Below are 461,373 nucleotides of genomic sequence, written 5' to 3' on the forward strand. Positions count from 1 at the left end.
TTCCTGCTGCAAACGTTCGGTGATGCCCAGCGCCACCAGTCGGCTGTCGCCGCTCAGCACTACTGGCTGACCCAATTCTTCACACAGGCGTAGCGCTGCTTCTGCGGCCTGGTCCTCGCGAGTCAGTTCACAGCGGGCCAGCATCACTTCGCTGGCGAACTGGATAAACGCATCGCAGCGCTGCTGCGGGCTAAGTTCAGTCAGGCGCTCGTTGGCATAATTGTTAACCGGCGCGGCATCCGCTTGCGGTTCGAAACGCGGCGGGCGACCCAGCGCCTGGGCGATGGTGTTTAAAAACGCGGTACGGTTATCCATTCTTTTTCTCCTGCGCCTGATGTTTCTTAAACCAGCTGCGGAAGCTCTCGCCGTCAGCATCAGGCAGATCGCGCGCCTCCATCCAGTCACCAATCGCGCCAACCTTGAGCGGGGTTTTCCCGCCATTGATAAACCAGCTTGCCGCATGCGCGCCCGCCATCATTCCGACTTTCCACAGCCCCGGATGGCTATTGGCATAAGCGAACATTTTGATCGCCCGTCGCTCGGCTTTCGGGGTAATGCCCTCCTCGGCCATCACCCGACGATGACGCAGGATCAGTTTTGACAGCGGAATACGCACCGGGCAGACGCTGTCGCAGGCCGTGCATAAGGAACAGGCGTACGGCAGGTCTTTAAAATCTTTATAGCCGCCGAGCAGTGGAGAAATCACCGCGCCAATAGGGCCGGGATAGATCGAGCCATAGCCGTGTCCGCCGATGTGGCGATACGCCGGGCAGGTGTTCATACAGGCCCCGCAGCGGATGCAGCGCAGCACATCGCGAAACTCAGAGCCCAGCACCTGCGAGCGACCGTTATCGACAATCACCAGATGGAACTCTTCCGGTCCGTCCACGTTATCCGCCTCACGCGGGCCGGTCAGCCAGGTGTTATAGCCCGTCAGACGAGCGCCCACGGCGCTGCGCGCCAGCATGGTGATCAGCACATCCACATCGGCAAAGGTCGGCGCGATACGCTCCATGCCCATCACCGCAATGTGCGTTTTCGGCAGCGTGGTGCACATGCGCGCGTTGCCTTCGTTGGTCACCAGGCATACTGAACCGGTTTCCGCCACGGCAAAGTTACAGCCGGTAATACCGATTTCGGCACTCAGGAAATCCTCGCGGATCTTCTGGCGAATGAACAAGGTCATGGCTTCCGGGGTTTCCGGGCCGTCATACCCCAGACGCTCATTCAGCACGCGGCGGATCTGATAGCGATCTTTATGAATAGCCGGCACCACGACGTGCGAAGGTGGATCCTGATCCAATTGCAGGATGTATTCCCCGAGATCGGTTTCGATCACCTGGATTCCCGCATCCTGCAGGACATGGTTGACGCCGATCTCCTCGGTCACCATCGACTTGGACTTCACCACCTTCTTCGCGTTTTTGCTGCGCGCGACCTGCAGAATGTAGGCGGTGGCCTCTTCTTTGGTTTTGGCGAAATAGACGTGGCCGCCGTTTTGCGTCACTTTCTCGGAGAGTTGATACAGGTAAGCGTCGAGGTTGCTCAGCACGTGATCGCGGATCTGGCTGGCACGATCGCGCCAGTCTTCCCAGTGGCCTAACTCATCGACCATTTTTTGTCGATTTGCGCCAATACGCTCCTGCGCATTGGCCACGGCTTTGCGCATGATCGGATCTTCTATCTGCTGACGAATGCGCAGTTTAAATTCTACATCGCTGGTTTTTATCGACATCTCTTTCCCCTCAGCGGCTCATCAGCACTTCAGCAATATGCATCACTTTGACCGGCTGGCCTTCCCGTTGCAGTCGACCGCCAATGTTCAGCAGGCAACTGACGTCTGCGCCAATCAAATATTCCGGCTGCGCATCCATCAAATGTAAGACTTTCTCTTTCACCATCTCGCCGGATATCTCGGCCATTTTGACAGAGAACGTCCCGCCAAAGCCGCAGCAGGTATCCTGATCGGCAAACGTCAGCAGCTCCAGCCCGCGCACGTTTTTCAGCAGCGTGAGCGGCTCTTCCTTCACCCCCAGCTTTCGAGTCAGGCTACAAGAGGGATGATAGACAGCGCGGCCCTGCAGGCTGGCGCCGACGTCCACCACGCCCAGCTTGTTGACGATAAAGGAGGTGAGATCCTGCATACGCGCGGCAACCTTTTCGGCACGCAGCGCCCATTCCGGTTCATCGGCCAGATACGTCGGATAGCTTTTTACCGCGTAGGTACAGGAGCCTGCTGGCGAGATAATCGGATCGTCGTTGTCTTCCAGGGCGGCGATCAGGTTTTTCATCCCAGGGATCGCCTCTTTGATGTAACCGCTGTTAATGGCTGGCTGACCGCAACACCCTTGCTTCTCGGGGAAATTAACGCGACAACCCAGTTTTTCCAGCAGCAATACGGAGTCTCGTGCCATCCGTGATTTCAGTGCGTCACCAATGCAGGTAACAAAGAAATTTACATTCACAATAACTACTCCATTGCTTCATTTCTGTTTATTGCGCTTGATATCGCGATATCAAGCAAAGGTTCAGCCGTATTTCACGCCCAGTTTTTCTGTTTGCTGTTTTTACTAATGCCTGGGTTCATGGTGATGCTCGGGTCGTTTTCCTTTGATGCCGACTCTCCGCTTCTTAAGTCAGGACAGTCGCATATGTCTGTATTTTCATTTGTATGACAAAACCAAATAATCCCCTAATCAACCCCCATATGCAACAACCAGGTTTATTTCTTTCGGTCTCGCTCACATTTTTATATTTAAAACCACAGCGTTATGAACACCTTAAAAACAGTTTCAGGTGCTTACTATTCTCATCACCAGCATTATTAAAAAGGTTATCATATAACTATTTATAGGTATTCAGCTTACTCTTAAGTATATTTACCTGGCATTGGATTTTAATTAAAAGATTACAATAGTTACAAAACTACAAATCATAATTACTTTATTCACTGAAGCGATTCAGTTTACATACTTTATTAACCCAGCAATGTAGCCTCCCCACCATAAATATAAATCAGGTTTAATGAACCAATCAGGAATAGCAATGAACGAATATTTTATGTTTGCCCTGGCACTCTCTCCTTTACTACTGATGGTATTTTTAATATTGAAATTGAAAATGCCCATCCATTATTCCGTGTTGATCTCTTTGGTATTCACTGCCGCGCTGTCGGCCATATTCTGGGAAATGCCCGTACAGAATCTGAAAGCCGCGATAGGCTATGGCGCCCTGAAGGGGTTATGGCCGATTGTGATTGTGATCCTCGGCGCCATCTTCAGTTATAACGTCATGCAGGCAACCAAAGCGCTGGATATTCTGCGCGATATTCTCGCCAGCATTAGCGAAGATAAGCGTATTCAGGTGCTACTGATTTCATGGTGCTTCGGCGGATTCCTTGAAGCCGCGGCAGGTTATGGCACGGCGGTTGCCATTCCGATCGGCATTCTTATTGCGCTGGGATTCAACCCGCTGAAGGCGGCGATCGCTTCTCTCGTGGCGAATACCGTTCCCACCGCGTTCGGCGCGGTCGGGATCCCGGTTTCTATTCTGGCGGAACAGGTTAATCTGCCGGTGTATACCTTAGGCGGAACCATTATTCTGCAGCTCGCGCTGTTTAATATCCTGCTGCCGTTTGTCATTGTCTGCATTATTGGCGGCGGCCTGAAAGCCATTCGTGGCGTATTTCTGATCACGCTGATTTGCGGCATCACCACGCTGGTTCCGCAATATTTTGTCGCCATCCATCTTGGCGCGGAATTGCCCGCCTTTGCCGGTAGCCTGGTCAGCTTGTTTGCCGTGGCGATGGTCAGTCGCCTGCGCAAAGGGAAAACCGATCCCGAGTGGCGCATTGAGGTCAGCCATACCCGCGAAACCACGCCGCGCTCGGCAAAAGTGTTGTTCCGCGTAGGCTCTATCTATCTGTTTATTTTTGTTTTTATCCTACTGTGCTCACCGCTGTTCCCGACGATCAAAGGCGCGGCGTCCCAACTGGCCTCGGTGCTGCATTTCACGCTCGCCAACGGCAACACGCTGGCGCTGAAAGTTGAATGGGTGACCACGCCGGGGATGCTGATCATCTTTGCGACCCTTATCGGCGGTTTTATTCAGGGAGCGTCCGCACGCGGGATGCTGGAAGTGTTTATCAAAACCATTTTCCAGCTTAAAAATTCCATTGTGGCGATTATGGCGATTGTCGCGCTGGCCACGGTAATGGATCTCAGCGGGATTATCTCCACGCTGGCCCAGTCGATTGTCGATCTGACCGGCAGTTCCTACGTCTTCCTCGCCCCGGTGATTGGCGCGCTGGGCACGTTTGTTACCGGCAGCGATACCAACTCGAATATTTTGTTCGGCAAACTGCAAACCATTGCCGCCAGTAAACTGCATATCGATCCCAACTGGCTCGCGGCGGCGAATACTTCTGGTGCAACGGGGGGGAAAATGATTTCGCCGCAGAGTATCGCCATTGCGGTTTCAGCCACCAAAATGGACGGACAGGCCAACCAGATAATGTCTGGCACCATGAAATACTGCTGCGCCTATATTGTGATCCTCGGCCTGAAAGTCGGTCTCTTTTATTACTGGTTTATGGCGTAATCCATTGTCAACCCCGTCAAATTCACGGCAACCGTATTTGACGACCTGGTGACCAAAAAGGTTTACACCGCTTCAGGATCGAAACGAAGCGACTGGCTTTACGATTTGTCGGCGCTGACTAAAATAGCGCCGATGTTTCAAATCGAGGATTGTTGTTATGTTGTTCTGGAAAAAGATGGTGAAGAAGTTCGACGCCTTTTCCGCGTTGATCCCACCACGCTACTTCCGCGTGTAATGCCTGGCGCTAATGCCTGATGGCGCTTCGCTTATCGGGTCTACGTTTCACGCTCATTTGTAGGCCGGATAAGGCGCAAGCGCCGCATCCGGCAGCAGAGAAAATGTTCTCCCCTTTCACTTACGCAGCCCGCACGCTCTTAACACCCTGACCCACAGACGAAGCCATGCAAAACGGTAGATCAGCGGATGCTGAAATCGTAGCAGTGTCAGAAACATAGAGCCTCCTTGCGGCGCTACAGCACCGTTGCCTGATAGCGAATTTGCGGCTCCATTATCTGGTGACGCGCGTCTATCAGCCGCAGTTCATACGAGTCGTGCTCTTTCGTCAGCCGCATCACCGCGTCGACGACACTGGTGGTCCGCTCCAGCGCCTGCTTGTCCTCATAACCGTTGAGCAGTGAAGCCAGCATCACGCTGCAAATCAGATCCCCAACGCCCACCGGCATTTTGGCAAAGGTATACAGCGGCCGGGCGATGTGTAATGTCTGTTCCGCCGTCACCAGCAGCATTTCAAACGCCTGTTTGTCGCGCGAGCAGTCGCCGAGATGTTTCACCAGCACCTTCTTCACGCCCCACGCCACCAACTGCTGCGCCGCTTCCACCACCTCGTCAAAACTACGTAGTTGTCTGCCCGTCAGCACGCTCAGCTCATAGAGATTCGGCCCCATCACATCGGCCAGTTGAATGGCGTCATCGACAAAAAAGGACTCCACGCCCTGCGCGACGATGCAGCCTTTTTGCGGGTCGCCCATCACCGGATCACAAAAATAGAGCGCCTGGGGATTACGCTGGCGAATGGTGGTGACCGCGAGCTTCACCTCTTCGCAATGGCGTTTGTCCCCGAGATACCCGGACAGCACGGCATCGCATTGCGCCAGTTTTTGCAGATCATCCAGCCCGCTGATGATGGCGCTCAGCTCGCCGTGCGGCATCGCCATGCCCTGCCACATCCCGTACTGGGTGTGGTTGGAAAACTGTACGGTGTAAAACGGCCAGACATCGATCCCCGAGAGCTGCATCGGCAACACGGCGGCTTTATTTCCGGCATAGCCATAAACGACTGACGACTGAACAGACAACACGTTTTTCATTTTGACTCCGTCTAGCGAAACGTTGGCAGCAGACCAAATACGTCCAGAACAACCGTCAGATAGACAACCGCCCCACAGACAATGACCAGATTGAGCACGGTGTTATTACACGGCGCGGTATAGCTGGCGGTAGGGAAACGTTTCCGCGCCGCTTTCACCAGGAACGGCGGCAGGATCACGCTCCAGATGGTAAAGGCCAGACCGGCGTAACCAATGGCGTGGACAAACCCGTTCGGGAAGAAGAAGCACACGGCGGCTGGCGGGAAGTAGGTCACCAGCGCGGTTTTCAGGCGACCCATGCCGTCATCCGGGAAGTGAAACAGGTCGGCGATGTAATCGAACAGGCCAAGCGTCGCCGCCAGCAGGGAACTGGCTACCGCAAAGTTGCCGAAGAAGGTCAGGATCAGATCCATATAACGGCTGGTGAACAGCCCGCTGATAGCCTCGACAAACACGTCGATATTGCCGCCTTTGGCGATAATCGGTGGGAATGAGGAACGGCTGATGTTGCCCATCGTGACGCCCAGCCAGAAAATATACAGCAGCAGGGCAAACAGCGTGCCGATGATAATCGAACGCGTAATATTTGAGATCCCGCTCGTGCCATACAGCTTAACCAGGCTCGGCACGTTACCGTGAAAACCAAACGAGATAATGCAGAACGGCAACGTCATCAGGATATACGGCAGGTACTGCGAATTGGGCAGCGCCACCGCCACGCTGTCGACGAGTTTCGCCACTTCGATATGACCCACCAGGCCAGAGAAGGTGGCAAAGAACGCGATAAACTTACCGATAATCAACACGGTAGTAATACGTCCAACCAACAAGGAGCTGTACCAGGCAATCGCCCCGACCAGCATACTGACGATCACCACCGAGATATTCGCCGGAAAGCGCACGCCGCTGTATTTGAACACGGTTTGCGCCATCACCGCCGACGAACCAGAGATATAGGCATAGGTCAGAATATACAGCACAAAGCCGAAAGCGATACCGACCACAATATTCCACTTTCGACCTAATAAATCCTGAGTAAAGGTATTAAAACTGGCACCGGCGCCATAATGCAGATTAACTTCGACCAGCATCAGACCGGTTAATAACATCATGATGGCGATAAACAGAAGAATAACTGACGCACCGGGGAACCATACGCCAGCCATCGCAATCGGCAGGGAAAACATCCCTCCACCCACTACGGTCGCGATAACCAACATGGTTCCGCTAATCAGTCCGGGGGTACTACTCTGTCGCTCAATGGCATTAATATCCATGATAAATGTTCCTGTAGACTATTCGTTATAATTACAGCTGTCATTTGTACATCATGCGGATAATAAAAATGTCGGAGTCAGGGTTTACTTTTGTAGTTATGTCACGGTAACGGGCACCGCAAAGGCTTCCTGTTCATGGAAAAGAAATACAAAAAAGCCCCATCCTGAGATGGGGCCATAATTATTATTTAAATATAGTCAAAGCGTGCAGTAAAGAAACGGAGCTGCTTCGGCTCGTAAATAAACTTCAGCCCGCGAATATCTTCTTTGTGCTGGTAAAGTTTAATAATACCGTCAGCCACTACATCCATATGCGCGTAAGTATAAACGCGGCGTGGAATAGTCAGACGCACGGTTTCCAGTTTCGGCCTGTGGTGTTCACCGGTCACGTTATTACGGCCCGCAGAGATAATTCCGCGCTCCATACTACGTACGCCGGTTTCCACATAGATACTGGCAGCCAGGCTTTGCGCCGGGAACTCGTCCTGCGTCAGATGCTCGCAGAAGCGACGCGCATCGAGGAATACCGCGTGACCGCCCACCGGTTCAACAATCGGTACACCCGCGGCTTTCAGCTTGTCGCCCAGATAGCGAACCTGCTTCACGCGGTGCTCGATGTACTCATACTGCATGGCTTCGCGCAGACCAATCGCCATAGCTTCCATGTCGCGTCCGGCCAGGCCGCCGTAGGATGGCATCCCTTCGTACACCACGACTAACTCTTTGGCAGCAGAGAACATTTCGTCATCGTTCATGCACAGGAAGCCGCCGATGTTCACCAGACAGTCTTTTTTACCACTCATGGTACAACCGTCGGCGTAGCTGAACATCTCATGCACGATCTCTGCGATGCTCTTGTTCTCAAAGCCCTGCTCTTGCTCTTTGATAAAGTAGGCGTTTTCTACGCAGCGGGTAGCGTCGTAGAACACTTTAATGCCATGTGCTGCAGTCAGTTCACGCACCGCGCGCATGTTAGCCATGGAGACCGGCTGCCCGCCTGCGAGGTTAACCGTGACTGCCAGGCAAATATAGGCAATATTCTCGGCGCCTTTTTCATCAATCAGTTTTTGTAATTTTTTAAGATCGATATCACCTTTAAAAGCAATATTCAGACCGGCATCGTGCGCTTCGTCACGAACGATATCGACAAACACCGCACCATTTTTTTCCTGGTGATAACGGGTGGTAGTGAAATACATATTCCCGGCAACATATTGCCCCGGTTTAATTGCCAGCTGCGATAACAGGTTTTCTGCGCCGCGCCCCTGGTGAGTAGGAACAATATGTTTAAAGCCAAACAGTTCCTGCACGGTTCTTTCCAGATGATAGAAGTTTTCGCTGCCCGCGTAGGCTTCATCACCCATCATCATTCCGGCCCACTGCTTGTCGCTCATTGCGTTAGTGCCACTGTCTGTCAGCAGGTCAATATAAATATCTTTCGAATTTAACAGGAAAGTATTGTATCCCGCTTCCTGCATTTTCTTAAGGCGTTCATCACGCGGGATCATAGATACAGTTTCAACGCTTTTAATACGGAAGGGTTCTGCCGGATAATTCATTTTGTTTCTCCAGTAACAGTGGTCATGTACGTATTAATGTGAAGTAAAGCATACCTGGTTCATCAATAAAGCCTGATGAAATATAACTATTCGCCTCCTGAGTCAGGGGGAGAAATAATGTGGAGGCACTATGCAAGATTTAATTGATTATGGAAATAGCCTGGTCAACATTAATCACTGGCAATAATTTAAAAAGCTGTAAATGTAGGTGATGCAAATCACACGTCGTTTTTTTACCCGTTAATATTCAACAAGTTTTTTTTTGCGTGTTGATTTGCCATTTGCGATGGTGCCCCCGTGGAGAGGGGAAATACTGAAAACTTAACTTTCCAGGCTGTGCTCATACTGTATTGCTGAATGAGTACACCCCATTTTGTGAGAGTCGGATCACTTCACGGGTTTATATTTGTGATTCACATCACTAAAAGTGTAAAGCAAAGTGTACAAAACGGCGTTGTTTCAGAGTTTGCTATTTGCTTCAGTGAGTTAGATCTCATTTTTGGCCTGATACACATGGGCGTTATTTTCTGGAAATGGCAGGTATCAGGAGGATGGGACAGGAATGAATTTATACGGTGAATAATACTATGTTTATTGGGATAGAGAGGATTTCTATTTATTCCGAAAGCGTGCTAATCGCGCTTATTTCATCTTATTTACATCTGGACTTCCCGCCAATTACTGGGGTAATTTACAGGGGTTTTATTAGCGCGATGCGAAGGTGCGCCAACACCTCCGCATCGCTAATCACAGTAACTATTTCACGAGAATAGCCATCATGACTGATACGCATTGTATTGCAGTTTCATTTGATCCAGAAGTGTACGTCGCAGATAACCGTTGCCTGAAGGTGGGTTATGCGAGCGGTTATCCTGATTACAGCCGTTTGCCGGTGAAGTATGTCCAGTTTCCGTCCATCGTGATGAAGGGCCAGTGGCTTAAAGCCGCCGGATTCGACACCGGCACCCGCGTCGATGTGCGCGTCATGCAAGGCTGCATTGTGTTAACCGCCCGCGCGCCCGAACCCGAAGAGTCAGAACTGATGAAATCCCTGCGCGCCGTGGAAAAGCTCTCCGCGCGTAAGCAAAAGCAGGTGCTGGAGTTTATCGGGGTGATTGCGGGGAAAACGGCGAAGGGGTGAGAGCGTGATGGTAATTGAGGCGCCGAAGGGCGCCTTTTTTGGGGTATTACGCCACTTTTGCTTTATGCCGTAGTGCGTTCGTTCCAGGCGTCGGTATATTGAATATTGCCATCTACAATACACCAGGTGATTTTTTCATAGCGCAGTTGTACGCTTTCCAAATGTCCGGTTCCCGTTACCGTACGTGTGTCATGCACGATTGGTGTCACTGATACAACTTTTACACCTTCAAGCAGGGTATTAAAGTATTCCACTTCCTGGCCTGCGTCGTTTATGTGATAGAACTTAAGTTCCGCACTTTGAAGTGTCTGACCTGTCGCAACTGCTTTGTAAAGGTATGGGCTGGAGGAATCGATCTCTTTGTCAAAAAGAAATGGGCCATGTTGGCGTGTGCCGGTTAGCTTTCCAGTGGCACCATCGGTTGGAATGCTAAGGTTATGTGTTAAACCACGTAACTCAATACTGCCTTCACGTCCCTGGACATCCGAGCCTCCACGAATCATCGCGCCACCATCGTCTTTTAAAAATAAATGAACGGGTACAGCCATTTTCAACCCTCCTTGTAATCAATCATATAACCAGCGGCCTGCTCTGGCTGATTCTGCGAACATACGCACAGTAAGCGGTTTTGACACTTGCTTGATGGGTTCTTTGGTAAACCATTTTCGATAGACCGATTCTCTTTCCCACGGGTAATAGGCCCCGAAATCAATCACAGAAACATCAACGTTATATTTCTCTCCAAAATCATCAATGGCATACGGTAATTCATCCCATTCAGCGTAACCTTGCAGCGGCGTATCAAGTTCAATCGGGATAGGTTTGAAAGTAAACGTTACCGCGAGAGATAACTCTCCCCGAAAAAATTCTAATACCTCGTTATCCGTCACCATACGCGATCTTCCTCTCTGGCAATGGTGTTGTAGGTATTCACCGTTTTATAGACAATTTGGGCGACATCACTTGCGAGTAATGCCCAACCAATCACAGGAATTGTTCGTCCAACGAATGCCCCCAGATTGTTAGTCATCATTGGTTTTAAATATTTGATACTGGCATTGGTGATGGTAGGAAGCCTGACGGACAATGTTACGTTAAGAAACTCACGAGAATATTTGGAGGCAATTGATGTGCCTTGTGTTGCCCCATATGGTTTACCCCGTGTTTTCAGCAATGGTAACCCAAGAATGATACATGACATTGTTACCACATCTTTAATTCCCCCAAATTGTTCATCAATTTTGTCGAGAAAAATCCAGAAAAATAGCTCACCTGCAGAAATGTTACAGACCCCTTTATAAAAGTATGTTCCGTTGAGTTCCTCTACTGTGTCCATCAGAGATCCTTCGATATGCAATAATTTGCATACTTATCGAACTCCTGCGTACCCTGGTGGGGGAACGGTAACTGCCGTGGCGTATGTGTTTTTCAGAAAACATAAAAGTGATGTCGTTGATGTCAGACAACATGCCACGCATAGTGCTTTATCAAATTGATACCAATAAGTGACGTCGATAGCGCATCAACCCGTCTTTGCTTGATCAGGTGATATTTTGCGAGCATCATCGCAATTATTTACCTGATAATGAAATCAATGACTTCCAGTAAAACCCTGCAGCAGGCAATTGCCGACATCACCATCTGGCGTAAAGGCGAGCAGCGTGCGCCGCACAAACCTTTGCTGCTGCTTCATGTGCTGGCGGGTTATCAGCAGGGTCACGGTCGCCTGTTTGACTACGGTTCGGAAGTTCGCGACCCATTGCATAGCCTGCTGGAACGATTTGGACCACAGCGCGCGCAGTACCGCCCGGATATGCCCTTCTGGCGCTTACAGGGCGATGGGTTCTGGGAGCTACAAAACGCCGAGCAGTGCTCAACATCCGGCAGCAGTAAACAGCCCCCTGCCGGAGAACTGGTGACGCATAACGTTGCCGGAGGCTTTGATGAACAACATTTTACTCTGCTGAAAAAGAACAAGAACCTCATCAACGCCCTGGCCCAGCAAATCCTCGAAGCGCACTTCACCGAAAGCATTCAGGAAGAAATCGCGGATGAACTGGGGTTTGATATCCTGCAAATCCGCAAACAGCGGGACCCGTTGTTCCGCCAGCAGGTTCTGCGTGCTTATAACTATGAATGCGCCATTTGTGGCTTCAATATGCGCCACGACAGCACTTCAGTTGCGCTTGAAGCGGCGCATATCAAATGGAAACAGCATGGTGGCCCGTGCGAGATTTCAAACGGACTGGCGCTGTGTGCAATCCACCATAAAGCTTTTGATAAAGGTTCGATTGGGCTGGATGAGAGTATGCGAGTTCAGGTGTCACCCGCAGTGAATGGCAGCGGCATGGTGGGCAGACTGTTCTGGGATTTCGACGGTAAATCGATAGCACTGCCAATGATGCGCGAGAATTATCCAAAAGAAGGGTTTGTAGAGTGGCACAGGAAGGAGGTGTTTAGAGGGTGAGTGCGAAGGCCGGACTCGCCAAATCAATATAACCATCTGAATTACATAAATATTAAATCATTTAAACCTTCGTTATATACTCACTTGTATACTCAATTGATTTTAGTTTGCTATCATTATAAATCAATGAGTTAGAGCAATGTGTATAGTCACAGTTTTGAGCTTTTTTACCAGCAGGAAGCAACTGAAACACTCCGCTTCAACGAGGCTGAGCTAACATCCCCGGATAGTGTTTCGCAATAATGTCATTCATCCTTTCTATCAACTCCAAACGCTTGAACGTCAGATGGGCTGTTCCCTTTTGAAAGTAACGAATACTGAAGAACTCATCCTCGTACATATCCTTAGCAGGGTTATCTCGAATATGTTCCAACAACCGGGTAGAGATATCACCACGGTTGTCGGGAATCGGTTTGCCATCGAGTAAAAAAAGCATCCGCTCCAGATCCGCCAGTTGATCCCGCCTCCAGCCCCAGTTCAGACTAAATCCCCAGCGATTATGCGTCACCAGATTGTTAATGATGATCTTCTTACCAAAGCTACAAGGTCTATTGGTCTTATAATCCCATGACAGACCTTTGAACACATTGATGATCCCACGCTCAAATACATCCATTTTATTCAGATGTAACTGCTCAAAAGTACTTAGTATATTTGCCTCGCTGATAGCAGGTAGATCGCCCTCCTCCAGGTTCTTATGCCATTGGTCGCGCGCCTGAGCATCCATCAATGCCATCATGCCAGACTTCAACATCAAATCACGCCAGATACTACGGTCAATATTGCGGGTGACAGCAGGGATCGCTTTATCCACAGTTTCAGTCAGCCAACTATCGTAGCGGTGCCCGGCTTTCATCGCCCAGTCTTGCGCCGTACCACCGCCAACTTCAGAGGTTAACCGTGAAATGGCTTCAAGCTGCTGGATGAGCTGTTCAATTTGCAGCAGTGCAGCATCGCGGCCAGAAACTACTCGTTCGATACTGGTCGAACAGATGAGTTCATTGTGTTCCGTTAATACAACGGGTTCTGTTTGCATCGTCAATCATCCATAAAAGCAACCACGCCTGCCGGAAATGGCAGGCGCATTATGCGATGAATAAATAAGGTGGGAAGTTCAGAGGTAAAAATCAGGAATGATGCTCGAAGAATTTATATATTCATTAATCCGGTAGCTCGCCTGGCTCTGAGAATATTGATAGCGGTCAGAAATGGTGTCTGACCTTGCCATGTAAACCCTTTGCAGTCAGTGCGTATCAGTTCATAGCGTTCCACCAGAAAGTTCACCGCATCAGCCAGTGTTATTCCCGCTTCGATATGTTCCTGGATGGCGGAATCATCATGGAATGGTGTGTCGTTTAGCGTTAGACCGTAATGGTGTTCCAGCAGATAAGTTAATAGTTGCTGCCAGACCTGCACGGGCGACAGGCGTGACGAAACTGGCACCGTGACCGGTACAGTTGAAATATGCATGAGTTGAGTCCCTGATAATGGAAGAGGAAGGTGTTACCTGGTTACGGTTGACTGGGGTAAATAGCGATGTAAACGTAGCCATGAGAGCCGAGAGTGTCAGCTTCACTAGTGAGTCCGTTGTGATGCAGAGCGACGGAGTGCTGACTGCGGGGATCAAGCTCTCCAGTGGTGAGCATCCGCTCTAACTGTTTCATTATTAGTGGAAACGCTTGATCCAGACTCAATGCTTCTTCGTCACTGAATGAGCCATTAAATCCTGCCCGGTCAGCCAAAAAGTATAGGCGGTTGCCTTCCTGTACCAGACGAGCGCCGAAGCACGGCGTGATATTACGTTTTAATCCCCACTGAAGGCAGGATGTGTCCTCCGCCGATGTGCCGGATATAGTGGTCGACTGCATTAATATATTCCTTAATGACTGAGTGGGATGATTAGTTCACCGTCACGCAGCGAAGAATAGCGTATGGGCCTGCCCGGTCCTGACGACGTTCAACAAAAACAGCGAGTACGCCGCTGATATCCTGAACTTCACGTTCATAGTAATGGCATACACTGCCATGCCACTGGTAGTGACCTGTACAGAAGGCAGATAGCCTGGATTCGGCATGCTGACGATAAATATGCATCGCCTGGCGCTTACTGATAATTTTCATTCTCCACCTCACAACAAGCCACATTCAGCAAAAGAAACCACTTCATTCCCGACCACAAGATGATCCAGCACACGCACTTCCACCAGAGCCAAGGCTTTAGCAATCCGCTGAGTGACATGTTTATCCTGCTGGCTGATTTCTGTCGTGCCGGACGGATGGTTGTGTGCCAGAATGACCGCAGCGGCGTTATGTTTCAGGGCTGATTTAACCACTTCGCGGGGATGCACTTCGGTATGACTGAGCGTGCCGGTAAACAGTGTTTCTCGCTCCAGCAGGCAATGCTGATTGTCGAGATGCATCACGATGAAGACTTCCCGCTCCAGGTGAGCCATCTGCAGTTTCAGCCATGTTTTTGTGAGGCTGGTTGAGGTAAATGACTCATTTGGTTGACGCTGGTATTTATCCAGCAGACGTAATGCTCGCTGGATGACTCGCTGCTCGTTTGCAGGAAATACCGGAGATAAATTGATCGTAGACATGGTTGTTCCTTAGAAAGAAAAGCCCTTCCGAATCTTCGGAAAGGCGTTAAGGGAAAATAGTGGAAGAGATCATGAAGCAAACTGCAGCATATTCTCAGCCATTACCCAGAGGGCACGGTTGAGCTTCACATCACCGTCAATACCTTTCACTGCTCGGGTATGGGCGCGCTTTCCTTTGGTTGTTCTCCCCGATAGCCCGCCTTTGATCAGGTTTTCCTGAATGCGCTGATAAGTGGTCCACAGGTCGTTACTTTCATCCTGCCAGCGGCGCGGTGAAAGTATCTGCGACTCCGTCACCGGCTGATGCTCTTCTCCAAATCGATAGGTTAATGCGGCTTTCGCCATTGCCTGCTGTGCGGGTGGCGGCAATAAAAGCGACTGCATGGCATCGCGTTTCTCTTCTACGCGGTCAAATATCCCCAGTACTTCGTAGGCTCCTTCAATGACTTTCTCGACTACGTTGCCTTTATGCGGTACTCGCACCTCCCCGAACGACTCACCGCAAATCAGCCCATTTTGGCAAACTGCTCTGAATAACCCCGGTAACATCTGATATGAGCTGGAGCCGTCGTGGCTGTTTAGTAGAATAATTTCTGGAACCTGTTTGCCAGTAATCTGACCTTCACGACGCAGGCGCAGCATGTGCTTCGTATGCTCTCGTTTGCTCTGGTCTCGAACTCGAGTCTGGCAGGCAAAGAATGGCTGGAAGCCTTCATGTTGTAGGTTATCGAGCAGGGAAATAGTCGGGATATAGGTGTACCTGTCACTGCGGGATTCATGCTTTTCTTCGCTAAACACACTCGGCACATAATGCGCCAGTTCGTCGCGGGTTAACGGACGGTCGCGGCGAACGAGATTCACCGCACCAAAGCGACTGGCTAAACGGGTCATAAAAAACTCCTGTGAAAAATCGGCATAAAAAAGGCCACCCCGAAGGATGGCCTGGATTGAAAGGCAGGATTATTAAGGCAAAATCGAAGGTTGTATCTGCGATGCAGCCTTTTCTGAATCTGGTAACGGCAATGCCGATAGTTCGGCAGAACTAAGCTTTCCTGCGCGGTAAAGTTGCAGTTTCACCAGAATCGTCGCTTTTTGCGACTGAAGGTAACTCAGGCACCATTCCCGCTTAAGGACCATCCTGACCGGGACAGGCAAAAGCTCATATGCTTTGTTGAAAATAACTTCAACAAAAGCATCATCACTAAGTTTATCCTCAGCAATATTCAACAGACCATTGATGACAATATTTTCCAGTAACAGCCTGTATTTGTCAGAACCAATTATCGAAGGTTTTACCGTGTTTTCCGGTAAGCGTTCAGAAGATGTGTCATGATTTTCTGCAGGTGCTTTTCCGCGTGGGAAATTCAGCTTTTCTGTAAGGCTACGAAGTTTTCCTGTGCTATTTTCAGACATGTATTTTTATCCTGTGGCCTCCGCGTCTTGCCATCAGGCAAGTACGGCGAGTTTTTTTATCGCTTTAATCAGGCTAAAGGTAGTCAAACCTGCCCCCAGAGCCTTGACCGTGACCGAATGGCTTCGCATCAACGTAATCCCCGTTACGCACAGGACAAGTTGCCACGTACAATCAGGCCATGGGGGCTCATTACCCGGCATGTTCGTAATCACTTCACTTTGACTATGCACGGAAAACACCTCTACCTGTAACCATTAGGGAGCCATTGACCCTGTTTGCGGATATCAGTAATAATGCCCCCCTTTTTGACAGAAATTGTGCGCCAGCCCGGTTCTTTGCTGGATGCATTCCCATAGGTGTACCCGACAGTCATTGTCAGGTTTTCGCCTGAAGTTGTGGTGAGATCAGCCTCATATTTGGCTTCGGTATTTTGTTTGCGAATAAAACGCACGGAGTTGATTGCAGAACAACGAATACTGCTTTTCGCATATTCAAAGGAATTGTTAGCCATCTGACATCCGTCGTTTTTAATTTCATCCGTCAGGTTTGCAGAAGCATTAAAGTTTTTAGGAGCAGGTACGAAATTCGCCATATCGCTGCGCATGGTTGGCGGATCTGTCTGAAGCACAAGATAAACAGGACAATCTGATTTTCCGACTTCACAGGCTTTTGCCACATAATCACGTACCAGCCAGCCTTTATTGCCGAAATACTCAGCACCGCTCTCGTCTTTACATTGTGACCACGTGGCTTTTTGTCCCATCATAATGCCGTCTACCAGGACGCAGGTGACAGCTTTTACAGGCTTCCCGTCCCAGCGAACAGCGTCAAAGGGTTGAATGCCGGTATGATTCACATCAAGCGTATAAGCCTGCGGGTTCTTCGCTATCCGGTCATTTGCTTGTTTCAATTGGTTACTGCCTTCCTGAGTCAGAAAGAAGGTATAGCGTTCGGGATGTATGTCGCCGTGAATTGTCATTGCAGACGAGACCAATGGAATAAACAGTGCTGCAGAGCTGAGAGATAAAACAACAAGATTACGCATAAGGTTTCCTTTCAGTTTATTAATGATTAATACAGTCCTGCCATGTGGCATCAGCCAGTGCCTCATTCAGCCCTTTGGCGCTGAATTTTCTAGAGATAGCGGCATTCATAGAGGTCATTTTTATTACGTCTTTTTCACTTGTCGCTTTTAGCGCAGTAAAGGTCGTTTCATCCAGAGGATGGTTCGTACCATTGATACTGACTCCAGGTTCAGAAAGCCCTGTTTGTGACGAGACGCGGTAATCCTCCGCAGGTACGCTGTAAGCAGCAGCCAGCTTTCCGTTTGTGCAGGTCAGTGTGAGCACTTCGCCTGAAACATTTTGAGTATTGAGTTCAAACTCCATGGCACTGATGTTCCCGTACCAGTCACCCCATTGCTGGTCAGACTGTACGGCGCTGGCACAGTAACTAAGCAGCACTAATCCAGCCAGAACTGCATAATGGTTTCTGAGCATATGGTTTTCTTTCCTGATGATTTAATTACAAAAAAAGCCCGCTTCCGTTTTAAAGGAAGCAGGCTGATCGTATTGATTAAATGAGCTAGCGGATAATCGTTAATACAGATCAGTTTGAGTAAATTGATCGTTATCACCTATCACAAAAACGATCAATAATGCATTATTGATAGATATTAACTATCATGAGTGTACACATCGATCGTTACGACAGATCAATGAACAGAAGCCACACCAGTAATACATACCGGCGCGGCTTCATGTGGGTAATATAGGAGTCAAAATATCTGGAATATTTTCAAGGTGCTTTGATGGGGGGGATTTATCCTGAACAATAAGCTCACCAGCCCACACAGGATAATTCAGTCCCTGTTATTTGTTTCTGATTCTTTTTGTTTTTTTCCTTTTACGGGTAAGGTATGTATCCCTGGCACGCTTAAACTGGTGATACAGTTCTGGTTCTGATAATGTTCCTCCAACATAGAAAGTCCAGACTGCATGGATAGCTAAATATATTTCTTTTGATGTTGATGGCTGAATAATTTCAAATGCTTCATGCCAGCCAATCCTGTTAACTTTGGAAAGTGTACTGCCGCCTTCCGGAGAAAGATCTATGGTTCTGTAACTTACCTTTTTTGTGCCACTTTTATGCTCTGAATTCTTGTCATTAGCTGCGTCATTGCGGGGTGATTTATTGTAGTCTTCCTGCGAAGTACTTTCTGACATATGCTTATTACAGTTCTCATCTTTGTTGTCAGCAGAATATGTTGGGCTGGTATCATCTTCACCAGATAATGCAGCACTCTTCTCCGGGGTGTCTGTGCTTTGGTCGTAAATACGCATTCGCCTGGACGGTTTATTTTTCATATATTCCCAGGCCCACTGGCATAACTCTGTGTTGTCCATGGGAATGTTTAACTTACGTTTTGCTTTAAACTTGCTATCCCATTGGGATCTTATGTTTTTTATAAATGAGAGTTTATCAATGAAGTATGCTGGAACTAAATCCATAAAATACAGAATGGAGTTATAACGTTCTTTATGGGATGTGGGATGTATATGCAGCGATTTTATTTCTGAAAGAAAAGGTTCTAACGCAATTACATGCTGAGTATTTGGGTTGAAATTACCATAAACTGATAGATCAGCCAGAGAGCGAACATGACTAAATTTTTGTGGCACAACCTCCTTTTGGATATTAAGCATTTCAGAAGATAGTTGAGGACAATATTTTTTAATGCTTAACCACACAAAATAGCAGGCATGCTCATTTTTCCTGAACCATTCAAACTCTGACTCCGGAAGAAGTGAGTCAAGAAACAACTCTATTTTTCTTTCATAATAAAGAATAGCGTCAAGAGCACCTGAATGATAATGACTGATAATTTCAGACAATAATCCGGAGGCATCCCCCATGCTCATTCGGTAAATTGAGTTTATTCTTTTCATGTTTTTTAGAGGTGAGGACAGGTAGTAACCGGTCATGGGTTTGTTTTCCATTACAAACCAATAGAAAACGGATAGTTCTCTTTTTGTTTTTATTTTTAGCCTGTAACTCTCATTCTTTCCTTTGCTTAAATTCATATTTTACCTCTTCGAATACCGGACTCACTTTAGAGCATCTTCATTATTTTTATATTGATAATAGATGTAGTGCATTACATAGTCAATTGGTGGTTTTTTCGTAGTTTTTCTGTAGTGTTTTTCTTGATGCATTGTCCTTCACAACTGACAATTCATCTAAAAACACCTCGATTTTAGAAAGGGGTGTAAGGATAGTTTTCTTTTCGCAATAGTGAAAGGCCATAACCTGACCCTGCATGCTTTCAGTAATGACTTTCCCCCACTATGGAGACTCTCTGTAAAAAAGTAAAACCATACATATACGCCCAATGAAATGAAGGATGCCGCACTGGTGTCCCCTGAGCATTTTCGGAGACTTCATTTCATGAACATGATTGATATTCACAATGACCAGATGGTTGATATGGCGTTCATAGTCGACTTCACTAAAATGACCGATAAGTGGGTTTATAAACTGATTCAGGAAGGACAATTCCCAAAACCGATTAAACTGGGTCGCAGTTCTCGCTGGTTTGAAAGTGAAATTATCACCTGGCTTAATGAAAGAATTACAGCATCACGGGCTGAATAAAACGTTGTACTTTTCTTCAAATATCATCACTAACTTTATACATGTCTTTTAAGTCCTCACAGCTTGCCCTGTCTGAATAAGCATATCTTTCCAATAAAGGTTCTTATGTTATTGATATTAACATTATCAATTAATCACCAACATACCGAATTACTTATCTGATTATGATAATTACCATTAGCCAATAACAACACAGACATGTATAAATACGTTAAACCATCAAAGCCACAATGACGTTTAAGTTATTGTGACTGTTTTATGAGAGCAAGTTATATGAGTCAGTCAACTGACATTCTCCTTAACTGTGCTGAGGTCCATAATGACAATCACTCTACAGTGATTACATTACCAGACAATAGTATTCACACAGAAAAGCTTCATCGCATTTATACGTTATTGCAAAAGCTTGTCAGAAAGAAATCACTCCCCTTTAACATACTGGCTAACCATTCAGATTATAAGCAGACTTGTCATATCGTTGAAGTGCTGGATATCATCCATCTGCTTGACCAGATACCTGATGTATTTCTTGAAGGCCGTAAACTCCATCCACTAATCACCCATTTCCAGCAAACGCTCAAACGGTATAATTTTCATTGCAGAATACATAACGGTGCCATTACCAAAGGTGATGCAACGAACACTGCCATAATGCTGAATAAGCTGGTAAGTGAATATCGTGATGAAGTGATTAAACCGGAGTTCAGACAGGAACTACGGAAATACCAGCGTAACTCAGTAAAGAATCTGAAAGGGATAACAAACTATATTCAGCATCTTTTTAACCAGCATGCACGACTGCTGGTAATACGTCTGGACCTGTCATGGGAAAAAGTGCATACAGGCAGTATTACGCCTGAGATAGCGAGACAACAACGCCAGCAGCTGTTACGCAATATGAAACGCAACCGGTTATTCAAACATGTCCTGGGCATGGTATGGAAACTGGAATACGGGCCAGACAGAGGCTTCCATTATCACACCTTATTCTTTCTTGATGGCAATAAAACCCGCAGTGATATCTCTATCTGTACTCAGTTTGGTGAGTACTGGGCAAAAGTGATTACTAAAGGCAAAGGTACGTACTTCAACTGTAATGCACAACATGAACGTTATGAGAAGCCAGGTACAGGGATGGTGAAGTATGGCGACATCTTGAAGCAGGAAGGGCTACAGCGTGCTGTGGCCTATCTGACCAAGATAGATACGTTCGCGCGCCTGGCCTTACCCGGCAACGCCAGAACCTTTGGGCGAGGTGAAATTAAAGCCGTTAACACGAAGAGCAAACGTGGCAGGAAACGGACTCAGCCACCGTAACCCCACTTCCAGTCAAAAGCGTCAGCATTCCCCTGGATGCCTGTGTTCTCACGGGCATCTTTCATTCATTCCGGAGTTAATTATGTATAAGCCTGTTTATGCGCCTTTTGCTGTTACCTATCATGGCGAGCGGGTCGCGCCTGACACTGTGATGCTGGAAGATTACGATAGCCTGTTCTGCGAATTCTGTAGAGTGAAAATTAGCGTTATTATTGATGATCTCACTGGCATAAAAAGTTTTGTTCATACACCACTGCGCCGGGAAACGGTAAGCAAACTCGTCGCCTGCCCTTACAGCAAATCTGCAAAAAATTTAGCCATCGGGAGTAAACCTCCAAAACAGACGCTACGCGTAACGTTCGCTCCTCTACGACCAGGGAACTCCCGTCGCCTTCCCTGCAAAACGACTAAGCAAAATTGGCGTTGTAGCTGGTGCCATATCTGTTGGAATGGTGAAAAGTTATGCCCGCAATGTGAAGATTGGATCTATGCAATTAGTGCCTAGTTCTTACCATCTGAGTCTTGGCGCTACGACTTGCAGATCTATAACCCATTATTTAAATGTGGGATATTTGAACAATCTTGGCGAATGCGATAAAACATCAACTGGAAGACAATCACAAAGGTGAAGTCAATGGAAAGGAAGCAACAGCCAAAGGTCTGCGTACATCTTCTTGATAAAGAAAAACCGTATTACTTTTCGCCTGAGCAACAAAAATCCACGCCACCCAACTTTTTCCAGCACTCACTTAAACTTGCCTGGGATAACCGCAATTACATTGCGACGTGCTGCTGTGATCCAGCTCAGGAACTTAAGCTTTATGTCAGAAGCAACAAAGGCTCCGGCCCATTCACTCTCTGTCGTAACCCAAACACCGGTCCTCGGCACAAACCATCCTGCTCATACTACTCTCGTATAAATACTGATGGTGGTGCAAAAGCATATTCATCAGCGGCAGTCAGGGAAGAAGAGGACGGAACCCTTCGTATCGGATTAGATTTTTCGTTACGCGTATCGACGTCGGACCCTGAACGCGCAGCTCCGGCTGCAATACATCCTCCAAGGGAAAGAAAGCAAGTCGAACGTCTTAGGAAAATGAAGATGTTAGGTCTTCTTCATTTGCTTTGGGAAAATACAGGGTTAAACGAATGGGCTCCATATCTGGAAGGAAAGAGAAAACTGACAACAGTAATGAATCGTTTGTATAAGGAAGCCAGTAGCATTAAACAAAGCCGCACAGTTCTGGCCGATGTTCTATTGCGACAAGGAAACGAGCACGCCAATAAGAAGGCTGTGAATTACGCCTGTGCGAAAAGTCGCCGTCTGATCGCTATCTCAGAACTTAATGCATGGTCTCCAACTATGAATGTTGGCAATAATCTGCCTCTAGCAGGAACAACGAAGAGCAGTCCTCCTGCCGGGATGCCTTATCTCACCATCGATAGTTCACGTTGGGAAAGGTCCTTAGCCAGATTTCCACGTGATGTAGCATGGTGGCAGCGTGGTGGTAAAATCATCGCTATTGCTGTCACCGACGTACCTGTAAAAAAAATAGCTGAAAAGTCTGGCCAGGAATATTTTTCCGCAAGTGTTCGTCAGGTTGTTTTAATGATGGTGAGTGAACGGTGGATTCCACTCGATTCATCTTACGAAGGGATCATTGAAGAAAAGCTAGCCAAGGAGCGACGCCAGTTTACCAAGCCATTGATTTATGATTCTGCGGAAGATCAGTACCATCCCGACTTCATACTCACGGATGTCAATGGTTCAGACTTCGTTCCCCTTGAAGTATGGGGGCTGGATACTGAAGATTATTTACAGCACAGGACTGTGAAAGAACAATGGTACCAGCAGGCGTTTGGTGACACTTGGTGGTCATGGGACGCTGTAAGGCATCCGAGAAGCGATGAAATACCGACCTTCCCACAACGAAAAAAACATTACGAATCCAAGTATCCAGTAGAAAAAATGGAAACCAAGTGTTAAATGCCATTCTGAAGGGGAAAGCGGGCAGAATAACGCTAAATGGAGGTGTGCCAGCAAAGCTGGTGAACTGTTTTTCAGTCCTATGAAGATTTACTGAGTACAGCAATCTGGAGCCGCATTCATAACCTTTCACAATTAAGAGCTTGTACATACAGCTGAAAACCACAGGTTCAGCATGAATCATAACTGCATCTTAATCTGCCCATACCACATCAATTGCACCCATCCACAGTGATGTAAAGCTGATGTTGTGTTTGGTGCAAGATTTGCTGGCATGGCACTAAACAATGTCCTGTTTGTTTCAACTGGATTTATGCATTATCAGGTTATGTTAATAAAACATTGTGAGAATAAGCCCAGAATCGGGCTTCAATAAAACGTTAAATTATTCATTGCTAAGTTGCCAGTGTAGTTTGCAGGAAATATTCGGTAAATATGCAGCCGCAAGGGGCTAATCAATATGTCATTTTATCGTGTTACGTCTCGTCGACTGAGAAGTAACCAAAAAGGTATATGTTAATGACGCAACGGTATACGCCGGAACAAGCCGAACGGATGAAAAAAAGGCGATATTGGGTATACGTGGATAGCGAGCGTTTCAGCAGCGCAGCGGCAGCGAACAAATACGTGGGTGAAAACATTTTTCATGCCGCGTGGCGTGCCGACCTTATTGCTGAATCCGGCGGAGAGGCGATGCAGATCGGTGACAAAACAAAGTCTGTCAGGCGCGGCAATCATACCGTTGTGCTGGAGCGTCGGGGTGACCTGTCGGATAAATCTGTCCGTGATTACAACGCCGCGCGCAGGAAGTTGTTGAATGCTGGCTGGCGCGACGATGAGCTTGACGAGATGGAAAATGGCGAGCTTTATTCGCAATATAAAAGCGAGTTAGAGCGCGAGCGGTTATTGGTACCGCATTTTTCTGGTTATGAAAAAAAGTACTCTCGAGTGGAGATCCGCCCGGCACAAGGGCGTTTCAGACGCGAAGTGATGTCAAACTGGGAAAATCAGTGTGCCATTACTGGTACACGACTTGCTCTTGAGGCTGCACATATCGTAAGTCACGCAAGCGGCGGCACTGCGAGTGTGGAAAACGGCATCTGCCTTGCTGCGGATTTGCATACACTGCTGGATTCTGGCCACCTGCTTATTCTTGATGGCATTATCCACCTGTCGGATGAAGCAAAAGACGATCTCCGCTACGTAACTTTGGAAGGTTCTTTGCTGCGAGTCCCGCGCGTCAAAGTTCATTTCCCGGCACTTTAACGAATTTGAACTCAAAACGTAATGCCATCCTTTCGTTAAATCCACGATGCATGAAATGAGAGAATGCGACTAAGGAGAGAACGTGTATTTGAAGCACATCAGCGCACGCAACTATCGTGCCTTTGGAGATAGTGTATCCGCACCTGAACTAGACTGGGAGCTTAATCCGGGACTCAACATTCTTGTGGGAGAAAATGATGCAGGAAAGACCTGTATCGTTGATGCTATCCGTCAGATATTGCTGACGACCAGTTATGAAAACATTCGGCTCTTCGAGCAGGATTTTCATATTCACGGTTTAACTCGTTCTAATAACCTTTGTATCCAAGCTACTCTATGTGGGCTAAGTACCGACCAGGAAGCCTCAGTTCTTGAATGGTTGACACTTGGTGAAGATGGAACTTGCTCGCTCATTCTACATCTTGAGGCACGCTTTCATCCCCCCCAGGCCACTAAGCGTCCGCGTGTTGAAACAATTGTTCGAACTGGAATAAATGGCAGTGGTCCAGAAGTGGGTTACGCGGTAAGAGAACTGGTGCGGGCAACCTACTTAAAACCCTTACGCGACGCTGAAGCGGAGTTGAGTTCAGGTCGCCAATCACGTCTGTCACAGATTCTTAGTGCACATAACCAGATTGCTGGCCAAGAAGTAAACGACTTTGATCAGACAATGCCAACTAACATCCCTACGAAACTGGTCGGTTTGATGGCATTCACCCAGCACCACCTTGGTCAGCATCAAGTCATTAAAAGCGTGGAAAAGGACATTAATGACAACTACTTGAGCCAATTTGCGTTTTCAGGGGATGTAATTCAGTCTCGCATCCGTATCGCCCCCAATTTAGCACTCGCACCTATTCTGGAGAAGTTCGAACTATCGCTGCTTCCCGGAGCACACATTGATCCTGATAATCGGTGTGCTCGCGGTCTTGGGTACAACAATGCATTGTTTATGGCCACTGAACTGGTGCTGCTACGAGATGGCGAAGAACTGGGCCTCCTTCTCGTTGAGGAACCGGAGGCGCACCTCCACCCTCAATTGCAAGAGCGCGTGATGGATCTCCTGAAAGAGCACTCTAACGATGATCAGGCACATAAGCGCGTTCAGGTCATTATGACGACGCACAGCCCATCTTTGGTATCAACTGCTCGCATTGAAGACATGACACTGGTGCACAAGGCACATACCTTTCCCTTAGCTGTCGGCAGGACGAAACTCAAACGAACAGATTACTCTTTTCTTCGCCGTTTTATCGATGCAACCAAGGCGAACCTCTTTTTTGCACGAGGCGTCATGATGGTGGAAGGTCCTGCTGAGGCAATCTTGCTACCAGCTATTGCAGAGATGTGCGGTCGCTCATTCTCGAAACATGGTGTCTCACTTGTTAATGTGGGAAATACAGGGCTTTACCATTACGCCCGTATTCTCCAACGGGAAGGAACCGGCCCGGATATCCCAATTCCGGTCGTATGTCTGACAGACCGGGACATTGTACCTGACGTTGCTAAAAGCTATGTCTCAAAACCCGATAAGGGTAAGCGCTTCGATTCTGATTATGACTCCGATGAAATGAAGCAAGTAGTTCAAAGCAAGAAGGACCGTGCGGAAGGTGGAAATACGATCGTCTGCGTATCTGATCGTTGGACACTAGAATATGATCTTGCACACTATGGTTGTGCCAAGCTGATGTACCTCGCCATTTCCCTTGCCGTAAAAGCAAAGTCTCGCGATGAAAGATTAGAAGAAGACGACGAAGTTGAGACACTTGCGGCGGAAGAGAAAAACTGGCTAGCACTGGAGGCTGCGGGTCACTCCAATGAGGCTCTCGCTGCAATTATTTATCAGCCTCTTCAAGAGAAAAAAGCTTCGAAAGCCATAGCAGCTCAGTATGCGGCTTATCTGGTTTGTACAGGCGCATATGGCACGGATGACGAACTGTTCAATAAACTACCGCCATATTTGCAAACTGCTCTATCGCACCTGACGATAGATCCCAAATCCACATCCAAATCCTCAGCGAGGCCGGGGGCTGTATCCGGAGCTTCCATATCGACAGGTGCAACAGGTGCAACAGGTGCAACTGCGGCGACAGTAACAACAACCATGCAGGCAAGCTCTACCGTTCTGTCTAACGTAACTATAAACGGTAATTAGGAGACCAGAAATGAGTGCTGTCCATCTATCTCCAAACGACTTAGCCGAATTGACGACACTAGCCAAAGACCTGAACTTCGACGATGCTGAGCGTCGTTCTGCCCTACTTGAAAACGGATCGCGTGATTTTAATGCAGTACCTGGGAGTGGGAAGACATCGCTGCTTGCTGCAAAACTTTTGTTGCTGGCTAGGAAATGGCCTCATGCAAGAAGAGGCATATGTGTCCTAAGTCATACTAACGTTGCTCGTAATGAGATAGCACATCGCCTGGCGGGAACGGTCGAAGGATCTCAGCTTCTGAACTACCCCCATTTCATTGGTACTATCCATAGTTTCGTCAATCATTTCTTTGCTATGCCCTTACTGCGTAGCTTGGGAGAGAAAATTGATGTTATTGATGATCTGGTGTTCGCGGATAAAGCTCGTTCTCTATTGCTGACTAGAAAATTTGCAGGCCTTCGCACTTATCTGGAAAACCAGAGGAATGGGGAAGGTATCGCCACTACGCTTTTCTATCGAACGGCGGCGCTTAGCGTGCATGTTGAAAGTGGCAACCTTCCTGCATCGCATACAAAGTCTTACAACTCACTGATAGAGCTGAAGAATATTCTTTCTGCTCAGGGTATTTTTCGTCATCGTGACATGTTTGCATTTGCTGACCTAGCGCTCCAGACCTGCCCGAGGCTTCTTGATGTTGTCCATCGTCGCTTCCCGATGGTGTTCATCGACGAAATGCAAGATACCTCTTGGGATCAAGAGTCATTGTTAAATAGTATTTTCGATAGCCGGTCAGTGATGCAGCGTTTTGGGGACATCGATCAGAAGATTCTTTCCGATGAAGAACAGGCTGAATTACTCACATTCCCTAGGGCGGGATATGGATGCATAAGTACCAGCAAACGGTTTGGTAAAGCAATTTCCGATGCTGTAGGGTGTGTCCGCGTCAGTGGCGAGGCTGTTGTTGGTGAGGGCGAAGATGCCCATGCTCCCGTCCTCATCCTGTACAAAACGGATAGTGCAATCAAAGTGGTTGAACGCTTCGGTCGAATCGTTATTGGCCATTTGAGCGAAGACAACATTGGTGAACGAGAGGTTAAGGCGATGAGCGCTCGCAAAACCGGTGAGAGCAACGTTGATGCAGGTCGTCACCTTCTTGATTACTGTCCAACATATGGCGGAGACAAACTAACTGCGGGAATACGTTCCGAAAGTTTCTGGAGTCTTGTCGGAGACAGTAAAGGAACTTTGAAAGAAACATCGTTGAGTTCCAGAGTTTCTGACGTTCGCAGAGCATTATTGCTTGTTCTGCGCGCAGCTGGAGCATCGTTTGTGCAAGACATTCGTGATGCACGAATGCTTCCACGAGCGGCAAAAACTATTACGCCCGCAGGGACAATTGATAAGTTAACACGGCAGCTCGCATTGTCCGGAGAAGAACTTTGTTCAGATGGCCATCAAGATGCACTAATAAAGCTGCTTTACACGCAACTAAAGCCATACTTTCCCGATGAGCTAAGCCTTGAAATATTCAAAGGACTGGGCATTTTTAAAGAAGCAGGTGAGAAGCAGATACTGAACACTTCTACCTCAGCGAGATGTGAAATTAGTTTTGAGGGAAGGACCCTCGACATTGGGCTCGGTACGGTTGCAGGGATGAAAGGCGAAACTCATGCTGCATCTTTGATACTGGAATCCTATGGCGGGACCAGTCGTAAGTTCGATGTTGCTCTTGGACTCGAGTATTTGGCAGGGACGGCGACCAAAAACATTTCGAAGCTTCCAAAAACTCAGCAGGCACAAATGCGCAACCTTTACGTAGCAATGTCTAGGCCAACGAAATTATTATGCCTTGCAGCGAACGAAAATCGAGTTTCACATGAACTACGTGATGCGCTTTTATCTAAAGGATGGATTATCGAGGAAGTGACCTAAAAGATCATGCCGAAATGGGCTATGCTTGTTATTAACTGTTCAGTGCCCATTCGGTAAGTAAGATGCCACAACAGGAGTAGTGAAGGATGCGAACAGAAAACTGAGGCGTAACGTGGTATTGCAGTCTGTCTCGCTCACTAACCCGACGTACAGAGACATAATGGAAAGTATCCTTTAAGAAAATCAAAGACACCAAGCATTTATTCACATGCAATTAAATGAGGTATTATGAATAAAGACATATACTCTTGTTTCACTGACTTAAAAGAAAATGAGCCTGATGGGAGTTTTTACATCAGCTGTGAAATAGAAAACCGTAGTAGGATATATGCTATTATTGCTCCACATGGAGGAAAGCTCGAAATAGGGACAACAGATATATCTCTAGCCATTTCTCGTAAAGACCTATCTCTCTATACGTTCAATGCAAATAAACCCAATAATAATAGAACCCTTCACATTACAAGCGCTAATTTCGATGAGTCTCAATGCGAGAAAATATTAGGGAGTGTAGAAACGGTTTTAGCTATTCATGGTGCAAGAGATCCCGAAACGGAACCGAAAGAGAGAGTCTGGGTTGGAGGAAACCTTCGCGAAACATTTGAAGTGAATTTGAAGGTAACATTGAAACCATTAGAGCTTTTAGTTGAAATAAACTCAAAATTTTTAGGAAGAGAACCTAATAATATCTGCAATCGAGGCATTAGTCGGCAAGGGATGCAGCTTGAGCTAACAAAGTCACTCCGTGACAGGCTAAAAATGGATAAAAAATTTCTAGAGCAATTCAGTGACGCTGTCCGTACTGCTATGATGCTTACATATCCAACTGAATCACCAAGGATAATCTAGACACTTCCGAGCCGTTGATGGACTGACCTCGCCCTTGTAGATCGCTCCAAAGCTTACTGACACGCCCTACATCACTTTTTGCATCAGGTATCGGCTTGTATTGGCCAAAGATGATAAGATCAGCACCATTTAATCCGCATGGTGTTCACTCGAGGGCAGCTACAACTTAGTAGTTCAGGAGGACACGTTGACATGCTAAAGCCCTTGGACCATACACATTGATTTCAGCGTCGGGAAACAAGAGCGAACTTAGATGATTGGTACAACCCCCTACCATGCTAAATATTTTGCACATGAACTTTCTATCCTCCACTCAAACAATGGGGTAGATCGTCTATCCCAATCGCTGTTTGACGCAAGTGTTGATCTAAATCCACATCAGATAGAAGCCGCATTGTTTGCTATCGAGAATCCTTTAAGCAAAGGGACTGTCCTTGCTGATGAGGTTGGCTTGGGTAAAACCATTGAAGCTGGTTTGGTACTCTGTCAATACTGGGCAGAAAGGAAGCGAAAATTACTAATCATCTGCCCTGCCTCTTTGCGTCGCCAGTGGGCAAGTGAGCTACTGGAGAAATTCAACTTACCTTCCCATGTTCTCGATGCAAAAACTTTCAGCCAGCTGCAAAAAGAAGGTGTCTATAACCCTCTAAACAACAAATCGATAACAATAATGTCGTACCACTATGCGGCCAGGTTAGAAGATAAACTGGTGGCTGAAATGTGGGACTTGGTGGTGATTGACGAAGCTCATAAACTCCGGAATGCACATCGAGAAAGTAACAAGATGGGGCAAGCATTAAAACGTGCGCTTGATGGCCGGAAAAAATTGTTATTAACGGCAACGCCTTTGCAGAATTCGTTAATGGAACTGTACGGCATGTCGACGCTTATTGATGAGCATACTTTCGGCGACCCAAAGGCCTTCAGAAAACAATATATGCAGACAGACAGCGATATAGTGGAGCTGAAAGGGAGACTGTCGCACTTTATCAAAAGAACATTACGTAAGAATGTACTTGAGTACGTCAAGTACACGGAACGTAAAGCTATCACAATCCCATTCTATCCAAGTGAACAAGAGCATGAACTCTATGAGCGTGTTCAAAATCTGCTGGAACGTGAGGATAGCTACGCGCTGCCTAAGCGACACAGGCATCTGACAGGGCTTATTCTCAGAAAACTGCTTTCGTCGAGTACTAAAGCAGTTTTGAATAACTTACAGATACTTAAAATTCGTCTTGAGAAACTAAAGCAGAAAGGCATCGTTGAAGATGAGCTAGATATCATTCAGCAGATTATTATTGATGATGATCTTGAAGATGACATCGTTGAAGATGACGAAATATTAAGCGTTGATACAGAGTGCAAAACAATCGATCTAGCTGTACTTCAGGCTGAAATCAATGAGCTTGAGACTCTGATCTTCAAAGCTGAACAAATTGGTGTTGATACTAAAACAAAGGAGTTACTCCTTGGCCTGGAGCAAGGTTTTGCGCAGCTTGCAGAAATGGGGGCAGCAAAAAAAGTAATCATATTTACAGAATCGATGAGAACTCAGCAATATCTTGCTCACTTCTTAGAAAATCATGGTTATCTGGGTAGAGTGGTTACTTTTAGTGGTACCAACAACACGCCGCAGACAAACCAAATTTATCAGCAATGGCTTGAAGAGTATCGTGGTTCTTCTCGCATTACAGGATCGGCGCAGATTGATAAACGTTCGGCATTGATCGACCATTTCAGAGATCATGCTGAAATTATGATCGCCACAGAAGCAGCGGCGGAAGGGGTTAACCTGCAATTTTGCTCGTTGCTGATTAATTACGATTTACCATGGAACCCTCAACGCATCGAACAGAGAATTGGTCGTTGCCATCGTTACGGGCAAGAGTTTGATGTGGTAGTTATTAACTTCCTTAACCAAAGAAACCAAGCAGATCAACGCGTTCTGGAATTGCTGACTGAGAAATTCAATCTTTTCGATGGTGTTTTTGGGGCATCAGACAGCGTATTGGGCAGCATTGAAAACGGCGTAGACTTTGAAAAAAAAATTCAGGCCATTTATGAGTCATGTCGAACACCTGAAGAGATTGAAGCCGCCTTTGAAAAACTGCGAAAAGAGCTTGAAGACGAAATTAACCTCAAGATGCAAAAGACTCAAGAGCAGCTGCTCGAGCATTTTGATGAAGATATTCACGATGTCCTAAAGATCAGGCTTGACGAAGCACAAGAGCGCTTAGATAAGGTTGGCCGCTGGTTTTGGACGGTGACACATTACCAGCTAAAACATTGTGCTAATTTTGATCATAAGCATTACCGTTTCACATTGTGCCAACCAGTCAATGGGTTACCAGTAGGGCAGTACCAATTACTGCGCAAAAGTGTTAACCAAAAAAGCGAATTGCAGAAGCAAGAACGCCATAGTTTTGCGTATCGCATCAACCATCCTCTGGGTGAGTATGTGATTGATACCGCCAAAAGACTAGAGACGCAGACGACAGAAGTTCTCTTCAATTACAGTGACCATACAACGAAAGTCTCCGTTGCTGAGCAACTTACAGGACAAGCGGGTTGGTTGACGCTGAACTTGCTTACTGTGGATGCCTTTAACACACAGCAGTTTTTAGTATTTACGGCAAAGACCGATAGCGGGCGAATAATAGACAGTGAAGCATGCAAGCGGTTGTTTCAGCTTGCAGCAACACCAGTCCATAGTGAAAATATGTCTGCAGAGGCGAACACATTACCCGATGACTTGCTCTTACTCAAAAACAGACAAATCGATGCCCAACTTGCTGAAGTCATGGAGCAAAACAATGCCCTCTTTGAACTTGAAAGAGATAAGCTGGAAAAATGGGCAGAAGATGTGATTTATGCTGCGGAAGAAGCGTTACGCGATACGAAAATGCAAATCAAGTCTTTGAAGAGAGATGCAAGGCTGGCACAATCCATTGAAGAACAAAAACAAAACCAGGAAAGACTAAAACAACTGGAGCGACAACAGAAGCGCCAGCGGATGGAGATTTTTGATATTGAAGATGAAATATCAGACAAACGTGACCTGTTGATCAGTGCCCTTGAAGAGCGAATGAAGCAGAAAACAAAGATCGCAGAATTATTTACCATTCGCTGGAAAGTTATTTAATTGATTTATAAGAGAAAAAAATGAGCAAATACAACGAATTAGTTAAGAAACTTAAAGAAATTTTTCAGATTGATCGACCAGAGCTGGATTTCGGCATTTACCGCATTTTAAATGCCCGTTCCGATGAAATTAATGATTATCTTGAGAATAAACTGAAGATTAAAATCCAGTCTGCACTTTCTGATGCAGAAAACGCTAATAAAGCGGAGTTAGAACAACAACTGCAACTCTCAATCAAAGCTGCGACTGATGCTGGTTTTTCGCCAGAGCAAAGCCCTAAAGTTCAAGAAATTAAAAAGAAATTGTCTTCTATAACTTTTGGAGCTAGTGAGCACGAAAATGCAGTTTTCACCCACTTGCTTACCTTTTTCTCACGTTATTACGACAATGGCGATTTCATCAGTAAACGTCGTTATAAAGGAAATACTTACGCTATCCCGTATGCGGGTGAAGAGGTCATGCTGCACTGGGCAAATAAAGATCAATATTACATAAAAAGTGGTGAAAACTTTTCCAATTATTCGTTTAAGTTAGATGATGGCCGCAAAGTTAGCTTCAAATTACTTGCAGCAGATACGGCAAAAGATAACCGAAAGGACAACGATGTTGACCGACGCTTTGTATTGATTGAACCACATACCCGTACAAGATTCGATGAGGATGGAGAAGAATACGAACAAGTCTTTAATCCAATTGAAGTATTAAAAGTCACCAATACCATAGATGGGCAACCCGTTGAAACCGAAGAGTTAGTAGTTAATTTTGAATACAAAGCGATGGCAAAAGGCATCAAGCAAGAAAACTTAGTAAAGGCTGCCATTGCAACCATTCTTGCAGATAGCAATGTACAACAACATTGGGCTGTTCTTACCAAACGAGCACCTACAGAAAATAATCCAGCTCGTACAGAACTTGAACGTCACCTCACCACTTACACGCAACGTAATACCGCAGATTACTTTATTCATAAAGATTTGGGGAGTTTTTTAACCAATGAGCTAAATTTTTATATCAAGAATGAAGTAATGGATCTTGATAATATTCAGAATGCAGATGTTTTTTCTAATATAGAAAAGCAACTTCGTGTAATTCAATGTTTAAAAATGTGTGCATCTGAGATTATTGCTTTTCTAACTCAATTAGAAAATTTTCAGAGAAAAATATGGTTAAAGAAAAAGTTTGTTGTTTCTGCTGACTATTCAATAACTTTAGACAAATTGGATGAAAGTTTTTACGAGGATATTGCTTCTATTGGTGAACAATGGAATCAATGGGTTACTCTTGGTTTTGTTAGTTCAACAGTAGAAAGAACTGTTGAATATATGAAATCTAATAAAGGACTAATAATCGATACTTCGTTGCTTCCTATTTCATTAAAATCTAAGATTATTAATCAATTTAATAATCTCGATGATTTAGTGGATGGAGTACTTGTTCAAAGCGATAATTTCCAAGCAATCAAGTTACTGCAAAACAAGTATAAAGATAAAGCCAATGTACTATACCTTGATCCTCCATATAACACTGATGCAGGACCCATTTTATATAAAAATGGCTTCAGAAACTCATCATGGCTTGCTCTAATGGAAGAGCGACTTGTACAAGGGAAATCACTTTTAAATAGCGATGGCATCACATGTATTACTATTGATGATTATGAATTACACAACTTGGCTAAGTTGATGGAGAAAATCTATGGGGAGTTAGCAGGTACCGTAGCTATTCGTATCAAGCCATCAGGGAGACCGATTCCAAATGGTTTTGCTTTAGCGCATGAATATGCATTATTTGCACGAAATAATGATTCTACACCGATAAGTAGAATAGAACGCACCACGGAACAGCTTGCCAGATATCGTGAGAATGATGAAAAAGGCCCATTCTTTTGGGAAATGCTTCGTAAAGCTGGCGGCGGTGCTGCACAGAAAGATCGTCCAACAATGTGCTATCCATTTATTCTAAGTTCCGATGGAACTTTAGATTTAGCTCAGTGCGAGTATGATTCAAATGCTGAAGAATATATTAATATTCAAAACTCCGACAATAGTGAGACTATCATTTGGCCGGTTCGTGATGACAATACTATGGGACGATGGTATTTAAGTCGCGAAAAAGTAAGAGATTTAATAGGTGAGCTAAAAGCGGTTCAGCAAGATGATGGTAAGTATTTTATCTACTACCGTCGTCGTCCCAACGAAGGTGTGCAACCATTATCATTTTGGGCTGATGCAAAATATTCTGCTACTGAGCATGGTACAGCATTAATAAAAAAAATGTTCGGCTCTGGTAGCGTTTTTTCTTATCCAAAATCAATTTATGCAGTTGAAGACTGCTTGAAAGTTGCTGGCGCAAATATGAAAGATAGTTTTATTGTGGATTATTTTGCAGGATCAGCAACTACAGGCCATGCAGTATTAAACTTAAATCGAATGGATGCTGGAAAAAGAAAATTTTTATTGATTGAACAGGGTCAATACTTTGAACTGGTTACCAAACCAAGAGTTTTGAAAGCTGCTTTTTCGTTCCAATGGAATGAGGGTTTACCACAAGATAATAACTATCAATCAATAGTTTTCAAAACTATCAAATTAGAAAGCTATGAAGACACATTGAATAATATAATATTGAAAAAACCTGCATTTACAGAGGATCTTTTCTCGCAGAATAGCCATGAACTAAAAAATGATTATTTAGTGAATTATATGCTTGATGCGGAGAGTAAAAATTCTCTTTTAATGACGGATAACTTCCGTAGACCATTTAGCTATATGATGAATATTGCGACTGACTCAGCAGGAGCAACTGAACGCATGAATATAGATTTGGTTGAAACTTTTAATTATCTCATTGGCCTACATGTTAAATCTATTGAATTCAACATCGATCGCGGTTACGTTCGCATAGAGGGTAATTTGCCAACAGGAGAACGTACGCTAATCCTGTGGCGCGACTGCGATAAAATCGGTTATGAAGAGTTGAATAAATACGCTAACCGATTTGATTTATATGCAAAAGAAAAAACGTTTGATGTTATTTATATCAATGGTGATCATAACCTACCAACTGCATTTACAGTTGATGAAGAAGACGGTGAAATTGTCCGTAGTTTGAAAATTCGCCAGATCGAACCTGAGTTCCTAAACTTAATGTTTGCTGAGGAGGTTTAAGAATGGCTAAAAAACCTACTACCGGAAAAGCCGTCAAAAAGCAGACTAACAGCAAATTAAGTTTTCATAAACAGCTGGTTTTAAGTCGCTTTATGTTCCGTTTTTTTAAAGACGGCACATTGCATGGTTTGAAAATCCGTTTGGGTGAAGACCGATTTGAAGGTATTCACGAAGATGGCCAAAGCTTATTCTTCCATGAGTTAAGTAATTACTTATTCGAAGTCGATCTCATCAATCTCGATGAGTTACGTCGTTACGATCTTAATATTGTTAAGCACTGGCAACAAATAACAGAGCATCGTAATCGTAAAGAAGACACTGTATTGAATATGAAATATTTTCAATACCTGTCACTATTGTTTACTGAGATTTATCTCGATTGGTACTTCAATCGTAAACAAGAATTACTTGATGGTCTTAACAGTGAACTCAATATATACAATGCTGAAAATAATGAAACAGCAAAGGATAGAGTTAATCAGTTTAAATCATACATTCTGGATGATTTGAATAAACTGGCATACTGGAATGCTACAGGTTCCGGTAAGACGTTGTTATTACATGTTAATATCTTACAGTACCTACATTACTATCAAAATGGCAATGCTCATCATTATCCTGATAAAATCATCCTGCTTACGCCAGATGAACGTCTTTCACAACAACACTTGGATGAGTTATATAATTCTGGTTTTTCCCACATTCAGTTGTTTGATAAGAGCAAATCAGCTCCGTTTAAAGGTACTGTCGAAGTTATTGATATCAATAAACTTGCTGATGACATGGGTGATAAAACTGTCGCTGTTGAGGCATTTGAAGGCAACAATCTGGTTCTAATTGATGAAGGTCATAAAGGAACAGGGACTGCTGCTGGTGCCTGGATGCGTCGTCGTGACAAATTAACACGAGACGGTTTTGCATTCGAATACTCGGCTACTTTTGGACAAGCAGTATCTGGTGGAAATAATGTTGAAGCTGTAGAAGCCGAAATCAAAAAGAAAAAAGCAAAATTGCTCTTTGAGACAACTGCATTAGGAAAACTGGCTGATGAGCAGTTAGCACAATTAGAACTGACATCAGAGGAATTACGTGATGCGCGTATTCAGGCTACAAGAGAAGTTTATGGCAAATCAATTCTTTTCGACTATTCCTATAAATTTTTCTATGAAGATGGCTATGGAAAAGAGTCTCTAATTCTTAACCTTAACCCCAATGAAGATAAAAAAGATGAGCGTCGTTATGAATACTTCACTGCTTGTTTGCTAAGTTTCTACCAGCAACAATATTTATTCAATAGGAATAAAGATAAGTTAGGCGAATTCAACATTGAAAAACCATTATGGGTTTTTGTTGGCAACACTGTTAGTGGTGAAGATTCGGATATTCACGCAGTACTGCGTTTTTTAGCATGGTTTTTAAATAATGAAACACAAGCAAAATCCTGGATTAGGGATCTTGTCGAAAACAAAGCTAGAATTCTAGATACTAAAGAACGTAACATCTTTGAAAAGCGTTTCACTGCTTTAATCAATGGACCGGAGGATATCTATTTGGATATCCTTGCTCGACTATTTAATACCACACATTCAGGTCAGCGATTAAGAGTATTAAATTTAATCGGAAGTAAAGGTGAACTTGCACTACAGGTCGGTGAAGCAGAACCTTTTGGTTTGATCAATATCGGCGATTCACCCTCTCTTTATAAAATGTGCGAAGAAGATACGACGTTCGATTATCAAAGAGACGATTTTGCTAAGTCTCTTTTCCATACATTAAACGATAAAGATTCACAACTAAATATCTTAATTGGGTCCCGGAAATTTACTGAGGGCTGGAGCAGTTGGCGTGTATCGACTATGGGTCTACTAAATATGGGGCGTGGGGAAGGCTCACAGATTATTCAGCTTTTTGGTCGCGGTGTACGCCTTAAAGGTCGTAATTACTCATTAAAAAGAAGCACACCAGGAGAGCGTCCTAGAGGACTGCATCTCGAGAAGTTAGAAACGCTGAATATTTTCGGTGTTCGTGCCGACTATATGGCAACATTTAAACAATACCTAGAAGATGAAGGGATAACACCAAATGATGATATCCTTGAACTGAATTTTGAAACTCGGCCAAACATGCCTAATACAAAGCTTAAAACACTTAAGCTCAAAGATGGCTACAAGGATAATCAAAAGCATGGCTTCAAGCGTGTTTACTTTCCTGAGCTTTATGAGGTTCCTGCTGAACTACAAGGTAAGATAAAATATCCACAAATCAAACTCGATTTGTATCCTAAACTTGAGTCGATTGATACGAGTAGGAAGGGTGATAACACACCTGTGAATGTCAGAAATGAGGCCAAGTTAGATTATAAAACAATCAGTGCCTTTGATTTTGATCGAATTTATCTCGCTATTCAGGCCTATAAACTACAGCGTGGCTGGTCAAATTTACGTCTGGATAAACAACGGTTGATCGACTTTTGCCTTGGAAAGGTAAAAGTCTCAAACAACTGGTACACACTTTCGATTCCGGCATCGGAACTCGAAATTAAACAATATTCAGATATTGCTAAGCAAGAAGATATCATGCTTCGCCTTCTCACTGATTACACCGACCGATTTTATAATACATTAAAGAATGCTTATGAAGGTCAGTTTTATGAAATCACCCAAGTGAGTGAAGACGACCCATGCATGATCAAAATGTACCACTTTGAAATAGAAGAGTCTGATGACGGTCTGGATTATGCAGAGCGACTTGAACAGTTGCAGCAGATCGTTACTCAAGGTGAAATTGGTAAAGCTAAATCCTGGAATGCCCCGGGTATGATTGCGGTAACCTTTGATAAACACCTTTATTACCCTCTTCTCTCAATTGAGAAAAATGCTGATTTACCGCTAAAAATGCGTCCGACTGCATTTGATGCACCAAGTGAAATTACTTTTATTCAGGATTTACAAGAATTCATTGAGACACCTAAAGGTCAGAAAATCATCGGCAATAAAAGTTTGTACTTGTTGCGAAATGCTGATACCAAAAGTAAAGGTTTAGGTTTCGCCACAGCCGGTAACTTTTATCCTGACTTTTTATTGTGGTTAGTTGATGATGAAAGCGGGAAGCAATGGTTAAGTCTTATTGACCCAAAAGGCATTCGGAATCTGAATCTTGATGATGCTAAATTTGGTTTGTACAAGGAAATTAAAGAGCTTGATAAGAAATTATCTGATGATAACTTAAGTCTAAGCGCATTTATTGTTTCTGAAACACGTTTTGTTGATTTAATAAATGTTTCGGAACCAAAAGATAAGATTGAAGAACGTAACGTACTCTTTCTAGAGGATACTGGTTCTATTTATCTGGAAAAGCTTTTTAAAAGGATAATTGCCTAACGGCCATTTTAAACCCAGTACCATATCTTAGGTAAGATATGGTACTGGCATCATAGCCAATGTTCAGGAATTGATAAGTCAAATGTACGAGCAACATAGCTGAGCGTTTTAATGTATTCATTATGCTTCGCTACATCAATAGGTTGCCCTGCTTTACGTAGTTCCAACATACCCTGCAGTTCAGGAAGGCTAAACATACCTAGTTTATAGAAATTCCCCCATGATGGCGTACCAAAGAGATTATAAATAACGATTGTACTATCGCGCTCGCTTGCTAATCTCTTCTCTCCAGATATTATAGTTAATGCATTTTCTGCTTCATCTTTATCTTCGTATGTATTAAGAAGCTTCATCTTTTTAACCCATAAAAGTTAATGTTCCAATTCAAGTAAATGTGTCCGGGTAGCAAACACTACCCGGACACATTTACTTGTTTACTTTAGCAAAATCAAAAGGACTAATCCCCTTCTCCCGATTAGCATCCAGATAATCCGCCCACCACTGCACCATCAATCTACGCTCTCCCAAATGCTCAGCCTTATGAATGTAGGCCGCACGTACAGAGTTACGTTCCTGATGGCTCATCTGCCGCTCCACAGCATCCCTCGACCACAATCCTGACTCTATCAGAGAACTACAAGCCATCGTCCTGAAACCATGCCCGCACACTTCCGTTTTCGTGTCATAGCCCATCACTCGTAGAGCCTTGTTCACCGTGTTCTCACTCATCGGCTTACGCGGATCGTGATCGCCAACGAAAATTAGCTCACGATTCCCACTCATACTTTTGATCTTTTCCAAAATCATTAGAGCTTGCCGGGATAAAGGAACAAGATGAGGAGTCCGCATTTTCGATCCTCGATGTGAATGCTTCACACCTTCCAAAGGCTCACGTTCCCCCGGAATCGTCCACATAGCAGTTTCAAAATCGACTTCTGACCAGCGTGCAAACCGCAGTTCACTAGATCGAATAAAGACCAACAAAGTCAGCTCCACAGCTAAGCGTGTTAGTGGTCTGCCAGTATATGTGTCGATACGATGAAGTAGTTCAGGAATACGATTAAGTTCTAGCGCAGCGCGATGTTGCCGTTTTGCTGTAGCAACCGCTCCAGCGATCTCTTGTGCGGGGTTGTAATCGATTAAACCACTTTGCACCGCAAATCGCATAATTGCTGTTGTTCGTTGCTGCAAACGCGCCGCCACCTCAAGACGTCCAGACATCTCTACTGCTTTGATAGGAATAAGTAAATCTCTGGTTTTTAACTCAGCGATATTCCGCTTACCAATCGCATCGAACAGATTATCTTCCAGACTTTTAAGAACACGCCCACTATGCGACTCAGACCACTTTTGATTGCTGGCATGCCAGTCTCTGGCAACAGATTCAAATGTGATGACCTCTTTAGCCTGTTCTTCTTTTACTGCACGCCTATGCTCACGAGGATCGACACCGGCAGCAACAAGCCTCCTAGCCTCTTCCCTCTTTTGACGAGCATCAGCCAGTGACGTTTCGGGGTAAACACCAAATGCCATCAGATGTTGCTTGCCGCCAAAGCGAAAGCGGAAACGCCAATATTTGGAGCCGTTAGGGTGTATCAACAAAAACATGCCATCGCCGTCTACTAGCGAGTATTCCTTTGCTTCAGTTTTTGCCGAACGTACCTTGGTATCAGTCAGGGCCATGATGGTATTCCTTCCATATGCTGCCGTGAGTATATAAGCATTATCGAACCAGCATATATACTCGGTTCTATACTCACAAGCATGTTGATGTGGGGTAACTCAGATTGACGTCGGTTGACTGAAAAGCGGGGCTAAGCCTTGCGGATACTGGATTTCAGACACAAAAAAAGACGTCCATTGACGTCTATTGATGTTCCGATGGTGCCGAAGGCCGGACTCGAACCGGCACGTATTTCTACGGTTGATTTTGAATCAACTGCGTCTACCGATTTCGCCACTCCGGCACGGAAGGGATGCGGAAAACGTTGTGGATTATACCTGTCATGCGCCACCATGCAAGCACCAGCGTGTGCCTGACTCGCTAAGTGTCGAAAATTTCAGCATTCCCTTTCTCACCTGCAACCATCGTCACAGTTTGCCCCCTTATTAATCCCCCCTTCTGCGAAGCGTCCCGTTTCCCCATGCTCTACACTTCCAGTTCAACACCACACTGAGGGAAACACGATGTCGATGATAAAAAGCTACGCCGCAAAAGCGGCGGGCAGCGAACTCGAACTCTATGAATATGATGCGGGCGAGCTTAAGCCGGAAGATGTCGAAGTCCAGGTCGATTACTGCGGTATCTGCCATTCCGATTTGTCGATGATCGACAACGAATGGGGGTTCTCTCAGTATCCGCTGGTTGCCGGGCATGAGGTGATTGGTCGCGTAGCGGCGCTCGGCAGCGCGGCGCAAGATAAAGGTCTGAAGGTTGGTCAGCGCGTCGGCATTGGCTGGACGGCGCGCAGCTGCGGGCACTGCGACGCCTGTATCAGCGGCAATCAGATTAACTGCCTGGAAGGTTCCGTTCCCACTATTCTCAATCGCGGTGGCTTTGCCGAGAAGCTGCGGGCCGACTGGCAATGGGTGATCCCGCTGCCGGAAAGCATCGATCTGGCGGCGGCGGGTCCCTTGCTGTGCGGCGGTATCACGGTGTTCAAACCGCTACTGATGCACCATATCACCGCCACCAGCCGCGTTGGGGTGATCGGCATCGGCGGCCTGGGGCATATCGCCATTAAGCTGTTACACGCGATGGGGTGCGAAGTGACCGCGTTCAGCTCCAATCCGGCGAAAGAGCAGGAAGTGCTGGCGATGGGGGCGGATAAGGTGGTTAACAGCCGCGATCCGGATGCGCTAAAAGCGCTGGCGGGCCAGTTCGATCTCATTATTAACACGGTTAACGTCGATCTCGACTGGCAGCCTTATTTTGAAGCGCTGGCTTACGGCGGTAACTTCCATACTGTCGGCGCGGTGCTGAAGCCGCTGCCGGTGCCAGCGTTCACCTTAATTGCCGGCGATCGCAGCATCTCCGGTTCGGCAACCGGTACGCCGTTCGAACTGCGCAAGCTGATGAAGTTTGCCGGGCGCAGCAAGGTGTCGCCCACCACCGAACTGTACCCAATGTCGCAAATTAACGACGCTATCCAGCACGTGCGTGACGGCAAAGCCCGCTACCGCGTGGTGCTGAAAGCCGACTTCTGATGCAAGGCTCAGTCCCGCAAGGGGCTGAGCTTATTGCCCGTTACGAAACGCGATCACCGCCTGGCGGCACTGTTCCGTCACATGCTCGATGTCATGGTTCACGTCGATGCGGGCAATATCATGTTCGTCCTCCTGCGGGCACTCCAGCGCATCGAACTGGCTTTTGAGTAATCCCACCGGCATAAAATGCCCTGCCCGACGCTGCATGCGCGCCAGAATGGTCTCGTAATCGCCGTCCAGCCACAAAAAATGCACATTCGGACTGCCCTGTCTCAATATATCGCGATACTGTTTTTTTAATGACGAGCAGACAATAAACCCGGTCTCATTCTTTTTATATAAACTGTATGAAGCGTCATTTAATCGTGCTAACCACGGTAGTCGGTCTTCATCGGTTAATGGAATACCTTCAGACATTTTATCAATATTTTGGGCCGGATGGAGATCGTCACCATCAATGAATTTAGCCGATAATACTGCAGCAATTTTGCTGCCAATTAAAGATTTACCGCTACCCGAAACGCCCATCAAAATATAACTTTCCCCGGCCATTGAAAAAACTCCAGATTCATATTCCATGGCGCGATACTACGCCTTCCACAATGCAGAATTCACCTTTTTTCGGCGTGGCTGAGCAGATTTACAAGGCGCATCACGTTATGCGTAACATTGTAGTGTAACAATTTTCCAGCGTGATCTTTATCACAAATAATAACAATCAAAACCGTTTAAATGCTGCCGAGGTTACTACCTGACCAGTGAGGCATTTATGCAAGTCAAAACCCAATCCTGCGTTGTCGCGGGTAAGAAAACTGTTGCCATTACCGACCAAAATATTGAATGGAATAATAAAGGAACGCTGGTGCAAATTACCCGCGGCGGAATTTGTGGTTCCGACTTACATTATTATCAGGAAGGAAAAGTCGGTAATTTTACCGTTAAAGCACCGATGATTTTAGGCCATGAAGTTATTGGTAAAGTGGTGCACAGCGACTCAAAAGAATTACATGAAGGTCAGTCGGTGGCTATTAATCCGTCGAAGCCCTGTGGCCACTGTAAATACTGTCTGCTGCACGACGAAAACCAGTGCACGGAAATGCGCTTTTTTGGCAGCGCCATGTATTTTCCCCACGTTGACGGCGGCTTTACCCGATTTAAAACCGTCGATACCACGCAGTGCATCCCCTACCCCCAGCACGCCGATGAAAAAGTCATGGCCTTTGCCGAACCGCTGGCAGTCGCGATCCACGCCGCACATGAAGCAGGAGACCTGCAGGGCAAGCGCGTGTTTATCTCCGGCGTGGGGCCTATCGGCTGCCTGATCGTCAGCGCGGTGAAAACGCTCGGCGCAGCAGAAATTGTCTGTGCTGATATCAGCCCGCGCTCGCTGTCGCTTGCCCAGCAGATGGGTGCTGACACGCTGATTAACCCGCAGCAGGACTCGCTCGATGAGTGGAAAAAAGAGAAAGGCTACTTCGACGTCAGCTTCGAAGTCTCTGGTCATCCGTCCTCAATCACCACCTGCCTGGAGGTCACCCGCGCGAAAGGCGTGATGGTGCAGGTCGGCATGGGCGGTGCGGTGCCGGACTTCCCGATGATGATGCTGATCGGCAAAGAGATCGCGCTCAAAGGCTCGTTCCGCTTTACCACCGAGTTCAACACCGCGGTGTCGTGGCTGGCGAATAACGTTATCGATCCACTGCCGTTACTCAGCGCTGAATATCCGTTTACCGAGCTTGAACAGGCGCTGATCTTTGCCGGGGATAAAACCCAGGCGGCGAAAGTCCAGCTCGTTTTTGCTGAAACAAAATAAGGAAGAACATAATGAACGATCTTTTTTCACTGGATGGAAAAAATATTCTGATCACCGGTTCGGCCCAGGGTATTGGTTATTTACTGGCGACCGGGCTGGGTAAATATGGCGCGCAGATTATCGTCAATGATATTACGCCGGAGCGCGCAGAGGCTGCCGTCGCCAAACTGCAACAGGAAGGGATCCGCGCCGTTGCCGCGCCGTTTAATGTTACGCAGAAACAGGACATTGATGCCGCCATCGACCATATCGAAAAAGACATTGGCCCAATCGATGTACTGGTGAATAACGCCGGTATTCAGCGCCGCCATCCGTTTACCGAGTTCCCGGAGCAGGACTGGAACGATGTGATTGCCGTTAACCAGACGGCGGTGTTCCTGGTCTCGCAGGCAGTAACGCGTCGCATGGTGGAACGTCAGGCCGGGAAGGTCATCAACATCTGCTCCATGCAGAGCGAACTGGGCCGCGACACCATCACGCCGTATGCCGCCTCGAAAGGCGCGGTGAAAATGCTCACCCGCGGTATGTGCGTTGAGCTGGCACGCCACAATATCCAGGTCAACGGTATCGCACCGGGCTACTTCAAAACCGAGATGACCAAAGCGCTGGTCGAGGATGAAGCCTTCACCGCCTGGCTGTGCAAACGTACGCCAGCCGCGCGCTGGGGCGATCCGCAGGAGCTGATTGGCGCGGCGGTCTTCCTCTCTTCCAAAGCATCCGATTTTGTTAACGGGCACCTGTTGTTTGTCGATGGCGGCATGCTGGTCGCCGTCTGATACAACACAACGCAACATCACGCAGCGCCCAGGCGCTGCATTTTTGGCCACCCCTAAATAATTCGAGTTGCAGGACGGCGGCAAGTGAATGAACCCGATGAGCTTACTTGAGTAAGTGATTCAGATGAGTGAGCGCAGCCAACACACCTGCAACTTGAAGTATGACGGGGATATAAGAGAAACGATTATGCCATTAATAATAATTGCGGCAGGCGTCGCGCTGCTCCTGGTCCTGATGATTGGTTTTAAAGTTAACGGCTTTATTGCTCTGGTCCTGGTGGCGGCGGTCGTCGGTTTTGCCGAAGGGATGGATGCCCAGGCCGTTTTGCATTCAATACAAAATGGGATCGGCGGGACGCTCGGCGGTCTGGCGATGATCCTTGGCTTCGGTGCAATGCTCGGTAAGCTGATTTCCGATACCGGCGCGGCTCAGCGCATCGCCACCACGCTGATTGGCACGTTTGGTAAGAAACGCGTGCAGTGGGCGCTGGTGATCACCGGACTGGTGGTAGGTCTGGCGATGTTTTTCGAAGTCGGCTTTGTTCTGCTGCTGCCGCTGGTGTTTACGGTGGTGGCCTCTTCCGGCCTGCCGCTGCTGTATGTTGGCGTCCCGATGGTAGCTGCGCTGTCCGTGACCCACTGTTTTCTGCCACCGCATCCGGGGCCGACCGCGATTGCCACCATTTTCGAGGCTAATCTCGGCACTACCCTGCTGTACGGCTTTATTATTACTATCCCGACGGTGATTGTTGCCGGGCCGCTGTTTTCTAAGCTGCTGACCCGCTTTGAGAAAGCGCCGCCGGAAGGGTTATTCAACCCGCATCTGTTCACCGAAGAAGAGATGCCGTCATTCTGGAACAGTATCTTTGCCGCGGTAATCCCGGTCATACTGATGGCGGTCGCCGCAGTGTGCGAAATCACGCTGCCGAAAACCAACAGCGTACGGGTGTTCTTTGAGTTTATCGGTAACCCTGCGGTCGCGTTGTTTATCGCTATCGTACTCGCCATTTTTACCCTTGGTCGACGTAACGGACGTACGATCGAGCAAATTATGGATATCATTGGCGACTCTATCGGTGCGATTGCGATGATTGTGTTTATCATCGCCGGGGGCGGCGCGTTTAAGCAGGTTCTGGTCGACAGCGGCGTGGGGCAATATATCTCGCACCTGATGACCGGCACGTCGCTTTCTCCGCTGCTGATGTGCTGGACGGTCGCCGCCTTGCTGCGTATCGCGCTCGGTTCAGCCACCGTGGCGGCGATCACCACCGCAGGCGTGGTACTGCCGATTATTAACGTCACCCACGCCGACCCGGCGCTGATGGTGCTGGCTACCGGCGCGGGCAGCGTGATTGCCTCCCACGTTAACGATCCGGGATTCTGGCTGTTTAAAGGCTATTTTAATCTCAGCGTCGGGGAAACGTTGCGTACCTGGACGGTAATGGAGACGCTGATTTCCATTATGGGGCTGCTGGGGGTTCTGGCGCTGAACGCCATTCTGCATTAAGACGGTCATCACCGGGGAGCACAGATCCGCGCTCCCCGGCACTGGAGAGAAAATGAGGAACCACAGAATTTCTTTGCAAGACATCGCCACGCTGGCGGGCGTGACCAAAATGACGGTGAGCCGCTACATTCGCTCGCCAAAAAAGGTCGCAAAGGAAACCGGTGAACGCATCGCGCAGATTATGGAGGAGATTAATTACATCCCCAACCGCGCGCCCGCGATGCTGCTGAATGCGCAAAGCTATACGCTTGGCGTGCTGATCCCCTCGTTTCAAAACCAGCTGTTCGCTGACATTCTGGCCGGCATTGAGTCGGTCACCTCGGACCATAACTATCAGACGCTGATCGCTAACTACAATTACGACCGGGAATCCGAGGAAGAGTCGGTGATCAATCTGCTGTCATACAATATCGACGGCATTATCCTGTCCGAGAAATATCACACCCTGCGTACGGTGAAGTTTCTGCGTTCAGCCAACATTCCGGTGGTGGAGCTGATGGATATTCAGGGCGATCGTCTGGACATGGAAGTGGGCTTCGATAACCGTCAGGCGGCATTTGATATGGTCAGCACCATGCTGGATAAACGCCAGCGGCGCAAAATCCTCTATCTCGGTTCGAAAGACGACGTCCGCGATGAACAGCGCTATCGCGGCTATTGCGATGCCATGATGCGCCGGGGTCTGGTACCGCTGCGCGTCAATCCGCGTTCTATTTCGTCCATCCATCTCGGCACCCAGATGATGCGGGACGCGCTCGCCGCGCATCCGGATTTAGACGGCGTTTTTTGCACCAACGACGATATTGCGATGGGCGCGCTGCTGCTGTGCCGCGAGCGCGATCTGGCCGTTCCGGAACAGATCTCGATTGCCGGTTTTCACGGGCTGGAAATGGGCAGGCAGATGATCCCAAGCCTCGCCAGTGTGATCACCCCGCGTTTTGACATTGGCCGCATGGCAGCGCAGATGTTGCTGAGCAAAATCAAGAACAACGACCATAACCACAACACCGTGGATTTGGGGTACCAGATTTATCACGGCAATACGCTTTAAGTCATTTTCTCCGGCCATCGCATACTCTCTTTGATGGACATTGCCTATACTCCAGGCAAGATAAATGGAGGAAATCTCAATGAGCACACCCCTGCTAATTGCCCGCACGCCGGACACCGAACTGTTTTTACTGCCAGGCATGGCCAACCGTCACGGACTGATTACCGGCGCGACCGGGACCGGTAAAACCGTCACGCTACAGAAGCTGGCCGAATCCCTGTCTGAAATTGGCGTACCGGTATTTATGGCCGATGTGAAAGGCGACTTAACCGGCGTGGCCGAGGAAGGGCAGGCCTCTGAAAAGCTACTCGCCCGCCTGAAAAATATCGGCATTACCGACTGGCAACCGCATGCTAATCCGGTCACGGTGTGGGATATCTTCGGCGAAAAAGGTCACCCCGTGCGGGCCACGGTATCTGACCTCGGCCCGCTGCTGCTGGCCCGTTTGCTGAACCTCAACGACGTACAGTCCGGCGTGCTGGATATTATCTTCCGCATTGCCGATGACCAGGGTCTGCTGCTGCTCGATTTCAAAGACCTGCGAGCCATTACCCAGTACATCGGCGATAACGCCAAATCCTTCCAGAATCAATATGGCAATATCAGCAGCGCCTCGGTCGGGGCAATCCAGCGTGGACTGCTGTCGCTGGAGCAACAGGGGGCGGCGCACTTCTTTGGCGAACCGATGCTGGACATCAAAGACTGGATGCGAACTGACGCCAGCGGCAAAGGGATGATCAACATCCTCAGCGCAGAGAAGCTCTACCAGATGCCCAAACTGTACGCCGCCAGCCTGCTGTGGATGCTCTCCGAACTGTACGAACAGTTGCCGGAAGCAGGCGATCTGGAGAAGCCAAAACTGGTGTTCTTCTTCGATGAAGCTCACCTGCTGTTCAACGACGCCCCGCAGGTGCTGCTGGATAAAATCGAACAGGTGATCCGCCTGATCCGCTCGAAAGGGGTCGGCGTGTGGTTCGTCTCGCAAAACCCGTCAGATATTCCAGACAACGTGCTCGGTCAGTTGGGGAACCGCGTGCAGCACGCCCTGCGCGCGTTTACACCGAAGGATCAGAAAGCGGTGAAAACCGCCGCGCAAACCATGCGCACCAACCCGGCATTTAATACCGAAAAAGCCATTCAGGAACTGGGAACCGGCGAGGCGCTGGTGTCGTTTCTGGACGCTAAAGGCAGCCCGTCGGTGGTTGAACGAGCAATGGTGATTGCGCCGTGCTCGCGGATGGGACCGGTGACGGATGACGAGCGCAACGGGCTGATTAATCACTCCTCGCTGTACGGTAAATATGAAGAACAGGTCGACCGCGAGTCCGCCTATGAGCGTTTACAGCAAGGCGTGCAGGCCAGCACCGAGCAGCAAAATACACCTCCCGCCAACGGTAAAGCGATCGATGTGGACGGCGGTATTCTCGGTGGATTGAAGGATATTCTTTTTGGCAGCACCGGACCGCGCGGCGGCAAGCGCGATGGCGTGGTACAGAGCGTGGCGAAGAGCGCGGCGCGACAGGTCACCAATCAGATAATCCGCGGCATGTTGGGGAGTTTGATGGGCGGGCGAAAACGCTAGCAGGAAGGCGCCCCTCCCGCACAGCGGGAGGGGCGAATATCAGGACTTACGCAGCATCAGCCACAGGCTTATCAGGAAGAAGCTGGCGCTTGGCAGCAACGCGCCGATAATCGGCGGAATGCCGTACACCAGCGTCAGCGGGCCAAAGATTTGGTCCAGCACATAGAACACAAAGCCGAAGCTAATCCCTGTCACCACGCGCACGCCCATCGGGACGCTACGCAGCGGACCAAAGATAAACGACAGCGCCATCAGCATCATTACCGCCACAGACAGCGGCTGGAAGACTTTGCTCCACATATTGAGCTGGTAGCGTCCGGCGTCCTGGCCGCTCGACTTCAGGTACTTCACGTAGTTATGCAGACCACTAATCGAGAGCGCATCAGGATCCAACGCCACGACGCCGAGCTTGTCGGGTGTAAGGTTGGTTTTCCAGGTGCCGCTCACCGTCTGCGAGCCGGTGATTTGCTTCGGATCGGTCAGGTTGGATTCATCCACCTGCGACAAACGCCAGACCTTCTGCTCCGGGTCAAACGTCGCGCTTGCGGCATAGCGAACGGACTGCAGACGGCGCTTGTCGTTAAAGGAGTAGATGCTAATTCCGCCTAACTCGGCGTCACCTTTCACCCGCTCGATGTAGACAAAGCTGTCGCCATCTTTCGCCCACAAACCTTGCTGGGTAGAGAGCAGCGAGCCGCCGTACATCTGCTGCGCACGGTAGTTACGCGCCATTTGTTCGCCCTGCGGCGCCACCCATTCGCCGATGGCCATCGTCAGCAGCACCAGCGGAATTGCGGTTTTCATCACCGACAACGCCACCTGCATACGGGTAAAGCCAGAAGCCTGCATGACCACCAGTTCACTGCGCTGCGCCAGCATGCCCAGCCCCAGCAAAGCACCCAGCAGCGCCGCCATCGGGAAGAAGATCTGGATATCTTTCGGCGCGCTGAGCAGGGTATACAGCCCGGCGCCCATCGCATCGTAGCTCCCCTGCCCGGCTTTTTTCAGCTGGTCGACAAACTTGATGATCCCGGAGAGCGACACCAGCATGAACAACGTCATCATGATGGTGGTGAAAATGGTTTTACCGATATAGCGGTCAAGTACACCAAAAGGCTGCATTATACCGCTCCTTTACGCATAAAACGGGCACGTAAGCGGCGCATCGGCACCGTATCCCAGAGGTTAAGCACAATCGCCAGCGCCAGATACGCCAGGTTAACCGTCCACATCCAGAACACCGGATCCAGCTTACCTTTGCCGCCGTTCGACTTCAGCGATGTCTGAACCAGGAAGAACAGCAAATAGAGCAGCATTGCTGGCAGCATGGACAGTACGCGACCCTGACGCGGGTTCACCACGCTCAGCGGTACAACCATCAGCGCCATCATAAATACGGTGAATACTAACGTGATACGCCAGGTCAGCTCCGCACGGGCGCGATCGGTGTCGGTCGTCCATAGCGTACGCATGGTCATCTGGTCGGTATCGTTTGGATCCAGCGCCACGGCCTGATGACCGATAATCGCCTGATAATTCTGGAAGTCGGTAATGCGGAAATCGCGCAGCAGCGCGGTCCCTTCAAAACGCGTCCCCTGGTTCAGCGTCACGACCTGGGAGCCATCGCGCAATTGGGTAAGATGACCGGAGTCCGCTACCACCACCGAAGGACGGGCGTTACCTTTCGGGCGGATTTGCGCGAGGAACACATCGTTGAAGTTACTGCCGTCAACGCTTTCGATAAACAGCACCGAGCCGCCGTTAGTCGCCTGCTGGAATTGCCCCTGAGCAAGCGCCGCCATACCGGGGTTCGCTTTCGCCTCCGCCAGGACTTCGTCCTGATGTCTGGAGGACCACGGTCCGGCCCACATCACGTTGACCGCCGCAATAATACTGGTAAACAGCGCCAGCACCATCGCCGCTTTCACTAAGACAGCCTTGCTCAGCCCGCAGGCGTGCATGACCGTAATTTCACTTTCGGTATACAGTTTGCCCAGCGTCATCAGCAGCCCGAGGAACAGGCTTAATGGCAAGATAAGTTGCGCCATTTCTGGCACGCCCAGCCCCAGCAGCGAGAGCACCAGATTCGCCGGGATATCACCGTCAACCGCCGCACCAAGGATCCTGACTAACTTTTGACAAAAGAAGATCAAAAGCAGGATGAATAGGATCGCAAGTTGGCTTTTGAGCGTTTCCCGAACCAGATATCTTATGATTATCACTTTAAATACGCCCGTAAAAACCCGTCTTTTGCCGGAATTTAGCTTGTTTCATGGCTTAAACGTCATTTATTCTCTTGAGTCGTCGAAATCGTCGCTAAGATCATTATACTCAACGGATCCACCTCTCAGAAATTGTTCTGACGTGCCAATGCCGTAATAACGTTAAGATTAACACGAAGTCACCGCAACAGCGGGTATGAGTTACGAAAGCTTGCAATTCTATCCGTAGCCACCGCCGTTGTCTTTAAGATTCAGGAGCGTAGTGCATGGAGTTCAGTGTAAAAAGCGGTAGCCCGGAGAAACAGCGGAGTGCGTGCATCGTCGTGGGTGTCTTTGAACCACGCCGTCTCTCTCCGATTGCAGAGCAGCTCGACAAGATCAGCGACGGGTACATCAGCGCACTGCTGCGTCGTGGCGAACTGGAAGGCAAACCAGGTCAAACCCTGTTGCTGCACCATGTTCCTAACGTTCTGTCTGAGCGAATTCTCCTCATTGGTTGTGGCAAAGAGCGCGAGCTTGATGAGCGCCAGTACAAGCAGGTCATTCAGAAAACCATCAATACGCTGAATGATACTGGCTCAATGGAAGCCGTCTGCTTCCTGACTGAGCTGCACGTCAAAGGGCGCAATAACTACTGGAAAGTGCGTCAGGCCGTTGAGACAGCACAGGAAACGCTGTACAGCTTTGATCAACTGAAGACCAACAAAAGTGAGCCGCGTCGTCCGCTGCGTAAAATGGTCTTCAACGTACCGACCCGCCGGGAACTGACCAGCGGTGAACGTGCGATCCAGCACGGTCTGGCGATCGCCGCCGGCATTAAAGCGGCAAAAGATCTCGGCAACATGCCGCCGAACATCTGTAACGCCGCTTACCTTGCTTCTCAGGCGCGCCAACTGGCAGACAGCTACAGCAAAAATGTTGTAACCCGCGTGATCGGCGAGCAGCAGATGAAAGAGCTGGGCATGCACTCTTATCTGGCCGTCGGTCACGGCTCGCAGAATGAGTCGCTGATGTCGGTCATCGAGTACAAAGGCAATCCGTCCGAAGACGCACGTCCGATCGTGCTGGTCGGTAAAGGGTTAACCTTTGACTCTGGCGGTATCTCCATCAAACCTGCCGAAGGCATGGATGAGATGAAATACGACATGTGCGGCGCGGCAGCGGTATATGGCGTGATGCGCATGGTGGCCGAGCTTCAGCTGCCAATCAATGTCGTCGGCGTGCTGGCAGGCTGCGAAAACATGCCGGGTGGCCGTGCGTATCGTCCAGGCGACGTGCTGACCACCATGTCTGGTCAGACCGTTGAAGTTCTCAATACCGATGCCGAAGGCCGTCTGGTCCTGTGCGACGTATTAACCTACGTCGAGCGCTTTGAGCCAGAAGCGGTGATTGACGTCGCAACCCTGACCGGCGCGTGCGTGATTGCGCTGGGCCATCACATCACCGGACTGATGTCGAACCACAACCCGCTGGCGCATGAGCTGATCGGTGCGTCCGAACAGGCTGGCGACCGCGCGTGGCGTTTGCCGCTGGGCGATGAATACCAGGAGCAGCTAGAGTCCAACTTTGCGGATATGGCGAACATCGGCGGACGTCCTGGCGGCGCCATTACCGCGGGCTGCTTCCTGTCACGCTTTACCCGTAAGTACAACTGGGCGCACCTCGATATCGCCGGTACCGCATGGCGTTCAGGGAAAGCCAAAGGCGCAACCGGTCGTCCGGTGGCGCTGCTGTCGCAGTTCCTGCTCAATCGTGCCGGTTTTAACGGCGAAGAGTAAGGCGGTAAGCACAAGCAATAAGACCCGTAGGCCGGATAAGCGCAACGCCATCCGGCCTACGGTTGTGCATCATGGCAACGCATTTAAATTCACCAGAAGAAGCCCCATATATGAGAAATGCAACTTTCTATCTTCTGGACAATGACATGCAACACGATGGCTTAAGCGCCGTCGAGCAGTTGGTGTGTGAAATTGCCGCAGAACGTTGGCGTGCTGGCAAGCGCGTGCTGATCGCCTGCGAAAACGAAAAGCAGGCTCTTCGACTGGATGAAGCCCTGTGGGCAAGACCGGCAGAAAGCTTTGTTCCGCATAATCTGGCAGGTGAAGGCCCCAGAGGCGGCGCACCGGTAGAGATTGCCTGGCCGGAGAAACGCAACAGCAGCCCGCGCGACCTGCTTATCAGTTTGCGCGTTGGCTTTGCAGATTTTGCCACCGCTTTCACAGAAGTGATAGACTTCGTCCCTTACGAAGATTCTTTGAAACAATCGGCACGCGATCGCTACAAAGCTTACCGCGTGGCTGGTTTTAACCTGAATACGGCAACCTGGAAATAATGGAAAAGACATACAACCCACAAGATATCGAACAGCCGCTTTACGAGCACTGGGAAAAGCAGGGCTATTTCAAACCTAACGGCGATGAAAGCAAAGAGTCCTTCTGCATCATGATCCCGCCGCCGAACGTCACCGGCAGTTTGCATATGGGTCATGCTTTCCAGCAAACCATCATGGATACCATGATCCGCTACCAGCGCATGCAGGGTAAAAACACCCTGTGGCAGGCAGGTACCGATCACGCGGGTATCGCAACCCAGATGGTGGTTGAGCGTAAGATTGCCGCTGAAGAAGGTAAAACCCGCCACGACTACGGTCGCGAAGCGTTTATCGACAAAATCTGGCAGTGGAAAGCGGAATCCGGCGGCACCATCACCCGCCAGATGCGCCGTCTCGGCAACTCCGTTGACTGGGAGCGCGAGCGCTTCACTATGGACGAAGGTCTTTCCAATGCCGTGAAAGAAGTCTTCGTTCGCCTGTACAAAGAAGACCTGATTTACCGTGGCAAGCGCCTGGTGAACTGGGACCCGAAACTGCGCACCGCGATTTCCGACCTGGAAGTGGAAAACCGCGAGTCGAAAGGCTCAATGTGGCACATCCGCTATCCGCTGGCCGACGGTGCGAAAACCGCTGATGGTAAAGATTACCTGGTCGTCGCCACCACCCGTCCGGAAACTGTACTGGGCGATACCGGCGTGGCCGTCAACCCGGAAGATCCGCGTTATAAAGATCTGATTGGCAAATTTGTTGTTCTGCCGCTGGTTAACCGCCGCATTCCCATTGTCGGCGATGAACACGCTGATATGGAAAAAGGCACCGGCTGCGTGAAGATCACCCCGGCGCACGACTTTAACGACTACGAAGTTGGGAAACGTCACGGCCTGCCGATGATCAATATTCTGACCTTTGACGGCGACATCCGTGAAACCGCGGAAGTGTACGACACCAAAGGCGAAGAGTCCGACGTTTACTCCAATGAAATCCCGGCCGAGTTCCAGAAGCTGGAACGCTTTGCCGCGCGTAAAGCGGTGGTTGCCGCCGTTGATGCGCTGGGCCTGCTGGAAGAAATTAAACCGCACGACCTGACCGTACCTTACGGCGACCGTGGCGGCGTGGTTATTGAACCGATGCTGACCGACCAGTGGTACGTCCGTGCCGACGTGCTGGCGAAACCGGCGGTTGAAGCGGTTGAAAACGGCGACATTCAGTTCGTACCGAAGCAGTACGAAAACATGTACTTCTCCTGGATGCGCGATATTCAGGACTGGTGTATTTCCCGTCAGCTGTGGTGGGGTCACCGTATCCCGGCATGGTATGACAACGACGGCAACGTCTACGTTGGCCGTACTGAAGACGAAGTGCGTCAGGAAAACAACCTCGGTGCCGACATTCAGCTTCGCCAGGACGAAGACGTTCTCGATACCTGGTTCTCCTCCGCACTGTGGACCTTCTCTACCCTGGGCTGGCCGGAAAACACCGACGCGCTGCGTCAGTTCCACCCAACCAGCGTGATGGTTTCCGGTTTCGACATCATCTTCTTCTGGATTGCCCGCATGATCATGATGACCATGCACTTCATCAAAGATGAAAACGGCAAGCCGCAAGTGCCGTTTAAGACCGTCTACATGACCGGTCTGATCCGCGACGACGAAGGCCAGAAGATGTCCAAATCCAAGGGCAACGTCATTGACCCGCTGGATATGGTCGACGGAATCTCCCTGGCAGAACTGCTGGAGAAACGTACCGGCAACATGATGCAGCCGCAGCTGGCCGAGAAGATTGCCAAGCGTACCGAGAAGCAGTTCCCGGACGGCATCGAGCCGCACGGCACCGACGCACTGCGCTTCACCCTGGCGGCGCTGGCCTCTACCGGTCGCGACATCAACTGGGATATGAAGCGTCTGGAAGGTTACCGTAACTTCTGTAACAAGCTGTGGAACGCCAGCCGCTTCGTGCTGATGAACACCGAAGACCAGGATTGCGGCTTCAACGGCGGCGAAATGACCCTGTCGCTGGCGGATCGTTGGATCCTTGCTGAATTCAACCAGACCATCAAAGCGTACCGCGAAGCGCTGGACAACTTCCGCTTCGACATCGCCGCGGGCATTCTGTACGAATTCACCTGGAACCAGTTCTGCGACTGGTATCTGGAGCTGACCAAGCCGGTAATGAACGGCGGTTCCGAGTCTGAACTGCGCGGCACCCGCAATACGCTGGTCACCGTTCTGGAAGGTCTGCTGCGCCTGGCGCATCCGATCATCCCGTTCATCACCGAGACCATCTGGCAGCGCGTGAAGGTGATTTCCGGTATTACCGCCGACACCATCATGCTGCAGCCGTTCCCGGAATATAACGCCGCACAGGTTGATGAAGCCGCACTGGCTGATACCGAATGGCTGAAGCAGGCGATCGTTGCCGTACGTAACATCCGTGCGGAAATGAACATCGCCCCAGGCAAACCGCTCGAACTGCTGCTGCGCGGTTGCAGCGCTGATGCGATGCGCCGTGTGAACGATAACCGCAGCTTCCTGCTGAACCTGGCGCGTCTGGAAAGCATCACCGTACTGCCAGCCGATGACAAAGGTCCAGTCTCCGTGACCAAAATCATCGACGGCGCCGAGCTGCTGATCCCGATGGCTGGCCTCATCAATAAAGAAGATGAGCTGGCGCGTCTGGCGAAAGAAGTGGCGAAAATCGAAGGTGAGATTGCCCGTATCGAAGGCAAACTTTCCAACGAAGGTTTCGTTGCTCGCGCACCGGAAGCTGTTATCGCCAAAGAGCGTGAGAAGCTGGACGGTTATGCGGAAGCGAAAGCGAAGCTGATAGAACAGCAGGCGGTCATCGCCGCGCTGTAAAGCTGTTTGTCGGATAAGCGTATCGCATCCAACACCGCAGACGATAAAAGCCTCTGACGCATATGCTCAGAGGCTTTTTGTTGAATTATCCTCGCTTGCGCTTCCCCTTACCGCAGTGGTATTAACTGCATATGTCTCACTTTTATGTCATGAGTTCGCTATGAGTGCCATTACCTCCGTCGCGGCGACGCTGCGTCGAATTTCTGCCGATGATAACGCCGCAATTGCCCGCGTGATCCGCAAAGTTTCCGCTGAATACGGGCTTACTGCCGATAAGGGCTATACCGTTGCCGACCCTAATCTGGATGAACTATTCCAGGTTTACAGCCAGCCGGGCGCGGCCTACTGGGTGGTTGAGCAAAACGGTGAAGTCGTGGGCGGCGGCGGCGTTGCGCCGTTAGGATGTAGCGAACCGGACATTTGCGAACTGCAAAAGATGTACTTCCTGTCGAGCGCACGCGGTCAGGGGCTGGCGAAAAAGCTGGCGCTGATGGCCCTCGAACATGCCCGTGAGCAGGGTTTCAAACAGTGCTATCTGGAGACCACGGCGTTTCTGACCGAGGCAATCCGCCTGTATGAACATTTAGGGTTTGAGCATATCAGCGAAGCGCTGGGCTGTACCGGGCACGTGGATTGCGAAGTGCGGATGTTAAAACCCCTCTGACTTCAGCCGGAGGGGCAATGGTTGTGTTACTGCATTTCGGCGGAGAGCATCAGCCGAATGACGCCAGCCGCGCGAGCGGTTGGCAGCATCAGCACCTGTGACCATAAATCCTGCACCATTTCACAAGCGACTTTCTCTTTGCCCACACCTTTACTCGGATCAGCCATAATCTGGATATCCGGTCCAAAGCGCTGTACCAATCCCGGGCCGATGGATTGCAGATCCTGAAGCGCCAGCTGTTTCTCTTGCGCCGTAACCGTATGTTTGTTCGGGCCATAAGCCGCGTGCATCATACTCATGTCGCTGGCCATACGACGATTCATCAGCTCCCGCGGAATAATACGCACCGGGTTAATCCCGCCTTTCACCGCCGGGAACAGAAAGCGAAAACACTCGTCATCGCCCACTTTTGCCACCGCAGCAATCTGCTCGAGGTTAATTTTCATATACTCAATCACATTGGCATCGGGTGCCTGCTGCAAACGCGCCATCTGTACCTGCAGGATTTGCGGCTGAATAGCGTCGATAATCTGTTGTTCGCTTTTCCCAGCTTCTTTCAGTTGCGTTGCCTGGTTGAGGATATTCTGCCATAACGCGGGTTCTTGCTCTTTAAGTACCTGATAAACAGGCATTGCCAGCATCGCATTTTCAAATTTCTGCGCGTCCGTCAGCCCATAATCAGGGCTTTCGCGCGGGATCAGGTAGTGCACATCAAACAGATTCCACGCGACAATCGCTACCACAAAAACCACCGCGCCGGAGATCTTTCCCAGCCAGCCTTTTTTGCGAAACATGCCAACGACGATAGCAATCACCGCCCCGATATAACCCGCCAACAATACGTGTGCCCAGTTCATTAACCATCCTTATGCAAAACAGTCTCTGTTGCGGGGATATATTTCCCCTTCGTGTGTTTTGATTATTACGGCAGCAGCGAGCGATTTCCAGCCACCAGATTTTGCTAATGGAAACAGGAAAGGTAAAACCGCGCGACGATTAGCGCCGCGCGTCAGAGAAGGGAGTCAGGCTGGCACGCCGCTGTGGAAGCGGAATTCATCGTCGGGAGAAGTAATCAATGCGGCTTCTACTTCGCCAAAGAACCGCACCCGACTACTGATATCGTCGGCAGAAACCTGCTGTGCCAGCGCCAGATAGTCCTGATAGTGCCGCGCCTCGGATCGCAGCAGAGAAAGATAAAATGCCTGTAAATCGTCATCCAAATACGGCGCCAGCGCGGCGAACCGTTCACAAGAACGCGCCTCAATGTAAGCCCCGCAAATCAGTTTGTCGATTAGCGTTAATGGCTCGTGGGTTCGCACTTCTTTAAGCATGCCTTTGGCATAACGGCTGGCGGTAATTTTGACGTAGGGAATGTTGCGGCTCATCATCGCCTCACGCACCTGCCAGAAGTGGTGCAGCTCTTCTTTGATCAGCAAAACCATGCTGTCGATCAGCTTGCGCCCCCACGGGTCGTCAGTTTGCGGCATTACGCTTTTGCTTATCTGTTTATTCAGCGCGATAAAATCCGGTTCATCCCCTTCTCTGAAAGCATACGCTTCATAGGGTTTCAGCCAGTCCAGTAGCGCCTGCGATCCCTGTTTATCTGCAACATACTTACGCACCAGCAGCATGGCCGTTTGCGCCGCTTTCAGCTCGCAGACGAGATGATCCGTCAGTAACAGAGGGAGATTCGCCGGGGCTCGCGCTTTATCAAGCCAGGCCTGGGGCGTTTTACAGTGCAGGAAGTTGTGGATCGGGGAGAGTATTTGCAGGTAATCCATACGTTATCCTTGGCCTACGGCAGCAGACGCTACCGTAGGTCAGCAGATGACTTAGTGACGCACGCCGTCATCATCTTCGTCGACGAGGTCTTCATCGTCGCCGTCTTCACCTTCTTCGCCGTTCGGGTCTTCAAAATAGGTGCCCCAACCGTCGTATTCCACATCAAATTTTTCAGCCAGGTTCATCAGTTGCTCAACCTGAGCGTCGATCAACTCGGCATTCAGAGCACATTCGCTCAGGATGTCACAGCAAATAACCGTGTCGCCCTCTTCCACCTCCAGCTCTTCCGGCTCGGTCACTTCATAACCCAGCTTGAAGGCTTCTACTGCCGCTTTTTCCAGGGTCTCAAAGTCGTCCGCGGAAAGGTGATGCTCGATGGTGTACAGCGCGTCTGGATCGCTGCCATCTTCGAGTAACTCTTCAATAATCAAGCGCGTTTCTTCACGCTGTTCTTCCAGTAGTTCCGGGTTTGCCATGGCTCATTCCTCATAATGTCCTGCCGATACTCTTATTGTCACATACCGCTGTCATTGCCTCCACCTTTCCAGGAAAGATTTGTTAAACAAGGTTGCAAATGAATAAACATCCATATAAATTGAATTTTAATTCAATAAATGGCCTAAGCCATGTGAGGGAACTATGTCTGCGTTTTATCAGAAACATTTTTTGAAACTGCTTGATTTCACCTCTGCTGAACTCACGTCACTGCTCCAGCTCGCCGCGCAGCTCAAGACGGATAAGAAAAACGGTACCGAGGTCGCTAAACTCACCGGTAAAAACATCGCGCTCATCTTCGAAAAAGACTCAACCCGCACCCGTTGCTCTTTCGAAGTTGCCGCATACGATCAGGGCGCGCGCGTGACGTATCTCGGGCCGAGCGGCAGCCAGATTGGTCATAAAGAGTCGATCAAAGACACCGCCCGCGTACTCGGTCGTATGTACGACGGTATTCAGTATCGGGGCCACGGTCAGGAAATTGTCGAGACGCTGGCGGAATATGCCGGAGTTCCGGTTTGGAACGGATTAACCAACGAATTTCACCCTACCCAGCTGCTGGCGGATTTACTCACGATGCAGGAACACCTGCCGGGTAAAGCGTTTAATGAGATGGTGCTGGTCTACACCGGCGATGCCCGCAACAATATGGGCAATTCCATGCTGGAAGCCGCTGCGTTAACCGGACTGGATCTGCGTCTGGTCGCGCCCCAGGCCTGCTGGCCGGAGGAAAGCCTCGTTGCAGAGTGCAAAGCGCTGGCACAGAAAAACGGCGGCAATATAACGCTAACCGAAGATGTCGCCACGGGCGTGAAAGGCGCGGACTTCATCTATACCGACGTCTGGGTATCGATGGGCGAAGCGAAAGAGAAATGGGCCGAACGTATTGCGCAGTTGCGTAAGTACCAGGTTAATAGCGCGATGATGGCGTTGACCGGCAATCCGCAGGTGAAATTCCTGCACTGCCTGCCTGCGTTCCATGACGATCAAACCACGCTTGGCAAACAAATGGCGCAGGAATATGGTCTGCACGGCGGCATGGAAGTGACCGACGAGGTGTTTGAGTCACCCGCCAGTATCGTATTTGATCAGGCGGAAAACCGGATGCACACCATCAAAGCGGTGATGGTCGCGACGCTTTCCAAATCATAGCATTGCGTGATTGAATTGCCGGATGGCGATGCTGACGCACCCTATCCGGCCTACCATCGTACTTCCTTAGGCCGGGTAAGTCGCCCCCGGCAAACCAGTTTATGCTACCCGCATTTTCACCACGGCTTTGCGTACCAGCGCAGGAGCGCCGACCGCGCACAGCGGTTTATGCACTTCGCCCGGATAAAAGACGACGAAGTCACCTTCGTTCAGCACCACCGTTTTCTCCTGTTCGCCTTCCGGCAGGAAGGCGATATCTTTATCCGCCAGCCAGTCAGTTTCCGGTGCGCCCGCAGGCTGCGTGCTGAAAGTCATGCCTTCCTGACCTTTGAGCAAGATCTGAATATCCAGATAGCGAGCGTGATATTCGGCGCGGCGCTGCGCAAACGGCTCCGTCATATCTTCAGCAATCAGATAGAACAGACGTTCGCCGTCGATGTCGTGTTTACCCTTTTCCGTCGCATCCGTCACGTGCGCTTTAATGTGCTCAATCGCCTGACGCAGCTCTTCCGGCAGCCAGGCATCCAGGTTGTGAATATTGCCGACAATCATTTCAAACCCCTTAATTAAAACATCGTTTCATTTTAGTTGTTATACGAAAAAACGGTCTGCCATACCACTGCTATTTGCCGATATTTTGCGTCAACGCATGTTTATCGCTGATGATGTTAAATAATTGCTAATAGCCAGCAACAGGTTATGCATAAACTCTGCATAACTTTCGTCTCATACTTTTCAACTCAGTCACTAACTCACTGTTATAGAAAGCTTTGTTAGAAAAACCAGCAATCGATCACAGTTTACGTCTCCTTCGTTATCTTTCTTCATCGTCATATTTATTTTGAAATAAACCTTACAGCACAAATAATAAAATAATAGATTCGCATAAAAATTCATTAAATATAGAAAAACATATAAAAATCAATGCACTATTTAATTTATTAAATATTTAGATATGTACATAAAATTAACACAGTTAAATAACAAGACATATTCCTGCGTAGTAATTCAATTATCCATGTTTTTATTTTTCAAATTCTCAGAGCCATCTCATAAATTAAACAACAAATGCCAAACATCGACCTGACTGTGAAATGAATCACGTTTCTATATCAGATAAGATCTAAATATAGATTCTGAAATCAGCTGAAAAATCATGACTGCAATAAACATTATTTGCAGGCATCTCGTCTTTATTTTTTAAAATCGTATTAAAGGAATAATGATGGAAAAGCATTATGTCGGGTCTGAAATCGGTCAATTACGTAGCGTAATGCTACATCGCCCTAACCTCAGCCTAAAAAGGCTGACGCCGTCAAATTGCCAGGAACTGCTTTTTGATGATGTTCTTTCGGTAGAACGTGCAGGAGAAGAGCATGACATTTTCGCCAACACGTTACGTCAACAGGGAATTGAGGTTCTGTTACTCACTGATTTATTGACACAAACTCTGGATATCCCCGATGCCAAAAGCTGGCTACTGGATACACAAATTTCTGATTATCGGCTTGGCCCCGCTTTCGCCACGGATATTCGCGCCTGGCTTGCAGATATGCAGCACCGGGAGCTCGCCCGACATTTAAGCGGTGGGCTGACATACGGAGAAATTCCTGCCTCAATCAAAAATATGGTGGTCGATACTCACGATATTAATGACTTTATTATGAAGCCATTACCAAACCACTTATTTACCCGCGACACCTCATGCTGGATATATAACGGCGTATCCATTAATCCGATGGCAAAAACTGCACGTCAACGAGAAACTAATAACTTGCGGGCGATTTACCGTTGGCATCCACAATTTGCCGATGGTGATTTTATTAAATATTTCGGCGATGAAAATATTAATTACGACCACGCCACATTAGAAGGTGGAGATGTACTGGTCATTGGTCGCGGCGCAGTTCTCATCGGTATGTCGGAACGTACCACGCCGCAGGGCATTGAGTTCCTTGCCCAGTCGCTATTTAAGCATCGCCAGGCAGAACGCGTCATCGCAGTCGAACTGCCGAAACATCGCTCCTGTATGCACCTCGATACCGTCATGACCCACATCGATATCGATACCTTCTCCGTCTACCCGGAAGTGGTGCGCCCGGATGTCCAGTGCTGGACCCTGACACCAGACGGGCGCGGCGGCCTGAAACGCACCCAGGAAAGTACGCTGGTACATGCCCTCGAAAAAGCACTTGGCCTCGACCAGATCAATCTGATCACCACCGGTGGCGACGCTTTCGAAGCTGAACGCGAACAGTGGAATGACGCGAACAATGTTCTGACGCTGCGCCCCGGGGTTGTGGTGGGCTACGAACGCAACATCTGGACCAACGAGAAATACGACAAAGCTGGCATCACTGTTTTACCCATTCCTGGCGACGAACTGGGACGTGGGCGCGGCGGTGCGCGCTGCATGAGTTGCCCACTGGAACGCGACGGTATTTAAGGAGACGTTATGGAAAACAAACTTACCCTGGTTGTGGCGCTGGGCGGCAATGCGCTACTCAAACGCGGCGAACCGCTGGAAGCCGACATCCAACGCAAGAATATTGAGCTGGCGGCAAGAACTCTCGCTCAGCTCACGCAGCAGTGGCGCGTAATTCTGGTACACGGCAATGGCCCGCAGGTTGGACTTTTGGCGTTACAAAACAGTGCTTATGCCAACGTCCCCCCCTATCCGCTCGATATTCTCGGCGCGGAAAGTCAGGGAATGATTGGCTATATGCTGCAACAGGCCCTGAAAAACCAGCTCCCACAGCGTGAAATTAGTGTCCTGCTGACTCAGGTTGAAGTCGATGCCCACGATCCGGCCTTCAGCAATCCCACCAAATATATCGGGCCGATTTATGACGAACCCCAGGCCCACGCGTTACAGGCGGAAAAAGGCTGGGTTTTCAAAGCCGATGGTAAAGCATTCCGCCGTGTTGTGCCCTCTCCACAACCCAAACGAATCGTGGAAAGTGACGCCATTCGCACACTGATCGCCCGCGATCATCTGGTTATCTGCAACGGCGGTGGCGGCGTACCGGTGGTGGAAAAAGCCGATGGCTACCACGGTATTGAAGCGGTGATCGACAAAGATCTCTCCGCCGCCCTGCTCGCCAAACAAATCCACGCCGATGCGCTGCTGATCCTGACCGATGCCGATGCGGTGTATCTCGACTGGGGCAAACCTACCCAGCGCCCGCTGGCCCAGGTTACGCCGGAACGGCTCGGCGAAATGCAATTCGACGCCGGTTCAATGGGCCCCAAAGTCACCGCCTGCGCGGAATTTGTCTCTCACTGTCACGGGATTGCTGGCATCGGCTCGTTGGCTGACGGTTCGGCCATTCTCGCTGGTGACAAAGGCACGCTAATTCGGCGCGAAGCCACTGATGTTAACGCTTAAGGCTTTTTTTGCTGGGTAAAGCGAAGCCTTATCCAGCCTACATAAGGATATTTTCATGACTGTTAACCTGAAAAATCGCAATTTTCTCAAATTGCTGGACTACACCCCAACGGAAATCCAGTACCTGATCGATCTGGCTATCGAGTTAAAAACGGCGAAAAAAGCCGGGCGCGAAAGGCAAACGCTGGTCGGTAAAAATATCGCGCTAATCTTCGAAAAAACGTCAACTCGCACCCGCTGCGCCTTTGAAGTCGGCGCTTTCGATCAGGGCGCACAGGTGACCTACCTTGGCCCAAGCGGCTCGCAGATTGGTCATAAAGAGTCGATGAAAGATACCGCCCGCGTGTTAGGTCGCATGTATGACGGTATTGAATACCGCGGCTACGGCCAGGAGATCGTGGAAGAACTGGGGCAGTTCGCTGGTGTGCCGGTCTGGAACGGGCTGACGAATGAATTCCACCCTACGCAGATCCTCGCGGATCTGATGACCATGCTGGAACACGCCCCGGGTAAAACCTTACCCGAACTGAGCTTCGCTTACCTCGGTGACGCCCGCAATAACATGGGCAATTCGCTGATGGTCGGCGCGGCGAAAATGGGGATGGATATTCGTCTGGTCGCACCGAAATCCTTCTGGCCGGACGAGGCGCTGGTTGCCGAATGCCGTGAAATCGCCAGCGTGACGGGCGCGCGCATTACGCTCACAGAGGATGTTGAGGAAGGTGTTTACGACGTGGACTTTCTCTACACCGATGTCTGGGTTTCGATGGGAGAACCCAAAGAGGCGTGGGCAGAACGCGTCAGCCTGATGACGCCTTATCAAATTAACCAGCAGGTCATCGATGCAACCGGCAATCCCAATGTGAAATTCATGCACTGCCTGCCCGCCTTCCATAACGAGCACACCAAAGTGGGCCGTGAAATCGAAGCGGCTTACGGCCTGAAAGGGCTTGAAGTCACGGAGGAGGTATTTGAGTCAGCGCATTCCATCGTCTTCGACGAAGCAGAAAACCGGATGCATACCATCAAAGCGGTCATGGTAGCGACACTCGGCGACTAACCCCAGCGGGCATGTGTCGCCTGGCGGCATATGCCCAAGCTATCCGGAGAACATCATGGGCAAATTCAAATTTCCCAGCGCGTATACCATCCTGTTTATTCTCATTGCGCTCGTCGCCGTTATGACCTGGATTGTCCCTGCCGGGAAATACCAGATGGCGATGAATGCCACCCTGGGCAAAGAAGTGCCGGTTGCCGGTACCTATGCCCCAACAGAGGCGCATCCACAAGGTTTAACGGCTGTACTGCTGGCTCCGATTGACGGGCTTTATAACCACGAAACCTACACCGCAGGCGCGATTGATGTGGCGTTGTTTGTCCTGATTATTGGCGGGTTTCTCGGCGTGGTAAACAAAACGGGCGCCATCGACGCCGGAATCGAACGCGTGACGGTCAGGCTGAACGGCAAAGAAGAGTGGATGATCCCCATCCTGATGGGACTTTTCGCCGCCGGAGGCACGATTTACGGCATGGCGGAAGAATCACTCCCTTTCTACACCTTATTGGTTCCGGTCATGATGGCTGCGCGCTTTGATCCACTGGTTGCTGCTGCAACCGTTTTGCTTGGCGCAGGCATCGGCACCCTCGGTTCAACAATCAACCCTTTCGCAACGGTTATTGCCGCTAACGCCGCCGGGATCCCCTTCACCCAGGGAATGCTGATGCGCATTCTGCTGCTGGTCGTCGGCTATGTAATCTGTGTGGTATGGGTCATGCGCTATGCACGGAAAGTTCGCAGCCATCCTGAGCTTTCCATCGTGGCCGATAAAATGGAGGAAAACTGTGCCCATTTTCTCGGTAGTCGCGCCAATACCAATCTTGAATTCACGGCTACGCGTAAGTGGATCCTGCTGATATTCGCCGCCGCCTTTGCAGTGATGATTTATGGCGTCGCGGTGCTCGGCTGGTGGATGGCTGAAATATCTGGGGTTTTTCTGGCATCTGCGATTATCGTCGGCGTGATTGCCCGCATGAGTGAAGAAGCATTCACCAGTACCTTCATTGACGGGGCACGGGATCTGCTCGGCGTGGCGCTGATTATTGGCATTGCGCGCGGTATCGTCGTGGTGATGGACAACGGCATGATCACCCACACCATTTTGCACAGCGCCGAAAATTTAGTCTCCGGTCTGTCCACCACCATTTTCATCAATGTGACTTACTGGCTGGAAGTCTTGCTCTCCTTCCTGGTCCCTTCCTCGTCTGGCCTGGCGGTGCTCACGATGCCCATTATGGCCCCGCTGGCTGACTTCGCCCATGTGCAAAGGGATCTGGTCGTCACCGCGTATCAATCCGCTTCCGGCATTGTAAATCTGATTACCCCCACCTCAGCGGTTGTAATGGGTGGGTTGGCCATCGCTCGTGTTCCTTATGTGCGCTACCTGAAATGGGTCGCACCACTGCTGCTAATTCTGACAGTGCTGAACATGGTTGTTCTGAGTATCGGCGCGATGCTGTAGTCCTGTTGGCCGTCGGATCCCGACGGCTTTTTTGAGCGTGCTCTCGTTTTTCTGCACAACCGCCCGTTTGAGCCGTTATTGATACTGCAAATGTGGTGAATTTCGCCATCGCATTGATACAAATGATAAATTTAGGGTGTTTTTATGAAGGAATTCGATGATTACTCGACCAAAGAGCAGAAACAGTTGGCGATTTGTCAGCGCCTGATAAGCGAAAAAAGCTACCTGTCTCAGGAAGCGCTTCGCCGCGATCTACAACACCATGGTTTCACCGGGATTAGCCAGTCAACGGTATCTCGTCTGCTGAAACTGCTCGGTGCTATAAAAATAAGAAATACAAAAGGGCAAAAAATTTATTCTGTAAATCCGCAATCACGACCCGCGCCTGATGCTGCCCGATCGATTGCTGAAATGGTGGTCAGCGTGGAACACAATAGCGAGTTTATCCTCATCCACACGGCGGCTGGCTATGGTCGCGCCGTAGCCAGAATCCTCGATTATCACGCGTTGCCAGAAATTCTCGGCGTCATTGCCGGTAGCAGTATTGTCTGGGTCGCGCCGCGGGTGGTACAGCGAACGGGCCTGGTCCACAAGCAGATTAATTATCTATTCAAAATGAATTAAAATTCATAAGAACCGTTTGCGATGAATAAATAGTGCATTTTTCGCTTGATCCCATAACGGAGCTGAGTATAATCGCGGACAATTTGCCGGGAGGATGTATGGTTCAGTGTGTACGACATTTTGTCTTACCGCGTCTGAAAAAGGACGCTGGCCTGCCGTTTTTCTTTCCGTTGATCACCCATTCCGAGCCCCTCAATTGAGGGGCTTTTTTTTTGCCCAGGCGTCAGGAGATAAACATGGCTAACCCGCTCTATCAAAAACACATCATTTCCATAAACGACCTCAGCCGCGATGACCTTAATCTGGTTCTCGCGACGGCGGCGAAATTAAAAGCTAACCCGCAGCCAGAGCTGTTAAAACATAAGGTCATCGCCAGCTGCTTCTTTGAAGCGTCAACCCGCACCCGTTTATCTTTTGAAACCTCCATGCACCGTCTGGGCGCCAGCGTGGTGGGTTTCTCTGACAGCAGCAACACGTCGCTTGGCAAAAAAGGCGAAACTCTGGCCGACACCATTTCCGTCATCAGCACCTATGTCGACGCCATCGTGATGCGTCATCCGCAGGAAGGCGCCGCGCGTTTGGCAACCGAGTTCTCCGGTAACGTGCCGGTACTGAACGCCGGCGACGGTTCCAACCAGCATCCCACCCAAACGCTGCTGGATCTGTTTACCATTCAGGAAACGCAGGGTCGCCTGGACAATCTGCAAATCGCCATGGTGGGTGACCTGAAATATGGCCGCACCGTCCACTCCCTGACCCAGGCGCTGGCAAAGTTCGAAGGTAACCGCTTCTACTTCATCGCCCCGGACGCGCTGGCCATGCCGCAATACATTCTGGATATGCTGAATGAAAAAGGTATCGCCTGGAGCCTGCATGGCACTATCGAAGAGGTAATGGCGGAGGTCGATATCCTCTACATGACCCGCGTACAAAAAGAGCGTCTGGACCCGTCCGAATACGCCAACGTGAAAGCACAGTTTGTTCTGCGTGCCAGCGATCTGAACGGTGCCAGAGCGAACATGAAGGTGCTGCATCCGCTGCCGCGCATCGATGAAATCACCACCGACGTCGACAAGACGCCGCACGCCTGGTATTTCCAGCAGGCTGGCAACGGCATCTTCGCCCGCCAGGCGTTACTGGCACTGGTACTGAATAGCGAACTGGCACTGTAAGGGAGAAAAAGAGATGACACACGATAACAAACTGCAGGTTGAAGCCATCAAACGTGGCACCGTAATTGACCATATTCCCGCACAGGTTGGTTTTAAGCTGTTGACGTTGTTCAAACTGACTGAAACCGACCAGCGTATCACCATCGGGCTGAACCTGCCGTCTGGCGAGATGGGCCGTAAAGACCTGATTAAAATCGAAAATACGTTCCTGACCGACGAGCAGGTAAACCAGCTCTCCCTGTACGCTCCGCAGGCAACGGTAAACCGCATTGACGATTATGACGTGGTGGGTAAATCACGTCCGAGCCTGCCTGAACGTATCGATAACGTGCTGGTTTGCCCGAACAGCAACTGCATCAGCCATGCTGAACCAGTATCGTCCAGTTTTTCAGTGAAAAAGCGCGCTGATGACATCGCACTCAAATGCAAATACTGTGAAAAAGAGTTTTCGCATTATGTGGTGCTGGCCAATTAATTGGTGTTGGTAATGATTTCCCGGCTCCCTATAATGGCCGGGAACATTCTATTACCGCTGTAATTCAGGAGAAATCATGAGCAAGACTATCGCGACGGAAAATGCACCAGCAGCAATCGGCCCATACGTTCAGGGCGTTGACCTGGGTAGCATGGTAATCACTTCCGGTCAGATCCCGGTCGATCCGAAAACCGGTGCCGTATCGGAAGACGTGTCCGCTCAGGCGCGTCAGTCGCTGGAAAACGTACAAGCTATCGTTGAAGCAGCAGGCCTGAAAGTGGGCGACATCGTAAAAACTACCGTCTTCGTTAAAGACCTGAACGATTTCGCAACCGTAAACGCGACCTACGAAGCGTTCTTCACCGAGCACAACGCCACTTTCCCGGCGCGTTCTTGCGTGGAAGTTGCCCGTCTGCCGAAAGACGTGAAAATCGAGATTGAAGCGATCGCCGTTCGTCGCTAAGCGTAAAAAAAACCGCCGGAAATCACTCCGGCGGTTCTGTTTTTACTCACTCAGGCTGTTATCAGAAATTGTGTTTAATATTCAGCATAAAGCCCTTGTCGCTGATGTTGTCCTCTTTCCAGTGGAAAGCGTCCAGCCCGGCGCTGGTGTTACCGGCGTTATACTTCACACCCACCTGTGCCATGCTGTTGATGCTGCCACCTTTCTGACCGTCGTCAACGTTGAAGCTCTGACCTGCCGCCCCCTGCAGGGACGCTTTTTTGCCAGTGCTGACGTAGCTCAGGTTCGGGCCGCCTTCCAGCGTCGCCGTTGCTGCCCAGCCATCCTTACCGGCATAGCTCAGCTTCATACCCACCACTGAATCAACCGCCGTTTCCGTGCTGCTGTTCATGTTCAGGTTAAAGTCGCCAGCACCGCGCTCCTGATAACCGTCTTCCATGGTGTGACGCAGTTTCAGACCAGCATATGGCACAACATCCAGCCCTTCGCTGACGGCGAAGGTTTTACGACCCTCGGTACGCAGCTCCAGGTACTGCTGACGGCTGTCCGCCAGCGCCTGTTTGTTGACATCACCGTAGTTAATGCCGCGTTTGCTGTCGAGCTGATGTACGTCGTAACGCAGGGCGTTGTTCCAGGAGAGACCTTCCTCACCGAGCGGCATGGCGTGCTCCAGACCCAGGAACTGGCTGTAACCGCCGGTGATACCGTCGCTGCCGGAAGAGACATTGCCTTTACCGTCCAGACGGGCAATACCGTACTCCATGGTCAGCGACTGATTATCGCCAAAGCCCAGTTTCTGACGCAGGGCCATCATGTCGTACTGCGTGTCTTTACCCAGTTCGGCACGCTGGTCGCCTTTCGCCACCAGGTTAAACGACAGACCGTTACCCAGTTCCGGCGCGGCATCCGCCAGCATATCGAAGCGGTTGCTGAGTCTGCGGGCGTCGCGGGAGACGTTCACAGCCTTGTTGCCGCTGATTTGCTTCATCGCCTTCGTCACGTCGGCAGAGGTCTTCAGGTTCAGACTGCTGAACAGCTCGTTGTTGGTGTAGGCGGCATCCAGCGCGCCGGCAACACCGCTGACGCTGCTGTCGGTCACCACATCGGTGTAGGCGTTTTTGGTCATGGTGACGTCCACGTTGCCGCTGGCGTCCTTCTGACCCTGCGCGCTCCACACCACGCTTTCAGAGGTGATGTTTTCCACGCCTTCCACATCAGCCCCGGTAAAGACGTTGTCGAAGGTCTGAGTCGTGGCAGCCGTACCTGCAGTGAAGCCGGTATCCACGCTGACAGAATCCAGTGCCAGGGCGTTACTACCCGCATTAAGCGTACCGACAGAGCCGCTGGCGCTGGTACCCAACACATAACCACTCACACGCTGAACAGAAGCAGGGGCAGAATTGCTGTCAGTTGGCGCAGACCCCATCTGTGTATCATCTGACGACATTGCACCGCCGTTCAGATTAATGGTGCCGCTGTTATGGATGGTGCTGCCTGCTGCGCCATCGTTGTAGAACGCCTGGCCGTTGTCGGCATTAATATTGATGGTGCCATCGTTGTACGCAACACCGCCATTGAACACAGCCATGCCAATTAATTGCGTATTCGCTGCAGGTGTTGTCCCGGTTGTATTCTCAAGGTTGATGGTGCCTTTATTGATAATGGTGCCGCCGTTGGCATACATCCCCACGCCGGAGTCATTGACGGTAATGGCGCCGTTATTCGTCGCGGTTCCGCTTTTGATAACCATACCGCCGCCAATAGCAGAAATACAATCCAGGTTAGCGTTGCACTGAAGCGTTAAGTTTTGCGTCGCAGAGTTTGCATTGTGAACAATCACACCGCCGGTTTCGTTAGTAATGGTGGCACCCATATTTGCCCCCATTGCCCAGGTATTCCCTCCCGTCGTGGTTATTGTTCCACTATTAGAACCTGTCACACCTGGCTGTGTTACCGAAATCCCTAAAACGGAAATCTTATTAGCTATAGGGGTATAGTCGCTTGTGAAATCGTACCGTGTCTGATTGGCGCTCTTATTGTGGATGACATTAATATCACCGCTATTAATGATTTTAGTACCACTACCAATACCAGCTAAAGTGTCAACAATATAACCATTACTTACGGTTATCGGTGTTGCATCCATCGTTATGGAACCACTGTTCTCAATCATGCTTCCTTTTTTAGCAAAAGCCAGCGAGTTGAAAGACCCTCCTGTGGCGGTCACCTTGACGTCGCCTTTGTTTATAAATTTACTGTTGGCATCCTCAACCAAAATTGACTGAGTACCAAAAATATTCGCGTTACTACCGTTATTTTTAGTAGCGATGTTCAGCGTCGAAGTATCATCTAATATCAACAAACCGCCGCCGGTTATGCTGGCAAACTCCATGTAACCATCACTTGCACTTCTACCGGTTAAGCTTGATGCCCCCTGAACTGTGACCTGGTTTCCGGCACCATTAACCGCAATACCGACCATATCCGGCGCAATGGCCCAGTCGGATGTTTCTATGGCACTGTTAAGATTGATACCGTCCTGAACCACCACCGCATTGTTGTTTCCGGTAACGTTCAGCCCTTTCACATGGTCCTGATAAGTGTTAGTCGCGCCTTTAATTGTGCCGTTATTAATCAATTCAGTGTGATAAGGAGTAGCATCAAGGGAAATCGATCCGGTCACCGTCACATTATTAAAGGCTCCTGATACATCCAGACCCGTCATATCACGGCCAAACGGCACCGGATCGGTCGGTGAATTCGGATACGCCATCGGGTCGGTGCGGTTATCCTTCACGTTGATAGAGCCATCAACCAGAACGTTGGTGGCGTTTTGTGCAGAGTCATTTTGCGACGAGACAACAACGCCGCGATAGCCCAGGCCATCAGCAAAACGCAATGGTTTGCTGAGTGAGTCTTCCGTATTCGCGGTAACATTCACCGTACCGGATAATTTAACATCCGCCGATGTGCCAGAAACATTCAGACCTGTTGCAGAGGTACTAACATTCATTACGCCCGACAGCGTGACCTCATTATCATCACCAGCAACTATGGCCCCCGTCGCTTGCTTACCGGTAATTGTCATATCGTCAGACGCCAGGTTAACGATGTTTGCATTACCTGTCACGTTCAGACCGGTGGATAACTCGCCCACCACCATTTTACCATTCTGATTTATAGTGTTGCTGTCGCCGCTGACTTTTGTCCCCGTCGCGCCACCAGTCACAGAACTCTCGCCGACATTATTGATAATGTTGTTATTACCAGCAACATCTGTACCGGCAGAGTCTGTGCCGTCCGCAGTCGTTTTTCCTTTGTTATCAACGGTATTATTGTTGCCGTCCACGCTGGTGCCGGTGCCGCCGGCAGTGGCGCTGGTATCTCCTTCGTTAGTGATTTCGTTTTTGTCGCCAGTGACATCCGTACCGGTGGAGCCTGCGCCATCAGCGGTGGTTTTGCCTTTGTTGTCGATGATGTTGCCACTACCGTCCACACTGGTGCCGGTGCCGCCGGCAGTGGCGCTGGTATCTCCTTCGTTAGTGATTTCGTTTTTGTCGCCAGTGACATCCGTACCGATGGAGCCTGCGCCATCAGCGGTGGTTTTGCCTTTGTTGTCGATGATGTTGCCGTTACCGTCAGCTTTAGTGCCGGTGCCGCCGCCGGTGGCGCTGTTATCACCGGTGTTGTTGATGTCGTTGCCGTCGCCGGTCACATCCGTACCGGTCGAGCCTGCCCCGTCGGCGGTGTTCTTGCCGCCGTTGTTGATGGTGTTCTCGTTGCCATCCACGCTGGTGCCGGTGCCGCCGTTGGTGCCGCTGTTATCACCGGTGTTGTTAATGTCGTTGCTGTTGCCGGTCACGTCAGTACCAGTGGAGCCTGCACCGTCAGCGGTGTTTTTACCACCGTTGTTGATGGTGTTGTCGTTGCCGTCCACGTCAGTGCCGGTGCCGCCGCCAGTGGCGCTGTTATCACCGGTGTTGTTAATGTCGTTGCCGTCGCCGGTCACGTCAGTACCGGTGGAGCCTGCACCGTCGGCAGTGTTTTTACCGCCGTTATCAACCGTGTTGCCGTCTCCGTCCACGCTGGTGCCGGTGCCGCCGTTGGTGGCGCCGTTGTCGCCGGTGTTGTTGATGTCGTTACCGTCGCCGGTCACGTCAGTACCGGTGGAGCCTGCACCGTCTGCGGTGTTTTTGCCGCCATTGTTGATGGTGTTGTCGTTGCCGTCCACGTCAGTGCCGGTGCCGCCGCCAGTAGCGCCGTTGTCACCGGTGTTGTTGATGTCGTTGCCGTTGCCGGTCACGTCAGTACCGGTGGAGCCTTCACCGTCTGCGGTGTTTTTGCCGCCGTTGTTGATGGTGTTGTCGTTGCCGTCCACGCCGGTGCCGGTACCGCCGTTGGTGCCGCTGTTATCACCGGTGTTGTTGATGTCGTTGCCGTCGCCAGTCACGTCTGTACCGGTGGAGCCTGCACCGTCGGCGGTGTTGTTGCCACCGTTATCAACTGTGTTGCCGTTGCCGTCCACGCCGGTGCCAGTGCCGCCGTTGGTGCCGCTGTTATCACCGGTGTTGTTGATGTCGTTGCCGTCGCCGGTCACGTCTGTACCGGCGGAGCCTTCACCGTCTGCGGTATTTTTACCGCCGTTGTTGATGGTGTTGTCGTTGCCGTTCACGTCGGTGCCGGTGCCGCCGCCAGTAGCGCCGGTGTCACCATTCACATTAATATCGTTACCATCGCCGTTGATAATCGTCCCGGTATCGCCCGGGCCGCCTGCGGTGGAGCCACCATCAACTGTTTTCTGCTGCCCGTCGCCGTCAATAACCGTGGTGTCTGGCCCCGCAAGAGTAAGCTTTCCTGCGCGGTTGTACGACCAGAACAGGTTGTTACTGCCGTACGTTCCCTGCATCACCAGCGCATTGCCCATCACGTTCAGGCTGGTCACGGTCAGGGTTTTGCCGTCCGGCGCGGTCAGCAGGTAGCCGTCGCCCTGCTTGGTAATGGCGAAGGTGGTATTGGTATAAGTGACGCCGTTCACCACCAGCGAGGCAAAGGTCAGGGTTTTCGCGCCCCGGTCAAGGGTAACGCCATTGTCATAAACGGAGGGGGGGGTATCAGGTGTAACGGGGTCCACCGGATCGACAGGTGTTACCGGGTCCACAGGCGTTACTGGATCAACAGGCAACCCGGAGGACGAATGGCTGCTGCCGCCGCCGCCGCTCGCCGCGATACCCACCGTGGCGGCCACAGCAGCGATACCGCCCACCGCCCATGCCCAGCCCTGCTCTAAAACGCTTTCCGTGGCTTTCTGGCACTCCGGCGACAGTTTGGCCAGCTCAGCCTGAGAAAGGCTGCTGATATTTTCGGGACACTGCTTTTTTTTGTCTTCGTTGTTGTTAAGATCGGCGGCAAATGTATTACCGCTTAATGCCAGGGCAATACAAAATGAAATAGCTTTCCTTTGCATAATGTGACTCTCTCTGATGTGAGCGAAATGATATGGATAAAACGACATAGCTACGAAACACGCCGCTGCAGATTCTCCGAATCCGTAATACAGCGGCACCATATAAATAAATTTATATAAAAGTAGTATATCCAAAGACATATTTCATAACAACGAATCACCGCCATGAATATATATCTCAACGCATTGTTTTTATTGGGATTGATAAAAATAAGAATAAAGGAATCATTAAAAAAAACATAAAATACAACATGTTGCAATCATAGATTTTTATGTAAATTTTTTAATTCTCGATATTTTGCGGAATGAATGGAGGGGGAGTGCTAAGGCATATCTTATAAATTATAATTTTTAATGTATGAATATTAAAAAACAATATTCTACGTGAATTTATTCACTTATCATTCACATTTATCGAATTAATTATCTTTTAACAGAAATAATAATACGCATGAATTTTCTGCGGCACGAATCATCGGGCGATACCGATATTCCTCCTGCGCCAGGTTACAGCTGCGTTGGCTTTTTAAGGGGCCAACGCAGCCGATATCTTGTGCTTACTGCCAGCCGTAGCGGCGGCTATAAAAACCTTTCACGAGCTGGGTTAATGTCATGTAGCCCGCCAGAATCGCAATCAACCACGGGAAGTAGCTCAGCGGCAGCGCCTGCAATTGCAGATAGTTGGCCAGCGGCGAGAACGGTAATGCAATGCCTACCACCATGACCACCAGCGTCATCAGCATCAGCGGCCATGCGGCGCGGCTTTGGATGAACGGCACGCGGCGGGTACGGATCATATGCACAATCAGCGTTTGCGACAGCAGGCCTACCACGAACCAGCCAGACTGGAACAACGTCTGATGTTCTGGCGTATTCGCATGGAAGACGAACCACATCAGGCAAAATGTCAGAATGTCGAAGATCGAGCTGATTGGTCCAAAGAAGATCATAAAGCGCCCCAACTCGCTGGGATTCCAGCGCTGCGGCTTTTTGATCTGCTCTTCGTCGACGTTATCAAACGGAATCGCCACCTGGGATACATCGTACAGCAGGTTCTGAATCAGTAAGTGCAGCGGCAACATGGGCAGGAACGGTAAGAAGGCGCTCGCCACCAGCACGCTAAACACGTTACCGAAGTTAGAACTGGCCGTCATTTTGATATACTTCAGCATGTTAGAAAAAGTACGGCGTCCTTCGATCACCCCTTCTTCCAGCACCATCAGACTCTTTTCCAGCAGGATGATATCAGCGGCTTCACGCGCAATATCAACCGCGCCGTCAACGGAGATACCAATGTCCGCCGCGCGCAGCGCCGGGGCATCGTTAATGCCATCCCCCATAAAGCCAACCACATGACCTTCGCGCTTGAGCAGCGTGACAATGCGCTCTTTGTGCATCGGCGTCAGACGAGCAAACAGCGTGGTGCGCTGGGCCAGCGTTGCCAGCTCATCGTCGCTTAACCCTTCAATGCTGCTGCCGATAACCACATCGCCCGCATCCAGCCCTACTTCATGACACACTTTCGCCGCCACCAGCTCGCTATCGCCAGTCAGGATTTTCACCGTAATACCGCTGGCTTTCAGCGCTTTGAGCGCTGGCGCGGTGGTCTCTTTCGGCGGATCGAGGAACGCAATATAGCCTTCGAGGATCAGATCTGATTCATCAATACGCTGGTAATCGCCCTCACGCGCTGGCAGGTATTTCGTCGCCACTGCTACCACGCGCAGCCCCTGGCGATTCAGCGTATCCGTGACGCGCTTCACCCGACGCAGCATGTTGTCATCTAACGGGACAACCTCACCGCTGTAGCGCACCTGGGTGCAGACGCTGAGGATCTCCTGCAGCGCGCCTTTGCACACCAGCTGATGCACATCGGTTTCTTCAGCGACCACCACCGACATGCGGCGGCGTTCGAAGTCAAACGGGATCTCATCAATTTTCTGCCAGCGGGTAGAGAGCTGGCGGGCTGATTCTTCGTTCACGCCTTCCAGCACTGCCGTATCCAGCAAATTCTTCAGCCCGGTCTGGTAATGACTGTTCAACCACGCAGAATGCAGGACGTGCTCGCTGGGCTTACCAGATATATCTGTATGATTCTCAAGTACAATTTTGTCTTGTGTCAGGGTGCCAGTTTTATCGGTACACAGGATATCCATCGCGCCAAAGTTCTGAATAGCGTCGAGGTGTTTGACGATGACCTTTTGTTTTGACAGCTTCACCGCCCCGCGCGCCAGCGTCGAGGTGACGATCATCGGCAGCATTTCCGGGGTCAGCCCCACCGCGACAGACAGGGCAAACAGCGCCGCTTCCCACCAGTCGCCTTTGGTATAGCCGTTGATGATGAGCACAATCGGCGCCATCACCAGCATAAAACGGATCAGCAGCATGCTGACGCGGCTGATCCCTTTCTGGAAAGCATTCTGCTCGCTTTCCTGCTCGCTGACGCGGCCCGCCAGTTGCCCGAACCAGGTATTGGCTCCGGTCGCAATCACGATGGCCTGCGCCGTGCCGCTCACCACGTTGGTGCCCATAAAGCACAGGGTATCGCATTCGAGCGGGTTGCTTTGCTGCGGGTCGCGGCTGGTTGCGACTTTCTCCACCGGCAGCGATTCACCGGTCAGCGAAGCCTGGGCCACGAACAGGTCACGAGCCTGCACCACACGCAGATCGGCCGGGATCATATCCCCTGCCGCCAGCTTAATGATATCGCCGGGAACTAACTGGTCGATCGGCAGTTCAACCCAGCCGTTCTCTCCTTTCTCGTTGATAACGCGCAGCACCGTAGCGGTGTTACTGACCATCGCTTTCAGCGCATCTGCCGCTTTGGTGGAACGCGCCTCCTGCACAAAATTCAGCAGCGTAGAGATGACGACCATCAGAGCAATGACGCCAGCGGCAAACAGATCTTCGGTGGCATAGGAAATCGCACCGAGGATGGTCAACAAAATATTAAACGGGTTACGGTAGCAGACCCACAGATGCACCCACCACGGCGACGGCTTCTGCGCCGGCAGTTGGTTCTCGCCATGTAATTCGCGAGCGTTTTCCACTTCTGCGGCGTTTAATCCTTCCGGGTGCGCGCCAAACGTTTTCCACAGCGCGGCTTCGTCCATCAGCGCCATTTTCAGACAATGTTCGCTCAGCGATGGTGGGATCGGCGTGCTGGCAACGGTCTGGGCATTAGGCAACGGATCGCGATGCACCAAACGATGTGGTAAATGGCGGTTTAGCCGGGCAAATAGCTGGCGAGTAATATTTTTGAACATAGGCAGTCCCTCTGCGCCAGTCTCAACAGGCGCAGTAAATCCTTCAGGCGTGGCAAAGCCTTACCTGATGGCAATATTAAAATCACAACAGGGACGTCAGAACGTCACTGTCTTACTGCTCCGGTAAGACAGTGAAAGACAGGCTTACCGGAAAGGGGAGTTTCTCCATCTCGGGAGAGGGGTGGGATCGGGATCCATATAGCCTCCGGTAAGTGAATGATTTGCGCTGCGGATTATACGCAGAAAACCATAAGGTTTGTGGCAATTATGGCAGTATGATAAACCATGGAAACTAAACCAAACGTATACCAGACTTTGCCCATTGCGCTGCGCTTGAGTAAAGTTATTCTCTATTTGGCATAACTTCACACGCAACACGGGAAAACAGGATGCAAAACCGGCTGACAATTAAAGACATCGCCCGCTTAAGCGGTGTGGGAAAATCAACCGTTTCCCGTGTGCTTAACAATGAAAGCGGCGTGAGCGAACGCACCCGCGAACGCGTTGAAGCGGTGATGAATCAGCACGGTTTTTCCCCTTCCCGCTCCGCACGCGCCATGCGCGGACAAAGTGACAAGGTGGTGGCGATCATCGTCACGCGTCTGGACTCGCTTTCGGAAAATCTCGCCGTACAAACCATGCTGCCCGCCTTTTATGAGCAGGGTTACGACCCGATCATGATGGAAAGCCAGTTCTCGCCCGAGCTGGTTGAAGAGCATCTCGGCATGCTCAGACGCCGCAATATTGACGGCGTGGTGCTGTTTGGTTTTACCGGCATAAGTGAATCCATGCTCGCCTCCTGGCAGGATTCGCTGGTGCTGCTGGCAAGAGATGCCAAAGGCTTTGCCTCCGTCTGCTATGACGATGAAGGCGCCATTCGCACCCTGATGCAGCGTTTATACGATCGCGAGCATCGCCATATCAGCTTTCTTGGCGTTCCCCATAGCGACGTGACCACCGGTAAGCGCCGCCATGAAGCCTACCTGGCGTTCTGTAAGAACCACAAACTGCATCCTGTAGCCGCGCTACCGGGTCTTGCCATGAAGCAGGGTTATGAGCAGGCCGCCAACGTCATCACCCCGGAAACCACTGCCTTAGTCTGCGCGACGGATACCCTCGCCCTTGGTGTCAGCAAATATCTGCAAGAGCAGCGAATTGAGAATCTACAGCTGGCGAGCGTGGGCAGTACGCCGCTGATGAAATTCCTCCATCCGGAAATTATCACCGTCGATCCAGGATATGCCGAAGCCGGACGACAAGCGGCCTCGCAGCTGATCGAGCAGATCAATGGCCGTAGCGAACTACGACAAATCGTTATTCCTTCCACCCTCTCCTGATCGCTTTCTGAGCGTTAATTTGTGATCTTCGCTGCGTTTCGGGAACGTTCCCATTTTTAAAAAATCATCGACGATATACTCTGGCCACAGCAACGAGAGAGTTGCCAGATGGCGATGCTAAAACGTCTTATCCGGCCTACGGGGAACACACATCATCATGAGCAAAATAAAACAAGCAGACATCGACCGGCTGATTGAGCTGGTAGGCGGGCGCGACAATATCGCCACGGTAAGTCACTGCATTACTCGCCTGCGTTTTGTGCTGAATCAACCTGCGAATGCCAGGCCAAAAGAGATCGAACAGTTGCCGATGGTCAAAGGCTGCTTCACCAACGCCGGGCAGTTTCAGGTGGTGATTGGTACCGAAGTGGGCGATTACTACAAAGCGCTACTGGCGACAACCGGTCAGGCCAGCGCCGACAAAGAGCAGGCGAAAAAAGCCGCGCGGCAGAATATGAAATGGCACGAACAGCTGATTTCTCATTTTGCGGAGATCTTCTTCCCGCTGCTGCCAGCGCTGATTAGCGGCGGCTTGATCTTGGGTTTTCGTAATGTGATTGGCGATCTGCCCATGAGCAACGGGCAGACGCTGGCGCAGATGCACCCTTCGCTGAAAACCCTTTACGACTTCCTGTGGCTAATTGGCGAAGCGATCTTCTTCTATCTGCCGGTCGGGATCTGCTGGTCAGCAGTGAAGAAAATGGGCGGAACGCCGATCCTCGGTATTGTGCTGGGTGTGACCCAGGTTTCACCGCAGCTAATGAACGCCTATCTACTCGGTCAACAGGTACCGGAAGTGTGGAACTTCGGCCTGTTCAGCATTGAGAAAGTGGGCTATCAGGCACAGGTTATTCCGGCACTGCTGGCCGGTCTGGCGCTCGGGTTTATTGAAACACGCATGAAACGCATCGTCCCGGATTATCTGTATCTGGTGATCGTCCCGGTGTGCTCGTTGATCCTCGCGGTATTCCTCGCGCACGCCTTTATTGGTCCGTTTGGCCGCATGATCGGCGACGGTGTCGCGTTTGCGGTCCGTCACCTGCTGACCGGCAGCTTTGCCCCGATTGGCGCAGCGCTGTTCGGCTTCCTGTATGCCCCGCTGGTGATAACCGGCGTGCATCAGACCACGCTGGCTATCGACATGCAGATGATTCAGAGCATGGGCGGTACGCCGGTATGGCCGCTGATCGCACTGTCGAATATCGCTCAGGCCTCTGCGGTAGTCGGGATCATCATCTCCAGTCGCAAACACAATGAACGTGAAATCTCCGTTCCTGCCGCGATCTCCGCCTATCTCGGGGTCACTGAACCGGCCATGTACGGGATCAACCTGAAATACCGCTTCCCGATGCTGTGCGCGATGATCGGTTCCGGTCTCGCCGGACTGCTGTGCGGCCTGAACGGTGTGCTGGCGAACGGAATTGGCGTCGGCGGTTTGCCGGGCATCCTCTCCATCCAGCCGACTTACTGGCAGGTATTTGGCATGGCAATGGTCATTGCGATTGTTATCCCCATGGTACTGACCTCATTCGTTTATCAGCGTAAACACCGTATGGGCACACTACAAATTGTCTAACTTTTCTTCGGGGCGCAGTTGCGCCCCATCGTATTTCCAGGAAACAACCATGAATATTCCCCACTGGTGGCAAAACGGCGTCATCTATCAGGTTTACCCCAAGAGTTTTCAGGACACCACCGGCAGCGGCACCGGCGATTTACGCGGCGTGACGCAGCGTCTCGGCTATCTGCAAACGCTGGGGGTTGATGCCATCTGGCTAACGCCGTTCTATATTTCGCCGCAGGTTGATAACGGCTACGACGTCGCGGATTACATGTCTGTCGATCCGGCCTACGGAACGCTTGCAGACTTTGACGAACTGGTGGCGCAGGCGAAAGCGCGCGGTATCCGTATTATTCTCGATATGGTGTTTAACCACACTTCAACCCAGCACCCCTGGTTTCGCGAGGCGCTGGATAAAGACAGCCCGTATCGTCAGTTTTACCTCTGGCGCGACGGTACGCCAGACAGTCTCCCGAATAACTGGCGCTCCAAATTTGGCGGCAGCGCCTGGGGCTGGCACGCCGAAAGCGAGCAGTACTATCTGCACCTCTTTGCTCCGGAGCAGGCAGACCTGAACTGGGAGAATCCGGCGGTCCGCGCCGAGCTAAAAAAAGTGTGCGAGTTCTGGGCCGATCGCGGCGTGGACGGGCTGCGTCTCGACGTGGTGAATCTTATCTCTAAAGATCAGCACTTCCCGAGCGATCCCGAAGGCGATGGGCGGCGTTTTTATACCGACGGCCCGCGCGCGCATGCGTTTTTACGTGAAATGAACCGCGACGTCTTCACGCCCCGCGGCCTGATGACGGTCGGAGAAATGTCCTCCACCACGCTGGAAAACTGCCAGCAGTACGCCGCACTCGATGGCAGCGAACTGTCGATGACCTTCAACTTCCACCACCTGAAAGTGGATTACCCCAACGGTGAGAAGTGGACGTTAGCCAAACCCGACTATGTGGCGCTCAAAACCCTATTCCGCCACTGGCAGCAAGGCATGCACAATCAGGCCTGGAACGCGCTGTTCTGGTGTAACCACGACCAGCCACGCATCGTGTCGCGTTTTGGCGATGAAGGTAAATACCGCGTTCCGGCCGCAAAAATGCTGGCGATGGTGCTGCACGGTATGCAGGGCACGCCCTACATCTACCAGGGTGAAGAGATCGGCATGACCAATCCGCACTTCCGCCAGATTACCGATTACCGCGATGTGGAAAGCCATAACATGTTTGCCGCCCTGAACGGCCAGGGACGCGATGCGCAAGAGCTGCTGGCGATCCTCGCCAGTAAATCGCGCGATAACAGCCGCACGCCGATGCAGTGGGATGCCAGCAAACACGCGGGCTTCACCCAGGGTGAGCCGTGGATCAATCTGTGCGACAACGCAGCGGATATCAACGTGGCGGCAGCGCTGCGCGATACCGACTCGGTGTTCTATACCTATCAGAAGCTGATCGCATTGCGTAAAGCAGAGCCGGTTATCACCTGGGGCGACTATCAGGATCTGCTACCGGGCAGCCCGCATCTGTGGTGCTATCAACGTGAATGGCTAGGACAGCGGTTGCTGGTCATTGCTAATCTGAGCGATACCTTCCAGAGCTGGCAGCCGACCCAGACCGACGGCAACTGGCAGGTGCTGATGCACAACTATGCCGAGGTCGCCAGCCAACCCGCAGACATGACGCTGCGTCCTTTTGAAGCCGTCTGGTGGGTGCAAAAATAGCTTGCAATTATGTTCAGGCCCGGTACGCATAACGCTGCCGGGCTTTGATGCCTACGCTCAGCTTACCTTTCTGTTTTTGTTGAATAATTAATCAGAATTTTCTGCCCACAATTTACAATCGGCTGTAGTGCCCGTCATCTGTACGCTCCGATTTTTACTTTGCGCTACATCAAATAAATCGTAAACATCCTTGATGCAAATCACTACATATAGAACTTAAAATGCACGCCGACCCAATATGTTGTATTAATCGACTACAATTGCTACAACTACAGTGCACCGCTTCACGGTGGAATTGTGGATAAAGTGGGTCAGGATTGCGGGAAGTCATTGGCAATAGAGATGAATAAAGCCCTGATGGCCTCCCCAACCTCTGTGGATAACCTGTTCTTATAAATATGGAGTGATCATGACACCGCATGTGATGAAACGAGATGGCTGTAAAGTGCCGTTTAAATCAGAGCGCATCAAAGAAGCCATTCTGCGTGCAGCTAAAGCAGCGGGAGTCGATGACGCAGATTACTGTGCCACCGTCGCAGAAGTCGTTAGTAGCCAGATGAATGAGCGCAGCAAGGTCGATATCAACGAGATCCAGACAGCGGTAGAAAACCAGCTAATGTCTGGCCCGTACAAACAACTCGCCCGTGCGTACATCGAATATCGCCACGACCGTGATATCCAGCGTGAAAAACGTGGCCGTCTGAACCAGGAAATTCGTGGTCTGGTTGAGCAAACCAACTCTGCTCTGCTGAATGAAAATGCCAACAAAGACAGCAAAGTGATCCCAACCCAGCGCGACCTGCTGGCCGGTATCGTTGCCAAACACTATGCGCGTCAGCACCTGCTGCCGCGTGATGTCGTCCAGGCGCACGAGCGTGGTGATATTCACTATCACGATCTCGACTACTCTCCGTTCTTCCCAATGTTTAACTGCATGCTGATCGACCTCAAAGGCATGCTGACGCAGGGCTTTAAGATGGGTAATGCGGAGATTGAACCGCCAAAATCCATCTCTACCGCGACCGCCGTCACCGCGCAAATTATCGCGCAGGTTGCCAGCCATATTTATGGCGGCACCACCATTAACCGTATTGATGAAGTTCTTGCGCCGTTCGTCACCGAGAGCTTTAATAAACATCGTAAAACCGCTGAAGAATGGCAGATCCCGGACGCCGACGGTTATGCCCATTCCCGTACCGAGAAAGAGTGCTACGACGCATTCCAGTCTCTCGAGTATGAAGTGAACACCCTGCATACCGCCAACGGTCAGACGCCGTTCGTGACCTTTGGTTTTGGCCTGGGAACCAGCTGGGAATCGCGTTTGATCCAGCAGTCCATTCTGCGTAACCGTATTGCCGGCTTGGGTAAAAATCGTAAAACCGCAGTGTTCCCGAAACTGGTGTTCGCGATTCGTGACGGTCTGAACCACAAGTTTGGCGATCCGAACTACGACATCAAGCAGCTGGCACTGGAGTGCGCGAGCAAGCGTATGTATCCGGACATCCTGAACTACGATCAGGTGGTCAAAGTGACCGGCTCGTTCAAAACGCCAATGGGCTGTCGCAGCTTCCTCGGCGTGTGGGAAAACGAGAACGGCGAACAGATTCACGACGGACGTAACAACCTCGGCGTTATCAGCCTCAACCTGCCGCGTATCGCGCTGGAAGCGCATGGCGATGAAGCCACCTTCTGGAAGCTTCTCGACGATCGTCTGGTGCTGGCGCGTAAAGCGCTGATGACCCGCATTGCGCGCCTGGAAGGCGTGAAGGCCCGCGTGGCGCCAATTCTGTATATGGAAGGGGCCTGCGGCGTGCGTCTGAAAGCGGACGATGATGTGTCAGAAATCTTTAAAAATGGTCGTGCATCCATCTCTCTGGGCTACATCGGTATTCACGAAACCATCAATGCGCTGTTTGGCGACAAGCATGTGTATGACAGCGAGCAGCTGCGCGCCAAAGGTATCGCCATTGTGGAACGCCTGCGCCAAGCGGTCGATCAGTGGAAAGACGAGACTGGCTACGGCTTTAGCCTGTACAGCACGCCAAGTGAAAACCTGTGCGACCGTTTCTGCCGTCTGGATACCGCCGAATTTGGCGTGGTCCCGGGCGTGACCGACAAAGGCTACTACACCAACAGCTTCCACCTCGACGTGGAGAAGAAGGTTAACCCGTACGACAAGATCGATTTCGAAGCGCCGTACCCGCCGCTGGCAAGCGGGGGCTTCATTTGCTACGGCGAATACCCGAATATTCAGCACAACCTGAAAGCGCTGGAAGACGTCTGGGATTACAGCTATCAGCACGTGCCCTATTACGGGACCAACACGCCAATCGATGAATGCTACGAGTGCGGCTTTACCGGTGAGTTTGAGTGCACCAGCAAAGGCTTTACCTGCCCGAAATGTGGTAACCACGACGCCGCGCGCGTATCGGTCACCCGCCGCGTCTGCGGTTACTTAGGCAGCCCGGACGCTCGTCCGTTTAACGCCGGTAAGCAGGAAGAAGTGAAGCGCCGCGTTAAGCATTTAGGGAACGGGCAGATCGGTTAATTTAGACGATTTTATTGCCCGGCGATGCGACGCTTTTCGGGCCATTATTTCCGCAACGCAATTCACGTCATAGCAAGGCAGCAAATGAGTAAGTCCCGGGGAGCTTACATAAGTAAGTGACTCGGGCGCACGAACGCAGCTATGGCGCGAATTGATAAACGGATGAGAAGCGCAAATGAATTACCATCAGTATTACCCTGTCGACATCGTTAATGGTCCCGGTACTCGCTGTACCCTGTTTGTTTCAGGATGCGTGCATGAATGCCCCGGTTGCTATAACAAAAGCACCTGGCGGCTCAATTCCGGCCAGCCGTTTAGCAAAGAGATGGAAGACAAGATCATTGCCGATCTGAACGACACGCGTATTCACCGTCAGGGGATCTCGCTCTCCGGCGGCGATCCACTGCATCCACAAAACGTGCCGGATATTCTGCAACTGGTGCAGCGCATTCGCGCTGAGTGTCCGGGAAAAGACATCTGGGTGTGGACCGGCTACAAGCTCGATGAACTCGATGCCGCGCAAATGCAGGTTGTCGATCTCATCAACGTGCTGGTCGATGGCAAATACGTGCAGGATCTTAAAGACCCGGCGCTAATCTGGCGCGGTAGCAGTAATCAGGTTGTACATCATTTGCGTTAACACGCGCTCTGGAGAGGCTTTTCACAGCCTCTCCGTCCATTTACTCATTCGCGATTGCGCTTTACCACGGGCATCAATGGCACGCCCATCCGGTAGCCAGCGCTCCACTTCTCCCTTCTGTTTTCCCTGTTCATAAGATTGCCGCTGGGCTGGCGCGCCGTCCGGGTAAAACTGCTCGCTGAGCGAGTGACGCAACCCGTGCCGCCACTGTTCGCGTATCTGCAACTGGCCGGAAGGATAAAAGCTGCAGCATTCACCGTGCAGTTGACCATCAAGCCACTGCTCTTCACGTATCAGCGCCCCCTCTTCTGAAAAATAACGCGCCACGCCCTGTGCCAGACCATCGCGATAGCTCTGCTGCATGGCAAGCTGGCCGTTGGCATGCCAGCTTTCAATCTCGCCATGCAACGCGCCCTGCCGATAGCGCAGCACCGACAGCAGCCGACCATGCTCTTCGATCCGCATTTCGCCGTTCAGCAGACCGTCGGTCAGCTCGGCCTGAAAGCAGGTACTCTCCTGCTGATGTTCCAACACTTCACGCATCAGTTAATTTTCACCATCCCGCCTTTGATGGTCAACATGCCACCGCCGTCCACTGTCTGGGTGGCGCTGGCCTTGCTGGTGAGCGTGGCTTTTGCTTCGTGGGTTATCGTCGCGGCTTTTTGCGTCAGCGAGGCTTTGGCTTCGCTAGCGATGTTGGTGGCGTCCAGTTTCAGACCCGATGCGGCGCTGGCGCTGAGATCCGCTCCGCTTTTCACTTTCAGGGTTTTGCCGCTCTCCAGGGTAAGCGAACCGCTGACCTTAATCGTCAGATTGCCGTCGACGTTCAGCGTGTAGTTACCTTTTACCTTATGTGTCTCATTGCCATCGATGGCGTGTTCCTGATCGCCTTTCACCGTCACGCTGCGTTTGTCTTTCACCTCCAGCGTGTCGCTGCCCTTCTCAATTTTGACCGTGCGGTTACCCTTTTTCAGGGTGACGGTTTCGTTGCCCTCTTCAACGGTACGTGTGCGGTCGTTTTTGACGTTCTGAATATCGTCATGGCTGATAGTCGTTTTGCTGTCGTTGAGCACCGTAAGTTGGAAGTCTTTCTGCGCCTGCATCGCCAGCAGCTCGGCATCTTTTTTGTCGTCGAAGCGCAGTTCGTTAAAACCTTTTTCACTTTTGGTCTTAATGCCCGACTGGGTTTGATTCGCCGGAAGTGCGTACGGCAGTGCATTCGCGCCGTTGTACACACAGCCGGTAATGAGCGGCTTATCCGGGTCGCCATCGATAAAGCTCACCACCACTTCCTGGCCGATGCGCGGGATAAACTGCGCGCCGAAGCCGTTGCCGCTCCAGGCGGTGGCGACCCGCAGCCAGCAGGAGCTGGTTTCGTCGTTTTTGCCCTCTCTGTCCCACGGGAACTGCACCTTCACCCGACCAAGCTTATCAGTCCAGATTTCTTCTCCGCTTTTACCCACCACCACCGCTGTTTGCGTATGCATAAAAGGCTGCGGCGTCACGGCGAGCGGACGGTACGGCGTGGCCTTCGGGATGGCGGTAAAGCGGTTGCGATAGCGCTCGCCGTCGTATTCGTGGCTGACGGCAATGACCAGCCAGTCGATGTTCAATGCTTTGTCATCGTGATCGGTCAAAGTAAACCAGTGCCCGGCGGTCAGCGCCGCGCAGTCGCTTTCGCCGACCAGCTGTTTCGCCTGCGCCTTCAGGGCGTTAACTTTCCACGCCGCCAGCGCGTCGCCTTCGGCTTTAACGCTAAAACGCCCCGGATGCTGATACTGCATACCACCCTTCTTCTCACCAGCCTGCGCGAACAGCGCCGCTTTCGGCTGCTCGTAGTTGTAGTCGCTGCTCTGGAAGCCCTGCGCGGTGGCCTGCAAACGCAGCTCTGCCGAGCGAATCGCCCCGGTTTCCCGCTCGCCGCTCTGTGCCGCCTGATACTTGACCTTTTTCTCACCCGCTATCGGCGGGAAGGCGCTGTTATCATCCGCCAGCACCAGCGTGTGTTTGCCTTCCTTATGGGTGAAGAACCAGAAGATCCCCTCCAGCTCCAGCAGCCGCGAGACAAAATTAAAATCGCTTTCGTTGTATTGCAGGCAGTATTCGCGCTTTTCTGATTTGGTTTTGAGTTTGAACTGATAGTCGGTAAACCCGGCATCCTTAAACACCTTCTCGACGATCTCCTGCGCGCTGAGGTTCTGAAAAACGCGGTTGTTGCTGGCAAGCGTCAGCCACCACAGCCACGGACGAAGCACAAACTGATAGCGATCGGCGTTACTGGTCGCCGGAAGCTGGTGCGCCTCGGCAATCAGCCCGTCATAGTCGGCGTTGTTGATGGTGGCGGTCAGATGGGTTGCCAGCACAGCATCAAGCGTTAACGGCGCGGAGGTGGTTGCGGCGATAGTGGCGGTGGTCAGGCCGTTAAGTTGGGAGTCGGTTTGTGCGGTAGCGGCGGTAAGACCGGTTAGGGCCGGAGCGGTGAGTTTGATGATGGTGGTGTCGGGCATGGGAAATTCCTTTTTCAACGATAGCGCTAGCGCCGGTTAGCCTGATGATAAACCTCATCGCCATCACGTCTGCCTACTGCGATCACAAGAACGACAACCTGCTCGTCCTCGACCTGATAGACCAGACGATACCCAGCACTGCGTAGCTTGATTTTGTAACGATGTAATTTGCCGGAAAGGCGGGCAGCAGGAACATGGGGATTTTCCAGTCGCTCCGCCAGTTTCTTTTTGAACTGTTCACGTAATGCAGGGGAAAGCTTGCGCCACTCCTTGAGCGCAACATCTAAAAACTCCAGGTTATAGGTCATTTAAAGATACCTTTATTCGTTTTCCGCCTTCGCGTTCGTCGGCGATACGGTTCAGCTCGGCGTCTTCTGCCAGCTCCAGCAGATACGCATAAACCGCAGGCGGCACGCAGTAAAACGCTGGCTCATTGCGGTTCAGAATCGCCACCGCTTCACCCTCCCCGGCGTTGACCGTCCCCATTGGGTTACGTTTCAGGTCGGTGATGCTGGCAGCGGTTTTGGTCAGGATATGAAATGGCATGGTGTTTTCCTCGTTAATGAGGTTTTAGTATAGACCATTAAAAGCACCTTTATAAGCATCATTAATGATGCTTATAACCATGATGTGTGGTTCGTTGTCAGGTTAACGGCGCGGAGGTGGTTCCTGCGATGGTGACGATGGTCAGGCCGTTAAGTTGGAAGTCGGTGTGCGCGGTGGTGGCGGTAAGGACCGGAGCGGTGAGTTTGATAATGGTGGTGTTGGGCATGGGAGAGTCCTTATTATATAATTTCAGTCATATTAAACATTTGTAATAAACAAAAATTCTTCATATATTCACTGATAAAGAGATTTATCAAACTGCCCGTCCAATAAAAAAAGCTCTCTAACTCTAATAAGGTCCTCCGGAGGGTAAATGCACATACGATTAGTAATTAGCAAATCACTAAAGCTTAACTTTCCATCAACTAAAATAGCTTTTCTTGCAAATGCTATCTTATTTGCCTCAATATAATTACAATGAATCTCCATTTGTGTCATAGCATTCGCCTTTGCTCCCTGCGTAGCATGATGCTGATACAGCCATTCCAATATATCTACTCCTGAAGCTACAACCGCATACACATAGCCACCATAACGAGCTGCATAATCCATTGCAATTAGTAGCTCTTTCGTTGTAGAAATACCACCTGTAGCTTGCCCGCCAGGATGAACTATAATCCCGCCAGTATATCTGGGATGAAATCCTTCTTCAAAAATCACCTCGGGGCCACGCAAATCAGCTCTAAATAGCACTCTGTTTCTAAACATATTTCTCATCCAGATAAATTTTAATTTAAATTATACAAAGTATTATCTCATCACTTCCCCAACCACTAGGTTCTCAACATCTCTGGCCCCTACTCCCTTACATTTCTCCATTACCCTTTCCACCAGCCCATCCTCCATATTTAATTTCTCCCCCGTCGCCACAAAATATCTCTGTGATAACTTTTCCAATTTAGCCAACACAATTCCCTTCAATATTTCTTCATCCAGTGCCCGATAGGCCACCGTGGTCATCCGCGCGAAAAACGCCGGACGAAAATGGGTTAATAATTCCTCGCGCAGCGCCTCGTTAAACCGCTCTCCGTTTAATTCACACGCAGGCGTTTCCAGAATTAATTCCGCACCGACGTTGCTGGTCGCCAGCATCACCGTATTTTTGAAATCGACAATTAATCCGGTGCCGTCCTCCATCACCCCTTTGTCGAAGACGTTATAAAACGCCTCCAGCACGTCCGGGTGCGCTTTTTCAATTTCGTCGAGCAGCACCACGGAATAGGGGCGACGGCGCACCGCTTCGGTTAATGCCCCGCCGCTGCCATAACCGACGTAGCCCGGCGGCGCGCCTTTCAGCTGGCTGACGGTGTGCGCCTCCTGATATTCAGACAGATTAATGGTGATCAGATTACGTTCGCCGCCGTACAGGGTATCCGCCAGCGCATAGGCGGTTTCGGTTTTGCCCACACCGGTTGGCCCCACCAGCAGGAACACGCCGACCGGCTTTTGCGGATCGGTCAGGCCGCTGCGATAGGCACGCAGCCGTTGGGCGATGGTCTCCAGCGCCGCCTGCTGCCCCATCACCCGCTCGCTCATTCGCTCAACCAACGTGCGCAGGGCGTGGGCTTCGTCGGTCAGCATCTGGCCGATAGGGATACCGGTCCAGCCGCCAATCACCGCCGCTACCGTGGCGGTATCCACGCAGTCCGGCACCAGCGGCACTTCGTCGCGCAGTTGGGCAGCGGCGGTTTCCAGTTTGCCGATCAGCGCCGCGCACTCCACCAGCTCTTGCTCCAGTTCCTCATCATCGTCCAGCCGTTCGCTGAGATCCAACATCCGTTGACGAGCGGCCAGCAGTTCACCGACCCGCTGACGCTCATCCTGCCAACGTCCTTCCACTTCCCGCGCCTGAACCTGCAGTTTCTCCGCCTGCGCTTCCAGCTCGCACAGCCTGTCGTGATGATCGACGCCCACCAGCAGTTCACGATTCAGACGCTCGCTCTCTTCTTCTATCGCTGCCTGCTGCTGACGAATTTCCTCCAGCGCAGGCGGCACGTCATGCTGCGCCAGCGCCACTCTTGCACAGGCAGTATCAAGCACGCTGATGGCTTTGTCCGGCAATTGACGTCCGGAGATGTAGCGCTGGGAGAGGCGCACCGCTTCGCGGATCGCGGTATCCAGAATTTGCACACCGTGATGCGCCTCGAGCTTGTCGGCCACCGCGCGCAGCATGATCACCGCGCTATTTTCGTCCGGCTCTTCAATCTGGATACGCTGAAAACGTCGGTCCAGCGCCGGATCCTTCTCGAAATATTTTTTGTACTCCTGCCATGTGGTGGCGGCGATGGTGCGCAGTTCCCCACGCGCCAGCGCCGGTTTCAGCAGGTTGGCGGCATCACTGCCCCCCTCGGCACCGCCCGCGCCTATCAGCGTGTGGGCTTCGTCGATAAATAAAATGATCGGCTGCGGGGATTTTTTTACCGCGTCGATTACGCCGCGCAAACGCTGTTCAAACTCGCCTTTCACGCCCGCTCCCGCCTGCAACAAGCCAAGATCGAGAGCCAGCAGAGCGACATCACGCAACGGCGGCGGCACGCTGACTTCGGCAATGCGTCGCGCCAGCCCTTCGGCAACGGCGGTTTTGCCCACACCTGGCGCCCCCACCAGAATCGGGTTGTTTTGCCTGCGACGCAGCAGGATGTCGATACACTGGCGGATCTCCGCGTCGCGCCCGATGATCGGATCGATCCGCCCTTCCCGCGCGTCACGAGTCAGATCGTGCGTATATTGATCCAGTACCCCGCCTTCACGCTTCGGGGATTCTCCATTGTCAGGGTCTGCAGCCTCCTCAACGGAGTTGCGACACCAGGTCTGCCACTGGCTTTCCAGCTCCGCAGCCGGAAGCTGTAACAACATTGGCATTCCCTGCGCCAACTGGGTACGCAGCCGTTCTCGGGTGAGTAAGGTCAGGAGCAATAAGGCCGAACGAACCAGAGGAATACGCTGGAATGTCGCCTGCAAAATCGCCCCTTCCAGTAGCTCTATCAGTTGTACGGAAAACACCGGCATCCGCGTACAGCCCGCTTTGAACTGCGCCTGAGCACGCTGGATCTCTTCACGTAACGTATCGGTGGAGATAGCCGCGTTGCTCAGGCAATACGCTAAATCACAGTGTTCATCATCCAGTAAAGCCAGCAGCATATGCTCCGGCTCAACGAACCAGTGTCCCTGCGCCCGGCTGCGTTCGGCGGCCTGTTCCAGCGCACGAAAACAAATGGGGTTCAGTCGTTTTACCAGCGCTTTCAAATCCATTTACTGTTCTCCTCAAGATGCTGTTGGCAATGGAACATGGCGGGCTTGCGCCCTGCCAGTTGCGCGGTATACCCCAGACGCGGCGGCGCAGCGCGGGTTAAGCGATGATCCAGCGTCAGGGTTGCGCGCATCATCAATTCCTGCGTTATTCCCGCGCCAAACCAGATTTCCGCTAACTTACTGAGCTGGAGAAAACCCTGACTGCCGGGTAAAAATTCGCGCCACTGCGTAGCGTTTTTAGCACGCAGATGCACCCGTAGCGCCGCATGCTGGTTCCATATTCGCCGACCGGCGACGCTATTGCGCCCCAGCCGACATCCCGTCCGGCTTATTGATGCCTGTGGCAAAGGCTGCCAGCGGCCGACAAACTCTTCGACATGCACGGTGACGTTCAGTACGGCCTCGACCAGCGCCACAAATCCAGCCGTAGAACACCTGCGATTAGGCAGGTTGCCGCATTGCATCAGCAGACTCTGTACCTGCGCAGATTCATACTTTTCCATGGCGTCGAGCCTGAAACCACACAGCGCACGCATTACAGAAAGCCCTGGCGCATCTTCTCGCCTGGCGTAAGGCCTGGCCAGCCGATGCAGGCTCAGGCTACGGTAGTGATGTTGAAGAAAACGCTGTTGAAACATAAAGATAAAATCCTGCAGTGCGCTGTTTTTATCCTGCGTCGCCTGCTGTAGCCATTCCAGCCAGCCGTAGGGCAATACGCCATCCGCCCCCCCTGGCCCGAGGCTACGCACCTGCACAACGTCTTCGTTCAGCGAACTGACTTCCGCTGGGCTAAATGCCAGCCCCAGATCGCCCCGCAGTTCGGGCGTCTCACCCGCCGCTTCCAGGATGCGGACACACTGCTCCAGCGAGAAGCGCCACGGCTCGGCCTTAAGCTGGGCGATTACGCTATCAGCGTGGTCTGTTCGACGTCTGTCCATAGCGACAGCTCCTCTCCTTCGTCTTGCAATATCGTGTGGATAAAGCAGTTTGCGGTGGCATTACGCGCCAGAAAACGGGCAATAACGCCCGCAAACAACAGTCGGCTGCTTCCAGTAAAGGCTTGTGGATCGAGTTCCAGCGTCACCTTGATACCGTTATGCCAGCCGCGCCAGGCATCCCGCCCCCGATGCTCACTCACCCGTTGGCAACACATCTCGCGGATGCCATTGATCTGCTGCCAGACAGCGGGTGACGCAGAGGAAGGGGCATACAGGGCCAGCAGTTCTTTCAGCGAGTCCAGCGCGCTCTGACCTTCGTTCAATAAGAGATGGTTGAGCGCAAGCGTTGAGAGCAGTTTCCAGCGTGCATCTCGCTGCAACGCAGGCGCTGAAGGCGTGGTCGGCGTTCCCAGTAAATGCACCTGCGCAACCGGGCCGGGTACTTCAAAGGTTAGTGGCGTTCCCGCACAAAGCAGTGCGGCCTGCTCACCGTTGCTGCACCAGAGCGTCGCCGTCAGGCTCGCTTCTTCATCCGGCGCAAACGGGTCGAAACGGCTGTCCACCAGCGTTAACCACAACGCATTGCCCTGCTGGCGGTTGCGTCGTGCATGCCAGAACCAGCGGGACTCGCTATGCCCGTGAGCGGAATAATATGCGGGCACGCGCCAGGCTTCTTCACGGCGGCTCATCCACAGCGTCTGTACACGGTAGATCTGTACATGTTGATCATGATGATCGGCCACCAGCCGATGCTCGCTGCGAATATGCCCGGCGATCAGCGGCTCAGAGGTCCGGGTGAACAGGTTAACGATAGGCACACACCCCAAACGAATATCACCCGAGTGAATATGCTGCGCCCCCGGCGGAGCGCGATCGAAAGGAATACACAAGATCATGCCGTCGCCCTCCCCCGAAGGCGGCAGCGGCAAATCGAAATACATCAGCGCCTGCGGGCTGTTCATCCAGGCACTGAGCGCCAGCACGCTGGACTCTACGCCCGGTTCGCAGGGCAAAATCTTTTCGGCATTCAGCAGGCCAATGGGATGTGGGCGCAGCGGCCCAATGACATGGGCGTACAACAAATCAAATAGCGTGGCGTTGATTTGCGGCGAACCGCTGAGATGAATGCGTAACTGTGTAACCGCCAACGTCGAAAACTGATGTGGCGGCAGACAACGTAGCTGAATAAGCAATGCGCCGCGCGCCCTCGTCAGCCCGGTTAATTGCCGGGCCTGCGCCGCATCGCACCAGGTAACATCGTCAATCTCAATAGGCCACAGCGTTTGCGCCAGCGCGGTACGCCACCAGATCGTTTTACCGCTTTGCGTTAACGCGTAAAGCGGCGTTCCGGCAGGAAGGGCGTAACCCTGACTCAAATCACCTGCCAGCGGATCCGCAGTAAAACTGGCGGTAGCTGTGGAAGGGAAAGGGCGTATCGAATGAGGTGAGAGCTGCTCCAGCAGCGATTCACACAGTTCACCAAAACCATCATCAAGGCGCTGATGCAATTTGGCGCTTTGCAGGGCGAAACCTTCTAAAAGCCTTTCAACGTGGGGATCCGGGCAATCAAATTCGCTCAGCCGCAGACGAGAGGCAACGTGCGGGTGCCGCCGGGCGAACTCGCCGCTGGCGGTACGCAACCATCTCAACTCCTGCAAATAGTCTTCCAGCAATCGATCGTCCATTGATCTTCTCCTGCGATAGTCATCGCCAGCTGCCGTGCAGATACGTTAGATCCAGCGTCAGCGGATCGTCGTCGTGCCACAACATCACCTCGAGATGCAGCGCCAGCGTCTGATGATGCGCATCTTTCACGCTGACAGTTAGCGCCTGAATCCGCGGCTCGTTGCGTAAAATGGCTGCGCGTAGCTGGCGACAATACCAGTTAAGCACCCGCTCATCGCCCGCGTTACATCCGTGCCATTCCGGGACGCCCCAGCTAAGCAACAGCGGTAGTGCGTCATCATCCGTAGGGGCTCGGGAGTTGAATAATCGATTCAACTCCCGGCACACCGACTCTCGTGGGCTTATCTCCTCATCCAGCAGCCTGTCGAATAGCGCAACCGGGATGAAAGGCTCCACCATTAGCTGCCTTTCTTATTCAGCGCCATATCCCAGACGGATGAACTGGTGCCCTGCTGGGTGCCTTCCGATTTCTGGGCGGTGATTTCCCATTTGATTTTGGTGAAGTTCAGCGACATCGTCTCTACCGGCTTACCGCCGGACCCGCCGCTGACGCTCAGGTGCGAGATCACCACGTTACTCAGGGTATAGACAATAAACGGCAGCATCGCGCTATTGTCGTTACGACAGAGCGTCAACTTCGCTTCTTTGATCACCTTCCCGCTACAGCAATACTCATTGAGCACCGGCGTGGCGAGATCGACAAACTTGGTCAGCGACATTTCACCCACGTGCGCCCGCCCGGAAGTACGTTCGGTATTACTGACGTCGTTAGTGACCTGCATCGCCACGTTATGGCTGTAGGACATGATCTCTATCTGATCTTTGAAGCCATCGGCCTGGCTTTCGCCTTTGATATCGTCAAGCTTTAAAAAAATCGCATCCATGGTCTATCTCCTTAGTAATCAAGCGGCAGCTGGCGGCGGCAATTCAGCCACCAGACGAATTGAGGTGGTCAACTCTTCTAACTGGAAGTGCGGACGCAGGAATACAACGGCGCGATAAACGCCCGGTTTGCCGGGAACATCACTCACGTCCACCCGTGCTTCACGCAGCGGATAACGCGCTTTAATCTCCTGTGGCGCGCTGTCGCGCAGCAACACATAGTCAGCAATCCAGTTATTGAGGTAACTCTCAACATCATCGCGGCTCATAAAGCTGCCGACCTTGTCGCGCATAATCACCTTCAGGTAATGCGCAAAACGGGAAGCGGCGAGGATGTAAGGCAGCATTGCGGAGATCCTCGCGTTGGCATTGGCCTCCGGGGTGTTGTAGATCCTTGCCTGATTGGTGGTCTGTCCGCCAAAGAACGCGGCGGTGTTGGTATTCTTCTTATGACACAGCACGATGAATCCCAGATCGTTAAGCTCCTTCTCACGCCTGTCGGTAATGGCTATTTCCGTCGGGCAGCGCAGGCTGATATCGCCGGATGGCGTGGAGAACGTATGCGCCGGGAGATCGGATACCAGGCCGCCGCCTTCCGCACCGCGGATCGCCGCACACCAGCCGTATAAGGCAAAAGCTTCGGTAATACGACTGGCCAGCATCCAGGCGGCATTGCCCCACAGATATTTGCTGGCATCAAGGCCGTCGACGTCCTCGATAAAGTTCACGCCTTCCACCGGCACCGTATCCGGGCCGTAAGGCAGGCGCTGCAACACGTGCGGCAGCACTAATGAGACATAGCGGGAGTCGTCGCTTTCGCGGAATGCCCGCCATTTAATCAGCTCGGTGCTTTCGAAGATCTTCGCCAGATCGCGAGGGACACCTAACTCGAGAAACGATCCCATATCAAACAAACGAGGACTGGCAGCGGCGATAAACGGCGCATGCGCGGCCGCCGCGACCTGGGAAAGTTTTTCCAGTAGCGCCACATCCTGCGGATGACGGCCAAACTCGAAATCACCGACCAGCACGCTATAGGGATTCCCCCCAAAAGTACCGTATTCATCCTCATACAATTTCTTAAACAACGTGCTCTGATCGAACTCAACCGCTTTTTCCAGATCGTCCTGCAGTTCTTTGCGCGAAACGTTTAGCAGACGTAATTTCAGTCGGGTGCTGGTCTCCGTATTCATCACAAACTGATGCAGACCGCGCCAGGAGGCTTCCAGTTTCTGCATATCCGGGTGATGCAATACCTCATTCAACTGGCCGCTGATAAGCTCGTCGATCTGCGCGATGCGATGGTTGATCATCGCCACCGTATCGCTTCCTATCGCCATCCCTTCATCAAGAATTTGCGTCGCCAGTTCTTCCAGCATGTCACGCGCGTAGGTCTGTTGTAGCTCATCGCGCGCCATCCGCCCTTCCTGGATAATGCGATCCAGCACGCTCAGCGTGACCGTCTGTCCGCCGTTTTCAGCTTGTTCCTGAACATTTTCCATTGTTCTTCTCCTGATTCAGTTACGCGTTTTCAGCCGGTTTTTCTTCAACGATGGGTCTCAAAGCCTGAAGCTCGGCGTTATCGTTTACCACCTGCTGTAGCAGCGCATCCAAATCGTCGTTACCATCCAGTTTGGTGAGCAGATCGCGCAGACGCTGCCGGGCAAGAAACAGTCGCTGAAGGGGTTTAACCTGATTGATAATATTGAGTGGAGAAAAATCATCGAACTCGTTAAAGCACAGCTCAACGTTCAATTTGCTGCCATCATTAGCCAGACGATTTTCAACCTGTATCGCCAGACGAGGTGAGAGGGAGGAAAGCACATCGTCAAAATTATCACGGTCAATTTCGACAAATCGCCGCTCACGTAATTTAGCGGGTGGGCATGCGGGATGTCCGGATAAATCAGCTAAAATACCAACAACTAAGGGAAGCTCTTTCTTCTCAATCGCGCCACCTGTTTCCACATCATACGTTATTTGCACGCGCGGCGGCCTAATACGGTTGAGTTTATGCTGAATGCTCTCGGCCATATTTAATCCTTTTTATTGCAATAGTATCCCTGGCACGACACTTACCGCACCATTATTCGAAAAGTCATATTCATGAATAACTAGCCGTAATATAAAAAACACAACACCCAATAAATATCAACTTAATTTTTTACTTTTCACACAAAAAAATAAATTGTTTGATAAAAATCAATTAACAAAAAATTAACCAATAAAAATCAACATGTTACAATTAAAATTGGTTATAAAATAATACTTTGCACTGAAAATATAAATTTAGTGAATATTTAAATGTTAAAAAAATTTATTACTTAAGATTCATCCAATGATGATTTAAGTCAAAAAAACAACCCCCACCATTAATTACCTTATTAATGACAATATAAAAGGACTTTATATGACAAACGGCCTATGCCATCCAGCCAATATAATATTAATCAGTATTTTAATTTTACTGAGTAGCGGTTGTTCATTATGGCAAAACCGTGTGGCATTTAATGATGTGGTCATTGAAACCGCAGCAGATGCAAACGATAACACGCCAGTCGCCGTGGATATTGTCGCGATTGCCGATAATGCGTTACTGCCAACCGTACAATCGCTGAGTGCGACACAGTGGTTTAACGCCAAATCACAACTCCTGCGCGATAGCCCTGACGGGTTGCATGTCTGGTCGCTGGAGCTGGTGCCGGATTCGCGTTTTGTGACCAAAAGCTCCCCTCTGCACGGCGTTAAGGCAGAGGCAATTCTGCTGTTTGCCCGCTACAGCAGCGCAGGAGAACACCGATTAACACTGGAAAAAGCAGATTCACTGCATCTGTTACTAATGACGGATGAAGCCGTCCTGGCACCATGAACAAGGAAGGGACTATGAGCACAATTCCGGCAATGGTTTGCTGGTATGAAGGGATGGCAATGCTACCTCAACATTTCCAGTTGCAGGCATTGCGTAATGAAACACTTTGTGCCGCGCTCACCGGGTGCGCTAATCCGTGGTTCTGGGGCGTCAACCGGCTCCAGATTGACGAGGCTGCGCTGTGTGCAGGAACGCTGCGTATTTTGCGCCTGGAGGCGATGATGCCCGATGGCACGCCGGTCAATTATGACATTAGCGACGATTTATCGCTGGAGTTTGACTGCGCCCGCTTGCTGCCTGCCGTACCAGACAGTGAACATATCCTTTGGCTGGCGCTGCCGCCGCTAAACCGTGCCGGACAGTGGCAGTTGATGAATAGCCGCTATCGCTCAGTCAACAGCGCCCCGCTACCTGACCTGAGTAGCGGTGAATTCCCCGAGAGCATTTCGCAATGGCAGCCCGTACCGCGTCTGGTTTGCCAGCACGATCGCGCTGATTTCGTCTGTCTGCCGCTGCTGCAGGTTGTGTATAGCGAAGGTGGATTTCGTCAGAGCGAGTGGTTTCCCCCCTCTCCCGCCTTCAACGAAGAGAGTTATCTGGCACGCCAAACCCGACAACTCTGCCTGCAGGCAAGAGAAAAAATTCTGTTTCTGAGCCGTGAAATGCAGTTGGCGCAACACGGACAACGCACCAACGACTGGCTATGGCTTACGCTGTCACTGCATAGTATCCAGGGGGCGTTGCCGCTGGTGGAAAGCTTGCTCAGCAGCGGGCGGCCACATCCACAGGATCTTTACCGCGCGCTGTGTCTCTTTATCGGACAAACGGCAATACTGACTCAGGATAAAACGCTGCCCCTGCTGCCAACCTTTGATTATCAGAACATGCTGCCCGCATTTGCCTCTCTTTTCACCGTACTGAAAAACCAGTTGGCGCATATTCATCGCCGCTATCAGCGGCTGAATTTCAGCAAGCTGGATAACTCTTTTTCACTGCAACTCCCTACAGATATCCACGCGGGAGAGCAGGTGGTGATAGGCCTGCTGATGCCCGGAGACAACGCCTCCAAAGCTGAAAAGTGGTTACAAATGAGTCTTATCACCAGCCAACCCTTTGTCCCTGTTCTGCGTCGTCAGCGGATGCACGGGATGACTTTCACGCCGCTGGCTGCAGAGCAGCGCAGTGACTGGGAAATCGACGGCAAGGTGGCCCTGTTTACCCTGACCCTTACCATCCAGTGGTTTGAAAAAGGGACGCCGTTGGTTATTGCCCCATTGCATGAAACAGAGGATATGCCGCAGCAGATCATGCTCTACCGTCAGGAGGATCGCCATGACAATCGCCAATCCTGATATGCCTGCCAGCCGTCTGTTTGATGAGATTTACACCCGCTGGCTGGCGCAGTTCGAACGCTGGAAACGCACTCCGCTACCGCCAGATGAGTTACATAATCAGGCCCTTGTATACGCCAGTCAGGTGGTAGAAGAGTATAACCGACGCCTGACCCGCGAACTGGGTTCGCCGTTTCAGCAGCAGATTGACGCGTCCGTTTATGCCCTGGTCGCGCTGATTGATGAGTCCGTACTCTATGGTGACTGGCCCGCGCTCTCCCTGTGGCAGTCCTGCCCGCTGGAGTATCATTTGTGGCAAACCCATAGCGCTGGGGACCAGATCCCCCGCCAGATCACCGCTCTGCTCAATGAACGTAACCCAGGAAAGCGGGATTTAGCCGCGCTGTATTTGCGCTGCCTGACGCTGGGGTTTGGTTCCCGACGTGGCGATTTTAACCTGCAGAATCATCAGGAAACCTGCCGCCTGCTGTGGCATTTTGCCTTTCAGCATGACGCTCAGCTCAGTGATATTGCCGAACGCATGGAATCGACCGCGCTGGGGACGCCTTTACACCTTCCGGCGCATCGCCGCCTGCCAGACAATTCGCGCCTGCATCTCATCGCCCTCGTAATACTTTTGGCGTTATTGCTGTTGAGTCAGCGACTGTGGCTAAGTATTGAAGATGCCATCGGCGTAAATTCGCTGCCAGATTTCCCGGTAACCCAGTCCTGCCAGGGAGATGATAAGTGACGCAACCCTGGCTTACGCTACTGATTATTCTCCTGGTGCTGTTGGCGATGACTCTCTGGTGCGTCTGGTGGCAATGGGAATACCGAAACGATACGTTCAACCGTGCGCAAAAGGAGATCCAGCGAGCCTGTACCAGTCAGGATCCTTACGACAGCGTGCGAATCCTGATGCTTGGCGACGAAGAGGATAACCGTCTGCTGTGCCGCAGTTGGTCACTTACCGACGGCCAGGAATACTGGTTCGGGCAATGGTGGTTTAATCCTCAGTGCAGCCTTCTGTGCCTGCCGCAAACGCTACAAACCGTTGGGAAGAAGCGGCTAATCCGTCAGAATGACTGGCAGAAGACGCTGTCTGCGTTGGTGAAAAGCCGCCCCCAGCGACCACTGGATGCACTGATTATCACCCTTTCATTAGAGACGCTGCATGACGATGATACCGTCCGCGCCAGCTTATTACATAACTGTCAGCAGTTGCAGCAGGTGTGCGGACTGAGTCTGCCAATTTACCTGATCATCAGCGGCATGGAATCACTGGAAGGTACAGCCGATCTGCTGGAGCTATTGCCGGAAGATGCTCGCCGCAGTCCGATTGGCAGCACGATTCCGGTCGCCAGAGAAGCCATTTGGAAACCGCAGTGGATCGACAATGCGCTGGACAATACCCGGACTTCTCTGCGGCTGTTCATCACCGAGCTTGGCGCGCTGCGAGGCAACACGCCGGAGGAATTATTCCGCTTGCCAGAAAGCTTCCCGCCGCTTGCCGCACCGTTGCATGACGCTTTTGACGCCCTGTTTAACAGTCATGCCCGCGATGAGCCACCGCAGCTGCGCGGGATCTGGTTTGTTGCCCGTACGCTGGACCATGACAAACCACAGATGCAGTTTTCTCAGTCGCTACTGAGCAGCAAAATTACCGCTGAGCGCGGTCTCGCGCTTCCGGTGCGCCGTTTGCTGCGCGTGAATTTACGCCGCCATTTCATCACTCTCGCGTGCTATAGCTGCCTTTGCGTTCTTTGGCTTGTCGCGATGACCTGGAGTTGGCAATACCAGCACACCCATGCCGTACTATTGCACGATCGTCTGCAGGTCCTCGCCACAGCCGTCCGGGCCGATATCACTGGTGAGCGTTCCACCGCGCTGTACTGGCGCGTTCTCAATGGCATTCCACAGTGGCAGTTTCGTTCCATCGTCTGGCCCGGCTCGCTGTTCAGCCGCACCGATACAAAATTGCGCGAGACGTTTAACAACGTCACCCTGGCTAGCCTGCTGGTACCAGCAACCAACAGTATCTGCCTGCAAAATCACAATGAAAGGGGCTTTGAGCAGGACGATTTGCTACCCGAAGAGCGTTACCGGCAAATTCAGAACTTGCTCACTCAGGCAAAACAAATGGAGTCGCGCTATTTGCCGTTGCTACAATTAATGCAGATGAAGCAACCGACTGTGCAGACGTTGGCAAACGTCAGCGCCAGCGTTTGGGGCGTGACCGTTGACACCGACTCTTTACCCTCCCAGGAAAAGCTCAACGAGATGTTTGCCACTCTCAATCTCTCGCGTCTGAAATTACCCGACGCTAGCGAGCTGACTCAGCGCAACAGCGTACTTTTTTCTCACGAAACCATGCGCTGGCTGGAGCAAAACTATGGCAATACCAGCCTGGATAACAACGAAGAGCAGCTCGAACAACTGTTGGCGCTGTTTGGCAATGGCACCGGGGTTACCCCCTTGTTCGTCCGCTCGCTGGTCCGCCAGGTCAGCCGCTTACAAGCAACACTGACGACCATTAATAACCTGAGTCGTGACGCAACAAATTCGCCAATCAGACTGCCACTGGATGAGCTGCTCACGCAGGCACGAACCCTTAGGCTTATCGACAACAGCGTGGTTCAGGAACTGCTCCGCCACGAAACCCTACTGCGCCAACGCTTTCTGGCGCAGGTTGATGGCTCCAGGCTGCACTTCTCCTCATTAACCGAGCAATCCCCGGAAGGACAATTCAGCGTATCGCCGGATCTTCTGGCATTACAAAAAAGTTTGCGTGATTTACTTAACCAACCCTTCTGGCAGCAGGGGGCAAGCCAGCCTACCGAGCTCTCCGTCGGTTATCCTGGCAACCTGCAACTTCAGCAGGCGCTGGCGCTGTATGGCGGATTTGAACGATTTATGCAGCAGCTTCCAGACAGCATCTGGCGACCTAAAATCACCATGCTGGCGCGACAGGCGGTGGAAAACGCCATACGTCAGACGCTATACACAGGGGCCACCGGAACCCCGGATAACAGCAATGTCAGCACCGCCAGCGCGGATTACATCATTGAAGCCTTCAACCAGCTTAATCGTCCTCAGCTTGCCATCGCATTGCGCCAACAAACGGCGGCCCAGGTGATTGCACGGGTGCGTCAGGACGGCAGCGCGTTACTTCCGCCGATTACCCCTCCGGCGGTCAATTACGCGACGACAGAACAGGCGCAGGCCAGCGGACAGAAAATTATCGGATGGGCTAGCGCCCAGGCAGAACAAATCTCTGGCGCATTAACCCGCTATAAGCAGGATATTGACTGGCTCGATAAACAGCGCCCATGGCTAAGCGCGACGGATAACCAGCTTATCGTTCGCTGGAGCAATTCACTGGCGACCATGAAGCGGCTGCAACAACAGGATCCTGCCAGTTCGCCGATGCAGATGGCGGCCCTTGCTGCCGCGCTGCCGACGCTCTCTGCGCAGAACTGCCAGAGTGAACTGACGCAGTTTCGCACCGCCAGCAGTAACGATTTTTACGGTCAGTCGCTGAACGCGCTGGCAGACGCATCATTGCAAAAATGTCAGCAGTTACGCCAACAGGCCAGCATTGGTGCGGTACAGAAGATCTTCAATCTGTACAACACCTGGCTTGCAGGGCGCTTCCCCTTTACCGCCGTGCCGCACTCAACAGATGCAGATGTCGATCGGGTACGTGAACTGACTCTTTTGCTGGCGCAACTCCCCGCCGAAACGCTATCCGAACAGCCGCCACTCATTCAACAACTGGCAGCGGCACAGCCGTTACTGTCGGCGTTGGTCAGCCCTGAAGGCGTGACGTTACGGGTTATCTGGCGGACCTCACGCAACCATGAGGCTGGCGCGGATCAGATTGCCGACTGGCGGCTTGTTGGCAATCAACAATCGATTAGCTACCCCGGCGGCACGACTGACCTGCACTGGCGCAGCGGTGATAGTCTGAACTTTAGTCTGCGCTGGGCAGCCAATTCCGCATGGCGTCCAATGCCAGGCCTGTCACAGACAGGCGTAACGGTAAGCGGTGATACTGGTCGTTGGCGCTGGCAGGGAGCGTGGGCACTGCTCAGGATGATTGAACAACAGCGCGTCGGTGGCGCGCCGACGCAACCGCTGCCGCTGCGTTTTTCGCTCCCCGTGGGCGATGGTCAGAAGCAATTGCAGTCAACCGTATTTTGGCAGGTCACGTTGTTAGATGCCCAAAGCAAAGCGCCGCTACCATGGATACCGCTTACCGAGCAGGGATTATCAGGAGGAAAATGATGGAACATATTGAGGCATTACTGGCCCCCATTCAGGCGGATAATCCGTGCGGGGACTCTATCCGTTATTCACCAGAGTTCGACCAGTTGGTCGCCGCCCGCCAGCAGGATGACGAAACGCTGCCCACCGGCGTCTGGCAAAGTACGCCGCGCCGCGCCGACTGGGATGAAGTCGCCAAAATCGCCACTGTGCTGACGAAAACGCTCAGTAAGGATCTGGTCATTATGAGCTGGTTGGGTGAGGCATGGATTAGAGTTCACGGCTTAGCAGCCCTGCCCAATGCGCTGGAATTAGTGGCCCTGGCGCTGGAGCAATACCCGGAGCAATTACATCCTAAAATTAAAGAAGGTGACTATGACTATCGCGCCGCGCCACTGTGCTGGATAGCGCAACATTACGCCACGCTGGTCGCTGAATCCCCGCTGTTTATAGCTCATGGGGAAAACATCTCCCTGATCCAGTGGCAGCAGGGAAAATTAGCTGACGTTCCGCTGCCTGGCGCGGACGAGGCCACCATATTATCCCTGACATCCAGCATGGAGTGGCTCCAACGGCTCAACAACGTCTGTCAGAGTTGGCCTACCGAATCGGCACCTTCATTTAATGTACTGGAGCAAAAAATCAAAACCTGCCTGCAGGCGTTGGGCAACACCTTGCCGGAACAGTCGCAACCTGTCGGGCAAGAAGCCGCATCAACGGTCAGCAACGGCGCCACGTTTCTTCACCGCGAAGAGGCGTATCAGATGATTAAACAGGTGGCAGACTATCTGGCGCGTACCGAGCCCCACAGTCCGGTACCGTATCTACTGTACCGGGCCTATACCTGGGGACATACACCACTGCCGGAACTGCTCAATGAACTGATCACCAGCGACGAATCCGCTCGCCGACTGTGGAGACAATTGGGGGTACTGCCATGAGTTGTCCTGCCGTATGTACAGGTGCGATGCTGCAATGCTCGTTTGGCATAGCGCCCGCCACACTGAACGTGTTGCCCACCAGCCGAACTATCGTCAACAGCCTGCCGATGGCGAATATTATGGATAACAAACCATTTGTAAACATTCTGCCGTTCGGCATGTGCAACAGCATCGCCAACCCGACCGTTGCTGCCGCAACCGCCGCTGCGCTCGGCGTGCTGACGCCAATGCCGTGCATTCCTGCCACCATTGCGCCATGGATGCCCGGTTCACCGACGATAATAGTCGGCAATGCGCCGGCTCTTACTGCGCAATCGCAGTTAATGTGCGCCTGGGGTGGGTTGATTCAAATTAGCTTTCCCGGGCAGTTAACGACCGTCGTCGCGTGATGTTATCCTCTTGAAATTAAGGGTAACAGTTGCAGGAGACGACGCAGCAAGATAGTTGCAGCGTCGTTAAAAACGGCTCACACACTCCATTGCAACCGTTTTGAACTCGCTGAAATTCCGGCACGCGCAGAGCCGCGTCATCGCGCGCTCGCGCAGGAAGGTGACGAAAATATCGTAGATCGCCATCGCTTCTTCGTATTCGCTTTTGCTGATGGCGAGCAGGAAGATCACATGCGCCGTTTCATCCCCCCAGGCGATACCCCGCGGGGCGAGGATGGTGTAGACCACCGTTTTCTTTGCCAGCAGACCGAGGGCGTGCGGCAGGGCAATGCTGTCACCCAGCATGGTGCTGACGATGGCCTCACGTTCAACCACCGAATCAAGAAACTCCGCATCGACAAAGCCTTCATCCTGCAACTGGCGACATAAAACGTTGAACAACGTTTGTTGATCCATTGGCTCATCGATCACACGAAAATGGGCAGCATCGAAGAATTTGTTCAACATCCACGGACGGGTTCTGTCGACCAGCACCAGTTTGCCAATTTGCTCCAGTTGATAATCGGTAGGGAACGGTGCAATCATCACCACAGGCTTATCTTTTTCACCAACCCGCGCGGTAGAGATGACGAAATCTTCGCTGATGCTTTCCCGCTGTTCGTAGTCGCGTAGCGTCACGGTATCAACGATTTCTATCTGCGGATACTTACGCGCCAGCACCGCCTCAATCATCCGCAGCATCGCATTTCCAGCATCGCATACCAGCAGAACTTTCGGCTGCCTCTGGTAACCGATGTTGTAACTACGCTCCAGCCCGACGCCAATATGCAGCACAAGGAAGCCAATCTCATTTTCACTGATGGTGTACGGCGTATATTTTCCCCATCCCGAGACGGCGGCCAGCGTCATGTCCCACGCCATCGGGTAGTGCTGTTTAATATTTTCCAGTAGCGGATTGGGGATCATTATCTGGTAACGCACCCGGGTGATCATCGTCTTAATATGCGTCAGCAGATCAGCATGTAACTGTTTGTCATTCAACAGGTTGTAGTTGTACTGGCTGTTGATAAAACGCAGGATGTAATTGACCAGCGCTTCGTCATCATCCGCATTGATGGCGCTGGGGGCGATCTCTTGTACCTGGCGGGCGGCGATATGCACCTGCAGCCAGTTCTCTTCGGAAACGGTAAGCGGTTTATCCGCCAGTCGGTGCAATACCGCTGCGATTTCCCGCGTGGCCAGGCACACTGATTGCTCGGCTTCTTCTGCGGCAAATTCCGGGAGGGGATACCCTTCGCTAATCCGCCGTACCGCCACCGCGCAGTACAACCGCAAAAACAGCTCACCCTCATCGGTCAGGCGAATGTGAAAACGGGCAAAAATATCCTGCAAAACAGGTTGTAGCTGTTCAGGGATCCCGGCATTTAGTGCCTCTTGCGTCACTAGCGGGTGCTGTGGATCCTGCTGTGCCAGCGTCCATAGCAGATCGGTCAAACAGGCGCGGATCGCCATCTCGCTGCCAAACAGCTTCATACCGTGACGGGGGCGCGTTTCCAGCGTCAGATGATAACGTTGCAGATGCTCGCGCACCTCAGCCATATCGTTTTGCAGCGTCGCGCGGCTGATAAACCATTCATCAGCCAAATCCTCCAGCTTCAGCGAAAAGGCCGACGTCAGAAAACGAACCACCAGCCAGTGCACCCGCTCCTGGCTGGTGCGCGGGATGCGCAGCAACGCGTCTGGCCGCTGCGTTTGCAGGGCATGATAACGTGCCGGGTCGTCAATTTTGAGTTGATAACCGTTACCCCGGCTGAGGACAAACTGCGCGCCGTACTGGGTGAGCAGCGCGTTTAGCGCAGTGATATCCGCCCGTACGGTGCGTGTGGAAACCGACAACCGCTGCGCCAGCTCGTCCTGTGGAAGCGCTTCGTTTTGCAGCATGCCAAACAGCTGCGCTAAACGTTGGTTGGGGAATCGCACGTCAGTTTCCTCATCAGTCAGTTAGCCTACGCAGGCCCGGGTCATCGCCATCAGCTGGCGCACGTCGTCCGGTCGGGTGTTACCACTCACCTTATCAATAATCGAACTATAGATGTGAGGAATGATTTTGCTCACTCCGGCATCCAGGGCGATCTGCAAAATTTCAGTGAAATTATCCAGATCGATACCGCCAGTTGGCTCCAGCCAGAAGTCATGACGGGCGCAGGCCTGGGCGACTGCAACGTACTCCTCACGGCACTTCAGGCCGCCCATTGGGAAGTATTTAATCGAGCTCCCCCCCATGTCTTTGAGCAACGCAATCGCGGTTTCTACCGGCACAATGCCGTCCGGCGTCTGGCTGCTCAGCGGACCGGTGGAGATTTTCACCCTGCCCGGAGTGCCGGTTGGCGAGACCAGACCGTTGACCACCGTCTCCTTCTGACCCAGCAGCGCGCGGCTGGTCGCCACGCCGGTAAAGACCTGATTAACATGCTGTGGCTGCACCTGACGGGAGATTTCACTGACTATCGCCGACTGGTTGGGATCGCCCGCCCCTAGCCCCACGGAGAGGGCATTGTCGATAAGCGCTGCGTATTCACGCATATCCGCAACCGCGCTTGCGACATCCGGGTAATTTTTTGACAACACACCGACCAGCACGTGTCCTTCCGCCGCCGCGTAAATATCCCGGGCATTTTCTTTGGAGCCCGCCAGCACGTTCAGGCAGACGCGGTCGCGATAAAAGTTAGGGGTCAGTTTCATGCTTTTTTCTCCTGCGAAATCACTTCACCAATTCGACGGGCCACAATCTCCAGTTGCGCGCGATCCACGCTGCGCACATCGGCTTCGATAATGCCTTCGTTAGCTTTGTAACCACGGAAGTAAATCGCGTACTCTCCCTGCTTGAGCGCGTCGACCAGTTCACCTGTGGCGATCCCGGTTACCGCTTCGTCAAACTTAATTTCCGTGCGCGCGATGTCGCGCCCTGCGCTGTCCCACACCACGCGGGCGCTTACGCCGTGAAGCTGGTTTAACGCATTAATGAACGGCGTCATTTTCTCGACCATCTCCGCGCCGCTCTCTTTCTGCGCGTTCAGATACAGTTCGATGGCGCAGGTCAGGCCAAGAATCCCCTCTTTACCCACCTTCATCGCCCGGCCAATCCCCGCGGTCTGGCGCTTCACCCACTCAACGTATTGGGTTTTGCCAATCACCAGGCCGCTGGTTGGCCCTTCAATCGCTTTCGCACCGCTATAAATCACCAGATCCGCACCAACCCGGTAGTAGCACTGCAAATCCTCTTCCGCTGCCGCATCCACGATTAGCGGCAGATTATGCGTACGCGCCACCACCGCAGCCTGTTCCACGCTGAGCATGCTTTTCTGGACGCAGTGGTGAGATTTGATATACAGAATGGCCGCCGTGCGTGGCGTAATGGCCGCCGCCAACTGAGTGGCGGAACATTCGTTGGCATAACCCGCTTCCACTAGCTTGCCGCCGCCGAGCGCCACCATGGTGCCAACCGGAGCGCCAAAGTTGACGTTGTGGCCTCTGGGCAGCACGATTTCGTTGTTCTCGATCGGCGCGACGTGCAGGTTCTCCAGCAGCCAGTCGCTGTCCTTAACCAGCACTCCAGCCACTGACAGGGCGATTCCGGCCGAAGCGCAGGAGACGACGGTTGCCCCTTCCACCTCCAGCAATTTCGCAATGTAGTCACCGGTCTTATTGACCAGGTCTTTCATCTCAAAATATTGATTCATCCCCGCCATTGCGGCCTGAACCACTTCTGGTCGTGGCGTAGAAACGCCGAGCGCCGTCATGCGGCCTGAGGTGTTAATCACCTGTTTTAAATTGTATTTCTCAAAAATCGAAGGCATGTTCCGCGCTCCCTTGTTCGGTCATATAGCCCTTGCCCGCACGTATTGCGGCAAGCGGCACCAGCAGTTGTTCAGCCTGCAGGCTGTCGTTTTCTGCATCTACCAGCACGGTTGGCTGGCGCTTAAGCGTAAAGAGGGTTAAATCGGCATCCAGACCAACCTGCAGTCGCCCTTTCTGTTTCAGGCGCAGACCATCGGCGGCATTGGCAGTAACGCACTCAATGACCTGCGGTAGCGACATCCCAATGGCGAGAAATTTCGACATCACATTCGCCAGGGAATACACCGGGCCGCTGATACGGTTGCGACAATAAATATCGGAGCTGATGGTGTGCGGCAAAATGCCCAGACCAATAGCGCGTTTTGCCACCGCAAAGCTCAGGCTGGCAGTGCCATGCCCAACGTCCAGACGCACGCCGCGTGAAATCGCCCGCGTCACTGACGCCCGCAGCTCGCCTTGCGGCGTCAGAATGCGATTCGGCTTACCGTTGTAGCAGTGGGTAATGATGTCGCCCGCGGTCAGGCGTTCGGCGATCTCATCCAGATCCGGCGGATTGTTGCCGATGTGCACCATCAGCGGCAGGTCACCGTTCTGCGCTTGCATCGCTTTGGCGCGCTCCAGCGGCGTAATGCCGTTTTCACCGACCACGCTGCTGCTCATGCGCGCCTTCAGGCCGACGATAAAATCAGGATGGCGCTTCACCGCCTGTCGAACCGCATCGGCGTCAATGTTGGCCATATTAGCCAGCTCGTTCTGGGCGATAAGCCCAACGCGGGAAATATTCAGCAGCGCATACACTTCGGTGGTCGCTTCCCGGGTCAGGGTATAAAAATCATCGATATCATCCGCCCCGGTACTACCCGCATCCACCACCGTGGTAACGCCGGTAGCTATACCGACGCTGTCCGGCTGGTCGTGATAAATCGGGGATTTCGGATAGCAGTGAACGTGGGAATCAATCCAACCTGCGCTGACGTAGTACTCGCCGCCCAGTTCGATGGTTTTCAGCGCCGGGCCATCAACGTCGCCCAACGCCGCAATTTTGCCGTCTTTGAGCGCAATATCGCTCACCGTATCGTCAACGAGGCGCGCACGGCGCAGGAGTAAATCAAACATCGCTCTCTCCTTTGCCGGATGGCGGCGCAACTGCCTCATCCGGCCTACAAATCAACAGTTAGCTAATGGCAATCGGGAAGATGGACCCGAGGATCATCGCCCCAAGGATCGCCCCGCCGGTGATCGGTTTCTGCCACAGGTAAAACAGCAGCGCGCCCGCCAGTGAACCGATGCCGATAGGGATAGAAGCCGTCATCGCGCTGAGGATAATCAATGGTCCGAGGAAGCGACCGGAGGCGTTACCGGCCCCCATCATGACATCCGCACCGTAGGTCGAGTCGCTCTGATTGATGGTGAACTTACGCGCCAGAATAATGATGTAGCCAATCGCCAGACCAATCACCAGACCGGTGACCAGCGACGCTGCGAAGTTGGCAACCGGGAAGATAATGCCTGCGCCCAGCAGCAGCGCCGGAACACCTAACCCGACCCCGGTCTGAATCGCCCCGCCAATATCCAGAATCCCCACCAGCGAACCTTCAATGATGCGGGCAAACAGGAAGCTTGCACCAAATGCCGCCACCGCCCCGTAGGAGCCGGTGTCCATTCCCGCCTTCAGCATCGCCACAAAAGCGACTTCGTTAAATGCGCCAATACCGTACAGGTAGTACATGTGCGTTCCGGCAAATACGCCAGAGGAGAGCAGGCCAACGAAGATCGGGAACGACCAGTCAGCGAACCAAAAACCTTTATTCTGTTCCATGATGGCCTCCGTTATTTGCCGCTGAGCGAGTTGTGGATCAGTTCGAGCCAGTTAGGCACGGTCAGATGGAAGGATTCGATCATCTTCATGTCGAAGCCGCGGAAGAAGCCGCTCAGGACAAACAGCGCGACGATAGCCACCATCATCACTTTAGTGACGTGGTTCCAGCCGCTCTCTTCCACGCCTTTACCGATCAGAATGCCAAGGACCAGACCCGGAACGGCGTTGCCCATAATCAGCTGCGCCGCGCCGCCAAAGACGGTGGCCCAGAAGCCTGATTTTTTACCGGCATCGATCGCCGCCAGCCAGAAGATCACCGGCATCACGGTGTTGACCAGCAGGTTAGCCGCAGGCACCAGCACCTTGACGGCAGTCACCTGCAACGCTTCCGGTACGGATGACGCCGTAAGGTTCAGGAAGGTCACGACGATCATCCCGATAACGCCGCAGGCAATCGCCATGCGCTTGGGATCGTGCAGCGTTTCACCGACGTTGCGGTTTTTAACCATCAGCGCAGCAGCGCCCCAGTTGGGGATGATGCGATGGTCGACGTCCTGAGTGAACGCCCCCGCCGCAACAGAGGAAGCCCAGGCGTTAAAGAAGAAGCCCAGGCCGAACGAGAAGTGAGAAGCCGGATCCCCTTCGCAGGAATTCAGTTCTCCCAGAGTACGAAACGCGCCCATCCCTTGAGTGGTAGGCGCATGAAACATGCGTGCAGCCCCAGCGCCGACACCGACGCCAACCAGGCCGCCGATGATGAGCGATTTTATTAATATTATCAGGAACATAATTATGCCTTTTAATAAAGAATCAGCGTTGCGTAACGAAATCCACCTTGTCGAGATTGATGGCAGTCACGTTGACGGTCACGTCCAGCTCCACGCTGAAGGTGCGTCTTTCCCGGCGCAAAAAGAGGAATAAAAATGCCTCTTTGCGCACCGATTCACGCGCTTGAACAACCTGCACATCCTGTGGCTCAATACGCAGTAAGATATGCGGCGACGCTTTCATCACCGCAGCCTGAACGTGGTTCAGGGCATCGGCAAAGGCGCGCGCTTTGGCCTCGCCCTTGCCAGTGACTCTCACCGTGGTGGTGAATTGTTCTTTCATGCTTAAGCGCCGTGTTTCTTTTGCCACGCCTGTACCAGGCGCTCGCCGAGTTCTTCTTTGTCCATAAAACCGAACCCCAGCACGTTGCAACCTTCGTTGATGGCCGTGACCCCTTCATCAACCGAGCGCATGCCGTATTTCGCCTTGTAGCCGTATTTGGTCTGCGCGGTAATCGCACCCGCGCCGCCACTGCCGCAAAACGAGATACCAAAGGTGGCGTTTTCCGCTTTCATCACGTCACCCAGCTTCATATCTGCCGCAACGCCCGGCACCACAACCGCACGACCGCCCGCTTTCTCAACGCCTGCCGCCACTTTCTGGCCTTTACCCAGACGATCGCCAATCACTACGGTAATCTGTTCCATCTTTTGCTCCTTAAAGGTTGTCTTTCGCGACTTCGAAGTGCACCGACAGCAGCCAGGCCTCTTCCTCAGGAAGATTGCCAAACTCAGCGACCACGTCACGGGCAAGCGCCATTGATTCGGCAGAAATTTCATCAAACAAGCTGGCATCGACTTCTGGTAAGGGTTCACCCGTTACCGAGCGGTGCGCCATGGCGCGAACATGCGACGTCAGCATCTGTTCCTGTACAGCGTTGGGAATAATGTGGCGTTCACGCAGCAAGGCATACACCTGCGCCAGCATGCGGTCGGCCAGTTCCACCGATTCCCCCATGTCATTCATTACAGCTCCGTTATTCACTCGTCTTACCCCACTAGTGGCTCTGAGGTTAACTTAGCGGCGGGGGTTAAAAGTTTGTAGCGAGTTGTTTTCCACTTCGAAGTGGAAAGGGGCGCAGCGATAGTGATCTGTGCCGCAAAAAGGGCCGGGACCACGATTAATCACTGGAAGAATGTGATTGAGATCGCAAGAGTGAGCAGCAAAATGGAAGGAAATGCGAACAATGAATGGACGATAAAAATGAAAAAATGTGATGGGGATAGCGTTTACTTATGGGATGCAGGGGCGCAGCGTCTTATCCGGCCTACGGTTATGCAGGCCGGATAGAGTAGATTAGCGGAACTTCTTGTGGTTTTCGTTGCGCGTTTTTTTCAGGTCTTCCGCAACGGCTTTCGCCTCTTTGACTTTACCTTCGTTCGCCAGTTTAAGCGCGCCGTCAATCTGACCGATCAGCGTGTCAAAGCCGTGGCGGAAATCTTTCATCTCCGCACTGTCCGGGGATTTGCTCTCCAGCTTCGGTGGAGTTCCCTTTTGAGCATCCAGCGCGGCTGCACGCATTTTGGTCAACGCGTCTTTTAGTTCAGTCGCATTGTCCGTTTTTTCGACGATCTTCAGGTTGTCGTTGAGGATCCCCATGTCATCTTCGAGATCGGCTGCAAACGCAGAAGAACCAAGAACCAGCGTTGAAGCCGCGACGATCGCTAACAGGTGTTTACGCATTGCTCACTTCCTTTTTTATTATTAAAAAATTAACGCCTTAACGAGTATCATTGCCCGGCGATTTTCATCTCCGGTAACAATACCGAACCACACTGAATATTACTGCGCGTTTCAATATCGTTGCCTACGGTCACAATATTGCGCCACATCTCTTTTAAGTTACCGGCGATGGTAATTTCACTCACCGGATACTGAATTTCGCCGTTTTCGACCCAAAAACCCGCCGCGCCGCGCGAGTAATCGCCGGTAATGCCGCTAACGCCCTGCCCCATCAGCTCGGTAACCACAAGACCTGTGCCCATCTCTTTGAGCAACTGCTCGAAGCTTAGACCCTGTCCCGGAATTCGCCAGTTGTGGATCCCGCCCGCATGACCGGTGCTCTTCAGTCCCAGCTTACGTGCGGAATAGTTGGTCAGCAGCCATTGGGTCAGCACGCCGTCTTTAACAATGTCACGGCGTTCGGTCCGTACGCCTTCGCTGTCGAACGGCGACGACGCCAGCCCTTTCAGCAGGTGCGGATGTTCTTCAATAGTCAGCCATTCCGGCAGAATTTGTTTGCCCAGCGAGTCGAGCAGGAAGGTGGATTTACGGTACACCGAACCACCGGCAATCGCGCCGACCAGATGTCCGAACAGCCCAGTCGCCACTTCGTTGGCAAAAATCACCGGCGCTTTCATGGTGGAAAGTTTACGCGGAGAGAGGCGAGATAAGGTGCGGCGAGCACAGTCTGCCCCCACCCATTCCGGCGTTTGCAGATCGCCCATCGCCCGGCCAATGGTGTAGGCGTAATCACGCTCCATATCGCCATTTTCTTCCGCGATGACGCAGCTGGAAAGAGAATGACGCGTGGAGCAGTAGCCCTGCAGCATCCCGTGACTGTTACCAAACACTTTGATGCCGTAGTGGCTGTTAAAACTGCCGCCTTCGGTATTGGTGATACGCTTATCGGCCTGTAGCGCCGCCTGTTCAGCGCGGGCTGCCAGTTCGATAGCTTCGTCAGGGGAAACTTCCGCCGGGTGGAACAGATCCAAATCGGGCGCATCAAAGGCCAGCAGTTCTTTATCTGCCACGCCCGCGCACGGGTCCGGTGAGGTGTAACGTGCAATATCCAGCGCGGCCTGCACGGTACGTGCAATCGCCTGCGGGCTTAAATCGGTGGACGATGCGCTGCCCTTACGGTTTTGGTGATAAACCGTAATCCCCAGCGCGCCATCGCTATTGAATTCTACGTTCTCCACTTCACCATAACGGGTGCTGACGCTAATACCCGTGGTCTTGCTCACAGCGACTTCCGCGCCATCCGACTTACCTGACGCTAATTCCAGTGCCGTCGAGACCGCTTCTTCCAGAATCTTACGCTGCGCTTCAACTTGTGAGATTACTTTCATCGCAAATGCCATAATGTAGAGAGAGTTTCTCTGAAGTCTAACAGAGAACCGTTTTTCAGTGCGCATCTTAACTGGTAACATTAGCCTCTTTTTTTAAGGAGCCTGACATGACTAAGCAGCCCGAAGACTGGCTCGACGACGTTCCCGGTGATGACATCGAAGACGAAGACGATGAAATTATCTGGGTTAGTAAAAGTGAAATAAAACGTGACGCCGAGGAGTTAAAACACCTGGGTGTGGAACTGGTGAAACTGGGGAAAAACGCGCTGGATAAAATCCCGCTCGACGCGGATTTACGTGCCGCGATTGAGTTGGCCCAGCGTATTAAGATGGAAGGTCGCCGCCGCCAGCTGCAGCTGATTGGCAAAATGTTGCGCCAGCGCGATGTTGATCCTATCCGTCAGGCGCTGGACAAGCTGAAAAACCGTCACAACCAACAGGTTGTACTGTTTCACAAGCTTGAGCAACTGCGCGATCGCCTGATCGCCGAAGGTGATGATGCGGTAGCGGAAGTGCTGAACCTGTGGCCAAACGCCGATCGCCAGCAGCTTCGTTCTCTGGTTCGCAATGCGAAGAAAGAGCAAGAAGGCAACAAGCCGCCAAAATCAGCACGTCAGATTTTCCAGTATCTGCGTGAACTGGCGGAAAACGAAATCTAACCTCTTCGTCTGCAGAAAGTGCCGGATGATGTAAATACTTCATCCGGCCAGGATTCTGTGCTCTTACTGCTGGGGCTGCATTTCGCCCATAGCGTTCTCTGACTGACTCTCTTCATGCAGATACTGCTTATCTAAAATCTTCACGAACGGTGTATAAATCGCGGTGGCGATAACCAGATTCACAGCCTGTAAAACAATGCCTGAAATCCCGGTGGTGAGGAAACCAGAAATAAAGATCGGCGTTGTCCAGGGAATGGAGATACCAGAGGTGGGGGGAACCCAGCCGAATGCGATAACCACATAAGTAACCGTACACAGCACCATTGGGGTAATGATAAACGGGATAAGCATCAGCGGATTAAGCACGATTGGCAAACCAAAAATAACCGGCTCATTAATGTTAAAAATTGCCGCCGGTGCCGCCAGCCGTGAGAGCTGCTTTAATCGCGTACTTTTGGCAACCATAAAGATGCTAATCAACAGTGCCCCGGTAAAACCCGTACCGCCGGCAATCAAATAGACATCCCTGAACTGCTGAGTAATGATGTTGGTCGCTACCAGCCCGGCCTGAGTTTGCGCCAGGTTCTGCGCACTGAGCGTTTGCCAGATAGGCCCCATTACGGATGTCATGATAGAGTCGCCATGGATCCCAAAGAACCAGAAGAAACTGATCATCATCTCAGCAATCAGTTGCGATAAGAGGGAATTCCCCAGATACAGCAACGGCTGTTGCAGCATGACGCTGATAAATTTCCCCGGCGTACCAAAAGGCGTGTTCTCAAACAGCACCTTGACGATAATCCAGAACAGTAGCACTAAGAAGATAGGTACCAGCGATTTAAACGACCTGGCAATCTCTGGCGGGACACTCGCAGGCATCTTGATGGTAAAAGCCCTGTTTTCCAGAAACTGAACCACCTTGATGGTGACCACAGTGACGATAATCCCTAAGAACATCGATTCAGAGCTAAAGTCGATCAGCGCGTAAGCATCGACGACGATTTCTCCCGATCCTGTCGTAATATGACCAGGCGACATTAAGAAGAAGATCGCCACCGGTAAAATAGCGGAACTTTGGCTGAGATTAAGCTTTTCAACTAACTCCTTTGAGAAGGTGATAATCACCAGCAGCGTCATTAATCCGTAGCTGGCGTTAATCCCGTAATTGAGCTTATCCAGCACGCCTTCCCCTAACAGCGAACTCATAAACTCGTGATAGCCGTTAACAGGAAAGTTGGTTAACAATACGAAAAATGAACCGACAATCAAAAAGGGAATCAGGGCAATAAACGCATTTTTTAGTGCGGTCAGGTAGATGTTTGACGAGATTTTCTCGGCCAGTGGCAACATCTTTTGTTCGAGTAGAGAGGTTATACTCATGCCCGCTTACCCTATAAGGTTTTTTGTCACGTAATAATTAACCTGCGGGAACTGCTTGATATAGATGGCAGGAACCTGAGTGTGGTGCGCATCGCCGTTAACAATCTCCTGATAAATATCTTTTTTCGTATCGTGGTTGATGATGACAATCACTTTTCCAGCCTTGATGATTTTATTCAGCCCGACGGTAATACCCTCGGTGAGGGTGACATCTCCGGAGAAGTATTTATGGCTGGCGACGTTAATTGTTACGTCATCCAGTTCAGTTTGTAGATAATCCTCATCAAACGGCACGCCCGGCTCGTTTAAGCCGATATGCCCGTTCATTCCCACGCCCAGAATTACATAGTCAAACTCTTCACCGTTGAGCGCGGTTTGGTAATGGGCAATATTTTGTGCCGTAGAGGCAAACGGATTGAAATGGACTAACCGCACCGGATAGGCACATTTGTGCACAAAGTCCTGATTAATCATGTTTAGGCAACTGCCATCTGATTCGCTGGGCACGTTGACCCACTCATCCAGCGCAAAGAAGGTAAGGCGTTCGGCAAACGGTGTCGCTGCCAGTGCTTCGTAAATCCAGTGAGGCGTGCTACCGGAGGGGATCAGCACGCGAGAATGTGGTTTGAGCGCGGATAGCTCACTAACGACCTGTTCAGCCAGCGCGGCATTGGTATCAAACGTTGTACATTTCATCCGTTTCTTCTCGCTATTAAAGTGATTCAATCTTTTTGGCGAATAAAGGAAGATACTTTTTATTGGCCAGCAGCATCTCTTTGACTAACGCCACGCCCGAAGTATCGCTTGAGCATAATGGGTTGAAAATAAAGCCAGAAATAAGCGCTTGATAATCGCCGGTGGCGGCGGCTTTAACGATCTGCGATTCATAGTCTTTCATCATGGAAACAATCCCTTTCGCAGGAGATGGGATCTCGCCAGTACAAATTGGAATCGGACCATTACGGGTAAGCACACAGTTCACTTCAACTACCGCCTCTTCCGGTAAATTAGTGATAGCACCACCGTTACGAACGTTGACGGTTTGAATGCTCTTATCGTCGAGGTAAATAGCGCGAATAACGTTCAGCGCGGCGGTGGAATAAAGCGCACCGCCGCGGGCTTCCAGCTCTTTAGGCTTATCCTGAAGCGTAACGTCGCTGTATTTTTTAAACAGTTCGGCTTCGATATTTTTGACGATCTCACCCCGTGATTGCTCGGCTGCTTCCTGCTCGGCCAGCATTTCAGTCGTCTTGAGGTAGTATTTTAAATAGGAAGAGGGGATCAGATTGGTGGCGGCCAGCAGCTCTTTATTAAACTGCTCATTGCTGATGTTTTTAAAGCTCAGTGCATCGACGTCGGCGGCGTTGATTATCTCGATGGTTTCGCGGGTACGGTCGACGCCGTTATGCAGAATTTTGGTAATAAAGTTCATATGATTAGAGCCTTTGAACTCGACGTATAAATCCTCTACGTTAGCATTCAGCAGCCCGGCCACCTGATGGGTCATATTGACAGGACCATTGCACAGGCCGATGACCCGATTGTTGTGGCTGTATTTGAGTACCGCTTCTGTCACCATGGAAGCTGGATTGGTGAAGTTAATCAGCCAGGCGTTTGGACAAATCGCCTTCATTTCATTCGCTATTTCAATGATGACCGGAATGGTGCGCAGAGCTTTGAACATCCCGCCCGCACCGTTGGTTTCCTGGCCAATAAAACCGTATGACTTCGGCAGTTTTTCATCAACGATTCGGGCATCGATACCACCGACGCGCAGTTGAGTCACCACGAAGTCGGCACCCAGCAGCGCTGTTTTGCGGTCAAAAGTTTGGATGACATCAATTGGTAAATTTGCTTTGGCAAGCATTCTTTTGGTGAGATCGAAAATGATGTTCATTTTCTCTTTACCCATTTCAACGTCGACAAAAGCGATGTGAGAGATGGGAAGCTGGTGGTAGTTTTTAATTACCCCTTCAATCAGTTCTGGCGTATAGCTGCTACCCGCACCAATCACCACGAGTTTTAGTTTTTTCATTAGTCTTCTACTTTTGAATTAAATTTCAACGACACTTTTCTGACATTGGATAAATGGAAAAGCATAATATCTACGATGGCTATCTGGATCGGATAGCTTATATTTTCGAAAGCAGTATCTTTAATAATGGCGTTTTTGTAGATCAAGACCGCATCGGCCTTAAGCGCCAGCGTAGAGTTTTCCCGGCTGGTAATCGCGGCCACCTTGATGCCGTTTTTTCTGGCATTAAAAATTATCTCTTCCAGCATTTCTGACTCACCGCTGTTGGAAACAATCAGCATACAATCGTTAGCGGTCAGAAAGCGGCTGCGGACATTACAGTTGGTGTAGTCGGTTTCATTGAGGATATTAAAGCCCAGCACCATCAAATTATAGCTAACATAGTTCGCCACGCTATCTGATGTACCGTATCCCCAGGTGATAATCGTATTGCAGTCGGACAAAAAATCACAAAAGACTTTGACTTTATTCTCAGACACTCTGGTTAAAGCATCCTGCATTTCTTGTATATATTCGCTAACAAACGCGTTATGGTGCTGCGAGTTTTGCGATCTGGAGAATACGTCCCGAATGTTGACCTTAAACTCCTGGAAATTATTAAAGCCTAATTTCTTTACCAACTTAGAAATAGATGGCGCGGTAGTATAAACGCGATCTGCCAGTTCATGAATTTTCATTTTATAAACATCAGCAGGGTTCTCCTGACAGAATTTATAAACTCGCAGTTCATTATTGGTTAAATTTTTTCGCATGGAGCGCACCTTTTATTATGTGGCACTTACGCCACATTGGCTCTCGAGGGGATATTAGCAAGGGAAAAGCGGAAATAGATTTTATGATTTAGAAATTAATTTCTGCGATCTGAGTTATAAATTTCCATATGGAGGCTTCCCATTCCGTTGAGAAGTATGGCGTAACCAGAAGGCCGGATGGCAACGGAGATCGTGCTCCTGAGAAAGTGCCGGATAACGGTGTAAACACCTTATCCGGCCCACAACGGAGCGTAGGCCCGGTAAGCGTAGCGCCACCGGGCATTTTTTACTCTTCTTCTGCCTGGGCTTTCTTCGCCAGGCCATCCAGCAGTTTTTGATGGATGCCACCAAACCCGCCGTTACTCATCACCAGGATGTGATCGCCAGGCTGTGCAGTTTTCACCACCATATCTGCCAGTGCATCCACATCGCCGCTCCAGTGCGCAGGCTGAATGCAGGCTTCAGCGACTTCTGCTACCTGCCACGGAATATGCGGGGGTTGCAGCAGGAACACTTCGTCCGCACGTCCTAACGACGGCGCCAGGTCATCTTTGCACAGGCCCATTTTCATGGTGTTCGAGCGTGGTTCCAGCACCGCGATGATGCGCGCCGTGCCACCCACTTTACCGCGCAGCGCCGCAAGCGTTGCCAGAATGGCCGTTGGGTGATGGGCGAAATCGTCATACACCGTCACGCCATTGGCTTCGCCGCGCAGCTCAAGACGACGACGAGCGTTGATGAACGAGCCCAGCGCATTGGCTGCATCCGCAGGCACGACGCCAACATGGCGCGCGGCAGCAATCGCCATCAGACCGTTGTGCATGTTGTGCTCGCCTACCAGGCCCCACTTCACCACGCCAACATTTTCACCGTCCAGCCACACTTCCCATTCGGATGCATCAGTGGTCAGCTTTTTCGCCTGCCAGTGACCTTGTTCACCAACCAGCTCTTGTTCGCTCCAGCAGCCCATCGCCATCGTCTGTTTCAGATTGATGTCGTTTTCCGGGTAGATAATGCGTCCCTGGCCCGGCACGATACGCACCAGGTGGTGGAACTGTTTCTGGATCGCTTTCAGATCGTCAAAGATATCAGCGTGATCGAACTCAAGGTTGTTGAGGATCAGCGTACGCGGGCAGTAATGTACGAATTTAGAACGCTTATCGAAGAAGGCGCAATCGTACTCATCCGCTTCAATAACGAAGAAGTCGCTCTCACCCAGGCGCGCGGAAACCTCAAAGTTACCCGGTACGCCGCCGATCACAAAGCCAGGCTTATAGCCGCAGGCTTCGAGGATCCAGGTCGCCATTCCGGCGGTGGTGGTTTTGCCGTGCGTCCCCGCAACCGCCAGTACCCAACGATCGCGCAGTACAAAGTCATGCAGCCACTGAGGGCCGGACATGTACGGAATGTTCTTTTCCAGCACTGCTTCCACACACGGATTACCCCGGGTCATGGCATTGCCAATGATCACCAGGTCCGGCTGCGGATCGAGCTGGCTGGCATCGTAACCCTGAATCAGATCAATGCCTTGCTTCTCAAGTAAGGTACTCATCGGCGGATACACATTGGCGTCCGAACCGGTTACTTCATGACCGAGTGAGCGCGCCAGCATCGCCAGACCGCCCATGAAAGTGCCACAAATTCCCAAAATATGAATGCGCATACGTCACTATCCTTTTTTAATCTGGGGGCCATTTTACGCACATGTCCGGCAAGTGAGAAACGCATTTCAGGATATTCCGTAGTTTGCTGGCGCGATTCACCTAAGCGCGGCAATGGAAATATTTGTTAATATTGTTGCGGTCGCTTTACTCCACATAAATTGCAGGGAAAGTGTTATGAAAACGTTAGGTGAATTTATTGTCGAAAAGCAGCACGAGTTTTCTCATGCTACCGGTGAACTCACTGCTTTGTTGTCGGCAATAAAGCTGGGCGCCAAGATCATCCACCGCGATATCAACAAGGCCGGTCTGGTCGATATCCTGGGTGCCAGCGGTGCTGAGAACGTGCAGGGAGAGGTTCAGCAAAAACTCGATCTGTTCGCGAACGAAAAACTGAAAGCTGCACTGAAGGCGCGCGACATTGTGGCGGGCATTGCCTCGGAAGAAGAAGATGAAATCGTCGTCTTTGAAGGCTGTGAACACGCAAAATATGTTGTGCTGATGGATCCTCTGGATGGCTCATCCAACATCGATGTTAACGTCTCTGTCGGTACGATTTTCTCTATTTATCGCCGCGTAACCCCAGTCGGCACGCCGGTCACGGAAGAGGATTTCCTGCAACCAGGCAACAAGCAGGTTGCTGCGGGCTACGTTGTTTATGGTTCTTCCACCATGCTGGTGTATACCACCGGCTGTGGCGTACACGCCTTCACCTACGATCCTTCTCTGGGCGTATTCTGCCTCAGCCAGGAACGTATGCGCTTCCCGGCGAAAGGCAGCACGTACTCCATTAACGAAGGCAACTACATTAAATTCCCGAACGGCGTGAAGAAGTACATTAAATTCTGCCAGGAAGAAGATAAGTCAACTCAGCGCCCGTACACCTCGCGCTACATTGGCTCTCTGGTTGCGGATTTCCATCGTAATCTGCTCAAAGGCGGGATCTACCTGTACCCAAGCACCGCCAGCCACCCGCAAGGGAAGCTGCGTCTGCTGTACGAATGCAATCCGATGGCCTTCCTGGCCGAGCAGGCGGGCGGCAAAGCGAGCGATGGTAAGGATCGCATTCTGGATATCACCCCGGAAAGCCTGCACCAGCGTCGCTCCTTCTTCGTAGGTAACGACCATATGGTTGAAGATGTAGAACGCTTTATCCGCGAATTCCCGGACGCGTAATACGCTTTGCCGGATGAGACGTGTTAACGCCATCATCCGGCAAATTTATCCCCTACGCCGTTTGTACTTTAAACGCCGCCATTGCTTCGAGCAGGGCATGTGACTGCTCTTCCAGCGAGCGGGTAGCCGCTGAAGACTGCTGTACCAGCGCCGCATTTTGCTGCGCCGTTTCATCCATCTGAATCACCGCGATATTCACCTGCTCAATGCCGCGACTCTGTTCCTGCGACGCGCTGGCAATTTCACGCATCAGTTTGGTCATGCGCATCACTTCATTGGCAATCTCATCCATGGTTTCGCCCGCCTGCTGCGCCAGTTCGCTGCCTTCTCCCACGTGGGTGTGTGAATCGCTGATTAACGTGCGGATCTCTTTTGCCGCCTCGGCGCTGCGGCTGGCCAGATTACGCACTTCACCTGCAACGACCGCAAAGCCCCGCCCTTGCTCACCGGCACGCGCCGCTTCAACAGAAGCATTGAGCGCCAGGATGTTGGTCTGGAAAGCAATACCGTCGATTACGCTGAGGATATCGGCGATTCGGCTGGAACTGCCGGAAATATCGCGCATTTTCTCAATCACATAGCACACCATCTCACTACCGCGATCGGCGGTATCCGACACCGATTTTGCCAACTGGTGTGCCTGTTCCGCGTTCTGCGCATTCTGTTTCACGGTCGCCGTGAGTTCTTCCATACTGGCGGCGGTCTGCTCCAGCGAAGTGGCTGTCGATTCAGTACGTTGTGCCAGATGCTGGTTCCCGGCCGTCAGCTCACGGCTACCAATATCAATTTGTAAACTGGCATCGCGGACACGCTGTACCGAGTCGCCCAGCGCATGGCGCATTTCATCCATTGCCGCGTTCAGACGGTTGAATTCGGCGCTGGCCGACAGCGCGGTAACCGGCGACAAATCCCCCGTCGCCAGGCGTTCCAGTTGCTCAACCATATTATCCAGCGGCTTGAGAAACTTATTTCGCAACATGAACCAAATCACCGCCAGCAACGCGAGGGCAGCCAACATCGAGGCGCTCATAATACCGTGGTAAATCAAAGAAGTAATGATACGGGTAGAGGCATACAGCCCCATACCGCCGGTCAGCAACAGAAGGAACGTTAGCAGAGACAATAACACCAACAAACTTGATCGAATTGAAAGGGATTTTGGCATCGTTATATTTCCGGTTGTAGGGTTAAAACAGACCTGTACAGAACCTATCGACTACAACCGGAAAAAGTTTAGGTATTTAAATGTTTAGTGAAAAATCAGGATGTTACTTTGGTGTTGCCGCCGTCCCCACTCTGGTTACTGGCGAGCTTTGACGATTTTCCCAAAGTACCGTCAGACCGCGCTGTAAGGCAATAAAAATAAACAATAAAATGCCAATCGCGATCTTCGTCCACCAGGAACTTAATGTGCCATCAAAATTAATGTAGGTCTGGATCAACCCCTGAATGGCGACACCAAACAACGTTCCTAACACCGTACCGACCCCACCGCTCAACAGGGTTCCGCCAATCACGACTGAGGCAATCGCATCCAGCTCAACGCCGACGCCCGCCAGCGCATAACCCGCCTGGGTGTAAATTGAAAAGACAATGCCAGCAAGCGTCGCAAGCCCGGTCGACAGCATATAGATACGGATGGTCGTGCTGCGGGTTGAGATCCCCATCAAGTTGGCAGAGGTGGCGTTGCCGCCAATCGCGTAAACCTGATTACCAAAGCGCGTACGGTGCGCCAGGAATATGCCAATGACGACTACCGCCAGCATCAGCAATCCCATTGCACTCAGGCGGCCGCCGCCGGGAATTTTCCATGCCAGGCTTGAGAGCATGTCATAAACCGGATGGTTAATTGGGATCGACTCTTCAGACACCAGATAGCTGACACCGCGCAGGAAGAACATTCCTGCCAGGGTAATAATGAATGCCGGGATCTTCAGCGCATCAATCAGTAACCCCATAAACGCGCCAAACGCACAGCCCATCAGCAGAATCAGGGGAAACGCCAGCAGCGGAGATATACCCCAGTAGCCAATGGCCTTCGCCAGAAATACGCCGGTAAACGCGATCACCGAGCCAACGGACAGGTCGATCCCGCCAGAGAGAATCACGAAGGTCATGCCCACGGCGATGATGCCCAGAAAAGCGTTATCGGTCAGGATATTGCAGATAACTCTGGTTGAAGCAAAAGCCGGAAATTGTGTCAGGCAGTAGAGGTAACCCAGCACAAACACGCCGAGGGTGATCATCAGCGGTAAATTACGTTTTATCATGACCACGCACTCCTTTTATCAGGCTGATAAAGCGTTGTGATTGCACGACCAGCACACACAACACCACCACGGCTTTGACCACTTGATTTAGTTCTGGCGGGAAGCCCGACAGTAAAATCCCGGTGTTCATGCCCTGAATAATCAATGCCCCGACCACCGACAGCAGCAGATTAAAGCGCCCGCCCATCAGCGAGCCGCCGCCGATAACTACCGCCAGGATGGCATCCAGTTCCAGCCACAATCCGGCGTTATTGGCATCTGCCCCGCGGATATCCGCCGTGACGATAATGCCGGCGATAGCCGCACACAGACCGCTCAGCACATAGGTGAGCATCACGATAATGCGCGTGTTCACCCCGGCGTTTTTTGCCGCACGAATGTTGATGCCTACCGCTTCAATAAACATCCCCAGCGCCGTTTTACGCGTCAGTAGCCAGAACACCACCAGCGTTAGCAGGGCAATGATCACTGGCGTGGGGAACAGTAAGAGCGAGCCGCTGCCAAACCACGACAGTTCGGGCGAATTGAAGGTGACGATCTGCCCGGAGGTGATAAGCTGCGCCACTCCGCGTCCGGCCACCATCAGGATTAGCGTGGCAACGAACGGTTGGATCTTGAGGATTGCCACCAGAATCCCGTTCCATAACCCTGCCAGAATGCCGGAGCCTAAGGCGGCAAGCAGCACCACCGGCAAACTGTGCCCGGCCACCGTCATCGCCGCGGTGGTGGCACCGGCAATGGCCATGACGGCGCCTACGGAAAGGTCGATGCCGCCGGTGGCAATCACCAGCGTCATGCCAATCGCTAACAGCGCCACGGGGGCGGCACGGTTGAGAATATCAATCGGGCTACCGAACAGCCGACCATCTTGCAAAATCACCTGATAAAAGTGCGGTGCGACCAGGCTATCCACCAGCAGCACCAGCAGTAGCGCCACCAGTTGTGGCATGCCTTTTGGCCAGCGGAATCGCCGTTGCGGCGGAGTGGATTGAGGGAGAGATTGAGGCATCACCATAGTCTCCTTAGGCCGCAATGGCGTTCATGATCGCCGGTACGGACAGTTCAGCCAGCGGGATCTCGGCCACCTGTTTGCGATCGCGCATAATAATGACCCGATCGGCATAGCCCACTAACTCTTCCAGTTCGGATGAAATCACCAGCAGCGCCAGACCATCCGCGCACAGCGTTTCGATCAGGCGGATGATCTCGGCATGCGCGCCGACGTCGATCCCACGCGTAGGTTCATCGAGGATCAGGAACTGCGGTTTGGTCAGTAACCAGCGCGAGAGCAATACTTTTTGCTGATTGCCGCCGGAGAGGAATTCGATCGGCTGTTCAGCGTTGGGGGTGCGAATTCCGAGCTGGCGGATAAAACGCTCGGCAATCTCATTTTGTTCTTTCCGCGGAATAGGCCGCAGCCAGCCACGCTGCGCCTGTAATGCCAGAATGATGTTTTCCCGCACCGAGGCGGCGGCGATAATGCCATCCGTTTTGCGATCCTCCGGACAGAAGCCGATCCCCAGACACGAAGCCTGATGCGGCGATCGCAAGGTCTGCGCTTTGCCTTTGATCAGCGCACTGCCGCTGTCGGCGGGTTTAATACCGAAGATCACCTCCGCCGTTTCCGTTCGCCCGGATCCCAGCAGTCCTGCGAGACCGACGATCTCACCAGGGCGCACCTGTAGATCAAACGGCGCAATGGTGCCTTTCTTGCCAAAGTCGCTAAAGGCCGCCACTGGTTTATCACTCAGCAACGTACGGCCCGCACGCTGTAGCGCATGGGTATCCAGTTCGCGACCCAGCATCATTTTGACCAGTTCGATCTGTGGCAGGTCGCGGGTTTCACGGCAGCCAACGAAGCCGCCGTTACGCAGGACGGTAATGCGATCGCTGACCTGATAGACCTGATCGAGGAAATGGGTAACGAAGATCAGACTGACGCCCCGATCGCGCAAATGCCGCATCAGGCCGAACAGCATTTCTACTTCCTGGGTATCAAGACTGGCGGTGGGCTCATCGAGGATCAGCACTTTCGCGGAGAGATCGATCGCCCGACAGATGGCGACGATCTGCTGCATCGCCACGGAAAAGCGGTTCAGCGGCTCGCGCACGTCGAGGGAAAAACCGTATGACGCCATCAACTCCGTCGCGCGTTTTTCCATCTGCTTGCGCAGCAGCAGGCCAAAACGCCGCGGTTCACGGCCAATAAACAAGTTATCCGCTACCGACATATTGGGCAGCAGATTCACTTCCTGATACACGGTACCGATCCCCAACTGCTGGGCATGGGCGGTATTTTTGGGGGAGATAGGCTGGCCTTCGAGCCAGATCGTGCCGCGATCGGCATGGTAAACGCCGGTCAGCGCTTTGATCAGCGTCGATTTACCGGCTCCGTTTTCTCCCAGCAGCGCCATAATCTCACCGCGACGCAAGCTGAAATCCACGTTATCCAGCGCTTTGACGCCGGGAAAGAATTTGCTCAATCCTTCGGTGCGGAGGATTTCCTGATGGGGGTCGGTGGTCATGGCATTCCTCCGGTACGAAATCACGGCCTTTTCGTAGGCCTGATAAGCGCAACGCCATCAGGCCTACGGAAGACCGGCAGCAAAACTAGTAGCCCATGTTTTTCTTCTTCTCTAACTCTTCTTTCGCGGTATCCGGCAGATAGAGGATCGACTTGGTAATGGTCAGCTTTTCAGGCATCGTGCCGTCTTTTTTGAATTTCTCCAGCGCGTCGAATGCCGGGCCTGCCATATTCGGCGTCAGCTCGACGCTGGCGTTGGCTTCACCGTCAATCATTGCTTTGTAGATATCCGGTACGCCGTCGATGGAACCGGTCAGAATATCTTTGCCGGGTTTCAGGCCCGCTTCTTTAATCGCCTGGATCGCCCCGATCACCATGTCATCGTTATGGGCGTAAACCATGCAGATGTTCTTGCCATTGTTTTCCGCTTTGATAAAGCTCTCCATCACTTCTTTCCCTTTACTGCGGGTGAAGTCGCCGGACTGTGAGCGGATAATCTTAATGTTTGGCGCGTTGGCGATGGCTTCAGCAAACCCTTTTTTACGATCGATGGCCACGCTGGCCCCGACGGTCCCTTGCAGCTCAACGACGTTACACGGCTTGCCGTTCACCTGTTTAATCAACCAGTCGCCGATCAATTTACCTTCCAGCACGTTGTCGGCGGTGACCGTGGTCATATAGAGAGATTTGTCTTTTACATCGATGGAACGATCGAGCAAAAAGACCGGAATGTCGGCATCTTTAGCCTCTTTTAAAACCGGTTCCCAACCCGTTGCCACGACTGGCGCAATAAAGATGGCGTCAACGCCCTGCGCAACAAATGAGCGAACTGCTTTAATCTGGTTTTCCTGCTTTTGCTGGCCGTCAGCGATTTTCAGCGTAATACCACGCTTTTCAGCCTCGCTTTTCGCAACGTTGGTTTCTGCGGCGCGCCAGCCGGATTCAGAGCCAACTTGCGAAAATCCTACGGTTAAAGGGGCTGCCATTGCCATAGACGACATGGCTGCCGAAACTGCTGTGACTAAAAGTAAGCGCTTCCACATAAGTGCGTCCTCGTAGGGTGATTATTGTTGGTTAATAAACCGTCGCGAAAAAACTATAGACAATTGAGCATGTAACGAATTGCGTTACATCACACTTCAAAAAAGTAAATAAAACGTTAATCACAACTTTGTAATCGCTTTCATCCCGCTATGAAAAATGCGGCTGAAGATATGGATTTTTCTGTCACGAGAGAGGGGTAAAAAGAAGAAAATGAGCGCAGAGAAAGCGAAAACAAGCGGAGACATTCAGCGCGAGTTGGCTATAATACCCGCCACTTGTTTGCCATAGCTTATTTAAAGGAAACAGACATGAGCTTACTCAACGTCCCTGCCGGTAAAGATCTGCCGGAAGATATCTACGTTGTTATCGAGATCCCTGCCAACGCAGATCCGATCAAATACGAAGTTGACAAAGAGAGCGGCGCCCTGTTCGTTGACCGCTTCATGTCCACCGCGATGTTCTATCCGTGCAACTACGGTTACATCAACCACACCCTGTCTCTGGACGGTGACCCAGTAGACGTTCTTGTCCCGACTCCGTACCCGCTGGAGCCAGGTTCAGTGATCCGCTGCCGTCCGGTTGGCGTACTGAAAATGACTGACGAATCCGGTGAAGATGCGAAACTGGTTGCGGTTCCGCACACTAAGCTGAGCAAAGAATACGATCACATCAAAGATGTGACCGACCTGCCGGAACTGCTGAAAGCACAGATCACCCACTTCTTCGAACACTACAAAGATCTCGAAGCGGGCAAATGGGTGAAAGTTGACGGTTGGGACAACGCTGAAGCCGCTAAAGCTGAAATCGTTGCTTCTTTCGAGCGCGCGAAGAAGTAAGTTCGCGTTAGCTTAAAACCCTGAACGCCAGTCTCTGGTTAGTAAGGGTTTTTAAATTTCTACGTTCTACCACCTCTCCCCTTCGCTGTTTTCTTTTTGACCTACCAGAATGGGTAGTCACATTTCATTTATCTTAATTGCGAATGATATTAGATCTCATTATCATTCTCATCATGTAAATAAATGTGAATAAAAGTCAATGAACCTCCACAATGTGAAGTCCCTGAAACGCTATTCCTGCGTGGCACTCGCCACAGCGCTGTTATTTACCAGCCTGTCCAGCGTGGCGCAGACGCTACCTGAGAAAGATTTTCTGACTCGCGATGTCGGTAACGGCGTGTATGAGCTGGCGGTTGATAGCCAGCAGAATGCGCTTTTTGTCGCCTCGTCGCCGTCGTTTGATAAAGATAAAACCAGCGGGCTTATCTACAAACTCGATCTGGAGAAACTCACGACGACTGAAGTCATCGACACCAGTCGTCGTGCCTTTGCCACCGCGCTGGATGAAGAAAACCAGGTGCTGTATGTCGGCAACACGCTGGAAGGTTCAGTAACGCTAGTCGATACCCGCAGCGGTAAAGAGCTGGCGATACTGCAACTGAGCGAAGCCAAAAACCCGAAAGATATTGTTCATACGCGTGAAATGGTGCTCGATAAACAGCACCACCGTCTGTACGTTTCCGGCGTGGCTGAAAAGGGCATAGTCTGGGTGGTGGACACACAAAAGCGCGAGAAAATCGCCACCCTCGAGAACATGGGCCAGTACCCGACCGGCATGGCCGTGGATGCAAATAAGAACCGCCTGTATGTTGTGAATGGCCGAAACGAACTTATTACGCTGGATACCACCAACCATCAAATTATTAATCGCTTTACCATTGAGCCAGATAAAAAACATTTTTTCCTGAATATTGCCCTGGATGCAAAAAATAACCGCGCATTCCTGACCGATCCGGATTTAGCGGACGTACTGGTTTTTGATCTTAATACCGGTAAGGTTATTGCACCAATTAAGGTTATTAACTCGCTGGCAGTGATATATAACGAAAAACGCCAGGAAGTTTATATCACCCACCGTAATGCTAAACGCATCAGCATTGTGAACAGCAAGACCTACCAGGTAAAACAAAGCATTGAAACCAATGCATTACCTAACAGCCTGGCGCTCTCGGCAGATGCTAACACCCTGTACGTCAGCGTCAAACAGTCGGAAAAAATGACAGGTGTGAAGCCCGACTACGTGCTGAAAATCGATCTCTCTAAATATTAATAATTAAAAAACTATCTGCACCTTGCAGCTTTTTTGAGCTGCAAGGTGATGTTTTTATTTTTTACTTTTCAGGTGTCTATATTATGAAAACGCGTCAACTTATTACGCTGACAGGGATCGTTGCATTCTCAGGCGGTGTTATTTTCCCCACCCAGGCAGAAGAACTCACCGAGACCTCACGCACTAGCGAAGATGAAATGGTGATCACCGCATCCGGATTCTCGCAGCAAAAACGCGAAGCGCCGGCCACTATTTCAGTTATCGATCGTAACACGCTGGATATTCAGCCGGACCGTAGCATCGGTGAAGCCATTAAAAACCTTCCCGGTGTCTCGGTCACCAACAGCAGTGGCATGAACGCCGGTAGCATTATGATCCGCGGCATGGACCCGTCCTATACCGCTTTTATGGTCAACAGCGTCAAACAAAATACCGGTGAATCTCGTCCTTACGGACATGATATTGGTACTGAAGCCAACTTCTTACCGCCAATGGAGGCCATTGAGCGTATCGAAGTTATCCGTGGGCCGATGTCCTCGCTGTACGGTTCAGACGCCATCGGCGGTGTGGTTAACGTCATTACCAAAAAACCGTACGGCGCAAAAGAGTGGACCACGGCAATTGCTGCCAATACCTGGCTGCAGGAACACCAGTATTTAGGTAATACCAGCCAGATGAATTTGTTTACCATGGGGCCGATTGTGCCCGATGTTCTCGGCCTTAGCGTGGCGGCCGACTGGCTTGACCGTCGCGATGACGATCGCAATAACTATTTTGGCAAACACAATCGTAAATCCGTTGATATGACATTGGGCCTGGCCGCCAGCGAGAATAACCTGTTCGATCTCAACGTGGTCACCGGTGAGCAGGAAAAAAACCGTACCCAGAAACGCGGTGCGCCGTGGTCATGGCTGTTCGATCGTAACGCCGCCACCCTGACGCATACCGGCTGGTATGCAGACGACACCATCGCGACAACCAACTACATAAACTATGAAAAAGGCCGTTCGAAGTACGTTTATGACGGACAGTCCCCGCAGTATGTGCAGATGGAGAACTACGTCGCCAATTCGCAAACCACTTTCACGCTCGACACCCATAAACTGACCGTTGGGGCGAATTTCACGCGCGAAGAGCTGAATGACCGCTTTGATGTGGCCAACAAAACGCTGCCCGGATCTGACCCGGTGACCAAAATCAGCCGTAACGGTTGGGCATTGTTTGCTGAAGACGGCTGGAGCATTGGCGATTTCATCCTGACCACGTCAGCGAGGATGGACCAGGATGACAATTTTGGCACACATATTACGCCAAAAATGTACGGTAACTGGGCCTTTAGCAATGACTGGGCGCTGAAAGGCGGCGTTTCCGCAGGCTATAAAAAACCGGAGCTGCGCGCGACGTCCAGCAACTTCGTAACCCCTTACGGCTCAACCGTACCTTATCCCTTCCTCACCGTTGGTAACGACGACCTGAAACCTGAACAAAGCGTTAACTCTGAACTGGGCCTCTACTGGACGGTAGATGCGCTATCGCTCGACAGCACCGTCTTCTATACGCAGTTCAAAGACAAAATTGCTGAACAAACTATTTGTGAAACCACGTCGACGAACCAGTGCTCCGTCAACGGCTACAACGCGGATTCCGTCAGTAAATACTTCAACGTCAGCGAGGCGGATGTATACGGTATAGAACTGAATGCCGACTGGCAGATTACCGCCGATGTAAAAGCCAACGCTAACTACACCTGGAACCACAGCGAACAAAAAAGCGGCGTTAACAAAGGCTACGCGCTAAACGATTATCCGCGCCATATGGCGAATCTGTCGCTGAACTGGGCGGCAACGCAAAGCCTGGACGTATGGAGTACGGTGAATTATCGCAGCAGTAACCGCAACAGCGGCAATAACTATAAATACGATGACTACACAATGGTGGACGTAGGCGTACGTTATCAGCTCAATAAGCACACGCAACTGATGGCTGGGGTCTACAACGTGTTGGATGAAGATCCGAAACTGACAACCGCGTGGAACGAATCCGCACAGGTGGAAGGACGCCGCTATAACCTCGGCGCGCGCGTGGAGTTTTAAATCCAGAATAAAACAACGCCACCCGAGGGTGGCGTGTTCATATCAGTACTGGTCTCGGTCTAACCAGTTACCGCTTTCAATCAGCGTTAAGCCATCAACCGGACGTTGGTACACGTACATCCATGCACTTCCGTACGGCGTTTGAATTAACTGGCGTGCGTATTCACCGCCACGGGTACGCAGAGCGTCAAGCTCTGCCAGCGTGGCGTTATCAATACGATAAACTTCCCCGTGTACTGTTCCCTCTCCTGGAACGGCGCCTGGATAGTGGCCCAGGCTATACAACTGGTAGTTGTCGATACTGAAATTTCCCAGCAACAGGGCATTGGTCATCCAGTGGCTGTTGCCTTGTTTGGTTCGTAAACTGCCGTAGACAAATATTCGCATTGCTAAAACTCGAACTGATAGAGCAAATCAAGTGCCTGATCTACGCCAGACACTGCTTCCAGATATAGCTTAGGCATCAGACGATAACGTAGCGTGAGTGTCGCTAAGGAGTCAAATATACCCACACCATATTTCACCTGCAGACCTGGCAGTACGTATCCGCTGACAACCACCTGAGATGAATCACCCACCCCTTGTGTGTCCAGTGCCAGATTGCTTACGCCAAATGTCTCCCCGATTTTACCCACAACCTGACCACTTTGTGCAACCCCCAGACCAATAAGCATTGAAGTCATTGCCGCGCTGTCGCTCTGTTCGCTATCCAGTCCTTGTCCGCGTAGCAGGTAGGAAAGCGCCATTTGCTGCGACATCGCCGGGTCGGAGAAGATCTCCGCCTTCGGTTCATCGGCGGTGCCCGTGACGCGAACCCCGGCGATCACGTCGTCTTCGGTGGCTTCCGGGTTACGAATTGCTTCGATGTTGAGTAACGGCTGATCAGGCGGACCGGAGAACAACAGCTCGCCCTTACGCACAATCAGATCCTGACCATAGGCATGGAAACGTCCGCTCGGAATATTAATTTGTCCGTTCAGCCCCAGCCCCTGCTTATCCTGCACCACTTTCAGATCGCCCGTCAGACGCGCTTTTAGACCAAAGGCGTCAATACGCACGTTGTTACCGACGTGGATGTTCAGGTTGCTGTTGATCGGAATACCTGCTGTCTGCGGTTTCTCCGGTTGCAGATTGTTGTTAAGCATGACCATATCGCTGGAAACCCCTACCGCGCTCTCCGGCAGGTCGTGTACCACGATACGCGCCCACGGCACATCCACGTTGCCATCAAGGGTAAACAGGCTCGGCGTGGCTTCAAAGACCACGTCCGGCGATACGTCCAGGCGGACCATCGGCGGCACGGTAATACGAACCCTGCTGCCTTTAGCCGCAACGCGCGCCCGCCAGTTGTCTATCTGACTCCAGTCGGCATCGCCGCTCAGGTTAATTTCGCCCTGCTGCGTACGCACCACGCCCGCCAGCGTTGAGCGTGTTCCGGTGAAGTTAACGGCTAACTGGCTTGGCTGCATGTCAAACGGCATAAAGTTGCCGTCGATATCCAGACCGCTCAGTTGCAGTTGTCCGAGCAGTTGCGGGCTTTGCACATCACCGCCCAGACGTAGGTTGGCGTTGATCACCCCAGCCGCTTTTTCACCGCGCGAGAAAATGGGGTTCACCATCGCCAGATTGAAGTTGCGGATGTTGACGTTGCCGCCGAGACTGCGGCGTCCTTGCGGATCCGTCACCTGCACCTGGCCGTCAAACTGCCCGTTGTTGGTCAGGCGAATCAGCCAGCCCAGCTCGGCACGGTTATTGTGCAGGTCGGCGGTCAGATTCAGCGTTTCAAACGCCACAGGGAGCGGCGCATCGTTCACGCTTTGCGTGACCTTCACGTTACGTCCGCTCAGCGTAACCTGCCCCTGCGGCAGCCCCTCTTTGGTGGTGTCCCAGCTCACATCTGCTTTGCCAGTGAAAACACCGCTGGCCTGGGTTGTATCCGGCATAAACGGTTTTAGCATCGCCAGGTCAAAGCGGTTAAGGTTCACCACCGCGCGTCCTTGTGCACCGGCATCAATGGTTTGCGGTACGCACAGTTCCGCATTCGGGTTGTTCCAGCAGTGCGGCCCAATGCTGATTTTCTGTTCCTGATTGCGATAATCCAGCGCGACAGGGCGGTTAAGGGACCACGGACCGACCGGCGTCTGGAAGCGGGTATCGCTTAACGCACCTTTCCAGCGCTGCTCTTGGCGATCAAAGCTACCTGCCAGGGAGAGCTGCCCGGAGACCGGTTCCCCCTGAATGCGCAACTGCAGCTCATGCTGCTTTTCGCTACCTTTGGCATTGAGCGTCACCAGGCCAATATTCACGTCAGGCTGTACAATCCGCTCTACGCGAACGTTGAGATTACCAGCGATTTGCTCTGCCGATTTCACGTCGCCTTCGACGCGCACCTGAGCGACGGACAGCTCCTGCCAGCGCAGACCCCGGGCGGTGATATCCGCCAGCAGCTGTGGCGCTTCAACCGTACCGCGAACTTTTACCAGCCCTTTCGCCGTACCGCCCAGTCCCGGCAGCGCGTTATCCAGGCTCGGGGCATCAATCGTCGCGTCGAGATTGAGGTCTTTGACCCCCAGTTCCCCTTTCACATCCGCGCTGTTGCGTCCCAGTTCCAGATGCAGGCCCGGGATCGTCCACTGCAGGTAGCTGTTACCCTTCAGCGAACCGTGCACATTAACCTTGTTCTGCTTCACGTTGCCGGTCAGCTTCAGCTCGGGCACCTCCATCTGCCAGCTTCCGCCGTACAGACTGCCGCGAGTTTTCACCAGGCCATTCAGTTTTGATGGCCACTCCGGGATCGCTTTCGCCGTGTTGATGCCATCCAGCGTTAGCTCCCCGCGCCAGCTGATCGCCTGCTGCCAGTCCACCAGCGCTTTCAGCTCAGTTTTCCCTTCCAGCGCCGCAACGCTGAGTTTGTCGAGATTGATCTGCTGTTCGTTGCCTTTGGCGTCCAGCGTGATGGTAGCCGGAGGAATATCCTGCCCTTTCACAGCGGTACGCATCGACAGCGTATAGTCGGTCATCTTACCGGTCAGTTTGAGCTTGATGTCATCAGCCTGGAACTGCTTGTCGCCAGTAAACGGCCAGTAAACCTGCTTACTCACCACCTCAAGGTTGAGCGGCAATCCGGCTTCCGCCAGACGCGCCTGCGCCCGCAGATCCATATCCACCGGACCAGACAGATTTACGCCGACTTCCAGCTGTTCACGCAGCGCGCCGCCAACCTTCAGCTTCACCTTTTCGCCTTTTAACGGATCGACGTTGAGCGTGCTGTTTAACGTAATATCGACCGGCCACGTGTCGGTCAGTTGCGCCGTGCCGCTGGCTTTTACCGTCCCCTGATTCGAGTCGATATCCAGTGCATCGAGTTTCATGTTGCCGTCAATGCTGCTCACTTTCAGCAGCATGTTATGTACCGTTAAATCCGTATCCCCGGTCACGCGCAGCTGCTCGCCGCGAAACGCTTCAATGTTGAGATTGAGCGGCAGATGGACATCGGTCATTTCCGGCAGCACCGGCTTTGAGAACAGATCTTTTAGCGTTTCGCCGAGCGGTTTTTCATCCGGTTGCGGATTTTGAATCTTTGGTTCGACAACCTCTTCCTGCGCCACTTCCGCCACTTTAGGCAGGGCAATCAGCAGCCCCTGTAATGACGTTGGCTTCAGGGTTAGCGTTTTTTCCTGCCAGTTCAGGCCGGAGGTAAATTCCAGCACCGAAACCGTGGTGTCATCGATTTTGATATTGATGTTGTTCAGCGCCACGCGCGAAAGCGTGATTGGGTAAGGTGTGGAAAGGTTAAGCGGACCGCTCTCTTCCTCTTCAACCGGCGCTGATGGCGGCATCTTTTTGCTGTCGATTGCCACGTTGATATTTTTCAGCGACAGATCGTTGACGCACAGGCTGCTGTCCCACAGGCAGTTAAGCCCCACGGCCAGATGCACTTCGCCAGCATTCACAGCCACGCCAGGTTGGTCATAACGAATATTTTTGAGCGATAAATCCCGCCAGCCGCCGGTGACCTGACCAATCTCCAGCCCCGGAACCCAACGATTCGCCGCTTTGAAGATCAGATGCAGGCCCGAGGTGGTGCCGACGAGGAACGCCACCGTGCCTAACAACAGCAGGATAAAAATCAGCACGCCGAGGCTTATCTTCTTCCATAAACTCATAATTCAGGCCCCAGACCGATGTAAAACTGTAAACCATGTTCATCTTTGTCGCCCACAGGGACAGCAAAGTCGAGCTTGATGGGTCCCACTGGCGATTGCCAGCGTACGCCGACCCCGGCACCGGTTTTGAAATCGCTTCTGCGGATATCGCTGACCGCTTCGCCGCTATCGACAAACATCGCGCCCCACCATTTTCCGGTCACGTTGTACTGATATTCCAGCGAGCCGGTCGCCAGCTTCGAGGCCCCTTTCAGCTTGCCGTCGCTGCCTTCAGGCGAAATAGATTTGTATTTGTAGCCGCGAATGCTGCGATCGCCCCCGGCGAAGAAACGCAGATCCGGCGGTACTTTGTCGAAGTCCCCGGTTTCGATCCAGCCGAGGTTGCCGCGCATCACAAAGCGATGACGATCGTACAGCGTGCGGATCCAGACGTTTTGCGCCTGGAAGACGGAGAAATCAACGTCTGAACCCCAGGCCGTGTTGGAGTAATCGATGGAATAACGTTGGGAGTCGCCCCAGACTGGCATCAGACCGCCGCGCGAGCGCGTCCGGCTGATCATCACGCCCGGATAGAGCAGCATGGTGGTGTTAGTGACGTTACCCTGGGTAAAGTGGTCGAGGCTCCAGCGCAGGTTGATCGCGCGCTGCCAGCCGCTGGAGAGATCCCAGTAGCGGGAAACCGCAAGCGTAGTGGAGTCCTGCTCGGTATCGTTTAAATCGGTACGCTTAAAGCCCCCCTGCACCAGGTAATACTGCTCCAGCGGGTTCTTTAATAGCGGCATTTTATAACTGAAATCAAGAACCTGCTCTGGCGCAGAGATGCTGGCGCTGGTGGTCAGGCTGTGGCCATAGGAGTTCATCCACGGCTTTTTCCACGAGGTCTTCACCCGTGGACCGACGTCAGTTGAGTAACCGACCCCGGTTTCGATGGTATTTTCAGTTCGCGGCGACACAACGCCTTTCAGCGGCAGCACTTTGGTTTCACGGGCTTTATCAAATTCCGGTGCGACGACCACGGAATTAAACCATCCGGTCGCCGACAGACGACGGTTCAGTTCGCCCAGATCTTTCGACTCGTATTCTTCACCCTCTTTAAAGGGCACCAGATTTTGCAGGTACTCATCGCGAATTTGCGAGCCTTCAAAAGTGACATGGCCAAAGCGATAGCGTTCACCGCTGTTGTAATCGATATCCCAGAATGCCTGGCGGCGTTCGAGCGCTATCCCAAGCTGGCTTTTATTAAATTCACTGTCGAAATAGCCTTTGCGCAGCGCTACGCTGGTGAGTGATTTTTTGAAGTTATCATAGTCCCCCTGATTCAGCACGGTGCCGATTGCCGGTCGCGTTTTCAGCAGATCCAGGTAATCTTTATCCGTACGTGCGCCACCGCGCAGAATCACTTCGGTGCCGCCAATCAGCACCGGCTCACCAGGGGTCACTTTGGCAATCAGCACCTGGCGTCCTTTCGCCGGCGGCGGACGCAGCTCAAAATCAATGGTGGGCTCAAAGTAGCCCAGCGCTTTTAGCCCTTCGCGGATGGCATCATCAACGCGCGCACGAAAGCGTCGGTCTGGAGTGACTTCATCACTTTGAATCGTGGATAGCTGCGCACGGACGTTTTTCTCCAGCGGTCCTGATAATCCCTCGACCTGTAAGCGAACATTCGCTGCGGCGGCGGAGCCACTTAAGCACAGTAATCCCACCCAACATAACTGACGGATATGTGGCACATTTTCTCCTGAATATCCTTTTTTCCCACCCCTGGAAAAAAATACTATGCCGTTCCTCGGCTTAACAAAAAATCAACAATAAGAGTTGAAAAACAGACGACAACCCAAATATTTCTTATGTTTAACTCTAGACGTATTCACGCCGTTTATTGTGGGCAAAGACGCGTCTCGTTACAACCTTAACCCAAATGACTGATTTCGGGAGAACGGCCATGAGTTTATTTGATAGAAAGCATCTTGTTACTCAAGCAGATGCCCTACCTGGACGCAACACCCCGATGCCAGTGGCAACGCTGCATGCGGTTAACCAACATTCGATGACCAACGTGCCCGACGGTATGGAGATCGCCTTTTTCGCCATGGGATGTTTCTGGGGCGTTGAACGTTTATTCTGGTCATTACCCGGGGTATACAGCACAGCGGCCGGATATACCGGCGGCTACACCCCTAACCCAACCTATCGGGAAGTGTGTTCCGGCGATACCGGACACGCCGAAGCGGTACGTGTCGTCTATGATCCGCATGTTATCAGCTACGAGCAACTGCTGCAGGTGTTCTGGGAAAATCACGACCCGGCGCAGGGCATGCGTCAGGGGAACGACCAGGGGACGCAATATCGCTCCGCCATTTACCCGTTAACGCCGGAGCAAACCGTCGCGGCACGGGCAAGCCTTGAGCGTTTTCAGGCAGCAATGACCGCCGCTGGCGACGAGCGCACCATTACAACGGAAATCACTACCGCAACTCCGTTTTACTATGCCGAGGACGACCACCAGCAGTATCTGCATAAAAATCCTTATGGGTACTGTGGCATTGGCGGGATTGGCGTTTGTCTGCCGCCACAAGGATAATCGCCACCCTCTGGCGGCTTTACAGTACCTTACGCTATACTAGCTCCTGAAATTGCCGGTCCACTCCCTTCGGACCGGTTTTCAATGTGTATTTCACACGGATTTATCAATTTATCCCTTCCGAGGATCTGGCCTTAACGGTCGGATAAGATATGTTAAACAGTATTTTAGTCATTCTCTGCCTGATCGCCGTGAGTGCGTTTTTCTCGATATCCGAGATCTCGCTTGCTGCATCACGCAAAATAAAACTTAAACTGCTTGCCGATGAAGGCAACGTAAACGCACAACGTGTTTTGAAGATGCAGGAAAACCCCGGCATGTTTTTTACCGTTGTGCAAATAGGCCTTAACGCGGTCGCTATTCTCGGTGGTATTGTCGGTGATGCGGCATTCTCCCCGGCGTTTTACAGCCTTTTCTCGAAGTACTTCACTCCAGAGCTGTCCGAACAGTTAAGCTTTATTCTGTCGTTCTCGCTGGTTACTGGCCTGTTCATCCTGTTCGCGGATTTAACTCCGAAACGCATCGGTATGATTGCGCCAGAAGCTGTGGCTTTGCGTATCATCAACCCGATGCGCTTCTGCCTGCTCGTCTTCCGCCCGCTGGTGTGGTTCTTTAACGGTCTGGCAAATAACATCTTCCGTCTGTTTAAGATCCCGATGGTGCGTAAAGACGACATCACCTCGGACGATATTTACGCCGTGGTCGAAGCGGGTGCGTTGGCAGGGGTTCTGCGTAAGCAGGAACATGAGCTGATTGAAAATGTGTTCGAACTGGAATCCCGTACCGTACCGTCTTCCATGACCTCGCGCGAGAATATTATCTGGTTCGATCTCCACGAAGATGAGCAAAGCCTGAAGAACAAGGTGGCGGAACACCCACACTCCAAATTCCTGGTATGTAACGAAGATATCGACCACATCATTGGCTATGTCGATTCAAAGGATCTCCTCAACCGCGTACTGGCGAACCAAAGCATGGCGCTGAACAGTGGCGTACAGATCCGCAATACGCTGATTGTGCCGGATACGCTGACGCTCTCTGAAGCGCTGGAAAGCTTCAAAACCGCAGGCGAAGACTTTGCCGTCATCATGAACGAATACGCGCTGGTGGTGGGGATTATCACGCTCAACGACGTTATGACTACGCTGATGGGCGATTTAGTCGGTCAGGGTCTGGAAGAGCAGATCGTGGCGCGCGATGAAAACTCATGGTTAGTCGATGGCGGTACGCCGATTGATGACGTTATGCGCGTCCTGGATATCGATGAGTTCCCGCAGTCCGGCAACTATGAAACCATCGGCGGCTTTATGATGTTCATGCTGCGTAAAATCCCGAAACGCACCGACTCGGTGAAGTATTCAGGCTACAAATTTGAAGTGGTGGATATCGATAACTACAAGATTGATCAGCTGCTGGTGACGCGTCTGGACAGTAAACCTACCGTACTGGTACCGAAACTGCCGGATGCAAAAGAAGAGGCAAAGGCGTCTTAACGTCCTGCAGAAACATCAACGGCTCCCATTCAGGAGCCGTTTTTTTAACTACCGCATAGCACTTTGATCAAGCCATCTCAGTTTGCAGACGCAAGACCTGACGGTTAACTTCGGACATCACGGAAAAATGCAGTTTGTCCTTCACTTTTGGGATAAGAATCTTACCCTTATCAAATTCAAAAGCGCCTACATCCTTGATATATAACCGTCCACGAAACAGGATCTTCACGTACTTCGCCACCTGCAGCGGGTTGTATCGTTGGAAAATTTTCATTGTTGTCTCCTGCTGAGCATTACGCCTTTGCGGTACCACAATCGGTCCGACAATCCTCAGGCGCAAATTTTAATGCCCTATGACTATAGACTATCTCGCTCATGTTTCCAGCGTGTATAAGTTTATTTACCTTCAGGTTACAAATATTCAGAATTATCTTTTCAACGCTTCGCTGTCTTCAGTATAAGCCTTCATTTTTCGCAGGATTTGTGCGCCCGTCCGCAAACTGGCATCGCGCTTGCGGGAAAAAGCATCAATCGCACATATGATTAAATTCCAGACCCAAGTGGTCGGATCACCTGCAAAATAAAGAAAGAAGGAAAACCTATGACCTTACAAAAACTGCTGGCGCTGTCGTGCCTGCTGCTGCCGATGATTGCCGGTGCGCATTCGTTTGAGACCAACCAGCGCGTACCGCCGGTGGGGATCGCCGATCGCGGCGAACTGATTCTCGATAACGATAAGTTTAGCTACAAAAGCTGGAATAGCGCGCAGCTGCCAGGGAAAGTGCGAATTGTGCAACACATTGCCGGACGCACCTCCGCCAAAGAGAAAAATGCTACGCTGATCGAGGCAATCAAAGCGGCCAGCCTGCCGCACGACAAATACCAGACCACCACGATCGTCAACACCGATGACGCCATTCCTGGCTCCGGTATGTTTGTGCGCAGCAGTCTGGAGAGCAATAAGAAGCTCTACCCGTGGTCACAATTTATTGTCGACAGCAATGGCATTGCGCGTAAAGCCTGGCAACTGGATGAAGAGAGCTCCGCTATCGCCGTACTTGATAAGGACGGACGCGTTCAGTGGGCAAAAGATGGTGCGTTGACGCAGGAAGAGGTGCAGCAGGTTATTGCCCTGCTGCACAAATTACTCAGTAAATAGCGACGCGGAAGCCGGGGTTGAGGAATGATTCACGTGGGGTGTAATCCAGAGATTTCCCCTGCCAGTCGTGAACGTGCGCCCCGGCTGCGGCGGCAACGGCGTGGCCAGCGGCAGTGTCCCATACGTTAGTTGGCCCAAAACGTGGGTACAGCTGTGCCTGCCCTTCCGCCACCAGGCAGAACTTCAGCGATGAGCCAATCGACGTGGTCTGGTGCTCACCCAACTGTTGCAGATACTCTTTTAACTCATTGTCAGCATGCGAGCGGCTAATCACCACCAACGGCGGACGCGCGTCACGAACATGGATTTGTTTGCGCACGCCGCACTCTTCTTTCCACGCTTTACCTTCTGCCGCGCTGTACATCACTTTCATCACCGGCGCGTAAACCACGCCCAGTACCGGCTTTCCTTGCTCGATAAGCGCAATATTGACGGTGAATTCACCGTTACGCTTAATGAACTCTTTGGTACCGTCCAGCGGGTCTACCAGCCAGTAGCGCTGCCAGTGCTGGCGAACATCCCAGCCAGGAGGCGCTTCTTCAGACAGGACCGGAATATCCGGCGTCAGCGCCAGTAATCCTTCGAGGATCACCGTATGCGCGGCGATATCCGCCGCCGTGACCGGAGAATCGTCCTGCTTGCTGGTAATCTCCATCGGTTTGATTCCATCGTAGACCTGCATAATGGCATCGCCCGCATTCCGTGCAAGCTGGCATACATGTTCTAACATTCTCCACCTCGTTTCTGTCGTGGTGTTAACTCGTTGTTTTACTTATACCCGATCGCCAAAGGATCCGCCAACTGTGATAGCGTCTGCGGTTTTAAACGCTATATTCATGTCATGATTCACAGTTCTGTAAGCAAGAAGATTTATATACATTTTCTTTTGTGGCTTAGATCTTAAAAGGATGCCCCTGATGATTAAGTTTAGTGCAACGTTTCTGGCCACGCTGATTGCAGCCAGCGTCAATGCCGCGACCGTCGATCTGCGTATAATGGAAACCACTGATTTGCATAGCAATATGATGGATTTCGATTATTACAAAGATACGCCGACTGAAAAATTTGGCCTGGTTCGTACGGCAAGCCTGATCAACGCAGCACGTGGTGAAGTCAAAAACAGCGTGCTGGTTGATAACGGTGATCTGATTCAGGGCAGCCCGCTCGGGGATTATATGGCGGCCAAGGGGCTGAAAGCGGGCGAAACGCATCCGGTATATAAGGCACTGAATACGCTGGATTACGCCGTGGGTAACCTTGGCAACCATGAATTTAACTACGGTCTTGAGTATCTGCACAACGCGCTAGCCGGGGCGAAGTTCCCTTACGTTAACGCCAATATCATCGACGTTAAGACCAAAAAGCCGCTGTTTACTCCTTATCTGATCAAAGAGACTGAGGTTGTCGATCAGGAAGGAAACAAGCAGACGCTGAAAATTGGCTATATCGGTTTTGTGCCGCCGCAGATCATGACCTGGGATAAAGCCAACCTCAGCGGCAAAGTGACCGTGAATGACATTACGGAAACCGCACGTAAATACGTGCCGGAAATGCGAGCCAAAGGTGCCGATGTCGTGGTGGTGGTTGCTCACTCCGGGCTTTCTGCCGACCCATACCAGGCGATGGCGGAAAACTCCGTTTACTACCTCAGTGAAGTTCCGGGCGTGGATGCCATTATGTTTGGTCACGCTCACGCCGTTTTCCCGGGGAAAGACTTTGCCAACATCAAAGGCGCAGATATCACAACAGGTACGCTCAATGGCGTTCCTGCGGTGATGCCGGGCATGTGGGGCGATCACCTGGGCGTAGTAGATTTAGTGCTGAATAACGATAGTGGTAAATGGCAGGTTACGCAGGGGAAAGCGCAGGCGCGCCCGATTTATGACGCCGCGGCCAAAAAATCACTGGCTGGCGAAGACCAAAAAATCGTTGAGATCCTAAAAGCCGATCACGATGCCACGCGTGAATTTGTCAGCAAACCAATCGGTAAATCTGCCGACAACATGTACAGCTATCTGGCGCTGGTTCAGGACGACCCGACCGTGCAGGTGGTGAATAATGCGCAGAAAGCCTATGTGGAACATTTTATCCAGGGCGATCCGGACCTGGCGAAACTACCGGTACTTTCCGCCGCTGCACCGTTTAAAGTCGGTGGACGCAAGAACGATCCGGCCAGCTTTGTCGAAGTCGAAAAAGGTCAGCTTACCTTCCGTAACGCCGCTGATTTGTATCTCTATCCCAATACCCTGGTCGTGGTGAAAGCCAGCGGTAAAGAGGTGAAAGAGTGGCTGGAATGTTCCGCCGGGCAGTTTAATCAGATTGATATCCACAGCAGCAAACCACAGTCGTTAATTAACTGGGATGGCTTCCGTACCTATAACTTCGACGTGATTGACGGCGTGAATTATCAGATTGATGTTTCACAACCCGCTCGCTATGACGGTGAATGCCAGACGATTAACCCGCAAGCGGAGCGTATTAAAAATCTGACCTTTAACGACAAACCGATCGATCCGAACGCAACCTTCCTCGTCGCGACCAACAACTACCGCGCCTACGGCGGTAAGTTTGCCGGGACCGGCGACAGCCACATCGCGTTTGCATCACCAGATGAAAACCGCTCGGTGCTGGCAGCATGGATAGGTTCCCAGACAAAGAGCGCAGGCGAAATTCATCCAGCGGCAGATAACAACTGGCGCCTGGCGCCGATTCACAGCGAGACACAACTGGATATTCGCTTTGAAACATCACCGTCTGATAAAGCCGCTGCGTTTATCAAAGAGAAAGGCCAGTATCCACTGAAGAAAGTCGCTACCGATGACATCGGCTTCGCCATTTATCAGTTGGATTTGAGTAAGTAAGACCACGCCGGGTGGCGCTGCGCCATCCGGCAAGCCCGACCAGGTCGTTTACGCTGATGCCGGGACGTCTTCGTTCTTAACGGTATGATTTGCCAAAACCTGCGGCAAATTCAACTCTATCCAGTCCGCCAGCGCTGCGACTTTTTCGCTCACCTGCTCACCCAACGGTGTCAGGCTATACTCCACATGCGGCGGTACCACCGGATATGACACCCGATTGATAAACCCGTCCTGTTCTAACGCCTGCAGGGATTGCGCCAGCATTTTTTCACTGACGCCGCCCATCTTACGGCGCAAATCGCTGAAACGGTGCGTACCGTCGCGCAGCGCCACCAGAATCAATACACCCCAGCGGCTGGTGACGTGTTTTAACACCTCGCGGGAGGGACACTGCTCGGCAAACAAGTTGCCATCACGTAATTGCTGGGAGAGCGTCAAAGCTGTCATTTTCATACTAACCTTTTTGTACGTACTTACTAAAAGTAAGTTTAGGTGTTAATGTGATTAAACACAAGACCAATACCAAAGGAGTTATCCTATGATCGCGATTACTGGTGCCACTGGCCAACTGGGCCAACACGTTATTGAAACGCTACTGAAAACCGTTCCTGCCAGCCAGATTGTGGCTATTGTGCGTAATCCTGCTAAAGCGACGGCGCTTAGCCAGCAGGGCATTACCGTTCGTCAGGCGGATTACAGCGATGAAGCTGCCTTTACCACGGCCTTACAGGGGATAGACAAGTTACTGCTAATCTCCTCCAGCGAAGTGGGACAACGTGCCCCGCAGCATCGCAACGTGATTAACGCGGCGAAAGCGGCCCACGTGAAATTTATCGCCTACACCAGCCTGCTGCACGCCGATCGCTCCCCGCTGGGGCTGGCTGATGAGCATGTCGCAACCGAGAAGATGCTGGCTGAATCCGGTATCGCGTACGCGCTGCTGCGTAACGGTTGGTACACCGAAAACTATCTCGCCAGCGCACCAGCCGCGCTGGAACACGGCGTGTTTATTGGGGCGGCGGGAGAAGGCAAAATCGCCTCGGCGACCCGTGCCGACTATGCCGCCGCCGCCGCGCGCGTCATCAGTGAAGACGGTCATGCCGGTAAAATCTATGAACTGGCGGGCGACGCAGGCTGGACCCTGAGCCAACTGGCGGCCGAACTGGCAAAACAGAGCGGTAAAAAAGTGGTGTATCAAAACCTGAGCGAAGCTGATTTTGCGGCCGCGCTGAAAGGTGTTGGTCTGCCTGCCGGACTGGCGGACATGCTGGCTGACTCAGACGTTGGTGCCTCTAAAGGTGGCCTCTTCGACGACAGCCATACGCTGAGCAAACTGATTGGTCGCCCAACCACGGCGCTGGCAGACAGCGTCAAAGGCATCGTGTAAGTGTTAAAAATTAGTTAATTGTGGTGGCATCCCCGCGCATCCTCTCTGATAATGACATGATGATGCGTGGGGAGAGAATACGTGCAAGGTGTACCTGAGCAGTTTATTGATGAGAAAGACAGCGCCCGCTTTCGCCATCTGGCACAGGTGCCGGGCGTTGAGCTGTATCATGCGCACATCTCGCGTTACGCCTTTGAACCCCACACCCATGAAGCGTTTGGTATTGGCGCGATAGAAGCCGGAGCCGAACGTTTTCGCTATCGCGGCACGCAGTACGTGGCCCCCGCCCATTCCGTCGTCACCATGAATCCCGATGAGCTACATACCGGCGAAGCGGAAACCGCCGACGGCTGGCGCTATCGGATGATCTATCTTGAGCCCGATCTTCTGGAAGAAGTCACCGGGATCCGCCACTGGTGGTTTCATGACGTAACGCGTCACGATCCGCTACGCTCGCGCCAGATCTGCTCGCTGATCCATGGCCTGTGGAACACTGAGGATCCGCTGGCGCAAAAAGGGTTATTACTCGATCTGATCGACACGTTCCAGCCGCTGGCCCGCCATGCGCCGGTATTACCGGAGGGAGCGCATCGCTTTGAGCGGGTACGCGAGTATTTGCACGATAATTATATGCACCCGGTCACGCTCGACGAACTGGCGCGGGTTGCAGCGCTGAGTCCCTGGCATTTTCAGCGCCAGTTTAAATCTCATTTCCACGTCACGCCGCACCAGATGCTGATGGCGATCCGCCTGTGGCGAGCCAAAGGTTTTCTCACTCACGGAATGCCCGCCGCGGAGGTCGCTGCCGCAACCGGCCTCACCGACCAGTCGCATCTCACCCGCGCGTTTACCCATCGCTACGGTATTACGCCGGTACGTTATCAGAAACAAGTCGTCCGGCGTTGAACAGCAATCTCATACAATACGGCTGCATTTTTCCTGCCTACACTCGACTTATTGTTAAGCGATGTGGATGTCAAAAATGATTAGCGGCGTGTTGTATGCCCTGCTGGCTGGGCTGATGTGGGGATTAATTTTTGTTGGGCCGCTGATCGTACCGGAATACCCGGCGGTATTGCAGTCGATGGGGCGCTATCTGGCGCTGGGGCTAATAGCATTGCCGATTGCCTGGCTGGGGCGTGTGCGCTTGCGTCAGTTGACGCGCAAAGACTGGGTCACTGCGCTGGCGCTAACGATGATGGGTAATCTGATTTATTACGTTTGCCTGGCAAGCGCCATCCAGCGCACTGGCGCGCCGGTTTCAACGATGATTATTGGTACATTGCCGGTTGTGATCCCGGTCTTCGCTAACCTGCTCTACAGCCAGCGCGACGGCAAATTATCATGGTGGCGTCTGTCGCCTGCGCTGGTGCTGATTGGTATCGGTCTGCTGTGCGTGAATATCTCGGAGCTGAATCAAGGCTTACCCGACTTTAGCGGCTGGCGTTATGGTTCTGGAATCGCGCTGGCGCTGATCTCGGTAGTGTGTTGGGCGTGGTATGCGCTGCGTAATGCCCGCTGGCTGCGCGAGAATCCAGATAAGCACCCGATGATGTGGGCGACGGCCCAGGCACTGGTAACGTTGCCTGTTTCTCTGCTCGGTTATATTGCAGCCTGCCTGTGGCTGAACGGGCAAACGCCGGACTTTGCCCTTCCCTTCGGCCCGCGTCCGGGCGTGTTTATCGGCCTGATGATAGCGATTGCGGTATTGTGTTCGTGGGTTGGCGCACTGTGCTGGAACGTCGCCAGCCAAAAATTGCCGACGGTGATCCTCGGCCCGCTGATTGTCTTCGAAACGCTGGCTGGCCTGGTGTACACCTTTATCCTGCGCCAGGAATTCCCGCCACTGCTGACGGTAAGCGGCATTGCGCTGCTGATTGTTGGGGTGGTGATAGCCGTCAGAGCCAAACCACAGAAACCAAGCGTCGTCGTGGTTCCACAATCATAATGGCCCGGACGGCGCTGCGCTAATCCGACCTACAAGATATTATTTTGTAGGCCGGAGTAGACGTTAAACTTTAAACACCGCTACGGTCTGATTCAGTCGTGCTGCCTGCTCTTCGAGCGCGGCGGCGGCGGAAGCGGACTCCTCCACCAGCGAGGCGTTTTGCTGCGTCACGCGATCCATCTCGGCAACCGCCTGACCTACCTGATCGATACCCCGGCTCTGTTCATCAGAGGCCGAGGCTATCTCGCCCATGATGTCGGTCACACGGGTCACGGCGCTCACAATTTCCGCCATCGTTTCACCCGCTTCATGCACCAGCGCCGTACCAGCATTTACCCGATTCCCCGAGTCATCAATCAGCGCCTTAATCTCTTTCGCCGCCTGAGCGCTACGCTGTGCCAGTGTACGGACCTCGCCAGCGACCACGGCAAACCCGCGCCCCTGCTCGCCCGCACGCGCCGCTTCTACTGCCGCGTTCAGCGCCAGAATATTGGTCTGGAAGGCAATGCCGTCGATAACATTGGTAATTTGCGCGATTTTGCTGGAACTGGTGGCAATTTCATCCATCGTACGCACTACGCCATCAACCACGGTTCCGCCTTTCTGCGCCGTCTGTGAGGCATTTTTTGCCAGACTGGTCGCCTGACGCGCGTTATCCGCGTTCTGTTTCACGGTAGCGGTGAGTTGTTCCATGCTGGCAGCAGTCTCTTCCAGAGAGGCAGCCTGCTGCTCGGTACGTGAAGAGAGATCGTTACTGCCGGCGGCAATTTCACCTGCGCCGGTATAGATGGTGTCAGCCCCGTCACGCACCACGCTGACTGTGTTCGCCAGCGCCTGCTGCATGTCGCGAACGTTGACTGCCAGCAGCGCCATCTCATTGCTGCCATCGGCGTTGATGCTGTGCGTCAAATCACCCGCAGCAATGTGGCGAATATGTCCCATCACTTCGTGGAGAGGCTTGAGCAGCACTCGCTGCATTGCCAGCCAGCTGGCGATAATCACGGTGACGACAATCAGCATCACGGCGGACAGCAGCCAGATTATCTTCTGGTAATCACTCTCATTGTCCTGCACCCCGGCAGTGGCCAGCGCCGTTTGCGCGCTACGCCATTCCCGATAAACTTCCTGCATGGCCGTTTGCTTTTGCTCGGCATTCTGCTTGAACATCTCTTCCAGCTTACCTTCAGCCAACAGCGCGTTCATTTTAGCCAGCGTCGCAGAATAGATGCCGTACTGCTCTTCCAGTCGATCGGCCAGATGTTCATCAAGCCCCGGCGTTTCCGGCAGGGCGTAGTATTTATCGTAATGCTCTTTCGATTCGGCCAACAGGCGATTTGCCGTGTTCACCAGTTCCTTCAACTGACCGCCGTTAATCTCGCTGGCCATCGTTCCCTGTAAACGCAACATGCCCCGGTTGAGCGTGACGCGAGCCTGGTTCAGGCTAATCCACGCATCGGTAAACTCGGCCACGTTCTGGCTGGAAAGCTGAGAGACGTTAAAGTTTTGCTTATCGTTATTGAGCGCGCCAATAAAGACGCCCGCGGAGATGAGCTGCATCGCGCCCAGGGCGAGTAACACGGTGATAAGTAGGGTTATCACTTTGATTCGTTTAAACATCTGTAGCCTTTTATTATGCAGGTATTGTCTGAGGTCTAACTATCGGCAGCGGCGTGCGCTTATTTAATCCTGTCGCGCGGCTTTTTTCGCCGCCCCTCTCCTTTCTAATAAGATTCAGCACCTTAACGAAACAAGAAATTTTCGTGACATTCCTCACAAAACACCCCACCCCGAAAGGGTTATATCCTTCGCTATAAGTTGCATTTAAAATACATCTTATATTATTGAGAATGAGGTAACGGCAATGTCTTATCGCGATCAACCTTTAGGTGAACTGGCGCTCTCTATTCCTCGCGCTTCGGCCCTGTTTCGTAAATACGATATGGATTACTGCTGCGGCGGTAAGCAAACGCTGGCACGCGCTGCTGCGCGTAAAGAGCTGGATTTAGACGTTATTGAGGCACAGCTCGCGCAGTTGGCTGAACAGCCGCTGGAGAAAGACTGGCGTACCGTGGCACTGGCTGAAATCATCGATCATATCATCGTGCGTTATCACGACAGACACCGCGAACAGCTGCCGGAACTGATCCTGCAGGCCACGAAAGTTGAACGCGTTCACGCAGATAAACCGAACGTACCACGCGGTCTGGCGAAAAACCTGACCATGCTGCATGAAGAGCTGTCCAGCCATATGATGAAAGAAGAGCAGATCCTGTTCCCGATGATCAAACAGGGCATGGGTAGCCAGGCGATGGGACCAATCAGCGTGATGGAAAGCGAACATGACGATGCCGGTGAACTGGTCGAAGTGATCAAACACATCACCCATAACGTGACGCCGCCGCCAGAAGCCTGCACCACCTGGAAAGCCATGTATAACGGCATTAACGAGATGATCGACGACTTGATGGAACACATCAGTCTGGAAAATAATGTGTTGTTCCCGCGAGCTCTCGCCGGGGAGTAAAGATATCGCCGGATAGCGCTAACGCGTATCCGGCCTACGGAATTCAGGCCCGGTAAGCATCGCGCTACCGGGCACTAAAATTAACGCATACCTGCCATACGTTTCTTACCGATAAACAACCAACCCAGACCCAGCGCGATGAACCACAGCGGCGTCACGATCAGCGCCTGGCGGGTATCATCTTCCAGCGTCAGCAGTACCAGTACGAAGACGAAGAACGCCATACATACCCAGCACATCAGCTTGCCTAGCGGCATCTTGTAGATTGATTTTTCATGCAGGTGCGGGCGCTGCTTGCGGTACACCAGGTACGAGCAAAGAATGATAGTCCAGACGAACATGAACAGAATCGCCGACACGGTAGTGATCATGGTGAACGCGCCAATCACGCTCGGGTTCACGTAAAGCATCACCACGCCGCCCAGCAGACAGATACAGGAGAAGGTTAAACCTTTCGCCGGAACTGCGCGTTTAGACAGTTTGGCAAATGCTTTAGGCGCTACGCCTTCCTGTGCCAGGCCGAACAGCATACGGCTGGTAGAGAACACGCCACTGTTTGCGGAAGAGGCTGCTGAAGTCAGCACCACAAAGTTGATCAGGCTCGCCGCGGCAGGCAGACCGACCAGCACAAACAGTTCAACGAATGGGCTCTTGGTTGGTACTACCGAGCTCCACGGTGTTACGGACATAATCACGATCAGCGCAAAAACGTAGAACATGATGATACGGATCGGAATCGAGTTAATGGCGCGCGGCAGAGATTTCTCCGGGTCCTTGGTTTCTGCAGCGGTCGTTCCCACCAGCTCAATACCCACAAACGCGAACACGGCTATCTGGAAGCCAGCAAAGAAGCCGCTCAGACCTTTCGGGAACCAGCCACCGTCATTCCACAGATGCGTGAACGATGCCTGAACGCCGGTTGGCGACTGGAAGTGCGTCAACACCATCACCAGACCAACGACAATCAGGCCGATGATGGCGACGATTTTGATCATCGCAAACCAGAACTCCATCTCACCGAACATTTTTACAGTGGCAAGGTTGAGGCTCAGCAGCAGCACGATCACCGCCAGCGAGGCGACCCAGTCTGAAAGTTCGGGGAACCAGAATTGCGCATACGCCGTAATGGCGACAACGTCTGCCATCCCGGTAACAACCCAGCAGAACCAGTAAGTCCAGCCGGTAAAATACCCGGCCCATGGCCCGAGCAGGTCAGAGGCGAAATCACTAAAAGATTTGTACTCCAGATTCGAGAGCAGCAATTCACCCATTGCACGCATCACGAAAAACAGCATAAAACCGATAATCATATACACAAAGATGATCGACGGTCCGGCGAGGCTGATGGTTTTACCAGAGCCCATAAACAGGCCGGTACCAATAGCACCACCAATGGCAATAAGTTGAATATGACGGTTTGTGAGATTGCGCCGTAGCGACTGTTCAGACGAAGCCTCTTCAGCGGCGTCGACTTTTACCTGATCTACCATGTTTTTTCTTCCTGTACCTGTCTGTGTTGTTCAGGCTCTACGGCCTTTAGTGTGTCTATGATACGACGTTCCTGATTATCAGGACTCATCGATATTAGGTAAGAATTGGCGGGATGAATACTAAGATTTAGATATAATGTTAATTTAATGTTTAAAGTGAGTGTCATATCACTCTGATAGCGCGAATCAGCTCACAAAAATACACGCTAACGAGGCATTTGCAAAATAAAATATCGACAACCACGTAACTATAGCTTTTCACGCTATTTTTTTGTTCCCCCCGGCCTCGGAGGGAACAGAAGTCACTGCTTACAGGATCTCAAGCAGCTCAACGTCGAACACCAGCGTGCTGAACGGAGGAATGGACGCGCCAGCGCCACGCTCGCCGTAAGCCAGTTCCTGAGGAATAGTCAGTTCCCATTTGGAACCTACCGGCATCAGGGTCAGCGCTTCAATCCAGCCTGGGATCACGCCGTTAACCGGGAATTCAGCCGGTTCGCCGCGTGCGACAGAGCTGTCAAACACGGTACCGTCGATCAGTTTACCGGTGTAGTGCACGCGAACGCGGTCAGTACGCGCTGGAATAGCACCTTCCCCCTGAGTCAGAACACGGAACTGCAAACCGGATTCAGTGCTGTTCACACCGTCTTTCTCACGGTTTTCTTCCAGATATTTGACGCCATCAGCCGCCATAGCCTGGAAACGCTCGCGACGTACTGCATCAGCGCGTTCGTGGATTTCACGCAGTGCGCGATGCACAACATCAACCGGCACTGCCGGGTGCTTACCTTCCAGCGCGTCAGCGATACCCGCTACCAGCGCTTCAGGCAACAGTCCTTCCAGTCCGGATTCACTCAGCTGTTGTCCTACCTGCAAACCAATGCCGTAGCTTGCTTGCGCTTCGATAGTGTCAAAAGTCGGGTTAGCCATCATATTTCCTTTCATCGGATGTAAAGTAGCGGGCAGCATATCAGCCATGCCGCATCCGGTAAAACTTTGTCTCGGGAACAGATGACAAATCGCGAGGAAACATAAACAATAGGAATACCCCGCGTTGACGTCACGAAAGCGGGTAATATGACGAACATCATAGCATTAGCCATCTATACTCTATGATCGAGGAACGAGACGCGGAGCAGGAGGAAAGCCATGCCCGGGCGCTTTGAATTAAAACCAACCCTGGCGAAAATCTGGCATGCACCGGACAATTTTCGCATTATGGATCCGCTACCGCCTATGCACCGACGCGGCATTATAATTGCTGCTATCGTGCTGGTGATAGGCTTCCTGCTGCCCTCCAGTGACACCAGCGATGCCCCTGTGGTTACGCGTACTGCCCAGCTGGATTTGCAGTCACAATCGCAGCCGCCGACCGAAGCTCAACTGCAGGCACAGTTGGTCGCCCCGCAAAACGATCCGGGCCAGGTCGCTCCGCTTGCCCCAGAGCCAATCCAGGAAGGAGAACCAGACGCGCAGCCGCAGGCTCAGCAATCTCAGCCGCAGACGCAACCTTTCCAACAGGATAGTGGAATTGAGCAGCAGTGGCGCTCCTATCGCGTAGACTCGGGCAAAACGCTGGCGCAGGTATTCCGTGACCATAACCTCCCGCCAACCGATGTATACGCAATGGCGCAGGTTGAAGGTGCCGGAAAACCTCTGAGCAACCTGAAAGACGGCCAGATGGTACAAATCAGGCAGAATGCCAACGGCGTGGTAACGGGATTAACCATTGATACCGGTAATGGTCAGCAGGTACTGTTTACTCGACAACCTAACGGCAGTTTTATTCGCGCTCGTTAACCGGCACACCTGTAGACCTGATAAACACAGCGCATCAGACATCAAGGTGAAGCGTCAGCGCTTCACCTTGTTCACCCACCAGATCCCGGAACAGACCAGCACCAGCGCCAGCGCATATTTCCATTCGAGAATGTTTTCGCCGAGGAATATCGCCGACAGAACCGCCCCCGAAACCGGGATCAGGAAGTTAAACGGCGCAATCATCCCCACGCGGTTATGCTTGAGCAGAATACTCCACAACGCAAAAGCGACCGAAGAGAGTAACGTCAGGTAGCCCAGGATCGCCACTGAAGACGCGCCGTGTACGGTTAGCGTGCCACCAAAAGCGTAACCACCAATAACCAGCGCCAGACCGCCGCCGCCCAACTGATATCCTGTCATTACCGTCGGGTCTACCGTCTGAGAAATGCGTTTACCGTATAACGTGGCGGCAGAAAGAATAAAGGCCGCCATCACCACTGAACCGTCCCCTAACAGGCTGAAGTTAAAATCCAGTCCGCTGCTAAAGTTCACCACCATTACGCCGGTAAAGCCCAGGATACAGCCCAGCACTTTGTTGTAGCTCAGCTTGTCGTTCTGATAGATAAAATGGGCCAGCAGCACGCTGAAGAAGGTGCCAGTCGCGTTCATGATCGACCCTTTCACCCCCGTCGTGAACGCCAGGCCAATATAGAAGAAGATGTATTGCAGCGAGGTTTGCGTCAGTCCCAACAGCGTGAGCTGACCGTACTGACGCGGGCTTAACCGGCCAATCGGTTTACGCTGCGCCACCGCCAGCAATAGCAGCAATAATCCAGCAAACAGGAAGCGATAGCCGGCAAAGACAATTTTTGAAGGAATGTCATCCGTGGCAATCTGGAAGATCTCATATCCGCTTTTGATCGCCGGATAGGCGCTCCCCCACAGCAGACAGCAGAACGCTGCGCTCAGGTAGACAACATTTTTACGCGCAAACAGAGGTTGGTGCGTTGGTTCCATTCCATCACCATTTTAAAATAATGTTTTATTTTTATGATTATCCCGAAAAGGATAAAGAATAGCCAGAGCGAAAAGCGGAGGGGACAGAAAAGCAAAACGCCGACACGAGGCCGGCGCTTTTACGCGGTAATCAGAATAAAAACTTATTCTGCAACTACGTTTACAGTCAGCTTAGCAAACACTTCGCTGTGAACCTGGAAGCTCACTTCGTGCTCACCAGTGGTACGCAGAACGCCGTTCGGCAGACGAACTTCGCTCTTAGCTACTTCAACGCCAGCTGCAGTTACAGCGTCAGCGATGTCGCGAGTACCGATGGAACCGAACAGTTTACCTTCGTCGCCAGCTTTAGACGCGATGGTTACGGTTTCCAGTGCGTTGATTTTCTCAGCACGAGCTTCAGCAGCGGACAGAACGTCAGCCAGTTTAGCTTCCAGCTCAGCGCGACGCGCTTCGAAAAATTCAACGTTTTTCTTGGTAGCAGGAACAGCTTTACCCTGTGGTACCAGGAAGTTACGAGCATAGCCCGCTTTAACGTTAACCTGATCACCCAGGCTACCCAGGTTTGCTACTTTATCAAGCAGAATAACTTGCATTACCTTATCCTCTCAAAGTCGTATTAATGGACCGTGACCGATTACTGATGACGATCAGTGTACGGCAGCAGGGACAGGTAGCGAGCGCGTTTGATAGCGCGAGCCAGCTGACGCTGGTATTTTGCACGGGTACCGGTGATACGGCTTGGGACAATCTTACCGCTTTCGGTGATGTAGTTTTTCAGCGTAGCGATATCTTTATAGTCGATCTCTTGAACGCCTTCCGCGGTGAAACGGCAGAACTTGCGACGACGGAAATAACGTGCCATATGGCTAGTCTCCAGAATCTATCAATTCAATCTGCTCGGCATGCAGAACCATTTTGCTCAGGCCGTTCTTTGCCTTGTGGCAAGAGATGAACCCCTGAACGGTCACTGCGCTACCGACCGTTATACTGTGAGTAATGGCCTGGTTTTCGTGTCCGCTAATAATAACGGGCATTTGGCACCACGCCTGCCGGTGAAACCCGGCTTCCTCCTGCACAGAACGATGCTCAAGCACGAACTGGCAATGAGGAATTCCTGATGGACTGACCTTTCGAAGGGGAGCCCTGCACACGGTGCCGGACAACGCCAGACGGTTGGTCATCAGAAATTACTCTTCAGAATCCCCAGCTTCAGCATCATCTGCGGTTTCGTTAGCGAAATCATCGCGACGTTCACGACGCTCGTCTTTCGCTTTAACCATCGGAGATGCTTCGGTAACAGCGTGTTTAGTACGCATAACCATGCTGCGGATAACGGCATCGTTGAAGCGGAAGGTAGTTTCCAGCTCATCGATCACTTCCTGCGGCGCTTCAACGTTCAGCAGAACGTAGTGAGCTTTGTGCAGTTTGTTGATCGGGTAAGCCAGCTGACGGCGGCCCCAGTCTTCCAGACGGTGGATCGTGCCTTCTGCACCAGTGATGGCAGCAGTGTAGCGTTCGATCATACCCGGAACCTGTTCGCTCTGGTCAGGATGGACCATAAAAACGATTTCGTAATGACGCATCGAATTGCTCCTTACGGATTATTCAGCCTCCTGTCTGGGTCAGCCGAGGCCCGGGGAGGCAAGGAACGTGTTAAAGGTCGGCTGAAAAATTGACGCGTCATAATACTGGCGCCTGCCACTAAACTCAAGGTAATTGTACGATTATTTATCATGTCGCCATTAATACATATCCAGCAGCATTTTGACGCTGATGCAAATGGAGACAATGACAATCATGGGTCGGATAACTTTCTTGCCGCGCGTTAGTACGACCGTCGCGCCAAGACGTGCGCCGAGGGACTGCCCGGCAAACATCACCAGCCCCAGTGACCAGATCATTTTACCGCCAAAAATGAAGAACAATATCGAGGCGATGTTGGACGCCAGGTTAATAAAATTCGAGTGAATTTGCGCCTTATCGATGCTGTATCCCCACAGCAGGATATAGCTGAGGGTATAAAAGGAGCCAGCCCCGGCACCGAGAAAGCCGTCATAAAAGCCAATGCATCCCCCGCCGATCAACGAGAAGAGAAACAGGGATACCTGCTGCTTTCTTTTCGGTTCGCTGAGATTTGGCGCAAAAATAAAGTAGATAGCGACCGCGATAATCAGGATCGGGAGCAGTTTCTTCAGCAGCTCCGGTTCAATGAACTGGATAAGCGTCGTTCCCATCGCAGAACCGATAAAGGCAGATAAAAACACATACTTGTGCTCCTGCACGTTGATATGCCCCCGGCGTAAAAAATAAATCCCGGAGGTCAGCGAGCTGCCCAGTGCCTGAATTTTATTGGTTGCCAGCGCATTCGCCGGGGGTAAACCAGAAATTAACAGTGCGCCAATCGAGAGAAAACCACCGCCGCCCGACACCACGTTAATAAAGCCTGCCACCAGCGCGACCATAAACATAATCACAAAGTAGCTGAAATCCATGAATGAAGTATCCATAAGTTTTTGCCTTATTATCATAAAGTTATATTAATTATCCGGCTCACTATAAACGGCGTACTCACCCGATTAAATTGACTATTTGGTAAGTGCTTATGCGCGAAAGACAGGTATTTTTCACCGCAGCGGTACACACCAGCGGCCTGTTAATAAAAGAAAAGATGGCTATGCGGTAATTTTTTGAACAACTGCATCAGAAATGGTCGCTATCGACTGCGCCGGTAACGGTTAAAATTACATCAGAAGCTAATCACTCACAGGAGAGAGGCAACCAGAGACCGCAGTCGAGGAGGTACATATGCGAGCCCGTGTTTTGACCCTTCTGGCTATGCTTTTGCTTAGTGCAAATGCAACGGCAGCCATCAAAATTGACAATCATCAGGCCAGGAATATGGATGATGTGCAGAGCTTAGGCGTCATTTACATAAATCATAACTTCGCCACTGAAAGTGAAGCCACTCAGGCCCTGAATGAAGAGACCGATGCGCAAGGCGCAACCTACTACCACGTGATCCTCACCAGGGAACCCGGTAGTAACGGAAATATGCACGCCAGTGCAGATATTTACCGCTAGCACCAGAAATAACCAACGAGAACATTGCCGCAGTTTAATTTGCCCCCTTCACAGGGGGCTTTTTTTGCAACAAAGTCCCACAGCCAGATCAATAACATCCCCTGAATGATTGGGCTCCAGGACTTAGTCGTTACTTCTGTCCGTAATAGGCGTTTGGACCGTGCTTACGCATGAAATGCTTATTCATCAGATAACTGTCTATGGGGCTAAGAGCCGGATTAATACCACGCGCAATCCATGCCATTTTTGCCACTTCCTCCATCACCACGGCGTTATGTACCGCATCGTGAGCATCCTTGCCCCAGGCAAACGGGCCATGCTGGTACACCACTACGCCAGGCGTATGCAAAGGTTCCACCTCCCCCAGCGTTTCGACAATCACCTTGCCGGTATTTAGCTCATACTCGCCCTGAACTTCAGCTTCAGTTAACGCCCTGGTGCAGGGAATATCGCCAAAGAAGTAATCCGCATGCGTCGTGCCGAACGAGGGAATTGCCAGACCCGCCTGCGCCCATGCCGTCGCGTGCGTTGAGTGGGTGTGCACCACGCCGCCGAGAGAAGAATAGCGGCGATACAGCTCCAGATGGGTGGCGGTATCAGAAGAAGGACGATAGCGCCCTTCCACTACGTTGCCGGCCAGATCCACAACCACCATGTCATCTACCTGCATCGTTTGGTAGTCGACGCCGCTAGGCTTAATCACCACCAGCCCGCGCTCGCGGTCAATGGCGCTGACGTTCCCCCAGGTGAACGTCACCAGCCCGTAGCACGGCAAATCCATATTGGACTCAAAAACCTGCTGTTTAAGTTTTTGCATTACACCGCCTCCACCAGACCTGCGCTGGCCATTCGCGCCTTCACCCAGTCGCGCGCCTTCGCGACTTCACGTGCCGGGTCGTCCGACGTTTCACTCCACATCTCAATCAGGTATGGTCCGCAGTACCCACTCTGTTTGAGCGTCGCAAAACAACGTTCGAACTCAACAACCCCTTCACCAAACGGCACATTTTTGAATACACCGGGTTTGGTATCCTTCACGTGTACGGCAACGATATGACCCATCCCAGCCTGCAGCTCCATCTGCACGTCGTTATCCCACGCCGACAAATTGCCAATATCGGGATACAACTGGAACCACGGATTGTTGAGATAGTGGGCATAACCCAGTGCCTTGCTGATCGAATTCATTAGCGGATAATCCATGATTTCCATCGCCAGCGTCACCTGCGCGCGGCTCGCCATCTCCACGCTCTCTTTCAGCCCATCGCGAAACCGACGACGCGTTTCGTTATTGGCCTGCTGGTAATAGACGTCGTAACCCGCCAGTTGAATAACGCGAATACCGATATCCTGCGCAAACTGAATGGCTTTACGCATGATCTCCAGCCCCTGTTCGCGCACCGCATCATCTTCACTGCCAAGCGGGAAACGACGATGAGCGCTCAGGCACATGGACGGTACGCGTATCCCTGTCTCGGCGATAGCGGCCACCAGCGCCAGTCGCTGCTCGCGGCGCCAGTCAAGACGCGCCAGGCGATCGTCGGTCTCATCAACTGATATTTCGACAAAATCAAAGCCCAGTTCCTTCGCCAGCTGCAAGCGTTCCAGCCAGCACTCCCCGCCGGGGAGCGCTTTTTCATAGATACCGAGCGGGACCTGTTTCGACAACATAGTCGCTCCTTATCCCCACAGTTGGGCGATGGAACGTTTGAACTGACGCGCAGCGTCTACCGGAGAGGCGGCATCGCGAATGCTGCGTCCGGCAATAAAGACGTGGATAGGGATCCCCTGGAACAGCGGCAGATCCTCCAGCGCCAGGCCGCCGGTGACGGTGACCTTAAAGCCCATATCAGAAAGGTGTTTGATGGCGCTAATATCTGCCTCTCCCCATGCCACACCCGCCGCCTGCGCGTCACGGCTGCGGTGATATACCACTTGCCCAATGCCCGCGTCACGCCACTCCTGCGCCTGCTCCCAGGTCCAGTAACCAGTCAGTTCAATCTGCACGTCGCCATTAAATTCTTTCGCCACCTCCAGCGCCCCCCTGGTGGTGTTGATATCCGCACAGCAGATGACGGTAACCCAGTCAGCATTGGCTTCGAAACACATGCGCGAGAGGATTTTACCCGCGTCGGCGATTTTGGCATCCGCCAGCACAATTTTATGCGGATAAAGCGCCTTCAGATCGCGTACGGCGCGCACCCCCTCAGCCACGCAAAGAATCGTGCCCACCTCAATGATATCGACCTCTTCGGCAATCAGACGCGTCGTTTCATAGGCGGAAGACATTGATTGGTTATCCAGCGCAACCTGCAACATAGGTAATGACATTTTGGTATCCTTTTAAACAGCCGCCGCAGTGGCGTTATCAATTAAATCCAGCACTTCCTGCGCGGTACGGCAGGCACGTAAACGGTCGAAATTGGCTTCGTCGTCAAAGAGATTCACGATCTGCATGATGCCGACTTCCTGATGTGTGTTGGCGTCTACTGCCGCCATGGTGATCAGGATATCGACCGGGTCGTTATCTTCGTGGTTAAACACCAGCGGTGTTTTCAGCGTCACCAGCGCAAAACCGGTTTTCTTAACCCCTTCCTCCGGACGGCCGTGCGGCATCGCCAGGCCGGGCGCAATCACGAAATACGGGCCGAACTGTTCGACTCCGTCGAGGATGGCCTGGTAGTAGCGTGGTTCAACCACATCAGCCTTAACCAGCAGATCCACGCTCAGCTTTACCGCTTCCTGCCAGGAGCTGGCCTCGGCCTGTAAAAGGATGGTGTTATTGTCTGCCAGCGAATCACGTAATTTCATAGGCCGCCTCCTTACTTCACGTCCTGAGGGAAATGCGCGTTGATCACTTCCAGCAGTTTTGGTCCAAAATCGGCGGGAGACAGCATGTTGCGTACGCCAACAACATATTTATTGCCCGATACGGTAATCTCACCGGCGATATGGGTAGAAGCGATGATGATATCCGCGCCGCTCAGTTCACTTTTGTATTCACCTACTGCGCAACTGTTTACCGTATGGTCAATATTTGACTGGGTTAAAAACTGATCCACCTTCATCTTCATGATCATGGAACTCCCCTGCCCATTGCCACATACAGCCAAAATACGTACGGTCATAATCGGAACTCCTTATTAAGCAGAGTGTTCTGCCAGTTGTTTTTCTGCGTCTTCCTCAGCGCGCAAGGTGCGTCCTGCGAAAAACATATAAGCCAGTGCAATCAGAATAATGACGGCCATAAACACGATGCCGATGGAGGCAAAGCCCTGCATCATCGGCGGCGCCAGAATTGACCAGTCCGCCATGCCCATCCAGGCGCTCATCCCGGTGAGCTTCACCGCCCAGACGCAGCCGAAGATTTCAATCATCCCCATCACCAGGCAAATCTTGAGCGCCGCGCGCCAGCCGCCAAAGTGGTTAGCAAACACGCCGATAGTCGCGTTCGAGAAGAACATCGGAATAAAGCCAGGGATAATCAGAATAGAAGAGCCGCAACCCACCAGGATGCCCACCGCAATCAGTTGGCCGATGGTGCCCCACATAAAGCCCCAGACCACCGCGTTGGGCGCAAAGCTATAAATCGCCGCGCAGTCGATAGCCAGCACTGCACCCGGGATCAGACGTTGAGAGATACCGTTGAACGCTTCTGAAAGCTCAGCAACGAACATACGTACGCCCTGAGTGATGATGAAAATAGCGACGGCAAACGAAAAACCGGTCTGCAGAATATAGACCGTCCAGTGGGTTTTACCCGCCATCGCCTGAACCACATCAATGCCGAAAGAGAGCAGGATCGCGCCGAAGAAGAGGGTCATAACAATCGCGGTAGAAACGATGTTGTCATGGAAGATATTCAGCCAGCCCGGCAGCTTCAGATCTTCAACACTCTCCTCTTTCTTACCCAGATAAGGCGCGACTTTGTAGGCAATCCATGAAGCGAACTGCTGCTGGTGACCGATGGAGAAACCGCAGCCGTCGGTCACTTCCTGCGTCGGCTTGTACATCATATTGGAGGTAATACCCCAGTAGAGGGACACCAGCACCGCGGTGCAGATGATGGTGGTCCACATCGGGTAACCGAAGATGAAGAGAGAGACGGCAATCAAGCCCGCCTGCTGGAACATAATGTGGCCGGTCAGCATGATGGTGCGAATGCCGGTAATACGCCGTAGCAGTACGTAACAAATATTCAGCGCCAGCGCCAACAGCACAGCATAACCCACCCAACTATAGGCATCGCCCATACGTTCGATGGTTGCCATCATGGAGGCATAGGTATCGGAAATCGCACCATTGATACCGTAAACTTCGGACATCTTCGCCACCACCGGTTTAAACGTGCTGGTCAGAATGCCCGATCCCGCTTGCAGCAACATAAAACCGATAATCGTTTTGATCGTGCCTTTGATAATAACGCTGACGCTTTTACGCAGCAGGATGTAACCAAGACAGGTCACAATACCCAACAGCAAGGGCGCGTTGGTCATAACCTGATTAAAAAAGACGGTAAAGATGTTGTAGAGGATCTCCATAACGATCTCCAGTAGACGAAGTTGCTGAACATTCATTACAGATGCCCAGGATGTTGTGCCCTCACTCTAATTTTCAAAAGTAATCACAACAAGATTGAATTTGATTAAATGTGATGCAGTACGCAAATAATTCACACACTTGTAGAGTGGCTTTACTTCTAATTCATCGCTTCCAAAATAAACTCTATTAAAACAATAAAATATAAAACAAACACTCAAGTAAACCATCCTGTCACGCTGTGATTCGCTCACATTTCCCCGCTGAACACCAAAAATCAACGCATTGCCTTCTTGAAAAAATGATGTCAATATCAATCAAAACAAATCACAAATTGACTTAATCTGAATAAATATGAAGGTAAATGCGATGAGTAAAGTAAAAAGCATCACGCGTGAATCATGGATCCTGAGCACATTCCCGGAGTGGGGAAGTTGGCTGAATGAAGAGATCGAACAGGAGCAGGTCGCCCCGGGCACATTCGCTATGTGGTGGCTTGGCTGTACCGGCATCTGGCTGAAGTCGGAAGGCGGGACGAACATCTGCGTCGATTTCTGGTGCGGAACGGGTAAACAGAGTCACGGCAACCCGCTAATGAAAACTGGCCACCAGATGCAGCGCATGGCTGGGGTGAAGAAACTGCAGCCAAACCTGCGCACCACGCCGTTTGTTCTTGATCCGTTTGCAATTCGACAGATCGATGCGGTGCTGGCGACACACGATCATAACGATCACATCGACGTGAATGTCGCGGCCGCCGTCATGCAAAACTGCGCCGATGACGTGCCATTTATCGGGCCGCAAACCTGTGTGGATCTGTGGATCGGTTGGGGTGTGCCAAAAGAGCGCTGCATCGTGGTAAAACCAGGCGATGTGGTGAAAGTGAAAGATATTGAAATTCATGCGCTTGACGCGTTTGATCGTACGGCATTAATCACGCTACCTGCCGATCAAAAAGCGGCAGGTGTGCTGCCGGATGGTATGGATGCACGTGCGGTAAACTACCTGTTCAAAACACCGGGCGGAACGCTGTACCACAGCGGAGACTCGCACTACTCTAACTACTACGCAAAGCATGGCAACGAGCACCAGATCGATGTTGCGCTCGGCTCCTACGGTGAGAATCCGCGCGGGATTACGGACAAAATGACCAGCTCCGACATGCTGCGCATGGCGGAAGCGTTGAATACGAAAGTGGTGATCCCTTTCCATCATGACATCTGGTCAAACTTCCAGGCCGACCCTCAGGAGATCCGCGTACTGTGGGAGATGAAAAAAGATCGACTGAAGTATGGCTTTAAGCCGTTTATCTGGCAGGTGGGCGGTAAGTTCACCTGGCCGCTGGACAAAGACAACTTTGAATATCACTATCCGCGCGGCTTTGATGACTGCTTCACGATTGAACCGGATCTGCCGTTTAAATCCTTCTTGTGACCCTAAAAATGCCGGGCTATTCCGGCATTTTTTCCCATTTACTTTAGTATTTCCAGGCTATTTCAAATATCATCTTTTCAAATCAATTTGTATCGGAATAGCTCATGACTGAAGCACAAAGACATCAAATATTGCTGGATATGCTGGCGCAGTTGGGCTTTGTTACCGTTGAGAACGTGATTGAGCGTCTGGGGATTTCACCAGCCACAGCACGCCGGGACATCAATAAACTCGACGAAAGCGGCAAACTCAAGAAAGTCCGCAATGGCGCAGAAGCCATCACCCAGCAACGTCCGCGCTGGACACCTATGAATCTGCATCAGGCGCAGAACCACGATGAAAAAGTTCGCATTGCCAAGGCCGCATCCCAGCTTGTAAATGCGGGTGAAAGCGTGGTGATCAACTGCGGATCAACCGCCTTCCTGCTTGGTCGTGAAATGTGCGGCAAGCCAGTGCAGATCATCACCAATTATCTGCCGCTGGCGAACTATCTGATCGACCAGGAGCATGACAGCGTGATCATCATGGGAGGGCAATACAACAAAAGCCAGTCCATCACGCTTAGTCCGCAAGGCAGCGAAAATAGCCTGTATGCCGGACACTGGATGTTTACCAGCGGTAAAGGGTTGACCGCGGACGGACTGTATAAAACCGATATGCTAACCGCGATGGCTGAGCAGAAGATGCTTAACGTAGTGGGTAAACTGGTGGTGCTGGTCGATAGCAGTAAGGTCGGTGAACGCGCGGGGATGCTGTTCAGTCGCGCCGATCAAATCGATATGCTCATTACCGGCAAAAATGCTAACCCTGAGATTCTGCAACAACTTGAAGCTCAGGGCGTAAGCATCGTGCGCGTTTAAAGGTGCTGGCGAAAAAACGTTACCGTCGCAGCCAGCGCCTCTGGCGTGATACGGTGGCGTACGCCCGCTTCCCACAGGCAGGTTAAATTGTTATCCAGCCCTGCCTGAATCAGCGCCTGCTGTAAGCGGAAGGTTTCAACCGCGGGCACCACATCGTCCTCCTGTCCATGCCACAACAGCAACGGTCTGTCGGCCAGGCGTTGTAGCTGATGCGTAACGTCCCATTCGGCGAGCGGTGCGATAACGGCATCGAACTCCGCCTGCTGCTCTGGCGTCTGGACCCGTAAAGGGGGAAAAAGCGTCTGTGCAAGACGGGTAAAATAGCCCGAACCCATCAGGCTGGCTACACATTTAACCTCGGGATGGCGGGCCATAATGCCCAACGCCGTCATGCCTCCCATCGACGCCCCCGCAACAGCAAGTCTTTCATCTGATAGCCAATTTTCCGCCACCAGCGCCGCACGTAACGTCGTAAACTCCTGCATGTTTTGCTGCAATATATGCCAGAAGCGAAACATTCGCTCCTGAGCATCACCGTTGAAGCGGGCACCATGGTCGGGCGCATCGGGCATGACAACCCGGAATCCGGCCTGAGCCAGAGCAACGGCAAAATAGCTATAGACCAGACTTGAAGATGTAAACCCGTGATAGAAAATAATGCAAGGGAGTGAACACTCGCGTTTGCCAGCCGGAACGGCGTGCAGGACAGGGATACCAGCCAACTGTCGTGTTTCAATTTCGATCATTTTTCGCCTCTTTTTTTCTGGTATGCCATGCAGCAATACTTAACGCAAGCGAATGTGTTCGGCAATGATTCATAATGTTGAGAACTGGGTTACGCTTTCGCAACATTTTCATTCGAAAATCGCGTGAGAGATAACACTTCGGGAACATTCCCCTAAAGGGAAATTGATAAGGCACTACACTATGGCTATCAGGAAACGAGATAGAGTTATGCGTCGGTTTGCCTCTTTATTGCTGGTGATGCTTTTAAGCGCCTGTAGCGTGCTACAGGGAACGCCCCAACCCGCACCGCCCGTTGCCGACCACCCGCAGGAGATCCGCCGTGACCAGAGTAATGGGTTACAGCGAATAGGAACGGTCAGCGCGCTGGTAAGAGGCTCTCCGGATGATGCGCTGGCAGAGATCCGTGACAAAGCCGTCGCGGCTAAAGCTGATTACTACGTGGTTTTATTAGTGGATGAAACCATCGTGACAGGCCAATGGTATTCACAGGCTATTTTGTATCGTAAATAACATTGGGTTGGAATTTAGTCAGCTTTACATTGCTTTGCGCCGCTATGCGTTTACCTGTGCACAATAAACCAACAGCAGGAAGCTTGAGGTTTATTATCGCGATGGAATGCCCTGCCGTGTGTAGGGGTACGAATAATGGAGCTGACGATGAAACAATCACTTGCCTTATCCTCACTGCTGCTTTCTGCCGGACTGGTAGGTACTACGGCGCAGTCTGCCGAGTTCGCCAGTGCTGACTGCGTTACAGGCCTGAACGAAATTGGCCTGATATCTGTCAGTAACATTGCAGGGAATCCGCAGGATGTAGAACGAGTAATCGCGTTAAAAGCGGATGAACAGGGTGCCTCATGGTATCGGATCATTCAGATGTACGAAGACCAGCAGCCCGACAACTGGCGCGTACAGGCCATACTCTATGCTTAACAGATTGCCGGATGGCGTAAACTTTTCCGGCCTACATTCAATGTAGGCATGATAAGGCGCGCCAGCGTCGCCATCAGGCATATTATTACCGTAATCCCCCCGTTGCCCGCAGGAGCAAGTCGTTCAGCACCTGCTCGGACAATCGTAGTCCACCACGCGTATCGAGCATCATTTGGCACCAGGCCTGCGCCACTGGCGGAGAGGCATAGCGCAACATCTGCGCCCCGCAACCGAGCAGGAAAAGCTGCTGTGTAATCTCCCGTCCCAACTCCTCACTGGGTTTACGTATACGCTGCTGTAGTTGACGTACCATTCGATCGTAATGTCGGTCTTGCCCTTTTACCTCAGCAAAGGCTTCGCTGAGCATATCGTATATACCGGGTTGTTTTGTCAGCACCCGCAATACATCGAGGCACATAATGTTGCCAGAGCCCTCCCAGATACTGTTTACCGGCATCTCACGATACAGGCGCGGCAATTCACTCTCCTCGCAGTAGCCAATCCCGCCGAGCACTTCCATCGCCTCTGCAACAAACGGCATACCGGCCTTGCAAACAGAGAATTTCGCTGCTGGTGTGAACAACCTGGCCCACAGAGATTCTTTGGCATCAGCGCGACGGTCCCAGGCCCGCGCCAGTCGGAACAGTAACGCCGTCTGACCTTCCAGTTGGAGCGCCATCCGACCTAATACCTGGCGCATCATCGGTTGTTCGATCAATGGTTTGCCAAAAACCTGTCGCTGGTGCGCATGGTAAATCGCGACGGAAAAAGCACGTCGCATCATGCCATGACTGCCGAGCGCACAGTCAAAACGCGTCATCCCGCCCATTTTCAGGATATGACGTATACCTTCCCCTTCTTCACCCAATAGCCAGCCAATCGCATCGTGGAATTCAACCTCGCAGCTGGCGTTGGAGCGATTGCCTAACTTATCTTTCAGCCGCTCCAGACGGATAGCATTACGCTGCCCGTCGGGTAAAAATCGCGGTACAAAAAAGCAGGATAAGCCTCCCTTTGCCTGGGCCAGTACCAAATGGGCATCGCTTTGCGGCACGGAGAAAAACCACTTATGTCCCACCAGCCGATACGAGCCGTCTGTAAGACGTTCTGCCTGAGTGGTATTGCTCAGCACATCTGACCCCCCCTGCTTCTCGGTCATTCCCATGCCGATCAATAACCCACGCTTTTGCCCTCCGGGCAGTAAATGCGAGTCATAACGGTCGCTTAGCAGCGGCGTAAACCAGTCGTGAAAGGGGGCAGGTAACATCTGAAGTAACAACGGCGTGGCGGCAAAAGTCATGGTAACCGGACACAACGTGCCCGCTTCCACCTGCGCATGCAGCATGAAACGGGCCGCCCGGGCAACAAATGTTCCCTGCCTCGCGTCTTCTTCCCAGGCCAGATTATGTACGCGATTGGCGCACAATCCCTGCATCAGTAAATGCCAGGCAGGATGAAAACGCACATCATCCAGCCGCTGACCCTGCGAGTCGTAGCGCAACAACTCGGGTGGAAAAGCATTGGCCAGACGGCCAAGCTCGAGCGACTCGGCAGTCCCTAGCTGCTGACCAATACTGGCGAGAAGATCGCTGTCCCAGCCAGCGCCTTCACGGATAACCGCTTCACACAGCGCGCCATCGGACAGATATAAGTTGCTGTTATTGAGCGGTACAGGTTGGTTAAAAACGGTATGCGTTTGCCAGTGCATTGTGTCTCCCTCCGTCAATGGCCGTCACCTTAAGTATGGTCAGGCAGAAGGCAGCACGCATGGGACAACGGTCACAAAAAAGCCATCCCGAAGGATGGCTTGAGAGAAGAGAGAAATGAGGGAGATAGTTTAGCCGCGCTGGCGTACAGCCTCAAACAGGCAGATGCCCGTCGCAACTGAAACGTTCAGCGACGAAACGCTCCCAGCCATCGGGATGCTGATCAGTTCGTCACAGTGTTCGCGGGTCAAACGACGCATACCTTCACCCTCTGCGCCCATCACCAGCGCCAGACGTCCGGTCATTTTGCTCTGGTAGAGAGTATGGTCAGCTTCACCTGCGGTTCCGACGATCCAGATATTCTCTTCCTGCAGCATACGCATAGTGCGCGCCAGGTTGGTCACACGGATCAGCGGTACGCTTTCTGCCGCGCCGCAGGCCACTTTTTTCGCCGTTGCATTCAACTGCGCAGAACGATCCTTCGGTACGATAACAGCATGGACGCCAGCAGCATCGGCGCTACGCAGGCATGCCCCCAGGTTATGCGGATCGGTAACACCATCGAGGATCAAAAAGAACGGCTGATCGAGCGTAGCAATCAGATCCGGCAGATCGTTTTCCTGATACTGACGACCCGGCTTCACGCGAGCAATAATTCCCTGATGTACCGCACCCTCGCTTTTCTCATCCAGGAACTGGCGGTTAGCCAGCTGAATGACAACACCCTGTGCTTCCAGTGCGTGGATCAGCGGCAGCAGGCGTTTATCTTCACGACCTTTGAGAATAAAGACGTCCTGGAAGCGCTCAGGCGCACGTTCCAGCAGAGCCTGCACCGCATGGATGCCGTAAATCATTTCACTCATGAATGTACTCGTTAATAGTTTATGCGTAACGCGGGCAACGCGAGGTTGCCCGACTTACTGTTTATGGCTGTTATTGCGCGACTTTCTTTTTCGTCGCGCGTTTAGCTTTGGTGGCGGCAGCGATTTTAAGCGTTTTTGCCGATGGCTTTTTCGCTTTTTTATCGCCTTTCTTCTCAGCCGTTTTTTTATCCGCCTGAGGTTTGGCTCTGCCTTTCTTCTCGCCGCGGAAAGCGCTATCCGGCTCGAAATTTACTTTTTTGCCCATCTGACGACGCTTACCGGTATTTTTACCCGCATCGCCTTTTTTCGCTTTTTCACGCGCGGTTTTACCTTCATTGCGCGGTGCACGTTCGCTGGAGATCAAACTGAAGTCGATTTTACGCTCGTCCATGTTGACCGCTTCCACGCGAACTTCCACGCGATCGCCCAGGCGATACATTTGACCGCTGGATTCCCCCGTCAGACGCTGCCCAACCTGGTCAAAACGATAGTAGTCGTTATCCAGGGAGGAGACATGCACCAGACCGTCGATAAACAGCTCATCAAGACGGACGAAGAAACCAAACCCGGTAACGCTGGCGATCACGCCTTTGAAGACATTACCTACCTGATCCAGCATGAAGTCGCACTTCAGCCAGTCAGAGACGTCGCGTGTGGCTTCGTCAGCACGGCGCTCGGCCATCGAACAGTGTTGACCCAGCTGCAGCATCTCTTCCATCGAATAATGGTAGCCCCCCGTTTCCGTGGTGTTGCCTTTATGGCCCTGCTCCTGCGCCAGCAGATACTTAATTGCCCGGTGCAAGGAGAGATCCGGGTAACGACGGATCGGCGAGGTAAAGTGTGCATAAGATTGCAACGCAAGACCAAAGTGACCGCGGTTTTCCGGATCGTAAATCGCCTGCTTCATTGAACGCAGCAGCATAGTTTGCAGCATTTCTGCGTCAGGACGGTCAGCAATCGACTCCAGCAGTTCAGCGTAATCACGCGGCTCGGGTTTATTACCGCCGGGCAGCTCCAGCCCCAGCTCTGCCAACACCGAACGGAACGAATTAATCGCTTCGGTCGTCGGCTTATCGTGAATACGGAACAGCGCCGGCTCTTTGGCTTTCTCAACGAATCGCGCCGCTGAGATGTTCGCCATGATCATGCACTCTTCAATCAGTTTGTGCGCGTCATTACGCTGCGTCTGCTCAATACGCTCAATACGGCGTTCAGCATTGAAGATAAACTTCGCTTCTTCACTTTCAAACGAGATACCGCCACGCTCTTCACGCGCTTTATCCAGCACTTTGTAGAGGTTATGCAGCTCTTCAATGTGTTTAACCAACGGCGCGTACTGCTCACGCAGTTCCTGATCGCCCTGCAGCATGTGCCAGACCTTGGTGTAGGTCAGACGCGCATGGGAGCTCATAACCGCTTCGTAGAATTTAAAGCCTGTTAAGCGGCCTTTCGACGAAATGGTCATTTCACAGACCATACACAGCCTGTCCACCTGCGGGTTGAGCGAACACAATCCGTTAGACAGCACTTCCGGTAGCATCGGAACAACCTGCGACGGAAAGTAGACGGATGTGCCACGGCTGCGCGCTTCCTGGTCCAGCGGAGTCGGCGGGCGAACGTAATAGCTTACGTCCGCAATCGCCACCCATAAACGCCAGCCGCCGCCGCGCTTCTTCTCGCAGTAAACCGCATCATCGAAGTCACGCGCATCTTCGCCATCGATAGTGACCAGCGGCAGGGAGCGCAGATCGACACGTCCGGCTTTCGCTTCTTCCGGCACTTCCTCTTTCAGTCCGGCGACCTGTTTTTCGACCGCCTGAGGCCAGATATACGGGATTTCATGAGTACGCAGAGCCATATCAACGGCCATGCTGGTTCCCATGTTGTCGCCCAGGACTTCAACAATTTTACCCACCGCTTTAGTGCGACGCGTCGGACGCTGGGTCAGCTCAACCACGACCACAAAACCCATACGAGCACCCATCACCTCTTCCGGCGGGATCAGGATATCAAAGCTCAGGCGGCTGTCGTCAGGGACGACAAACCCAACGCCAGCGTCGGTGAAGTAGCGACCGACAATCTGGCTGGTTTTCGGTACCAGTACGCGCACAATACGCGCTTCGCGACGACCTTTACGGTCCGCTCCCAGCGGCTGTGCCAACACCTGATCGCCATGAATACAGGTTTTCATCTGCTCGCTGGACAGGTACAGGTCATCTTTGCGGCCTTCAACGCGCAGAAAGCCGTAGCCATCACGGTGGCCAATAACGGTACCTTTCAGCAGGTCAAGACGCTCCGGCAGCGCATAGCACTGACGACGAGTGAAGACCAGTTGCCCGTCACGCTCCATGGCGCGCAGGCGGCGACGCAACGCTTCTTGCTGCTCTTCACCTTCAATGTTGAGTTCAGCGGCCAGCTCATCGCGGTTGGCCGGTTTTTCACGTTTAGTTAAATGTTCGAGGATAAATTCCCGGCTCGGGATAGGATTCGCGTATTTTTCTGCTTCGCGTTCCTGGAAAGGATCTTGTGACATCGAGGTTCCTCCATTGTCAGCTCTGATGAAGATTTTCGTCACTCCACCAGCAATAATTTATAAAGCGGTTGATTCTCTTCAACCAAATCAGCAAGTGTGTAGTTGTCCAGTTCCGTGAGAAAACTTTGCACTGCCTTAGAAAGCGCCTGTTTAAGTCGACAGGCTGGGGTAATGTGGCAAAACTCGCTGCTACAATTGACCAACGATAGTGGTTCCAGCTCGCGAACCACATCACCAATACCAATATCCTTAGCTGGTTTACCCAGGCGGATACCGCCATTTTTTCCTCGAATAGCAGTAACGAAGCCCGCACGGCTAAGTTGATTGATTATTTTGACCATATGATTACGGGACACGCCGTAGACTTCTGTCACCTCAGAAATACTGGTCATACGTCCTTCGGGAAGTGACGCCATGTAGATTAGCGCACGTAATCCGTAATCGGTGAAACTTGTTAACTGCACATCAACCTCAGGAAAAGGGATAAAACGGATAAACCTGGTGGTATTAATTACATTGATGATAAACCAGCCACCAGCCAGGTCGCTAATTTATTTCAGTTCAGGAAGGAAAAAAGCGAGGAACTTACGTGATTTTAAGCCGGATTATGATGCAAAGTGCCTCATCCGGCCTAAGATAATGCAAGCGCAGCGCCATTCGACGCCACGCTATAACCAGAATTATGCGTCGAACGGGTCGCGCAGGATCATGGTTTCAGTACGGTCTGGGCCAGTTGAGATAATATCAATCGGCACACCGGTCAGTTCTTCAATACGCTTGATGTAGTTCAGTGCTGCCTGCGGCAGACCGCTACGTTCCTTCACCCCGAAGGTGGATTCAGACCAGCCCGGCATGGTTTCGTAGATCGGCTCGATACCTTTCCAGTCGTCTGCAGCCAGCGGGGTAGTCGTTACTTCACGGCCATCCGGCATACGATAAGCGACACAGATTTTCACCTCTTTCAAACCGTCCAGTACGTCCAGTTTGGTCAGGCAGAAGCCAGACAGGGAGTTAATCTGTACTGCACGGCGTACCGCAACGGAGTCCAGCCAACCGGTGCGACGACGACGACCGGTGGTCGCGCCATACTCGTTACCTTGTTTGCACAGGAACTCGCCAACGTCATCAAACAGCTCGGTCGGGAACGGACCCGCGCCTACGCGTGTAGAGTAAGCTTTGATGATACCCAGAACGTAATCCACATAACGTGGACCCAGGCCGGAGCCAGTCGCCACGCCACCTGCGGTGGTGTTGGAAGACGTTACGTACGGATAGGTACCGTGGTCGATATCCAGCAGGGTACCCTGTGCGCCTTCGAACATGACGAAATCGCCACGCTTACGCGCCTGGTCCAGCAGATCGGAAACATCAACAACCATAGAGGTCAGGATGTCGGCAATCGCCATCACATCATCCAGCACTTTCTGGTAGTCAACTGCTTCAACTTTATAGAAATTCACCAGCTGGAAGTTGTGATATTCCATCACTTCTTTCAGTTTTTCAGCGAAGGTTGCTTTATCAAACAGATCGCCAACGCGCAGACCGCGACGAGCTACTTTGTCTTCATAAGCCGGACCGATGCCACGACCGGTAGTACCGATCGCTTTCTCGCCACGCGCTTTCTCACGAGCATTATCCAACGCAACGTGATAATCAAGGATCAGCGGACAAGCTTCAGACAACAGCAGGCGCTCGCGAACCGGGATGCCACGATCTTCCAGTCCTTTCATTTCTTTCATCAGCGCGGACGGAGACAGTACAACACCGTTACCGATGATGCTGATGACATTCTCGCGAAGAATACCTGATGGAATAAGATGGAGGACGGTTTTTTCACCGTTGATTACGAGAGTATGGCCTGCGTTGTGACCACCCTGGTAGCGCACAACATATTTAGCCCGTTCAGTCAGAAGATCGACGATCTTCCCTTTACCTTCGTCACCCCATTGGGTGCCCAGTACGACGACGTTGTTACCCATTTTTCAAAATCACCGTTTGCTTAAAAATGGATTCTACCACCGCTTTTTCAGATATACAGCACTTTTTGCATGCGAAAATCCGCAAAATAGGCTACTTATTGATCAGCCAATCGTTTTCCTCAACATGTAGTAGACCACAACGCCCGCAACCACAAGACCTCCACCAAAACGACGCAAAGTATTTTCGGGAAGTTGCGCCATTGCGGAAATCATTTTCTTCCACGCGCGGGGATAAAGCATAGGGCCCAGGCCTTCCAGCACCAAAACCAGCGCGAGCGCCAGCAAAATTGTTGAATTCATCCATCGTCCTTTTATAAAAAGAAAACCACCGCATCCCTGGGGATGCCGGTGGTTTTGCTGGTTTAAAACCGCTGGAACTTTATTAGCGTGTCGTAGTGCTCGGTGTCTTCATGTAGCGGAAGAAATCGCTGTCCGGGCTCATGACCATCACGTCCTGGTTGCCTTCGAAGCTCTTCTCGTAAGCACGCAGGCTACGGATGAAGGCGTAGAAGTCAGGATCCTGGCTGAACGCATCGGCAAACAGTTTAGCGGCTTCTGCATCGCCTTCACCGCGCATGATGCGGCCCTGACGCTCAGATTCTGCCAGCGTTTTAGTCACTTCATAATCCGCCGTGGCACGCAGTTTTTCCGCTTCTTCCTGACCTTGTGAACGATGGCGACGCGCTACCGCTTCACGCTCAGCGCGCATACGGTTGTAGATAGCCTCAGACACTTCAGCAGGCAGGTTGATTTGCTTGATACGCACGTCAACCACTTCGATGCCCAATGCCGCCATACTGTTCGGGTTGATGACCGGTACTTTACCGTTTGTTTCAGCCTGAACACGCTCAGCAGCTTCGGCAATCGCGCTATCTGCCGCCGGAGTCGCGACTTCATCTTCCGTGCCAGCAGAACCGGAGTTCAGCGCATCACGAACTTCCAGCGTCAGACGACCGCGGGAATCGGTAACGATGTCTTTCACGTCCAGACGACCAATTTCAGAACGCAGACGGTCAGAGAACTTACGTTTCAGCAGGACTTCTGCCTGAGAAACATCGCCACCGCCCGTTGCCAGGTAGTAACGGCTAAAGTCACTGATGCGCCACTTAATGTAGGAGTCAACGATCAGGTCTTTCTTCTCTTTGGTAACAAAGCGATCGGCCTGGTTGTCCATGGTCTGAATACGCGCATCCAGCATCTTCACAGATTCAATAAACGGAATCTTGAAGTGCAGGCCTGGTGCAACAACCAGCGGCTTGTTTTCATCGTCACGCAGAACTTTACCAAAGCGCAGAGTAATCCCGCGCTCGCCTTCTTTGACCACAAAGACAGACATGAACAGAACTACCAGAACGATGATGATAATCGCAATAACTGACTTACGCATCGTTATTCCCCCTGACGCTGGTAGTCGTTACGCTGCGCGTTCACGCGGCGTTGGTCCATAATATCGCCCTGACTGGTGGACGAGGTATTGCTTGCTCCAGTGCCGGACGTCGTTGCTGGCGGCAGACGCAGCAGGTTTGAACTGCTGTCACTCTTTGCTGCTGGCGCACTACCGCCTTTCAGCATTTGATCCAGCGGCAGAACCATCAGATTGCTGCCCTTATCGTTAACCAGGACTTTGCGGGTATTGCTCAGCACTTTTTCCATGGTTTCGATATACAGACGCTCGCGAGTAATTTGCGGTGCGGCTTTATATTCCGGCAGAATTTTTGCGAAACGAGCCACTTCACCCTGTGCTTCCAGGATGGTTCGCGTTTTGTAAGCACGCGCTTCTTCCAGAATACGCTGCGCCTGACCGTTAGCACGTGGCTGAACTTCGTTGGTGTACGCTTCTGCTTCACGGATGTACTGCTGCTCGTTTTCACGTGCTGCAATGGCATCGTCAAACGCGGCTTTTACTTCTTCCGGCGGACGTGCTGCCTGGAAGTTGACGTCCAGCAGGGTGATACCCATGTTGTACGGACGGATCGTTTCTTCCAGTTCACGCTGGGTATCGCTACGAATAACGGTACGCCCTTCGGTCAGGATACGGTCCATGGTGTATTTACCGATAACCCCACGCAGGGCGCTGTCGGTTGCCTGACGCAGACTGTCATCCGCGCTGGTTACGCTAAACAGGTAACGCTGCGGATCGGTCACGCGGTACTGCACGTTCATTTCAACGCGTACGACGTTTTCGTCAGAGGTCAGCATCACGCCGGATGCGGCAAGTTCACGCACGGCTTCCACGTTGACCGGGGTCACTTCGTCGACAAAGGTCGGTTTCCAGTTCAGACCCGGTTCAACCAAATGGCTGAATTTACCGAAGCGTGTCACCACGCCGCGTTCCGCTTCTTTAATGGTGTAGAAACCGCTGGCCGCCCAGATAATGACGATAGCTGCCGCTGCGATAGTAAAAACTCGACCACCCAATTGCGGACGCGGGCCTTGCGATGAGCTACCGCCGCCAGAACCAGCACCTTTACCGCCACCCAGACCACCGAGCTTTTTACTCAGTTTGCGGAAGATATCATCCAGATCGGGAGGTCCCTGATCGCGACCACCTTTGTTTCCATTTCCCTCAGGGTTGCCGCCAGGTTTGCTGCTTCCCCACGGGTCGCGGTCTTGTCCGTTATTACCGGGCTGATTCCACGCCATTTTTGTGCTCCATATTTGTTATGCGATGCTATACCTGCGTATTTTGCGCTGCCGATGCGTTGGCTACGCCCTTTAATCTCAGTCACATAGTTGACTATGCTCCTGAAGATTTCAGGACTTGCCACCTTCATGCTGCACAAAACCCACAAGGTATAGAGGCGAAAAAATCTTCAGGCCATATCCGTCAGGTCAGACAATATAGTCTTCCAGTGCCGGTTCTTGTTTACAGAGGCGACGCCAGTCTACGATCGGCATACGAACCTGCAGACCTACGCTGCCGTCCTCCTCCATCCACTCTCTTTCTATTGCCTGAAGTTGGTAAAACCGGCTTCTCAGACGCCCTTCCTGCGGCGGCAAACGCAACGTATGCTGCGCCACCTCACCGGAAAGTCGCTCAGTCAAAGCCTGAAAAAGCTGTGGTATACCTATTCCCGTTTGCGCTGAAACCCAAACGCGAATGGGTTTATTCTCTTCATCTCTGTCGATACGTGGTTCAAAATCATCCAGCATATCGATTTTATTCATCACCAGCAGAGTCGGGATCTCATGCGCATCGATCTCTTCGAGCACCGTGTCGACGGCCTCGATGTTTTCCTGCACACGAAAATCTGCAGCATCAATAACATGCAGCAGCAATGTCGCCTGACGCGTTTCCTGCAGGGTGGCTTTAAACGCCGCCACCAGGTCGTGCGGCAAATGACGGATAAACCCTACGGTATCCGCCAGCACGGTTTCACCGACGTCCGCTACGTCTATACGGCGCAGCGTTGGGTCCAGGGTCGCAAACAGCTGATCCGCTGCGTAAACCCGGGCTTCGGTGATCTGGTTGAACAGGGTGGATTTTCCGGCGTTGGTATATCCCACCAGTGATACGGTTGGGACATCCGCTTTCTTGCGCGACTGTCGCCCCTGCTCACGTTGCTTTTCAACTTTTTCCAGGCGCGACTGTATTTGCAAAATGCGATTACGCAGCAAACGACGGTCGGTTTCGAGCTGGGTTTCACCCGGACCGCGCAAACCAATCCCGCCCTTTTGCCTTTCAAGGTGGGTCCAGCCACGGACCAGACGAGTAGCCATATGGCGCAACTGCGCCAGCTCAACCTGCAACTTACCCTCATGGGTGCGCGCACGCTGGGCAAAAATATCTAAAATAAGACCTGTCCTGTCGATAACAAGACACTGGCACAACTGTTCCAGGTTACGTTCCTGGGCGGGGCTTAGAGCATGATCAAAAATCACCACCGCAGCGCCAGTCGCTTTTACGGCTTCCGCAATTTCGATTGCCTTACCTTCACCAACAAAATACTTCGGGTGCGGTGCTTTACGGCTCCCGGTAATCACCTGCATTGCTTCGACACCGGCGGAAGAAACCAGAGATTCAAACTCCTGGAGGTCTTCCATATCTTTGTCTTGCGAAAAATAGATGTGTACCAGTACCGCCTGCTCACCGGCATCATAACGGTCAAACAAGCGTCAACCCCTTAATATATATCAACGGGGAACGCAGGATCGCTGGCTCCCCGTGTGTAAAACAGCTAACAACCTTATTCGGTTTCTTCGCTGTCCTGTTGCGCAGATGAACCTTGCGCGTTGCTACCGTGATGGTAGTTGCTGCCAGTGCCGCCGGTGGCATTATTGCTGTGATGAGAAACCGGGCGAGACGGGACAACAGTAGAAATCGCGTGCTTATAAACCATCTGGCTGACCGTGTTTTTCAACAGGATCACGAACTGATCAAAAGACTCGATTTGACCTTGCAGCTTAATACCATTCACCAAATAAATAGAAACTGGAACACGTTCCCGACGCAGTGCGTTCAGGAACGGATCTTGTAAAGATTGCCCCTTAGCCATTCTCTCTTTTCCTTATATGCTTATTTGTACTTTGAACCTTTCGATTCTGAAAAATTGCGCACGATACGTTTCAATTGTACACATTCAGTTCGCGATAGCACCAACAACCTGTAATACTTCGTTTCGCGCCTGGTCAGGCTTTTCACTGTCAAGCCAGTGCACCCCTTCCCAACCACGCAACCAGGTTACCTGTCGCTTCGCCAACTGCCTCGTGGCGCAAACACCTCTATAAACCATTTCATCGTATGAAATTTCGCCTTCAATGTATGACCACATCTGGCGATACCCTACACAACGAATGGAAGGCAAATCCGTATGCAAATCTCCACGGGCAAATAGCGCCCGGACTTCTGCTTCAAAACCTGAAGCCAACATCTGATGAAAACGCTGCTCAATTCGCTGATGGAGCAGTTCACGGCTCGCCGGGGCGATAGCAAACTGATGCACCTGATACGGCAAAGCATCTCCTGACGTTTGCGTCAGCTCCGTTAAAGTTTTACCCGAAATGAAAAAAACTTCCAGTGCCCGGGAAAGTCTTTGCGGATCATTTGGATGAATACGCGCCGCAGCCACCGGATCTATTTCCTGAAGCTGTCGGTGTAACGCGTCCCACCCATGCTCTGCCGCCTGCTGCTCAATTCTGGCCCTGACTTCCGGATCTGCCGACGGTAACGGCGACAGCCCTTCAAGCAAGGCTTTGAAATATAACATTGTGCCGCCCACCAGCAGCGGAATACGCCCCGCGGCGGTGATATCAGCCATCTCGGCTAACGCATCGCGGCGAAAATCCGCAGCAGAGTACGCCTGGGACGGATCGCGGATATCCAGCAACCGGTGCGGCGCGGCCTGTAATTCATCTGCATCAGGCTTGGCTGTACCGATATCCATCCCCTTGTAAATAAGGGCGGAATCAACGCTTATCAACTCTACAGGCAAAACTTTACGGAATTCAATTGCCAGTGCCGTTTTACCGGAGGCCGTCGGCCCCATCAAAAAAATCGCCTTTGGCAGGCTCGCCTTAAGGGTATCACTCATGTTTCAGGGCATTCATTACCGAATGTAAATCAACAGGTTGTAACAAACCACCCGGCGGCGCCTTCACGAGTTGTGGGCAAAGCCGCTCAACATCCGCTAACAGCGTAATCGCCTGAGCCATGCTCCACTGCGGATGCTCGCTAATCAGATTACGTGCAATCCACTGTGCAATATTGCCCGGTTCGAATTCGGACTGCTGCGCCAGGTAGCCTATCAGTTCAGGAATCAAGATTTGTAAATTTTGTTGGCGTAAGGGTAAAGGCACCGCCCGGATGGTCACATGCTGTGCATCCAGTTGAAATTCAATACCCAACTCAGCCAGTTGGCTCTGCCCTTTTTGCAGCGCCGCTTTTTCATCAGCGGTCACTTTTAGACGTAAAGGGATCAGTAACGGCTGAGCGCAAACGACGCCCTGGTCCGGCGTTAACTGCGCCTGACGTAGCCAACGTTCCGCCACCGGCAATGCCAGCAACCGAATGTGACCATCGCATTCGAGTAATGCGCAGTCCGTACCGACAATGGTTAGCACCCGCCCAAAGCCCTGACCGTTGCCGGTCAGAGGTGCTGATGGCGTTTCAGAAACCGGCGTTTTCCGCGGCGGAACCGGCGTCTGTAGCAGTTGCTGATAAATCTCACCCTGCTGCTTTTGATATCCAGGTTGGGCATGAGGCCAGCTGGCCCCCGTCTGACGGCTACCACTACTGCCAGCGCCAGCAGATGCTGAGTAACGCGGTGTCGCAGGTTCACGCGCCGGGGCCGGTTCGGCAAAATGGTTACGCCCGGCCGCGACGCGGTTTTCTGGGATGTGCCTTGGCGCGGGCTCGTCGTCATCAGCCAACGGCAGCGGCGTTTCAAGCTGCTGTTGCAGGACGCTCAACACGCCCTGGTAAATAAAATCATGCACCAGGCGGGACTGATGAAAACGGACCTCATGTTTGGCGGGATGTACGTTAACATCCACCTGATGCGGGTCGATTTCCAGATACAACACAAAAGCGGGCTGCTGATCGGCTCCCAGCTTATCTTCACAGGCCTGACGAATAGCATGGTTGATCAACCGATCTCGCATCATCCGGCCATTCACATAGCAGTACTGGATTTCCGCCAGCGCCGCCGTTGTGTGGTTAGGATCGGCCACCCAGCCGCGCAGCGTTAAATCGCCATGCTGCCATTCAATCGCCAGCGCATGTTCCAGAAACGGCGTGCCGCAAATCGCGCCCAGTCGGCGCTCCTGCTGCCCATCCGCGGCCACTGCCCGGTACTGACGCACCACTTTGCCGTTGTGCGACAAATTAATCGTCACATCAAAACGTGCCAGCGCAATGCGGCGGATTATTTCGTCGATATGATTAAATTCAGTTTTCTCGGTGCGCATAAACTTGCGCCGCGCCGGGGTGTTGTAGAACAGATCTAACACCTCCAGCGTGGTTCCCACCGGATGCGCAGCGGGTTTAACCGTCACATCCATGTCGCGCCCTTCGGCATAGGCTTGCCAGGCTTCAGGTTGTTCTTGCGTACGCGACGTCAGGGTTAAACGAGAAACGGAGCTGATACTGGCCAGCGCTTCGCCGCGAAACCCGAGGCTCACGATGGCTTCGAGATCGTCAAGCGAGGAAATTTTACTGGTGGCATGACGCGCCAGCGCCAGCGCCAGCTCGTCTTTTTTAATCCCGCAGCCGTTGTCACGAATACGGATAAGCTTCGCGCCGCCGCGCTCAATATCAATATCAATGCGCGTCGCACCGGCATCGATACTGTTTTCCACCAGCTCCTTCACCACTGACGCAGGCCGTTCTACCACCTCGCCTGCGGCAATCTGGTTCGCCAGCTGTGGCGGTAGAACCTGAATCGGCATGGCTAATCCTTAATTTGTTAACGTGTTGCCAGGCGATACCGCACTGGCGGTTTGCGCCGGTGTGCCTTGAGGCCCGGTTTGCATCGGGTGCGCCTGGAAATAGTTACGCAATCCTTTGTAAATTGCCTCGGCCAGCTGCTGCTGGTAGTCATCACTCGCCAACAGACGCTCTTCGCTGTTGTTACTGATAAAGCCGGTTTCAACCAGCACTGACGGGATATCAGGCGAACGTAATACCCCAAGGCTGGCGTGTTCCGGACGACGCTTATGCATCGAGCCAATACGTTCTAACTGGCCGATCATGCTGGTCGCCACATCATACCCAACGCGTTGCGAATGACCGAACTGCAGATCCAACACGGCCTGGCTGAGATAAGGATCGGACTGGCTGTTTGCCAGAACATCGCCCGCCCCACCCAACAGTTCCGATTGCTTTTCGTGCTGTTCCAGCCAGCCGGCCATCTCACTGTTTGCCCGACGGTTTGACAGTACCCAGACGGAAGCACCAGTGGCATCCCGGTTTGGCGCGGCATCCGCATGAATAGAGACCAGGAAGTTGGCGTTTTGTTTACGCGCAACGTCTGAACGCCCCATCACCGAGATAAAGTAATCGCCATCACGGGTGAGTACGCCTTTAAACATCGGGTCATCATTGAGCAAACTGCGCAGTTTGCGCGCCACGGCAATCGTGACGTTTTTCTCACGTGTGCCACCGGGACCAATAGCGCCAGGATCCTGCCCGCCGTGTCCGGCATCAATGGCGATAACTACTTTTTCGCCGTTACTGGTACTGGCGCGCGCCGCAGGTCGTGTGGAGGTATTACTGTTGGTTACCATCGTGGTGCGATCGTTTTCCGCTTTAAACGGATTACGCGCAGGCTCGGCAGGGCGCGGGGCGATAACCGGCGCTTCAACACGCTTCGCAACCACTGGAGGTGGTGGAGGCGGCGGTGGCGCATCAGCTTTGATGGTAAACACGACGGTATAATTGCCGCCGTTCTGGCGTTTTACGGCTTCGGCTTTGCCGTTCTCGGTTAAATCCACAACCAGGCGCAGAGACTGCGCATCTTTTGGCGTGCCGGAACGGATAGATTTCACCAGATTATTGCCGCTAAACAGCAGCGGTAACCCCTGAATCACACCGGTTTGTTTAATATCCAACGCGACGGTTCGTTTCCCGTCCTGCGAAACTGCGTATTCAGGATCGCCAATAAAGCTCAGCGTAATCCGCGCTTGTTGATCGCCATTGGACACCTGAAGATCGGAGAGGCTGGCGGCCCCTGCCTGCGCGCACAGCAGGACCAGTGTTGCCATCAGCCAGTTTCTGATGCGATAAATCATCCCGCCACCCTTAAGGTTAATCGGCTAAACGCGCCAGCAATAAATCACCCGATGAGGAGACTGCGCTTATGCGCGCCTCTCGACCTTGCGCCTGATATTCAATGTGTATTTCGACGTCCGGGTCTGGCAGTACACCTTTACCTTGTTGCGGCCATTCCACCAGGCAGATGGCGTCATTGGCAAAATAATCGCGGATCCCCATAAATTCCAGCTCCTCTGGGTCCGCAAGTCGGTACAGATCGAAGTGATATACCATCAAATTATCGAGCGAATAGGGTTCAACCAGCGTATAGGTGGGGCTTTTTACATTTCCTTTGTGACCTAACGCCTGCAGGAATCCCCGGCTGAAAGTGGTTTTACCCGCCCCCAGGTCGCCGTACAAATAAATTACCGTCGCGCCATCACAGGCTTTGGCTACCCGCAGTCCCAGGTCTAAAGTCGCCTGCTCATCAGGTAGTGGAATTACTCGATTCATCATGATAAACGTCAATCACATCAGGGTTAACAATACGCTGTAGCGTGGTAAAGAGATCTGTCGCCAGCATGCCGCGCGTACCATAACGCGCCGCCAGCACATCCGCCGCCGCACCGTGCGCGACACATCCCGCACATGCCGCATCATACGGGGTAAGCTTCTGTCCGAGCAATGCGCCAATAATACCGGAAAGCACATCACCCATTCCGCCGCTGGCCATTCCAGCATTGCCGGTATCAATAATACCCAATTCGGCCTGTTCGGCAGCAACAACCGTACCCGCGCCTTTCAGCACGACGACGCCTCCGTACCGTTTTACCAGACGTTGTGCACAAAGTAATCGATCGTCTTCAATTTCTGCAATGGAACAGCCCAGAAGTCGCGCGGCTTCACCAGGATGCGGCGTGATCACGCGATTGTGACGTTTATCGGGGTTGATTGCCAGCAGGTTCAGCGCATCCGCATCCCAGAGCATCGGTTTGCGAAAATTCTCTACCTTTTGCAGCGCTTTTTTACCCCACTCCTGCTGACCAAGCCCTGGTCCTATCACCACAACATCCGCCCACGCCAGGCTCTCTTCCAGAGTCTGCGGCGTCAGCGCATCGACCATCAGTTCCGGTCTGGCAGTCAGAATAGGCGCAATATTTTCACTTCGGGTCAGCACTTTGACCAACCCGGCTCCTGCACGCAGCGCCGCTTCACCGGCCATGCGTATTGCGCCAGCCGTGCCGTGGTCACCACCGATGATCACCAGCCGACCGTGGGAGCCTTTGTGCGAGGTGGGTCGACGCGGCATTAACCAGTGTACAAGCTGTTGAGCATCAAACCGTTGCAGCGGCGCGTTCTGCCCCGTCAGCCAGTCGTCCAGACCGAGTGCGTTAACATGCAGGCGTCCGGTGACATCGCGCGCTTTACCGGTTAGCAGACCAGGCTTTAACGCAATATAGGTCACGGTGTGCGCAGCGTTGATAACCGCGCCCGGCGCCGCGCCCGTCTGCGCCAGCAGGCCGGATGGAATGTCTATCGCCACGACAGGAGCAGGATGGTGATTGGCACGTTCGATCAATACCGAGAGAGGCTCACGCGGCGCGTGTTTTAAGCCCGTGCCTGACAGCGCATCAATAATGACATCCACGCGATCTGGCCAATTGATATCCGCAGCATGAATGACGCCACCGGCGTTAAGCCAGGCGTCGCGCGCCTGCTGTGCTTCCTCGGGGAGCGCTTTATCACTCTCCTGCGCCAGCAACGTAATATCAAGCCCCTGAGCTTTGGCAAGCCTTGCCACCACGTAACCATCACCACCGTTGTTGCCATGACCACATAGCACCAGCCAGTGCTTAGCGTTTGGATATGTCTCGCGGGTGACCTGAAACGCCGCCTCTCCCGCCCGTTGCATCAGCTCGTACAACGTCAGTCCTAAACTGTCTGCCGCCTCTCGCTCCATCCGCCTGATGTCATCGGCGTGCCAAATGGAGTGTGGTATACTTGCGGGGTTTTTCTTCATTGTATGGTCCGTCATGTCAGAGCCCCTCGATCTCAATCAGTTAGCGCAAAATATTAAGCAGTGGGGGCTGGAGCTTGGCTTTCAGCAGGTCGGTATTGCCGATACCGACCTCAGCGAAGCGGAGCCCAAACTGCAGGCCTGGCTGGATAAACACTATCACGGCGAGATGGACTGGATGGCCCGTCACGGCATGATGCGCGCCCGACCTCACGAATTATTACCCGGTACGCTACGTGTCATCAGCGTACGTATGAACTATCTTCCTGCCAATGCGGCCTTTGCCAGCACGTTGAAAAACCCCTCTCTGGGTTACGTCAGCCGTTACGCGCTTGGGCGCGACTACCATAAACTGCTGCGTAACCGCTTAAAAAAGCTGGGGGAGAGAATTCAACAGCACTGCGTTTCGCTGAATTTTAGACCTTTTGTCGATTCTGCGCCCATTCTTGAGCGTCCATTAGCGGAAAAAGCCGGGCTTGGCTGGACAGGTAAGCACTCACTTATCCTCAATCGCGCAGCCGGTTCATTTTTCTTTCTCGGGGAATTACTGATCGATTTGCCCCTGCCGGTCGACAACCCAGTAAAAGAAGGATGCGGGAAATGCGTCGCCTGTATGACCATCTGTCCCACCGGAGCCATCGTTGAACCCTACACGGTAGATGCGCGCCGCTGTATCTCTTATCTCACTATCGAACTGGAAGGTGCGATCCCGGAAGAATTTCGTCCCCTGTTGGGGAATCGAATTTACGGCTGCGATGATTGCCAGCTCATTTGCCCGTGGAACCGTTACTCGCAGTTGACGACAGAGGATGACTTCAACCCACGCAAACAACTTCATGCTCCAGAGTTAATAGAGCTGTTTAGCTGGAGCGAAGCGTGGTTTTTAAAAGTCACGGAGGGGTCTGCTATTCGTCGTATTGGTCACCTGCGCTGGCTGCGAAATATCGCTGTTGCGCTGGGTAATGCCCCATGGGATGAAGCCGTTATTCACGCGCTGGAAAGTCGCAGAGGTGAGCACCCACTTCTCGACGAACACATAGAGTGGGCGGTTGCTCAGCAAATCGAGAAGCGAAATGCCTGCGTAGTTGAAGTGCAGTTACCGAAGAAACAACGTTTGGTCAGGGTCATTGAAAAGGGTCTGCCGCGTGACGCTTAAGTCATCCACAGCTTGTGTATAAAAATAAAAACACATTGATATTCAAGAGGGAAAAAATCGTCAAGTGATCGCATTAACAATTTGAAATGATAATTAATTCAATATTTTCAAAGAGTTAAAGTGATACTATTCACCCGACTAAGTTTTTTGCATTCCAGGAATAATACCCGAACCTGTGGATAAGTCTGTTTACAAGAGTATGTCAATGACGAAACAAAACGTCCCCAACGTATTTATTCGTTGTGGATATTTTTATTGGGGTAAGAATTTGGAGCGGGAAACGAGACTCGAACTCGCGACCCCGACCTTGGCAAGGTCGTGCTCTACCAACTGAGCTATTCCCGCTTGGGTGTGTCTGTGCTTTGTAGACAAAAGCACTTTCAAATTTTGGAGCGGGAAACGAGACTCGAACTCGCGACCCCGACCTTGGCAAGGTCGTGCTCTACCAACTGAGCTATTCCCGCTTGGGTGTGTCTGTGCTTTGTAGACAAAAGCACTTTCAAATTTTGGAGCGGGAAACGAGACTCGAACTCGCGACCCCGACCTTGGCAAGGTCGTGCTCTACCAACTGAGCTATTCCCGCAAATTTGTACTGCTTTTGCTGCTGCCGTAACGTGTAATTCTCTGTCGTTACGGGAGGCGCATTATACGAGAAATCCGTTTAGCTGCAACCCCCCTAAAAGCGATTTTTTCGTTTTTCTGTTTAAGTGCTGAATTTATCGGCAAGTCGTCTAATTTAGCGACAATCCAGCCTCAGTGCAAGCGCGCAGGAACGATATTCGCAGGCCGGGTAAGCCGCAGCGCCGTCCGGCCATCCACAAAATCAAAGCTTAATAAAATGTTCGCGATAGTAAGCAAGCTCAGCAACAGATTCACGAATATCGTCCATCGCCTGATGCGTTCCCTGCTTGGTGAAGCCAGCAAGAATTTCCGGCTTCCAACGACGCGCCAGCTCTTTCAACGTACTGACGTCAAGATAGCGATAATGGAAATACGCCTCCAGCTCCGGCATGTATTTAAACAGGAAACGACGATCCTGACCGATGCTGTTGCCGCAGATAGGTGATTTCCCTTCTGGAACCCACTCTTTCAAAAAAGCCAGCGTAGCCAGTTCAGCTTCACGATCCCCCATGGTGCTCGCCTTCACGCGATCCACTAGCCCACTACCGGTATGCGTACGTACGTTCCAGTCATCCATTAATGCCAGCTGTTCGTCGGACTGGTGCACCGCAATTGTCGGTCCTTCAGCCAGAATATTCAGGTTGGCATCCGTCACCAGCGTGGCTATCTCAATTATGCGATCGCGCTCGGGATCCAGACCTGTCATCTCCAGATCGATCCAAATCAGGTTGTTTTCATTGGCACTCATGCTATTTTCCACCCTTCAGCGTCACATTCAGTGTGACTATATTCATCTAAAATTGCGTGTATCATAAATGTTTTGCCCATTATGGGCGACCAGGAGTCAGTCCGATTGAGTAAGAATAAACTCTCCAAAGGCCAACAGCGCCGTGTGAACGCCAATCACCAGCGTCGTCTGAAAACGTCCACGGAGAAGCCAGACTACGACGACAACCTGTTTGGCGAAACCGCTGAAGGCATCGTTATCAGCCGTTTTGGTATGCATGCCGACGTGGAATCTGCTGACGGTGAGATTCACCGCTGCAACATCCGCCGTACAATTCGCTCGCTGGTTACCGGCGATCGCGTTGTCTGGCGCCCGGGAAAAGCAGCAGCAGAAGGCGTGAATGTCAAAGGCATCGTTGAGGCGGTACACGAGCGTACCTCGGTACTGACACGTCCCGACTTTTACGACGGGGTAAAACCCATTGCCGCCAACATCAACCAGATCGTTATTGTCTCAGCCATCTTACCCGAGCTGTCACTCAATATTATCGACCGGTATCTGGTAGCCTGTGAAACGCTACACGTTGAACCGATTATCGTCTTGAATAAGATCGATCTGCTGGATGACGAAGGCATGGCCTTTGTTAACGAACAGATGGATATTTATCGCCACATTGGCTATCGCGTGTTGATGGTATCAAGCCGCACGAAAGACGGTCTGAAACCGCTTGAAGAAGCATTAACCGATCGCATCAGCATTTTTGCCGGTCAGTCGGGCGTTGGTAAATCTAGCCTGCTCAATAATCTTCTCGGTCTGCAGGAAGAGATCCTGACCAACGATGTCTCCGACAACTCCGGCCTTGGACAGCACACCACCACTGCCTCTCGCCTGTATCATTTCCCGCACGGTGGCGACGTTATCGACTCCCCTGGCGTACGTGAGTTCGGGTTGTGGCATCTGGAGCCGGAACAAATCACACATGGTTTTGTCGAATTCCATGACTACCTGGGCCACTGCAAATACCGCGACTGCAAGCATGATACCGATCCAGGCTGCGCTATCCGTGAGGCCGTAGAAAAAGGGGCAATAGCCGAAACTCGGTTTGAAAATTATCACCGCATCCTGGAAAGCATGGCGCAGGTAAAAACACGTAAAAACTTTTCTGATACAGACAACTGACAACTAAGCTAAGCATCGCTAGAATCGTCCCCCTTTTTTCAGGATCCGGCCCGTATGCCGGATCGGGAACAAATTATGGCCTGGAGGCTACCTTGTTAAACTCATTTAAGCTTTCGCTACAATACATTCTGCCGAAACTATGGCTCACTCGCCTGGCGGGTTGGGGTGCGAGCAAACGAGCAGGATGGCTGACTAAACTGGTTATCGATCTGTTCGTGAAATATTACAAGGTCGATATGAAAGAGGCGCAAAAGCCGGATACCGCCAGCTATCGCACCTTTAACGACTTCTTTGTTCGCCCACTGCGCGACGACGTTCGCCCGATTAACACCGATCCAAACGTACTGGTCATGCCTGCTGACGGCGTGATTAACCAGTTAGGAAACATCGAAGAAGACAAACTACTGCAGGCCAAAGGGCACAGCTATACCCTTGAAGCACTGCTGGCCGGCAACTACCAGATGGCGGACAAATTCCGCAACGGTACGTTTGTGACCACTTACTTATCTCCACGCGATTACCACCGTGTACATATGCCGTGTAACGGTATCCTGCGTGAAATGATGTACGTGCCAGGCGATCTCTTCTCTGTAAATATCCTGACTGCGCAAAACGTTCCAAACCTGTTTGCACGCAACGAACGCGTAATCTGTCTGTTTGATACCGAATTTGGCCCGATGGTGCAGATTCTGGTCGGCGCGACCATCGTCGGCAGTATTGAAACCGCATGGGCTGGCACCATTACCCCACCACGTGAAGGCGTCATCAAACGCTGGACCTGGCCGGAAGGTGAAAGCGAAGGGTCGGTGGCGCTGCTGAAAGGTCAGGAAATGGGCCGCTTTAAGCTCGGTTCCACCGTTATCAACCTGTTCGCGCCTGGCAAAGTTAACCTGGTTGAGCAGTTGCAGGACCTTTCAGTGACCAAAATCGGCCAGCCAATGGCCATCTCGACCGAGACATTCGTGACGCCAGCGGCAGAACCTGCCCCGCTTGCGAAAGAAGAGATCGAAGCAGAACACGACGCCAGCCCGCTGGTTGACGACAAAAAAGACGAAAGTTAAACATAGGAATCGCTGCTGTGCGCCTGATTATCACTTTTCTGATGGCCTGGTGCCTCAGCCTGGGGGCGTACGCTGCGACGGCCCCCGATGCCAAACAACTCACCCAGGAACTGGAGCAGGCAAAAGCGGCGAAACCTGCTCAGCCAGAAACCGTCGAGGCTCTCCAGTCCGCGCTGAATGCCCTCGAGGAGCGTAAAGGTTCTCTCGAGCGTGCCCAGCAATATCAGCAGGTTATTGATAACTTCCCCAAGCTGTCCGCAACATTACGCGCGCAGCTTAGCAACCTGCGCGACGAACCGCGCAATGTGCCAACCGGACTCACCACCGATGCGTTAAACCAGGAGATCCTCCAGGTCAGCAGCCAACTGTTGGAAAAGAGTCGTCAGGCCCAGCAGGAGCAGGATCGCGCCCGGGAAATCGCCGACTCGTTAAGCCAGCTTCCTCAACAGCAAACCGATGCCCGCCGCCAGCTAAATGAGCTTGAGCGACGTATTGGTACCGCCAACTCTAATCCCGCGCAGAATCAGGCGATGCAGGCTGAATCCGCCAAACTCAAAGCCCTGGTCGATGAACTGGAGCTGGCGCAGCTTTCCGCTAATAACCGCCAGGAGCTGGCGCGTATGCGCTCAGAGCTGGCGGAAAAACAGAGCCAGCAGCTCGATACTTACCTGCAGGCTTTGCGCAACCAGCTCAACAGTCAACGTCAGCGTGAGGCAGAGCGAGCGCTGGAAAGCACCGAACTGTTGGCGGAAAACAGCGCGGGACTGCCGGAAGGTATTGTCGACCAGTTCAAGGTTAACCGCGAACTGTCTCAGGCATTAAACCAGCAGGCGCAACGTATGGACCTGGTAGCCTCGCAACAGCGTCAAGCCGCCAGCCAAACGCTGCAGGTGCGCCAGGCATTGAATACGCTGCGAGAGCAGTCTCAGTGGCTTGGGGTCTCAAATATGCTGGGAGAAGCGCTGCGCGCGCAGGTATCCCGTTTACCGGAAATGCCCAAGCCTCAGCAGTTGGATACCGAAATGGCGCAGCTTCGCGTGCACCGTATGCGCTATGAGGATCTCCTCAACAAACAGCCGCAGTTGCGTCAGATTCATCAGGCCGATGGACAACCGCTGACCGCTGAACAGAGCAGCATTCTCAACGCCCAGTTACGCACCCAACGTGAGCTGCTGAACTCTTTGTTACAGGGTGGCGATACGCTGATCCTTGAGCTGACCAAGCTCAAAGTCTCTAATAGCCAACTGGAAGATGCGCTAAAAGAGGTCAACGAAGCAACGCACCGTTATCTGTTCTGGACGTCGGACGTTAGCCCCATCTCCCTCTCCTGGCCTGTCGACATCGTCCAGGATCTGCGGCGTCTGATCTCATTAGATACGTTTAATCAGTTGGGCAAAGCCAGCATCATGATGCTGACCAGCAAAGAAACGCTGCTCCCGCTTTTCGCGGCATTGGTGCTGGTTGGCTTTAGCCTCTCTTCGCGCAAACACTTCACCCGTTTTCTGGAGCGTTCATCTGCCCGGGTCGGGAAAGTCACCCAGGACCACTTCTGGCTGACGATACGCACGGTGTTCTGGTCGATACTCGTCGCTTCTCCGTTGCCGGTGCTGTGGGCAACGCTCGGTTACGGATTGCAGGAAGCCTGGCCTTATCCATTGGCTGTCGCTATCGGGGATGGCGTTACCGCCACGGTGCCCATGCTGTGGGCAGTAATGATTTGCGCCACCTTTGCGCGCCCCAACGGTCTGTTCATTGCCCACTTTGGCTGGCCGCGTAACCGCGTCGCGAAAGCCATGCACTATTACCTGATGAGTATCGGGCTGATTGTGCCGCTGATCATGGCGGTGATTATGTTTGATAATCTCAATGACCGGGAATTCTCCGCCTCACTGGGGCGTCTGTGCTTTATTCTGATTTGCGGTGCGCTGGCGGTCGTGACCCTGAGCCTGAAACGCGCCGGAATACCGCTGTACCTCGATAAAGAAGGCAACAGCGATAACATGGTCAACAGCATGCTGTGGAATATGCTGATGGGCGCACCGCTGATTGCCATTCTCGCTGCGGCAGTGGGCTATCTCGCCACGTCGCAAGCTTTATTGGCGCGTCTGGAAACGTCCGTAGCTATCTGGTTCTTGTTACTGGTGGTGTATCACGTTATCCGCCGCTGGATGCTGATCCAGCGCCGCCGGCTGGCGTTTGACCGCGCCAAGCATCGACGTGCCGAAATGCTGGCGCAGCGCGCACGGGGTGAAGAAGAACCAGCGCATTCCACCAGCCTTGAAGGCACGATTGATGTTGATGAAAGCGAAGTGGATCTGGATGCTATCAGCGCGCAATCGCTGCGCCTGGTGCGCTCTATCCTAATGCTTATCGCCCTGCTCTCGGTCATTGTGCTGTGGTCAGAAATTCATTCCGCTTTCGGCTTCCTGGAAAATATCTCGTTGTGGGATGTCACCTCCACGGTGCAGGGTGTGGAAAGTTTAGAGCCGATAACGCTGGGTGCAGTGCTTATCGCAATCCTGGTGTTTATCATCACTACCCAGTTAGTGCGCAACCTGCCCGCGCTGCTGGAGTTGGCGCTGCTGCAACATCTCGATTTAACCCCCGGCACCGGTTACGCCATCACCACCATCACCAAGTACCTGCTGATGCTGATTGGCGGTCTGGTGGGCTTCTCAATGATCGGTATTGAGTGGTCCAAACTGCAATGGCTGGTAGCTGCTCTCGGTGTCGGTCTGGGCTTTGGTTTGCAGGAGATCTTCGCCAACTTTATTTCCGGCCTGATTATCCTCTTTGAAAAACCAATCCGCATTGGCGACACGGTGACGATTCGCGATCTTACCGGTAGCGTGACGAAAATTAATACCCGCGCCACGACCATCAGCGACTGGGACCGCAAAGAGATCATCGTGCCCAACAAAGCCTTTATCACCGAGCAGTTTATCAACTGGTCGTTATCGGATTCGGTCACCCGTGTGGTATTAACCATCCCGGCACCGTCGGAGGCTAACAGCGAGGAGGTTACGCAGATCCTGCTTACTGCCGCACAACGCTGCTCGCTGGTTATCGATAACCCGGCGCCAGAAGTCTTCCTGGTTGACCTGCAGCAAGGGATTCAAATCTTCGAACTGCGTATTTATGCCGCTGAGATGGGGCATCGTATGCCGCTGCGCCACGAAATCCACCAGCTGATTCTGGCAGGCTTCCGCGAGCACGGTATCGATATGCCGTTCCCACCGTTCCAGATGCGTCTGGAGAGCCTCGGCGGTAAGCAAACGGGAAGAACCTTAAGTTCTGCGGGCAGAAGCAGTCGCCCGGCGGGGAGTTTGTAAGTCATGCCACAATAAGACGTGAGGTGTGCTTACACTACCCAGCGTCTTATTTACCAGCATAATTGATATCTAATGATAAAACGCCATAACCAAAAAAGCAGGAGAGTCGCCATGATAGAATATTGCCAGATACCGCGCTGTCTTCTCCATACGATCGCATAGATAAAAGGAATAAACAGAGGTAGTGTTAAGATTATGCCCACAGAACGAACATCGTCGTCCTCAATATAATCCATGACATCACAGACATTATTAATTCCCCTACCGTCAATAAACCATTCCTTGTCCTGAGTTGAAAACATAATTATCAATACAATGCTAACTATGCCCCAGATGAAATTCAATGTAAAAGACTTCCAACTCATTAGCCGCCTCGCATAATTTTAAGTATTGCATCTTTCTTTTCTATAATTCGACGACCATATTCACTATACTCACGATCCGGAAAACCGGGTTGTTCACTAATAGATTGGATAATATCCTTTTTATTTCTCATGGTTCCACGATTATATCTAGAACCAGCCAATATTATTTGTTCATCTGTCAAGTACATAGTATCAGAATCTGGATTGTCATATAAAATAAGATCGCGTAAATGGAATGCTACAACCCGAATATTAAAGTGGTTATCAAGCAAACACTGCGACAAGCGGAATTGCTGAAAATGAGTCAGTTTATCTGGGTGAATACCTATTGTTCTTGCTGCAACGCCTATCTGGATAGCAACTGAACCGACAGATGTAGCATTCGACCATTCATTGCTGCTCTTTCCCAATACTTCTTCAATTACCTGTCTAAATTGCAGAACACCAACACCTTTAAATCTCTCTGGAGTTCCGCCAACTTCTGCGACAGCAACACCTGCAAGGAGTAATTCTGGGACTCTTGCTTCATAAGCACATTGTTTTATAATAGTTCTATGGTGAATTAACCAAGCCGTTTTATAATACCAAAGATATGATTTCCCAGTCATAAAACGCCAATTGGTAGGTAGGGCATACCAACGGAAAAAATCCAACCCGTTCCAATGAGGAAAACCATATTCGTCTATCTCACAAAATGGCGGAGAGCTGATCATCATAAAAATTTAATCACCAAGGCAATGTAAACATTGACCTAACAATAGCCATGATTCTCAACCAGTAATGAGACAGACATCACAAGCATAAAAGGAAAAATCAGAAGTTATATTTTTTAAAATAAATTCATAGCAGCAATCATTTCCAATTATACAATATCACCCCAAGATGATTGTCATAATAAATATATCATAGATATACACACGAATTTCATTTTGATAAATTATAAAAATGATTTATTACGAACAAAGCCCGAACGGTATCCCTATCGGGCTTTGCGGAAATTCAATATTTATCTTTCCTTAGTCTGTCACCCACCGGGGGAGTTTCACCATACGACGGCTGTAGTTCTGATAAATCGCCATTGCCAACAGCGAGAAGAAGATCGGGCCTCCGGTCATCCACAATGCGCTGTTCCAGTCCCCAGCTTCAATCACCGGCTGGATGATGGTGAACACATTGGCAAACGTCACCACCAGCACAACCACCGATGTGGCCAGCAACGTCGCCGCTCGGGTTTTAAAGACAACAAACGGTCTTTCCAGGTCCGTACGGGCTTTAAAGAACGGAAACGCCAGCGCGAGGAACAGATACGGTAGCGTCATCGAGACGTTCGCCATCAGCGTCAGTTTGTTATAGAACGCTGAAGCCGTATCGCCGCCAAACGAAACCAGCAGGATAAACAGGCTCACCAGCAGGCACTGCAACCACATTGCCGTCGTCGGCATCCCCACGGCATTCAGTTTGGTCATCGGCGCTGGCCACAGCGCCTTCGGCGTTCCCTGAATAATCGCTTTCAGTGGCGAATAGCTGAGCGTGAAAAAAGCGCCGGTATAAGCGAGAAACATAGAAAGCCCGGTGATACGCGCGAACCACACCCCCGTCGTCATCGCGGTTTCAGGAGAAAGATGCAGCGCGTTACCTAACGCCATCCCGAGGCTTTTCATTAGGATATACGTTATATTGCCGAGGTTGACCGAGCTATTGCTTAATACTTGCTGCCAGTTGGTGCTAACGCCCCATAAAAATATGGCCAGTGAATAACCGACAGAAATGACAATCGCGGCAAAGACAATGCCTTTCGCAAAGTTCTTTTCTGGCTTTTCTGTTTTATCAACTAATCCACCCACGGCTTCTATTCCGCCGTATGCAAAAATGGCAAACACAACAAATGACAACATGGCCAGACCGGACTGATATCCCGGATTAGGTGAGGAGATGAAATTAATATCCTGCGCAAAGTGACCACCAGTTAATAACAAAATAGCGACACTCACTAACAACAGAACTAAATTAAGACACATTACGGCAATTCCGCCTACAGCCGTAATACGAGCAATCTTATTAATACCCCGGGAGGCCACGCAGGTTACCAGAATCATCCAACCGACGGCGAGCAACCCGACGACCTGCGTAGGCTCAAGCCCCGCAAAACGCCAGTGCTGCGTCATGTCTGCGCCAAATAAGAAGGTTGAAAAAGGTACCCAGACTTTCGCTGCGGTGCTTACCATCCATATCACATAGGAAGAAAACCACATAAACGTGCCGATAAACGCATAGCGTGGCCCAACGCTATTATTCATCCACGAATAGATTCCGCCCTCTTCTTTCCGATAGGCAGCCCCCATTTCCGCCATCATTAAAGCAAATGGGATAAAGAATAATAATGCAGAAAATATATACCAAGGAATCGCGCTATACCCCATTAGATAGAATGCGGAGGGGCTATTCGCAAAACCGAAAACAGACGTAAATATCATGAGGATGAGACCTATAAGGCTCATCTTTTTTATTGTTTGGGTCATTAAACCATCCCTTACTCTGGCAAGCGTTTAACAAACGCCACTCACCGGTTGGCACTGCCCTCTTTTCAGAGTTCAGCGATAGAAAAATCAACACAGAATTGATACCTGAACGATATCAAATATCCAGGAGTAAATTGTGGCTATTAGAGGGTAAATGAAAAAATATGCTACAAAGTGGCCATTTCACCGCCACTTTGTATTGAAGGAGAGTACGTTACGCGCGATCGACGGTAAATGCGATAACCTCGGCCAGGCTCTCTGCGCCCAATGCCAGCATCACAAGACGGTCAACGCCCAGCGCCACACCAGAGCAATCCGGCATACCCACTTTTAACGCTTCAAGCAGGTTAGTGTCGATAGGCTGCTGCGGCAAGCCACGCGCGGCACGTTTGCGGTTATCCTGTTCAAACCGCTGCTGCTGTTCGCGCGCGTCGGTCAATTCATGGAAACCATTCGCCAGCTCAATACCTTTGTAGTAAACCTCGAAACGTTCAGCCACGCGGTGATCTTCGGTACTGATTTGCGCCAGTGATGCCTGGCTGGCCGGGAAATGATACACAAACGTCGGTTTGTCTTTGCCAATATGCGGCTCAACGCCCATCGTAAACAGCAACTGCAGTAAGGTGTCCCGGTCTTCTTCGGTATCGGCGATATTACTGAGATCCAATTTCGCCGCCACTTCCCGCAGTTGGGTTTTATCAGCAGACAGCGGGTCTATCTCCAGATGGCGCTGGAAGGCTTGCTGGTAAGAGAGACTTTCCGCAGGTGAGCAGTCCAGCACCTGCTGGAGCAAATCATCCACTTCATTCATCAGGCGATACATATCGTAGTGCGGACGATACCACTCGAGCATGGTGAATTCAGGGTTATGATGACGCCCCATCTCTTCATTACGGAAGCTGCGGCACAGTTGATACACAGGGCCGCATCCTGCCACCAGCAGGCGCTTCATATGGTATTCCGGGCTGGTCATTAAATAGAGATTCATTCCCTGGGCGTGTCCAGGGCCGACGAAACGCGTTTCGAACGGGAACAGATGGATGTCCGTTACCGTTGCCTGACTCATACAAGGGGTCTCAACCTCAAGCACGCCACGATCGGCAAAAAAGCGGCGAATCTCCGCTATAATTGCTGCACGTTTTAACAGATTGGGGATGGACGCGCTCGGCTGCCAGGTTGCCGTTTCGCTCATGGTTGTTTCTCCGATTTAAGACAAGGGCACGAAGTCTACTCGTATCGCGTTAACGAGACAAATTTCGCGCGCCAATAATCCACACTGGCAATTGGATAAAAAAAGCGACATGGGGTGGTTTAGTAATTAAATTAATCAAATTCAATGATAATTCCCCCCTTTGACACGCTAAAAAAATCGAACACGTCAAATTTCCCGCACATCCCTGAGACTATACTATTGTACCTATAAAGGAGCAGTGGAAACGCGTTCATAACCTGTTTGAAGCCGATGAAGCATCTGATTTCAGGCAGGAATGAAATAACAACAATCTGGAGGAATGTCGTGCAAACCTTTCAAGCCGATCTTGCCATTATAGGCGCCGGTGGCGCGGGATTACGTGCTGCAATTGCTGCCGCACAAGCAAATCCCAACGCTAAAATCGCACTGATCTCAAAAGTGTACCCAATGCGCAGCCATACCGTTGCTGCCGAAGGCGGCTCTGCTGCTGTCGCGCAGGATCATGACAGCTTTGACTACCATTTTCACGATACGGTAGCAGGCGGAGACTGGCTGTGTGAGCAGGATGTCGTGGATTACTTTGTCCACCACTGCCCAACTGAAATGACGCAACTGGAACAATGGGGCTGCCCATGGAGCCGCCGTGAAGACGGTAGCGTCAACGTACGTCGCTTCGGCGGTATGAAAATCGAGCGTACCTGGTTTGCCGCGGATAAAACCGGCTTCCACATGTTGCATACGCTGTTCCAAACATCTTTGCAGTTCCCGCAGATTCAGCGCTTTGACGAACACTTCGTTCTGGATATCCTGGTTGATGATGGCCATGCTCGCGGCCTGGTTGCCATGAACATGATGGAAGGCACGCTGATGCAGATCCGTGCTAATGCTGTTGTGATGGCAACGGGCGGCGCAGGTCGTGTTTACCGTTACAACACCAACGGCGGCATCGTAACTGGCGACGGTATGGGCATGGCGCTGAGCCATGGCGTTCCGCTGCGTGATATGGAATTCGTTCAGTATCACCCGACGGGTCTGCCAGGCTCTGGTATCCTGATGACCGAAGGCTGCCGTGGTGAAGGCGGTATCCTGGTCAACAAAAACGGCTACCGTTATCTGCAAGACTACGGCATGGGTCCGGAAACCCCGCTGGGCGAACCGAAAAACAAATACATGGAACTCGGTCCGCGCGACAAAGTTTCTCAGGCTTTCTGGCACGAATGGCGTAAAGGTAACACCATTTCCACCCCGCGTGGCGATGTGGTTCACCTCGACCTGCGTCACCTCGGCGAGAAAAAACTGCTCGAACGTTTACCGTTCATCTGCGAACTGGCGAAAGCCTACGTGGGTGTCGATCCGGTTAAAGAGCCGATCCCGGTACGTCCTACCGCGCACTACACCATGGGCGGTATCGAAACCGATCAGCACTGTGAAACCCGCATTAAAGGTCTGTTCGCTGTGGGCGAATGTTCCTCTGTTGGTCTGCATGGCGCTAACCGTCTGGGTTCTAACTCCCTGGCGGAACTCGTGGTCTTCGGTCGTATGGCCGGTGAACAGGCTGCAGAACGTGCTGCAACGGCTGGCGCTGCAAACAGTGCCGCGCTCGATGCGCAGGTTGCTGGCGTTGAAAAACGTCTGAAAGATCTGGTTAACCAGGAAGGTAACGAAAACTGGTCTAAGATCCGTGACGAAATGGGCCTGTCCATGGAAGAAGGTTGCGGTATCTACCGTACACCGGAACTCATGCAGAAAACCGTTGATAAACTGGCGGAGCTGCAGGAACGCTTCAAGCGCGTCCGTATCACTGATACCTCCAGCGTCTTCAACACCGACCTGCTGTACACCATCGAACTGGGTCACGGTCTGAACGTTGCTGAATGTATGGCGCACTCTGCTCTGGCGCGTAAAGAATCCCGCGGCGCGCATCAGCGTCTGGATGAAGGCTGCACCGAGCGTGACGATGTGAACTTCCTCAAACACACCCTCGCCTTCCGCGATGCTGACGGCACGACTCGCCTGGAATACAGCGACGTGAAAATCACCACTCTGCCACCGGCTAAACGTGTTTACGGTGGCGAAGCGGAAGCAGCCGATAAGAAGGAGAAGGCGAATGGCTGAGATGAAAAACCTGAAAGTTGAGGTGGTGCGCTATAACCCGGAAACCGATACCGCGCCGCACAGTGCTTTCTACGAAGTTCCTTATGATGAAACCACGTCACTGCTGGATGCGCTGGGCTACATCAAGGATAACCTGGCACCGGACCTGAGCTACCGCTGGTCCTGCCGTATGGCGATCTGCGGCTCCTGCGGCATGATGGTCAACAATGTACCTAAACTGGCGTGCAAAACCTTCCTGCGTGATTACACCAGCGGCATGAAGGTTGAAGCGCTTGGCAACTTCCCGATTGAGCGCGATCTGGTCGTCGACATGACGCACTTTATCGAAAGCCTGGAAGCGATCAAACCGTACATCATTGGTAACCCGCGTACACCGGATCAGGGTCCAAACACCCAGACTCCGGCGCAGATGGCGAAGTATCATCAGTTCTCCGGTTGCATCAACTGTGGTCTGTGCTACGCCGCGTGCCCGCAGTTCGGCCTGAACCCAGAGTTCATTGGACCGGCTGCGATTACGCTGGCGCATCGTTACAACGAAGATAGCCGCGACCACGGTAAGAAGGAGCGTATGGCTCAGTTGAACAGCCCGAACGGCGTCTGGTCCTGTACTTTTGTGGGCTACTGCTCCGAAGTCTGCCCGAAACACGTCGATCCGGCTGCGGCCATTCAGCAGGGTAAAGTTGAAAGTTCAAAAGACTTTCTTATCGCTACCCTGAAACCACGCTAAGGAGTGCACGATGACGACTAAACGCAAACCCTATGTGCGACCAATGACGTCCACCTGGTGGAAAAAGCTGCCATTTTATCGTTTTTACATGCTGCGCGAAGGCACGGCGGTTCCGGCAGTCTGGTTCAGCATTGAACTGATTATCGGCCTGTTTGCACTCAAGCATGGTGCAGAGTCCTGGATGGGCTTTGTCGCCTTTTTGCAAAACCCGGTGGTGGTGATCCTGAATATTATCGCCCTGGCAGCAGCGCTGCTGCATACCAAAACCTGGTTTGAGCTGGCGCCAAAAGCTGCCAACATCATCGTAAAAGACGAAAAAATGGGGCCAGAGCCGATCATCAAAGGTCTCTGGGCAGTTACTGTGGTTGCGACAGTAGTAATACTGTTTGTTGCCCTGTTCTGGTAAGGAGTCCGGAATGATTAATCCAAATCCAAAACGCTCTGACGAACCCGTATTCTGGGGCCTGTTTGGTGCAGGCGGTATGTGGAGCGCAATCATTGCGCCGGTGATGATCCTGCTGGTCGGCATTATGCTGCCGCTGGGCTTTGTTCCTGATGCTTTCAGCTATGAACGCGTACTGGCATTCGCTCAGAGCTTCATCGGACGTGCGTTTCTGTTCCTGATGATCGTTCTGCCGCTGTGGTGCGGTTTACACCGTATGCACCACGCGATGCATGACCTGAAAATCCACGTGCCTGCGGGCAAATGGGTATTCTACGGACTGGCAGCTATCCTGACCGTTGTAACGGCTATTGGGATCCTGACCATCTAATCGCATGCGTTAATTATCAGGCCCGCCAATGGCGGGCCTTTTTATTAGTGCAGCATCCCGGTCAACCAGCGGGAAAACTCACGCATCGCGGACGTCTCCGGACGAGATTGTAAACGCGTTATCCAGTAACTCCCCAGATCAATCTGCGTTAGAAAAGGCTGCACGATACGTTCACTACTGAGCAAATGCGTGAACATTCTTACCGGTGCAATTGCCACACCAATCCCCGCCTGCGCGGCTTCCAGCATTGAGATGGACGAGTCAAACACCACCACGTTGTGCGTCGGTGACGGAGGCGCTTCTCCGGCGGCCTGCATCCAAAGCGTCCATTCATCACGCCGATACGATCGTAATAACGGAAATTTCAGGATGTCCACAGGTGCTTTAATCTGCGAGGCCAATGTCGGTGAACACAGCGGAGACATCAGCGCGCTACACAAATATTGCGCATCGGTATCGTGCCAGGCTCCTCCTCCGTAGCGAATAGTATAATCCAGCCCTTCGGCGGCGGGATCCACACGGTTATTGTGGGTGGAAATATGCAAATCAATATGTGGACAGTGGCGCTTAAAGTCGCTCAGCAGAGGGAAAAGACAACCGACCGCAAAGGTCCCCACCACGCCAATTTTTAGTTTTTCCTGAGTCTGTTTAGTGGCAAAACGATCCAGAATCCCCGCCATACGATCGAAAGAGTCATTAAGTACAGGTAACAGACTTTCCCCTTCAGTCGTCAACATTAACCCTCGAGAACCACGCACAAAAAGCTGACAATTCAGCTGTTGCTCTAGCGCTTTCACATGCTGGCTTATTGCAGAATGCGTCACGTTGAGCTCAATCGCAGCGCGGGTAAAGCTGAGATGTCTGGCCGCTGCTTCAAAAGCCCGCAGCGAGTTAAGGGGGATATAGCTACGCGTCATTATCTGGCCTGTTAGAAAAACTTATATCTGCTGCTAAATTTAACCGTTTGTCAACACGGTGCAAATCAAACACACTGATTACGTCTGACGGGCCCGGACACCCTTTCGCTTTTAATTACGGAACTGATTTCATGATGAAAAAATCGATATGCTGCGCGCTGCTGCTGACAGCTTCGTTCTCCACGTTTGCCGCCGCAAAAACAGAACAACAAATTGCCGATATCGTTAACCGCACCATCACACCGCTGATGCAGGAGCAGGCTATTCCGGGTATGGCCGTTGCGATTATCTATCAGGGGAAACCTTATTACTTTACCTGGGGTAAAGCCGATATCGCCAATAACCGTCCAGTCACTCAACAAACGCTGTTTGAACTCGGATCGGTCAGTAAAACGTTCAACGGCGTGCTGGGCGGCGATGCTATCGCCCGCGGCGAAATTAAGCTCAGCGATCCGGTCACGCATTACTGGCCTGAACTGACTGGTAAGCAGTGGCAGGGTATCAGCCTGCTGCACTTAGCCACCTACACGGCAGGCGGCCTGCCGCTTCAGGTTCCGGACGACGTTACGGATAAAGCCGCGTTACTACGCTTTTATCAAAACTGGCAGCCGCAATGGGCCCCAGGCGCTAAACGTCTTTATGCTAACTCCAGCATTGGTCTGTTTGGCGCCCTGGCGGTGAACCCCTCAGGCATGAGCTACGAAGAGGCGATGACCAAACGCGTCCTGCGCCCCTTAAAACTGGCGCATACCTGGATTACGGTTCCGCAGAGCGAACAAAAAGATTATGCCTGGGGTTATCGCGAAGGAAAGCCAGTGCATGTATCCCCTGGGCAACTTGATGCCGAAGCCTACGGGGTGAAATCGAGCGTTATCGATATGACCCGTTGGGTTCAGGCCAACATGGACGCCAGCCAGGTTCAGGAGAAAACGCTCCAGCAGGGCATCGAGCTTGCGCAGTCACGTTACTGGCGTATTGGCGATATGTACCAGGGCCTGGGCTGGGAGATGCTGAACTGGCCGGTGAAGGCCGACTCGATAATTAGCGGTAGCGACAGCAAAGTGGCCCTGGCAGCGCTTCCTGCCGTTGAGGTAAACCCGCCCGCGCCTGCCGTGAAAGCCTCATGGGTGCATAAAACGGGCTCCACTGGCGGATTCGGCAGCTACGTTGCTTTCGTTCCAGAAAAAAACCTTGGCATCGTGATGCTGGCAAACAAGAGCTACCCAAACCCTGTTCGCGTCGAAGCCGCCTGGCGCATTCTTGAAAAACTGCAGTAACGGACAAGGAGGCCCTGGATATTGGGCTTCCTTTCTTTCTCTTTTTTTCCTGCTGTCATCTACACTTAACAAAAATCCAGCAAGGAAAATCCCATGCGCATTCTGCCCGTCGTTGCTGCAGTTACGGCTGCATTTCTGGTTGTCGCTTGCAGCACCCCAACACCACCGAAAGGTATTACCGTAGTAAATAACTTTGATGCCACACGCTATCTGGGCACCTGGTATGAAATTGCGCGTTTCGACCATCGATTCGAGCGCGGACTGGAAAAAGTGACTGCTACCTACAGCCTGCGCGACGACGGCGGTATCAATGTTATTAACAAGGGCTATAACCCGGACAGAGGAATGTGGCAGAAAACGGAGGGGAAAGCCTACTTCACTGGCGACCCAAACCGCGCTGCGCTCAAGGTCTCGTTTTTTGGCCCCTTCTATGGCGGGTATAACGTGATTGCCCTCGACAGGGAATATCGTCACGCGCTGGTTTGCGGGCCGGATCGCGACTACCTGTGGATCCTTTCACGGACCCCTACTATTTCAGATGAAATGAAACAGCAAATGCTGGCCATCGCGACCCGGGAAGGGTTTGAGGTGAATAAGCTGATTTGGGTAAAACAGCCTGGTGCTTAGTGGGTGCTCAGCTTGAGGCCAATAATACCGGCCACAATCAGCCCGAGGCTCAGTAACCGCGCCGGGCTGGCAGATTCACCCAGCAGCAGAATCCCTGTAATGGCCGCGCCGACTGCGCCGATACCAGTCCATACTGCATAGGCGGTTCCTACAGGCAACGTACGCATTGCCCAGGAGAGCATGGCGATACTGACGATCATTGCCACAATAGTGATAATGCTTGGCGTCAAACGCGTAAAACCGTGGGTATATTTCAGGCCAATCGCCCAGACAACTTCGAGCAGACCTGCAATTAATAAAACGATCCAGGACATATCAGGCTCCAGAACAATGGGGCCGTCCCCGGTGAAAGAAGCGTTTGCAGGTCGTCCTGCAAAGCTGATGTGTGAAATGGCATTTTTGCCCGAGAGAAAATGAATTTCAACCTTTTTATTCGCTGCCCGTTAAAAGCAAGAATTAAGCATAATTAGCGGCGTAGTTCCCGCATTTGGCACTCATCGGAGTTCTCTATGATGAAGGGCTTTCTGAATCCGGAAAGTCGATTGCCTCTCTTCTGAATGCGAAAAGGTTATGCTTAAAATTTTAGTGATTGATCGGTGCCACTTTACCCGTACAGGGATTGAGGCCTTGCTTAATCATTCTGGCAGGTTCAGCTCCTCATTTCTTGTGTCAGGGATCAATAATCTCCTGTTAGCAAAAGAGCATATTTTGCAGTGGAAGCCGCATCTGGTGATCGCGGATTTATACAGTTTTATTAGCGAGACGCATACCAGTCCGCCAATTAAACCCTTTTTCATGAGCTGCGGCGTCATCCCGCTGATTTTACTGCAATCAGTTGAAAGACAGCACGCCTCAATTGCTTCCTCTCAATCCGTCGCCCATTCGGTCTTAACCAAGCACACCACGTTGAACGCGCTCTCACACACGATTCAGGAGGCGCTACAGCTTCGTCCCACGTTAGAAATAGCCGAAAACGCGACTCCGCTGCTTACGCCGCAGGAGGAGAAAGTATTGTCGATGTGGATGGATGGTGTGAGTAACAATGCGATAGCCGCCGCACTCAGCATTCATGGCAAGACGGTCTACACCTATAAACGGAATATCCGCATGAAACTGCACATGGGGAACCGCTTCTCGCCGTTTCTCTCACTCCCCGGGAAGGGGAATTAACGGTACGACGTGACGTCGTACCGTTCATGATTATTGTTGAGCTTTTGTCGCTGCACCAGAGATTGCGCTACCGCCCTCAGAGATATCCTGCCCAACACCTTTCGTGGTATTGCACGCAGTCAACACTGAAGAAAGAACCAACACAGAAAAGATCGCAGCAATTGTCTTTTTAACCATAACGTCTTCCTTTTCTAGCCAATATTGTTTGTGTATAGCTCATTAATAATAGACAAGATCCGCAAGTGTGATGGATAAACAACCGTTTTTAAGACTATGAGAGAGTGTTAGCTGGCGGCGTGAGAGATTGAATTGCCAAGATGTTTGATGTCTTCACCGAAGCCGCGCGCGGTATTACACCCCGCCAGGAGAGTGCTGGTGAAAAGGATGAGCATTACAAGACTGAGAAGACGTTTCATCATTCCTGCCCTGGAAAAAGTATGGCGCAGCAACCTGCGCCATAAGATCAAATAGATATCTTATTTTACGCGAGAAACGTATTCGCCGGAGCGAGTATCCACTTTGATCACTTCACCGATCTGTACGAACAGCGGAACTTTAACGACTGCGCCAGTAGACAGAGTAGCCGGTTTGCCGCCAGTACCAGCGGTATCGCCTTTCAGACCTGGGTCAGTTTCAACGACTTCCAGCTCAACGAAGTTTGGCGGAGTCACGGAGATCGGCTGACCGTTCCACAGGGTCACGATGCATTCAGCCTGGTCCAGCAGCCATTTAGCGTTATCGCCTACCGCTTTCTCGTCTGCAGCCAGCTGTTCGAAAGTGGTGTTATTCATAAAGTGCCAGAACTCACCGTCGCTATACAGGAAGGTCAGGTTCATGTCGGCTACGTCTGCGCCTTCAGCGGAATCGGTAGACTTGAAGGTTTTCTCTACGCGAGTACCGGTCAGCAGGCGACGCAGCTTAACGCGCGCAAATGCCTGGCCTTTACCTGGTTTAACGAATTCGCTGGCTTCAACCGCATAAGGTTCGCCGTCCAACATGATTTTAAGACCAGCACGAAAATCGTTGCTATAGTACGTTGCCATAAGGCCCTCTGAAAATTGTTAACTGGTAGCTAAGCCACAAAATGGCGCATATTGTAACCCTAAATACCCCATCCAGAGAAGATTGGTTATCGCAACTTGCCGATGTTGTGACCGATCCTGATGAACTTCTGCATCTTTTGAATATAGACGCAGATGAAAAACTGTTGGCCGGACGCGACGCGAGACGACTTTTCGCCCTGCGCGTACCGCGCGCCTTTATTGCTCGTATGGAAAAAGGCAATCCGGACGATCCGCTTTTGCGTCAGGTACTTACTTCCCAGGAAGAGTTTGTTGCTGCACCTGGCTACTCGACCGATCCGCTGGAAGAACAGCACAGCGTGGTCCCCGGTTTGCTGCATAAATATCGCAATCGGGCGCTGTTGTTGGTTAAAGGCGGTTGCGCGGTAAATTGTCGCTATTGCTTCCGCCGACACTTCCCGTATGCCGAAAACCAGGGCAATAAGCGCAACTGGCAGGTCGCCCTGGACTACATTAGCGCGCATCCTGAGCTGGATGAGATTATCTTCTCCGGTGGTGATCCGCTAATGGCCAAGGACCATGAACTGGACTGGTTACTCACGCAACTGGAAGCCATCCCGCACATTAAGCGTCTGCGCATTCACAGCCGTTTGCCGATTGTGATCCCCGCGCGCATTACTGAAGGACTGGTCCAGCGCTTTGCGCGCTCCTCCCTGCAGGTTCTGCTGGTCAACCACATTAACCACGCCAATGAGGTCGATGAGGCGTTTCACCAGGCGATGGTCCGACTGCGTACCGCTGGCGTCACCCTACTCAACCAAAGCGTTTTGCTGCGTGGCGTGAACGATAACGCACAAACGCTGGCGAACCTGAGCAACGCCCTGTTTGATGCGGGGGTGATGCCCTATTACCTGCACGTACTGGACAAAGTGCAAGGTGCCGCCCACTTTATGGTCAGCGACGATGAGGCACGTCACATTATGCGTGAACTGCTGACGTTGGTTTCCGGCTATATGGTCCCCAAACTGGCGCGTGAAATTGGCGGTGAGCCAAGTAAAACGCCATTGGATCTGCAACTACGCCAACAATAACCATTATTGAGTGTCCGATTCCGGACACTCACCACGATTACTTATTATTTAAATCCTCACAAGTGGAGCCACGCTTTTAATCTGTGCTATTTTAATTAGCGCTATAAAATCATTAATTCATAATTTGTATCATTAGAACCAAATTCATAATATTAATAAATATATGGTTAGGGAGAACCTTTTATGGTTATAAGTATTAAGGGCATTAATACCGGTGTTATTCGTCAAAATAATGAATTTATTGCTTTAGCATTAAAGATAAAAGAACCAAGGAATAAAACGTCGTTATTTTTTCTTTCTCCGCTTGGGCTAAGAGATCTGCTGATCGCCCTGGAAAGCAGGCTATCCGCCAAACATCAGCTTAGCGAAGACGAGCATGCGCAATATGAGAAGGAATGCGATAAAGTCAGCAAAAAGATGCACGAAAATATTCCTTTGATTCAGGAAGATGAGCTAAAAAATGCCGACATTAATCGTCGCATAAATTCGCTGATGTTAGTGGATGACAAAGGCGAAAACTTAACATTTTCTCTGACACTGCATGATGGACAAACGTGTGAATTACTGGTTAATGAACTACAGATTCGGGTGCTGGTCCATGCTGTTATTCATGCAATAAATAATGCTGGCATGCGGGAATTAGCGCTACGAATTACATCGCTGCTGGATTTCCTGCCGCTGTACGATGTTGATTGCCAAGAAAACGACAATCTGGAATACGACTCTTATACGCACCCCGAATGGAAACAAAGCCTGTTTCATCATTATCTGGCGATTATTTACCGCTATACAGATGATCAAGGAAAAGCCCAGTTCTGTGGTTCGGTAGTAAAAACTCGCGCCCCTTCCGGCAGCAAAGAGGCCGAAGCCATTACTCGCCGTCTTCTCGATTTCAGCCCACGGCTGAAAAAGCTTGCTGGTGTACCGTGCCAAGTGTTTGTCAGAACGTTGACGGGTGATAAGGCGCAAAAGCTCAATCAGGATCAGTGCCTGCGCGCGCTGCATCATTTACGCGCTCAGTCTGTTCATAACGCTCAAAATGCCTGATGTTTCTGCGCTTATCAGGCCGACGAATTTGTATCGTAGGCCTGATAAGACGTTGTAGCGTCGCCATCAGGCATCAACAGCATTTATCAATTTGGGCACTTATAAACCTGCCCAGTCATTTCACTGGCAGTAGGAACAAAGCTGGACAGCATTCCCTGTGATGGGCTGCTGACGCCATAAATCACGTTACCACCCATTGCCGCAGCCTGGTTACGCAGATCGTTTGCTGCGCCACGCATAGAGCCACCCTCTTCGCCGTGCTGGCCAGAAAGCCAGTTGCTTTGCGTACCGGTTGCAGTGCCAATCAGTTGACACTCTGCGCCAGGCTTCTCTTCGACGAAGCGTACGCTTTGCCCGGCTGAACTCAGTTCGTTGCTGGAGCTACAACCCGCCATCAGTAGCGCGGCACCAACGATCCCTGCTAAATATTTCACGTGCATGTCATTCCCCATAATCAATGAGCTGGACGTTATGTCCGTAGCTGAATCATATACTAAAAAGATGACCAAAAGAAAAACCCCCGGACATTTCTGCCCGAGGGTTTCTCATTTTTCGCGAGATACGTATTTAATCAAATAATTCAAGTTGCAGGCAGGCGGCAGGTTCATGAATCCCCCAGTGCTTACATGAGTAAGTGACTGGGGTAAACGAACGCAGCCAATGAACCTGCGGCTTGAAGTATGAAGATTAAATTACATCATGCCGCCCATTCCACCCATGCCGCCCATACCACCAGCAGCACCTAAGTCAGGCGCATCGCCTTTCGGCAGGTCAGTAACCATGCACTCGGTGGTGATCATCAGACCCGCAACAGAAGCCGCGTACTGCAGAGCTGAACGCGTTACTTTGGTTGGATCCAGGATACCCATGTCGATCATGTTACCGTATTCTTCAGTTGCAGCGTTGTAACCGTAGTTACCGTCACCCGCTTTCACGGTGTTAGCCACTACAGACGGCTCTTCGCCGCAGTTCAGTACGATTTGACGCAGCGGAGATTCCATTGCGCGCAGCGCAACTTTAATACCTACGTTCTGGTCTTCGTTCTGACCTTTCAGACCGGCAATTTTAGACGCTACGCGAATCAGCGCAACACCACCACCAGCAACCACGCCTTCTTCTACCGCAGCACGGGTCGCGTGCAGGGCATCTTCAACACGGGCTTTCTTCTCTTTCATTTCAACTTCAGTCGCAGCACCAACTTTGATAACCGCAACGCCGCCTGCCAGTTTCGCTACGCGCTCCTGCAGTTTTTCACGGTCGTAGTCGGAAGTGGCTTCTTCGATCTGCTGACGAATCTGAGTCACGCGACCCTGGATTGCAGCTTCGTCACCCACGCCATCAATGATGGTGGTGGTGTCTTTGTTGATAACAACGCGTTTCGCCTGACCCAGATCTTCCAGAGTTGCTTTTTCCAGCTCCATACCGATCTCTTCAGAGATAACGGTACCACCGGTTAGGGTAGCGATATCCTGCAGCATCGCTTTACGACGGTCGCCGAAGCCAGGCGCTTTAACCGCCGCGACTTTCACGATACCGCGCATGGTGTTAACAACCAGAGTTGCCAGCGCTTCGCCTTCAACATCTTCAGCGATGATCAGCAGTGGTTTACCCGCTTTGGCTACTGCTTCCAGCACCGGCAGCATTTCGCGGATGTTGGAGATTTTCTTGTCAGCCAGCAGGATGAACGGGCTTTCCAGTTCTACTGCGCCAGTTTCCGGCTTGTTGATGAAGTAAGGAGACAGGTAACCACGGTCGAACTGCATACCTTCAACCACGTCCAGTTCGTCCTGCAGACCGGTACCGTCTTCAACGGTGATCACGCCTTCTTTACCGACTTTGTCCATCGCTTCAGCGATCAGTTTACCTACGGTTTCGTCGGAGTTAGCGGAGATAGTACCAACCTGAGCAATCGCTTTAGAGTCAGAGCACGGTACGGACAGTGCTTTCAGTTCTTCAACGGCAGCAGCGACAGCTTTGTCGATACCACGTTTCAGATCCATCGGGTTCATGCCCGCAGCAACGGCTTTCAGACCTTCAGTGATGATGGACTGCGCCAGTACGGTTGCGGTGGTGGTACCGTCGCCTGCAGCGTCGTTCGCTTTAGAGGCAACTTCTTTCACCATCTGCGCCCCCATGTTTTCGAACTTGTCTTCCAGTTCGATTTCACGGGCTACGGAAACACCATCTTTAGTGATGGTCGGTGCACCGAAAGATTTATCCAGAACTACGTTACGGCCTTTTGGACCGAGGGTAACTTTCACTGCATCTGCCAGTACGTTTACGCCGCGCAGCATTTTCACACGAGCGTCGTTACCGAATTTTACGTCTTTAGCTGCCATTTTCTCTTTCCCTTAAATTCGTATGTTCAGTGTCGTTCGCGGATTAGGCTTCAACAATTGCCAGGATGTCACTTTCAGACATGATCAACACTTCTTCATTGTCGATCTTCTCAGATTTAACACCGTAGCCATCGTTGAAAATAACGATATCGCCGACTTTAACGTCCAGCGGCTGTACGGTACCGTTGTCCAGGATGCGGCCCTTACCGACAGCGATGATTTCGCCACGAGTTGACTTACCTGCTGCAGAACCGGTCAGTACGATGCCGCCAGCAGATTTAGATTCAACTTCTTTACGTTTGACGATCACACGATCATGTAACGGACGAATACTCATTGATAGCTCTCCTTTGAGAAAGTCTTTATCAGTTATGGGTGACGCCGGCCCGTGAACGGTTTCCCGGCTAGTGACCAGAGAAATGGGGATGGGGCTTTGTACCTTCAAGGGGGCAAGCGAAAAAAAATTTATATCAGCAGAAAATTCCGGCAAAACGCCGACGCGCATCACATTTTATAACGATTTCAGTCACGTCGTCATAAGCAAATACGATTGTGATACCATCAAAAATCTGCGCTGTAGCCCGGTCAATGGGCATAACCGGATAACAACTTATGAGCGGACTGAAACAAGAGCTGGGACTGGCTCAGGGCATTGGCCTGTTGTCGACATCATTGCTAGGTACAGGCGTTTTCGCCGTCCCTGCGCTAGCCGCGCTGGTGGCTGGCAACAACAGCCTGTGGGCCTGGCCGGTGCTGATTGTTTTAGTCTTTCCCGTGGCGATTGTCTTTGCCGTACTGGGTCGTCATTTTCCCAGCGCGGGTGGCGTGGCGCATTTTGTTGGTATGGCCTTTGGCTCACGCCTGGAGCGCGTCACCGGATGGCTATTTTTGTCGGTGATTCCCGTCGGCTTGCCTGCGGCATTACATATTGCCGCCGGATTTGGTCAGGCGATGTTTGGCTGGCATGACGAACAGCTTCTGTTGGCAGAGCTCGGTACGCTGGCATTGGTTTGGTATATCGGCTCCCACGGTGCCAGCTCTAGCGCTAATCTGCAAACGGTCATTGCCGGATTGATTGTTGCCCTCATTGTCGCCATCTGGTGGGCAGGCGATGTGAAACCTGGCGAAATCCCCTTCCCTGCGATAACCGAGATTGAGCTCCCCGGACTGTTCGCCGCGCTGTCGGTGATGTTCTGGTGTTTTGTTGGCCTTGAAGCGTTTGCCCATCTGGCATCTGAATTCAAAAACCCGGAGCGGGATTTCCCGCGCGCGCTGATGATCGGCCTGCTGCTTGCGGGCTCTGTTTATTGGGCATGCACCGTCGTCGTGCTTCATTTTGGCGCCTACGGTGAGCAAATGGCGGCGGCGGCCTCACTGCCAGAGATCGTCGTGCAGTTATTTGGCGTACAGGCACTGTGGGTCGCCTGCATCATTGGTTATCTGGCCTGTTTTGCCAGTCTCAACATTTATATTCAAAGTTTCGCCCGGCTGGTCTGGTCGCAAGCGCAATATAAGCCGGAGAGCCATCTGGCGCGTCTGTCTCCCCGTCACCTTCCACGCAATGCGCTAAACGCCGTATTGGGCTGCTGCGTGATCAGTACGTTGTGCATCTATATGCTGAAAATCAATCTCGATGCGTTAATCGTCTATGCTAACGGCATCTTTATTATGATTTATTTGCTGTGCATGCTGGCGGGATGTCGATTACTGAAAGGGCAGTATCGCATGCTGGCGGTCATTGGCGGTCTACTGTGTCTGCTGCTGTTGGCAATGGTTGGCTGGAAGAGCCTGTATGCGCTGATTATGCTGGCAGGGCTGTGGCTGTTTTTACCCCGCAGGCCGGATAAAGCGACGTTGACGCCGTCATCCGGCAGATAAGCATTTTGCCGGATGGTGCTCACGCTTATCCGGCCCGCATACTGATGCTTAATCCCGAGGATCGTCTTTATGATCAATACGGTTGCGATCGTCGTCTTTGCGCTGAAATTCGCCATCAAAGGTCTCACCGCCACCGGTTCCGGCGCTAAAACCACCGCCCGGCATACGCGAAAAACGCAAATGCGGCAGCAGTTTCATCGTCAGATGTTTTTGCACCGGGGGTAATAAAAGAAGAAGACCGAGGAAATCGGTGAAAAAGCCGGGCAGTACCAACAGCAGACCAGCAATGATCAGCGACACGCTCTTGATCATTTCTGCAGCCGGACTTTCACCAGCCGCCATTTTTTGTTGCATCAGTAAAAAGTTTTTAAATCCCTGGTTACGAACCAGAGACATACCGATAACCGACGTAAAAATAACCAAAATCAGCGTCATCAGGACACCCAGGACATGGGCAACCTGAATAAAAATAGATATCTCTATGTAAACATAGAGAAAAATGGCAAGTAATGGTATCCAGCGCAAAGGGTTCTCCTGTCAATAACAGTCGTTTTTTTCAACGCCTGCCCGATGAATTATGTGACTCGCATCAATTAGATGTTGAGGTGGTTAGCAAAATTTCAAGTCGCTTGTACACTTATTTTTAGTATTAATCCTAAAGGGGTGATCCATTTCACAGAATAATAAATAAGGGGTAAATTCCACGCTTTAAGTGATCCAGATTACGGTAGAAATCCTGAACCAGCATATGATCTCGAGTATCAGACCGATGCAGGGGATAATCGTCGGTCGAGAAACAATCGAAATCACATATATCCTGTGTGTTTAGTCAAATCATTGGCAGCTTGAAAAAGAAGGTTCACATGTTAAACAACATTCGTATCGAAGAAGACTTGTTGGGTACCAGGGAAGTTCCAGCGGACGCCTACTACGGTGTTCACACTCTGAGAGCGATTGAAAACTTCTACATTAGCAACAACAAAATCAGCGACATTCCTGAATTTGTTCGCGGTATGGTAATGGTTAAAAAGGCAGCGGCAATGGCCAACAAAGAGCTGCAAACCATTCCTAAGAGTGTGGCAAATGCCATCATCGCGGCGTGTGATGAAGTCCTGAATAACGGAAAATGCATGGATCAATTCCCGGTAGATGTTTACCAGGGTGGTGCGGGTACCTCCGTCAACATGAACACCAACGAAGTGCTGGCCAATATCGGTCTGGAACTGATGGGTCACCAGAAAGGTGAATATCAGTACCTGAACCCGAACGACCACGTTAACAAATGTCAGTCTACCAACGACGCTTACCCAACTGGCTTCCGTATCGCGGTATACGCATCCATCATCAAACTGATCGATGCCCTGAACCAACTGCGTGAAGGCTTCGAACAAAAAGCTGTTGAATTCCAGGACATCCTGAAAATGGGCCGTACCCAGCTGCAGGATGCTGTACCGATGACCCTCGGTCAGGAATTCCATGCTTTCAGCGTACTGTTGAAAGAAGAAGTGAAAAACATTAGTCGTACCGCTGAGCTGCTGCTGGAAGTTAACCTCGGTGCAACTGCAATCGGTACGGGTCTGAACACGCCGAAAGAATACTCCCCGCTGGCAGTACAGAAACTAGCTGAAGTCACTGGCTTCGCCTGTGTTCCGGCAGAAGACCTGATTGAAGCAACTTCTGACTGCGGCGCATACGTTATGGTTCACGGCGCACTGAAACGTCTGGCTGTTAAGATGTCCAAAATCTGTAACGACCTGCGTTTGCTCTCCTCTGGCCCACGTGCTGGTCTGAACGAGATCAACCTGCCGGAACTGCAGGCTGGTTCTTCTATCATGCCAGCAAAAGTGAACCCAGTTGTTCCAGAAGTCGTAAACCAGGTTTGCTTTAAAGTCATCGGTAACGACATCACCGTTACTATGGCATCTGAAGCTGGTCAGCTGCAGTTGAACGTAATGGAGCCGGTCATTGGCCAGGCAATGTTTGAATCCATTCACATTCTGAGCAATGCTTGCTACAACCTGCTGGAAAAATGCGTTAGTGGTATCACTGCTAACAAAGAAGTCTGTGAAGCGTTTGTATTCAACTCCATCGGCATCGTTACTTACCTCAACCCGTTCATCGGTCACCACAACGGCGACATCGTCGGTAAAATTTGTGCCGAAACCGGTAAGAGCGTACGTGAAGTTGTCCTGGAACGCGGTCTGTTGACCGAGTCTGAACTGGACGATATCTTCTCTGCACAGAACCTGATGCACCCTGCTTATAAAGCAAAACGTTATACTGATGAAAGCGAACAGTAATCGTGTAGGGTAGTACCGGAGAAGGCACGTCATGATGACGTGCCTTTTTTCTTACTCGAAGTTACTTAAAAACAACAATTTAATATCAACTTGTTAAACAACAAGGAAGGCTAATATGATAGTTTTAGAACTTATCATCGTTTTGCTGGCAATCTTTTTAGGTGCCAGACTTGGGGGTATCGGTATTGGATTTGCAGGTGGGCTGGGTGTTCTGGTTCTTGCCGCTATTGGCGTAAAACCGGGTAATATTCCGTTCGATGTTATTTCCATTATCATGGCGGTTATCGCTGCCATCTCTGCCATGCAGATTGCCGGTGGTCTGGACTATCTGGTTCATCAAACTGAAAAACTGCTGCGTAAAAACCCGAAATACATCACGATCCTTGCACCAATCGTGACCTATTTCCTGACTATCTTTGCCGGTACCGGCAACATCTCTCTGGCAACTCTGCCGGTTATCGCTGAAGTCGCGAAGGAACAAGGTATCAAACCTTGCCGTCCGCTCTCTACCGCAGTAGTTTCTGCACAGATTGCGATTACGGCGTCGCCAATCTCCGCAGCCGTGGTTTACATGTCTTCCGTAATGGAAGGTCATGGCATCAGCTACATTCACCTGCTGTCCGTGGTCATTCCGTCCACTCTGCTGGCCGTTCTGGTGATGTCCTTCCTGGTAACAATGCTGTTCAACTCCAAACTGTCTGACGACCCGATTTATCGTAAGCGTCTGGAAGAAGGTTTGGTTGAACTGCGTGGTGAAAGACAAGTTGAAATCAAAGCTGGCGCGAAAACCTCCGTTTGGTTGTTCCTGCTGGGCGTGATTTGCGTAGTTGTATACGCCATCATCAACAGCCCAAGCCTCGGCCTGGTTGCTAAACCGCTGATGAACACCACCAACGCAATCCTGATCATCATGCTGAGCGTCGCGACGCTGACTACGATCGTCTGCCGCGTTGAAACTGACTCCATCCTGAACTCCAGCACCTTTAAAGCGGGTATGAGCGCCTGTATTTGTATCCTGGGTGTTGCATGGCTGGGTGATACCTTCGTATCTCACAACATTGACTGGATCAAAGATACTGCAGGTAGCGTAATTCAGGGTCATCCGTGGTTGCTGGCTGTCATCTTCTTCTTTGCTTCTGCGCTGCTGTACTCTCAGGCTGCAACCGCTAAAGCACTGATGCCGATGGCTCTGGCTCTGAACGTTTCCCCACTGACTGCTGTTGCGTCTTTCGCAGCTGTTTCTGGCCTGTTCATTCTGCCAACCTACCCAACTCTGGTTGCGGCGGTGCAGATGGATGACACCGGTACAACCCGCATCGGTAAATTCGTCTTTAACCATCCGTTCTTCATCCCGGGTACTCTGGGCGTGCTTTTGGCTGTCTGCTTCGGCTTCTTGCTGGGCAGCTTCATGCTGTAAGACTTTACTGCAGGGTGCCTTCGCGCCCTGCAGTTCCTCCTCCTCATCATCCCGCTTTAACTAACATCCTTCCCTCGTCCGTTGTATAGTGACCACTCTTTAGCTGGTTACTCTGTTCTTTCGAGGTGTTTATGCTTGATGTAAAGAGTCAGGATATTTCCATCCCCGATACCGTTGTGGTGCTCTGTACCGCCCCGGATGAAGCAACCGCCCAGGATCTGGCCGCCAAAGTGCTGGCGGAAAAGCTGGCTGCCTGCGTGACGCTGCTGCCTGGCGCGACCTCCCTCTATTATTGGGAAGGTAAGCTGGAGCAGGAATATGAAGTCCAGATGATTTTAAAAACCACCGTCACACACCAGCAAGCCCTTCTCGATTGCCTGAAGTCACATCATCCATACCAAACGCCTGAACTTCTGGTTTTACCCGTCACTCACGGAGACTTTGATTACCGCTCATGGCTCAACGCATCCTTACGCTGATCCTGCTGCTGTGCAGCACATCTACCTTTGCCGGATTATTTGACGCGCCTGGCCGCTCGCAGTTTGTTCCTGCCGATCGGGCGTTTGTTTTTGATTTTCAGCAAAACCAACACGATCTGAACCTCTCATGGCAGGTTAAAGATGGCTACTATCTGTATCGCAAACAGATAAGCATTACGCCATCTCAGGCCGATATCGCCGAGGTAAAACTACCGCCAGGCGTCTGGCATGAAGATGAGTTTTATGGCAAAAGTGAGATTTACCGTAAACAATTGACTATCCCGGTCACGGTCAATCAGGCTAAATCTGGCGCAACATTAACGGTCACATACCAGGGCTGTGCCGACGCCGGTTTTTGCTATCCGCCTGAAACTAAAACGGTGCCATTAAGTGAAGTGTCTGCCGATACCAGGGCGACACCTGCGCCAGTTCCTGCCACCGATACTTTGCAAGAGAGACCACAACCCGCAACCCAGCTTCCCTTCTCTGCGCTGTGGGCATTGCTAATCGGAATTGGCATCGCGTTTACACCTTGCGTATTGCCGATGTATCCGCTGATTTCCGGTATCGTGCTGGGCGGCAAACAACGCTTATCAACCGGACGCGCGCTGCTGCTGACGTTTATCTACGTCCAGGGAATGGCGCTCACTTATACCGCGCTGGGTCTGGTTGTTGCCGCCGCTGGATTGCAGTTCCAGGCTGCGCTACAGCATCCTTACGTCCTGATTGGCCTTGCCGTCGTCTTTACGCTGCTGGCCCTTTCAATGTTTGGCTTGTTCACGCTGCAGCTCCCTTCATCGCTGCAAACACGCCTTACATTGTTGAGTAACCGTCAGCAAGGCGGTTCCCCCGGTAGCGTCTTTGCGATGGGGGCGATTGCCGGCCTCATCTGTTCTCCTTGTACAACGGCCCCGCTAAGCGCGATTTTGCTGTATATCGCTCAGAGCGGGAACATGTGGCTGGGAGGCGGCACGCTGTATCTGTACGCGCTGGGGATGGGATTACCTCTGATGCTAATTACCGTATTCGGTAATCGTCTGTTACCTAAAAGCGGCCCATGGATGGAACATGTCAAAACCGCTTTTGGCTTTGTCATTCTGGCGCTCCCCGTCTTCTTACTCGAACGCATCATTGGCGACGACTGGGGCGTTCGCCTGTGGTCGCTGTTGGGCGTCGCATTCTTTAGCTGGGCATTTATCACCAGCCTGCAGGCAAAGCACGCCTGGATGCGCATCGGGCAGATTATCCTGTTAGCTGCAGCGCTGGTAACCGTTCGGCCATTGCAGGACTGGGCGTTCGGCGTGCCGCATGCTCAAACCCAGACACACCTTAACTTCACGCCTGTGGCTTCGGTGGATGCGCTAAATCAGGCGCTGGCACAAGCTAAAGGCAAGCCCGTGATGTTGGATCTGTATGCTGACTGGTGCGTGGCCTGTAAGGAGTTTGAGAAGTATACGTTTAGCAATCAGCAGGTTCAGCAAGCGCTAGGCGACACGGTGCTTTTGCAGGCGGATGTGACTGCAAATAATGCCCAGGATGTCGCTCTGCTGAAATATCTACAGGTTTTAGGTTTGCCGACTATTTTGTTCTTTGACGCCGAGGGGAAAGAGCATCCGGAGGCTCGGGTAACCGGCTTTATGGATGCCGCGACCTTCAGCGCACATTTGCGCGATCGCCAACCGTGAGCGACACTTGCAACAGGAAATACGGAGGAGAATACCGTGCAACGTGAAGATGTCCTGGGAGAAGCCCTGAAATTACTTGAGGTTCAAGGGATAGCCAATACCACACTGGAAATGGTGGCCGATCGTATCGATTATCCTCTTGATGAACTACAACGCTTTTGGCCCGACAAAGAGGCCATTCTGTACGATGCGTTACGTTACCTCAGCCAGCGGGTGGATATCTGGCGGCGTCAACTTTTGCTGGATGACACCCTGAGCGCTGAACAGAAATTACTGGCACGCTACACCGCGCTGTCCGAATGCGTGAGCAATAATCGCTATCCAGGCTGCCTGTTTATCGCCGCCTGTACGTTTTACCCCGATCCCGGGCATCCGATCCATCAGTTAGCCGATCAGCAAAAAAAGGCGGCACATGACTTCACCCATGAGCTGCTGACGACGCTGGAAGTTGACGACCCTGCAATGGTCGCCAAACAAATGGAACTGGTGCTGGAGGGCTGTCTGAGCCGCATGCTGGTGAATCGTAGCCATGCTGATGTCGAAACGGCACACCGCCTGGCAGAAGATATCCTGCGCTTTGCTCAGTGCCGTATGGGCGGTGCGCTGACCTAAGCAAGCATGCCCGCCAGGCCGAAATGAGTAAACAAAAACGCACCATCGCCACGGTGGTGCGAAATACTCTGTTAAACGCCCGTCCAACTCATTGCCCGACACACCAGCGGGTCCTGCCGCAGCAATTGCACCGTTAGTTACTGGAAACGTCGGAAAGGTTTGTGCACAACTTGCGGTAGTGTGCGGGAGTAATACAGGCCGCGTAACGTTTTCGTCAGCCTTTGCTCATATAGAAGGTCAGATAGGTAAATTGCCTGGAAGTTTTGTGCAAACTTCAGGCATAATCGCACAGATTGCCGCAATATTAAGCGGTTGAACATCTTTTCCCGAAATTTGATTGACTGGCAGACGTGAATACGGTTTAATGCGCCCCGTTGCCCGGATAGCTCAGTCGGTAGAGCAGGGGATTGAAAATCCCCGTGTCCTTGGTTCGATTCCGAGTCCGGGCACCACTATTCAAAGAACCCGTCCTAGAGGCGGGTTTTTGCTTTTATAGTTTCTGATACTTTCCAACCGATCATCTCTCAATATCTTTACTGCTCTACCCCTCACAAAATCCATATGTAAGATTAGTCGTGCCTGTTAACAAGCTGACATCTGGGTTCTATAAGAAGATGGGGTTTAACGTGATGGGATGTACAGAGGTCCGCGATCCTGAGCGACAGTACCTGTTACTCAATCCCGCGCACGGATAACAGGCAATGTGCTGCCGGGAGAGCCAGGTGCGCTGCGCTTCTCAGGCCTGCACACCGGTTGCAACATGATGGGCTGGATAAAATGGTACGCTGCATCCGGCAGTTTTCACTCCCTGCAGACGCAAAAAAGCCCATCCGGCAGGATGGGCTTCTTCACTTATTTGATGCCTGGCAGTTCCCTACTCTCGCATGGGGAGACCCCACACTACCATCGGCGCTACGGCGTTTCACTTCTGAGTTCGGCATGGGGTCAGGTGGGACCACCGCGCTACAGCCGCCAGGCAAATTCTGTTTATCAACACACTTTTCGCATGTCGATGTAATCTGTAATCAAGCTGAATATCGTGTCTCTTCGCCAAAACACCTTCGGCGTTGTAAGGTTAAGCCTCACGGTTCATTAGTATCGGTTAGCTCAACGTATCGCTACGCTTACACACCCGACCTATCAACGTCGTCGTCTTCAACGTTCCTTCAGGACCCTTAAAGGGTCAGGGAGAACTCATCTCGGGGCAAGTTTCGTGCTTAGATGCTTTCAGCACTTATCTCTTCCGCATTTAGCTACCGGGCAATGCCATTGGCATGACAACCCGAACACCAGTGATGCGTCCACTCCGGTCCTCTCGTACTAGGAGCAGCCCCCCTCAATTCTCCAGCGCCCACGGCAGATAGGGACCGAACTGTCTCACGACGTTCTAAACCCAGCTCGCGTACCACTTTAAATGGCGAACAGCCATACCCTTGGGACCTACTTCAGCCCCAGGATGTGATGAGCCGACATCGAGGTGCCAAACACCGCCGTCGATATGAACTCTTGGGCGGTATCAGCCTGTTATCCCCGGAGTACCTTTTATCCGTTGAGCGATGGCCCTTCCATTCAGAACCACCGGATCACTAAGACCTGCTTTCGCACCTGCTCGAGCCGTCACTCTCGCAGTCAAGCTAGCTTATGCCTTTGCACTAACCTCCTGATGTCCGACCAGGATTAGCTAACCTTCGTGCTCCTCCGTTACTCTTTAGGAGGAGACCGCCCCAGTCAAACTACCCACCAGACACTGTCCGCAACCCGGATCACGGGTCTACGTTAGAACACCAGCCATTAAAGGGTGGTATTTCAAGGTTGGCTCCATGCAGACTGGCGTCCACACTTCAAAGCCTCCCACCTATCCTACACATCAAGGACCAGTGTTCAGTGTCAAGCTATAGTAAAGGTTCACGGGGTCTTTCCGTCTTGCCGCGGGTACACTGCATCTTCACAGCGAGTTCAATTTCACTGAGTCTCGGGTGGAGACAGCCTGGCCATCATTACGCCATTCGTGCAGGTCGGAACTTACCCGACAAGGAATTTCGCTACCTTAGGACCGTTATAGTTACGGCCGCCGTTTACCGGGGCTTCGATCAAGAGCTTCTCCTTACGGATAACCCCATCAATTAACCTTCCGGCACCGGGCAGGCGTCACACCGTATACGTCCACTTTCGTGTTTGCACAGTGCTGTGTTTTTAATAAACAGTTGCAGCCAGCTGGTATCTTCGACTGATTTCAGCTCCATGAGTAAATCACTTCACCTACATATCAGCGTGCCTTCTCCCGAAGTTACGGCACCATTTTGCCTAGTTCCTTCACCCGAGTTCTCTCAAGCGCCTTGGTATTCTCTACCTGACCACCTGTGTCGGTTTGGGGTACGATTTCGTGTTACCTGATGCTTAGAGGCTTTTCCTGGAAGCAGGGCATTTGTTACTTCAGCACCGTAGTGCCTCGTCATCACACCTCAGCGTTAACAAGACTCCGGATTTACCTGGAATCTCCGCCTACATGCTTAAACCGGGACAACCGTCGCCCGGCTAACATAGCCTTCTCCGTCCCCCCTTCGCAGTAACACCAAGTACAGGAATATTAACCTGTTTCCCATCGACTACGCCTTTCGGCCTCGCCTTAGGGGTCGACTCACCCTGCCCCGATTAACGTTGGACAGGAACCCTTGGTCTTCCGGCGTGCGGGTTTTTCACCCGCATTATCGTTACTTATGTCAGCATTCGCACTTCTGATACCTCCAGCATGCCTCACAGCACACCTTCAACGGCTTACAGAACGCTCCCCTACCCAACAACACATAGTGTCGCTGCCGCAGCTTCGGTGCATGGTTTAGCCCCGTTACATCTTCCGCGCAGGCCGACTCGACCAGTGAGCTATTACGCTTTCTTTAAATGATGGCTGCTTCTAAGCCAACATCCTGGCTGTCTGTGCCTTCCCACATCGTTTCCCACTTAACCATGACTTTGGGACCTTAGCTGGCGGTCTGGGTTGTTTCCCTCTTCACGACGGACGTTAGCACCCGCCGTGTGTCTCCCGTGATAACATTCTTCGGTATTCGCAGTTTGCATCGGGTTGGTAAGTCGGGATGACCCCCTAGCCGAAACAGTGCTCTACCCCCGAAGATGAATTCACGAGGCGCTACCTAAATAGCTTTCGGGGAGAACCAGCTATCTCCCGGTTTGATTGGCCTTTCACCCCCAGCCACAAGTCATCCGCTAATTTTTCAACATTAGTCGGTTCGGTCCTCCAGTTAGTGTTACCCAACCTTCAACCTGCCCATGGCTAGATCACCGGGTTTCGGGTCTATACCCTGCAACTTAACGCCCAGTTAAGACTCGGTTTCCCTTCGGCTCCCCTATTCGGTTAACCTTGCTACAGAATATAAGTCGCTGACCCATTATACAAAAGGTACGCAGTCACCCCATAAAGAGGCTCCCACTGCTTGTACGTACACGGTTTCAGGTTCTTTTTCACTCCCCTCGCCGGGGTTCTTTTCGCCTTTCCCTCACGGTACTGGTTCACTATCGGTCAGTCAGGAGTATTTAGCCTTGGAGGATGGTCCCCCCATATTCAGACAGGATACCACGTGTCCCGCCCTACTCTTCGAGTTCACAACACATGCACTTTTGTGTACGGGACTATCACCCTGTACCGTCGGACTTTCCAGACCGTTCCACTACCACACATGCTGATTCAGACTCTGGGCTGCTCCCCGTTCGCTCGCCGCTACTGGGGGAATCTCGGTTGATTTCTTTTCCTCGGGGTACTTAGATGTTTCAGTTCCCCCGGTTCGCTTCATTACGCTATGTATTCACGTAATGATAGTGTGACGAATCACACTGGGTTTCCCCATTCGGAAATCGCCGGTTATAACGGTTCATATCACCTTACCGACGCTTATCGCAGATTAGCACGTCCTTCATCGCCTCTGACTGCCAGGGCATCCACCGTGTACGCTTAGTCGCTTAACCTCACAACCCGAAGATGTTTCGTAAAACACTTCAGTGTTGCGAAAATTTGAGAGACTCGGACACACCGCTTTTCATTTCTTATTACGGAGAAATGAAACAGTGTGTCGTTTCAATTTTCAGCTTGATCCAGATTTTTAAAGAGCAAATATCTCAAACGAGACTCGAAAGTCTGTTTTGAGATACTTCGGTCGGCGACTTTCACTCACACATACCAGCAAGTGGCGTCCCCTAGGGGATTCGAACCCCTGTTACCGCCGTGAAAGGGCGGTGTCCTGGGCCTCTAGACGAAGGGGACACTGAAGTCTCAATCGCAAGACGCCTTGCTATTTACTTTTCATCAGACAATCTGTGTGAGCACTACAAAGGTCGGTTCTTTAAGGTAAGGAGGTGATCCAACCGCAGGTTCCCCTACGGTTACCTTGTTACGACTTCACCCCAGTCATGAATCACAAAGTGGTAAGCGCCCTCCCGAAGGTTAAGCTACCTACTTCTTTTGCAACCCACTCCCATGGTGTGACGGGCGGTGTGTACAAGGCCCGGGAACGTATTCACCGTGGCATTCTGATCCACGATTACTAGCGATTCCGACTTCATGGAGTCGAGTTGCAGACTCCAATCCGGACTACGACATACTTTATGAGGTCCGCTTGCTCTCGCGAGGTCGCTTCTCTTTGTATATGCCATTGTAGCACGTGTGTAGCCCTACTCGTAAGGGCCATGATGACTTGACGTCATCCCCACCTTCCTCCAGTTTATCACTGGCAGTCTCCTTTGAGTTCCCGGCCGAACCGCTGGCAACAAAGGATAAGGGTTGCGCTCGTTGCGGGACTTAACCCAACATTTCACAACACGAGCTGACGACAGCCATGCAGCACCTGTCTCAGAGTTCCCGAAGGCACCAAAGCATCTCTGCTAAGTTCTCTGGATGTCAAGAGTAGGTAAGGTTCTTCGCGTTGCATCGAATTAAACCACATGCTCCACCGCTTGTGCGGGCCCCCGTCAATTCATTTGAGTTTTAACCTTGCGGCCGTACTCCCCAGGCGGTCGACTTAACGCGTTAGCTCCGGAAGCCACGCCTCAAGGGCACAACCTCCAAGTCGACATCGTTTACGGCGTGGACTACCAGGGTATCTAATCCTGTTTGCTCCCCACGCTTTCGCACCTGAGCGTCAGTCTTTGTCCAGGGGGCCGCCTTCGCCACCGGTATTCCTCCAGATCTCTACGCATTTCACCGCTACACCTGGAATTCTACCCCCCTCTACAAGACTCTAGCCTGCCAGTTTCGGATGCAGTTCCCAGGTTGAGCCCGGGGATTTCACATCCGACTTGACAGACCGCCTGCGTGCGCTTTACGCCCAGTAATTCCGATTAACGCTTGCACCCTCCGTATTACCGCGGCTGCTGGCACGGAGTTAGCCGGTGCTTCTTCTGCGAGTAACGTCAATTGCTGCGGTTATTAACCACAACACCTTCCTCCTCGCTGAAAGTACTTTACAACCCGAAGGCCTTCTTCATACACGCGGCATGGCTGCATCAGGCTTGCGCCCATTGTGCAATATTCCCCACTGCTGCCTCCCGTAGGAGTCTGGACCGTGTCTCAGTTCCAGTGTGGCTGGTCATCCTCTCAGACCAGCTAGGGATCGTCGCCTAGGTGAGCCGTTACCCCACCTACTAGCTAATCCCATCTGGGCACATCCGATGGCAAGAGGCCCGAAGGTCCCCCTCTTTGGTCTTGCGACGTTATGCGGTATTAGCTACCGTTTCCAGTAGTTATCCCCCTCCATCGGGCAGTTTCCCAGACATTACTCACCCGTCCGCCACTCGTCACCCAAGGAGCAAGCTCCTCTGTGCTACCGTTCGACTTGCATGTGTTAGGCCTGCCGCCAGCGTTCAATCTGAGCCATGATCAAACTCTTCAATTTAAGTTTGATGCTCGTGAATTAAACTTCGTAATGAATTACGTGTTCACTCAGAGACTTGGTATTCATTTTTCGTCTTGCGACGTTAAGAATCCGTATCTTCGAGTGCCCACACAGATTGTCTGATAAATTGTTAAAGAGCAGTTGCGACGCGCTTTAGCGCTCTGTCGCGAGGTGGCGTATATTACGCTTTCCTCTTTCAGAGTCAACCCTCATTTTCAGGTTTTTCTCTTCAACCGAACCGGCTGTTTGTGTGAAGTGATTCACATCTGCCGTGTCGATGGAGGCGCATTATAGGGAGTTTCCTGCGGCCCGCAACCCTTAAATTGCAGAAAAATGACTGACCGCTGCATTCCACAGCAAAACCCCGCCTTATACCCATTTACACACAGAGTTATCCACAATCGTAAGCAAAATAGTGGTCAGCCTCCCTGAAAGAAGTGAAAGCAGATAAGGAAATCTCTATATAAAAAGAGACTCGCTCCACGTTATATATAGAAGAAAAGCCCAGGCAGCCCATGCCCCATCATCCCTACCACCTTTGAATTACGCATCCCATCAGGCGATAATACCCATACAAACCGTGATTCCAGGACCGTGATGAGACACTCTCTGCAACGTACTGCTATACGCAAACGCCCGATGAAGCTCGGCACTACCGTGATCCTCATGGTCAGTGCGGTACTCTTCTCCGTACTGCTTGTCGTTCATCTGATTTATTTCTCGCAAATCAGCAACATGACGCGCGATGCATTAGCGGGTAAAGCGCTTGCGGTCGCACGAACGCTGGCAAACTCCCCGGAGATCCGCCAGGGGCTAATGAAAAAGCCCGAGGAAAGCGGTATTCAGGCGATTGCCCAGGCGGTGAATAAGAGCAACGATTTTTTATTCATCGTCGTCACCGATATGCAAAGCATTCGTTACTCCCATCCCGAAGCGCAGCGAATCGGTCAGCCGTTTAAAGGCGATGACATTTTGCTGGCCCTGCAAGGGAAAGAGAATGTCGCCATTAATCGCGGATTTCTGGCGCAAGCCCTGCGCGTATTTACCCCTATTTATGACGAGCATCACCGGCAGATAGGCGTCGTGTCGATCGGCCTTGAGCTAAGCAGGGTGACTGAGCAGATCAATAACAGCCGTGGCAGCATCTTTTGGTCCATCTTATTTGGCGTGCTGGTTGGGCTGCTCGGCACATGGGTATTTGTCAAAGTCCTCAAGCGTATTCTGTTTGGTCTGGAGCCGTATGAAATCTCCAATCTGTTCGAACAACGCCAGGCGATGCTGCACTCTATAAAGGAAGGCGTCATTGCCGTTGACGAGTGCGGTGAAGTGACGCTGATAAACCAGGCGGCACAAGAGCTGCTGGATTACCACAAATCGCAAGACGATGCCCAGCTCTCCACGCTCAGCCACGCATGGTCAAAAGTGGTCGATTTTTCACAGGTACTGCATGACGGAACGCCGCGTCGCGATGAAGAGATCATGGTGAAGGATCGGCTACTCTTAATTAACACGGTTCCGGTACTCAGCAACGGTAAAATCATCGGGGCCATTTCAACATTCAGAGATAAGACTGAAGTCCGAAAATTAATGCAACGACTGGACGGCATGGTCAACTATGCCGACGCACTTCGTGAACGATCCCACGAATTCATGAATAAATTGCACGTGATTCTGGGATTATTGCATCTGAAAAGTTATAAGCAGCTTGAAAATTACATCCTGAAGACCGCAAACAGTTATCAGGAAGAGATTGGCTCACTGTTAGGAAAAATAAAATCCCCGGTGATCGCAGGATTTTTACTCAGTAAGATTAATCGCACATCTGATTTAGGCCATAGCCTGGTGATCAGCAATGAAAGCCAGTTACCGGAAAACAGCAACGAAGATCAGGTGGCTGTGCTGATTACCGTTCTGGGGAATTTAATTGAAAACGCCCTGGAGGCGCTAGGTCAAGAACCTGGTGGCGAGATCAGCGTATCCTTGCATTATCGACACGGCTGGTTGCATTGCGAAGTGAATGACGATGGTCCGGGGATTGCCCCCGAACACATTGAGCACATCTTTGAGAAGGGCGTTTCGTCAAAAGGAACCGAACGGGGCGTTGGTTTAGCGCTTGTTAAACAACAGGTTGAAAACGTTGGCGGCAATATTTCCGTCGAGTCAGAACCTGGGATCTTCACCCAATTTTTTGTACAGTTACCGTGGAATGGTGAGAGGGCCAGCAGATGATCAATGTCTTAATTGTCGATGACGATGCAATGGTAGCGGAATTAAACCGCCGTTATGTCGCGCAACTCTCCGGTTTTCATTGCTGCGGCACAGCCTCCACGCTGGAGAAAGCAAAAGAGATAATCTTTCATAGCGGCAATCATATCGATTTGATTTTGCTTGATATTTATATGCAAAAAGAAAACGGTCTGGATCTGTTGCCTGTATTGCACAGCGAAGGTTGCAAGTGTGATGTCATTGTCATCTCTTCCGCCGCTGACGCGACCACCATCAAAGACTCTCTCCACTATGGTGTCGTTGACTACCTGATCAAACCGTTCCAGGCGTCCCGTTTTGAAGAGGCGCTGACCGGCTGGCTACAAAAGAAAACCGAGATGGAAAAGCATCAGTACTATGAACAGTCTGAGCTTGACCAGTTGATTCACGGCAGCTCCTCCAATGAACAGGAAGCGCGGCGCTTACCTAAAGGATTAACGCCACAAACGTTACGCACGCTGTGCCAGTGGATTGATGAGCATCAGGATCAGGAATTCTCCACCGATGAACTGGCCAACGAGGTCAATATCTCGCGCGTTTCTTGCCGTAAATATCTTATCTGGCTCGTCAATTGTCACATCCTATTTACCAGCATCCATTATGGCGTAACCGGTAGACCGGTTTATCGTTACCGCGTTCAGGCTGAACATTACTCATTACTAAAACAATATTGCCAATAAAAACAATTTGGGATTATTTGTTATTTGAAAGTAACAATTATTAAAATAATGAAAAATCCCTACTTTTCTGAATCATGCTGCAGAATTATAAATTTGCGTTAGATCAAATATATTTGTATCCGGCATGTTAAATGTATTATTTTAATATTGATTAACGTCACACTGTTTTTAATTTCAAAATCGCTAACAAAAGTTAATTAAGTATTATCTAGCTCGCAGAGTGTGTATTTTTACCCATAAAGGATTAGTCTGAAATTAACCAGACATACAAAATCTAGACTGGTAGCAATGGAGACCATGCTACGTACCATGGACACCGTACATTTTTGTGAGCAAATAAAAGTATCCGCACGCCAACCTCATCACATTATGAAATGGCGTGAGCGTGATCACACAAATAACCTACTCACCCATTCTGTCGGTGGTTCACGAAATAGCGGAAAACGCAAAACAGATAAATTACAGCGTCAACCGCAGCTCTCCATGTCCAGCTCTGCTTCCCATCGCCTGAGGATTCTCTCCTCTGATCAAAGCCACAGAAAAAAGCTAAATATCGCCATAACGTTAAAAAAACATTCTAGCAAGACATTTGAACATTAATCGCAAATACGGACATATCGAATACTGACCATTTTTTGATGCCTATTCCGGCAAAAAAGAATGTGGCACAGATCCATTTTTCAAAAAATTGACTGGTTTTTTCGCGAGGGTAAATAAAATGTTATTTAGTATACAACTTCTTATAATATTAATATGTTTGTTTTATGGTGCCAGAAAGGGCGGTATCGCGCTGGGTTTATTAGGCGGTATCGGCCTGGTCATTCTGGTTTTCGTTTTCCATCTCCAGCCGGGTAAACCACCTGTAGATGTAATGCTGGTTATTATTGCCGTGGTGGCCGCATCGGCAACCTTGCAAGCCTCCGGCGGCCTTGACGTTATGCTGCAAATCGCTGAAAAGCTGCTGCGCCGTAACCCAAAATACGTTTCCATCGTCGCCCCGTTCGTTACCTGCACCCTGACGATTCTCTGCGGTACAGGCCACGTGGTCTACACCATCCTGCCAATCATTTATGACGTTGCCATTAAGAACAATATTCGCCCGGAACGTCCGATGGCGGCGAGTTCTATCGGTGCGCAGATGGGGATTATCGCCAGCCCGGTGTCCGTGGCCGTTGTATCACTGGTCGCAATGCTGGGTAACGTAACGTTTGAAGGCAAGCATCTTGAATTCCTCGACCTGCTCAGCATCACTATCCCGTCTACCCTGTTGGGTATCCTGGCGATCGGTATCTTCAGTTGGTTCCGCGGTAAAGATCTGGATAAAGATGAAGAGTTCCAGAAGTTTATTTCCGTCCCTGAAAACCACAACTACGTTTATGGCGATACCGCCACACTGTTAGACAAAAAGCTGCCGAAAAGCAACTGGCTGGCCATGTGGATCTTCCTTGCCGCTATCGCCGTTGTTGCCGTGCTCGGCGCGTTCTCTGAGCTGCGCCCTACCTTCAGCGGCAAACCGCTGTCAATGGTACTGGTTATCCAGATGTTCATGCTGCTGACCGGTGCGCTGATTATTATCCTGACGAAGACCAATCCCGCTTCAATATCTAAAAACGAAGTCTTCCGTTCCGGTATGATCGCGATTGTGGCGGTGTACGGTATTGCCTGGATGGCCGAAACAATGTTCGGCGCGCACATGACGGAAATCGAAGGTGTGCTGGGCAATATGGTGAAAGAGTATCCGTGGGCCTATGCAATTGTTCTGCTGTTGGTTTCCAAATTTGTAAACTCCCAGGCTGCGGCGCTGGCGGCGATTGTTCCGGTCGCACTGGCAATTGGGGTTGATCCAGCGTACATCGTTGCTTCCGCTCCGGCATGTTACGGTTACTACATTCTGCCGACTTACCCGAGCGATCTGGCGGCTATTCAGTTTGACCGTTCCGGCACCACCCACATTGGCCGTTTCGTTATCAACCACAGCTTCATTCTACCTGGGTTGATCGGCGTGAGCGTATCCTGTGTCTTTGGTTGGATCTTCGCCGCAATGTACGGTTTCCTGTAATTACAGTGCGCGTGCTGTCCGCTTTGGTACGGCACGCCACCGTCAAGACACAGAGAATTTTAAAATTCCTGAGAAAAATGAAAAGGCTGGAAGCAAATGTCAAAAGTTGAATTCACTTATCAGGCGGCTTTCCCACTGGGGGAAGACAAAACTGAGTACTACCTGCTGACCTCCGATCACGTCAGCGTCGGCGAGTTTGAAGGCGAAACAATCCTGAAAGTAGCCCCTGAAGCACTTACGCTACTGGCCCAACAAGCCTTCCACGATGCCTCCTTCATGCTCCGCCCTGAACACCAACAGCAAGTCGCCTCAATTCTCCATGATCCCGAAGCCAGCGAAAACGATAAATACGTAGCGCTGCAGTTCCTGAGAAACTCCGAAATCGCTGCTAAAGGCGTATTGCCAACCTGCCAGGACACCGGTACGGCAATTATTATGGGTAAAAAAGGTCAGCGCGTCTGGACCGGTGGCGGCGACGAAGCGGCACTCTCCAAGGGCGTATTTAATACCTATATTGAAGATAACCTGCGCTACTCGCAAAACGCGGCGCTGGATATGTACAAAGAAGTGAATACCGGCACCAACCTGCCCGCACAAATCGACCTGTACAGCGTGGACGGTGACGAATACAAATTCCTGTGCGTGGCCAAAGGCGGCGGTTCAGCGAACAAAACCTATCTGTATCAGGAAACCAAAGCGCTGCTCACCCCCGGCAAACTGAAAAACTTCCTGGTAGAGAAAATGCGCACGCTGGGTACCGCAGCATGCCCGCCGTACCACATTGCATTCGTCATTGGCGGCACGTCAGCGGAAAGCACCCTGAAAACGGTGAAGCTGGCCAGCACACACTACTATGACGCACTGCCGACTGAAGGTAATGCGCACGGCCAGGCGTTCCGCGATCTGCAACTGGAACAGGAACTGCTGGAAGAAGCGCAGAAACTCGGCCTCGGCGCCCAGTTTGGCGGGAAATACTTCGCGCACGATATCCGCGTGATCCGCCTGCCTCGCCACGGCGCATCCTGCCCGGTTGGTATGGGTGTGTCTTGCTCCGCAGACCGTAACATCAAGGCCAAGATTAACCGCGAAGGGATCTGGATCGAAAAACTGGAACATAACCCAGCCCAGTACATTCCGGAGTCGCTGCGCCAGGCAGGCGAAGGTGAAGTGGTTAAAGTTGACCTTAACCGCCCAATGAAAGAGATCCTCGCTCAGCTTTCTCAGTATCCGGTTTCTACCCGTCTGTCGCTGAGCGGCACCATCATTGTCGGCCGCGATATTGCCCACGCGAAGCTAAAAGAACGTATTGAGTCCGGCGAAGGTCTGCCGCAGTACGTGAAAGATCACCCTATCTACTACGCGGGCCCGGCCAAAACACCTGCGGGTTATCCGTCCGGCTCTTTAGGACCAACCACTGCGGGTCGTATGGACTCCTATGTTGACCTGCTACAGTCTCACGGCGGCAGCATGATCATGCTGGCAAAAGGTAACCGTAGCCAGCAGGTGACAGATGCCTGCCATAAACATGGCGGCTTCTATTTAGGTAGCATTGGTGGCCCGGCTGCGGTACTTGCGCAGCAGAGTATTAAACATCTGGAATGCGTGGAATACCCGGAGCTGGGTATGGAAGCTATCTGGAAAATCGAAGTCGAAGATTTCCCGGCTTTCATTCTGGTCGATGACAAAGGCAACGATTTCTTCCAGCAAATCGTCAGCAAACAATGCGCTAACTGCGCGAAGTAACCCATTCGGCCCGGCACTGGACTGACAACAGATTTTTGGCGTCAGTCCAGTGATCCCCCCGGGCCAACTTTATCCCCCCATTTACTGGCGTTGAATTTTTGCCGCTCACAGGGAATAGTAACCTTTTCCATTACTTGTGAATTCGCCATGCTCCGCACACTGAACTCCACAATCTTGCACTCTGGCGCGCTGCTCCTGGCGCTAATACTTATCTACACCGGTGTCTCTGCCACGGAGAAAATCACCTGGCTGATGGAAGTTACTCCGGTCATTATTGTCGTCCCACTGTTGCTGGCGACCGTGAAGCGCTACCCGCTGACGCCATTGCTCTACACGCTCATTTTCTTGCACGCCATCATTCTGATGGTCGGCGGTATGTATACCTACGCTAAAGTCCCTGTCGGTTTTCAGGTTCAGGAGTGGCTGGATCTCAGTCGTAACCCCTATGACAAGCTGGGTCACTTCTTCCAGGGTCTGGTGCCCGCCCTGACGGCAAGAGAGATTTTAGTGCGCGGTAATATAGTTCGTGGCCGCAAAATGCTGGCATTTTTGGTCTGCTGCGTGGCGCTGGCGATTAGCGCGATGTATGAGCTGATCGAATGGTGGGCGGCGCTGGCGATGGGTCAGGGAGCGGATGATTTTCTCGGGACGCAGGGCGACCCGTGGGATACCCAGTCGGATATGTTCTGCGCCCTGCTCGGTGCGCTAACCACGGTGCTCGTGTTGGCGGGCTGGCACAACAGACAGTTAAAAACTGCCGGATAGCGCTGACGCTTATCCGGCAATCAGCCCTACCCATTGCGAGACTTGATAACCAGAATCGGCAAGGCGAACAGGAGTGTCAGAAAGTTCGCCATGCTGACGGCAGTATCTTCAATCAATAATCCATAAATCAGCCACAACACCAGCCCACACACAAACATTACATACATTAAACCGGAGATACCCTGCGTGTTGCGGGTGGTAATGACCTTAATCGCTTGCGGTAAGAATGAGAGCGTCGTCAGGCTAGCCGCCAAATACCCAATCCACGAATGCCATTCCATAGCTACGCCTTCACATCACCTGGGGTGACTATCGCAATAGCAGGGATATCCGGTTGCTCATGGTGCTGCGGCACCTTACGGTACTTATCCAACAAATGAATCTGGACCCTGCGCAGCGTGTCGCCGTTCAGTCGGTAAAAGCGGAAGTAAAGGACTAAGGTCACCACAAAAAAGAGTGCTGGTAGCGCGATCATAATGAATTGCATACCAACAATGGTTTCTGCAGACTGCGCGACATTCGGCGCGTAATTAATCACCCCAAGTATCACTGCGATAAAGAAAGCGGCAAACGCTGACCCTCCTTTTACCACCATCGTCTGCACTGAATAAGCGATACTTTCACAACGTACATTCAGTTTGTATTCGCCGTAATCAACGGTATCCGCCACCATAATGACCTGCAACACCCAGAAAAGCGCTGAACCAATATTCAGTAAAATACCAGCAATAACAATGAGTAAGATATTATGGAAACCGGCTAACGCCATCACCAGCAAAACGATACAGCTGAGCACCGGCAGCACGGATGCCCCAGCCCACAGGATCCGTCGTGACAACGCTTTTACCAATCGAGGAAAGAAAATCAGCGTCAGCAGGTTTGCCGCTCCTGCGTAAGACATGTAGTACGGGAAGAGGCTTGCATCGCCAATCACATAAGTAAAATAGTAAATGGCAAAGCCAGCAATGATATTGGCGGCAATATTGTAAGCCAGCGCCATGCCTAACAGGCAGGATAACTGGTCGTTTTTATAGATGAGCCCAACGATCGCTTTCAGCCCAAGACGACTGCTGTCCGCCGTTGCCTCGCTATCTGACGAATAAACCTCATGCACATTACGCAGCGTAACAACGGTAGAAACGATAAAGAATGCAATCAGTACCAGCGTAAACATCTGGAAACCAAAGCCGCGATCGGCCCCGCCGACATAGCTCACAAAGGGCAGCGTCACCCCCGCGGTGACAAACCCAGCCAGGCTTGCGAAGAAACGAGGGAACGGCACCAGTTGTTCACGCTCGCGTTTATCCAGCGTAATAGTTGGCACCAGCGACCAGAATGGAATATCCATAATGGTGTAGGTCATTCCCCATAATATATACGTCACGCAGACAAATACGACTTGCGCAGTGCCCTCAAACAGATGTGCGCTAAAAAGCAAAAACAGCACCAATGAGTTCGCCAGCGTACCGAGTAAGATCCAGGGTTTAAATTTTCCCCACCGCGACCGGGTGGCGTTCACAATCCAGCCCATGATGGGATCGTTTACCGCATCCCAGACCCTTGCCGCCAGGAACAACGTTCCGACCAGCCCCACCGATAATCCCACCACGTCGGTGTAGTAATACATCAGGTACATGTACACAATACCGATGGCGAAATCCTTACCAAACGCTCCAAATCCGTAACTGAGTTTTGTTTTCAGAGAGATGCTCATAGGGTATCGGGTCGCCGTTACCAGCGCCCGCCTTCTGTTAGAGGAAACGTCAGAGGTTAAACGCCGGATGCTCTGTCCGGCGTAATGGTGTGTTAACGGTGTAACCAGGCCGGCAGCCAGTCGCCATGAGATGCGATCAGATCGTCCACCAGCGCATAAATCTCCTCAATCCCCAATACCGCAGCGGTATGCGGATCCATCATCGCCGCGTGATAAACGCGATCGCGATTTTCCGTCAGAATGGCTTCCGTTAGCAGGGTCTGAACATTGATATTGGTTTGCATCATGGCCGCCAAATGTGACGGGAGAGTACCCACCTTCGTTGGCTGGATACCATTCGCATCGACCAGGCAAGCCACCTCCACGCAACAGCCTTGCGGCAGGTTATCGATCAGATGGTCATTGCGAACGTTGCCATACACTACGCTCGGTTCACCGGTCCAGATAGCGTTCATGATAGTGCTGGCATATTCACGTGACGGTTTAATCTCGATCCGCGCCGCCGTTTTGTACTCTTCCAGCTCTTTGTTCCAGTTCGCCAGCTGTTCCACACAGCGTTTTGGATACTCATCCAGTGGAACCTTATAGCGCTCAATCAGATCCTCACGCCCTGGTTTGATAAACCACGGCGTATATTCCGCGAAATGCTCCGACGACTCAGTGACGAAATAGCCCAGCTTTTTGAACATTTCATAGCGCACAATGTTCTGACAACGGGTATTACCGTGAAGATTCGGTTTCGGCGCCTGACCAGATTCATAGGCCGCCAGAAGCTCCGGATAGAGATTCACATAAGCACCGTCAGCCGTTTTACGCTCAAGTTCCAGATAAAACGCCATATGGTTGATCCCGGCGCAGCGATAGCGCAAAGAGGCCGGGTCGATGTTCAAATCGCGGGCCAGCTCCTCCGCTGTCCCTTGCACCGAGTGACACAATCCAACCTGCTTAATATGCGGATAGCGCGCATACATTGCCCAGGTGTTCATCGCCATCGGGTTAACGTAGTTAAGCATAGTGGCCTGCGGGCAGACTTCGGTCATATCCTCACAAATCTGCCATAAATGCGGGATAGTGCGCAGCGCGCGCATAATGCCGCCTGGCCCCAACGTATCGGCAATCGTCTGCTCCAGACCATGACGTTTACACACCGCAAAATCGGTAACGGTACAAGGTTCATAGCCACCAATCTGGAAAGCGACCACCACAAAATCAGCATCCTGCAATGCCGCTTTTTGATCGGTATAGCAGGTGATACGCCCGGACGCGCCCGCTGAGTCCATCAACTTACGCACCACAATGTGTGACTCTTCCAGCCGAGTAGGATTGAGGTCCATCAAGGCGATATGCGCAGATTTCAGCGCATCGCGATGAAAGACGTCCCCGAGGATATTTTTGACGAAAATCGTGGAACCGGCGCCGATAAAGGTAATTTTGGGTGCAGACATCATGACTCTCCAGAACATTAGTGAACACAGTCATGGTGGCACAGCGCATAGATGAAAACTTCCGACTTCCCTGGCGAGCATTCCCATAAACTCAGATCGCCTCTTTGTCCCATACTGGATCTGAGTTTATGGGACAAAATTGCACAAAAAGCAGAGTATGCGGCCCCAAAATCTCACTATGCTCAATGATATCGGTCCGATTTGTGTCCTGATTCTCAGCCTTAATGCGCAGCAAATGACATGATTCTGATAATTCAGGAAATGGAGCAACCATGAGTACATTACCGACATCGCCTCTTCCCCCCGATCCGCACATGTGCAGCAGCGATGAAGAGCAAACCCGCAGCCCATTGTCGCTGTACTCAGAATATCAACGGATGGATATTGAGCTGCGCTCACCGCATGCTATGCCTGCCAGCCACTGGCATGGGCAGGTGGAGATTAATGTGCCGTTTGATGGCGACGTTGAGTACCTTATCAACAACGAAGTGGTGCAGATAAAACAGGGACACATTACGCTTTTCTGGGCCTGTACGCCGCATCAGCTCACGCGTCCGGGCAGTTGCCAAAGCATGGCTATCTTCAATTTACCGATGCACCTTTTCCTTTCCTGGCCGCTGGATCGCGAACTGATCAACCACGTTACCCATGGCATGGTCATCAAATCGCTGGCGTCGCAGCAGCTAAGCACCTTTGAAGTTCAACGCTGGCAACAGGAGCTGAGCAACCCGAACGAGCAAATTCGCCAGCTCGCCATTGATGAAATTGGTCTGATGCTCAAGCGGTTTAGCCTTTCCGGCTGGCAGCCAATCCTGGTCAATAAAACTTCGCGGACGCACAAAAACAGCGTTTCGCGGCACGCCCAGTTTTACGTAAGCCAGATGCTGAGTTTTATTGCCGATAACTACGATCAGGTGCTCACTATCAACGACGTCGCGGAACACGTGAAGCTCAACGCCAACTACGCGATGGGGATTTTCCAGCGCGTGATGCAACTCACCATGAAGCAGTACATCACCGCAATGCGGATCAATCACGTCCGCGCATTGCTTAGCGATACCGATAAAACCATTCTTGACGTCGCGTTGACCGCGGGATTCCGATCCAGCAGCCGTTTTTATGACACATTCAGCAAGTTTGTCGGCATGTCGCCGCAGCAGTACCGCAAACTGAGCCAGCAGCGCCGGCAAACAATGGCTGGCTGAGCAGCCAGAAACCACCGGCGTTACCCCGGCCTACGATCCCTATCGTTCGCCGATATCAGTATCAGCCAAAAAAATATTCCCCCTGTCGATAAACAGCGGTGAAAAATCGCCAATAAGCAAACATAACCATTTGTTTAAAAACAAATTAAACACAAATCAGACTATTTATCACCCGCTTTACAGCCCATTTTGTCAGGATAATACTTGCCTGCGTCACATTCATACGGTGTGTCTGCAATCCATAAATTGCAACCTTTCCACAACCGGGTAAAAGATGATGAAAGTATTAATTGTTGAAAGTGAGTTTCTGCATCAGGACACCTGGGTCGGTAGCGCTGTCGAACGTCTGGCTGACGCATTAAGCCGCCAAAATGTTACCGTCATTAAGTCCACCTCATTCGACGATGGTTACGCAATCCTCGCCGCTAATGAAGCCATTGATTGCCTGATGTTCAGCTATCAAATGGAACAACAAGACGAGCACCTGAACGTCAGGCAATTGATCGGCAAGCTCCACGAGCGCCAGCAAAACGTTCCCGTTTTCCTGCTGGGCGATCGCGAAAAAGCCACCGCATCGCTGGATCGCGACCTGCTGGAGCTTGTCGATGAATTCGCCTGGATTATGGAAGATACCGCAGACTTTATCGCCGGACGTGCCGTTGCGGCGATGACCCGTTACCGCCAGCAGCTTCTGCCGCCACTGTTCAGCGCGCTGATGAAGTACGGCGACATCCATGAATACTCCTGGGCGGCGCCTGGTCACCAGGGCGGTGTCGGATTTACCAAAACGCCGGCGGGTCGTTTTTATCATGATTACTACGGTGAAAACTTATTCCGTAGCGACATGGGTATTGAACGCGCATCGCTCGGCTCACTGCTGGATCATACCGGCGCATTTGGCGAGAGCGAAAAATATGCCGCCCGCGTGTTTGGCGCTGACCGATCCTGGTCCGTAGTGGTCGGGACTTCCGGCTCTAACCGCACCATCATGCAGGCTTGTATGACCGACAACGACGTCGTGGTGCTGGATCGTAACTGCCACAAATCTATCGAGCAGGGGTTGATCCTCACCGGCGCAAAACCGGTGTACATGGTGCCAAGTCGCAACCGGTACGGCATTATCGGCCCTATCTACCCGCAAGAAATGCAACCTGAAACATTGCAGAAAAAAATCAGCGAAAGCCCGCTGACCAAGGGCAAGGCCGGGCAAAAACCGTCTTACAGCGTTGTGACCAACTGTACTTATGACGGTGTTTGCTACAACGCCAAAGAGGCCCAGGACCTGCTCGCGCAAACCAGCGATCGCATCCACTTCGATGAGGCCTGGTACGGCTATGCCCGCTTTAACCCAATTTATGCCGATCACTACGCTATGCGTGGCGCGCCGGGCGATCATAACGGTCCTACCGTTTTTGCGACCCACTCGACCCACAAACTGCTGAACGCGCTCTCTCAGGCGTCTTACATTCACGTCCGTGAAGGTCGTGGGGCCGTGAACTTCTCCCGCTTTAACCAGGCGTACATGATGCACGCCACCACCTCTCCGCTGTATGCCATCTGCGCATCAAACGACGTGGCTGTCTCCATGATGGACGGCAACAGCGGTCTGTCGCTCACCCAGGAAGTGATCGACGAAGCGGTCGATTTCCGTCAGGCCATGGCGCGTTTGTACAAAGAATTTTCCGCCGAAGGCGACTGGTTCTTCAAACCGTGGAACAAAGAAGTGGTGACTGACCCGCAAACCGGCAAAACCTATGACTTTGCCGATGCGCCAACTCAACTCCTGACCACTGACCAGAATTGCTGGGTGATGCGTCCGGGTGAGTCCTGGCACGGGTTTAAAGACCTGCCGGATAACTGGAGCATGCTGGACCCAATCAAAGTCAGTATTCTGGCACCGGGGATGGGCGATGATGGCGAACTGGAAGAGAACGGCGTACCGGCAGCGCTGGTCACCGCCTGGCTTGGCCGCCACGGTATCGTGCCGACCCGTACCACCGATTTCCAGATTATGTTCCTGTTCTCAATGGGGATTACCCGTGGGAAATGGGGCACGCTGATCAATACCCTGTGCTCATTCAAACACCATTACGATGCCAATACACCGCTGGCGCAGGTGATGCCAGAACTGGTTGAGGAACATCCTGACACTTACGCCAACATGGGCATTCACGATCTGGGCGACACCATGTTTGCCTGGCTGAAAGAGAACAACCCTGGCAGCCGACTCAACGCGGCCTACTCCGGCCTGCCTGTTGCTGAAATCACCCCGCGTGAAGCCTATAACGCGATAGTCAGCGATAACGTTGAGATGGTGGCCATTGAAAATCTGCCGGGTCGTATAGCTGCGAATTCCGTGATTCCTTACCCACCGGGAATTCCAATGCTGCTGTCCGGGGAAAACTTTGGCGACGCCAATAGCCCGCAGATTAGTTATCTACGTTCGTTGCAGTCCTGGGACCACCACTTCCCTGGATTTGAACATGAAACCGAAGGAACGGAAATTATTGACGGTGTATATCACGTCATGTGCGTGAAAGCATAATGTCACTTTATAGATAGTCCGATTTTTAAGGTAGACATGTCATGCTTGAGTAATTCCTGAGTATTGCTGCAAAACAATAACATTGTCATACCTTTTTGCGCGGGACCACCCCGCGCTTTTTTTATACGCAAATATCACGTTTCCACTTGCGTAAAAAAAAGTGTACATAAGAAAAATCCCACCAAACATTGTAATTAATTCCAGACACGTTATTTTAATGCGGTCCTGGATTCATCATACAATTTCAATTTAGCCGATATGGTTCATCTGATGGTGAGCTACGGTGTTTTATGTTCATATTCCTGGAGTTTGGGTATGAGGGTTTGCAGCAGAGCAGCTTGTGTTGTTGTATTAACGGAGAAGGATGTTTGGTTAAGGATTAACGGTAAAGAAGCCATCAGCTTAAAAGCTAATCATATGGCGCTGGTAGCATGCGATAATAATATTATCGATTTCTCATCACTTAATAACGCACTGGTCGTACATATCAGCCGTGATATCATTAAAGACTATCTACGTTTTTTAAATAAAGACCTTTCACAGATCCCACTCTGGCAACGCAGTGCCAACCCAGTGATGACCGCCGTCTGTCTGACGCCGGATGTCTTCCGGGTGGCTGCCCAATATAGCGTAATGGACACAATGGACGAAGGTGAAAGTGTGCGCACGCGCTCGCTACTGTTCACGGTGTTATCACGCTTTCTCGGCAGCAAAAAGTTTATTTCTCTGCTCATGCATATACTACGCAGTCGTATCAGCGACAGCGTTTATCACATTATTGAGAGCGATATACATAAAGACTGGAATTTAAGCATGGTTGCCAGTTGCTTATGCCTGAGCCCCAGTTTGTTAAAGAAAAAGCTCAAAAGTGAAAATACAAGTTACAGCCAAATAATTACCACGTGTCGCATGCGTTATGCCGTCAATCAATTATTGATGGACGGCAAAAACATTTCCCAGGTCTCTCAACTGTGCGGATATAACAGTACCTCGTACTTTATATCCGTATTCAAAGAGTTCTATGGGATGACGCCTCTGCATTATGTCAGTCAACATAGGGAGCCATCCGCTGCCTGATTTTTAATCAGTTAGCGATAAGCCATAATAATATCAGCATTAGCGATACCCCCAGTCCGCCATCATAAAATAGTCTTCTGAAGAGGTATGATAAGACGTCATTTATCCTTATCAGGAGTTACTAAATATGTCGACGGATGCTGATGCTCACAAAGTGGGCTTAATCCCCGTCACCCTTATGGTGTCGGGGAATATTATGGGTTCCGGTGTATTCCTGCTACCCGCAAACCTTGCGTCAACTGGCGGGATTGCAATCTACGGATGGTTGGTCACTATTATCGGTGCTTTGGCGCTGTCGATGGTGTACGCGAAAATGTCGTCCTTAGACTCCAGTCCCGGTGGTTCTTACGCTTATGCCCGCCGCTGTTTCGGTCCTTTTTTGGGCTACCAGACCAACGTCCTGTACTGGCTGGCTTGCTGGATTGGTAACATCGCCATGGTGGTTATTGGCGTCGGTTACCTGAGCTACTTCTTCCCCATCTTAAAAGATCCGCTGGTCCTGACGCTGACCTGCGTCGTGGTGCTGTGGATCTTCGTGTTGCTGAACATTGTCGGACCGAAAATGATCACCCGTGTACAGGCCGTCGCAACGGTACTGGCGCTGGTGCCAATTGTCGGTATTGCCGTCTTCGGCTGGTTCTGGTTCCGGGGTGAAACCTATATGGCGGCATGGAACGTCAGCGGTATGAACACCTTCGGTGCGATTCAAAGCACTCTGAACGTAACCTTGTGGTCATTTATCGGCGTGGAAAGCGCCTCCGTCGCGGCAGGTGTGGTTAAAAATCCCAAACGTAACGTGCCTATCGCCACCATGGGCGGCGTGCTGATTGCCGCCGTTTGCTATGTGCTCTCCACCACAGCGATTATGGGTATGATCCCTAACGCGGCGCTGCGTGTTTCAGCCTCCCCGTTCGGTGATGCCGCACGCATGGCGCTGGGAGACACCGCTGGGGCGATTGTCTCCTTCTGTGCCGCGGCCGGGTGCCTTGGTTCCTTGGGCGGCTGGACGCTGCTTGCCGGGCAAACCGCCAAAGCGGCAGCCGATGACGGCCTGTTCCCACCGATTTTTGCCCGCGTTAACAAAGCCGGTACGCCGGTAGCCGGGTTAATTATCGTCGGCGTTCTGATGACCATCTTCCAGTTCAGCAGCATGTCGCCAAACGCTGCGAAAGAGTTTGGTCTGGTCTCTTCGGTCTCCGTTATCTTCACGCTGGTGCCGTATCTGTACACCTGCGCCGCGCTGCTGCTGCTCGGCCATGGTCACTTTGGTAAAGCGCGTCCGATGTACTTACTGGTGACCTTTATCGCTTTTGTTTACTGCATTTGGGCCGTTGTCGGTTCCGGTGCCAAAGAGGTGATGTGGTCATTCGTCACACTGATGATCATCACCGCGCTGTATGCACTGAACTACAATCGGATCCATAAAAACCCATATCCATTGGATGCTCCGGTAAACAATAACTAACGCAAACAGTCGTCGTTGCCCGATGGCGTAAGTTCATCGGGCCAACGCCGTCCCCCGCGATTCCTGAAATCAACATTAAGAACTTAAGGTTAGCTTAATTTTACTTTGAGAGGATTTGTACCACTTAGTCGATGGAACCCCCTTAATGTTAAAGCACCTGTTTAAAAGACCCACTCTTGGGCTAATCAGCTGGCTTCTCCTGATCTCATTTTATCTTGCGACTTTCCTGAACATTGCGTTCTATAAACAAGTGCTGCAAGCCCTGCCGCTGGATTCCGTGCGTAACGTGCTGGTGTTTTTGTCGATGCCGGTCGTCGCTTTCAGCGTCATGAACATTGTGCTGACGCTGGCCTCATTCCTGTGGCTTAATCGCCTGGTGGCCTGCGTTTTCATTCTGGTTGGCGCATCGGCCCAATATTTCATCATGACCTACGGCATCATCATTGACCGCTCGATGATCGCCAATATGATGGACACCACACCCGCCGAAACCTTTGCTTTGCTGACGCCGCAAATGCTCATCACGCTCGGAGTGAGCGGCATTCTCGCCGCGCTCATTGCCTGCTGGATAAGAATCAAACCGATCTCCCCGGCCATGCGCAGCGTACTGTTCCGTGGCGCGAATATTCTGATCTCCGCGCTGCTGATCGTGCTGGTCGCCGCATTCTTCTACAAAGATTACGCCTCACTGTTTCGCAACAATAAAGAACTGGTGAAATCCCTCAGCCCATCCAACAGCATTGTGGCGACCTCTTCCTGGTATTCACACCAGAGGCTGGCCCACCTGCCGCTGGTACGCATTGGCGAAGACGCCCATCGCAATCCGTTGATGGTGAAAGAAAAGCGTAAGAACCTGACGATTGTGGTGCTCGGCGAGACCTCACGCGGCGATAACTTCTCGCTGTCAGGCTATTCGCGCCAGACCAACCCGTTGCTGGAAAAAGATGATGTGGTCTATTTCCCCCGTACCACATCCTGCGGAACGGCAACGGCAGTATCTGTCCCCTGCATGTTCTCGGGAATGCCACGCGCGCACTACGATGAAGAACTGGCGCAGCATCAGGAAGGCGTGCTCGACATTATTCAGCGGGCGGGAATTAACGTTCTGTGGAACGATAACGACGGCGGCTGCAAAGGGGCATGCGACCGGGTACCGCACCAGAATATGACTAAGCTGAACCTGCCCGGGCAGTGTATTGACGGGGAATGCTACGATGACGTGCTGTTCCACGGGCTGGAAGAGTACATTAATAACCTGCAAGGCGACGGCGTGATTGTGCTGCACACCATCGGCAGCCACGGTCCGACCTATTACAACCGCTATCCTGCGCAGTTCAAGAAATTTACGCCAACCTGTGACACCAACGAAATCCAGACTTGTTCACAGCAACAGTTGGTCAATACCTATGACAACACCATTCTTTACGTCGACTATATTGTTGATAAAGCAATCAATATACTGAAAGAGCATCAGGATAATTTCACCACCAGCCTGGTCTACCTTTCCGATCACGGTGAATCCTTAGGGGAAAATGGCATCTATTTACACGGCCTGCCGTATTCGATTGCACCAGATACGCAAAAACATGTGCCGATGCTGCTGTGGCTCTCAGAAGATTATCAGCAACGCTATCAAGTCTCTCAGACATGTTTGCAAAAACGGGCAGGCTCAGAGGACTTCTCACAGGATAATTTCTTCTCAACCCTGCTGGGATTAACAGGCGTGCAAACACAGAAATATCAAGCGGCAGATGATATTCTGCAACCCTGCCGGGGAGGCTAAACGAATGAAAATTCTGATTGTTGAAGACGATACGTTGTTATTACAGGGACTGATACTCGCCGCGCAAACAGAAGGCTATGCCTGCGACGGCGTATCTACGGCCCGTGCAGCGGAGCAGTGTCTGGAGACCGGCCATTACAGTCTGGTGGTTCTGGACTTGGGCTTACCGGATGAAGACGGCCTGCACTTCCTGAACCGCATCAGACAGAAAAAATACACCGTGCCGGTGCTTATCCTCACCGCCCGCGATACGGTGAAAGACAGGGTCAGCGGGCTGGACGTTGGCGCCGATGACTATCTGGTCAAACCGTTCGCACTGGAAGAACTGCATGCCCGCATCCGGGCGCTGCTGCGTCGTCATAACAATCAGGGTGAAAGCGAACTCATTGTCAGTAACCTGACGCTGAATATCGGTCGTCGCCAGGTGTGGATGGATGGACAAGAGGTTATCTTAACGCCGAAAGAATACGCACTCCTGTCGCGCCTGATGCTTAAGGCGGGCAGCCCGGTACACCGGGAGATCCTGTATAACGACATCTACAGCTGGGATAACGAACCGTCGACCAATACGCTGGAAGTGCACATTCACAACCTGCGGGACAAAGTGGGTAAAGCACGTATCCGCACAGTCAGGGGATTTGGCTATATGCTGGTTGCCACTGAGGAAAGCTAAGTGAAGCTACTGCAATATCTAAAAAAACCGCTCCCGCTGCGTCATCGCCTGATGCTGACCATCGGTCTTATTCTGCTGGTCTTCCAGTTGATTAGCACCTTCTGGTTGTGGCACGAAAGCACCGAACAAATACAGCTATTCGAACAGGCGTTACGCGAAAATCGTAACAACGATCGCCACATCCTGCATGAAATCCGCGAGGCCATCGCCAGCCTGATCGTCCCCGGTATCTTTATGGTCAGCCTGACGCTGCTGATTTGCTACCAGGCAGTGCGGCGTATTACTCGCCCGCTGGCGGATCTGCAAAAAGAGTTAGAAACGCGGGCAGCCGATAACCTTGCTCCGATTGAAGTTCACAGTTCAACCGTTGAGATCCAGGCGGTCGTCTCAGCGCTCAACGAGCTGGTGACGCGGCTGACGAGCACCATTGAAAACGAACGCTTATTTACCGCCGATGTCGCCCACGAACTGCGCACCCCGTTGTCAGGCGTTCGCCTGCATCTGGAATTACTGTCCAAAACCCATAAGGTCGACGTTTCACCGTTAATTGCCCGCCTTGACCAAATGATGGACAGCGTGTCGCAACTGCTGCAACTCGCCCGCGTAGGACAGTCGTTCTCGGCCGGGAGCTACCAGCACGTCAAACTGCTGGAGGACGTGATTTTGCCCTCCTACGATGAACTCAGCATCATGCTGGACCAGCGTCAGCAGACGCTGCTCCTACCGCAAAGCACGGCGGACGTTGTCGTACGTGGCGATGCGACGCTATTACGAATGCTGCTGCGAAATCTGGTGGAGAACGCGCATCGTTACAGCCCGGAAGGCACCCATATTACGATTAGCCTGAATACAGAGCATGATGCCGTTATCGCCGTCGAAGATGAAGGCCCAGGCATTGATGAGAGTAAATGCGGGGAGCTGAGTAAAGCGTTTGTGCGTATGGACAGCCGTTTTGGCGGGATTGGGCTGGGGCTGAGCATTGTCAGTCGTATCACCCAGTTACATCACGGGCATTTCTATTTGCAAAATCGTCAGGGAACCACCGGCACTCGCGCTTGGGTGGAATTAGCGAAAGGTCAGTAAGAACTCACCCAAACGTACAAAAAGCTGCTGACGATCAGCACGCTGCACACGGTGGTCAAACTTTCATAAATGCGGTTTTTCATGACACTCTCCTCCGATACTCTGGAGGAGAGTTTGCCTGACACAGATTAAGCCAACCTTAAGTGGATATGATAAATCACATGATTACTCATCAATCCGCGGATGCTGCTGCACCAGGCGCGTACGCTTAAGCTGCAGCTCAGCAATTTCCTGATCGATATCTTCGATTTTATGCTCAATATTATCGTAGTGCTCGCCGAGGAGCTCTTTCGCTTCATGAATATCCGAAGCGGCAGGCGTAGCCCCCTTCAGCGGCTGATTAGCCGTCTCTTTCATGGTCACGCCGGTAATTAAACCTATCACCGCAATCACCATCAGATAATAAGCAGGCATCATCAGATTCTGCGAGCTTTCCACCAGCCATGCGGCCAACGTCGGTGTCAGACCAGCGACCAATACCGAGATATTAAACGCTGCGGCCAGGGCACTGTAGCGAATATGCGTCGGGAACATCGCTGGTAACGTTGACGCCATCACCCCGGTAAAGCAGTTGAGGATCACCGCCAGCATCAGCAACCCAGCGAAAATCAGGCCGATGACGTTACTGTTAATCAGAATAAATGCCGGAATAGCCAGCACAAACAGCGCAATACTGCCCATAATCACAAACGGACGGCGCCCGAAGCGGTCGCTGAGCAGACCCATCACCGGCTGCACAAACAGCATACCAATCATGATGGCGATAATAATCAGCACGCCGTGGTCTTCAGAGTAATGCAGGTTATGCGACAGGTAGCTCGGCATATAGGTGAGCAGCATGTAGTAGGTGACGTTGGTGGCAATCACCAGACCAATACATGCCAGCAGGCTGCGCCAGTGCCTGGTCGCAATCTCTTTAAACGACACCTTCGGACCGTCCTGCAGTCCCTGACGATCGCCCTGCTCCAGTTTATCCACGTGCTGCTGGAACGCCGGAGTCTCTTCCAGTGCATGACGCAGGTACAGACCAATAAGCCCTAACGGTAGCGCCAGGAAGAACGGAATACGCCAGCCCCACTCAAGGAAGTTTTCTTCGCCGACAATAGTTGAGATCAGGACTACCACGCCCGCACCCAGCACAAACCCGGCAATCGAGCCGAAGTCCAGCCAGCTGCCCATAAATCCGCGCTTACGGTCTGGCGAGTACTCTGCGACAAAAATCGACGCCCCGGTATACTCTCCGCCGACCGAGAACCCCTGCGCCATTTTACACAGCAACAGCAGAATCGGCGCCCAGATACCAATCGAGGCATACGAGGGAATAAGACCGATACAGAAGGTACTTATCGACATAATCACAATGGTGATAGCGAGGATCTTCTGACGACCGTATTTATCGCCAAGCATACCGAAGAACAATCCGCCAAGCGGTCGAATCAGAAAGGGAACAGAGAAGGTGGCAAGTGCAGCAACCATCTGTACGCTGGGGTCAGCCCCCGGGAAGAACACTTTACCTAATGCGTAAGCAACAAACCCATAAACACCAAAATCAAACCACTCCATCGCATTACCTAACGACGCCGCGGTAATGGCTTTTCGCAGTTTACCGTCATCAATGATGGTAACGTCGCGCAGCGTAATTGGTTTTATTTTTTTCCTTTTTAGCATACTCGTCCTCATAGACTTAGCCCTGTCACGCTACAGATCGAGTCCCTCAACGCCCCTGCGTCAAGGTCATCACCGAGCGGGGAATGCACAGACGCATTCCCTGTAACAAGCGTAGCAGGTTTACTTACACTGACGAGAAACGAGCAGTACAACCGAACCTGTTGACGCCTGATTGGGCGGTTAATGACCTCTTTACCCTAACAGTGTTTAAATTTGTGATCAACTTCACATATAGATTTCCATTTCGTCAACATGCGTAAATCAGGTCATTCTTAGTCAACTTTTTAACATGTAATGCTTGCGATTTTCTGGCAATTAAATACAAGAATAAATCGCTTTGTTGCACCAACAATCACAACAGTCACTATTATTCTGCTAGGCAAAAACCCACCTAATCTCTTCACAAAAAGATCACAGCTTTTTTAATTATCAGAGCACTCAGGAACTTTTGCTCGGAATATGTGATGAAGATAACTAAAACATCGTTTTATTTTGATTGAATCAATGTTCCCATGAATGCAAACTAATTCCAGACGCAATATCCCTGGGAGCAGCAACACGCTCAACGTATGCCGCGTTAGATTTTATAAAACAAAGAGATAGCTGTTTTCTTTGTTAAGAAACACCAGTAACCATTTGAATTTATTAATTTTTATTTTCTTTCGCGTGTATTACCTGCGACAAGAGATGAGGACGCTTATGAAAATTAAAGCCACGATTGAACGCATCCCTGGCGGAATGATGTTGATTCCTCTGTTATTAGGCGCAGTGTTAAATACGTTAGCTCCGGATACCGGCGCGTATTTCGGTTCGTTTACCAAAGGAATGATCAGCGGAACGGTGCCGATTCTGGCAGTGTGGTTTTTTTGTATCGGTGCATCTATTGATTTACGGGCAACCGGCACGGTATTACGCAAATCCGGCACACTGGTATTAACTAAAATAGCCGTGGCATGGGTAGTGGCAATGATTGCTGCTTCATTTATTCCTGATACCGGTATTCAAACCGGGTTCTTTGCCGGTCTTTCGGTACTGGCAATTGTTTCAGCGATGGACATGACCAACGGCGGTTTGTACGCCAGCCTGATGAACCAGTACGGAACCAAAGAAGAGTCTGGCGCATTTGTGTTGATGTCTCTGGAATCCGGTCCGTTAATGACCATGGTGATCCTCGGCTCCGCGGGTCTGGCTTCCTTCGAACCACACCATTTTGTCGGCGCGGTATTACCGTTCCTGATTGGTTTTGCGTTGGGTAACCTGGATCACGATCTGCGTTCCTTCTTCAGCAAAGCCACGCCGGTGCTGATCCCGTTCTTCGGCTTCGCGCTGGGCAACACGATTAACCTGAGCGTCATCGTTGATACGGGTCTGCTGGGCATCCTGCTGGGCGTCGCGGTTATCGTCATCACCGGTATTCCGCTGATTATTGCTGACCGCGTTATTGGTGGCGGGAACGGTACGGCAGGCGTAGCAGCCTCATCTGCGGCAGGCGCTGCAGTGGCAAACCCGGTGATTATCGCCCAGATTAACCCGGCATTTGAACCGGTTGCCGCATCCGCTACGGCGCTGGTTGCCGCCAGCGTGATAGTCACCGCGATTCTGGTGCCGATTATCACCGCGCTGTATGCCAAACGTTTTAATAAAAACCCGGTCGTCAATGAGACGGCGGCTACCCCGGCAGACTCCCTGCACCACTAAACCTGCCTTTATCCCACTCACCGTTCCTGCTCAATTGATGAGCGGGGACGGTGCAAAAATCTCCTCAACCATCGCATCAACCAGCCGCTTCGCCGAACACAATCTCGGCATGCCCAACGCCACATTTTGCCAACGCTGCGTCACCGACCAGCTCACCGGATGACGCTGCGCATCGCACCAGTCCCCGAGCCAGCTCAACATATCGTTGTGCTCAGCCGAGCCGCCAACAACCGGCGTGCTGAGCCAATGATGATAGTAATGACGCGTGGCGGGGGCCGCATTCACGCTGTCTGCCAGCGCCTGAGCAGCCATCGTTCGCAGGTTGTCTTTTAGCATTGACACCACATCGGCATTTGCTAACCGGCAGGCGTCACCAAAGGCTCCCCAGCGCAGCTCCTCTAACGCCACAAAACAGCGTCCAGGTAACGACCAGCCGTCATACGCGCCAGCCCGCCAGCGGGTAAAAATTTGCTCGCTATGTTCGCCCGCTTGCACCGTCAGGCCGCGTTGCGTTACCGCCTTCTCTTTATAAGCGCCGCGCTGGGTAAACCAGTCAGCGAGTGAATTTATCTGCTGCTGAAGACCAGGCGTGGAGAGTTCACGCGGGTGTTCGGTTTGTTGTAAAAACATCAACCCTTCGGCGATCCGTACCAGCGCCAGATGGCCCGGATCGATCATGCCCGCCAGTTTTTCCACCAGTTTTAGACGCATCACCAGATGCTCGCTGGACACACCTGCCAACACCCATGCTCGCAGCTGCGTCTGGGATAGCACCTCCTGCGTCAGACGCGCACGCAGCCGCTGCTGCTGTTGCAGAAAACCACCGGAACGTTTGGTTTCATCTCCCTGAACCAGATCGACCATAAACTTCGGGTAGACACACTCCAGCGTCCGCCCGGGGCCTTCCAGTAACACGTTAGTCATGTGTGCTCGGTTGCAAAAAGGGTATTGATATCGTCGCGCAGCAAGCGGGAATCTTCATAAAGCCATGCCGCAGTCGTAATGCGATGCTGCAGTTGTTCGTTCAAGGCATTCACCGCAGATTCATTTTGCTGGCGCAGGGTCAGACTCTCACGCAGGCTCGCCTGTAATTGCGTCAAACACAGTGAAAAATCAGCAAAAAACGTGGCCATGCCTGCCGTAACGGAAATATCGACCTGCGCAGCTAAAGCTTTACGAATTTGTTGGCAAAACTGGGTGACATAGTGCACAAGGTTCTTATGCAGTGCGCCCATATCAATGAGATAACGCGTTTTTGTTTCGACGTACTCATTCCATCCCCAGTTGGGCTGATTCAACCAGCGAGAGAAGGTATCACGCACCACACCGCCAGTTGACGGCGCATTTTCCGCCGGAATATCCTGCTCAATGGCCTCGTTAAACAACTGGCGGGTGTTGAAGTTAAACATCGCCGCATGAAACGCCGGAAAACGGATCCGCGCACGAAAACCAGCGTGGTTCAGCTCCTCTTTCACCCGCTGCTCAATGGGGCGTATGGCGTCATTTAGCGCCCGGGACAGCGTCGACTCAAGCTGTTCAAAGCGCAGAGCTAAATCCCGACTGATGCTTTCCTGCGCTGCCAGCAAGACAACTTCACAGGACGAGCGCATTTTATCCAGCACGATTTTCGCCTGCCCCTCATCGTGCAACACCAGCATTTCTCCGGCCATTTCTGCCGAGGAAACGCCAGCCCCCTGGCCATGTTGTGACATCATCAGGACGTTTTCTTTGATAAAGAACGTGTTGATGCCGCACAGAATCTCAGTCTGTTGCTCATTGAGATAGGCCGCGGCAGCCTCCAGCGCCAGCTCGACCTCATGACTGACTTCATCACTCACCCGCCCCTGACTCACTTCTAACTGCTGCATATCCTCTTCAATATGCGTGATGTTCAGCCGCAGTTTTTCATAGGCAACCGTTAACCCATGGGCGCGAAACTCCAGATATTCGTGCGCGCTTTGCGCATAGTTCAATAACTTATGCGACGCTGAGCGTAGCGCATACAGCGAAGCATTGGCGTAAGCGGCATGAATCACTTTCTGGATCGGCTGCTCAAACAGTGAATCCTCCCACAACAGATCGGCTGCATGGCGGATGTGCTCCGTATCCTCAAGATCGTTGGTGCACCAGCGTCGGCCAAGCGCCGCTTCGGCAAAATCCTGTACCCAACGTTGCACCTGGTGATCCGGCAGCCGCCCGCGAGCCATCAGCTCATGACGCGCCCTGTTCGCCAGATACCCCCACATCGAAGAAACCGGATAGATTCGCTCCGGGGCAATCCCACCTTGCATCAGCGTGCCGGAAATTAATGCCCGCACCTGCTCTTCATCGTCACTGTTGCGGTCTTTCTGATCGAATTTGTTCACCAGCGCATACAGCGGCACTGACTTGCCGACCGCCATGACAGCGTGGCGCACTTCTTCATCGGAAATCGATTTCAGTTGGGTGTAATCCATCACCACCAGTACCGCAGAAGCCCGCGCCAGCTGTTCATTCAGCATCTTTTGTAGATGCGGTTGCCCGGCCTCATTCGGCCCCGGCGTATCCAGCAGGGTTAATTGCCCAGGATAGCTCGCCTGACCGGCCAAATGGACAAATTCGACCTCGATAACCGGAATATGCTCAATCGCGGCATAGGCGGCAAAAGGAAAATCCACCTCAAGTGCTTTTGACAAACGCACCAGGTCATTCAGACTTTTAAGGCAATGGAAAATAGGCTGTGCGCCAAGGTAATACCGCTCAAATGCCACGCCGTTTTCAATATGCTGCAGCAGGACATTCATATCCTTATCAATTTCCAGGGTCTGCGTAAGACGCTGGCGATCGCACTCGCGCACGCGCTGCTGTAAAACCTTCATTAAGGCATCGATAGGCGTGACATGTGAAAAATGCAACACCGGCTCTTTCTGCCCCGGCGTATGGCGAATTAACGTTGGTAGCGCCGTCATGGGACGATTACGATTAGGTAAAACTTCGGTCCCTACAATCGCGTTAATCGTCGTCGATTTTCCCGCTTTCATGGTACCGACAATCGCCAGCACCATTTCCAGACGCGTAATCTTACGCAGTTCATTATTGAGCGTTGCCTGCTGGACATCCATGCCACGCGCGCTGAAATGCAGAGGCTGAACCACCTGTCTGCTATGCTCTCCTTGTTTTAGCGCGACATCATCCAACGACGTCATAGGCAATTTTTGCAATTGCCTGAGATGTTCAAGCGAGAGCATCAGCAAGCGTTCCGCTTCCTGACTTAATTCATATATTGTCTGTGTGTGCATGGAAAATTCTTCCTTAACGCAAATGGCATTACTTTTATTTAGCCCAATCGTTTTATTTATAGATTTTTTGGCTTTTATAATTACGTGTAGAAATAATTAAAATCAAAACAACCAACTGATATTATTAAAATAAATTTGGCGTATAACCGCTGGCCGGATGCCTCTCACTTATGTAATAAGTAAGAAAGATAAACAGCGTAGTTCAGTTTTAAAAAATACCCGCGTAATTCCCCTACTAAAATTAAGGGGGTCAATGATATTCAATCACAATGGCTTAGGCATCCGTAAGCAACGTTACCTATGAATATCAGATATTTCGCCTCACCTTATCTTAAATACCTAAGCGTAGCAATTTCCCTTAAAAAATATTCCGCCATACTTTCATTGAGGTAAAAGCAAAGGGTCTTTACAGCAGATCATTTTGCATAATCGCGCAGTAGTCCCGACAAAAGCAGGGATTTTATGTATAATTGCGGCCTTTTTCGGCAATCTGCCATTTTTGGGCGCATTTGCCCCTGCTGACTTTTGAGGAAATCCACATGTCATTACCACACTGCCCACAATGCAACTCCGAATACACTTACGAAGATAACGGCATGTTCATCTGCCCGGAATGCGCTCACGAATGGAACGATGCTGAACCGGCTCAGGACAGCGACGAACTGATCGTTAAAGATGCCAACGGCAACCTGCTGGCTGACGGCGACAGCGTTACCGTAGTGAAAGACCTGAAGGTAAAAGGTAGCTCTTCCATGTTGAAGATCGGGACCAAAGTGAAGAACATTCGTCTGGTTGAAGGCGACCACAACATCGATTGCAAAATCGATGGCTTTGGCCCAATGAAGCTGAAATCTGAGTTTGTGAAAAAGAACTGATGCAAATTGCCTGATGGCGCTATGTCAATCAGGCCGACGCCAGCTCATCTGCCAGGCGGGAAGCTCATACTTCCCGCCTGGCTTATTTTTGCAGACGATAACTACACTTAACTGGTTTCTTTTACCTGAGGTAAAGATTATGCCGTTAAGTCCCTATATCTCCTTCGCAGGCAACTGCGCTGATGCTATCGCCTACTACCAAAAAACATTAGGCGCTGAGCTACTCTACAAAATCAACTTCGGTGAAATGCCCAAACCGGCGCAGAACAGCGAAGAGGGTTGCCCTTCAGGCATGAAATTCCCCGATACCGCCATTGCCCACGCCAACCTGCGCGTTGCGGGCAGCGACATCATGATGAGCGATAGCGCCCCCGACGGAAATGCCCACTACTCTGGCTTTACACTGGTACTCGACACGCAAAACGTCGACGAAGGCAAACGCTGGTTTGATAACCTGGCAGCAAACGGAAAAATCGAAATGGACTGGCAGGAAACCTTCTGGGCTCATGGTTTCGGTAAAGTGAGCGATCGGTATGGCGTACCGTGGATGATCAACGTCGTCAAACAGCAGCAACCTACAGAGTAATCCAACGGGAGGCCAGCCCTCCCGTACTGTCATCAAAAATCGCTCAACTCTTCATCACCAAGTAACCATCCCTTAACGAAAACGTCACATTAATCCGCCACGATGGGGCCACTTTTTAAGGGAGGCCGCATCATGCAAACGATTATTCGCGTCGAAAAACTCTCCAAGTCCTTCAATCAACATCAGGCGCTCAATGCGGTTGATCTGAACATCTGTTCCGGTGAGATGGTGGCTCTGCTTGGGCCGTCTGGCTCCGGCAAATCCACCCTTTTACGTCATTTAAGCGGTTTGATCGTCGGTGATAAATCCCCGGGTAGCCACGTCGAACTGCTGGGTCGTACCGTTCAACATGAAGGCCGCCTGGCGCGCGATATCCGCAAAAGCCGCGCCCACACCGGCTACATCTTCCAGCAGTTCAATCTGGTTAACCGCCTGACGGTACTGGAAAACGTCCTGATTGGCGCACTCGGCAGCACGCCGTTTTGGCGCACCTGTTTTAGCTGGTTTAGCCAGGAACAGAAACAGCGTGCATTACAGGCGCTGACCCGCGTTGGCATGGCGCACTTTGCATACCAGCGCGTTTCCACGCTTTCGGGCGGGCAACAGCAGCGCGTGGCGATTGCCCGCGCGCTGATGCAGCAAGCCAAAGTGATCCTTGCCGACGAGCCGATAGCCTCGCTGGACCCGGAATCCGCACGCATCGTGATGGACACCCTACGCGACATTAACCAGACCGACGGCATCACCGTGGTCGTCACGCTGCATCAGGTGGATTACGCCCTGCGCTACTGCGAACGCATTGTCGCGCTTCGTCAGGGCAACGTCTTCTTTGATGGCAGCAGTCAGCATTTTGATAACGATCGTTTTGACCATCTCTACCGCAGCATGAACCGCGTCGAACAGAACGCGCAGGCTGCATAGTTCTAAAAAACCAGGTGTTATTGGCGCAGCCAGGCTGGCAAGTGAAATAGCCTGGAACAAAGACTAATTAAGGAAACAACATGAGCTATAAGACCGTTGCCGCGCTGGCCTTTACCAGCATGTTCAGCATCAGCACCTTGTTCAGCCCGGCGCAGGCCGAAGAGCAAGAAAAAGCGCTGAACTTTGGCATTATTTCGACCGAATCACAGCAAAACCTGAAGCCACAGTGGGAACCGTTCCTGAAGGACATGGAAAAATCGTTGGGCGTGAAAGTGAACGCCTTCTTCGCCCCGGACTACGCCGGGATCATTCAGGGAATGCGTTTTAACAAAGTTGATATCGCCTGGTACGGCAACCTCTCGGCAATGGAAGCGGTGGATCGCGCTAACGGACAAGTGTTTGCCCAAACCGTCGCTGCCGACGGCTCCCCGGGATACTGGAGCGTGTTGATCGTTAACAAAGACAGTCCGATCAACAACCTGAACGATCTGATCGCCAAACGTAAGGATCTGACATTCGGCAACGGCGATCCCAACTCAACGTCAGGCTTCCTCGTCCCCGGTTACTACGTCTTCGCCAAAAACAACATCTCCGCCAGCGACTTCAAACGCACCGTTAACGCCGGACACGAAACCAACGCGCTGGCCGTCGCCAACAAACAGGTCGATGTCGCCACCAACAACACTGAAAACCTCGACAAGCTGAAAACCTCCGCACCGGAAAAACTGAAAGAGCTGAAGGTTATCTGGAAGTCACCGCTGATCCCGGGCGATCCGATCGTCTGGCGCAAAAACCTCTCCGAAACCACCAAGGACAAGGTGTACGACTTCTTTATGAATTACGGCAAAACGCCGGAACAGAAAACCGTCCTGGAACGCCTGGGATGGGCACCGTTCCGTGCCTCCAGCGACCTGCAACTGGTACCGATTCGCCAACTGGCGCTGTTTAAAGAGATGCAGGGCGTGAAGGGCAACAAAGGGTTGAACGAGGAAGAGAAAAGCAGCAAAACCTCGGCGCTGAAAGCGCAGCTCGACGACCTTGACCGTTTGACCGCCGCCCTGGGCGCCATGACCAGCGTGACTAAAGCGGTGCAGTAAACCTGATGCCCGGTGGCGTTTCGCTTACCGGGCAGACGATGTTCTGTAGGCCGGATAAGGCGTAAACGCTGCCATCCGGCGATAACCTACGCACGGAGCTAAACATGCAAACCATCACCGTCGCCCCGCCCAAACGTAGCTGGTTCTCACTGCTGAGCTGGGCCATTCTTCTCGCCGTGCTGGTGGTCTCGTGGAAAGGTGCCGAAATGGCTCCGCTCACGCTGATCCAGGATTCCGGCAATATGGCGACCTTCGCCGCCGACTTCTTTCCGCCAGACTTCAGTCAGTGGCAGGACTATCTCGGTGAAATGGCCGTCACCCTGCAAATTGCCGTCTGGGGTACCGCCCTCGCCGTTGTGCTGTCGATTCCCTTTGGCCTGATGTGCGCCGATAACCTCGTACCGTGGTGGATTTACCAGCCGATGCGTCGCCTGATGGACGCCTGCCGCGCCATCAATGAAATGGTCTTCGCCATGCTGTTCGTGGTCGCCGTGGGTTTAGGTCCGTTCGCCGGGGTAATGGCACTGTTTATCCACACCACCGGGGTGCTCTCCAAGCTGCTTTCGGAAGCGGTAGAAGCCATTGAGCCTGGTCCAGTAGAAGGCATTCGCGCCACTGGGGCCAACAAAATTGAAGAGATTCTGTACGGCGTTCTGCCACAGGTCATGCCGCTGCTTATCTCCTACTCGCTATATCGCTTTGAATCCAACGTCCGCTCGGCCACGGTGGTCGGAATGGTGGGTGCGGGCGGTATTGGCGTGACTTTATGGGAGGCGATTCGCGGCTTTCAGTTCCAGCAAACCTGCGCTCTGATGGTGTTAATCATCGTCACCGTCAGCCTGCTGGATTTCCTTTCCCAGCGTTTGCGTAAGCACTTTATCTGATTAGCGAGGCATTGATTGCTATGCACTTGTCTACACATCCGACCAGTTATCCAACGCGTTATCAGGAAATTGCCGCGAGACTTGAGCAGGAGCTTCGTCATCATTATCGCTGCGGTGACTATCTGCCCGCCGAGCATCAGCTTGCCGCGCGCTACGAGGTAAACCGCCACACCCTGCGCCGCGCTATTGACCAGTTGGTTGAGCGTGGTTGGGTCCAGCGTCGCCAGGGCATCGGCGTACTGGTGCTGATGCGCCCATTCGATTACCCGCTTAATGCCCAGGCGCGCTTTAGCCAGAACCTGCTGGACCAGGGCAGCCACCCCACCAGCGAAAAACTGCTGGCGGTGCTGCGCCCGGCCTCCAGTCACATTGCCGATGCGCTCAGCATTAACGAGGGCGATAACGTGATTCATCTGCGCACCCTGCGCCGGGTAAACGGTATCGCATTGTGCCAGATCGACCACTATTTTTCCGACCTCACGCTATGGCCGCTGCTGCAGGGCTTTAACAACGGCTCACTGCACGACTACCTGCGCGAACAGTCCGGTCTGACGCTCCTGCGCACACAAACGCGCATCAGCGCCCGCCGCGCACAGGCTAAAGAGAGCAAAGTGCTGGAAATCCCCAATATGGCGCCGCTGCTGTGCGTGCGCACCCTGAACCACCGTGAAGGCGAAGAACACGCGGCGGAATACTCCGTCAGCCTGACCCGCGCCGACATGATCGAATTCACTATGGAGCACTGAATGCATTTCGATACCGCGACCCGCCAGCGCTGGATGCGCGCGCTGGCTTACAGCAATGCCGATGCCCTGAACGCCCGCATCCACGCGCTCAAACTGACGCCAGACTATGAACTTATCCGCGCACCGGAAAGCGGACTGATGCAGCTCCAGGCTCGCATGGGCGGCACCGGCAACCGCTTCTTTGCCGGTGATACCACGCTTACCCGCGCAGTGGTACGCCTGAAGAGCGGCACGCTGGGCTACAGCTACCTGCTGGGACGCAACAAACAACACGCCGAGCAGTGCGCGGTCATTGACGCGCTGCTGCAGGAACAAACGCATTTCCAGAGCCTAATGGAAACCTTAATTGCCCCGCTGGAAGCGGAACGCGATGCGCTGATTAGCGCACGCCGTGCCGAAGTCAACGCCAGCCGGGTCGACTTCTTCACGCTGGTACGCGGAGATAACGCATGACCTTACAAACCGCTTTTAATTTACCTGTTCAGGATGCTCAGCAGAGCTTTCGTCGCCTGCTGAAGGCCATGAGTGAGCCGGGCGTGATCGTCGCCCTGCATCAACTGAAACACGGCTGGCAGCCACTGGGCCTGGCAACCACCAGCGTGCTACTGACCCTGGTCGATGGCGACACGCCGGTCTGGCTTGCGCCGTCGATGGATAACGATATCGCCCGGCAGAATCTGCGTTTTCACACCAACGCGCCGCTGGTGGATCAGCCGCAGTTGGCGGCCTTTGCCGTCGCCGACGAACGCATCAGCAGCGAACAGCTTAACGCCCTCTCCGCCGGTTCCGCCGTCGCGCCAGAAACCAGCGCCACGCTGATTGTGCAGGTCTCTGGCTTAAGCGGTGGACGCATGCTGCGTCTGACCGGCGCCGGTATCGCTGAAGAGCGCATGATCGCGCCACAGCTACCGGAATGCCTGATTCACGAACTCACCGAACGCCCGCATCCGTTCCCGCTGGGGGTCGACCTGATCCTCACCTGCGGCGAACGCCTGCTGGCTATTCCGCGAACTACCCATGTGGAGGTGTGCTGATGTACGTCGCCGTCAAAGGGGGCGAAAAGGCGATAGCCAACGCCCACGCCCTGCAGGAAAACCGACGCCGGGGCGATGAGACCATTGCTGAACTGAGCGTGGCGCAAATCGAACAACAGATGAACCTGGCCGTCGACCGGGTGATGACCGAAGGCGGCATCGCCGACCGCGAACTGGCCGCGCTGGCGCTGAAGCAGGCCAGCGGCGATAACGTCGAAGCCATCTTTTTGCTCCGCGCCTACCGCACTACGCTGGCAAAGGTGGCGGTCAGCGAACCGGTTAACAGTGCAGAAATGCGCCTTGAGCGCCGAATCTCTGCGGTCTACAAGGATATTCCCGGCGGGCAGTTGTTAGGTCCCACTTATGACTACACCCATCGCCTGCTGGATTTTACCCTGCTGGCCAATGGCGAAACGCCCCCCCTGCGCAGCGCAGACGACGCGCAGGACGCCTCTCCGCACGTCTTTTCCCTGCTGGCCAACCAGGGACTGGCAAAGCGTGAAGAGGATGATGGTGCCACGCCCGACGACATTACCCGCACGCCACCGGTTTACCCCTGTTCACGCGCTTCACGCCTGCAACAATTGATGCGCGGCGATGAGGGATATCTGCTGGCGCTGGCCTACTCCACCCAACGCGGCTACGGGCGCAATCACCCGTTTGCCGCCGAAATTCGCAGCGGCTATGTGGCACTGGAAACCGTACCGGAAGAGCTGGGATTTGCGGTGAACGTCGGTGAACTGCTGATGACCGAATGTGAAATGGTCAACGGTTTTGTCGCGCCAGAAAACGAATCCCCCCATTTTACCCGCGGCTACGGGCTGGTGTTCGGCATGAGCGAACGTAAAGCGATGGCGATGGCGCTGGTGGACCGCGCCCTACAGGCAGCCGAATACCATGAAGCGGTCACGGGACCGGCGCAGGACGAAGAGTTCGTGCTGGCGCATGCGGATAACGTCGAGGCGGCGGGTTTTGTTTCGCACCTCAAACTTCCCCATTACGTCGATTTCCAGGCCGAGCTGGAACTGCTCAAACGCCTGCAACAGGAGGCCACCCGTGACCACTAACCTCTCCGGCTACAACTTTGCGTATCTTGATGAGCAGACCAAACGCATGATCCGCCGCGCGATTCTGAAAGCGGTGGCGATCCCTGGTTACCAGGTGCCGTTTGGCGGACGTGAAATGCCGATGCCCTACGGTTGGGGAACCGGCGGTATTCAGCTCACCGCCAGCGTGATTGGCGAGCCGGACGTGCTGAAGGTAATTGACCAGGGCGCGGATGACACCACTAACGCCGTGTCGATTCGCAACTTCTTTAAACGCGTGACCGGGGTGAACACCACCGAGCGCACGGAAGACGCGACGCTGATCCAGACCCGCCACCGCATCCCGGAAACGCCGCTGGTGGAAGACCAGATCATTATCTTCCAGGTCCCGATCCCCGAGCCGCTGCGCTTTATCGAGCCGCGCGAAACGGAAACCCGCACCATGCACGCGCTGGAAGAGTACGGCATCATGCAGGTGAAACTGTATGAAGATATCGCCCGCTTCGGCCATATCGCCACCACTTACGCCTATCCGGTGAAGGTCAACGACCGCTACGTCATGGACCCGTCGCCAATTCCAAAATTCGACAATCCGAAGATGGACATGATGCCGGCCCTGCAACTGTTTGGCGCAGGCCGCGAAAAACGCATCTATGCCGTTCCACCTTACACCCGCGTGGAAAGCCTCGATTTCGACGATCACCCGTTTACCGTGCAGAGCTGGGATGAGCCTTGCGCCATCTGTGGCTCAACCCACAGCTATCTCGATGAAGTGGTGCTCGATGACACCGGCAAACGCATGTTTGTCTGCTCCGACACCGACTACTGCCGCCAACAGAGTGAGGCCCTCAGCAAATGACGCAACCGCTGCTTTCAGTCAACAACCTGACCCATCTCTACGCGCCGGGCAAGGGCTTCAGCGATGTCTCTTTTGACCTGTGGCCTGGCGAAGTGCTGGGTATCGTCGGCGAGTCCGGTTCCGGCAAAACCACGCTGCTGAAATCGATCTCTTCACGGCTGACGCCGCAGAGCGGTGAGATTTTGTATCAGAACCGTTCGCTGTACGGCATGAACGAGGCCGACCGTCGCCGTCTGCTGCGCACCGAATGGGGCGTGGTGCATCAGCATCCGCTGGATGGCCTGCGCCGTCAGGTCTCCGCTGGCGGCAATATCGGCGAACGCCTGATGGCCACCGGGGCGCGCCACTACGGCGATATTCGTGCCACCGCGCAGCGTTGGCTGGAGGAAGTGGAGATCCCGGCCTCGCGTATCGACGACCTGCCAACCACCTTTTCCGGCGGCATGCAGCAGCGCCTGCAGATCGCCCGCAACCTCGTCACCCATCCCAAACTGGTGTTTATGGACGAGCCCACCGGCGGTCTGGACGTTTCCGTACAGGCCAAACTGCTGGACCTGCTGCGCGGCCTGGTGGTGGAACTGGATCTGGCAGTGGTTATTGTCACCCACGATCTGGGCGTAGCGCGCCTGCTGGCCGACCGTTTGCTGGTGATGAAGCAGGGTCAGGTGGTGGAAAGTGGGTTAACCGACCGCGTACTCGACGATCCGCATCATCCGTATACCCAGTTGCTGGTGTCATCTGTTTTGCAAAACTGATTTTGTCTTGCCGGGTGGCGCTTCGCTACCCGGCCTACGGATCGGCATCGGTTGTAGGCCTGATAAGCGAAGCGCCATCAGGCAATCGAACGCAAAAATGCTTAAAGAGGCTAAAAATGAACGCGATTCGCGTTGAAAACGTCAGTAAAACCTTTGTACTGCATCAGCAAAACGGCGTGCGTCTGCCGGTGCTGCAAGACGCCACGCTGGAAGTTAAAAACGGCGAATGCGTGGTGCTGCACGGTCACTCTGGCAGCGGCAAATCCACGTTGCTGCGTTCGCTGTACGCCAACTACCTGCCGGATGAAGGACACATCCACATCCGCCACAGCGGCGAATGGGTCGATCTGGTGCAGGCTCCGGCGCGTAAAGTGCTGGAAGTTCGCCGTTCAACCATCGGCTGGGTCAGCCAGTTCTTGCGCGTGATCCCAAGGATTTCTGCGCTGGATGTGGTGATGCAGCCGCTGCTGGATCTCGGCGTGTCGCGCGAGGAGTGCGCAGCCAAAGCGGCTAACCTGCTTACCCGCCTGAACGTGCCGGAGCGGCTGTGGCATCTGGCGCCGTCGACGTTTTCCGGGGGCGAACAGCAGCGCGTCAATATCGCCCGAGGGTTTATCGTCGATTACCCGATTCTACTCCTCGATGAGCCCACCGCCTCGCTGGACGCCAAAAACAGCGCCGCCGTCGTCGCATTGATTGAAGAAGCGAAAGCCCGCGGCGCGGCAATTGTCGGCATTTTTCACGATCAAACCGTGCGCGACCGCGTCGCGGATCGCCTGCACCTGATGGGAACAACAGCATGATTATCAATAATGTAAAGCTGGTGCTGGAAGATGAAGTGGTGCAAGGATCGCTGGAAATTGAGGGCGGAACGATCCGCGCCTTTGCCGAAAGTCAGAGCCAACTGGCCCAAGCGATGGACGGAGAAGGCGGCTGGCTGCTGCCAGGGCTTATCGAGCTGCATACCGACAATCTCGACAAGTTTTTCACCCCGCGCCCGAAGGTAGACTGGCCCGCCCACTCGGCGATGAGCAGCCACGACGCGCTGATGGTCGCCAGCGGCATTACCACCGTGCTGGACGCGGTGGCGATTGGCGATGTGCGCGACGGTGGCGACCGTCTGGAAAATCTGGAGAAGATGATCAACGCGGTGGAAGAGACGCAAAAGCGCGGGGTCAATCGCGCCGAGCACCGCCTGCATTTGCGCTGCGAGCTGCCGCATCACACCACCCTACCGCTGTTTGAAAAACTGGTCGGTCGTGAGCCGGTGACGCTGGTATCGCTGATGGACCACTCCCCCGGCCAGCGTCAGTTCGCCAATCGCGAGAAGTACCGGGAGTATTATCAGGGCAAGTATTCACTTACCGACGAGCAAATGGTCCGCTACGAAGAAGAACAGTTAGCTCTGGCTGCACGTTGGTCGCAACCCAACCGCACAGCGATTGCTCAGATGTGTCGTGAGCGCCAGATAGCGCTGGCGAGCCATGACGATGCCACCTGCGATCATGTGCTGGAATCGCATCAACTTGGCAGCGTGATCGCCGAATTTCCTACTACTTTTGCCGCCGCAGAGGCCTCGCGCCAGCATGGTATGAACGTACTGATGGGCGCGCCCAACATCGTGCGCGGCGGTTCTCACTCCGGCAACGTGGCGGCGCATAAGCTGGCTGAGCTGGGGCTGCTGGATATTCTCTCCTCCGACTACTACCCCGCCAGCCTGCTCGATGCGGCATTTCGCGTGGCAGACGATGACGCCAACCGCTTTACGCTGCCGCAGGCCATTCGTCTGGTGACCCGCAATCCGGCGCGGGCATTAAATCTCGACGATCGTGGCGTTGTAGCCGAAGGTAAACGCGCGGATCTGGTGCTGGCGCATCGCAAAGGCGATCACATCCATATCGACCACGTCTGGCGTCAGGGCAAAAGGGTATTCTGACTATGGGGAAACTGATCTGGCTGATGGGGCCGTCTGGCTCCGGTAAGGACAGTCTACTGGCAGAACTTCGCCAGCAGGAACCTGCGCAACTGCTGGTGGCGCACCGTTACATCACCCGCGCCGCCAACGCCGGGAATGAAAACCATATTGCCCTCAGCGAACCAGAGTTTTTTACCCGCGCCGGGCAGAACCTGCTGGCGCTGAGCTGGCATGCCAACGGCTTCTATTACGGCGTCGGCGTAGAGATTGACCTCTGGCTGCACGCCGGTTTTGATGTGGTGGTCAACGGCTCGCGCGCGCATCTGCCCCAGGCGCAGGCCCGTTACGGCGCTTCTTTACTTCCCATTTGCTTACAGGTTTCCCCGGCCATTTTACGCCAGCGCCTGCAGGCACGTGGGCGGGAGAGCGAAACGGAAATCGCTGCCCGCCTTGAACGCGCGGCGCGCTACACGCCGTATGACTGCCACGTCCTGAACAATGATGGAAGTTTGCTACAGTCTGTCGATACACTGCTCACCCTGATGGGACGCAAGGAGAAGAAACATGTCTGTCTGTGAATTACGCCGCGCCACGCTATACGATACCGATGCGGTTTACGCGCTTATCTGTGAGTTGAAACAGGGCCAATTCGACCTGCAGGCCTTTAGCGCCGGCTACGCCGCAAATCTGCAAGATCCCAATATGCACTACCAGCTGGCGCTGCTCGACGGACAGGTCGTCGGCTTGCTCGGTCTGCACCTGCAGTTTCATCTGCACCACGCCAACTGGATTGGCGAGATCCAGGAACTGGTGGTGATGCCACAGGCACGAGGACTAAAAGTGGGTAGTCAGTTACTGACCTGGGCCGAAGCCACCGCGCGCGAAGCGGGCGCAGAAATAACCGAGCTTTCGACAAGTACCCAACGCCTTGACGCGCACCGCTTTTACCAGCGCGAAGGCTATACCATGAGCCATTTTCGCTTCACCAAACCGTTGTAGGGGGAGCCATGAGTCTGACCATTACGCTGACGGGAACCGGCGGCGCGCAACTGGTGCCGGCATTTGGCTGTGACTGTGCGGCCTGCCAACGAGCACGCTTACAGGCGCAATACCGTCGACGCCCTTGTAGCGGGGTGGTCAAATTTAACAATGCGGTGACGCTGCTGGACGCGGGGATCCCGCATCTGATGGACGACTGGCCAGCAGGCAGCTTCCAGCAGTTTCTGCTCACCCACTACCATATGGATCACGTGCAGGGGCTGTTTCCGCTGCGCTGGGGCGTGGGGGCGACTATCCCGGTGTACGGTCCGCCGGATGAACAGGGATGCGACGATCTGTTTAAGCACCCTGGCATCCTCGATTTTAGCCATACCGTCGCGCCATTCGTGGTGTTTAACCTGCAAGGGTTGCAGGTGACGCCACTCCCGCTCAACCATTCAAAGCTGACGTTTGGCTATCTGCTGGAGACCGCGCACAGCCGCGTGGCGTGGCTCTCCGATACCGCCGGACTTCCCGACAAGACGCTGAAGTTTCTCCACAATAACCAGCCTCAGGTGATTATCATCGACTGCAGCCACGCCCCGCGCGCCGAGCCGCCGCGCAATCACAGCGATGTAAATACCGTTATCGCCTTGAACGAGGTTATCCGCTGCCCACGGGTGATCCTGACGCATATCAGTCATCAGTTTGATTTGTGGATGATGGAGAATCCGCTACCGACAGGGCTCGAAGCCGGGTATGACGGAATGGAGATTGTGCTGAGGTAGGTTTACATCGCACTAAAACACTTGTTAACAGGTCTCTGCTCCCTATAACCTTGCCAGCGAAAAATTGCGCTAACGATCATAATCTTCTTCCATTCTGCGCTCTTCGTCTTCTAACTGACGCCGTTCCTGATCGAGCTGGCGCTGGCGGTCATCCAGTTGGCGGCGGCGGTCTTCAAACTGGCGGCGGCGATTATCATACTGCCTGCGACGATCGTCACTCATCTGTCGCTGCCAGCTTTCATCACGAGAGTCGTCATAATCCCGCCCGCTGTCCGGTTTGTAGGCGTCGTTAATTGCCTGCTGAATATTGCCGATGGCGTCATCGATAATATCGGCCTGCGCCGATACGGTGGTCATCATCAGCAGAGTGAAAAGTAAGAATGTCGCGGAGCGTTGCATAAAACCAGCCTCATCAAGAAACTCGCCCCACGGTAATCAAAGCGTATTTGCGCGGGTAGCGGAGGAATCTCAATTACGCGAATGCCGCAGCGCCTGCGCCAGTTCTCCCCGGGTGAAGGGCTTACGCAATAACGCCACATCCGGCAGCGCCGGGTTATGCGCCGGACGTAAATCCTGGCCGCTAATCAGCAGGATGTTCAGTTGTGGATAATGTGCCAGCGCATGATTAACCACATCCACACCGCTTAAACCGCCGGGCAGCATTAAGTCGCTGATCAAAATATCAATCTCGGATGAAGCCGCCAGCATATGCATAGCCTGTTCGCCGTTGGCGGCCTCTAACGTCAGGTAGCCCAGCAGGTGTAATTGCTCACATAACGTCTGGCGCACATCGGCTTCATCTTCGAGAACCAGCACCAGTTTTTCACCGCGAGTCGGGGTGTGCTGTGCAATTGTCTCCACCGGTGTCTGCACCGGCACAACCGCGCGAGGAAGCTGCAATCTGACCGTCGTTCCCTGCCCAGGGGCGCTTTCAATCTCCACGCGGCCACCGGACTGGCGCACAAAACCGTAGACCATAGACAGCCCCAGCCCACTGCCGCTGCCGGTCTGTTTGGTGGTGAAAAACGGCTCGAAGACCTGAGCTTTCACCTCCTGCGACATCCCGCTTCCCTGGTCGGCAACTTCCAGCATCACCATATCCTGCTTACGCCCATCGCTGCGCGTGACCCGCTGATTCCAGGTACGGATTTTAATCGTGCCCGCCTGCCCGTCCATGGCGTCACGGGCATTCATCACCAGATTGATAATGGCGTTCTCCAGTTGGCTGACATCAATCCACGCGGGCCAGGCGGGAGACTGGGCTTCAATCTCCAGCGTCAACGTAGCCGGAAGAGAGTGGCGCATCAGTTCGCCCAAATTTTCCAGCAGCGTTTTCAGCTCCACCGCATGGGGATGCAACGACTGTTTGCGCGAAAAGGCCAGCAGCCGCTGGGTAAGGAGCGCCCCGCGCTCGGCGGCTTTTAGCGCCCGATTGACCCGTGGCGCATCGGGAGAGTCTGGGTTCACCAGATCCAGGCTGCCAATAATGACCGCCAGCAGGTTATTGAAATCATGCGCTAATCCGCCCGTCAGTTGCCCTACCGCCTTCAGTTTCTGACTGTGCAACAGCGCTTCCTCCAGCCCCTGGCGCTCGGTGCGGTCGATTTCCATCTGGCTGGTTTTTTCTTTTAGCAGTCGGGTGGTGTGCTCCAGCGATGCCGTATTACGGGCGAAGACGCTAAAGGCGCGGGCCAGCTCGCCCAGCTCATCGCGCCGCTGTAGGGCCGGGACGCTAACGTCCGATTCACCGTGCGCCAGCCGGGTCATCGCCCGCGAAATGGCCGTCAGGTTAGAACCGAGATTACGGTAGATATACCAGCCGGCAAAACCGGTGATCACCACCGCCAACAGCGCAAACACCAAAATAAACAACGCGCCGGATTGCAGTTCCTGATGGCTTTGCGCCACCCGCTGTTCGGAGATCAGCGCCACCTGCGAAGCATACCGGTTGATATCGCTGTTGAGGATCGCCACCAGCGCTTTGATATGAAACATATACCAGTTGATCGCCAAATCGCTCTGCTCCAGCGCGGAAGAAAGCGGCTCCAGCTTATGCAACTCCTGGTTGAAGTCGGTGAGGATGTTGGTAATCAGCGGATTGCTATTTTGCACAGGCAGCGCGGGCATCACGCCGTCCAGTTGTTTCACCACCGAACGCGGCGTGGGTGTTTCAATGGCGGCAACAATTAAGCGGTCTATCTGCCCCAGCAGCACGTCATCCTGCGCGCCGGTCAGCGTTTGCAGATGACGTAAATAACTTTGATTCTGATACAGCGAACTGAGCAGGGCGTTACGTTCCAGATGTCGCCGTTGCCCGCGCTGCAGCATACCTTCCACGCTGCTTTGTAGCTCCTGGCTGCGCTGGATAATACGCTCGACCAGCGCCGGCTCCTGCTGCGCCAACGGCGCGGTGGCCAACTGTTCCAGCGAATGCTTCAGCGCCCGTTGCGTGTCCTGCAGCCGCTCCGCTTCACCTTTGTATTCCAGCGCGCCGACCACCTGCGACAGCCGCACCGCCGCCGTCGCCACGTTCGCCGTATCCCGCGCCAGGTTCATGCTGCCGGTCATGTCGTCAACGGTTTGCTGCTGCACCTGTTCCTGGATTTGACTGGCATGCTGAAACCCCAGCACCGCCACACCGCTTACCATCAGCGTGACCGTCACCACCAGCAGATTGAAGAACAGCAATCGTCCGCGCGCACTGGCGAAAAAGTGACGTCCTGGTTGCGGCATATCACGCTCCGTGAAGAAAAATCGCAATATGACAAATATGAACGGCTTCTGACATTTTGCATTTACATTCCTGTGATGGACTGCTGATATCGGCCACCCCACAGGAGATCCGCTATGAGCAGGACACCGGTTCTGGAGATGCGCAACATTGCCAAAGCATTTGGTAAATTTTACGCGCTGAAAGGGGTCGATTTAACGGTCTGGCCGGGTGAGATTCATGCCCTGATGGGTGAGAACGGCGCGGGAAAAAGCACTCTGATGAAGATCCTCGCGGGCGCGTATACCGCCACCAGCGGTGAGATCCTGATCGACGGTCAGCCGTTTCACATTCGCGGACCAAAAGACGCGCTCAGCGCAGGCATCACGCTGATTTACCAGGAGATGCAGCTCGCGCCGAACCTGACGGTGGCGGAAAATATCTTTCTAGGCAGCGAGCTGTCGCGCGGCGGTCTGGTCCAGCGTAAAGAGATGGTGATGCAGTCGCAGAAAGTCATCGACCGGCTCGGCGCCCAGTTTAAGGCCAGCGATCGCGTGATGACGTTGACCATCGCCGAACAGCAGCAGGTGGAAATCGCCCGCGCCCTGCACCGTAACAGCCGCATTCTGGTGATGGATGAACCCACTGCCGCCCTCTCCTCACGTGAAACCCACCGCTTGTTTGAACTGATCATGCGCCTGCGCGATGAGGGGATGGCGATTATCTACATTAGCCACCGCATGGCGGAGGTGTATGAACTCTCGGACCGCGTCAGCGTCCTGCGCGACGGGCAATATGTAGGCAGCCTGACCCGCGACAAACTCAACGCCTCTGAGCTGGTGCGCATGATGGTGGGCCGACCGTTAAGCGATTTGTTCAACAAAGAGCGCGATATTCCCTTAGGTAAAGCGCGCCTCAACGTCCACCACCTGACCGACGGTCATAAAGTCCAGCCGTGCAGTTTGCTGGTGCGCTCCGGGGAGATCGTCGGCCTTGCCGGGTTAGTCGGCGCCGGGCGTTCTGAACTGGCTCAACTGATTTTTGGCGTGCGTAAAGCCATCGGCGGCATGATTGAAGTAGACGGTGAACCGGTGGTGATCCACTCCCCTCGCGAGGCGATTGACCACGGCATTGGCTTTCTGACGGAAAACCGCAAAGAGCAGGGATTGTTTTTAGAGCTGGCGGCAGCAGAGAACATCACCATGGCGACGCTGGAACGTGACGCCAACTGGGGCATGCTCGATCGCAAAAAGGCGCAGGCTATTTCCGATGACGCCATCCAATTGCTCAACATCCGCGTTCCGCACGCCCAGGTACGCGCGGGCGGGCTGTCCGGTGGTAATCAGCAAAAGCTGCTGATTTCACGCTGGGTCGCGATCGGCCCACGCATTTTGATCCTCGATGAACCCACGCGCGGCGTGGACGTTGGCGCCAAAAGCGAGATCTACCGGATCATGAACGACATGGCGCGCAAAGGCGTGGCGATCCTGATGATCTCCAGCGAATTGCCGGAAGTCGTCGGTATGAGCGATCGCGTTTACGTCATGCGGGAAGGCAGCATTGCTGGTGAGCTGAACGGGCAAAGTATTACCCAGGAAAATATTATGACGCTGGCAACCGGCGTGAACGACTCCCATCATCAGGCGGTGTCCCATGAATAATCCAACCACTCCCCAGCAGGTGGCGAAATCCGCCTCCGCGAAAAAATTGCTGATGAGCGATCTGATGCAAACGGTCGGCATCTTGCCGATTCTCATCCTGATAGTGGCGGTATTTGGCTTTATCGCGCCAAACTTTTTTACCGAAAGCAACCTGTTGAATATAACCCGCCAGGCGTCGATCAACATCGTGCTGGCGGCTGGCATGACCTTCATTATTTTGACCGGTGGGATCGACCTCTCGGTTGGCTCGATTCTCGGCACCACCGCCGTCGCGGCTATGGTCGTTTCGCTGATCCCTGAATTTGCCATGCTGTCGATTCCGGCGGCGCTGATGCTCGGTCTGGTGCTGGGGTTGTTTAACGGCGCGCTGGTTGCTTTTGCCGGACTGCCACCGTTTATCGTCACGCTTGGAACGTATACGGCGCTGCGCGGCGCGGCCTACCTGCTGGCCGACGGCACGACGGTGATCAATTCCAATATCAGCTTTGAGTGGATCGGTAACAACTATCTTGGTCCGGTTCCGTGGCTAGTGGTCATTGCGCTGGCGGTGGTGGTGATGTGCTGGTTCATTCTTAGGCGCACCACACTCGGCGTTCATATTTATGCGGTCGGCGGCAATATGCAGGCCGCTCGTTTAACCGGTATCAAAGTGTGGCTGGTGCTGCTGTTCGTCTACGGCATGAGCGGTGTGCTCTCAGGTCTTGGCGGGGTGATGAGCGCCTCACGGCTATACAGCGCCAACGGCAACTTAGGCATGGGTTACGAGCTGGACGCCATCGCGGCGGTGATCCTCGGCGGTACCAGCTTTGTTGGGGGGATCGGTACCATCACCGGCACGCTGGTAGGGGCGTTGATTATCGCCACGCTCAATAATGGCATGACGCTGATGGGCGTCTCCTATTTCTGGCAACTGGTGATCAAAGGGGCGGTGATCATCATAGCGGTACTGATCGACAAATACCGTACCCGACACCATCAAAGTGCATAACAACAACATCTTACTTCGAGGAATACAGCATGAGATTGAAGCCCTTAGTCACCGCGCTCTGTGCTGGCGCACTGCTTGCTGCAGCTCCGTTTGTGCAGGCAAAAGAACTGAAATCGATCGGCGTTACGGTGGGCGATCTGGCCAACCCGTTCTTCGTGCAGATCACCAAAGGCGCGGAGCTGGAAGCACGCAAACTGGCGGGTGATAGCGTTAAAGTGACGCTGGTTTCCAGCGGCTACGATCTGGGACAACAGGTGTCGCAAATCGACAATTTTATTGCCGCCAAGGTCGACATGATTATCCTTAACGCCGCCGACTCCAAAGGCATCGGCCCGGCGGTAAAACGCGCGAAAGACGCAGGGATTGTGGTGGTTGCCGTTGACGTAGCGGCGGAAGGCGCAGATGCGACCATTACCTCCGATAACACCCAGGCGGGTGAAATGGCCTGTAAATACATTACCGACCGTCTGAAAGGGAAAGGCAACGTCGTCATTATCAACGGGCCGCCGGTTTCCGCCGTCCAGAACCGCGTGGAAGGCTGCCAGACCGAGTTTAAACGTCACCCGGATATCAAAGTGCTGTCGTATAACCAAAACGCCAAAGGCAGTCGCGAAGGCGGACTGGAGATCATGACCGCGCTGCTGGCGGCGAATCCGAAGATCGACGGCGTATTCGCCATTAACGATCCTACGGCGATCGGTGCCGATCTGGCAGCAAAACAGGCACAACGTAGCGAATTCTTTATTGTCGGCGTAGACGGATCGCCAGACGCTGAAGAAGCGTTGAAGCGGGAAAACTCACTATTTGTGGCGACGCCTGCACAAGATCCGCAGGTGATGGCTGCCAAAGCGGTCGAAATCGGCTATGACATATTGCAGGGGAAACCCGCCCCGAAAGAGCCCGTACTGATCCCGGTGACGATGATCGATAAAAACAACGTCGGCAGCTATAAGGGTTGGACGGTGAAATAACCCCTTAACCGACTGATGCTCTCCTGCCGCAAAGAGAGTAAAAGAAGTATGAGCGCCCGTCAGGGCGCTTACCTCATAAAAACTGAGAGTAATAAATATCCATTTCCCGCTCTATCTTTTGACTCACTATCAAAGAATAAATCATAATCGCCGTATAAATAACCAGAATGCCGATAACTAAAGGAGTAAACGTATACCAGGGATGATTATTGAACATTTCCGTTGGCACGAGACTTACAAACCCTATACCCCATAAAATAATTGCGCAAACAATTATGATTTTCCAATAATTCCCGAAATCGAGCTTACCAAGTGCAGGCCAACATCCTGGATATTTAGCAGTTATTATTCCGGTTTGAATCGTGCCTGCGGATGCACTGGCGAATAACTGATGTCCTTGACCATATTTTGCAGCATCCGCAGCCAACGCCAATACAACCCAACGCTGAACCTCTGTGCTTTGCCCAGTAACGGCTTCCAGTTCATATCGACTATCGGCCAAAATGTTCACTTTTGCGTTTTCCACCCCACTAAACATTACGAATTTTGACTGTTTATCCAGTGAGTTGAACCACATCTTTTTAATTTTACTCACATCCACTTGTTGAGCAGATAAATATGCACTTACGATTTCATCAAGATAATATGGAGTACTGTCCATCATACGCAATAAATATAAAGGTGTGTCTTTATCTTCAAGCAATTTTGCATTGGTAAAAATAAAGACATTAGCACTTTCGAAAAAATCAGAATTATTTTTATTGTGCAATTCAACTGTAATAACCAGGTTGTTTTCAGAAATATTTAGGCCAACCCAACCATTGATTAAAGAATAATCCGGACAATCATGAAGAATATTAACGTCTCCGACCTTATTGCTGGAGATGCCCAGACTTGCGAGTACCGCCCTGAAACTATTGCCGATAGTGTCATCCGCACCCTTAACATACAACCAGGTATTAAACGGACGATACTCTTTGACAAGAGAATTCTTGAGTGGTTCTATCAACCGGCTTAGCACTTTATCAACTCTGGCGTCATCCATTGAATCAACTTCGATATCAATTCGTAACGGCGTTGCAGAACCTGCTGGCGCTTCCCCTTCTAGTTTCTGAATTTTTAATGCCAGTTCAGGCACCGGGAGAATTGATGAATAGTCTAAAAGAGGCAATGCCTGTATTGCCCAGTTTTTCCACTTATACATACCATACTGCTCAAGGTAACCCGCATAATAAAACGGAAAAGATATTATACCGTGAATGATTATCACCACACACCAGATTACTAACACTATTAGAGAAGGGATTACTATTGCATTCCATGTCAAATCATCAGCAACTTTCTTTTCCTGAAGCCAGTTTAATATATAGTACATCATACATAACAAGAATATAGCACAGCTAATAACCAGCATAATATTTAGCGGGAATTTTCCTGGGTCTTGATAGGGATTCTTGTTTGGTATCTTCCATTTACTCATTTGCTTGTCCCCGCCATTGGCAGTGTGGTTTTTATTGCACAACCGCATGCAGCCCTACACCCATCCACAACAACGCCTCTACCGTCCATTGTCCAGGTTGGTTCAAAATCAAGTATGGGAAAGGTCCCTTTATGCGCAACACAAAGAACAGTATCCCCCATTAAAGCGACAGGAATTCCCATAAACTTGCTACCAGAAGCTTTGTTCACATACCCACCGTTTTCCAGCGGGTCATTTAGCCTGATTACACCTTTCATATTATTTCCCCACATCCAGGTCACAGCGCATCCGGGTCCATCCCTTATAGCCCACCACCTCCGGTTCTTTGTCGGGCAGGTTTTGATAATTCGATTTTTCTGACTCAACAAGATTATTCAGTCCTTTTTTCATAAAAATAACCGTACCCCACGCATACCCTGGAGATTCAGGTCTGATGTGGGCATTCACATACTCACCATTGGATTTATGCTTGCCTGGCCTGTAGAGATAATACGTGTCATCAAAGAACTTATAATCTATACCCGGCCCGCCGGGTTTTAGACGCGGATCGTCAAAAGGGTATGAACTCATATACAAATGATTCTGCGAAGTGGTAATAAATGCCTGATTATTGACCACCACCACTCTTTTGATTTCTTTTCCTTCCGGTCTGTCGACCATATTCCCCTCTGAATTTCTCTCTTGCCCCTGAAATGGGGACATATAAGATGCCACCTGCCATGTTTGCCCATAGTCTTTAGATATTTTATATGCCCCAGGTTCCCATTCAGGCACCAGAATATACTGTTCTGAAGGATGAATATATTCTCCCGTAAATACCATGTATATTGGGTTGCTATAAATTGACTTATGAATATTTCTTTTTATATCATGATAAACAACATATCCTTCACAATCATATCCGATCAGTTCCAGATAACGATTATCATCAAACCGATAAATAATCTGTGAGGGTGATTTTGTACAGGCAGAGACGGCGCATAGCGAGATTGCTCCGATTATTATTTTTAACATACTACTCATTTTCATTATTTGTCCTTAAACGTTAAGCGACTCAGGCATATCCCATTGCAGATTATTTTCCCGCATCCAGGTCACAGCGCATACGGGTCCATCCCTTATAGCCCACCACCTCCGGTTCTTTGTCGGGCAGGTTTTGATAATTTGCCTTATAACCCTCCGTTAAATGGGCTAAAGCAGCTTTCATAAAAACGACCGTCCCCCAGGCTCGTCCAGGAAACTCAGGACTGGTATGACCGTCCACATACTCGCCATTGGATTTATGTTTGCCTGGTTTATAGAGATAATATGTGTCATCAAAGTATTTATAATCTATACCCGACCCGCCGGGTTTTAGACGCGGATCGTCAAAAGGGTATGAACTCATATACAAATGATTCAGCGAAGTGGTAATAAATGCCTGATTATTAACCACCACCACTCTTTTTATTTCTTTTCCCTCCGGTCTGTCGACCATATTCCCCTCTGAATTTCTCTCTTGCCCCTGAAATGGGGACATATAAGATGCCACCTGCCATGTTTGCCCATAGTCTTTGGATATTTTATATGCACTCGGTTCCCATCTTGGTATCAAGATATACTTATCCGATGGGTGAATATAAACTCCGGTAAAGATCTGATATGTAGAATAAACACCATTGACTAACTCCTTATGTATATTCCTTTTGGTATCATGATACCAAAGCGCCCCCTCACAATTAAAACCTTTCAATTCAAGATAACGGTTATCATCATAGCGATAAATTACCTGTGAAGGTGATTTTGTACAGGCAGTGACAGCGCATAGCAAGAACGCACCAATTATTATCTTTAAAAAAATCTCCAGTTTCATAAATTATCCTTATACGTTAATTGGCTTAGGCATATCCCATTGCAGATTAGAAATCTCCGTATTGTATATTTCATTATGCCTGGCAGGTTTAACTGTAGTTGAATGACAGAACTCGTTAACAACACCAAATACCCCCTTGGGCAAGATGTCATCGAGTTTATTCATAAAATCTTTTGTACGGTCTTCGCTCAACTTTCCAGTATTATAATAATTAACTGCATCCAGGAAACCATTCTTCTTCATACGCCAGTCCCCACGGCGAAGTAGTTTCACCCAGAACTCACCATTTTCGTAATCAAATGCCCTGCATATCCCCACCGCCAGATCGAAGGCCATTGCTTTCGCTGGGGCATCTTTTGACATGACAATAGAGGAATGCTGGCTGTAACCAACAGGGTCTGAGTGCATCCATTCTTTTTTCAGTTCATCCGCCGTTTTTTCATAAATCAGCTGTACGGTTTTATTGTATCCCCCTCCAAGGACAGCGCCTTTGGTATAACGCTTACCATATTTATTGCTGAACATTATGAGTTCTGCTGGTGTTAATTCCCGACCTGGCTGTAAAAAATCGAAACCTGCGCCGCTGAGATTTTTAATATCTGTCTCAGTACGGGAAATAATAGTGGCTTTTGCAGAAAATGAGATGACCTGATCGGGGGAATCAGGCTCTAACGAATATTTATACTTGCTCTCTACCCCCTGTAGTTGATGCTTAAAAGTAACGGGAAGTTGTTCACCATTAATCACAACATCGGAAAACGTATATTGTTTAGTAAAACCCGTATCCTGATTAAAACTTCCCTTTTTTAACGTCGGCATTTCAAAAGGCACGCTTTGGGGGCTACAACCTATATCGGGGCCATTTTCGCAGAAAACACGCTGGCGCAAATTCTCTATACCACTCGCAATGTCGTGAGGTATGCCTCGCCAGCCAAAACCCTGTACGTTAAGTAATGAGACAACACTGTCATTGGGGCAAAAATAGTTATACACCTTGCCGAAGTTATTGCGGGTATAGAGCTTATTCTTGCGCCATTGAGAATGGGTTTTACTCAGACATGTTGCGCCTTCTATATCATCAATTTCCGCTCCGGTGTGGTATTCTCCTTTGCCATATTTATCGTTTGTCGCCATCAAATGACAGAAATTTTTAAACGTCTGCTGACGGGCGCGATCCGTCTGGTGATGTCCGGGGGTCGCACTCTCGGCAAACGTATTTTCAAGCGCATAGGGGGAGTGATTAAGAATAACGCAATCAGCTGGTTTCTCACCAGCTTGCATGACCAGCATATTTGCCAGCATAGTAATAATAGTCCCCTGCGAATGTGCAACGATATTAATTGGGTCCCGTTTTGTTGCCGATTCACTTCGAATCATCAGGATTAAATCGGCCAGCCTCTGCGCAGCAAAAAACTGATAAATACGGTGAGGGTTATCATAAATAGGATGCGTAAAATCCCCACCATTCATATGAAATGAAGCAAATCCTGCAGCGCCATTCGTCAGGCCGCCGGAGCCCGGGCCTAACATATCCGGAATTGTGGTTGTCGCATTCGCAAAGGTGCCACCGCCTTTGGCATACACATCGTCGAGAACATTACCGAAATTATCATTCTGATATTTCAACGTGGTTTGAGGAATGTGTCCTAACTTTGCCAGCTTCGTGGCGTCATCTTCCTGGTAGGCATTGTAAGGCAGCTTTGCGGCGCTGCCTGATTTAGCCAGCTCATCACGATAACGCCGCTGGTCCTCGATATACGTTGCATGATCAACAGGTTTATATCCCCAGTAAAATGGGATCACCGGACTGCGCCCAGGCATTTTCACCTGCTGCTGTTCGCCATCGCCCATATCCATTTTGAACTGGTGCCATTCATGCGGATACATATCCGTACGGCCCATACGTTCATTCAGGCCGGCAATGATCCCCTGCTCCTGATTTTGATACGCCTCGCCCACATCGTTAACACCATGAACAAGGATTACAATACAGGGCATAGGGTTTTTAACCGCCACTTCGCAGACTGCCATTTTTCCACCGGTGGATTTAGGCACGCCTTGTACCCCCGTCGCCACGACTCGCGGATTAAAGGGACTGTTACTCATTTGGCAAAATCTCCATTTTCATTTCATCCATTTCCGTCATATCCAGTAACGGCGTCATGCCTTCATCGTCGGTAACACCTTCAATGATTTCACCGGAGGCCTTAGTCAGTCTGAATTTTGTCTTTTTCAGAACATCGTCCGTATTCCCATAACCATGTAATTTAATGCGGCGGTGAAACTGGTCTTCCTGAAAAACGGGGGATTTATCTTTAACGGATTCCGGCCCACTCCAGTCAAGAATGGTGCCTTTCAACTGCACTTTAGCGGGAGAGAATATTTTTACTGAGCCATCTTCATTTATTCGGATACCGCCCCCCCCGCACAGCAACTGAATATTCTTTTTGGCGCTGATGGTCACATTGCCGTTCATACTTTGAATATGAAAATGCTGATCGGAAAGCAGGCCCATTTCACCACGCTGCGCCTGGACGGAAATATCATCTTTTGCGGCAATAATTTTGATCCCGATCGCTCTGCTGAAAAGCGATAAACCCTGTCCGACAGCCATGGAGAGTTTTTTAAAAACATTAAAACTGCCGTTATTGGCCGCATTCAGCGACAGATCTTTGTTTGCCGACAGCGCCATGGTTTCTGGTGTGAGCAGAGCCATACCTTGATCGGCATAGGCCACCAGCCCCGGCTGAGTCAACTGTTCAAGTGCGGCGTTAAGCTGCTGCTGTTGCCCCATTTCGACGTTTAACGCTTGCGCCGTCAGGGCGCTCTGCTGAAGAGAGGTTGCCAGTACAAGCGCAGCCTGTAGCTGTTGAACAACTGCGTTCATGTCGAGCTGCTTGCCCTGGGCTTTTGGCTGCGCCTCTGTCGTCAGCAATATTCCCTTTGCGGCTCTCAACACCCCCCGCTCATCGGTGCGCAGTTCTGCGCCTTCACCGCGCGGCTTACCACCAGCATCAACAAGGTGGCCCATGTTCAGCTGGGTTTTAGCGTATTCGGTACTTAACTTGACGTGTTCCTGTCCGCGTCGGTCCTCCATCCGCAGCTTATTGTGGCCCGCAGTACGGATTACGTTGCGGGTATTGTTACGGCTGGTGACGAGGTCAGGCTTTGGAGCATGATGCAGCGCATGGGCAATGAAAGGCCTTTCCGGATCACCACCTTCAAACGCAATGGCAACTTCCGCCCCCTGAATGAGCGGGAAGTGATGACCATAAGTATCACCGGCATAAATCCGTGCCAGACGGACGGGCATACTTTCATAGCCTTGCTTATGTTGGTCGAGGTCAAAATCAAACTTCACCCAATAGCGCCCCTGCACATCGATATGGGCATATTTGTCATTGTCTATTCGGGAGGAAACAATTGCGGGAACCGTACCCACGATACGCGGTCGGGGTAGTGGCTGCGGCCGAAAGCAAACGCGCTCACTGTAAGGAATACCGATCAGTTGGGATTGAAGGGCGGCATCACGCCTCCCCGTCACCCGCATTGCCGTTACCACAAATCCTGAAGTAAACGCTTGCGGAATAGTACCGTCGATTTCAAGCACCATACCTGGCGCGATCGACGGGCTGGTGGTCACCCCGCTTAAAATAGATTGATTATTAAGAATAATTTCGTGATGCAGTTTGGCGTAGAACCAGCTGGATTCGCCCGGTTGTTCCTCTGCAAATTTCGATCCCGGCTGGTGGTGAATATCCGCATAACGATAATCCACTCCATACGTCGTCGATGTTTGTTCAGCCCCATCGGCATCAGCATTGAGTATTAGCGAGTTGGCAAGCCGGTAGTCAAAGTTCTTTGCTTTAACGGCTGCGGAGACAAGGTTGTGCTTTGATACCAGCTTATCGATCGCGTAATCATTTGCTGTCAGACCCGCATGAGATGCATGCATAATCTTTTGATCGAAGATGTACCGGCTTTGGGAATCACTAAAGATAAGCACCATAATGTGCGAAACCGCATGATGATTTTCAATCCTGAACCAGATCCCAACTTCTGACAGGATGCGGCTGACAAACGCTAAATCTGATTCCTCCCACTGTACGATCATTTCCCGGTCAGGATAGGTAGAAAGAAGCTTATCAAAGTCGATTTCATAATCAGCAAAAAAATGCTCTTTGAGGATCTGCGTTACCAGTTTCGGAACGTTAATATTCAGGTAAATAGCCGATCGCCTGCGTCGTGAGAGTAATGCAAGCTTATGCTCCAGCCTGATTTCGTACAGTGATTCATCCGCTGAAGTGCTAATAAGTGAACATGATGTAATAACCCCTTCTATTTGCCGCTCATTGATCCACATTGCAGAACCCTGAACATATTTACTCCATTTATTATTAGGGGCTCTAATTTGTAGCATAGCTTCAATATTAAGAAGAGATTCTGGAGGGATATCTTTACATTTTGAAGTGAATGTTATTTTATAACTATATGGTTTACTTAGACTTTCCTTTCCGTCAATTGATTCAACATCAAGTACACCTAAATTTACCGACCCTCTGATGGTTAATAAGTATTTATTTATACTATCATCTGAAATCATACCTTCAAGATTATAGAAGCCAGAACCTTTTTTCATTATCGCATCCCTTGCAGAAAGACAGTAATACATAAAGAATAAAGTTTAATCAGCATACCAACAAGACTACTAAGAAGGTTATTTTTTACTAAAAAAATATTTTAAAACTAAACAAATAGTTATTAGCAAAGTACGTAGTACACTTATGATATATAAACAATCGGTTAACTAACGACATTTTATATTCAATAGCAGCAGATTTTAATAAGATTATTTATATTATGTATTATTCATTTTTAATCGCGAGGCAACACGCCAGCGCTCACATCCCAATGACTGCAGAAAACTGAGATTCGACTAAAAAAACAAACATATTAAGATAATGATTTATAATAACATTTGTGAAAATGCTCTTTTTATTTATCATTTTATTGAATGAATCACATCACCACATAGAAAAACACAATAAAATATAACTATTCCCTATTCTGCTGTGAGGGAGAGGTAACCGGATTGTGTCCATTTTATCCATGGGAAAGCTTTTGATTTTCTCCCTCTTCTTTGAGAGAGGGCCGCATAAAGGTCATCTTATCAGCCACAGGAGAATCAATGAAACGCTCAGCAATAAACGAAATCCTTGGCCACACGCGCCAGTTTTTCTCTCAGCACGACGTGCATCTCCCCCCTTTCGCCAGTTTCCCGCCGACCCAATGGCGCAAGCTTGATCCCGCCGCCTGGAGCGAAGTTTTCGACCTTAAGCTTGGTTGGGATGTCACCGCGTTTGGCGGCAACAATTTCGCCGCGCAAGGGTTAACGCTGTTTACCCTGCGTAATGGCTCGCCGAAAGGAATGCCTTACGAGAAATGCTACGCCGAGAAAATCATGCATGTTCGCGATGCGCAGGTCACGCCGATGCATTTTCACTGGCGTAAACGCGAAGACATTATCAATCGCGGCGGCGGTAATTTAATTGTGGAACTGTGGAATGCGGGGATCCGAGAACAAACGGAGGACAGCGACGTGAGCGTGGTGATTGACGGCTGTCGGCAAACCCATGCGGCAGGCAGTCAACTGCGCCTGACGCCGGGTGAAAGCATCTGCCTGCCACCGGGCCTGTATCACAGCTTCTGGGCGGAAGAAGGTTTTGGCGACGTGCTGGTCGGCGAGGTTTCTTCTGTTAATGACGACGACCACGATAACCACTTTCTGCAACCGATCGCCCGCTATAACGACATTGAAGAAGACGAACCGGCGCAGCTGGTGCTGTGTAATGAGTATCGCCTGTTCCGCTAACCAAGGAGCGCATTATGCCGTTGATATCTCTCGCCGATGGCCTTGCCCATGCCCGCGAGCACCGCTATGCCTTAGGGGCGTTTAACGTTCTGGACTCACACTTCCTGCGCGCGCTGTTTGCCGCGGCAAAGCAGGAACGTTCGCCGTTTATCATCAACATCGCCGAGGTGCATTTTAAATATATCTCGTTGGATTCTCTGGTCGAAGCGGTCAAGTACGAAGCCGCGCGGCATGACATTCCGGTAGTGCTGAACCTTGACCACGGCCTGCACTTTGAGTCGGTGGTTCGGGCACTGCGCTTAGGTTTCAGTTCAGTGATGTTTGATGGCTCCACGCTGGAGTATGAAGAAAATATTCGTCAAACCCGCGAAGTGGTGAAGATGTGTCACGCCGTCGGTGTATCGGTGGAAGCCGAACTGGGCGCGGTGGGAGGCGATGAGGGCGGCGCGTTGTATGGTCATGCCGACGAGTCGTTATTTACCGACCCGATGATGGCGCGTGATTTCGTCGACAGAACCGGGATTGACGCGCTGGCGGTCGCCATTGGTAATGCACACGGCAAATATAAAGGCGAACCGGTGCTCGACTTTCCGCGTCTGGACGCCCTTCGCCAGCAGGCGGCGATCCCGCTGGTACTGCACGGCGGTTCCGGCATCAGCAACGACGATTTCAAGCGCGCAATTGAACTCGGCATTCACAAAATTAATTTCTATACCGGCATGTCGCAGGCGGCGCTGTCGGCAGTAGAGACAAGAATAGCGAATCGTCAGCCCCTGTACGACGAATTTGCCGAACTGCTGCTCGCCATTGAAGAGGCCATTACCGATACCGTTTCAGAACAGATGCGTATTTTTGGCAGCGCGGGACGGGTCTGATGGAACGCAGAGGCGTTATCGCCGCAGGCAACATGCTGGTCGATCATGTGCATCAAATTGTGCAGTGGCCGGAACGCGGCTGGCTGGCGGAAATCATCCGTAGCGAACGCGCCACGGGCGGTGCGCCGCTGAACGTACTGCTGACACTGGCGAAAATGCACACCGGACTGCCGCTGCAGGCGGTGGGGTTAATCGGTCAGGATAGCGACGGCGACTACATCATGGCGATGCTGGAGCAGTATCATGTTAATCGCCAGCATGTGCAGCGCACGACTTTCGCCCCCACGTCGATGTCACAGGTGATGACCGATCCCAGCGGTCAGCGCACCTTTTTCCACTCGCCCGGTGCCAACCGGCTGCTGGATCTGCCCGCTTTTGAGCAACTGGATACCTCGATGAAAATCTTCCATCTTGGCTATCTGCTGCTGCTCGACAGTCTGGACATGCCGGATGAGGAGTACGGCACACGTAGCGCACGGCTGCTGGCGCAAATGCGCGACAACGGCTTTGAAACATCACTGGATCTGGTTTCACGCAAGGGCGACCCGCGCTATCAGCCGTTGGTGATGCCAGCCCTGCGCCATCTCGACTATCTGGTAATTAACGAGCTGGAAGCCGGGGAATTCAGCGGGCTGGAGATCCGCCAGCCCAACGGGGAGCTGCATATTGCGCACATCGCCACCGCTGCGCGCGAACTGCTGAATGCGGGCGTACGCCAGCGGGTGGTTATCCACTGTCCGGAAGGTGCCTGGGGTGAAGCGCCGGATCTGCCGGGCGTCTGGATCCCGTCACAGTATCTGGCGCCGGAGGAGATCGTTGGCAGCGTCGGGGCGGGAGACGCGTTTTGCGCCGGATTTTTGTATGGCTGTCATGAACGCTGGTCGCTGACGGACAGCGTCAGGCTGGCACACGCCTGCGCACGGGCCAGTTTGCTGTGCGCCAACGCGATAGACGGCGCGAAAACGTTGGCAGAGTTAAAAGCCGATATAGCGTCCTTGTAAGCCGGATAAGACGTTTACGCCGCCTTATCATGATGCTGAACGTCGGCGGCAAACACATAGCCCAGCCCGCGCAGGGTTTTGATCAGCATCGGCTGATGCGGGTTGTTCTCTATTTTTCGCCGTAACCGCATGATTAGCACGTCAATGGTGCGGTCAAACACCTCAACGCTGTCGCTGCGCGTCAGTTCCAGCAGCTGTTCTCGGCTAAGTACCCGGCGGGCGTTTTGGGCCAACGCCAGCAGCAGGCTGTATTCCCCCTGCGTCAACTCCACCTTCAGTTGCTGAGGATTATGTAACTGGCAACCGGCGGTATCGAGATGCCAACCGTTAAAAGAAAGCCCCGTGGTTTGCGGGCTGCCGCTTTCTGCCGTTAACACGCCGACGCGTCTGAGTACCGCCTTTACCCGCGCCACCAGCACCCGCGCATTGAACGGTTTACCGATGTAGTCGTCAGCGCCCATTTCCAACCCGACAACCACATCCGACTCGCTGCCAAGCCCGGTCAGCATCACCACCGGTAATCCGGGTCTCATCTTTTGCACCTGCTGCAGCACCATCAGACCGTTAATATCAGGCAACATCATGTCCAGCAATACCAGAGCGATTTCCGGCTGAGTCTCAATGCAGCGCAGCGCCTCCTGCCCGGTGTGACATGCGGTCACTGCAAAGACGTGTTCGCTCAGCACATCCTGTAAAAGCGTGCAGACAGCGATGTCATCATCCACAACCAGTATGGCTGGCTTCATTGTTTTTCCCCATTTCTGGCCAACTTAAATGAGTGTGATTGATTCTGCACAGAGTGACAGCGATAAGGCACAAGGATGTGTGGGAAACATAACCTCGGTCACACTGCCGGGCCGTCACGTATTGGAGATTCGTCACGTCAAATATGACGACAGCCTGTTTTTCGTCAGGGTTTTGCGCAAAATTCGCCCGTAATATCGACTAATGCCCTTGATAAAAACATGGCATAAAAGATGCATAACTCAAGCGACAAACGCGTATGCGTGATTTGATTAACTGGAGCGAGACCGATGAAAAAAGTCGTCACGGTTTGCCCATATTGCGCATCAGGTTGCAAAATCAACCTGGTGGTCGATAACGGCAAAATCGTCCGGGCTGAAGCGGCGCAGGGGAAAACCAACCAGGGTACCTTGTGTCTGAAGGGCTACTATGGCTGGGATTTTATCAATGATACCCAGATCCTGACCCCTCGTCTGAAAACCCCAATGATCCGTCGCCAGCGTGGCGGCAAACTGGAATCCGTTTCCTGGGATGAAGCGCTTGATTACGTCGCCACTCGTCTGAGCGCCATCAAAGCGAAGTATGGCCCGGACGCTATTCAGACGACCGGTTCATCTCGCGGTACGGGTAACGAAACCAACTATGTAATGCAAAAATTCGCGCGCGCCGTTATTGGTACCAATAACGTTGACTGCTGCGCTCGCGTCTGACACGGCCCTTCGGTTGCAGGTCTGCACCAATCGGTCGGTAACGGCGCAATGAGTAATGCTATCAATGAAATTGATAACACAGATTTAGTGTTCATCTTCGGGTACAACCCGGCGGATTCCCACCCGATCGTGGCGAATCACGTGATTAATGCTAAACGTAACGGGGCGAAAATTATCGTCTGCGATCCGCGCAAAATTGAAACCGCGCGTATTGCCGATATGCACATCGCGTTGAAAAACGGCTCGAATATCGCGCTGCTCAACGCCATGGGTCATGTCATCATCGAAGAAAAACTGTACGACCAGGCGTTCGTCGCCTCCCGTACCGAAGGATTCGAAGAGTACAGCAAGATTGTCGAAGGCTACACGCCGGAGTCCGTCGAAGATATCACTGGCGTTAGTGCACAGGATATTCGTCAGGCTGCTCGTATGTACGCCACGGCAAAAAGCGCGGCCATCCTGTGGGGCATGGGTGTTACCCAGTTCTATCAGGGCGTGGAAACCGTGCGTTCACTGACCAGCCTCGCAATGCTGACCGGCAACCTCGGTAAGCCAAGCGTGGGCGTTAACCCGGTTCGTGGCCAGAACAACGTTCAGGGCGCATGCGACATGGGCGCGCTACCGGATACTTATCCGGGCTATCAGTATGTGAAAGATCCGGCTAACCGCGAGAAGTTCGCTAAAGCCTGGGGCGTGGAAAGTCTGCCTGCACATACCGGCTATCGCATCAGTGAACTGCCGCACCGTGCAGCGCATGGCGAAGTCCGCGCGGCGTACATTATGGGTGAAGATCCATTACAGACCGACGCTGAACTCTCCGCAGTGCGCAAAGGCTTTGAGGATCTGGAACTGGTCATCGTGCAGGATATCTTCATGACCAAAACTGCCGCTGCCGCAGACGTTATTTTACCGTCTACGTCATGGGGCGAGCATGAAGGCGTCTTCTCCGCGGCTGACCGTGGCTTCCAGCGCTTCTTTAAAGCCGTTGAGCCGAAGTGGGATCTGAAAACGGACTGGCAGATTATCAGTGAAATCGCCACCCGTATGGGCTACCCGATGCACTACAACAACACCCAGGAAATCTGGGATGAGTTGCGTCATCTGTGCCCGGATTTCTACGGTGCCACTTACGAGAAAATGGGCGAACTGGGTTATATCCAGTGGCCTTGCCGCGACACCTCAGAAACCGACCAGGGTACGTCTTATCTCTTCAAAGAGAAGTTCGATACCCCGAACGGTCTGGCGCAGTTCTTTACCTGCGACTGGGTAGCGCCAATCGACAAACTCACTGAGGAGTACCCGATGGTGCTGTCTACGGTGCGTGAAGTCGGCCACTACTCTTGCCGTTCGATGACCGGTAACTGTGCGGCGCTGGCCGCGCTGGCGGATGAACCGGGCTATGCCCAGATCAACACCGCCGACGCAGCACGCCTGGGCATCCAGGATGAAGAGCTGGTATGGGTTAACTCGCGTAAAGGCCGGGTCATTACCCGTGCAGCAGTCAGCGATCGTCCAAACAAAGGTGCGATTTACATGACCTACCAGTGGTGGATTGGCGCATGTAATGAGCTGGTAACCGAGAACTTAAGCCCGATTACCAAAACGCCGGAGTACAAGTACTGTGCCGTTAACGTTGAACGCATTGCCGATCAGCGCGCTGCCGAGCAGTATGTCATTGATGAGTACACCAAGCTGAAAGCCAGCCTGCGCGAAAGCGCGATGGGTTAGTCCGTTTACGTAACTGTTCTGCAACAGCCTCCGCCCGGAGGCTGTTTTTTTATCCATACGATCTCTTTATACTGTTCATTCCGTACCCTAAATAAAACTCAAAATGAAACAACTCATTGCATTGATGTTCTTTATGACATTCTTTGCCCATGCCAGTGATACTGAGCCAGGAAGCCAGTACTTACAGGCCGCTGAGGCAGGGGACCGTCGCGCACAGTACTTTCTTGCCGATACCTGGTTCAGTTCGGGCGATTTGAGCAAAGCCGAGTATTGGGCGCAAAAAGCCGCCGACAACGGCGATGCCGACGCCTGCGCGCTACTGGCGCAAATCAAAATTACGAATCCGGTCAGTCTGGATTACCCCCAGGCTAAAACGCTGGCGGAAAAAGCAGCCAAAGCAGGCAGTAAAGCGGGAGAACTTACCCTGGCGCGGATTCTGGTCAACACCCAGGCTGGACGTACCGATTACCCTAAAGCCATTACCTTGCTGCAAAACGCCTCCGAAGACCTGGAAAATGACTCCGCCGTCGACGCGCAAATGCTGCTCGGCCTGATTTACGCCAACGGTGTGGGCATACCCGCTGATGATGAGAAAGCGACATGGTATTTCAAACGAAGCTCAGCCATTTCCCGCACCGGTTATTCCGAATACTGGGCAGGGATGATGTTCTTAAACGGTGAACAGGGTTTTATCGTGAAGAATAAACAGAAGGCGCTGCACTGGCTGAATCTGAGCTGTATGGAAGGATTCGATACCGGCTGCGAAGAGTTTGATAAGTTAACAAACGGGTAATGATTTGCATTGCCGGATGGCGCGACGCTTATCCGGCAAGCTGTCATGAATTACTGATTAGCGGTCTTATCAAATCTACCCAGCACGTCGCGCTCATAGGCCAGCGCTTTCTTGCGGTCAAATTTGTGCTCCCACTTGGCGATAACCAGTACCGCCAGCGCATTACCCACCACGTTCAGCGCGGTACGCGCCATGTCGAGGATACGGTCAACACCGGCGATAAACGCCAGGCCTTCCAGTGGGATCCCCACGCTGCCCAGCGTAGCCAGCAGCACCACGAATGATACGCCCGGCACACCCGCAATCCCTTTCGAGGTCACCATCAGCGTCAGCACCAGCACGATTTCCTGCCACAGCGACAGGTCGATACCGTACAGCTGCGCGATAAAGATAGCGGCGATACTCTGGTACAGAGTTGAACCATCAAGGTTGAATGAGTAGCCGGTCGGCACCACAAAGCTGGTGATTGAAGCGGGCGCGCCATAGGCTTCCATCTTCTCAATAATGCGCGGCAGCACGCTCTCGGAGCTGGCGGTAGAGTAAGCCAGAATCAGCTCGTCTTTCAGAATGCGGATCAGGATCCAGATGCTCAGACCGCAGATGCGCGCCACGATCCCCAGCACCACCAGCGCGAAGAACAGAATGGCGAAATGCACCAACAGCACCAGCTTCGCCAGCGGCCACAAGGAGGCAAAACCGAAGTTCGCGACGGTAACGGCAATCAGCGCGAAAACGCCGACTGGCGCGTAGCGCATAACCATGTGAGTGACTTTAAACATGGTTTCGGAAATAGAGCGGAATACGGTAACCAACGGCTCGCGGTGAGTTGCCGGCAGGGAAGACAGACCTAAACCGAACAGCACCGAGAAGAAGATAATCGGCAGCATATCGCCTTTTGCCATCGATGCGACGATGTTGGTTGGCACCAGTGACAAAATTGTCCCCATCAGGCCATGCGCGTGGCTCTGTACTTCTGCGGTCGTGCTTTGATATTTCGAAATATCCACGGTCGCCAGTTGCGACATATCCACCCCGGTGCCTGGCTGGAACACATTCGCCAGCGTGATACCAAGGATAATCGCCACGGTGGTGATCACTTCGAAATAGAGAATAGTTTTGGCGCCAATACGGCCCAGCTGTTTTGCATCACCGACCCCGGCGATACCGACAACCAGCGTAGAGATAACAATGGGCACCACAATCATTTTGATCAGATGGATAAAGATATCGCCCGCCGGTGACAGCAGGTTTACAACCAGCCATTCACGGCTGTCACTATGGTAATGCAGGTAACTCCCCAGCAGAATGCCCAGCACCATAGCGATCAGAATCTGCCATGCCAGGCTGACTTTCAAATTTTTCATAACAACGGACTTCCTCGATGGAGCGCTATTCCACATGCGGTGTGTGGTAATAGTACATACTGAAAGGGTATGAATTGTGTTGCGTTCGTTTATGGAGTTTTTTAACGCTTATTATCATTATCATTTGCGTACTGTCTCGCGCAACCCTCCAGGAACAGAGCCTTCAGCTGAATTTATGCATAAAAATGCAATTTTATCGGGGCATTGATGAATAACTTTTTGTTATAAAAGAATTTTAATATGTTCAAAAATGAAGAAGTCATGGCGTGAGTTTTTTTGCTCATTTGTTCGTTCGCCTGTTTTTTAAACAGGCCAAATGATACAAATCACAAAAGAAACAAATTTATTTTTGCCGATTCTGCAACAACTTCGCCATATTAATAGAGTCAATGAGCTGTGCCCGGTTCACCCTCGGCGAGTTTAAATCCATAACTTTTTGCCACACTGAAATGGCCTGGGCGTAGTCTGCCTGCATAAACGCATCTGAGGCTAACAGCATCAGCGCAGTGACCTCTGTCGGGTCCAGCGCCAGAGCCTTATCAATCATCTCGCGAGTGGGCGGTGTCATATGCTGCCCGGCCTGGTAATACAATACCGTTGCCAGCGCTGAATAGATCTCAGCATTTTCACCCCCTACACGCAGCGCCTGCTCGTAGGCAAGCAGCGCATTATGATACGCGTTTTGCCAAAGATAGTACTCACCGAGTTGCGCCCATTTCACACCGTCCTGCGGATTAGCACGAATTTGCGATTGCAGCAAAAGCAGCTGTTTTTCCTGAATATTTTCATCGGCGAACGCATGTAATGGGTCCGCCAGCCGCGTCTGTTCCTGACGCACCGCCTGCCATTTGGGCGTCAACAGATAACCTCCGATGCAGGCCACAACCATCAGCACCGTCGCAGCGGTCAGCCACTTCACGGGGAGTGGGCGTAACGGCGCAGGGGAATGGTTGGACTGGCTCATTGCACATCCTCCTCTACGCGCTGGCGCCGTCTCACCCGCCAGACCACCACGCCCACCAGCAATAACAGCAGGCACGGCAACGCCCACAGCAGCAGCGTTTGCTCATTCAACGGCGGGTTGTAGCGCACAAAATCACCGTAGCGATCGGTCATCCACGTCGTTATCTCGGCTTCACTTTTCCCTTCCGCCACCATGCTATAAACCTGGTGGCGCATACTGACCGCTACCGGCGCATTGGATTCCAGCAAGTTTTGGTTTTGACACTGTGGACAGCGCAGTTGACTGGCAATAGACAACGCTTTTTCCTGTTGTTGCGGGTTGGCAAAAGTCCATGTGTCCACAACCTGGGCATGTGTCGCGAAGGCGATGAAAAACAAAATGATAGCTAAGAGTAAACATGTTCTGCCGGATGGCGCTGCGCTTATCCGACCTACCGTTTTCACACCCCGTTCGCCGCCATCCGGCAACGCGTTGATTAGTTTATGCATCGCGCTTTCTCCCTCGCCATCCGCTCAGCAGCGCACCACAGACCATTAACAGTCCCCCGCCCCAAATCCAGCGCACGCCGGTCTGTACGTACAAGCGCATGGCATAACGGTCCGGTCCGGTTTTTTCGCCGATTACCGCATACCAGTCATGCATCAGATTCCAGCGGATCCCCGGCTCCATCATCTGTTGACGGCGCGCGGCATAGAAGCGTCTTTCGGGCTGCAGGCTGCCAATGCGTTTCTTATTCTGCCACAGCGTGATCTGCGCTTTTTCACTGGTGTAGTTACCTTTTGCTTCCAGGTCGAGACGCTCAAAACGAAAAATATAGCCCGCCAGTTCCACCTGCTGCCCGGGGCTCAGATTCAGGCTTATCTCCTGGCGACTACCGCTGGAAAAGACGATCCCAGCCGCAAACACCAGCACCCCGGCATGCGCCAGCAGTGCCGGAAACTGGCAACGCACAGACACTTTGTGGCTTCTGATCGTCGCCAGCACGATAACCAGCAGCATCAGCAGACCAAAGGGCAGCGTAGCACGGTTAAAGTACGGTGCGCCCACGGAGAGCCGCCCCCAGCCGAACAACCCGTAAATCATCGGGTAAAGGGTGCCAATCAGCACAATCAGCAGCACCGCGCAAAAAAGTAATAGCGCGACCAGAATCAGCATCTCGCGCGACCAGCCGCCAAAACGCGCATTCTGGCGGACTTGCTGTCCCCGCCAGGCGTACAGCCCGAGCGATGCCAGGCTCAATACGGTAAACAGCGCAAACAGCGGTGTGGCGCGGACGTTATCCAGCGCAAAAGCGTGCACGGAAACGAGAATGCCGGAACGCACAATCAGCGTCCCCAGCAGCGATAAAATCAGCGTGACGATCGCCAGCAGCAGCGACCAGTGGCGGAAGATCCCACGTTGGCGCGTGATGAACAGACTATGCAGCAGCGCACTGGCGGAAAGCCAGGGTAATAAGGAGGCATTTTCTACCGGGTCCCAGAACCACCAGCCGCCCCAACCCAGCTCGCAGTAGGCCCACCAGGAGCCGAGGATAATCCCCAGCGTCAGCGCACACCAGCCAGGCAGCGCCCAGCGCCAGCACACCCCGGCGCTCTGCGCATTAAAGTCACCGCGCAGCAGCGAGGCCAGCGCCACGCCTGCCGCCACCATCAAGCCACCGTAACCCAGGTACAGCAGCGGCGGATGGAGGATTAACCCGAGATGTTGCAGCATCGGATTAAGGTCGCGCCCTTCAATGGCTGGCGGGAAGATACGCACGAACGGATCGGACCATACCACCACAAACAGCAGCAGCAGGGCCGTTATCAGTGCGAGGACGCTGAGCGTTAACGGAAACAGCAGGTCGGAATCACGCCGATAGCGCAAGGCGAACAGCGCGCTCCAGCCGGAAAGAAACAGCACCCACAACAGCAGCGATCCTTCATGCCCGCCCCACACCGCCGCCAGTTTTAATCCCCACGGCAGCAGGCTGTAGCTATGCTGAGCAACGTAGACCACCGAAAAGTCGCTGGTCAGAAAGCAGAATATCAGAATGGCAAAGGCCAGCAGCAGCAGCGAAAATTGCGTCCACATGCCCACGCTTGCCAGGCGCATTACGCCTTGCCAGCGCTGGCGGACACCCACCAACACGGCAAGCGGGGTCAACACGTTGACCCCGAGGCTTAACAACAGTGCCAGAAAACCGGCTTCAGGAAGGAGAACGTCCAGATATCACCTTACGCAACGGTTAGCTGACCCGCATAGAGAATAAAAAAGCGCAGCAGCAGTACGCCGGTCAGGCTGGCGCCGCAGACTGCCAGCACGCCATGAAACGTCGAACTGCGGTTGGCCCAAGGTTTTAGCAGCATCGGCAGTATCAGCCCAAGCCCGGCCACGCCCAGCCAGAACCACCAGGTCCAGAATCCGCCGCCCAGTGCCGCCGCCAGCGCGCGCATTTTGCCGTCATCGCCCAGCGCCAGGCCGACGAAAAACGCCGCCAGCAGGAAGATCTCCAGCCATACCACCGGGGCTTCCATGCGATGCACAAAGTGCGCTTCGGTACTGTGCGGATTGCTACGATGACGTAACGCCATGGCGATCAGCGCCACCGCCGCGCCGGAGGAGATCCCGGAGAACAGGAACAGCACCGGCAGGATCGGGTTATTCAGGAACGGGTAGGATTTCAGCGCCGACAGCAGAAAACCGGTGTACGCCCCGAGCAGGACCGCCAGCACCAGCATTAACGTCTCCAGCGCGCGATGAAACGGCGCAATCAACGTCAGCATTTTCTGTACGATCCCTAATCGCGGCAGCCAGCGCTGTTGCAGAGCAATCACTTCTTTTTCAAAGATTTTTGCCAGCCACAGCACCAGCACCACCATGTACAACTGGAACAACATGACTCCCATCGACATCACCGAAGTGAAGCTGTAGTGGAACATCAGTTTCCAGAAGGTCCATGGACGCGTCAGGTGGAACACCAGAATCAGCAGACCGAAGATAATCGCCCCCGGCCCTAACACCAGCGTAGTGCGTAGCAGCGTGCTGTCAGAACCGCCCGCCTCCGGATGGAAACGACGCAGCAGAATCGCCAGCGTGACCAGTCCGGCGGAGATGCCAATCAGGAACAGATAGATGGCAATGGGCCAGTCCCACACCAGTGATTCAAAATGAAATGCAGAAGCGGATGTCATTGGCTCACCTCCCCAAATTTAAAGGGAACGCGGTAGACCTTCGGTTTTGTGCCCAACGCCAGCTTGTAACGGTAGGTGGTTTTCTGCAGCAACAAGCGGGAGATATCGCTGTTGGGATCGTCCAGATTACCAAACGTCAGCGCCTTCGTCGGACACGACTCAACGCAGGCGGGCTGCTTGCCCGCTTTCAGATTGGTTTTCCGACAGAAATCGCATTTATCCGCCGTTTTGCTAACCGGATGGATAAAGCGCACGCGATAAGGACACGCGGCGATACAGTACTGGCAGCCAACGCAAAGGTCCGGGTTCACATCCACAATACCGCTGGCGGCATCGCGATACGATGCCCCCGTCGGGCAGACGTCAACGCAGGGGGCATGGTCGCAATGCTGGCACGAATGACGGAAAAAACGATACTTCACATCAGGAAACGTCCCCTGCGGCTCGCTGCGAATAATCGTCAGACGCGATACCCCTTCCGGCACGTTGTTTACTTCCCGACAAGCATCCATGCAGGCCGTACAGCCGATGCATAGTGACTCATCATGTACCATACCGTAACGTACGCCGTTGATGTTCAGCGTCTTCGCCACAACGCGTCCCGCCGTCCCGCTCACTGCCACCAGCGCGCCGACGCGGGTGATAAACTGGCGACGAGAGCAACTCATGGATGCTCCTTAAGCAACGGAACCGACGCCGGGTTAAAGTTCGGATTGTTACGCTGATCGCTGTGGCAATCGACGCAAATCTTGATCCGTCCTTTATCACTTAGCGTCTGCATCGTGTCTTGCTTCGGATGCAGTGAGTGACAGCTGGCACACGCCACTTTGGTTACGTGGACATCGTGTGGCCAGAACGCTTTTTGTAGCTGCTCAGGCAGGTGGCAGGACATACAGACGCTGTTCTGCTGTTCAACGTTGTACATCGGCTCATTAAAGCGCATCACATCCTTCACCCCTTCACGGTGGTTCGGTGACGGCTGGCCGTGACAGTTGGTGCAGGTGACCGGCAATTTGTTATTCGGGTTGATGACTTCTGCATGCTTACCATGCATGCCTTCGGTATCTGGCTTGTGACAATCCAGACAGGCGGCATCCGGATTACGCTGTTGGGTAACCGTCCAGCGTTGATCCGACTCCTGCGGCGTTGGCGTGGCAGTGATTCCACTCAGGCTCCAGAACAAGCCTGACGCCAGCACCCCAGCAGTTAATAACGAACGTAATACGCTCATATTCACTCCGTTGAGTTATCCGCCCCTGACGGGGCGAAATGGGGTTATTGGCTTAACAGACCGTTTTTACGCGCCTGATCTTCCCACTGCGGAATCACCGTTTTGATGAAGTCCTGCTTCTCAGCATTGATTTGCTGCATGTTCAGACCAATCGCCGCCTGGGCTTTCTCTTTGGTAGAGATATCCGGTAACGGGATTTCATGGGTGATGCCTTTAGTCGCCAGCAGACGGACCAGTTTGGTACGCGCATCGGCGGCTTTATCCATGGCGCTACCCAGCATCCGCAGACCCTCTTCCGGAGCGTGCATGTGAATACCGTGTGAGGCGATAGACAGGTCCCAGCGCCATTGTGCGTGACGGATATCTTCCAGAATCGGCTTCATTTCCGCTTCAGTCGCACCCGCATCCCATGCGGCTTTCGCTTCGAAGTGCGCATGAACCAGCTGATCTTCGACCTTGATTTTCAGGTCATGAATAGCCTGTTTACGCTCGGCGACCACTTTTTGCAGGGACGCTTTATCCTGGGTGTGGCAGTTCGCACAGGTCTGAGCAAAGTTATCGAACGGGTTACCAATCTTATGGTCGGTGTAGATCTTGCCTTCCGCGTTTTGCACTTTCGGCATGTGACAGTCGATACAGGTCACGTTGTTCTTGCCGTGAATGCCCGCGCTCCAGGTTTCATATTCCGGGTGCTGCGCTTTCAGCATCGGCGTTTTCGACAGGGAGTTGGTCCAGTCAGAGAAGGCGATGGTGTCGTAGTATTTCTCCATGTTCTCGACTTTCATGCCCTCGTCCCACGGGAACTTAACGGCTTTGTTTTTACCGTCGAAGTAGTATTCCACGTGGCACTGACCGCAGACCATGGATTGCTGATCAAAGCGACCGGCTTTCTCAAACGGTTTGCCGATTGCTTCCATCGCGCGTTCTGCATAAGGACGCGACAGCGTCAGCTCTGGCTTGCCTTTGGCGAAGTCTGGTGACGCAGTGTTATGGCAATCTGCACAGCCGAGATTGTTAACAATTTCTGGACCGCCGCGCGCCCATTTACCGTGGAAGTAGCCATCTTCACCGTCTTTCTGGATCAGACGTGCTACGTCCGGGCTTTTACAGCTCCAGCAGGCCATCGGCAGCGGGCCGTCTTCAGCCGTTTTTGGGGCGCCGGTACGTAAGGTTTCACGTACATCGGTCACGGCATAGGCGTGTCCACGCGGTTTGTTGTAATCGCGCGAGAATGGATATCCCGCCCACAGGATCACCAGACGCGGATCTTCTGCCAGCGCATCTTCACGGGCTGATTGCTCAGACGTGGCTTTCCAGGAGAGATATTGATCGGGATGCTGAGGAGCGAAGGTTTCATTCTTCGCTTCAACGGTGACGGTTTTTGCGGGTACAGGAGTTTGTTCAGCGTGAACAGCAGAAATAAATAATAAAGGTAATAACAGGCTGAAGAAACGGCGTACGCGTGATTTTATCCTTGCCATAGGGGTCTCATCCAGATGACGCCATTATCTGCAATGGCGGTTCTTTTATTGTTTTCCATAACAGCAACCACACGAATACTGTCATGACATTGCTCCACCCTATTTGTAACAAGAAACCACACTGAAAATGTTGTCTTTAATCAATTGTAAGTGTATGTAAAATACCACTTTAGAGTTATACCCCCCTCTAACTCCTCACTCTTTTGTCTAATTCAGAGATAGATCACCTTTTCAATAATCCTTTAGATAACTACATGTTATCGCGAGATTTAATCAATTTTTGCTAGTTCCCTTCAAAATTAAGTTTGCCGCTAATTTGCACAATTCGTTTATTGCGTGATCTGCCGCGCAAATACTAAACAAAACTCTCAAAGCCCCTACATTTAACGTTTATGAGACATATTATTAACATCCTACAAGGAGAACAAAAGCCATGAGCCAAATACATAAACACGCTATTCCCGCAAACATTGCGGATCGTTGCCTGATAAACCCGGAGCAGTACGAAGAGAAATACCAGCAATCCGTTAACGAACCCGACACATTTTGGGGCGAGCAGGGAAAGATACTTGATTGGATCAAGCCGTACAGCCAGGTGAAGAACACCTCCTTCGCACCGGGCAACGTGTCGATTAAATGGTACGAAGACGGCACCCTGAACCTGGCCGCAAACTGCCTTGACCGTCATTTACAGGCAAATGGCGATCGCACCGCCATCATCTGGGAAGGCGATGACGCCACCCAAAGCAAAAACATTACTTATCGCGAACTGCATCGCGATGTTTGCCGTTTCGCCAATACGCTACTGGATTTAGGCATTAAAAAAGGCGACGTGGTGGCCATTTATATGCCGATGGTGCCGGAAGCGGCGGTTGCTATGCTGGCTTGCGCCCGTATTGGCGCGGTGCATTCGGTCATCTTCGGTGGTTTTTCACCAGAGGCGGTCGCCGGACGTATCATCGACTCCAATTCACGTCTGGTGATCACCGCCGACGAAGGCGTGCGCGCCGGCCGCGCCATCCCGCTGAAAAAGAACGTCGATGATGCGCTGAAAAACCCGAACGTGAAAACCGTGGAACATGTGGTCGTCCTCAAACGTACCGGTGGAAAAACGGAATGGCAGGAAGGCCGTGACCTGTGGTGGTCCGATCTTATCGAGAAAGCCAGCCCAGAACATCAGCCAGAAGAAATGAACGCGGAAGATCCGCTGTTTATCCTCTATACCTCCGGTTCAACCGGCAAGCCAAAAGGCGTACTGCATACCACCGGCGGATATCTGGTCTACGCCGCAACCACCTTTAAGTACGTGTTTGACTACCATCAGGGCGATATTTATTGGTGTACCGCTGACGTGGGTTGGGTAACCGGGCACAGCTACCTGCTGTATGGTCCGTTGGCCTGCGGCGCAACCACGCTGATGTTCGAAGGCGTGCCAAACTGGCCAACCCCGGCGCGTATGTCGCAGGTTGTGGACAAGCACCAGGTCAATATTCTGTATACCGCGCCGACCGCCATCCGCGCCCTAATGGCAGAAGGTGATAAAGCGATTGAAGGCACTGACCGCTCCTCGCTGCGTATCCTGGGTTCCGTTGGCGAGCCGATTAACCCGGAAGCATGGGAGTGGTACTGGAAGAAGATCGGCAACGAAAAATGCCCGGTCGTCGATACCTGGTGGCAGACCGAAACCGGTGGATTCATGATCACCCCGCTGCCGGGCGCCACCGAGCTGAAAGCGGGTTCCGCAACCCGTCCGTTCTTTGGCGTACAGCCTGCGATTGTCGATAACGAGGGTAATCCGCTGGAAGGCGCGACCGAAGGCAACCTGGTGATTACCGACTCGTGGCCGGGCCAGGCGAGAACGCTGTTTGGCGATCACGAACGCTTTGAGCAGACCTACTTTTCTACCTTCAAGAATATGTACTTCAGCGGCGACGGCGCGCGTCGTGACGAAGATGGCTATTACTGGATCACCGGTCGTGTGGACGATGTGCTGAACGTCTCTGGCCACCGTCTGGGAACGGCAGAAATCGAATCGGCGCTGGTGTCGCATCCGAAGATTGCCGAAGCCGCGGTGGTGGGTATTCCGCATAATATTAAAGGCCAGGCGATCTACGCCTACGTCACGCTGAATCACGGCGAAGAGCCATCACCTGAGCTGTACGCCGAGGTGCGCAACTGGGTACGTAAAGAAATTGGTCCGCTGGCAACGCCAGACGTGCTGCACTGGACCGACTCACTGCCGAAAACCCGCTCCGGCAAAATCATGCGCCGTATTCTGCGTAAAATCGCGGCGGGCGATACCAGCAATCTGGGCGATACCTCGACCCTCGCCGATCCTGGCGTGGTAGAGAAACTGCTCGAAGAGAAGCAGGCCATCGCGATGCCATCATAACCATAACCGTGAAATGCCCGATGGTGCGCGGCTTATCGGGCCTACAAATCCTACCCCTACCCCTCCCCTGACCGGGAGGGAAAATATAATAACCCACCCCAAAGGATTTCGCGTTGCAGGAAGGCGGCAAGCGAGCGCATCCCCAGGAGCATAGTTCACTATGTGACTGAGGTGGGCGAGTGCGGCCAACACACTTGCAACGTGAAAGACGAAGGGGGCCTCTGGAGAACTCTGTGATGAATGACTCTATTTATCAGCGGATAGAAGACAGTGCGCGTTTCAGGGAGTTAGTTGAAAAAAGGCAACGGTTTGCCACTATTCTGTCCATCATCATGCTGGCAGTTTACATCAGCTTTATTTTACTGATTGCCTTTGCGCCTGGCTGGCTGGGTACGCCGCTACACGCGGGAACCAGCGTCACCCGGGGTATTCCGATTGGGGTCGGTGTGATCCTCATCTCCTTCATCCTGACCGGGATCTATATCTGGCGGGCAAACGGTGAATTCGACCGCCTGAACAATGCGGTTCTGCACGAGGTTAAAGCATCATGAAGAGAGTCCTGACGGCGCTTGCCGCCACGCTGCCCTTCGCCGCAAACGCGGCGGATGCTATTAGCGGTGCAGTCCAACGCCAGCCAACCAACTGGCAGGCGATTGTCATGTTCCTGATTTTCGTCATCTTTACGCTCGGTATTACTTACTGGGCGTCTAAGCGCGTACGTTCGCGTAATGACTACTACACCGCCGGCGGTAACATCACTGGTTTCCAGAACGGGCTGGCGATTGCGGGCGACTATATGTCGGCGGCATCGTTTCTCGGGATTTCCGCGCTGGTGTTTACCTCCGGTTATGACGGGCTGATCTATTCACTCGGCTTCCTGGTCGGCTGGCCAATTATCCTGTTCCTGATTGCTGAGCGTCTGCGTAACCTGGGGCGTTACACCTTTGCAGATGTTGCTTCTTATCGTCTGAAGCAAGGACCAATCCGTATTCTGTCGGCCTGTGGTTCTCTGGTGGTGGTCGCGCTGTATCTGATCGCCCAGATGGTCGGCGCAGGTAAGCTGATTGAGCTGCTGTTTGGTCTGAACTATCACATCGCCGTCGTACTGGTTGGCGTGCTGATGATGATGTACGTCCTGTTTGGCGGCATGCTGGCGACCACCTGGGTACAGATCATCAAAGCCGTTCTGCTGCTGTTCGGCGCCAGCTTTATGGCCTTTATGGTGATGAAGCACGTCGGCTTTAGCTTCAACAACCTGTTCACCGAAGCAATGGCGGTACACCCGAAAGGTTCAGCCATTATGAGCCCGGGCGGACTGGTAAAAGATCCGATCTCCGCCCTGTCGTTAGGTCTCGGCCTGATGTTTGGTACGGCAGGCTTGCCGCACATCCTGATGCGCTTCTTTACGGTCAGCGATGCCCGCGAAGCGCGTAAGAGCGTGTTCTATGCCACCGGTTTTATGGGTTATTTCTACATCCTGACCTTTATCATCGGCTTTGGTGCGATCATGCTGGTGGGCGCTAATCCGGCGTATAAAGACGCTGCTGGCGCGCTGATCGGCGGTAACAACATGGCGGCGGTTCACCTGGCAAATGCGGTGGGCGGCAACCTGTTCCTGGGCTTCATCTCAGCCGTGGCGTTTGCCACCATCCTGGCGGTGGTTGCAGGCCTGACGCTGGCGGGCGCATCGGCCGTTTCTCACGACCTGTACGCCAACGTGTTCCGTAAAGGCGCAACCGAACGTGAAGAACTGAAGGTGTCGAAAATCACCGTACTGGTGCTGGGCGTGATTGCCATCCTGCTCGGCGTGCTGTTTGAGAACCAGAATATCGCCTTCATGGTAGGTCTGGCGTTTGCTATCGCAGCCAGCTGCAACTTCCCGATCATTCTGCTCTCCATGTACTGGTCAAGACTGACCACGCGTGGCGCGATGTTGGGCGGCTGGTTAGGTCTGCTGACGGCGGTGGTGCTGATGGTGCTTGGCCCGACGATTTGGGTCCAGATCCTTGGTCACGAAAAAGCCATTTTCCCGTATGAATATCCGGCGCTGTTCTCCATCAGCGTAGCGTTCCTCGGGATCTGGTTCTTCTCTGCTACCGATAACTCAGAAGAAGGTAATCGCGAACGCGAGCAGTTCCGTGCCCAGTTCATCCGTTCCCAGACCGGGTACGGCGTAGAACAAGGTCGCGCGCACTAACCACACCTACTCATCCCCGGTCTGAACGACCGGGGCATTTTTCAGAACATCACCATCGCGACCAGCGGCGCAACCAGCACCATCACCACGCCGGAAAGCATCATCACCAGGCTGGCGACCACGCCCTCCTGCTGGCCGAGCTCATAAGAGCGCGCCGTGCCCGCACCATGCGAGGCTGCGCCAAATCCTGCGCCTTTCGCCATCCCTTCCCGAATAGAAAGCCGTAAAAACAGTACATCGCCAACTGCCATACCGAATACACCTGTCACTACCACGAACAATGCCACCAGGTCTGGTTGCCCGCCCAACGGCTCTGCTGCCGCCAGCGCAAATGGCGTAGTGACGGAGCGCACCGCCAGGCTACGCTGGATTTCATCAGGCAACATAAACAGACGCGCCAGCCACACGGAACTGGTAACGGCCACCAGCGTTGCCGTCACTACGCCCGCCGTCAGTGACATCCAGTGCCGCTTAATCACGGCAAGGTTGTCATAGACCGGAACGGCAAAGGCGATGGTCGCAGGGCCTAACAGCCACAGCAGCCAGTGCGATTCACCAATATAGTTTTGCCAGGAGATATGCCCAAAGACCAGCATCAGGACCAGCAGCGCCGGAGTGAACACTAACGGCATCAGCGGTAATTTACGAAAACGGCGATACAGGCGCTTGTTGGCAAAATAGATGCCCAACGTAATCACCAGACACAGCACGCTTAGCTGGAAATTACTCACGGTTTAGCCTGCTCATTTCATAGCGATACACTTTATCCACGACCCACGCCGTTGCGCCAAGAACCATCAACGTACTTAGCGCAATGACGGCAAATATGCGCCAACCATCGACCAACAACAGCTGCGTATAGTTGACGACAGCCACCACCGCCGGAACAAAAAACAGCAACATTTCAGCCAGTAACCAGCGAGCGCCTGCGCGAATCCAGTTCAGCGGGATAACCCGACAGACAATCAGCGCCAACATCAGCACCATCCCAACCAGGTTGGCAGGAAGCGGCAGATGCAGCCAGGAGACAAGATATTGAGCAAATACAAATAGACCTGCGTACAACAGAACCTGAACGGGGATCTGGAGTCGATGAATAACGGCAGGCGTCACGCGGCTTATCGCCACAGCCATGAGGGTATGTCCTTAAAAAATAGAGAGCGCCAGTATAGAGAGCCCCCGTCCAGGACTGAAATGAATTAAACTCATTGCAGGCATAGTCTTAAGGAATAATCATGGATATCAGAACGCTGCGCTATTTTGTTGAGGTGGTTCGTCAGCAGAGCTTTACCCGCGCAGCGGAGAAGCTTTTTGTCACCCAGCCCACCATCAGCAAGATGTTGAAGAACCTTGAAGACGAGCTTAACTGCACGCTGTTAATCCGCGACGGTCGGCGACTGCTGTTAACCGACACTGGACAGGTTGTTTTCGAACGCGGCCTGGCGATCCTCGCCGAGTTTCGCCAGCTCGAAGCAGAACTCAGCGACATTAATCACCTCAACAAGGGAGTGCTGCGCCTCGGCATCCCCCCCATGGTCGGTATGTTGATGGCCGGGCCTATCAGCCTGTTTCGCCAGCGCTATCCCGGCGTTGAACTGAAGGTGTCTGAATTTGGAGGCTTAACCGTCCAGCAGGCGGTGATGAATGGCGATCTGGATGTCGCGATGACCGCGCTGCCGGTTGAAGAAGAGAGCGGCCTGGCGACCTTACCGCTTTTTAGCCATCCGCTCTGCGTGCTGGTCCCCCGTTCCGGTCAGTGGACAACGTGTGAATCCATTTCCCCCGAGGCGTTAGCGGAGCATCCCCTGCTTATCTATAACGAAGATTTCGCGTTGAGCCGTCAGCTGCTTGAGCTGTTTAACCAGCACAACGTCAAACCCCGCATCGCGGTACGCAGTGGGCAGTGGGATTTTCTGGCGGCGATGGTGCAAGCCGGAGTCGGGATCGCCATTTTACCGGAGCCGATTTGCCAGCGGTTGGATAAGCAGACGCTGCGCTGGATCCCTTTGGAGAGTGATTTACGCTGGCAGTTGGGCATGATTTGGCGCGAAGGTGTGTATCTGTCGCACAGCGCCCAGGCGTGGCTCAAATGCTGTGAAGGGTTCTGGCTAACGCAAGAGTCGTAAAATGCCGGATGCGGCTTAACGCTTATCAGACCTACAATTGGATTCCGTAGGCCTGATAAGCGTAGCGCCATCAGGCACAACCGTTTATTCGTTCTCGATCAACAGCGCTTCCAGCAAATCCAGATCGTGCAGCAGTTTTTGCAGCGTCTCATTGCTGATTTCCCGCGTGGCGCGCAGGTGATAAAGTTCCGCACGCTCGGAACGCAGGGCCGCCAGACGGAAACGCCGCTCGAGGTTTTCTTCCTGCATCGAGCTTTCCACGTCGTTGCGTCCGTCGGCGCGTCGACGCAGGTTACCGATGACGCGTGAACTCACCTCGGTGAGCAACTGATTGTCGATGTTCTCTTCGGTGTCTGCGGCCAGACGCTCCTCCATTTTCTGGATGGCGACAATCGCCACTTCCGCCGTGGCAGCGCGGGCAATTCGTTCCTCTTTCTGCTGCTGCGAGTGGTCTGCCACTTCCAGGTGTTGCAGCAGAAGCGGCAGCATCACCACGCCAACAAACAGCGAGAACAGAATCACGCCCGCGGCAAGGAAGATCAGCTCATATCGCGCCGGGAAGCCGCTACCATCCGGTAACAGCAACGGAATAGAGAGCACACCGGCGAGAGTAATGGCCCCACGCACGCCCGCAAAGGAGGCGATCATGATTTCACGCGTCGTCCAGGAACCAAACTCCATCGGCTTTTTCTTCAGGAAGCGCAGGCTAAACTTCTTCATCGTCCACAGCCAGCCAAAACGTACCAGCATCAGCGCCACGTAAATCAGCACGATATCGGTAAACAGCATCCAGATTTCAACATTCGGATCGGCTTCTGCCGCCGCCAAAGAAGACTCCAGAATCCCCGGCAACTGCAGTCCTAACAGCAAGAAAACCATGCCGTTAAACACAAACTCCAGCATCGCCCAGGTGCTGTTAGCACGTAAACGCATCGCCAGCGGCGCCCGGCGCATTACCCCGGAACGGGTGATCGTCATCCCGGCTGCGACCGCCGCGAGGATGCCGGAAACACCGATGTGTTCCGCAATCAGGTAAGACGCAAACGGCAGCAGGAACAGCAGAACGATTTGCGTTGCCGGTTCATCACCACCCCAGCGGCTGAGAAAACGCAGGGAGCGCCCGTACAGCCAACTGACGACAAAACCGGCCAGGATACCGCCAATCGCTACCTTGAAGAATTCAAGCGTTGCGCCACCAACCGTAAACACCATCGTGCCCATCGCCACGGCGACGGCAAATTTCAGTGACACCAGACCGGAGGCGTCGTTCATCAACGCTTCGCCCTGCAGGATACCCATGATTTTCTTCGGTATGCGTCCCTCCCCCACAATGCCGGAAAGCGCAACGGCATCGGTTGGCGACAGGACAGCGGCCAGCGCAAAGGCGGGGATGAGAGGGATCCCCGGCACCAGCCAGTAAATCATAAAGCCAATCCCGACCACCGTGACCAGAACCAGCGCCAGCGCAAGGCCGAAGATCTCTCGCCCGTGCTCCAGAAACTCACGGGTTGGCGTCTTCCAGCCATCGGCGAAGAGCAGCGGCGGGATGAACAGAACCAGAAAAAGCTCAGGATCGAATTCCACATGCAAACCAAACGTCGGCCACGCCAGCAAGGCGCCGATGGCGATCTGCATAAGGGGTAAAGGGAGTTGGAATGGCAATACGCGAGTAAAAACCCCCGACAGCGAGACCACAAGGGTCATGATGAGTATGGTGAAAAAGATTTCCATGCGTTCCCTGTTTGCGATGTTTCTTATGATCAGTGATGAGAGGCGTCGTGCCTCAATTCTATCTACTTGAGAGTAACGCAAAAGACAACGAGAGTGTTGTGAAAATAAAAACGGGCGGCCAAAGCCACCCGTTTTCAGAATCTTCATCAAATGAGGATTAGATAGCCCAACCACCAGCGTAGAAGGCCACCAGCGCGATGGCGATGACCACTGTGCCGATGTTCAGTTTGCGCCATTCGCCAGAGACGATACGGCCAATCACCAGGGTAGCAAAGCCAATCATAATGCCGGTCACGATGTTACAGGTCAGCACGATAAATACGGCCGTTACCAGCCCCGCCATAGCGTCGACAAAGTCAGCAAAGTCGATTTTCGCTACGTTGCTCAACATCAGCAGGCCCACATACATCAGCGCAGGTGCCGTTGCATATACTGGTACAAGATAAGAGAGCGGAGAGAGGAACAGGATCAGCAGGAACAGTACGCCAACGGTGATCGCCGTCAGGCCAGTTTTGCCGCCTGCCGCCGTACCCGCTGCGGATTCAATATAAACCGCCGCCGGTGCAGCGCCCACCAGGCCAGAGAACACGCTGCTCAGGGAGTCGGTGGTCAGCGCTTTGCCGCCGTCAATAATCTGTCCGTCTTTATCCAGCAGATTCGCCTGTCCGGCTACCGCACGGATGGTTCCGGTCGCATCGAAGACAGCGGTCATGACCAGCGCCAGCACGCTCGGCAGTACGATCGGGTTTAGTGCGCCCATAATATCCAGGCTACCGATCAGCGAGTTACCGTTTTCGTCGCTCAGAGAAGGCATGGCAAAAATACCGGAGAAATGTACGGCCGGGTCGAAAATCAGACCCACTACGGAAATACCGATAATAGTCAGCAGGATACCGCCAGGTACTTTCAGTTTTTCGAGGCCAATAATCACCGCCAGACCTACCAGCGACATAATCACCGGGAAGGTATCGAAATCGCCCAGCGCAACCGGCAGGCCGTCCAGCGGGTTTTTAATAACCAGACCCACGCCGTTTGCCGCAATCAGCAGCAGGAACAGGCCGATACCAATCCCCGTACCGTGCGCAACACCCTGCGGTAGATTGCGCAGGATCCAGCTACGAATACCGGTCGCGGAAATGATGGTAAACAGGACACCCATCAGGAACACCGCACCCAGCGCAACAGGCACACTGATATGTTGTCCCAGTACCAGGCTGAATGCGGTAAACGCCGTCAAAGAAATGGCGCAGCCAATCGCCAGCGGCAGGTTTGCCCACAGGCCCATCACAATAGAACCGACGCCCGCGACCAGACAGGTTGCCACAAATACAGCAGCAGGCGGGAATCCGGCTTTACCCAGCATCCCCGGAACCACGATAACGGAGTAGACCATGGCCAGGAACGTCGTTAATCCGGCAACGACTTCCTGACGAACGGTACTGCCGCGGAGCGAAATTTTAAACCAGGCGTCGAGTGAACCGCCGGTACGCGCTGAAGGCGTAGACATAGAAAACATCCCCTGAGAGTTTATTTTTTCGTCATTATGCGTGCTGGACAATCCACTGCCTGCTAAACGTTTTCTCCATGTGCCAGGTTTGCGTCAATAGGGGTGTCGCAAAAAAGCAAACGTTTAGCTCCGCGCATAAAAAACGGGTGGTAAAAAAAAGCAAACGATTATCCAGCGATCATACGCTGGTTTTCAACTGAACTTTGCCGCTTTTTACTCATTTCTTCTTATAACGCGCAATAAATAATCAGTCGATGCGCAAACGTTATCGTCAATGCGCAGTCTGGCAACAAAATTTGCGGAGTTATTACAACATCGGTGTGCCTTTTTCACGCAAACTTGCGCAAGAAAACCGGTGAAGATGCGGAAAATTTTTTGGCTAAAAAATCACCATTTCACTGGTAAATGGAGAGAGGTGGCTTACAATTACATTATCAACACAGACCGGAACCTCACCTAATGTGCTCGACTGAGGGGTGTTGATGTCGGGGGAAACCCTCCCGTGAACCAGCGGGATAGAGTGAAAGACAAAGACCGGAACCAAACTAAAGCGCCCTCTGTGGCGCTTTAGTTTTATATCCGTCAATCCATCAGATATTTCACATCAATCATCTTCCAGCAGACGCGCCCCGGTCCCCTTCTCGCCAAGCTGATCGCCTGGGTTACGCAACGGGCAATCGCTGCGCGACAAGCAACCGCAACCAATACACCCATCCAGTTCATCGCGTAGCGCCACTAAAGTATGAATGCGTCGATCCAGCTCTTCACGCCATTGCGAAGAGAGCTGCTTCCACTCTTTAGCACTGAGCGAATGTCCTTCAGGTAATACGCCGAGCGCGTCACCGATCGTTGCCAACGGGATCCCGATGCGTTGAGCAATCTTGATAATCGCCACATAACGCAACACATCACGTCTGTATCGGCGCTGATTGCCGCTGTTGCGCATACTGCTGATTAACCCTTTGCTTTCATAGAAATGCAGGGTTGATACCGCTACGCCGCTACGCTTTGCGACTTCACCTGGCGTAAGCAGCGCTTTTATTCGGGGTAATTTCTTTTCCATAAATCGCTTTACCTCAAGTTAACTTGAGGAATTATACTCGCCCACAGACAAAACGACGAATCGAATACTGAAAAAGAGGCAGCCCTATGTCCCATCAGCAGATTATTCAGACCCTTATTGAATGGATTGACGACCATATCGATCAGCCGCTGAACATTGAGGCGGTGGCGAAAAAATCAGGTTACTCGAAGTGGTATTTACAGAGAATGTTCCGCACGGTGATGCGCCAGACGTTGGGTGACTATATCCGCCAGCGTCGACTCCTGCTGGCTGCTGTTGAACTGCGGACGACCGAGCGACCTATTTTCGATATCGCGATGGATCTTGGTTATGTATCACAACAAACCTTCTCACGCGTGTTTCGCCGCGAGTTTGATCGTACCCCCAGCGATTACCGCCACCGCCTGTAAGATTATTGCCCGCTCTGCGTCAGTATGGCGGGCGACCGTTGTATCCAGTGCATGAACTCCTGTGGCGGCAGCGCCTTCGCAAAATACCAGCCCTGACAATACTGTACGCCACGTTCGCGCAGCCACTCGATTTGCTCAACCGTCTCTACCCCTTCCGCAATCATCTTCAGGTGTAAGCTTTGCGCCATTTCGATGATATGTTCGGCAATCAGGTGACTGGTGCTGTTGGTGGACAACGTACTAATAAACGATTTATCGATCTTCAGGATATCGATATTCAACGCGGATAAATTGTGTAGATTGGAATATCCCGTCCCAAAATCATCAAACGCCACTTCATAACCCGCCTGACGAAACGCCTGGATTACCGCGGTCATTTTATCTACATCAATAAACCCGCGCTCGGTCACCTCGACTTTAATTTGCTGGGCCGCCACAGAGTACTCACGGTTTTTGTCGGTAATCAGGGCAATAAGTCGGGATGAATGAAAGTCAGAAGCAGAGAGGTTTATCGAGATATAAAGCTGAGGATGCGCCGAAAGAAAATATCCCAAATCGTTGAATACCTCTTCAATCACGTAATCCGTGATCCGCTCAATCATTCCCTCTTTTTCAGCCAGCGGAATAAACTCGGTTGGGCTCATTACTTCACCATCACAGCCCGGCCAGCGCAGCAGAGCCTCAGCCCCTACGCACTGGCCGTTTTCGATATCAATGATCGGCTGGTAGTGCAGACACAGTTGACGTTTTTTGATTGCGCGTTTTAACAAGCGGCGGGGAGATAAGTATTCCTGACGCGTGCGCCACCACATTAACAGCATCAGGATGCTGCAGATAATCCCGAAAGGAATCGTTAACGCAGCCTCATGATAGAAAATCGAATGTATGCGTTTATCCGAGGTCGACACAATAATCGCAATCGGGCGTTTTTCTGAATGCACTTTGGTGTAAAAGCGATCGTCCAACTGGAAGGTTGAGGCTTCACCGTGCACTAACGGCAATAACTGCGCAATAGGCGCCCCTTCGCTGGCAGAGAAAAAAGTACCCGTTACCGTGTCATACACGCCCCAGGACAGGTCCGGGTCATCTGACATAACTTCGCTGTAAGATAATGGGTTGATGACGACAACGTAGTTTCCACGTTGCATATACGTCATTCTGTAGCCAGCGAAAAAGGGGGTATCGCGATAGTAATAGATGGAGATGTCCGGCGTACGTTTATAGTCGGCGGTCGGCATAATATAGGCGACTGGCGGCGCCATCGACGTAGAGCACAAAAAATGATCGCCCTGCGCATAAATTAGCTCGCTGATATATAAACGACCACGAATAATATCTAGCATATTTTTCTGATGTGCCGGGGTACACATCTTACCTTGATACAACAGGGCCATATCTCGCGCTAAATCGGCTTGTTGGATCACCAATTCAGTTTTATTTAACACCAGTTGCGCAAAAGAGCGAAGTTGATTACGGGTTTCGGACATTGCCCGGATTTGAGCAAACCATAACGCCAGCACCACGGGGAGCAATACCACCATGAATGTTCCGAGGAACTTCAGTATCTTGCGTCGCGCACTGTGATTCATGTCAGCCCTGTTTCCCTGTTTCGTATATGCCAGAACCCATTAAGGCAAGATGCTATAAACACCGACTGATTAAGTTGCATGAATCTATCAGTATTAGCAACAGACTTCTCTATGTAAAAGTCTGATAATAGTTGATGATGATATTATTTTTCCGTAAGGCAAACTTAAAGTTATGCTTATTTCATAACGTTATTATCCTCAAGGAGTAATTTTTTATAAGCACTATCCTGGCTTTATTTAAGAAATTCATTAGATTTTTTTAACGATGAATTTAGGATAAATAAAACAGGTAACAAAAATGCATCTTTAAGATTGATTATTTAGTATCATTGCTTCCTTAAATATAACCACATATTTAACATGGTTATCATCCTGCAAAAAATACGCCCAACACTGGTGAACAAACGAGCATATGTGATATAGTTCACAAAAATCATGTAACAGAAACGATGTTTCATTCATGTTATTGCCCGTCGATAGCCAGAGTACTACACCCTCGGTGAACACCCCCGCGCTGTCCTGGGCATCCAGACTTTCTGAGGACGTTTTTCATGGCAACGATAACAACTGGCGTGGTTCTTCTGCGGTGGCAATTACTCAGTGCAGTGCTGATGTTTTTAGCCAGTACGCTCAATATCCGTTTTCGTAAATCAGATTATATTGGCCTGGCCGTCATTAGCAGCGGTTTAGGGCTGGTATTTGCCTGCTGGTTTGCGACCGGATTACTCGGCATAACCCTGGTGGATATGTCCGCAATCTGGAAGAACATTGAAACCGTAATGGTTGAAGTGATGAGTCATACACCGCCAGACTGGCCGATGGTGTTGAACTGATAACAGAATTGCATATGGCTACCCCAGTTCTGAGGTAGCCATAATTTTCAGCGAAAAGCAGAAGGATTAGAACGGAATATCGTCGTCGAAATCCATCGGCGGCTCATTAGACGGCGCTGCCGGAGCCGACTGCTGCTGCGGGCGAGACTGCGCGCCGCCGCTGAACTGATTGCCACCTTGCGGCTGCTGAGGCTGACCCCAACCACCCTGCTGCTGGCCGCCACCTGCCGGAGCACCACCACCCTGACGACCGCCCAGCATTTGCATGGTGCCGCCAACGTTAACCACAACTTCAGTGGTGTACTTTTCTACGCCGGATTGATCGGTCCATTTGCGGGTACGCAGCTGACCTTCGATATAGACCTGGGAACCTTTACGCAGATATTCGCTGGCAACTTCCGCCAGTTTGCCGAACAGCACCACACGGTGCCATTCAGTCTGCTCTTTCATTTCGCCGGTCGCTTTATCACGCCAGGATTCGGAAGTAGCCAGCGTAATGTTGGCAACTGCGCCACCATTCGGCATATAGCGTACTTCCGGGTCCTGGCCCAGATTACCGACGAGAATCACCTTGTTTACGCCTCTGCTGGCCATGATCGTGTCTCCTGAAAAACGTTACTGAATAAGTGTAAGCGCGGGATTGTAGCATTTCCAATAGCGCTTTTACTACGTTGCGAGATCGATTCCAGTAAACAACCCCAGACAGACATTGTTGCACAGGCATCTGCGTTTTGCATTCCAATACTGTATATCCATTCAGGTCAGGTTGTGTCATAATTAACCGTTTGTGATCGCCGGTAGCACCATGCAGCCAGGCAAAAAAGCGTTTAATCCGGGAAAGATGAATGGATAAGATCGAAGTTCGGGGCGCCCGCACCCATAATCTCAAAAACATCAACCTCGTCATCCCGCGCGACAAGCTGATTGTCGTCACCGGGCTTTCGGGCTCAGGCAAATCTTCGCTCGCTTTCGACACCTTGTATGCCGAAGGGCAGCGTCGTTACGTTGAATCCCTTTCCGCGTACGCACGTCAGTTTCTGTCGCTGATGGAAAAGCCGGATGTCGACCACATTGAGGGGCTGTCTCCCGCCATCTCAATTGAACAAAAATCGACATCCCACAACCCGCGATCCACGGTAGGTACGATTACCGAAATTCACGACTATCTGCGTCTGCTGTTTGCCCGCGTTGGCGAACCGCGCTGCCCGGATCACGACGTTCCCCTGGCGGCCCAGACCGTTAGCCAGATGGTGGACAACGTTCTGTCGCAGCCGGAAGGCAAACGTCTGATGCTGCTGGCGCCGGTGATTAAGGAGCGTAAAGGCGAGCATACTAAAACGCTGGAAAACCTGGCAGGCCAGGGCTATATCCGCGCCCGTATCGACGGTGAAGTGTGCGACCTTTCCGATCCGCCCAAGCTTGAACTGCAAAAGAAACACACTATTGAAGTGGTGATTGACCGCTTTAAAGTACGCGACGATCTCACCCAGCGACTGGCTGAATCCTTTGAAACCGCGCTGGAACTGTCCGGTGGTACGGCGGTGGTCGCCGATATGGACGATCCGAAAGCGGAAGAGTTGCTGTTCTCCGCCAACTTCGCCTGCCCGATCTGCGGCTACAGCATGCGCGAGCTGGAACCACGTCTGTTCTCGTTCAATAACCCAGCGGGCGCATGCCCGACCTGTGACGGTCTCGGCGTGCAGCAGTATTTCGATCCTGACCGTGTGATCCAAAATCCGGAACTGTCGCTGGCCGGTGGTGCTATCCGCGGCTGGGATCGCCGTAACTTCTATTACTTCCAGATGCTTAAGTCACTGGCGGAACACTATAAATTCGACGTCGAAGCCCCATGGGCCAGCCTGAACCCTGCCGTGCATAAAGTGGTGCTGTACGGTTCCGGTAAAGAGAATATCGAATTTAAATACATGAACGATCGCGGCGATACGTCCGTACGCCGCCATCCGTTCGAAGGCGTATTGCACAATATGGAGCGCCGTTATAAAGAGACGGAATCCAGCGCGGTACGTGAAGAATTAGCCAAGTTCATTAGCAACCGACCGTGCGCCAGCTGTGAGGGGACGCGTTTACGCCGGGAAGCCCGCCACGTATTTGTCGAAAATACGCCGCTGCCCGCGATTTCCGACATGAGCATCGGTCACGCCATGGATTTCTTCAACAACCTGAAGCTTGCGGGTCAGCGAGCGAAGATTGCAGAGAAAATTCTCAAAGAGATTGGCGATCGTCTGAAGTTCCTGGTTAACGTCGGCCTCAACTATCTGACGCTGTCGCGTTCAGCAGAAACGCTCTCCGGCGGCGAAGCCCAGCGTATTCGTCTGGCAAGCCAGATCGGCGCAGGTCTGGTCGGCGTAATGTACGTGCTGGATGAACCGTCTATCGGTCTGCATCAGCGCGATAACGAGCGTCTGTTGGGTACGCTTATCCACCTGCGTAATCTGGGCAATACCGTCATTGTGGTTGAGCACGATGAAGATGCGATTCGCGCCGCTGACCACGTCATCGACATCGGCCCCGGCGCGGGCGTTCACGGCGGCCAGGTGGTTGCCGAAGGTACGCTAAAAGATATCATGGCCGTGCCTGAGTCGCTGACCGGCCAGTACATGAGCGGTAAGCGCAAGATTGAAGTGCCGAAACAGCGCGTGGCGGCAGACCCGGAAAAAGTGTTGAAGCTGACCGGCGCGCGCGGTAACAACCTGAAAGATGTCACGCTGACGCTGCCGGTTGGTTTATTTACCTGCATTACCGGTGTTTCCGGTTCGGGTAAATCGACGCTAATTAACGACACGCTGTTCCCGATTGCGCAGACGGCGCTGAACGGCGCCACGCTGGCTGAACCCGCGCCATATCGTGATGTTCAGGGCCTGGAACATTTCGACAAAGTGATCGACATTGACCAAAGCCCGATTGGCCGTACGCCGCGCTCTAACCCGGCAACCTACACCGGCGTGTTTACGCCAGTGCGCGAACTGTTTGCCGGCGTGCCGGAGTCGCGTGCGCGCGGTTATACTCCGGGTCGTTTCAGTTTTAACGTCCGCGGCGGACGCTGTGAAGCTTGTCAGGGCGACGGCGTGATCAAAGTCGAAATGCACTTCCTGCCGGATATCTACGTGCCGTGCGATCAGTGTAAAGGCAAGCGCTATAACCGCGAAACACTGGAGATTAAGTACAAGGGCAAGACTATCCACGAAGTGCTGGATATGACGATTGAAGAAGCGCGTGAGTTCTTCGATGCCGTTCCGGCGCTGGCGCGTAAGCTGCAAACGCTGATGGACGTGGGTCTGACGTACATTCGACTGGGTCAGTCCGCCACCACGCTCTCGGGCGGTGAAGCGCAGCGCGTGAAGCTGGCGCGTGAACTGTCCAAACGCGGTACCGGTCAAACGCTGTATATTCTCGATGAACCGACCACCGGTCTGCATTTTGCGGATATTCAGCAACTGCTGGACGTGCTGCATCAACTCCGGGATCAGGGCAACACCATCGTAGTGATTGAGCACAATCTGGACGTGATAAAAACCGCTGACTGGATTGTCGATCTCGGTCCGGAAGGCGGCAGCGGCGGCGGGGAAATTCTGGTTTCAGGCACACCAGAAACGGTCGCTGAGTGTGAAGCCTCACACACGGCCCGTTTCCTCAAACCACTGTTGTAATCATGCCGATGGCGCTACGCTTATCAGGCCTACAAAATATGCATAATTGCTTGTAGGCCGGATAAGGCGCTGGCGCCTCATTGCGGAAAACAGATCAGGACTGCGCCAGTATCCGGCGTTTATCTTCCGGCAGCGTGTTTACGGCCTGCTGATAAGAGGCGTCTACCAGGTAGTAGATTTGCGAATCCGGCAGCGAGCCGTCCAGATACACCGTACTCCAGTGCGCCTTATTGAGATGCCGGCTTGGCCGTACATCGCTATGCTGCTGACGTAACAACTCTGCCAGTTCCGGGCTGGTTTTCAGTGACACCGCCGGGCGTTCTTCCACCTCTTTTACCATGGCAAAAAGTACATCTTCGACTTTGATTTGTGTGGCCTTCCAGTCACTGTGTACGCTCTGCTCGGCGCCCATTTTTGCCATGCAGTATTGCAGCAACTCCGAATTTGTCATCTTAATTCCCCTTACCAGCATATTGCCTAATGAGAACATCTTTTATTCAGTGTGCAGCAAGTCCGCAAAAGGTAAAAGCAGGTAACGCAAATTTGTTTAAAAAAACAACAACCGCAAGCAACATCCTCAATACTCCGAGTTGACGATCACCTCTTCACCAAACGCGCCGGCCTGTGGTAACGGTTTATAAGTGGAGTTAGAAGCGCGTAAAATACGAATACCGCGAATACCCACATCTCGGGCGGCGGTAATGTCATTATCAGAGTCGCCGTAGAACATGCGGATATTTTTATCCTGCAGCCACTGCGTTTTCGTATTCTGGCCCGGCTTATCACCGGCAAAAATGACCGGGTTCATATTGCCGGCCGGGATGTGAAAGTTATCGGACAGCGTTTTCGACACCGTTTCGGTCTTCGTCTGGCTACGCCCGGTTACGAAAAAGATGCTGTCGCCGCGACGCACATGCATATCAATCAACTGACGCGCCACTTCTTTCGGAATGCTGAATTCGTCCCAGCCATTGTTCATTTTTTCCCAGAAGGCCGGGTTTTTCAGGTAATCCTCACTGTCCGGAGAATACGTTTTTTTTCCGCGCCAGAAGCCTGGGCTGGAAAAGAGGACGGTGTCATCGATATCAAACCCGACGGCCATCGGCGGGCGTCCGGTCAGGCTGTTTTCAATTTGTGCCACGGAGACCCAGTGAATGGGTGCCTGCTCAGCGAGTTTTGCAACGTTGGTGCCTGGATTAAGCTGAGAGGGAGAGGAAACTAACGCCTGGGCCGGCTGATTTAGCGTGAACAATAAACAAACGGCACTCAGTGCCAACGTAAACTTGCGCATATTTTTCCCTAAGTAGTCAGTTAGTTATCATTTTTTTATTAACAACTGGTCAAAAAACTATCTGACCTTACCCCTTAGGGGGAGGGAAAGGAAGGATTTTCTCTGGTTTTGTCCTGGAAAAAGAGCATGATCACATTGGAAAACAGACCAATAGCACGGTGAAAGAAAGTAGGCCGGATAAGGTGATTACACCGCCATCCGGCAATACAATGCCTGATGGCGCGACGCTTATCAGGCCTAAAAACCCGGTTACATGACGGCGGCAAATGCCTTCGCCACCCGCTGCACGTTACCGTGATTCAACCCGGCCACGCACATACGACCGCTGGCTATCAGGTACACACCGAACTCATCGCGCAGGCGATCGACCTGAGCAGCGCTGAGCCCGGTATAGCTGAACATCCCGCGCTGTTGCAGCAGGTAATCAAAGTTACGACCAGGGATCTCCGCATTCAATACGTTAACCAGCGCCTGGCGCATCGCCAGAATACGGGTACGCATCTCTTCGACTTCCGCCAGCCAGCTGGCTTTCAGCGCGTCATCACCCAACACTGCGGCCACAACCTGCGCACCAAAGTTTGGCGGGCTGGAATAGTTACGACGCACCGTCGCTTTTAGCTGCCCCAGAACGCGGCTGGCGGCATCAGCGTCTTCACAGACCACTGAAAGTCCGCCGACACGCTCGCCGTACAAAGAGAAAATCTTCGAGAATGAGTTGCTGACCAGTGCAGGCAATCCGGCGCTGGCAATGGCGCGGATCGCATAAGCATCGTCTTCCATTCCACCGCCGAAACCCTGGTAAGCAATATCCAGGAACGGGATCAGATCGCGAGCTTTCAGGATCTCAATGACACCATCCCATTGCGCGGGGGTTAAATCCGCACCCGTCGGGTTATGGCAGCACGGATGCAGCAGTACGATGCTGCGCGCCGGTAAGGTGTTCAGCGTGGCCAGCAGGTCGTTGAAACGCACGCCATTGGTGGTGTCGTCATACCAGGGGTAAGTACTTACTTCGAACCCAGCACCTTCAAAAATCGCGATGTGGTTTTCCCAGGTCGGATCGCTGACCCACACGCCAGAATCAGGGAAATAGCGTTTCAGGAAGTCTGCGCCAACCTTTAGCGCACCGGAACCGCCCAGCGTCTGAATCGTTGCGACGCGCTGCTGCTGGAGAACCGGATGATCTGCGCCAAACAGTAGCGGCGCAATAGTATGGCGATAAGTGTTCAAACCTTCCATCGGCAGATACAGCGAAGCGCCATGCGGTTTGGCATTCAGTCGGGCTTCCGCTTCTGCCACCGCTTTGAGCTGAGGAATAATGCCGTCTTCGTTGTAGTACAGACCGATGCTGAGGTTCACTTTGTCGCTACGTGCATCGTCTTTGAAACGCTCCATGAGCGATAAAATCGGGTCGCCAGCGTAGGCGTCAACTTTTTGAAACACGTGTGGTTCTCCAGGTTTACAGGCAGGGGTTAAGAACACAATAAACCGGAAGCGGGAGAAGATCGAGAGGATGTTGAGAGGAATATTGCCGGATGGCGGCGTAACCGCCTTATCCGGCACATCATGAACTTAATCGATGTACTTCATTGCCACCCTTGAGGTCAGGCGCGTGATAAGTTCGTAAGCACTTACTTTCGTCATTTCAGCAATGCGTTCAACGGGCAGGCCCTCACCCCACAGGATAACCGAATCGCCGGCTTTGTCCTGCGCCTCGGGACCTAAATCGACGCAAATCATATCCATCGCGACGCGACCGACGATCGGCACTTCACGGCCATTGACCAGTACCGGTGTCCCAGACGGCGCTGCGCGCGGATAACCATCACCATAGCCCATCGCCACCACGCCAAGACGCGTGTCGCGCTCGCTCAGCCAGGTTCCACCATAGCCAACCGGCTCGCCCGCTTTGTGTTCACGCACCGCAATAAGGCTGGAAGTGAGCGACATCACCGGCTGGCAGCCAAAATCGGCACCGATAGAGTGGTTTTCCAACGGCGATACGCCATACAGAATCAGCCCCGGACGCGCCCAGTCGAAGTGAGACTGCGGCCACAGCAGAATACCACCCGACGCGGCGATCGAACGCTGACCCGGTTTACCTGCGCAAAAGCTATTGAAGATATCGAGCTGCTTTTCGGTCGCACCGCACTCAGGCTCGTCCGCGCGCGCAAAGTGGCTGACGATATTGACCGGCTGGCGCACGTTTTCACATTGCGTCAAGCGCTGATAAAACGCCTGGGCCTGCTCAGGACGCACGCCCAGGCGGTGCATTCCCGTGTCGAGCTTCATCCAGACGGTGACCGGTTCAGCCAGTACCGCGGCTTCCAGAGCTTCAAGCTGCTCCTGGTTGTGGACGGCAGTATGCAGACGCTGCGCGGAGATAGTCGGCAGATCGGAAGCATCAAAAAATCCTTCCAGCAGCAGGATGGGCTGCGTGATCCCTCCTGCTCGCAACCGCAGGGCTTCTTCAAGACGAGCGACACCAAAAGCGTCCGCATCGGGGAGCGTTCGCGCGGTCTCTAACAGACCATGGCCGTAAGCGTTCGCTTTCACGACCGCAACCAGTTTACTGGCTGGAGCCAGTTCACGCAGACGTTGCAGGTTGTGTCGCAGAGCGCGGCGGTTAATGACTACAGTTGCCGCTTGCATTTGTATTCCTTGATAAGTATTTGCTTGAGTAACCTGATTCAGTGTTGTTATTCGTCGTCGTACTGCGGGCCAGCATAGTTATCGAAGCGCGACCACTGACCGTTAAACGTCAGGCGCACCGTACCGATCGGGCCGTTACGCTGTTTACCGATAATGATCTCGGCGATGCCTTTCAAGTCGCTGTTTTCGTGATAAACCTCATCACGATAGATAAACATGATTAAGTCGGCATCCTGCTCGATGGAGCCGGACTCACGCAGATCCGAGTTGACCGGACGCTTATCGGCGCGTTGTTCCAGAGAGCGGTTAAGCTGCGACAGCGCCACCACCGGCACATGCAGTTCTTTCGCTAACGCTTTCAGCGAGCGGGAAATTTCAGCAATTTCCAGCGTACGATTGTCGGAGAGCGACGGCACGCGCATCAGCTGCAGGTAGTCGATCATGATAAGTCCGATACCACCGTGTTCGCGGGCGATACGACGGGCACGTGAGCGCACTTCCGTTGGCGTCAGGCCGGAGGAGTCATCAATATAGATGTTTCGTTTCTCCAGCAAAATACCCATTGTTCCGGAAATTCGCGCCCAGTCTTCATCATCCAGTTGACCGGTACGGATTTTGGTTTGGTCTACACGTGAGAGTGAGGCCAGGGAACGCATCATGATCTGTTCTGAGGGCATTTCAAGACTAAAGATAAGAACCGGCTTATCTTGCAGCATCGCCGCATTTTCGACGAGGTTCATTGCAAATGTCGTTTTACCCATCGACGGACGCGCGGCGACGATAATTAAGTCTGACGGCTGCAAACCAGCAGTCTTTTTATTGAGGTCGTCATAACCGGTGTTGACCCCGGTGACACCATCGTGGGGCTGCTGGAACAGCTGTTCGATACGCGCGACGGTAGCGTCGAGCACATCGGTAATATTTTTCGGACCTTCGTCTTTATTGGCGCGACTTTCAGCAATTTTAAAGACGCGGGATTCCGCGAGGTCCAGCAGATCTTCACTGGAACGGCCTTGCGGATCAAACCCGGCTTCCGCGATCTCGTTCGCCACCGAAATCATGTCACGAACAACGGCACGTTCGCGGACAATATCCGCATAGGCACTAATGTTCGCTGCACTTGGCGTATTTTTAGATAACTCAGCCAGGTAAGCAAAACCGCCGACGCTGTCCAGTTGCCCCTGAACTTCCAGCGATTCTGCAAGCGTGATCAGATCGATGGGTTTTCCCATCTCCTGCAGGCGATGCATTTCGGTGAAGATGTGCCGGTGCGGTCGGGTATAAAAATCTTCCGCCACCACACGCTCAGCCACATCGTCCCAGCGCTCGTTATCCAGCATTAAACCGCCCAACACCGACTGTTCCGCTTCAATCGAGTGCGGCGGTACTTTCAGCCCGGCGACCTGGGGATCGCGCTCACGAGCATCAGTCTGTTGTTTGTTGAAGGGTTTATTTCCTGCCATAGTGAATGGAGTTACCGAGATAATGATTGGGTCGAAAGATTACCACATTTCTTTTGGAGGAAGCATGGCAACACGTATTGAATTTCACAAGCATGGTGGCCCTGATGTACTCAAGGCTGTGGAGTTTACGCCTGTAGACCCGGCGGAAAATGAAATCCAGGTCGAGAACAAAGCGATTGGGATCAACTATATCGACACCTATATCCGCAGTGGTCTTTATCCGCCGCCTTCTCTGCCCAGCGGTCTGGGTACCGAAGCCGCAGGCGTGGTCAGTAAAGTCGGTAGCAAAGTGACGCACATTAAAGCCGGCGATCGCGTGGTTTACGCTCAGTCCCCCCTGGGCGCCTACAGCTCAGTGCATAACGTCCCGGCGGATAAAACCGCTATTTTGCCCAACGCTATCTCGTTTGAACAAGCTGCCGCCTCATTTCTTAAAGGGCTCACCGTTTTTTATCTGTTGCGTAAGACCTATGAAATTCAGCCCGATGAACCATTTTTGTTCCATGCGGCAGCAGGCGGCGTCGGTATGATTGCCTGCCAGTGGGCAAAAGCATTGGGTGCGAAGCTGATTGGCACCGTCGGTAATGCGCAAAAAGCGCAAATTGCGCTGCAGGCCGGCGCATGGCAGGTCATTAACTATCGTGAAGAGAGCATTGTAGAACGAGTAAAAGAGATCACTGGCGGTAAAAAAGTGCGGGTGGTGTATGACTCGGTGGGGAAAGATACCTGGGAAGCCTCACTGGATTGCCTGCAGCGCCGGGGGCTCATGGTCAGCTTTGGTAATGCTTCCGGACCGGTGACTGGCGTTAACTTAGGCATTCTGAATCAGAAAGGTTCGCTGTATGTGACTCGCCCTTCACTTCAGGGTTACATCACCAACCACCATGAATTAACCGAAGCCAGCAATGAGCTTTTCTCGCTGATTGCCAGCGGAGTGATCAAAGTGGATGTCGCACCGGGCCAAACGTTCGCACTGCACGACGCGCAGCGTGCTCATGAAGTGCTGGAAAGCCGGGCCACACAGGGGTCGAGTTTGCTGATCCCGTAACGCCCTCATTTCCGCTAAATAATTCAAGCCGCCAACAAACCTGCGGTTTGAATTATGAAGGGGGAAGAAAGAATTAGGGCTTCCCGTAGGAAGCCCTTTCTTTTTTTAGTTCGGCTGTATGTAGGGTACAGCTCGATGAATTCGTTAACCTGGCAATAGTGACAGATTTGATAATCAATTCCTATTTGCTTCTAAAGGCAATGTTGCAGGTTGTGACACACCGCTCAATACCTTAGTAAAATCGGCGGTTATTGCGCTGATACTGTGGGACTTTTGGCGCTTTTATCGCCTTGATAACCCACACCACGGCAACGGCCAATAACAGCCAGGGCAACAGTTTAATCATCAACGCAAATAGTCCGCCCAAAAACATCACCACAGTGGCTACCACCAATGCGGCCAGCACTCCCAGCAAAGATACGCCGGTGACCATCAGCATGATAAAAAATCCAATCACAAAAAGTAGTTCCAGCATGGCTCTCTCCCGAAATGAAATACTCTCCACAGCTTTACAAGAAACATGCCAAAATTAATATATTGATTTATAAAGCAAACGCCCCGCGACGAAGCGCAGGGCGTGGTGAAATTCACTAACTTTTGGCGAAAACTTAACGTTTGTCTGCCACCAGCTTCAGCGCATGTTCCAGAACCTCAATATCTGCCCCGGCTTTATGCGCATTTTCGCTCAGATAGCGACGCCACTGCCGTGCCCCTGGAATCCCCTGAAACAGTCCCAGCATATGGCGCGTGACATGCCCCAAATAGGTTCCTTTACTCAGTTCACGCTCAATATACGGATACATCGCACGCACTACGGCGACCGGATCGGCATCTTCGCTGGTGAAAGCAAAAATCTCGCGGTCAACGGACGCCAGAATGCCTGGGTTTTGATAAGCTTCGCGCCCCACCATCACGCCATCCATATGTTGCAGATGGATTTTCGCTTCTTCCAGCGATTTTATGCCACCGTTGATCGACATTGTCAGATGCGGAAAATCGCGCTTTAGCTGATAAACACGGTCATAATCCAGCGGTGGGATTTCGCGGTTTTCTTTCGGGCTTAGCCCAGACAGCCAGGCCTTGCGGGCGTGGATGATAAACATCTCACATTCACCGTTACCGGAGACCGTGTTGATGAAATCGCACAGGAATTCGTAGCTGTCCTGGTCATCAATACCGATACGGGTTTTCACCGTTACCGGAATCGATACCACATCGCGCATCGCTTTGACGCAATCAGCGACCAATTGCGCATTTCCCATCAGACAGGCACCAAACATTCCATTCTGTACACGATCGGAAGGGCAACCCACGTTGAGGTTAATTTCGTCATAGCCCCGTTGTTCAGCAAGCTTTGCGCACTGCGCCAGCGCAGCCGGATCGCTCCCGCCCAGTTGCAAAGCGACTGGATGTTCTTCTTCGCTATACGCCAGATAATCGCCTTTACCATGAATGATCGCGCCGGTGGTTACCATCTCCGTGTAGAGCAGCGTCTGGCTGGACAGTAAGCGCAAAAAGTAGCGGCAATGTCTGTCCGTCCAGTCGAGCATCGGCGCAATAGAAAAACGATGAGCGGGAAAAGCGGTAGACTGAGATTCAGGCAGCATGGCGAATATTCAAGCATCCGGTTAAAAAAGGGGCGCTACTATAGCATAGACCATTACGATAGTGAGCCACATCCTCGCGGTTCCCCCTCCCTGCTCCCCGACAAGCGCTATTTACGCCCCGGTTTTCCGTCGTGAGATCCAAAAAACTGCGGCGGATGGTCGACCCAACGATCCTCACGCGTGGCGGCATAAACCGGATTAAGCGGATAATAAATACGATTGTATTTTTTGTTCGCCTCACCCACGACCAGCAGACGTACCTCTTCACTGGTGTTATTGATAAAGGTGTGACACACGCCGGTGCCCGCCGGGAAACCGACGCTGTCGCCCGGTTCCAGCTTCCATAAATAACCGTTAATCCAGGCTTCAGGATATCCCTCCAGCACATAGATAAACTCTTCCTCATCGCTTTCAGCGTGCGGATACGAGGTGCGTCGGCCCGGCGGCAGGCGCTCATGATGAATGCCGAGTCGCCCTAACCCCAGCTTGCGGGCAAGCGGCGCACCTATGGAAAACAGCTCATCGCTGTCGGGATAGGTGGAGTCATCAGCCCCCTCAACTTCACGCCAGTGACGAATACAATCGGGTCTTTTCATGATTATTTTCCAGTATTGCGATGGGTCAGGTATAGCACACCGCAGTGGATCTCGGTGTTTTAAACAGAACATGTTAAAGTAAAGGATTAACCTTGCACGCAAATCGAGGCGCCAAATGGACAAAACCACCACGCAGGAGTTATTGGCTCAAGCTGAAAAACTCTGTGCGCAACGCAACGTACGGCTTACGCCACAACGCCTCGAAGTGCTGCGCCTGATGAGCCTGCAGGAAGGCGCAATCAGCGCTTACGACCTACTTGACCTGTTGCGGGAAACCGAGCCGCAGGCCAAGCCGCCGACCGTGTATCGTGCGCTTGATTTTCTGCTGGAACAAGGCTTTGTGCACAAGGTGGAATCCACCAACAGCTATGTGCTTTGCCATCTGTTCGATCAGCCAACTCACAGTTCCGCAATGTTCATTTGCGACCGCTGTGGTGTGGTAAAAGAAGAGTGCGCGGAAGGCGTGGAAGACATCATGCATACGCTGGCAGCAAAAATGGGTTTTGCCCTGCGACATAACGTTATTGAAGCCCACGGACTATGCCCGGCCTGTGTGGAGGTTGAGTCATGTCGTCACCCTGGCGAATGCCAGCATGACCATACGATTCAGGTGAAGAAAAAAGTTGGGCGTTAAGCGGGTGGGAGAGCGTACATCCTTGTACTCTCAGGAGGGAAGGGTTAATTACCAGCGGTAATCATTACGTTTTTCCCAATCGGTCACTTCTTTCTCCGCCTGATCTTTCGCGTAACCGTAACGCTCCTGGACTTTACCGACCAGTTGGTCACGTTTACCTTCAATGACCGTCATATCATCATCGGTCAGTTTGCCCCATTGCTCTTTCACTTTACCTTTAAACTGCTTCCAGTTACCGCCGACTTCGTCTTTATTCATCATCAAGTCCTCATCGTTAGGTTGTGAATAGCGAGAGTGCCATGTCCAGACACATGCTGTTTTTGCTGGACGTGAGAATAAGTGTAGTCAGGGATTCTGGGTTTTATTTACTATTCGGAATTTTTAACCATCCGCTCAGGCAAACCAGGTTCCATTACGCCAGTGACGCCGCCAGATAAAGGCCAGGGAAAGCCCACGCAGCGCGAGAAAAACGGTTAACGCCAGCCACAAACCATGATTTCCCAGCAACGGTAAAGCCAGTAGCGTTAATGCGAATCCTGCTGCGGCAACGGCCATACTGTTGCGCATTTCTGCAGCCCGTGTCGCTCCAATAAACATACCGTCGAGCAGATAACACCACACCCCCACCAGCGGCAAAACCACCTGCCAGAAAAGATAGCGATCGGCCAAAAGTTGGATTTGCGGCAGCGAGGTCAGCAGCGCAACAATCTGCTCGCCAAACAGGGCATAAACCAGCGAAAACAGAATAGCCACAATACCGGACTGTCGACAGGCCGCCCGCCAGACATCAAGCAACTGGCTGCCATCCCTCGCCCCATAGGCCTGACCCGAATGCGCTTCCACGGCATAGGCAAATCCATCCAGCGCGTAGGCGGTAAACGTCAGCAGAGTCATCAGAACGGCGTTTACCGCGATGATATTGCCTCCCAAACGCGCGCCCAGAACCGTAATGGCCCCAAAGCAGAGCTGTAACAGCAGCGAACGCAGCATGATGTCGCGGTTGAGCGCCAGCAAACGACGGAAGTTGCCACGCCACGCCAGCTTCAACATTGCCGGCGAAATTCCACGCATATGCAGGACTTTGCGTACCATCATCAGGCCAATCAGCAGCGTGGCATATTCGGCAATCACCGTCGCCAACGCCGCCCCCTGCACGTTCATATGCAGGCCCATAACCAACCATAAATCGAGCACAATGTTGAGAATATTTCCGACAATCAACAGGATAACTGGCGCGCGCGCATACTGAACGCCAAGCAACCAGCCGAGCAGCACCAGATTCGCCAGCGATGCGGGTGCGCTTAACCAGCGGATTTCCAGGAAACGTCGGGCCTGCTCCAGTACCGCCTCACTTCCGCCGACAATGTGCAGAGCCAGATCGATAATCGGCGTACGAAACAGTGCGATAAGCAGCCCAGCCCCCAGCGCCAGCAATAGCGGCTGCACCAACGCGCGCGCCAGCGCCTGCGGATTTTTCGCGCCAAATGCCTGTGCGGTAAGGCCGGTGGTACTCATGCGCAAAAAAAGCAGCAGCATAAAGAGAAAGCTGGTCGCCGTGGCGCCAACAGCAACGCCGCCAAGATAGACCGGACTATCCAGATGACCAATCACCGCGGTGTCCACCAGTCCCAACAGGGGAACGGTGATATTGGAGAAGATCATCGGTAAGGCGAGGTGCCAGAGTGCTTTATCAGAAGAGGTAAAGAAAGGCATACAGGAGAGCCTGAGAAGAAGTTAGATGTACTGAAAAAAGATGCTGTGTAGGCCCGGTAAGCATAGCGCCACCGGGCAAGTTGCCGGATAGCGACGTAAACGTCTTACCCGGGCTACAGGGAATCAACAGAAAATTACAGCCATTCACCGTTACGAATGACGCCTACCGCCAACCCTTCAATAGTGAAGTTTTGCTCGCGCAGGTCGACAACAATAGGTTTAAATTCGCTGTTTTCTGGCAGGAGTTCAACCTTGTTGCCCTGCTTTTTCAGGCGCTTAACGGTGACTTCGTCGTCGATACGGGCAACAACAACCTGACCGTTACGCACATCCTGAGTTTTATGCACAGCCAGTAAATCACCGTCCATAATACCGATGTCTTTCATCGACATACCGCTAACGCGCAGCAGAAAATCGGCGTTCGGTTTGAACAGTGAAGGATCGACCTGATAGTGGCCTTCGATGTGCTGCTGCGCCAGCAGTGGCTCGCCTGCCGCTACGCGTCCGACAAGCGGTAACCCTTCTTCTTCTTCCTGCAGCAGTCGAATACCGCGCGATGCGCCGGATACAATTTCAAGGACGCCTTTACGCGCAAGCGCTTTCAGGTGTTCTTCAGCGGCGTTTGGGGAACGGAACCCCAAACGCTGCGCGATCTCCGCACGCGTCGGTGGCATACCTGTCTGGCTGATGTGATCCCTAATGAGATCAAACACCTCTTGCTGCCTGGCCGTTAACGCTTTCATTCCGCCCCCTGGGTGTATATACAGTTATGCTGTGAGTATATACAGCTAAAGGTGATTTTGGAACCGCAAACTGCACAAAAAACAGGAGATTTATGCAGTTGTGGAATCTTTATCGCAAATGCGACCACAACAGGATGCCCCAGGTGATCAGAGCGACAAAAATAGACAGCAATACCGCTGCCGAGCCCATATCTTTCGCCCGACCGGAAAGTTCGTGATACTCAGAGCCAATACGGTCAACCACCGCCTCAATCGCACTGTTGAGGATTTCAACGATCATCACCAGCATCACGGAACCAATCAACAGCACGCGGGTAATGGCGTCAACGTCCAGCCAGCAGGCGATGGCTACGCCCAACAGTACGGCAACGCTTTCCTGGCGGAATGCCGCCTCATTGATCCATGCGGCGCGAAAACCTTTCCAGGAATAGCCTGCAGCTTTGATAATTCGGGTGAATCCAGTGGTATTATTGGCCATCAAAAAGAACCTTTTTACATTATTAGCGTCAATGTCATTGTAACGTTACCCCGTTTGTTTCAGGGTGTGGCAAAGCAGCGCGAAGTATGACCGGATACACCAGAAATTCACTAAACTTTCTGATATCCTTGCAGCGCATTTGCATTATTAACCAGAGGCTTTACATCGTTTATGTCCGGCTGGCCACGAATTTACTACAAATTACTGAATTTACCATTAAGCGTCCTGGTAAAAAGCAAGTCTATTCCGGCAGAACCTGCCCCGGAATTGGGGCTCGATACTTCTCGTCCCATTATGTACGTCCTACCGTACAATTCAAAAGCAGACTTGCTGACGCTGCGTGCCCAATGTCTGGTGCACGATCTCCCGGATCCCCTGGAACCGCTGGAGATAGACGGAACTCTGCTGCCGCGCTACGTGTTTATTCACGGCGGCCCGCGCGTGTTCACCTATTACACGCCGAAAGAAGAGTCCATTAAGCTGTTCCATAACTATCTCGACTTGCACCGCAGCAATCCAGACCTGGATGTGCAAATGGTGCCAGTTTCGGTGATGTTTGGCCGTGCGCCTGGGCGTGAAAAAGGCGAGGTCAATCCGCCGCTGCGCATGCTGAACGGTGTACAGAAATTCTTTGCTGTGTCCTGGCTGGGTCGCGACAGTTTTGTCCGCTTCTCCCCGTCGGTCTCCCTGCGTCGCATGGCGGACGAACACGGTACGGATAAAATCATCGCTCAGAAGCTGGCTCGCGTGGCGCGCATGCACTTTGCTCGTCAGCGTCTGGCCGCAGTCGGCCCGCGCCTCCCTGCCCGCCAGGACCTGTTCAATAAACTGCTGGCCTCAAAAGCTATCGCTCGCGCGGTAGAAGATGAAGCGCGCAGTAAAAAAATCTCCCACGAAAAAGCGCAGCAAAATGCCATTGCGCTGATGGAAGAGATTGCCGCCAACTTCTCCTACGAGATGATTCGTCTGACAGACCGTATTCTGGGCTTTACCTGGAACCGTCTGTATCAGGGGATTAACGTTCACAATGCGGAGCGTGTACGTCAGTTGGCGCACGATGGGCACGAAATCGTCTATGTTCCGTGCCACCGCAGCCATATGGACTATATGCTGCTGTCGTACGTTCTGTACCACCAGGGGCTGGTTCCGCCGCACATCGCTGCCGGTATCAACCTGAACTTCTGGCCAGCAGGTCCGATTTTCCGCCGTCTGGGCGCGTTCTTTATTCGTCGTACCTTCAAGGGCAACAAGCTCTATTCCACCGTTTTCCGCGAATACCTGGGCGAGTTGTTCAGCCGCGGCTACTCGGTTGAATACTTTGTCGAAGGAGGCCGTTCACGTACCGGGCGTCTGCTCGACCCGAAAACCGGCACGCTGTCGATGACCATTCAGGCGATGCTGCGCGGCGGTACGCGTCCGATTACCCTCGTCCCCATCTACATCGGCTACGAGCACGTAATGGAAGTGGGCACGTACGCGAAAGAGCTGCGTGGCGCGACGAAAGAGAAAGAGAGTCTGCCGCAAATGCTGCGTGGCTTGAGCAAGCTGCGTAATCTGGGTCAGGGGTATGTCAACTTTGGCGAACCGATGCCATTGATGACTTACCTCAACCAGCATGTACCGGAGTGGCGTGAATCGATCGATCCTATCGAGTCCATCCGCCCGGCCTGGCTGACGCCGACGGTGAATAGCATTGCCGCCGATCTGATGGTACGCATTAACAACGCAGGCGCGGCCAATGCCATGAACCTGTGCTGTACCGCGCTGTTGGCCTCCCGCCAGCGCTCTCTGACCCGTGAGCAACTGACTGAACAGCTCGACTGCTATCTGAGTCTGCTGCGCAACGTGCCGTACGCGGCGGATTGTACGGTTCCTGCGCAGAGCGCCAGTGAATTGATCGACCACGCCTTACAGATGAATAAGTTTGAGGTCGAGAAAGACACCATCGGTGACATCATCATTCTGCCGCGCGAGCAGGCGGTATTGATGACGTATTACCGCAACAACATTGCGCATATGCTGGTTCTGCCTTCGTTGATGGCAGCCATTGTGACTCAGCATCGTCGTATTTCACGCGCCGCGCTACAGCAGCATATTGATGCGCTGTACCCGATGCTGAAAGCAGAGCTGTTCTTACGTTGGGAGCGTGATGAACTCGCCGGAGTGATTGACGAACTGGCCAGCGAAATGCAGCGCCAGGGACTGATCGCCCTGAACGATGACGAACTGCATATCAATCCGGCCCGCTCCCGTACGCTACAGCTGTTGGCGGCGGGTGCTCGCGAGACGTTGCAACGCTACGCCATTACCTTCTGGCTGCTGAGCGCGAACCCGTCTATCAACCGTGGCACGCTGGAGAAAGAGAGCCGCACCGTGGCGCAACGCCTCTCCGTACTGCACGGCATTAACGCGCCGGAATTCTTCGATAAAGCCGTGTTCAGCTCTCTGGTGCTGACGCTGCGTGACGAGGGATTCATCAGCGATACCGGAGATGCCGAACCGGAAGAGACGATGAAAATCTATCAGATGTTGGCCGAACTGGTCACGTCAGATGTGCGTCTGACCATCGAGAGCGCCACACAAGGCGAGTAAGCATAAAAAAACCGGTCGAAATGTAATGACCGGTTTTTTATTTTGCAGGCTAAGCCAAACTCAAAAATGCCAGTAGCTCATCGCCAGCCCTAAGAACAGCACCAGACCGACGTAGTTATTGTTCATAAACGCTTTAAAACAGGCATCACGCTCGCGATTGACGATCAGTTTCTGCTGATATACAAACAGCGCGCCAGCCACCAGCAGAGACCAGTAATAACCCAGTCCCAGCCCGTTTAGCCAACCCACCAGCGCCATCAGCACCAGTACGCCCACCTGCAGGATACCAATGATCAGCTTGTCGTTTTGACCGAACAGAATCGCGGTCGATTTAATGCCGATCTTCAGGTCATCATCGCGGTCAACCATCGCATATTGGGTGTCGTAGGCCACCGCCCAGAGAATATTGGCGAGGAACATCAGCCAGCAGCTCAGCGGTACGGACTCGCTCACGGCGGCGAACGCCATCGGGATCGACCAGCCAAACGCCGCCCCCAGCACCACCTGCGGCAGGTGCGTATAGCGTTTCATGAACGGGTAAACCCACGCCAGCGCTAACGCCGCAACGGACAACAAAATGGTCATCGTGTTGAGCGTCAAAACCAGCAGGAAGGCCAGCAGTACCAATACGACGAACAGCGTTCGGGCCTCTTTTTCAGTGACGGCCCCGCTCGGCAACGGGCGATTTGCGGTGCGTTTAACATGTCCGTCAAATTTCCTGTCGGCATAATCATTCACCACGCAGCCGGCGGCGCGCATTAACCAAACGCCAGCGACAAAAACCGCCAGGATCCACAATTGTGGCATGCCTGGGGTTGCCACCCACAATGCCCACAGCGTAGGCCAGAGCAGCAGTAAGGCACCGATTGGCTTATCCGTACGCATCAAGCGGTGAAATGCCAGCAGCTTATTCTGCGTCAGACTCCACTCCATCTTTATCTTCCTCTCAGTACAACGGCGATGCAGGTAGAAAAAGCTCGGTAAGCATCAGCGGCTTACCGCTCAGCCGCAGGCGGGAACGGCGCCCCCACAGCGCTGCATCGCGGCCAATCTCAATAAAATCTCGGGTCAATGTCGATGATGTAAACAGGTAACGTCCGAGCGGGGTTTTCCCCAGATTTTGTAAGGCCAGCTCAGGGCCGCACAAGGTTGATTCAGGCACCACGGTCCGCCCGGCAAGCCAGGGTTCACCATCCGCGCATAACAGGATCTCACGTAACCAATAACGGGACTCTTTAGGCAGCAGCGGCAGCTCTTCAGGCACCTCATTTTGCCCAACGAATGCTTCGCGAATCAACGTTACGGTGACCTGTTTTCCCTGCTGCTCAAAACGTTTAGTCATGGAATCTTCCAGTAACAACCAGTCGAGCAGTTGGGCGTCCAGCGCCGGGATCGCATCAAAATAACGCAGCGCACGCAGTTGCGTTAACGCAGGGTGTGGCATGCCTTACTCTCCGATTTATAACTTGAAGGCATTGTATCGCAGAAAATGCATTACGGGGTGAGCAAACACAATTAAGTGATCGCCAGAGCAACATAAGTGTAACAATTAGCACCGAAGGATAAAAAAAGGTGCGCCAGGAGACGCACCAGTTGTTGCAAAATCAACAATGCGGGGCGATGTTTACCCCTTGCCTTTTACACTGCTGATAAAGGTGGATCGGGCAGATTTGGATCCCAGACGCTCAGCTTCATCAAGCAGCTTCAGCGCTTTATCGACATCGCCTTTCGCAACAGCATCCTTAATGCCCTGGTTAAAATAACTTTCCGTGTCGTTCAGCATCGGCTCACTTTTCTTCACCGGTTGTGGCGCTGGAGCAGCAACGGCTGCTGCCGGAGCCGCATAGGTCACCGCAGGCGCGGCGGTATTGCCCACCGTGACAGGACCGGGGCCGGATGAACCAAACAGCGGCCCGACCAGAACACTGGAGGAGGAGCTGGTTTTGACTTTCAGTTTCAGTAAACCGTCGGTGGTATGACGGGCGATCGGGTCTGGAATATCCGGAATAGCGTTACCTACGCCCTTGGCATAGGCTTTTGCCGGGTCAAGCAGGGTTGTGGTCTGCTGGAGATCTTTATCAGTGGTAAAGACCAAAACATAGAGTTTTTGCTGACCCAGCGCTGGCGTCAGACGCATTACCCCTTCCAGACGATCGGCACTCATCACGCCGGGCTCCTGGTAGGTAAAATAGCTGCTGGGGAAGAACGCAGATGGCGTCATGTTTTGGTCAAGAATTAATACGTTTGGCGCAAATACGCTGGTTTGTTTATTCACTTCACTGGACAGCGTCAGGGTGAGCTCGCCAATATTCGCCGGGACGCTATACGCAGCGACCGGGCCGGTAATACCGGCGACATCCAGACGCTGACCCGCTGTCGCAAGCGGCGAAGACTGGGTTTTGGATTGATCAACAGGCGTCCAGGTTAACTGCTGCAGCGCAGCAGTGGGAATAGATGGGGCCGCGGTGGTGTTCTGCGGAACAATATTCACATCGGCCAGGCTGATGCCAGGTACGCTGGCAAATAACCCTGCAGATAAACAAAGGGCAACGAGACTTTTCTTCATTTTCATTGTTATCACCTCAGATAGCATGGGTTCAGCGGTGGCCAGGCAATAGCGCGCTAAACCGTAATCAAGAGGGGCTTGCGCCCCTCTTTCGGTCTTTACGTCAGGTTAGTGCTGAATTACCACCAGATTTCCATCTGGGCACCGAAGGACCACTCATCGTTGTCGCCACGGCTGGTTGTGCTGAGACCTGAGTTCGTTGCCGCTGCGAATTTGGTTACGTCGTTACCATTTTTGATGTAACCCCACTCTTCATCCCATTTTGCATAGGTTGCGAAGACGCGGATTGCCGGACGAGACCAGATGCTGTCACCCGCCTGCCATTGTTGGGCCAGGGTGATTTTGTACTGGCTGTTGCGATCGCTGGTCTGCTGAGATTTGACGTTGTCGTAACCGACTTCCAGCAGGGTGCTCATGATTGGCGTCCATTTATACATCGGGCGAATACCGACGGTGTACCATTCGGTCCCCAGGTCGTTATCCATGTCGAGGTTCTGGTACATACCGACGTACATCAGGTCCCACTTGTCGCCCAGGGAGATTGCACCGTGGTCCAGCACGCGGAACAGGCTACCGTTGTTATTCACAACGTTGTTGGCATAGTTGGTTTTAACGCCAGTAACGGGATCTTCAATGGTCGTAGTGGAAGAACCATAAGAACCCTGGTTCAGGCCTTTGCCCTGGGTGGTCATGGAATCTGTGGCGTACTGAACGACAAACTTGTTGTAGCCCTTCAGCATGCTCTGGGTATGTTCAGCGGTGAACATCCAACCATCTTTAGATGCGCCGTCCGCCAGCCTGTAATCATCGGTGGTATTCGCGCGACCATAGTCAACGCCCAGTTCCAACATCCCATCCGGGTTAGTTGCCAACTGCGCTAAACGAACGTCAAATACATCGTTCGCGGTGTCTTTGGTACGATCATAGATATTCTGGCTGCTGAAAGCGTATGAACCACCCGCTTCCTGTGAACGGCTCGCTGCCAAAGACAGTTTACCGAAGCCCAGATCGATGTTTTCAATACCGGCGCCAGGACCTGAAATATCCCAGTAGTAGAAGTCGATCATGTGTACGTCATGACGCTGGTAGAAGCGCTTACCGGCCCAGATAGTGGAGCCTGGCAGCCATTCGATCAGGTTTTTACCCTGCACGTTTGCTTCACGGAATGCCGGGTCTGTGCCTTCCCAGTCATTCTGCTGTGCGACGGAGTAAGCAACGTTGGTGTCGAAGTAGAAGCTCTTATCGCCTTCTTTCCACACTTCCTGACCTAATTTGATTTCCGCATAGGTTTCACATTCGTTACCGAGACGGTATTTACTTTGTGCACCGGTTGCCTGGAAACACTGTTGTTCACCGCCACTCCCTGTCCAGCCAATACCGGAACGAGCGTAACCGTGGAAATCTACAGCCATTGCCTGAACAGACATAATGCCTGCTGCTACAGCAACCGCCAGAGGGAGTTTGCGCAGAGTAATCATCGTTCTATCTCCTGAGATCATTGCTTTTCTTTAAACGCGTCCCCCTTCGGGCTGCCTCTTTGTTGGCTGCGTTCTTTCACCCCAGTCGCGTACTCTTTGTACACTCCCGGGGATTCATTTACTTGCCGCCTCGATGTAGCTTCGAATGGCTTTGCGTTTCGTTTTTTATGGGGACCTTAAACGCCCGGCTCTTGATGCAACCGACGACATGCAGTGCCATCCTCACGGAACAGATGGCAACGCTCTGGCGGCAGGCCGATAGCGAATGTGGCACCCTCTTCTACCAACACCACGTCATTCTGGCGGTAAACCAGGTTTTGACGGATGGCGGGGATCTGGATATGAATTTGAGTTTCGTGACCAAGCTGCTCGACCACCTGCACTTCACCTTCGAGGGTGACATCGGCGATATCGCTGGGCAGCAGATGTTCCGGGCGGATACCTAAAGACATGTTGGCACCAACCTGTACCGCATGGCTGTCCACCGGTAGCCATATTTGCTGGCGGTTGGGCAGTTCAACCTGCACCTGATCGATGGCCGTCCCGGTGACTTTCACCGGCAGGAAGTTCATCTTCGGCGAGCCAATAAAGCCCGCCACAAAGCGGTCAGCCGGATAGTGGTATAGCTCCAGCGGTTTGCCGACCTGCGCCACGCGACCAGCATCCAGCACCACAATTTTGTCGGCCAGCGTCATCGCTTCGACCTGATCGTGGGTGACGTAAATCATCGTGCGGCCAAGACGTTTATGCAGGCGGGAGATTTCAATACGCATTTGCACACGCAGAGCGGCGTCGAGGTTCGACAGCGGTTCATCCAGCAGGAATACGCGTGGCTCGGCAACCAGCGTTCGGCCAATCGCCACACGCTGACGTTGTCCGCCGGAAAGCGCTTTCGGTTTACGCTCCAGCAGGTGCGCCAGTTGCAGAACTTCCGCGACCTGATTCACGCGCTGATTCATCACCTCTTTTTTTGCGCCAGCCAGTTTGAGGCCAAACGACATGTTTTCTGCGACGGATAAATGGGGATACAACGCGTAGGACTGAAAGACCATGCCCACGCCGCGTTCGGCGGGGGGAATGTCGTTCATCCGGGTCTCCCCGATAAACAGGTCGCCACTGGTGATGGTTTCAAGTCCGGCGATCATACGCAGCAAGGTCGACTTACCGCAGCCTGACGGTCCGACAAACACCACGAATTCCCCTTCGTGAATGTCGAGATTGATATCTTTCGATACCACCACGTCACCCCAGGCTTTCGTTACATTTCGCAGCTGTACGCTCGCCATGCCCTTCTCCCTTCGTTACAACCTGTCATCGACAGCAACATTCATGATGGGCTGACTATGCGTGATCCCTTGACTGCGTGAATCCTCCACCCCCGGCTTTTTTATGGGGGAGGAGGCGGGAGGATGAGAGAACAGCGTCTGAGACCCGGGCCGTACGCCGCGGAGGAATTTCGTGATGCAGCCTGCAAAAATCAGTGGGTTTTTATGTGCGCCAGTACGCAATACTCACATTTATGTAACACAGATCACATAAAGAGCGGGTGGGGCGTAGGGGTAAGGAGGATGGAAAGAGGTTGTCGTATAAAGAAACTAGTAACCGTTAAGCCACCTCTGCAAAATCACCAAACAGGATGGGAACTATGAAAATCAAAACTGGCGCACGCATCCTCGCATTGTCTGCATTAACGACGATGATGTTTTCCGCCTCGGCTCTCGCCAAGATTGAAGAAGGTAAGCTGGTTATCTGGATTAACGGCGACAAAGGCTATAACGGCCTCGCTGAAGTGGGCAAAAAATTCGAGAAAGACACCGGTATCAAAGTCACCATTGAGCACCCGGACAAACTGGAAGAGAAGTTCCCACAGGTTGCCGCGACTGGCGATGGCCCTGACATCATCTTCTGGGCACATGACCGTTTTGGCGGCTATGCTCAGTCTGGCCTGCTGGCTGAAATCACCCCAGATAAAGCGTTCCAGGACAAACTCTATCCGTTCACCTGGGATGCCGTACGCTATAACGGCAAACTGATTGCCTACCCGATTGCGGTTGAAGCGCTGTCGTTGATTTATAACAAAGACCTCGTTCCAAACCCGCCAAAAACCTGGGAAGAAATTCCTGCGCTGGATAAAGAGCTGAAGGCGAAAGGAAAATCCGCGCTGATGTTCAACCTGCAAGAACCGTACTTCACCTGGCCGCTGATTGCCGCCGACGGCGGTTACGCGTTCAAGTTTGAAAACGGCAAGTACGACGTGAAAGACGTGGGCGTGGACAACGCGGGCGCAAAAGCGGGTCTGACCTTCCTGGTTGATCTGATCAAGAACAAACACATGAACGCGGATACCGATTACTCCATCGCCGAAGCGGCCTTTAACAAAGGTGACACCGCGATGACCATCAACGGTCCGTGGGCGTGGTCCAACATCGATAAGAGCAAGGTGAATTACGGCGTTGCCCTGCTGCCAACCTTCAAGGGTAAACCGTCCAAACCGTTCGTGGGCGTTCTGAGCGCAGGTATCAACGCTGCCAGCCCGAACAAAGAACTGGCAAAAGAGTTCCTCGAAAACTACCTGCTGACCGATCAGGGTCTGGATGAAGTGAATAAGGACAAACCGCTGGGCGCGGTTGCGCTGAAATCCTTCCAGGATCAGTTAGCGAAAGACCCGCGTATCGCGGCCACCATGGATAACGCCCAGAAAGGCGAGATCATGCCGAACATCCCGCAGATGTCTGCATTCTGGTATGCCGTTCGTACCGCAGTGATCAACGCTGCCAGCGGCCGTCAGACCGTCGATGCCGCGCTGAAAGATGCACAAGGTCGTATCACCAAGTAATACGGTTTCCCTTATTTCTTAGGGAATCAGGTTTATTGAATACGTTGTTACGCGAAATCATTCGCGCTACATCGAGGCGGCAAGGAGGCAAATCCCCAGGAGCTTACATAAGTAAGTGACTGGGGTGAGCTTCCGCAGCCAACAAAGAGGTAGTGCGAAGGATAAAGCGTAAAGAGGATTGATCCCCATGGATGTCATTAAAAAGAAACACTGGTGGCAAAGCGACCGGCTGAAATGGTCAGTGATGGGTCTGCTTGGGCTGCTGGTCGGTTACCTTGTTGTTTTGATGTATGCTCAGGGGGAGTACCTGTTTGCCATCATGACGCTGATTTTAAGCTCTGCTGGCCTGTATATTTTTGCTAACCGTAAAGCCTACGCCTGGCGCTATGTTTACCCAGGCGTTGCAGGGATGGGGCTGTTTGTCCTGTTTCCGCTAATTTGTACTATCGCAATTGCCTTTACCAACTACAGCAGCACCAACCAACTGACCTTTGAACGTGCTCAGGAAGTCTTGATGGACCGTTCTTATCAGGCGGGGAAAACCTACAACTTCGGCCTGTATCCGGCGGGTACGGAGTGGCAACTGGCCCTCACCGACGGTGAAACTGGCAAGAATTATCTCTCCGACGCCTTTAAATTTGGCGGCGAACAGAAACTGCAGTTGAAAGAAGCCGAGGCGCTGCCAGCGGGCGAACGTGCGACGCTGCGTATCATCACGCAAAATCGCCAGGCGTTAACCCAACTCACCGCCATCCTGCCGGATGAAAGCAAAGTGATTATGAGTTCACTGCGCCAGTTTTCCGGCACGCAGCCACTCTATACGCTCGCTGATGACGGCACGCTTACCAACAGCCAAAGCGGCGTAAAATACCGCGCCAACAACGATATTGGTTATTATCAGGCAATTAACGCTGACGGTAGCTGGGGTAACGAAAAACTCAGCCCAGGCTATACCGTTGCCATCGGTTGGGACAACTTCGCCCGCGTATTTACCGACGAAGGCATTCAGAAACCGTTCTTCGCCATCTTTGTCTGGACGGTGGTCTTCTCCGTTCTGACCGTGATCCTCACCGTGGCCGTGGGGATGGTACTAGCCTGTCTCGTACAGTGGGAGTCTCTCAAAGGCAAAGCGATTTACCGTGTCCTGCTGATTCTGCCGTATGCCGTACCGTCGTTTATTTCGATTCTGATTTTCAAAGGGCTGTTCAACCAGAGCTTCGGTGAAATCAACATGATGCTGAGCGCACTGTTTGGCATCAAACCGGCCTGGTTCAGCGACCCAACCACCGCGCGTTCGATGATTATTATCGTCAACACCTGGCTTGGTTACCCGTACATGATGATCCTGTGCATGGGTCTGCTTAAAGCGATCCCTGACGACCTGTATGAAGCGTCGGCGATGGATGGTGCAGGTCCGTTCCAGAACTTCTTTAAGATTACGTTGCCACTGCTGATTAAGCCGCTGACGCCGCTGATGATCGCCAGCTTCGCCTTTAACTTTAACAACTTCGTGCTGATTCAACTGTTGACCAACGGTGGTCCAGACCGTCTTGGTACCACCACGCCAGCAGGCTATACCGACCTGCTCGTGAGCTACACCTACCGTATCGCCTTCGAAGGCGGCGGTGGTCAGGACTTCGGTCTGGCGGCGGCGATTGCCACGCTGATCTTCCTGCTGGTCGGTGCGCTGGCCATCGTGAACCTGAAAGCCACGCGTATGAAGTTTGATTAAGGGAGACAACGAACATGGCTATGGTACAACCCAAATCTCAGAAACTGCGTCTCTTAACAACGCACTTGCTGCTGCTGATTTTCATTGCAGCGATCATGTTCCCGCTGCTGATGGTTATCGCTATCTCGCTGCGTGAAGGTAACTTTGCCACCGGCAGCCTGATCCCGGAAAACATCTCCTGGGAACACTGGAAACTGGCGCTGGGCTTTAGCGTTGAGCATGCGGATGGCCGCGTGACGCCGCCGCCGTTCCCGGTGCTGTTATGGCTGTGGAACTCGGTGAAAGTAGCCACCATTACCGCGATCGGTATCGTGACGCTTTCCACCACCTGCGCTTACGCCTTTGCCCGTATGCGTTTCCCGGGCAAAGCAACCCTGCTGAAAGGGATGCTGATATTCCAGATGTTCCCGGCGGTGCTGTCTCTGGTCGCGTTGTATGCTTTGTTTGACCGCCTGGGCCAGTATATTCCGTTTATTGGTCTGAACACTCACGGCGGCGTGATCTTCGCCTATCTCGGCGGTATTGCGCTGCATGTGTGGACGATTAAGGGCTATTTCGAAACCATCGACGGTTCGCTGGAAGAAGCGGCCGCGCTGGATGGCGCAACGCCATGGCAGGCATTCCGCCTGGTGTTGCTGCCGCTTTCCGTTCCGATTCTGGCGGTCGTGTTTATTCTGTCTTTCATTGCCGCGATTACCGAAGTACCGGTCGCATCACTGCTGCTGCGTGATGTGAACAGCTATACCCTTGCGGTAGGTATGCAGCAGTACCTCAATCCACAGAACTATTTGTGGGGCGACTTTGCCGCCGCAGCTGTACTTTCAGCCATTCCGATCACTCTGGTGTTCCTGCTGGCACAGCGCTGGCTGGTCAACGGACTGACGGCGGGTGGTGTGAAAGGTTAAGTTTTACCGAAGTAACTGCCCGGCAACGGGCAATGCCACTGCAACCCTCAACTTATGTTATCCCAACCTGTGACTGTTATTCGGCGCTCTACGGAGCGCCCTTTTTTATGTTATTTTGCATTACGCTTACGATTATTTCCTTTCGTGCTCCCCATCACTGCAAATCAATTTTTCGCCTGAAATTCGAAAATTAAACAGAATTAGTTTGGCGCAGGCGTTATCAACCTAAGCTTTACCGTATTAGCGATCATGACGGTGGATAAATTTGAAGAACTGTGGGAACCCGCGGCGGAGAAAACCCAGCCGGCCTCTGCGCAGTAATTTTTACCCAAAACACGCCGCAGCCCAATTGCGGCGTGTTGTCTTTTACTCTCGCTTCAGCCGTTTGGAATTACACAGCCACAGGGTGATCACCAGCAGCAGGATCGCCGCAGAATAGATCAGCACATCCATCGGCGCTTTATGATCGACAATGATCAGCCGCACAATCGCAGTGATCCCGATATAGACAAAGTAGCGCAGCGGAAAGTGAAAACCTGACTGAAAGTACTTCACAATCAGCGCGATAAATTCAAAGTAGAGAAAGTAAACCACCAGCCCTTCCACCAGTTCATACTTGCTGGTTTGTTCCGGCGCGAACAGCACATCCGCCAGATGCAGCGTTTCTTTCCCGAGGAATACGACCAGGATCAGGCCCAGACTCAGCAACCCCAGATTCAACACGGTCTGTAAAATAGTGGAGATAAACTCCACGCGCGGACGAGATAGCGATGTCATAACAGCACCTCTTACTCAGTGGCAAGGTTCCTGTATAACGCAAAAATGTGACAGAGATCTACATTTTTTGTTTATATTTTGTGCAAGAAAGGTCAGCAGGGAATGATGTATGTCACGACACATTTCACAGGATGAATTATGCAGCTCAGACAATCCGCTGTTCGCAACGTTACCTGCGGTGAGAACGTGGTGATCTATGAACCCGCAAATCTCTACGACTGCACATTAGGGGACAACGTTTTTGTCGGACCATTTGTTGAAATCCAGGGTAATACGCAGATTGGCGCAGACAGCAAAATTCAGTCGCACACCTTCATCTGCGAATATGTCACCCTCGGCGCTCGCTGTTTTATCGGTCACGGCGTGATGTTCGCCAACGATATGTTTCGCGAAGGAAAACCCAATGCCGACCGCAACAGTTGGGGACGTATTACGATTGGCGACGATGTCTCGATCGGCAGCGGAGCGACCATTCTGGCGGTCACTATCTGTGATGGCGTGGTCGTCGGCGCGGGGAGCGTGGTGACCAAATCGATCACCGAGAAAGGCGTGTATGCGGGAAATCCGGCAAAATTATTACGTCGTTTATAGAGCCGGATAAGCGCAGGTCTCATCCGGCCATCTATCAGCGGAAGTTTTCACTCCTGTCGCTGGTCATGTCGTACAGACCAAACTTACGTCCAAGCTGCTGACCGCCATCGCGTGTTAACGGCGTCCAGCCAATCGCCGCACGACTGCGGGTTGGGCCTGACGAGAACAGATCCAGCGGCACAGAAACGTACACCCCTTTGGTAAAATCACCCTCTCCGTACTCATCCGGCGAGGCGTCGGTGATGGTCGCATAGCCCCCCACCACTACGCCGCTGTCAAAGCGTTTCGCCACTTCCAGCGTTCCGCCCTTATCCCCCGCCAGATACTGCCCCACGCTGGCTTTCACCAGTACATCCTGGGCGAACGAAGGATTCCAGTAAGCCGTCAAATGCCCGGTCTTCACGCTGTAGTCGGTAAACTTCATCATATCCTGCGCGCTACGCCAGTCACGCTGTTTCACGTAGTTGGCATCAACACCAAACGCCCAGTTGCTGTCCAGCGGGCGATACAGCACTTCTGCCCCCGCTCCGCCGTACATAGTTTCCAGATAGCCCCCGTAAACCTGTCCGTAGAACCCATTTCCGAGTGACTGGAAGTAGTTGGCCTGCAGGTTATTCACGTAGACATCGTTTTGCACATACTCACGCACATGGGTACGCACGCGTGGTAAATGCGAATCCTGCGGCGGGTTGGTGTAGTTAAACTTGTCATAGTTATTGGCGAGGTTGGCGAACAAACTCCCGGTGGTCAGCAGATGATCGGTAACCCACAAATCCGCCGTTCCCATCACGCCCAACTGATACATATAGAAGTTTTCCGGGCCGCCCACCGACTGATTTAGCACCGGATCGATGTGGAAATTGAAGCGTGACTTATCAATATACCAGCCCTGCTCGGTCGTTTTCGGTACCTCGGGTTCGACGCGTTTTTGTGCCAGCTGAGTTTCATGGCCCAACGGCTCGCCTTCCAGATGGCGCTTGAGGCTGGAAACCTCCGTTTCGGTCGTCACCTGCGGCAAGTTAAGGCGGTTTTCCGTAATGCGGATCGTGCGGATCCCATCGGGAAGATCGTTCATCACGATCCGGTTAGCACGCTCGATCCCTTCGCGCGAATCACGGTATTTCACCTGTTCACCCGTTACATACAGCGTATCGCCCTGCACCTGAATTTTAGGATCCGCCAGCCCGGCGTTATATTTCAGCAGCGTTAACTGATTCGCCACCACCGAATGTTGCAGGATGGCATCCTGCGGCTGTGGTTGATATTTCGGGCGGGTATTGTCGTTATAGTTTGGTCGCAGATCGTTAAAGTTAGTCCGCAGCGTGACCCCAAACATCAAGGTGTTCCCGCGCTCATAGCTGAGGTTAACGTCGGCCCAATCGGTGACGCGATAAATAGCGCCGACGTTAAACTTGCTCTTCTGATCCAACTTGCCGGCAAAATCCTGCTGGTAATTATTACCTTCATACTCCAGTTTCAGGCGCAGCGGCTGCCAGGGAGTCTGATACTCTACGCCGCCAAACAGCGACGCCGGGCCGTGGAACATCTGGCTACCGTCAACAGAACCGGCCTGCTTGTAGCTGTTATCGCGATGGCAAAATTTATCACTGTATGAGCAAAACGGATTGCTAACGTTGCCGCTGGTCCCGAGATATCCCCAGCCAAGGCCGAGAGAGAAATCAAACGGGCCCCAGGCTTTGCTCGCCACCACATACTCCGCATCGAACAGGCCGGTACCACCGATATCCCGCGCGCCAACCGCCACCTGCGGCATCCAGTAGCTCTCTTCCCACAGGCGAAGTTTGAGATCAAAAGCCTTATCTTTATAAGTCTGATCGCCAGAAAACGACTCCACGCCGCTGTATTTTTTGGTACGCACATCGGTATAGCGCAGGGTAGTTTCCAGCCAGGGGAAGAGTTGTACCGACGCAGAGTAGTAACGGTATTGATCGTTATCGCGGTAGTTAAGGCTCATTTCGCCTTCACGCGCCATGCGTGCGGTTGGGGTTTGCAGCAGTCCCACGCCGCCAAAATCGGACTGGGAAGGTCCAATGGGCGCGGGCCAGGTTTCACCGTGGCAGGCAACGCTTACGCCCAGCGCCAGTAAGCTGAGCAGATAAGTTTTTCTCATTATTCGGGTATCCGCTGGGTCAGGGTGCGAAGAATGTCGGCATTGATTTCATCCGGGGTGCTGCGCCAGACGGCATCAGAGAGTCCGACAAAAATGATGCTGCCGGGCATCGGCTCAACGTGACGTTTGTTCCAGTAGGCGACCGGGACTTTTTGCGTGCGTCCGTCGGGATAGATGACCCAAGCGTAGCTACGATCTGCGCCGCTGAGCCGACGTTGCCCATCGAGATAGCTGGCGATATCGCGCCCGGGCATAAACGGTTGTTTACCCGGATGACTTAGCAGGCCAAACAGCGTTATATCCGTTGGCTGCGGTCCGACCCACAGCGTGTAATTGCCCTGCAACGGCGGGTTGCCTCGCTCACTGACGCGCACAACATCCGGGTCGAGATTAATCTTCTGTCTGCCGGTCACCTTCAGCGCCTGAATTTGCTGGCGCAATGCGTTGATAGCCGCGGCATCGTCACCGCTTTCTTCAGCGCTGAGCATCGCCAGACGAGCCAGTAATGCCTGCTGCTGACGCTCTGCTTCCGTCGTTGCCCGCTCTTCGCTGATAACCGCTCCTGGCCACCAGCTATTACTCAACCGCGGCTGCCCAACCAGGTCGAGCAGATGTTCGGCCCCGGTCAGAGTCTTTGGCTCTTCGCTGGCGGAGGTAAAGACCTTAACGCTACCCGCAGCAAAAACTGACGCTGCGCTCAGGCTCAATAGCAGCGCCACAACGGCTCGTTTCATCATGATTTTGCCGCCTTAATCAGCGTGGTTTTCACCGGGAAGTAACGTGCGCCAAGATACTGTTCCGATTGGCGAATCTGCCCTTCGCTGTCGATCCAGTAGCGGTTATGCCAGCGCGTTTGATCGGTGGTGACTTCTTCGTCAAGGATCCGTACTGGCGTATCTTCGCTACCAACCTTAATGGTGTCAGTGCCATCCCATTCGAAAACCGAGTGGGCGGTGGCATAGCGCACCTGCTGATGTTCGGTCCAGCCCATCGTGCGGGTCCACGTTGCCCCATCGACTATCTGGTTTGGTTTGATGAGCGGATCTGCCGCGAGATTATTCACCTCGATCAGGTTATCCCCGCCGAGATGCGTTTTCACCATGCGCCCAGACTGCGTGACGAGAATGGCCCGATCCTGAGTCACCCATTTCTGCTGTCCGTTTTCCGCGAACGCGAGTACCACAAACAGTTGTGGGCCGCCGTTGAGCTGCATGTACTGGCTGGCGTAGGGCATGTTTTTGATTTCATCGTCCGTCATCTGTACGCCGGGAGTACCAAACACGCTATCCCATAGCGAATGACCCAGCCCTTCGGTGGTGGCTGAGCACGCCTGCAATAACAGGCAAACCATTATCAGCGCTGGTCGCTTCACGACATTTCTCCGCAGCGGCAAAATAACCACACCGAAGTGTGGTTAGAATTAAACGTACCGGTATTACTGGGTACTGGTGGTTGTGGTGGTTGTGGTTCCGGTGTTAGAACCATCGCCGCCACCGGTTGCCGCAAGAGCAACCCCCACCGCAGAACTTACGGTGCTCACGCTGGTTGCGGAGGAACTTCCTGCCGAAACCGACGCGGCAGCCGACCCTGCAGCCTCACCCACCTGAACGGGGGCAGCATAGACAGAAGTCGCCGCAAGCGCAGATATAGCCCAAAGGCCATACAGAACTTTTTTCATCACAAATTCCCTTCATTGTATGAATGGAGATTTACCCAAAAGAATTTCGGGCGAGATCGAGTATACACAAGCCAAAGTGTGCAAATTACGCCAGGCGGGAATTTAGGATAATTAGATAACAAGAAATAAAATGATTAACGACAGATAATTAAATCAATACAATCAAAAAGTTAAAATATAAAAATAGAAACGCAATACCCGGTAATTCTGAAAACACCAGAAACACGATAACGTTGAATGAATTATTTTAGGATTAAGCTCAATAAAGGTGTAAAGCAAAAACGTAGATATTCGGGCGCCAGATTATAAAAAAGCCGATATTAATATCGGCTTTTTTTATAAGTAATCTGCAAATTCATTCGAATTGCAACAAGGCGGCAAGATCGTTAATCCCCGGGAGCATAGATAGCTATGTGACCGGGGTTAACGAACGCAGCCAACAGCGCTGCGGCTCGAAGGAAGAAGCAGATTAACGCCAGGACTTATAACGGTTAATCAAACCGTTAGTTGAGCAATCATGGCTGGTGATTTCTTTATCATCATTCAGCTCTGGCAGAATGCGATTCGCCAGCTGTTTGCCCAGCTCAACGCCCCACTGGTCAAAGGTGAAGATATTCAGAATCGCGCCCTGAGTGAAGATTTTGTGCTCGTACAGTGCAATCAGCGCACCCAGGCTGAACGGTGTGATTTCGCGCAGCAGGATGGAGTTAGTTGGACGGTTACCTTCGAACACTTTGAACGGCACAACGTGGTCAAGCGTTGCCGGATCTTTACCCTGGTCGCGGTATTCCTGCTCAACCACTTCACGAGATTTACCAAAAGCCAGCGCTTCGGTCTGAGCGAAGAAGTTAGACAGCAGTTTCGGATGGTGATCCGACAGCGGGTTGTGGGTGATTGCCGGAGCGATGAAATCGCACGGAACCATTTTGGTACCCTGGTGAATCAGCTGGTAGAACGCATGCTGACCGTTAGTACCCGGCTCACCCCAGATGATTGGGCCTGTCTGGTAATCCACCGCATTGCCGTTACGGTCAACGTATTTACCGTTGGATTCCATATTGCCCTGCTGGAAGTAGGCCGCGAAACGGTGCATATACTGGTCGTACGGCAGAATCGCTTCGGTTTCAGCACCGAAGAAATTGTTGTACCAGATACCGATCAGCGCCAGCAGCACCGGCAGGTTTTTCTCCGCCGGAGTGGTGGAGAAGTGTTTATCCATGGCGTGCGCGCCAGAAAGCAGCTCAACAAAGTTGTCGAAGCCCACAGAAAGGATGATGGACAGACCGATTGCAGACCACAGGGAGTAACGACCGCCAACCCAGTCCCAGAACTCGAACATATTGGCGGTATCAATACCGAACTCGCCAACCGCTTTACCGTTAGTGGAGAGCGCTGCGAAGTGTTTGGCAACGTGCTTGTTGTCGCCAGCGGTCGCCAGGAACCAGTCGCGCGCGCTGTGGGCGTTAGTCATGGTTTCCTGAGTGGTGAAGGTTTTGGAAGCGACCAGGAACAGCGTAGTCTCCGGATTCACTTTCTTCAGCACTTCGGCAATGTGCGTACCATCGACGTTAGACACAAAATGCATGTTCAGGTGATTTTTGTACGGGCGCAGCGCTTCGGTCACCATGAACGGGCCGAGGTCTGAACCGCCGATACCGATGTTCACGACATCAGTAATGGCTTTACCGGTATAGCCTTTCCAGCTTCCGGAGATAATCGCTTCAGAGAAGGATTTCATCTTCTCAAGCACCGCGTTCACTTCCGGCATCACATCTTTGCCGTCAACGATGATTGGAGTGTTGCTACGGTTGCGCAGCGCCACGTGCAGCACGGCACGGTCTTCAGTGCGGTTAATTTTCTCACCGGAGAACATGGACTTGATGGCGCCTGCCAAATCGGTCTCTTTCGCCAGATCCTGCAGTTTAGCCAGCGTCTCTTCAGTGATGCGGTTTTTGGAGAAATCCACCAGCATCAGATCGTCAAACGTAGCGGAAAATTTAGCGAAACGATCGCTATCTTTCGCGAACAGATCCGCGATAGTAACGTCTTTCATCTCTTCAAAGTGTTTTTGTAGTGCCTGCCAGGCTGAGGTCTGCGTTGGATTGATGTTTTTCATTAGCAATACTCTTCTGATTTTGAGAATTGTGACTGAGATCGATTGTAACGCCAGTCACAGAAAAGTGTGATTGTTTTAATGCCATCGCCCTTGTATCCATCGAACCAGGGTAAAAAGTATAGATGTTATAAGCGCTGTTACTGAACGGAAACGCAGCATGAAAAATCCGCATAATCCCAGCGTTGACAGTGCAAGCTACACATTTTATTTATAAATACGGTATTTGCATTTGCGCCTGCACCGGTTTTCGTTCTGCCTTATGTGCCATGGTCGCTCTATTCATTCCCTGACACGAGGTAGTTATGACTGATGTAGTTGTCTCCAAGTTTGGCGGTACCAGCGTGGCGGATTTTGATGCCATGAATCGCAGCGCTGATGTGGTACTTTCTGATGCTAACGTCCGTGTAGTGGTACTTTCCGCTTCCGCTGGAATTACCAACCTGCTGGTCGCACTGGCTGAAGGGCTGGAGCCAACCGAGCGCTTCGAAAAACTCGACGCCATTCGTCAAATTCAGTTCAATATTCTGGAACGCCTGCGTTATCCGAACGTAATTCGTGAAGAGATTGAACGTCTGCTGGAAAACATCACCACGCTGGCAGAAGCGGCGTCACTGGCGACCTCAACCGCCCTGACCGACGAACTGGTCAGCCACGGTGAACTGATGTCTACCCTGTTGTTCGTCGAAATCCTGCGTGAACGCAGCGTGCAAGCGCAGTGGTTTGACGTGCGTAAAGTGATGCGCACCAACGATCGTTTTGGTCGCGCAGAACCCGACGTCGCGGCGCTGGCTGAACTGGCAACGCTTCAGTTGGCCCCGCGTCTGAGCGAAGGTCTGGTAATCACTCAGGGTTTTATCGGCAGCGAAGGCAAAGGCCGCACCACCACGTTGGGGCGCGGCGGTAGCGATTATACAGCCGCCCTGCTGGCCGAAGCGCTGCACGCAACGCGCGTCGATATCTGGACCGATGTTCCAGGCATTTACACTACCGATCCGCGCGTTGTTCCTGCAGCGCAGCGTATTGATGAAATCGCCTTTGAAGAGGCCGCAGAAATGGCGACCTTTGGCGCGAAAGTGCTGCACCCGGCAACCCTGTTGCCGGCCGTACGTAGCGATATCCCGGTATTTGTTGGCTCCAGCAAGGATCCAAAAGCAGGCGGTACGCTGGTCTGCAATAAAACCGCGAATCCACCGCTGTTCCGTGCGCTGGCGCTACGCCGTAAGCAGACGCTGCTGACGCTGCATAGCCTGAATATGCTGCACTCTCGCGGCTTTTTAGCAGAAGTGTTCGGCATCCTTGCACGCCACAATATCTCGGTAGATTTAATTACCACATCTGAAGTCAGCGTAGCGCTGACGCTGGATACCACCGGTTCAACCTCCACCGGCGATACGCTGTTAACGCAGTCTCTGCTGATGGAACTGTCTGCCCTGTGCCGGGTTGAAGTCGAAGAAGGACTGGCGCTGGTGGCGTTGATTGGCAACGACCTGTCCAAAGCCTGCGGCGTGGGTAAAGAGGTGTTTGGTGTACTGGAGCCGTTCAACATCCGCATGATTTGCTACGGCGCGTCCAGCCATAACTTGTGCTTCCTGGTGCCCGGTAGCGAAGCCGAACAGGTGGTACAGAAGCTGCATCATAATTTGTTTGAATAATATTTCATCACGCGATAAACAATAACTATAGCCGGGCTCGAACCCGGCTTTTTTATAACAACACAACACATTTCAATCGCAAGGAAGATAACATGCTCGCTACTCTCACGCGGCTGTTCCCGTTATGGGCGCTGCTGCTCTCTGTTATTGCGTATTACACGCCCTCCACCTTTACGCCTGTCGGGCCATTCGTACCGTCGTTGCTGATGCTGATCATGTTCGGCATGGGCGTTCACCTGAAGGTGGACGACTTTAAACGCGTACTTTCACGCCCCGCACCTGTCGCGGCGGGTATTTTCCTGCACTATCTGGTGATGCCGCTCGCCGCATGGATTTTGGCGCTGGCATTTAATATGCCGCCGGAACTGTCGGCAGGGATGGTGCTGGTCGGTAGCGTCGCCAGCGGAACCGCATCGAACGTCATGATCTATCTGGCAAAAGGTGATGTGGCGCTCTCCGTGACTATTTCATCGGTTTCAACGCTGGTCGGCGTTGTCGCCACGCCGCTGCTGACACGGCTGTATGTCGACGCGCATATCCAGGTGGATGTGATGGGTATGCTGCTGAGTATTCTGCAGATCGTGGTCATTCCGATTGCTTTGGGACTGGTCATTCACCATCTGTTCCCACGCGTCGTAAAAGCCGTGGAACCGTATCTGCCGGCGTTTTCTATGGTGTGCATCCTGGCGATCATCAGCGCCGTCGTGGCGGGTTCCGCCTCGCACATTGCGTCCGTCGGCTTTGTGGTGATTATCGCCGTGATCCTGCATAACACCATTGGCTTGCTCGGCGGCTACTGGGGCGGAAAACTGTTTGGTTTCGACGAGTCAACCTGTCGTACGTTGGCTATTGAAGTGGGCATGCAGAATTCAGGGCTTGCCGCTGCGCTGGGCAAAATATACTTTGGCCCGCTTGCGGCGCTGCCCGGCGCATTGTTCTCGGTCTGGCATAACCTTTCCGGTTCGCTGCTGGCAGGTTACTGGTCCGGTAAACCGATTGAAGAAAAAGAACGCCGCTAATTGGCGGCGGCAGGCCGGATAGCAGCTAACACCTTATCCGGCCTACCCAGCCTCTGCACTTTGCCGTACACTGCGGATATCGGCTAACAGAGGGCACCCTTATGGCACTCCCCCGCATTACCCAAAAAGAGATGACCGAGCGCGAACAGCGTGAACTGAAAACGCTGCTCGACCGCGCGCGCATTGCGCATGGTCGACTGCTGACCAACGCTGAGACCAACAGCATCAAGAAAGAGTACATCGATAAACTGATGGCCTTGCGCGAAGCAGAAGCTAAAAAAGCCCGCCAGTTGAAGAAAAAGCAGGCTTATAAACCGGATGCGGAAGCATCATTTTCCTGGTCAGCGAATACGCCAACGCGCGGCAGACGTTAACGCCCTTTCTTCTTACGCCCCGGCGAGGTAAAACGCTTCCCGTTTGCCGCCGGGCGCGATTTCTCTTTCTCTGCCGATTTTTCGATTTTCACCACCGGGCGCTTAATGCCTGCGGTTTTTGGCTTCGCTTTCGCCTTCGGTTTGGCTTCTGAGGACGAGTTCTCAATCAGCTTGAACAGGTCGATCAGTTCGTCATCCGTCAGGTCACGCCATTCACCCAGCGGCAGGCCGGACAGACCAACGTTCATGATACGTGTACGCTCAAGCTTAGTAACTTCATAGCCAAAGTGCTCGCACATACGACGGATCTGGCGGTTCAGCCCCTGAATCAGCGTGATACGAAACACAAACGGCGCTTCTTTCTTGACCTTACATTTCTTGGTGACGGTGCCAAGGATTGGCACACCGGCACTCATCCCACGGATAAAGTCATCAGTGACCGGCTTATCTACCGTCACCAGATACTCTTTTTCGTGATCGTTACCGGCACGCAGGATTTTATTCACCAGGTCGCCGTGGTTAGTCAGAAAGATAAGCCCCTGGGAATCTTTGTCCAGACGACCGATTGGGAACACGCGCTTGCTGTGGTTAACGAAATCAACAATGTTGTCGCGTTCGCTGTCTTCAGTGGTGCTGACAATCCCTACCGGCTTGTTCAGCGCGATAAAAACCAGATCTTCCGCTTCACGCGGCTCAATCAACCGACCATTCACTTTTACGACGTCGCCAGGCATCACCTGATCGCCAATGGTGGCGCGTTTACCATTCAGGAAGACATTCCCTTGTTCGATAAAGCGATCCGCCTCGCGGCGCGAGCAGATTCCGCTTTCACTGATGTATTTATTTAATCGGATGGATGAGTCGGGCAGCATAATTTCTCCTTTGACAGCGAAATATACCCTACCTTGCGGGGGATAAAAAAGCAGAGCGTGAAAATGTGCTATCGCATCTGATTACGTAATGCCTGCGGGCTGATACCAAATCGTTTTTGAAAGTGGTAACGCAAAGAGTTTGCGCTGCCGAACCCGGTTTGCTGCGCGATCTGCTCAATACTGATATGGGATGTATTGAGCGCCTGCTGCGCACGGTTTAGCCGTTCATTCATCAGCCAACGTGCGGGAGTAAGCCCTGTTGACTCCTGAAATCGCCGCATCAACGTTCGGGGACTCATACCGACCTGGCTGGCCAGAGCGTCAAGGGTATGCTTCTGCGCGATATTGTTATGTAACCAGTCAAGCAAAAGACCAAAACGCTGGCTTTCCCGACTTCGGGCAACAGGACGCAGTTGCTGCTGAGTCTGGCTGCCATCCCTGTGGGGCTGCAGCACCAGGCGACGGGCCACGTTATTGGCAATCTCAAGTCCAAAATCAGTGCGCACCACATGCAAACATAAATCAATCCCTGCCGCACTACCTGCCGAAGTGAGCACGTCGTGGTCACCGACATACAGGACATCTTCCACAACGTTGATGGCGGGAAAGCGTCGCTGGAGTTCACTGACGTAACGCCAGTGCGTCGTCGCCTTACGGTCATCCAGCAAACCTGCCGCAGCCAGAACAAATACACCAGAACAGATAGAGATGATTCGACAACCGCGTTGATGTGCTTCACGAAGCGCATCGCATAATGCTTCCGGGACTGGTGAACTCACGTCACGCCAGCCAGGAATGACAATAGTGTCTGCTTCCTGCAGCAATTCATATCCACCGTCCACCACGATACGAACCCCGCCAGTTGCCCTTAATTCACCTTGATCAACCGAAGCCACGGCAAAACGATACCAGCTCTCTCCCAGTTCAGGTCGCGGAAGCCCAAAAACTTCCACTGCGACGCCAAACTCGAAAGTACATAGCCCGTCATAAGCGAGTGCAACGACCAACGGGCGAGAAGATGTTGTCATGATCCTGGCGGAATCTGTCATGGTCAGAGGGTGTTTCGAGGTTAATTTTTTGATGAGATAAGAGGTAACACAACAGCTGATTTCACCACAAGAGAAAACAACAATATGAGTACCGTAACTGATATTCCAGCCGCTTCATCTGCACAAGCTATCGCCCATTTCCAGCAACGTCTGAATATGGAGACGGATTGTTCTGACGTTCATTCCGCGATGGCTGCTGACGACAAAGATTTTGTGCTTTTACATGTAGTGGGGAGTGCAGAGAGTTTTTCCCGTTGTCATATCCCTGGCGCGATTCATCTTCCCCATCGACTGATAAATACGGAATCCTTGAAAAAATGGCCACAGGACACACTGTTTGTCGTCTATTGCGCTGGCCCACACTGTAACGGGGCCGATCGCGCGGCGCTGAAGTTGGCGCAGCTAGGTCGACCGGTGAAAATAATGATTGGTGGTATTAAGGGCTGGGAGGACGAAGGCCTGGCGTTTGCCACTACGCAAAAGGACGCTGTTTCAATAGATTGATCGTTGTTAAGTCTGAACGGGCTTTTCCAACAGGAGGTTGTGGTTAACCCGTTCGGCTTTCCCCCCTTCCAACATCGTGAGCCATATCAGTAAGGCGTTACGCTGATAGTGGTAGCATTAGCGCGGTTTGTAATTTTCTGATTACATGGAGAAATGATGGAACTGCTTTTATTGAGTAACTCGACGCTGCCGGGCAAAGGCTGGATGGAACATGCGCTACCACTGATTGCTGAGCAGCTGAATGGTCGCCGTACGGCGGTGTTTATTCCGTTCGCTGGCGTGACGCAAACCTGGGATGAATACACGGCGAAAACGGCAGCCATCTTTGCGCCAATGGGCGTCAACGTTACTGGCATTCATACCGTTGCCGATCCGATCGCTGCCATTGAAAACGCAGAGCTGGTGATTGTCGGCGGGGGTAACACCTTCCAGTTACTGAAAGAGAGCCGCGAGCGCGGACTGCTGGCGCCGATTGTGGATGTCGTCAAACGCGGTGCGCTGTACATCGGCTGGAGCGCGGGTTCTAACCTCGCCTGCCAGACCATCCGCACCACCAACGACATGCCGATTGTCGATCCAAAAGGTTTTGATGCCCTGGGTCTGTTCCCGCTGCAGATTAACCCACATTTCACCAATGCGCTTCCGGAAGGCCACAAAGGCGAAACGCGTGAACAGCGTATTCGCGAGCTGCTGGTTGTGGCACCAGAGCTGACGGTGATTGGTTTGCCGGAAGGAAACTGGATTAAGGTGAGTAACGGCCAGGCGGTTCTTGGCGGTCCGAACACTACTTACGTCTTTAAAGCAGGTGAAGACGCGGTTGCCCTCGAAGCAGGTCACTGCTTCTAACCGACGTTGCCGGATAACGGCATAAATGCCTTATCCGGCCAACCGGTCCACCTCACTCAATAATCGTCGCGCTCATCGTCCTCATCCGGCTGTTCCAGCACGCTATAGGCCACGGAACAAAACAGCGAGTTCAGACGCTGCATATCGCCCAGCAGCGCCAGGTGCAAGGAGCTGGTCTCGATGCTCTGCACGTTCTGCTGATGCAGACGGTCAACGTGCGCATGCGAATAACGACGGTTGAGAATACGGAAACGGTGCTTGCTACGGCGCAGACGTCGGGCGCTGGTCACGTCACCAGAGAAGAATACCGACATCGCCAGCTGCAGATTGCTGAGCAGCTGATCGAAGAGCGCATCCAGCTCTTTCAATCCTTCCACGGAGAATGCGCGACGGGCAGCCAGCGACTTATCCGCTATCTCACTGCCCATACGTTCGACAATATCGGAAGCCTGCTCGAGGTTAAGCGACATTTCGATAATCTCCGCCCAACGGCGTGATTCCTCTTCCGCCAGTTCATCCTTTGGCATCCGCGCCAGATAGAGCTTGATTGCCGTGTATAGCACGTTAATGTCGTCCGCCATCCTGCGCAGTTCTTTCTCTTCACGCGGCTCGCCGTGCATCACCTTCTTCAGCCCGTCCATCATCTGCTCCATCGCGTCGCCGATGCGCAGAGCTTCACGAGCGGCATTGGCCAGGGCCAGCGTCGGCGTATCCAGCGCGCTGACGTCCAGATGCTTGGGCTTCAGATGCGCATCCAACTCCGGCTCATCGCGGATGATGCGCTTACAAAAACGCGCCATCGGTTCTGCAAACGGCACCATCGCCACGCAGCGCACCAGGTTGTAGAAGACATGGAAGTAAATAACCAGTTCAGATTTCGGCAGCGGCAGTTCATCCATCAGATTTGCCAGCGGATGAACAAACGGCAGGATAATCAGGCTTCCCACCAGCTTAAACAGCAGGCTACCGAGCGCCACACGGCGGGCGGCGGCGTTAGCGGCGCTGTTATTAAGCATCGCCAGCAGGCCAGAGCCGAGGTTGGCGCCAATCACCAGACACAACGCCACCGGGAACGAGATAATGCCTGCCGCGGTCAGCGTTGCCGTCAGCAGCACCGCCGCAAGGCTGGAGTAACTGATAATCGCGAACATGGCGCCAATCAGCGCATCCAGCATGATATCGCCGGTGAGCGAGGCGAAAATAACCTGTACGCCGTTAGCCTGGGTGATCGGTGTTACCGCCTGCACAATCAGTTCCAGCGCCAGTAAAATCAACCCCAGTCCAATACCAACCCGCCCCAGTTGCCCCACGCGAGACTGCTTACGTCCGAGAAAGAAGATCACGCCGATAAAAATCAGCAGTGGCGACAGCCAGGAGAGATCGAAGGTCAGGATACGCGCCATCAGCGCGGTCCCGACGTCGGCGCCAAGTACAATCACCAGCGCAGGGGTGAGCGCCACGAGGTCCTGCGCGACAAACGAGGTCACCAGCATGGTGGTGGCGTTGCTGCTTTGCACCAGCGCCGTCACGCCGATACCCGCACAAAAGGCGAGCGGCTTCTTTTCAACGCTACGGCTGAGCACGGTGCGCAAGCGGGCGCCAAAGACGCGCATCACGCCGGTACGCACGATGTGGGTGCCCCACACCAGCAGCGCGACGGCAGAAAGCAGATGTAGCAGAGTTAACACGGAATCAGGTTCTCCTTATCGTTATATGTTCCTGAGGTTCATAGCGATGACATAACACCTGATGACGCCACGCTTATCAGGCCGACAAAAATGTGCCATCCGGCAAGCAGTACCGATGAACGTTCTTTCAGTATAAGGGTTTAAACGTAATAAAGAGACAAGGCACTCATTGAGTGCCCTGTTTGTTGTAAATAAAGATGACAGTTTTGTGAATCAGTCAGCGTCATAGCCCAGATTAGGCGCTAACCAACGTTCGACTTCCGCCACGCTCATGCCTTTACGGAAGGCGTAATCTTCAACCTGATCGCGCTGGATTTGCGCCACGGCGTAGTACTTGCTGTCTGGATGACTGAAATACCAGCCGGAAACCGACGCACCTGGCCACATCGCGAAGGATTCGGTGAGCTTCATCCCGGTGTGCGCTTCTACATCCAGCAGTTCCCAGATGGTGGCCTTTTCGGTGTGTTCCGGGCAAGCCGGATAGCCCGGTGCCGGGCGAATTCCCTGGTAGTTTTCGCGGATCAGTTCCTCGTTACTGAGGTTCTCATTCGCCGCATAGCCCCAGTAGACTTTACGCACGCGCTCGTGCAGATATTCCGCGAACGCTTCCGCCAGGCGGTCGGCGATCGCTTTCACCATGATCTTGTTGTAGTCGTCATGCTGGGCTTCGAAGGCGTCCGCCAGTGCATCTTCCTCCAGACCGCCGGTAACTGCGAAAGCACCGATGTAATCCGCTTTGCCACTCAGTTTCGGCGCAACAAAGTCAGACAGGCAGTAGTTGGCGAAACCGACTTTTTCCGTCTGCTGGCGCAGGTGATGACTGACGTTGATGACGTGCGTACGCGTCTCGTCACGGTAAATCTCGATGTCGTCCCCCACACGGTTAGCCGGGAACAAGCCCACCACGCCGCGCGGATTCAGGGTCTTCTCAGCGCTGAGTTTATCCAGCATGTCATTGGCGTCTTTGAACAGACGTTTCGCCTCTTCTCCCACCACCTCATCTTCGAGGATGCGCGGGTATTTCCCGGCCAGCGACCAGGTCATAAAGAACGGCGTCCAGTCGATGTAGTTGCGCAGCGTTTCGATGCTGGCTTCAACACTCTGTACGCCGAGGCGGTGCGCCACCGGCGGCGTATAGTTTTCCCAGTCGAAGGCCAGATCGTTGTCGCGGGCAGCCTGTAACGTTACTGGTGGGGTCCGCGGTTTCTTACGCGCATGCTGGATACGCACGGTTTCGTACTCTTTACGCGTACGGGCGACAAAGTCATCGCGCTGAGTGTCAGAGAGGAGTGCGGCGACTACGCCAACGGTACGCGAGGCGTTCTGCACATAAACCGTCGGGCCACTGTAATTCTGCTCGATTTTCACCGCCGTGTGCGCTTTTGAGGTGGTCGCGCCGCCAATCAGCAATGGAATAGTGAACCCCTGACGCTCCATCTCTTTCGCCACGTTGACCATTTCGTCCAGCGACGGGGTAATCAGCCCGGAAAGACCAATCAGATCGGCATTCACTTCACGTGCCGTTCTGAGGATTTTCTCCGCTGGCACCATCACGCCAAGATCGACGATTTCGTAGTTGTTACATTGCAGCACCACTCCAACGATGTTTTTGCCGATATCGTGCACATCGCCTTTCACGGTAGCAATGACCATCTTGCCGTTGCTGGAGCCTTTCTCTTTGCTGGCCTCAATGTACGGTTCGAGGTAGGCCACCGCCTGCTTCATCACGCGGGCGGATTTCACCACCTGCGGCAGGAACATTTTGCCCTCGCCAAACAGATCGCCAACCACGTTCATCCCGTCCATCAGCGGCCCTTCAATCACCTCGATCGGACGCGCGGCCTGCTGGCGAGCTTCTTCAGTATCCTGCTCAATAAATTCGGTAATGCCTTTCACCAGCGAATATTCGAGGCGCTTTTTCACGTCCCAACTGCGCCATTCCGCCATCTGGGCATTGGCAGTATCATCAGTTTTGCTACCACGATATTTCTCAGCCAGCTCCAGCAGACGCTCGGTGCCATCGTCACGACGGTTGAGGATCACATCTTCAACCGCATCGCGCAGCTCGGCGGGCAGGTCGTCGTAGATCGCCAGTTGTCCGGCGTTGACGATCCCCATGTCCATGCCGTTGCGAATGGCGTAGTAAAGGAATACCGCGTGAATGGCTTCACGAACCGGGTCGTTACCACGGAAGGAGAACGACACGTTGGAGACGCCGCCGGAGATCAGCGCGTGCGGTAGTTCGCGTTTGATGTCTTCACAGGCACCGATAAAGTCCTGGGCGTAGTTATTGTGCTCATCAATCCCGGTCGCGACCGCAAAGATGTTCGGGTCGAAGATGATGTCTTCCGGCGGGAAGCCTACCTCTTCGGTAAGAATTTTGTACGCCCGCCGGCAAATCTCAATTTTACGCGCACGGGTGTCGGCCTGCCCCTGCTCGTCAAAGGCCATCACCACCACTGCGGCACCGTAGCGTCGCAGCAACTTCGCGTGGTGGATAAAGGTCTCAACCCCCTCTTTCATCGAGATGGAGTTAACGATGCCTTTACCCTGAATGCACTTCAGCCCTTTTTCGATGACGTCCCATTTCGAGGAGTCGATCATAATCGGCACGCGGGCGATATCCGGCTCACCGGCGATAAGGTTGAGAAAACGCACCATCGCCGCTTCGGCGTCGAGCATCCCCTCATCCATGTTGATATCGATAATCTGTGCGCCGCTTTCCACCTGCTGACGGGCGACATCCAGCGCTTCGTTGTATTTCTCTTCTTTGATCAGTCGCTTAAATTTCGCCGAACCGGTGACGTTGGTACGCTCGCCGACGTTCACAAACAGGCTATCGTCGCCAATATTCAACGGTTCAAGGCCAGACAGACGGCAGGCTACCGGGATTTCCGGCAAGCGGCGCGGCGGCAAACCTTCCACTGCGCGGCTCATCGCGGCGATGTGTTCCGGCGTGGTGCCGCAGCAGCCGCCGACCACGTTGAGGAAGCCCGCTTGCGCCCACTCGCGTATTTGCGCCGCCATGGTGTCGGCATCGAGATCGTATTCGCCAAAGGCGTTCGGCAACCCGGCGTTCGGGTGCGCGGTAACGTAGCATTCGGCAATGCGCGACAGCTCCTGCACGTACTGGCGCAACTCGTCCGGGCCTAAGGCGCAGTTCAGACCGAAGGTCAGCGCATCGGCGTGGCGCAGTGAGTTATAGAACGCTTCGGTTGTCTGACCGGAGAGCGTACGCCCGGAAGCATCGGTGATGGTGCCGGAGAGCATAATCGGCAACTCAACGCCCAGCGCTTCGAACTCGGTTTTAACCGCGAAAATAGCGGCTTTGGCGTTCAGGGTATCGAAGACGGTTTCAATCAGGATCAGGTCGCTGCCACCTTCCACCAGCGCTTTGGTGGATTCACGGTAGGCGGCCACCAGCTGATCAAAGGTAATATTGCGGTAAGCCGGGTCGTTGACGTCAGGCGAGATAGACGCCGTACGGTTGGTTGGGCCAAGCACGCCCGCGACATAGCGCGGTTTTTCCGGTGTGCGTGCCGTCCATTCGTCTGCCGCCGCGCGCGCCAGTTTGGCTGCCGCAAAGTTGATTTCCGCCGACAGGGATTCCATCTGGTAATCCGCCATGGCGATAGTCGTGGAGTTAAAGGTGTTGGTTTCGATGATATCCGCGCCCGCCTCAAAATAGGCGTTATGGATGGCGGCGATCACCTCAGGTTTGCTGAGCACCAACAGGTCGTTGTTGCCTTTCAGATCGCACGGCCAGTCGGCAAAGCGTTCGCCGCGGAAATCCTCTTCGCTCAGACGATATCCCTGGATCATGGTGCCCATACCGCCGTCCAGCACCAGAATACGTTCATTTAACTGCTGACGTAATTGTTCAACTTTGCTGCTCACACTCGCTCCCGACAACGCTCAACCAGACCGAAAAAAACTCAACAGACCATACTGGCACAAACCTGAGAGGTGGAAAAGAGAACAACGGCCAACATGAGACATGTTCAGCTTCACTCATCCGATCAGTACAGGAATTCTTGCATTATAATTGAATAAAACGAAAATGATTTCCACGATACAGAAAAGGAGTCCGCCATGGTTGCCACAATCCCCGCGAAACGCGGTAGAAAACCCGCCGCTGCTACTACGCCTGCAACCGGGCAGGTTCAGTCTCTGACCCGCGGCCTGAAGTTACTGGAGTGGATTGCAGAATCCAACGGCAGCGTGGCGCTAACCGAGCTGGCACAGCAGGCCGGTTTGCCAAACTCCACGACTCACCGTTTGTTGACCACCATGCAGCAGCAAGGATTTGTCCGTCAGGTGGGTGAATTAGGCCACTGGGCCGTGGGTGCGCATGCGTTTATCGTCGGCAGCAGCTTTTTGCAAAGCCGTAATTTGCTGGCGATTGTCCACCCGATCCTGCGCAAGCTGATGGAAGACTCCGGTGAGACGGTAAACCTGGCCGTGCTGGATCAAAGCGACCATCAGGCCATTATTATCGACCAGGTGCAGTGTACCCAACTGATGCGCATGTCCGCGCCTATCGGCGGCAAACTGCCGATGCACGCCTCCGGTGCGGGTAAGGCGTTTTTATCCCAACTGAGTGAAGAACAGGTGACTGGCCTGCTGCACCGTAAAGGGCTGCACGCATACACCCACGCCACGCTGGTGTCGCCGGTGCATCTGAAAGAGGATTTAGCCCAAACGCGCAAGCGCGGCTACTCCTTTGATGATGAGGAGCATGCGCTGGGTCTGCGCTGCGTGGCGTCGTGCATTTATGATGAACACCGCGAGCCGTTTGCCGCTATTTCCATCTCCGGACCCATTTCGCGCATTACCGACGATCGAGTGACCGAGTTTGGCGCCATGGCGATCAAAGCGGCGAAAGAAGTCACGCTGGCATACGGCGGATTTCGTTAAGAAAGGGTTGCCGGGCATCAAGCCGCAAATCTGATGCAAAACCGCTGTTTGCGCCGGTAGGCGTAAACATCTTCCACGTGTCCTTCACGGATCCGCGTTTGCAGACCTCGCCAATAGTCGGCGCTGAACAGGTCAGCATGCATCTCTTCAAATAGCGGCCCGATACGCGGGTCAGCGCATAGCCAGTGACGAAACTCTTCCGGGAAGACATCCCCCGGGGATACGCTATACCACGGTTCAGCGCTCATCTCATCTTCCGGGTAGCGCGGCGGCGGGATATGACGGAAATTCACCTCCGTCATGTAGCAAATTTCATCGTAGTCGTAGAACACCACGCGCCCGTGGCGAGTCACGCCGAAGTTCTTAAACAGCATATCGCCGGGGAAAATATTGGCGGCGGCCAGCTGACGAATGGCATTGCCGTACTCTTCAATTGCATCGCGCAGTTGCTGGCCTTCGACCTGCTCCAGCCAGATATTCAGCGGCACCATCCGTCGTTCGATATACAAATGGCGAATGACAATCTGCTCGCCGAGATCGGTAATTTTTTCCGGGGCTTCCTGTAGCAACAGCGCCATCAGCGACGGATCGATTTGCCGTTTATCCAGCACAAAGTTCTCGAACTCCTGAGTATCAGCCATCCGCCCGACACGATCGTGCTCCTTGACCAGTTGATAACAGGCGCGGACGTGGGCGGCCGACATCTCTTTTTGCGGCGCAAATTTGTCTTTGATGACTTTAAAGACGCGGTCGAAGCCCGGCAGGGTAAACACCAGCATCACCATGCCGCGGATCCCCGGCGCTTCGATAAATTGCTCATCGCAATGGGCAAGATAGAGCAGATATTCGCGGTAACTTTCTGTCTTCGCGTGTTTCTGACAGCCAATCGCCATATACAATTCAGCGGTGGTTTTACCGGGCAGGATCTCGCGCAGCCACTCCACTAACGCGGCGGGCAGCGGGGCGTAAACCATAAAATACGAGCGGGCGAAGCCAAACACGATACTGGCCTCCGCCGTCGTGGTCAGGCAGGTATCGACAAACAGTTCACCCTCGTCAGTACGGTGAATTGGCAGTAAAAACGGCAGCGTCCCGGAAGGGGTAATCAACTTCCCGACCAGCCAGGCGGCCTTGTTGCGATAAAACAGTTCGTTCGCCACCTGCAAATGACTGCGCTGCAACACATCCGCCCCCAGCGTTTCGGTCAGGTGTTCGATGATGTAGTGGATATCCCGATGTCTGTTCTGCCACGGCAGACGCAAGGGCAGATCGCTGAGGACGCGCGTAAGCAGCCACTCCCAGCCGGTATCGGGAAAAAAGTCTTTCGCCAACGGGCGTGGGATCGTGCGAAAACGGCGCTCTGGCTGAGAGCTGAAAATAAACAGTCGCTCGGGAGTCAGCGAGCGGTGGTCAAATAACCGGCAATAGACGGAGTTAAAGAAACTCTCCGCAATCTCGAAGCGTGGATAATCTGGCAATAGCCGGGTGTAATGCTCTTTCACGCGAAGTAAAAAATCCGCGTCGGTACTTTTGCCATCAGTAATGCAGCGCAGTTGCTCCACCACCAGACCCACATGATGATCGTAAAGGTGGATACGGCTTTTCATCGCCTGCTGAACCGCGTGCCAGTCGGCATGTTCAAAACGCTGCTGCGCGCCGGAGGTCACTTCCAGAAAACGCCCGTACTGGGCGTCGAAACCTTGCAAAATCGTCTGAGCAATCAGTAATTCCAGGCCACGCGTCATCAATTTCTCCCATCCGGCACAATGTCATGCCGGATGGCGCATTCGCTTATCCGGCCTACATCCCTTCGTAGGCCCGGTAAGCGCAGCGCCACCGGGCATTGATCAAAACTGCGATTCTTCAGTCGAGCCGGTCAGCGCGGTCACTGAAGAAGTGCCGCCCTGAATGATGGTGGTTACTTTGTCGAAGTAGCCTGTCCCTACTTCCTGCTGATGGGACACGAAGGTGTAACCGTCTTTAGCCGCCGCAAATTCCGGCTGCTGAACCTTCTCAACGTAGTGGCGCATGCCCTCACCCTGCGCATAGGAATGCGCGAGGTCGAACATGTTGAACCACATGCTGTGAATACCCGCCAGCGTAATGAACTGGTATTTGTAACCCATATCGGACAGCTGTTGCTGGAAGCTGGCAATGGTTTTGTCATCCAGGTTTTTCTGCCAGTTAAACGATGGCGAACAGTTGTAGGCCAGCAGTTTGCCTGGGAATTTCGCATGAATAGCATCGGCAAAGCGCTTCGCCAGTTCGAGGTCCGGTGTGGAGGTTTCACACCACACCAGATCCGCATACGGTGCGTAGGCCAGGCCACGGCTGATCGCCTGCTCAATGCCCGCATGCGTACGGTAGAACCCTTCGCTGGTACGCTCGCCAGTGATGAACTCGCTATCGTATGGGTCGCAATCAGACGTAATCAGATCGGCTGCGTCAGCATCGGTACGCGCAATCACCAGCGTCGGAACGCCCATAACGTCTGCAGCCAGACGGGCTGCCACCAGTTTCTGGATAGCTTCCTGAGTCGGCACCAGAACTTTGCCGCCCATGTGACCACATTTTTTCACCGATGCGAGCTGATCTTCGAAGTGAACGGCCGCTGCACCAGCCTCAATCATCGATTTCATCAGTTCAAACGCGTTCAGTACCCCGCCAAAACCCGCTTCCGCATCGGCAACGATCGGCAGGAAGTAATCCACATAGCGCGGATCGTTCGGCTCAATACCAGTTGACCATTGGATCTGATCGGCACGACGGAATGTGTTGTTGATCCTGTCCACCACCGCCGGAACGGAGTTCGCTGGATACAACGATTGATCCGGATACATGCTGGACGCCAGGTTGGCATCTGCCGCCACCTGCCAGCCTGAAAGGTAGACCGCTTCAATACCAGCTTTCGCTTGCTGCAGCGCCTGACCACCAGTCAGCGCACCGAGGCTGTTGATATAACCTTTCTTCGATTCGCCGTGTAGCAGACGCCACATTTTCGCCGCGCCAAGCTGCGCCAGCGTGCATTCCGGGTTGACCGAGCCACGTAATTTCACCACTTCCTCCGCGCTATAGGGGCGGGTGATGCCTTCCCAACGTGGTTGAGTCCATTCTTGCTGTAATTCTTCGATTTGTTGAGTACGGGTTTTCATGTGCAGATGCTCCATTAGGATAAATTGTGGGTAAATTAGGCCAACAGGCGGTAGCCCGGTAACGTCAGGAAGTCAATTAACTCGTCGGAAGTGGTGATTTGCTCCATCAGGCGCGCGGCATCGTCAAAACGCCCGCTGCTGTAGCGGTGTTCCCCCAGTTCGTCCTGAATCACCAACATCTCTTCGGCCAGCATCTGGCGGAACAACGGTTTGGTAACCGGTTTGCCGTTGCTGAGCGTTTTCTGGTGGTGGATCCACTGCCAGATGGAAGTACGAGAGATTTCGGCGGTGGCCGCATCTTCCATCAGACCGTAAATCGGTACGCAGCCGTTACCGGAGATCCACGCTTCGATGTACTGCACCGCGACACGAATGTTGGCACGCATGCCTTCTTCAGTACGCTCACCTTCACAGGGTGCCAGCAATTGTTCTGCGGTAATCGGCGCATCTTCTTCACGGGTCACGAACAGCTGATTTTTGTTTTCACCGAGTACGTCGTTGAACACCGCCATTGCGGTATCTGCCAGTCCTGGATGGGCAATCCATGTGCCGTCATGACCGTTATTGGCTTCCAGCGCTTTGTCCGCTTTTACCTTGGTCAGAACCTGGTTGTTACGTTCCGCATCTTTGCTGGGAATGAACGCGGCCATGCCGCCCATCGCGAACGCGCCGCGTTTATGACAGGTTTTAATCAGCAGACGCGAATACGCACTGAGGAATGGCTTATCCATCGTCACCACCTGACGGTCCGGCAACACGCGATCCGGGTGGTTCTTCAGGGTTTTGATATAACTGAAAATGTAGTCCCAGCGACCGCAGTTCAGGCCCACAATGTGGTCACGCAGCGCGTGCAGAATTTCGTCCATCTGGAAAACGGCTGGCAGCGTTTCAATCAGCAGGGTCGCTTTAATTGTGCCGCGCGGCAGATTAAAGCGATCCTCTGCATAGCTGAACACTTCGCTCCACCATGCCGCTTCTTGCCAGGCCTGCGTTTTTGGCAGATAGAAATAAGGGCCACTGCCTTTTGCCAGCAACGTTTTGTAGTTGTGGAAGAAATAGAGGGCAAAGTCGAACAGGCTGCCCGGGATCGATTCGCCACGCCAGGTGACGTGTTTTTCCGGCAGATGCAGACCGCGAACGCGGCACACTAACAGGGCCGGATTGGGTTTGAGTTGATAAATTTTACCGGCTTCGTTGGTGTAGCTAATGGTGCCATTGACTGCATCGCGCAAGTTGATCTGCCCGTCGATAACTTTGCTCCACTCAGGAGCCAGCGAATCTTCAAAATCAGCCATAAAGACTTTGACGTTCGCGTTCAGCGCGTTGATAACCATCTTGCGCTCAACCGGTCCGGTAATCTCTACACGGCGATCCAGTAAATCATCAGGAATACCGCGAATTTTCCAGTTACCTTCGCGAATGGAAGCTGTTTCCGAAATAAAGTCAGGCAACATACCGTCATCAATATCCTGCTGCTGCTGGATACGTGCAGCCAGAAGTTTATTCCGCCTTGGCGTAAATCTTGTCACCAGCTCGGTCAGAAACTCCACCGCTTCAGCGGTCAGAATCTGCTGTTCCTGTTCGCCGCGCGGCCTGGTGAAGATCAGTTCATCGGTTGTCGTTGCCTGTTGATTCATTGCGTAGTTCCTCGTCATTGATCCAAACACATCCCCAATGCGAACGAAGGATCGTTGTGCGGTTTTCGTTCAGCACAACTAAGACTACTCATTTAAATTTCAAAATCAAAAACAATTTCCATTTTTAATTTAATTATTAATTAACTTATTGATAACAATATAAATAAAATTTAATTACACAGTGAGGTGCGTTTCGGAAATAAAAAAGGCACCCGAAGGTGCCTGATTCAACATGCTGAAACGCTTAAGGATCGTCTGTTACAGAAGATTAATCCAGCGTTGGATTCATGTGACGCAGATCATATGGCGTGATCTGGTAAACGTAATAGTTGAGCCAGTTGGTAAACAACAGATTGCCGTGGCTACGCCAGGTTGCCCGCGGTTTATTTTGCGGGTCATCTTTTGGGAAGTAGTTATAGGGCACTTCCGGCGTTAAGCCCGCTTCGACGTCACGAAAATATTCACTGCCGAGTGTATGGGCGTCATATTCAGGATGGCCCGTTACGAAGGCGATACGTTTATCTTTGCTGGCAAACAGGTAGGCATCTCCCTCTTCTGTTTCGGCAAAAATCTCGAGATCGGTGTAGTCCCTGATAAGGGCAGCAGGAAAATCGGCATAGCGCGAATGCGGGGCCAGGAACGCATCATCAAATCCACGCGTCAGCAGCGCATGAGGATGAAGAATATGGTGCTCATAGACGCCTGAGAGTTTGTCCGTACGGGTTTGCTTGGGAATTCCGTACAGGATATTCAATGCGGCTTGCACCGCCCAACAGACAAAGAGCGTCGATGTAACATGATCTTTCGCCCATTCAAGCACTTGTTTAATCTGCGGCCAGTAAGCCACGTCATTAAATTCAACCAGACCCAACGGCGCGCCGGTCACGATCAGTCCGTCAAAGTTCTGATCGCAGATATCCTCGAAATTACAGTAAAAGTTATTCAGATGCTCCGTAGGGGTGTTGCGTGACTCGCGGGCATCAATGCGCAATAGCTGAACATCTACCTGCAGCGGTGAGTTAGACAGTAAACGCAGGAACTGGTTTTCCGTTTCAATCTTCTTGGGCATCAGGTTGAGGATGAGCACCTTCAGTGGACGAATTTCCTGACCGGAAGCGCGAGATGACGTCATCACAAAGACGTTTTCCTCACGCAAGAAATTGACGGCGGGTAGCTCGTCCTGCACGCGAATTGGCATAACCTGATAACCTCACTACATACGTTTAAACGTTTAGACATCCAGATAGCTGAAGATACCCAGGAATCATGCGAATGTCGAGCCTGCATCCTCAAGTTGAGAAAGTTTCACGGCTCCTTGCTGTAGATTAGTGCAGTAAAGAAAAAAGGAGAATGCTATTCGTCGTTCGCGCAACAGGCAATGTGCTGCCGGGAGAGCCAGGTGCGCTGCGCTTCTCAGGCCTGCACACCAGTTACAACATGATGGGCTGGATAAAACGGTACGCTTCATCGGCAGTCTTCATTCCCTGCAGACGCAAAAAAGCCCATCCGGCAGGATGGGCTTCTTCACTTATTTGATGCCTGGCAGTTTATGGCGGGCGTCCTGCCCGCCACCCTCCGGGCCGTTGCTGCGCAACGTTCAAATCCGCTCCCGGCGGATTTGTCCTCCTCAGGAGAGCACTCACCGACAGACCACAGATAAAACAAAAGGCCCGGTCTTTCGACCGGGCCTTTCGCTTTTATTTGATGCCTGGCAGTTCCCTACTCTCGCATGGGGAGACCCCACACTACCATCGGCGCTACGGCGTTTCACTTCTGAGTTCGGCATGGGGTCAGGTGGGACCACCGCGCTACAGCCGCCAGGCAAATTCTGTTTATCAACACGCTTTTCGCATGTCGATGTAATCTGTCATCAAGCTGAATATCGTGTCTCTTCGCCAAAACATCTTCGGCGTTGTAAGGTTAAGCCTCACGGTTCATTAGTATCGGTTAGCTCAACGTATCGCTACGCTTACACACCCGACCTATCAACGTCGTCGTCTTCAACGTTCCTTCAGGACCCTTAAAGGGTCAGGGAGAACTCATCTCGGGGCAAGTTTCGTGCTTAGATGCTTTCAGCACTTATCTCTTCCGCATTTAGCTACCGGGCAATGCCATTGGCATGACAACCCGAACACCAGTGATGCGTCCACTCCGGTCCTCTCGTACTAGGAGCAGCCCCCCTCAATTCTCCAGCGCCCACGGCAGATAGGGACCGAACTGTCTCACGACGTTCTAAACCCAGCTCGCGTACCACTTTAAATGGCGAACAGCCATACCCTTGGGACCTACTTCAGCCCCAGGATGTGATGAGCCGACATCGAGGTGCCAAACACCGCCGTCGATATGAACTCTTGGGCGGTATCAGCCTGTTATCCCCGGAGTACCTTTTATCCGTTGAGCGATGGCCCTTCCATTCAGAACCACCGGATCACTAAGACCTGCTTTCGCACCTGCTCGAGCCGTCACTCTCGCAGTCAAGCTAGCTTATGCCTTTGCACTAACCTCCTGATGTCCGACCAGGATTAGCTAACCTTCGTGCTCCTCCGTTACTCTTTAGGAGGAGACCGCCCCAGTCAAACTACCCACCAGACACTGTCCGCAACCCGGATCACGGGTCTACGTTAGAACACCAGCCATTAAAGGGTGGTATTTCAAGGTTGGCTCCATGCAGACTGGCGTCCACACTTCAAAGCCTCCCACCTATCCTACACATCAAGGACCAGTGTTCAGTGTCAAGCTATAGTAAAGGTTCACGGGGTCTTTCCGTCTTGCCGCGGGTACACTGCATCTTCACAGCGAGTTCAATTTCACTGAGTCTCGGGTGGAGACAGCCTGGCCATCATTACGCCATTCGTGCAGGTCGGAACTTACCCGACAAGGAATTTCGCTACCTTAGGACCGTTATAGTTACGGCCGCCGTTTACCGGGGCTTCGATCAAGAGCTTCTCCTTACGGATAACCCCATCAATTAACCTTCCGGCACCGGGCAGGCGTCACACCGTATACGTCCACTTTCGTGTTTGCACAGTGCTGTGTTTTTAATAAACAGTTGCAGCCAGCTGGTATCTTCGACTGATTTCAGCTCCATGAGTAAATCACTTCACCTACATATCAGCGTGCCTTCTCCCGAAGTTACGGCACCATTTTGCCTAGTTCCTTCACCCGAGTTCTCTCAAGCGCCTTGGTATTCTCTACCTGACCACCTGTGTCGGTTTGGGGTACGATTTCGTGTTACCTGATGCTTAGAGGCTTTTCCTGGAAGCAGGGCATTTGTTACTTCAGCACCGTAGTGCCTCGTCATCACACCTCAGCGTTAACAAGACTCCGGATTTACCTGGAATCTCCGCCTACATGCTTAAACCGGGACAACCGTCGCCCGGCTAACATAGCCTTCTCCGTCCCCCCTTCGCAGTAACACCAAGTACAGGAATATTAACCTGTTTCCCATCGACTACGCCTTTCGGCCTCGCCTTAGGGGTCGACTCACCCTGCCCCGATTAACGTTGGACAGGAACCCTTGGTCTTCCGGCGTGCGGGTTTTTCACCCGCATTATCGTTACTTATGTCAGCATTCGCACTTCTGATACCTCCAGCATGCCTCACAGCACACCTTCAACGGCTTACAGAACGCTCCCCTACCCAACAACACATAGTGTCGCTGCCGCAGCTTCGGTGCATGGTTTAGCCCCGTTACATCTTCCGCGCAGGCCGACTCGACCAGTGAGCTATTACGCTTTCTTTAAATGATGGCTGCTTCTAAGCCAACATCCTGGCTGTCTGTGCCTTCCCACATCGTTTCCCACTTAACCATGACTTTGGGACCTTAGCTGGCGGTCTGGGTTGTTTCCCTCTTCACGACGGACGTTAGCACCCGCCGTGTGTCTCCCGTGATAACATTCTTCGGTATTCGCAGTTTGCATCGGGTTGGTAAGTCGGGATGACCCCCTAGCCGAAACAGTGCTCTACCCCCGAAGATGAATTCACGAGGCGCTACCTAAATAGCTTTCGGGGAGAACCAGCTATCTCCCGGTTTGATTGGCCTTTCACCCCCAGCCACAAGTCATCCGCTAATTTTTCAACATTAGTCGGTTCGGTCCTCCAGTTAGTGTTACCCAACCTTCAACCTGCCCATGGCTAGATCACCGGGTTTCGGGTCTATACCCTGCAACTTAACGCCCAGTTAAGACTCGGTTTCCCTTCGGCTCCCCTATTCGGTTAACCTTGCTACAGAATATAAGTCGCTGACCCATTATACAAAAGGTACGCAGTCACCCCATAAAGAGGCTCCCACTGCTTGTACGTACACGGTTTCAGGTTCTTTTTCACTCCCCTCGCCGGGGTTCTTTTCGCCTTTCCCTCACGGTACTGGTTCACTATCGGTCAGTCAGGAGTATTTAGCCTTGGAGGATGGTCCCCCCATATTCAGACAGGATACCACGTGTCCCGCCCTACTCTTCGAGTTCACAACACATGCACTTTTGTGTACGGGACTATCACCCTGTACCGTCGGACTTTCCAGACCGTTCCACTACCACACATGCTGATTCAGACTCTGGGCTGCTCCCCGTTCGCTCGCCGCTACTGGGGGAATCTCGGTTGATTTCTTTTCCTCGGGGTACTTAGATGTTTCAGTTCCCCCGGTTCGCTTCATTACGCTATGTATTCACGTAATGATAGTGTGACGAATCACACTGGGTTTCCCCATTCGGAAATCGCCGGTTATAACGGTTCATATCACCTTACCGACGCTTATCGCAGATTAGCACGTCCTTCATCGCCTCTGACTGCCAGGGCATCCACCGTGTACGCTTAGTCGCTTAACCTCACAACCCGAAGATGTTTCGTAAAACACTTCAGTGTTGCGAAAATTTGAGAGACTCGAACACACCGCTTTTCATTTCTTGTTTACGGAGAAATGAAACAGTGTGTCGTTTCAATTTTCAGCTTGATCCAGATTTTTAAAGAGCAAAACTTCTTAATGCACTCGAAAGTACATTCAGAAGTTCATCATTCATCAGACAATCTGTGTGAGCACTACAAAGAACGTTTCTTTAAGGTAAGGAGGTGATCCAACCGCAGGTTCCCCTACGGTTACCTTGTTACGACTTCACCCCAGTCATGAATCACAAAGTGGTAAGCGCCCTCCCGAAGGTTAAGCTACCTACTTCTTTTGCAACCCACTCCCATGGTGTGACGGGCGGTGTGTACAAGGCCCGGGAACGTATTCACCGTGGCATTCTGATCCACGATTACTAGCGATTCCGACTTCATGGAGTCGAGTTGCAGACTCCAATCCGGACTACGACATACTTTATGAGGTCCGCTTGCTCTCGCGAGGTCGCTTCTCTTTGTATATGCCATTGTAGCACGTGTGTAGCCCTACTCGTAAGGGCCATGATGACTTGACGTCATCCCCACCTTCCTCCAGTTTATCACTGGCAGTCTCCTTTGAGTTCCCGGCCGAACCGCTGGCAACAAAGGATAAGGGTTGCGCTCGTTGCGGGACTTAACCCAACATTTCACAACACGAGCTGACGACAGCCATGCAGCACCTGTCTCAGAGTTCCCGAAGGCACCAAAGCATCTCTGCTAAGTTCTCTGGATGTCAAGAGTAGGTAAGGTTCTTCGCGTTGCATCGAATTAAACCACATGCTCCACCGCTTGTGCGGGCCCCCGTCAATTCATTTGAGTTTTAACCTTGCGGCCGTACTCCCCAGGCGGTCGACTTAACGCGTTAGCTCCGGAAGCCACGCCTCAAGGGCACAACCTCCAAGTCGACATCGTTTACGGCGTGGACTACCAGGGTATCTAATCCTGTTTGCTCCCCACGCTTTCGCACCTGAGCGTCAGTCTTTGTCCAGGGGGCCGCCTTCGCCACCGGTATTCCTCCAGATCTCTACGCATTTCACCGCTACACCTGGAATTCTACCCCCCTCTACAAGACTCTAGCCTGCCAGTTTCGGATGCAGTTCCCAGGTTGAGCCCGGGGATTTCACATCCGACTTGACAGACCGCCTGCGTGCGCTTTACGCCCAGTAATTCCGATTAACGCTTGCACCCTCCGTATTACCGCGGCTGCTGGCACGGAGTTAGCCGGTGCTTCTTCTGCGAGTAACGTCAATTGCTGCGGTTATTAACCACAACACCTTCCTCCTCGCTGAAAGTACTTTACAACCCGAAGGCCTTCTTCATACACGCGGCATGGCTGCATCAGGCTTGCGCCCATTGTGCAATATTCCCCACTGCTGCCTCCCGTAGGAGTCTGGACCGTGTCTCAGTTCCAGTGTGGCTGGTCATCCTCTCAGACCAGCTAGGGATCGTCGCCTAGGTGAGCCGTTACCCCACCTACTAGCTAATCCCATCTGGGCACATCCGATGGCAAGAGGCCCGAAGGTCCCCCTCTTTGGTCTTGCGACGTTATGCGGTATTAGCTACCGTTTCCAGTAGTTATCCCCCTCCATCGGGCAGTTTCCCAGACATTACTCACCCGTCCGCCACTCGTCACCCAAGGAGCAAGCTCCTCTGTGCTACCGTTCGACTTGCATGTGTTAGGCCTGCCGCCAGCGTTCAATCTGAGCCATGATCAAACTCTTCAATTTAAGTTTGATGCTCGTGAATTAAACTTCGTAATGAATTACGTGTTCACTCAGAGACTTGGTATTCATTTTTCGTCTTGCGACGTTAAGAATCCGTATCTTCAAGTGCCCACACAGATTGTCTGATAAATTGTTAAAGAGCAGTTGCGACGCGCTTTAGCGCTCTGTCGCGAGGTGGCGTATATTACGCTTTCCTCTTTCAGAGTCAACCCTCATTTTCAGGTTTTTCTCTTCAACCGAACCGGCTGTTTGTGTGAAGTGATTCACATCCGCCGTGTCGATGGAGGCGCATTATAGGGAGTTTCCTGCGGCCCGCAACCCTTAAATTGCAGAAAAATGACTGACCGCTGCATTCCACAGCAAAACCCCGCCTTATACCCATTTACACACAGAGTTATCCACAAACCACGCGATCGTTTGTGCACTTCTCTGTTTATATGAGCATCCTTCAACGGAAAAAGAAGAGGTCAAAATCGAAAATTAAAAATTCGCGAGCGTTGCGCAAACGTTTTCGTTACAATGCCCCCGCACAACAAGGATGCCCCGTAAGGGGCGTTAGCTGAGTTTTTAGCCAAGAATTCACCTAACGCTCTCTGTAATAGTCAAATCCAGGGGATTTACCATGCAACAACGTCGTCCAGTCCGCCGCGCTCTGCTCAGTGTTTCTGACAAGGCCGGTATCATCGAATTCGCTCAGGCACTTTCCGCACGCGGTGTGGAGCTGCTGTCTACAGGTGGCACTGCGCGCCTGTTGGCTGAGAAAGGCCTGCCAGTGACCGAAGTTTCCGATTACACCGGCTTCCCGGAAATGATGGATGGACGCGTAAAGACCCTGCATCCGAAAGTCCACGGCGGCATTCTTGGTCGTCGCGGTCAGGACGACGGGATTATGGAACAGCACGGCATCGCACCTATCGACATGGTGGTTGTTAATCTGTACCCGTTCGCCGATACCGTTGCCCGTGAAGGCTGCTCGCTGGAAGATGCGGTAGAAAACATTGATATCGGCGGCCCGACGATGGTGCGTTCCGCTGCCAAGAACCATAAAGATGTGGCTATCGTTGTGAAGAGCAGCGACTACGCCGCCATTATTAAAGAGATGGATGCCAACGACGGTTCTCTGACCCTCGACACGCGTTTCGACCTCGCGATTAAAGCCTTCGAACACACCGCCGCTTACGACAGCATGATCGCCAACTACTTCGGTAGCATGGTTCCGGCCTACCACGGCGAAAGCAAAGAAGCCGCTGGTCGCTTTCCACGTACACTGAACCTGAACTTCATTAAGAAGCAGGATATGCGCTACGGCGAGAACAGCCACCAACAGGCTGCCTTCTATATAGAAGAGAATGTTAAAGAAGCGTCCGTTGCCACCGCGCAGCAGGTACAGGGCAAAGCACTTTCCTACAACAACATCGCCGATACCGATGCGGCGCTGGAGTGCGTAAAAGAATTCAACGAGCCAGCCTGTGTGATCGTCAAACACGCTAACCCGTGCGGCGTGGCAGTCAGTACCTCTATTCTCGATGCTTACGACCGCGCCTATAAAACCGACCCGACCTCCGCGTTCGGCGGCATCATCGCCTTCAACCGCGAACTGGATGCCGAAACTGCTCAAGCCATCATTTCCCGTCAGTTCGTGGAAGTGATCATCGCGCCATCCGCAACCGAAGACGCACTGAAAATCACCGCCGCCAAACAGAACGTCCGCGTGCTGACCTGCGGTCAGTGGGCACAACGTGTGCCGGGCCTGGACTTCAAACGCGTTAACGGCGGTCTGCTGGTTCAGGATCGTGACCTGGGTATGGTGAGCGAAGGTGAACTGCGCGTAGTTTCCAAACGTCAGCCGACCGAACAGGAACTGCGCGATGCGCTGTTCTGCTGGAAAGTAGCTAAATTTGTAAAATCCAACGCCATTGTTTACGCCAAAGAGAACATGACTATCGGCATAGGCGCAGGCCAGATGAGCCGCGTATATTCCGCAAAAATCGCCGGGATTAAAGCCGCCGACGAAGGTCTGGAAGTTCAAGGTTCCTCTATGGCATCCGACGCTTTCTTCCCGTTCCGCGATGGGATTGATGCCGCCGCCGCCGCTGGTGTGACCTGCGTGATCCAGCCGGGCGGTTCTATCCGTGATGATGAAGTCATTGCTGCCGCCGACGAGCACGGCATAGCGATGGTGTTCACCGACATGCGCCACTTCCGCCATTAATCCACGGAGCAGACGATGAAAGTATTAGTGATTGGCAACGGGGGGCGCGAACACGCGCTGGCCTGGAAAGCGGCGCAGTCGCCAAAAGTCGAAACGGTATTTGTCGCACCAGGCAACGCGGGCACCGCGCTGGAACCTGCGCTGCAAAACGTGGCAATCGGCGTGACCGATATTCCGGCGCTGCTGAGCTTTGCCCAGAATGAGAAGATCGATCTGACCATCGTTGGCCCAGAAGCGCCTCTGGTAATTGGCGTGGTCGATGCGTTTCGCGCCGCCGGTCTGAAAATCTTCGGCCCAACCGAAGGTGCAGCGCAGTTGGAAGGCTCCAAAGCCTTCACCAAAGATTTCCTTGCCCGTCATAACATTCCAACGGCGGAGTATCAGAACTTCACCGAGATTGAGCCTGCGCTGGCCTATCTGCGTGAGAAAGGCGCGCCGATCGTTATCAAGGCCGACGGCCTGGCCGCCGGTAAAGGCGTTATCGTCGCGATGACGCTGGAGGAAGCCGAAGCCGCTGTTCATGACATGCTGGCAGGTAACGCTTTTGGCGATGCGGGCCACCGTATCGTTATCGAAGAGTTCCTCGACGGTGAAGAAGCGAGCTTTATCGTGATGGTTGACGGCGAGCACGTGCTGCCAATGGCCACCAGCCAGGACCACAAACGCGTGGGCAACGGCGATACCGGTCCGAATACCGGCGGTATGGGCGCTTACTCACCTGCACCGGTGGTGACTGGCGACGTTCATCAGCGCACCATGGAACGCATCATCTGGCCAACCGTAAAAGGCATGGCGGCGGAAGGGAACACTTACACCGGTTTCCTGTACGCGGGTCTGATGATCGACAAACAGGGCAACCCGAAGGTTATCGAGTTCAACTGCCGCTTCGGCGATCCGGAAACCCAGCCGATTATGCTGCGTATGAAATCGGATCTGGTGGAGCTGTGCCTTGCCGCCTGTGATGGCAAGCTGGATGAGAAAACCTCTGAGTGGGACGAACGCGCCTCTTTGGGCGTAGTGATTGCCGCAGGGGGTTATCCGGGCAACTACAATACTGGCGATGAGATCCACGGCCTGCCGCTGGAAGAAGTCGCTGACGGTAAAGTGTTCCACGCGGGCACCAAACTGTCCGCTGACGATCGCGTGCTGACCAACGGCGGTCGCGTCCTGTGCGCCACCGCGCTGGGCAACACCGTTGCCGAGGCGCAGCAGCGTGCCTACGCCCTGATGACCGACATCCGTTGGGACGGCAGCTTCAGCCGTAACGACATCGGCTGGCGCGCCATCGAACGTGAGCAAAACTAACGGCTGAGCTTAGCCAGCAGCGTTTTGCGCGTAATACCTAACTGACGGGCGGCTTCGGTTTTATTGCCGCCCGTTTTTTCCAGCGCCGCCAGAATCACTTCTTTTTCGACATCCACCAGCGGTTGGATCTCGCCACTGTATTCCGTTTTTATCGGTGTCGCGGCAATCGCCATCGGCAGCTCGCGTTCGGAAATATATTCCCCCGTTAGCAGCACCACCGAACGCTCAATCGCATTTTCCAGCTCACGGATATTACCCGGCCAGTCATAGTGGATCAGCAGATCCATCGCCTGCGGAGTAAAGCCCTTCACCGCTTTTCGGTTACGTGTGGCAAAACGCTGGAGAAAATGTTCGGCCAGCAGCGGAATATCTTCCCGGCGCTGGCACAGCGCAGGCATTTCAATAGTGATGACGTTCAGGCGATAGTAGAGATCCTGACGAAAGCGCCCGGCGTTCACTTCCTCCGCCAGATCGCGATGTGTGGCGGCGATCAGCCGGACATCAACCGCAATAGTCTGGTTGCTGCCAACCCGTTGCACTTCCCGCTCCTGGATTGCCCGCAGCAGACGCACCTGCATTAGCGGTGAGATATCGCCAATTTCATCAAGAAATAACGTGCCGCCTTCGGCTTCCACAAAGCGCCCTTCCCGCCGCTTATCCGCACCGGTAAACGCGCCTTTCTCGTGACCAAAAAGTTCGGACTCCAGCAGCGATTCATTAAGCGATGCACAGTTCAGCGTCACCAGCGGTTTATCACAGCGGGCACTGCTGGCATGCAGCGCCCGGGCCACCAGCTCTTTCCCCGTACCGGAGTCTCCGTGAATGAGCACCGTTGCATCCGAGGGCGCAACCATCGCGATTTCATTGATCAACTGCCGCATCGCCGGACTGCTGCCAATCATGCCAAACTGCGCAGCCGACCCTGACGGCAGTTCAGCGCCCGTTTCCCGCGTATGCGCCAGCGCCTTTTCCAGCGTCTCCTGCAGGCGATCAAAATCCAGCGGCTTGATTAAGTAGTCCAGCGCCCCGGTTTTCAGCGCCTCAACGGCGGTCTCCACGCTGGAGAACGCCGTCATGATCAATACCGGAATCGCCGAATTCAGCGCTTTAATCTCTTTCAGCGTTGCGATGCCGTCCATCTCCGCCATACGCACATCGCACAGCACTAAATCAAATACGCGTTCACGCACCTGTTCCAGTGCCGCTTGCCCGCTATAGGCCAGCGCGACCTCATAACCCCAGCCGCGCAGCAGCGCCTGTAAAATGGTGCAGTGGCTGATATCGTCATCTACCACCAGAATATTGATTTTTCCGCGCGTCATCCTTGTTAATCCTGTTGTTTCGCGTTGGTTGGCAGCCAGAGGGTAAAGGTTGCGCCTTTGCCCTCAACGCTTGCCACATGAATGGTACCACCGTGCTGTTCAATTATGTTCTGCACTACCGCCAGCCCAAGGCCGGTTCCATCCGCTTTAGTCGTGAAGTAAGGCGTAAAAATGGCCTCCAGCTGTTCCGCGGCAATCCCTTTCCCGCTATCAATAACCACGATTTTAACGCGATCGCCGCTGCTTTCACTCGCTTCAACCGTAATCGTGCCCTGACGACCAATCGCATGAATGGCGTTCAGATACAGATTCAACAGAACCTGAGTCAGTCGGTCGGGATCGGCCTGAATAGCGGGCAGCGTGGAACTGGCCGAAAAACGTAGCTGGATTTCCCGGCTTGCCGCATCCTGACTCACCAGGTTTAATGAGTGGGTGATGACCTCATTGAGATCCACCTGTTGCAGCGTCAGATGCGCAGGTTTCACCAGCTCCAGCAGTTCGCTCACCACCCGATTTAAACGGTCCGCCTCTTTCGCCATCACCTGTGCCAGCTCATGCGACTCGCCACCAGCCGGAGTTCGTTCGGCAAAATACTTCGCTAAACCTTTGATCGATGAAAGCGGGTTTCGAATCTCATGCGCGACCCCGGCAGCCAGATGCCCGAGCGCCATCAGTTTTTCTTTACGCTTCATCGCATCCTGCAGTTCTTTGTACGAGCGCTGATAGCGCTGATACCAGAAGAACGTCAGCACAGTGGCCAGCAGCACGGCCGCCAGCGCAGACAGGACAATCAGGGTGTTACGCCACTCTCTTGCCTGAGTCGCAGCCAGATCGCTGGCATCAAAAGCGATAAATATGGTTTGTGCGGGGGTAATAAGCTGTCCGTCATTGCTGGCACAGCGCGCCATGCCATGACGTCCTGAACCATACATAGGCTGAAACTGACGATAAATTTCCAGGACCGGTGTTTTTTCACCGTCCCCCGTAGGCATGTCAATATTCCGCCAGCTTTCTTGTTCCCCGGGGCTTAATTGCCGCAGGACATCCGGTGAATAGAGCGTTTTACCGACCATCGCGGAATTGCTATGAGTAATAATGACGCCATGATCGTCAACGACGGCAAACCATAGCACGCCTGGTTGTACGGCCATTTCCTCCAGCAGCGTCTGCTGTTGAGCATGATGCATGCGCATCCCCATACCTACGCGCGTACCAGACTCCAGAGCGCGGATGAGCACGCTGCCTTTTTCCAGTAGCGTTTGCCGCGCGGCACCGCTTTCCCGCCCATAGTCCCGAATGGTCATAATCGAAAACCAACCGACCAAAATCAGGATTGCCGCCAGCAAGAGTCGGCTCAACCACTTGGCCGCCGTGTCCTTATAAAGACGCATACGCTCTCCCTTTATCCCACCTGTTCCTTTCATCGTTGCAGGTATACAGCAGAAATCATGCCATTTTTTCTCCGTGATAACCCTGCCCTCAGACACAATCCGCTGAAAGTAGCGGGTAAAAATGACCCGCCGGCGCGTTCTGGCGAGTCATTTTTACTCGTCGCCCTGTGAAGGCCACGACTACAACCGCGCGCGGGAGCGGGATTGCCGCTTTGGCACGGAAGATGCAATAGGAAATGTAATCTAACCAACAGGAGAACGACCCATGAAACGGAACAACAAACTGGCGCTGATTGCACTCTCTCTTATCGCGTTGGGCTCTACCCCGGCGCTGGCGCAGAATCACTGGGGATATGGTGATGGAATGCAGCAACGAGGCGGTACGCCAATGACCACTGAGCAGCAGGCTACCGCGCAGAAAATCTATGATGATTACTACTCGCAGACCAACGCCTTGCGCCAACAGCTGACCTCTAAACGTTATGAGTACAACGCGTTGCTAACAGCCAGCTCGCCAGACACAGCAAAAATTAATGCCGTGGCAAAGGAGATGGAGGCGTTGAATCAGTCACTGGATGAGCAGCGCGTTAAACGCGATGTCGCAATGGCCCAGGCAGGCGTACCTCGCGGAGCGGGAATGGGCTACGGCGGGTGCGGCGGTGGCGGTAACCATCGCGGCGGCCATATGGGAATGGGCCACTGGTAAACGGTTTTTGCCGGATGGCGGCCTCACCTTATCTGGCCCGATGTCCTGGCATCAGGTTTTCAGAAGGTTTTGGCAGTAGGCTGCCAGTGACAAAAATCTTCATTAGCGACCAGCAGTAGCTGCGACCCTTCGGGCGCTTCCAGCCATGCCACACTCACTTCTACAGATGAATGGCTCTGGCGGCGCTCAATGTGGTTTATCGCCCACGATTCCAGATCGGGCTTCAGTGTTTCACCTTCACAGGTCGTGACTGTGTTATTCGCATGCCAGCGTCCCTGACGCAATATCACCCGTCCCTGACGCAACGCATCGCTGGTCTGGCGGATTTGATCGGCACGATAGCGGTAAAGCGCAATTTGATCGCTGGAAAGCTGCTGCTTTTGCCCATCGACTTCACGCTGCATGAAACTCAGTTCGCCCCGGTCATCAAAGCGTATACGGACATGTTCCGGTGGTTTACTGTAAGTGTTGAGTTCTATCAGCGAGAGCGAATCACCCTGCCAGCGGTATTCACTGGTGGTGGTATCGCCTTTACGCCACGGACTAAATACCGAGAGCAAGTGAACATCGTCGCTGGAATCTTTACGCCAAATGCGTACCGCCCCCTGATCGCCAACATAGCCGCTGGCCGTGAATGGAGGAAGCTCAGAGTGGCGACTACAGGCAGACAGTAACAGCACACCTGAAAGCCAAAGCGAATGACGCCAGATGGACAAAAGGGGCGAAACCGCCCCTTCGATAAAACTGTTCACTGCCACGCGAATTACTTAACCGCGTCTTTCAGTGCTTTACCAGAAACAAATGCCGGTACGTTAGCTGCGGCAATTTTGATTTCTTTACCGGTCTGCGGGTTGCGGCCAGTGCGCTCAGCACGGTGGTTCACTTTGAAGGTACCGAAACCAACCAGTTGTACAGCATCGCCTTCTTTCAGAGACTCAGTAATAGCAGCCAGAGTGGATTCCAGAGCAGCTTTAGCCTGTGTTTTAGACAGTTCTGCTTTGTCTGCAATTACATCAATCAGTTGAGTCTTGTTCATAAGTTATCCTTACAATGTGTTTATCGCTTGCTAAGCATCGAGTGCGACGGAAATGCCAGAAAAGCACTCTCCTGCATACACGCACCGATAGCCACTTTTTTTCGCCCCCCAAATGTAGACCAGACCGGGGGCGGATGGGAAGCCTTCAGGCACGACAAATCAGGCGTTAAATCACGTTTTATGGTGTCATTGCTGAAAATTTATACCAATATTGCTCTCGCCAGCCTCGCGCAGGTCTGCACGAAGCCCTTTTATCAGCTCAATATCGCGTTCTTCACAGTCGGCTAAAAGTCGGAAAATTTCCCACTGAATATCCCATTCTTGCTCAACGGCCGGGTTCTCTTTGAGCTCTTCATCGGTCATTTCGCGACCAGCCTGGGTCATTTCCAGCATCGCCACCGTCGTAATCGAAGCCTTACTAACCTCAATTGCATGTTCCAGCGTTTCACCGCTAAGACGCGAATGCATCAGTTCGCTTAATGCCACACAGGCATCAATCGCCGGATAAACGCCGTACAAATCGTAATCGTCTGCTGAAGGAATAGCCTCTTCAAATTTTTCCAACTGGCTATCGAAATTGATTTTCGCGTCTTTAACCGTCAGCGCTTCCCAAATCAAATCCAGAATTCGGCGGTAAATTTGTCCATCGCCAAATTCGGTTTGCTTACAGAACATGGCGTAGTTGGGGTACATGCGTTCGCACAGACAGGCCATAAACGTGACGTGCTGCCAGCTTTCAAGCTTCTCCAGACGCAGGTGAATCGGATTTTGTAACATGATGAGTTCTCAAATACGGAAATTAGCGGCAGTTTACCCGATATGGGGCGTTTTTGCTGCAAGCCGCGTAAAAGCAGGGCGTTCGGATGCCACCGCATCTGCCCAGCGTGTTGGTTCCGGCAGACGATAGCCGTTCATACAGCGTTGTACCCACGCTAACGCGCTGTCCTGGCTCACGCGATGACCCGTAGAGATAAACAGCGGGTTACAGCGTGCTTTGCTGCGCCAAACCCATGCCAGCTGTTCGCCTTTATCCAACAACGGCGCTAACGCTCCGGGTTCGGCGGCGAGCGGCTCAAACTTGCCGCACAACCGTTTTTTCGCCACGCCAATCGTCGGGACATCCACCAGCAGGCCAAAATGGCTGGCCACGCCCAGACGGCGAGGGTGAGAAATCCCGTGACCGTCAACGAATAGCAGATCAGGCTTGTGCGAAAGCTGCTGCCAGGCGGCCATCAGCGCGGGTGTTTCGCGAAAGGAGAGAAAGCCAGGAATGTAGGGCATGGTGGTGGCGATTCGCGCCACCTTGTATTCAACCAGTTCCAGCGAGGGGTACTTCAGTAAGACCATCGCGGCTCGCGTCACTTCGCCCCCCTGCTCGAACCCAACGTCCGCCCCGCCGATCAGATCCGGCGGATCGCTCCTCAGGCGATCCTCGCGGATCACTGAAGAGGCCAGTTCAAGCTGCTGTGCGCGTAATGACGCAAGATCCATAATGACTCCTTAGCGGTGATACTGTTCCGACAACCGATGTACCGCCTCCACGAAGACACCCGCATGCTCTGGCGGGACATCCTGATGAATGCCGTGGCCCAGGTTAAAGACATGGCCTTCACCCTGACCAAAACCGGCCAGAATCGTCGTCACCTCTTCTTCGATGCGGGCTGGCGGCGCATACAGCATGGACGGATCCATATTGCCCTGCAGTGCCACTTTATGACCTACACGACGACGCGCATCGGCAATGTCAGTGGTCCAGTCCAGACCTAACGCATCACAGCCGGTTTCCGCCATCGCTTCCAGCCACTGACCACCGCCTTTGGTGAACAGCGTCACCGGTACGCGACGACCTTCGTTCTCGCGCATCAGGCCGTCGACGATTTTGTGCATGTAGTACAGGGAGAACTGCTGATAGTCGCGACCGGTCAGCACACCGCCCCAGGTGTCGAAAATCATTACCGACTGCGCGCCCGCTTTGATCTGCGCGTTCAGGTACAGAGTGACGCTCTTCGCCAGCTTATCAAGCAGCAGATGCAGCGCCTTTGGATCGGCGTACATCATCTTTTTAATCACGGTGAAGGCCTTACTACTGCCGCCTTCGACCATATAGGTAGCCAGTGTCCACGGGCTACCAGAGAAGCCGATCAGCGGCACTTCGCCTTTCAGTTCACGGCGGATAGTGCGCACCGCATTCATCACATAACCCAGTCCATCTTCCGGGTCCGGGATCGGCAGTTTGTCGACGTCAGCCTTGCTGACGATCGGTGAGGTAAAGCGTGGGCCCTCTCCTGCTTCAAAATACAGCCCAAGTCCCATCGCATCGGGAATCGTCAGGATATCCGAAAAGAGGATCGCCGCATCAAGCTTATAGCGACGCAGCGGCTGCAGCGTGACTTCGCAGGCCAGCTCGGCATTTTTGCACAGCGCCATAAAATCGCCCGCTTCGGCGCGCGTGGCTTTATATTCCGGTAGATAGCGGCCCGCCTGGCGCATCATCCATACCGGAGTGACATCAACGGGCTGGCGCAGCAGCGCACGCAGATAACGATCGTTCTTCAGTTCGGTCATTTTTCCATTCCTTGAGCTATTTCACGCCAGTGTAACATGTGTGTCACTCATACTCTGCTCGGCAGAGGGCGACGGTATCTTCAATCAATCGACGCGCGACGGTGCCCGGCGGGGGCAGGAGCGGTAAATCGTCGTAGCGATACCAGTTCGCTTCCAGCAGTTCTTTCGGGTCAATAACAATTTCGCCGCTATCATACTCTGCCATAAATGCGGTCATCAAAGACTGTGGGAACGGCCACGGCTGAGAAGTGACGTAGCGCAGGTTTTTCACCTTAATGCCGCTCTCTTCCATGACTTCGCGCGCCACCGCCTGCTCGAGGGTCTCGCCCACTTCGACAAAACCCGCCAGCACGGTATGCACGCCGTTACGATGGCGAACATGTTGGGCAAGCAGGATAGCGTCGTCACGGCGAATAGCGACGATAATGCAGGGGGCAATTTGCGGGTAGTAGCGTTCTCGACAGTGGCTACACAGCATCGCCCATTCCGTTTTACTCGGGTGCATGGGATGACCGCAGTAACCGCAGAATTTATGTGAGCGGTAGAACTCGGCCAGTTGTACGCCGCGTCCGGCCAGTTGAAACAGGCCAACATCCTGGTCAATGACCTGGCGCACAGACCCCATATCGTGCCGACGCTGCTGCTGCACCAGCCAGACCGTCTCCCCTTCCCATTCGCCTATAGGAAGTGCGCGCTGCCCGGTTAGATCAAAACTTGCTGCGTCGCCGTAAGGCAGTTCGCCATGAGGCAACCATAACTTTTGCTCATGACTGACAATCCACCAGCCGCTATCTAATTTTTCAATTATACGATCCATATCTCTTGCGCAACCTTTGCTTCACAGGCATGTTGTTTACATTATTTTTACATTTACGGGTGAGCCGTTCCTAAACACCATCTTGCGGAGTCAATCATGCTAAACCAGCTGGAAAGCCTGACGGAGCACGTCGGAGGAAGTAACAAACTGGTTGATCGCTGGCTACATGTACGTAAGCACCTGCTCGTGGCTTACTACAATCTGGTTGGCATTAAGCCAGGCAAAGAATCGTACATGCGGCTCAATGAAAAGGCGCTGGATGATTTTTGCCAGAGCCTGGTCGATTACCTTTCCACCGGACACTTCAGTATTTATGAACGTATTCTCCATAAATTGGAAGGGAACGGGCAGCTTTTAAAAGCCACAAAAATTTGGCCGCTCCTGGAAGCCAATACGCAACTGATCATGGACTACTATGATTCCAGTCTGGAGACCGCCATTGATCACGATAACTTCCTTGAATTTCAACAGGCCTTATCGGATATCGGCGAGGCGCTGGAAGCCCGGTTCGTGCTGGAAGATAAGCTGATCATGCTGGTTTTTGATGCGATGCACGAGAGTGGCATGATCAAACGTCCTGCTTGAGATTTGCGACATTAACGCGTAATTTACATTCATTACCTCTTTTTGAGGTTACTTCTTGTCGGAGTGCTTATTTTCCACAGCAGCATGAGTGGAAAAGGCTGAGACCGTTAATTCGGGATCCGCGGAACCTGATCAGGTTAAAACCTGCGAAGGGAACAAGAGTCAATCTACAACCGTATCGCCCTTTGGCGTTCGTCTCTCTTGCTTCATCCGTCGTCTGACAAGCCATATCCTTACTTTTATTTGGAATGAGCTATGTCTGCCACTACTAAACCATCACGCCGCGAACAGCGCGCCCAAGCCCAACACTTTATCGACACGCTGGAAGGTACCGCCTTTCCTAACTCAAAACGCATCTACATCACCGGTTCGCAGGCGGATATTCGCATCCCGATGCGCGAAATCCAGCTAAGTCCTACGCTGATTGGTGGTACGAAAGACAACCCGCAGTTTGAAGAGAACGAAGCCGTGCCGGTGTACGACACCTCCGGGCCGTACGGCGATCCTGATGTGGCGATTAACGTTCAGCAGGGTCTGGCGAAACTGCGCCAGCCGTGGATTGCGGCGCGTAATGATAGCGAAGAATTAGACGACCGTAGCTCCGCTTATACCAAAGAACGTCTGGCCGACGATGGCCTGGACGAGCTGCGTTTCAGCGGCCTGCTGACGCCAAAACGCGCCAAAGCCGGCAAGCGCGTTACCCAGTTGCACTATGCCCGTCAGGGGATGGTTACCCCGGAGATGGAATTTATCGCCATCCGTGAAAACATGGGCCGCGAGCGCATTCGTAGTGAAGTGCTGCGCCATCAGCATCCAGGGATGAACTTTGGCGCTCGCCTGCCGGAAAACATCACCCCGGAATTCGTGCGTGATGAAGTCGCTGCGGGCCGCGCGATTATTCCTGCCAACATCAACCACCCGGAATCCGAGCCGATGATCATCGGCCGCAACTTCCTGGTGAAGGTGAACGCCAACATCGGTAACTCGGCGGTGACCTCCTCCATTGAAGAAGAGGTGGAGAAGCTGGTGTGGTCGACCCGCTGGGGCGCAGATACGGTGATGGACCTCTCCACCGGCCGCTATATTCACGAAACCCGCGAGTGGATCCTGCGTAACAGCCCGGTGCCGATCGGTACCGTACCGATCTACCAGGCGCTGGAGAAGGTTAACGGGATCGCTGAAGATCTCACCTGGGAAGCCTTCCGCGACACGCTGCTCGAACAAGCCGAACAGGGCGTCGACTACTTCACCATTCACGCGGGCGTACTGCTGCGCTACGTGCCGATGACCGCCAAACGCCTGACAGGTATTGTCTCGCGCGGCGGTTCGATCATGGCGAAATGGTGTCTCTCTCATCACAAAGAGAACTTCCTGTTTGAACATTTCCGCGAGATTTGCGAAATCTGTGCCGCCTATGACGTTTCGCTCTCTCTCGGCGACGGCCTGCGTCCAGGCTCGATTCAGGATGCCAACGACGAGGCGCAGTTCTCCGAGCTGCATACGCTGGGCGAACTGACCAAAATCGCCTGGGAATACGACGTGCAGGTGATGATTGAAGGCCCGGGTCATGTGCCGATGCATATGATCCAGCGCAATATGACCGAAGAGCTGGAGCACTGCCATGAAGCGCCGTTCTACACCTTAGGGCCGTTGACGACAGATATCGCGCCGGGCTATGACCACTTCACCTCCGGCATTGGTGCGGCGATGATCGGCTGGTTTGGCTGTGCGATGCTGTGCTACGTCACGCCAAAAGAGCACCTTGGCCTGCCGAACAAAGAAGACGTGAAGCAAGGGCTGATTACCTACAAGATTGCCGCCCATGCCGCTGATTTAGCCAAAGGCCATCCGGGAGCGCAGATCCGCGATAACGCCATGTCGAAAGCGCGCTTCGAATTCCGCTGGGAAGACCAGTTTAACCTCGCACTCGACCCATTCACCGCCCGCGCCTATCACGATGAAACCCTGCCACAGGAGTCCGGCAAGGTTGCCCACTTCTGCTCCATGTGCGGGCCGAAGTTCTGCTCGATGAAAATCAGCCAGGAGGTCCGCGACTACGCCGCCGCACAAACCATTGAAATCGGAATGGCGGATATGTCGGAGAACTTCCTCGCCAAAGGCGGCGAAATCTACCTCAAAAAAGAGGAGGCGTGATGTACCAGCCTGATTTCCCGACCGTGCCGTTCCGCCTCGGGCTTTACCCGGTGGTAGACAGCGTTGAATGGATTGAACGCTTGCTGCAGGCTGGTGTGCGCACGATCCAACTGCGCATTAAAGATAAACGTGATGAAGAGGTCGAAGCCGACGTCATTGCCGCCATTGAGCTGGGGCGTCGCTATGATGCTCGCCTGTTTATCAACGATTACTGGAGTCTGGCAATTAAGCACAACGCGTACGGCGTGCATTTGGGCCAGGAAGACCTCGAAACCACCGACCTGAAGGCGATTCAGGCGGCGGGGCTACGCCTGGGTGTTTCCACTCACGATGATATGGAGATAGACGTAGCGCTGGCTGCTAAGCCTTCTTATATCGCGCTGGGTCATGTCTTCCCGACGCAAACCAAGCAGATGCCGTCGGCCCCGCAGGGTCTCACGCAGTTGGCAAGCCATAGTAAACGACTGGCGGATTACCCTACTGTCGCTATCGGCGGCATCAGCCTTGAGCGCGCCCCAGCGGTGCTGGCGACCGGCGTTGGCAGCATTGCCGTGGTCAGCGCCATAACCCACGCCGCAGACTGGGAGGCAGCCACAGCGCAGCTACTGGACATTGCGGGAGCCGGCGATGAATGACCGCGATTTTATGCGCTACAGCCGCCAGATCCTGCTCGGCGACATTGCCATTGAGGGCCAACAAAAGCTGCTCGATAGCCATGTGCTGATCGTCGGTTTAGGTGGACTCGGCTCGCCTGCGGCACTGTATCTGGCGGGAGCGGGCGTCGGCACGCTGACGTTGGCGGACGATGATGACGTTCACCTGAGCAACCTGCAACGGCAAATATTGTTCACCACCGATGATATCGCCCGCCCGAAAGCACAGGCGGCAAAGCGACATCTGGCACGCCTTAATCCGGACAGCGAGCTGGTCGTCCTTGAGCAGCGGCTGACCGGTGAGGCGCTCCGGCATGCGGTAGCGCGTGCCGACGTGGTGCTCGACTGTACCGACAACATGGCGACGCGCCAGGAAATTAACGCCGCCTGCGTGATGCTCAACACTCCGCTCATCACCGCCAGCGCTGTGGGCTTTGGCGGCCAGCTAATGGTACTGACGCCACCGTGGGAACAAGGCTGTTACCGTTGCCTGTGGCCGGATGATGTAGAGCCGGAACGCAACTGCCGCACCGCCGGCATCGTCGGCCCGGTTGTGGGCGTGATGGGCACCTTGCAGGCGCTGGAGGCGATTAAATTACTCAGCGGCATTGAAACTCCCAATGGAGAGCTACGCCTGTTCGACGGTAAAACCAGCCAGTGGCGCAGCCTCGCGCTGCGTCGTGCCAGCGGCTGCCCGGTCTGCGGAGGACAACATGCAGATTCAGTTCAATGATGAGCCGATGCAGTGCGCCGAGGGACAAACCGTCAGCGGGCTGCTCACTGCGCTAAATCAACTTAAACCGGGAGCGGCGCTGGCGCTCAATCAGCAGATCCTGCCGCGCGAGCAGTGGGAGCAGCAAATCGTGCAGGAAGGCGACCAGATCCTGCTTTTTCAGGTTATTGCAGGGGGTTGATATGTTACGTATTGCCGACAAAACGTTTGATTCACATCTGTTCACCGGCACCGGAAAATTTGCTTCGTCGCAGCTGATGGTCGAGGCGATCCGCGCCTCCGGCAGCCAACTGGTGACGCTGGCGATGAAGCGTGTGGATTTACGCCAGCACAACGATGCCATTCTGGCCCCACTTATCGACGCGGGGGTGACGCTACTGCCTAACACCTCCGGGGCGAAAACCGCGGAAGAGGCTATTTTCGCCGCCCAGCTGGCACGTGAAGCGCTGGGCACAAACTGGCTAAAATTAGAAATCCACCCGGACGCCCGCTGGCTATTGCCGGATCCGATTGAAACGTTAAAAGCCGCGGAAGCATTGGTGAAACAGGGCTTTGTGGTGCTGCCCTACTGCGGCGCGGATCCGGTGCTGTGTAAGCGGCTGGAAGAGGTCGGCTGCGCGGCGGTAATGCCGCTCGGCGCGCCCATCGGTTCTAATCAGGGGCTGGAAACGAAAGCGATGCTGGAGATTATTATCCAACAGGCAACCGTACCGGTGGTGGTTGATGCGGGTATCGGCGTCCCCAGCCACGCCACACAGGCGCTGGAAATGGGTGCCGACGCAGTGCTGGTCAACACGGCAATCGCCGTGGCCGCCTGCCCGGTCACGATGGCTACCGCCTTCCGTCTGGCGGTTGAAGCGGGCCTTCTGGCGCGCCAGGCGGTACCAGGAAGCAAAAGTTCGCAGGCAAGCGCCACCAGCCCGTTAACCGGATTCCTGGAGGCCTTCGTATGAAAACGTTCAGCGACCGCTGGCGCCAGCTTGACTGGGATGACATCCGCCTGCGTATCAACGGTAAAACCGCCGCTGACGTGGAGCACGCCCTCAACGCTTCACAGCTTAGTCGCGACGATCTGATGGCGTTGCTCTCCCCTGCCGCCGCCGACTTTCTGGAGCCGTTGGCACAGCGAGCGCAGCGCCTGACCCGGCAGCGCTTCGGCAACACGGTCAGCTTTTATGTTCCGCTGTATCTCTCGAATCTTTGCGCCAACGACTGCACCTACTGCGGCTTTTCCATGAGCAACCGTATCAAACGCAAAACGCTGGACGAAGATGAGATAAAACGAGAGTGTACCGCTATCCGTGAGCTGGGTTTTGAGCATCTGTTGTTGGTCACCGGTGAACATCAGGCAAAAGTCGGAATGGATTACTTTCGTCGCCATTTGCCCACCATTCGCCGCCAGTTTGCCTCATTGCAGATGGAAGTTCAGCCGCTGTCAGAGGCTGAATATGCGGAGCTGAAGACGCTGGGACTGGATGGCGTGATGGTGTATCAGGAGAGTTATCATGAGGCGATTTACGCTCGCCACCATCTGAAGGGGAAAAAGCAGGATTTCTTCTGGCGACTGGAAACGCCGGACAGGCTGGGCCGCGCAGGGATCGACAAAATTGGTCTTGGCGCGTTGATTGGTTTGTCCGACAGCTGGCGGGTCGATTGCTATATGGTGGCTGAACATCTGCTGTGGATGCAGCAGCATTACTGGCAGAGCCGCTACTCCATCTCCTTCCCTCGCCTGCGCCCATGCACCGGTGGCGTTGAACCCGCATCGATCATGGACGAGCGACAGTTGGTCCAAACCATTTGCGCGTTTCGTTTACTGGCGCCAGAAATTGAGCTGTCGCTCTCCACCCGCGAATCGCCATGGTTCCGTGATCATGTGATCCCGCTGGCGATCAACAACGTCAGCGCCTTCTCAAAAACACAGCCCGGCGGTTATGCCGATAACCATCCTGAACTGGAACAGTTCTCCCCACACGACGCCCGTCGCCCAGAAGCCGTTGCTGAAGCACTAATGGCGCAGGGGTTACAGCCCGTGTGGAAGGACTGGGACAGCTATCTGGGACGCGCTTCGCAGATACCGTAAGTCCGGAGCAATCGCATAAAACGAAAAAACCCGCTTTCGCGGGTTTTTTCTTCACTGTCACTTAACTGCTCAGGCTCTGGCCTTCATCGCTATCGTAAGCATTAGTGAAATTATCGGCGATTACAGCGCGACAACGTTAACAGCAGACGGGCCTTTAGCGCCATTCTCCACAGAGAACTCCACTTTTTGACCTTCGTCTAATGTTTTAAAATCGTTACTCTGGATAGCAGAGAAATGCACAAACACGTCCTTGCTACCGTCCTGAGGAGTGATAAAGCCGAAGCCTTTCTCAGAGTTAAACCATTTTACTAAACCAGTCATTTTGTTAGACATAGATACTTCCTTTCATATTTTTGAGCCGCTTAAGCAGCGAAGATGGCCTGTTTTGCAGAAATTAACTTATGGGGCACTTAGGGAGGAGGCTCATGAAGAAGAGTATCTGAGGATAACGCTTGAACTGAGAACTGCTTTACTAAAACTGCTTTCATAAGGTCTGTGTATCAAACCGATGTCGCTATAGTAGACTTACTTCTAATCAATAAGCAAGCATTAATTTATTTAATAATCGATTAGCGCCGAAATGTTACACCATCGCGGTTGAGCATTTCAGGTAACAACTTGATCTAAAATGAACAAAAGCCCTGACCATTGCAGTCAGGGCTTTAAGTTACTACACACTTCAAATTTAACATTAATAAACTTAACGATTTAATACTGCTGATGGTACTACTTTAAAATGTACACGTTTACTACAGATAATATTGGATATTGATACTAACTAAAACCGTCCTCTATTTACCGTTAAACACATTCCACCCGCTTGATAATAGAACTCAAGGCTGGTGACCTAAACAAGTACACTTCCCCTCGCGACATATACTCTTTGATGCGTTGCCTTATTTCCCTTGCGATAACCAGAAAACAGAAACCGCAAACATTTACTATTAAATCATGGCGTTACATCGTCGCGTTTTACTAACTATTTGCGATTAGATATATCAACTACGTGGCCTGAAAGCATTGTCGAGGTGAATAAATAGCGTTTTCAGCATCGACTATCCCATACAAAAATACTTCGTGGCCTTTATCGCAACCCCCAATCAAGCTCTACTAACACTTACTACGTTAACAGCAAACTACAATTTCTCCGCTGTTAAGTATTAACATACGGGTTTAAAAAATGCTGTCAATACTGTTTTTTATAACATGTCTTTATTAACAGTGATTATATATTCCCGCATATGATAAATGGGTCAACAATCGCCAAATCAGGGCCAGATCGTAGGGTTGAGCCTCTTTTTGTAACCGGTTTCAGAAAAAGTGACTTTCTTTGTGATGCTTTGCACACAATCGTTGCAAAGCAGTTGTTGCTGCGGCTGGCTCGCGATAATTATCAACCCACACATGTTGATCGAGACTGCTTATGAAAAACATCGTTTTATGCTGTGCCGCCGGAATGTCCACCAGCATGCTGGTGCAAAAGATGAAAGATGCCGCCCAGAAAAAAGGAGTCGACGTCACTATCAAAGCGGTCCCGGTGGCTGAGTTTGAAGAGAATATCGCCACTGCGGATATCGTATTGCTCGGCCCACAGGTTAAGTATGAACAGGCCAAGCTGCAGGCGCTCGCCGACCCGCTAGGAAAAAAAGTCGCCGTTATCGATATGATGGATTACGGCATGATGAAAGGCGATGCGGTACTGGACAAAGCGCTGAAACTACTGGAGTGATGGCATGGAAGAGTTAGAAACGATCATCATGGAATTATTGGTAAACGCCGGAGCTGCGCGCAGTCAAGCCCTGACGGCGTTGCAACTGGCGCGTAAAGGTGATTTCGCCGGGGCAGAACACGCGATGATGGAATCACGCGAGTATGTTAAACAAGCGCATAAAATCCAAACCCAGCTGATCGGAATTGACGAAGGCACTGGCAAACTACCGGTTAATCTCATCACTGTCCATTCGCAGGACCACCTGATGAATGCCATGGTGATTCAGGATCTGGCAGGCGATATGATTGAACTGTATCGACGCTTACCGCCAGTAAACTGATCGGATGGCGTAAGCCGTAGGCCTCATAAGCCTGGCGTCATCGTGCCGGATGGCAGCTGCTGCCTTATCCGGCCAACATAATACATCTAAAATCCATCGACATAAAAAAACCCGCCGAAGCGGGTTTTTTATTAGCGTCAGCAACGATTAATCGTTGTCAGAACCGCCCAGGCCTGCGTTCAGCAGTTCTGCCAGGCTGGCAGACGCATCTTCAGCAGTCACCTGCGGAGCAGCTGGCAGTTCGCCCGCTGCGCGGCGGCGCATACGATCCTGGTGGTACGCATAACCGGTACCCGCCGGGATCAGACGACCCACGATAACGTTCTCTTTCAGACCGCGCAGTTCATCACGTTTACCTGCAACAGCGGCTTCGGTCAGGACACGCGTGGTTTCCTGGAACGATGCTGCAGAGATGAAGGACTCGGTTGCCAGAGACGCTTTGGTGATACCCAGCAGATCGCGGGAGAATGTTGCACCCACTTTGCCGTTCGCTTCCAGATCGCGGTTAGCAATCTTGACGCGGGAGTATTCAACCTGCTCGCCTTCCAGGAAGTCGGAGCTACCAGCGCTTTCGATGGTGGCTTTACGCAGCATCTGACGAACGATAACTTCGATGTGCTTATCGTTAATCTTAACGCCCTGCAGACGGTATACGTCCTGAACTTCGTTAACGATATAACGAGTTACAGCATGCACACCACGCAGACGCAGGATGTCGTGCGGCGCTTCCGGACCGTCGGAAACAACGTCACCACGTTCTACACGTTCACCTTCGAACACGTTGAGCTGACGCCATTTTGGAATCATCTCTTCATACGGCTCGCTACCGTCTACCGGGGTGATAACCAGACGACGTTTACCTTTGGTTTCTTTACCAAAGGAAATGATGCCGCTGATTTCAGCCAGGATTGCCGGCTCTTTCGGACGACGTGCTTCGAACAGGTCCGCAACGCGCGGCAGACCACCGGTGATATCCTTGGTACCGCCGGATTCCTGCGGAACACGCGCCAGGGTGTCACCAGAACTGATCTGTACGCCATCTTCCAGCTGAACAATCGCTTTACCCGGCAGGAAGTACTGAGCAGGCATATCGGTGCCTGGGATCAGAACGTCGTTGCCCTGAGCATCAACAATTTTCAGTGCCGGACGCAGGTCTTTACCACCCGCAGTACGCTCTGCAGAATCCAGAACCACCAGAGAAGACAGACCGGTCAGCTCGTCGGTCTGACGAGTAATGGTCTGGCCGTCGATCATGTCAGTGAAGCGGACGAAACCACTCACTTCGGTGATAACCGGCATGGTGTGCGGATCCCAGTTCGCTACGGTTTCGCCGCCAGCAACTTGTTCGCCATCACCTTTCGCCATAACGGAGCCGTAAGGCACTTTATAGCTTTCTTTGGTACGGCCGAATTCGTCGATCAGTTTCAGTTCGGTGTTACGTGAGGTGATAACCAGTTTACCGCTGGAGTTAACAACCGACTTCGCATTGCTCAGACGGATGCTACCTTTGTTTTTCACCTGGATGCTGGATTCAGCAGCCGCACGAGATGCCGCACCACCGATGTGGAACGTACGCATCGTCAGCTGTGTACCCGGTTCACCGATGGACTGTGCCGCGATAACGCCGATTGCTTCACCTTTATTGATGATGTGGCCACGCGCCAGGTCACGACCGTAGCAGTGCGCACATACACCAAAGTCGGTGTCACAGGATACAACGGAACGGACTTTGACGGAGTCAACGGAGTTCTCTTCCAGCAGGTCACACCACTGTTCGTGCAGCAGCGTGTTGCGTGGAACCAGAATATCCGCCGTACCCGGCTTCAGAACGTCTTCAGCAGTCACACGACCCAGAACGCGATCGCGCAGCGGTTCTTTAACGTCACCACCCTCGATAACCGGGGTCATGGTGATGCCTTCCAGCGTGCCGCAATCGTCTTCAGTAACAACCAAGTCCTGCGCAACGTCAACCAGACGACGAGTCAGATAACCGGAGTTCGCTGTTTTCAGTGCGGTATCCGCCAGACCTTTACGAGCACCGTGAGTAGAGATGAAGTACTGGAGTACGTTCAGACCTTCACGGAAGTTCGCGGTGATTGGCGTTTCGATGATGGAGCCATCTGGCTTAGCCATCAGACCACGCATACCAGCCAGCTGACGAATCTGTGCTGCAGAACCACGCGCACCGGAGTCGGCCATCATGTAGATGCTGTTGAAGGAAACCTGCTGCTCTTCTACGCCGTCACGGTTAATCACGGTTTCGGTTTGCAGGTTATCCATCATCGCTTTGGATACACGATCGTTCGCCGCAGCCCAGATATCGATAACTTTGTTATATCGTTCGCCCGCGGTTACCAGACCAGACTGGAACTGCTCCTGGATCTCAGCAACTTCAGCTTCCGCTTCAGAGATGATCTCGTGTTTCTTCTCTGGGATGACCATGTCATCAATACCAACAGATGCACCTGAACGCGCTGCATAAGCAAAGCCGGTGTACATTGTCTGGTCAGCGAAGATAACGGTCGGCTTCAGGCCCAGAATGCGGTAACAGGTGTTCAGCATTTTGGAAATTGCTTTCTTGCCCAGCGCCTGGTTGACGATGGAGAAAGGCAGACCTTTCGGTACGATCATCCACAGAATGGCGCGACCAACGGTCGTGTCTTTCAGGCTGGTGTGCGCAACGAATTCGCCGTTTTCATCTTTTTCGTATTCAGTGATACGCACTTTAACGCGCGCATGCAGAGAGGCCAGACCTGCGCGATAGATACGCTCAGCTTCTTTCGGGCCAGTCAGCACCATGCCTTCGCCTTTGGCGTTAACACAGTCACGGGTCATGTAGTACAGACCCAATACAACGTCCTGAGACGGAACGATGATAGGTTCGCCGTTCGCCGGAGACAGGATGTTGTTGGTAGACATCATCAGCGCACGCGCTTCGAGCTGGGCTTCCAGCGTCAGCGGTACGTGAACAGCCATCTGGTCACCATCGAAGTCGGCGTTATATGCCGCACAAACCAGCGGGTGCAGCTGGATAGCTTTACCTTCGATCAGTACCGGTTCAAATGCCTGGATACCCAGACGGTGCAGGGTTGGTGCACGGTTCAGCAGTACCGGGTGTTCGCGGATAACTTCGTCGAGGATATCCCAAACGACAGCTTCTTCACGCTCAACCATTTTCTTAGCGGCTTTGATGGTGGTGGCCAGGCCACGCAGTTCCAGCTTGCCGTAAATGAACGGTTTGAACAGTTCCAGTGCCATTTTCTTCGGCAGACCGCACTGATGCAGACGCAGGTATGGACCTACGGTGATTACAGAACGACCGGAGTAGTCAACACGCTTACCGAGCAGGTTCTGACGGAAACGACCCTGTTTACCTTTGATCATATCGGCCAAAGATTTCAGAGGACGTTTGTTAGAACCGGTGATCGCACGACCACGACGACCGTTATCCAGCAGGGCGTCAACCGCTTCCTGCAGCATACGTTTTTCGTTACGTACGATGATGTCCGGCGCAGCCAGATCCAGCAGACGTTTCAGACGGTTGTTACGGTTGATCACGCGACGGTACAGATCGTTCAGATCTGATGTTGCGAAACGACCACCATCCAGCGGAACCAGCGGACGCAGATCTGGCGGCAGAACCGGCAGAACGGTCAGGATCATCCACTCTGGCTTGTTGCCAGACTGTACGAATGCTTCCAGCAGTTTGATACGTTTGGTCAGCTTCTTACGCTTGGTTTCGGAGTTGGTTTCGTTCAGCTCTTCGCGCAGAGTTTCGCACTCTTGCTCCAGATCCATGCTCTTCAGCAGGGCCTGGATTGCTTCCGCACCCATCTTCGCGTCGAATTCGTCACCGAACTCTTCCAGCGCGTCCAGATACTGCTCTTCAGTCAGGATCTGTTGACGTTCCAGGTTAGTCATACCGCCTTCGATAACCACATAAGATTCGAAGTACAGTACGCGTTCGATATCGCGCAGCGGCATATCGAGCAGCAGACCGATACGGGACGGCAGAGATTTCAGGAACCAGATGTGAGCGGTCGGAGACGCCAGCTCGATGTGGCCCATACGCTCACGGCGTACTTTAGTCTGGGTCACTTCAACGCCGCACTTCTCACAGATCACACCGCGGTGTTTCAGGCGCTTGTACTTACCGCACAGGCACTCATAGTCTTTTACCGGCCCAAAGATACGGGCGCAGAAAAGGCCGTCACGTTCAGGTTTGAACGTACGGTAGTTGATGGTTTCCGGCTTCTTAACTTCACCGAAAGACCATGAACGGATCATGTCTGGCGAGGCCAGAGCAATTTTGATCGCATCAAACTCTTCGGTTTTAGTCTGCGCTTTCAGAAACTTTAATAAATCTTTCACGGATTTGCTCCCGTCGGAGTTAGCACAATCTGGCGCTGGCTGTTACGCCAGCACCAGTGACCTGTTTGATCGAGAGTTACTCGTCTTCCAGCTCGATGTTGATACCCAGCGAACGAATCTCTTTCAACAGTACGTTGAAGGATTCCGGCATGCCTGGTTCCATCTGATGGTTGCCGTCCACGATGTTTTTATACATCTTAGTACGACCGTTCACGTCATCAGACTTAACGGTGAGCATTTCCTGCAGGGTGTATGCCGCGCCGTATGCTTCAAGCGCCCACACTTCCATCTCCCCGAAGCGCTGACCACCGAACTGAGCCTTACCACCCAGCGGCTGCTGAGTAACCAGGCTGTAAGAACCGGTAGAACGCGCATGCATCTTGTCATCAACCAGGTGGTTCAGTTTCAGCATGTACATGTAGCCAACGGTAACCTGGCGCTCGAACTGCTCACCGGTACGACCGTCGAACAGTGTGATCTGACCGGAAGTCGGCAGGCCACCCAGCTGTAACAGTTCCTTGATTTCAGACTCTTTCGCACCGTCGAACACCGGCGTTGCGATCGGCATACCTTTTTTCAGGTTTTCAGCCAGACGCAGAACTTCTTCATCGCTGAAGGTATTCAGGTCAACTTTCTGACGAACATCTGAACCCAGATCGTAAGCACGCTGGATGAATTCGCGCAGTTTCGCGACTTCCTGCTGCTGTTTCAGCATGGCGTTGATCTTATCGCCGATACCTTTCGCAGCCATACCCAGGTGGGTTTCAAGGATCTGACCGATGTTCATACGCGATGGTACGCCCAGCGGGTTCAGCACGATATCTACCGGCGTACCGTTAGCATCGTGTGGCATATCTTCGATCGGGTTGATCTTAGAGATTACACCCTTGTTACCGTGACGACCTGCCATCTTATCACCAGGCTGGATCCGACGTTTAACCGCCAGATAAACCTTAACAATCTTCAGCACGCCCGGTGCCAGATCGTCGCCCTGAGTGATTTTACGGCGTTTCGCTTCGAGTTTTTTCTCGAACTCGTGTTTCAGTTCGTCGTACTGCTCAGCCAGTTGTTCCAGCTGATTTTGTTTCTCTTCGTCGGTCAGGCCGAGTTCTAACCAGCGATCGCGCGGCAGTTTGTCGAGCTTCTCAGCTTCAACACCACCGGAAACCAGCACAGCGTAGATACGGCTGAACAGGCCAGCTTCGAGGATTTGCAGTTCTTCAGACAGGTCTTTTTTCGCCTGCTTCAGCTGCATCTCTTCGATTTCCAGCGCACGTTTGTCTTTTTCTACGCCATCGCGAGTAAAGACCTGAACGTCGATAATCGTACCGGAAACACCGTTTGGCACGCGCAGAGAAGAGTCTTTAACGTCAGACGCTTTCTCACCGAAGATCGCACGCAGCAGCTTCTCTTCTGGCGTCAGCTGGGTTTCACCTTTCGGCGTTACCTTACCAACCAGAATGTCGCCACCGGTTACTTCCGCGCCGATATAAACGATACCGGATTCATCCAGTTTGGAGAGCGCAGCTTCACCCACGTTCGGGATGTCAGCGGTGATCTCTTCCGGCCCCAGCTTGGTGTCACGGGACACACATGCCAGTTCCTGAATGTGGATGGTGGTGAAACGGTCTTCCTGGACAACACGCTCAGATACGAGGATGGAGTCTTCGAAGTTGTAACCATTCCATGGCATGAATGCCACGCGCATGTTCTGACCGAGCGCCAGTTCACCGAGGTCGGTGGACGGACCGTCTGCCAGCACATCACCACGTTCAACCGGCTCGCCCAGAGATACGCAAGGCATCTGGTTGATACAGGTGTTCTGGTTAGAACGGGTGTATTTGGTCAGGTTATAAATGTCGATACCTGCTTCGCCCGGGTACATCTCGTCTTCGTTAACTTTGATAACGATACGGGAAGCATCCACGTACTGGACGGTACCGCCACGTTTAGCAACAGCGGTAACACCGGAGTCGACGGCAACAGCACGTTCCATACCGGTACCAACCAGCGGCTTATCAGCACGCAGAGTAGGAACCGCCTGACGTTGCATGTTCGCACCCATCAATGCACGGTTGGCGTCATCGTGTTCCAGGAACGGGATCAGGGACGCACCGACGGATACCACCTGCTGGGTGGATACGTCCATGTAGTCAACCTGGTCACGGCTGAACAAGCTGGATTCGCCTTTGCTACGGCAGGTAACCAGATCTTCTACAAAGTGGCCTTCGTCATCCAGGTTGGAGTTCGCCTGAGCGATAACGTAGTTGCCTTCTTCGATAGCAGACAGGTAATGAATTTCGTCAGTTACAACACCGTCGGTCACTTTACGGTACGGAGTCTCGAGGAAGCCGTATTCGTTAGTCTGTGCGTACACAGACAAGGAGTTGATCAGACCGATGTTCGGACCTTCAGGCGTTTCGATTGGACATACGCGACCGTAGTGAGTCGGGTGTACGTCTCGAACTTCGAAGCCTGCGCGTTCACGGGTCAAACCGCCTGGGCCGAGTGCAGAGATACGACGTTTGTGCGTAATCTCAGACAGCGGGTTGTTCTGGTCCATAAACTGAGACAGCTGGCTGGAACCAAAGAACTCTTTCACTGCTGCAGAAATCGGCTTAGCGTTGATCATATCCTGAGGCATCAGGGTATCCAGATCGCCCAGAGACAGACGCTCTTTCACCGCACGCTCAACACGTACCAGGCCAACGCGGAACTGGTTTTCCGCCATTTCGCCTACGGAACGGATACGACGGTTACCGAGGTGGTCGATATCATCGACTTCGCCTTTACCGTTACGGATATCGATGAGCTTCTTCATCACTTCGATGATGTCGTCTTTGCTCAGGATACCGGAACCTTCGATTTCGTCGCGCAGCAGAGAACGGTTGAACTTCATACGACCAACCGCAGACAGGTCATAGCGGTCTTCGGAGAAGAACAGGTTCTCGAACAGGCTTTCAGCAGCTTCACGCGTCGGCGGCTCACCAGGGCGCATCATACGGTAGATTTCTACCAGCGCGCTCAGACGATCGTTGGTTGGGTCGACACGTACAGTTTCAGAAATGTACGGACCGTGGTCCAGATCGTTGGTGAACAGCGTTTCGATACGCTTGTGGCCAGACTGGCTCAGCTTAGCCAGCAGATCCAGACTCAGCTCCATGTTAGCTGCGCAGATCAGCTCGCCAGTAGATTCGTCAACGTAGTCTTTAGCCGCAACTTTACCAGCAATGTATTCAACCGGAACTTCGATATGTTTAATATCGTCTTTTTCCAGTTGGCGAATGTGGCGCGCAGTGATGCGACGGCCTTTTTCGACGTAGACTTTGCCATTAGCTTCGATGTCAAAGGAGGCGGTTTCACCACGCAGGCGTTCCGGCACCAGTTCCATCTGCAGCTTGTTGTCACGAATTTCGAAAACAACTTTCTCAAAGAACAGGTCAAGGATCTGCTCAGTGGTGTAGTTCAGTGCACGCAGAATAATGGTCGCAGGCAGTTTACGGCGACGGTCAATACGTACGAACAGGTTGTCCTTCGGATCGAATTCAAAGTCCAGCCAGGAACCACGGTAAGGGATGATACGCGCGTTATACAGCACTTTACCCGAAGAGTGGGTTTTACCTTTGTCGGAGTCAAAGAAGACGCCAGGACTACGGTGCAACTGAGAAACGATAACACGCTCAGTACCGTTGATAACAAAGGTACCGTTGTCTGTCATGAGCGGAATTTCGCCCATGTAGACTTCTTGTTCTTTAATGTCTTTTACGGTGCCTTCCGGCGCTTCGCGCTCGTAGATCACCAGGCGCAGTTTTACGCGCAGCGGTGCGGAATAGGTCACGCCACGGATCTGACATTCCTGAACGTCAAACACCGGTTCGCCAAGGCGGTAGCTGACGTATTGCAGCTCGGAATTACCGCTGTAGCTCTGAATCGGGAAAACGGAACGGAAAGCTGCTTCCAGACCATACTGCCCTTCAGGATCTTGCTCGATGAACTTCTGAAACGAGTCAAGCTGGATAGAAAGGAGATAAGGTATGTCCAACACTTGCGGACGTTTACCAAAATCCTTACGAATACGTTTTTTCTCGGTATAGGAGTAAACCATTAGGGTTCCTCAGCTCGCTGACAAGTCGACCCATCTGTCCGACGAAGGGACAGTTTGTGCAACACTATTTTGTTGACCGGAAAATCGAATACTTTCCGCAATGCCTGTTGCTATCACGCTTAAACCATTTCATTGCGATTTACACAGAACTGACGTTCTGTCGCAGTATATTAAGACGTCGATAGAAACAAGCATTGAAAGGCACAGCAGTAGTCAAACAGTGTGAAATGCTACTGGCGCCTTACAGCGCAAAAAGGCTGGTGACTAAAAAGTCACCAGCCATCAGCCTAATTTCTTAGGCTGCAACCAGAAAAGTTGGCTTATTTAACTTCAACTTCAGCGCCAGCTTCTTCCAGAGATTTTTTCAGTGCTTCTGCGTCGTCTTTGCTCACGCCTTCTTTCAGCGCAGCCGGTGCAGATTCTACCAGGTCTTTAGCTTCTTTCAGACCCAGGCCAGTTGCGCCACGTACTGCTTTGATAACAGCAACTTTGTTAGCGCCTGCAGCTTTCAGAATTACGTCGAATTCAGTTTTTTCTTCAGCAGCTTCAGCCGGGCCAGCAGCTACAGCTACAGCAGCAGCAGCAGAAACACCGAATTTTTCTTCCATTGCAGAAATCAGTTCTACAACGTCCATTACGGACATAGCGGATACTGCTTCAATGATTTGATCTTTAGTGATAGACATTTAAATTGTTCCTGAAAATCAGAATAAGTTTATACGTAAGCAGATGCTTTACAAAGATAACTGCGATTAAGCAGCTTCTTTCGCATCGCGTACAGCAGCCAGAGTACGAACCAGTTTGCCAGCCGAAGCTTCTTTCATGGTTGCCATCAGGCGTGCAATTGCTTCTTCGTAGGTCGGCAGAGTTGCCAGGCGATCGATATTCGATGCCGTAATCAACTCACCTTCAAAGGCTGCGGCTTTGACCTCAAATTTTGCATTCGCTTTCGCGAACTCTTTGAACAGACGAGCAGCAGCGCCCGGGTGTTCCATAGAGTATGCAATCAGGGTCGGACCAACAAACGTGTCTTTCAGGCACTCGAACTGAGTACCTTCAACGACGCGGCGCAGCAGGGTGTTACGAACAACACGCATGTATACGCCAGCTTCACGACCTGCTTTACGCAGTTCAGTCATTTTATCTACAGTTACGCCACGGGAATCCGCAACTACTGCAGACAGCGCGCCTTTGGCTACTTCGCTGACTTCAGCAACAATCGCTTGTTTGTCTTGAAGATTTAAAGCCATTAGCTTTGCTCCTGGATGTTTGCCGGAACTCATGTTCCGGAACTCACTTCACTCCCCCCAACGGAGAGAGCGTCTAAATACGGTGAGCAGAAACAAGCCAGAGTATCAGAAATAATCTTAGCGTTCTGTCACCGTCTACGCAGGGCATTAAGTTTCTTACGAAACACCTGCGGTCTTCGACGGAGGCCTGGATTAGGCCAGGCTCCAACGAACAAATCTTTTCTATCTGTCGCTATTCAATCTGTAGCGGCGTTGACTGCCTTGCCACAGCCTGAATATCTCGGATATACGTCTGCAATTAGCAGAATACGTGGGGGTAAGATTGTAGACAAAATCACCGCCCACGTAAAGGCGAATATTAGTTCGCCACAGTCGCAGTCAGACCGGACTGATCAACGGCAACGCCAGCACCCATGGTGGTGGAGATGCTAACTTTCTTGATGTACACGCCTTTTGCCTGAGTCGGTTTTGCTTTTTTCAGCGCAACCAGCAGAGCTTCCAGGTTTTCTTTCAGTTTGTCAGCGTCAAAATCCACTTTACCGATGGTGGTGTGAATGATGCCGTTTTTGTCGTTACGGTAACGAACCTGACCAGCTTTAGCATTCTTAACAGCTTCAGCAACGTTAGGAGTTACAGTACCAACTTTCGGGTTTGGCATCAGGCCGCGCGGACCCAGAACCTGACCCAGCTGGCCAACAACGCGCATTGCATCCGGGGAAGCAATAACAACGTCAAAGTTCATTTCGCCTTTCTTGATCTGTTCAGCCAGATCTTCCATACCTACCAGCTCAGCGCCTGCAGCTTTAGCAGCTTCAGCGTTTGCACCCTGGGTAAATACGGCTACGCGAACGGAACGGCCAGTACCGTGCGGCAGTACAGTTGCACCACGTACGTTCTGGTCAGATTTACGAGCATCGATGCCGAGGTTAACAGCAACGTCCACGCTTTCTACGAATTTAGCAGTGGCCAGCTCTTTCAGCAGAGCGATAGCTTCGTTGATGTCATACTGCTTAGTAGCATCAACTTTGTCACGGATCACGGACATGCGCTTGGTCAGTTTAGCCATTTCTTAGTCCTCCACTACCAGGCCCATGGAACGTGCAGTACCTTCAATGGAGCGAGTCATCGCTTCAATGTCGGAACCAGTCATGTCGGCAGCTTTGGTCTGCGCGATTTCCTGCAGCTGAGCGCGGGAAATTTTACCCACTTTGTCTTTGTTCGGCTTGCCGGAACCAGACTTGATACCAGCCGCTTTCTTCAGCAGAACTGCTGCCGGAGGCGTTTTGGTAACGAAAGTGAAAGAACGGTCAGCGTAAACGGTGATAACAACCGGGATTGGCAGACCTTTTTCCATGGAATCAGTTTTAGCGTTGAACGCTTTGCAGAATTCCATGATGTTCACGCCTTGTTGACCCAGTGCAGGACCTACCGGCGGACTCGGGTTAGCCATACCAGCTGCAACCTGCAGCTTGACATAGGCTTGGACTTTCTTAGCCATTCTAAATTCCTCTAGTTGGGTTATAACGCCTCAAGGAGGCTCCCCGTGATTAAATTCGTTTTACGGATAGGATCCATAAAAACAAAAGGCGCGAAATTGTATTCCAATCTCGCGCCTTGTGCAACGATTAAATCGTCGCTTTTTTGATCGGGGTGTTAGGCTTTTTCAACCTGAGCGAAGTCCAGTTCAACCGGAGTCGCACGACCGAAGATAGATACGGAAACTTTCAGACGAGACTTCTCGTAGTCCACTTCTTCAACCACGCCGTTAAAGTCAGCGAACGGACCGTCGCTAACGCGAACCATTTCACCTGGCTCAAACATCGTTTTCGGACGCGGCTTGTCGCCAACCTGCTGCAGACGGTTCATGATCGCATCAACTTCTTTGTCGCTGATCGGCGCCGGACGGTCAGATGTACCGCCGATAAAGCCCATCACACGCGGCACGCTGCGCACCAGGTGCCAGCTTGCGTCATTCATCACCATCTGGACCAATACATAGCCCGGGAAGAATTTACGTTCGCTCTTGCGACGCTGGCCGCCACGGATTTCGACCACTTCTTCGGTCGGCACCATGACTTCGCCAAACAGCTCTTCCATATTTTGTAACTTGATATATTCGCGCAGCGATGTAGCTACGCGGCCTTCAAAACCGGAAAACGCCTGAACGACGTACCAGCGCTTTTTAGGGGCTTCAGACATCTTAGAACCTCAGGCCAGTGATAAAGGATACCAGGCGAACCAGAATACCATCCAGTCCCCACAGGATCAGTGACATTACTGCGGTAACCGCAGCCACAATTAATGTGGTGTGCAATGTTTCCTGGCGAGTTGGCCAAATGACCTTACGGACTTCGGTTCTCGCTTCACGGGCAAAAGCAACGGTCGCTTTACCTTTTGTTGTCAACAGCGCGACACCACCCGCTGCGGCAATCAGAATCACTACGGCCAGCGCACGCAGCGGCAGCATCATGTCACGATAGAGGTAGTTGCCAACGATAGCTACAAGCAGCAATACAGCGACAACAACCCACTTCATCGCTTCCAGGCCGCGCCCGCTTCCTTGAGCTTCGGTATTCGCACTCATAAACCAACCTGTCAGAAGTATTCTACAAACATTTTCACCCCGCGTAAGCGAGGCGATCCAAACCGAAATGCTCTGGTGCGTTTCGGACTAAACGCCCTCTTCAGAGCCTGTCTCAGCAATGATTATGACAAATAAAATCACTGATGAGCCAGGTTCTGGTGTGAAAGCGTGCAAAAAGGGCATCAAATGATGCCCTTTTATTGCGCATTGCGTCAAATGTTATTCGGCAATTAGCTCATTACTTTGGCAACAACGCCCGCACCAACAGTACGGCCGCCTTCACGGATTGCGAAACGCAGACCGTCGTCCATCGCGATTGGGTGGATCAGGGTAACAACCATTTTGATGTTGTCGCCCGGCATTACCATCTCAACGCCTTCCGGCAGTTCGATGGTACCAGTCACGTCAGTAGTACGGAAGTAGAACTGCGGACGGTAGCCTTTGAAGAACGGAGTATGACGGCCGCCTTCGTCTTTGGACAGAATGTACACTTCAGATTCGAACTTGGTGTGCGGCTTGATAGAGCCCGGCTTAGCCAGTACCTGACCACGTTCGATTTCTTCACGTTTGATACCACGCAGCAGAACACCAACGTTCTCACCAGCACGGCCTTCGTCCAGCAGTTTGCGGAACATTTCAACGCCAGTACAGGTAGACTTAGCAGTCTCTTTGATACCAACGATTTCAACTTCTTCACCAACTTTGATGATACCGCGCTCTACACGACCGGTAACAACGGTACCACGACCGGAGATGGAGAATACGTCTTCGATAGGCAGCAGGAACGGCTTGTCAATCGCACGCTCTGGTTCCGGGATGTAAGAATCCAGGAAGCCAGCCAGTTCGATGATTTTCGCTTCCCACTCTGCTTCGCCTTCCAGCGCTTTCAGAGCAGAACCACGAACGATTGGAGTGTCGTCGCCCGGGAAATCGTACTGAGACAGAAGTTCACGAACTTCCATTTCTACCAGTTCCAGCAGCTCTTCGTCATCAACCATGTCGCATTTGTTCAGGAACACGATGATGTACGGAACGCCTACCTGACGACCCAGCAGGATGTGCTCACGAGTCTGCGGCATCGGGCCGTCAGTCGCAGCAACAACCAGGATCGCGCCGTCCATCTGCGCAGCACCGGTGATCATGTTTTTAACATAGTCGGCGTGGCCCGGGCAGTCTACGTGTGCGTAGTGGCGAGTCGGGGTGTCATATTCAACGTGAGAAGTGTTGATGGTGATACCACGAGCTTTTTCTTCCGGCGCGTTATCGATCTGGTCGAATGCACGAGCAGCACCGCCGTAGGTTTTAGCCAGTACGGTAGTGATTGCAGCGGTCAGCGTTGTTTTACCATGGTCAACGTGGCCGATAGTACCGACGTTAACGTGCGGTTTTGTACGTTCAAATTTTTCTTTAGACATCGATTGTCCCTCTAAGACACGGATAAATCGGTGATATCACCACATCAACCAGGCCATATGCCTGAGCTGTTGAATGCTTTTAAAAGTAAACAGAGAGAAACGGGAAGGAGAAGTGAAGTGGTGCTGATACCCAGAGTCGAACTGGGGACCTCACCCTTACCAAGGGTGCGCTCTACCAACTGAGCCATATCAGCACGTCTGGAGCGGGCAGCGGGAATCGAACCCGCATCATCAGCTTGGAAGGCTGAGGTAATAGCCATTATACGATGCCCGCATCCTGAAACTCGGCTACCCAGTTCTTTCTGTAATAAAAAAGAGATTTCTCTCTTTTTTATTCGAGCTGATTAATTTTTTAACCAACTCAGGCGGCGATAACGCTGCCAGAAAGTGGTGGTGGGGGAAGGATTCGAACCTTCGAAGTCTGTGACGGCAGATTTACAGTCTGCTCCCTTTGGCCGCTCGGGAACCCCACCGGACTTGATGGTGCCGACTACCGGAATCGAACTGGTGACCTACTGATTACAAGTCAGTTGCTCTACCTACTGAGCTAAGTCGGCATCAAGTAGCGCGCATTTTATGGAGACATGCGCACTCATGCAACTAAAAAATTGCATAAAATGTTCTATCGCTCACATTTTGCGCTATACGACCGATAAATAATCTATTTCTTCTTCGAATTGAACAAATTTCCAACGTCAGCCGCGCTCCCAGAAGGCATTTTGCTCCAGCATGCCGTTATCAATAGAGAGAAAGTGCATCTTTATACATCTGGAATAGCCGTCACATTGCGTTTCAGGGGACGATTTTTTCTTATTATTCCCTCCCATCTGGTGTTACCCTCCTGCCCATTGTCCAAATTAACTGAAATGTGCGTGCCATTGCGTACCGGGGATGATTTCGTTTTTTACCGCAGACCTGATATAGCAATGACAGCCAGACCATGCGTATGAGTATAAAAGAGCAAGCGTTAACGTCGCCTTACCTACAGTTTGATCGCAACCAGTGGGCTGCGCTTCGTGATTCCGTGCCGATGACTCTGACCGAGGAAGAGATTGCTCGTCTGAAAGGCATTAACGAAGACTTATCGCTGGAAGAAGTTGCTGAGATTTATTTACCATTATCGCGTTTGCTAAATTTTTACATCAGTTCGAACCTGCGGCGTCAGGCTGTGCTGGAGCAATTTTTAGGCACCAACGGCGAGCGTATTCCTTATATTATTAGCATTGCTGGCAGCGTCGCCGTCGGCAAAAGTACGACTGCACGTGTGTTGCAAGCGTTACTGAGTCGCTGGCCCGAGCATCGTAAGGTTGAGCTGATCACTACTGACGGTTTTCTTCATCCTAACCAGGTGTTGAAAGATCGTGGGCTCATGAAGAAGAAAGGCTTTCCTCAGTCCTATGATATGCACCGTCTGGTTAAATTCGTTTCCGATCTAAAGTCTGGCGTCCCCAACGTTACGGCACCGGTCTATTCTCATCTGATTTATGATGTGATCCCTGATGGCGACAAAACCGTTGCCCAGCCCGACATATTAATCCTCGAAGGGCTCAATGTATTACAAAGCGGGATGGACTATCCTCACGATCCACATCATGTATTTGTTTCTGACTTTGTCGACTTTTCTATTTATGTGGATGCGCCAGAAGAATTACTCCAGACGTGGTATATCAACCGCTTCCTGAAATTCCGCGAAGGGGCATTTACCAACCCAGACTCTTATTTCCATAACTATGCGAAATTGTCGGAAGACGAGGCAATCAACACGGCCACATCGCTGTGGAAAGAAATCAACTGGTTGAATTTAAAACAGAATATTTTACCAACGCGTGAGCGAGCCAGCTTAATCATGACGAAAAGCGCTAATCATGCCGTTGAGCAAGTCAGATTACGAAAATAAAAAAATAAAGGGGAGCCATAGCTCCCCTTCTTATTATTCAGCGCTTCTAAGCGATATTTCCCCACCCATCCAGGGTTTTATCACGCCATTTTGTTCGAGTAGCAATGCACCTTGCGCATCTATTCCACGAGATACGCCAAATATTTCTTTATCACCAATAATGAGTTTAACAGGGCGGTCGATAAAGTTATCCAGCGCCCTCCAGCGGGACAAATACGGCGCCAGGCCCTCATGCTCAAACAGTACCAGGGCAGCGCGCAGCTCGCGGATAAGTCGGGCAGCCAGAGTATTGCGGTCAATGGTAATACCCGCTTCCTGCAGATTAATCCAGCCTTGATTAACCACATTCTCCTCAACCCGACGCATGGACATGTTTATACCCGCCCCAATAACAATCTGTGCGGCATCGCCCGTTTTTCCGGTGAGTTCAACCAGGATCCCTGCCAGTTTACGGTCGAGCAAATAGAGGTCGTTGGGCCATTTAACACGCACTTTATCCGCGCCCAGATCGCGTAAAACCTCAGCCATGACAATACCAATCACCAAGCTCAGGCCAATCGCGGCTGCCGGTCCTTGTTCCAGTCGCCAGAACATTGAAAGGTACAGATTGGCGCCAAAGGGAGAGAACCATTTACGTCCACGACGACCACGACCGGCCTGCTGATACTCAGCTACGCAGGCATCCCCTGACTCCAGTTGACCAATTCGATCCATAAGGTACTGATTGGTTGAGTCGATAACCGGCAGGACCGTTATATTCCCGCCATCCAGCTGAGAATAAATAAGTGATGAATCTAATAGCTGGATAGGTTCAGGTAAGCTGTATCCTTTACCAGGGACAGTAAATACATCAACACCCCAGTCACGTAGCGTCTGGACATGTTTATTGATTGCCGCACGGCTCATTCCCAGCTTTTCACCGAGTTGCTCACCAGAGTGAAATTCGCCATCGGCTAATAATGAAATAAGCGTCAGGGGGACGGTATTATCCTTCATGCAACGATCTCCACGGCATTCACTTCACCCAGTGGGCCAATAAACCGGACTTCCGGTTCAAGCCAGACATTGAATTTCTCACCGACTTTTTGGCGTACGTGATGCGCCAGTTGCACCACATCCTGACTCGTAGCATGGCCTGCATTGATCAGCACCAGTGCCTGCTGCTGATGTACCGCTGCGCCGCCAATGCGCATGCCTTTTAGCTGACATTGATCGATAAGCCAGCCAGCAGCCAGTTTCACAGAGCCATCAGCCTGCGGGTAATGAGGTGCAGTCGGGAATTTCGCCAGGAGCTCCTGCGCAATATCCGCGGTGACAACCGGGTTTTTAAAGAAACTCCCCGCATTCCCGTTTACTTTTGGATCGGGCAGTTTTGTGGTGCGCATATGGCAAACAGAATCAAAAACCTGCCGAGGCGTTACCGTGGCAGGATCAAGACGCGTCAGGTCACCGTATGTGAGAACGGGTTGCCACTGTTTAGGTAAGCGCAGACCAACAGCTACAATCGCAAAACGATCCTGATACTCATGTTTGAAGATACTGTCACGGTAACCAAATCGGCATTCTGCGGCGCTAACGCGCAGATGTTTGCCGGTCGAAAGCTCTACGCAGTCCACGTATTCACAGACGCGCCGCAGTTCTACGCCATAGGCACCAATATTCTGGATCGGCGATGAACCCACGCAGCCGGGGATCAGCGCCAGATTTTCCAGTCCGGGCATGCTTTGCTGCAGCGTATGCTCTACCAGATGATGCCAGTTTTCACCAGCGCCTACGTGCAAATGCCACGCATCAGGTTGTTCTGTAATCGCTATTCCCTTGATACGGTTGACGATCACCGTTCCATGGAAGGCATCAAGAAACAGGACGTTACTCCCTTCGCCCAGGATTAGCACTGGATGATGTGATGCATTGGCTGATTGCCAGGCATTTAGTAGTTGTTGCTCATTTTCGGCACAGACAAGCACATTAGCTTGTTGATCGATACCGAAGGTGTTCCAGGCTTTAAGGGAGTGATTCATAGACGCTTTCCTGATGCAAAATCGCACTTAGTTTACCGTATATGCAGCGGGATGGCTTGTGTTATGGAAGCTTAGGATGTTGCTTTGCAACCGATGAGGCTGCAATCACAGTAAGAATAAGGTTTACAGGCACTGTATCCGGTAATAACAGACGCTGGCCGGATAAGGCGGCACGCCGCATCCGGCAGTTTTCACTCCCTTCAGACGCAAAAAAGCCCATCCGGCAGGATGGGCTTCTTCACTTATTTGATGCCTGGCAGTTCCCTACTCTCGCATGGGGAGACCCCACACTACCATCGGCGCTACGGCGTTTCACTTCTGAGTTCGGCATGGGGTCAGGTGGGACCACCGCGCTACAGCCGCCAGGCAAATTCTGTTTATCAACACGCTTTTCGCATGTCGATGTAATCTGTAATCAAGCTGAATTTCGATGTCTCTTTCGCCAAAACACCTTCGGCGTTGTAAGGTTAAGCCTCACGGTTCATTAGTATCGGTTAGCTCAACGTATCGCTACGCTTACACACCCGACCTATCAACGTCGTCGTCTTCAACGTTCCTTCAGGACCCTTAAAGGGTCAGGGAGAACTCATCTCGGGGCAAGTTTCGTGCTTAGATGCTTTCAGCACTTATCTCTTCCGCATTTAGCTACCGGGCAATGCCATTGGCATGACAACCCGAACACCAGTGATGCGTCCACTCCGGTCCTCTCGTACTAGGAGCAGCCCCCCTCAATTCTCCAGCGCCCACGGCAGATAGGGACCGAACTGTCTCACGACGTTCTAAACCCAGCTCGCGTACCACTTTAAATGGCGAACAGCCATACCCTTGGGACCTACTTCAGCCCCAGGATGTGATGAGCCGACATCGAGGTGCCAAACACCGCCGTCGATATGAACTCTTGGGCGGTATCAGCCTGTTATCCCCGGAGTACCTTTTATCCGTTGAGCGATGGCCCTTCCATTCAGAACCACCGGATCACTAAGACCTGCTTTCGCACCTGCTCGAGCCGTCACTCTCGCAGTCAAGCTAGCTTATGCCTTTGCACTAACCTCCTGATGTCCGACCAGGATTAGCTAACCTTCGTGCTCCTCCGTTACTCTTTAGGAGGAGACCGCCCCAGTCAAACTACCCACCAGACACTGTCCGCAACCCGGATCACGGGTCTACGTTAGAACACCAGCCATTAAAGGGTGGTATTTCAAGGTTGGCTCCATGCAGACTGGCGTCCACACTTCAAAGCCTCCCACCTATCCTACACATCAAGGACCAGTGTTCAGTGTCAAGCTATAGTAAAGGTTCACGGGGTCTTTCCGTCTTGCCGCGGGTACACTGCATCTTCACAGCGAGTTCAATTTCACTGAGTCTCGGGTGGAGACAGCCTGGCCATCATTACGCCATTCGTGCAGGTCGGAACTTACCCGACAAGGAATTTCGCTACCTTAGGACCGTTATAGTTACGGCCGCCGTTTACCGGGGCTTCGATCAAGAGCTTCTCCTTACGGATAACCCCATCAATTAACCTTCCGGCACCGGGCAGGCGTCACACCGTATACGTCCACTTTCGTGTTTGCACAGTGCTGTGTTTTTAATAAACAGTTGCAGCCAGCTGGTATCTTCGACTGATTTCAGCTCCATGAGTAAATCACTTCACCTACATATCAGCGTGCCTTCTCCCGAAGTTACGGCACCATTTTGCCTAGTTCCTTCACCCGAGTTCTCTCAAGCGCCTTGGTATTCTCTACCTGACCACCTGTGTCGGTTTGGGGTACGATTTCGTGTTACCTGATGCTTAGAGGCTTTTCCTGGAAGCAGGGCATTTGTTACTTCAGCACCGTAGTGCCTCGTCATCACACCTCAGCGTTAACAAGACTCCGGATTTACCTGGAATCTCCGCCTACATGCTTAAACCGGGACAACCGTCGCCCGGCTAACATAGCCTTCTCCGTCCCCCCTTCGCAGTAACACCAAGTACAGGAATATTAACCTGTTTCCCATCGACTACGCCTTTCGGCCTCGCCTTAGGGGTCGACTCACCCTGCCCCGATTAACGTTGGACAGGAACCCTTGGTCTTCCGGCGTGCGGGTTTTTCACCCGCATTATCGTTACTTATGTCAGCATTCGCACTTCTGATACCTCCAGCATGCCTCACAGCACACCTTCAACGGCTTACAGAACGCTCCCCTACCCAACAACACATAGTGTCGCTGCCGCAGCTTCGGTGCATGGTTTAGCCCCGTTACATCTTCCGCGCAGGCCGACTCGACCAGTGAGCTATTACGCTTTCTTTAAATGATGGCTGCTTCTAAGCCAACATCCTGGCTGTCTGTGCCTTCCCACATCGTTTCCCACTTAACCATGACTTTGGGACCTTAGCTGGCGGTCTGGGTTGTTTCCCTCTTCACGACGGACGTTAGCACCCGCCGTGTGTCTCCCGTGATAACATTCTTCGGTATTCGCAGTTTGCATCGGGTTGGTAAGTCGGGATGACCCCCTAGCCGAAACAGTGCTCTACCCCCGAAGATGAATTCACGAGGCGCTACCTAAATAGCTTTCGGGGAGAACCAGCTATCTCCCGGTTTGATTGGCCTTTCACCCCCAGCCACAAGTCATCCGCTAATTTTTCAACATTAGTCGGTTCGGTCCTCCAGTTAGTGTTACCCAACCTTCAACCTGCCCATGGCTAGATCACCGGGTTTCGGGTCTATACCCTGCAACTTAACGCCCAGTTAAGACTCGGTTTCCCTTCGGCTCCCCTATTCGGTTAACCTTGCTACAGAATATAAGTCGCTGACCCATTATACAAAAGGTACGCAGTCACCCCATAAAGAGGCTCCCACTGCTTGTACGTACACGGTTTCAGGTTCTTTTTCACTCCCCTCGCCGGGGTTCTTTTCGCCTTTCCCTCACGGTACTGGTTCACTATCGGTCAGTCAGGAGTATTTAGCCTTGGAGGATGGTCCCCCCATATTCAGACAGGATACCACGTGTCCCGCCCTACTCTTCGAGTTCACAACACATGCACTTTTGTGTACGGGACTATCACCCTGTACCGTCGGACTTTCCAGACCGTTCCACTACCACACATGCTGATTCAGACTCTGGGCTGCTCCCCGTTCGCTCGCCGCTACTGGGGGAATCTCGGTTGATTTCTTTTCCTCGGGGTACTTAGATGTTTCAGTTCCCCCGGTTCGCTTCATTACGCTATGTATTCACGTAATGATAGTGTGACGAATCACACTGGGTTTCCCCATTCGGAAATCGCCGGTTATAACGGTTCATATCACCTTACCGACGCTTATCGCAGATTAGCACGTCCTTCATCGCCTCTGACTGCCAGGGCATCCACCGTGTACGCTTAGTCGCTTAACCTCACAACCCGAAGATGTTTCGTAAAACACTTCAGTGTTGCGAAAATTTGAGAGACTCGAACACACCGCTTTTCATTTCTTGTTTACGGAGAAATGAAACAGTGTGTCGTTTCAATTTTCAGCTTGATCCAGATTTTTAAAGAGCAAAACTTCGCAGTGAACCTTTTCAGGTACACTCTGAAGTTTTCTTGTTTTTTTGCAGTAAGGGATGGTGGAGCTATGCGGGATCGAACCGCAGACCTCCTGCGTGCAAGGCAGGCGCTCTCCCAGCTGAGCTATAACCCCATCGTAAATGCTAATCTCTGTACCCTAATTCGTTTCCGGGCAAGGCGCGGTGGTGCGAAGCATACTGAAGTATGCGAGCATCGCCGTAACACAGCACGGAGGCGAATTTGGTAGGCCTGAGTGGACTTGAACCACCGACCTCACCCTTATCAGGGGTGCGCTCTAACCACCTGAGCTACAAGCCTGCAGAGATTTTCTTACTGCTAATTTTCATCAGACAATCTGTGTGAGCACTACAAAGAACGTTTCTTTAAGGTAAGGAGGTGATCCAACCGCAGGTTCCCCTACGGTTACCTTGTTACGACTTCACCCCAGTCATGAATCACAAAGTGGTAAGCGCCCTCCCGAAGGTTAAGCTACCTACTTCTTTTGCAACCCACTCCCATGGTGTGACGGGCGGTGTGTACAAGGCCCGGGAACGTATTCACCGTGGCATTCTGATCCACGATTACTAGCGATTCCGACTTCATGGAGTCGAGTTGCAGACTCCAATCCGGACTACGACATACTTTATGAGGTCCGCTTGCTCTCGCGAGGTCGCTTCTCTTTGTATATGCCATTGTAGCACGTGTGTAGCCCTACTCGTAAGGGCCATGATGACTTGACGTCATCCCCACCTTCCTCCAGTTTATCACTGGCAGTCTCCTTTGAGTTCCCGGCCGAACCGCTGGCAACAAAGGATAAGGGTTGCGCTCGTTGCGGGACTTAACCCAACATTTCACAACACGAGCTGACGACAGCCATGCAGCACCTGTCTCAGAGTTCCCGAAGGCACCAAAGCATCTCTGCTAAGTTCTCTGGATGTCAAGAGTAGGTAAGGTTCTTCGCGTTGCATCGAATTAAACCACATGCTCCACCGCTTGTGCGGGCCCCCGTCAATTCATTTGAGTTTTAACCTTGCGGCCGTACTCCCCAGGCGGTCGACTTAACGCGTTAGCTCCGGAAGCCACGCCTCAAGGGCACAACCTCCAAGTCGACATCGTTTACGGCGTGGACTACCAGGGTATCTAATCCTGTTTGCTCCCCACGCTTTCGCACCTGAGCGTCAGTCTTTGTCCAGGGGGCCGCCTTCGCCACCGGTATTCCTCCAGATCTCTACGCATTTCACCGCTACACCTGGAATTCTACCCCCCTCTACAAGACTCTAGCCTGCCAGTTTCGGATGCAGTTCCCAGGTTGAGCCCGGGGATTTCACATCCGACTTGACAGACCGCCTGCGTGCGCTTTACGCCCAGTAATTCCGATTAACGCTTGCACCCTCCGTATTACCGCGGCTGCTGGCACGGAGTTAGCCGGTGCTTCTTCTGCGAGTAACGTCAATTGCTGCGGTTATTAACCACAACACCTTCCTCCTCGCTGAAAGTACTTTACAACCCGAAGGCCTTCTTCATACACGCGGCATGGCTGCATCAGGCTTGCGCCCATTGTGCAATATTCCCCACTGCTGCCTCCCGTAGGAGTCTGGACCGTGTCTCAGTTCCAGTGTGGCTGGTCATCCTCTCAGACCAGCTAGGGATCGTCGCCTAGGTGAGCCGTTACCCCACCTACTAGCTAATCCCATCTGGGCACATCCGATGGCAAGAGGCCCGAAGGTCCCCCTCTTTGGTCTTGCGACGTTATGCGGTATTAGCTACCGTTTCCAGTAGTTATCCCCCTCCATCGGGCAGTTTCCCAGACATTACTCACCCGTCCGCCACTCGTCACCCAAGGAGCAAGCTCCTCTGTGCTACCGTTCGACTTGCATGTGTTAGGCCTGCCGCCAGCGTTCAATCTGAGCCATGATCAAACTCTTCAATTTAAGTTTGATGCTCGTGAATTAAACTTCGTAATGAATTACGTGTTCACTCAGAGACTTGGTATTCATTTTTCGTCTTGCGACGTTAAGAATCCGTATCTTCAAGTGCCCACACAGATTGTCTGATAAATTGTTAAAGAGCAGGTGCGACGCGCTTTAGCGCTCTGTCGCGAGGTCCCGTATATTACGTTTTCCTCATTCAGAGTCAAGCATTTATTTTTGCTTTTCTCTGCGAGATTCTCAGTGGAACCCCGCTGACCCGGCGGTTTGTAATCCGTTGTTCCGTGTCAGTGGAGGCGCATTATAGGGAGTTATTTCAGGCTGACAAGGAGAAATTTAAAATAATCTTCCGAGTGCTTATTTTTCCACCAAAACAGTCTAAACAGCCAGTTTTTCGAGCGTCTTAAAGCCATAACGCTGCAGCACGGGCAATAATTGTTCGGCTTCTGCCGTCATTGCCATGCAGAATGCGACATTCTCATCAGTTGATTTCGCGTCTGGCGCTTCATGTTCTAATAACCAGGCCGTACGACGCGCAATCGCGGCACCAGAATCCACCAGCCGCGTCCCCTCAGGCAGGACCTGTAAAAGTTCTTCCCGTAATAGAGGGAAATGGGTGCATCCGAGCACCACCGTGTCAGGTGGTTCCGACATCCGCAGCCAAGGGCGCAGGACACGACGCAGTTCTTCCAGAGAAACGGTTTCACCGTGCAGCTTCGCTTCCGCCAGTTCCACCAGTTCAGCGGAACCCAGCATCGCTATCTGACATTCGTTAGCAAACCGTGCAATCAACTCATGGGTATATGAACGCTTCACCGTTGCACGCGTAGCCAGCAGTCCCACCACACCATTCGCCGTGAGTCGCGCCGCCGGTTTAATAGCAGGCACCACGCCCACAACCGGAAAGGCAAATTTCTCACGTAATGCAGGGAGCGATACCGTGCTTGCTGTATTACACGCGATGACCGCAAGAGAGAGGGGATAGCGCTGCTGGACCGCAGTCACAATCTCAACAACACGTTCGACGATAAACTCCTCGCTCTTCTCTCCATAAGGAAAGGCGACGTTGTCGAAAGCGTATATATAGTGGAGATCCGGCAGAAGACGCCGGATCTCGTCATAGACCGACAACCCACCGACGCCGGAATCAAACACCAGCACGGTGGGACGCGGATCAGAAAGTGTAGCTGCCAGACAAGGTGTATTCCCGTCCTGCAGTTGCGTAGCCATAAACTGTCTCGTAATCTTTATCGAACAGGTTGGCGATTTTACCACGAACTGTCAGCTGTGAGGTGATTGGATATGACACGCCAAGATCCCACAGGCTAACCCCACCCATTTTTACCGGCTGGTAGGTTACGTAGTCAGTGTCATAACGCGTTCCCAGGTAATGATACGTCAGGCCCCAGTCAAAATCATAAACCTGCCAGTCGAGCTGGTACTTCACCTGGTTCTTAGAACGCCGTGCGAGCGGCTTGTCCGTAATCGCATTGCGCGAATCGACATAATCGTAGCTCAGCGTATGTGCCAACGGCCCGGTATCAAAGTTTGCGGTCGCTTCCACACCTTTAATACGAACTTTACCTTCGTTAAAGTATTTCTCGGTATGCGGGTCGTAATCGATCATGTCGTCAATATCATTACGATATCCGGATACACGCCAGTTCACGCCCGCCGTTAAGCCTTCAAACGCCCCTTCCCATTGCTTACTTTGCTCAGGATCCAGGTTCGAATTACCGTAATAACCATGCAACTGTCCGAGATTAGGCGCTTTGTAAGATGTACCGTAGGACGCAATAAAACGATAGCCTTCAAAAAACTCCCATCCGGCACTGGTTTGCCATGTGCCATGACGACCAAATTCGGAGTTATCATCACTGCGCGCCGCACCTTCAAAGGTAAAGTCGCCCAGTTGCTGCAACCCGGTCAGGTAGAGACCCGTATTACGCTGATCGTAACCGTCCGTGACATACCCGGTGCCAGGCGTCGTGGTTTGCTTTTGCCAGTCAACGCCTGCGCCTACGTTACCGTGACCAAGCACCATACTGTTGGACCACTGAACATTATATTGCTTCATATCATCCAGTGTGGCCGAGGAGTCATAGCGGCCATAATCCGGATCATAGTTGTAATCTTTACTATGGCTATAGCTGGAAACCAGTTGTGACTGGATAAGTTCGCCATTAAAGCGCAGCCCGGCATCCCAGCTTTGGCTATAGAGCTGACGGGTATCCACTAACGGCGTCCCAGGATAATAATACGCGTCATAATCTGTTCGGTTATCATAGCCGTAGCCGCGAACAAACCCGCTCCATGTATCGGAAAAGTTATGTTCCAGCGCGCCATACAGCGTCTTACTTAAGAAACCGTCTTTGTCGGGCTGAGCCTGAGAGCCAGTGCTACCGTATGCGACAACATCAAAACCTTTGGTATAGGCATAATCGCCCATTAGTGTGACGCGCGTATTTTCGCCAAGCTGTTGTTGGGTTGAGACATCGTAATTCTGATACCCATTGCTCCCCACACCGGCAGTGAGTTCCGTCCCCGGCTTTTCACGCGTAGTAATGATATTCACCACACCGCCAATCGCATCAGAACCATAAACCGCCGAACGCGGCCCACGAATGTATTCGATACGTTGCACTAACGAGACGGGGAACTGGCTAAGATCGGCTGCGCCGCTAACCCCTGCCAGGTTCAGACGCACGCCGTCAATCAACACCAGCACATGGCTGGCGTTGGTACCGCGAATAGAAATAGACGAATTTTGTCCCATACCACCGTATTGGGCGATATCCACGCCCGGCAGGCGACGAAGCACATCATTGACGGAAGTGGATTGCCAGCGATCGATATCCTGACGCGTAACAACGGTGATAGGGGCAAGTACAGCGCTACGAGGCTGCTGAAAACGGTTGGCAGTGACGACGAGAGTATCTGGGCTAGTGTCCTGCGCCCAACCCGAAAATGCTGTGACGGACAGTGCCGTGCACAGCAACGATTTTTTAATCATTGTAAAGCATCCACAATATAAGAAGGATGCCGCAGGTCCCACCGATAGTACGCGATGATGAAAACCAGATGCGACGTTAGCCGGCAGGTCTTCGGGCTTGGAGGCAACTTAAAGAGATGATGACTTCCCACGGCAAGCCGCAGTGTCTGCACCAGGTGCGCTCATCTCCTACCTTCCTTACCGCTGCGCGTCAGCTCCAGATTCACACTGGATTCCCTTTTAACTCACAGGACCGGAAAACGGATGCTACAGTTTGTTACAACCTGGTGTCCAGACCGTGCATCACAATATCGGAAATCATCAATGACTGGACATCTGTTGAGCAATCCCTACAATCCCCGCGTACTTTTATTTTTCAGGACGCATCATGACCCCCGAACACCTTCCGACAGAACAGTACGACGCCCAGTTAGCTGAAAAAGTAGTGCGTCTGCAGAGCTTAATGACGCCATTTTATGCACAGGCTCCGGAAGTGTTTCGCTCGCCGGTCAGCCACTACCGTATGCGCGCGGAATTTCGTCTGTGGCATGACGGGGATGATCTGTACCACATCATGTTCGACAGCCAGACCAAAAGCCGTATCCGCGTCGACAGTTTCCCGGCGGCCAGCGAGCTTATCAACACGCTGATGACGGCAATGATCGACGGTGTTCGCAACAACCACGTCCTGCGCCACAAACTGTTCCAGATTGATTACCTCACTACCCTGAGCGATCAGGCGGTGGTATCGATGCTGTACCATAAAAAGCTGGATGATGAATGGCGTCAGGAAGCTGAAGCGCTGCGGGATGCGTTACGGGCGCAAAACCTGAACGTGCATCTGATTGGCCGGGCAACCAAAACCAAAATCGAGCTGGACCAGGATTACATTGACGAACGCTTGCCGGTTGCGGGTAAAGAGATTATCTACCGCCAGGTTGAGAACAGCTTCACCCAGCCGAATGCCGCCATGAATATTCAGATGCTGGAATGGGCGATTGATGTCACCAGGGGATCAAAAGGCGACCTGCTTGAGCTGTACTGCGGCAATGGCAATTTCTCGTTAGCCCTCGCACAAAACTTCAACCGCGTGCTGGCCACTGAAATCGCTAAACCGTCCGTGGCTGCTGCGCAATACAACATTGCGGCTAACCATATTGATAACGTACAAATTATCCGCATGGCGGCCGAAGAGTTTACTCAGGCGATGAACGGGGTTCGTGAGTTCAACCGTTTGCAGGGAATCGATCTGAAGAGTTACCAGTGTGAAACCATTTTCGTTGACCCACCGCGCAGCGGTCTGGACAGCGAAACAGAGAAAATGGTGCAGGCGTACCCGCGAATTCTGTACATCTCCTGTAACCCGGAGACATTGTGTAAGAACCTGGAAACGTTAAGCCAGACGCACAATGTTTCACGCCTGGCTCTGTTCGATCAGTTCCCGTATACGCACCATATGGAGTGCGGAGTATTACTGACCGCCAAGTAAATGATGTCCTGGCCGGGGGCGCTTCGCTTGCCCGGCCTACAAATATTACTCCACGATTTCCTGTCTACGGTTACGCACTTTAAAGCCGATCCAGAACACCAGAATCACCGACAGAACCGCCGGGAAGAAGTTTGAGCCAATATCCGGATATTCAGCGCGTACCACAGTGCTGTACAACAGAACGCCGAGAATAAAACAGGCGGCGGCCAGGCCCGGTAACCCCACAGGCATGGTGCGGTTTTGATAGCGTTGATGCAGACAATAAACCGTCAGCACCAGCGAAATAATTGGGAAAACTGAGAATGGCACAATGGAGCTAAACAGCGCCGCAAATGTGCCATTGATCGATAAGCCAGCAACCAGCGCCAGCAGCAGCGTACCTTTATCTTGACCTGACTGTTTCATTGCTCGTCCTTCTCGTTACTCGGAGTGATGCGTCATCTTCTCTTGTTCACGGCGGTACCAATAAAATGCGCCCTTCGCGATCATGCGCAGTTGCAATACCAGCCGTTCTTCCAGTTGTCGACGCTGCTCGGCGCCAACATCCAGTGCTTCTGCCCCGGCGCTGAACACAATGGTGACCATGGCTTCGGCCTGCGCTTCAGTAAACGCACGAGGCATATGGTTTTCGAGTTCGAGATAGTCCGCAAGTTCCGCAATGAAGTGCTGAATTTCACGAGCGACCGCTGCGCGAAACGCTGCGGAGGTTCCCGAACGCTCGCGCAATAATAAACGGAAGGCGTTGGGATTGTTGCCGATGAACTCCATAAATGTTGAGACCGAGGTGCGGATCACACTCCCGCCCTTCGCGATACGCTGACGCGCCTGACGCATCAACTGACGCAGCATCAAACCACTCTCATCCACCATCGTCAGGCCGAGTTCATCCACATCGCGGAAATGGCGATAAAACGAGGTTGGCGCAATGCCCGCTTCACGAGCGACTTCGCGTAAACTGAGGCTGGCAAAACTACGCTCAGCGCTGAGTTGACTAAATGCGGCTTCTACCAGCGAACGCCGGGTTTTTTCTTTTTGTTGCGCTCTAACGCCCATCACGATGTCTGAATCCTTCCACATACCTTGCTGGCACTATACCAGAGATTAGGCGGTTGGCATGGCTTTGTGAATGATTGTTTACGCGCAGTTTGTGCTTCGGGTTCGCAAAAAAGCACAACGATAATTGGGTTATCCCGACAACGATGTTACTATTCTGTTGCTTTTATGTATAAGAACAGGTAAGCCTGACCATGTCACATTCCTACGATTACGATGCAATAGTAATAGGTTCCGGTCCCGGCGGCGAAGGCGCTGCAATGGGTCTGGTTAAGCAAGGAGCGCGCGTCGCGGTGATTGAGCGCTATCATAACGTCGGCGGAGGCTGTACCCACTGGGGGACCATCCCGTCGAAAGCCCTCCGCCACGCCGTCAGCCGTATTATTGAATTCAATCAGAACCCACTTTACAGCGACCACTCCCGACTCCTTCGTTCTTCTTTCGCCGATATTCTCAACCACGCTGATAACGTTATTAATCAGCAAACGCGTATGCGGCAAGGATTTTACGAGCGCAACCACTGTGAAATTTTGCAGGGAAATGCCCGTTTTGTTGATGAACACACACTCGCCCTTGAATGCCACGACGGCACGGTGGAAACGCTGACCGCGGATAAGTTCATCATCGCCTGTGGTTCACGCCCCTATCATCCGGTGGATGTCGACTTTTCCCATCCCCGGGTTTATGACAGCGACTCTATCCTGAGCCTGCACCATGAACCCCGCCATGTTTTGATTTATGGCGCGGGAGTAATTGGCTGCGAATATGCGTCGATCTTCCGTGGAATGGACGTCAAAGTCGATTTAATCAACACCCGCGATCGTCTGCTTGCGTTCCTCGATCAAGAGATGTCCGACTCGCTCTCTTACCACTTCTGGAACAGCGGTGTGGTCATTCGCCACAACGAAGAGTACGAGAAGATTGAAGGTTGCGATGACGGCGTCATCATGCATCTGAAATCCGGTAAGAAACTGAAAGCCGACTGCCTGTTGTACGCCAATGGCCGTACCGGTAATACCGATTCGCTGGCGCTGGAAAATATTGGGCTGAAAACCGACAGCCGCGGGCAGTTGAAGGTCAACAGCATGTACCAGACGGCGCTGCCGCACGTGTATGCCGTAGGAGATGTGATCGGCTATCCGAGTCTGGCATCGGCGGCCTACGATCAGGGACGCATTGCCGCCCAGGCATTGGTAAAAGGCGAAGCTACCGCGCATCTGATCGAAGATATCCCGACCGGGATTTATACCATTCCGGAAATCAGCTCCGTCGGTAAAACCGAGCAGCAGCTCACGGCCATGAAAGTTCCATACGAGGTTGGCCGCGCCCAGTTTAAACATCTGGCACGTGCGCAAATCGTGGGTATGAGTGTCGGAACGCTGAAGATCCTGTTCCATCGCGAAACGAAAGAGATTCTGGGGATCCACTGCTTTGGGGAACGCGCGGCCGAAATTATTCACATCGGTCAGGCGATAATGGAGCAAAAAGGTGGTGGTAACACCATCGAATACTTCGTTAACACCACCTTTAACTACCCAACCATGGCGGAAGCCTATCGGGTAGCAGCGCTAAATGGCTTAAACCGCCTGTTTTAACGCACTGTCGAAATGGCCATCCATTGACCCACGGATGGCCTCTGCCAGCTGTTCATAACGGCTGCGCAGCGGCGAACCTGGACGATACACCAGGCCAATCGTACGGCGCGGTTCTGGCTTGATGCAGGGCAAATAGACAACGCCATCACGCTTACGCTCCGGCGGCACGGCCAGCGCGGGCAGTAAGGTAATACCGCTACCTGCCGCCACCATGTTACGCAGCGTTTCCAGACTGGTCGCCCGGAAATGGGTATCCTCATCAGCACCCGCTTCAAAGCAGAAGCCCATCGCCTGATCGCGCAGGCAGTGGCCATCCTCTAGCATCAGCAGTTTCTCACCCGCCAGATCGGACATCGGCACACAGTCGCGGTTTGCCCATGGGTGATCTTCATAGATCGCCAGCAGCATAGGCTCATCAAATAACGGTACTTCGATGAACGCCTCACTCTCTTTCACCAGCGCCAGAATGACGCAGTCGAGCTTACCGCTATCCAGTTGCGCCAACAGCTGATGCGTCTGCGCCTCATGGAGATACATTTCCAGTTTTGGGAAGGTCTGATGCAACATAGGAATAATATGCGGCAGCAGGTATGGCCCCACCGTTGGGATCAAACCAATATGCAGCGGTCCAGACATTGTCTCGCCTTGTTGGCTTGCCATCTCCTTGAGCACTTTGACCTCGCGCAGCACGGTGCGCGCCTGATCCACCAGCAGTAAACCTGCCTGAGTGAACAGTACTTTGCGACTCGTACGCTCCAGCAGCATGACGCCAAGCTCATCTTCCAGCTTGCGGATTTGCCCGCTCAGCGTTGGCTGACTAACGTGACAGGAGTCTGCCGCTCGTCGGAAGTGACGATGTTCGGCTAGCGCCACCAGGTATTCAAGATCACGAATATTCATTATTCATCCTCCATCGCCACGATAGTTCGTAGCGATAGGTAGAATAGCAACGAACGATTATCCCTATCAAGCTTTCTGTTTAATAATGCACCACAGAAACGGAACGGTACCCCTTTAACCCTTGAAGCTACTGTCCGTTTTGAGAGTTTCTCTCATACTCGAAATAACTAAAGCCAACGTGAACTTTTGCGGACCTTGAGTCCGCATTTTTTTTGCGCCCGGCGCGAATACATTCAAAAAAATATATACAAAATATAAATTACATATTCTCATCCGATTATTTAAATTAAAACCATATTAAATTAAAATAATCAAAAACATTTTGTATCATTTATATATTTGACGCCCTGTCAGGTTCATAAATAATAACCGCGCGATATTCAATATATGGCAAATCGCAAGAACACTCGTTTCTTCGCCACTCTAATTATTTAGAGTACATTCACCCATATTTTTCTAATATTTATCGAATGGAATCTTTTATGAAACTCAATACTATTTCGCGATATTTTCTCGCGGCAGGCCTGATGTCGTGCGCCGCAAACGCATTCGCTCTGGAAGCCTGGAGCGGTCAGGCAGGTGGAAACACCATTGAAGTTATTTTTGACAGTAAAGTTTATAGTAACCGCTGGTATGTAAATGCCGATAATTGCCCACAGGGCGCGTCAGCTGAAAACTGGGATAATCCGTGGAGTTATGTGCGCGATGCCACAAAAGCGGAAATCGATCAATATGGCAACCCAACCACTTGTGAATCCGGGAGCGCCACGCCTGTTGCCCACGACGCATTCAGCGCCGAAAAAGATTATGCCAAAGATGATATTGTCGCTTATCAGGATGTGACATATGAAGCGTCCAGGCCCATTCCGGCTTATTCCTTCACCCCAGGTGCCGACAATCCGTGGAAACTCTATACGCCAGTACCCGACTGGCGTTCCAGCCAGGTTTACAACAAAGGGGACGAGGTCAAAGTTGACGGCCAGTCTTATGAAGCACTGTACTATACCGTTGGCGAAAACCCTTCTATTGCAGGTAACCAGAACCCGACCGGCACCAATGGCCGTCCGTGGAAACCGTTAGGCCCAACGGTCGAATTCACCCAGGAACAATTTAAGAATGCCCCACAGATCAATTCCATTGCGTTTTACGAACCCGGCAAACTGGCGGTGTACAAAGGAACGCCTTTTGTCGCTCAGACGAAAGTCAAAGGCGTTATGCCGTATGATAAAAACCCATGGGCAATTTATACCAACTGGACTGGCACCAAAGAGCGCGTAGGGACGCCGAAGAATCCGTGGCCTGCCCACGTTTATGCACCATACGTCGACTTTAGCCTGAACAGCATTCCGGATCTGGCGAAACTGGCGAAAGAGCAAAACATTACCCACTTCACCATGGCGTTTGTCGTCGCGAAAAGTGGCGAGCAGTGCATCCCAACCTGGGGTACGGCCTATAATCTGCAGGATTACTCACAGTACAGTAAAATAAAAGCGCTGCGTGAAGCCGGTGGCGATGTGATGGTTTCCATTGGCGGAGCGAATAACTCCCCGCTGGCGGCTGCCTGTAAGAATGTGAAAGATCTGCAAAAACTCTACTACGACATTGTTGATAACCTGAACCTGAACGTGCTGGATTTTGACATCGAAGGCACATGGGTGGCCGATCAGGATTCCATCGATCGCCGCAACCAGGCAGTAAAAGAGGTTCAGGCTCAGTGGAAAGAGGAAGGTCGCAAAGTCGGTATCTGGTACACCCTGCCGATTCTGCCGACCGGTCTGACGGCTGAAGGTCTGTATGTGCTGGAAAATGCGCGCCATGTCGGCGTTGAGCTGGCTGGTATTAACGTAATGACCATGGACTACGGTAATGCCGTCTGCCAGTCAGACGGTACCGAAGGGCAGAACATCCACGGTAAATGCGCCACGTCCGCCATCGACAACATGTTCACCCAGTTGAAGAAAATCTGGCCAGAGAAATCTGACAAAGAGATCAACGCCATGATGGGCACCACCCCGATGATCGGTTACAACGATGTACAGGGCGAAGTGTTCTATCTGTCCGATGCGAAACTGGTGATGGACGACGCGAAAAAACGCAACCTCGGCATGATTGGCGCGTGGTCGATGACGCGCGATCAGCCGGGCGTGGCGAAGCAGGTCAGCCCGGAGCACAGCGGCATGACCGCACAGCAGGCACCGATGTACGCATACAGCCAGGTATTTGCGCCGTTTACGCATGACAATTCCGCAGATGAAGCGTCTACCGATCTTGCCGGTGATGTGAAAGCGGTTTATATCGATGTTTTTGATGGTCAGCAGCGCATCAATGTAAATTTCGATACCAGCAAGCTGAGCGGCAGTAACAGTTACTCGGTAGATGTGGATGGTAAATATGCCTTCTCTACCTCCGGCAACAGTGTCTACTACAGCTACCGTTCTAACTACGGTACGCAAAGCACGGTACGGACCGGTGGCATGTCCTACATGTTAGCGCCAGGAAAAGTGATCACCGTTAAACGTACCAATCCGAATCCTGAAATCCTGGCACAGCTCACTGTGACGAGGGATATGCAGGAAGGTAACAATCCGGTCAAGGATGCCGGTGAAGTGAAATCGTTGACGGTTAAAAAAATCAACGGCGTACCGAATGTGGTTGTTGATTTTGACGCCAAAGCGCTGGGCTGGAAAGCAGCGAACGGTTCTGCGTGGGTCGTGAAAGTGATGGGTGACGCGAAAAACGGTAACTACATCTTCAGTTGTGACAACGGTAACTGCTATTACAGCTCTGTCAAAACAGCGGGAGATATCACCACGGTAACGTCTGGTGAAAGAGACATCTCCGAAGGTGAAACCATTGTCGTTGAACGTGTTACACCGAATCCGGCAACCGTCGCCAAACTGGTTGTTACGAAAGATATGCTGAAATAATCCTTTTCGCATAAAGTCAGAACCCCGTCAGCTCACAGCGACGGGGTTCTTTTTTTTTACACCAGCCGCGCCTTCGCGTAGTCGATCGCCTGCGCCACCTGCTGTGGCGACACGCCGCCTTTCGCCGCACGTTTATCCAGGCACGATTGCAACGAGAGGATCGGATAAACGTCATCGCCAATCACCTGACTGAACTTTTGTAAGTCAGCAAGCGACAGCGCTTCCAGCGGTTTGCCCTGACGAATCGCCTCGACCACCGTCTCACCCACAATATGGTGTGCTTCGCGGAACGGGACGCCTTTTGCTACCAGATAATCCGCCAACTCGGTGGCGTTAGCATAACCCTGCTGCGCCGCTTCCTGACAACGCGGACGTTTCACCTGAATGCCATCCAGCACCAGCGCAGCCATATGCAGACAGTCCAGCCAAGTGTCGAGCGCATCGAACAGCCCTTCTTTGTCTTCCTGCATATCTTTATTGTATGCCAACGGGAGACCTTTTAAGGTCATCATCATGCCGGTCAGCGCACCCTGCACGCGACCGCATTTGCCACGGATCAGCTCCAGCGCATCCGGGTTTTTCTTCTGCGGCATCAGAGATGAACCCGAAGTTACACGATCGGACAGCTCGACAAAGCCCGCTTCGCCGGTATTAAAGAAAATCAGGTCTTCAGCAAAACGCGACAGGTGCACCATGCCAATAGAGGCGTTGGAGAGTAACTCCAACACGTGGTCACGGTCAGAAACACTGTCCAGACTGTTACGCGTCGCCGAGGCAAAGCCCAGCCAACCGGCCAACTGCTCGCGATCGATTTCATACGCCGTACCCGCCAGCGCGCCGCAACCCAGTGGACTGACGTCCAGACGCTTGAGCGAATCCTGCAGACGGCTCTCGTCACGCGCCAACATTTCGACATAGGCCAGACACCAATGAGCAAACGTCACCGGCTGCGCACGTTGCAGGTGGGTGTAACCCGGCATAACGGCGTCCTGGTTATTCTCTGCCGTCACCACCAGCGCACTTTGCAGCTGACGGTTGGCCGACAGTAATTCAATAACCGTGTCTTTACACCACAGTTTAAGATCGGTCGCGACCTGGTCATTACGGCTACGTCCGGTATGCAGTTTTTTACCAAGCTGGCCGACTTTATCAATCAGCTTACCTTCCACCCAGCTATGAATATCTTCGGCATCGCTTTGCAGGATCTGCTGCGGATTAACGCGAACCTCTTCCAGCAGAGTGTTCAGCGCCTCTTCCAATTGCAGCTGTTCATCGACAGTCAGTACGCCGACCGTTACCAGCGCTTTAGACCAGGCCACAGAGCCGACAATATCCTGTTCTGCCAGGCGGTAGTCAAAACGCAACGAGTCGTTGAACTGTTTGAACCGCTGATCTGCTGCCTGTGTAAAACGCCCACCCCAAAGTGCCATAACTTGCTTCCTTAATATCTTGAATTTCAACGCCGGATGGCGCTTAGCTTATCCGGCGTACAGGTTCGGTTCACGTAGGCCCGATAAGGCGTAACCGCCATCGGGTACAAAATAGTTTACGCTAAAATCCGCGTGCCAATTGGCATGCCGTTAAACAGCGCCGGCAGTTGCTCGGCATGACGCCAGGAGGCAATATCCACAGGACGGCCCAGCGTGCGCGCGGCATCCAGCGCCGCATTGACCTTCACGATCATGCCGTCAGTAATAATACCTTGTTCAATCAGTTGTTCCGCTTTCGCGGCGGTCATTTCGGCAATACGCTGGCCTTTACCATCCAGAATACCGCTTACGTCAGAGAGCAGGATCAGATCCGCACCCAGCGTTGCCGCCAGCGCCGTTGCCGCCTGATCGGCATTAACGTTCATCAGCAGTCCGTCTTCAGTAACGCCAATGGAGCTAACTACCGGCAGAAAACCGCCTTCCAGCAGTGTGTTAATCAGCTTAGGCGAACCCGGCTGCGCCAGTCCAACATGACCCAGCGCTTTATCGAGCGGCGTCACTTTTACGCTATCGCCATCACCAAGATACAGACCCACGGATGCGATGTGGTGCTTTTTCGCCCAGGCCAGTAAGGTTTTATTCGCTGTTCCCGCCAGGGCACCGGTAATAATGTCAATTTGATCGGCTGGCGTGACGCGCAGACCATTTTTCTTTTTCACCGGCAGGTTCAGCTGCTTCATAAGATCGTCAACCACGCAGCCGCCACCGTGCACAATGACCAGCGGTCGCTGGTGCGACTCACGATAATTCACCAGTGCGGTAAACAGACGCTCCAGCGCCTCTTCGCTATCCAGTAAAACGCCGCCCAGCTTGATAATTAATGGATTCATCGTTGCACCCTTAAATAAGAGACTGCGTTTCAGCAAAGCCAAAACGAATATTTGCGCACTGCATCGCCTGTGCCGCCGCGCCTTTCAATAAGTTGTCTTCAGTTGCCACCACGATCAGGTGCTCACCCTGTACGGCAAACCCGATATCACAGAACGGTAAGCCAACCACGTTCTTCAGCGCCGGAACGCCTTTGTCATACAGACGCACCAGTGGCTTATCGCCATACGCCTGTTGCAACGTTTGAGCCACCTGCGCATGGGTTACGCCCGCTTGCAAACGGCAGGTGATGGTTTCCAGAATTCCGCGCGGGAAGTTGCCCAGATGCGGGGTGAAGATCACCTCCGCACCAAGGTGAGTAGCGATTTCCGGCTGATGGCGATGGGTAAACACGCCATACGGCTGCAGGCTCACCTCACAAAAGCTGTTGGAAATAGCCGCCTTACGTCCCGCGCCGCTCACGCCGCTGGTGGCGTTAATTACCGGCCACTGGCTGAGATCCAGCAGCCCGGCATCAATCAGTGGTTTCAGCGACAGCTGTGCCGCCGTCGGGTAGCAACCCGGCACGGCAATCAGATTCGCGTCTTTCAGTTGGTCTGCGCTCCACTCCGCCAGTCCATAAACCGCCTGCTCCAGCAGGTCGGGATGCTGATGGGTAAAGCCGTAATATTTTTCATAGAACGCGCCGTCGTTTACGCGAAACGCGCCCGAGAGGTCAAACACCACGCATCCGGCCTGCAAAAACTGCGGAGCCAGGTCATGGCTCACCTCATGCGCCGTTGCGAGGAACACAACGTCCACCCCTGCGCTAAACTCGCTGATATCTGACATTGGCTGTAACGGTAAATCGACAATGCCTTTCAACTGCGGATGCAAATCGGAGATTAATTTTCCTGCATCATTGCTTTGCGCTGAGACGGTCAAAGCGGTTATGGTCATATCAGGATGGCGATTTACATAGGTCACAAGCTCTGCGCCGGCATAGCCACTGGCGCCCACAATCAGCGTATTCAACATCGGGGCTGCTCACCTTCTTAGATTCTGTTGCCAGATATAAGCCTTTATCACCTCACCTTACACTTGGTGGGTTTTATTACGCTCAACGTTAATGTATTTTTATTCACAAATACTGCATGAATATTGATACTATCATGACCCGAGGTGTGTCAACAATGAAAAACAATTTACCGCCATTTATCGAGATATACCGCGCTCTGATTGCCATGCCGTCGATTAGCGCCACCGAAGAAGCGCTCGACCAAAGTAATGCAGGTTTAATCACTCTGCTGGCGGGCTGGTTCAAAGATTTAGGCTTTAATGTGGAGGTCCAGCCGGTTCCCGACACGCGCAATAAATTCAATATGCTGGCAAGCATTGGACAGGGAGCCGGTGGTTTGTTGTTGGCGGGCCATACCGATACCGTCCCCTTTGACGACGGACGCTGGACGCGCGATCCGTTCACCCTGACCGAGCATGACAATAAGCTCTACGGTCTGGGTACGGCGGATATGAAAGGCTTCTTCGCCTTTATCCTCGACGCGCTGCGTGACGTCGACGTCACTCAACTGAAAAAGCCCCTGTACATTCTGGCCACTGCCGATGAAGAGACCAGCATGGCGGGAGCGCGTTATTTCTCTGAAACCACCGCTTTACGCCCGGACTGCGCGATCATTGGCGAACCCACTTCTTTGCAACCTGTCCGCGCGCACAAAGGTCATATCTCTAATGCGATTCGCATTTTGGGACAATCGGGTCACTCGAGCGATCCGGCTCGTGGCGTGAATGCCATTGAACTGATGCATGATGCCATCGGTCATATCATGAATCTGCGCGATGACCTGAAAGAGCGCTATCACCATGATGCTTTTACCGTCCCGTATCCGACGTTAAATTTGGGTCACATCCACGGCGGCGACGCTGCTAACCGAATCTGCGCCTGCTGCGAGCTGCATATGGATATTCGCCCACTGCCCGGCATGACGCTTAACGATCTCAATGGCTTACTTAACGACGCGCTGGCCCCGGTCAGCGAGCGCTGGCCGGGTCGCCTGACGGTGTCGGAGCTGCATCCGCCAATTCCAGGCTATGAGTGCCCACCGGATCATCAACTGGTACAAGTGGTTGAGAAACTGCTGGGCGCACAGACTGAGGTGGTGAACTACTGCACCGAAGCGCCGTTTATCCAGACGCTTTGCCCGACGCTGGTGTTAGGGCCTGGCTCCATTAATCAGGCGCATCAGCCGGATGAGTATCTGGAAACTCGTTTTATTAAGCCAACCCGCGAATTGATCACCCAGGTTGTGCATCATTTCTGCTGGCATTAATCGCTTATCGCCTCGCTAACCCTTTAGTGGTAAGCGAGGTAATTTATTAACATTTCCATAAGCAAGGCTTATTTGATTCGATGTGAATTAAATAACGTAAATTCCCGTCATTTTTTCGTTTGCTGAACCGATTTCGCAGCAATTGACGTCACGACTTTTACGTGGCTTTATAAAAGACGGCTAACAAACAAAGTCCGAGAGATTTCGTGTCACAGCAAGGCGGCAAGCGAGCTCATACCAGGAGCTTACATAAGTAAGTGACCGGGTGGGCAAGCGCAGCCAACGCCGATGTCGCGCGAAAGATACAGGACGCATAAATTAAAGATGGGGTGTCTGGGTTAATATGAACGAACAATATTCCGCGTTGCGTAGTAATGTCAGTATGCTCGGCAAAGTGCTGGGGGAGACCATCAAGGATGCGCTGGGAGAGAACATTCTTGACCGCGTAGAAACAATCCGTAAGTTGTCCAAATCATCCCGCGCCGGCAATGAAGTCAATCGCCAGGAGCTGCTCACTACGCTGCAAAACCTGTCTAACGACGAGCTGCTGCCGGTTGCCCGCGCGTTTAGCCAGTTTCTGAACCTGGCCAACACCGCCGAGCAGTACCACAGCATTTCGCCAAAAGGCGAAGCAGCCAGCAACCCGGAAGTGATTGCTCGCACTCTGCGTAAACTGAAAGAGCAGCCCAACCTCGATGAAGCCACCATCAAAAAAGCCGTCGAATCTCTCTCCCTGGAGCTGGTTCTCACTGCCCACCCGACCGAGATCACCCGCCGTACGCTGATCCATAAAATGGGTGAAGTGAACGCCTGTCTCAAGCAACTTGATAACAAAGACCTCGTCGATTACGAGCGCCATCAGCTGATGCGCCGTCTGCGCCAGTTGATTGCCCAGTCCTGGCATACGGATGAAATCCGCAAGCTGCGCCCAAGCCCGGTTGATGAAGCCAAATGGGGCTTCGCGGTGGTTGAAAATAGCCTGTGGGAAGGCGTACCAAATTATCTGCGCGAGCTGAACGAACAACTGGAAGAGCATCTGGGCTATAAGCTGCCCGTTGATTTTGTCCCGGTTCGCTTTACCTCCTGGATGGGCGGCGACCGCGATGGCAACCCGAACGTAACGGCGGATATCACCCGTCACGTGCTGCTACTCAGCCGCTGGAAAGCGACCGATCTGTTCCTGAAAGACATTCAGTTTCTGATTTCTGAGCTGTCGATGGTGGATGCTACACCGGAACTGTTGGCGCTGGTGGGCGAAGAAGGCGCAGCAGAACCTTACCGTTATCTGATGAAAACCCTGCGTTCACGTCTGATGGCAACCCAGGCCTGGCTGGAAGCCCGTCTGAAAGGCGAGAAATTGCCGAAACCTGCGGGACTTCTCACCCAAAATGAACAGCTCTGGGACCCGCTATATGCGTGCTATCAGTCTCTGCAGGCCTGTGGCATGGGCATTATCGCCAATGGCGAATTGCTCGACACCCTACGCCGCGTGAAATGTTTCGGCGTACCGCTGGTACGTATTGATATTCGTCAGGAAAGCACCCGTCACACTGAAGCCCTTGGCGAACTGACCCGTTATCTGGGCATTGGCGACTACGAAAACTGGTCGGAAGCGGATAAACAGGCTTTCCTGATCCGCGAGCTGAACTCCAAGCGTCCGCTGCTCCCACGTAACTGGGAGCCGAGCAACGACACCCGCGAAGTGCTCGACACCTGCCGGGTCATTGCCGAAGCCCCGTATGGCTCCATTGCCGCCTATGTTATCTCAATGGCGAAAACACCATCGGATGTACTGGCCGTACATCTGCTACTGAAAGAAGCCGGTATCGGTTTTGCTATGCCGGTTGCCCCGCTGTTTGAAACGCTGGACGACCTCAACAACGCCGATGACGTCATGTCTCAGCTCCTGAACATTGACTGGTACCGTGGCTTTATTCAGGGCAAACAGATGGTCATGATTGGCTACTCTGACTCCGCAAAAGATGCAGGCGTGATGGCGGCCTCCTGGGCGCAATATCAGGCGCAGGACGCGTTGATCAAAACCTGCGAAAAAGCCGGTATCGAACTGACGCTGTTCCACGGTCGCGGTGGCTCCATTGGTCGCGGTGGCGCGCCTGCGCATGCGGCGCTGCTCTCTCAACCACCCGGCAGCCTGAAAGGCGGTCTGCGCGTGACAGAACAAGGGGAGATGATCCGCTTTAAGTACGGCCTGCCGGAAGTGACCATCAGCAGCCTGTCGCTGTATACCGCAGCAATTCTGGAAGCCAACCTGTTACCGCCGCCAGAGCCGAAAGATAACTGGCGTCATATCATGGATGAGCTTTCCGATATTTCCTGTGAGCTCTATCGTGGATATGTGCGTGAAAACAAAGACTTCGTCCCTTACTTCCGCTCCGCAACGCCAGAGCAGGAACTGGGTAAATTACCGCTCGGTTCACGTCCGGCAAAACGTCGCCCAACCGGCGGGGTAGAGTCTCTGCGCGCCATTCCGTGGATCTTTGCCTGGACGCAGAACCGCCTGATGCTCCCGGCGTGGCTGGGTGCAGGCACCGCACTGCAAAAAGTGGTTGAAGACGGTAAGCAAAGCGAACTCGAAGCAATGTGCCGCGACTGGCCATTCTTCTCCACACGTCTTGGCATGCTGGAAATGGTTTTCGCCAAAGCAGACCTGTGGCTGGCAGAATACTACGATCAGCGCCTGGTCAAAAAAGAGCTGTGGCCGCTGGGTGAAGAGCTGCGTCAGCGCCTGGAAGCCGATATCGATGTCGTGCTGGCGATTGCCAACGACTCACATTTGATGGCCGACCTGCCGTGGATTGCCGAGTCCATTCAGTTAAGAAATATTTATACTGACCCGCTGAATGTCTTACAGGCTGAGCTGTTACACCGCTCACGCCTGGCAGAAGAGCAAGGCAATGCACCGGATCCGCGCGTTGAACAAGCGCTGATGGTGACAATCGCTGGTGTCGCAGCCGGCATGCGTAATACAGGCTAACGTCCCCCCTCGTCGCCTTCGTGCTATTGTACGAAGGCGACAACAAAAACTGCTGTCATAACCGCTTCTTTTTCAATATATTCCCGCCTGAATATATTCACATTGTGAATATATCAACAGCAAAACACGATCCTAAGATCGTGATGCTTAAGTTCCTCTTAATATTAAGTCGCTACTCTTGGCGCTACGATTAAAGACAGGCTCACATTATGCAATCCTTACAACTCCAGTCTAAACCTAAATTTAGCTGGAAAGCCCTGGGTTGGGCGCTCCTCTATTTTTGGTTTTTTTCCACTTTACTCCAGGTCGTTATTTGTTTAACCGGATATAGCGGAACTAATGGATTACGCGACTCCTTGCTATTCAGTTCGCTGTGGTTGATCCCGGTATTTTTATTTCCAAACCGTATCCGTATTATTGCTGCCGTCATTGGCATGGTGCTATGGGCGGCCTCGCTGGCTGCTCTGAGCTATTACGTCATCTACGGACAAGAGTTCTCGCAAAGCGTTCTGTATGTGATGTTTGAAACCAATGCGAACGAAGCCAGCGAATATCTCAGCCAGTATTTCAGCCTAAAAATTGTTCTTATCGCCCTGGCCTATACGGCTATCGCTATTCTGCTGTGGACGCGTCTGCGCCCTGTTCATATTCCATCGCCCTGGCGCTATCTGGTGTCGTTTGCGTTGTTATACGGTTTGATTCTGCATCCGATAGCCGTTAACACCTTCATCAAACACAAGCCGTTTGAAAAAACGTTGAATGGCCTCGCCTCACGTATGGAGCCCGCCGCACCGTGGCAATTCATCTCCGGGTATTATCAGTACCGTCAGCAGTTGACCTCACTCAATAGCCTGCTGAATGAGAACAATGCCCTGCCGCCGCTGGCTAACTTCAAAGATAACTCCGGCGATGCCCCACGTACGCTGGTGCTGGTCATTGGCGAGTCAACGCAGCGTGGTCGCATGAGCCTGTATGGTTACCCGCGCGAAACGACGCCAGAACTGGATGCATTGCATAAATCCGATCCTAACTTCACCGTATTCAATAATGTCGTGACCTCACGTCCGTACACCATTGAAATCCTGCAACAGGCGCTGACCTTCGCCAATGAGAAGAATCCGGACCTGTACCTGACTCAACCGTCTCTGATGAATATGATGAAACAGGCAGGTTATAAAACCTTCTGGATCACCAATCAGCAGACGATGACGGCTCGCAACACCATGCTGACCGTGTTCTCTAAGCAGACGGATAAGCAGTTCTATATGAATCAGCAGCGTACGCAAAGTGCGCGCGAATATGACAGCAATGTGCTGGCGCCATTTAAAGAAGTACTGGCCGACCCGGCACCGAAAAAGTTCATCATCGTGCACCTGCTGGGTACGCATATTAAGTACAAATTCCGCTATCCGGATGGTCAGGGTAAATTCGATAACAATGTCGACAACGTTCCCCCCGGCCTGGATGATGATGAGCTGGAAGCATACAACGATTACGACAGCGCGAATGTCTACAATGACCATATCATTGCGAGTCTGATAAAAGACTATAAAGCGACCGATCCGAACGGCTTCCTGCTCTACTTCTCCGATCACGGGGAGGAGGTATACGATACGCCACCGCATAAAACGCAGGGTCGTAATGAAGACAACCCGACGCGCCATATGTATACGGTACCGTTCCTGCTGTGGACCTCTGAAAAATGGCAGGCTGCACACCCGCGCGACTTCTCACAGGATGTGAATCGTAAATACAGCAGCTCAGAGCTTATCCACACCTGGTCTGATTTAGCGGGATTCACCTACGACGGTTTCGATCCGACCCGATCCATTACCAGCCCGCAGTTCAAAGAGACGACCCGCTGGATTGGCAATCCGTACAAAAAGAATGCCCTGATTGATTACGATAGCCTGCCGTACGGCGATCAAATCGGTAATCAGTAATACTCGTATCGGCCACTCTTAAAGAGTGGCCTTTTTTTATGATGACGGTTACTGTTTCCCCTGTCTGCTGCCTGCAAGGGATTAACATGTATCACGACGTCAGCCATCTTCTCTCCCGCCTGATTAACGGCCCCACGCCGCTGCGCCAGGTTTATTTTGCCAGCAGCAGTAGTTCAACGCCGGAGCTGGCGTATCAGGTCGATTTTCCCCGGCTGGAAATTGTGCTGGAAGGTGAGTTCACCGATAACGGTGTTGCTGGCGCATCCGCGACGTTACTGCCTTGTGATGTGCTATTCGTTCCGGCTGGCGGCTGGAACTTTCCGCAATGGCTCAAACCGGTCACCACGCTCAGCATTCTGTTCGGCAAACAGCAACTGGGTTTCAGCATCGTCCAGTGGGACGGCAAGCAGTATCAAAATCTTACCCGCCAGCACGTCGCGCGGCGTGGGCCACGAATTGGCTCTTTCCTGCTGCAAACGCTCAATGAAATGCAGATGCAACCGCAGGAGCAACAAACCGCCAGGCTAATCGTTGCGAGCTTACTGAGCCACTGCCGCGATCTGCTGGGCAGCCAGATCCAGACCGCATCACGCAGTCAGGCGCTTTTCGAAGCCATTCGCGACTATATTGATGAACGCTACGCTTCGCCGCTCACCCGAGAATCCGTCGCGCAGGCGTTTTACATCTCACCCAATTACCTCTCCCACCTGTTTCAAAAAACGGGCGCTATCGGGTTTAACGAATACCTGAATCACACGCGACTGGAACACGCGAAAACGCTGCTGAAGGGTTATGAACTGAAGATCAAAGAAGTGGCGCACACCTGTGGGTTTGTTGACAGCAACTATTTCTGCCGCCTGTTTCGCAAAAATACCGAACGTTCGCCGTCAGAATATCGTCGGCAATACCACAGCCAACTGACGGAGATAAAAGCTAATCCAAAGTAAGATGTGTGTGCTGTGGTGCAGAAAGCAGCTTTCGCACGGCGCTCATCACCCGCTGCGGCTCACGCAGAAATGCGCTAATGCCCGACTGGACGTATCGGCTCTGCGTAAATCGCTCTGCTCCTGCCAGTTCAATATCGGTAATGAGCAACACCGCATCAGCACGGTTAATATCCTCTTCCGTCAGGCGATTTTCGGTACCCAACGCGCCCTGAGTTTCAATCTTGATGCTCCATTTCTCCTGCTGGCAGAGTTTCTCCAGCCGTTCAGCGGCCATATAAGTATGGGCCACGCCGCTTACGCACGCGGTGACAGCAACCAGATATCGTACAGGTGCGATGGCCATACTATCCTCCTACTGTTACCTGAAATCCGGCGCATTCTGCCATCTTACGTATAAAACCTATCTCTTGCGCCGACGGGACGGGCACTTCTTTCATCGACCAGGGTAATCCGAGCAGGTTGTATTTCGGTTCGCCATATTGATGAAACGGTAGCAGGTGTACCTGCTTTATGCCTAATGATGACAACAGCGTCAACGCCTGCTGCGTGTTCTCTACATTCATCGTAAAGCCCGGAATCAGCGGCAGGCGAGGTATGATATTAACCCCTTCAGCGACCATTAGTCGTAAATTCGCCAGCACGCGCGGCAGGTTCATATTAATGGTCTCACGCGCCAAATGGACATCCATAATTTTGAGGTCAAACAGCACCTCATCGCACTCTCTTGCCAGCGATAACAAACGACTGGCTGGCGCATCGCCAGCTGTTTCAATCGCGCAGCGAACATCCCAGCGCCGCAGACGTTGCAGGAATCGTACGGCAAAGGGCGCTTGCATCAGCACTTCACCACCGGAAAGCGTCACCCCCCCGCCAGAGGTGCGAAAGAAAATATCATCTTTCATCACTTCACGTTCCAGCTCGTCCAGCGAGATATCACGACCGATACGTTCAAACGCACCGGAGGGACACTCATCAGCATCACGTAGGCAGGGTGTACAGTGCAGGCATTTACTCTCCCGCCGTACTGTTTCAATACGTGGGGAGAGAGATTCAGGGTTGGCGCACCACGGGCAGGTATGCGGACAACCTTTAAAAAAGACTACCGTACGAATACCTTGTCCATCATTCAGTGAGTAACGCTGAATATTAAATATACGCGCGACGTCCTCGCCACGTGGGTCAATAACCTCACAGCTGATGCGCGGTGCGGCGAATGATGTCATCCTGGATCTCCTTCGACAGCTCGACAAAGAAGGCGCTGTAACCCGCCACGCGCACCACCAGCCCGGCGAAATCCTGTGGGCGCTGCTGCGCCTCTCGCAATGTGTCGGCATTCACCACGTTAAACTGGATGTGCTGGAGCTTGAGCTGGGTAAATGCCCGCAGAAAATCCGCCAGCTTGCGTAAACCAGCCTCACCTTCCAGTGTGGCTGGCGTAAACTTCACGTTCAGCAAAGTCCCATTGGAAAGCAATGTGTTATCCAGCTTGCTGACCGATTTCAATACCGCCGTCGGCCCTTGCATATCCTGCCCCAGCATCGGCGACAGCCCTCCGTCCGCCAACTGTTCCCCGGCGAAGCGACCATCTGGTGTCGCTCCGACGACCGAACCCAGCGGCACGTGCGCAGAGACAGTATATGAACCCGGCGTAAATTGCCCGCCGCGTGGATTCTGGTATTTCTCTACCTCTTTGCAGTAATGACGCAGCAGTTCGGCGCTGATGTTATCTACATCATCAATATCGTTGCCGTATTTTTCGAAGCGGTTAATCAGCCTGGCGCGAATTTTCTCGCCTTCCGGGGTAGCAAAGTTGTCTTTTAGCACCGACAAAAGTTCGTCAAAAGTTAAGCGCTGTTGTTCAAATACCAGTCCATTGAGCGCATGCAGCGAATCGCTCAGGTTCGCAATGCCGATTCCCTGTACGCCGGAGAAGTTATAACGCGCGCCGCCGTCGGTAATATCACACCCTTTATCCAGACAATCGCTAATAAACGAGGAGAGCAGCGGCACCGGCGCCCAGTCGCGATGACCGATATCGCAGATATTACTGCCTTCGACCATCAACGTAATGTAGTGGCTGATTTTGGCACGAATATGCTTCAACAGGTCTTCGTACGTCAGCGCGCGATTGCCTTCGTTCTCATGCAGGCAGATTTCCATTACTTTCAGCAGATTAAACATGGCGATGTCGTGCAAACCGTATGTTCTGCCTGGAATAGACAGCTCGACACAGCCGACTACCGCGTAATCTCGCGCATCTTCCAGCGAGACGCCACGGTTAAGAAATGCGGGCACCACCACTTCATCATTAAAGATTTGCGGGATGCCGGTCCCGAGGCGAATGGTCTGTGCCGTTTTCATCAGGAACGGCGTATCGATCAACGCGTTCGTGCGCACACCGAGATTTGGTTGCGGCAGTTGTACGCTCTGATAAGCATCAAGACAGAGAAACGACAGTACGTTTACCGCACTACGACCATTCTCCGTTAATCCCCCAAGCAGTGCGGTGTAACCCGTTGGGAAGCCAGCGAAATAGCGCGCGCTGCTGGTGGATCGCAGCAGTACAATGTCATTGCATTTCACCCATAGCGATTCGAGGATTTCTTTTAAGAATGCAGGATCTTCCCCCTGCGTCAGCGAGGTCTGATAAAACGGCAGCATATACTGGTCGAAGCGTCCGAGTGAGAGCGAACTGGCGTTGGACTCATATTGCAAAATAATGTTCATGTACCAGAACAGCTGACATGCTTGCCAGAAGGTTTGCGGCTTATGCTGGGCGTTATGCCGGGAGTTTTCCGCAATCGTCAGCAATTCCTGACGTCGCTGCGCATCCGGGCAGTTTTCCGCCATTTGTTCTGCCAGCAGGGCGTAACGCAGAATGTGGCTTTGCGAAGCCTCAAGCAGCAACAGAGCAGCCTGATAAAAGTGGTTATCCGGCTGCTGCAGACAATGCGCCCGCATCTGCGCTACCAGTTCGCCAAGCCCGAGATTCAACAGGCGTGGATAATCAATAATGATATGCCCCTGACCTTTATCCGTCTGGTTAACGCTAAAAATCTGCGTACGGACAGCGGCTTTTACCTCATCGGTCATCTGACCGTTGATGAAATCTTTCATCGACCGCTTTTCCCAGTACGGATACAGCACATCGCGATAGAGATGTTTATCCTCTTCGCTGATGTCAAAACGGTCCTGCGGACGGGTTGGAAACTGCTCCAGCTCGTTGAGCAGCCAGTAAGGATCCATTTCCGGTGACATTATGCCCGCCCGCGGTTTAACGGTACGGTTCCCGGCTATCAGTTCCTCATCACGAATCGATATTTCAACGTGCTCAAGAATATATGCGGTGGCTTTCGCCCGCCGCAGAATAACCGGCTCTCCCTCCGTCTGCTGGTGGCTGGCGGTATATAGCAGCGCACGCTCAAGCGAAATTTCGCGGTTATTCTGAAACAGAGCGTTTTTTAAACGTTGGATACGGTTAGTCATGAGGAACTCCTGTAGAAAAACTGATGCCAGATGGCGCTGTGGTTATCTGGCCTACGTATCAGTAGGCCGGATAAGTCGCCCCCCCCTCCGGCAAACAAACCGTTATGCGGTTTGCGCAAGGTGTGCGCCAATCTTGTTCATGATGGCGTCGGCACGTTTCACTGCATCGCTGATGTTGACACGAACGATAGTTTTGCCCGCAAAACGCTCTTCAAACTTAATACCAATGTCTTTGGTCAGAATCACCATGTCGGCTTCTGCCACATCCGCCGCGGTCAGTTCGTTTTCCAGACCGATCGACCCCTGAGTCTCAACCTTTACTTCCCACCCCTTGGCTTTAGCGGCGCTTTCCAGCGCTTCGGCGGCCATATAGGTGTGGGCAACGCCAGAAGGACATGCAGTTACTGCGATAATCTTGGTCATGACTCATTCCTCACTTAATTCATTTCAAAATCTAAATCCAGGTCGTCTTCTTTCTGGTCGACCTGAGACACTTTTTTCCGCGCCAGACTTTTCAGTACGTTAACGCACACTGCGGTCACTACAGCCCCTACGGCAACCGCCGCGATATAACCCAATTTTCCTTCCACGACCGGCAGAACAATCAGCCCGCCCCAGCCGGCATAACACTGCGCACCAAACAGCGCGGCGGTTACCGTGCCGCAGGCCGAACCCACCATAATGGATGGGATAACGCGCAGCGGATCGGCGGCAGCAAAAGGAATTGCGCCTTCCGTTACGCCAACGCAGCCCATCACCAGCGCGGCTTTACCGGCTTCACGTTCTTCAGAAGAGAAATTCTTACGACCAATCAGCGTCGCCAAACCTAAGCCCAGCGGCGGCACGCAGATCCCTACCGCGGCGATTGCCACCACGGTATAAACACCCTGCGCCACGCAAATCAGCATGAAGGCGTAGGCAACTTTGTTAATCGGCCCACCCATATCGAAGGCCAACATCAGTCCCATAATTACCGCCAGCAGCACGATGCTGCCCTGCTGCATACCCTGCAGCCACTCGGTCAGGCTAGTGGTTAACGCGCCAACGGGTTCTCCCAGGCCCCACATCATGATGCCTGCGGTGATAAAGGTGCCGACAATAGGAATAACGAAGATAGGCATTACCGATCGCAACACCTTATGTACGGGGATCTTCTTCAGATAATGGACGACGATACCGCCAATAATCCCGGCAATTAGCGCGCCGAAAAAACCTGCGCCGAAGCTGTTTCCCACCCATGCGCCAATCGCACAAGGGGCGAGAGCAGAACGTTCAGCAATGGAATAACCAATGTAAGCGGCAAGGAATGGCACCATCAACGTCAGCCCTGCGACGCCAATATCAAACAGTTTCTTGAGATTAGGATCGGTCGCCGCATCCGGTACCGCGCCCTTGCCATACAACATGACGGAGACCGCCAGCAAAATTCCACCCGCGACTACGAAGGGGATCATATGCGAAACACCTGTCATCAGGTGCTGACGGGTATTTTTCAGGATTTGTACCAACTCTTTCATAAGTCGCTCCCAGGCTGCCTAAAGCCCATATCCATAAACTTGTTGCGGAAAACAATAGGCAATCCGACGCGGCGCAAACAGTGGATAAAAAGGCCATTTGCTGGACTTTTGTAATGTCAGCGCAAAAATGCGATCCGCCTCATAACTTGTAGTTTCTCGGAATTTATAGAGGACATGCTGACTTGTGAGGGATATCTCACTTTGATGGTTACATTACATTTATCCAGTTTTTGGCAGATTTGTCAGATGGCAGGTTCAGGCGTTGCCCTTTTATCCTGTAGCGAGAAATCGTTATGGGAGATGAGGCTATGGCCCTGATTGTGGAATTTACCTGTGAGCTGCCCAATGGCGTACATGCGCGCCCGGCAAGTCACATAGAAACGCAGTGCAACACCTTTACTTCGCACATTGAGTGGCACAACCTGCGTACCGAACGTAGGGGTAACGCCAAGAGCGCATTGGCACTGATTGGCACCGATACTCTGGCGGGTGATAGCTGCCAGTTGCTGATTTCCGGTGCAGATGAACAGGCAGCCCACCAGCATTTAACCCAATGGTTACGTAATGAATTTCCACACTGCGATGCACCGCTAGCGGAAGCCAAAAGCAACGAGCTGGAGCCACTTCCTGCATCCCTCACCAATCTAAACCCACAGCTTTTTCGCGCTCGCACCGTCTGCAGCGGCAGTGCGGGAGGCGTACTGAGTCTGCTCTCTTCGCTGGATCTCAACGCCCTTAACAATCTCCCATCCGCTAAAGATATTGAAACCGAGCAGGCGGCACTGGATAACGGCTTAACGCTGCTGATGAAGAATATTGCGTTTCGGTTACTCGACAGCGACGGCGCAACCAGTGCGATTCTGGAAGCACACCGCTCGCTGGCAAGCGACCTCTCACTGCGTCAGCACTTGCTCGCTGGAGTATCTCGCGGGTTAAGCTGCGCCCAGGCGATTGTCGAAAGTGCCGGACATTTTTGTGATGAATTCGCCCGCTCCAGCAGCAGTTATTTACAGGAACGTGCGCTGGATGTGCGCGATGTCTGCTTCCAGCTTCTGCAGCAAATTTATGGAGAGCAGCGTTTCCCTGCGCCAGGAAAACTAAGCCAGCCTACGGTCTGTATGGCGGACGAGCTCACACCGAGCCAGTTCCTCGAACTGGACAAAACATTGCTGAAAGGCTTGCTGTTAAAAAGCGGCGGTACCACTTCACACACGGTGATTCTCGCCCGGTCATTCAACATTCCTACGCTGGTTGGCGTGGATATTGAATCCTTAATGCCATGGCTGCAGCAAACGGTTTATATCGATGGTAACGCAGGAGCGGTCATTGTTGCCCCTGATGAATCCGTCGTACGTTACTACCAGCAGGAAGCCCGTATCCAGGATGCCATTCGAGAACAACAACGTATCTGGCTGACCCAGGAGGCGCGCACGGGTGATGGCATCCGCATGGAAGTCGCCGCCAACATCGCCCATTCCGTGGAAGCGCAAGCAGCCTTTGGCAACGGTGCGGAAGCGGTTGGCCTGTTCCGCACGGAAATGCTGTATATGGACCGTACCTGCGCCCCGGATGAGAACGAGCTATACAACATTTTCTGCCAGGCGCTGGAGCCCGCGCAGGGACGCAGCATCATTGTGCGCACCATGGATATCGGCGGTGATAAACCCGTTGATTACCTGAATATTCCTGCCGAAGCCAACCCGTTCCTCGGTTATCGCGCGGTGCGTATCTATGAAGAATACGCCGCTTTGTTTTCCACACAACTGCGATCGATCCTGCGCGCATCAGCGCACGGTAGCCTGAAAATCATGATCCCAATGATCTCCTCTATGGAAGAGATCCTGTGGGTCAAAGAGAAGCTGGCCGAAGCTAAACAGCAACTGCGTACTGAACACATCCCGTTTGATGAGAAGATCCCGCTCGGTATCATGCTGGAGGTTCCGTCGGTGATGTTCATCATCGATCAATGCTGCGAAGAAATTGATTTCTTTAGTATTGGCAGTAATGACCTGACGCAATACCTGCTGGCGGTCGACCGCGACAACGCCAAAGTTACCCGCCATTACAACAGCCTGAATCCAGCCTTCTTGCGCGCACTGGATTACGCCGTACAGGCGGTACATCGTCAGGGGAAATGGATTGGCCTGTGCGGCGAACTTGGCGCTAAAGGTTCAGTACTACCGCTGCTTGTGGGACTGGGTCTGGACGAGATCAGCATGAGCGCTCCCTCCATTCCCGCCGCCAAAGCGCGGATGGCGCAACTTGACAGCCGCGCCTGCCGTCAGTTGCTGAATCAAGCAATGGCGTGTCGAACGTCGCTGGAGGTCGAACATCTGCTGGCTCAGTTCCGTATGACCCAACAGGATACCCCTCTGGTTACCGCCGAGTGCATCACGCTGGATAGCGACTGGCGTAGTAAAGAGGAGGTCATCAAAGGGATGACCGACAACCTCCTGCTGGCAGGTCGTTGCCGCTATCCGCGTAAACTGGAAGCCGATCTGTGGGCGCGCGAAGCGGTCTTCTCTACCGGATTAGGTTTTAGCTTCGCCATTCCACACAGCAAATCAGAACATATTGAGCAGTCCACTATCAGCGTAGCGCGCCTGCAAGCGCCGGTACGTTGGGGTGATGATGATGCGCAGTTCATTATTATGCTGACGCTCAACAAACACGCCGCTGGCGACCAGCATATGCGTATTTTCTCGCGTCTGGCACGGCGCATTATGCATGAAGAATTCCGTAACGCGCTGGTTAACGCCGCCTCTGCCGACGCTATCGCCAGCCTGCTGCAACATGAACTTGAACTTTAAAGAGGGTGTTTTTGTATGGAACTTTACCTTGATACTGCCAACGTCGCGGAAGTCGAACGTCTGGCACGCATCTTCCCTATCGCGGGTGTCACCACCAACCCAAGCATTGTGGCAGCAAGCAAAGAATCCATCTGGGATGTGCTGCCGCGCCTGCAAAACGCCATTGGCGAAGAGGGCATTCTGTTTGCCCAAACCATGAGCCGAGACGCACAAGGCATGGTGGAGGAAGCCAAACGTCTGAGCAACGCGGTCCCCGGTCTGGTGGTAAAAATCCCGGTGACATCCGAAGGTCTGGCCGCGATCAAGATGCTGAAAAAAGAGGGTATCACCACGCTGGGAACCGCCGTGTACAGTGCCTCTCAGGGGCTGCTGGCAGCGCTGGCGGGGGCGAAATATATCGCACCTTACGTTAACCGTATTGACGCGCAGGGCGGCGACGGAATTCGCACGGTACAAGAACTGCAAACGTTACTGGAATTGCATGCACCAAACAGCATGGTACTGGCAGCCAGCTTTAAAACCCCTCGTCAGGCGCTGGATTGCTTACTGGCAGGATGCGAAGCAATCACCCTGCCATTAGACGTAGCGCAACAAATGCTCAATACCCCTGCGGTAGAGTCAGCAATAGAGAAGTTTGAACATGACTGGAACAATACATTTGGTCACATCAACCTGTGAGGGAAATAAAGTATGGATCGCATTATTCAATCACCTGGTAAGTACATCCAGGGTGCCGATGTTATTACCCGTCTTGGCAACTACCTCAAACCACTGGCAGAGCGCTGGCTGGTCGTTGGGGACAAGTTTGTCTTAGGCTTTGCCCAGGGCGCACTGGAAAAAAGTTTCCAGGATGCCGGACTGGCGCTGGAGATTGCACCGTTTGGCGGCGAGTGTTCACAAAACGAAATCGACCGTCTGCGCGGCGTGGCAGAAAAAGCGCAATGTGGCGCAGTACTTGGTATTGGCGGCGGTAAAACGCTGGATACCGCCAAAGCGCTGGCGCACTTTATGGGCGTGCCTGTCGCCATTGCGCCAACCATCGCCTCTACCGATGCACCGTGCAGCGCGCTGTCCGTTATTTACACCGATGCCGGTGAATTCGATCGCTATTTGCTGCTGCCCAATAACCCGGACAGGGTCATTGTTGATACCAAAATTGTCGCGGGCGCACCGGCGCGTCTGTTAGCCGCGGGCATCGGCGATGCGTTGGCGACCTGGTTCGAAGCGCGCGCCTGTTCACGCAGCGGCGCAACCACCATGGCGGGCGGTCAGTGCACTCAGGCAGCGCTGGCGCTGGCTGAGCTGTGCTTTAATACGCTGATAGAAGAAGGTGAAAAAGCGATGCTGGCTGCCGAGCAGCACGTGGTAACGCCTGCGCTGGAGCGCGTTATTGAAGCCAACACCTATCTGAGCGGCGTCGGTTTTGAAAGCGGCGGTCTGGCGGCGGCGCACGCCATCCATAACGGTCTGACGGCAATCCCGGATGCGCATCACTATTACCACGGCGAGAAAGTGGCTTTCGGCACGCTGACGCAACTGGTCCTGGAAAACGCGCCGGTCGATGAAATTGAAACCGTTGCGGCGCTGTGTCATTCCGTTGGCCTGCCGATTACCCTGGCGCAACTGGACATCAAACAGGATATTCCGGCGAAAATGCGCATTGTGGCTGAAGCTGCCTGTGCCGAAGGCGAAACCATCCACAACATGCCTGGCGGCGCAACGCCGGACCAGGTGTATGCCGCCCTGCTGGTGGCTGACCAGTACGGTCAACGTTACCTGCAAGAGTGGGAATAACCGACCAATAAAAATCCCCGCAATTGCGGGGATTTTTTGTTCATACTATGCCGGACCCGCGCAAGCGACATCCGGCATGGTCTGTTACAGCAGATCGAAACGATCCAGGTTCATCACTTTCACCCATGCGGCAACGAAATCTCTCACGAACTTCTCGTGAGCATCGCTGCAGGCATAAACTTCAGCCACTGCGCGCAGTACAGAGTTAGAACCAAACACCAGATCGGCGCGAGTTGCGGTGTATTTTACTTCGCCGCTCGAACGGTCACGACCTTCAAACAGCTCTTGTGACTCATCAACCGCCTTCCATTCATGACGCATATCCAGCAGATTGACGAAGAAGTCAGTGCTGAGTACGCCAGGGCGATCGGTAAAGACGCCGTGCTGGCTACCATCAAAGTTGGTGCCCAGTACGCGCATACCGCCCACCAGCACGGTCATTTCCGGTGCGGTTAGCGTCAACTGCTGCGCTTTGTCGATCAGCAGCGACTCGGTGGTCGACACGTCAGGACGAGCGCGGTAGTTACGGAAACCATCGGCAATCGGCTCAAGCAGTTCAAACATCTCAATATCCGTTTGATCCTGACGCGCATCCACACGACCCGGCGCAAAAGGTACCTTGATGCTGACACCCGCAGCGCTAGCCGCCTGCTCGATACCGACAACACCGGCCAGCACGATAATATCGGCCAACGAGGCAGTATGGGCAGACTTATAAATACCTTCCAGCACAGGCAGAACGCGTGCCGCGGTGGCATTCACATCCCAGCCGCGTTGTGGGTCCAGCGCCAGACGCGCACCGTTAGCGCCGCCACGTTTATCCCCGCCACGGAAAGTCGATGCCGAAGCCCACGCTACCGATACCAGTTCGCCCACGGACAGTCCGGAAGCAGCGATGGTCGCCTTCAGCTTCAGGATATCTTCTTCGCTTGGGTTGAAGAACGCATGCGGCAGCGGGTCTTGCCAGATCAGATCTTCTTTTGGCACTTCCGGTCCAATGTAACGCGATTTTGGCCCCATATCGCGGTGCGTCAGTTTAAACCACGCACGGGCAAACGCTTCGTTGAACGCTTGCGGATCGTTCAGGAAACGGCGAGAGATCTTCTCGAACTCAGGATCGAAACGCAGCGTCAGGTCGGTAACCAGCATCGTCGGCTTGCGTTTTTTCGACGGATCAAACGGATCGGGAATAATTTCTGGCGCGTCAACCGCTTCAAACTGAATCGCGCCTGCCGGACTGCGAGTCTGCACCCACTCATATTTGAACAGGTTCTCGAAGAAATAGTTGCTCCATTGGGTAGGCGTCTGCGTCCACACCACTTCCAGACCAGAAGTAATTGCATCCGCGCCCGCGCCACTACCGTAGCTGCTGGCCCAGCCCAGGCCCTGCGCTTCAATCGGTGCGGATTCTGGATCGGCGCCAACGTGCGATGCCGCTGCTGCGCCGTGGGTTTTGCCCAACGTATGACCGCCGCCAATCAGCGCCACGGTTTCTTCGTCGTTCATCCCCATGTTACCGAAGGTCGCGCGAATAGCCGCTGCCGCAGAAAGCGGTTCGCCGCTATGGTCCGGCCCTTCCGGGTTCACATAAATAAGGCCCATTTCGGTGGCGCCCAGCGGCGCTTTTGCCAGCTCTTCCGGGTGACGGTGAGTCAGCCAGGCTTTTTCATCACCCCAGTTTACGTCGAGATCCGGTTCCCAGACATCTTCACGACCGGCACCAAAGCCAAAGGTACGGAAACCTGAGTTTTCCAGCGCCACGTTACCCGCGAGGATAAACAGGTCGGCCCAGGAAATTTTCTGACCATATTTCTGCTTGATTGGCCACAGCAGACGACGTGCTTTATCAAGGCTGACGTTGTCCGGCCAGGAGTTCAGTGGTGCAAAACGCTGCTGTCCGCGACCCGCTCCACCGCGTCCATCGATAGAGCGATAGGTTCCCGCGCCGTGCCATGCCATGCGGATAAACAATCCGGCATAGGTTCCCCAGTCAGCGGGCCACCACGGTTGAGATTCGGACAGAAGGGCTCTGAGATCCCCTTTCAGGGCAGAATAGTCGAGTTTACTAAACTCTTTGCGGTAGTCGAAGTCCTCACCCAGCGGGTTCGAACGGTTGGAATGTTGGTTTAAAAGATCAACGCGGAGTTGATTTGGCCACCAGTCGCGGTTATTCGTTCCTGCTCCCGCGCTCTGATCGTGACCGCCTTGATGAAAAGGACACTTACCGGCAGTTGATGCGTTTTGGCTATCGTCGGACATGCTCATCTATATGCTCCCTTTACAGTGTTCTGACTACGATATACACCACCAGAGATAAGATATAGTCGAAATAACCCACAGATTCGATAGCTAATTCCTTTTATATTTTAAGTTACAGAGATGTAGATCAAAATGATCAACAAAAAGCCCTCCGTAGAGGGCTGGGGCATCTGTTTAGTTAGGTCTTACACCCAGTGTGTGACAAATAGCGTAGCTCATCTCGGCACGGTTGAGGGTATAGAAGTGAAAATCCTTCACCCCTTCGCGACTGAGAATTTTCACCATATCCATGGCGATATTTGCGCCCACCAGCTTGCGGGTTTCCGCGTCATCATCAAGACCATCAAACATGGTCGACATCCACGCAGGAATGCGGACGTTGGTCATGTCAGCAAATTTTTTCGCCTGCTTAAAGTTAGATACCGGCAGGATGCCCGGAATAATTTCCACATCGATTCCCGCAGACACGCAGCGATCGCGAAAGCGCAGATAGCTTTCTACATCGAAGAAAAACTGGGTGATCGCGCGGTTTGCACCGGCATCAACCTTACGCTTCAGGTTCAGCAAATCCGCCTGAGCGCTTTTGGCTTCCGGGTGCACTTCCGGGTAAGCCGCAACGGAGATATCGAAGTCTGCAACGTCTTTCAGCAGAGTCACCAGGTCGGAAGCATACATATCCGGTTTACCGCTTCCCGGCGGCAGGTCGCCGCGCAGGGCAACAATATGACGAATACCGTTATGCCAGTAGTCCTGAGCAATGGTACGCAGCTCATCGCGGGTCGCATCAATGCATGTCAGGTGCGGGACCGCTTCAAGACCTGTGCGATCCTTAATGCCTTTAATAATGCTGTGCGTACGGTCGCGCTCACCAGAGTTTGCTCCGTAAGTAACTGAAACAAACTTCGGCTTCAGGCTGCTCAGGCGATCGATGGAGTTCCACAGGGTTTGCTCCATTTCACTGGTGCGCGGCGGGAAAAACTCAAACGAAACGTTAATCTGACCCTGCACTTCTGCCAGGCTCTGATTCAGGGCTTCCCGCTGGTTGGCGTGAAAAAAGCTCATACCTTACCTCATCAATCTTTTGTCGTTATATGTTGTGTTGTGAACTGCTATACGTTTAGACGTCTAGATGTAAAAATGACGGAAAAGCATGCTGGCGTCAACACAAAAATCATCGTTAAAGGTGAGGAATACTCAGCCAACGTGAAAAAAATTCACATCAGCTTGAAATGGTGAGGGATTGCGTCACGACCGTCTGTAGCCACTCTACTTTTGTTACGTTCTCAGGCAACGTCGCTAACCCCATGCTAAGCCGCAATTCTGTATCAGTAAGCGGAAGGAAGATCACGCCCTGACGCTGGATAGCGTAAAAGGAGGCCGGAACCAGGCTCAGACCGTCACCCTGCGCGATCCGTGCCAGCAGCACGTCATGTTCCATCGGCTCCTCAATAAGTGCAGGAGAGTAACCGGCACGACGAAAAATGTGTCGAGTGTAATCAAAAAAAGCAGGGTTACGTTCACGTTTGAACCAGAACAGCGGTCGGTGGTTCAGCGACGTTAACGAGAGCGAAGGCAGAGCCGCCTCTGGCCAGAGCGCGGGTAAGGCGGCGATCATCGATTCTTGCCAGCCGTGCGGCGTGACGCTAAGACCCGAATTCTCAAGCGGTAGCGCCACCAGCGCTGCATCCAGTTTTCCCCGACGCACCTGACGCGCCAGTTCAGGCGAACCATGACGGACAATATGTAGCTTCTGTACACGCGTAGCAAGCTGCGACTCAAGCGCCGCAAAAACACCCTGCTCAAACGCTGTACTTAGCCCTAAGCGCAGAGATTGCTCTCCCGTTTTCGCTATCTGACTCAACGCCGCCCAGGTTTTATCCTGTAGCGCCAATAGCGGGCGCACGATTTCAAGTACGCGCTGGCCGTCCTCCGTCAGCGTAAGTCCACGGGTATGACGGACAAAAAGCGTCACCCCCAGGCGCTCTTCAAGCTGGCGAATGTGGCGACTCAGCGGCGGCTGCGACATAAATAAACGCAGCGCCGCTCGACTCATGTTGTTCTCTTCCGCCACCACGGAAAAATAGCGTAGGAGGCGGATATCCAGAGAGTGCAAAGGCGAAGTTGTCATACCGAAAAGGTATCACGGAAACGGTATTACCCCAATCATTCCGCACGCTCTATCCTCATGCCATACACTAACTCACGAGGTGATTATCATGGATTCAGAACGCTATTTAACCGGTCAGAGAATGCTGCAACAGGTTGATGGAAAAGGCGGAGATGCGGTAGTCGAAAGTCTGCAGGATATTGCGCCAGACTTCGCCCAATACCTGATTGAATTTCCTTTTGGCGACATCTATTCAAGGCCGGGGCTGGAATTACGCAGTAGAGAAATTGCCACCGTCGCCGCGCTCACCGCCATGGGTAACGCCGCACCGCAGCTTAAGGTACACATCGCCGCCGCGCTGCACGTTGGCTTAACGCAGGAAGAGATTATTGAAGTGATGATGCAGATGGCTGTTTATGCGGGATTCCCGGCAGCACTCAACGGCCTGTTCGCTGCAAAAGAGGTGTTTGCCTCCCACAGAGGTTAAAACAAAGGCCAGCGGAATATCTGCTGGCCTGACCTCACTACGGTTTCACATCTTCCACACGCATGCCTTTGAGTTGTTCATCCGTCAGCGTATTTCCCGCTTTGAAATAATCCACGACCGCATTAGAGACATAGTAACCGCCGGATGTGTTACGCGCTTTACCTTCAGTAAATGTCGTGAAACCATCACCGCCGTCAGCCAGGAAGCTATTGGTGGCAATGTGATAAACCGTGGCATCCTCAATGGGTTTGCCGTTTAACGTCAATACGCTAACCCGCTGACCAACCGGTTTACTGCTGTCATACTTCATCTCCAGTCCTTTGGACACCTGCAATACACCGTTGCTTAAACCCGCGCCGTGCTCCATCAGGCTACGTAACTGCTTCCCGGTGAGATCCATGGTTGCCAGCTCATTCGGGAACGGGAAGGTGCTAATGACTGCGCCCATGGTGATGACTCCAGCAGGGATTTCATTCCGGATGCCGCCCGAGTTAGTGAGCGCTAACTGGGTATCTTTACCCGCCGCAACCAGCAACGCATCTGCCGCCAGATTTCCCAGCGAAGAAGATTCACCGTAAGCACGCGTCAGCTCAACCGGCGCGTTGGCAACCGTCTGCTGCACCACTTTATCGAGCTTTTTATTCCAGCCATCAATGACCTGTTTCGTCTGCGGGTCTGGCTGCCACTCATCAGCAAAAATGGTTTTCAGCTCGAAGTTCTTCACGGTAAATTGATGCGGTTTTTGCTGGTAATCCAGCACCAGTTTACCCACATCAATGCCGCCGCTGTCGGTAGACAGAATCAGGGTGTTACCTACTTTAATCGGCTCCGGCGTGCCCACATGCGCATGACCGGTGATCAGGATGTCCAACCCCTGCACCTGGCCTGCGGTCTGGATGTCTTTATCCAGCGCACGGCGTACATCGGTGCCCCCCAGACTGGACTGACGCGCTGGCGTGCCTTCATGGATCAGCGCCACGGTGAGATCGACTTTGCCTTTCAGCTCATCGATATAGCGTTGCAACCACTTCACTTCATCCCGCGCCTCGATCCCGACACGTGTCGCAGCGGAAACCGTATCATCAAAAGCAAACACGCCGTGCAGGCCAATCACGCCTATCTTTACGCCATCTTTTTCAATAATGGTGTAAGGCTTATCCCAGAACATTTTGCTGCTGTTTTGGTAAAAGATGTTGCCCTGCACGATCGGAAACTTTGCCTGGCTCAGTTGCAGCAGCGTATTGTCCCAACCGTGATCGAATTCATGATTACCCATGGTGACAGCGTCAAAATTCATGGTGTTCATGATATCGATAATCGCCTTCCCCTTGGTCAGGCTGCTGATATATGGCCCGGTGAAATAGTCGCCAGCATCCAAAAACCAGGTGGCGCTATTTTTCGCTTTCTCCTGCTTCACCATCGCCGAGATATTGGCCCAACCGCCAATATCTCGTGTGCCATTGGCAATCCATGGCACTTTATAAGGTTCGACATGGGCATGGAGATCGTTGGTATAAATAATCGTGACATCTTTGGCACTCGCCCAGAGCGGTAAAGATACCAGAACACCGACAGCAAGCATTTTTAGCTTCATAACCAATCCCTTTCAGTCATATAAAGATTCGCTACGTTACGTTCTGAAAGGTTTTTTTATGTGAGAAAACTCACATCCATCGGTGATAGTTGCAGGCCAAAATCAACGACCATTAAAAATCGTTGGTAACAGGATGACGTCACTGTTCACTATCAATTGCTGCAAATCCTTTGGCTGCAAAAATCTGGGGCTGGCGAGTTCAGCTGATTACAGCTGGCCAGAATATCGGCTGGGTTATGCCGCACTGCATTGTCGGGCATGCGGCAGCCTTCCACCGCTGTTTGATGAGGAACAGTTCCTTTGCTGGTTGTCGGCATATTTAGCGGATTTTGCCGCTAATCGTGGTCAGTTTTGCCCATGTTGCTACCAACGAGAAATCATCCGCTATGGGCATAATCCCCAGGGCAGCCAGCGCGTCCAGTGCCGAAACTGCAAAAAAGTGTGGACACCAAAGCAGGCGCCTCCCACCGGCATCGTTTTGCCAGAACAAATAGCGACGATTCCCTTGCTCGTCCCTTTTCAGGGTGTTAGTGCAGACCAGCAACTCTATGTATTACTCTCTTTTGACGCTATTCGCGGCAATGTTCTGCATATTTCCAGCAACTTCACGCCGCACACTGCCGGTATATCATTGCTTTACCGCTGGCGTGGCAGTGCTGAGCCAACAGTCATTCACGACGATATCATTGAGCGAGTGAGTCAGCGGGAAACCCAGTTTTTACGCCGCAGCCAGTTTGATGAAATCCAGTACGGCAGCGCCATACTCAAACGGAACGCCAGCGGCGCGATTTTACGCCCGGTCATTACTGCCCATGGGCATTTCCGCCTGCTGAGCCATCTGTGGCCAGAGGTAAAAACCCATATTATTGCCCACGAATGCTTCCTGCGCGGCGCAGCGATAACCGCATGGGCGGAACAGTTTCGCCATCATCGCGCCTCGCTGTGGTTTATTGATGAAGAAATGAATAGCGATAAGCGCACGCTGCCCTGGCAATTGCTGGGTAAAACGTATCAGGGATGGTGGCGAAATCAGTGGCAAATCTGGCAACGAGGCGATATACGTAAAATGGTGTGTTTGTTAACGCAGGGGCGGGTTGAAGAAAGCGCGTCAATAACCCTGGCGGCAAGCCATCGTTTTCTCGCCTGGTTGCGGCAACAGACGGAATTTGAGCAAAGTACCCGTTACTCTGCCCATTCGGTGTTTCAGGCGATAAGATCGCTGGCAGATAAATACAACGCCCTCATTGAGGGCGATGTTTACACATGTTTTCCGACAACAAAAACTACAGCAGTTGCGCCAGGCGGTTGATATCAGACTGAATCGCCCCGGCGGTCACATCGCGGCCCGCCCCCGGTCCGCGAATGACCAGCGGGTTATCACGATACCAACGGCTTTCAATGGCGAAGACGTTATCGCACGGCAGTAGTGCCGCCAGCGGGTGCTCAGGGCGTACCGCTTCAACGCCAACGCGTGCCTTACCGTTAGCGTCAAAACGCGCCACATAGCGTAGCACCAGTCCCATTTCACGTGCCGCTTCCAGGCGTTGCACCATCTGCTCGTTCAGCTCATCGCCATTTTCAAAGAAATGGTCAATAGAACCTGCTTCACAGTGCGCAGGCACCAGGGACTCTACGCGCACCTGGTCCGGTTCGATGTCGTAACCCGCTTCACGCGCCAGAATCACCAGCTTGCGCATCACATCTTTGCCGGAAAGATCCACGCGCGGATCAGGTTCAGTCAGACCCTGCTGCCACGCCTGATCCACCAGATCGGTGAACGGGACCGTGCCATCAAATTGCAGGAACAACCACGACAACGTGCCGGAGAAGATCCCACTGATAGACAGAATAGTATCTCCGCTATCAATCAGATCGCGCACGGTATGGTTGATCGGCAAGCCTGCGCCGACGGTGGCGTTATACAGCCAGTGGCGACCGGTTTTTTCAAAGGCGTCATGAATCTGGCGGTAATTATTACTGCTGCTCGCCCCCGCCAGCTTGTTGGCGCTGATAACGTGGAAGCCATGACTGGCGAAATCCAGATACTGCTCCGCCAACTGCTCGCTGGCAGTGACGTCCAGCACCACTAAATCATCATACGGGTGGGCACGCATCCACAGGAACAATGACTCTTCATCCTGTTCTACCGCCTCGTCATCGAAGAAGGCCAACGCGCGGCTGGCATCCAGCCCTTCGTAATTCAGCAGGCTACGGCGGCTATCAACCACTCCTGCCAGCACGAACTCTAATCCGGTACGCGCCGAGAGCGTGCTCTGCTCGCGGGCAAACAGCTCCAGCCAGCGCGACCCAATGTTACCTTTGCCGAACAGCACCAGACCAATGCGTTTTTCCGCGCGAAAGATTGACTGGTGCAGACCCTGAATCAGGCTCTCCGTTGGCCCGGTACGCAAGACGGCGACCAGGCTAATGCCCTCTTCCGACTGCCAGGTGAATTCGACCGGCTGACCTTTCAGCTGTTGCCAAAAGCGATGGCAGTGCAGCGGGTTACGGGTGACGCCCGCCCCAACCATCGCCACCAGCGCCAGCCCCTGGCGCAGACGCAGTTCGCCCGGCAGGCCAGCTTCATCCAGAATTTTCAGTGCGCCATCAGCGACTTCGGAGGTATAGCAAAATTGCAGCAACTGGCGGTCAGGATGCACACCCACTGCCAGCGGACGCACCTGGGTGCGTTTTAAAATCTGATCAATCTCTTTATAGGCCAGTTTAAAGTCCTGGCCAGTGGGAACCTGAAACTCAATCAGGCAAACGTCGTCATGGCTGGTCACAATACGTGCCCCGGTACCGGAAGCCAGCACGCGTTCAATACGCGTCGATCCCTGCTCCGGCGTATAGCTACAACGCAACTGGAGATCGATATCGCTGCCGGAAACCGGCTGGAGGGTGCGGGCATGGAGAACCGGAGCCGCCAGACGCGCCAGCTCGCTGGCTTCATCCAGACGCAGCAGCGGCAGCAGACAGGCATCTTTTACTTTACGCGGATCCGCGCTGTAAACCCCGGCGACATCGCTCCAGATGGTTACGCGGGAAACCCCCGCCAACGCGCCAACCTGCGTCGCCGAGTAGTCGGAGCCGTTACGCCCCAGCAGTACCGTCTCACCGGCGTTGCTGCGGCTAATGAAACCGGTAACGACCAGGCGTTTGCCCGGATGCTGCGCCAGCAGTTGTTGCAGCAATGGGTAAGAAAGACCTTCATCCACCTGCGGCTGAGCGCCGCGCTCGGCACGTAAAAAATCGCGCGCATCCAGCCAGGCTGACTCCAGCCCCTGTTGGTTAAGGACGGCAGACATCAAACGCGCCGACCACACCTCGCCATGCCCGACGACTTCAGCATAGACGGCATCATTCACGCCGCTGTCGAGTAATCCGGCCAGGCGCTCCAGATCGTGAATAAACGCGCCGATCAGCCCATCCGCCACATCAGGAGGTAACAAACCGCTGATAAGCTCACTCTGATAGCGACGTAACGCCTGTTGAACCTGATGCGCAGACAGACGATCGGTCTGGCTTAATTTTAGCCAGCTAATCAACTGGTTAGTGGTACTGCCTGCGGCTGAAACAACCATCATGTCATCAGGCTGCGAGTACTCCGCCATAATGCCTGCGACACGCAGATAACATTTCACATCAGCCAGACTACTACCACCAAATTTGTGCAGTTGACGACCCTTCGTCCCTGCCTGCGCAATCACACTCATGTTTACCCCTTGTTTGCAGCCCGGAAGCCATTTTCCAGGTCGGCAATTAAATCTTCGCCATCTTCAATACCGGTGGAGATACGCAACAGCGTTTCCGAAATTCCGGCAGCAGCACGCGCTTCTGGCGCCATTCCCGCGTGTGTCATGGTTGCGGCATGGGAGATCAGACTTTCAACGCCCCCTAACGATTCCGCCAGCGTAAACAATGACAACCCGCCGAGGAAGCGACGCAGCGTTTGCTCATCGCCATCCAGCTCAAAACTCAACATCGCGCCAAACCCTTTTTGCTGACGCGCGGCAATCTCATGGCCCTGATTATCCGGCAATGACGGGTGATACAATTTTTTCACCAGCGGCTGAGTTTGCAGATAATCCACAATCGCCTGAGCATTACGTTGCGCCACCTCCATACGAGGTGACAAAGTACGCAGGCCGCGCAACAGCAGATAACTATCAAACGCGCCGCCGGTCACACCAATATTATTCGCCCACCATGCCAGTTCAGTGACCATTTCAGGATCTTTTGCTATCACCACACCAGCCACTACGTCGGAGTGACCGTTTAAATATTTCGTGCATGAATGCAACACCAGATCGGCGCCTAATGCCAGTGGATTTTGCAGTGCCGGGCTTAAAAAAGTGTTGTCCACCACGCTGACCGCACCAGCCTCGCGCGCCAGCTGGCAGATTTTCGCGATATCCACCACGCGCAGCAGCGGGTTGCTTGGGCTTTCTACCAGCACCAGCTTCGGTTTTTCCGCCAGTGCCGCCTGCAACGCCTGCTCATCTCCTTGATCGACAAACAGTACGCGATAACAGCCACGCTTTGCCAGGCTGTCAAACAGACGATAACTCCCGCCGTAGCAGTCGTGCGGTGCGACCAGCAGATCGCCAGGCTTGAGGAATACCGTAGTCACCAGATGAATCGCCGACATGCCAGTATTGGTCAGTACTGCCCCCGCCCCACCTTCCAGTTCCGCCAGCGCACGCTGAACGACATCACGCGTTGGGTTACCGCGGCGCGAATAGTCATGGGCGCGAGGCTCATTAAAACCGGTAAAGTTATAGGTGCTGGAGAGGTGGATCGGCGGGACAACGCAACCGTACTGTTCGTCGTCATTTAACCCGCTACGCACTGCGATGGTGGCCTGTTTACGCGTCATATTGAGGAGATCCTGGCTGAGTCGGTGAAAAGTCAGACACCAGAGTAATCATAGTTACGATAGCCGTCAATACATCTGGACATCTAAACTTCTTTGCGTATAGATTGAGCAAACCGGAAATAGCCGTTAAAATTATATGCATTAGCGTACATCTGCGTCGGCTTACTTCGTGTCAGGGCCACGCCACTACGATAAACTACGCGCAATTATGGTCCGGGCTCAGGTTCTGGCCTCAATATTAATGACAAAGAGGATTAGGTATCTCATGGCTGAATGGAGCGGCGAATATATCAGCCCATACGCTGAGCACGGTAAGAAGAGTGAGCAAGTCAAAAAAATTACGGTTTCCATTCCTCTGAAGGTGTTAAAAATCCTTACCGATGAACGCACGCGTCGTCAGGTTAACAACCTGCGTCACGCCACCAACAGCGAACTGCTGTGTGAAGCGTTTCTGCATGCTTTTACCGGGCAACCATTACCCAACGATGACGACCTGCGTAAAGAGCGCAGCGATGAAATCCCGGAAGAAGCAAAGGTAATCATGCGTGAACTGGGTATCAACCCGGAAACGTGGGAATACTGATTTTTCAAGACAGATGAGAAAAGGCGGGATTACTCCCGCCGCTTCTCACTACGTTACTTACTGATACCATTAAGCTTATTCAATGTTTCTTCCATTTTGAGCGTCTCTTTACGGTTCAATGGATAGAAATAAATCAGAATGACCGCTGCCAAGAACAGGCATAAAGCCGGTAACAGATTTGCCATCGTATAGATGTTTTCCTGCACAATGCTGGTTTGCACAGCGCCACCCGTTGACGAAGATTGATAACCAATGATGGCCAGCATAAAGCCGCCAATAGCCCCAGCGCACGCCTGGCCAACCTTGCGGGCGAAGAAGTTCACGCCATAAACGGTCCCATCCTCACGATCGCCAGTGACATACTGGTGATAATCACACACATCGGTCATAAACGCCCAAATCATCAGGTTGAATAACCCGGCTCCCAGCGTCGCCAGGAACAGGAAAACCAAATAAACCTTCGCGTCGGTAATGTGGGTGAAGTACATAATCACATACATGGCTACCGCAAAGAGCAGCGCGCCTACGCTGGCTTCTTTCTTACCAAAACGCTTCGTGAGCCAGGATGCTGAGGGTGCCAGCAAAACCAGAGAGCCAAAGGTGAAGAGCAATGCAACGGACATGGCCTCTTTGTTATGGAAATAGTCATTAAACAGGTAAGTCATGTTGGTACCAGACAACCCCTGATTAATCACAATCAGCAGATCCACAACCACTAAAACAATCAGCGCTTTATTGCGTATCAACCCCTTCAGCAGCACAGAAACCGGCATGCTCTCTTTTCTTTCCACCCGCACGCGTTCCGTCGTTAACTGACAGGTCAACGTTAAAAAGATAAACCCCAGCACAGAACAACCAATGGCAATCCAGAAGAAATGCTGCCCAGAGATCACCTGGCTTCCGTCCACCAGAGTGGTGTACATCAGGATCGGAATAAAAAAGCCGGTTGTCCCGCCACCGATGGCGGACCCTACGCTGCGCCAGGTTGACAGCGATACGCGATCTTCCGGATTCGAGCTAATCGCCGCAGACATGGCGCCATACGGAATACTCACTGTCGATAACAGCGAACCGTAAATAAAATAGGAACAGCAGATGTAGATAATTTTCGCCGTATAAGAAAAATCATGCACAAACGGCAGGAACAGAACGACCGCAATGATGCAAAACGGGTACTTCATGCGGCGCACCCAGGGGTTAAATCGCCCATGAGCCGTCAGTTTAGAGGTATCACATAAGCGCCCTACGCCAACGTCGACAAACGCATCAAAGAGTTTGGTCACAAAATAGAGTGAACCAACAATAACACCGGAAATACCGAGTACGTTGGTGTAATAAATCATTAAAAAACTATTTACCAGTCCAAGAATAAAACAGGTTCCGAGGTCACCACATAAATAACCGAATTTATCTCTTAATCCGAAAGGCCTGACGGCAATATTTTGATTGCTTCCGATCATTGTTCCATCATTAGACATGATGTTAACTCCTTAGACACATTATTCACGCAAACTATGCGTATACCGATGCTCAGCGTAATAAATCGATACGAAGTGTATTAACGGTCAGAAGTTATAACCGAGACCAACGCGATAGCGGGTCTGACGATCGTCTGTGGTTGTGGTGTTATACCCCGAGGAAACGTTACCCACCTCAACAAATGGAACCCATGAGCCTATTTTATACGCCACACGGAAGTTATATTCGTAATCGTCTTTTCGGTTGTTATATAAATCTTCGCTATCGGCAATTTTATAAATACCATTTAGCTCAAACATCCAGTCATTGATGTTATAACCGAGCCATGCTTCCGGACGATAGACCATGCGGTCATCCTTGCCGTCAGTGTTTCTACGCATGTACTCCTGACGATAGCGGAACGCGGTCCACCAATGGTCATTGATGTTATACTGCACGCGAATATAAGGCTTATAAATCGAGATGTTATCGCCCATTTCGATCGCAATACCCGGCTGCCAGACAAGGTCCTTCCAAGTGAACTGGTAGCTGGCCGTATACTCGTTGCCATTACTTTCCATATTATTCCACGCATCATTAGATTGCGTATTTTCGGAACGTGAAATGGCCTCGACTGCGACACCAAAACCAGTAGCAAAACGATGCGACATATAAACACGGTCGTAATTACGACCATCATCATAATATTCATGTCGATAATCAACATAACCCGCTTGCGCGGCCGCAGAGAATAATGAAATCAGTAATAACGCGGATTTAAATTTCATGACCATCCCTCTTCACACTAAATCTAGGAAATTGCCCATCTCGCTCCGTCCATAAATGAAGAAACGATGAAGGAATAAGAATAATTTTATATTTCCACGAAAGTGTATTTTAGAAAGAAGGAAGAAACCTTTGGTATTTTGCCAAAGATTGGCATAAGTGGCAAAAACAAGAAGATAAAAAGGACGCAGATCACCAGTTGAAACATTTTATCGTAAAAATAAAAACACCGTTTTATTTATTAAATAAAAGACATTATTCAATACATCAATACGAATTTCAGTCTGCAGGCGCAGATACAAAAAAAGCGCCATAAGGCGCTTTTTTCTGACAGCTGAAACTTACTTGCTGCCTGGGATGCTGAAACGCTTGTTGAAGCGATCAACACGGCCACCGGTAGCAACATCACGCTGCTTGCCAGTATAGAACGGGTGGCACTGACCGCACACGTCTAGGTTCAGATCGTGACCGACGGTAGAGCGGATTTTCATGACGTTACCGCAAGAGCAGTTTGCAGTAATTTCTTCGTATTTCGGGTGAATATCTTTTTTCATGGGAAAACCTCGGTTTAAGGCCGCGTCGCTCTTCCAGCCCTAACGCCAGACACCACGCGATGTTAATTATTCCCCGTCACCTTTCACGCTGCATCAACAGCCTGAAACTCTCGGGTAATGGTCATTGTTTGACGCAATCAATTTGCATCAAAGGCGGCGAATCATACAGAAATTAACCTGCTCATGCAAACTGATCCGCATTCTACCCTTCACTAATGTGTATACTAACCCGCCAGATTTCAAGTCAGGATGATTCAATGCCCGTTGCGCACGTTGCCTTACCCGTTCCGCTACCTCGCACCTTTGACTACCTTCTGCCAGAAGGCATGAGCGCCAAAGCTGGGTGTCGTGTACGCGTGCCCTTTGGCAAGCAACAGGAGCGCGTGGGCATCGTTCTATCCGTCAGCGAGCACAGCGAACTGCCGCTGAGCGAATTGAAAGCCGTTCTCGAAGTGCTGGACAGCGAGCCGGTTTATTCGACCTCCGTCTGGCGTCTACTGTTGTGGGCGGCTGACTATTATCACCATCCTATCGGCGACGTACTGTTTCACGCCCTGCCGATTCTGCTGCGCCAGGGACGCCCGGCGACAAACGCGCCTATATGGTACTGGTTTGCCACTGAAGAAGGTCAGGTTATTGATCTCAACAGCCTCAAGCGCTCTCCCAAGCAACAGCAGGCGCTGGCTGCGCTACGCCAGGGAAAAATCTGGCGCGACCAGGTGGCTGAGCTCGAATTTAATGACGCCGCATTACAGGCGCTGCGGAAAAAAGGGCTGTGCGATCTGGCGAGCGAAACGCCTGGTTTTAGCGACTGGCGTACCCACTACGCGGTTTCCGGTGAGCGTCTTCGACTGAACACCGAGCAAGCCACCGCCGTCGGAGCAATTCACAGCGCCGCGGACAGTTTTAGCGCCTGGCTATTAGCGGGCGTGACGGGCTCAGGCAAAACAGAGGTCTATCTAAGCGTACTGGAAAATGTCCTGGCCCAGGGCAAACAGGCGCTGGTGATGGTGCCGGAGATTGGCCTGACGCCGCAAACTATTGCCCGTTTTCGCGAACGCTTCAATGCGCCAGTCGAAGTCCTGCACTCCGGTTTGAACGACAGCGAACGTCTTTCGGCCTGGTTGAAAGCAAAAAATGGCGAAGCGGCGATTGTTATCGGCACGCGCTCGTCGCTGTTTACACCGTTTAAAAATCTCGGCGTGATTGTCATCGACGAAGAGCATGACAGCTCTTATAAACAGCAGGAAGGCTGGCGCTATCATGCGCGCGATCTCGCGGTTTATCGCGCCCACAGCGAGCAGATCCCGATTATTCTCGGCTCAGCCACTCCGGCTCTGGAAACGCTGTGCAACGTGCGACAGAAAAAATATCGCATGCTACGCCTGACGCGACGTGCCGGAAATGCGCGCCCCGCCACTCAGCACGTGCTGGATCTCAAAGGTCAGCAGGTGCAGGCCGGACTCGCCCCTGCGCTTATCACCCGTATGCGTCAGCACCTGCAGGCGGATAACCAGGTGATTCTGTTTTTGAACCGCCGGGGCTTTGCTCCTGCGCTGCTGTGCCATGACTGCGGCTGGATTGCCGAATGTCCGCGCTGCGATCACTACTACACGCTGCATCAGGCACAGCACCATTTACGCTGCCACCACTGCGACAGCCAGCGCCCAATACCACGTCAGTGCCCTTCCTGCGGCTCAACGCATATGGTTCCGGTTGGACTCGGCACCGAACAGCTTGAGCAGGCTCTGGCCCCTTTTTTCCCCGGCGTGCCAATCTCACGCATCGATCGCGACACCACCAGCCGTAAAGGGTCGCTGGAGCAGCATCTGGCGGAAGTACATCGCGGCGGCGCACGAATTCTGATCGGCACGCAAATGCTGGCCAAAGGCCACCACTTCCCGGACGTCACCCTGGTGGCGCTTCTGGACGTTGACGGCGCGCTGTTCTCTGCAGATTTCCGGTCAGCAGAACGCTTCGCCCAGCTTTACACGCAGGTCTCCGGGCGAGCAGGACGCGCCGGGAAACAGGGCGAAGTGGTGCTACAAACGCACCATCCTGAGCATCCGCTGCTGCAAACTTTGCTGTACAAAGGTTATGACGCGTTTGCCGAGCAGGCGCTGGCCGAGCGACAAACGCTCCAGCTTCCACCGTGGACCAGCCATGTGATCGTGCGGGCAGAAGATCATAACAACCAGCATGCGCCAATGTTCTTACAACAGTTGCGAAATCTGATCCAGGCCAGTCCGCTTGCCGATGACAAACTGTGGGTGCTCGGCCCGGTTCCCGCCCTGGCCCCCAAGCGCGGCGGTCGCTATCGCTGGCAAATTTTGTTGCAACATCCGTCGCGAATTCGCCTGCAGCATATCGTCAGCGGCACGCTGGCGCTGATCAATACGTTACCCGATGCACGTAAGGTTAAATGGGTGCTGGATGTCGATCCCATCGAGGGATAATCCCTCACGATGCGAGGCGGATCGTAAAATTAAAGATCCATCACACTTTTTATGAAAATTCTGTAACCGCTTCCATTAACTATCTGATAAAAATGTTTCAGATGAAGGCTATTCAAGGACGAGTCTGTGCCAGCAGCTCTCTGGCGAGGAGAAAGAGTGAAACCGAATAAGCAGGTTGCCGCCGCTACGATGAAAGATGTTGCTCTGAAGGCGAAAGTCTCAACGGCAACCGTATCCCGCGCATTAATGAACCCGGACAAAGTCTCGCAGTCAACCCGTAACAAGGTTGAACAGGCAGCGCTGGAAGTGGGATATTTACCCCAATCAATGGGACGCAACGTTAAGCGTAATGAATCACGTACCATTCTGGTGATTGTGCCGGATATCTGCGATCCGTTTTTTAGCGAAGTGATTCGCGGCATAGAAGTGACCGCCGCTGAGCAGGGATATCTGGTGCTTATCGGCGACTGCGCCCACCAGAATCAGCAGGAAAAGACCTTCCTCAACCTCATTATCACCAAGCAGATCGATGGCATGGTGCTGCTCAGCTCGCGCCTGCCGTTTGATGCCAGCGTGGAAGAGCAGCGCAACTTGCCGCCGATGGTCATGTCCAACGAGTTCGCGCCAGAGCTGGAACTCCCCACCGTGCACATTGATAATCTCACCGCCGCCTTCAACGCGATGAACTATCTGCTGGAACTGGGGCATAAACGCATTGGCTGTATCGCCGGACCAGAGGATATGCCGCTGTGCCATTACCGTCTGCAAGGTTACGTTCAGGCATTGCGCCGCAGTGGAATTACGGTCGATCCGCATTTCATCGCGCGTGGTGACTTTACCTATGAAGCGGGAGCCAATGCGCTTAAGCAACTCCTTGAGCTTCCACAGCCACCTACTGCGGTCTTTTGCCACAGCGATGTCATGGCGCTGGGGGCACTCTCTTACGCCAAACGTCAGGGTCTGAAGGTACCTGACGATTTATCCATCATTGGCTTTGATAATATTTCGCTCACGGAATTTTGTGATCCACCCCTGACAACCGTCGCACAGCCGCGTTTCGATATCGGACGTGAAGCTATGCTGTTACTGCTCGATCAACTACAAGGTCAGAACGTCAGCAGTGGCTCACGTTTACTGGACTGCGAGCTTATTATTCGGGGCACTACCCGGGCACTGACGTAAAGTAAAGTGCTTTCGGACTCCCCTGTCTGGTCAAAGGCCCGCCGCTTAAGTAACATGGCGGGCTGACGAACGAATAAATACAGCGAAACGATAGTGGCACAACGAGATTATGTACGTCGCGGCCAACCGGCACCTTCGCGGCGCAAGAAGAGCACATCACGGAAAAAACAACGCAATACGCCTGCGGTATCGCCCGCTATGGTTGCTATTGCTGCAGCCGTACTCGTGACCTTTATCGGTGGTCTGTACTTCATTACGCATCACAAGAAAGAAGAGTCCGAAACGCTGCAAAACCAGAAAGTCACCGGTAATGGCATCCCGCCAAAACCGGAAGAGCGCTGGCGATACATCAAAGAGCTGGAAAGCCGTCAGCCTGGCGTACGTGCGCCTACCGAACCGTCTGCAGGCGGCGAGGTACTGAACGCCGATCAGCTTACCAATGAGCAGCGCCAGTTGTTGGCGCAAATGCAGGCCGATATGCGCCAACAGCCAACGCAGCTCAACGAAGTACCGTGGAACGAACAAACTGCTGAACAACGCCAGCAAACGCTGCAGCGTCAACGTCAGGTGCAACAGCAGCAGTGGAATAACACCCAACAGCAGGCTCAACAGCCGCGCCAACGGGTAACAGAACAGCCGTACCAGCAGCAGCAAACGCGTACTGCGCAAGCCGCACCGGTACAGCAGCCGAAGGCGCAGCCAAAACCGGCGGCCCAACAGCCGTATCAGGATCTACTGCAAACACCTGCGCATACCACCGCCGCTCAGCCGAAAACGCAGCCGGCCGCGCCGATAACAAATGAAACGCAGCCGCCAAAACAGACGGCGGAGAAAAAAGATGAACGCCGCTGGATGGTACAGTGCGGCTCATTTAAAGGCGCTGAGCAGGCAGAAACCGTGCGCGCGCAGTTGGCTTTTGAAGGCTTCAACTCACGTATTACCACCAATAACGGCTGGAATCGCGTGGTCATTGGTCCGGTCAAAGGCAAAGAGAATGCCGACAACACCATCAGCCGCCTGAAAGTTGCTGGTCACACAAACTGCATTCGACTCGCCACTGGGGGTTGAAACCCCCAAAATCCCCCCCATCTATACTTGCATTACGCCCCGCATACTGCGCGGGGCCTGTGTTTTGCATTTGTAACCAAGGGGTCTGCTCGTGACAACAATAGTAAGCGTACGCCGTAACGGCCATGTGGTAATCGCCGGTGATGGTCAGGCCACACTGGGTAACACCGTAATGAAAGGCAACGTGAAGAAAGTCCGCCGTCTGTACAACGACAAAGTCATCGCGGGCTTTGCGGGCGGTACTGCGGATGCATTCACGCTGTTTGAACTGTTTGAACGCAAGCTGGAAATGCACCAGGGTCACCTGGTGAAAGCTGCCGTTGAACTGGCAAAAGACTGGCGTACCGACCGTATGCTGCGCAAACTCGAAGCGCTGCTGGCCGTTGCGGATGAAACTGCATCACTCATCATCACCGGTAACGGCGACGTCATCCAGCCAGAAAACGATCTGATTGCCATCGGCTCCGGCGGTCCCTACGCCCAGGCTGCTGCACGCGCTCTGCTGGAAAACACCGAGCTTGGCGCACGCGAGATTGCTGAGAAAGCGTTGGATATTGCAGGGGATATCTGCATTTATACCAACCACTTCCATACCATCGAAGAATTGAACTCCAAAGCGTAAGGATCCCCCATGTCTGAAATGACCCCACGCGAAATTGTCAGCGAACTGAACAAACACATCATCGGCCAGGATAACGCTAAGCGTTCCGTGGCGATTGCCCTGCGTAACCGCTGGCGCCGCATGCAGCTCAACGAAGAGCTGCGCCATGAAGTTACGCCGAAAAACATTCTGATGATTGGCCCAACCGGCGTCGGTAAAACCGAAATCGCCCGTCGTCTGGCAAAACTGGCCAACGCGCCGTTCATCAAAGTTGAAGCAACAAAATTCACCGAAGTCGGCTATGTTGGTAAAGAAGTTGACTCTATCATCCGCGATCTGACCGATGCTGCCATCAAAATGGTCCGCGTTCAGGCCATCGAGAAAAACCGCTTCCGTGCCGAAGAGATGGCGGAAGAGCGCATTCTCGACGTGCTGATCCCACCGGCTAAAAATAACTGGGGACAGTCAGAGCAGCCGCAGGAACCTTCTGCAGCGCGTCAGGCGTTCCGTAAAAAACTGCGTGAAGGCCAGCTGGATGATAAAGAGATCGAAATCGATCTCGCGGCCGCACCGATGGGCGTTGAAATCATGGCGCCTCCGGGAATGGAAGAGATGACCAGCCAGCTACAGTCCATGTTCCAGAACCTGGGCGGTCAGAAGCAAAAACCGCGTAAGCTGAAAATCAAAGACGCGATGAAGCTGCTGATTGAAGAAGAAGCGGCCAAACTGGTGAATCCGGAAGAGCTGAAACAGGAAGCTATCGACGCCGTTGAGCAACACGGAATCGTGTTTATCGAC

Annotated in this window: 391 protein-coding genes, 12 tRNA genes, 9 rRNA genes, 2 pseudogenes and 2 riboswitches (2 of these 416 running past the window's edge); of the genes and pseudogenes, 174 read left to right on the forward strand and 240 right to left on the reverse strand. The window is 52.4% G+C overall.

Features of this window, described 5'->3' with window-relative positions; all coding sequences use genetic code 11:
• The 3 genes in view from HV352_RS20390 to HV352_RS20400 are tightly spaced (at most 10 nt apart) and all read right to left on the reverse strand, a layout consistent with a single transcriptional unit that may run on beyond the window.
• Positions 1-315: the 5' portion of a lactate utilization protein C gene (locus tag HV352_RS20390; RefSeq protein WP_016151553.1), read on the reverse strand. It extends 378 nt beyond the left edge of the window; only the first 315 of its 693 coding nucleotides appear in the window; its start codon is at positions 313-315; the stop codon falls past the left edge of the window.
• Positions 308-1,735, reverse strand: a complete 1,428-nt coding sequence (locus tag HV352_RS20395; protein WP_016151552.1) for a LutB/LldF family L-lactate oxidation iron-sulfur protein — start codon at positions 1,733-1,735, stop codon at positions 308-310. The genes HV352_RS20390 and HV352_RS20395 overlap by 8 nt, the downstream gene beginning before the upstream one ends.
• 10 nt (positions 1,736-1,745) lie before the next feature.
• Positions 1,746-2,465, reverse strand: a complete 720-nt coding sequence (locus tag HV352_RS20400) for a (Fe-S)-binding protein (RefSeq protein ID WP_016155592.1) — start codon at positions 2,463-2,465, stop codon at positions 1,746-1,748.
• Positions 2,466-3,045: 580 nt separating this feature from the next.
• Between HV352_RS20400 and HV352_RS20405 the strand changes: the two genes are divergently transcribed.
• Positions 3,046-4,599: an L-lactate permease gene (locus tag HV352_RS20405; protein ID WP_046275101.1), complete on the forward strand. Its 1,554-nt coding sequence runs from the start codon at positions 3,046-3,048 to the stop codon at positions 4,597-4,599.
• 470 nt (positions 4,600-5,069) lie between these two features.
• Here HV352_RS20405 and pdxY read toward each other — a convergent pair whose 3' ends face one another.
• From pdxY to HV352_RS20420, 3 genes are all read right to left on the reverse strand, one after another.
• Positions 5,070-5,927 carry a pyridoxal kinase PdxY gene (gene pdxY, locus HV352_RS20410; protein WP_094760964.1) on the reverse strand — a complete coding sequence of 286 codons (858 nt, stop codon included), beginning with the start codon at positions 5,925-5,927 and terminating at the stop codon, positions 5,070-5,072.
• An 11-nt stretch (positions 5,928-5,938) separates the two neighbouring features.
• Positions 5,939-7,204, reverse strand: coding sequence for an aromatic amino acid transporter (locus tag HV352_RS20415; protein ID WP_016151548.1), 1,266 nt, complete (start codon positions 7,202-7,204; stop codon positions 5,939-5,941).
• Between the two features lie 188 nt (positions 7,205-7,392).
• Positions 7,393-8,763 carry a tyrosine phenol-lyase gene (locus HV352_RS20420; RefSeq protein WP_016151547.1) on the reverse strand — a complete coding sequence of 457 codons (1,371 nt, stop codon included), beginning with the start codon at positions 8,761-8,763 and terminating at the stop codon, positions 7,393-7,395.
• A gap of 778 nt (positions 8,764-9,541) precedes the next feature.
• Between HV352_RS20420 and symE the strand changes: the two genes are divergently transcribed.
• A complete protein-coding gene (gene symE / locus HV352_RS20425; RefSeq protein ID WP_047358401.1) occupies positions 9,542-9,904 on the forward strand; it encodes an endoribonuclease SymE in 363 nt (120 codons plus the stop codon).
• A gap of 62 nt (positions 9,905-9,966) precedes the next feature.
• Here the strand turns inward: symE and tssD are convergent, their stop codons facing one another.
• The 3 genes from tssD to HV352_RS20440 are packed head-to-tail and all read right to left on the reverse strand — an operon-like array spanning position 9,967 to position 11,240.
• Positions 9,967-10,452, reverse strand: coding sequence for a type VI secretion system tube protein TssD (gene tssD / locus HV352_RS20430; protein ID WP_016151545.1), 486 nt, complete (start codon positions 10,450-10,452; stop codon positions 9,967-9,969).
• An 18-nt stretch (positions 10,453-10,470) separates the two neighbouring features.
• Positions 10,471-10,797, reverse strand: coding sequence for a DUF1493 family protein (locus tag HV352_RS20435; RefSeq protein WP_181635030.1), 327 nt, complete (start codon positions 10,795-10,797; stop codon positions 10,471-10,473).
• A complete protein-coding gene (locus HV352_RS20440) occupies positions 10,791-11,240 on the reverse strand; it encodes an STM2901 family protein (RefSeq protein ID WP_003830103.1) in 450 nt (149 codons plus the stop codon). Before HV352_RS20440 ends, HV352_RS20435 begins: the two co-directional genes overlap by 7 nt.
• 258 nt (positions 11,241-11,498) lie before the next feature.
• Between HV352_RS20440 and HV352_RS20445 the strand changes: the two genes are divergently transcribed.
• On the forward strand, positions 11,499-12,371 hold the full coding sequence (locus HV352_RS20445) for a phosphorothioated DNA-binding restriction endonuclease (RefSeq protein WP_103283443.1): 873 nt from the start codon (positions 11,499-11,501) through the stop codon (positions 12,369-12,371).
• A gap of 199 nt (positions 12,372-12,570) precedes the next feature.
• Here the strand turns inward: HV352_RS20445 and HV352_RS20450 are convergent, their stop codons facing one another.
• The 10 genes from HV352_RS20450 to HV352_RS20495 all read right to left on the reverse strand — a co-directional run bounded on the left by HV352_RS20450 (position 12,571) and on the right by HV352_RS20495 (position 19,468).
• On the reverse strand, positions 12,571-13,407 hold the full coding sequence (locus tag HV352_RS20450; RefSeq protein WP_181635031.1) for a DUF4942 domain-containing protein: 837 nt from the start codon (positions 13,405-13,407) through the stop codon (positions 12,571-12,573).
• A gap of 113 nt (positions 13,408-13,520) precedes the next feature.
• Positions 13,521-13,841, reverse strand: coding sequence for a TA system toxin CbtA family protein (locus tag HV352_RS20455; protein ID WP_181635032.1), 321 nt, complete (start codon positions 13,839-13,841; stop codon positions 13,521-13,523).
• Positions 13,842-13,882: 41 nt separating this feature from the next.
• Positions 13,883-14,239 carry a type IV toxin-antitoxin system YeeU family antitoxin gene (locus HV352_RS20460; protein ID WP_181635033.1) on the reverse strand — a complete coding sequence of 119 codons (357 nt, stop codon included), beginning with the start codon at positions 14,237-14,239 and terminating at the stop codon, positions 13,883-13,885.
• Between the two features lie 31 nt (positions 14,240-14,270).
• Positions 14,271-14,492: a DUF987 family protein gene (locus tag HV352_RS20465; protein WP_181635034.1), complete on the reverse strand. Its 222-nt coding sequence runs from the start codon at positions 14,490-14,492 to the stop codon at positions 14,271-14,273.
• Positions 14,493-14,500: 8 nt separating this feature from the next.
• Complete coding sequence (gene radC, locus HV352_RS20470; RefSeq protein WP_181635035.1) at positions 14,501-14,971, reverse strand: DNA repair protein RadC; 471 nt, start codon at positions 14,969-14,971, stop codon at positions 14,501-14,503.
• Between the two features lie 69 nt (positions 14,972-15,040).
• Positions 15,041-15,862, reverse strand: a complete 822-nt coding sequence (locus HV352_RS20475) for a DUF932 domain-containing protein (protein ID WP_181635036.1) — start codon at positions 15,860-15,862, stop codon at positions 15,041-15,043.
• 72 nt (positions 15,863-15,934) lie between these two features.
• Positions 15,935-16,384 (reverse strand): hypothetical protein, encoded by a 450-nt coding sequence (locus HV352_RS20480; RefSeq protein WP_181635037.1) that lies wholly within the window; start codon positions 16,382-16,384, stop codon positions 15,935-15,937.
• A 242-nt stretch (positions 16,385-16,626) separates the two neighbouring features.
• Positions 16,627-17,430, reverse strand: a complete 804-nt coding sequence (locus HV352_RS20485) for a hypothetical protein (RefSeq protein ID WP_181635038.1) — start codon at positions 17,428-17,430, stop codon at positions 16,627-16,629.
• Positions 17,431-17,449: 19 nt separating this feature from the next.
• Positions 17,450-17,773 (reverse strand): hypothetical protein, encoded by a 324-nt coding sequence (locus tag HV352_RS20490; RefSeq protein WP_249415448.1) that lies wholly within the window; start codon positions 17,771-17,773, stop codon positions 17,450-17,452.
• 483 nt (positions 17,774-18,256) lie between these two features.
• Complete coding sequence (locus HV352_RS20495) at positions 18,257-19,468, reverse strand: hypothetical protein (RefSeq protein WP_181635040.1); 1,212 nt, start codon at positions 19,466-19,468, stop codon at positions 18,257-18,259.
• Between the two features lie 364 nt (positions 19,469-19,832).
• Here HV352_RS20495 and HV352_RS20500 point away from each other — a divergent pair, with 364 nt between their 5' ends.
• From HV352_RS20500 to HV352_RS20550, 11 genes are all read left to right on the forward strand, one after another.
• The gene (locus HV352_RS20500; RefSeq protein WP_181635041.1) at positions 19,833-20,039 is read left to right on the forward strand and encodes an AlpA family phage regulatory protein; all 207 of its coding nucleotides are present in this window, start codon (positions 19,833-19,835) and stop codon (positions 20,037-20,039) included.
• A gap of 273 nt (positions 20,040-20,312) precedes the next feature.
• Positions 20,313-21,356, forward strand: coding sequence for an inovirus-type Gp2 protein (locus HV352_RS20505; protein WP_181635042.1), 1,044 nt, complete (start codon positions 20,313-20,315; stop codon positions 21,354-21,356).
• A gap of 82 nt (positions 21,357-21,438) precedes the next feature.
• Positions 21,439-21,861 carry a hypothetical protein gene (locus tag HV352_RS20510; RefSeq protein WP_181635043.1) on the forward strand — a complete coding sequence of 141 codons (423 nt, stop codon included), beginning with the start codon at positions 21,439-21,441 and terminating at the stop codon, positions 21,859-21,861.
• A 129-nt stretch (positions 21,862-21,990) separates the two neighbouring features.
• Positions 21,991-23,343, forward strand: a complete 1,353-nt coding sequence (locus HV352_RS20515) for a DUF1173 family protein (protein ID WP_181635044.1) — start codon at positions 21,991-21,993, stop codon at positions 23,341-23,343.
• A gap of 519 nt (positions 23,344-23,862) precedes the next feature.
• Positions 23,863-24,609, forward strand: a complete 747-nt coding sequence (locus HV352_RS20520) for an HNH endonuclease signature motif containing protein (RefSeq protein ID WP_048222208.1) — start codon at positions 23,863-23,865, stop codon at positions 24,607-24,609.
• Between the two features lie 82 nt (positions 24,610-24,691).
• On the forward strand, positions 24,692-26,764 hold the full coding sequence (locus HV352_RS20525) for an AAA family ATPase (protein WP_181635045.1): 2,073 nt from the start codon (positions 24,692-24,694) through the stop codon (positions 26,762-26,764).
• A gap of 10 nt (positions 26,765-26,774) precedes the next feature.
• Positions 26,775-28,697 carry a UvrD-helicase domain-containing protein gene (locus tag HV352_RS20530; protein ID WP_181635046.1) on the forward strand — a complete coding sequence of 641 codons (1,923 nt, stop codon included), beginning with the start codon at positions 26,775-26,777 and terminating at the stop codon, positions 28,695-28,697.
• 228 nt (positions 28,698-28,925) lie between these two features.
• Positions 28,926-29,546 (forward strand): poly-gamma-glutamate hydrolase family protein, encoded by a 621-nt coding sequence (locus HV352_RS20535; RefSeq protein WP_181635047.1) that lies wholly within the window; start codon positions 28,926-28,928, stop codon positions 29,544-29,546.
• A gap of 253 nt (positions 29,547-29,799) precedes the next feature.
• Entirely contained in the window at positions 29,800-32,691 is a 2,892-nt protein-coding gene (locus tag HV352_RS20540; protein WP_181635048.1) for an SNF2-related protein, read from the forward strand.
• A gap of 20 nt (positions 32,692-32,711) precedes the next feature.
• Positions 32,712-35,858 carry a DNA methyltransferase gene (locus HV352_RS20545; RefSeq protein WP_181635049.1) on the forward strand — a complete coding sequence of 1,049 codons (3,147 nt, stop codon included), beginning with the start codon at positions 32,712-32,714 and terminating at the stop codon, positions 35,856-35,858.
• 2 nt (positions 35,859-35,860) lie between these two features.
• On the forward strand, positions 35,861-39,238 hold the full coding sequence (locus HV352_RS20550; RefSeq protein ID WP_181635050.1) for a DEAD/DEAH box helicase family protein: 3,378 nt from the start codon (positions 35,861-35,863) through the stop codon (positions 39,236-39,238).
• A gap of 50 nt (positions 39,239-39,288) precedes the next feature.
• On the opposite strand, the gene HV352_RS20555 is transcribed toward HV352_RS20550, so the two are convergent.
• The 3 genes from HV352_RS20555 to HV352_RS20565 all read right to left on the reverse strand — a co-directional run bounded on the left by HV352_RS20555 (position 39,289) and on the right by HV352_RS20565 (position 41,205).
• Positions 39,289-39,591, reverse strand: a complete 303-nt coding sequence (locus HV352_RS20555; protein ID WP_181635051.1) for a hypothetical protein — start codon at positions 39,589-39,591, stop codon at positions 39,289-39,291.
• A gap of 73 nt (positions 39,592-39,664) precedes the next feature.
• On the reverse strand, positions 39,665-40,921 hold the full coding sequence (locus HV352_RS20560) for an integrase arm-type DNA-binding domain-containing protein (RefSeq protein ID WP_181635052.1): 1,257 nt from the start codon (positions 40,919-40,921) through the stop codon (positions 39,665-39,667).
• 199 nt (positions 40,922-41,120) lie between these two features.
• Positions 41,121-41,205: transfer RNA gene (locus tag HV352_RS20565), tRNA-Leu, on the reverse strand.
• Between the two features lie 220 nt (positions 41,206-41,425).
• On the opposite strand from HV352_RS20565, the gene HV352_RS20570 reads away from it, so the two are divergent.
• On the forward strand, positions 41,426-42,445 hold the full coding sequence (locus tag HV352_RS20570) for an NAD(P)-dependent alcohol dehydrogenase (RefSeq protein WP_016155584.1): 1,020 nt from the start codon (positions 41,426-41,428) through the stop codon (positions 42,443-42,445).
• A 30-nt stretch (positions 42,446-42,475) separates the two neighbouring features.
• Here HV352_RS20570 and idnK read toward each other — a convergent pair whose 3' ends face one another.
• The gene (gene idnK, locus HV352_RS20575) at positions 42,476-42,997 is read right to left on the reverse strand and encodes a gluconokinase (protein ID WP_049268591.1); all 522 of its coding nucleotides are present in this window, start codon (positions 42,995-42,997) and stop codon (positions 42,476-42,478) included.
• Between the two features lie 217 nt (positions 42,998-43,214).
• Between idnK and idnD the strand changes: the two genes are divergently transcribed.
• The 5 genes from idnD (at position 43,215) to HV352_RS20600 (ending at position 49,174) form a co-directional block, all read left to right on the forward strand.
• Positions 43,215-44,258 carry an L-idonate 5-dehydrogenase gene (gene idnD, locus HV352_RS20580; protein ID WP_181635053.1) on the forward strand — a complete coding sequence of 348 codons (1,044 nt, stop codon included), beginning with the start codon at positions 43,215-43,217 and terminating at the stop codon, positions 44,256-44,258.
• Positions 44,259-44,269: 11 nt separating this feature from the next.
• Entirely contained in the window at positions 44,270-45,034 is a 765-nt protein-coding gene (gene idnO, locus HV352_RS20585) for a gluconate 5-dehydrogenase (protein ID WP_016151510.1), read from the forward strand.
• 187 nt (positions 45,035-45,221) lie between these two features.
• Positions 45,222-46,541: a gnt-II system L-idonate transporter gene (gene idnT / locus HV352_RS20590; protein ID WP_016155581.1), complete on the forward strand. Its 1,320-nt coding sequence runs from the start codon at positions 45,222-45,224 to the stop codon at positions 46,539-46,541.
• 52 nt (positions 46,542-46,593) lie between these two features.
• Entirely contained in the window at positions 46,594-47,592 is a 999-nt protein-coding gene (locus HV352_RS20595; protein WP_019078260.1) for a LacI family DNA-binding transcriptional regulator, read from the forward strand.
• Between the two features lie 79 nt (positions 47,593-47,671).
• Positions 47,672-49,174: a helicase HerA-like C-terminal domain-containing protein gene (locus tag HV352_RS20600; RefSeq protein ID WP_181635054.1), complete on the forward strand. Its 1,503-nt coding sequence runs from the start codon at positions 47,672-47,674 to the stop codon at positions 49,172-49,174.
• A 39-nt stretch (positions 49,175-49,213) separates the two neighbouring features.
• On the opposite strand, the gene lptG is transcribed toward HV352_RS20600, so the two are convergent.
• The 3 genes from lptG to HV352_RS23610 all read right to left on the reverse strand — a co-directional run bounded on the left by lptG (position 49,214) and on the right by HV352_RS23610 (position 51,509).
• Complete coding sequence (gene lptG / locus HV352_RS20605; protein ID WP_008786067.1) at positions 49,214-50,296, reverse strand: LPS export ABC transporter permease LptG; 1,083 nt, start codon at positions 50,294-50,296, stop codon at positions 49,214-49,216.
• Positions 50,296-51,396, reverse strand: coding sequence for an LPS export ABC transporter permease LptF (lptF, locus tag HV352_RS20610; RefSeq protein ID WP_016151506.1), 1,101 nt, complete (start codon positions 51,394-51,396; stop codon positions 50,296-50,298). The genes lptG and lptF overlap by 1 nt, the downstream gene beginning before the upstream one ends.
• Before the next feature lie 62 nt (positions 51,397-51,458).
• Positions 51,459-51,509 (reverse strand): hypothetical protein, encoded by a 51-nt coding sequence (locus HV352_RS23610; protein ID WP_212723231.1) that lies wholly within the window; start codon positions 51,507-51,509, stop codon positions 51,459-51,461.
• Between the two features lie 153 nt (positions 51,510-51,662).
• On the opposite strand from HV352_RS23610, the gene pepA reads away from it, so the two are divergent.
• The 4 genes from pepA (at position 51,663) to HV352_RS20630 (ending at position 57,247) form a co-directional block, all read left to right on the forward strand.
• Positions 51,663-53,174, forward strand: a complete 1,512-nt coding sequence (gene pepA / locus HV352_RS20615) for a leucyl aminopeptidase (protein ID WP_003025870.1) — start codon at positions 51,663-51,665, stop codon at positions 53,172-53,174.
• Between the two features lie 110 nt (positions 53,175-53,284).
• Positions 53,285-53,728 (forward strand): DNA polymerase III subunit chi, encoded by a 444-nt coding sequence (holC, locus tag HV352_RS20620; RefSeq protein WP_181635055.1) that lies wholly within the window; start codon positions 53,285-53,287, stop codon positions 53,726-53,728.
• Positions 53,728-56,583, forward strand: a complete 2,856-nt coding sequence (locus HV352_RS20625; RefSeq protein ID WP_075849118.1) for a valine--tRNA ligase — start codon at positions 53,728-53,730, stop codon at positions 56,581-56,583. Before holC ends, HV352_RS20625 begins: the two co-directional genes overlap by 1 nt.
• A gap of 160 nt (positions 56,584-56,743) precedes the next feature.
• Entirely contained in the window at positions 56,744-57,247 is a 504-nt protein-coding gene (locus tag HV352_RS20630) for a GNAT family N-acetyltransferase (RefSeq protein WP_003025856.1), read from the forward strand.
• 26 nt (positions 57,248-57,273) lie between these two features.
• Here HV352_RS20630 and HV352_RS20635 read toward each other — a convergent pair whose 3' ends face one another.
• The 3 genes from HV352_RS20635 to rraB form a co-directional block, all read right to left on the reverse strand.
• Complete coding sequence (locus tag HV352_RS20635; RefSeq protein ID WP_181635056.1) at positions 57,274-58,104, reverse strand: topoisomerase II; 831 nt, start codon at positions 58,102-58,104, stop codon at positions 57,274-57,276.
• A gap of 165 nt (positions 58,105-58,269) precedes the next feature.
• Positions 58,270-59,028 carry a tRNA isopentenyl-2-thiomethyl-A-37 hydroxylase MiaE gene (gene miaE / locus HV352_RS20640; RefSeq protein ID WP_019078254.1) on the reverse strand — a complete coding sequence of 253 codons (759 nt, stop codon included), beginning with the start codon at positions 59,026-59,028 and terminating at the stop codon, positions 58,270-58,272.
• A 51-nt stretch (positions 59,029-59,079) separates the two neighbouring features.
• On the reverse strand, positions 59,080-59,505 hold the full coding sequence (gene rraB / locus HV352_RS20645; RefSeq protein WP_016151501.1) for a ribonuclease E inhibitor RraB: 426 nt from the start codon (positions 59,503-59,505) through the stop codon (positions 59,080-59,082).
• 163 nt (positions 59,506-59,668) lie between these two features.
• On the opposite strand from rraB, the gene argF (HV352_RS20650) reads away from it, so the two are divergent.
• The gene (gene argF / locus HV352_RS20650) at positions 59,669-60,676 is read left to right on the forward strand and encodes an ornithine carbamoyltransferase (protein ID WP_016155574.1); all 1,008 of its coding nucleotides are present in this window, start codon (positions 59,669-59,671) and stop codon (positions 60,674-60,676) included.
• 99 nt (positions 60,677-60,775) lie between these two features.
• Here the strand turns inward: argF (HV352_RS20650) and HV352_RS20655 are convergent, their stop codons facing one another.
• Entirely contained in the window at positions 60,776-61,228 is a 453-nt protein-coding gene (locus HV352_RS20655; protein WP_016151499.1) for a YhcH/YjgK/YiaL family protein, read from the reverse strand.
• 673 nt (positions 61,229-61,901) lie between these two features.
• Here HV352_RS20655 and arcA point away from each other — a divergent pair.
• From arcA to HV352_RS20680, 5 genes are all read left to right on the forward strand, one after another.
• Positions 61,902-63,122, forward strand: a complete 1,221-nt coding sequence (gene arcA / locus HV352_RS20660) for an arginine deiminase (protein ID WP_016151497.1) — start codon at positions 61,902-61,904, stop codon at positions 63,120-63,122.
• 9 nt (positions 63,123-63,131) lie between these two features.
• A complete protein-coding gene (gene arcC, locus HV352_RS20665; protein WP_181635057.1) occupies positions 63,132-64,064 on the forward strand; it encodes a carbamate kinase in 933 nt (310 codons plus the stop codon).
• A gap of 55 nt (positions 64,065-64,119) precedes the next feature.
• Positions 64,120-65,124 carry an ornithine carbamoyltransferase gene (argF, locus tag HV352_RS20670; RefSeq protein ID WP_016155572.1) on the forward strand — a complete coding sequence of 335 codons (1,005 nt, stop codon included), beginning with the start codon at positions 64,120-64,122 and terminating at the stop codon, positions 65,122-65,124.
• 55 nt (positions 65,125-65,179) lie between these two features.
• Positions 65,180-66,583, forward strand: a complete 1,404-nt coding sequence (locus HV352_RS20675; protein WP_181635058.1) for a YfcC family protein — start codon at positions 65,180-65,182, stop codon at positions 66,581-66,583.
• A 144-nt stretch (positions 66,584-66,727) separates the two neighbouring features.
• The gene (locus tag HV352_RS20680) at positions 66,728-67,207 is read left to right on the forward strand and encodes an arginine repressor (RefSeq protein WP_003839609.1); all 480 of its coding nucleotides are present in this window, start codon (positions 66,728-66,730) and stop codon (positions 67,205-67,207) included.
• On the opposite strand, the gene HV352_RS20685 is transcribed toward HV352_RS20680, so the two are convergent.
• Positions 67,204-67,326, reverse strand: a complete 123-nt coding sequence (locus tag HV352_RS20685; protein WP_085951096.1) for a hypothetical protein — start codon at positions 67,324-67,326, stop codon at positions 67,204-67,206. The genes HV352_RS20680 and HV352_RS20685 overlap by 4 nt on opposite strands.
• Here HV352_RS20685 and pyrL point away from each other — a divergent pair.
• The 4 genes from pyrL (at position 67,306) to ridA (ending at position 69,317) form a co-directional block, all read left to right on the forward strand.
• On the forward strand, positions 67,306-67,407 hold the full coding sequence (gene pyrL / locus HV352_RS20690; RefSeq protein ID WP_003025819.1) for a pyr operon leader peptide: 102 nt from the start codon (positions 67,306-67,308) through the stop codon (positions 67,405-67,407). The genes HV352_RS20685 and pyrL overlap by 21 nt on opposite strands.
• Positions 67,408-67,443: 36 nt before the next feature.
• Positions 67,444-68,379 (forward strand): aspartate carbamoyltransferase, encoded by a 936-nt coding sequence (gene pyrB, locus HV352_RS20700; RefSeq protein ID WP_016151493.1) that lies wholly within the window; start codon positions 67,444-67,446, stop codon positions 68,377-68,379.
• A gap of 13 nt (positions 68,380-68,392) precedes the next feature.
• Entirely contained in the window at positions 68,393-68,854 is a 462-nt protein-coding gene (pyrI, locus tag HV352_RS20705) for an aspartate carbamoyltransferase regulatory subunit (RefSeq protein ID WP_016151492.1), read from the forward strand.
• 76 nt (positions 68,855-68,930) lie between these two features.
• Entirely contained in the window at positions 68,931-69,317 is a 387-nt protein-coding gene (gene ridA, locus HV352_RS20710) for a 2-iminobutanoate/2-iminopropanoate deaminase (protein ID WP_016151491.1), read from the forward strand.
• Between the two features lie 61 nt (positions 69,318-69,378).
• Here ridA and HV352_RS20715 read toward each other — a convergent pair whose 3' ends face one another.
• Together HV352_RS20715 and mgtA are read right to left on the reverse strand one after the other, a co-directional pair.
• The gene (locus HV352_RS20715; protein ID WP_181635492.1) at positions 69,379-74,781 is read right to left on the reverse strand and encodes a hypothetical protein; all 5,403 of its coding nucleotides are present in this window, start codon (positions 74,779-74,781) and stop codon (positions 69,379-69,381) included.
• Between the two features lie 557 nt (positions 74,782-75,338).
• Positions 75,339-78,047 (reverse strand): magnesium-translocating P-type ATPase, encoded by a 2,709-nt coding sequence (gene mgtA, locus HV352_RS20720; protein WP_103283425.1) that lies wholly within the window; start codon positions 78,045-78,047, stop codon positions 75,339-75,341.
• Between the two features lie 389 nt (positions 78,048-78,436).
• Between mgtA and treR the strand changes: the two genes are divergently transcribed.
• The 5 genes from treR to nrdG all read left to right on the forward strand — a co-directional run bounded on the left by treR (position 78,437) and on the right by nrdG (position 85,850).
• Positions 78,437-79,384: a trehalose operon repressor TreR gene (gene treR, locus HV352_RS20725; RefSeq protein WP_047414711.1), complete on the forward strand. Its 948-nt coding sequence runs from the start codon at positions 78,437-78,439 to the stop codon at positions 79,382-79,384.
• Positions 79,385-79,541: 157 nt separating this feature from the next.
• Positions 79,542-80,960 (forward strand): PTS trehalose transporter subunit IIBC, encoded by a 1,419-nt coding sequence (gene treB, locus HV352_RS20730; protein ID WP_181635059.1) that lies wholly within the window; start codon positions 79,542-79,544, stop codon positions 80,958-80,960.
• A 49-nt stretch (positions 80,961-81,009) separates the two neighbouring features.
• Positions 81,010-82,662, forward strand: a complete 1,653-nt coding sequence (gene treC / locus HV352_RS20735) for an alpha,alpha-phosphotrehalase (protein WP_181635060.1) — start codon at positions 81,010-81,012, stop codon at positions 82,660-82,662.
• Positions 82,663-83,071: 409 nt separating this feature from the next.
• Positions 83,072-85,210 (forward strand): anaerobic ribonucleoside-triphosphate reductase, encoded by a 2,139-nt coding sequence (gene nrdD / locus HV352_RS20740; protein ID WP_016151477.1) that lies wholly within the window; start codon positions 83,072-83,074, stop codon positions 85,208-85,210.
• 175 nt (positions 85,211-85,385) lie between these two features.
• Positions 85,386-85,850 (forward strand): anaerobic ribonucleoside-triphosphate reductase-activating protein, encoded by a 465-nt coding sequence (nrdG, locus tag HV352_RS20745; RefSeq protein ID WP_016151476.1) that lies wholly within the window; start codon positions 85,386-85,388, stop codon positions 85,848-85,850.
• Between the two features lie 21 nt (positions 85,851-85,871).
• Here nrdG and HV352_RS20750 read toward each other — a convergent pair whose 3' ends face one another.
• The 13 genes from HV352_RS20750 to tssB all read right to left on the reverse strand — a co-directional run bounded on the left by HV352_RS20750 (position 85,872) and on the right by tssB (position 97,755).
• Positions 85,872-86,393 (reverse strand): hypothetical protein, encoded by a 522-nt coding sequence (locus HV352_RS20750; protein WP_019078246.1) that lies wholly within the window; start codon positions 86,391-86,393, stop codon positions 85,872-85,874.
• Positions 86,393-88,357 (reverse strand): type VI secretion system tip protein TssI/VgrG, encoded by a 1,965-nt coding sequence (gene tssI, locus HV352_RS20755; RefSeq protein WP_181635061.1) that lies wholly within the window; start codon positions 88,355-88,357, stop codon positions 86,393-86,395. Before tssI ends, HV352_RS20750 begins: the two co-directional genes overlap by 1 nt.
• Positions 88,358-88,383: 26 nt before the next feature.
• The gene (locus tag HV352_RS20760; RefSeq protein ID WP_047414720.1) at positions 88,384-88,665 is read right to left on the reverse strand and encodes a type II toxin-antitoxin system RelE/ParE family toxin; all 282 of its coding nucleotides are present in this window, start codon (positions 88,663-88,665) and stop codon (positions 88,384-88,386) included.
• Positions 88,655-88,903: a hypothetical protein gene (locus tag HV352_RS20765; protein ID WP_016155558.1), complete on the reverse strand. Its 249-nt coding sequence runs from the start codon at positions 88,901-88,903 to the stop codon at positions 88,655-88,657. The genes HV352_RS20760 and HV352_RS20765 overlap by 11 nt, the downstream gene beginning before the upstream one ends.
• Positions 88,904-89,000: 97 nt before the next feature.
• The gene (locus tag HV352_RS23805; RefSeq protein WP_016155557.1) at positions 89,001-89,129 is read right to left on the reverse strand and encodes a hypothetical protein; all 129 of its coding nucleotides are present in this window, start codon (positions 89,127-89,129) and stop codon (positions 89,001-89,003) included.
• Between the two features lie 68 nt (positions 89,130-89,197).
• Entirely contained in the window at positions 89,198-89,671 is a 474-nt protein-coding gene (locus HV352_RS20770; RefSeq protein ID WP_016155556.1) for a hypothetical protein, read from the reverse strand.
• Between the two features lie 42 nt (positions 89,672-89,713).
• Complete coding sequence (tssH, locus tag HV352_RS20775; RefSeq protein WP_181635062.1) at positions 89,714-92,215, reverse strand: type VI secretion system ATPase TssH; 2,502 nt, start codon at positions 92,213-92,215, stop codon at positions 89,714-89,716.
• Positions 92,206-93,153 carry a type VI secretion system baseplate subunit TssG gene (gene tssG / locus HV352_RS20780; RefSeq protein ID WP_181635063.1) on the reverse strand — a complete coding sequence of 316 codons (948 nt, stop codon included), beginning with the start codon at positions 93,151-93,153 and terminating at the stop codon, positions 92,206-92,208. Before tssG ends, tssH begins: the two co-directional genes overlap by 10 nt.
• Positions 93,117-94,838: a type VI secretion system baseplate subunit TssF gene (gene tssF / locus HV352_RS20785; RefSeq protein WP_049270656.1), complete on the reverse strand. Its 1,722-nt coding sequence runs from the start codon at positions 94,836-94,838 to the stop codon at positions 93,117-93,119. Before tssF ends, tssG begins: the two co-directional genes overlap by 37 nt.
• A gap of 19 nt (positions 94,839-94,857) precedes the next feature.
• Entirely contained in the window at positions 94,858-95,238 is a 381-nt protein-coding gene (locus HV352_RS20790; RefSeq protein ID WP_019078239.1) for a GPW/gp25 family protein, read from the reverse strand.
• Positions 95,238-95,723, reverse strand: a complete 486-nt coding sequence (locus HV352_RS20795; RefSeq protein WP_016155551.1) for an Hcp family type VI secretion system effector — start codon at positions 95,721-95,723, stop codon at positions 95,238-95,240. The genes HV352_RS20790 and HV352_RS20795 overlap by 1 nt, the downstream gene beginning before the upstream one ends.
• Positions 95,724-95,741: 18 nt before the next feature.
• Positions 95,742-97,223: a type VI secretion system contractile sheath large subunit gene (gene tssC, locus HV352_RS20800; RefSeq protein WP_016155550.1), complete on the reverse strand. Its 1,482-nt coding sequence runs from the start codon at positions 97,221-97,223 to the stop codon at positions 95,742-95,744.
• Positions 97,224-97,242: 19 nt separating this feature from the next.
• Positions 97,243-97,755 carry a type VI secretion system contractile sheath small subunit gene (tssB, locus tag HV352_RS20805; RefSeq protein WP_016155549.1) on the reverse strand — a complete coding sequence of 171 codons (513 nt, stop codon included), beginning with the start codon at positions 97,753-97,755 and terminating at the stop codon, positions 97,243-97,245.
• Between the two features lie 466 nt (positions 97,756-98,221).
• On the opposite strand from tssB, the gene HV352_RS20810 reads away from it, so the two are divergent.
• Genes HV352_RS20810 through HV352_RS20835 form a run of 6 tightly spaced genes read left to right on the forward strand, consistent with a single transcriptional unit; the run spans position 98,222 to position 105,517 of the window.
• Positions 98,222-98,590: a T6SS protein Cts2N gene (locus HV352_RS20810; RefSeq protein ID WP_225836825.1), complete on the forward strand. Its 369-nt coding sequence runs from the start codon at positions 98,222-98,224 to the stop codon at positions 98,588-98,590.
• 14 nt (positions 98,591-98,604) lie between these two features.
• Positions 98,605-99,942: a type VI secretion system baseplate subunit TssK gene (tssK, locus tag HV352_RS20815; protein WP_137380569.1), complete on the forward strand. Its 1,338-nt coding sequence runs from the start codon at positions 98,605-98,607 to the stop codon at positions 99,940-99,942.
• A complete protein-coding gene (locus HV352_RS20820; RefSeq protein WP_049043247.1) occupies positions 99,923-100,672 on the forward strand; it encodes a DotU family type IV/VI secretion system protein in 750 nt (249 codons plus the stop codon). The genes tssK and HV352_RS20820 overlap by 20 nt, the downstream gene beginning before the upstream one ends.
• Positions 100,669-104,208, forward strand: a complete 3,540-nt coding sequence (locus HV352_RS20825; protein ID WP_181635064.1) for a type VI secretion protein IcmF/TssM N-terminal domain-containing protein — start codon at positions 100,669-100,671, stop codon at positions 104,206-104,208. Before HV352_RS20820 ends, HV352_RS20825 begins: the two co-directional genes overlap by 4 nt.
• Positions 104,205-105,128, forward strand: coding sequence for a type VI secretion system ImpA family N-terminal domain-containing protein (locus HV352_RS20830; protein ID WP_249415449.1), 924 nt, complete (start codon positions 104,205-104,207; stop codon positions 105,126-105,128). Before HV352_RS20825 ends, HV352_RS20830 begins: the two co-directional genes overlap by 4 nt.
• Entirely contained in the window at positions 105,125-105,517 is a 393-nt protein-coding gene (locus HV352_RS20835; protein ID WP_181635065.1) for a DUF4280 domain-containing protein, read from the forward strand. The genes HV352_RS20830 and HV352_RS20835 overlap by 4 nt, the downstream gene beginning before the upstream one ends.
• A gap of 66 nt (positions 105,518-105,583) precedes the next feature.
• Here the strand turns inward: HV352_RS20835 and HV352_RS20840 are convergent, their stop codons facing one another.
• The 11 genes from HV352_RS20840 to pmbA all read right to left on the reverse strand — a co-directional run bounded on the left by HV352_RS20840 (position 105,584) and on the right by pmbA (position 115,105).
• On the reverse strand, positions 105,584-107,497 hold the full coding sequence (locus HV352_RS20840; RefSeq protein ID WP_181635066.1) for a PRD domain-containing protein: 1,914 nt from the start codon (positions 107,495-107,497) through the stop codon (positions 105,584-105,586).
• Between the two features lie 21 nt (positions 107,498-107,518).
• Positions 107,519-108,259, reverse strand: coding sequence for a KDGP aldolase family protein (locus HV352_RS20845; RefSeq protein ID WP_137367040.1), 741 nt, complete (start codon positions 108,257-108,259; stop codon positions 107,519-107,521).
• The gene (locus HV352_RS20850; protein WP_049283024.1) at positions 108,256-109,374 is read right to left on the reverse strand and encodes a DgaE family pyridoxal phosphate-dependent ammonia lyase; all 1,119 of its coding nucleotides are present in this window, start codon (positions 109,372-109,374) and stop codon (positions 108,256-108,258) included. Before HV352_RS20850 ends, HV352_RS20845 begins: the two co-directional genes overlap by 4 nt.
• Positions 109,358-110,491: an amidohydrolase/deacetylase family metallohydrolase gene (locus HV352_RS20855; protein WP_047358560.1), complete on the reverse strand. Its 1,134-nt coding sequence runs from the start codon at positions 110,489-110,491 to the stop codon at positions 109,358-109,360. The genes HV352_RS20850 and HV352_RS20855 overlap by 17 nt, the downstream gene beginning before the upstream one ends.
• Positions 110,492-110,549: 58 nt before the next feature.
• Positions 110,550-111,194 carry a DUF4310 family protein gene (locus HV352_RS20860; protein WP_003830379.1) on the reverse strand — a complete coding sequence of 215 codons (645 nt, stop codon included), beginning with the start codon at positions 111,192-111,194 and terminating at the stop codon, positions 110,550-110,552.
• An 11-nt stretch (positions 111,195-111,205) separates the two neighbouring features.
• Complete coding sequence (locus HV352_RS20865; protein WP_005134210.1) at positions 111,206-111,982, reverse strand: DUF4311 domain-containing protein; 777 nt, start codon at positions 111,980-111,982, stop codon at positions 111,206-111,208.
• 22 nt (positions 111,983-112,004) lie between these two features.
• Positions 112,005-112,304, reverse strand: coding sequence for a DUF4312 family protein (locus HV352_RS20870; protein ID WP_016151468.1), 300 nt, complete (start codon positions 112,302-112,304; stop codon positions 112,005-112,007).
• A 2-nt stretch (positions 112,305-112,306) separates the two neighbouring features.
• Positions 112,307-112,669, reverse strand: a complete 363-nt coding sequence (locus HV352_RS20875; protein WP_003830384.1) for an SFCGS family glycine-rich protein — start codon at positions 112,667-112,669, stop codon at positions 112,307-112,309.
• A gap of 10 nt (positions 112,670-112,679) precedes the next feature.
• Entirely contained in the window at positions 112,680-112,988 is a 309-nt protein-coding gene (locus tag HV352_RS20880) for a PRD domain-containing protein (RefSeq protein ID WP_016151467.1), read from the reverse strand.
• Positions 112,989-113,318: 330 nt separating this feature from the next.
• The gene (gene cybC / locus HV352_RS20885; RefSeq protein ID WP_016155540.1) at positions 113,319-113,705 is read right to left on the reverse strand and encodes a cytochrome b562; all 387 of its coding nucleotides are present in this window, start codon (positions 113,703-113,705) and stop codon (positions 113,319-113,321) included.
• A gap of 47 nt (positions 113,706-113,752) precedes the next feature.
• Positions 113,753-115,105 carry a metalloprotease PmbA gene (gene pmbA / locus HV352_RS20890; protein ID WP_047358563.1) on the reverse strand — a complete coding sequence of 451 codons (1,353 nt, stop codon included), beginning with the start codon at positions 115,103-115,105 and terminating at the stop codon, positions 113,753-113,755.
• A gap of 95 nt (positions 115,106-115,200) precedes the next feature.
• On the opposite strand from pmbA, the gene yjgA reads away from it, so the two are divergent.
• Positions 115,201-115,752, forward strand: a complete 552-nt coding sequence (gene yjgA / locus HV352_RS20895) for a ribosome biogenesis factor YjgA (protein WP_016151465.1) — start codon at positions 115,201-115,203, stop codon at positions 115,750-115,752.
• Between the two features lie 63 nt (positions 115,753-115,815).
• Here yjgA and HV352_RS20900 read toward each other — a convergent pair whose 3' ends face one another.
• The 5 genes from HV352_RS20900 to mpl form a co-directional block, all read right to left on the reverse strand.
• A complete protein-coding gene (locus tag HV352_RS20900) occupies positions 115,816-117,132 on the reverse strand; it encodes a PTS transporter subunit EIIC (protein ID WP_049270638.1) in 1,317 nt (438 codons plus the stop codon).
• Between the two features lie 6 nt (positions 117,133-117,138).
• Positions 117,139-117,828, reverse strand: a complete 690-nt coding sequence (locus HV352_RS20905; protein WP_016151463.1) for a 6-phosphogluconolactonase — start codon at positions 117,826-117,828, stop codon at positions 117,139-117,141.
• A gap of 16 nt (positions 117,829-117,844) precedes the next feature.
• Positions 117,845-119,167 carry a 6-phospho-beta-glucosidase gene (locus HV352_RS20910; RefSeq protein WP_016155537.1) on the reverse strand — a complete coding sequence of 441 codons (1,323 nt, stop codon included), beginning with the start codon at positions 119,165-119,167 and terminating at the stop codon, positions 117,845-117,847.
• Positions 119,167-119,919, reverse strand: a complete 753-nt coding sequence (locus HV352_RS20915; RefSeq protein WP_016151461.1) for a MurR/RpiR family transcriptional regulator — start codon at positions 119,917-119,919, stop codon at positions 119,167-119,169. Before HV352_RS20915 ends, HV352_RS20910 begins: the two co-directional genes overlap by 1 nt.
• A gap of 286 nt (positions 119,920-120,205) precedes the next feature.
• Entirely contained in the window at positions 120,206-121,582 is a 1,377-nt protein-coding gene (gene mpl / locus HV352_RS20920) for a UDP-N-acetylmuramate:L-alanyl-gamma-D-glutamyl-meso-diaminopimelate ligase (RefSeq protein WP_047414759.1), read from the reverse strand.
• A 175-nt stretch (positions 121,583-121,757) separates the two neighbouring features.
• Between mpl and fbp the strand changes: the two genes are divergently transcribed.
• Positions 121,758-122,756 (forward strand): class 1 fructose-bisphosphatase, encoded by a 999-nt coding sequence (gene fbp, locus HV352_RS20925; RefSeq protein WP_016151459.1) that lies wholly within the window; start codon positions 121,758-121,760, stop codon positions 122,754-122,756.
• A 52-nt stretch (positions 122,757-122,808) separates the two neighbouring features.
• Here fbp and HV352_RS20930 read toward each other — a convergent pair whose 3' ends face one another.
• From HV352_RS20930 to ytfQ, 5 genes are all read right to left on the reverse strand, one after another.
• Entirely contained in the window at positions 122,809-123,921 is a 1,113-nt protein-coding gene (locus HV352_RS20930; RefSeq protein WP_016155535.1) for a methyl-accepting chemotaxis protein, read from the reverse strand.
• A 103-nt stretch (positions 123,922-124,024) separates the two neighbouring features.
• Entirely contained in the window at positions 124,025-125,026 is a 1,002-nt protein-coding gene (gene yjfF, locus HV352_RS20935; RefSeq protein WP_016151457.1) for a galactofuranose ABC transporter, permease protein YjfF, read from the reverse strand.
• Positions 125,013-126,035, reverse strand: a complete 1,023-nt coding sequence (ytfT, locus tag HV352_RS20940) for a galactofuranose ABC transporter, ATP-binding protein YtfT (RefSeq protein WP_016155534.1) — start codon at positions 126,033-126,035, stop codon at positions 125,013-125,015. Before ytfT ends, yjfF begins: the two co-directional genes overlap by 14 nt.
• Before the next feature lie 13 nt (positions 126,036-126,048).
• Positions 126,049-127,551, reverse strand: coding sequence for a galactofuranose ABC transporter, ATP-binding protein YtfR (gene ytfR / locus HV352_RS20945; RefSeq protein ID WP_016155533.1), 1,503 nt, complete (start codon positions 127,549-127,551; stop codon positions 126,049-126,051).
• 85 nt (positions 127,552-127,636) lie between these two features.
• Positions 127,637-128,593 carry a galactofuranose ABC transporter substrate-binding protein YtfQ gene (gene ytfQ, locus HV352_RS20950; protein WP_016151454.1) on the reverse strand — a complete coding sequence of 319 codons (957 nt, stop codon included), beginning with the start codon at positions 128,591-128,593 and terminating at the stop codon, positions 127,637-127,639.
• Positions 128,594-128,902: 309 nt separating this feature from the next.
• On the opposite strand from ytfQ, the gene ppa reads away from it, so the two are divergent.
• From ppa to HV352_RS20965, 3 genes are all read left to right on the forward strand, one after another.
• Positions 128,903-129,430, forward strand: a complete 528-nt coding sequence (gene ppa, locus HV352_RS20955) for an inorganic diphosphatase (protein ID WP_003025726.1) — start codon at positions 128,903-128,905, stop codon at positions 129,428-129,430.
• A gap of 199 nt (positions 129,431-129,629) precedes the next feature.
• Positions 129,630-130,700 (forward strand): YncE family protein, encoded by a 1,071-nt coding sequence (locus tag HV352_RS20960; RefSeq protein ID WP_104651658.1) that lies wholly within the window; start codon positions 129,630-129,632, stop codon positions 130,698-130,700.
• Between the two features lie 83 nt (positions 130,701-130,783).
• The gene (locus HV352_RS20965; protein WP_049270634.1) at positions 130,784-132,793 is read left to right on the forward strand and encodes a TonB-dependent receptor; all 2,010 of its coding nucleotides are present in this window, start codon (positions 130,784-130,786) and stop codon (positions 132,791-132,793) included.
• Between the two features lie 42 nt (positions 132,794-132,835).
• Here HV352_RS20965 and HV352_RS20970 read toward each other — a convergent pair whose 3' ends face one another.
• Genes HV352_RS20970 through tamA form a run of 3 tightly spaced genes read right to left on the reverse strand, consistent with a single transcriptional unit; the run spans position 132,836 to position 138,689 of the window.
• Complete coding sequence (locus tag HV352_RS20970) at positions 132,836-133,180, reverse strand: gamma-glutamylcyclotransferase (RefSeq protein WP_016151451.1); 345 nt, start codon at positions 133,178-133,180, stop codon at positions 132,836-132,838.
• 2 nt (positions 133,181-133,182) lie between these two features.
• On the reverse strand, positions 133,183-136,959 hold the full coding sequence (gene tamB, locus HV352_RS20975) for an autotransporter assembly complex protein TamB (protein WP_103928857.1): 3,777 nt from the start codon (positions 136,957-136,959) through the stop codon (positions 133,183-133,185).
• Positions 136,956-138,689 carry an autotransporter assembly complex protein TamA gene (gene tamA, locus HV352_RS20980; protein ID WP_016155528.1) on the reverse strand — a complete coding sequence of 578 codons (1,734 nt, stop codon included), beginning with the start codon at positions 138,687-138,689 and terminating at the stop codon, positions 136,956-136,958. Before tamA ends, tamB begins: the two co-directional genes overlap by 4 nt.
• A gap of 212 nt (positions 138,690-138,901) precedes the next feature.
• Between tamA and msrA the strand changes: the two genes are divergently transcribed.
• Together msrA and HV352_RS20990 are read left to right on the forward strand one after the other, a co-directional pair.
• The gene (gene msrA / locus HV352_RS20985; RefSeq protein WP_016155527.1) at positions 138,902-139,540 is read left to right on the forward strand and encodes a peptide-methionine (S)-S-oxide reductase MsrA; all 639 of its coding nucleotides are present in this window, start codon (positions 138,902-138,904) and stop codon (positions 139,538-139,540) included.
• 152 nt (positions 139,541-139,692) lie between these two features.
• Entirely contained in the window at positions 139,693-141,033 is a 1,341-nt protein-coding gene (locus HV352_RS20990; protein WP_003830418.1) for a hemolysin family protein, read from the forward strand.
• Between the two features lie 67 nt (positions 141,034-141,100).
• Here HV352_RS20990 and HV352_RS20995 read toward each other — a convergent pair whose 3' ends face one another.
• Entirely contained in the window at positions 141,101-141,307 is a 207-nt protein-coding gene (locus HV352_RS20995; RefSeq protein WP_003025710.1) for a DUF1107 domain-containing protein, read from the reverse strand.
• A 327-nt stretch (positions 141,308-141,634) separates the two neighbouring features.
• On the opposite strand from HV352_RS20995, the gene HV352_RS21000 reads away from it, so the two are divergent.
• Positions 141,635-142,192: a YtfJ family protein gene (locus HV352_RS21000; protein WP_016155526.1), complete on the forward strand. Its 558-nt coding sequence runs from the start codon at positions 141,635-141,637 to the stop codon at positions 142,190-142,192.
• Here HV352_RS21000 and cysQ read toward each other — a convergent pair.
• A complete protein-coding gene (gene cysQ, locus HV352_RS21005) occupies positions 142,182-142,922 on the reverse strand; it encodes a 3'(2'),5'-bisphosphate nucleotidase CysQ (protein ID WP_016151445.1) in 741 nt (246 codons plus the stop codon). The genes HV352_RS21000 and cysQ overlap by 11 nt on opposite strands.
• 187 nt (positions 142,923-143,109) lie before the next feature.
• Between cysQ and cpdB the strand changes: the two genes are divergently transcribed.
• Positions 143,110-145,053 (forward strand): 2',3'-cyclic-nucleotide 2'-phosphodiesterase, encoded by a 1,944-nt coding sequence (cpdB, locus tag HV352_RS21010; protein ID WP_019078216.1) that lies wholly within the window; start codon positions 143,110-143,112, stop codon positions 145,051-145,053.
• 48 nt (positions 145,054-145,101) lie between these two features.
• On the opposite strand, the gene HV352_RS21015 is transcribed toward cpdB, so the two are convergent.
• The gene (locus tag HV352_RS21015) at positions 145,102-145,500 is read right to left on the reverse strand and encodes a helix-turn-helix domain-containing protein (RefSeq protein ID WP_085951094.1); all 399 of its coding nucleotides are present in this window, start codon (positions 145,498-145,500) and stop codon (positions 145,102-145,104) included.
• A gap of 91 nt (positions 145,501-145,591) precedes the next feature.
• Here HV352_RS21015 and HV352_RS21020 point away from each other — a divergent pair, with 91 nt between their 5' ends.
• The 3 genes from HV352_RS21020 to HV352_RS21030 all read left to right on the forward strand — a co-directional run bounded on the left by HV352_RS21020 (position 145,592) and on the right by HV352_RS21030 (position 148,388).
• Positions 145,592-146,440 carry an SDR family oxidoreductase gene (locus tag HV352_RS21020; protein ID WP_019078214.1) on the forward strand — a complete coding sequence of 283 codons (849 nt, stop codon included), beginning with the start codon at positions 145,592-145,594 and terminating at the stop codon, positions 146,438-146,440.
• Between the two features lie 81 nt (positions 146,441-146,521).
• Positions 146,522-147,346: an AraC family transcriptional regulator gene (locus HV352_RS21025; RefSeq protein WP_016155523.1), complete on the forward strand. Its 825-nt coding sequence runs from the start codon at positions 146,522-146,524 to the stop codon at positions 147,344-147,346.
• Between the two features lie 76 nt (positions 147,347-147,422).
• Positions 147,423-148,388: a DMT family transporter gene (locus HV352_RS21030; protein ID WP_016151440.1), complete on the forward strand. Its 966-nt coding sequence runs from the start codon at positions 147,423-147,425 to the stop codon at positions 148,386-148,388.
• A 63-nt stretch (positions 148,389-148,451) separates the two neighbouring features.
• On the opposite strand, the gene HV352_RS21035 is transcribed toward HV352_RS21030, so the two are convergent.
• Positions 148,452-150,005, reverse strand: coding sequence for a methyl-accepting chemotaxis protein (locus tag HV352_RS21035; protein WP_046275835.1), 1,554 nt, complete (start codon positions 150,003-150,005; stop codon positions 148,452-148,454).
• 244 nt (positions 150,006-150,249) lie between these two features.
• Here HV352_RS21035 and ytfE point away from each other — a divergent pair, with 244 nt between their 5' ends.
• Positions 150,250-150,912 carry an iron-sulfur cluster repair protein YtfE gene (ytfE, locus tag HV352_RS21040; protein ID WP_003025690.1) on the forward strand — a complete coding sequence of 221 codons (663 nt, stop codon included), beginning with the start codon at positions 150,250-150,252 and terminating at the stop codon, positions 150,910-150,912.
• Between the two features lie 80 nt (positions 150,913-150,992).
• Here ytfE and cycA read toward each other — a convergent pair whose 3' ends face one another.
• Together cycA and fklB are read right to left on the reverse strand one after the other, a co-directional pair.
• Entirely contained in the window at positions 150,993-152,402 is a 1,410-nt protein-coding gene (cycA, locus tag HV352_RS21045; RefSeq protein WP_016151437.1) for a D-serine/D-alanine/glycine transporter, read from the reverse strand.
• A gap of 309 nt (positions 152,403-152,711) precedes the next feature.
• Positions 152,712-153,332 (reverse strand): FKBP-type peptidyl-prolyl cis-trans isomerase, encoded by a 621-nt coding sequence (gene fklB, locus HV352_RS21050; protein ID WP_029139741.1) that lies wholly within the window; start codon positions 153,330-153,332, stop codon positions 152,712-152,714.
• Between the two features lie 219 nt (positions 153,333-153,551).
• Between fklB and HV352_RS21055 the strand changes: the two genes are divergently transcribed.
• Positions 153,552-154,202 carry an OapA family protein gene (locus tag HV352_RS21055; protein WP_016151435.1) on the forward strand — a complete coding sequence of 217 codons (651 nt, stop codon included), beginning with the start codon at positions 153,552-153,554 and terminating at the stop codon, positions 154,200-154,202.
• A 54-nt stretch (positions 154,203-154,256) separates the two neighbouring features.
• Here the strand turns inward: HV352_RS21055 and HV352_RS21060 are convergent, their stop codons facing one another.
• The 6 genes from HV352_RS21060 to HV352_RS21085 form a co-directional block, all read right to left on the reverse strand.
• The gene (locus HV352_RS21060) at positions 154,257-155,180 is read right to left on the reverse strand and encodes a DMT family transporter (RefSeq protein ID WP_047414942.1); all 924 of its coding nucleotides are present in this window, start codon (positions 155,178-155,180) and stop codon (positions 154,257-154,259) included.
• Between the two features lie 143 nt (positions 155,181-155,323).
• Complete coding sequence (rplI, locus tag HV352_RS21065; protein WP_003025676.1) at positions 155,324-155,773, reverse strand: 50S ribosomal protein L9; 450 nt, start codon at positions 155,771-155,773, stop codon at positions 155,324-155,326.
• A gap of 41 nt (positions 155,774-155,814) precedes the next feature.
• A complete protein-coding gene (rpsR, locus tag HV352_RS21070; protein WP_000135199.1) occupies positions 155,815-156,042 on the reverse strand; it encodes a 30S ribosomal protein S18 in 228 nt (75 codons plus the stop codon).
• 4 nt (positions 156,043-156,046) lie between these two features.
• Positions 156,047-156,361, reverse strand: a complete 315-nt coding sequence (gene priB / locus HV352_RS21075; RefSeq protein ID WP_003025674.1) for a primosomal replication protein N — start codon at positions 156,359-156,361, stop codon at positions 156,047-156,049.
• A 6-nt stretch (positions 156,362-156,367) separates the two neighbouring features.
• The gene (gene rpsF / locus HV352_RS21080) at positions 156,368-156,763 is read right to left on the reverse strand and encodes a 30S ribosomal protein S6 (RefSeq protein ID WP_016151433.1); all 396 of its coding nucleotides are present in this window, start codon (positions 156,761-156,763) and stop codon (positions 156,368-156,370) included.
• 159 nt (positions 156,764-156,922) lie between these two features.
• Positions 156,923-157,687, reverse strand: a complete 765-nt coding sequence (locus HV352_RS21085) for a TSUP family transporter (RefSeq protein WP_016151432.1) — start codon at positions 157,685-157,687, stop codon at positions 156,923-156,925.
• 298 nt (positions 157,688-157,985) lie between these two features.
• Between HV352_RS21085 and yjfY the strand changes: the two genes are divergently transcribed.
• The gene (gene yjfY, locus HV352_RS21090; RefSeq protein WP_016155520.1) at positions 157,986-158,261 is read left to right on the forward strand and encodes a DUF1471 family protein YjfY; all 276 of its coding nucleotides are present in this window, start codon (positions 157,986-157,988) and stop codon (positions 158,259-158,261) included.
• 130 nt (positions 158,262-158,391) lie between these two features.
• Here the strand turns inward: yjfY and HV352_RS21095 are convergent, their stop codons facing one another.
• Genes HV352_RS21095 through ulaA form a run of 6 tightly spaced genes read right to left on the reverse strand, consistent with a single transcriptional unit; the run spans position 158,392 to position 162,802 of the window.
• Positions 158,392-159,078, reverse strand: coding sequence for an L-ribulose-5-phosphate 4-epimerase (locus tag HV352_RS21095; protein WP_049041836.1), 687 nt, complete (start codon positions 159,076-159,078; stop codon positions 158,392-158,394).
• Entirely contained in the window at positions 159,078-159,932 is an 855-nt protein-coding gene (locus HV352_RS21100; RefSeq protein ID WP_016151429.1) for an L-ribulose-5-phosphate 3-epimerase, read from the reverse strand. The genes HV352_RS21095 and HV352_RS21100 overlap by 1 nt, the downstream gene beginning before the upstream one ends.
• A 9-nt stretch (positions 159,933-159,941) precedes the next feature.
• Positions 159,942-160,592 carry a 3-keto-L-gulonate-6-phosphate decarboxylase UlaD gene (locus HV352_RS21105; RefSeq protein WP_016155517.1) on the reverse strand — a complete coding sequence of 217 codons (651 nt, stop codon included), beginning with the start codon at positions 160,590-160,592 and terminating at the stop codon, positions 159,942-159,944.
• Between the two features lie 12 nt (positions 160,593-160,604).
• Positions 160,605-161,072, reverse strand: a complete 468-nt coding sequence (gene ulaC, locus HV352_RS21110) for a PTS ascorbate transporter subunit IIA (RefSeq protein WP_016155516.1) — start codon at positions 161,070-161,072, stop codon at positions 160,605-160,607.
• Between the two features lie 11 nt (positions 161,073-161,083).
• Positions 161,084-161,389 (reverse strand): PTS ascorbate transporter subunit IIB, encoded by a 306-nt coding sequence (gene ulaB, locus HV352_RS21115; RefSeq protein ID WP_016151426.1) that lies wholly within the window; start codon positions 161,387-161,389, stop codon positions 161,084-161,086.
• Positions 161,390-161,404: 15 nt separating this feature from the next.
• Positions 161,405-162,802, reverse strand: coding sequence for a PTS ascorbate transporter subunit IIC (gene ulaA, locus HV352_RS21120; RefSeq protein WP_047358895.1), 1,398 nt, complete (start codon positions 162,800-162,802; stop codon positions 161,405-161,407).
• Between the two features lie 367 nt (positions 162,803-163,169).
• Here ulaA and ulaG point away from each other — a divergent pair, with 367 nt between their 5' ends.
• Both ulaG and ulaR read left to right on the forward strand, forming a co-directional pair.
• On the forward strand, positions 163,170-164,234 hold the full coding sequence (gene ulaG, locus HV352_RS21125) for an L-ascorbate 6-phosphate lactonase (protein ID WP_016151424.1): 1,065 nt from the start codon (positions 163,170-163,172) through the stop codon (positions 164,232-164,234).
• A 104-nt stretch (positions 164,235-164,338) separates the two neighbouring features.
• Positions 164,339-165,094: an HTH-type transcriptional regulator UlaR gene (gene ulaR, locus HV352_RS21130; RefSeq protein WP_016151423.1), complete on the forward strand. Its 756-nt coding sequence runs from the start codon at positions 164,339-164,341 to the stop codon at positions 165,092-165,094.
• Here the strand turns inward: ulaR and yjfP are convergent.
• On the reverse strand, positions 165,091-165,840 hold the full coding sequence (gene yjfP, locus HV352_RS21135; RefSeq protein WP_016155514.1) for an esterase: 750 nt from the start codon (positions 165,838-165,840) through the stop codon (positions 165,091-165,093). The two genes, ulaR and yjfP, sit on opposite strands and share 4 nt — an antisense overlap.
• Before the next feature lie 181 nt (positions 165,841-166,021).
• Here yjfP and bsmA point away from each other — a divergent pair, with 181 nt between their 5' ends.
• Both bsmA and yjfN read left to right on the forward strand, forming a co-directional pair.
• The gene (gene bsmA / locus HV352_RS21140) at positions 166,022-166,351 is read left to right on the forward strand and encodes a biofilm peroxide resistance protein BsmA (protein ID WP_029139740.1); all 330 of its coding nucleotides are present in this window, start codon (positions 166,022-166,024) and stop codon (positions 166,349-166,351) included.
• 147 nt (positions 166,352-166,498) lie between these two features.
• Complete coding sequence (gene yjfN, locus HV352_RS21145) at positions 166,499-166,774, forward strand: DUF1471 family protease activator YjfN (RefSeq protein WP_016155512.1); 276 nt, start codon at positions 166,499-166,501, stop codon at positions 166,772-166,774.
• Between the two features lie 85 nt (positions 166,775-166,859).
• On the opposite strand, the gene HV352_RS21150 is transcribed toward yjfN, so the two are convergent.
• The 15 genes from HV352_RS21150 to nnr form a co-directional block, all read right to left on the reverse strand.
• The gene (locus HV352_RS21150; RefSeq protein WP_065554877.1) at positions 166,860-168,482 is read right to left on the reverse strand and encodes an isovaleryl-CoA dehydrogenase; all 1,623 of its coding nucleotides are present in this window, start codon (positions 168,480-168,482) and stop codon (positions 166,860-166,862) included.
• Positions 168,483-168,611: 129 nt separating this feature from the next.
• Complete coding sequence (gene rlmB / locus HV352_RS21155) at positions 168,612-169,343, reverse strand: 23S rRNA (guanosine(2251)-2'-O)-methyltransferase RlmB (RefSeq protein WP_003830482.1); 732 nt, start codon at positions 169,341-169,343, stop codon at positions 168,612-168,614.
• A 70-nt stretch (positions 169,344-169,413) separates the two neighbouring features.
• Positions 169,414-171,876: a ribonuclease R gene (gene rnr / locus HV352_RS21160; RefSeq protein WP_016151418.1), complete on the reverse strand. Its 2,463-nt coding sequence runs from the start codon at positions 171,874-171,876 to the stop codon at positions 169,414-169,416.
• A gap of 38 nt (positions 171,877-171,914) precedes the next feature.
• Positions 171,915-172,340 carry a nitric oxide-sensing transcriptional repressor NsrR gene (nsrR, locus tag HV352_RS21165; RefSeq protein ID WP_003025609.1) on the reverse strand — a complete coding sequence of 142 codons (426 nt, stop codon included), beginning with the start codon at positions 172,338-172,340 and terminating at the stop codon, positions 171,915-171,917.
• Between the two features lie 216 nt (positions 172,341-172,556).
• Positions 172,557-173,855: an adenylosuccinate synthase gene (gene purA, locus HV352_RS21170; protein ID WP_003025606.1), complete on the reverse strand. Its 1,299-nt coding sequence runs from the start codon at positions 173,853-173,855 to the stop codon at positions 172,557-172,559.
• A 102-nt stretch (positions 173,856-173,957) separates the two neighbouring features.
• Positions 173,958-174,155, reverse strand: coding sequence for a DUF2065 family protein (locus HV352_RS21175; RefSeq protein ID WP_019078201.1), 198 nt, complete (start codon positions 174,153-174,155; stop codon positions 173,958-173,960).
• A gap of 82 nt (positions 174,156-174,237) precedes the next feature.
• Positions 174,238-175,242: a protease modulator HflC gene (gene hflC / locus HV352_RS21180; RefSeq protein ID WP_016155510.1), complete on the reverse strand. Its 1,005-nt coding sequence runs from the start codon at positions 175,240-175,242 to the stop codon at positions 174,238-174,240.
• Positions 175,243-175,244: 2 nt separating this feature from the next.
• Positions 175,245-176,498: an FtsH protease activity modulator HflK gene (gene hflK / locus HV352_RS21185; protein WP_181635067.1), complete on the reverse strand. Its 1,254-nt coding sequence runs from the start codon at positions 176,496-176,498 to the stop codon at positions 175,245-175,247.
• 189 nt (positions 176,499-176,687) lie between these two features.
• On the reverse strand, positions 176,688-177,968 hold the full coding sequence (hflX, locus tag HV352_RS21190) for a ribosome rescue GTPase HflX (RefSeq protein ID WP_016151415.1): 1,281 nt from the start codon (positions 177,966-177,968) through the stop codon (positions 176,688-176,690).
• A gap of 74 nt (positions 177,969-178,042) precedes the next feature.
• Positions 178,043-178,351, reverse strand: coding sequence for an RNA chaperone Hfq (gene hfq, locus HV352_RS21195; protein WP_003025584.1), 309 nt, complete (start codon positions 178,349-178,351; stop codon positions 178,043-178,045).
• Positions 178,352-178,435: 84 nt separating this feature from the next.
• A complete protein-coding gene (gene miaA, locus HV352_RS21200) occupies positions 178,436-179,386 on the reverse strand; it encodes a tRNA (adenosine(37)-N6)-dimethylallyltransferase MiaA (RefSeq protein WP_181635068.1) in 951 nt (316 codons plus the stop codon).
• Complete coding sequence (gene mutL, locus HV352_RS21205) at positions 179,379-181,241, reverse strand: DNA mismatch repair endonuclease MutL (protein ID WP_181635069.1); 1,863 nt, start codon at positions 181,239-181,241, stop codon at positions 179,379-179,381. The genes miaA and mutL overlap by 8 nt, the downstream gene beginning before the upstream one ends.
• A 9-nt stretch (positions 181,242-181,250) precedes the next feature.
• Entirely contained in the window at positions 181,251-182,582 is a 1,332-nt protein-coding gene (gene amiB, locus HV352_RS21210) for an N-acetylmuramoyl-L-alanine amidase AmiB (protein WP_019078199.1), read from the reverse strand.
• Between the two features lie 16 nt (positions 182,583-182,598).
• Positions 182,599-183,060, reverse strand: coding sequence for a tRNA (adenosine(37)-N6)-threonylcarbamoyltransferase complex ATPase subunit type 1 TsaE (gene tsaE, locus HV352_RS21215; RefSeq protein ID WP_016151410.1), 462 nt, complete (start codon positions 183,058-183,060; stop codon positions 182,599-182,601).
• On the reverse strand, positions 183,032-184,579 hold the full coding sequence (gene nnr / locus HV352_RS21220; protein ID WP_181635070.1) for a bifunctional ADP-dependent NAD(P)H-hydrate dehydratase/NAD(P)H-hydrate epimerase: 1,548 nt from the start codon (positions 184,577-184,579) through the stop codon (positions 183,032-183,034). The genes tsaE and nnr overlap by 29 nt, the downstream gene beginning before the upstream one ends.
• Between nnr and queG the strand changes: the two genes are divergently transcribed.
• Positions 184,578-185,717 (forward strand): tRNA epoxyqueuosine(34) reductase QueG, encoded by a 1,140-nt coding sequence (gene queG, locus HV352_RS21225; protein WP_181635071.1) that lies wholly within the window; start codon positions 184,578-184,580, stop codon positions 185,715-185,717. The two genes, nnr and queG, sit on opposite strands and share 2 nt — an antisense overlap.
• A gap of 269 nt (positions 185,718-185,986) precedes the next feature.
• On the opposite strand, the gene HV352_RS21230 is transcribed toward queG, so the two are convergent.
• The 4 genes from HV352_RS21230 to orn all read right to left on the reverse strand — a co-directional run bounded on the left by HV352_RS21230 (position 185,987) and on the right by orn (position 187,086).
• A tRNA-Gly gene (locus HV352_RS21230) sits at positions 185,987-186,062 on the reverse strand.
• A 43-nt stretch (positions 186,063-186,105) separates the two neighbouring features.
• Positions 186,106-186,181, reverse strand: a tRNA-Gly gene (locus tag HV352_RS21235).
• A 43-nt stretch (positions 186,182-186,224) separates the two neighbouring features.
• A tRNA-Gly gene (locus tag HV352_RS21240) sits at positions 186,225-186,300 on the reverse strand.
• A gap of 240 nt (positions 186,301-186,540) precedes the next feature.
• Complete coding sequence (orn, locus tag HV352_RS21245; RefSeq protein ID WP_016151407.1) at positions 186,541-187,086, reverse strand: oligoribonuclease; 546 nt, start codon at positions 187,084-187,086, stop codon at positions 186,541-186,543.
• Between the two features lie 105 nt (positions 187,087-187,191).
• Between orn and rsgA the strand changes: the two genes are divergently transcribed.
• The 3 genes from rsgA (at position 187,192) to mscM (ending at position 192,637) form a co-directional block, all read left to right on the forward strand.
• Entirely contained in the window at positions 187,192-188,244 is a 1,053-nt protein-coding gene (rsgA, locus tag HV352_RS21250) for a small ribosomal subunit biogenesis GTPase RsgA (RefSeq protein ID WP_019078196.1), read from the forward strand.
• A gap of 92 nt (positions 188,245-188,336) precedes the next feature.
• Positions 188,337-189,305, forward strand: a complete 969-nt coding sequence (gene asd, locus HV352_RS21255) for an archaetidylserine decarboxylase (protein WP_104651672.1) — start codon at positions 188,337-188,339, stop codon at positions 189,303-189,305.
• Positions 189,306-189,322: 17 nt separating this feature from the next.
• Entirely contained in the window at positions 189,323-192,637 is a 3,315-nt protein-coding gene (gene mscM / locus HV352_RS21260; RefSeq protein ID WP_016151404.1) for a miniconductance mechanosensitive channel MscM, read from the forward strand.
• Positions 192,638-192,687: 50 nt separating this feature from the next.
• Here mscM and HV352_RS21265 read toward each other — a convergent pair whose 3' ends face one another.
• The 4 genes from HV352_RS21265 to epmA form a co-directional block, all read right to left on the reverse strand.
• Complete coding sequence (locus tag HV352_RS21265) at positions 192,688-193,002, reverse strand: YjeO family protein (protein ID WP_075848982.1); 315 nt, start codon at positions 193,000-193,002, stop codon at positions 192,688-192,690.
• The gene (locus HV352_RS21270) at positions 193,002-193,718 is read right to left on the reverse strand and encodes a hypothetical protein (protein ID WP_077249808.1); all 717 of its coding nucleotides are present in this window, start codon (positions 193,716-193,718) and stop codon (positions 193,002-193,004) included. Before HV352_RS21270 ends, HV352_RS21265 begins: the two co-directional genes overlap by 1 nt.
• Positions 193,719-194,018: 300 nt before the next feature.
• Positions 194,019-195,521 (reverse strand): glutamate/gamma-aminobutyrate family transporter YjeM, encoded by a 1,503-nt coding sequence (gene yjeM, locus HV352_RS21275; protein ID WP_049271647.1) that lies wholly within the window; start codon positions 195,519-195,521, stop codon positions 194,019-194,021.
• Positions 195,522-195,735: 214 nt separating this feature from the next.
• Positions 195,736-196,713: an elongation factor P--(R)-beta-lysine ligase gene (gene epmA / locus HV352_RS21280; protein ID WP_046275845.1), complete on the reverse strand. Its 978-nt coding sequence runs from the start codon at positions 196,711-196,713 to the stop codon at positions 195,736-195,738.
• 324 nt (positions 196,714-197,037) lie between these two features.
• On the opposite strand from epmA, the gene frdA reads away from it, so the two are divergent.
• The 4 genes from frdA to frdD are packed head-to-tail and all read left to right on the forward strand — an operon-like array spanning position 197,038 to position 200,328.
• Positions 197,038-198,828, forward strand: a complete 1,791-nt coding sequence (gene frdA / locus HV352_RS21285) for a fumarate reductase (quinol) flavoprotein subunit (RefSeq protein WP_016151402.1) — start codon at positions 197,038-197,040, stop codon at positions 198,826-198,828.
• Entirely contained in the window at positions 198,821-199,555 is a 735-nt protein-coding gene (gene frdB / locus HV352_RS21290) for a fumarate reductase iron-sulfur protein (RefSeq protein ID WP_016155500.1), read from the forward strand. The genes frdA and frdB overlap by 8 nt, the downstream gene beginning before the upstream one ends.
• 10 nt (positions 199,556-199,565) lie before the next feature.
• Positions 199,566-199,961, forward strand: coding sequence for a fumarate reductase subunit FrdC (frdC, locus tag HV352_RS21295; RefSeq protein WP_016151401.1), 396 nt, complete (start codon positions 199,566-199,568; stop codon positions 199,959-199,961).
• A gap of 10 nt (positions 199,962-199,971) precedes the next feature.
• Positions 199,972-200,328: a fumarate reductase subunit FrdD gene (gene frdD / locus HV352_RS21300; RefSeq protein WP_003025535.1), complete on the forward strand. Its 357-nt coding sequence runs from the start codon at positions 199,972-199,974 to the stop codon at positions 200,326-200,328.
• Positions 200,329-200,372: 44 nt separating this feature from the next.
• Here the strand turns inward: frdD and ampR are convergent, their stop codons facing one another.
• A complete protein-coding gene (gene ampR, locus HV352_RS21305) occupies positions 200,373-201,245 on the reverse strand; it encodes a LysR family transcriptional regulator AmpR (RefSeq protein ID WP_181635072.1) in 873 nt (290 codons plus the stop codon).
• A gap of 131 nt (positions 201,246-201,376) precedes the next feature.
• Here ampR and HV352_RS21310 point away from each other — a divergent pair, with 131 nt between their 5' ends.
• Positions 201,377-202,522, forward strand: a complete 1,146-nt coding sequence (locus HV352_RS21310; RefSeq protein ID WP_063859873.1) for a class C beta-lactamase CMY-83 — start codon at positions 201,377-201,379, stop codon at positions 202,520-202,522.
• A 93-nt stretch (positions 202,523-202,615) separates the two neighbouring features.
• Positions 202,616-203,149: a lipocalin family protein gene (locus tag HV352_RS21315; protein WP_049271636.1), complete on the forward strand. Its 534-nt coding sequence runs from the start codon at positions 202,616-202,618 to the stop codon at positions 203,147-203,149.
• Here HV352_RS21315 and sugE read toward each other — a convergent pair.
• Positions 203,146-203,463: a quaternary ammonium compound efflux SMR transporter SugE gene (gene sugE, locus HV352_RS21320; RefSeq protein ID WP_016151397.1), complete on the reverse strand. Its 318-nt coding sequence runs from the start codon at positions 203,461-203,463 to the stop codon at positions 203,146-203,148. The two genes, HV352_RS21315 and sugE, sit on opposite strands and share 4 nt — an antisense overlap.
• Before the next feature lie 256 nt (positions 203,464-203,719).
• Between sugE and HV352_RS21325 the strand changes: the two genes are divergently transcribed.
• Positions 203,720-204,319 carry a LuxR C-terminal-related transcriptional regulator gene (locus tag HV352_RS21325; RefSeq protein ID WP_016155497.1) on the forward strand — a complete coding sequence of 200 codons (600 nt, stop codon included), beginning with the start codon at positions 203,720-203,722 and terminating at the stop codon, positions 204,317-204,319.
• 30 nt (positions 204,320-204,349) lie between these two features.
• Here HV352_RS21325 and ecnB read toward each other — a convergent pair whose 3' ends face one another.
• The 3 genes from ecnB to efp all read right to left on the reverse strand — a co-directional run bounded on the left by ecnB (position 204,350) and on the right by efp (position 205,362).
• The gene (gene ecnB / locus HV352_RS21330) at positions 204,350-204,496 is read right to left on the reverse strand and encodes a lipoprotein toxin entericidin B (RefSeq protein ID WP_016151395.1); all 147 of its coding nucleotides are present in this window, start codon (positions 204,494-204,496) and stop codon (positions 204,350-204,352) included.
• A 107-nt stretch (positions 204,497-204,603) separates the two neighbouring features.
• Complete coding sequence (gene ecnA / locus HV352_RS21335) at positions 204,604-204,738, reverse strand: lipoprotein antitoxin entericidin A (protein ID WP_016151394.1); 135 nt, start codon at positions 204,736-204,738, stop codon at positions 204,604-204,606.
• A 57-nt stretch (positions 204,739-204,795) separates the two neighbouring features.
• Positions 204,796-205,362, reverse strand: a complete 567-nt coding sequence (efp, locus tag HV352_RS21340) for an elongation factor P (RefSeq protein WP_003025478.1) — start codon at positions 205,360-205,362, stop codon at positions 204,796-204,798.
• A 41-nt stretch (positions 205,363-205,403) separates the two neighbouring features.
• Between efp and epmB the strand changes: the two genes are divergently transcribed.
• Positions 205,404-206,432, forward strand: a complete 1,029-nt coding sequence (gene epmB, locus HV352_RS21345; protein ID WP_047358982.1) for an EF-P beta-lysylation protein EpmB — start codon at positions 205,404-205,406, stop codon at positions 206,430-206,432.
• Positions 206,433-206,615: 183 nt separating this feature from the next.
• A complete protein-coding gene (yjeJ, locus tag HV352_RS21350; protein ID WP_016155495.1) occupies positions 206,616-207,479 on the forward strand; it encodes a YjeJ family protein in 864 nt (287 codons plus the stop codon).
• An 86-nt stretch (positions 207,480-207,565) separates the two neighbouring features.
• Here yjeJ and HV352_RS21355 read toward each other — a convergent pair whose 3' ends face one another.
• The 3 genes from HV352_RS21355 to HV352_RS21365 all read right to left on the reverse strand — a co-directional run bounded on the left by HV352_RS21355 (position 207,566) and on the right by HV352_RS21365 (position 210,155).
• On the reverse strand, positions 207,566-207,919 hold the full coding sequence (locus HV352_RS21355; RefSeq protein WP_016151391.1) for a DUF4156 domain-containing protein: 354 nt from the start codon (positions 207,917-207,919) through the stop codon (positions 207,566-207,568).
• A 252-nt stretch (positions 207,920-208,171) separates the two neighbouring features.
• Positions 208,172-209,818 carry a chaperonin GroEL gene (groL, locus tag HV352_RS21360; protein WP_003025464.1) on the reverse strand — a complete coding sequence of 549 codons (1,647 nt, stop codon included), beginning with the start codon at positions 209,816-209,818 and terminating at the stop codon, positions 208,172-208,174.
• Positions 209,819-209,861: 43 nt separating this feature from the next.
• Entirely contained in the window at positions 209,862-210,155 is a 294-nt protein-coding gene (locus HV352_RS21365) for a co-chaperone GroES (RefSeq protein ID WP_000027827.1), read from the reverse strand.
• Positions 210,156-210,430: 275 nt separating this feature from the next.
• Here HV352_RS21365 and yjeH point away from each other — a divergent pair, with 275 nt between their 5' ends.
• Positions 210,431-211,696, forward strand: a complete 1,266-nt coding sequence (gene yjeH, locus HV352_RS21370) for an L-methionine/branched-chain amino acid transporter (protein ID WP_181635073.1) — start codon at positions 210,431-210,433, stop codon at positions 211,694-211,696.
• Between the two features lie 48 nt (positions 211,697-211,744).
• Here yjeH and HV352_RS21375 read toward each other — a convergent pair whose 3' ends face one another.
• Positions 211,745-212,221, reverse strand: a complete 477-nt coding sequence (locus HV352_RS21375) for an FxsA family protein (protein WP_016151389.1) — start codon at positions 212,219-212,221, stop codon at positions 211,745-211,747.
• A gap of 338 nt (positions 212,222-212,559) precedes the next feature.
• On the opposite strand from HV352_RS21375, the gene aspA reads away from it, so the two are divergent.
• The 6 genes from aspA (at position 212,560) to HV352_RS21405 (ending at position 218,641) form a co-directional block, all read left to right on the forward strand.
• The gene (gene aspA / locus HV352_RS21380) at positions 212,560-213,996 is read left to right on the forward strand and encodes an aspartate ammonia-lyase (RefSeq protein WP_016151388.1); all 1,437 of its coding nucleotides are present in this window, start codon (positions 212,560-212,562) and stop codon (positions 213,994-213,996) included.
• Between the two features lie 115 nt (positions 213,997-214,111).
• Positions 214,112-215,413, forward strand: a complete 1,302-nt coding sequence (gene dcuA, locus HV352_RS21385) for an anaerobic C4-dicarboxylate transporter DcuA (protein WP_016151387.1) — start codon at positions 214,112-214,114, stop codon at positions 215,411-215,413.
• A 131-nt stretch (positions 215,414-215,544) separates the two neighbouring features.
• Positions 215,545-215,892 (forward strand): divalent cation tolerance protein CutA, encoded by a 348-nt coding sequence (gene cutA, locus HV352_RS21390; RefSeq protein WP_003025447.1) that lies wholly within the window; start codon positions 215,545-215,547, stop codon positions 215,890-215,892.
• Positions 215,868-217,577: a protein-disulfide reductase DsbD gene (locus HV352_RS21395; protein ID WP_181635074.1), complete on the forward strand. Its 1,710-nt coding sequence runs from the start codon at positions 215,868-215,870 to the stop codon at positions 217,575-217,577. The genes cutA and HV352_RS21395 overlap by 25 nt, the downstream gene beginning before the upstream one ends.
• 36 nt (positions 217,578-217,613) lie before the next feature.
• Entirely contained in the window at positions 217,614-218,189 is a 576-nt protein-coding gene (locus tag HV352_RS21400) for a transcriptional regulator (RefSeq protein ID WP_016151385.1), read from the forward strand.
• A gap of 376 nt (positions 218,190-218,565) precedes the next feature.
• Positions 218,566-218,641 (forward strand) — tRNA-Phe (locus HV352_RS21405).
• A 409-nt stretch (positions 218,642-219,050) separates the two neighbouring features.
• Here the strand turns inward: HV352_RS21405 and rrf (HV352_RS21410) are convergent.
• The 4 genes from rrf (HV352_RS21410) to HV352_RS21425 all read right to left on the reverse strand — a co-directional run bounded on the left by rrf (HV352_RS21410) (position 219,051) and on the right by HV352_RS21425 (position 224,089).
• A 5S ribosomal RNA gene (gene rrf, locus HV352_RS21410) occupies positions 219,051-219,166 on the reverse strand.
• Positions 219,167-219,260: 94 nt separating this feature from the next.
• A 23S ribosomal RNA gene (locus HV352_RS21415) occupies positions 219,261-222,167 on the reverse strand.
• Positions 222,168-222,386: 219 nt separating this feature from the next.
• Positions 222,387-222,462: transfer RNA gene (locus HV352_RS21420), tRNA-Glu, on the reverse strand.
• Positions 222,463-222,547: 85 nt separating this feature from the next.
• A 16S ribosomal RNA gene (locus HV352_RS21425) occupies positions 222,548-224,089 on the reverse strand.
• Together the 16S, 23S and 5S rRNA genes with 1 tRNA gene alongside form the textbook arrangement of a ribosomal RNA operon.
• Positions 224,090-224,686: 597 nt before the next feature.
• Between HV352_RS21425 and HV352_RS21430 the strand changes: the two genes are divergently transcribed.
• From HV352_RS21430 to HV352_RS21455, 6 genes are all read left to right on the forward strand, one after another.
• Complete coding sequence (locus HV352_RS21430; RefSeq protein WP_016155492.1) at positions 224,687-226,318, forward strand: sensor histidine kinase; 1,632 nt, start codon at positions 224,687-224,689, stop codon at positions 226,316-226,318.
• The gene (gene dcuR, locus HV352_RS21435) at positions 226,315-227,034 is read left to right on the forward strand and encodes a two-component system response regulator DcuR (protein ID WP_016155419.1); all 720 of its coding nucleotides are present in this window, start codon (positions 226,315-226,317) and stop codon (positions 227,032-227,034) included. The genes HV352_RS21430 and dcuR overlap by 4 nt, the downstream gene beginning before the upstream one ends.
• Positions 227,035-227,331: 297 nt before the next feature.
• Positions 227,332-227,634, forward strand: a complete 303-nt coding sequence (locus HV352_RS21440) for a hypothetical protein (protein WP_131341598.1) — start codon at positions 227,332-227,334, stop codon at positions 227,632-227,634.
• 118 nt (positions 227,635-227,752) lie between these two features.
• Positions 227,753-229,093 carry an anaerobic C4-dicarboxylate transporter DcuB gene (gene dcuB / locus HV352_RS21445; protein WP_003031873.1) on the forward strand — a complete coding sequence of 447 codons (1,341 nt, stop codon included), beginning with the start codon at positions 227,753-227,755 and terminating at the stop codon, positions 229,091-229,093.
• 96 nt (positions 229,094-229,189) lie between these two features.
• Positions 229,190-230,836 (forward strand): class I fumarate hydratase FumA, encoded by a 1,647-nt coding sequence (gene fumA, locus HV352_RS21450; RefSeq protein WP_016155418.1) that lies wholly within the window; start codon positions 229,190-229,192, stop codon positions 230,834-230,836.
• A gap of 147 nt (positions 230,837-230,983) precedes the next feature.
• Positions 230,984-231,601, forward strand: coding sequence for a DUF2238 domain-containing protein (locus tag HV352_RS21455; protein ID WP_016155491.1), 618 nt, complete (start codon positions 230,984-230,986; stop codon positions 231,599-231,601).
• Positions 231,602-231,627: 26 nt separating this feature from the next.
• On the opposite strand, the gene HV352_RS21460 is transcribed toward HV352_RS21455, so the two are convergent.
• From HV352_RS21460 to melA, 3 genes are all read right to left on the reverse strand, one after another.
• Positions 231,628-231,882 (reverse strand): SemiSWEET transporter, encoded by a 255-nt coding sequence (locus HV352_RS21460; protein WP_016155416.1) that lies wholly within the window; start codon positions 231,880-231,882, stop codon positions 231,628-231,630.
• Positions 231,883-231,884: 2 nt separating this feature from the next.
• Positions 231,885-233,315, reverse strand: coding sequence for a melibiose:sodium transporter MelB (melB, locus tag HV352_RS21465; protein ID WP_053389820.1), 1,431 nt, complete (start codon positions 233,313-233,315; stop codon positions 231,885-231,887).
• Between the two features lie 92 nt (positions 233,316-233,407).
• Entirely contained in the window at positions 233,408-234,763 is a 1,356-nt protein-coding gene (gene melA / locus HV352_RS21470; RefSeq protein WP_181635075.1) for an alpha-galactosidase, read from the reverse strand.
• 269 nt (positions 234,764-235,032) lie between these two features.
• On the opposite strand from melA, the gene melR reads away from it, so the two are divergent.
• The 7 genes from melR to pmrB all read left to right on the forward strand — a co-directional run bounded on the left by melR (position 235,033) and on the right by pmrB (position 244,591).
• Positions 235,033-235,965: a transcriptional regulator MelR gene (melR, locus tag HV352_RS21475; protein ID WP_016155413.1), complete on the forward strand. Its 933-nt coding sequence runs from the start codon at positions 235,033-235,035 to the stop codon at positions 235,963-235,965.
• Positions 235,966-236,242: 277 nt separating this feature from the next.
• Positions 236,243-238,510, forward strand: a complete 2,268-nt coding sequence (gene adiA, locus HV352_RS21480; protein WP_131347424.1) for an arginine decarboxylase — start codon at positions 236,243-236,245, stop codon at positions 238,508-238,510.
• Positions 238,511-238,825: 315 nt separating this feature from the next.
• The gene (locus HV352_RS21485; RefSeq protein ID WP_016155411.1) at positions 238,826-239,587 is read left to right on the forward strand and encodes an AraC family transcriptional regulator; all 762 of its coding nucleotides are present in this window, start codon (positions 238,826-238,828) and stop codon (positions 239,585-239,587) included.
• A gap of 127 nt (positions 239,588-239,714) precedes the next feature.
• Entirely contained in the window at positions 239,715-241,052 is a 1,338-nt protein-coding gene (gene adiC / locus HV352_RS21490) for an arginine/agmatine antiporter (RefSeq protein ID WP_016155410.1), read from the forward strand.
• 145 nt (positions 241,053-241,197) lie between these two features.
• On the forward strand, positions 241,198-242,835 hold the full coding sequence (gene eptA / locus HV352_RS21495) for a phosphoethanolamine transferase EptA (RefSeq protein ID WP_181635076.1): 1,638 nt from the start codon (positions 241,198-241,200) through the stop codon (positions 242,833-242,835).
• Between the two features lie 4 nt (positions 242,836-242,839).
• Positions 242,840-243,508 carry a two-component system response regulator PmrA gene (pmrA, locus tag HV352_RS21500; protein WP_047499584.1) on the forward strand — a complete coding sequence of 223 codons (669 nt, stop codon included), beginning with the start codon at positions 242,840-242,842 and terminating at the stop codon, positions 243,506-243,508.
• Positions 243,509-244,591 (forward strand): two-component system sensor histidine kinase PmrB, encoded by a 1,083-nt coding sequence (pmrB, locus tag HV352_RS21505; protein WP_213351399.1) that lies wholly within the window; start codon positions 243,509-243,511, stop codon positions 244,589-244,591.
• On the opposite strand, the gene pmrR is transcribed toward pmrB, so the two are convergent.
• Both pmrR and proP read right to left on the reverse strand, forming a co-directional pair.
• Complete coding sequence (pmrR, locus tag HV352_RS21510; RefSeq protein WP_016155406.1) at positions 244,585-244,674, reverse strand: LpxT activity modulator PmrR; 90 nt, start codon at positions 244,672-244,674, stop codon at positions 244,585-244,587. The two genes, pmrB and pmrR, sit on opposite strands and share 7 nt — an antisense overlap.
• An 82-nt stretch (positions 244,675-244,756) precedes the next feature.
• On the reverse strand, positions 244,757-246,259 hold the full coding sequence (gene proP / locus HV352_RS21515; RefSeq protein ID WP_016155405.1) for a glycine betaine/L-proline transporter ProP: 1,503 nt from the start codon (positions 246,257-246,259) through the stop codon (positions 244,757-244,759).
• A gap of 699 nt (positions 246,260-246,958) precedes the next feature.
• On the opposite strand from proP, the gene kdgT reads away from it, so the two are divergent.
• Positions 246,959-247,957: a 2-keto-3-deoxygluconate transporter gene (kdgT, locus tag HV352_RS21520; protein WP_016155482.1), complete on the forward strand. Its 999-nt coding sequence runs from the start codon at positions 246,959-246,961 to the stop codon at positions 247,955-247,957.
• A 30-nt stretch (positions 247,958-247,987) separates the two neighbouring features.
• Here the strand turns inward: kdgT and HV352_RS21525 are convergent, their stop codons facing one another.
• Together HV352_RS21525 and crfC are read right to left on the reverse strand one after the other, a co-directional pair.
• Complete coding sequence (locus HV352_RS21525; RefSeq protein ID WP_181635077.1) at positions 247,988-248,881, reverse strand: diguanylate cyclase regulator RdcB family protein; 894 nt, start codon at positions 248,879-248,881, stop codon at positions 247,988-247,990.
• Positions 248,878-251,235, reverse strand: a complete 2,358-nt coding sequence (crfC, locus tag HV352_RS21530) for a clamp-binding protein CrfC (RefSeq protein WP_181635078.1) — start codon at positions 251,233-251,235, stop codon at positions 248,878-248,880. The genes HV352_RS21525 and crfC overlap by 4 nt, the downstream gene beginning before the upstream one ends.
• A gap of 539 nt (positions 251,236-251,774) precedes the next feature.
• On the opposite strand from crfC, the gene HV352_RS21535 reads away from it, so the two are divergent.
• From HV352_RS21535 to phnP, 16 genes are all read left to right on the forward strand, one after another.
• Positions 251,775-252,110 carry a zinc ribbon domain-containing protein YjdM gene (locus HV352_RS21535; protein ID WP_003031835.1) on the forward strand — a complete coding sequence of 112 codons (336 nt, stop codon included), beginning with the start codon at positions 251,775-251,777 and terminating at the stop codon, positions 252,108-252,110.
• Between the two features lie 139 nt (positions 252,111-252,249).
• Positions 252,250-252,696: a VOC family metalloprotein YjdN gene (gene yjdN / locus HV352_RS21540; protein ID WP_016155401.1), complete on the forward strand. Its 447-nt coding sequence runs from the start codon at positions 252,250-252,252 to the stop codon at positions 252,694-252,696.
• Between the two features lie 132 nt (positions 252,697-252,828).
• Positions 252,829-253,617 (forward strand): phosphonate ABC transporter ATP-binding protein, encoded by a 789-nt coding sequence (gene phnC / locus HV352_RS21545; protein WP_016155400.1) that lies wholly within the window; start codon positions 252,829-252,831, stop codon positions 253,615-253,617.
• A gap of 80 nt (positions 253,618-253,697) precedes the next feature.
• On the forward strand, positions 253,698-254,714 hold the full coding sequence (gene phnD, locus HV352_RS21550; RefSeq protein WP_016155478.1) for a phosphonate ABC transporter substrate-binding protein: 1,017 nt from the start codon (positions 253,698-253,700) through the stop codon (positions 254,712-254,714).
• A 104-nt stretch (positions 254,715-254,818) separates the two neighbouring features.
• On the forward strand, positions 254,819-255,598 hold the full coding sequence (gene phnE, locus HV352_RS21555) for a phosphonate ABC transporter, permease protein PhnE (protein ID WP_016155398.1): 780 nt from the start codon (positions 254,819-254,821) through the stop codon (positions 255,596-255,598).
• A 20-nt stretch (positions 255,599-255,618) separates the two neighbouring features.
• Entirely contained in the window at positions 255,619-256,344 is a 726-nt protein-coding gene (phnF, locus tag HV352_RS21560; protein ID WP_016155397.1) for a phosphonate metabolism transcriptional regulator PhnF, read from the forward strand.
• Positions 256,345-256,797, forward strand: coding sequence for a phosphonate C-P lyase system protein PhnG (gene phnG / locus HV352_RS21565; protein WP_019077841.1), 453 nt, complete (start codon positions 256,345-256,347; stop codon positions 256,795-256,797).
• Positions 256,794-257,378, forward strand: a complete 585-nt coding sequence (gene phnH, locus HV352_RS21570) for a phosphonate C-P lyase system protein PhnH (protein ID WP_003031824.1) — start codon at positions 256,794-256,796, stop codon at positions 257,376-257,378. Before phnG ends, phnH begins: the two co-directional genes overlap by 4 nt.
• Positions 257,378-258,445 (forward strand): carbon-phosphorus lyase complex subunit PhnI, encoded by a 1,068-nt coding sequence (locus tag HV352_RS21575; RefSeq protein ID WP_181635079.1) that lies wholly within the window; start codon positions 257,378-257,380, stop codon positions 258,443-258,445. The genes phnH and HV352_RS21575 overlap by 1 nt, the downstream gene beginning before the upstream one ends.
• Before the next feature lie 46 nt (positions 258,446-258,491).
• Positions 258,492-259,283 (forward strand): alpha-D-ribose 1-methylphosphonate 5-phosphate C-P-lyase PhnJ, encoded by a 792-nt coding sequence (phnJ, locus tag HV352_RS21580; RefSeq protein ID WP_049259807.1) that lies wholly within the window; start codon positions 258,492-258,494, stop codon positions 259,281-259,283.
• Positions 259,280-260,038: a phosphonate C-P lyase system protein PhnK gene (gene phnK / locus HV352_RS21585; protein ID WP_003844769.1), complete on the forward strand. Its 759-nt coding sequence runs from the start codon at positions 259,280-259,282 to the stop codon at positions 260,036-260,038. The genes phnJ and phnK overlap by 4 nt, the downstream gene beginning before the upstream one ends.
• A gap of 116 nt (positions 260,039-260,154) precedes the next feature.
• Entirely contained in the window at positions 260,155-260,841 is a 687-nt protein-coding gene (gene phnL / locus HV352_RS21590; RefSeq protein ID WP_047499592.1) for a phosphonate C-P lyase system protein PhnL, read from the forward strand.
• Positions 260,838-261,974, forward strand: coding sequence for an alpha-D-ribose 1-methylphosphonate 5-triphosphate diphosphatase (gene phnM / locus HV352_RS21595; RefSeq protein ID WP_065554801.1), 1,137 nt, complete (start codon positions 260,838-260,840; stop codon positions 261,972-261,974). The genes phnL and phnM overlap by 4 nt, the downstream gene beginning before the upstream one ends.
• A 2-nt stretch (positions 261,975-261,976) precedes the next feature.
• On the forward strand, positions 261,977-262,531 hold the full coding sequence (gene phnN, locus HV352_RS21600) for a ribose 1,5-bisphosphokinase (RefSeq protein ID WP_016155392.1): 555 nt from the start codon (positions 261,977-261,979) through the stop codon (positions 262,529-262,531).
• Positions 262,518-262,952 (forward strand): aminoalkylphosphonate N-acetyltransferase, encoded by a 435-nt coding sequence (gene phnO, locus HV352_RS21605; RefSeq protein WP_103284317.1) that lies wholly within the window; start codon positions 262,518-262,520, stop codon positions 262,950-262,952. The genes phnN and phnO overlap by 14 nt, the downstream gene beginning before the upstream one ends.
• Before the next feature lie 8 nt (positions 262,953-262,960).
• Positions 262,961-263,719 carry a phosphonate metabolism protein PhnP gene (phnP, locus tag HV352_RS21610; RefSeq protein ID WP_016155390.1) on the forward strand — a complete coding sequence of 253 codons (759 nt, stop codon included), beginning with the start codon at positions 262,961-262,963 and terminating at the stop codon, positions 263,717-263,719.
• Positions 263,720-263,788: 69 nt separating this feature from the next.
• Here the strand turns inward: phnP and yjdP are convergent, their stop codons facing one another.
• Together yjdP and HV352_RS21620 are read right to left on the reverse strand one after the other, a co-directional pair.
• Positions 263,789-264,118 carry a DDRRRQL repeat protein YjdP gene (yjdP, locus tag HV352_RS21615; RefSeq protein ID WP_016155470.1) on the reverse strand — a complete coding sequence of 110 codons (330 nt, stop codon included), beginning with the start codon at positions 264,116-264,118 and terminating at the stop codon, positions 263,789-263,791.
• A gap of 69 nt (positions 264,119-264,187) precedes the next feature.
• Positions 264,188-266,452, reverse strand: a complete 2,265-nt coding sequence (locus HV352_RS21620; RefSeq protein ID WP_181635080.1) for a hybrid sensor histidine kinase/response regulator — start codon at positions 266,450-266,452, stop codon at positions 264,188-264,190.
• A gap of 114 nt (positions 266,453-266,566) precedes the next feature.
• Here HV352_RS21620 and HV352_RS21625 point away from each other — a divergent pair, with 114 nt between their 5' ends.
• The 3 genes from HV352_RS21625 to HV352_RS21635 are packed head-to-tail and all read left to right on the forward strand — an operon-like array spanning position 266,567 to position 270,049.
• Positions 266,567-268,090: a sugar ABC transporter ATP-binding protein gene (locus HV352_RS21625; RefSeq protein ID WP_016155468.1), complete on the forward strand. Its 1,524-nt coding sequence runs from the start codon at positions 266,567-266,569 to the stop codon at positions 268,088-268,090.
• On the forward strand, positions 268,083-269,078 hold the full coding sequence (locus HV352_RS21630; protein WP_016155386.1) for a hypothetical protein: 996 nt from the start codon (positions 268,083-268,085) through the stop codon (positions 269,076-269,078). Before HV352_RS21625 ends, HV352_RS21630 begins: the two co-directional genes overlap by 8 nt.
• Before the next feature lie 29 nt (positions 269,079-269,107).
• A complete protein-coding gene (locus HV352_RS21635; protein WP_019077849.1) occupies positions 269,108-270,049 on the forward strand; it encodes an ABC transporter substrate-binding protein in 942 nt (313 codons plus the stop codon).
• A 73-nt stretch (positions 270,050-270,122) separates the two neighbouring features.
• Here the strand turns inward: HV352_RS21635 and HV352_RS21640 are convergent, their stop codons facing one another.
• From HV352_RS21640 to vgrG, 6 genes are read right to left on the reverse strand one after another with little or no spacing between them, the layout of a single operon-like run.
• On the reverse strand, positions 270,123-271,529 hold the full coding sequence (locus HV352_RS21640; protein WP_181635081.1) for a hypothetical protein: 1,407 nt from the start codon (positions 271,527-271,529) through the stop codon (positions 270,123-270,125).
• Complete coding sequence (locus tag HV352_RS21645) at positions 271,526-271,786, reverse strand: PAAR domain-containing protein (RefSeq protein WP_016155465.1); 261 nt, start codon at positions 271,784-271,786, stop codon at positions 271,526-271,528. The genes HV352_RS21640 and HV352_RS21645 overlap by 4 nt, the downstream gene beginning before the upstream one ends.
• Position 271,787: 1 nt before the next feature.
• Complete coding sequence (locus tag HV352_RS21650) at positions 271,788-272,558, reverse strand: hypothetical protein (RefSeq protein WP_181635082.1); 771 nt, start codon at positions 272,556-272,558, stop codon at positions 271,788-271,790.
• Positions 272,559-272,604: 46 nt separating this feature from the next.
• The gene (locus HV352_RS21655) at positions 272,605-273,381 is read right to left on the reverse strand and encodes a hypothetical protein (protein ID WP_141895789.1); all 777 of its coding nucleotides are present in this window, start codon (positions 273,379-273,381) and stop codon (positions 272,605-272,607) included.
• 9 nt (positions 273,382-273,390) lie between these two features.
• A complete protein-coding gene (locus tag HV352_RS21660) occupies positions 273,391-275,487 on the reverse strand; it encodes an alpha/beta hydrolase (protein ID WP_181635083.1) in 2,097 nt (698 codons plus the stop codon).
• Positions 275,480-278,020 (reverse strand): type VI secretion system Vgr family protein, encoded by a 2,541-nt coding sequence (gene vgrG / locus HV352_RS21665; protein ID WP_181635084.1) that lies wholly within the window; start codon positions 278,018-278,020, stop codon positions 275,480-275,482. The genes HV352_RS21660 and vgrG overlap by 8 nt, the downstream gene beginning before the upstream one ends.
• Before the next feature lie 549 nt (positions 278,021-278,569).
• On the opposite strand from vgrG, the gene HV352_RS21670 reads away from it, so the two are divergent.
• Genes HV352_RS21670 through HV352_RS21680 form a run of 3 tightly spaced genes read left to right on the forward strand, consistent with a single transcriptional unit; the run spans position 278,570 to position 281,129 of the window.
• Positions 278,570-279,253, forward strand: coding sequence for a D-lyxose/D-mannose family sugar isomerase (locus HV352_RS21670; RefSeq protein ID WP_047357720.1), 684 nt, complete (start codon positions 278,570-278,572; stop codon positions 279,251-279,253).
• Positions 279,254-279,267: 14 nt separating this feature from the next.
• Positions 279,268-280,128, forward strand: a complete 861-nt coding sequence (locus tag HV352_RS21675; RefSeq protein WP_016155460.1) for a ketose 1,6-bisphosphate aldolase — start codon at positions 279,268-279,270, stop codon at positions 280,126-280,128.
• A complete protein-coding gene (locus HV352_RS21680; RefSeq protein WP_087121875.1) occupies positions 280,125-281,129 on the forward strand; it encodes a carbohydrate kinase family protein in 1,005 nt (334 codons plus the stop codon). The genes HV352_RS21675 and HV352_RS21680 overlap by 4 nt, the downstream gene beginning before the upstream one ends.
• A gap of 14 nt (positions 281,130-281,143) precedes the next feature.
• Here the strand turns inward: HV352_RS21680 and HV352_RS21685 are convergent, their stop codons facing one another.
• Positions 281,144-281,875: a response regulator transcription factor gene (locus HV352_RS21685; protein ID WP_019077857.1), complete on the reverse strand. Its 732-nt coding sequence runs from the start codon at positions 281,873-281,875 to the stop codon at positions 281,144-281,146.
• Between the two features lie 288 nt (positions 281,876-282,163).
• Here HV352_RS21685 and fdhF point away from each other — a divergent pair, with 288 nt between their 5' ends.
• Both fdhF and yjcO read left to right on the forward strand, forming a co-directional pair.
• Entirely contained in the window at positions 282,164-284,311 is a 2,148-nt protein-coding gene (gene fdhF / locus HV352_RS21690) for a formate dehydrogenase subunit alpha (protein ID WP_081000494.1), read from the forward strand.
• A gap of 103 nt (positions 284,312-284,414) precedes the next feature.
• On the forward strand, positions 284,415-285,104 hold the full coding sequence (gene yjcO / locus HV352_RS21695) for a Sel1 family TPR-like repeat protein YjcO (protein ID WP_016155379.1): 690 nt from the start codon (positions 284,415-284,417) through the stop codon (positions 285,102-285,104).
• 50 nt (positions 285,105-285,154) lie between these two features.
• Here yjcO and gltP read toward each other — a convergent pair whose 3' ends face one another.
• From gltP to nrfA, 7 genes and pseudogenes are all read right to left on the reverse strand, one after another.
• Entirely contained in the window at positions 285,155-286,468 is a 1,314-nt protein-coding gene (gltP, locus tag HV352_RS21700) for a glutamate/aspartate:proton symporter GltP (RefSeq protein WP_016155456.1), read from the reverse strand.
• Positions 286,469-286,811: 343 nt separating this feature from the next.
• On the reverse strand, positions 286,812-287,432 hold the full coding sequence (nrfG, locus tag HV352_RS21705) for a heme lyase NrfEFG subunit NrfG (RefSeq protein WP_016155455.1): 621 nt from the start codon (positions 287,430-287,432) through the stop codon (positions 286,812-286,814).
• A pseudogene (gene nrfF, locus HV352_RS21715) lies at positions 287,429-289,640 on the reverse strand (heme lyase NrfEFG subunit NrfF). The gene nrfG and the pseudogene nrfF overlap by 4 nt, the downstream one beginning before the upstream one ends.
• Before the next feature lie 8 nt (positions 289,641-289,648).
• Complete coding sequence (gene nrfD, locus HV352_RS21720; protein ID WP_181598657.1) at positions 289,649-290,605, reverse strand: cytochrome c nitrite reductase subunit NrfD; 957 nt, start codon at positions 290,603-290,605, stop codon at positions 289,649-289,651.
• On the reverse strand, positions 290,602-291,273 hold the full coding sequence (gene nrfC, locus HV352_RS21725) for a cytochrome c nitrite reductase Fe-S protein (protein ID WP_016155373.1): 672 nt from the start codon (positions 291,271-291,273) through the stop codon (positions 290,602-290,604). The genes nrfD and nrfC overlap by 4 nt, the downstream gene beginning before the upstream one ends.
• Positions 291,270-291,836: a cytochrome c nitrite reductase pentaheme subunit gene (gene nrfB / locus HV352_RS21730; RefSeq protein ID WP_005132587.1), complete on the reverse strand. Its 567-nt coding sequence runs from the start codon at positions 291,834-291,836 to the stop codon at positions 291,270-291,272. Before nrfB ends, nrfC begins: the two co-directional genes overlap by 4 nt.
• A 44-nt stretch (positions 291,837-291,880) precedes the next feature.
• Positions 291,881-293,317 (reverse strand): ammonia-forming nitrite reductase cytochrome c552 subunit, encoded by a 1,437-nt coding sequence (nrfA, locus tag HV352_RS21735; RefSeq protein WP_016155372.1) that lies wholly within the window; start codon positions 293,315-293,317, stop codon positions 291,881-291,883.
• Positions 293,318-293,750: 433 nt separating this feature from the next.
• Between nrfA and acs the strand changes: the two genes are divergently transcribed.
• The 3 genes from acs (at position 293,751) to actP (ending at position 297,906) form a co-directional block, all read left to right on the forward strand.
• Positions 293,751-295,709: an acetate--CoA ligase gene (gene acs / locus HV352_RS21740; RefSeq protein WP_016155371.1), complete on the forward strand. Its 1,959-nt coding sequence runs from the start codon at positions 293,751-293,753 to the stop codon at positions 295,707-295,709.
• Between the two features lie 236 nt (positions 295,710-295,945).
• A complete protein-coding gene (locus tag HV352_RS21745; protein WP_016155370.1) occupies positions 295,946-296,260 on the forward strand; it encodes a DUF485 domain-containing protein in 315 nt (104 codons plus the stop codon).
• Positions 296,257-297,906, forward strand: a complete 1,650-nt coding sequence (actP, locus tag HV352_RS21750; protein WP_016155369.1) for a cation/acetate symporter ActP — start codon at positions 296,257-296,259, stop codon at positions 297,904-297,906. Before HV352_RS21745 ends, actP begins: the two co-directional genes overlap by 4 nt.
• Positions 297,907-297,947: 41 nt before the next feature.
• Here actP and HV352_RS21755 read toward each other — a convergent pair whose 3' ends face one another.
• Both HV352_RS21755 and HV352_RS21760 read right to left on the reverse strand, forming a co-directional pair.
• Complete coding sequence (locus HV352_RS21755) at positions 297,948-298,637, reverse strand: LrgB family protein (protein WP_016155368.1); 690 nt, start codon at positions 298,635-298,637, stop codon at positions 297,948-297,950.
• On the reverse strand, positions 298,630-299,040 hold the full coding sequence (locus tag HV352_RS21760) for a CidA/LrgA family protein (protein WP_016155367.1): 411 nt from the start codon (positions 299,038-299,040) through the stop codon (positions 298,630-298,632). Before HV352_RS21760 ends, HV352_RS21755 begins: the two co-directional genes overlap by 8 nt.
• Positions 299,041-299,141: 101 nt before the next feature.
• Between HV352_RS21760 and HV352_RS21765 the strand changes: the two genes are divergently transcribed.
• Positions 299,142-300,032, forward strand: a complete 891-nt coding sequence (locus HV352_RS21765) for a LysR family transcriptional regulator (RefSeq protein ID WP_016155366.1) — start codon at positions 299,142-299,144, stop codon at positions 300,030-300,032.
• A gap of 84 nt (positions 300,033-300,116) precedes the next feature.
• Here the strand turns inward: HV352_RS21765 and HV352_RS21770 are convergent, their stop codons facing one another.
• The 3 genes from HV352_RS21770 to soxR form a co-directional block, all read right to left on the reverse strand.
• A complete protein-coding gene (locus tag HV352_RS21770) occupies positions 300,117-301,763 on the reverse strand; it encodes a Na+/H+ antiporter (protein ID WP_016155450.1) in 1,647 nt (548 codons plus the stop codon).
• Positions 301,764-301,920: 157 nt separating this feature from the next.
• On the reverse strand, positions 301,921-303,270 hold the full coding sequence (ghxP, locus tag HV352_RS21775; protein WP_016155449.1) for a guanine/hypoxanthine transporter GhxP: 1,350 nt from the start codon (positions 303,268-303,270) through the stop codon (positions 301,921-301,923).
• 604 nt (positions 303,271-303,874) lie between these two features.
• Positions 303,875-304,333: a redox-sensitive transcriptional activator SoxR gene (gene soxR / locus HV352_RS21780; protein ID WP_016155363.1), complete on the reverse strand. Its 459-nt coding sequence runs from the start codon at positions 304,331-304,333 to the stop codon at positions 303,875-303,877.
• A gap of 86 nt (positions 304,334-304,419) precedes the next feature.
• Between soxR and soxS the strand changes: the two genes are divergently transcribed.
• On the forward strand, positions 304,420-304,743 hold the full coding sequence (gene soxS, locus HV352_RS21785; RefSeq protein WP_016155362.1) for a superoxide response transcriptional regulator SoxS: 324 nt from the start codon (positions 304,420-304,422) through the stop codon (positions 304,741-304,743).
• A 2-nt stretch (positions 304,744-304,745) separates the two neighbouring features.
• Here soxS and HV352_RS21790 read toward each other — a convergent pair whose 3' ends face one another.
• Positions 304,746-306,332, reverse strand: coding sequence for an EAL domain-containing protein (locus tag HV352_RS21790; protein ID WP_016155448.1), 1,587 nt, complete (start codon positions 306,330-306,332; stop codon positions 304,746-304,748).
• A gap of 551 nt (positions 306,333-306,883) precedes the next feature.
• Between HV352_RS21790 and HV352_RS21795 the strand changes: the two genes are divergently transcribed.
• A complete protein-coding gene (locus tag HV352_RS21795) occupies positions 306,884-307,165 on the forward strand; it encodes a YjcB family protein (RefSeq protein ID WP_016155360.1) in 282 nt (93 codons plus the stop codon).
• Positions 307,166-307,231: 66 nt separating this feature from the next.
• On the opposite strand, the gene ssb1 is transcribed toward HV352_RS21795, so the two are convergent.
• Positions 307,232-307,759: a single-stranded DNA-binding protein SSB1 gene (ssb1, locus tag HV352_RS21800; protein ID WP_016155359.1), complete on the reverse strand. Its 528-nt coding sequence runs from the start codon at positions 307,757-307,759 to the stop codon at positions 307,232-307,234.
• 251 nt (positions 307,760-308,010) lie between these two features.
• Between ssb1 and uvrA the strand changes: the two genes are divergently transcribed.
• The gene (gene uvrA, locus HV352_RS21805) at positions 308,011-310,833 is read left to right on the forward strand and encodes an excinuclease ABC subunit UvrA (protein ID WP_016155358.1); all 2,823 of its coding nucleotides are present in this window, start codon (positions 308,011-308,013) and stop codon (positions 310,831-310,833) included.
• 94 nt (positions 310,834-310,927) lie between these two features.
• Here the strand turns inward: uvrA and HV352_RS21810 are convergent, their stop codons facing one another.
• The 5 genes from HV352_RS21810 to dnaB form a co-directional block, all read right to left on the reverse strand.
• Positions 310,928-311,284, reverse strand: a complete 357-nt coding sequence (locus tag HV352_RS21810; protein ID WP_016155357.1) for an MmcQ/YjbR family DNA-binding protein — start codon at positions 311,282-311,284, stop codon at positions 310,928-310,930.
• 126 nt (positions 311,285-311,410) lie between these two features.
• Entirely contained in the window at positions 311,411-312,124 is a 714-nt protein-coding gene (gene aphA, locus HV352_RS21815; RefSeq protein WP_003826615.1) for an acid phosphatase AphA, read from the reverse strand.
• 249 nt (positions 312,125-312,373) lie between these two features.
• The gene (tyrB, locus tag HV352_RS21820; RefSeq protein ID WP_016155447.1) at positions 312,374-313,567 is read right to left on the reverse strand and encodes an aromatic amino acid transaminase; all 1,194 of its coding nucleotides are present in this window, start codon (positions 313,565-313,567) and stop codon (positions 312,374-312,376) included.
• A 129-nt stretch (positions 313,568-313,696) separates the two neighbouring features.
• The gene (gene alr, locus HV352_RS21825; protein ID WP_047357731.1) at positions 313,697-314,776 is read right to left on the reverse strand and encodes an alanine racemase; all 1,080 of its coding nucleotides are present in this window, start codon (positions 314,774-314,776) and stop codon (positions 313,697-313,699) included.
• Positions 314,777-314,823: 47 nt separating this feature from the next.
• A complete protein-coding gene (gene dnaB, locus HV352_RS21830) occupies positions 314,824-316,239 on the reverse strand; it encodes a replicative DNA helicase (RefSeq protein WP_003826610.1) in 1,416 nt (471 codons plus the stop codon).
• 64 nt (positions 316,240-316,303) lie between these two features.
• On the opposite strand from dnaB, the gene HV352_RS21835 reads away from it, so the two are divergent.
• The gene (locus tag HV352_RS21835) at positions 316,304-317,287 is read left to right on the forward strand and encodes a quinone oxidoreductase (protein ID WP_016155445.1); all 984 of its coding nucleotides are present in this window, start codon (positions 316,304-316,306) and stop codon (positions 317,285-317,287) included.
• Between the two features lie 232 nt (positions 317,288-317,519).
• On the opposite strand, the gene pspG is transcribed toward HV352_RS21835, so the two are convergent.
• The 3 genes from pspG to HV352_RS21850 all read right to left on the reverse strand — a co-directional run bounded on the left by pspG (position 317,520) and on the right by HV352_RS21850 (position 319,490).
• A complete protein-coding gene (pspG, locus tag HV352_RS21840) occupies positions 317,520-317,762 on the reverse strand; it encodes an envelope stress response protein PspG (protein WP_016155352.1) in 243 nt (80 codons plus the stop codon).
• 133 nt (positions 317,763-317,895) lie between these two features.
• Positions 317,896-318,894, reverse strand: a complete 999-nt coding sequence (gene dusA / locus HV352_RS21845; protein WP_181635085.1) for a tRNA dihydrouridine(20/20a) synthase DusA — start codon at positions 318,892-318,894, stop codon at positions 317,896-317,898.
• A 107-nt stretch (positions 318,895-319,001) separates the two neighbouring features.
• Entirely contained in the window at positions 319,002-319,490 is a 489-nt protein-coding gene (locus HV352_RS21850) for a cupin domain-containing protein (protein ID WP_016155350.1), read from the reverse strand.
• 115 nt (positions 319,491-319,605) lie between these two features.
• On the opposite strand from HV352_RS21850, the gene zur reads away from it, so the two are divergent.
• Positions 319,606-320,124 carry a zinc uptake transcriptional repressor Zur gene (gene zur, locus HV352_RS21855; RefSeq protein WP_003031709.1) on the forward strand — a complete coding sequence of 173 codons (519 nt, stop codon included), beginning with the start codon at positions 319,606-319,608 and terminating at the stop codon, positions 320,122-320,124.
• 48 nt (positions 320,125-320,172) lie between these two features.
• On the opposite strand, the gene HV352_RS21860 is transcribed toward zur, so the two are convergent.
• The 4 genes from HV352_RS21860 to HV352_RS21875 all read right to left on the reverse strand — a co-directional run bounded on the left by HV352_RS21860 (position 320,173) and on the right by HV352_RS21875 (position 323,058).
• Positions 320,173-320,382, reverse strand: coding sequence for a CsbD family protein (locus tag HV352_RS21860; RefSeq protein WP_019077869.1), 210 nt, complete (start codon positions 320,380-320,382; stop codon positions 320,173-320,175).
• A gap of 135 nt (positions 320,383-320,517) precedes the next feature.
• Positions 320,518-321,837, reverse strand: coding sequence for an MATE family efflux transporter DinF (gene dinF, locus HV352_RS21865; protein ID WP_181635086.1), 1,320 nt, complete (start codon positions 321,835-321,837; stop codon positions 320,518-320,520).
• Positions 321,838-321,971: 134 nt separating this feature from the next.
• Positions 321,972-322,580 (reverse strand): transcriptional repressor LexA, encoded by a 609-nt coding sequence (gene lexA / locus HV352_RS21870; RefSeq protein WP_003826596.1) that lies wholly within the window; start codon positions 322,578-322,580, stop codon positions 321,972-321,974.
• A 109-nt stretch (positions 322,581-322,689) separates the two neighbouring features.
• Positions 322,690-323,058 carry a diacylglycerol kinase gene (locus HV352_RS21875; RefSeq protein ID WP_003826594.1) on the reverse strand — a complete coding sequence of 123 codons (369 nt, stop codon included), beginning with the start codon at positions 323,056-323,058 and terminating at the stop codon, positions 322,690-322,692.
• Positions 323,059-323,229: 171 nt separating this feature from the next.
• Between HV352_RS21875 and plsB the strand changes: the two genes are divergently transcribed.
• The gene (gene plsB, locus HV352_RS21880; RefSeq protein WP_016155442.1) at positions 323,230-325,650 is read left to right on the forward strand and encodes a glycerol-3-phosphate 1-O-acyltransferase PlsB; all 2,421 of its coding nucleotides are present in this window, start codon (positions 323,230-323,232) and stop codon (positions 325,648-325,650) included.
• 60 nt (positions 325,651-325,710) lie between these two features.
• Here the strand turns inward: plsB and ubiA are convergent, their stop codons facing one another.
• The 5 genes from ubiA to malK all read right to left on the reverse strand — a co-directional run bounded on the left by ubiA (position 325,711) and on the right by malK (position 330,980).
• The gene (gene ubiA / locus HV352_RS21885) at positions 325,711-326,583 is read right to left on the reverse strand and encodes a 4-hydroxybenzoate octaprenyltransferase (RefSeq protein WP_003826589.1); all 873 of its coding nucleotides are present in this window, start codon (positions 326,581-326,583) and stop codon (positions 325,711-325,713) included.
• A gap of 13 nt (positions 326,584-326,596) precedes the next feature.
• Positions 326,597-327,094, reverse strand: coding sequence for a chorismate lyase (ubiC, locus tag HV352_RS21890; protein WP_016155346.1), 498 nt, complete (start codon positions 327,092-327,094; stop codon positions 326,597-326,599).
• Between the two features lie 180 nt (positions 327,095-327,274).
• The gene (gene malM, locus HV352_RS21895; protein ID WP_181598667.1) at positions 327,275-328,222 is read right to left on the reverse strand and encodes a maltose operon protein MalM; all 948 of its coding nucleotides are present in this window, start codon (positions 328,220-328,222) and stop codon (positions 327,275-327,277) included.
• Positions 328,223-328,335: 113 nt separating this feature from the next.
• Entirely contained in the window at positions 328,336-329,694 is a 1,359-nt protein-coding gene (locus HV352_RS21900) for a maltoporin (RefSeq protein ID WP_016155344.1), read from the reverse strand.
• 176 nt (positions 329,695-329,870) lie between these two features.
• A complete protein-coding gene (malK, locus tag HV352_RS21905) occupies positions 329,871-330,980 on the reverse strand; it encodes a maltose/maltodextrin ABC transporter ATP-binding protein MalK (RefSeq protein ID WP_016155343.1) in 1,110 nt (369 codons plus the stop codon).
• Between the two features lie 359 nt (positions 330,981-331,339).
• Between malK and malE the strand changes: the two genes are divergently transcribed.
• From malE to malG, 3 genes are all read left to right on the forward strand, one after another.
• Entirely contained in the window at positions 331,340-332,530 is a 1,191-nt protein-coding gene (gene malE / locus HV352_RS21910) for a maltose/maltodextrin ABC transporter substrate-binding protein MalE (protein WP_016155342.1), read from the forward strand.
• Between the two features lie 187 nt (positions 332,531-332,717).
• Positions 332,718-334,262: a maltose ABC transporter permease MalF gene (gene malF, locus HV352_RS21915; protein ID WP_016155440.1), complete on the forward strand. Its 1,545-nt coding sequence runs from the start codon at positions 332,718-332,720 to the stop codon at positions 334,260-334,262.
• A 14-nt stretch (positions 334,263-334,276) separates the two neighbouring features.
• Positions 334,277-335,167 (forward strand): maltose ABC transporter permease MalG, encoded by an 891-nt coding sequence (malG, locus tag HV352_RS21920; RefSeq protein ID WP_016155340.1) that lies wholly within the window; start codon positions 334,277-334,279, stop codon positions 335,165-335,167.
• Between the two features lie 366 nt (positions 335,168-335,533).
• On the opposite strand, the gene psiE is transcribed toward malG, so the two are convergent.
• On the reverse strand, positions 335,534-335,944 hold the full coding sequence (gene psiE / locus HV352_RS21925) for a phosphate-starvation-inducible protein PsiE (RefSeq protein WP_003031674.1): 411 nt from the start codon (positions 335,942-335,944) through the stop codon (positions 335,534-335,536).
• Positions 335,945-336,079: 135 nt separating this feature from the next.
• Between psiE and HV352_RS21930 the strand changes: the two genes are divergently transcribed.
• Positions 336,080-336,535, forward strand: coding sequence for an acyltransferase (locus tag HV352_RS21930; RefSeq protein WP_161784581.1), 456 nt, complete (start codon positions 336,080-336,082; stop codon positions 336,533-336,535).
• Positions 336,536-336,569: 34 nt separating this feature from the next.
• On the opposite strand, the gene HV352_RS21935 is transcribed toward HV352_RS21930, so the two are convergent.
• From HV352_RS21935 to pgi, 5 genes are all read right to left on the reverse strand, one after another.
• On the reverse strand, positions 336,570-338,666 hold the full coding sequence (locus tag HV352_RS21935; RefSeq protein ID WP_181635087.1) for a YjbH domain-containing protein: 2,097 nt from the start codon (positions 338,664-338,666) through the stop codon (positions 336,570-336,572).
• Positions 338,666-339,403, reverse strand: coding sequence for a capsule biosynthesis GfcC family protein (locus HV352_RS21940; protein ID WP_046275309.1), 738 nt, complete (start codon positions 339,401-339,403; stop codon positions 338,666-338,668). The genes HV352_RS21935 and HV352_RS21940 overlap by 1 nt, the downstream gene beginning before the upstream one ends.
• Entirely contained in the window at positions 339,400-340,038 is a 639-nt protein-coding gene (locus HV352_RS21945) for a YjbF family lipoprotein (protein ID WP_115191106.1), read from the reverse strand. Before HV352_RS21945 ends, HV352_RS21940 begins: the two co-directional genes overlap by 4 nt.
• 63 nt (positions 340,039-340,101) lie before the next feature.
• Positions 340,102-340,344: an exopolysaccharide production protein YjbE gene (gene yjbE / locus HV352_RS21950; RefSeq protein WP_003826562.1), complete on the reverse strand. Its 243-nt coding sequence runs from the start codon at positions 340,342-340,344 to the stop codon at positions 340,102-340,104.
• Positions 340,345-340,813: 469 nt separating this feature from the next.
• A complete protein-coding gene (gene pgi, locus HV352_RS21955; RefSeq protein ID WP_016155434.1) occupies positions 340,814-342,460 on the reverse strand; it encodes a glucose-6-phosphate isomerase in 1,647 nt (548 codons plus the stop codon).
• Between the two features lie 302 nt (positions 342,461-342,762).
• Between pgi and lysC the strand changes: the two genes are divergently transcribed.
• From lysC to HV352_RS21970, 3 genes are all read left to right on the forward strand, one after another.
• Entirely contained in the window at positions 342,763-344,112 is a 1,350-nt protein-coding gene (gene lysC / locus HV352_RS21960) for a lysine-sensitive aspartokinase 3 (RefSeq protein ID WP_080860367.1), read from the forward strand.
• A 92-nt stretch (positions 344,113-344,204) separates the two neighbouring features.
• A complete protein-coding gene (panS, locus tag HV352_RS21965) occupies positions 344,205-345,131 on the forward strand; it encodes a ketopantoate/pantoate/pantothenate transporter PanS (protein ID WP_019077880.1) in 927 nt (308 codons plus the stop codon).
• Between the two features lie 101 nt (positions 345,132-345,232).
• On the forward strand, positions 345,233-345,505 hold the full coding sequence (locus HV352_RS21970; protein ID WP_003826541.1) for a DUF3811 domain-containing protein: 273 nt from the start codon (positions 345,233-345,235) through the stop codon (positions 345,503-345,505).
• Here HV352_RS21970 and rluF read toward each other — a convergent pair.
• Together rluF and ftrA are read right to left on the reverse strand one after the other, a co-directional pair.
• Complete coding sequence (rluF, locus tag HV352_RS21975; protein WP_016155331.1) at positions 345,502-346,377, reverse strand: 23S rRNA pseudouridine(2604) synthase RluF; 876 nt, start codon at positions 346,375-346,377, stop codon at positions 345,502-345,504. The two genes, HV352_RS21970 and rluF, sit on opposite strands and share 4 nt — an antisense overlap.
• 68 nt (positions 346,378-346,445) lie before the next feature.
• Complete coding sequence (gene ftrA, locus HV352_RS21980) at positions 346,446-347,426, reverse strand: transcriptional regulator FtrA (RefSeq protein WP_029139686.1); 981 nt, start codon at positions 347,424-347,426, stop codon at positions 346,446-346,448.
• An 84-nt stretch (positions 347,427-347,510) separates the two neighbouring features.
• Here ftrA and HV352_RS21985 point away from each other — a divergent pair, with 84 nt between their 5' ends.
• Both HV352_RS21985 and pepE read left to right on the forward strand, forming a co-directional pair.
• Entirely contained in the window at positions 347,511-347,930 is a 420-nt protein-coding gene (locus HV352_RS21985) for a rhodanese-like domain-containing protein (RefSeq protein ID WP_019077882.1), read from the forward strand.
• A 156-nt stretch (positions 347,931-348,086) separates the two neighbouring features.
• Positions 348,087-348,776 carry a dipeptidase PepE gene (gene pepE, locus HV352_RS21990; RefSeq protein ID WP_016155430.1) on the forward strand — a complete coding sequence of 230 codons (690 nt, stop codon included), beginning with the start codon at positions 348,087-348,089 and terminating at the stop codon, positions 348,774-348,776.
• Positions 348,777-348,832: 56 nt separating this feature from the next.
• Here pepE and HV352_RS21995 read toward each other — a convergent pair whose 3' ends face one another.
• Complete coding sequence (locus HV352_RS21995) at positions 348,833-350,464, reverse strand: Na/Pi cotransporter family protein (RefSeq protein WP_016155429.1); 1,632 nt, start codon at positions 350,462-350,464, stop codon at positions 348,833-348,835.
• Between the two features lie 213 nt (positions 350,465-350,677).
• Complete coding sequence (gene metH / locus HV352_RS22000) at positions 350,678-354,361, reverse strand: methionine synthase (RefSeq protein ID WP_047415532.1); 3,684 nt, start codon at positions 354,359-354,361, stop codon at positions 350,678-350,680.
• A 195-nt stretch (positions 354,362-354,556) separates the two neighbouring features.
• Between metH and iclR the strand changes: the two genes are divergently transcribed.
• Complete coding sequence (gene iclR / locus HV352_RS22005) at positions 354,557-355,381, forward strand: glyoxylate bypass operon transcriptional repressor IclR (RefSeq protein WP_047357748.1); 825 nt, start codon at positions 354,557-354,559, stop codon at positions 355,379-355,381.
• Positions 355,382-355,398: 17 nt separating this feature from the next.
• On the opposite strand, the gene aceK is transcribed toward iclR, so the two are convergent.
• From aceK to HV352_RS22040, 7 genes are all read right to left on the reverse strand, one after another.
• A complete protein-coding gene (gene aceK, locus HV352_RS22010; protein WP_016155427.1) occupies positions 355,399-357,126 on the reverse strand; it encodes a bifunctional isocitrate dehydrogenase kinase/phosphatase in 1,728 nt (575 codons plus the stop codon).
• Between the two features lie 102 nt (positions 357,127-357,228).
• Complete coding sequence (gene aceA, locus HV352_RS22015) at positions 357,229-358,533, reverse strand: isocitrate lyase (protein WP_049268477.1); 1,305 nt, start codon at positions 358,531-358,533, stop codon at positions 357,229-357,231.
• Positions 358,534-358,568: 35 nt separating this feature from the next.
• Positions 358,569-360,170, reverse strand: a complete 1,602-nt coding sequence (aceB, locus tag HV352_RS22020; RefSeq protein ID WP_181635088.1) for a malate synthase A — start codon at positions 360,168-360,170, stop codon at positions 358,569-358,571.
• 268 nt (positions 360,171-360,438) lie between these two features.
• Positions 360,439-361,368, reverse strand: coding sequence for a homoserine O-succinyltransferase (gene metA, locus HV352_RS22025; protein WP_016155321.1), 930 nt, complete (start codon positions 361,366-361,368; stop codon positions 360,439-360,441).
• 508 nt (positions 361,369-361,876) lie between these two features.
• A 5S ribosomal RNA gene (gene rrf / locus HV352_RS22030) occupies positions 361,877-361,992 on the reverse strand.
• A 94-nt stretch (positions 361,993-362,086) separates the two neighbouring features.
• Positions 362,087-364,993 (reverse strand): 23S ribosomal RNA (locus tag HV352_RS22035).
• Positions 364,994-365,227: 234 nt separating this feature from the next.
• Positions 365,228-366,769: ribosomal RNA gene (locus HV352_RS22040) — 16S ribosomal RNA — on the reverse strand.
• 619 nt (positions 366,770-367,388) lie between these two features.
• Here HV352_RS22040 and purH point away from each other — a divergent pair.
• On the forward strand, positions 367,389-368,978 hold the full coding sequence (purH, locus tag HV352_RS22045) for a bifunctional phosphoribosylaminoimidazolecarboxamide formyltransferase/IMP cyclohydrolase (protein ID WP_049043237.1): 1,590 nt from the start codon (positions 367,389-367,391) through the stop codon (positions 368,976-368,978).
• Between the two features lie 15 nt (positions 368,979-368,993).
• Positions 368,994-370,283, forward strand: coding sequence for a phosphoribosylamine--glycine ligase (purD, locus tag HV352_RS22050; protein WP_155574834.1), 1,290 nt, complete (start codon positions 368,994-368,996; stop codon positions 370,281-370,283).
• Here purD and zraR read toward each other — a convergent pair.
• Positions 370,280-371,605 (reverse strand): sigma-54-dependent response regulator transcription factor ZraR, encoded by a 1,326-nt coding sequence (gene zraR / locus HV352_RS22055; protein ID WP_049043230.1) that lies wholly within the window; start codon positions 371,603-371,605, stop codon positions 370,280-370,282. The two genes, purD and zraR, sit on opposite strands and share 4 nt — an antisense overlap.
• 5 nt (positions 371,606-371,610) lie before the next feature.
• Positions 371,611-372,996 carry a two-component system sensor histidine kinase ZraS gene (zraS, locus tag HV352_RS22060; RefSeq protein WP_019078472.1) on the reverse strand — a complete coding sequence of 462 codons (1,386 nt, stop codon included), beginning with the start codon at positions 372,994-372,996 and terminating at the stop codon, positions 371,611-371,613.
• A 265-nt stretch (positions 372,997-373,261) separates the two neighbouring features.
• On the opposite strand from zraS, the gene zraP reads away from it, so the two are divergent.
• On the forward strand, positions 373,262-373,702 hold the full coding sequence (gene zraP, locus HV352_RS22065) for a zinc resistance sensor/chaperone ZraP (protein WP_016155316.1): 441 nt from the start codon (positions 373,262-373,264) through the stop codon (positions 373,700-373,702).
• Between the two features lie 59 nt (positions 373,703-373,761).
• Here the strand turns inward: zraP and HV352_RS22070 are convergent, their stop codons facing one another.
• The 6 genes from HV352_RS22070 to nudC form a co-directional block, all read right to left on the reverse strand.
• Positions 373,762-374,454, reverse strand: a complete 693-nt coding sequence (locus HV352_RS22070) for a DUF1481 domain-containing protein (protein ID WP_047359007.1) — start codon at positions 374,452-374,454, stop codon at positions 373,762-373,764.
• Between the two features lie 11 nt (positions 374,455-374,465).
• Positions 374,466-374,738 carry a nucleoid-associated protein HU-alpha gene (hupA, locus tag HV352_RS22075; protein ID WP_001044509.1) on the reverse strand — a complete coding sequence of 91 codons (273 nt, stop codon included), beginning with the start codon at positions 374,736-374,738 and terminating at the stop codon, positions 374,466-374,468.
• 186 nt (positions 374,739-374,924) lie between these two features.
• The gene (locus HV352_RS22080; RefSeq protein ID WP_003842015.1) at positions 374,925-375,515 is read right to left on the reverse strand and encodes a YjaG family protein; all 591 of its coding nucleotides are present in this window, start codon (positions 375,513-375,515) and stop codon (positions 374,925-374,927) included.
• Positions 375,516-375,548: 33 nt separating this feature from the next.
• Positions 375,549-376,229, reverse strand: a complete 681-nt coding sequence (nfi, locus tag HV352_RS22085; protein WP_047416002.1) for a deoxyribonuclease V — start codon at positions 376,227-376,229, stop codon at positions 375,549-375,551.
• 9 nt (positions 376,230-376,238) lie between these two features.
• Positions 376,239-377,303, reverse strand: a complete 1,065-nt coding sequence (hemE, locus tag HV352_RS22090; RefSeq protein WP_016157947.1) for a uroporphyrinogen decarboxylase — start codon at positions 377,301-377,303, stop codon at positions 376,239-376,241.
• Positions 377,304-377,346: 43 nt separating this feature from the next.
• Positions 377,347-378,120, reverse strand: coding sequence for an NAD(+) diphosphatase (gene nudC / locus HV352_RS22095; RefSeq protein WP_016155312.1), 774 nt, complete (start codon positions 378,118-378,120; stop codon positions 377,347-377,349).
• Between the two features lie 96 nt (positions 378,121-378,216).
• Here nudC and HV352_RS22100 point away from each other — a divergent pair, with 96 nt between their 5' ends.
• The 7 genes from HV352_RS22100 (at position 378,217) to thiH (ending at position 384,328) form a co-directional block, all read left to right on the forward strand.
• Complete coding sequence (locus tag HV352_RS22100) at positions 378,217-378,705, forward strand: Rsd/AlgQ family anti-sigma factor (RefSeq protein ID WP_016155311.1); 489 nt, start codon at positions 378,217-378,219, stop codon at positions 378,703-378,705.
• Between the two features lie 49 nt (positions 378,706-378,754).
• Positions 378,755-378,877: riboswitch (TPP riboswitch) on the forward strand.
• An 83-nt stretch (positions 378,878-378,960) separates the two neighbouring features.
• Positions 378,961-380,859 carry a phosphomethylpyrimidine synthase ThiC gene (gene thiC, locus HV352_RS22105; protein WP_016157946.1) on the forward strand — a complete coding sequence of 633 codons (1,899 nt, stop codon included), beginning with the start codon at positions 378,961-378,963 and terminating at the stop codon, positions 380,857-380,859.
• Entirely contained in the window at positions 380,859-381,494 is a 636-nt protein-coding gene (thiE, locus tag HV352_RS22110) for a thiamine phosphate synthase (RefSeq protein ID WP_181635089.1), read from the forward strand. The genes thiC and thiE overlap by 1 nt, the downstream gene beginning before the upstream one ends.
• Positions 381,487-382,245, forward strand: coding sequence for a HesA/MoeB/ThiF family protein (locus tag HV352_RS22115; protein ID WP_016155308.1), 759 nt, complete (start codon positions 381,487-381,489; stop codon positions 382,243-382,245). The genes thiE and HV352_RS22115 overlap by 8 nt, the downstream gene beginning before the upstream one ends.
• A complete protein-coding gene (gene thiS / locus HV352_RS22120) occupies positions 382,226-382,426 on the forward strand; it encodes a sulfur carrier protein ThiS (RefSeq protein WP_016155307.1) in 201 nt (66 codons plus the stop codon). Before HV352_RS22115 ends, thiS begins: the two co-directional genes overlap by 20 nt.
• A 1-nt stretch (position 382,427) precedes the next feature.
• On the forward strand, positions 382,428-383,198 hold the full coding sequence (gene thiG, locus HV352_RS22125; protein WP_049043218.1) for a thiazole synthase: 771 nt from the start codon (positions 382,428-382,430) through the stop codon (positions 383,196-383,198).
• On the forward strand, positions 383,195-384,328 hold the full coding sequence (gene thiH, locus HV352_RS22130) for a 2-iminoacetate synthase ThiH (RefSeq protein ID WP_049270237.1): 1,134 nt from the start codon (positions 383,195-383,197) through the stop codon (positions 384,326-384,328). Before thiG ends, thiH begins: the two co-directional genes overlap by 4 nt.
• Before the next feature lie 120 nt (positions 384,329-384,448).
• Here thiH and HV352_RS22135 read toward each other — a convergent pair whose 3' ends face one another.
• Complete coding sequence (locus HV352_RS22135; RefSeq protein ID WP_016155304.1) at positions 384,449-384,661, reverse strand: RNA chaperone/antiterminator CspA; 213 nt, start codon at positions 384,659-384,661, stop codon at positions 384,449-384,451.
• Positions 384,662-385,751: 1,090 nt separating this feature from the next.
• Here HV352_RS22135 and HV352_RS22140 point away from each other — a divergent pair.
• A complete protein-coding gene (locus HV352_RS22140) occupies positions 385,752-386,057 on the forward strand; it encodes a PTS sugar transporter subunit IIB (RefSeq protein ID WP_016155303.1) in 306 nt (101 codons plus the stop codon).
• Positions 386,058-386,061: 4 nt separating this feature from the next.
• Entirely contained in the window at positions 386,062-386,379 is a 318-nt protein-coding gene (locus HV352_RS22145) for a PTS lactose/cellobiose transporter subunit IIA (protein ID WP_016155302.1), read from the forward strand.
• A gap of 147 nt (positions 386,380-386,526) precedes the next feature.
• Here the strand turns inward: HV352_RS22145 and rpoC are convergent, their stop codons facing one another.
• From rpoC to HV352_RS22210, 13 genes are all read right to left on the reverse strand, one after another.
• Positions 386,527-390,750 (reverse strand): DNA-directed RNA polymerase subunit beta', encoded by a 4,224-nt coding sequence (rpoC, locus tag HV352_RS22150; RefSeq protein ID WP_016155301.1) that lies wholly within the window; start codon positions 390,748-390,750, stop codon positions 386,527-386,529.
• A 76-nt stretch (positions 390,751-390,826) separates the two neighbouring features.
• Positions 390,827-394,855 carry a DNA-directed RNA polymerase subunit beta gene (rpoB, locus tag HV352_RS22155; protein ID WP_003033111.1) on the reverse strand — a complete coding sequence of 1,343 codons (4,029 nt, stop codon included), beginning with the start codon at positions 394,853-394,855 and terminating at the stop codon, positions 390,827-390,829.
• Positions 394,856-395,175: 320 nt separating this feature from the next.
• Positions 395,176-395,541: a 50S ribosomal protein L7/L12 gene (rplL, locus tag HV352_RS22160; RefSeq protein WP_000028882.1), complete on the reverse strand. Its 366-nt coding sequence runs from the start codon at positions 395,539-395,541 to the stop codon at positions 395,176-395,178.
• 66 nt (positions 395,542-395,607) lie between these two features.
• Positions 395,608-396,105 carry a 50S ribosomal protein L10 gene (gene rplJ / locus HV352_RS22165; RefSeq protein WP_005132895.1) on the reverse strand — a complete coding sequence of 166 codons (498 nt, stop codon included), beginning with the start codon at positions 396,103-396,105 and terminating at the stop codon, positions 395,608-395,610.
• Between the two features lie 358 nt (positions 396,106-396,463).
• Positions 396,464-397,171, reverse strand: coding sequence for a 50S ribosomal protein L1 (rplA, locus tag HV352_RS22170; RefSeq protein WP_016155300.1), 708 nt, complete (start codon positions 397,169-397,171; stop codon positions 396,464-396,466).
• Between the two features lie 3 nt (positions 397,172-397,174).
• Positions 397,175-397,603 carry a 50S ribosomal protein L11 gene (gene rplK, locus HV352_RS22175; protein ID WP_003033122.1) on the reverse strand — a complete coding sequence of 143 codons (429 nt, stop codon included), beginning with the start codon at positions 397,601-397,603 and terminating at the stop codon, positions 397,175-397,177.
• A gap of 155 nt (positions 397,604-397,758) precedes the next feature.
• Positions 397,759-398,304: a transcription termination/antitermination protein NusG gene (gene nusG, locus HV352_RS22180; RefSeq protein ID WP_003033125.1), complete on the reverse strand. Its 546-nt coding sequence runs from the start codon at positions 398,302-398,304 to the stop codon at positions 397,759-397,761.
• A 1-nt stretch (position 398,305) separates the two neighbouring features.
• On the reverse strand, positions 398,306-398,689 hold the full coding sequence (gene secE / locus HV352_RS22185; RefSeq protein ID WP_003033128.1) for a preprotein translocase subunit SecE: 384 nt from the start codon (positions 398,687-398,689) through the stop codon (positions 398,306-398,308).
• 230 nt (positions 398,690-398,919) lie between these two features.
• Positions 398,920-400,104, reverse strand: a complete 1,185-nt coding sequence (gene tuf / locus HV352_RS22190; protein ID WP_003031109.1) for an elongation factor Tu — start codon at positions 400,102-400,104, stop codon at positions 398,920-398,922.
• 118 nt (positions 400,105-400,222) lie between these two features.
• A tRNA-Thr gene (locus tag HV352_RS22195) sits at positions 400,223-400,298 on the reverse strand.
• A 5-nt stretch (positions 400,299-400,303) separates the two neighbouring features.
• A tRNA-Gly gene (locus HV352_RS22200) sits at positions 400,304-400,378 on the reverse strand.
• Positions 400,379-400,492: 114 nt separating this feature from the next.
• Positions 400,493-400,577: transfer RNA gene (locus HV352_RS22205), tRNA-Tyr, on the reverse strand.
• A gap of 8 nt (positions 400,578-400,585) precedes the next feature.
• Positions 400,586-400,661 (reverse strand) — tRNA-Thr (locus tag HV352_RS22210).
• Between the two features lie 19 nt (positions 400,662-400,680).
• Here HV352_RS22210 and HV352_RS23785 point away from each other — a divergent pair.
• Together HV352_RS23785 and coaA are read left to right on the forward strand one after the other, a co-directional pair.
• Positions 400,681-400,749, forward strand: a pseudogene (locus tag HV352_RS23785) (hypothetical protein); the annotation flags it as partial.
• 301 nt (positions 400,750-401,050) lie between these two features.
• On the forward strand, positions 401,051-402,001 hold the full coding sequence (gene coaA, locus HV352_RS22215) for a type I pantothenate kinase (RefSeq protein ID WP_003031107.1): 951 nt from the start codon (positions 401,051-401,053) through the stop codon (positions 401,999-402,001).
• A 33-nt stretch (positions 402,002-402,034) separates the two neighbouring features.
• Here coaA and birA read toward each other — a convergent pair whose 3' ends face one another.
• The 9 genes from birA to btuB all read right to left on the reverse strand — a co-directional run bounded on the left by birA (position 402,035) and on the right by btuB (position 412,484).
• Entirely contained in the window at positions 402,035-402,997 is a 963-nt protein-coding gene (birA, locus tag HV352_RS22220; protein WP_047498825.1) for a bifunctional biotin--[acetyl-CoA-carboxylase] ligase/biotin operon repressor BirA, read from the reverse strand.
• On the reverse strand, positions 402,994-404,022 hold the full coding sequence (murB, locus tag HV352_RS22225) for a UDP-N-acetylmuramate dehydrogenase (RefSeq protein WP_049271936.1): 1,029 nt from the start codon (positions 404,020-404,022) through the stop codon (positions 402,994-402,996). Before murB ends, birA begins: the two co-directional genes overlap by 4 nt.
• A 251-nt stretch (positions 404,023-404,273) precedes the next feature.
• A 5S ribosomal RNA gene (gene rrf, locus HV352_RS22230) occupies positions 404,274-404,389 on the reverse strand.
• Positions 404,390-404,485: 96 nt separating this feature from the next.
• Positions 404,486-407,392: ribosomal RNA gene (locus tag HV352_RS22235) — 23S ribosomal RNA — on the reverse strand.
• A gap of 208 nt (positions 407,393-407,600) precedes the next feature.
• Positions 407,601-407,676 (reverse strand) — tRNA-Ala (locus HV352_RS22240).
• 108 nt (positions 407,677-407,784) lie between these two features.
• Positions 407,785-407,861, reverse strand: a tRNA-Ile gene (locus tag HV352_RS22245).
• Positions 407,862-407,932: 71 nt separating this feature from the next.
• A 16S ribosomal RNA gene (locus HV352_RS22250) occupies positions 407,933-409,474 on the reverse strand.
• Positions 409,475-409,849: 375 nt separating this feature from the next.
• Positions 409,850-410,701 (reverse strand): glutamate racemase, encoded by an 852-nt coding sequence (murI, locus tag HV352_RS22255; RefSeq protein WP_016157938.1) that lies wholly within the window; start codon positions 410,699-410,701, stop codon positions 409,850-409,852.
• Positions 410,646-412,484: a TonB-dependent vitamin B12 receptor BtuB gene (gene btuB / locus HV352_RS22260; RefSeq protein WP_016157937.1), complete on the reverse strand. Its 1,839-nt coding sequence runs from the start codon at positions 412,482-412,484 to the stop codon at positions 410,646-410,648. The genes murI and btuB overlap by 56 nt, the downstream gene beginning before the upstream one ends.
• A gap of 64 nt (positions 412,485-412,548) precedes the next feature.
• Positions 412,549-412,736, reverse strand: a riboswitch (cobalamin riboswitch).
• Between the two features lie 115 nt (positions 412,737-412,851).
• Here btuB and trmA point away from each other — a divergent pair.
• Positions 412,852-413,952, forward strand: a complete 1,101-nt coding sequence (trmA, locus tag HV352_RS22265) for a tRNA (uridine(54)-C5)-methyltransferase TrmA (RefSeq protein ID WP_019077891.1) — start codon at positions 412,852-412,854, stop codon at positions 413,950-413,952.
• 45 nt (positions 413,953-413,997) lie between these two features.
• Here trmA and HV352_RS22270 read toward each other — a convergent pair whose 3' ends face one another.
• The gene (locus HV352_RS22270) at positions 413,998-414,357 is read right to left on the reverse strand and encodes a YijD family membrane protein (protein ID WP_016155292.1); all 360 of its coding nucleotides are present in this window, start codon (positions 414,355-414,357) and stop codon (positions 413,998-414,000) included.
• 15 nt (positions 414,358-414,372) lie between these two features.
• Positions 414,373-415,008, reverse strand: a complete 636-nt coding sequence (fabR, locus tag HV352_RS22275) for an HTH-type transcriptional repressor FabR (RefSeq protein WP_003028862.1) — start codon at positions 415,006-415,008, stop codon at positions 414,373-414,375.
• 191 nt (positions 415,009-415,199) lie between these two features.
• Between fabR and sthA the strand changes: the two genes are divergently transcribed.
• On the forward strand, positions 415,200-416,600 hold the full coding sequence (sthA, locus tag HV352_RS22280; RefSeq protein WP_016155291.1) for a Si-specific NAD(P)(+) transhydrogenase: 1,401 nt from the start codon (positions 415,200-415,202) through the stop codon (positions 416,598-416,600).
• Here sthA and oxyR read toward each other — a convergent pair.
• Positions 416,583-417,500 (reverse strand): DNA-binding transcriptional regulator OxyR, encoded by a 918-nt coding sequence (oxyR, locus tag HV352_RS22285; protein ID WP_003028858.1) that lies wholly within the window; start codon positions 417,498-417,500, stop codon positions 416,583-416,585. The genes sthA and oxyR overlap by 18 nt on opposite strands.
• A 482-nt stretch (positions 417,501-417,982) precedes the next feature.
• On the opposite strand from oxyR, the gene HV352_RS22290 reads away from it, so the two are divergent.
• Entirely contained in the window at positions 417,983-420,427 is a 2,445-nt protein-coding gene (locus HV352_RS22290; protein ID WP_047415545.1) for a glycosyl hydrolase family 18 protein, read from the forward strand.
• Between the two features lie 56 nt (positions 420,428-420,483).
• Here HV352_RS22290 and argH read toward each other — a convergent pair whose 3' ends face one another.
• The 3 genes from argH to argC form a co-directional block, all read right to left on the reverse strand.
• Positions 420,484-421,857 carry an argininosuccinate lyase gene (gene argH / locus HV352_RS22295; protein WP_049269727.1) on the reverse strand — a complete coding sequence of 458 codons (1,374 nt, stop codon included), beginning with the start codon at positions 421,855-421,857 and terminating at the stop codon, positions 420,484-420,486.
• A 116-nt stretch (positions 421,858-421,973) separates the two neighbouring features.
• Positions 421,974-422,747 carry an acetylglutamate kinase gene (argB, locus tag HV352_RS22300; RefSeq protein ID WP_016155288.1) on the reverse strand — a complete coding sequence of 258 codons (774 nt, stop codon included), beginning with the start codon at positions 422,745-422,747 and terminating at the stop codon, positions 421,974-421,976.
• 10 nt (positions 422,748-422,757) lie between these two features.
• A complete protein-coding gene (gene argC, locus HV352_RS22305; RefSeq protein ID WP_016155287.1) occupies positions 422,758-423,762 on the reverse strand; it encodes an N-acetyl-gamma-glutamyl-phosphate reductase in 1,005 nt (334 codons plus the stop codon).
• A 155-nt stretch (positions 423,763-423,917) separates the two neighbouring features.
• Here argC and argE point away from each other — a divergent pair, with 155 nt between their 5' ends.
• The 4 genes from argE (at position 423,918) to HV352_RS22325 (ending at position 430,954) form a co-directional block, all read left to right on the forward strand.
• Entirely contained in the window at positions 423,918-425,069 is a 1,152-nt protein-coding gene (gene argE / locus HV352_RS22310) for an acetylornithine deacetylase (RefSeq protein ID WP_016155286.1), read from the forward strand.
• Between the two features lie 343 nt (positions 425,070-425,412).
• Positions 425,413-428,064 (forward strand): phosphoenolpyruvate carboxylase, encoded by a 2,652-nt coding sequence (ppc, locus tag HV352_RS22315; protein ID WP_016157932.1) that lies wholly within the window; start codon positions 425,413-425,415, stop codon positions 428,062-428,064.
• Between the two features lie 209 nt (positions 428,065-428,273).
• Positions 428,274-430,007, forward strand: a complete 1,734-nt coding sequence (locus HV352_RS22320; RefSeq protein ID WP_019077898.1) for a phosphoethanolamine transferase CptA — start codon at positions 428,274-428,276, stop codon at positions 430,005-430,007.
• An 86-nt stretch (positions 430,008-430,093) separates the two neighbouring features.
• The gene (locus HV352_RS22325; protein WP_137367549.1) at positions 430,094-430,954 is read left to right on the forward strand and encodes an AraC family transcriptional regulator; all 861 of its coding nucleotides are present in this window, start codon (positions 430,094-430,096) and stop codon (positions 430,952-430,954) included.
• Here the strand turns inward: HV352_RS22325 and HV352_RS22330 are convergent.
• The 5 genes from HV352_RS22330 to HV352_RS22350 all read right to left on the reverse strand — a co-directional run bounded on the left by HV352_RS22330 (position 430,941) and on the right by HV352_RS22350 (position 435,957).
• Entirely contained in the window at positions 430,941-431,297 is a 357-nt protein-coding gene (locus HV352_RS22330) for a PTS fructose-like transporter subunit IIB (RefSeq protein ID WP_016155282.1), read from the reverse strand. The genes HV352_RS22325 and HV352_RS22330 overlap by 14 nt on opposite strands.
• Before the next feature lies 1 nt (position 431,298).
• Positions 431,299-432,177 (reverse strand): [formate-C-acetyltransferase]-activating enzyme, encoded by an 879-nt coding sequence (locus HV352_RS22335; protein WP_075848799.1) that lies wholly within the window; start codon positions 432,175-432,177, stop codon positions 431,299-431,301.
• Positions 432,143-434,440 (reverse strand): formate C-acetyltransferase, encoded by a 2,298-nt coding sequence (locus HV352_RS22340; protein ID WP_075848797.1) that lies wholly within the window; start codon positions 434,438-434,440, stop codon positions 432,143-432,145. Before HV352_RS22340 ends, HV352_RS22335 begins: the two co-directional genes overlap by 35 nt.
• A 102-nt stretch (positions 434,441-434,542) precedes the next feature.
• On the reverse strand, positions 434,543-434,863 hold the full coding sequence (locus HV352_RS22345; RefSeq protein WP_016155279.1) for a PTS fructose-like transporter subunit IIB: 321 nt from the start codon (positions 434,861-434,863) through the stop codon (positions 434,543-434,545).
• Between the two features lie 14 nt (positions 434,864-434,877).
• The gene (locus HV352_RS22350) at positions 434,878-435,957 is read right to left on the reverse strand and encodes a PTS fructose transporter subunit EIIC (protein WP_003825153.1); all 1,080 of its coding nucleotides are present in this window, start codon (positions 435,955-435,957) and stop codon (positions 434,878-434,880) included.
• 308 nt (positions 435,958-436,265) lie between these two features.
• Between HV352_RS22350 and ptsP the strand changes: the two genes are divergently transcribed.
• From ptsP to HV352_RS22365, 3 genes are read left to right on the forward strand one after another with little or no spacing between them, the layout of a single operon-like run.
• On the forward strand, positions 436,266-438,767 hold the full coding sequence (gene ptsP / locus HV352_RS22355) for a phosphoenolpyruvate--protein phosphotransferase (protein WP_181635490.1): 2,502 nt from the start codon (positions 436,266-436,268) through the stop codon (positions 438,765-438,767).
• A 15-nt stretch (positions 438,768-438,782) separates the two neighbouring features.
• A complete protein-coding gene (gene fsa, locus HV352_RS22360) occupies positions 438,783-439,445 on the forward strand; it encodes a fructose-6-phosphate aldolase (RefSeq protein WP_016155276.1) in 663 nt (220 codons plus the stop codon).
• Between the two features lie 12 nt (positions 439,446-439,457).
• Positions 439,458-440,561: a glycerol dehydrogenase gene (locus HV352_RS22365; RefSeq protein WP_016155275.1), complete on the forward strand. Its 1,104-nt coding sequence runs from the start codon at positions 439,458-439,460 to the stop codon at positions 440,559-440,561.
• A gap of 84 nt (positions 440,562-440,645) precedes the next feature.
• On the opposite strand, the gene katG is transcribed toward HV352_RS22365, so the two are convergent.
• The 3 genes from katG to HV352_RS22380 form a co-directional block, all read right to left on the reverse strand.
• The gene (gene katG / locus HV352_RS22370) at positions 440,646-442,826 is read right to left on the reverse strand and encodes a catalase/peroxidase HPI (RefSeq protein ID WP_016155274.1); all 2,181 of its coding nucleotides are present in this window, start codon (positions 442,824-442,826) and stop codon (positions 440,646-440,648) included.
• A gap of 168 nt (positions 442,827-442,994) precedes the next feature.
• The gene (gene metF, locus HV352_RS22375) at positions 442,995-443,882 is read right to left on the reverse strand and encodes a methylenetetrahydrofolate reductase (RefSeq protein ID WP_016155273.1); all 888 of its coding nucleotides are present in this window, start codon (positions 443,880-443,882) and stop codon (positions 442,995-442,997) included.
• 157 nt (positions 443,883-444,039) lie between these two features.
• Positions 444,040-444,948: a LysR family transcriptional regulator gene (locus HV352_RS22380; RefSeq protein WP_181635090.1), complete on the reverse strand. Its 909-nt coding sequence runs from the start codon at positions 444,946-444,948 to the stop codon at positions 444,040-444,042.
• 88 nt (positions 444,949-445,036) lie between these two features.
• Between HV352_RS22380 and HV352_RS22385 the strand changes: the two genes are divergently transcribed.
• Positions 445,037-445,414 (forward strand): carboxymuconolactone decarboxylase family protein, encoded by a 378-nt coding sequence (locus tag HV352_RS22385; protein WP_181635091.1) that lies wholly within the window; start codon positions 445,037-445,039, stop codon positions 445,412-445,414.
• A gap of 37 nt (positions 445,415-445,451) precedes the next feature.
• On the opposite strand, the gene HV352_RS22390 is transcribed toward HV352_RS22385, so the two are convergent.
• Complete coding sequence (locus HV352_RS22390) at positions 445,452-447,008, reverse strand: bifunctional UDP-sugar hydrolase/5'-nucleotidase (protein WP_137351777.1); 1,557 nt, start codon at positions 447,006-447,008, stop codon at positions 445,452-445,454.
• 133 nt (positions 447,009-447,141) lie between these two features.
• Here HV352_RS22390 and HV352_RS22395 point away from each other — a divergent pair, with 133 nt between their 5' ends.
• Positions 447,142-448,317 carry a cytoplasmic protein gene (locus HV352_RS22395; protein WP_181635092.1) on the forward strand — a complete coding sequence of 392 codons (1,176 nt, stop codon included), beginning with the start codon at positions 447,142-447,144 and terminating at the stop codon, positions 448,315-448,317.
• Here the strand turns inward: HV352_RS22395 and metL are convergent.
• The gene (metL, locus tag HV352_RS22400) at positions 448,292-450,724 is read right to left on the reverse strand and encodes a bifunctional aspartate kinase/homoserine dehydrogenase II (RefSeq protein WP_019077906.1); all 2,433 of its coding nucleotides are present in this window, start codon (positions 450,722-450,724) and stop codon (positions 448,292-448,294) included. The genes HV352_RS22395 and metL overlap by 26 nt on opposite strands.
• Positions 450,725-450,726: 2 nt before the next feature.
• The gene (gene metB / locus HV352_RS22405; RefSeq protein WP_016155267.1) at positions 450,727-451,887 is read right to left on the reverse strand and encodes a cystathionine gamma-synthase; all 1,161 of its coding nucleotides are present in this window, start codon (positions 451,885-451,887) and stop codon (positions 450,727-450,729) included.
• Positions 451,888-452,152: 265 nt separating this feature from the next.
• Between metB and metJ the strand changes: the two genes are divergently transcribed.
• Positions 452,153-452,470, forward strand: coding sequence for a met regulon transcriptional regulator MetJ (gene metJ / locus HV352_RS22410; RefSeq protein ID WP_003825168.1), 318 nt, complete (start codon positions 452,153-452,155; stop codon positions 452,468-452,470).
• A gap of 53 nt (positions 452,471-452,523) precedes the next feature.
• Here metJ and HV352_RS22415 read toward each other — a convergent pair whose 3' ends face one another.
• The 3 genes from HV352_RS22415 to rpmE all read right to left on the reverse strand — a co-directional run bounded on the left by HV352_RS22415 (position 452,524) and on the right by rpmE (position 455,268).
• Complete coding sequence (locus HV352_RS22415; RefSeq protein ID WP_131347343.1) at positions 452,524-453,948, reverse strand: glycoside-pentoside-hexuronide (GPH):cation symporter; 1,425 nt, start codon at positions 453,946-453,948, stop codon at positions 452,524-452,526.
• An 87-nt stretch (positions 453,949-454,035) separates the two neighbouring features.
• Positions 454,036-454,716, reverse strand: coding sequence for an oligogalacturonate-specific porin KdgM family protein (locus tag HV352_RS22420; RefSeq protein ID WP_181635093.1), 681 nt, complete (start codon positions 454,714-454,716; stop codon positions 454,036-454,038).
• Between the two features lie 339 nt (positions 454,717-455,055).
• Positions 455,056-455,268, reverse strand: coding sequence for a 50S ribosomal protein L31 (gene rpmE / locus HV352_RS22425; protein WP_008787040.1), 213 nt, complete (start codon positions 455,266-455,268; stop codon positions 455,056-455,058).
• 257 nt (positions 455,269-455,525) lie between these two features.
• Between rpmE and priA the strand changes: the two genes are divergently transcribed.
• The 5 genes from priA to hslU form a co-directional block, all read left to right on the forward strand.
• Positions 455,526-457,724 (forward strand): primosomal protein N', encoded by a 2,199-nt coding sequence (gene priA / locus HV352_RS22430; protein ID WP_016155264.1) that lies wholly within the window; start codon positions 455,526-455,528, stop codon positions 457,722-457,724.
• Between the two features lie 156 nt (positions 457,725-457,880).
• Positions 457,881-458,906 (forward strand): DNA-binding transcriptional regulator CytR, encoded by a 1,026-nt coding sequence (cytR, locus tag HV352_RS22435; RefSeq protein ID WP_016157916.1) that lies wholly within the window; start codon positions 457,881-457,883, stop codon positions 458,904-458,906.
• A gap of 93 nt (positions 458,907-458,999) precedes the next feature.
• The gene (ftsN, locus tag HV352_RS22440) at positions 459,000-459,974 is read left to right on the forward strand and encodes a cell division protein FtsN (protein ID WP_072034356.1); all 975 of its coding nucleotides are present in this window, start codon (positions 459,000-459,002) and stop codon (positions 459,972-459,974) included.
• A gap of 91 nt (positions 459,975-460,065) precedes the next feature.
• Positions 460,066-460,596, forward strand: coding sequence for an ATP-dependent protease subunit HslV (gene hslV / locus HV352_RS22445; protein WP_003028805.1), 531 nt, complete (start codon positions 460,066-460,068; stop codon positions 460,594-460,596).
• 9 nt (positions 460,597-460,605) lie between these two features.
• On the forward strand, positions 460,606-461,373 hold the 5' portion of the coding sequence (gene hslU / locus HV352_RS22450; RefSeq protein ID WP_003028803.1) for an HslU--HslV peptidase ATPase subunit. Its footprint extends 564 nt past the window's final position; the window shows 768 of its 1,332 coding nt (coding positions 1-768); the start codon lies at positions 460,606-460,608; the stop codon falls past the right edge of the window.

The sequence above is a fragment of the Citrobacter sp. RHBSTW-01044 genome, assembly GCF_013781945.1.
In the GTDB taxonomy this organism is placed as follows: domain Bacteria; phylum Pseudomonadota; class Gammaproteobacteria; order Enterobacterales; family Enterobacteriaceae; genus Citrobacter; species Citrobacter braakii.

Excerpts from the sequence above, each read along its gene's own strand:
- HV352_RS20395 (WP_016151552.1), bottom strand. The coding sequence starts at position 1,735 with ATGTCGATAAAAACCAGCGATGTAGAATTTAAACTGCGCATTCGTCAG.
- HV352_RS20405 (WP_046275101.1), top strand. The coding sequence starts at position 3,046 with ATGAACGAATATTTTATGTTTGCCCTGGCACTCTCTCCTTTACTACTG.
- pdxY (WP_094760964.1), bottom strand. The coding sequence starts at position 5,927 with ATGAAAAACGTGTTGTCTGTTCAGTCGTCAGTCGTTTATGGCTATGCC.
- HV352_RS20415 (WP_016151548.1), bottom strand. The coding sequence starts at position 7,204 with ATGGATATTAATGCCATTGAGCGACAGAGTAGTACCCCCGGACTGATT.
- HV352_RS20420 (WP_016151547.1), bottom strand. The coding sequence starts at position 8,763 with ATGAATTATCCGGCAGAACCCTTCCGTATTAAAAGCGTTGAAACTGTA.
- symE (WP_047358401.1), top strand. The coding sequence starts at position 9,542 with ATGACTGATACGCATTGTATTGCAGTTTCATTTGATCCAGAAGTGTAC.
- tssD (WP_016151545.1), bottom strand. The coding sequence starts at position 10,452 with ATGGCTGTACCCGTTCATTTATTTTTAAAAGACGATGGTGGCGCGATG.
- HV352_RS20435 (WP_181635030.1), bottom strand. The coding sequence starts at position 10,797 with ATGGTGACGGATAACGAGGTATTAGAATTTTTTCGGGGAGAGTTATCT.
- HV352_RS20440 (WP_003830103.1), bottom strand. The coding sequence starts at position 11,240 with ATGGACACAGTAGAGGAACTCAACGGAACATACTTTTATAAAGGGGTC.
- HV352_RS20445 (WP_103283443.1), top strand. The coding sequence starts at position 11,499 with ATGACTTCCAGTAAAACCCTGCAGCAGGCAATTGCCGACATCACCATC.
- HV352_RS20450 (WP_181635031.1), bottom strand. The coding sequence starts at position 13,407 with ATGCAAACAGAACCCGTTGTATTAACGGAACACAATGAACTCATCTGT.
- HV352_RS20455 (WP_181635032.1), bottom strand. The coding sequence starts at position 13,841 with ATGCATATTTCAACTGTACCGGTCACGGTGCCAGTTTCGTCACGCCTG.
- HV352_RS20460 (WP_181635033.1), bottom strand. The coding sequence starts at position 14,239 with ATGCAGTCGACCACTATATCCGGCACATCGGCGGAGGACACATCCTGC.
- HV352_RS20465 (WP_181635034.1), bottom strand. The coding sequence starts at position 14,492 with ATGAAAATTATCAGTAAGCGCCAGGCGATGCATATTTATCGTCAGCAT.
- radC (WP_181635035.1), bottom strand. The coding sequence starts at position 14,971 with ATGTCTACGATCAATTTATCTCCGGTATTTCCTGCAAACGAGCAGCGA.
- HV352_RS20475 (WP_181635036.1), bottom strand. The coding sequence starts at position 15,862 with ATGACCCGTTTAGCCAGTCGCTTTGGTGCGGTGAATCTCGTTCGCCGC.
- HV352_RS20480 (WP_181635037.1), bottom strand. The coding sequence starts at position 16,384 with ATGTCTGAAAATAGCACAGGAAAACTTCGTAGCCTTACAGAAAAGCTG.
- HV352_RS20485 (WP_181635038.1), bottom strand. The coding sequence starts at position 17,430 with ATGCGTAATCTTGTTGTTTTATCTCTCAGCTCTGCAGCACTGTTTATT.
- HV352_RS20490 (WP_249415448.1), bottom strand. The coding sequence starts at position 17,773 with ATGGAGTTTGAACTCAATACTCAAAATGTTTCAGGCGAAGTGCTCACA.
- HV352_RS20495 (WP_181635040.1), bottom strand. The coding sequence starts at position 19,468 with ATGAATTTAAGCAAAGGAAAGAATGAGAGTTACAGGCTAAAAATAAAA.
- HV352_RS20500 (WP_181635041.1), top strand. The coding sequence starts at position 19,833 with ATGAACATGATTGATATTCACAATGACCAGATGGTTGATATGGCGTTC.
- HV352_RS20505 (WP_181635042.1), top strand. The coding sequence starts at position 20,313 with ATGAGTCAGTCAACTGACATTCTCCTTAACTGTGCTGAGGTCCATAAT.
- HV352_RS20510 (WP_181635043.1), top strand. The coding sequence starts at position 21,439 with ATGTATAAGCCTGTTTATGCGCCTTTTGCTGTTACCTATCATGGCGAG.
- HV352_RS20515 (WP_181635044.1), top strand. The coding sequence starts at position 21,991 with ATGGAAAGGAAGCAACAGCCAAAGGTCTGCGTACATCTTCTTGATAAA.
- HV352_RS20520 (WP_048222208.1), top strand. The coding sequence starts at position 23,863 with ATGACGCAACGGTATACGCCGGAACAAGCCGAACGGATGAAAAAAAGG.
- HV352_RS20530 (WP_181635046.1), top strand. The coding sequence starts at position 26,775 with ATGAGTGCTGTCCATCTATCTCCAAACGACTTAGCCGAATTGACGACA.
- HV352_RS20535 (WP_181635047.1), top strand. The coding sequence starts at position 28,926 with ATGAATAAAGACATATACTCTTGTTTCACTGACTTAAAAGAAAATGAG.
- HV352_RS20540 (WP_181635048.1), top strand. The coding sequence starts at position 29,800 with ATGATTGGTACAACCCCCTACCATGCTAAATATTTTGCACATGAACTT.
- HV352_RS20545 (WP_181635049.1), top strand. The coding sequence starts at position 32,712 with ATGAGCAAATACAACGAATTAGTTAAGAAACTTAAAGAAATTTTTCAG.
- HV352_RS20550 (WP_181635050.1), top strand. The coding sequence starts at position 35,861 with ATGGCTAAAAAACCTACTACCGGAAAAGCCGTCAAAAAGCAGACTAAC.
- HV352_RS20555 (WP_181635051.1), bottom strand. The coding sequence starts at position 39,591 with ATGAAGCTTCTTAATACATACGAAGATAAAGATGAAGCAGAAAATGCA.
- HV352_RS20560 (WP_181635052.1), bottom strand. The coding sequence starts at position 40,921 with ATGGCCCTGACTGATACCAAGGTACGTTCGGCAAAAACTGAAGCAAAG.
- HV352_RS20570 (WP_016155584.1), top strand. The coding sequence starts at position 41,426 with ATGTCGATGATAAAAAGCTACGCCGCAAAAGCGGCGGGCAGCGAACTC.
- idnK (WP_049268591.1), bottom strand. The coding sequence starts at position 42,997 with ATGGCCGGGGAAAGTTATATTTTGATGGGCGTTTCGGGTAGCGGTAAA.
- idnD (WP_181635053.1), top strand. The coding sequence starts at position 43,215 with ATGCAAGTCAAAACCCAATCCTGCGTTGTCGCGGGTAAGAAAACTGTT.
- idnO (WP_016151510.1), top strand. The coding sequence starts at position 44,270 with ATGAACGATCTTTTTTCACTGGATGGAAAAAATATTCTGATCACCGGT.
- idnT (WP_016155581.1), top strand. The coding sequence starts at position 45,222 with ATGCCATTAATAATAATTGCGGCAGGCGTCGCGCTGCTCCTGGTCCTG.
- HV352_RS20595 (WP_019078260.1), top strand. The coding sequence starts at position 46,594 with ATGAGGAACCACAGAATTTCTTTGCAAGACATCGCCACGCTGGCGGGC.
- HV352_RS20600 (WP_181635054.1), top strand. The coding sequence starts at position 47,672 with ATGAGCACACCCCTGCTAATTGCCCGCACGCCGGACACCGAACTGTTT.
- lptG (WP_008786067.1), bottom strand. The coding sequence starts at position 50,296 with ATGCAGCCTTTTGGTGTACTTGACCGCTATATCGGTAAAACCATTTTC.
- pepA (WP_003025870.1), top strand. The coding sequence starts at position 51,663 with ATGGAGTTCAGTGTAAAAAGCGGTAGCCCGGAGAAACAGCGGAGTGCG.
- holC (WP_181635055.1), top strand. The coding sequence starts at position 53,285 with ATGAGAAATGCAACTTTCTATCTTCTGGACAATGACATGCAACACGAT.
- HV352_RS20625 (WP_075849118.1), top strand. The coding sequence starts at position 53,728 with ATGGAAAAGACATACAACCCACAAGATATCGAACAGCCGCTTTACGAG.
- HV352_RS20630 (WP_003025856.1), top strand. The coding sequence starts at position 56,744 with ATGAGTGCCATTACCTCCGTCGCGGCGACGCTGCGTCGAATTTCTGCC.
- HV352_RS20635 (WP_181635056.1), bottom strand. The coding sequence starts at position 58,104 with ATGAACTGGGCACACGTATTGTTGGCGGGTTATATCGGGGCGGTGATT.
- miaE (WP_019078254.1), bottom strand. The coding sequence starts at position 59,028 with ATGGATTACCTGCAAATACTCTCCCCGATCCACAACTTCCTGCACTGT.
- rraB (WP_016151501.1), bottom strand. The coding sequence starts at position 59,505 with ATGGCAAACCCGGAACTACTGGAAGAACAGCGTGAAGAAACGCGCTTG.
- argF (WP_016155574.1), top strand. The coding sequence starts at position 59,669 with ATGTCTGCGTTTTATCAGAAACATTTTTTGAAACTGCTTGATTTCACC.
- HV352_RS20655 (WP_016151499.1), bottom strand. The coding sequence starts at position 61,228 with ATGATTGTCGGCAATATTCACAACCTGGATGCCTGGCTGCCGGAAGAG.
- arcA (WP_016151497.1), top strand. The coding sequence starts at position 61,902 with ATGGAAAAGCATTATGTCGGGTCTGAAATCGGTCAATTACGTAGCGTA.
- arcC (WP_181635057.1), top strand. The coding sequence starts at position 63,132 with ATGGAAAACAAACTTACCCTGGTTGTGGCGCTGGGCGGCAATGCGCTA.
- argF (WP_016155572.1), top strand. The coding sequence starts at position 64,120 with ATGACTGTTAACCTGAAAAATCGCAATTTTCTCAAATTGCTGGACTAC.
- HV352_RS20675 (WP_181635058.1), top strand. The coding sequence starts at position 65,180 with ATGGGCAAATTCAAATTTCCCAGCGCGTATACCATCCTGTTTATTCTC.
- HV352_RS20680 (WP_003839609.1), top strand. The coding sequence starts at position 66,728 with ATGAAGGAATTCGATGATTACTCGACCAAAGAGCAGAAACAGTTGGCG.
- pyrL (WP_003025819.1), top strand. The coding sequence starts at position 67,306 with ATGGTTCAGTGTGTACGACATTTTGTCTTACCGCGTCTGAAAAAGGAC.
- HV352_RS20685 (WP_085951096.1), bottom strand. The coding sequence starts at position 67,326 with ATGTCGTACACACTGAACCATACATCCTCCCGGCAAATTGTCCGCGAT.
- pyrB (WP_016151493.1), top strand. The coding sequence starts at position 67,444 with ATGGCTAACCCGCTCTATCAAAAACACATCATTTCCATAAACGACCTC.
- pyrI (WP_016151492.1), top strand. The coding sequence starts at position 68,393 with ATGACACACGATAACAAACTGCAGGTTGAAGCCATCAAACGTGGCACC.
- ridA (WP_016151491.1), top strand. The coding sequence starts at position 68,931 with ATGAGCAAGACTATCGCGACGGAAAATGCACCAGCAGCAATCGGCCCA.
- HV352_RS20715 (WP_181635492.1), bottom strand. The coding sequence starts at position 74,781 with ATGCAAAGGAAAGCTATTTCATTTTGTATTGCCCTGGCATTAAGCGGT.
- mgtA (WP_103283425.1), bottom strand. The coding sequence starts at position 78,047 with ATGTTCAAAAATATTACTCGCCAGCTATTTGCCCGGCTAAACCGCCAT.
- treR (WP_047414711.1), top strand. The coding sequence starts at position 78,437 with ATGCAAAACCGGCTGACAATTAAAGACATCGCCCGCTTAAGCGGTGTG.
- treB (WP_181635059.1), top strand. The coding sequence starts at position 79,542 with ATGAGCAAAATAAAACAAGCAGACATCGACCGGCTGATTGAGCTGGTA.
- treC (WP_181635060.1), top strand. The coding sequence starts at position 81,010 with ATGAATATTCCCCACTGGTGGCAAAACGGCGTCATCTATCAGGTTTAC.
- nrdD (WP_016151477.1), top strand. The coding sequence starts at position 83,072 with ATGACACCGCATGTGATGAAACGAGATGGCTGTAAAGTGCCGTTTAAA.
- nrdG (WP_016151476.1), top strand. The coding sequence starts at position 85,386 with ATGAATTACCATCAGTATTACCCTGTCGACATCGTTAATGGTCCCGGT.
- HV352_RS20750 (WP_019078246.1), bottom strand. The coding sequence starts at position 86,393 with ATGCGTGAAGTGTTGGAACATCAGCAGGAGAGTACCTGCTTTCAGGCC.
- tssI (WP_181635061.1), bottom strand. The coding sequence starts at position 88,357 with ATGCCCGACACCACCATCATCAAACTCACCGCTCCGGCCCTAACCGGT.
- HV352_RS20760 (WP_047414720.1), bottom strand. The coding sequence starts at position 88,665 with ATGACCTATAACCTGGAGTTTTTAGATGTTGCGCTCAAGGAGTGGCGC.
- HV352_RS20765 (WP_016155558.1), bottom strand. The coding sequence starts at position 88,903 with ATGCCATTTCATATCCTGACCAAAACCGCTGCCAGCATCACCGACCTG.
- HV352_RS23805 (WP_016155557.1), bottom strand. The coding sequence starts at position 89,129 with ATGCCCAACACCACCATTATCAAACTCACCGCTCCGGTCCTTACCGCC.
- HV352_RS20770 (WP_016155556.1), bottom strand. The coding sequence starts at position 89,671 with ATGTTTAGAAACAGAGTGCTATTTAGAGCTGATTTGCGTGGCCCCGAG.
- tssH (WP_181635062.1), bottom strand. The coding sequence starts at position 92,215 with ATGGATTTGAAAGCGCTGGTAAAACGACTGAACCCCATTTGTTTTCGT.
- tssG (WP_181635063.1), bottom strand. The coding sequence starts at position 93,153 with ATGGACAGACGTCGAACAGACCACGCTGATAGCGTAATCGCCCAGCTT.
- tssF (WP_049270656.1), bottom strand. The coding sequence starts at position 94,838 with ATGGACGATCGATTGCTGGAAGACTATTTGCAGGAGTTGAGATGGTTG.
- HV352_RS20790 (WP_019078239.1), bottom strand. The coding sequence starts at position 95,238 with ATGGTGGAGCCTTTCATCCCGGTTGCGCTATTCGACAGGCTGCTGGAT.
- HV352_RS20795 (WP_016155551.1), bottom strand. The coding sequence starts at position 95,723 with ATGGATGCGATTTTTTTAAAGCTTGACGATATCAAAGGCGAAAGCCAG.
- tssC (WP_016155550.1), bottom strand. The coding sequence starts at position 97,223 with ATGGAAAATGTTCAGGAACAAGCTGAAAACGGCGGACAGACGGTCACG.
- tssB (WP_016155549.1), bottom strand. The coding sequence starts at position 97,755 with ATGGCCGAGAGCATTCAGCATAAACTCAACCGTATTAGGCCGCCGCGC.
- tssK (WP_137380569.1), top strand. The coding sequence starts at position 98,605 with ATGAGCACAATTCCGGCAATGGTTTGCTGGTATGAAGGGATGGCAATG.
- HV352_RS20820 (WP_049043247.1), top strand. The coding sequence starts at position 99,923 with ATGACAATCGCCAATCCTGATATGCCTGCCAGCCGTCTGTTTGATGAG.
- HV352_RS20830 (WP_249415449.1), top strand. The coding sequence starts at position 104,205 with ATGATGGAACATATTGAGGCATTACTGGCCCCCATTCAGGCGGATAAT.
- HV352_RS20835 (WP_181635065.1), top strand. The coding sequence starts at position 105,125 with ATGAGTTGTCCTGCCGTATGTACAGGTGCGATGCTGCAATGCTCGTTT.
- HV352_RS20845 (WP_137367040.1), bottom strand. The coding sequence starts at position 108,259 with ATGAAACTGACCCCTAACTTTTATCGCGACCGCGTCTGCCTGAACGTG.
- HV352_RS20850 (WP_049283024.1), bottom strand. The coding sequence starts at position 109,374 with ATGCCTTCGATTTTTGAGAAATACAATTTAAAACAGGTGATTAACACC.
- HV352_RS20855 (WP_047358560.1), bottom strand. The coding sequence starts at position 110,491 with ATGTTTGATTTACTCCTGCGCCGTGCGCGCCTCGTTGACGATACGGTG.
- HV352_RS20860 (WP_003830379.1), bottom strand. The coding sequence starts at position 111,194 with ATGGAACAGAATAAAGGTTTTTGGTTCGCTGACTGGTCGTTCCCGATC.
- HV352_RS20865 (WP_005134210.1), bottom strand. The coding sequence starts at position 111,982 with ATGTTCCTGATAATATTAATAAAATCGCTCATCATCGGCGGCCTGGTT.
- HV352_RS20870 (WP_016151468.1), bottom strand. The coding sequence starts at position 112,304 with ATGAAAGAACAATTCACCACCACGGTGAGAGTCACTGGCAAGGGCGAG.
- HV352_RS20875 (WP_003830384.1), bottom strand. The coding sequence starts at position 112,669 with ATGGAACAGATTACCGTAGTGATTGGCGATCGTCTGGGTAAAGGCCAG.
- HV352_RS20880 (WP_016151467.1), bottom strand. The coding sequence starts at position 112,988 with ATGAATGACATGGGGGAATCGGTGGAACTGGCCGACCGCATGCTGGCG.
- cybC (WP_016155540.1), bottom strand. The coding sequence starts at position 113,705 with ATGCGTAAACACCTGTTAGCGATCGTCGCGGCTTCAACGCTGGTTCTT.
- pmbA (WP_047358563.1), bottom strand. The coding sequence starts at position 115,105 with ATGGCATTTGCGATGAAAGTAATCTCACAAGTTGAAGCGCAGCGTAAG.
- yjgA (WP_016151465.1), top strand. The coding sequence starts at position 115,201 with ATGACTAAGCAGCCCGAAGACTGGCTCGACGACGTTCCCGGTGATGAC.
- HV352_RS20900 (WP_049270638.1), bottom strand. The coding sequence starts at position 117,132 with ATGAGTATAACCTCTCTACTCGAACAAAAGATGTTGCCACTGGCCGAG.
- HV352_RS20905 (WP_016151463.1), bottom strand. The coding sequence starts at position 117,828 with ATGAAATGTACAACGTTTGATACCAATGCCGCGCTGGCTGAACAGGTC.
- HV352_RS20910 (WP_016155537.1), bottom strand. The coding sequence starts at position 119,167 with ATGAAAAAACTAAAACTCGTGGTGATTGGTGCGGGTAGCAGCTATACG.
- HV352_RS20915 (WP_016151461.1), bottom strand. The coding sequence starts at position 119,919 with ATGCGAAAAAATTTAACCAATAATGAACTGCGAGTTTATAAATTCTGT.
- mpl (WP_047414759.1), bottom strand. The coding sequence starts at position 121,582 with ATGCGCATTCATATTTTGGGAATTTGTGGCACTTTCATGGGCGGTCTG.
- fbp (WP_016151459.1), top strand. The coding sequence starts at position 121,758 with ATGAAAACGTTAGGTGAATTTATTGTCGAAAAGCAGCACGAGTTTTCT.
- HV352_RS20930 (WP_016155535.1), bottom strand. The coding sequence starts at position 123,921 with ATGCCAAAATCCCTTTCAATTCGATCAAGTTTGTTGGTGTTATTGTCT.
- yjfF (WP_016151457.1), bottom strand. The coding sequence starts at position 125,026 with ATGATAAAACGTAATTTACCGCTGATGATCACCCTCGGCGTGTTTGTG.
- ytfT (WP_016155534.1), bottom strand. The coding sequence starts at position 126,035 with ATGCCTCAATCTCTCCCTCAATCCACTCCGCCGCAACGGCGATTCCGC.
- ytfR (WP_016155533.1), bottom strand. The coding sequence starts at position 127,551 with ATGACCACCGACCCCCATCAGGAAATCCTCCGCACCGAAGGATTGAGC.
- ytfQ (WP_016151454.1), bottom strand. The coding sequence starts at position 128,593 with ATGTGGAAGCGCTTACTTTTAGTCACAGCAGTTTCGGCAGCCATGTCG.
- ppa (WP_003025726.1), top strand. The coding sequence starts at position 128,903 with ATGAGCTTACTCAACGTCCCTGCCGGTAAAGATCTGCCGGAAGATATC.
- HV352_RS20960 (WP_104651658.1), top strand. The coding sequence starts at position 129,630 with ATGAACCTCCACAATGTGAAGTCCCTGAAACGCTATTCCTGCGTGGCA.
- HV352_RS20965 (WP_049270634.1), top strand. The coding sequence starts at position 130,784 with ATGAAAACGCGTCAACTTATTACGCTGACAGGGATCGTTGCATTCTCA.
- HV352_RS20970 (WP_016151451.1), bottom strand. The coding sequence starts at position 133,180 with ATGCGAATATTTGTCTACGGCAGTTTACGAACCAAACAAGGCAACAGC.
- tamB (WP_103928857.1), bottom strand. The coding sequence starts at position 136,959 with ATGAGTTTATGGAAGAAGATAAGCCTCGGCGTGCTGATTTTTATCCTG.
- msrA (WP_016155527.1), top strand. The coding sequence starts at position 138,902 with ATGAGTTTATTTGATAGAAAGCATCTTGTTACTCAAGCAGATGCCCTA.
- HV352_RS20990 (WP_003830418.1), top strand. The coding sequence starts at position 139,693 with ATGTTAAACAGTATTTTAGTCATTCTCTGCCTGATCGCCGTGAGTGCG.
- HV352_RS20995 (WP_003025710.1), bottom strand. The coding sequence starts at position 141,307 with ATGAAAATTTTCCAACGATACAACCCGCTGCAGGTGGCGAAGTACGTG.
- HV352_RS21000 (WP_016155526.1), top strand. The coding sequence starts at position 141,635 with ATGACCTTACAAAAACTGCTGGCGCTGTCGTGCCTGCTGCTGCCGATG.
- cysQ (WP_016151445.1), bottom strand. The coding sequence starts at position 142,922 with ATGTTAGAACATGTATGCCAGCTTGCACGGAATGCGGGCGATGCCATT.
- cpdB (WP_019078216.1), top strand. The coding sequence starts at position 143,110 with ATGATTAAGTTTAGTGCAACGTTTCTGGCCACGCTGATTGCAGCCAGC.
- HV352_RS21015 (WP_085951094.1), bottom strand. The coding sequence starts at position 145,500 with ATGACAGCTTTGACGCTCTCCCAGCAATTACGTGATGGCAACTTGTTT.
- HV352_RS21020 (WP_019078214.1), top strand. The coding sequence starts at position 145,592 with ATGATCGCGATTACTGGTGCCACTGGCCAACTGGGCCAACACGTTATT.
- HV352_RS21030 (WP_016151440.1), top strand. The coding sequence starts at position 147,423 with ATGATTAGCGGCGTGTTGTATGCCCTGCTGGCTGGGCTGATGTGGGGA.
- HV352_RS21035 (WP_046275835.1), bottom strand. The coding sequence starts at position 150,005 with ATGTTTAAACGAATCAAAGTGATAACCCTACTTATCACCGTGTTACTC.
- ytfE (WP_003025690.1), top strand. The coding sequence starts at position 150,250 with ATGTCTTATCGCGATCAACCTTTAGGTGAACTGGCGCTCTCTATTCCT.
- cycA (WP_016151437.1), bottom strand. The coding sequence starts at position 152,402 with ATGGTAGATCAGGTAAAAGTCGACGCCGCTGAAGAGGCTTCGTCTGAA.
- fklB (WP_029139741.1), bottom strand. The coding sequence starts at position 153,332 with ATGGCTAACCCGACTTTTGACACTATCGAAGCGCAAGCAAGCTACGGC.
- HV352_RS21055 (WP_016151435.1), top strand. The coding sequence starts at position 153,552 with ATGCCCGGGCGCTTTGAATTAAAACCAACCCTGGCGAAAATCTGGCAT.
- HV352_RS21060 (WP_047414942.1), bottom strand. The coding sequence starts at position 155,180 with ATGGAACCAACGCACCAACCTCTGTTTGCGCGTAAAAATGTTGTCTAC.
- rplI (WP_003025676.1), bottom strand. The coding sequence starts at position 155,773 with ATGCAAGTTATTCTGCTTGATAAAGTAGCAAACCTGGGTAGCCTGGGT.
- rpsR (WP_000135199.1), bottom strand. The coding sequence starts at position 156,042 with ATGGCACGTTATTTCCGTCGTCGCAAGTTCTGCCGTTTCACCGCGGAA.
- priB (WP_003025674.1), bottom strand. The coding sequence starts at position 156,361 with ATGACCAACCGTCTGGCGTTGTCCGGCACCGTGTGCAGGGCTCCCCTT.
- rpsF (WP_016151433.1), bottom strand. The coding sequence starts at position 156,763 with ATGCGTCATTACGAAATCGTTTTTATGGTCCATCCTGACCAGAGCGAA.
- HV352_RS21085 (WP_016151432.1), bottom strand. The coding sequence starts at position 157,687 with ATGGATACTTCATTCATGGATTTCAGCTACTTTGTGATTATGTTTATG.
- yjfY (WP_016155520.1), top strand. The coding sequence starts at position 157,986 with ATGCGAGCCCGTGTTTTGACCCTTCTGGCTATGCTTTTGCTTAGTGCA.
- HV352_RS21095 (WP_049041836.1), bottom strand. The coding sequence starts at position 159,078 with ATGCAAAAACTTAAACAGCAGGTTTTTGAGTCCAATATGGATTTGCCG.
- HV352_RS21100 (WP_016151429.1), bottom strand. The coding sequence starts at position 159,932 with ATGTTGTCGAAACAGGTCCCGCTCGGTATCTATGAAAAAGCGCTCCCC.
- HV352_RS21105 (WP_016155517.1), bottom strand. The coding sequence starts at position 160,592 with ATGTCATTACCTATGTTGCAGGTTGCGCTGGATAACCAATCAATGTCT.
- ulaC (WP_016155516.1), bottom strand. The coding sequence starts at position 161,072 with ATGAAATTACGTGATTCGCTGGCAGACAATAACACCATCCTTTTACAG.
- ulaB (WP_016151426.1), bottom strand. The coding sequence starts at position 161,389 with ATGACCGTACGTATTTTGGCTGTATGTGGCAATGGGCAGGGGAGTTCC.
- ulaA (WP_047358895.1), bottom strand. The coding sequence starts at position 162,802 with ATGGAGATCCTCTACAACATCTTTACCGTCTTTTTTAATCAGGTTATG.
- ulaG (WP_016151424.1), top strand. The coding sequence starts at position 163,170 with ATGAGTAAAGTAAAAAGCATCACGCGTGAATCATGGATCCTGAGCACA.
- ulaR (WP_016151423.1), top strand. The coding sequence starts at position 164,339 with ATGACTGAAGCACAAAGACATCAAATATTGCTGGATATGCTGGCGCAG.
- yjfP (WP_016155514.1), bottom strand. The coding sequence starts at position 165,840 with ATGATCGAAATTGAAACACGACAGTTGGCTGGTATCCCTGTCCTGCAC.
- bsmA (WP_029139740.1), top strand. The coding sequence starts at position 166,022 with ATGGCTATCAGGAAACGAGATAGAGTTATGCGTCGGTTTGCCTCTTTA.
- yjfN (WP_016155512.1), top strand. The coding sequence starts at position 166,499 with ATGAAACAATCACTTGCCTTATCCTCACTGCTGCTTTCTGCCGGACTG.
- HV352_RS21150 (WP_065554877.1), bottom strand. The coding sequence starts at position 168,482 with ATGCACTGGCAAACGCATACCGTTTTTAACCAACCTGTACCGCTCAAT.
- rlmB (WP_003830482.1), bottom strand. The coding sequence starts at position 169,343 with ATGAGTGAAATGATTTACGGCATCCATGCGGTGCAGGCTCTGCTGGAA.
- rnr (WP_016151418.1), bottom strand. The coding sequence starts at position 171,876 with ATGTCACAAGATCCTTTCCAGGAACGCGAAGCAGAAAAATACGCGAAT.
- purA (WP_003025606.1), bottom strand. The coding sequence starts at position 173,855 with ATGGGTAACAACGTCGTCGTACTGGGCACCCAATGGGGTGACGAAGGT.
- HV352_RS21175 (WP_019078201.1), bottom strand. The coding sequence starts at position 174,155 with ATGAATTCAACAATTTTGCTGGCGCTCGCGCTGGTTTTGGTGCTGGAA.
- hflC (WP_016155510.1), bottom strand. The coding sequence starts at position 175,242 with ATGCGTAAGTCAGTTATTGCGATTATCATCATCGTTCTGGTAGTTCTG.
- hflK (WP_181635067.1), bottom strand. The coding sequence starts at position 176,498 with ATGGCGTGGAATCAGCCCGGTAATAACGGACAAGACCGCGACCCGTGG.
- hfq (WP_003025584.1), bottom strand. The coding sequence starts at position 178,351 with ATGGCTAAGGGGCAATCTTTACAAGATCCGTTCCTGAACGCACTGCGT.
- miaA (WP_181635068.1), bottom strand. The coding sequence starts at position 179,386 with ATGAGTGATACCCTTAAGGCGAGCCTGCCAAAGGCGATTTTTTTGATG.
- mutL (WP_181635069.1), bottom strand. The coding sequence starts at position 181,241 with ATGCCGATTCAGGTTCTACCGCCACAGCTGGCGAACCAGATTGCCGCA.
- amiB (WP_019078199.1), bottom strand. The coding sequence starts at position 182,582 with ATGATTTATCGCATCAGAAACTGGCTGATGGCAACACTGGTCCTGCTG.
- tsaE (WP_016151410.1), bottom strand. The coding sequence starts at position 183,060 with ATGATGAATCGAGTAATTCCACTACCTGATGAGCAGGCGACTTTAGAC.
- queG (WP_181635071.1), top strand. The coding sequence starts at position 184,578 with ATGTCAGAGCCCCTCGATCTCAATCAGTTAGCGCAAAATATTAAGCAG.
- nnr (WP_181635070.1), bottom strand. The coding sequence starts at position 184,579 with ATGACGGACCATACAATGAAGAAAAACCCCGCAAGTATACCACACTCC.
- orn (WP_016151407.1), bottom strand. The coding sequence starts at position 187,086 with ATGAGTGCCAATGAAAACAACCTGATTTGGATCGATCTGGAGATGACA.
- HV352_RS21265 (WP_075848982.1), bottom strand. The coding sequence starts at position 193,002 with ATGAGTTGGAAGTCTTTTACATTGAATTTCATCTGGGGCATAGTTAGC.
- HV352_RS21270 (WP_077249808.1), bottom strand. The coding sequence starts at position 193,718 with ATGATGATCAGCTCTCCGCCATTTTGTGAGATAGACGAATATGGTTTT.
- yjeM (WP_049271647.1), bottom strand. The coding sequence starts at position 195,521 with ATGACCCAAACAATAAAAAAGATGAGCCTTATAGGTCTCATCCTCATG.
- epmA (WP_046275845.1), bottom strand. The coding sequence starts at position 196,713 with ATGAGCGAAACGGCAACCTGGCAGCCGAGCGCGTCCATCCCCAATCTG.
- frdB (WP_016155500.1), top strand. The coding sequence starts at position 198,821 with ATGGCTGAGATGAAAAACCTGAAAGTTGAGGTGGTGCGCTATAACCCG.
- frdC (WP_016151401.1), top strand. The coding sequence starts at position 199,566 with ATGACGACTAAACGCAAACCCTATGTGCGACCAATGACGTCCACCTGG.
- frdD (WP_003025535.1), top strand. The coding sequence starts at position 199,972 with ATGATTAATCCAAATCCAAAACGCTCTGACGAACCCGTATTCTGGGGC.
- ampR (WP_181635072.1), bottom strand. The coding sequence starts at position 201,245 with ATGACGCGTAGCTATATCCCCCTTAACTCGCTGCGGGCTTTTGAAGCA.
- HV352_RS21310 (WP_063859873.1), top strand. The coding sequence starts at position 201,377 with ATGATGAAAAAATCGATATGCTGCGCGCTGCTGCTGACAGCTTCGTTC.
- HV352_RS21315 (WP_049271636.1), top strand. The coding sequence starts at position 202,616 with ATGCGCATTCTGCCCGTCGTTGCTGCAGTTACGGCTGCATTTCTGGTT.
- sugE (WP_016151397.1), bottom strand. The coding sequence starts at position 203,463 with ATGTCCTGGATCGTTTTATTAATTGCAGGTCTGCTCGAAGTTGTCTGG.
- HV352_RS21325 (WP_016155497.1), top strand. The coding sequence starts at position 203,720 with ATGCTTAAAATTTTAGTGATTGATCGGTGCCACTTTACCCGTACAGGG.
- ecnB (WP_016151395.1), bottom strand. The coding sequence starts at position 204,496 with ATGGTTAAAAAGACAATTGCTGCGATCTTTTCTGTGTTGGTTCTTTCT.
- ecnA (WP_016151394.1), bottom strand. The coding sequence starts at position 204,738 with ATGATGAAACGTCTTCTCAGTCTTGTAATGCTCATCCTTTTCACCAGC.
- efp (WP_003025478.1), bottom strand. The coding sequence starts at position 205,362 with ATGGCAACGTACTATAGCAACGATTTTCGTGCTGGTCTTAAAATCATG.
- epmB (WP_047358982.1), top strand. The coding sequence starts at position 205,404 with ATGGCGCATATTGTAACCCTAAATACCCCATCCAGAGAAGATTGGTTA.
- yjeJ (WP_016155495.1), top strand. The coding sequence starts at position 206,616 with ATGGTTATAAGTATTAAGGGCATTAATACCGGTGTTATTCGTCAAAAT.
- HV352_RS21355 (WP_016151391.1), bottom strand. The coding sequence starts at position 207,919 with ATGCACGTGAAATATTTAGCAGGGATCGTTGGTGCCGCGCTACTGATG.
- groL (WP_003025464.1), bottom strand. The coding sequence starts at position 209,818 with ATGGCAGCTAAAGACGTAAAATTCGGTAACGACGCTCGTGTGAAAATG.
- HV352_RS21365 (WP_000027827.1), bottom strand. The coding sequence starts at position 210,155 with ATGAGTATTCGTCCGTTACATGATCGTGTGATCGTCAAACGTAAAGAA.
- yjeH (WP_181635073.1), top strand. The coding sequence starts at position 210,431 with ATGAGCGGACTGAAACAAGAGCTGGGACTGGCTCAGGGCATTGGCCTG.
- aspA (WP_016151388.1), top strand. The coding sequence starts at position 212,560 with ATGTTAAACAACATTCGTATCGAAGAAGACTTGTTGGGTACCAGGGAA.
- dcuA (WP_016151387.1), top strand. The coding sequence starts at position 214,112 with ATGATAGTTTTAGAACTTATCATCGTTTTGCTGGCAATCTTTTTAGGT.
- cutA (WP_003025447.1), top strand. The coding sequence starts at position 215,545 with ATGCTTGATGTAAAGAGTCAGGATATTTCCATCCCCGATACCGTTGTG.
- HV352_RS21395 (WP_181635074.1), top strand. The coding sequence starts at position 215,868 with ATGGCTCAACGCATCCTTACGCTGATCCTGCTGCTGTGCAGCACATCT.
- HV352_RS21430 (WP_016155492.1), top strand. The coding sequence starts at position 224,687 with ATGAGACACTCTCTGCAACGTACTGCTATACGCAAACGCCCGATGAAG.
- dcuR (WP_016155419.1), top strand. The coding sequence starts at position 226,315 with ATGATCAATGTCTTAATTGTCGATGACGATGCAATGGTAGCGGAATTA.
- HV352_RS21440 (WP_131341598.1), top strand. The coding sequence starts at position 227,332 with ATGCTACGTACCATGGACACCGTACATTTTTGTGAGCAAATAAAAGTA.
- dcuB (WP_003031873.1), top strand. The coding sequence starts at position 227,753 with ATGTTATTTAGTATACAACTTCTTATAATATTAATATGTTTGTTTTAT.
- fumA (WP_016155418.1), top strand. The coding sequence starts at position 229,190 with ATGTCAAAAGTTGAATTCACTTATCAGGCGGCTTTCCCACTGGGGGAA.
- HV352_RS21455 (WP_016155491.1), top strand. The coding sequence starts at position 230,984 with ATGCTCCGCACACTGAACTCCACAATCTTGCACTCTGGCGCGCTGCTC.
- HV352_RS21460 (WP_016155416.1), bottom strand. The coding sequence starts at position 231,882 with ATGGAATGGCATTCGTGGATTGGGTATTTGGCGGCTAGCCTGACGACG.
- melB (WP_053389820.1), bottom strand. The coding sequence starts at position 233,315 with ATGAGCATCTCTCTGAAAACAAAACTCAGTTACGGATTTGGAGCGTTT.
- melA (WP_181635075.1), bottom strand. The coding sequence starts at position 234,763 with ATGATGTCTGCACCCAAAATTACCTTTATCGGCGCCGGTTCCACGATT.
- melR (WP_016155413.1), top strand. The coding sequence starts at position 235,033 with ATGAGTACATTACCGACATCGCCTCTTCCCCCCGATCCGCACATGTGC.
- adiA (WP_131347424.1), top strand. The coding sequence starts at position 236,243 with ATGAAAGTATTAATTGTTGAAAGTGAGTTTCTGCATCAGGACACCTGG.
- HV352_RS21485 (WP_016155411.1), top strand. The coding sequence starts at position 238,826 with ATGAGGGTTTGCAGCAGAGCAGCTTGTGTTGTTGTATTAACGGAGAAG.
- adiC (WP_016155410.1), top strand. The coding sequence starts at position 239,715 with ATGTCGACGGATGCTGATGCTCACAAAGTGGGCTTAATCCCCGTCACC.
- eptA (WP_181635076.1), top strand. The coding sequence starts at position 241,198 with ATGTTAAAGCACCTGTTTAAAAGACCCACTCTTGGGCTAATCAGCTGG.
- pmrA (WP_047499584.1), top strand. The coding sequence starts at position 242,840 with ATGAAAATTCTGATTGTTGAAGACGATACGTTGTTATTACAGGGACTG.
- pmrR (WP_016155406.1), bottom strand. The coding sequence starts at position 244,674 with ATGAAAAACCGCATTTATGAAAGTTTGACCACCGTGTGCAGCGTGCTG.
- proP (WP_016155405.1), bottom strand. The coding sequence starts at position 246,259 with ATGCTAAAAAGGAAAAAAATAAAACCAATTACGCTGCGCGACGTTACC.
- kdgT (WP_016155482.1), top strand. The coding sequence starts at position 246,959 with ATGAAAATTAAAGCCACGATTGAACGCATCCCTGGCGGAATGATGTTG.
- HV352_RS21525 (WP_181635077.1), bottom strand. The coding sequence starts at position 248,881 with ATGACTAACGTGTTACTGGAAGGCCCCGGGCGGACGCTGGAGTGTGTC.
- crfC (WP_181635078.1), bottom strand. The coding sequence starts at position 251,235 with ATGCACACACAGACAATATATGAATTAAGTCAGGAAGCGGAACGCTTG.
- HV352_RS21535 (WP_003031835.1), top strand. The coding sequence starts at position 251,775 with ATGTCATTACCACACTGCCCACAATGCAACTCCGAATACACTTACGAA.
- yjdN (WP_016155401.1), top strand. The coding sequence starts at position 252,250 with ATGCCGTTAAGTCCCTATATCTCCTTCGCAGGCAACTGCGCTGATGCT.
- phnC (WP_016155400.1), top strand. The coding sequence starts at position 252,829 with ATGCAAACGATTATTCGCGTCGAAAAACTCTCCAAGTCCTTCAATCAA.
- phnD (WP_016155478.1), top strand. The coding sequence starts at position 253,698 with ATGAGCTATAAGACCGTTGCCGCGCTGGCCTTTACCAGCATGTTCAGC.
- phnE (WP_016155398.1), top strand. The coding sequence starts at position 254,819 with ATGCAAACCATCACCGTCGCCCCGCCCAAACGTAGCTGGTTCTCACTG.
- phnF (WP_016155397.1), top strand. The coding sequence starts at position 255,619 with ATGCACTTGTCTACACATCCGACCAGTTATCCAACGCGTTATCAGGAA.
- phnG (WP_019077841.1), top strand. The coding sequence starts at position 256,345 with ATGCATTTCGATACCGCGACCCGCCAGCGCTGGATGCGCGCGCTGGCT.
- phnH (WP_003031824.1), top strand. The coding sequence starts at position 256,794 with ATGACCTTACAAACCGCTTTTAATTTACCTGTTCAGGATGCTCAGCAG.
- HV352_RS21575 (WP_181635079.1), top strand. The coding sequence starts at position 257,378 with ATGTACGTCGCCGTCAAAGGGGGCGAAAAGGCGATAGCCAACGCCCAC.
- phnJ (WP_049259807.1), top strand. The coding sequence starts at position 258,492 with ATGATCCGCCGCGCGATTCTGAAAGCGGTGGCGATCCCTGGTTACCAG.
- phnK (WP_003844769.1), top strand. The coding sequence starts at position 259,280 with ATGACGCAACCGCTGCTTTCAGTCAACAACCTGACCCATCTCTACGCG.
- phnL (WP_047499592.1), top strand. The coding sequence starts at position 260,155 with ATGAACGCGATTCGCGTTGAAAACGTCAGTAAAACCTTTGTACTGCAT.
- phnM (WP_065554801.1), top strand. The coding sequence starts at position 260,838 with ATGATTATCAATAATGTAAAGCTGGTGCTGGAAGATGAAGTGGTGCAA.
- phnN (WP_016155392.1), top strand. The coding sequence starts at position 261,977 with ATGGGGAAACTGATCTGGCTGATGGGGCCGTCTGGCTCCGGTAAGGAC.
- phnO (WP_103284317.1), top strand. The coding sequence starts at position 262,518 with ATGTCTGTCTGTGAATTACGCCGCGCCACGCTATACGATACCGATGCG.
- phnP (WP_016155390.1), top strand. The coding sequence starts at position 262,961 with ATGAGTCTGACCATTACGCTGACGGGAACCGGCGGCGCGCAACTGGTG.
- yjdP (WP_016155470.1), bottom strand. The coding sequence starts at position 264,118 with ATGCAACGCTCCGCGACATTCTTACTTTTCACTCTGCTGATGATGACC.
- HV352_RS21620 (WP_181635080.1), bottom strand. The coding sequence starts at position 266,452 with ATGCCGCAACCAGGACGTCACTTTTTCGCCAGTGCGCGCGGACGATTG.
- HV352_RS21625 (WP_016155468.1), top strand. The coding sequence starts at position 266,567 with ATGAGCAGGACACCGGTTCTGGAGATGCGCAACATTGCCAAAGCATTT.
- HV352_RS21630 (WP_016155386.1), top strand. The coding sequence starts at position 268,083 with ATGAATAATCCAACCACTCCCCAGCAGGTGGCGAAATCCGCCTCCGCG.
- HV352_RS21635 (WP_019077849.1), top strand. The coding sequence starts at position 269,108 with ATGAGATTGAAGCCCTTAGTCACCGCGCTCTGTGCTGGCGCACTGCTT.
- HV352_RS21640 (WP_181635081.1), bottom strand. The coding sequence starts at position 271,529 with ATGAGTAAATGGAAGATACCAAACAAGAATCCCTATCAAGACCCAGGA.
- HV352_RS21645 (WP_016155465.1), bottom strand. The coding sequence starts at position 271,786 with ATGAAAGGTGTAATCAGGCTAAATGACCCGCTGGAAAACGGTGGGTAT.
- HV352_RS21650 (WP_181635082.1), bottom strand. The coding sequence starts at position 272,558 with ATGAAAATGAGTAGTATGTTAAAAATAATAATCGGAGCAATCTCGCTA.
- HV352_RS21655 (WP_141895789.1), bottom strand. The coding sequence starts at position 273,381 with ATGAAACTGGAGATTTTTTTAAAGATAATAATTGGTGCGTTCTTGCTA.
- HV352_RS21660 (WP_181635083.1), bottom strand. The coding sequence starts at position 275,487 with ATGAGTAACAGTCCCTTTAATCCGCGAGTCGTGGCGACGGGGGTACAA.
- vgrG (WP_181635084.1), bottom strand. The coding sequence starts at position 278,020 with ATGAAAAAAGGTTCTGGCTTCTATAATCTTGAAGGTATGATTTCAGAT.
- HV352_RS21670 (WP_047357720.1), top strand. The coding sequence starts at position 278,570 with ATGAAACGCTCAGCAATAAACGAAATCCTTGGCCACACGCGCCAGTTT.
- HV352_RS21675 (WP_016155460.1), top strand. The coding sequence starts at position 279,268 with ATGCCGTTGATATCTCTCGCCGATGGCCTTGCCCATGCCCGCGAGCAC.
- HV352_RS21685 (WP_019077857.1), bottom strand. The coding sequence starts at position 281,875 with ATGAAGCCAGCCATACTGGTTGTGGATGATGACATCGCTGTCTGCACG.
- yjcO (WP_016155379.1), top strand. The coding sequence starts at position 284,415 with ATGAAACAACTCATTGCATTGATGTTCTTTATGACATTCTTTGCCCAT.
- gltP (WP_016155456.1), bottom strand. The coding sequence starts at position 286,468 with ATGAAAAATTTGAAAGTCAGCCTGGCATGGCAGATTCTGATCGCTATG.
- nrfG (WP_016155455.1), bottom strand. The coding sequence starts at position 287,432 with ATGAGCCAGTCCAACCATTCCCCTGCGCCGTTACGCCCACTCCCCGTG.
- nrfD (WP_181598657.1), bottom strand. The coding sequence starts at position 290,605 with ATGACATCCGCTTCTGCATTTCATTTTGAATCACTGGTGTGGGACTGG.
- nrfC (WP_016155373.1), bottom strand. The coding sequence starts at position 291,273 with ATGAGTTGCTCTCGTCGCCAGTTTATCACCCGCGTCGGCGCGCTGGTG.
- nrfB (WP_005132587.1), bottom strand. The coding sequence starts at position 291,836 with ATGAGCGTATTACGTTCGTTATTAACTGCTGGGGTGCTGGCGTCAGGC.
- nrfA (WP_016155372.1), bottom strand. The coding sequence starts at position 293,317 with ATGGCAAGGATAAAATCACGCGTACGCCGTTTCTTCAGCCTGTTATTA.
- acs (WP_016155371.1), top strand. The coding sequence starts at position 293,751 with ATGAGCCAAATACATAAACACGCTATTCCCGCAAACATTGCGGATCGT.
- HV352_RS21745 (WP_016155370.1), top strand. The coding sequence starts at position 295,946 with ATGAATGACTCTATTTATCAGCGGATAGAAGACAGTGCGCGTTTCAGG.
- actP (WP_016155369.1), top strand. The coding sequence starts at position 296,257 with ATGAAGAGAGTCCTGACGGCGCTTGCCGCCACGCTGCCCTTCGCCGCA.
- HV352_RS21760 (WP_016155367.1), bottom strand. The coding sequence starts at position 299,040 with ATGGCTGTGGCGATAAGCCGCGTGACGCCTGCCGTTATTCATCGACTC.
- HV352_RS21765 (WP_016155366.1), top strand. The coding sequence starts at position 299,142 with ATGGATATCAGAACGCTGCGCTATTTTGTTGAGGTGGTTCGTCAGCAG.
- HV352_RS21770 (WP_016155450.1), bottom strand. The coding sequence starts at position 301,763 with ATGGAAATCTTTTTCACCATACTCATCATGACCCTTGTGGTCTCGCTG.
- ghxP (WP_016155449.1), bottom strand. The coding sequence starts at position 303,270 with ATGTCTACGCCTTCAGCGCGTACCGGCGGTTCACTCGACGCCTGGTTT.
- soxR (WP_016155363.1), bottom strand. The coding sequence starts at position 304,333 with ATGGAAAAGAAATTACCCCGAATAAAAGCGCTGCTTACGCCAGGTGAA.
- soxS (WP_016155362.1), top strand. The coding sequence starts at position 304,420 with ATGTCCCATCAGCAGATTATTCAGACCCTTATTGAATGGATTGACGAC.
- HV352_RS21790 (WP_016155448.1), bottom strand. The coding sequence starts at position 306,332 with ATGAATCACAGTGCGCGACGCAAGATACTGAAGTTCCTCGGAACATTC.
- HV352_RS21795 (WP_016155360.1), top strand. The coding sequence starts at position 306,884 with ATGGCAACGATAACAACTGGCGTGGTTCTTCTGCGGTGGCAATTACTC.
- ssb1 (WP_016155359.1), bottom strand. The coding sequence starts at position 307,759 with ATGGCCAGCAGAGGCGTAAACAAGGTGATTCTCGTCGGTAATCTGGGC.
- uvrA (WP_016155358.1), top strand. The coding sequence starts at position 308,011 with ATGGATAAGATCGAAGTTCGGGGCGCCCGCACCCATAATCTCAAAAAC.
- HV352_RS21810 (WP_016155357.1), bottom strand. The coding sequence starts at position 311,284 with ATGACAAATTCGGAGTTGCTGCAATACTGCATGGCAAAAATGGGCGCC.
- aphA (WP_003826615.1), bottom strand. The coding sequence starts at position 312,124 with ATGCGCAAGTTTACGTTGGCACTGAGTGCCGTTTGTTTATTGTTCACG.
- alr (WP_047357731.1), bottom strand. The coding sequence starts at position 314,776 with ATGCAAGCGGCAACTGTAGTCATTAACCGCCGCGCTCTGCGACACAAC.
- dnaB (WP_003826610.1), bottom strand. The coding sequence starts at position 316,239 with ATGGCAGGAAATAAACCCTTCAACAAACAACAGACTGATGCTCGTGAG.
- HV352_RS21835 (WP_016155445.1), top strand. The coding sequence starts at position 316,304 with ATGGCAACACGTATTGAATTTCACAAGCATGGTGGCCCTGATGTACTC.
- pspG (WP_016155352.1), bottom strand. The coding sequence starts at position 317,762 with ATGCTGGAACTACTTTTTGTGATTGGATTTTTTATCATGCTGATGGTC.
- dusA (WP_181635085.1), bottom strand. The coding sequence starts at position 318,894 with ATGCTGCCTGAATCTCAGTCTACCGCTTTTCCCGCTCATCGTTTTTCT.
- HV352_RS21850 (WP_016155350.1), bottom strand. The coding sequence starts at position 319,490 with ATGAAAAGACCCGATTGTATTCGTCACTGGCGTGAAGTTGAGGGGGCT.
- zur (WP_003031709.1), top strand. The coding sequence starts at position 319,606 with ATGGACAAAACCACCACGCAGGAGTTATTGGCTCAAGCTGAAAAACTC.
- HV352_RS21860 (WP_019077869.1), bottom strand. The coding sequence starts at position 320,382 with ATGAATAAAGACGAAGTCGGCGGTAACTGGAAGCAGTTTAAAGGTAAA.
- dinF (WP_181635086.1), bottom strand. The coding sequence starts at position 321,837 with ATGCCTTTCTTTACCTCTTCTGATAAAGCACTCTGGCACCTCGCCTTA.
- lexA (WP_003826596.1), bottom strand. The coding sequence starts at position 322,580 with ATGAAAGCGTTAACGGCCAGGCAGCAAGAGGTGTTTGATCTCATTAGG.
- HV352_RS21875 (WP_003826594.1), bottom strand. The coding sequence starts at position 323,058 with ATGGCCAATAATACCACTGGATTCACCCGAATTATCAAAGCTGCAGGC.
- plsB (WP_016155442.1), top strand. The coding sequence starts at position 323,230 with ATGTCCGGCTGGCCACGAATTTACTACAAATTACTGAATTTACCATTA.
- ubiA (WP_003826589.1), bottom strand. The coding sequence starts at position 326,583 with ATGGAGTGGAGTCTGACGCAGAATAAGCTGCTGGCATTTCACCGCTTG.
- ubiC (WP_016155346.1), bottom strand. The coding sequence starts at position 327,094 with ATGCCACACCCTGCGTTAACGCAACTGCGTGCGCTGCGTTATTTTGAT.
- malM (WP_181598667.1), bottom strand. The coding sequence starts at position 328,222 with ATGAAAATGAAGAAAAGTCTCGTTGCCCTTTGTTTATCTGCAGGGTTA.
- HV352_RS21900 (WP_016155344.1), bottom strand. The coding sequence starts at position 329,694 with ATGATTACTCTGCGCAAACTCCCTCTGGCGGTTGCTGTAGCAGCAGGC.
- malK (WP_016155343.1), bottom strand. The coding sequence starts at position 330,980 with ATGGCGAGCGTACAGCTGCGAAATGTAACGAAAGCCTGGGGTGACGTG.
- malE (WP_016155342.1), top strand. The coding sequence starts at position 331,340 with ATGAAAATCAAAACTGGCGCACGCATCCTCGCATTGTCTGCATTAACG.
- malF (WP_016155440.1), top strand. The coding sequence starts at position 332,718 with ATGGATGTCATTAAAAAGAAACACTGGTGGCAAAGCGACCGGCTGAAA.
- malG (WP_016155340.1), top strand. The coding sequence starts at position 334,277 with ATGGCTATGGTACAACCCAAATCTCAGAAACTGCGTCTCTTAACAACG.
- psiE (WP_003031674.1), bottom strand. The coding sequence starts at position 335,944 with ATGACATCGCTATCTCGTCCGCGCGTGGAGTTTATCTCCACTATTTTA.
- HV352_RS21935 (WP_181635087.1), bottom strand. The coding sequence starts at position 338,666 with ATGAGAAAAACTTATCTGCTCAGCTTACTGGCGCTGGGCGTAAGCGTT.
- HV352_RS21940 (WP_046275309.1), bottom strand. The coding sequence starts at position 339,403 with ATGATGAAACGAGCCGTTGTGGCGCTGCTATTGAGCCTGAGCGCAGCG.
- yjbE (WP_003826562.1), bottom strand. The coding sequence starts at position 340,344 with ATGAAAAAAGTTCTGTATGGCCTTTGGGCTATATCTGCGCTTGCGGCG.
- pgi (WP_016155434.1), bottom strand. The coding sequence starts at position 342,460 with ATGAAAAACATCAATCCAACGCAGACCTCAGCCTGGCAGGCACTACAA.
- lysC (WP_080860367.1), top strand. The coding sequence starts at position 342,763 with ATGACTGATGTAGTTGTCTCCAAGTTTGGCGGTACCAGCGTGGCGGAT.
- panS (WP_019077880.1), top strand. The coding sequence starts at position 344,205 with ATGCTCGCTACTCTCACGCGGCTGTTCCCGTTATGGGCGCTGCTGCTC.
- HV352_RS21970 (WP_003826541.1), top strand. The coding sequence starts at position 345,233 with ATGGCACTCCCCCGCATTACCCAAAAAGAGATGACCGAGCGCGAACAG.
- rluF (WP_016155331.1), bottom strand. The coding sequence starts at position 346,377 with ATGCTGCCCGACTCATCCATCCGATTAAATAAATACATCAGTGAAAGC.
- ftrA (WP_029139686.1), bottom strand. The coding sequence starts at position 347,426 with ATGACAGATTCCGCCAGGATCATGACAACATCTTCTCGCCCGTTGGTC.
- HV352_RS21985 (WP_019077882.1), top strand. The coding sequence starts at position 347,511 with ATGAGTACCGTAACTGATATTCCAGCCGCTTCATCTGCACAAGCTATC.
- pepE (WP_016155430.1), top strand. The coding sequence starts at position 348,087 with ATGGAACTGCTTTTATTGAGTAACTCGACGCTGCCGGGCAAAGGCTGG.
- iclR (WP_047357748.1), top strand. The coding sequence starts at position 354,557 with ATGGTTGCCACAATCCCCGCGAAACGCGGTAGAAAACCCGCCGCTGCT.
- aceK (WP_016155427.1), bottom strand. The coding sequence starts at position 357,126 with ATGACGCGTGGCCTGGAATTACTGATTGCTCAGACGATTTTGCAAGGT.
- aceA (WP_049268477.1), bottom strand. The coding sequence starts at position 358,533 with ATGAAAACCCGTACTCAACAAATCGAAGAATTACAGCAAGAATGGACT.
- aceB (WP_181635088.1), bottom strand. The coding sequence starts at position 360,170 with ATGAATCAACAGGCAACGACAACCGATGAACTGATCTTCACCAGGCCG.
- metA (WP_016155321.1), bottom strand. The coding sequence starts at position 361,368 with ATGCCAATTCGCGTGCAGGACGAGCTACCCGCCGTCAATTTCTTGCGT.
- purH (WP_049043237.1), top strand. The coding sequence starts at position 367,389 with ATGCAACAACGTCGTCCAGTCCGCCGCGCTCTGCTCAGTGTTTCTGAC.
- purD (WP_155574834.1), top strand. The coding sequence starts at position 368,994 with ATGAAAGTATTAGTGATTGGCAACGGGGGGCGCGAACACGCGCTGGCC.
- zraR (WP_049043230.1), bottom strand. The coding sequence starts at position 371,605 with ATGACGCGCGGAAAAATCAATATTCTGGTGGTAGATGACGATATCAGC.
- zraS (WP_019078472.1), bottom strand. The coding sequence starts at position 372,996 with ATGCGTCTTTATAAGGACACGGCGGCCAAGTGGTTGAGCCGACTCTTG.
- zraP (WP_016155316.1), top strand. The coding sequence starts at position 373,262 with ATGAAACGGAACAACAAACTGGCGCTGATTGCACTCTCTCTTATCGCG.
- hupA (WP_001044509.1), bottom strand. The coding sequence starts at position 374,738 with ATGAACAAGACTCAACTGATTGATGTAATTGCAGACAAAGCAGAACTG.
- HV352_RS22080 (WP_003842015.1), bottom strand. The coding sequence starts at position 375,515 with ATGTTACAAAATCCGATTCACCTGCGTCTGGAGAAGCTTGAAAGCTGG.
- nfi (WP_047416002.1), bottom strand. The coding sequence starts at position 376,229 with ATGGATCTTGCGTCATTACGCGCACAGCAGCTTGAACTGGCCTCTTCA.
- hemE (WP_016157947.1), bottom strand. The coding sequence starts at position 377,303 with ATGACCGAACTGAAGAACGATCGTTATCTGCGTGCGCTGCTGCGCCAG.
- nudC (WP_016155312.1), bottom strand. The coding sequence starts at position 378,120 with ATGGATCGTATAATTGAAAAATTAGATAGCGGCTGGTGGATTGTCAGT.
- HV352_RS22100 (WP_016155311.1), top strand. The coding sequence starts at position 378,217 with ATGCTAAACCAGCTGGAAAGCCTGACGGAGCACGTCGGAGGAAGTAAC.
- thiC (WP_016157946.1), top strand. The coding sequence starts at position 378,961 with ATGTCTGCCACTACTAAACCATCACGCCGCGAACAGCGCGCCCAAGCC.
- thiE (WP_181635089.1), top strand. The coding sequence starts at position 380,859 with ATGTACCAGCCTGATTTCCCGACCGTGCCGTTCCGCCTCGGGCTTTAC.
- HV352_RS22115 (WP_016155308.1), top strand. The coding sequence starts at position 381,487 with ATGAATGACCGCGATTTTATGCGCTACAGCCGCCAGATCCTGCTCGGC.
- thiS (WP_016155307.1), top strand. The coding sequence starts at position 382,226 with ATGCAGATTCAGTTCAATGATGAGCCGATGCAGTGCGCCGAGGGACAA.
- thiG (WP_049043218.1), top strand. The coding sequence starts at position 382,428 with ATGTTACGTATTGCCGACAAAACGTTTGATTCACATCTGTTCACCGGC.
- thiH (WP_049270237.1), top strand. The coding sequence starts at position 383,195 with ATGAAAACGTTCAGCGACCGCTGGCGCCAGCTTGACTGGGATGACATC.
- HV352_RS22135 (WP_016155304.1), bottom strand. The coding sequence starts at position 384,661 with ATGTCTAACAAAATGACTGGTTTAGTAAAATGGTTTAACTCTGAGAAA.
- HV352_RS22140 (WP_016155303.1), top strand. The coding sequence starts at position 385,752 with ATGAAAAACATCGTTTTATGCTGTGCCGCCGGAATGTCCACCAGCATG.
- HV352_RS22145 (WP_016155302.1), top strand. The coding sequence starts at position 386,062 with ATGGAAGAGTTAGAAACGATCATCATGGAATTATTGGTAAACGCCGGA.
- rpoB (WP_003033111.1), bottom strand. The coding sequence starts at position 394,855 with ATGGTTTACTCCTATACCGAGAAAAAACGTATTCGTAAGGATTTTGGT.
- rplL (WP_000028882.1), bottom strand. The coding sequence starts at position 395,541 with ATGTCTATCACTAAAGATCAAATCATTGAAGCAGTATCCGCTATGTCC.
- rplJ (WP_005132895.1), bottom strand. The coding sequence starts at position 396,105 with ATGGCTTTAAATCTTCAAGACAAACAAGCGATTGTTGCTGAAGTCAGC.
- rplA (WP_016155300.1), bottom strand. The coding sequence starts at position 397,171 with ATGGCTAAACTGACCAAGCGCATGTCCGTGATCCGTGACAAAGTTGAT.
- rplK (WP_003033122.1), bottom strand. The coding sequence starts at position 397,603 with ATGGCTAAGAAAGTCCAAGCCTATGTCAAGCTGCAGGTTGCAGCTGGT.
- nusG (WP_003033125.1), bottom strand. The coding sequence starts at position 398,304 with ATGTCTGAAGCCCCTAAAAAGCGCTGGTACGTCGTTCAGGCGTTTTCC.
- secE (WP_003033128.1), bottom strand. The coding sequence starts at position 398,689 with ATGAGTGCGAATACCGAAGCTCAAGGAAGCGGGCGCGGCCTGGAAGCG.
- tuf (WP_003031109.1), bottom strand. The coding sequence starts at position 400,104 with ATGTCTAAAGAAAAATTTGAACGTACAAAACCGCACGTTAACGTCGGT.
- coaA (WP_003031107.1), top strand. The coding sequence starts at position 401,051 with ATGAGTATAAAAGAGCAAGCGTTAACGTCGCCTTACCTACAGTTTGAT.
- birA (WP_047498825.1), bottom strand. The coding sequence starts at position 402,997 with ATGAAGGATAATACCGTCCCCCTGACGCTTATTTCATTATTAGCCGAT.
- murB (WP_049271936.1), bottom strand. The coding sequence starts at position 404,022 with ATGAATCACTCCCTTAAAGCCTGGAACACCTTCGGTATCGATCAACAA.
- murI (WP_016157938.1), bottom strand. The coding sequence starts at position 410,701 with ATGGCTACGCAACTGCAGGACGGGAATACACCTTGTCTGGCAGCTACA.
- btuB (WP_016157937.1), bottom strand. The coding sequence starts at position 412,484 with ATGATTAAAAAATCGTTGCTGTGCACGGCACTGTCCGTCACAGCATTT.
- trmA (WP_019077891.1), top strand. The coding sequence starts at position 412,852 with ATGACCCCCGAACACCTTCCGACAGAACAGTACGACGCCCAGTTAGCT.
- HV352_RS22270 (WP_016155292.1), bottom strand. The coding sequence starts at position 414,357 with ATGAAACAGTCAGGTCAAGATAAAGGTACGCTGCTGCTGGCGCTGGTT.
- sthA (WP_016155291.1), top strand. The coding sequence starts at position 415,200 with ATGTCACATTCCTACGATTACGATGCAATAGTAATAGGTTCCGGTCCC.
- oxyR (WP_003028858.1), bottom strand. The coding sequence starts at position 417,500 with ATGAATATTCGTGATCTTGAATACCTGGTGGCGCTAGCCGAACATCGT.
- HV352_RS22290 (WP_047415545.1), top strand. The coding sequence starts at position 417,983 with ATGAAACTCAATACTATTTCGCGATATTTTCTCGCGGCAGGCCTGATG.
- argH (WP_049269727.1), bottom strand. The coding sequence starts at position 421,857 with ATGGCACTTTGGGGTGGGCGTTTTACACAGGCAGCAGATCAGCGGTTC.
- argB (WP_016155288.1), bottom strand. The coding sequence starts at position 422,747 with ATGAATCCATTAATTATCAAGCTGGGCGGCGTTTTACTGGATAGCGAA.
- argC (WP_016155287.1), bottom strand. The coding sequence starts at position 423,762 with ATGTTGAATACGCTGATTGTGGGCGCCAGTGGCTATGCCGGCGCAGAG.
- argE (WP_016155286.1), top strand. The coding sequence starts at position 423,918 with ATGAAAAACAATTTACCGCCATTTATCGAGATATACCGCGCTCTGATT.
- ppc (WP_016157932.1), top strand. The coding sequence starts at position 425,413 with ATGAACGAACAATATTCCGCGTTGCGTAGTAATGTCAGTATGCTCGGC.
- HV352_RS22320 (WP_019077898.1), top strand. The coding sequence starts at position 428,274 with ATGCAATCCTTACAACTCCAGTCTAAACCTAAATTTAGCTGGAAAGCC.
- HV352_RS22325 (WP_137367549.1), top strand. The coding sequence starts at position 430,094 with ATGTATCACGACGTCAGCCATCTTCTCTCCCGCCTGATTAACGGCCCC.
- HV352_RS22330 (WP_016155282.1), bottom strand. The coding sequence starts at position 431,297 with ATGGCCATCGCACCTGTACGATATCTGGTTGCTGTCACCGCGTGCGTA.
- HV352_RS22335 (WP_075848799.1), bottom strand. The coding sequence starts at position 432,177 with ATGACATCATTCGCCGCACCGCGCATCAGCTGTGAGGTTATTGACCCA.
- HV352_RS22340 (WP_075848797.1), bottom strand. The coding sequence starts at position 434,440 with ATGACTAACCGTATCCAACGTTTAAAAAACGCTCTGTTTCAGAATAAC.
- HV352_RS22345 (WP_016155279.1), bottom strand. The coding sequence starts at position 434,863 with ATGACCAAGATTATCGCAGTAACTGCATGTCCTTCTGGCGTTGCCCAC.
- HV352_RS22350 (WP_003825153.1), bottom strand. The coding sequence starts at position 435,957 with ATGAAAGAGTTGGTACAAATCCTGAAAAATACCCGTCAGCACCTGATG.
- ptsP (WP_181635490.1), top strand. The coding sequence starts at position 436,266 with ATGGCCCTGATTGTGGAATTTACCTGTGAGCTGCCCAATGGCGTACAT.
- fsa (WP_016155276.1), top strand. The coding sequence starts at position 438,783 with ATGGAACTTTACCTTGATACTGCCAACGTCGCGGAAGTCGAACGTCTG.
- HV352_RS22365 (WP_016155275.1), top strand. The coding sequence starts at position 439,458 with ATGGATCGCATTATTCAATCACCTGGTAAGTACATCCAGGGTGCCGAT.
- katG (WP_016155274.1), bottom strand. The coding sequence starts at position 442,826 with ATGAGCATGTCCGACGATAGCCAAAACGCATCAACTGCCGGTAAGTGT.
- metF (WP_016155273.1), bottom strand. The coding sequence starts at position 443,882 with ATGAGCTTTTTTCACGCCAACCAGCGGGAAGCCCTGAATCAGAGCCTG.
- HV352_RS22380 (WP_181635090.1), bottom strand. The coding sequence starts at position 444,948 with ATGACAACTTCGCCTTTGCACTCTCTGGATATCCGCCTCCTACGCTAT.
- HV352_RS22385 (WP_181635091.1), top strand. The coding sequence starts at position 445,037 with ATGGATTCAGAACGCTATTTAACCGGTCAGAGAATGCTGCAACAGGTT.
- HV352_RS22390 (WP_137351777.1), bottom strand. The coding sequence starts at position 447,008 with ATGAAGCTAAAAATGCTTGCTGTCGGTGTTCTGGTATCTTTACCGCTC.
- HV352_RS22395 (WP_181635092.1), top strand. The coding sequence starts at position 447,142 with ATGACGTCACTGTTCACTATCAATTGCTGCAAATCCTTTGGCTGCAAA.
- metL (WP_019077906.1), bottom strand. The coding sequence starts at position 450,724 with ATGAGTGTGATTGCGCAGGCAGGGACGAAGGGTCGTCAACTGCACAAA.
- metB (WP_016155267.1), bottom strand. The coding sequence starts at position 451,887 with ATGACGCGTAAACAGGCCACCATCGCAGTGCGTAGCGGGTTAAATGAC.
- metJ (WP_003825168.1), top strand. The coding sequence starts at position 452,153 with ATGGCTGAATGGAGCGGCGAATATATCAGCCCATACGCTGAGCACGGT.
- HV352_RS22415 (WP_131347343.1), bottom strand. The coding sequence starts at position 453,948 with ATGTCTAATGATGGAACAATGATCGGAAGCAATCAAAATATTGCCGTC.
- HV352_RS22420 (WP_181635093.1), bottom strand. The coding sequence starts at position 454,716 with ATGAAATTTAAATCCGCGTTATTACTGATTTCATTATTCTCTGCGGCC.
- rpmE (WP_008787040.1), bottom strand. The coding sequence starts at position 455,268 with ATGAAAAAAGATATTCACCCGAAATACGAAGAAATTACTGCAAACTGC.
- priA (WP_016155264.1), top strand. The coding sequence starts at position 455,526 with ATGCCCGTTGCGCACGTTGCCTTACCCGTTCCGCTACCTCGCACCTTT.